General features: G+C 59.5%; 435 protein-coding genes, 2 tRNA genes, 9 pseudogenes and 2 riboswitches (2 of these 448 running past the window's edge). Of the genes and pseudogenes, 249 read left to right on the top strand and 197 right to left on the bottom strand.

The features are described from left to right. From HB780_RS20370 to HB780_RS20350, 5 genes are all read right to left on the bottom strand, one after another. Positions 1-312: the beginning of an FAD-binding oxidoreductase gene (locus HB780_RS20370; protein WP_183695670.1), read on the bottom strand. The gene continues 1,098 nt to the left of window position 1, outside the view; 312 of the gene's 1,410 nt are visible here — the first part of the coding sequence; its start codon is at positions 310-312; the stop codon falls past the left edge of the window. A gap of 1 nt (position 313) precedes the next feature. Continuing rightward, complete coding sequence (locus HB780_RS20365; RefSeq protein WP_183695667.1) at positions 314-1,627, bottom strand: cytosine deaminase; 1,314 nt, start codon at positions 1,625-1,627, stop codon at positions 314-316. Further along, on the bottom strand, positions 1,627-2,493 hold the full coding sequence (locus HB780_RS20360; protein WP_183695665.1) for an ABC transporter permease: 867 nt from the start codon (positions 2,491-2,493) through the stop codon (positions 1,627-1,629). Before HB780_RS20360 ends, HB780_RS20365 begins: the two co-directional genes overlap by 1 nt. Then, positions 2,493-3,317 carry an ABC transporter ATP-binding protein gene (locus HB780_RS20355; protein ID WP_183695662.1) on the bottom strand — a complete coding sequence of 275 codons (825 nt, stop codon included), beginning with the start codon at positions 3,315-3,317 and terminating at the stop codon, positions 2,493-2,495. Before HB780_RS20355 ends, HB780_RS20360 begins: the two co-directional genes overlap by 1 nt. Before the next feature lie 147 nt (positions 3,318-3,464). Beyond that, complete coding sequence (locus HB780_RS20350; protein ID WP_183695659.1) at positions 3,465-4,481, bottom strand: ABC transporter substrate-binding protein; 1,017 nt, start codon at positions 4,479-4,481, stop codon at positions 3,465-3,467. Between the two features lie 184 nt (positions 4,482-4,665). Here HB780_RS20350 and HB780_RS20345 point away from each other — a divergent pair. Continuing rightward, positions 4,666-5,679 (top strand): annotated as a pseudogene (locus HB780_RS20345) (LysR substrate-binding domain-containing protein). Here HB780_RS20345 and HB780_RS20340 read toward each other — a convergent pair. Then, positions 5,621-6,418 (bottom strand): creatininase family protein, encoded by a 798-nt coding sequence (locus HB780_RS20340; protein WP_183695656.1) that lies wholly within the window; start codon positions 6,416-6,418, stop codon positions 5,621-5,623. The pseudogene HB780_RS20345 and the gene HB780_RS20340 sit on opposite strands and share 59 nt — an antisense overlap. Before the next feature lie 336 nt (positions 6,419-6,754). On the opposite strand from HB780_RS20340, the gene rutF reads away from it, so the two are divergent. After that, a complete protein-coding gene (rutF, locus tag HB780_RS20335) occupies positions 6,755-7,294 on the top strand; it encodes an NADH-dependent FMN reductase RutF (protein ID WP_435693913.1) in 540 nt (179 codons plus the stop codon). A 10-nt stretch (positions 7,295-7,304) separates the two neighbouring features. On the opposite strand, the gene HB780_RS20330 is transcribed toward rutF, so the two are convergent. From HB780_RS20330 to HB780_RS33120, 3 genes are all read right to left on the bottom strand, one after another. Next, the gene (locus HB780_RS20330; protein ID WP_183695651.1) at positions 7,305-8,309 is read right to left on the bottom strand and encodes an NAD-dependent epimerase; all 1,005 of its coding nucleotides are present in this window, start codon (positions 8,307-8,309) and stop codon (positions 7,305-7,307) included. 14 nt (positions 8,310-8,323) lie between these two features. Then, positions 8,324-9,643 carry a UDP-glucose dehydrogenase family protein gene (locus HB780_RS20325; protein WP_183695648.1) on the bottom strand — a complete coding sequence of 440 codons (1,320 nt, stop codon included), beginning with the start codon at positions 9,641-9,643 and terminating at the stop codon, positions 8,324-8,326. 238 nt (positions 9,644-9,881) lie between these two features. Further along, complete coding sequence (locus HB780_RS33120) at positions 9,882-10,067, bottom strand: hypothetical protein (RefSeq protein ID WP_286203214.1); 186 nt, start codon at positions 10,065-10,067, stop codon at positions 9,882-9,884. Between HB780_RS33120 and HB780_RS20320 the strand changes: the two are divergent. The 4 genes and pseudogenes from HB780_RS20320 to HB780_RS20305 all read left to right on the top strand — a co-directional run bounded on the left by HB780_RS20320 (position 9,984) and on the right by HB780_RS20305 (position 16,065). Continuing rightward, positions 9,984-11,221 (top strand): annotated as a pseudogene (locus HB780_RS20320) (amidohydrolase family protein). The gene HB780_RS33120 and the pseudogene HB780_RS20320 overlap by 84 nt on opposite strands. Positions 11,222-11,337: 116 nt before the next feature. Then, the gene (locus tag HB780_RS20315) at positions 11,338-12,189 is read left to right on the top strand and encodes a GNAT family N-acetyltransferase (RefSeq protein WP_183695645.1); all 852 of its coding nucleotides are present in this window, start codon (positions 11,338-11,340) and stop codon (positions 12,187-12,189) included. A 272-nt stretch (positions 12,190-12,461) separates the two neighbouring features. Next, a complete protein-coding gene (locus tag HB780_RS20310) occupies positions 12,462-13,757 on the top strand; it encodes an adenylosuccinate synthase (protein ID WP_183695642.1) in 1,296 nt (431 codons plus the stop codon). Positions 13,758-13,818: 61 nt separating this feature from the next. Then, positions 13,819-16,065: a hypothetical protein gene (locus tag HB780_RS20305; RefSeq protein WP_183695639.1), complete on the top strand. Its 2,247-nt coding sequence runs from the start codon at positions 13,819-13,821 to the stop codon at positions 16,063-16,065. 91 nt (positions 16,066-16,156) lie between these two features. Here the strand turns inward: HB780_RS20305 and rpoH are convergent, their stop codons facing one another. Both rpoH and HB780_RS20295 read right to left on the bottom strand, forming a co-directional pair. Beyond that, positions 16,157-17,065, bottom strand: coding sequence for an RNA polymerase sigma factor RpoH (gene rpoH, locus HB780_RS20300; protein ID WP_183695636.1), 909 nt, complete (start codon positions 17,063-17,065; stop codon positions 16,157-16,159). Positions 17,066-17,435: 370 nt separating this feature from the next. Then, complete coding sequence (locus HB780_RS20295) at positions 17,436-18,461, bottom strand: RluA family pseudouridine synthase (protein WP_183695633.1); 1,026 nt, start codon at positions 18,459-18,461, stop codon at positions 17,436-17,438. 49 nt (positions 18,462-18,510) lie between these two features. Here HB780_RS20295 and HB780_RS20290 point away from each other — a divergent pair, with 49 nt between their 5' ends. Then, positions 18,511-18,888 (top strand): hypothetical protein, encoded by a 378-nt coding sequence (locus HB780_RS20290; protein ID WP_183695630.1) that lies wholly within the window; start codon positions 18,511-18,513, stop codon positions 18,886-18,888. A gap of 10 nt (positions 18,889-18,898) precedes the next feature. Beyond that, entirely contained in the window at positions 18,899-19,729 is an 831-nt protein-coding gene (locus HB780_RS20285; protein ID WP_183695627.1) for a TrmH family RNA methyltransferase, read from the top strand. Between the two features lie 26 nt (positions 19,730-19,755). Here the strand turns inward: HB780_RS20285 and HB780_RS20280 are convergent, their stop codons facing one another. Together HB780_RS20280 and HB780_RS20275 are read right to left on the bottom strand one after the other, a co-directional pair. Continuing rightward, positions 19,756-20,922, bottom strand: a complete 1,167-nt coding sequence (locus HB780_RS20280; protein WP_183695624.1) for a hypothetical protein — start codon at positions 20,920-20,922, stop codon at positions 19,756-19,758. A 185-nt stretch (positions 20,923-21,107) separates the two neighbouring features. Further along, positions 21,108-21,722 carry a DUF1134 domain-containing protein gene (locus HB780_RS20275; RefSeq protein WP_435693912.1) on the bottom strand — a complete coding sequence of 205 codons (615 nt, stop codon included), beginning with the start codon at positions 21,720-21,722 and terminating at the stop codon, positions 21,108-21,110. Between the two features lie 306 nt (positions 21,723-22,028). Between HB780_RS20275 and chpT the strand changes: the two genes are divergently transcribed. Both chpT and HB780_RS20265 read left to right on the top strand, forming a co-directional pair. Further along, positions 22,029-22,676: a histidine phosphotransferase ChpT gene (chpT, locus tag HB780_RS20270; protein WP_183695621.1), complete on the top strand. Its 648-nt coding sequence runs from the start codon at positions 22,029-22,031 to the stop codon at positions 22,674-22,676. A gap of 204 nt (positions 22,677-22,880) precedes the next feature. Next, positions 22,881-23,243 carry a response regulator gene (locus tag HB780_RS20265; protein ID WP_183695618.1) on the top strand — a complete coding sequence of 121 codons (363 nt, stop codon included), beginning with the start codon at positions 22,881-22,883 and terminating at the stop codon, positions 23,241-23,243. A 165-nt stretch (positions 23,244-23,408) separates the two neighbouring features. Here the strand turns inward: HB780_RS20265 and ctrA are convergent, their stop codons facing one another. Beyond that, positions 23,409-24,110, bottom strand: a complete 702-nt coding sequence (gene ctrA / locus HB780_RS20260) for a response regulator transcription factor CtrA (RefSeq protein WP_047456684.1) — start codon at positions 24,108-24,110, stop codon at positions 23,409-23,411. 440 nt (positions 24,111-24,550) lie between these two features. Between ctrA and HB780_RS20255 the strand changes: the two are divergent. Then, a pseudogene (locus tag HB780_RS20255) lies at positions 24,551-24,906 on the top strand (flagellar export protein FliJ). 187 nt (positions 24,907-25,093) lie between these two features. Here HB780_RS20255 and HB780_RS20250 read toward each other — a convergent pair. From HB780_RS20250 to cysQ, 3 genes are all read right to left on the bottom strand, one after another. Beyond that, the gene (locus tag HB780_RS20250; RefSeq protein ID WP_183695615.1) at positions 25,094-25,375 is read right to left on the bottom strand and encodes a GNAT family N-acetyltransferase; all 282 of its coding nucleotides are present in this window, start codon (positions 25,373-25,375) and stop codon (positions 25,094-25,096) included. Between the two features lie 344 nt (positions 25,376-25,719). Beyond that, on the bottom strand, positions 25,720-25,995 hold the full coding sequence (gene sciP, locus HB780_RS20245) for a CtrA inhibitor SciP (protein ID WP_007533628.1): 276 nt from the start codon (positions 25,993-25,995) through the stop codon (positions 25,720-25,722). A 231-nt stretch (positions 25,996-26,226) separates the two neighbouring features. After that, complete coding sequence (gene cysQ / locus HB780_RS20240; RefSeq protein ID WP_183695613.1) at positions 26,227-27,021, bottom strand: 3'(2'),5'-bisphosphate nucleotidase CysQ; 795 nt, start codon at positions 27,019-27,021, stop codon at positions 26,227-26,229. Between the two features lie 328 nt (positions 27,022-27,349). Here cysQ and HB780_RS20235 point away from each other — a divergent pair, with 328 nt between their 5' ends. The 11 genes and pseudogenes from HB780_RS20235 to HB780_RS20185 all read left to right on the top strand — a co-directional run bounded on the left by HB780_RS20235 (position 27,350) and on the right by HB780_RS20185 (position 40,935). Next, entirely contained in the window at positions 27,350-28,603 is a 1,254-nt protein-coding gene (locus HB780_RS20235; protein ID WP_183695610.1) for a sarcosine oxidase subunit beta family protein, read from the top strand. A 13-nt stretch (positions 28,604-28,616) separates the two neighbouring features. After that, the gene (locus HB780_RS20230) at positions 28,617-28,892 is read left to right on the top strand and encodes a sarcosine oxidase subunit delta (protein WP_183695607.1); all 276 of its coding nucleotides are present in this window, start codon (positions 28,617-28,619) and stop codon (positions 28,890-28,892) included. After that, complete coding sequence (locus tag HB780_RS20225; protein ID WP_183695604.1) at positions 28,889-31,846, top strand: sarcosine oxidase subunit alpha family protein; 2,958 nt, start codon at positions 28,889-28,891, stop codon at positions 31,844-31,846. The genes HB780_RS20230 and HB780_RS20225 overlap by 4 nt, the downstream gene beginning before the upstream one ends. A gap of 7 nt (positions 31,847-31,853) precedes the next feature. Next, positions 31,854-32,408 carry a sarcosine oxidase subunit gamma gene (locus tag HB780_RS20220; protein WP_183695601.1) on the top strand — a complete coding sequence of 185 codons (555 nt, stop codon included), beginning with the start codon at positions 31,854-31,856 and terminating at the stop codon, positions 32,406-32,408. Between the two features lie 218 nt (positions 32,409-32,626). Beyond that, positions 32,627-35,052: pseudogene (locus HB780_RS20215) on the top strand (GcvT family protein). 305 nt (positions 35,053-35,357) lie between these two features. Beyond that, positions 35,358-36,260 carry a branched-chain amino acid ABC transporter permease gene (locus tag HB780_RS20210; RefSeq protein ID WP_183695598.1) on the top strand — a complete coding sequence of 301 codons (903 nt, stop codon included), beginning with the start codon at positions 35,358-35,360 and terminating at the stop codon, positions 36,258-36,260. Between the two features lie 4 nt (positions 36,261-36,264). Next, positions 36,265-37,656, top strand: coding sequence for a high-affinity branched-chain amino acid ABC transporter permease LivM (gene livM, locus HB780_RS20205; protein ID WP_183695595.1), 1,392 nt, complete (start codon positions 36,265-36,267; stop codon positions 37,654-37,656). Then, positions 37,656-38,528 (top strand): ABC transporter ATP-binding protein, encoded by an 873-nt coding sequence (locus HB780_RS20200; RefSeq protein WP_183695593.1) that lies wholly within the window; start codon positions 37,656-37,658, stop codon positions 38,526-38,528. The genes livM and HB780_RS20200 overlap by 1 nt, the downstream gene beginning before the upstream one ends. Further along, entirely contained in the window at positions 38,528-39,256 is a 729-nt protein-coding gene (locus HB780_RS20195; RefSeq protein ID WP_183695591.1) for an ABC transporter ATP-binding protein, read from the top strand. The genes HB780_RS20200 and HB780_RS20195 overlap by 1 nt, the downstream gene beginning before the upstream one ends. A gap of 24 nt (positions 39,257-39,280) precedes the next feature. Then, on the top strand, positions 39,281-39,634 hold the full coding sequence (locus HB780_RS20190) for a DUF6867 family protein (RefSeq protein ID WP_183695589.1): 354 nt from the start codon (positions 39,281-39,283) through the stop codon (positions 39,632-39,634). 179 nt (positions 39,635-39,813) lie between these two features. After that, positions 39,814-40,935, top strand: a complete 1,122-nt coding sequence (locus HB780_RS20185; protein WP_183695588.1) for a branched-chain amino acid ABC transporter substrate-binding protein — start codon at positions 39,814-39,816, stop codon at positions 40,933-40,935. Between the two features lie 140 nt (positions 40,936-41,075). Here HB780_RS20185 and HB780_RS20180 read toward each other — a convergent pair whose 3' ends face one another. Both HB780_RS20180 and HB780_RS20175 read right to left on the bottom strand, forming a co-directional pair. Then, on the bottom strand, positions 41,076-41,999 hold the full coding sequence (locus HB780_RS20180; RefSeq protein WP_183695586.1) for a response regulator transcription factor: 924 nt from the start codon (positions 41,997-41,999) through the stop codon (positions 41,076-41,078). After that, positions 41,992-45,381 carry a hybrid sensor histidine kinase/response regulator gene (locus tag HB780_RS20175; RefSeq protein WP_183695584.1) on the bottom strand — a complete coding sequence of 1,130 codons (3,390 nt, stop codon included), beginning with the start codon at positions 45,379-45,381 and terminating at the stop codon, positions 41,992-41,994. The genes HB780_RS20180 and HB780_RS20175 overlap by 8 nt, the downstream gene beginning before the upstream one ends. Before the next feature lie 229 nt (positions 45,382-45,610). Between HB780_RS20175 and urtA the strand changes: the two genes are divergently transcribed. The 17 genes from urtA (at position 45,611) to ureG (ending at position 59,973) form a co-directional block, all read left to right on the top strand. After that, positions 45,611-46,900: an urea ABC transporter substrate-binding protein gene (gene urtA / locus HB780_RS20170; RefSeq protein WP_183695581.1), complete on the top strand. Its 1,290-nt coding sequence runs from the start codon at positions 45,611-45,613 to the stop codon at positions 46,898-46,900. Positions 46,901-47,029: 129 nt separating this feature from the next. After that, a complete protein-coding gene (urtB, locus tag HB780_RS20165) occupies positions 47,030-48,598 on the top strand; it encodes an urea ABC transporter permease subunit UrtB (protein ID WP_286203177.1) in 1,569 nt (522 codons plus the stop codon). Then, entirely contained in the window at positions 48,595-49,755 is a 1,161-nt protein-coding gene (urtC, locus tag HB780_RS20160; RefSeq protein WP_183695575.1) for an urea ABC transporter permease subunit UrtC, read from the top strand. Before urtB ends, urtC begins: the two co-directional genes overlap by 4 nt. Before the next feature lie 4 nt (positions 49,756-49,759). Next, a complete protein-coding gene (urtD, locus tag HB780_RS20155) occupies positions 49,760-50,515 on the top strand; it encodes an urea ABC transporter ATP-binding protein UrtD (RefSeq protein WP_183695572.1) in 756 nt (251 codons plus the stop codon). A gap of 78 nt (positions 50,516-50,593) precedes the next feature. Beyond that, positions 50,594-51,112 carry a hypothetical protein gene (locus HB780_RS20150; protein ID WP_183695569.1) on the top strand — a complete coding sequence of 173 codons (519 nt, stop codon included), beginning with the start codon at positions 50,594-50,596 and terminating at the stop codon, positions 51,110-51,112. Positions 51,113-51,127: 15 nt separating this feature from the next. Continuing rightward, on the top strand, positions 51,128-51,823 hold the full coding sequence (gene urtE / locus HB780_RS20145; protein ID WP_183695566.1) for an urea ABC transporter ATP-binding subunit UrtE: 696 nt from the start codon (positions 51,128-51,130) through the stop codon (positions 51,821-51,823). A gap of 164 nt (positions 51,824-51,987) precedes the next feature. Beyond that, positions 51,988-52,809 carry an urease accessory protein UreD gene (locus tag HB780_RS20140; protein WP_183695563.1) on the top strand — a complete coding sequence of 274 codons (822 nt, stop codon included), beginning with the start codon at positions 51,988-51,990 and terminating at the stop codon, positions 52,807-52,809. Between the two features lie 31 nt (positions 52,810-52,840). Beyond that, positions 52,841-53,143, top strand: a complete 303-nt coding sequence (locus tag HB780_RS20135; protein ID WP_183695559.1) for an urease subunit gamma — start codon at positions 52,841-52,843, stop codon at positions 53,141-53,143. Between the two features lie 7 nt (positions 53,144-53,150). Further along, positions 53,151-53,405: a DUF1272 domain-containing protein gene (locus HB780_RS20130; RefSeq protein ID WP_183697294.1), complete on the top strand. Its 255-nt coding sequence runs from the start codon at positions 53,151-53,153 to the stop codon at positions 53,403-53,405. Positions 53,406-53,416: 11 nt separating this feature from the next. Continuing rightward, the gene (locus tag HB780_RS20125) at positions 53,417-53,722 is read left to right on the top strand and encodes an urease subunit beta (protein ID WP_183695556.1); all 306 of its coding nucleotides are present in this window, start codon (positions 53,417-53,419) and stop codon (positions 53,720-53,722) included. A 42-nt stretch (positions 53,723-53,764) separates the two neighbouring features. Beyond that, positions 53,765-54,388: a glycosyltransferase family 29 protein gene (locus tag HB780_RS20120; protein WP_183697291.1), complete on the top strand. Its 624-nt coding sequence runs from the start codon at positions 53,765-53,767 to the stop codon at positions 54,386-54,388. Between the two features lie 3 nt (positions 54,389-54,391). Beyond that, a complete protein-coding gene (ureC, locus tag HB780_RS20115) occupies positions 54,392-56,101 on the top strand; it encodes an urease subunit alpha (protein ID WP_183695553.1) in 1,710 nt (569 codons plus the stop codon). 8 nt (positions 56,102-56,109) lie between these two features. Next, positions 56,110-56,784: a TIGR02117 family protein gene (locus HB780_RS20110; protein WP_183695550.1), complete on the top strand. Its 675-nt coding sequence runs from the start codon at positions 56,110-56,112 to the stop codon at positions 56,782-56,784. A 340-nt stretch (positions 56,785-57,124) separates the two neighbouring features. Continuing rightward, positions 57,125-57,985, top strand: coding sequence for a GGDEF domain-containing protein (locus tag HB780_RS20105; protein WP_183695548.1), 861 nt, complete (start codon positions 57,125-57,127; stop codon positions 57,983-57,985). Positions 57,986-58,064: 79 nt separating this feature from the next. Beyond that, positions 58,065-58,562: an urease accessory protein UreE gene (gene ureE, locus HB780_RS20100; protein ID WP_183695545.1), complete on the top strand. Its 498-nt coding sequence runs from the start codon at positions 58,065-58,067 to the stop codon at positions 58,560-58,562. Between the two features lie 21 nt (positions 58,563-58,583). Then, positions 58,584-59,255 (top strand): urease accessory protein UreF, encoded by a 672-nt coding sequence (locus tag HB780_RS20095; RefSeq protein ID WP_183697288.1) that lies wholly within the window; start codon positions 58,584-58,586, stop codon positions 59,253-59,255. A gap of 106 nt (positions 59,256-59,361) precedes the next feature. Then, positions 59,362-59,973: an urease accessory protein UreG gene (gene ureG, locus HB780_RS20090; RefSeq protein ID WP_183695542.1), complete on the top strand. Its 612-nt coding sequence runs from the start codon at positions 59,362-59,364 to the stop codon at positions 59,971-59,973. A 39-nt stretch (positions 59,974-60,012) separates the two neighbouring features. On the opposite strand, the gene HB780_RS20085 is transcribed toward ureG, so the two are convergent. The 7 genes from HB780_RS20085 to HB780_RS20055 all read right to left on the bottom strand — a co-directional run bounded on the left by HB780_RS20085 (position 60,013) and on the right by HB780_RS20055 (position 69,129). After that, on the bottom strand, positions 60,013-63,342 hold the full coding sequence (locus HB780_RS20085) for an efflux RND transporter permease subunit (protein ID WP_183695540.1): 3,330 nt from the start codon (positions 63,340-63,342) through the stop codon (positions 60,013-60,015). 14 nt (positions 63,343-63,356) lie between these two features. After that, on the bottom strand, positions 63,357-64,547 hold the full coding sequence (locus HB780_RS20080; RefSeq protein WP_183695538.1) for an efflux RND transporter periplasmic adaptor subunit: 1,191 nt from the start codon (positions 64,545-64,547) through the stop codon (positions 63,357-63,359). A 398-nt stretch (positions 64,548-64,945) separates the two neighbouring features. Further along, positions 64,946-65,914 (bottom strand): ABC transporter substrate-binding protein, encoded by a 969-nt coding sequence (locus HB780_RS20075; RefSeq protein WP_183695537.1) that lies wholly within the window; start codon positions 65,912-65,914, stop codon positions 64,946-64,948. 58 nt (positions 65,915-65,972) lie between these two features. Next, complete coding sequence (locus HB780_RS20070; RefSeq protein WP_183695535.1) at positions 65,973-67,106, bottom strand: ABC transporter permease; 1,134 nt, start codon at positions 67,104-67,106, stop codon at positions 65,973-65,975. Next, on the bottom strand, positions 67,103-67,990 hold the full coding sequence (locus tag HB780_RS20065) for an ABC transporter permease (RefSeq protein ID WP_183695533.1): 888 nt from the start codon (positions 67,988-67,990) through the stop codon (positions 67,103-67,105). The genes HB780_RS20070 and HB780_RS20065 overlap by 4 nt, the downstream gene beginning before the upstream one ends. A gap of 2 nt (positions 67,991-67,992) precedes the next feature. Next, complete coding sequence (locus tag HB780_RS20060) at positions 67,993-68,328, bottom strand: hypothetical protein (RefSeq protein ID WP_183695531.1); 336 nt, start codon at positions 68,326-68,328, stop codon at positions 67,993-67,995. A gap of 9 nt (positions 68,329-68,337) precedes the next feature. Continuing rightward, positions 68,338-69,129, bottom strand: a complete 792-nt coding sequence (locus HB780_RS20055; RefSeq protein ID WP_183695529.1) for an ABC transporter ATP-binding protein — start codon at positions 69,127-69,129, stop codon at positions 68,338-68,340. A gap of 126 nt (positions 69,130-69,255) precedes the next feature. On the opposite strand from HB780_RS20055, the gene HB780_RS20050 reads away from it, so the two are divergent. After that, complete coding sequence (locus HB780_RS20050; RefSeq protein ID WP_183695527.1) at positions 69,256-69,669, top strand: cupin domain-containing protein; 414 nt, start codon at positions 69,256-69,258, stop codon at positions 69,667-69,669. Between the two features lie 30 nt (positions 69,670-69,699). On the opposite strand, the gene hydA is transcribed toward HB780_RS20050, so the two are convergent. The 3 genes from hydA to HB780_RS20035 are packed head-to-tail and all read right to left on the bottom strand — an operon-like array spanning position 69,700 to position 72,761. Further along, positions 69,700-71,154 carry a dihydropyrimidinase gene (gene hydA / locus HB780_RS20045; RefSeq protein WP_183695525.1) on the bottom strand — a complete coding sequence of 485 codons (1,455 nt, stop codon included), beginning with the start codon at positions 71,152-71,154 and terminating at the stop codon, positions 69,700-69,702. A gap of 12 nt (positions 71,155-71,166) precedes the next feature. Next, a complete protein-coding gene (locus HB780_RS20040; protein WP_183697286.1) occupies positions 71,167-71,508 on the bottom strand; it encodes a barstar family protein in 342 nt (113 codons plus the stop codon). Further along, positions 71,508-72,761 (bottom strand): Zn-dependent hydrolase, encoded by a 1,254-nt coding sequence (locus HB780_RS20035; RefSeq protein WP_183695523.1) that lies wholly within the window; start codon positions 72,759-72,761, stop codon positions 71,508-71,510. The genes HB780_RS20040 and HB780_RS20035 overlap by 1 nt, the downstream gene beginning before the upstream one ends. A gap of 301 nt (positions 72,762-73,062) precedes the next feature. On the opposite strand from HB780_RS20035, the gene HB780_RS20030 reads away from it, so the two are divergent. After that, entirely contained in the window at positions 73,063-73,707 is a 645-nt protein-coding gene (locus HB780_RS20030; RefSeq protein ID WP_183695521.1) for a TetR family transcriptional regulator C-terminal domain-containing protein, read from the top strand. A gap of 74 nt (positions 73,708-73,781) precedes the next feature. Here the strand turns inward: HB780_RS20030 and preA are convergent, their stop codons facing one another. The 4 genes from preA to HB780_RS20010 all read right to left on the bottom strand — a co-directional run bounded on the left by preA (position 73,782) and on the right by HB780_RS20010 (position 78,953). Then, the gene (preA, locus tag HB780_RS20025) at positions 73,782-75,095 is read right to left on the bottom strand and encodes an NAD-dependent dihydropyrimidine dehydrogenase subunit PreA (protein ID WP_183695519.1); all 1,314 of its coding nucleotides are present in this window, start codon (positions 75,093-75,095) and stop codon (positions 73,782-73,784) included. Positions 75,096-75,108: 13 nt separating this feature from the next. Further along, positions 75,109-76,470 (bottom strand): NAD(P)-dependent oxidoreductase, encoded by a 1,362-nt coding sequence (locus HB780_RS20020; protein WP_183695517.1) that lies wholly within the window; start codon positions 76,468-76,470, stop codon positions 75,109-75,111. Positions 76,471-76,979: 509 nt separating this feature from the next. Beyond that, entirely contained in the window at positions 76,980-77,933 is a 954-nt protein-coding gene (locus HB780_RS20015; RefSeq protein ID WP_183697283.1) for a sensor histidine kinase, read from the bottom strand. A 225-nt stretch (positions 77,934-78,158) separates the two neighbouring features. Further along, positions 78,159-78,953 carry a response regulator gene (locus tag HB780_RS20010; protein ID WP_183695515.1) on the bottom strand — a complete coding sequence of 265 codons (795 nt, stop codon included), beginning with the start codon at positions 78,951-78,953 and terminating at the stop codon, positions 78,159-78,161. 266 nt (positions 78,954-79,219) lie between these two features. On the opposite strand from HB780_RS20010, the gene HB780_RS20005 reads away from it, so the two are divergent. Both HB780_RS20005 and HB780_RS20000 read left to right on the top strand, forming a co-directional pair. After that, positions 79,220-79,426 carry a NepR family anti-sigma factor gene (locus HB780_RS20005; protein ID WP_183695513.1) on the top strand — a complete coding sequence of 69 codons (207 nt, stop codon included), beginning with the start codon at positions 79,220-79,222 and terminating at the stop codon, positions 79,424-79,426. Positions 79,427-79,437: 11 nt separating this feature from the next. Further along, a complete protein-coding gene (locus HB780_RS20000) occupies positions 79,438-79,989 on the top strand; it encodes an RNA polymerase sigma factor (RefSeq protein ID WP_047456637.1) in 552 nt (183 codons plus the stop codon). Positions 79,990-80,086: 97 nt separating this feature from the next. On the opposite strand, the gene HB780_RS19995 is transcribed toward HB780_RS20000, so the two are convergent. From HB780_RS19995 to hemP, 7 genes are all read right to left on the bottom strand, one after another. Next, positions 80,087-80,491 carry a hypothetical protein gene (locus tag HB780_RS19995; RefSeq protein WP_183695510.1) on the bottom strand — a complete coding sequence of 135 codons (405 nt, stop codon included), beginning with the start codon at positions 80,489-80,491 and terminating at the stop codon, positions 80,087-80,089. Positions 80,492-80,500: 9 nt separating this feature from the next. Beyond that, positions 80,501-80,848, bottom strand: coding sequence for a glycine zipper domain-containing protein (locus tag HB780_RS19990; RefSeq protein ID WP_183695507.1), 348 nt, complete (start codon positions 80,846-80,848; stop codon positions 80,501-80,503). A gap of 182 nt (positions 80,849-81,030) precedes the next feature. Further along, entirely contained in the window at positions 81,031-81,822 is a 792-nt protein-coding gene (locus HB780_RS19985; RefSeq protein ID WP_183695504.1) for a heme ABC transporter ATP-binding protein, read from the bottom strand. 7 nt (positions 81,823-81,829) lie between these two features. Beyond that, on the bottom strand, positions 81,830-82,939 hold the full coding sequence (locus HB780_RS19980; protein ID WP_183695501.1) for a FecCD family ABC transporter permease: 1,110 nt from the start codon (positions 82,937-82,939) through the stop codon (positions 81,830-81,832). Position 82,940: 1 nt separating this feature from the next. Beyond that, complete coding sequence (locus HB780_RS19975) at positions 82,941-83,873, bottom strand: heme/hemin ABC transporter substrate-binding protein (protein ID WP_183695498.1); 933 nt, start codon at positions 83,871-83,873, stop codon at positions 82,941-82,943. Between the two features lie 10 nt (positions 83,874-83,883). Beyond that, positions 83,884-84,939, bottom strand: a complete 1,056-nt coding sequence (locus HB780_RS19970; RefSeq protein WP_183695495.1) for a hemin-degrading factor — start codon at positions 84,937-84,939, stop codon at positions 83,884-83,886. A 9-nt stretch (positions 84,940-84,948) separates the two neighbouring features. After that, the gene (gene hemP, locus HB780_RS33365) at positions 84,949-85,122 is read right to left on the bottom strand and encodes a hemin uptake protein HemP (RefSeq protein ID WP_153365876.1); all 174 of its coding nucleotides are present in this window, start codon (positions 85,120-85,122) and stop codon (positions 84,949-84,951) included. A gap of 197 nt (positions 85,123-85,319) precedes the next feature. Here hemP and HB780_RS19960 point away from each other — a divergent pair, with 197 nt between their 5' ends. The 6 genes from HB780_RS19960 (at position 85,320) to HB780_RS19935 (ending at position 88,608) form a co-directional block, all read left to right on the top strand. After that, positions 85,320-85,775, top strand: coding sequence for a hypothetical protein (locus tag HB780_RS19960; protein WP_183695493.1), 456 nt, complete (start codon positions 85,320-85,322; stop codon positions 85,773-85,775). Between the two features lie 4 nt (positions 85,776-85,779). Beyond that, a complete protein-coding gene (locus HB780_RS19955) occupies positions 85,780-86,970 on the top strand; it encodes a TonB family protein (protein ID WP_183695490.1) in 1,191 nt (396 codons plus the stop codon). A gap of 125 nt (positions 86,971-87,095) precedes the next feature. Further along, positions 87,096-87,494 carry a DUF2325 domain-containing protein gene (locus HB780_RS19950; protein ID WP_183695488.1) on the top strand — a complete coding sequence of 133 codons (399 nt, stop codon included), beginning with the start codon at positions 87,096-87,098 and terminating at the stop codon, positions 87,492-87,494. Then, complete coding sequence (locus HB780_RS19945; protein WP_183695486.1) at positions 87,491-87,769, top strand: hypothetical protein; 279 nt, start codon at positions 87,491-87,493, stop codon at positions 87,767-87,769. Before HB780_RS19950 ends, HB780_RS19945 begins: the two co-directional genes overlap by 4 nt. A 22-nt stretch (positions 87,770-87,791) precedes the next feature. After that, positions 87,792-88,106, top strand: a complete 315-nt coding sequence (locus tag HB780_RS19940; protein ID WP_183695484.1) for a heme-degrading protein HmuQ — start codon at positions 87,792-87,794, stop codon at positions 88,104-88,106. Between the two features lie 184 nt (positions 88,107-88,290). Further along, a complete protein-coding gene (locus tag HB780_RS19935) occupies positions 88,291-88,608 on the top strand; it encodes a hypothetical protein (RefSeq protein WP_183695481.1) in 318 nt (105 codons plus the stop codon). 72 nt (positions 88,609-88,680) lie between these two features. Here the strand turns inward: HB780_RS19935 and HB780_RS19930 are convergent, their stop codons facing one another. The 3 genes from HB780_RS19930 to HB780_RS19920 form a co-directional block, all read right to left on the bottom strand. After that, entirely contained in the window at positions 88,681-89,058 is a 378-nt protein-coding gene (locus HB780_RS19930; RefSeq protein WP_183695479.1) for a DUF423 domain-containing protein, read from the bottom strand. A gap of 8 nt (positions 89,059-89,066) precedes the next feature. Next, the gene (locus HB780_RS19925) at positions 89,067-89,456 is read right to left on the bottom strand and encodes a group II truncated hemoglobin (protein WP_183695477.1); all 390 of its coding nucleotides are present in this window, start codon (positions 89,454-89,456) and stop codon (positions 89,067-89,069) included. A gap of 85 nt (positions 89,457-89,541) precedes the next feature. After that, a complete protein-coding gene (locus HB780_RS19920) occupies positions 89,542-90,582 on the bottom strand; it encodes a LacI family DNA-binding transcriptional regulator (RefSeq protein WP_183695474.1) in 1,041 nt (346 codons plus the stop codon). 135 nt (positions 90,583-90,717) lie between these two features. Here HB780_RS19920 and HB780_RS19915 point away from each other — a divergent pair, with 135 nt between their 5' ends. From HB780_RS19915 to HB780_RS19855, 13 genes are all read left to right on the top strand, one after another. Further along, on the top strand, positions 90,718-91,746 hold the full coding sequence (locus HB780_RS19915) for a Gfo/Idh/MocA family protein (protein WP_183695472.1): 1,029 nt from the start codon (positions 90,718-90,720) through the stop codon (positions 91,744-91,746). 19 nt (positions 91,747-91,765) lie between these two features. Beyond that, on the top strand, positions 91,766-92,659 hold the full coding sequence (locus HB780_RS19910) for a sugar phosphate isomerase/epimerase family protein (protein ID WP_183695469.1): 894 nt from the start codon (positions 91,766-91,768) through the stop codon (positions 92,657-92,659). Positions 92,660-92,912: 253 nt separating this feature from the next. Further along, positions 92,913-94,181 carry an ABC transporter substrate-binding protein gene (locus HB780_RS19905; RefSeq protein WP_183695466.1) on the top strand — a complete coding sequence of 423 codons (1,269 nt, stop codon included), beginning with the start codon at positions 92,913-92,915 and terminating at the stop codon, positions 94,179-94,181. Positions 94,182-94,253: 72 nt separating this feature from the next. Next, positions 94,254-95,156 carry a carbohydrate ABC transporter permease gene (locus HB780_RS19900; RefSeq protein WP_183695463.1) on the top strand — a complete coding sequence of 301 codons (903 nt, stop codon included), beginning with the start codon at positions 94,254-94,256 and terminating at the stop codon, positions 95,154-95,156. 1 nt (position 95,157) lies between these two features. Then, positions 95,158-96,042 carry a carbohydrate ABC transporter permease gene (locus tag HB780_RS19895; RefSeq protein ID WP_183695461.1) on the top strand — a complete coding sequence of 295 codons (885 nt, stop codon included), beginning with the start codon at positions 95,158-95,160 and terminating at the stop codon, positions 96,040-96,042. Between the two features lie 112 nt (positions 96,043-96,154). Continuing rightward, the gene (locus HB780_RS19890; protein ID WP_183695457.1) at positions 96,155-97,243 is read left to right on the top strand and encodes an ABC transporter ATP-binding protein; all 1,089 of its coding nucleotides are present in this window, start codon (positions 96,155-96,157) and stop codon (positions 97,241-97,243) included. 31 nt (positions 97,244-97,274) lie between these two features. Beyond that, positions 97,275-97,838 carry a TetR/AcrR family transcriptional regulator gene (locus HB780_RS19885; RefSeq protein WP_183695454.1) on the top strand — a complete coding sequence of 188 codons (564 nt, stop codon included), beginning with the start codon at positions 97,275-97,277 and terminating at the stop codon, positions 97,836-97,838. A gap of 19 nt (positions 97,839-97,857) precedes the next feature. After that, positions 97,858-98,199, top strand: a complete 342-nt coding sequence (locus tag HB780_RS19880) for a DMT family transporter (protein WP_183695451.1) — start codon at positions 97,858-97,860, stop codon at positions 98,197-98,199. 163 nt (positions 98,200-98,362) lie between these two features. After that, on the top strand, positions 98,363-99,148 hold the full coding sequence (locus HB780_RS19875) for a ThuA domain-containing protein (RefSeq protein ID WP_183695449.1): 786 nt from the start codon (positions 98,363-98,365) through the stop codon (positions 99,146-99,148). A gap of 8 nt (positions 99,149-99,156) precedes the next feature. Then, positions 99,157-100,200, top strand: a complete 1,044-nt coding sequence (locus tag HB780_RS19870) for a Gfo/Idh/MocA family protein (RefSeq protein ID WP_183695446.1) — start codon at positions 99,157-99,159, stop codon at positions 100,198-100,200. Positions 100,201-100,347: 147 nt separating this feature from the next. Further along, positions 100,348-101,172, top strand: coding sequence for a class I SAM-dependent methyltransferase (locus HB780_RS19865; RefSeq protein ID WP_183695443.1), 825 nt, complete (start codon positions 100,348-100,350; stop codon positions 101,170-101,172). 57 nt (positions 101,173-101,229) lie between these two features. Next, positions 101,230-101,317, top strand: a riboswitch (Fluoride riboswitch). Between the two features lie 116 nt (positions 101,318-101,433). Next, positions 101,434-102,780: a voltage-gated chloride channel family protein gene (locus HB780_RS19860; RefSeq protein ID WP_183695440.1), complete on the top strand. Its 1,347-nt coding sequence runs from the start codon at positions 101,434-101,436 to the stop codon at positions 102,778-102,780. A 339-nt stretch (positions 102,781-103,119) separates the two neighbouring features. Beyond that, positions 103,120-103,950 (top strand): ornithine lipid ester-linked acyl 2-hydroxylase OlsC, encoded by an 831-nt coding sequence (locus HB780_RS19855; protein WP_183695437.1) that lies wholly within the window; start codon positions 103,120-103,122, stop codon positions 103,948-103,950. Positions 103,951-104,036: 86 nt separating this feature from the next. Here the strand turns inward: HB780_RS19855 and HB780_RS19850 are convergent, their stop codons facing one another. The 5 genes from HB780_RS19850 to HB780_RS19830 form a co-directional block, all read right to left on the bottom strand. Beyond that, positions 104,037-105,752 carry a flotillin family protein gene (locus HB780_RS19850; protein WP_183695434.1) on the bottom strand — a complete coding sequence of 572 codons (1,716 nt, stop codon included), beginning with the start codon at positions 105,750-105,752 and terminating at the stop codon, positions 104,037-104,039. Further along, positions 105,749-106,402, bottom strand: a complete 654-nt coding sequence (locus HB780_RS19845; RefSeq protein WP_183695431.1) for an OB-fold-containig protein — start codon at positions 106,400-106,402, stop codon at positions 105,749-105,751. Before HB780_RS19845 ends, HB780_RS19850 begins: the two co-directional genes overlap by 4 nt. 5 nt (positions 106,403-106,407) lie before the next feature. Beyond that, a complete protein-coding gene (locus HB780_RS19840) occupies positions 106,408-107,553 on the bottom strand; it encodes a PspA/IM30 family protein (protein ID WP_183695428.1) in 1,146 nt (381 codons plus the stop codon). Between the two features lie 324 nt (positions 107,554-107,877). Next, complete coding sequence (locus HB780_RS19835) at positions 107,878-111,201, bottom strand: thiamine pyrophosphate-dependent enzyme (protein WP_183695426.1); 3,324 nt, start codon at positions 111,199-111,201, stop codon at positions 107,878-107,880. A gap of 234 nt (positions 111,202-111,435) precedes the next feature. Continuing rightward, positions 111,436-112,431 (bottom strand): ornithine lipid hydroxylase OlsE, encoded by a 996-nt coding sequence (locus HB780_RS19830; RefSeq protein WP_183695423.1) that lies wholly within the window; start codon positions 112,429-112,431, stop codon positions 111,436-111,438. 193 nt (positions 112,432-112,624) lie between these two features. Here HB780_RS19830 and aac(6') point away from each other — a divergent pair, with 193 nt between their 5' ends. Continuing rightward, positions 112,625-113,065 (top strand): aminoglycoside 6'-N-acetyltransferase, encoded by a 441-nt coding sequence (aac(6'), locus tag HB780_RS19825; protein WP_183697280.1) that lies wholly within the window; start codon positions 112,625-112,627, stop codon positions 113,063-113,065. Here the strand turns inward: aac(6') and HB780_RS19820 are convergent. Both HB780_RS19820 and HB780_RS19815 read right to left on the bottom strand, forming a co-directional pair. Beyond that, on the bottom strand, positions 113,062-113,724 hold the full coding sequence (locus HB780_RS19820; protein WP_183695420.1) for a GNAT family N-acetyltransferase: 663 nt from the start codon (positions 113,722-113,724) through the stop codon (positions 113,062-113,064). The two genes, aac(6') and HB780_RS19820, sit on opposite strands and share 4 nt — an antisense overlap. A 34-nt stretch (positions 113,725-113,758) precedes the next feature. Continuing rightward, positions 113,759-114,442, bottom strand: a complete 684-nt coding sequence (locus tag HB780_RS19815; protein WP_183695417.1) for a pyridoxamine 5'-phosphate oxidase family protein — start codon at positions 114,440-114,442, stop codon at positions 113,759-113,761. A gap of 96 nt (positions 114,443-114,538) precedes the next feature. On the opposite strand from HB780_RS19815, the gene HB780_RS19810 reads away from it, so the two are divergent. Continuing rightward, positions 114,539-115,966 (top strand): MocR-like pyridoxine biosynthesis transcription factor PdxR, encoded by a 1,428-nt coding sequence (locus HB780_RS19810; protein WP_183695414.1) that lies wholly within the window; start codon positions 114,539-114,541, stop codon positions 115,964-115,966. Here the strand turns inward: HB780_RS19810 and HB780_RS19805 are convergent. Next, on the bottom strand, positions 115,956-116,819 hold the full coding sequence (locus HB780_RS19805; RefSeq protein ID WP_183695411.1) for a helix-turn-helix domain-containing protein: 864 nt from the start codon (positions 116,817-116,819) through the stop codon (positions 115,956-115,958). The two genes, HB780_RS19810 and HB780_RS19805, sit on opposite strands and share 11 nt — an antisense overlap. Before the next feature lie 133 nt (positions 116,820-116,952). On the opposite strand from HB780_RS19805, the gene HB780_RS19800 reads away from it, so the two are divergent. Further along, positions 116,953-117,888, top strand: coding sequence for a phytanoyl-CoA dioxygenase family protein (locus HB780_RS19800; protein WP_183695408.1), 936 nt, complete (start codon positions 116,953-116,955; stop codon positions 117,886-117,888). Positions 117,889-117,967: 79 nt separating this feature from the next. Here HB780_RS19800 and HB780_RS19795 read toward each other — a convergent pair whose 3' ends face one another. Next, entirely contained in the window at positions 117,968-118,549 is a 582-nt protein-coding gene (locus tag HB780_RS19795; protein WP_183695405.1) for a histidine phosphatase family protein, read from the bottom strand. A gap of 154 nt (positions 118,550-118,703) precedes the next feature. Here HB780_RS19795 and HB780_RS19790 point away from each other — a divergent pair, with 154 nt between their 5' ends. Next, the gene (locus tag HB780_RS19790) at positions 118,704-118,940 is read left to right on the top strand and encodes a hypothetical protein (RefSeq protein WP_183695402.1); all 237 of its coding nucleotides are present in this window, start codon (positions 118,704-118,706) and stop codon (positions 118,938-118,940) included. A gap of 35 nt (positions 118,941-118,975) precedes the next feature. Here HB780_RS19790 and HB780_RS19785 read toward each other — a convergent pair whose 3' ends face one another. From HB780_RS19785 to HB780_RS19775, 3 genes are all read right to left on the bottom strand, one after another. Further along, positions 118,976-119,614, bottom strand: coding sequence for a MurR/RpiR family transcriptional regulator (locus HB780_RS19785; RefSeq protein WP_286203149.1), 639 nt, complete (start codon positions 119,612-119,614; stop codon positions 118,976-118,978). Positions 119,615-119,659: 45 nt separating this feature from the next. Continuing rightward, positions 119,660-120,694 (bottom strand): LLM class flavin-dependent oxidoreductase, encoded by a 1,035-nt coding sequence (locus HB780_RS19780; RefSeq protein ID WP_183695399.1) that lies wholly within the window; start codon positions 120,692-120,694, stop codon positions 119,660-119,662. A 206-nt stretch (positions 120,695-120,900) separates the two neighbouring features. After that, positions 120,901-122,658 (bottom strand): phosphoethanolamine transferase, encoded by a 1,758-nt coding sequence (locus HB780_RS19775; RefSeq protein WP_183695396.1) that lies wholly within the window; start codon positions 122,656-122,658, stop codon positions 120,901-120,903. Between the two features lie 150 nt (positions 122,659-122,808). On the opposite strand from HB780_RS19775, the gene HB780_RS19770 reads away from it, so the two are divergent. Then, positions 122,809-123,219: a response regulator gene (locus HB780_RS19770; protein WP_183695393.1), complete on the top strand. Its 411-nt coding sequence runs from the start codon at positions 122,809-122,811 to the stop codon at positions 123,217-123,219. On the opposite strand, the gene HB780_RS19765 is transcribed toward HB780_RS19770, so the two are convergent. After that, positions 123,193-123,969: a phosphatase PAP2 family protein gene (locus HB780_RS19765; RefSeq protein ID WP_183695390.1), complete on the bottom strand. Its 777-nt coding sequence runs from the start codon at positions 123,967-123,969 to the stop codon at positions 123,193-123,195. The two genes, HB780_RS19770 and HB780_RS19765, sit on opposite strands and share 27 nt — an antisense overlap. 218 nt (positions 123,970-124,187) lie before the next feature. Beyond that, complete coding sequence (locus tag HB780_RS19760; protein ID WP_183695387.1) at positions 124,188-124,565, bottom strand: VOC family protein; 378 nt, start codon at positions 124,563-124,565, stop codon at positions 124,188-124,190. Between the two features lie 361 nt (positions 124,566-124,926). Here HB780_RS19760 and HB780_RS19755 point away from each other — a divergent pair, with 361 nt between their 5' ends. Together HB780_RS19755 and HB780_RS19750 are read left to right on the top strand one after the other, a co-directional pair. Then, positions 124,927-125,310, top strand: a complete 384-nt coding sequence (locus HB780_RS19755) for a YciI family protein (RefSeq protein ID WP_286203148.1) — start codon at positions 124,927-124,929, stop codon at positions 125,308-125,310. Positions 125,311-125,341: 31 nt separating this feature from the next. Then, on the top strand, positions 125,342-126,616 hold the full coding sequence (locus tag HB780_RS19750) for an RNA polymerase sigma factor (RefSeq protein WP_183695381.1): 1,275 nt from the start codon (positions 125,342-125,344) through the stop codon (positions 126,614-126,616). A 74-nt stretch (positions 126,617-126,690) separates the two neighbouring features. Here HB780_RS19750 and HB780_RS19745 read toward each other — a convergent pair whose 3' ends face one another. Next, positions 126,691-128,091 (bottom strand): MFS transporter, encoded by a 1,401-nt coding sequence (locus HB780_RS19745; RefSeq protein WP_183695379.1) that lies wholly within the window; start codon positions 128,089-128,091, stop codon positions 126,691-126,693. A 121-nt stretch (positions 128,092-128,212) separates the two neighbouring features. Between HB780_RS19745 and HB780_RS19740 the strand changes: the two genes are divergently transcribed. Continuing rightward, positions 128,213-129,208 carry a LysR family transcriptional regulator gene (locus tag HB780_RS19740; protein ID WP_183695377.1) on the top strand — a complete coding sequence of 332 codons (996 nt, stop codon included), beginning with the start codon at positions 128,213-128,215 and terminating at the stop codon, positions 129,206-129,208. Positions 129,209-129,226: 18 nt separating this feature from the next. Here the strand turns inward: HB780_RS19740 and pyrE are convergent, their stop codons facing one another. Further along, positions 129,227-129,742 carry an orotate phosphoribosyltransferase gene (gene pyrE, locus HB780_RS19735; protein ID WP_183695374.1) on the bottom strand — a complete coding sequence of 172 codons (516 nt, stop codon included), beginning with the start codon at positions 129,740-129,742 and terminating at the stop codon, positions 129,227-129,229. Between the two features lie 154 nt (positions 129,743-129,896). Between pyrE and HB780_RS19730 the strand changes: the two genes are divergently transcribed. Beyond that, positions 129,897-130,409: a GNAT family N-acetyltransferase gene (locus HB780_RS19730; protein WP_183695373.1), complete on the top strand. Its 513-nt coding sequence runs from the start codon at positions 129,897-129,899 to the stop codon at positions 130,407-130,409. 23 nt (positions 130,410-130,432) lie between these two features. On the opposite strand, the gene HB780_RS19725 is transcribed toward HB780_RS19730, so the two are convergent. Then, the gene (locus tag HB780_RS19725) at positions 130,433-131,308 is read right to left on the bottom strand and encodes a LysR family transcriptional regulator (protein ID WP_183695370.1); all 876 of its coding nucleotides are present in this window, start codon (positions 131,306-131,308) and stop codon (positions 130,433-130,435) included. 157 nt (positions 131,309-131,465) lie between these two features. Here HB780_RS19725 and ampC point away from each other — a divergent pair, with 157 nt between their 5' ends. Continuing rightward, positions 131,466-132,656: a class C beta-lactamase gene (gene ampC, locus HB780_RS19720; RefSeq protein ID WP_183695367.1), complete on the top strand. Its 1,191-nt coding sequence runs from the start codon at positions 131,466-131,468 to the stop codon at positions 132,654-132,656. A gap of 108 nt (positions 132,657-132,764) precedes the next feature. Here ampC and HB780_RS19715 read toward each other — a convergent pair whose 3' ends face one another. Then, positions 132,765-132,905, bottom strand: coding sequence for a hypothetical protein (locus HB780_RS19715; protein WP_183697702.1), 141 nt, complete (start codon positions 132,903-132,905; stop codon positions 132,765-132,767). A gap of 235 nt (positions 132,906-133,140) precedes the next feature. On the opposite strand from HB780_RS19715, the gene HB780_RS19710 reads away from it, so the two are divergent. Further along, complete coding sequence (locus HB780_RS19710; RefSeq protein ID WP_183695364.1) at positions 133,141-134,796, top strand: restriction endonuclease; 1,656 nt, start codon at positions 133,141-133,143, stop codon at positions 134,794-134,796. Between the two features lie 414 nt (positions 134,797-135,210). Beyond that, entirely contained in the window at positions 135,211-135,954 is a 744-nt protein-coding gene (locus HB780_RS19705; protein ID WP_183695361.1) for a hypothetical protein, read from the top strand. 118 nt (positions 135,955-136,072) lie between these two features. Here the strand turns inward: HB780_RS19705 and HB780_RS19700 are convergent. The 4 genes from HB780_RS19700 to xylF form a co-directional block, all read right to left on the bottom strand. Next, positions 136,073-136,149: transfer RNA gene (locus HB780_RS19700), tRNA-Arg, on the bottom strand. A gap of 167 nt (positions 136,150-136,316) precedes the next feature. Then, a complete protein-coding gene (locus HB780_RS19695) occupies positions 136,317-137,099 on the bottom strand; it encodes an ATP-binding cassette domain-containing protein (RefSeq protein ID WP_007689768.1) in 783 nt (260 codons plus the stop codon). 15 nt (positions 137,100-137,114) lie between these two features. Next, positions 137,115-138,443, bottom strand: a complete 1,329-nt coding sequence (locus HB780_RS19690; RefSeq protein ID WP_183695359.1) for a sugar ABC transporter permease — start codon at positions 138,441-138,443, stop codon at positions 137,115-137,117. A gap of 291 nt (positions 138,444-138,734) precedes the next feature. Continuing rightward, a complete protein-coding gene (xylF, locus tag HB780_RS19685) occupies positions 138,735-139,775 on the bottom strand; it encodes a D-xylose ABC transporter substrate-binding protein (RefSeq protein ID WP_183695357.1) in 1,041 nt (346 codons plus the stop codon). 224 nt (positions 139,776-139,999) lie between these two features. Here xylF and HB780_RS19680 point away from each other — a divergent pair, with 224 nt between their 5' ends. Continuing rightward, on the top strand, positions 140,000-141,277 hold the full coding sequence (locus tag HB780_RS19680) for an ROK family transcriptional regulator (protein WP_183695354.1): 1,278 nt from the start codon (positions 140,000-140,002) through the stop codon (positions 141,275-141,277). A 53-nt stretch (positions 141,278-141,330) separates the two neighbouring features. Here HB780_RS19680 and iolG read toward each other — a convergent pair whose 3' ends face one another. Next, positions 141,331-142,323 (bottom strand): inositol 2-dehydrogenase, encoded by a 993-nt coding sequence (iolG, locus tag HB780_RS19675; protein WP_183695352.1) that lies wholly within the window; start codon positions 142,321-142,323, stop codon positions 141,331-141,333. Positions 142,324-142,541: 218 nt separating this feature from the next. Here iolG and HB780_RS19670 point away from each other — a divergent pair, with 218 nt between their 5' ends. Continuing rightward, positions 142,542-142,802 (top strand): hypothetical protein, encoded by a 261-nt coding sequence (locus tag HB780_RS19670; protein WP_183695348.1) that lies wholly within the window; start codon positions 142,542-142,544, stop codon positions 142,800-142,802. Here HB780_RS19670 and HB780_RS19665 read toward each other — a convergent pair whose 3' ends face one another. Together HB780_RS19665 and HB780_RS19660 are read right to left on the bottom strand one after the other, a co-directional pair. Beyond that, positions 142,803-143,270 carry a hypothetical protein gene (locus HB780_RS19665; protein ID WP_183695345.1) on the bottom strand — a complete coding sequence of 156 codons (468 nt, stop codon included), beginning with the start codon at positions 143,268-143,270 and terminating at the stop codon, positions 142,803-142,805. 77 nt (positions 143,271-143,347) lie between these two features. Continuing rightward, on the bottom strand, positions 143,348-144,355 hold the full coding sequence (locus tag HB780_RS19660) for a LysR family transcriptional regulator (RefSeq protein WP_183695342.1): 1,008 nt from the start codon (positions 144,353-144,355) through the stop codon (positions 143,348-143,350). A gap of 273 nt (positions 144,356-144,628) precedes the next feature. On the opposite strand from HB780_RS19660, the gene chvE reads away from it, so the two are divergent. The 6 genes from chvE to araD all read left to right on the top strand — a co-directional run bounded on the left by chvE (position 144,629) and on the right by araD (position 152,967). After that, the gene (gene chvE / locus HB780_RS19655; RefSeq protein ID WP_183695339.1) at positions 144,629-145,693 is read left to right on the top strand and encodes a multiple monosaccharide ABC transporter substrate-binding protein; all 1,065 of its coding nucleotides are present in this window, start codon (positions 144,629-144,631) and stop codon (positions 145,691-145,693) included. A 106-nt stretch (positions 145,694-145,799) separates the two neighbouring features. Next, entirely contained in the window at positions 145,800-147,335 is a 1,536-nt protein-coding gene (gene mmsA, locus HB780_RS19650; RefSeq protein ID WP_183695336.1) for a multiple monosaccharide ABC transporter ATP-binding protein, read from the top strand. After that, positions 147,335-148,543, top strand: a complete 1,209-nt coding sequence (gene mmsB, locus HB780_RS19645) for a multiple monosaccharide ABC transporter permease (RefSeq protein WP_183695333.1) — start codon at positions 147,335-147,337, stop codon at positions 148,541-148,543. Before mmsA ends, mmsB begins: the two co-directional genes overlap by 1 nt. Before the next feature lie 116 nt (positions 148,544-148,659). Continuing rightward, the gene (gene araD1, locus HB780_RS19640; protein ID WP_183695330.1) at positions 148,660-149,658 is read left to right on the top strand and encodes an AraD1 family protein; all 999 of its coding nucleotides are present in this window, start codon (positions 148,660-148,662) and stop codon (positions 149,656-149,658) included. Between the two features lie 66 nt (positions 149,659-149,724). Then, entirely contained in the window at positions 149,725-151,158 is a 1,434-nt protein-coding gene (locus tag HB780_RS19635) for an aldehyde dehydrogenase family protein (protein WP_183695328.1), read from the top strand. A gap of 63 nt (positions 151,159-151,221) precedes the next feature. After that, positions 151,222-152,967, top strand: a complete 1,746-nt coding sequence (araD, locus tag HB780_RS19630; RefSeq protein ID WP_183695326.1) for an L-arabinonate dehydratase — start codon at positions 151,222-151,224, stop codon at positions 152,965-152,967. Between the two features lie 117 nt (positions 152,968-153,084). On the opposite strand, the gene HB780_RS33110 is transcribed toward araD, so the two are convergent. Together HB780_RS33110 and HB780_RS33105 are read right to left on the bottom strand one after the other, a co-directional pair. Next, positions 153,085-153,744 carry an MFS transporter gene (locus tag HB780_RS33110; protein ID WP_286203147.1) on the bottom strand — a complete coding sequence of 220 codons (660 nt, stop codon included), beginning with the start codon at positions 153,742-153,744 and terminating at the stop codon, positions 153,085-153,087. Beyond that, positions 153,638-154,528: an MFS transporter gene (locus HB780_RS33105; RefSeq protein WP_286203146.1), complete on the bottom strand. Its 891-nt coding sequence runs from the start codon at positions 154,526-154,528 to the stop codon at positions 153,638-153,640. The genes HB780_RS33110 and HB780_RS33105 overlap by 107 nt, the downstream gene beginning before the upstream one ends. 155 nt (positions 154,529-154,683) lie before the next feature. Here HB780_RS33105 and HB780_RS19620 point away from each other — a divergent pair, with 155 nt between their 5' ends. Next, positions 154,684-155,607, top strand: coding sequence for a LysR family transcriptional regulator (locus tag HB780_RS19620; protein ID WP_183695323.1), 924 nt, complete (start codon positions 154,684-154,686; stop codon positions 155,605-155,607). 116 nt (positions 155,608-155,723) lie between these two features. On the opposite strand, the gene HB780_RS19615 is transcribed toward HB780_RS19620, so the two are convergent. Genes HB780_RS19615 through HB780_RS19605 form a run of 3 tightly spaced genes read right to left on the bottom strand, consistent with a single transcriptional unit; the run spans position 155,724 to position 158,913 of the window. Further along, positions 155,724-156,542 (bottom strand): transglutaminase family protein, encoded by an 819-nt coding sequence (locus HB780_RS19615; protein ID WP_183695321.1) that lies wholly within the window; start codon positions 156,540-156,542, stop codon positions 155,724-155,726. Between the two features lie 12 nt (positions 156,543-156,554). After that, positions 156,555-157,496: an alpha-E domain-containing protein gene (locus HB780_RS19610; protein WP_183695318.1), complete on the bottom strand. Its 942-nt coding sequence runs from the start codon at positions 157,494-157,496 to the stop codon at positions 156,555-156,557. A 7-nt stretch (positions 157,497-157,503) separates the two neighbouring features. Further along, positions 157,504-158,913 carry a circularly permuted type 2 ATP-grasp protein gene (locus HB780_RS19605; protein WP_183695315.1) on the bottom strand — a complete coding sequence of 470 codons (1,410 nt, stop codon included), beginning with the start codon at positions 158,911-158,913 and terminating at the stop codon, positions 157,504-157,506. 401 nt (positions 158,914-159,314) lie between these two features. On the opposite strand from HB780_RS19605, the gene HB780_RS19600 reads away from it, so the two are divergent. Beyond that, complete coding sequence (locus HB780_RS19600) at positions 159,315-160,208, top strand: DMT family transporter (protein WP_183695312.1); 894 nt, start codon at positions 159,315-159,317, stop codon at positions 160,206-160,208. 24 nt (positions 160,209-160,232) lie between these two features. On the opposite strand, the gene HB780_RS19595 is transcribed toward HB780_RS19600, so the two are convergent. The 4 genes from HB780_RS19595 to HB780_RS19580 form a co-directional block, all read right to left on the bottom strand. Further along, complete coding sequence (locus HB780_RS19595) at positions 160,233-161,111, bottom strand: DMT family transporter (protein ID WP_183697277.1); 879 nt, start codon at positions 161,109-161,111, stop codon at positions 160,233-160,235. A 258-nt stretch (positions 161,112-161,369) separates the two neighbouring features. After that, positions 161,370-163,031 carry a DEAD/DEAH box helicase gene (locus HB780_RS19590; RefSeq protein WP_183695310.1) on the bottom strand — a complete coding sequence of 554 codons (1,662 nt, stop codon included), beginning with the start codon at positions 163,029-163,031 and terminating at the stop codon, positions 161,370-161,372. Between the two features lie 311 nt (positions 163,032-163,342). Continuing rightward, a complete protein-coding gene (locus tag HB780_RS19585; protein ID WP_183695307.1) occupies positions 163,343-163,666 on the bottom strand; it encodes a hypothetical protein in 324 nt (107 codons plus the stop codon). A 145-nt stretch (positions 163,667-163,811) separates the two neighbouring features. Then, complete coding sequence (locus HB780_RS19580; protein WP_183695304.1) at positions 163,812-165,398, bottom strand: trimethylamine methyltransferase family protein; 1,587 nt, start codon at positions 165,396-165,398, stop codon at positions 163,812-163,814. 215 nt (positions 165,399-165,613) lie between these two features. On the opposite strand from HB780_RS19580, the gene HB780_RS19575 reads away from it, so the two are divergent. Then, entirely contained in the window at positions 165,614-168,874 is a 3,261-nt protein-coding gene (locus tag HB780_RS19575; RefSeq protein ID WP_183695302.1) for a response regulator, read from the top strand. Here the strand turns inward: HB780_RS19575 and mnmD are convergent. Next, positions 168,871-169,605, bottom strand: coding sequence for a tRNA (5-methylaminomethyl-2-thiouridine)(34)-methyltransferase MnmC2 (gene mnmD / locus HB780_RS19570; RefSeq protein WP_183695299.1), 735 nt, complete (start codon positions 169,603-169,605; stop codon positions 168,871-168,873). The two genes, HB780_RS19575 and mnmD, sit on opposite strands and share 4 nt — an antisense overlap. On the opposite strand from mnmD, the gene HB780_RS19565 reads away from it, so the two are divergent. The 8 genes from HB780_RS19565 (at position 169,604) to HB780_RS19530 (ending at position 175,127) form a co-directional block, all read left to right on the top strand. Next, positions 169,604-170,788: an NAD(P)/FAD-dependent oxidoreductase gene (locus HB780_RS19565; RefSeq protein ID WP_183695296.1), complete on the top strand. Its 1,185-nt coding sequence runs from the start codon at positions 169,604-169,606 to the stop codon at positions 170,786-170,788. The genes mnmD and HB780_RS19565 overlap by 2 nt on opposite strands. A 106-nt stretch (positions 170,789-170,894) precedes the next feature. Continuing rightward, positions 170,895-171,602, top strand: coding sequence for a DUF1045 domain-containing protein (locus HB780_RS19560; RefSeq protein ID WP_183695293.1), 708 nt, complete (start codon positions 170,895-170,897; stop codon positions 171,600-171,602). A gap of 96 nt (positions 171,603-171,698) precedes the next feature. Beyond that, positions 171,699-172,622: an allantoinase PuuE gene (gene puuE, locus HB780_RS19555; RefSeq protein ID WP_183695290.1), complete on the top strand. Its 924-nt coding sequence runs from the start codon at positions 171,699-171,701 to the stop codon at positions 172,620-172,622. A 1-nt stretch (position 172,623) separates the two neighbouring features. Then, entirely contained in the window at positions 172,624-173,127 is a 504-nt protein-coding gene (gene uraD, locus HB780_RS19550; protein WP_183695287.1) for a 2-oxo-4-hydroxy-4-carboxy-5-ureidoimidazoline decarboxylase, read from the top strand. A 34-nt stretch (positions 173,128-173,161) separates the two neighbouring features. After that, positions 173,162-173,524, top strand: a complete 363-nt coding sequence (locus HB780_RS19545; protein ID WP_183695285.1) for a HepT-like ribonuclease domain-containing protein — start codon at positions 173,162-173,164, stop codon at positions 173,522-173,524. Positions 173,525-173,529: 5 nt separating this feature from the next. After that, positions 173,530-174,030: an ureidoglycolate lyase gene (locus HB780_RS19540; protein ID WP_183695282.1), complete on the top strand. Its 501-nt coding sequence runs from the start codon at positions 173,530-173,532 to the stop codon at positions 174,028-174,030. After that, positions 174,027-174,383: a hydroxyisourate hydrolase gene (gene uraH / locus HB780_RS19535; RefSeq protein ID WP_183695279.1), complete on the top strand. Its 357-nt coding sequence runs from the start codon at positions 174,027-174,029 to the stop codon at positions 174,381-174,383. Before HB780_RS19540 ends, uraH begins: the two co-directional genes overlap by 4 nt. A 3-nt stretch (positions 174,384-174,386) precedes the next feature. Next, positions 174,387-175,127, top strand: a complete 741-nt coding sequence (locus tag HB780_RS19530; protein ID WP_183695275.1) for a metallophosphoesterase family protein — start codon at positions 174,387-174,389, stop codon at positions 175,125-175,127. On the opposite strand, the gene HB780_RS19525 is transcribed toward HB780_RS19530, so the two are convergent. From HB780_RS19525 to HB780_RS19515, 3 genes are all read right to left on the bottom strand, one after another. Further along, a complete protein-coding gene (locus HB780_RS19525) occupies positions 175,124-176,263 on the bottom strand; it encodes an alpha-hydroxy acid oxidase (protein ID WP_183695272.1) in 1,140 nt (379 codons plus the stop codon). The two genes, HB780_RS19530 and HB780_RS19525, sit on opposite strands and share 4 nt — an antisense overlap. 95 nt (positions 176,264-176,358) lie before the next feature. Then, entirely contained in the window at positions 176,359-177,666 is a 1,308-nt protein-coding gene (guaD, locus tag HB780_RS19520; protein WP_183695269.1) for a guanine deaminase, read from the bottom strand. Continuing rightward, positions 177,663-178,901, bottom strand: coding sequence for a urate hydroxylase PuuD (locus HB780_RS19515; RefSeq protein WP_183695266.1), 1,239 nt, complete (start codon positions 178,899-178,901; stop codon positions 177,663-177,665). The genes guaD and HB780_RS19515 overlap by 4 nt, the downstream gene beginning before the upstream one ends. A gap of 208 nt (positions 178,902-179,109) precedes the next feature. Between HB780_RS19515 and HB780_RS19510 the strand changes: the two genes are divergently transcribed. Continuing rightward, positions 179,110-179,442 carry a hypothetical protein gene (locus tag HB780_RS19510; RefSeq protein ID WP_183695263.1) on the top strand — a complete coding sequence of 111 codons (333 nt, stop codon included), beginning with the start codon at positions 179,110-179,112 and terminating at the stop codon, positions 179,440-179,442. Positions 179,443-179,445: 3 nt separating this feature from the next. Here the strand turns inward: HB780_RS19510 and HB780_RS19505 are convergent, their stop codons facing one another. Beyond that, positions 179,446-180,363 carry a LysR substrate-binding domain-containing protein gene (locus HB780_RS19505; RefSeq protein ID WP_183695260.1) on the bottom strand — a complete coding sequence of 306 codons (918 nt, stop codon included), beginning with the start codon at positions 180,361-180,363 and terminating at the stop codon, positions 179,446-179,448. Positions 180,364-180,444: 81 nt separating this feature from the next. On the opposite strand from HB780_RS19505, the gene HB780_RS19500 reads away from it, so the two are divergent. Further along, positions 180,445-180,648, top strand: a complete 204-nt coding sequence (locus HB780_RS19500) for a hypothetical protein (protein WP_183695257.1) — start codon at positions 180,445-180,447, stop codon at positions 180,646-180,648. Here the strand turns inward: HB780_RS19500 and xdhC are convergent. From xdhC to HB780_RS19480, 4 genes are all read right to left on the bottom strand, one after another. Continuing rightward, entirely contained in the window at positions 180,624-181,439 is an 816-nt protein-coding gene (gene xdhC, locus HB780_RS19495; protein WP_183695254.1) for a xanthine dehydrogenase accessory protein XdhC, read from the bottom strand. The genes HB780_RS19500 and xdhC overlap by 25 nt on opposite strands. Before the next feature lie 294 nt (positions 181,440-181,733). Next, positions 181,734-184,070 (bottom strand): xanthine dehydrogenase molybdopterin binding subunit, encoded by a 2,337-nt coding sequence (xdhB, locus tag HB780_RS19490; RefSeq protein WP_183695251.1) that lies wholly within the window; start codon positions 184,068-184,070, stop codon positions 181,734-181,736. A 2-nt stretch (positions 184,071-184,072) separates the two neighbouring features. Continuing rightward, positions 184,073-185,542 (bottom strand): xanthine dehydrogenase small subunit, encoded by a 1,470-nt coding sequence (gene xdhA, locus HB780_RS19485; RefSeq protein WP_183695247.1) that lies wholly within the window; start codon positions 185,540-185,542, stop codon positions 184,073-184,075. Positions 185,543-185,611: 69 nt separating this feature from the next. Next, positions 185,612-186,388, bottom strand: a complete 777-nt coding sequence (locus tag HB780_RS19480; protein ID WP_183695244.1) for a 3-hydroxybutyrate dehydrogenase — start codon at positions 186,386-186,388, stop codon at positions 185,612-185,614. A 234-nt stretch (positions 186,389-186,622) separates the two neighbouring features. Here HB780_RS19480 and glpK point away from each other — a divergent pair, with 234 nt between their 5' ends. Both glpK and HB780_RS19470 read left to right on the top strand, forming a co-directional pair. Further along, positions 186,623-188,119 carry a glycerol kinase GlpK gene (gene glpK / locus HB780_RS19475; protein ID WP_183695241.1) on the top strand — a complete coding sequence of 499 codons (1,497 nt, stop codon included), beginning with the start codon at positions 186,623-186,625 and terminating at the stop codon, positions 188,117-188,119. A 185-nt stretch (positions 188,120-188,304) separates the two neighbouring features. Continuing rightward, positions 188,305-189,114, top strand: a complete 810-nt coding sequence (locus tag HB780_RS19470; protein ID WP_183695238.1) for a membrane-anchored protein — start codon at positions 188,305-188,307, stop codon at positions 189,112-189,114. Between the two features lie 47 nt (positions 189,115-189,161). On the opposite strand, the gene HB780_RS19465 is transcribed toward HB780_RS19470, so the two are convergent. Next, entirely contained in the window at positions 189,162-189,524 is a 363-nt protein-coding gene (locus tag HB780_RS19465; protein ID WP_183695235.1) for a pentapeptide repeat-containing protein, read from the bottom strand. Positions 189,525-189,812: 288 nt separating this feature from the next. Here HB780_RS19465 and HB780_RS19460 point away from each other — a divergent pair, with 288 nt between their 5' ends. The 8 genes from HB780_RS19460 (at position 189,813) to map (ending at position 196,090) form a co-directional block, all read left to right on the top strand. Then, entirely contained in the window at positions 189,813-190,757 is a 945-nt protein-coding gene (locus HB780_RS19460) for a S66 peptidase family protein (RefSeq protein ID WP_183695232.1), read from the top strand. A gap of 79 nt (positions 190,758-190,836) precedes the next feature. Continuing rightward, positions 190,837-191,211 carry a YciI family protein gene (locus tag HB780_RS19455; protein ID WP_183695229.1) on the top strand — a complete coding sequence of 125 codons (375 nt, stop codon included), beginning with the start codon at positions 190,837-190,839 and terminating at the stop codon, positions 191,209-191,211. Beyond that, positions 191,208-192,464: an RNA polymerase sigma factor gene (locus HB780_RS19450; RefSeq protein ID WP_183695226.1), complete on the top strand. Its 1,257-nt coding sequence runs from the start codon at positions 191,208-191,210 to the stop codon at positions 192,462-192,464. Before HB780_RS19455 ends, HB780_RS19450 begins: the two co-directional genes overlap by 4 nt. A gap of 96 nt (positions 192,465-192,560) precedes the next feature. Then, on the top strand, positions 192,561-193,031 hold the full coding sequence (locus HB780_RS19445; RefSeq protein ID WP_183695223.1) for an SRPBCC family protein: 471 nt from the start codon (positions 192,561-192,563) through the stop codon (positions 193,029-193,031). 30 nt (positions 193,032-193,061) lie between these two features. Beyond that, positions 193,062-193,475 (top strand): DoxX family protein, encoded by a 414-nt coding sequence (locus tag HB780_RS19440; RefSeq protein WP_183695220.1) that lies wholly within the window; start codon positions 193,062-193,064, stop codon positions 193,473-193,475. Positions 193,476-193,537: 62 nt separating this feature from the next. Continuing rightward, the gene (locus tag HB780_RS19435; RefSeq protein WP_183695217.1) at positions 193,538-194,050 is read left to right on the top strand and encodes a GNAT family N-acetyltransferase; all 513 of its coding nucleotides are present in this window, start codon (positions 193,538-193,540) and stop codon (positions 194,048-194,050) included. Positions 194,051-194,225: 175 nt separating this feature from the next. Then, positions 194,226-195,287 (top strand): LLM class flavin-dependent oxidoreductase, encoded by a 1,062-nt coding sequence (locus tag HB780_RS19430; protein ID WP_183695214.1) that lies wholly within the window; start codon positions 194,226-194,228, stop codon positions 195,285-195,287. Positions 195,288-195,337: 50 nt separating this feature from the next. Continuing rightward, on the top strand, positions 195,338-196,090 hold the full coding sequence (gene map, locus HB780_RS19425) for a type I methionyl aminopeptidase (protein WP_183695211.1): 753 nt from the start codon (positions 195,338-195,340) through the stop codon (positions 196,088-196,090). A gap of 63 nt (positions 196,091-196,153) precedes the next feature. Here the strand turns inward: map and HB780_RS19420 are convergent, their stop codons facing one another. Beyond that, positions 196,154-196,726, bottom strand: a complete 573-nt coding sequence (locus HB780_RS19420) for a PadR family transcriptional regulator (protein ID WP_183695208.1) — start codon at positions 196,724-196,726, stop codon at positions 196,154-196,156. A gap of 415 nt (positions 196,727-197,141) precedes the next feature. Here HB780_RS19420 and sbmA point away from each other — a divergent pair, with 415 nt between their 5' ends. Then, positions 197,142-198,407 (top strand): peptide antibiotic transporter SbmA, encoded by a 1,266-nt coding sequence (gene sbmA, locus HB780_RS19415; RefSeq protein ID WP_183697274.1) that lies wholly within the window; start codon positions 197,142-197,144, stop codon positions 198,405-198,407. Between the two features lie 203 nt (positions 198,408-198,610). On the opposite strand, the gene HB780_RS19410 is transcribed toward sbmA, so the two are convergent. Then, positions 198,611-199,603, bottom strand: a complete 993-nt coding sequence (locus tag HB780_RS19410; protein WP_183697272.1) for a polysaccharide deacetylase family protein — start codon at positions 199,601-199,603, stop codon at positions 198,611-198,613. Between the two features lie 178 nt (positions 199,604-199,781). On the opposite strand from HB780_RS19410, the gene HB780_RS19405 reads away from it, so the two are divergent. From HB780_RS19405 to der, 3 genes are all read left to right on the top strand, one after another. Beyond that, positions 199,782-200,363, top strand: a complete 582-nt coding sequence (locus HB780_RS19405) for an NnrU family protein (protein ID WP_183695205.1) — start codon at positions 199,782-199,784, stop codon at positions 200,361-200,363. A gap of 100 nt (positions 200,364-200,463) precedes the next feature. Continuing rightward, positions 200,464-201,147 carry a tetratricopeptide repeat protein gene (locus tag HB780_RS19400; RefSeq protein WP_183695202.1) on the top strand — a complete coding sequence of 228 codons (684 nt, stop codon included), beginning with the start codon at positions 200,464-200,466 and terminating at the stop codon, positions 201,145-201,147. A gap of 15 nt (positions 201,148-201,162) precedes the next feature. Then, positions 201,163-202,593, top strand: a complete 1,431-nt coding sequence (der, locus tag HB780_RS19395) for a ribosome biogenesis GTPase Der (RefSeq protein WP_183695199.1) — start codon at positions 201,163-201,165, stop codon at positions 202,591-202,593. 12 nt (positions 202,594-202,605) lie between these two features. Here der and HB780_RS19390 read toward each other — a convergent pair whose 3' ends face one another. Further along, entirely contained in the window at positions 202,606-203,046 is a 441-nt protein-coding gene (locus HB780_RS19390) for a MarR family winged helix-turn-helix transcriptional regulator (protein ID WP_183697269.1), read from the bottom strand. A gap of 207 nt (positions 203,047-203,253) precedes the next feature. On the opposite strand from HB780_RS19390, the gene HB780_RS19385 reads away from it, so the two are divergent. Together HB780_RS19385 and HB780_RS19380 are read left to right on the top strand one after the other, a co-directional pair. Next, positions 203,254-203,724, top strand: coding sequence for a calponin homology domain-containing protein (locus HB780_RS19385; RefSeq protein WP_183695196.1), 471 nt, complete (start codon positions 203,254-203,256; stop codon positions 203,722-203,724). A gap of 4 nt (positions 203,725-203,728) precedes the next feature. Continuing rightward, the gene (locus HB780_RS19380) at positions 203,729-204,016 is read left to right on the top strand and encodes a type II toxin-antitoxin system RelE/ParE family toxin (protein WP_183695194.1); all 288 of its coding nucleotides are present in this window, start codon (positions 203,729-203,731) and stop codon (positions 204,014-204,016) included. 7 nt (positions 204,017-204,023) lie between these two features. On the opposite strand, the gene HB780_RS19375 is transcribed toward HB780_RS19380, so the two are convergent. The 7 genes from HB780_RS19375 to HB780_RS19345 form a co-directional block, all read right to left on the bottom strand. Continuing rightward, positions 204,024-205,130 carry a glycosyltransferase family 4 protein gene (locus HB780_RS19375; RefSeq protein ID WP_183695191.1) on the bottom strand — a complete coding sequence of 369 codons (1,107 nt, stop codon included), beginning with the start codon at positions 205,128-205,130 and terminating at the stop codon, positions 204,024-204,026. A gap of 123 nt (positions 205,131-205,253) precedes the next feature. After that, complete coding sequence (locus HB780_RS19370) at positions 205,254-206,171, bottom strand: sugar kinase (RefSeq protein WP_183695188.1); 918 nt, start codon at positions 206,169-206,171, stop codon at positions 205,254-205,256. A 94-nt stretch (positions 206,172-206,265) separates the two neighbouring features. Beyond that, a complete protein-coding gene (locus HB780_RS19365) occupies positions 206,266-207,252 on the bottom strand; it encodes an ABC transporter ATP-binding protein (protein ID WP_183695186.1) in 987 nt (328 codons plus the stop codon). Then, a complete protein-coding gene (locus tag HB780_RS19360) occupies positions 207,245-208,240 on the bottom strand; it encodes an ABC transporter ATP-binding protein (protein WP_183695183.1) in 996 nt (331 codons plus the stop codon). The genes HB780_RS19365 and HB780_RS19360 overlap by 8 nt, the downstream gene beginning before the upstream one ends. 1 nt (position 208,241) lies before the next feature. Continuing rightward, positions 208,242-209,159: an ABC transporter permease gene (locus tag HB780_RS19355; RefSeq protein WP_183695179.1), complete on the bottom strand. Its 918-nt coding sequence runs from the start codon at positions 209,157-209,159 to the stop codon at positions 208,242-208,244. Beyond that, positions 209,156-210,079, bottom strand: a complete 924-nt coding sequence (locus tag HB780_RS19350; RefSeq protein ID WP_183695176.1) for an ABC transporter permease subunit — start codon at positions 210,077-210,079, stop codon at positions 209,156-209,158. The genes HB780_RS19355 and HB780_RS19350 overlap by 4 nt, the downstream gene beginning before the upstream one ends. A gap of 48 nt (positions 210,080-210,127) precedes the next feature. Further along, a complete protein-coding gene (locus HB780_RS19345) occupies positions 210,128-211,708 on the bottom strand; it encodes a peptide ABC transporter substrate-binding protein (RefSeq protein ID WP_183695173.1) in 1,581 nt (526 codons plus the stop codon). A 298-nt stretch (positions 211,709-212,006) separates the two neighbouring features. Between HB780_RS19345 and HB780_RS19340 the strand changes: the two genes are divergently transcribed. Continuing rightward, entirely contained in the window at positions 212,007-213,653 is a 1,647-nt protein-coding gene (locus tag HB780_RS19340) for a beta-galactosidase BglA (protein ID WP_183695171.1), read from the top strand. Here HB780_RS19340 and ade read toward each other — a convergent pair whose 3' ends face one another. The 7 genes from ade to HB780_RS19305 all read right to left on the bottom strand — a co-directional run bounded on the left by ade (position 213,654) and on the right by HB780_RS19305 (position 221,486). Next, positions 213,654-215,351 carry an adenine deaminase gene (gene ade, locus HB780_RS19335; protein ID WP_183695168.1) on the bottom strand — a complete coding sequence of 566 codons (1,698 nt, stop codon included), beginning with the start codon at positions 215,349-215,351 and terminating at the stop codon, positions 213,654-213,656. It abuts the gene before it with no gap. Positions 215,352-215,447: 96 nt separating this feature from the next. Beyond that, positions 215,448-216,776: an omega-aminotransferase AptA gene (locus HB780_RS19330; protein ID WP_183695165.1), complete on the bottom strand. Its 1,329-nt coding sequence runs from the start codon at positions 216,774-216,776 to the stop codon at positions 215,448-215,450. A gap of 457 nt (positions 216,777-217,233) precedes the next feature. Further along, the gene (locus tag HB780_RS19325) at positions 217,234-217,551 is read right to left on the bottom strand and encodes an ArsR/SmtB family transcription factor (protein WP_007692427.1); all 318 of its coding nucleotides are present in this window, start codon (positions 217,549-217,551) and stop codon (positions 217,234-217,236) included. Positions 217,552-217,915: 364 nt separating this feature from the next. Then, positions 217,916-218,416, bottom strand: coding sequence for a HugZ family pyridoxamine 5'-phosphate oxidase (locus tag HB780_RS19320; protein ID WP_286203145.1), 501 nt, complete (start codon positions 218,414-218,416; stop codon positions 217,916-217,918). A 40-nt stretch (positions 218,417-218,456) separates the two neighbouring features. Continuing rightward, entirely contained in the window at positions 218,457-219,506 is a 1,050-nt protein-coding gene (gene choV / locus HB780_RS19315) for a choline ABC transporter ATP-binding protein (RefSeq protein ID WP_183695162.1), read from the bottom strand. After that, the gene (gene choW, locus HB780_RS19310) at positions 219,503-220,348 is read right to left on the bottom strand and encodes a choline ABC transporter permease subunit (RefSeq protein ID WP_183695160.1); all 846 of its coding nucleotides are present in this window, start codon (positions 220,346-220,348) and stop codon (positions 219,503-219,505) included. Before choW ends, choV begins: the two co-directional genes overlap by 4 nt. Positions 220,349-220,529: 181 nt before the next feature. Beyond that, on the bottom strand, positions 220,530-221,486 hold the full coding sequence (locus HB780_RS19305) for a choline ABC transporter substrate-binding protein (RefSeq protein WP_183695157.1): 957 nt from the start codon (positions 221,484-221,486) through the stop codon (positions 220,530-220,532). 234 nt (positions 221,487-221,720) lie between these two features. Between HB780_RS19305 and HB780_RS19300 the strand changes: the two genes are divergently transcribed. From HB780_RS19300 to HB780_RS19280, 5 genes are all read left to right on the top strand, one after another. Further along, positions 221,721-222,302, top strand: coding sequence for a thymidine kinase (locus HB780_RS19300; RefSeq protein WP_183695154.1), 582 nt, complete (start codon positions 221,721-221,723; stop codon positions 222,300-222,302). Between the two features lie 94 nt (positions 222,303-222,396). Then, entirely contained in the window at positions 222,397-222,783 is a 387-nt protein-coding gene (locus HB780_RS19295; protein WP_183695151.1) for a c-type cytochrome, read from the top strand. An 87-nt stretch (positions 222,784-222,870) separates the two neighbouring features. Then, positions 222,871-223,260, top strand: coding sequence for a VOC family protein (locus tag HB780_RS19290; RefSeq protein ID WP_183695148.1), 390 nt, complete (start codon positions 222,871-222,873; stop codon positions 223,258-223,260). Between the two features lie 122 nt (positions 223,261-223,382). Then, the gene (locus tag HB780_RS19285) at positions 223,383-224,429 is read left to right on the top strand and encodes a hypothetical protein (protein WP_183695144.1); all 1,047 of its coding nucleotides are present in this window, start codon (positions 223,383-223,385) and stop codon (positions 224,427-224,429) included. A gap of 40 nt (positions 224,430-224,469) precedes the next feature. Continuing rightward, positions 224,470-225,696 (top strand): DUF2333 family protein, encoded by a 1,227-nt coding sequence (locus tag HB780_RS19280; RefSeq protein WP_286203144.1) that lies wholly within the window; start codon positions 224,470-224,472, stop codon positions 225,694-225,696. 102 nt (positions 225,697-225,798) lie between these two features. On the opposite strand, the gene HB780_RS19275 is transcribed toward HB780_RS19280, so the two are convergent. Further along, positions 225,799-226,530 (bottom strand): helix-turn-helix transcriptional regulator, encoded by a 732-nt coding sequence (locus HB780_RS19275; RefSeq protein ID WP_183695141.1) that lies wholly within the window; start codon positions 226,528-226,530, stop codon positions 225,799-225,801. Positions 226,531-227,067: 537 nt separating this feature from the next. Here HB780_RS19275 and HB780_RS19270 point away from each other — a divergent pair. Next, positions 227,068-228,015, top strand: coding sequence for a COG3904 family protein (locus HB780_RS19270; RefSeq protein WP_183695138.1), 948 nt, complete (start codon positions 227,068-227,070; stop codon positions 228,013-228,015). Positions 228,016-228,030: 15 nt separating this feature from the next. Here HB780_RS19270 and HB780_RS19265 read toward each other — a convergent pair whose 3' ends face one another. Continuing rightward, entirely contained in the window at positions 228,031-228,543 is a 513-nt protein-coding gene (locus tag HB780_RS19265) for a TIGR00645 family protein (protein WP_183695135.1), read from the bottom strand. 168 nt (positions 228,544-228,711) lie between these two features. Between HB780_RS19265 and HB780_RS19260 the strand changes: the two genes are divergently transcribed. Further along, a complete protein-coding gene (locus HB780_RS19260; RefSeq protein WP_183695133.1) occupies positions 228,712-230,391 on the top strand; it encodes a formate--tetrahydrofolate ligase in 1,680 nt (559 codons plus the stop codon). A 43-nt stretch (positions 230,392-230,434) separates the two neighbouring features. On the opposite strand, the gene HB780_RS19255 is transcribed toward HB780_RS19260, so the two are convergent. Then, positions 230,435-231,214 carry an extensin-like domain-containing protein gene (locus tag HB780_RS19255; RefSeq protein ID WP_183695130.1) on the bottom strand — a complete coding sequence of 260 codons (780 nt, stop codon included), beginning with the start codon at positions 231,212-231,214 and terminating at the stop codon, positions 230,435-230,437. Between the two features lie 277 nt (positions 231,215-231,491). On the opposite strand from HB780_RS19255, the pseudogene HB780_RS19250 reads away from it, so the two are divergent. The 4 genes and pseudogenes from HB780_RS19250 to HB780_RS19235 all read left to right on the top strand — a co-directional run bounded on the left by HB780_RS19250 (position 231,492) and on the right by HB780_RS19235 (position 239,212). Continuing rightward, a pseudogene (locus HB780_RS19250) lies at positions 231,492-233,713 on the top strand (TonB-dependent hemoglobin/transferrin/lactoferrin family receptor). Between the two features lie 404 nt (positions 233,714-234,117). Next, positions 234,118-235,640 (top strand): annotated as a pseudogene (locus tag HB780_RS19245) (ABC-F family ATP-binding cassette domain-containing protein). 529 nt (positions 235,641-236,169) lie between these two features. Beyond that, on the top strand, positions 236,170-238,359 hold the full coding sequence (locus HB780_RS19240) for an anthranilate synthase (RefSeq protein ID WP_183695127.1): 2,190 nt from the start codon (positions 236,170-236,172) through the stop codon (positions 238,357-238,359). 217 nt (positions 238,360-238,576) lie between these two features. Beyond that, complete coding sequence (locus HB780_RS19235; protein ID WP_183695124.1) at positions 238,577-239,212, top strand: glyoxalase superfamily protein; 636 nt, start codon at positions 238,577-238,579, stop codon at positions 239,210-239,212. A 40-nt stretch (positions 239,213-239,252) separates the two neighbouring features. Here HB780_RS19235 and bluB read toward each other — a convergent pair whose 3' ends face one another. Continuing rightward, on the bottom strand, positions 239,253-239,999 hold the full coding sequence (gene bluB / locus HB780_RS19230; protein WP_286203143.1) for a 5,6-dimethylbenzimidazole synthase: 747 nt from the start codon (positions 239,997-239,999) through the stop codon (positions 239,253-239,255). A 371-nt stretch (positions 240,000-240,370) separates the two neighbouring features. Between bluB and emfA the strand changes: the two genes are divergently transcribed. Both emfA and queF read left to right on the top strand, forming a co-directional pair. Then, complete coding sequence (gene emfA / locus HB780_RS19225) at positions 240,371-241,237, top strand: CDF family cation efflux transporter EmfA (protein ID WP_435693922.1); 867 nt, start codon at positions 240,371-240,373, stop codon at positions 241,235-241,237. 1 nt (position 241,238) lies between these two features. After that, the gene (gene queF, locus HB780_RS19220) at positions 241,239-241,703 is read left to right on the top strand and encodes a preQ(1) synthase (protein WP_174052101.1); all 465 of its coding nucleotides are present in this window, start codon (positions 241,239-241,241) and stop codon (positions 241,701-241,703) included. Positions 241,704-241,765: 62 nt separating this feature from the next. Here queF and HB780_RS19215 read toward each other — a convergent pair whose 3' ends face one another. After that, the gene (locus tag HB780_RS19215; protein ID WP_183695118.1) at positions 241,766-242,569 is read right to left on the bottom strand and encodes a DUF2076 domain-containing protein; all 804 of its coding nucleotides are present in this window, start codon (positions 242,567-242,569) and stop codon (positions 241,766-241,768) included. 234 nt (positions 242,570-242,803) lie between these two features. On the opposite strand from HB780_RS19215, the gene HB780_RS19210 reads away from it, so the two are divergent. The 3 genes from HB780_RS19210 (at position 242,804) to greA (HB780_RS19200) (ending at position 245,134) form a co-directional block, all read left to right on the top strand. Beyond that, positions 242,804-243,391: an ATP-dependent Clp protease proteolytic subunit gene (locus tag HB780_RS19210; protein ID WP_183695115.1), complete on the top strand. Its 588-nt coding sequence runs from the start codon at positions 242,804-242,806 to the stop codon at positions 243,389-243,391. Positions 243,392-243,562: 171 nt separating this feature from the next. After that, a complete protein-coding gene (locus tag HB780_RS19205) occupies positions 243,563-244,519 on the top strand; it encodes an MYG1 family protein (protein ID WP_183695113.1) in 957 nt (318 codons plus the stop codon). Between the two features lie 132 nt (positions 244,520-244,651). Beyond that, positions 244,652-245,134, top strand: a complete 483-nt coding sequence (gene greA / locus HB780_RS19200; RefSeq protein ID WP_183695110.1) for a transcription elongation factor GreA — start codon at positions 244,652-244,654, stop codon at positions 245,132-245,134. A 151-nt stretch (positions 245,135-245,285) separates the two neighbouring features. On the opposite strand, the gene HB780_RS19195 is transcribed toward greA (HB780_RS19200), so the two are convergent. Further along, positions 245,286-245,789 carry a hypothetical protein gene (locus tag HB780_RS19195; protein WP_183695107.1) on the bottom strand — a complete coding sequence of 168 codons (504 nt, stop codon included), beginning with the start codon at positions 245,787-245,789 and terminating at the stop codon, positions 245,286-245,288. A gap of 231 nt (positions 245,790-246,020) precedes the next feature. Between HB780_RS19195 and HB780_RS19190 the strand changes: the two genes are divergently transcribed. Beyond that, positions 246,021-247,205, top strand: a complete 1,185-nt coding sequence (locus HB780_RS19190; RefSeq protein WP_183697260.1) for a benzoate/H(+) symporter BenE family transporter — start codon at positions 246,021-246,023, stop codon at positions 247,203-247,205. Between the two features lie 329 nt (positions 247,206-247,534). Then, the gene (gene leuA, locus HB780_RS19185; RefSeq protein ID WP_183695105.1) at positions 247,535-249,247 is read left to right on the top strand and encodes a 2-isopropylmalate synthase; all 1,713 of its coding nucleotides are present in this window, start codon (positions 247,535-247,537) and stop codon (positions 249,245-249,247) included. Positions 249,248-249,316: 69 nt separating this feature from the next. Here leuA and HB780_RS19180 read toward each other — a convergent pair whose 3' ends face one another. After that, the gene (locus HB780_RS19180) at positions 249,317-251,032 is read right to left on the bottom strand and encodes an ABC transporter ATP-binding protein (protein ID WP_183695102.1); all 1,716 of its coding nucleotides are present in this window, start codon (positions 251,030-251,032) and stop codon (positions 249,317-249,319) included. A gap of 363 nt (positions 251,033-251,395) precedes the next feature. On the opposite strand from HB780_RS19180, the gene HB780_RS19175 reads away from it, so the two are divergent. Continuing rightward, positions 251,396-251,800, top strand: coding sequence for a hypothetical protein (locus tag HB780_RS19175; protein WP_183695099.1), 405 nt, complete (start codon positions 251,396-251,398; stop codon positions 251,798-251,800). Between the two features lie 58 nt (positions 251,801-251,858). Here HB780_RS19175 and HB780_RS19170 read toward each other — a convergent pair whose 3' ends face one another. From HB780_RS19170 to HB780_RS19150, 5 genes and pseudogenes are all read right to left on the bottom strand, one after another. Beyond that, a complete protein-coding gene (locus tag HB780_RS19170; RefSeq protein ID WP_183695096.1) occupies positions 251,859-252,056 on the bottom strand; it encodes a hypothetical protein in 198 nt (65 codons plus the stop codon). Positions 252,057-252,167: 111 nt separating this feature from the next. Then, positions 252,168-252,986, bottom strand: a complete 819-nt coding sequence (locus HB780_RS19165; protein WP_183697257.1) for an anti-sigma factor family protein — start codon at positions 252,984-252,986, stop codon at positions 252,168-252,170. A 20-nt stretch (positions 252,987-253,006) separates the two neighbouring features. Beyond that, positions 253,007-253,522, bottom strand: coding sequence for an RNA polymerase sigma factor (locus HB780_RS19160; protein WP_183695094.1), 516 nt, complete (start codon positions 253,520-253,522; stop codon positions 253,007-253,009). Between the two features lie 211 nt (positions 253,523-253,733). Beyond that, entirely contained in the window at positions 253,734-254,300 is a 567-nt protein-coding gene (locus tag HB780_RS19155) for a tetratricopeptide repeat protein (RefSeq protein WP_183695091.1), read from the bottom strand. Positions 254,301-254,395: 95 nt separating this feature from the next. Next, positions 254,396-255,330, bottom strand: a pseudogene (locus HB780_RS19150) (metallophosphoesterase family protein). Between the two features lie 110 nt (positions 255,331-255,440). Here HB780_RS19150 and HB780_RS19145 point away from each other — a divergent pair. Then, a complete protein-coding gene (locus HB780_RS19145) occupies positions 255,441-255,872 on the top strand; it encodes an NUDIX domain-containing protein (RefSeq protein WP_435693921.1) in 432 nt (143 codons plus the stop codon). Between the two features lie 296 nt (positions 255,873-256,168). Here HB780_RS19145 and HB780_RS19140 read toward each other — a convergent pair whose 3' ends face one another. Beyond that, entirely contained in the window at positions 256,169-257,158 is a 990-nt protein-coding gene (locus HB780_RS19140; protein ID WP_183695084.1) for a glutathione S-transferase family protein, read from the bottom strand. A 364-nt stretch (positions 257,159-257,522) separates the two neighbouring features. On the opposite strand from HB780_RS19140, the gene HB780_RS19135 reads away from it, so the two are divergent. Together HB780_RS19135 and HB780_RS19130 are read left to right on the top strand one after the other, a co-directional pair. Then, positions 257,523-258,092: a GNAT family N-acetyltransferase gene (locus tag HB780_RS19135; protein WP_183695080.1), complete on the top strand. Its 570-nt coding sequence runs from the start codon at positions 257,523-257,525 to the stop codon at positions 258,090-258,092. 142 nt (positions 258,093-258,234) lie between these two features. Beyond that, positions 258,235-260,226, top strand: a complete 1,992-nt coding sequence (locus HB780_RS19130; protein WP_183695077.1) for a PhoX family protein — start codon at positions 258,235-258,237, stop codon at positions 260,224-260,226. A gap of 35 nt (positions 260,227-260,261) precedes the next feature. Here the strand turns inward: HB780_RS19130 and HB780_RS19125 are convergent, their stop codons facing one another. The 5 genes from HB780_RS19125 to HB780_RS19105 are packed head-to-tail and all read right to left on the bottom strand — an operon-like array spanning position 260,262 to position 267,551. Beyond that, on the bottom strand, positions 260,262-260,687 hold the full coding sequence (locus HB780_RS19125; RefSeq protein WP_183695074.1) for a GNAT family N-acetyltransferase: 426 nt from the start codon (positions 260,685-260,687) through the stop codon (positions 260,262-260,264). A gap of 5 nt (positions 260,688-260,692) precedes the next feature. Next, positions 260,693-262,765, bottom strand: a complete 2,073-nt coding sequence (locus HB780_RS19120) for a hypothetical protein (protein ID WP_183695071.1) — start codon at positions 262,763-262,765, stop codon at positions 260,693-260,695. 1 nt (position 262,766) lies between these two features. Beyond that, on the bottom strand, positions 262,767-265,592 hold the full coding sequence (locus HB780_RS19115) for a DUF4159 domain-containing protein (RefSeq protein WP_183695067.1): 2,826 nt from the start codon (positions 265,590-265,592) through the stop codon (positions 262,767-262,769). Next, a complete protein-coding gene (locus HB780_RS19110; RefSeq protein ID WP_183695064.1) occupies positions 265,589-266,509 on the bottom strand; it encodes a DUF58 domain-containing protein in 921 nt (306 codons plus the stop codon). Before HB780_RS19110 ends, HB780_RS19115 begins: the two co-directional genes overlap by 4 nt. Positions 266,510-266,537: 28 nt before the next feature. Continuing rightward, the gene (locus HB780_RS19105) at positions 266,538-267,551 is read right to left on the bottom strand and encodes an AAA family ATPase (protein WP_183695061.1); all 1,014 of its coding nucleotides are present in this window, start codon (positions 267,549-267,551) and stop codon (positions 266,538-266,540) included. 168 nt (positions 267,552-267,719) lie between these two features. Between HB780_RS19105 and HB780_RS19100 the strand changes: the two genes are divergently transcribed. Genes HB780_RS19100 through HB780_RS19090 form a run of 3 tightly spaced genes read left to right on the top strand, consistent with a single transcriptional unit; the run spans position 267,720 to position 270,228 of the window. After that, the gene (locus HB780_RS19100) at positions 267,720-268,343 is read left to right on the top strand and encodes a DUF1285 domain-containing protein (protein ID WP_183695058.1); all 624 of its coding nucleotides are present in this window, start codon (positions 267,720-267,722) and stop codon (positions 268,341-268,343) included. Continuing rightward, on the top strand, positions 268,340-268,975 hold the full coding sequence (locus HB780_RS19095; RefSeq protein WP_183695055.1) for a CoA pyrophosphatase: 636 nt from the start codon (positions 268,340-268,342) through the stop codon (positions 268,973-268,975). The genes HB780_RS19100 and HB780_RS19095 overlap by 4 nt, the downstream gene beginning before the upstream one ends. After that, entirely contained in the window at positions 268,972-270,228 is a 1,257-nt protein-coding gene (locus HB780_RS19090; RefSeq protein WP_183695052.1) for a CCA tRNA nucleotidyltransferase, read from the top strand. Before HB780_RS19095 ends, HB780_RS19090 begins: the two co-directional genes overlap by 4 nt. A gap of 16 nt (positions 270,229-270,244) precedes the next feature. On the opposite strand, the gene HB780_RS19085 is transcribed toward HB780_RS19090, so the two are convergent. The 3 genes from HB780_RS19085 to hemF form a co-directional block, all read right to left on the bottom strand. Next, on the bottom strand, positions 270,245-270,430 hold the full coding sequence (locus tag HB780_RS19085) for a DUF1059 domain-containing protein (RefSeq protein WP_183695049.1): 186 nt from the start codon (positions 270,428-270,430) through the stop codon (positions 270,245-270,247). 132 nt (positions 270,431-270,562) lie between these two features. Beyond that, positions 270,563-270,841 carry a hypothetical protein gene (locus HB780_RS19080; RefSeq protein WP_183695046.1) on the bottom strand — a complete coding sequence of 93 codons (279 nt, stop codon included), beginning with the start codon at positions 270,839-270,841 and terminating at the stop codon, positions 270,563-270,565. A gap of 90 nt (positions 270,842-270,931) precedes the next feature. After that, a complete protein-coding gene (gene hemF / locus HB780_RS19075) occupies positions 270,932-271,843 on the bottom strand; it encodes an oxygen-dependent coproporphyrinogen oxidase (RefSeq protein ID WP_183695043.1) in 912 nt (303 codons plus the stop codon). Positions 271,844-272,001: 158 nt separating this feature from the next. Between hemF and HB780_RS19070 the strand changes: the two genes are divergently transcribed. Continuing rightward, on the top strand, positions 272,002-272,262 hold the full coding sequence (locus HB780_RS19070) for a hypothetical protein (RefSeq protein ID WP_183695040.1): 261 nt from the start codon (positions 272,002-272,004) through the stop codon (positions 272,260-272,262). A gap of 44 nt (positions 272,263-272,306) precedes the next feature. On the opposite strand, the gene HB780_RS19065 is transcribed toward HB780_RS19070, so the two are convergent. From HB780_RS19065 to HB780_RS19055, 3 genes are all read right to left on the bottom strand, one after another. Then, the gene (locus HB780_RS19065; protein ID WP_183695037.1) at positions 272,307-273,950 is read right to left on the bottom strand and encodes a Na/Pi cotransporter family protein; all 1,644 of its coding nucleotides are present in this window, start codon (positions 273,948-273,950) and stop codon (positions 272,307-272,309) included. A 211-nt stretch (positions 273,951-274,161) separates the two neighbouring features. Continuing rightward, on the bottom strand, positions 274,162-275,319 hold the full coding sequence (locus HB780_RS19060; RefSeq protein ID WP_183695034.1) for a hypothetical protein: 1,158 nt from the start codon (positions 275,317-275,319) through the stop codon (positions 274,162-274,164). A 114-nt stretch (positions 275,320-275,433) separates the two neighbouring features. Next, positions 275,434-275,895 carry a tRNA (cytidine(34)-2'-O)-methyltransferase gene (locus HB780_RS19055; protein ID WP_183695031.1) on the bottom strand — a complete coding sequence of 154 codons (462 nt, stop codon included), beginning with the start codon at positions 275,893-275,895 and terminating at the stop codon, positions 275,434-275,436. Positions 275,896-276,292: 397 nt separating this feature from the next. Here HB780_RS19055 and HB780_RS19050 point away from each other — a divergent pair, with 397 nt between their 5' ends. The 4 genes from HB780_RS19050 to HB780_RS19035 all read left to right on the top strand — a co-directional run bounded on the left by HB780_RS19050 (position 276,293) and on the right by HB780_RS19035 (position 280,853). Then, positions 276,293-278,146, top strand: a complete 1,854-nt coding sequence (locus HB780_RS19050) for an ABC transporter ATP-binding protein (RefSeq protein ID WP_183695028.1) — start codon at positions 276,293-276,295, stop codon at positions 278,144-278,146. A 148-nt stretch (positions 278,147-278,294) separates the two neighbouring features. Then, positions 278,295-278,567 carry a ribbon-helix-helix domain-containing protein gene (locus HB780_RS19045; protein WP_183695025.1) on the top strand — a complete coding sequence of 91 codons (273 nt, stop codon included), beginning with the start codon at positions 278,295-278,297 and terminating at the stop codon, positions 278,565-278,567. Then, positions 278,564-278,890, top strand: coding sequence for a type II toxin-antitoxin system RelE/ParE family toxin (locus HB780_RS19040; protein WP_183695022.1), 327 nt, complete (start codon positions 278,564-278,566; stop codon positions 278,888-278,890). The genes HB780_RS19045 and HB780_RS19040 overlap by 4 nt, the downstream gene beginning before the upstream one ends. A 100-nt stretch (positions 278,891-278,990) precedes the next feature. Beyond that, positions 278,991-280,853 (top strand): ABC transporter ATP-binding protein, encoded by a 1,863-nt coding sequence (locus tag HB780_RS19035; RefSeq protein ID WP_183695019.1) that lies wholly within the window; start codon positions 278,991-278,993, stop codon positions 280,851-280,853. Between the two features lie 56 nt (positions 280,854-280,909). Here HB780_RS19035 and HB780_RS19030 read toward each other — a convergent pair whose 3' ends face one another. Next, positions 280,910-281,845 (bottom strand): endonuclease/exonuclease/phosphatase family protein, encoded by a 936-nt coding sequence (locus HB780_RS19030; RefSeq protein ID WP_183695016.1) that lies wholly within the window; start codon positions 281,843-281,845, stop codon positions 280,910-280,912. Positions 281,846-282,316: 471 nt separating this feature from the next. On the opposite strand from HB780_RS19030, the pseudogene petA reads away from it, so the two are divergent. The 4 genes and pseudogenes from petA (at position 282,317) to HB780_RS19010 (ending at position 285,731) form a co-directional block, all read left to right on the top strand. Further along, positions 282,317-282,894: pseudogene (gene petA, locus HB780_RS19025) on the top strand (ubiquinol-cytochrome c reductase iron-sulfur subunit). A gap of 14 nt (positions 282,895-282,908) precedes the next feature. Then, positions 282,909-284,183 carry a cytochrome b gene (locus HB780_RS19020; RefSeq protein WP_183695013.1) on the top strand — a complete coding sequence of 425 codons (1,275 nt, stop codon included), beginning with the start codon at positions 282,909-282,911 and terminating at the stop codon, positions 284,181-284,183. 15 nt (positions 284,184-284,198) lie between these two features. Further along, on the top strand, positions 284,199-285,065 hold the full coding sequence (locus HB780_RS19015; protein WP_183695010.1) for a cytochrome c1: 867 nt from the start codon (positions 284,199-284,201) through the stop codon (positions 285,063-285,065). A 123-nt stretch (positions 285,066-285,188) separates the two neighbouring features. After that, complete coding sequence (locus HB780_RS19010; protein ID WP_183695007.1) at positions 285,189-285,731, top strand: adenine phosphoribosyltransferase; 543 nt, start codon at positions 285,189-285,191, stop codon at positions 285,729-285,731. A gap of 38 nt (positions 285,732-285,769) precedes the next feature. Here HB780_RS19010 and HB780_RS19005 read toward each other — a convergent pair whose 3' ends face one another. The 3 genes from HB780_RS19005 to ychF form a co-directional block, all read right to left on the bottom strand. Then, the gene (locus HB780_RS19005) at positions 285,770-286,237 is read right to left on the bottom strand and encodes a MaoC family dehydratase (RefSeq protein WP_183695005.1); all 468 of its coding nucleotides are present in this window, start codon (positions 286,235-286,237) and stop codon (positions 285,770-285,772) included. Beyond that, positions 286,234-286,698: a MaoC family dehydratase gene (locus HB780_RS19000; RefSeq protein WP_183695002.1), complete on the bottom strand. Its 465-nt coding sequence runs from the start codon at positions 286,696-286,698 to the stop codon at positions 286,234-286,236. The genes HB780_RS19005 and HB780_RS19000 overlap by 4 nt, the downstream gene beginning before the upstream one ends. Before the next feature lie 186 nt (positions 286,699-286,884). Further along, entirely contained in the window at positions 286,885-287,988 is a 1,104-nt protein-coding gene (gene ychF, locus HB780_RS18995; protein ID WP_183694999.1) for a redox-regulated ATPase YchF, read from the bottom strand. Between the two features lie 305 nt (positions 287,989-288,293). Here ychF and clpS point away from each other — a divergent pair, with 305 nt between their 5' ends. Then, the gene (gene clpS / locus HB780_RS18990) at positions 288,294-288,605 is read left to right on the top strand and encodes an ATP-dependent Clp protease adapter ClpS (RefSeq protein ID WP_183697254.1); all 312 of its coding nucleotides are present in this window, start codon (positions 288,294-288,296) and stop codon (positions 288,603-288,605) included. 16 nt (positions 288,606-288,621) lie between these two features. On the opposite strand, the gene HB780_RS18985 is transcribed toward clpS, so the two are convergent. The 5 genes from HB780_RS18985 to HB780_RS18965 form a co-directional block, all read right to left on the bottom strand. Further along, positions 288,622-289,098 carry a GNAT family N-acetyltransferase gene (locus tag HB780_RS18985; RefSeq protein ID WP_183694996.1) on the bottom strand — a complete coding sequence of 159 codons (477 nt, stop codon included), beginning with the start codon at positions 289,096-289,098 and terminating at the stop codon, positions 288,622-288,624. Position 289,099: 1 nt separating this feature from the next. Then, positions 289,100-289,816 (bottom strand): aminoacyl-tRNA hydrolase, encoded by a 717-nt coding sequence (gene pth / locus HB780_RS18980; RefSeq protein ID WP_183694993.1) that lies wholly within the window; start codon positions 289,814-289,816, stop codon positions 289,100-289,102. Between the two features lie 75 nt (positions 289,817-289,891). Further along, positions 289,892-290,623: a substrate-binding periplasmic protein gene (locus HB780_RS18975; protein ID WP_183694990.1), complete on the bottom strand. Its 732-nt coding sequence runs from the start codon at positions 290,621-290,623 to the stop codon at positions 289,892-289,894. A gap of 15 nt (positions 290,624-290,638) precedes the next feature. Continuing rightward, positions 290,639-293,005, bottom strand: a complete 2,367-nt coding sequence (locus HB780_RS18970) for a putative bifunctional diguanylate cyclase/phosphodiesterase (RefSeq protein WP_183694986.1) — start codon at positions 293,003-293,005, stop codon at positions 290,639-290,641. A gap of 245 nt (positions 293,006-293,250) precedes the next feature. Then, positions 293,251-293,862 (bottom strand): 50S ribosomal protein L25/general stress protein Ctc, encoded by a 612-nt coding sequence (locus HB780_RS18965; protein ID WP_183694983.1) that lies wholly within the window; start codon positions 293,860-293,862, stop codon positions 293,251-293,253. Between the two features lie 301 nt (positions 293,863-294,163). Here HB780_RS18965 and HB780_RS18960 point away from each other — a divergent pair, with 301 nt between their 5' ends. The 3 genes from HB780_RS18960 (at position 294,164) to HB780_RS18950 (ending at position 298,509) form a co-directional block, all read left to right on the top strand. Beyond that, a complete protein-coding gene (locus tag HB780_RS18960) occupies positions 294,164-295,615 on the top strand; it encodes a hypothetical protein (protein WP_183694980.1) in 1,452 nt (483 codons plus the stop codon). 106 nt (positions 295,616-295,721) lie between these two features. Further along, positions 295,722-297,182: a YdgA family protein gene (locus HB780_RS18955; protein ID WP_183694978.1), complete on the top strand. Its 1,461-nt coding sequence runs from the start codon at positions 295,722-295,724 to the stop codon at positions 297,180-297,182. A gap of 25 nt (positions 297,183-297,207) precedes the next feature. After that, positions 297,208-298,509, top strand: a complete 1,302-nt coding sequence (locus tag HB780_RS18950; protein ID WP_286203142.1) for an MFS transporter — start codon at positions 297,208-297,210, stop codon at positions 298,507-298,509. Here the strand turns inward: HB780_RS18950 and HB780_RS18945 are convergent. The 6 genes from HB780_RS18945 to lgt all read right to left on the bottom strand — a co-directional run bounded on the left by HB780_RS18945 (position 298,463) and on the right by lgt (position 304,565). Beyond that, positions 298,463-299,395: a ribose-phosphate pyrophosphokinase gene (locus HB780_RS18945; RefSeq protein WP_183694973.1), complete on the bottom strand. Its 933-nt coding sequence runs from the start codon at positions 299,393-299,395 to the stop codon at positions 298,463-298,465. The two genes, HB780_RS18950 and HB780_RS18945, sit on opposite strands and share 47 nt — an antisense overlap. A gap of 106 nt (positions 299,396-299,501) precedes the next feature. Further along, positions 299,502-300,374, bottom strand: a complete 873-nt coding sequence (locus HB780_RS18940) for a hypothetical protein (protein WP_183694970.1) — start codon at positions 300,372-300,374, stop codon at positions 299,502-299,504. A 55-nt stretch (positions 300,375-300,429) separates the two neighbouring features. After that, the gene (locus tag HB780_RS18935; RefSeq protein ID WP_183694967.1) at positions 300,430-301,581 is read right to left on the bottom strand and encodes a M24 family metallopeptidase; all 1,152 of its coding nucleotides are present in this window, start codon (positions 301,579-301,581) and stop codon (positions 300,430-300,432) included. A 1-nt stretch (position 301,582) separates the two neighbouring features. Further along, the gene (gene pgeF / locus HB780_RS18930) at positions 301,583-302,365 is read right to left on the bottom strand and encodes a peptidoglycan editing factor PgeF (protein ID WP_183694964.1); all 783 of its coding nucleotides are present in this window, start codon (positions 302,363-302,365) and stop codon (positions 301,583-301,585) included. A 135-nt stretch (positions 302,366-302,500) separates the two neighbouring features. Beyond that, positions 302,501-303,598, bottom strand: a complete 1,098-nt coding sequence (locus HB780_RS18925; RefSeq protein WP_183697251.1) for a class I SAM-dependent methyltransferase — start codon at positions 303,596-303,598, stop codon at positions 302,501-302,503. Between the two features lie 79 nt (positions 303,599-303,677). Further along, positions 303,678-304,565, bottom strand: a complete 888-nt coding sequence (gene lgt, locus HB780_RS18920) for a prolipoprotein diacylglyceryl transferase (RefSeq protein ID WP_183694961.1) — start codon at positions 304,563-304,565, stop codon at positions 303,678-303,680. A 262-nt stretch (positions 304,566-304,827) separates the two neighbouring features. Between lgt and HB780_RS18915 the strand changes: the two genes are divergently transcribed. The 4 genes from HB780_RS18915 (at position 304,828) to HB780_RS18900 (ending at position 307,189) form a co-directional block, all read left to right on the top strand. After that, positions 304,828-305,088 carry an accessory factor UbiK family protein gene (locus HB780_RS18915; protein WP_183694958.1) on the top strand — a complete coding sequence of 87 codons (261 nt, stop codon included), beginning with the start codon at positions 304,828-304,830 and terminating at the stop codon, positions 305,086-305,088. A 391-nt stretch (positions 305,089-305,479) separates the two neighbouring features. Beyond that, the gene (locus tag HB780_RS18910) at positions 305,480-305,980 is read left to right on the top strand and encodes a type III secretion system chaperone family protein (protein ID WP_047456289.1); all 501 of its coding nucleotides are present in this window, start codon (positions 305,480-305,482) and stop codon (positions 305,978-305,980) included. 1 nt (position 305,981) lies between these two features. Beyond that, positions 305,982-306,821: a pyrroline-5-carboxylate reductase gene (gene proC / locus HB780_RS18905; protein ID WP_183694956.1), complete on the top strand. Its 840-nt coding sequence runs from the start codon at positions 305,982-305,984 to the stop codon at positions 306,819-306,821. A 26-nt stretch (positions 306,822-306,847) separates the two neighbouring features. Continuing rightward, a complete protein-coding gene (locus HB780_RS18900) occupies positions 306,848-307,189 on the top strand; it encodes a tRNA-binding protein (protein WP_183694953.1) in 342 nt (113 codons plus the stop codon). Positions 307,190-307,207: 18 nt separating this feature from the next. Here HB780_RS18900 and HB780_RS18895 read toward each other — a convergent pair whose 3' ends face one another. The 5 genes from HB780_RS18895 to HB780_RS18875 all read right to left on the bottom strand — a co-directional run bounded on the left by HB780_RS18895 (position 307,208) and on the right by HB780_RS18875 (position 311,246). Beyond that, a complete protein-coding gene (locus tag HB780_RS18895; protein WP_183694950.1) occupies positions 307,208-307,789 on the bottom strand; it encodes a DUF1349 domain-containing protein in 582 nt (193 codons plus the stop codon). A gap of 11 nt (positions 307,790-307,800) precedes the next feature. After that, positions 307,801-309,180 (bottom strand): ATP-binding protein, encoded by a 1,380-nt coding sequence (locus HB780_RS18890; protein WP_183694948.1) that lies wholly within the window; start codon positions 309,178-309,180, stop codon positions 307,801-307,803. A 25-nt stretch (positions 309,181-309,205) separates the two neighbouring features. After that, positions 309,206-309,907, bottom strand: a complete 702-nt coding sequence (locus HB780_RS18885; RefSeq protein WP_183694946.1) for a response regulator — start codon at positions 309,905-309,907, stop codon at positions 309,206-309,208. A gap of 89 nt (positions 309,908-309,996) precedes the next feature. Further along, the gene (locus HB780_RS18880) at positions 309,997-310,473 is read right to left on the bottom strand and encodes a MarR family winged helix-turn-helix transcriptional regulator (protein WP_183694944.1); all 477 of its coding nucleotides are present in this window, start codon (positions 310,471-310,473) and stop codon (positions 309,997-309,999) included. A 512-nt stretch (positions 310,474-310,985) separates the two neighbouring features. After that, the gene (locus tag HB780_RS18875) at positions 310,986-311,246 is read right to left on the bottom strand and encodes a hypothetical protein (protein WP_183694942.1); all 261 of its coding nucleotides are present in this window, start codon (positions 311,244-311,246) and stop codon (positions 310,986-310,988) included. Positions 311,247-311,649: 403 nt separating this feature from the next. On the opposite strand from HB780_RS18875, the gene HB780_RS18870 reads away from it, so the two are divergent. Then, positions 311,650-312,294 (top strand): MBL fold metallo-hydrolase, encoded by a 645-nt coding sequence (locus tag HB780_RS18870; RefSeq protein ID WP_183694940.1) that lies wholly within the window; start codon positions 311,650-311,652, stop codon positions 312,292-312,294. A 60-nt stretch (positions 312,295-312,354) separates the two neighbouring features. Here the strand turns inward: HB780_RS18870 and HB780_RS18865 are convergent, their stop codons facing one another. From HB780_RS18865 to HB780_RS18850, 4 genes are all read right to left on the bottom strand, one after another. Beyond that, positions 312,355-312,780, bottom strand: a complete 426-nt coding sequence (locus HB780_RS18865) for a BA14K family protein (protein WP_183694938.1) — start codon at positions 312,778-312,780, stop codon at positions 312,355-312,357. Positions 312,781-312,927: 147 nt separating this feature from the next. Then, positions 312,928-313,143 carry a cold-shock protein gene (locus HB780_RS18860; RefSeq protein WP_047456251.1) on the bottom strand — a complete coding sequence of 72 codons (216 nt, stop codon included), beginning with the start codon at positions 313,141-313,143 and terminating at the stop codon, positions 312,928-312,930. 496 nt (positions 313,144-313,639) lie between these two features. Next, the gene (locus HB780_RS18855) at positions 313,640-314,530 is read right to left on the bottom strand and encodes a DMT family transporter (RefSeq protein ID WP_183694936.1); all 891 of its coding nucleotides are present in this window, start codon (positions 314,528-314,530) and stop codon (positions 313,640-313,642) included. A 107-nt stretch (positions 314,531-314,637) separates the two neighbouring features. Next, positions 314,638-315,783, bottom strand: coding sequence for a PQQ-dependent sugar dehydrogenase (locus HB780_RS18850; protein ID WP_183694935.1), 1,146 nt, complete (start codon positions 315,781-315,783; stop codon positions 314,638-314,640). A gap of 578 nt (positions 315,784-316,361) precedes the next feature. On the opposite strand from HB780_RS18850, the gene HB780_RS18845 reads away from it, so the two are divergent. Next, the gene (locus HB780_RS18845; protein ID WP_183694932.1) at positions 316,362-317,564 is read left to right on the top strand and encodes a pyridoxal phosphate-dependent aminotransferase; all 1,203 of its coding nucleotides are present in this window, start codon (positions 316,362-316,364) and stop codon (positions 317,562-317,564) included. Between the two features lie 148 nt (positions 317,565-317,712). Here HB780_RS18845 and HB780_RS18840 read toward each other — a convergent pair whose 3' ends face one another. Further along, positions 317,713-318,810 (bottom strand): calcium:cation antiporter, encoded by a 1,098-nt coding sequence (locus HB780_RS18840; protein WP_183694930.1) that lies wholly within the window; start codon positions 318,808-318,810, stop codon positions 317,713-317,715. A gap of 234 nt (positions 318,811-319,044) precedes the next feature. On the opposite strand from HB780_RS18840, the gene HB780_RS18835 reads away from it, so the two are divergent. Next, positions 319,045-319,326, top strand: a complete 282-nt coding sequence (locus HB780_RS18835; RefSeq protein WP_183694928.1) for a DUF2188 domain-containing protein — start codon at positions 319,045-319,047, stop codon at positions 319,324-319,326. Here the strand turns inward: HB780_RS18835 and HB780_RS18830 are convergent. Continuing rightward, the gene (locus HB780_RS18830; RefSeq protein ID WP_183694926.1) at positions 319,323-320,213 is read right to left on the bottom strand and encodes a LysR family transcriptional regulator; all 891 of its coding nucleotides are present in this window, start codon (positions 320,211-320,213) and stop codon (positions 319,323-319,325) included. The two genes, HB780_RS18835 and HB780_RS18830, sit on opposite strands and share 4 nt — an antisense overlap. A 91-nt stretch (positions 320,214-320,304) precedes the next feature. Between HB780_RS18830 and HB780_RS18825 the strand changes: the two genes are divergently transcribed. Further along, positions 320,305-321,279 carry an NAD-dependent epimerase/dehydratase family protein gene (locus tag HB780_RS18825; protein ID WP_183694907.1) on the top strand — a complete coding sequence of 325 codons (975 nt, stop codon included), beginning with the start codon at positions 320,305-320,307 and terminating at the stop codon, positions 321,277-321,279. Positions 321,280-321,288: 9 nt separating this feature from the next. Here HB780_RS18825 and HB780_RS18820 read toward each other — a convergent pair whose 3' ends face one another. The 5 genes from HB780_RS18820 to trxB form a co-directional block, all read right to left on the bottom strand. Continuing rightward, a complete protein-coding gene (locus HB780_RS18820; RefSeq protein ID WP_183697248.1) occupies positions 321,289-322,092 on the bottom strand; it encodes an aminoglycoside phosphotransferase family protein in 804 nt (267 codons plus the stop codon). A gap of 82 nt (positions 322,093-322,174) precedes the next feature. Then, entirely contained in the window at positions 322,175-323,284 is a 1,110-nt protein-coding gene (locus HB780_RS18815) for an alkene reductase (protein WP_183694904.1), read from the bottom strand. A 75-nt stretch (positions 323,285-323,359) separates the two neighbouring features. Continuing rightward, positions 323,360-323,653, bottom strand: coding sequence for an ArsR/SmtB family transcription factor (locus tag HB780_RS18810; RefSeq protein WP_183694901.1), 294 nt, complete (start codon positions 323,651-323,653; stop codon positions 323,360-323,362). Positions 323,654-324,219: 566 nt separating this feature from the next. Beyond that, positions 324,220-325,116, bottom strand: a complete 897-nt coding sequence (locus HB780_RS18805; RefSeq protein ID WP_183694898.1) for a LysR family transcriptional regulator VtlR — start codon at positions 325,114-325,116, stop codon at positions 324,220-324,222. 23 nt (positions 325,117-325,139) lie between these two features. After that, positions 325,140-326,114: a thioredoxin-disulfide reductase gene (trxB, locus tag HB780_RS18800; RefSeq protein WP_183694895.1), complete on the bottom strand. Its 975-nt coding sequence runs from the start codon at positions 326,112-326,114 to the stop codon at positions 325,140-325,142. 241 nt (positions 326,115-326,355) lie between these two features. Here trxB and HB780_RS18795 point away from each other — a divergent pair, with 241 nt between their 5' ends. From HB780_RS18795 to HB780_RS18785, 3 genes are read left to right on the top strand one after another with little or no spacing between them, the layout of a single operon-like run. Continuing rightward, a complete protein-coding gene (locus HB780_RS18795) occupies positions 326,356-326,823 on the top strand; it encodes an Lrp/AsnC family transcriptional regulator (protein ID WP_007701565.1) in 468 nt (155 codons plus the stop codon). Between the two features lie 4 nt (positions 326,824-326,827). Continuing rightward, the gene (locus HB780_RS18790) at positions 326,828-327,736 is read left to right on the top strand and encodes a glycosyl transferase (RefSeq protein WP_183694892.1); all 909 of its coding nucleotides are present in this window, start codon (positions 326,828-326,830) and stop codon (positions 327,734-327,736) included. 18 nt (positions 327,737-327,754) lie between these two features. After that, a complete protein-coding gene (locus HB780_RS18785; RefSeq protein ID WP_183694890.1) occupies positions 327,755-328,669 on the top strand; it encodes a glycosyltransferase family 92 protein in 915 nt (304 codons plus the stop codon). Between the two features lie 9 nt (positions 328,670-328,678). Here the strand turns inward: HB780_RS18785 and HB780_RS18780 are convergent, their stop codons facing one another. From HB780_RS18780 to carB, 3 genes are all read right to left on the bottom strand, one after another. Beyond that, positions 328,679-329,749, bottom strand: a complete 1,071-nt coding sequence (locus HB780_RS18780) for a glycosyltransferase family 4 protein (protein WP_183694887.1) — start codon at positions 329,747-329,749, stop codon at positions 328,679-328,681. Positions 329,750-329,755: 6 nt separating this feature from the next. Further along, positions 329,756-330,232, bottom strand: coding sequence for a transcription elongation factor GreA (gene greA, locus HB780_RS18775; RefSeq protein WP_183694884.1), 477 nt, complete (start codon positions 330,230-330,232; stop codon positions 329,756-329,758). A 240-nt stretch (positions 330,233-330,472) separates the two neighbouring features. Next, positions 330,473-333,958, bottom strand: a complete 3,486-nt coding sequence (gene carB, locus HB780_RS18770) for a carbamoyl-phosphate synthase large subunit (protein ID WP_183694881.1) — start codon at positions 333,956-333,958, stop codon at positions 330,473-330,475. A gap of 488 nt (positions 333,959-334,446) precedes the next feature. On the opposite strand from carB, the gene ypfJ reads away from it, so the two are divergent. From ypfJ to HB780_RS18750, 4 genes are all read left to right on the top strand, one after another. Then, entirely contained in the window at positions 334,447-335,376 is a 930-nt protein-coding gene (gene ypfJ / locus HB780_RS18765; RefSeq protein ID WP_183694878.1) for a KPN_02809 family neutral zinc metallopeptidase, read from the top strand. A 316-nt stretch (positions 335,377-335,692) separates the two neighbouring features. Beyond that, a complete protein-coding gene (locus HB780_RS18760) occupies positions 335,693-336,949 on the top strand; it encodes a TCR/Tet family MFS transporter (RefSeq protein ID WP_183694876.1) in 1,257 nt (418 codons plus the stop codon). 149 nt (positions 336,950-337,098) lie between these two features. Beyond that, positions 337,099-338,496, top strand: coding sequence for an MATE family efflux transporter (locus HB780_RS18755; RefSeq protein ID WP_183694873.1), 1,398 nt, complete (start codon positions 337,099-337,101; stop codon positions 338,494-338,496). Between the two features lie 97 nt (positions 338,497-338,593). After that, a complete protein-coding gene (locus HB780_RS18750; protein ID WP_183694870.1) occupies positions 338,594-339,166 on the top strand; it encodes an EVE domain-containing protein in 573 nt (190 codons plus the stop codon). A gap of 93 nt (positions 339,167-339,259) precedes the next feature. On the opposite strand, the gene carA is transcribed toward HB780_RS18750, so the two are convergent. Continuing rightward, positions 339,260-340,468 carry a glutamine-hydrolyzing carbamoyl-phosphate synthase small subunit gene (gene carA / locus HB780_RS18745; RefSeq protein ID WP_183694866.1) on the bottom strand — a complete coding sequence of 403 codons (1,209 nt, stop codon included), beginning with the start codon at positions 340,466-340,468 and terminating at the stop codon, positions 339,260-339,262. Positions 340,469-340,776: 308 nt separating this feature from the next. On the opposite strand from carA, the gene HB780_RS18740 reads away from it, so the two are divergent. Beyond that, positions 340,777-341,229, top strand: coding sequence for a GatB/YqeY domain-containing protein (locus HB780_RS18740; protein WP_183694864.1), 453 nt, complete (start codon positions 340,777-340,779; stop codon positions 341,227-341,229). Positions 341,230-341,430: 201 nt separating this feature from the next. Here HB780_RS18740 and HB780_RS18735 read toward each other — a convergent pair whose 3' ends face one another. Then, positions 341,431-341,673 carry a hypothetical protein gene (locus tag HB780_RS18735; RefSeq protein ID WP_183694861.1) on the bottom strand — a complete coding sequence of 81 codons (243 nt, stop codon included), beginning with the start codon at positions 341,671-341,673 and terminating at the stop codon, positions 341,431-341,433. 563 nt (positions 341,674-342,236) lie between these two features. Here HB780_RS18735 and dnaG point away from each other — a divergent pair. Both dnaG and recQ read left to right on the top strand, forming a co-directional pair. After that, positions 342,237-344,231, top strand: a complete 1,995-nt coding sequence (gene dnaG / locus HB780_RS18730; protein WP_183694858.1) for a DNA primase — start codon at positions 342,237-342,239, stop codon at positions 344,229-344,231. A 7-nt stretch (positions 344,232-344,238) separates the two neighbouring features. Further along, the gene (gene recQ / locus HB780_RS18725) at positions 344,239-346,119 is read left to right on the top strand and encodes a DNA helicase RecQ (protein ID WP_183694855.1); all 1,881 of its coding nucleotides are present in this window, start codon (positions 344,239-344,241) and stop codon (positions 346,117-346,119) included. Positions 346,120-346,139: 20 nt separating this feature from the next. Here recQ and HB780_RS18720 read toward each other — a convergent pair whose 3' ends face one another. Then, complete coding sequence (locus HB780_RS18720; protein ID WP_183694852.1) at positions 346,140-346,910, bottom strand: SDR family oxidoreductase; 771 nt, start codon at positions 346,908-346,910, stop codon at positions 346,140-346,142. Between the two features lie 262 nt (positions 346,911-347,172). On the opposite strand from HB780_RS18720, the gene HB780_RS18715 reads away from it, so the two are divergent. From HB780_RS18715 to HB780_RS18675, 9 genes are all read left to right on the top strand, one after another. After that, entirely contained in the window at positions 347,173-348,360 is a 1,188-nt protein-coding gene (locus tag HB780_RS18715; RefSeq protein ID WP_183694849.1) for a glycine C-acetyltransferase, read from the top strand. 21 nt (positions 348,361-348,381) lie between these two features. Then, entirely contained in the window at positions 348,382-349,419 is a 1,038-nt protein-coding gene (tdh, locus tag HB780_RS18710; protein ID WP_183694848.1) for an L-threonine 3-dehydrogenase, read from the top strand. A gap of 446 nt (positions 349,420-349,865) precedes the next feature. Next, positions 349,866-351,932, top strand: a complete 2,067-nt coding sequence (gene rpoD, locus HB780_RS18705) for an RNA polymerase sigma factor RpoD (RefSeq protein ID WP_183694845.1) — start codon at positions 349,866-349,868, stop codon at positions 351,930-351,932. Between the two features lie 337 nt (positions 351,933-352,269). Continuing rightward, entirely contained in the window at positions 352,270-353,727 is a 1,458-nt protein-coding gene (locus HB780_RS18700) for a DUF930 domain-containing protein (RefSeq protein ID WP_183694842.1), read from the top strand. A gap of 131 nt (positions 353,728-353,858) precedes the next feature. Further along, positions 353,859-354,830 (top strand): DMT family transporter, encoded by a 972-nt coding sequence (locus HB780_RS18695; RefSeq protein WP_183694839.1) that lies wholly within the window; start codon positions 353,859-353,861, stop codon positions 354,828-354,830. 47 nt (positions 354,831-354,877) lie between these two features. Beyond that, complete coding sequence (locus HB780_RS18690; protein WP_183694836.1) at positions 354,878-355,687, top strand: AraC family transcriptional regulator; 810 nt, start codon at positions 354,878-354,880, stop codon at positions 355,685-355,687. An 83-nt stretch (positions 355,688-355,770) separates the two neighbouring features. Next, positions 355,771-356,463, top strand: a complete 693-nt coding sequence (locus HB780_RS18685) for a B3/B4 domain-containing protein (RefSeq protein WP_183694833.1) — start codon at positions 355,771-355,773, stop codon at positions 356,461-356,463. Positions 356,464-356,612: 149 nt separating this feature from the next. Then, complete coding sequence (locus tag HB780_RS18680) at positions 356,613-357,842, top strand: MFS transporter (protein WP_183694831.1); 1,230 nt, start codon at positions 356,613-356,615, stop codon at positions 357,840-357,842. Positions 357,843-358,158: 316 nt separating this feature from the next. Further along, complete coding sequence (locus HB780_RS18675) at positions 358,159-359,085, top strand: LysR substrate-binding domain-containing protein (protein WP_183694828.1); 927 nt, start codon at positions 358,159-358,161, stop codon at positions 359,083-359,085. Positions 359,086-359,099: 14 nt separating this feature from the next. Here HB780_RS18675 and HB780_RS18670 read toward each other — a convergent pair whose 3' ends face one another. Then, positions 359,100-359,492 (bottom strand): GNAT family N-acetyltransferase, encoded by a 393-nt coding sequence (locus HB780_RS18670; protein ID WP_183694825.1) that lies wholly within the window; start codon positions 359,490-359,492, stop codon positions 359,100-359,102. A gap of 185 nt (positions 359,493-359,677) precedes the next feature. Between HB780_RS18670 and HB780_RS18665 the strand changes: the two genes are divergently transcribed. From HB780_RS18665 to HB780_RS18650, 4 genes are all read left to right on the top strand, one after another. Further along, complete coding sequence (locus HB780_RS18665; RefSeq protein ID WP_183694822.1) at positions 359,678-360,031, top strand: DUF1428 domain-containing protein; 354 nt, start codon at positions 359,678-359,680, stop codon at positions 360,029-360,031. Positions 360,032-360,114: 83 nt separating this feature from the next. Then, positions 360,115-360,543: a secondary thiamine-phosphate synthase enzyme YjbQ gene (locus HB780_RS18660; protein WP_183694819.1), complete on the top strand. Its 429-nt coding sequence runs from the start codon at positions 360,115-360,117 to the stop codon at positions 360,541-360,543. 178 nt (positions 360,544-360,721) lie between these two features. Further along, positions 360,722-361,027 (top strand): hypothetical protein, encoded by a 306-nt coding sequence (locus HB780_RS18655; RefSeq protein WP_183694815.1) that lies wholly within the window; start codon positions 360,722-360,724, stop codon positions 361,025-361,027. Positions 361,028-361,310: 283 nt separating this feature from the next. Next, positions 361,311-361,652: a hypothetical protein gene (locus HB780_RS18650; protein ID WP_183694813.1), complete on the top strand. Its 342-nt coding sequence runs from the start codon at positions 361,311-361,313 to the stop codon at positions 361,650-361,652. Between the two features lie 126 nt (positions 361,653-361,778). On the opposite strand, the gene HB780_RS18645 is transcribed toward HB780_RS18650, so the two are convergent. Next, positions 361,779-362,525, bottom strand: coding sequence for an SIMPL domain-containing protein (locus HB780_RS18645; protein WP_183694810.1), 747 nt, complete (start codon positions 362,523-362,525; stop codon positions 361,779-361,781). A 164-nt stretch (positions 362,526-362,689) separates the two neighbouring features. Here HB780_RS18645 and HB780_RS18640 point away from each other — a divergent pair. Together HB780_RS18640 and HB780_RS18635 are read left to right on the top strand one after the other, a co-directional pair. Beyond that, a tRNA-Ile gene (locus tag HB780_RS18640) sits at positions 362,690-362,765 on the top strand. An 84-nt stretch (positions 362,766-362,849) separates the two neighbouring features. After that, a complete protein-coding gene (locus HB780_RS18635; RefSeq protein WP_183694807.1) occupies positions 362,850-363,191 on the top strand; it encodes a flagellin in 342 nt (113 codons plus the stop codon). Here HB780_RS18635 and HB780_RS18630 read toward each other — a convergent pair whose 3' ends face one another. Next, a complete protein-coding gene (locus HB780_RS18630) occupies positions 363,192-363,746 on the bottom strand; it encodes a recombinase family protein (protein ID WP_183694804.1) in 555 nt (184 codons plus the stop codon). Between the two features lie 209 nt (positions 363,747-363,955). Here HB780_RS18630 and HB780_RS18625 point away from each other — a divergent pair, with 209 nt between their 5' ends. Continuing rightward, positions 363,956-364,561 (top strand): winged helix-turn-helix transcriptional regulator, encoded by a 606-nt coding sequence (locus HB780_RS18625; protein WP_286203141.1) that lies wholly within the window; start codon positions 363,956-363,958, stop codon positions 364,559-364,561. A 24-nt stretch (positions 364,562-364,585) separates the two neighbouring features. Here HB780_RS18625 and HB780_RS18620 read toward each other — a convergent pair whose 3' ends face one another. After that, a complete protein-coding gene (locus tag HB780_RS18620; protein WP_183694801.1) occupies positions 364,586-365,089 on the bottom strand; it encodes a hypothetical protein in 504 nt (167 codons plus the stop codon). Between the two features lie 208 nt (positions 365,090-365,297). Here HB780_RS18620 and HB780_RS18615 point away from each other — a divergent pair, with 208 nt between their 5' ends. Further along, the gene (locus tag HB780_RS18615; RefSeq protein ID WP_183694798.1) at positions 365,298-366,047 is read left to right on the top strand and encodes a hypothetical protein; all 750 of its coding nucleotides are present in this window, start codon (positions 365,298-365,300) and stop codon (positions 366,045-366,047) included. Positions 366,048-366,084: 37 nt separating this feature from the next. Here HB780_RS18615 and HB780_RS18610 read toward each other — a convergent pair whose 3' ends face one another. Then, entirely contained in the window at positions 366,085-367,257 is a 1,173-nt protein-coding gene (locus HB780_RS18610) for a hypothetical protein (protein WP_183694794.1), read from the bottom strand. Between the two features lie 67 nt (positions 367,258-367,324). Here HB780_RS18610 and HB780_RS18605 point away from each other — a divergent pair, with 67 nt between their 5' ends. From HB780_RS18605 to tnpB, 5 genes are all read left to right on the top strand, one after another. Next, on the top strand, positions 367,325-368,101 hold the full coding sequence (locus HB780_RS18605; protein WP_183694791.1) for a metallophosphoesterase family protein: 777 nt from the start codon (positions 367,325-367,327) through the stop codon (positions 368,099-368,101). 401 nt (positions 368,102-368,502) lie between these two features. Further along, the gene (locus HB780_RS18600) at positions 368,503-369,372 is read left to right on the top strand and encodes a hypothetical protein (protein ID WP_183694788.1); all 870 of its coding nucleotides are present in this window, start codon (positions 368,503-368,505) and stop codon (positions 369,370-369,372) included. A gap of 139 nt (positions 369,373-369,511) precedes the next feature. Beyond that, positions 369,512-373,603, top strand: coding sequence for a PIN domain-containing protein (locus HB780_RS18595; RefSeq protein ID WP_183694785.1), 4,092 nt, complete (start codon positions 369,512-369,514; stop codon positions 373,601-373,603). A gap of 279 nt (positions 373,604-373,882) precedes the next feature. Next, positions 373,883-374,317, top strand: a complete 435-nt coding sequence (gene tnpA / locus HB780_RS18590) for an IS66-like element accessory protein TnpA (protein ID WP_183694782.1) — start codon at positions 373,883-373,885, stop codon at positions 374,315-374,317. After that, complete coding sequence (gene tnpB, locus HB780_RS18585; RefSeq protein WP_072642615.1) at positions 374,310-374,663, top strand: IS66 family insertion sequence element accessory protein TnpB; 354 nt, start codon at positions 374,310-374,312, stop codon at positions 374,661-374,663. The genes tnpA and tnpB overlap by 8 nt, the downstream gene beginning before the upstream one ends. Here the strand turns inward: tnpB and HB780_RS33525 are convergent. Continuing rightward, positions 374,648-374,893, bottom strand: coding sequence for a hypothetical protein (locus HB780_RS33525; protein WP_286203213.1), 246 nt, complete (start codon positions 374,891-374,893; stop codon positions 374,648-374,650). The genes tnpB and HB780_RS33525 overlap by 16 nt on opposite strands. Here HB780_RS33525 and tnpC point away from each other — a divergent pair. The 3 genes and pseudogenes from tnpC (at position 374,783) to HB780_RS18570 (ending at position 381,137) form a co-directional block, all read left to right on the top strand. After that, positions 374,783-376,302: pseudogene (gene tnpC / locus HB780_RS18580) on the top strand (IS66 family transposase). The gene HB780_RS33525 and the pseudogene tnpC overlap by 111 nt on opposite strands. 195 nt (positions 376,303-376,497) lie before the next feature. Next, a complete protein-coding gene (locus HB780_RS18575; protein ID WP_183694779.1) occupies positions 376,498-380,559 on the top strand; it encodes a P-loop NTPase fold protein in 4,062 nt (1,353 codons plus the stop codon). Between the two features lie 332 nt (positions 380,560-380,891). Next, positions 380,892-381,137 (top strand): hypothetical protein, encoded by a 246-nt coding sequence (locus HB780_RS18570; RefSeq protein WP_183694776.1) that lies wholly within the window; start codon positions 380,892-380,894, stop codon positions 381,135-381,137. 81 nt (positions 381,138-381,218) lie between these two features. Here the strand turns inward: HB780_RS18570 and HB780_RS18565 are convergent, their stop codons facing one another. The 4 genes from HB780_RS18565 to HB780_RS18550 form a co-directional block, all read right to left on the bottom strand. Continuing rightward, on the bottom strand, positions 381,219-382,109 hold the full coding sequence (locus HB780_RS18565; RefSeq protein WP_183694773.1) for a plasmid partitioning protein RepB C-terminal domain-containing protein: 891 nt from the start codon (positions 382,107-382,109) through the stop codon (positions 381,219-381,221). Further along, complete coding sequence (locus tag HB780_RS18560; protein WP_183694770.1) at positions 382,106-383,002, bottom strand: plasmid partitioning protein RepB C-terminal domain-containing protein; 897 nt, start codon at positions 383,000-383,002, stop codon at positions 382,106-382,108. Before HB780_RS18560 ends, HB780_RS18565 begins: the two co-directional genes overlap by 4 nt. After that, complete coding sequence (locus tag HB780_RS18555; protein ID WP_183697244.1) at positions 383,002-384,576, bottom strand: recombinase family protein; 1,575 nt, start codon at positions 384,574-384,576, stop codon at positions 383,002-383,004. The genes HB780_RS18560 and HB780_RS18555 overlap by 1 nt, the downstream gene beginning before the upstream one ends. A gap of 521 nt (positions 384,577-385,097) precedes the next feature. Then, positions 385,098-385,646: a class I SAM-dependent methyltransferase gene (locus HB780_RS18550; RefSeq protein WP_286203140.1), complete on the bottom strand. Its 549-nt coding sequence runs from the start codon at positions 385,644-385,646 to the stop codon at positions 385,098-385,100. Positions 385,647-386,112: 466 nt separating this feature from the next. On the opposite strand from HB780_RS18550, the gene HB780_RS18545 reads away from it, so the two are divergent. From HB780_RS18545 to HB780_RS33360, 12 genes are all read left to right on the top strand, one after another. After that, complete coding sequence (locus HB780_RS18545) at positions 386,113-387,345, top strand: RDD family protein (protein ID WP_183694764.1); 1,233 nt, start codon at positions 386,113-386,115, stop codon at positions 387,343-387,345. A gap of 185 nt (positions 387,346-387,530) precedes the next feature. Further along, complete coding sequence (locus HB780_RS18540; protein WP_183694761.1) at positions 387,531-387,872, top strand: hypothetical protein; 342 nt, start codon at positions 387,531-387,533, stop codon at positions 387,870-387,872. Between the two features lie 219 nt (positions 387,873-388,091). Further along, positions 388,092-388,565 carry a hypothetical protein gene (locus HB780_RS18535; RefSeq protein ID WP_183694758.1) on the top strand — a complete coding sequence of 158 codons (474 nt, stop codon included), beginning with the start codon at positions 388,092-388,094 and terminating at the stop codon, positions 388,563-388,565. 241 nt (positions 388,566-388,806) lie between these two features. Beyond that, positions 388,807-389,418, top strand: a complete 612-nt coding sequence (locus HB780_RS18530) for a hypothetical protein (protein WP_183694756.1) — start codon at positions 388,807-388,809, stop codon at positions 389,416-389,418. A 40-nt stretch (positions 389,419-389,458) separates the two neighbouring features. Then, positions 389,459-391,417: an AAA family ATPase gene (locus HB780_RS18525; protein ID WP_183694753.1), complete on the top strand. Its 1,959-nt coding sequence runs from the start codon at positions 389,459-389,461 to the stop codon at positions 391,415-391,417. Between the two features lie 294 nt (positions 391,418-391,711). After that, positions 391,712-392,671 carry a hypothetical protein gene (locus HB780_RS18520; RefSeq protein ID WP_183694751.1) on the top strand — a complete coding sequence of 320 codons (960 nt, stop codon included), beginning with the start codon at positions 391,712-391,714 and terminating at the stop codon, positions 392,669-392,671. A gap of 82 nt (positions 392,672-392,753) precedes the next feature. Beyond that, entirely contained in the window at positions 392,754-392,912 is a 159-nt protein-coding gene (locus HB780_RS18515) for a hypothetical protein (RefSeq protein ID WP_162740613.1), read from the top strand. 76 nt (positions 392,913-392,988) lie between these two features. Further along, on the top strand, positions 392,989-393,759 hold the full coding sequence (locus HB780_RS18510; RefSeq protein WP_183694748.1) for a hypothetical protein: 771 nt from the start codon (positions 392,989-392,991) through the stop codon (positions 393,757-393,759). Beyond that, the gene (locus HB780_RS18505) at positions 393,756-396,149 is read left to right on the top strand and encodes a hypothetical protein (protein ID WP_183694745.1); all 2,394 of its coding nucleotides are present in this window, start codon (positions 393,756-393,758) and stop codon (positions 396,147-396,149) included. The genes HB780_RS18510 and HB780_RS18505 overlap by 4 nt, the downstream gene beginning before the upstream one ends. Then, on the top strand, positions 396,146-397,102 hold the full coding sequence (locus HB780_RS18500) for a TniB family NTP-binding protein (RefSeq protein ID WP_183694742.1): 957 nt from the start codon (positions 396,146-396,148) through the stop codon (positions 397,100-397,102). Before HB780_RS18505 ends, HB780_RS18500 begins: the two co-directional genes overlap by 4 nt. After that, positions 397,095-398,591 carry a TniQ family protein gene (locus HB780_RS18495; protein ID WP_183694739.1) on the top strand — a complete coding sequence of 499 codons (1,497 nt, stop codon included), beginning with the start codon at positions 397,095-397,097 and terminating at the stop codon, positions 398,589-398,591. Before HB780_RS18500 ends, HB780_RS18495 begins: the two co-directional genes overlap by 8 nt. 260 nt (positions 398,592-398,851) lie before the next feature. Next, positions 398,852-399,289, top strand: a complete 438-nt coding sequence (locus HB780_RS33360; protein ID WP_353622962.1) for a hypothetical protein — start codon at positions 398,852-398,854, stop codon at positions 399,287-399,289. A 355-nt stretch (positions 399,290-399,644) separates the two neighbouring features. Here the strand turns inward: HB780_RS33360 and HB780_RS18485 are convergent, their stop codons facing one another. Then, complete coding sequence (locus tag HB780_RS18485; protein ID WP_183694734.1) at positions 399,645-400,331, bottom strand: GNAT family protein; 687 nt, start codon at positions 400,329-400,331, stop codon at positions 399,645-399,647. A 451-nt stretch (positions 400,332-400,782) separates the two neighbouring features. Beyond that, positions 400,783-401,430, bottom strand: coding sequence for a hypothetical protein (locus HB780_RS18480; RefSeq protein ID WP_210334182.1), 648 nt, complete (start codon positions 401,428-401,430; stop codon positions 400,783-400,785). 601 nt (positions 401,431-402,031) lie between these two features. Between HB780_RS18480 and HB780_RS18475 the strand changes: the two genes are divergently transcribed. Continuing rightward, positions 402,032-402,502: an MEKHLA domain-containing protein gene (locus tag HB780_RS18475; RefSeq protein ID WP_183694731.1), complete on the top strand. Its 471-nt coding sequence runs from the start codon at positions 402,032-402,034 to the stop codon at positions 402,500-402,502. Positions 402,503-402,515: 13 nt separating this feature from the next. Here HB780_RS18475 and HB780_RS18470 read toward each other — a convergent pair whose 3' ends face one another. The 3 genes from HB780_RS18470 to HB780_RS18460 all read right to left on the bottom strand — a co-directional run bounded on the left by HB780_RS18470 (position 402,516) and on the right by HB780_RS18460 (position 404,323). Next, entirely contained in the window at positions 402,516-402,902 is a 387-nt protein-coding gene (locus tag HB780_RS18470; RefSeq protein ID WP_183694728.1) for a hypothetical protein, read from the bottom strand. Next, positions 402,899-403,231, bottom strand: coding sequence for a hypothetical protein (locus HB780_RS18465; protein WP_286203139.1), 333 nt, complete (start codon positions 403,229-403,231; stop codon positions 402,899-402,901). Before HB780_RS18465 ends, HB780_RS18470 begins: the two co-directional genes overlap by 4 nt. A 303-nt stretch (positions 403,232-403,534) precedes the next feature. Beyond that, the gene (locus HB780_RS18460) at positions 403,535-404,323 is read right to left on the bottom strand and encodes a S24 family peptidase (RefSeq protein WP_183694723.1); all 789 of its coding nucleotides are present in this window, start codon (positions 404,321-404,323) and stop codon (positions 403,535-403,537) included. Between the two features lie 362 nt (positions 404,324-404,685). Here HB780_RS18460 and HB780_RS18455 point away from each other — a divergent pair, with 362 nt between their 5' ends. From HB780_RS18455 to HB780_RS18440, 4 genes are all read left to right on the top strand, one after another. Further along, positions 404,686-404,883, top strand: coding sequence for a hypothetical protein (locus HB780_RS18455; RefSeq protein ID WP_183694720.1), 198 nt, complete (start codon positions 404,686-404,688; stop codon positions 404,881-404,883). A gap of 99 nt (positions 404,884-404,982) precedes the next feature. Then, a complete protein-coding gene (locus HB780_RS18450; protein ID WP_183694717.1) occupies positions 404,983-405,267 on the top strand; it encodes a hypothetical protein in 285 nt (94 codons plus the stop codon). Between the two features lie 57 nt (positions 405,268-405,324). Continuing rightward, positions 405,325-405,741: a hypothetical protein gene (locus HB780_RS18445; protein ID WP_183694715.1), complete on the top strand. Its 417-nt coding sequence runs from the start codon at positions 405,325-405,327 to the stop codon at positions 405,739-405,741. Next, positions 405,716-406,381, top strand: coding sequence for a DUF6362 family protein (locus HB780_RS18440; protein WP_183694712.1), 666 nt, complete (start codon positions 405,716-405,718; stop codon positions 406,379-406,381). The genes HB780_RS18445 and HB780_RS18440 overlap by 26 nt, the downstream gene beginning before the upstream one ends. A 41-nt stretch (positions 406,382-406,422) precedes the next feature. Here HB780_RS18440 and HB780_RS18435 read toward each other — a convergent pair whose 3' ends face one another. Next, positions 406,423-407,226: a class I SAM-dependent methyltransferase gene (locus tag HB780_RS18435; RefSeq protein ID WP_183694709.1), complete on the bottom strand. Its 804-nt coding sequence runs from the start codon at positions 407,224-407,226 to the stop codon at positions 406,423-406,425. A 291-nt stretch (positions 407,227-407,517) separates the two neighbouring features. Here HB780_RS18435 and HB780_RS18430 point away from each other — a divergent pair, with 291 nt between their 5' ends. From HB780_RS18430 to HB780_RS18365, 14 genes are all read left to right on the top strand, one after another. Beyond that, positions 407,518-407,841, top strand: a complete 324-nt coding sequence (locus HB780_RS18430) for a hypothetical protein (RefSeq protein WP_183694706.1) — start codon at positions 407,518-407,520, stop codon at positions 407,839-407,841. Then, positions 407,822-409,306: a phage terminase large subunit gene (gene terL / locus HB780_RS18425; RefSeq protein ID WP_183694703.1), complete on the top strand. Its 1,485-nt coding sequence runs from the start codon at positions 407,822-407,824 to the stop codon at positions 409,304-409,306. Before HB780_RS18430 ends, terL begins: the two co-directional genes overlap by 20 nt. Before the next feature lie 54 nt (positions 409,307-409,360). Continuing rightward, positions 409,361-410,728 (top strand): DUF1073 domain-containing protein, encoded by a 1,368-nt coding sequence (locus HB780_RS18420; protein ID WP_183694700.1) that lies wholly within the window; start codon positions 409,361-409,363, stop codon positions 410,726-410,728. Positions 410,729-410,797: 69 nt separating this feature from the next. Beyond that, the gene (locus tag HB780_RS18415; protein WP_183694697.1) at positions 410,798-411,934 is read left to right on the top strand and encodes a DUF2213 domain-containing protein; all 1,137 of its coding nucleotides are present in this window, start codon (positions 410,798-410,800) and stop codon (positions 411,932-411,934) included. A 28-nt stretch (positions 411,935-411,962) separates the two neighbouring features. After that, positions 411,963-412,433 carry a structural cement protein Gp24 gene (locus HB780_RS18410; RefSeq protein WP_183694694.1) on the top strand — a complete coding sequence of 157 codons (471 nt, stop codon included), beginning with the start codon at positions 411,963-411,965 and terminating at the stop codon, positions 412,431-412,433. 3 nt (positions 412,434-412,436) lie between these two features. Then, complete coding sequence (locus tag HB780_RS18405) at positions 412,437-413,408, top strand: DUF2184 domain-containing protein (protein ID WP_183694691.1); 972 nt, start codon at positions 412,437-412,439, stop codon at positions 413,406-413,408. Between the two features lie 68 nt (positions 413,409-413,476). Continuing rightward, positions 413,477-413,974, top strand: a complete 498-nt coding sequence (locus HB780_RS18400; RefSeq protein WP_183694688.1) for a DnaT-like ssDNA-binding protein — start codon at positions 413,477-413,479, stop codon at positions 413,972-413,974. Beyond that, positions 413,974-414,330: a hypothetical protein gene (locus HB780_RS18395; RefSeq protein ID WP_183694685.1), complete on the top strand. Its 357-nt coding sequence runs from the start codon at positions 413,974-413,976 to the stop codon at positions 414,328-414,330. Before HB780_RS18400 ends, HB780_RS18395 begins: the two co-directional genes overlap by 1 nt. Beyond that, positions 414,327-414,539 (top strand): hypothetical protein, encoded by a 213-nt coding sequence (locus HB780_RS18390; protein WP_183694682.1) that lies wholly within the window; start codon positions 414,327-414,329, stop codon positions 414,537-414,539. Before HB780_RS18395 ends, HB780_RS18390 begins: the two co-directional genes overlap by 4 nt. Positions 414,540-414,567: 28 nt before the next feature. Then, entirely contained in the window at positions 414,568-414,978 is a 411-nt protein-coding gene (locus HB780_RS18385) for an HK97 gp10 family phage protein (RefSeq protein WP_183694679.1), read from the top strand. A gap of 38 nt (positions 414,979-415,016) precedes the next feature. Then, positions 415,017-415,448 carry a phage tail terminator-like protein gene (locus HB780_RS18380; protein WP_183694676.1) on the top strand — a complete coding sequence of 144 codons (432 nt, stop codon included), beginning with the start codon at positions 415,017-415,019 and terminating at the stop codon, positions 415,446-415,448. A 3-nt stretch (positions 415,449-415,451) separates the two neighbouring features. Beyond that, positions 415,452-415,937, top strand: coding sequence for a hypothetical protein (locus HB780_RS18375; RefSeq protein ID WP_047455850.1), 486 nt, complete (start codon positions 415,452-415,454; stop codon positions 415,935-415,937). A 76-nt stretch (positions 415,938-416,013) separates the two neighbouring features. Continuing rightward, positions 416,014-416,415 carry a hypothetical protein gene (locus HB780_RS18370; protein ID WP_183694673.1) on the top strand — a complete coding sequence of 134 codons (402 nt, stop codon included), beginning with the start codon at positions 416,014-416,016 and terminating at the stop codon, positions 416,413-416,415. Between the two features lie 23 nt (positions 416,416-416,438). After that, positions 416,439-416,744 (top strand): phage tail assembly chaperone, encoded by a 306-nt coding sequence (locus HB780_RS18365; protein ID WP_183694671.1) that lies wholly within the window; start codon positions 416,439-416,441, stop codon positions 416,742-416,744. Positions 416,745-416,792: 48 nt separating this feature from the next. Here HB780_RS18365 and HB780_RS18360 read toward each other — a convergent pair whose 3' ends face one another. The 5 genes from HB780_RS18360 to HB780_RS18340 form a co-directional block, all read right to left on the bottom strand. Then, positions 416,793-417,233, bottom strand: coding sequence for a hypothetical protein (locus HB780_RS18360; protein ID WP_183694667.1), 441 nt, complete (start codon positions 417,231-417,233; stop codon positions 416,793-416,795). Between the two features lie 263 nt (positions 417,234-417,496). After that, positions 417,497-417,664, bottom strand: coding sequence for a hypothetical protein (locus tag HB780_RS33090; protein ID WP_286203137.1), 168 nt, complete (start codon positions 417,662-417,664; stop codon positions 417,497-417,499). Between the two features lie 73 nt (positions 417,665-417,737). After that, complete coding sequence (locus tag HB780_RS18350; protein WP_183694664.1) at positions 417,738-418,124, bottom strand: hypothetical protein; 387 nt, start codon at positions 418,122-418,124, stop codon at positions 417,738-417,740. Between the two features lie 41 nt (positions 418,125-418,165). After that, a complete protein-coding gene (locus HB780_RS18345; protein WP_183694661.1) occupies positions 418,166-418,780 on the bottom strand; it encodes a hypothetical protein in 615 nt (204 codons plus the stop codon). Next, a complete protein-coding gene (locus HB780_RS18340) occupies positions 418,777-419,172 on the bottom strand; it encodes a hypothetical protein (protein ID WP_183694659.1) in 396 nt (131 codons plus the stop codon). The genes HB780_RS18345 and HB780_RS18340 overlap by 4 nt, the downstream gene beginning before the upstream one ends. 471 nt (positions 419,173-419,643) lie before the next feature. Between HB780_RS18340 and HB780_RS18335 the strand changes: the two genes are divergently transcribed. The 4 genes from HB780_RS18335 to HB780_RS18320 are packed head-to-tail and all read left to right on the top strand — an operon-like array spanning position 419,644 to position 423,745. Then, a complete protein-coding gene (locus tag HB780_RS18335; RefSeq protein ID WP_183694656.1) occupies positions 419,644-422,052 on the top strand; it encodes a hypothetical protein in 2,409 nt (802 codons plus the stop codon). After that, positions 422,049-422,696: a hypothetical protein gene (locus tag HB780_RS18330; protein WP_286203136.1), complete on the top strand. Its 648-nt coding sequence runs from the start codon at positions 422,049-422,051 to the stop codon at positions 422,694-422,696. The genes HB780_RS18335 and HB780_RS18330 overlap by 4 nt, the downstream gene beginning before the upstream one ends. A 3-nt stretch (positions 422,697-422,699) precedes the next feature. Further along, the gene (locus tag HB780_RS18325) at positions 422,700-423,320 is read left to right on the top strand and encodes a hypothetical protein (RefSeq protein ID WP_183694654.1); all 621 of its coding nucleotides are present in this window, start codon (positions 422,700-422,702) and stop codon (positions 423,318-423,320) included. Continuing rightward, a complete protein-coding gene (locus HB780_RS18320; protein WP_183694651.1) occupies positions 423,317-423,745 on the top strand; it encodes a DUF6950 family protein in 429 nt (142 codons plus the stop codon). The genes HB780_RS18325 and HB780_RS18320 overlap by 4 nt, the downstream gene beginning before the upstream one ends. On the opposite strand, the gene HB780_RS33085 is transcribed toward HB780_RS18320, so the two are convergent. Beyond that, positions 423,640-424,299 (bottom strand): hypothetical protein, encoded by a 660-nt coding sequence (locus HB780_RS33085; protein ID WP_286203135.1) that lies wholly within the window; start codon positions 424,297-424,299, stop codon positions 423,640-423,642. The two genes, HB780_RS18320 and HB780_RS33085, sit on opposite strands and share 106 nt — an antisense overlap. Between HB780_RS33085 and HB780_RS18315 the strand changes: the two genes are divergently transcribed. The 8 genes from HB780_RS18315 (at position 424,279) to HB780_RS18280 (ending at position 435,061) form a co-directional block, all read left to right on the top strand. After that, a complete protein-coding gene (locus HB780_RS18315; RefSeq protein WP_286203134.1) occupies positions 424,279-430,200 on the top strand; it encodes a phage tail protein in 5,922 nt (1,973 codons plus the stop codon). The genes HB780_RS33085 and HB780_RS18315 overlap by 21 nt on opposite strands. A 98-nt stretch (positions 430,201-430,298) precedes the next feature. After that, positions 430,299-430,868, top strand: a complete 570-nt coding sequence (locus HB780_RS18310; RefSeq protein ID WP_286203133.1) for a DUF4376 domain-containing protein — start codon at positions 430,299-430,301, stop codon at positions 430,866-430,868. Between the two features lie 10 nt (positions 430,869-430,878). Beyond that, positions 430,879-431,124: a hypothetical protein gene (locus HB780_RS18305; protein ID WP_183694648.1), complete on the top strand. Its 246-nt coding sequence runs from the start codon at positions 430,879-430,881 to the stop codon at positions 431,122-431,124. A 61-nt stretch (positions 431,125-431,185) separates the two neighbouring features. Further along, complete coding sequence (locus HB780_RS18300; RefSeq protein WP_183694645.1) at positions 431,186-431,821, top strand: hypothetical protein; 636 nt, start codon at positions 431,186-431,188, stop codon at positions 431,819-431,821. Positions 431,822-432,145: 324 nt separating this feature from the next. Then, the gene (locus HB780_RS18295) at positions 432,146-432,397 is read left to right on the top strand and encodes a hypothetical protein (protein ID WP_183694642.1); all 252 of its coding nucleotides are present in this window, start codon (positions 432,146-432,148) and stop codon (positions 432,395-432,397) included. A gap of 76 nt (positions 432,398-432,473) precedes the next feature. After that, complete coding sequence (locus HB780_RS18290) at positions 432,474-432,803, top strand: hypothetical protein (protein WP_183694639.1); 330 nt, start codon at positions 432,474-432,476, stop codon at positions 432,801-432,803. A gap of 260 nt (positions 432,804-433,063) precedes the next feature. Next, entirely contained in the window at positions 433,064-434,149 is a 1,086-nt protein-coding gene (locus tag HB780_RS18285) for an NAD(P)H-dependent flavin oxidoreductase (protein ID WP_183694635.1), read from the top strand. A gap of 51 nt (positions 434,150-434,200) precedes the next feature. Then, entirely contained in the window at positions 434,201-435,061 is an 861-nt protein-coding gene (locus HB780_RS18280) for a sugar phosphate isomerase/epimerase family protein (protein ID WP_183694632.1), read from the top strand. A 78-nt stretch (positions 435,062-435,139) separates the two neighbouring features. On the opposite strand, the gene HB780_RS18275 is transcribed toward HB780_RS18280, so the two are convergent. The 3 genes from HB780_RS18275 to HB780_RS18265 all read right to left on the bottom strand — a co-directional run bounded on the left by HB780_RS18275 (position 435,140) and on the right by HB780_RS18265 (position 437,042). Continuing rightward, complete coding sequence (locus HB780_RS18275; protein ID WP_183694629.1) at positions 435,140-435,346, bottom strand: hypothetical protein; 207 nt, start codon at positions 435,344-435,346, stop codon at positions 435,140-435,142. Positions 435,347-435,647: 301 nt separating this feature from the next. Beyond that, entirely contained in the window at positions 435,648-435,944 is a 297-nt protein-coding gene (locus HB780_RS18270) for a hypothetical protein (RefSeq protein ID WP_007701755.1), read from the bottom strand. A gap of 126 nt (positions 435,945-436,070) precedes the next feature. Next, positions 436,071-437,042, bottom strand: a complete 972-nt coding sequence (locus tag HB780_RS18265; protein WP_183694626.1) for a polysaccharide lyase family 20 protein — start codon at positions 437,040-437,042, stop codon at positions 436,071-436,073. Between the two features lie 330 nt (positions 437,043-437,372). Between HB780_RS18265 and HB780_RS18260 the strand changes: the two genes are divergently transcribed. Continuing rightward, positions 437,373-438,536 (top strand): GumK N-terminal domain-containing glycosyltransferase, encoded by a 1,164-nt coding sequence (locus HB780_RS18260; RefSeq protein ID WP_286203132.1) that lies wholly within the window; start codon positions 437,373-437,375, stop codon positions 438,534-438,536. 5 nt (positions 438,537-438,541) lie between these two features. Here the strand turns inward: HB780_RS18260 and HB780_RS18255 are convergent, their stop codons facing one another. Further along, positions 438,542-440,050 carry a lipopolysaccharide biosynthesis protein gene (locus tag HB780_RS18255; RefSeq protein WP_183694620.1) on the bottom strand — a complete coding sequence of 503 codons (1,509 nt, stop codon included), beginning with the start codon at positions 440,048-440,050 and terminating at the stop codon, positions 438,542-438,544. 93 nt (positions 440,051-440,143) lie between these two features. Between HB780_RS18255 and HB780_RS18250 the strand changes: the two genes are divergently transcribed. Together HB780_RS18250 and HB780_RS18245 are read left to right on the top strand one after the other, a co-directional pair. Then, positions 440,144-441,082 (top strand): ATP-grasp fold amidoligase family protein, encoded by a 939-nt coding sequence (locus HB780_RS18250; protein ID WP_183694617.1) that lies wholly within the window; start codon positions 440,144-440,146, stop codon positions 441,080-441,082. 60 nt (positions 441,083-441,142) lie between these two features. Continuing rightward, on the top strand, positions 441,143-441,631 hold the full coding sequence (locus HB780_RS18245; protein ID WP_183694614.1) for a heme-degrading domain-containing protein: 489 nt from the start codon (positions 441,143-441,145) through the stop codon (positions 441,629-441,631). A gap of 46 nt (positions 441,632-441,677) precedes the next feature. Here the strand turns inward: HB780_RS18245 and HB780_RS18240 are convergent, their stop codons facing one another. Next, positions 441,678-442,934 (bottom strand): AGE family epimerase/isomerase, encoded by a 1,257-nt coding sequence (locus tag HB780_RS18240; RefSeq protein ID WP_183694611.1) that lies wholly within the window; start codon positions 442,932-442,934, stop codon positions 441,678-441,680. A 269-nt stretch (positions 442,935-443,203) separates the two neighbouring features. Here HB780_RS18240 and metH point away from each other — a divergent pair, with 269 nt between their 5' ends. Next, positions 443,204-446,980: a methionine synthase gene (gene metH, locus HB780_RS18235; RefSeq protein WP_183694608.1), complete on the top strand. Its 3,777-nt coding sequence runs from the start codon at positions 443,204-443,206 to the stop codon at positions 446,978-446,980. Between the two features lie 112 nt (positions 446,981-447,092). Here metH and HB780_RS18230 read toward each other — a convergent pair whose 3' ends face one another. Beyond that, positions 447,093-447,857 carry a GntR family transcriptional regulator gene (locus HB780_RS18230; protein WP_183694605.1) on the bottom strand — a complete coding sequence of 255 codons (765 nt, stop codon included), beginning with the start codon at positions 447,855-447,857 and terminating at the stop codon, positions 447,093-447,095. Next, entirely contained in the window at positions 447,854-448,738 is an 885-nt protein-coding gene (locus tag HB780_RS18225) for a glucosamine kinase nucleotide-binding domain-containing protein (protein WP_183694602.1), read from the bottom strand. The genes HB780_RS18230 and HB780_RS18225 overlap by 4 nt, the downstream gene beginning before the upstream one ends. Before the next feature lie 542 nt (positions 448,739-449,280). On the opposite strand from HB780_RS18225, the gene HB780_RS18220 reads away from it, so the two are divergent. The 5 genes from HB780_RS18220 to HB780_RS18200 all read left to right on the top strand — a co-directional run bounded on the left by HB780_RS18220 (position 449,281) and on the right by HB780_RS18200 (position 454,641). Beyond that, positions 449,281-450,540 (top strand): ABC transporter substrate-binding protein, encoded by a 1,260-nt coding sequence (locus tag HB780_RS18220; protein WP_183694599.1) that lies wholly within the window; start codon positions 449,281-449,283, stop codon positions 450,538-450,540. A 217-nt stretch (positions 450,541-450,757) separates the two neighbouring features. Next, entirely contained in the window at positions 450,758-451,711 is a 954-nt protein-coding gene (locus tag HB780_RS18215) for a carbohydrate ABC transporter permease (RefSeq protein ID WP_183694597.1), read from the top strand. A gap of 12 nt (positions 451,712-451,723) precedes the next feature. After that, on the top strand, positions 451,724-452,563 hold the full coding sequence (locus HB780_RS18210) for a carbohydrate ABC transporter permease (protein WP_183694594.1): 840 nt from the start codon (positions 451,724-451,726) through the stop codon (positions 452,561-452,563). Next, positions 452,560-453,624 carry a Gfo/Idh/MocA family protein gene (locus HB780_RS18205; protein ID WP_183694592.1) on the top strand — a complete coding sequence of 355 codons (1,065 nt, stop codon included), beginning with the start codon at positions 452,560-452,562 and terminating at the stop codon, positions 453,622-453,624. The genes HB780_RS18210 and HB780_RS18205 overlap by 4 nt, the downstream gene beginning before the upstream one ends. Positions 453,625-453,636: 12 nt before the next feature. Then, positions 453,637-454,641 carry an ABC transporter ATP-binding protein gene (locus HB780_RS18200; protein ID WP_183694589.1) on the top strand — a complete coding sequence of 335 codons (1,005 nt, stop codon included), beginning with the start codon at positions 453,637-453,639 and terminating at the stop codon, positions 454,639-454,641. A 70-nt stretch (positions 454,642-454,711) separates the two neighbouring features. Here the strand turns inward: HB780_RS18200 and HB780_RS18195 are convergent, their stop codons facing one another. After that, on the bottom strand, positions 454,712-455,317 hold the full coding sequence (locus tag HB780_RS18195; RefSeq protein ID WP_047455786.1) for a TetR/AcrR family transcriptional regulator: 606 nt from the start codon (positions 455,315-455,317) through the stop codon (positions 454,712-454,714). Positions 455,318-455,438: 121 nt separating this feature from the next. Here HB780_RS18195 and HB780_RS18190 point away from each other — a divergent pair, with 121 nt between their 5' ends. From HB780_RS18190 to phnF, 4 genes are all read left to right on the top strand, one after another. Then, positions 455,439-455,891, top strand: coding sequence for a tautomerase family protein (locus HB780_RS18190; RefSeq protein ID WP_183694586.1), 453 nt, complete (start codon positions 455,439-455,441; stop codon positions 455,889-455,891). 75 nt (positions 455,892-455,966) lie between these two features. Then, positions 455,967-456,362 (top strand): VOC family protein, encoded by a 396-nt coding sequence (locus HB780_RS18185; protein WP_183694583.1) that lies wholly within the window; start codon positions 455,967-455,969, stop codon positions 456,360-456,362. 114 nt (positions 456,363-456,476) lie between these two features. After that, positions 456,477-457,163, top strand: coding sequence for a class I SAM-dependent methyltransferase (locus tag HB780_RS18180; protein ID WP_183694580.1), 687 nt, complete (start codon positions 456,477-456,479; stop codon positions 457,161-457,163). A 1-nt stretch (position 457,164) separates the two neighbouring features. Next, entirely contained in the window at positions 457,165-457,893 is a 729-nt protein-coding gene (gene phnF / locus HB780_RS18175; RefSeq protein WP_183694577.1) for a phosphonate metabolism transcriptional regulator PhnF, read from the top strand. A 5-nt stretch (positions 457,894-457,898) separates the two neighbouring features. Here phnF and HB780_RS18170 read toward each other — a convergent pair whose 3' ends face one another. Then, on the bottom strand, positions 457,899-458,249 hold the full coding sequence (locus tag HB780_RS18170) for a VOC family protein (RefSeq protein WP_183694574.1): 351 nt from the start codon (positions 458,247-458,249) through the stop codon (positions 457,899-457,901). A 58-nt stretch (positions 458,250-458,307) separates the two neighbouring features. After that, positions 458,308-458,784, bottom strand: coding sequence for a 6,7-dimethyl-8-ribityllumazine synthase (locus HB780_RS18165; protein ID WP_183694571.1), 477 nt, complete (start codon positions 458,782-458,784; stop codon positions 458,308-458,310). A gap of 89 nt (positions 458,785-458,873) precedes the next feature. Beyond that, positions 458,874-458,934: riboswitch (FMN riboswitch) on the bottom strand; it runs 86 nt beyond the window's last position.

Below are 458,934 nucleotides of genomic sequence, written 5' to 3'. Positions count from 1 at the left end.
TTCCTTGACCTTGTTCATGGCTGCGAGGTTGAGCACGATGCCGCCGGAGAGCGGCATGGCCTGGCCGTAATTGCCGGTGCCGGCGCCGCGCGGGGTAACCGGCACGTCATGGGCATAGGCCACCTTCAGCGTGCGGATCACCTCTTCCTCGGTCTTCGGGGTGACGACAAGATCGGCGGTGACATTGTCGAGCTGCGCTTTCAGGATCGGCGAATACCAGTAGAAATCGCGGCTCTTCTGGCGCACCAGTGCCGGATTGTCTTCGATGGCGATGCCTTCGAGTTCTTTCTTGATGAGCTGATAATCCGGCATGTCAGGCTCCAATAACAGTATCGAGTTCACGGTAATCCGGCAGGCTGCGGTCGATGACTTTGCCCTTGCGAAGGACGACGCGGTCGGACTGCGGACGGGAGAGGAATTCGCTCCAGCGGCGGGCGCTGAAGAGGACGAGATCAGCGGGGCCGCCGACGGCAATGCGGCCGATATCGGGGCGCCCGAGGATGGAGGCCGGCGAAGTGGTGACGACGCGGGCGGCCGTATCCAGCGGATGGTCGAGATGCAGGATGCGAACGGCCTCGCGGAAGACTTCGACGGGGTCGAGGTCGCCATAGGCGTAGAAGGGGTCGCGGGTATTGTCGGAGGCGACCGCGGTCGGCACGCCGGCCGCCGCCAGTTCATGCAGGAGCGTAACGCCACGCCAGCGCGGCGTGCGGCCCGGATGGCGGTCCTGCAGGTACATGTTGCACATTGGCAGGGAGACGATCGAAATCCCGGCCTTGGCGACGAGATCGATGGTGGCGCGGGCGACATCCTCGTCCTGTCGGGCGAGCGAGCAGCAATGGCCGGCGGTGACCTTGCCGGTGAAGCCGTTGCGCAGCACGGCCTCGGCGATCGACTTCAGCGTGAGCACTTGTCTGTCTTCGGTCTCGTCGACATGCAGGTCGATATCGAGGCCATTGCCGGCGGCGGCGTGGATCAGCTTGTCGAGCTGGCTGTCGATCTCGGGGTTCAGCTGGGTGACGCCGCCGAGAAGGCCGCCGGTCTCGCGGACGACTGTGATCAGGTCGGCGAAGAAGGCGTCGTCGACCATGAAATCCAGCGGGAAGAGGGCGACGGCTTGCAGCGCGATCTTGTCCTTCCAGGCTTCGCGCACCTCCGAAAACACCTCGAAGGAGATGCGGTGCTGTGGTGCCAGTGAATCCAGATGGGTGCGGATCAGGCTGGTGCCGTGGGCATAGGCGGCGCGCAGCGAGAACTCCATGCGCTTGCGCACATCGGCGGCCGACCAGTTGGCCTCGCGGTCGGAGCGCACGGCGTCGAGCGCGCCCATGAAGCTGCCGTCTGGGTTGGCGCGGCGCTCCCAGATGTGGCCCTTATCGAGATGGGTGTGCATGTCGGCGAAAGTCGGCCAGACCATGCCGTCCCTCATGTCTGCCTTGGCGAATTCCGCGGGTGCCGTGCCGGCCGGCAGGATGTCCTTGATGAGGCCATCGGCGACGACGATGTCGGCTTTTACGAGGCCTTCGTTGGACGGACCAGTGAAGCCCGCGACGGTAACAGCCGGGACGGTGGCGTTGCTTAGCACGAAGCGTGCGGCGTTTGGCGGGGACATGAAGGAATAGGACATCAGTTTTCCCGCTTGAGGCTGCTTTCATGCCAGCGATGCAGGCTCAGCCATGAGATGAAGGAGGTGAGGGCGAAGATGGCGACGCCGAGTGCCGAGAGCAGCAGCAGGGCTGCGAACAGGCGCGGCATGTTCTGACGGTATTGCGCCTCGAGCAGACGGAAGGCGAGGCCGGAATTGGGGCCGCCGGAGCCGGCGGCAAATTCCGCGACGACGGATGCGATCAGCGACAGGCCGCCGCCGATCCTGAGACCCGTCATGAAATAGGGCTGGGCCGCCGGCAGCTTCAGATGCAGCAGCATCTGCCAGCGTGAGGCGCCGTAGAGATCGAAGAGGTTCAGGAGGTTATGATCGACGCTCTTCAGGCCCTGCACCATGTTGGAGAGGATCGGAAAGAAGGCGACGAGGAAGCCGCAGATCAGCAGCGCGGATTCGCGGGTTGGCGCGTAGATCAGGATCAGCGGCGCGATCGCCACGATCGGGGTCACCTGCAGAATGACGGCGAGCGGATAGAAGGCAAGCTCGATCCAGCGCGACTGCACCAGGAAGATGGCAAAGCCGACGCCGCCAATCAGCGCGAGCGCCAAGGATATGAAGGTGATCTGCGTCGTGACCCAAAGGGCCGGCGAGAGAATGCCCCAATCGGATATCAGCGCTTTCGCGACCGCGAGCGGGCTTGGCAGGATATATTGCGGAATATCGGCGCCGGTAACGAGAAGCTGCCAGAGGACGACCAGGACGACGACGGTCAGGATCGGCACGATGATGCCGATTGATCGTTCGGCATTTCTGGTGCGCAGGGCCGGCTTCGGTCGGGCATCGGCCGCTTCCTTGGAGAGTTTTGCGGATAGGCCGGTGCTGTCGCTCATCAATGGGCCTCCGGCCAGCCAATGGCCTCGATCAGGGAACGGGACACCTTTTCACAGACCTGTCGATATTCCTCGGAGGACCGGTAGAGGGGATCGCGTTCGCCGCTGGTGTTCAAGGGAAAGTCCGTATGGACGCGACCGGGGCGGGCCTTCATGACGACGATGCGGTTGGAAAGATAGGCGGACTCGTAGACGGAATGGGTGACGAAAATCACGGTGATGCCGGTCGCCTGCCATAGCCGCAGCACATCGTCGTTGAGCTTCTGGCGGGTGATTTCGTCGAGTGCCGCGAAGGGTTCGTCCATCAGGAGCAGCTTCGGCTTGGTGACCAGAGCGCGGGCGATGGAGACGCGCATCTTCATGCCGCCCGACAATTCGCGCGGATAGGCCTCGGCGAAATCCTGCAGGCCGACTGTTGCCAGCGTTGCCATGATCTGGTCCCGGGCCGATGTCTCGGAGACGCCGCGCAGTTTCAGCGGCAGGTGGACATTGCCGAAGACTGTTTTCCAGGGCAGCAGCGTCGGCTCCTGAAAGACGAAGCTGATATCGCCGTCGGGCAATCCCTTGGAATTGATGCGCGAGCTTGGCCAGTCGATCCGGCCGCTGGAGGCGCCGCCGAGACCGGCGATAATGCGCAGCGCCGTCGACTTGCCGCAGCCGGAGGGGCCGAGCAGGCTGATGAACTCACCGCTTTCCACGCTGAGCGACATGCCGGAAAGCGCCAGCGTGCCGTTGGAGAAGACTTTCGAGACCTGCTCCATAACGACCAGCGGCCGCTTGCGCGGTTCGGTTCGGGCGGTCGTAGCGGCTTCAGACAGGGTCATGGTTCGGCTCTTTGTTGATCCACCCTCCCTTTGAGGGGGGAGGGTCGGAGCGAAGCTCCGGGGTGGGGTGATCCTTCGAAATCTCGGGGTGTCACCCCCACCCGCGCTCTGCGGCGACCTCCCCCTTCAAGAGGGAGGTGCTAAGACTTACTTCTTCAGCGCCATCCCAAAACCCTTGCAGACGAACTGCGGGTCGAAGGCTTTTTTGTAGTCCGTGTCTGCATCGAAGATCTTGATCTGCACCATCTCGTCAAAGAACTTCTTGTAGTGGGCGTCGGTGATGCAGCCGATGCCCTTGTCGGCGGCGTCGCCGGATTCCACGATGCCGTATTCCTTCATCTTGGCGATGGAATAAGCGATCTGGCCGTCTGTCATGTCGGGATTATCCTTCTTGATCAGATCGTTGGCTACCTTGTTGTCGCCGTAGAGGTAATTGTACCAGCCCTCGATCGAGGCATTGACGAAGCGCTGCACGAGGTCCGGGTTCTTCTGAACCATCGCGGTCTGTGCGGTGATCATCGTCGAATAGGGCGAGTAGCCGGCGTCGGCGATCAGAAAGACTTTCGGCTTCCAGCCGGCCTGCTTTTCGATCTCATAGGGTTCGGAGGTCAGATAGCCCTGCTGGGCCGACTGTTTGTCGGAGAGGAACGGCGCCGCGCTGAAATTGTAGGGTTTGAACTGCTCGTCCTTGAAGCCCGGGAAGTTCGCCTTCATCCACTCGAAATAGGTGACGTAGCCGTCCTTGCTCATGAACAGGGTTGGAAGCTTGGCGAGATCCTCGAATTTTTCCACGCCGGCGTCCGGATGGGCGATCAGCACCTGCGGGTCCTTCTGGAAGATGGCGGCGACGTCGACGATCGGGATGCCTTGCTTGACGGCGTCGATTTCCTGCTGCGGGCCGCCCATGTAGAAATCGATCTTGCCGGAAATGAGCAACGCCGAGTTGGCGGCATTCGGGCCACCCTGGACGATGGTGACGTCGAGACCGTATTTCTTGTAGGTGCCGTCGGCAACCGCCTGATAGAAGCCGCCATGTTCGGCCTGGGCGAGCCAGTTGGTGCCGTAGGTCACTTTGTCGAGGGCGCTCGCGGGCTCGGCCGCCGCAATGGTGGCCATCAGGCCCATGACGGTAAGAAATGCTTTGGACTTCAATGCATTGAACATGGCTGGTTGTTCCCCTTATTCGCCATGGGACGCCATCAGTGACGCCCATTTTCTGCATTTGAGCGATTGCGTTGCGCTTTGAAAAGCATCAAAATTCGTGCGCATTGATGCCTTTTAGGCATCTCAACTCGGGTCTGTGCCTAAATTGTGCGGCCTGGGCAAAATTTATGCAATGGGGACGCCTATGCTGCATTCGAGACGACTGCTCTACATCAACGAGATCGCCCGCTGCGGCTCGATCCGCAAGGCAGCGGCGCGGCTGAACGTGGCTTCCTCGGCGATCAACCGGCAGATATTGGCGCTGGAGGAGGAGATGGGAGCGCCGCTGTTCGAGCGGCTGCCACGTGGCCTCCGGCTGACGGCGGCGGGCGAACTCTGCATCGAGCATATCCGTGAGGTGCTGAAGAATTACGAGCGGCTGGAGGGGCGCATCCGCAGCCTGAAGATGCAGCAGGCTGGCAAGGTGAGGATCGTCACGACGGTCGGCCTTGCCGCCGGGCCGCTGCCGGAGATCATCGCGCGGTTCCTTTCCGAGCATCCCCGCGTTTTCATCCAATTGCACAATGATTCCGGCTCGACCACCGTCGCGCCGGTACTTTCGGGCGAGGTGGATATCGGGCTCGGTTTCAACATTCCCGCGACGCCGGGCATTCGTTCGCTCGGCAATTTCGACATTCCGATCGGTGTCGTGCTGCCGCCGGGCCATCCGCTGATCGAGCCGGGACCGATCAATCTGGCCGATGTGGTGGAGGAACGGCTGCTGTTGGCGCAGCCGGGCACCAGCCTGCGCGATATCATCAACCTGACGCTGGCGCGGCTGTCGGTGCAGGTGGAGCCGGTGCTGGAAAGCAATGCCTCGGAAATGCTGAAGCAGCTGGTCAAATGCGGAGCGGGGCTGACGCTGTTGAACCCGCTCGACGTCATCACCGATTGCCGACGTGGCGAGCTGGTGTTCCGGCCGATCGCCGAACCGCATTCTCGGCATCAGCCGTTGAAGCTTTTGCGCGCGCACGCGCGCCGCTGGATGCGGCGACCAGCCTGTTCGTGGAGTATCTGCTCGCTGAACTGGCTGGTCTGGTGGAGGAACTACAGGCGAAGGGGCACATTCTGATGCCGTCGGAACGGCGACGGTCGGACGCCTATTTCGAATAGAGGTTCGACAGCGGATAGTCCCGGAGATCGTGCAGCATCTCGATGAAACCCTTGATCTGATGGCGGCAGATAAGCGCGCCCTTTTCCGCCGTGCCGTTGGCGGCGTTGCCAACGACGCCGTTGGGGTTGAGGTCATGGGCGATCCAGGCGAGCGAATGCGGCGGCAGCGGCTGCAAGTAGTTCGAATGCTCCTTCATCCATTCGGCCTTGGAGGCGAAGTTCTCGGCCTTGTCCATTCGCACCAGCTCGGGGCGGAAATGCAGCATCAGCGAGGTCTCTACATCGCCACCATGGATACCGTAGCGCTGCTCATGCTCGCTGATCATACCGTCAGGCGTGCCGAAGCGCGTCCATTGCGTGGCGACGACGGCCATCTGGTAACGCACGCGCAATTCACGCGCGACGATGCCCATGATGTCGAGATTGCCACCATGGGAATTGACGATCACCATCTTGCGAATGCCGGCCTCGGCGACTTTGGCGCCGATCGCGGTCCAGACCGGGATCAGCAGCTCGGCGCTGAGCGAGAGCGTGCCGGGGCCATAGACGTGCTCGTTAGCCTTGCCGATCTCCTGTGTCGGCAGCACGAGGAAATCGAGATCGTCGGGGCGCTGGATCTTCAGTTCGGCCAGCATGCCGGTGGCGATAGCGACGTCGGTGGCGATCGGCAGATGCGGGCCGTGTTGCTCGGTCGAGGCAATCGGCAGGACGGCGATGGTGGTGTCGGGCGAAAGGCCGGCGAAATCATAGGTGTTCAGTTCGTTCCAATAGAAGGGCTTCGCCATGGCCATATCCTCTCATGTGCGTCTCTCATCTAACGGATACGGCAAGGATGATGACGGAGGAAAGCATCAATTTGCGGCCGTGCCGCTGCCTTTTTGTGTACGCAGGCAGTGATGGGCATCACGATTGCCGGCCATGCTGCTTCGCTTTCGGAAGGCAGGAGGAAATGCCCCAAAGGCGTATGGATAGGATTGTTTTTCCTTTTGTTGATAGATTTAGTAGAAAACTAATTGCCTGGCGAATAGCGATTCCGTGAAATGCGGTTGCTTGAGATAGGCAGTTTGACTTGGTACGTTGCCTGCATCCAGATTTCGGCGCGACATGCGGGGACAATGGGAATGAACATGAAGACATCCGTGGCGTTCGAGAAGGCGGTGCCCGTCGCCGATCCTGATGTGGCGCGAGCTGAATTTCGCAACGCCATGGCGCGCATGGCCGCTGCCGTGAACATCGTAACAACCAATGGACCGGCGGGTCTTGCCGGCTTTGCCGCGACTGCCGTCTGCAGCGTCACCGACAGCCCGCCAACCCTGCTCGTCTGTCTCAATCGCGCTGCTTCCGTGCATCCAGCAGTCACCGAAAACGGCGTGCTTTGCGTCAACGTGCTTTCGGAAGGGCACCAGGAGCTCTCACGCCTCTTTGGCGGCAAGACGCCGGTTGCCGAACGCTTTGCCGCGGCCGCATGGTCGGAACTATCCACCGGCTCGCCGGCGCTGGAAGATGCGCTTGTTTCCTTCGACTGCCGCATCGTGCGCCGCGCCGATGGCGGCACGCATGACATCCTGATGTGCGAAGTCGAGGCCATCCGCCAGCAAGACGGCGGGCAGGGGCTGGTTTACTTCGACCGTGGCTATCATCCGGCGGGTCCGGCCGAATAGGCCGGTTTTCTCAGTAGTTTTCCTGATACCACTCGACGAAGCGGCGCACGCCTTCGTCGACCTCGATCTGCGGCTTGAAGCCTGTCAGAGCCACCAGCAGGTCCGGCACGGCATAGGTGTTGTGCACGTCGCCAGGCTGCATCGGCAGCATGTGGCGGATCGCCTTCTTGCCGAGCATCGCCTCGATGGTCTCGACGAAACTCATCAGACCGACCGGCTGGCCGCCGCCGATATTGACGATGCGGAAGGGTGCGTTGTTCGATAGCGTATCGGTGATCGTGTCCGATACGACGCGGTTGTCTTCCGACGGAATGACGCCGATCAGCTTGACGATGCCTTCGACGAGATCGTCGATATAGGTGAAATCGCGGCTCATCTTGCCGTCGCCGTAGATCTCGATCGGGCGGTCGTTCTTGATGGCGTCGACGAATTTGAACAGCGCCATGTCCGGCCGGCCCCAAGGACCGTAGACGGTGAAGAAGCGGAAGACGGTGGTCGGGATATGGAAGAGATGGGCGTAGCTGTGCGCCATCAGCTCCATGCTCTTCTTCGTTGCCGCGTAGATCGTCATCTGCTCGTCGGCCTTGTCGCTTTCGGCGAAAGGGATCTTCTCGTTGGCGCCATAGACCGAGGAAGTGGAGGCAAGCAGCAGGTGTTTCGGCTGAAGGCTTCTCGCCAGTTCCAGCACGTTGAACGAGCCGACAAGGTTGGAGTCCACATAGGAGCGTGGATTTTCCAGGCTGTAGCGCACGCCGGCCTGAGCTGCGAGATGGACGATGACGTCGGGTTCGGCCAGCTCAGCTGCGTGATCCAGCGCGGCCTTGTCCTCCAGCATGCCGGTGACAGCCTTGAAGCCGTTGGAGCGGGCGAGGATGGCGGTGCGCTTTTCCTTGAGCTTGACGTCGTAATAGGGCGTCATGCCGTCGAAGCCGACGACGAAATGGCCGTCGTCGAGCAGGCGCTTGGCGAGATGAAAGCCGATGAACCCGGCGGTTCCGGTGATGAGATAGCGCATTCGTCGGCCCTTGCTTACAGTTCGGCCCCGTTCATGGGTCTGCCGATGCTGGTATAGACAAAGCCGTGCTTTGTGACCTCGTCATGGCGATAGATGTTTCTGAGGTCGACGAGGACAGGAGCGTTCATGACGCTCTTCAGCCGGGCGAAGTCGAGCGCGCGGAACTGGTTCCATTCGGTGACGATGACCAGGGCGTCGGCGCCTTGCGCCGCGCGGTAGGCATCAGGAGCATAGGTAATGTCGATCACCTGGCGGGCATTGTCCATGCCCTCTGGATCGTAGCCGGTCACCGTGGCGCCGCCGTCCTGCAGCGTCTGGATGACCGAGATCGCCGGGCTGTCGCGCATGTCGTCGGTGTTCGGCTTGAAGGTCAGGCCGAGCACGGCAATGGTCTTGCCCCTGACATCGCCACCCATGGCCGCGATGACCTTGCGGCCCATGGCGCGCTTGCGATTGTCGTTGATCGAGATTGTCGTCTCAATCAGGCGTACCGGGCTGTCATAATCCTGCGCGGTCTTGGCGAGCGCCAGTGTATCTTTCGGGAAGCAAGAGCCGCCATAGCCAGGTCCTGCATGCAGGAACTTCGCGCCGATGCGGCCGTCAAGACCGATGCCGCGCGACACTTCCTGCACATTGGCGCCGACCTTCTCGCAGAGATCGGCCATCTCGTTGATGAAGGTGATCTTCATTGCGAGGAAGGCATTGGCGGCGTATTTGATCAGCTCGGAGGTGCGCCGCGCGGTGAAGAGCAGCGGTGCCTGGTTAAGATAAAGCGGCCGGTAGACCTCGGTCATGACGCTCCGCGCCCGGTCGTCGTTGAGGCCGATGACGATGCGGTCGGGACGCTTGAAGTCCTCGATGGCCGCACCCTCGCGCAGGAATTCCGGATTGGAGACGACGGCGACGTCGGCATCCGGATTGGTTTCGCGGATGATGCGCTCGACCTCGTCGCCGGTGCCGACCGGGACGGTCGACTTGGTGACGATGACGGTGAAACCCTTGACGTGCTCGGCGATCTCGCGGGCGGCGGCATAGACATAGGAGAGATCGGCATGGCCGTCACCACGGCGCGACGGCGTGCCCACGGCGATAAAGACGACGTCACTGGCCGCTACGCTGGTTTCTACGTCGGTCGAGAACGACAGGCGGCCGGCGCGGACATTATCAGTGACGAGCTGTTCCAGGCCGGGTTCGAAGATCGGAATTTCGCCTTTGAGCAGCGCCTCGATTTTGCCGACATCCTTGTCGACGCAAATCACATCATGGCCGAAATCCGCGAAACAGACGCCAGACACAAGACCCACATAACCCGAACCGATCATTGTGATGTGCATGGAACTTCAATCCTTTTGCTTGCAGTGGGCTCAGCGTCAGAACGCGATCCCCTCGTTGGCCGTCGCCTGCGCTTATACACAGGATCGCCGGGGACGCCTATACGTTGCGGTGCTTATCCAGGGCACTGCGATAGACGCGTCATAAAGACCATAAAGATAAACGCAATATGACACGCGCGAACTGCTGCGATTTCAAACCGCCGAACGACTTGCCAGCCTTTGGCGGCGTGCTAGACATTCAGGATAAAAGCATCTCCCACCGATCCGAAGGCAATTCCCCATGACATTCGATCTCATCGTCCGCAATGCCAACCTTCCTGATGGCCGCAAGGGGCAGGATATTGCCATTGCCGGCGGTAAGATTGTGGCTGTCGAGCCCCAGCTGAAGGCGGAGGCGGGGCGTGTGATCGATGCCGGAGGCCATCTGGTGTCTCCCCCTTCATCGATTGTCATTTTCATATGGACGCGACCCTGTCGCTCGGCCTGCCGAGGCTCAACACCTCGGGGACGCTGCTGGAGGGTATCGCGCTCTGGGGCGAGCTGAAGCCGCTCTTGACGCATGAGGCGGTGGCGGAGCGGGCCTTGCGCTATTGCGATCTCGCGGTATCGCAGGGGCTCTTGGCCGCGCGGACCCATGTGGATATCTGCGACGACCGGCTGCTTGCCGTCGAAGCGCTGCTGGAGGTGAAAAAGCAAGTCGCGCCTTATCTCGATCTGCAGCTCGTCGCCTTTCCGCAGGATGGCTATTACCGTTCGCCGACGGCGGCGCGGAACCTGGACCGCGCCCTTGATCTCGGCGTCGACATCGTCGGCGGCATTCCACATTTCGAACGGACGATGGAGGATGGCGCGCGTTCGGTGCGTGCGCTCTGCGAGATCGCCGAGAAGCGCGGCCTGATGGTCGACGTGCATTGCGACGAGACCGACGACCCGCTATCGCGCCACATCGAGACGCTTGCCGCCGAAACCACGCGGCTCGGGCTTCAGGGCAGGGTGGCCGGTTCGCACCTGACATCGATGCATTCGATGGACAATTATTATGTCTCGAAGCTCCTGCCGCTGATCGCCGAGGCGGGGGTGCATGCGATCCCCAATCCGCTGATCAACATCATGTTGCAGGGACGACACGACAGCTATCCGAAGCGGCGCGGGCTGACCCGTGTCAAGGAGATGCGTGAATTCGGTATCAATATCGCCTTCGGCCAGGATTGCTGCATGGACCCCTGGTATTCGCTCGGCGGCGCTGACATGCTGGATGTCGCCCATATGGGGCTGCACGTCGGGCAGCTGGCGTCACGCGAGGCCATGCGGTTCTGCTTCGACGCCGTCACCGCCAATCCGGCCAAGGTGATGGGCATCGACGGCTATGGGCTGGAGGTCGGCTGTAACGGTGATCTCGTCGTGCTGCAGGCGCGTGATACGATCGAGGCCATCAGGATGCGCGCTGGCAGGCTCTTCGTGGTTCGGCGTGGCAAGGTGATCAGCGAGACGCCGGCGCGTGTTGCAACGCTGTCGCTTGCGGGCAGGCCGGGATCGGTCGATCCGGCCGCTTACGCGCCTAATACAGCCGAGGGCTGAAGCGGCCCGGCATGTCGCCGCGTATCGCTTGTGATTGTCATTGCATTGCACCATGATAGGCGGGGCGTGGCCGTTTCCATGGGAGCGGTGCGGAATGGGCGATGTGGGGCATTTGCATGAAGTCGACTTTTGCCGTGCGTACAATGCGAGCGGGGGAATTGGAGCTCGCTCTCGAATGGGCTCGACAGGAGGGATGGAATCCCGGTGTCGACGATGCCCCGGCGTTCTGGGAGGCGGATCCTTCCGGCTTCTTCGTCGGTGCGATCGGTGAGGTGCCAGTCGGCTGCATCTCCCTGGTGCGATATGGCGAAAACTTCGCCTTTCTTGGACTCTACATGGTTCACCCGGAATTTCGCGGCAAGGGCTATGGCAAGGCGCTGTGGAACAAGGTCATTGCTTTCGCCGGCAATCGTACCGTCGGTCTCGACGGCGTCGCCGCTCAGCAGGAGAACTATCGCCGCCACGGCTTCGAGGCGGCCTATCGCACCTTGCGCTACGGCGGTGTCGCCACCGTGCCAGATATAGGCAAGGCCGTGGAGGTCGTGCCGGTTACACAGGGCAGGCTCGAGGCGTTGCTGCGCTACGATGCCAGCATTTTCCCGGGGTTGCGCTATTCCTTTCTCACCGCCTGGTGCGGCGCGCCCGAGAGACGAAAATCCTTCATGGTCGGCAGCGGCAGCCGGATCCGTGGCTACGGCACGATCCGGCGCTGTTTCGAGGGGCTCAAGATCGGCCCGCTCTTTGCAAACAGCCCCGATGTCGCGGCGGCCTTGCTGGCAGCATTGCTCTCAGAGGCCAAGGGCAGGCCTGTGTATCTGGACGTGCCCGCTGAAAACGCTGAGGCAATCAGGCTTGTCGAAGCGTGCGGGCTGTCGCCGGTGTTCGAAACGACGCGGATGTACCGAGGTGCCGCCCCTGATGTGCCGCTCAATCGTGTCTTTGCCGTTACCACACTGGAACTCGGCTGATTTCAGTGCTTTTCACGTCTTTACGCCTGAAATCCGACATCGAGGGAAGTGGTTCGGCGTTTCCTTGCGAATCGACGGTGAGCAGGCCGTAATCGTGTCATCGGCTTCCACTGCTGCAGGCTGACGGGAAGAATCCTGTTGGAGGCGCTGATTCGTCACGTAAAAAGCCGAATCTCCTGAGACAACAGAGTCGCTTTCCGAAAAACAAAGCTTTATAGATGCGCGGGTTTGAGCAAGGCGCGCCACCGTGCGCAGGAAGCGGGAATGGAGAAATGACGAACGTAGTTGTGATCGGTTCGCAATGGGGTGATGAAGGCAAGGGCAAGATTGTCGACTGGCTTTCGGAACGCGCCGATGTGATCGTGCGCTTTCAGGGTGGCCACAATGCCGGTCATACGCTGGTTGTCGATGGTGTCAGTTATAAGCTCGCGCTGCTGCCATCCGGGCTCGTTCGCGGTAAGCTGAGCGTTATCGGAAACGGCGTCGTCGTCGATCCGCATCATTTTGTTGCCGAAGTCGAGAAGTTGCGCGCCCAGGGCATCGCGGTCACGCCTGACGTGCTGCGCATCGCCGAAAACGCGCCACTGATTCTGTCGCTGCACCGCGACCTCGACGCGCTTCGTGAAGACGCCGCCTCCAACAGCGGCACGAAGATCGGCACGACGCGTCGCGGCATCGGACCTGCCTATGAAGACAAGGTTGGTCGCCGCGCTATCCGCGTTATCGATCTCTCCGAGCCGGAAACGCTGCCGGCCAAGATCGACCGACTGCTGACGCATCACAATGCGCTGCGTCGCGGCATGGGCCTCGACGAAATCTCCTTCGATTCGCTGCACGAGGAGCTGACCTCCGTCGCGGAACACATTCTTCCTTATATGGATCAGGTCTGGCGGCTGCTTGACGAGCAGCGCAAGGCGGGCGCCCGCATCCTGTTCGAAGGCGCGCAGGGCGCGCTCCTCGACAACGACCATGGCACCTATCCTTTCGTGACCTCGTCCAACACGGTGGCAGGGCAGGCGGCGGCAGGCTCCGGTCTCGGACCGACGGCGCTCGGCTACGTGCTCGGCATCACCAAGGCCTATACGACGCGCGTCGGCGAAGGGCCATTCCCCTGCGAACTGCATGACGAGATCGGCAAGCATCTGTCGACGGTCGGCCGCGAAGTCGGTGTCAACACCGGTCGTCCGCGTCGTTGCGGCTGGTTCGATGCCGTGCTGGTTCGTCAGACCGTCAAGACCTCCGGCATTACCGGCATTGCTCTGACCAAGCTCGACGTGCTCGACGGTCTCGACGAGTTGAAGATCTGCGTTGGCTACATGCTGGATGGCAAGGAAATCGACTACCTGCCGTCGAGCCAGGCGGCACAGGCTCGTGTCGAGCCGATCTACATCACGCTTGAAGGCTGGAAAGAATCGACCGTCGGCGCCCGCAAATGGGCCGATCTGCCGGCCCAGGCGATTAAGTATGTCCGGCAGGTGGAAGAGCTGATCGGTGCGCCGGTCGCGATGCTTTCGACCAGCCCGGAGCGCGAAGACACCATACTTGTGACTGATCCGTTTGAGGGCTAATGTCTCGAATTAATGACGAATCCCGGTCCGGCTTTGTGGCGGGCATCATGAGAAAGTACTGATGGCGGATTTTGTAGCAGTCATTCGGCGGGCCGTGGACGGCCTGACCGAAAACACTCCCGAGATGCGGGTCAAGGTTTACGAGCGAGCTCGTGGTGCCGTGCAGCGGCAGCTCGAGAGCATGAAGCCGCGCCCGCCGGAGGAGATGCTACGCCGCCAGCTCGACAAGCTCGAAACCGCGATCGTCGAGGTGGAAGCGGAACACGCCGAAGCCTTGCCGGCGGCCGAGGAGCCCGTCGCGGAAGTGCCTGTTCTGCATGAAGAGCCGCAGGCAGCACTTCCCGAAGAGCATCATGTCGAGGAAGAGCATGTCGTAGAGGAACCGGAATCGGCTCCCGAGGAAGTCCATGCGCAAGAGGAAGTGGCTGCTTACACTCCGGCGCATGAAGAACCTGTCCACGAAGAAGAGCCTGTGCATGTCCAGCACGAGGTGGTGCAGGAACACGAGCCGGTAGAAGCATGGCATGAGGCTCCCCAGGAGCCGGAACCCGTGGCGGCTCACCATGTCGAGCCTGCCCACGAAGAGGTTCACTACGAAGAGCCGCAGCACTATGCCGAGGAACAGCCGGCCGTTGCCGCTGAGCCTGAGCCGGCCCCGCAACAGCCGAAGGTCGTTCATTCTTCCGCCGATGACGTCATCAGCCAGGTCGAGGAGATTTGGGCCGAGGTCGGCGCGCCTTCGAAGCAGGCCGCGCCCGAACCGATTATGCCCGCCGCCGCCTTCACGCCGGCCCCGTTCGGTCATCCTGTCGAGGAACCTGCTGTTGCGAAGACGCCGGCAGCCGATAACGGTTTTGCCTGGGACGCGGATGTCTTCGGGGAATTGCAAGCGTCCCCGGCTGCTGCCAAGCCGGCGCAGCCCGCACGGCAGGTGCCGGACAATGCGTTTGACGATGTCGATCTCTTTGCCGACGTGCATTCATCGCCGAAAGCTGTGCCGAGGAGCGAGGCTGACGGTGACGGTTGGCGCGAGCTCAAGGAGCTGGCCGGCTTCGACAAGCTCGCCGAAAATGGGGATAGCGGTAACGGCTCCTCCATTCCGCCGGATCTCGATCGGGACATGGCATCGCGGCTGCAGGGCAAGAGCTTCCGCATGGAGCCGAAGCGCCGCCGTTTCGGCGCGACTGCGGCTATCCTGACGCTTGTTGGCCTTGCGGCCGTTGCCGGCGGCGGTTATGCCGCCTGGCTGAACCGCGAAGCGCTCGACAAGATGGTCACGGATCTCATCAGTTCGGCGCCGAAGACCGCGACCAGCACGCCGTCTTCCGACACCGCCAGCAAAAACCCGGCGCCGTCGGCCACGACTGCTCCCGCGACCACGCCAGCGCAAACCGACACCGCCGCCGCGCAGCCGCCGGCAGCGGGTAATACCAATGTCGCTTCGCTCGACAACGACCCTAATACGGTCAACACCAAGTTCACCCAGCGCCTGCTGGCGAACGGCACGGAAACGGATGAAGGCCCGGCGGCCGGCGGACAGCCCGGCGTGGCCGAAGGCAAGTCAGTTGCCGAGCAGAACGTCGCCTCCGCCGCTCCGGCGGCCGGAGCGGCGGCTGCTCCCGCCAACAATGCGCCCGCCGCTCAGGCGTCGCAGAGCCCTGCCGCAACGGCACCGGCCACGACGCCACCGGCCACCGCCGATCAGCAGGCTCCCGCTACGCCTCAGCAGACCGCGCCGGTCGCGGATGGACAGAAGGTGTTTCTTTATGAGGAGCGTCTCGGCCAGACGTCACCGACGGCTTTCGAAGGCACGGTCACCTGGTCGCTTCAGGAAGGCAAGGGGGCCGATGGTCGGCCTGAACCATCCGTCCAAGGCCTCATCAGCGTACCGCAGCGTGGGCTGACGGCGACGATCACGGTGTCGCGCAATACGGACTCTTCGCTTCCGGCAAGCCATCTGGTCGAACTGGCCTTCCAGGTTCCGCCGAACTTCGAGGGTGGCGCCATCGATAATGTGCAGCGCATTGCGCTCAAGTCGACCGAGCAGGATCGCGGCGACGCGTTGATCGCCGTGCCGGCCAAGGTTACCGACGACGTCTACATGGTCGCGCTGAACGATTTCCCGGATGCGCGCAAGACGAACCTCGATCTGCTGAAAACCCGTAATTGGATCGATATTCCCGTGGTCTATCGTAACGGCCGTCGCGCCTTGCTGACCATGGAAAAAGGACCGACCGGCAGCGACGCCTTCAACAGGGCGATCACCGAATGGCAGGCGCTCGGCGGCGTTGCTTCGAGCGGTCAGTAACCGGCTTCAAACAATTGGAATCGAAAAAGGCGGGCTTTGCGGCCCGCCTTTTTGTTTAAAATGTTTGGTGTGACGTCCGGGGTCTTGCTCGTTAAGCGGTGGCCTCGACAACGCGCAGCGCCTTAGCGCGTTCCTGCGCATCCTTTTGCACCGCTTCCTGGACCTTCTCGAAGGCGCGGACCTCGATCTGGCGAACGCGTTCGCGGCTGATGTCGAACTCGGACGAGAGATCTTCCAGCGTCACCGGATCTTCCGAGAGGCGGCGGGCCTCGAAGATGCGGCGTTCGCGGTCGTTCAGGACGCTCATGGCGCGGGCCAGCATGCGCCGGCGCGTATCAAGTTCGTCCTGCTCGATCAGCACGGCTTCCTGGCTTTCGTGATCATCCACCAGCCAATCCTGCCACTGGCCGGACTCGCCTTCGGAAGCCTTGATCGGCGCGTTCAGCGAAGCGTCGCCCGAGAGGCGGCGGTTCATCGAAATGACCTCTTCCTCGGAGACTTTCAGCGTGGTGGCGATCTCGGAGACATGCTCCGGCTTCAGGTCACCTTCATCGATGGCCTGGATACGGCCTTTCAGCCGGCGCAGGTTGAAGAACAGACGCTTCTGGTTGGCGGTCGTGCCCATCTTCACCAGCGACCACGAGCGCAGGATATATTCCTGGATCGAAGCCTTGATCCACCACATGGCATAGGTTGCCAGGCGGAAGCCGCGTTCCGGGTCGAATTTCTTGACAGCCTGCATCAGGCCGACATTGCCTTCAGACACGACTTCGCCGATCGGCAGGCCGTAGCCGCGATAGCCCATGGCAATCTTCGCCACGAGGCGCAGATGGCTGGTGACGAGTCTATGAGCGGCCTCGCGGTCGGCATGTTCCGCGTAGCGCTTGGCGAGCATATACTCTTCCTGCGGCTCCAGCATCGGGAACTTGCGGATCTCGTCGAGATAACGGTTAAGGCCGGCTTCCCCGGCGGCAATGGATGGCAAGGTATTACGGGCCATGAATGTGCACCCTCCTATTCGAGATTTGGTCCCTTCTGGAGGCGTGTTGCACGCTCTTTGCGAAGCTGACCAAGGCGTGCAGGTCTGAAGACCCCGCACTAAACCAATATATAAATAAGTACGGCCAAACAGTGATTCAAGAACATGGTCACGCAGGTGTTACCGCGGCGTGAAAGCTCAGCGCGCCGTGACATTCGCCCCTGTGACTATCCTCCCGAAAGCCCCGGTCCTCTGATATCCAGCCATTCGAACAGCAAAGCGGGTTGCGTTCTGGATGGATGAGAGGTGTCTGCCGGAGATCGGCTCCATGATTATTATAGGCCTTGGCGGAGCAAGCGTCCAGCCGCGTGTTTGCCGCGGCCGGCGATCCTCATCCCCGCAGTATTGCCGCCAGCTCTTCCATATCGTCGGGCAGGGGCGCTTCGAAATGCATCACTTCGCCTGTGCGCGGGTGTTCGAATTGCAGCAGGTAGGCGTGGAGTGCCTGGCGCGGGAAGCGGTTCACGGCTTCCCTTGCTGCATCAGGCAGGAGGTTGGCCTTGGTCTTGAAGCCGCCGCCATAGGCGGCGTCGCCGAGCAAGGGATGGCCGATATGCGCCATGTGAACGCGGATCTGGTGGGTGCGGCCGGTTTCGAGGTGGCAGTCGATCAGCGAGGCGAGCGCAGTGGCGTCCGGGGCCTCATGAAAGCGCTCTATCACTTCATAATGTGTGATCGCTTCGTCGGCGTCCGGGGTGCCAGGGCGTTTGACGGCGCGACGGGTGCGGTCGCTGGTGGCGCGGCCGAGCGGCGCGTTGACGGTGCCGACGAGCTGGCGGGGACGGCCCCAGACGATTGCCTGATAGGCGCGTTCCAGCGGCGTGGTGCGGCCGTGGTCGGCAAATTGCAACGACAGATGGCGATGGGCGATATCGTTCTTGGCAACGATCATGACGCCGGTGGTGTCCTTGTCCAACCGGTGGACGATGCCCGGCCGGCGCACGCCGCCGATGCCGGAGAGGCTGTCGCCGCAATGATGGATCAGCGCGTTAACCAGCGTGCCGGTCCAGTTACCGGCGCCGGGGTGCACGACCAGGCCGGCGGGCTTGGAGATGACGATGACGTCGTCGTCCTCGTAGAGCACGTCGAGCGGGATATCCTCGCCTTGCGGCGTCGGATCCTCAGGCTCGGGCATGGAAATCTCGTAGACGTCGCCGGGACGCACCTTGCGCTTGGCGTCGGTCACCGGGACGCCGTTGAGCAGGACGGCATTGGCCTTGATCAGCGCCTGGATGCGGCTGCGGGACAATTCCTCGTTCATTTGGGCTGTCAACCACGCGTCGAGCCGACCTTCGGCGGTCTCATCGGCAGTTAGGACTTTTCTATTGCCCTCGGCTTCTTTAAAGGGGTCGCTCAAACGCATTTCTCCGGCGCATAGGCGCTCTTCAGGAAATAAGGACGCATCGATGACGAATCTCCAGCCAGACGATCAAGAGGAAAAGCCCCTCGATCCGGCCCTGGAAAGTGTCCGACGCAAGATGGTCCGCCTGCAGATCGTCTCGGCGGCCGTCATGGTGGTGAGCCTTATGGCCGTGTTCGGCGCCGTTGTCTATAAGACGATGCGCGCTCCAGCAAAGCCGGCGGGCGCTGCGGCCTCGAATATTCCATCGGATGCTCCGGTCTCTGTAACGGCCGCACTGCCGCAAGGCTTCACCGTCCAGTCGACGTCGCTTTCCGGAAATCAGGTGCTGTTCTACGGCACGCTCGCCAGCGGCCAGCGCCAGGCCGTCGTCTTCGATTACGGCATCGGCCGGATCGTCGCGACGATATCGCTCTCCAAGTGATGGCGTGACAATGACGGGTGATCGGCTGATCGAGATCACGCATCCCGACGATCCGCGCATCGCCGAATTCCGCGATATCCGCGAACGGGACCTGACCGGCCGCGAAAGCCGTTTCATCGCCGAGGGTACGGTGGTGTTGCGGCTCCTAGCTGGGGCGCATGCGGCGGGCGGAGATTTCGTCGCCGAAAAGGTGCTGTTGCTGCGCAATCGCGCCGCCGGGCTGGACGAGATCATTGCTGGCTTTCCGCCCGATGTGCCGATCTATGTCGCGGAAGGTTCGATACTGGACGGCATCGTCGGCTTCCATCTGCATCGTGGCGTCCTGGCGCTCGGGCGTCGGACGGCCAATACGGATATGGACGTCTTTCTCGGACACCTGCCGGAACGCTCGCTCGTTCTGGTTGGCTGCGGCATTTCCAATCATGACAATGTCGGCTCGATGTTTCGCAATGCGGCGGCTTTCGGCGCTGATGCCGTGCTGCTCGACGAGACCTGCTGCGATCCGCTCTATCGCAAGGCGCTGCGCGTCTCGGTGGGCTCGGTGCTGACCATGCCCTATCGCCGTCAGTTGAGCGATGTCGAACTGCTGACGATGCTGGCAGCGCGCGGCTTCGCCATCTGGAGCCTTTCGCCGCGCGGCGAGACCGATATTCGCGCCGTCCCCTGGACAGATCGCATGGCACTGGTGGTCGGCACCGAGGGGGAGGGGCTGCCACAGGAGATCTTGTCGACCTTTGGCAGCGTGCGGATACCGCAGGCGCCTGGACTGGACAGTCTGAACGTGGCAACAGCAAGCGGTATCGCGCTTTTCGAGATGGCGTCGCTGCTGAAGCGGGTCTGAATGTCGGTCTTCGCCAGCCTTTGCGGCTACTTTCGCAGCAGGGTGGCCGCGCGATGGGCGAGGCTGAGGCGCGCGCCCTGTTCGGCGGGACCTGTTTCCTTCGGCAGATGATCGTAGATCGGCGACTGTTCGCCTTCCCGGCGGGCGGTCAGCGCCACCATGTTGGCGGCGATGACGGCGATCTCTTCGCGCATCGCCTGATCATGCGCCGGCGAGCGCGATTTGGACAGGCGATCCGAAAGGGCCGCGGCGCGGTTGCGCACTTCTTCCGTCATATGGGCGATGTCGTCTTCCAAGCTGCGCTCCGGTTTCGATGCGTTGGCGTCATTGTCCGCGGTTGCCACGTTTGTCGGTTCGGTCATTGGCTTGGCGCCGTTGGCCCGCTTGGCGGACGAGACGAGATGGGCGGCGCGCGGTGTTCGGCCAGTTGGTCGTGCCTCACCATTGCTGGCCCCCAGTTTTTCCTTCAGGCGCGCCATCGCGGTTTCCTTGTCGGCGTTGCCGGCAATCTCCCGGTTCAGCCGGTCGTCGAGTCGCCGGGCCTTGTCGCTCTCCTGACCCAGCAGCGTTTCGGCATCCCTGGCGCGCTGGCTTGCCTGATTCAGATCCTGGCGCAGCGTGTCGCGCTCGTCCCGCAAGGTGTTGATGCGAAGCTTCAGGCTTTCGATTTCGGCTTCTCGCGCCGCCAGATCAATCTTCAGATTATCGGAGTCGGCGGCCATCTTGGTCATCCGCTTGCGCAGGCTATCGATATCGGCGTCCTTTTCGGCACTCGCCTGCTCCGCCGCATGAGTGCCGGATTTGAGCTGGCTGATATCGCTTTCCTCGCGGCGCAGGCGTGAGCGCAGCTCGCCGGCCTCGGTTTCCAGATCGTCGATGCGGGTCTGCAACTCGCTGCTCTCGGCGGCAAAGCGGCTGGCTTCCTGCTGAAGCTTGCCGTTGTGTATCTGTAGCGCGACGCCCTTGTCACGTTCCTGGGTCAGCAGTTGTTCCGTCCTGGCATTCTCGGCGGCAAAGAGGGCGCGCGCCATATCCTTTTGCGCTCGCACTTCCTGCGGGCTCAGGGGCATCGTGGCCTTCAACCGCTTTTCCGTGAACCAGACAATGCGGCGGTGGATCGCGGGCGCAATCAGGAAAGCCAGAAAGGCGGCGGTTAGAAAGCCCAAACCGAACAACAGAGCAAATTGAATCACGGCAATGCCTGCATCTGGGAGTTGTTTGCGATATCGGTGAGTTGATTAAGCATGGGGGCACGCCGACGGGCAAGGGGTTAAAGTGGATATGGTTTATCGGGCACGCCGAGGTTTCGCGACAAGAAAAGGCCCGCGATCGGCGGGCCAGGAGATTGAATGCATCGGAGGAGATATTGCTCGAAACCTCAGAAGGGATTCCACGTCGCGCTCGGTGTGACCTTCAGATAGCCGAGATTGACGCCGAGGCGGGCGCCGAGGCCGGTGCGGATCGGCACCAGCACGATGTTGTTGTTCTTCAGCACCGTCATGCCGAAGCCGGCGACGATGAAGGCCTGGCCGCTGACGCCGCCGAAGCGGGTGTAGACGCTGTTGATGTTCGGCAAGTCGTAGACCAGCATCATCACGCGGGCGCCCTGGCCGCCATAGTCGAGGCCGAGGGACGGTCCCTGCCAATAAAGCGGGTGCTCGCCGGCATTCTTGGTGTTGAGCTGGCCTTCGCCATAGGTCAGACCGGCGATGAAGGCGCCGGAACCTTCCTGGCCGAGGATATAGCCGTTCGGCAGGCCATATTGCTGGAAGGCGCGCTCGACCACCTTGGCAAGGCCGCCGCTGGTGGAGCCGAAGAAGGAATGCCCGGCATCGACGATTTCCTGCATGGAATAGTGGTTGTTGGTCGGCGCCGCGGCGGCCTGACGAACCGGCAGTGCGAAGCTTACGAGCGCAACGATGGCCAAGATCAAACCCAGGCCTACCGTTCGCGAGCCGGGGCTGGGCATTCTCTTCAGGAGTTGATAGCGCATGTCAGTCATCCGTTCATCATGGTCGGTGCGATTGAGAGCGGACGCATGGCCTATTCGCATGAACGCGCCGGATATGCCTCGCTCCCCATTCCAGACTGTTCCGCCCGATTTCCGCTTGGCGATTCGCGCGCGAAAAAGTCTGGTGGTGATGAATGCATTTTGCGTCGATCATCTTAACAATCGGTTTACCAAATATGGTGTCTTTATGGCGAGTGGTACGCCGCCTGCGGCAATCCTCGAGCAATCTTGCCGTGGCAACGTAAAATCATACGGCGTTCCGCCTTGTCAGCATTCAGGAGACAATGAATGTCGAAGAATCCGAACCTAACCTTGACCGGACCGGATCTGGCCGCGCTGCTGTGCAGCCGCGTTTGCCATGATGTGATCTCGCCGGTCGGTGCAATCAATAACGGCCTGGAACTGCTCGATGAGGGCGGCACCGATGCCGACGCCATGGACCTGATCCGCACCAGCGCGCTCAATGCTTCGGTCCGCCTCAAGTTCGCGCGCCTCGCTTTCGGCGCCTCCGGCTCGGTCGGCGCCTCGATCGATACGGGCGAAGCCGAACGCGCCGCGAAGGAATTCGCTGCTGCCGAGAAGAAGGCCGAAGTGAGCTGGACCGGCCCGCGCGCCATCATCCCCAAGAACCGCGTGAAGCTGCTGCTCAATCTCTTCCTCGTGGCCTACGGCTCTATCCCGCGTGGCGGCAATATCGACGTGACACTGGAAAATCCTGATCTTGACGCCAAGTTCACGATTACGACCAAGGGTCGGCTGATGCGCGTGCCGCCGAAATTCGCTGAAATCTGCTCCGGTACGCTGGAAGAGGCGGTCGACGCCCATTCGATCCAGCCCTATTACACCGTGCTTCTGGCGGACGAGAGCGGCATGGAACTTTCCTACAAAGCCACGCCGGAAGAGCTGACGTTCACCGCCATCATGCGCGGCGAATAAGCGCAACTCGCATCCATTTCGATACCCCCGTGGCCGAAACCGGTCGCGGGGGTATTTTTACGTGTATCGAGACGATCTGCGCAATCTTTCGATCGTTCGCGCAATTGAAAATATAACGGTAACGAATCCTTAGCCTCGCGCGCCTATCGTTCCAATCTGAGGTTGGTGCCCGATCGACGGCGACCGGGCGCGAAGGAGCGGATAATGCAGCGGTTCATGATTACGGACGCGTCGGATGTCGTACGCAAGGTCGGCAAGCGCATTCTGTCCGAGCTGGATTTTCTCGTGAGCGAAGCCGGCGATGCCCGCGAGGCATTGGCGCGCTGCCAGGCCGAAATTCCTGATTATCTGATCGTCGACGCCGGCATGGACGGCGCTCTTGATCTGATAGCCGCCATCCGCGCCATGCCGAACGGCAAGGATGTGAAAATCTACTACTGCGTTATCGAGGCTGATCTGCGCAAGCTGATGGCTGGAAAGCGCGCCGGCGCCACCGACTTCCTGCTGAAGCCTTTCGATCGCAAGATCCTGACCGCCGTTTTCGGCAATCGCGCTATCGCGGCCTGATCTATATCAAGCCATTTCATGATTGACGGCCGCCTTTCCGGGCGGCTTTTTTGTTGCTGGAGCATCGTGTCCGCCTGAAAGCGGGATGCCCTAGCGAAATCGACAACAAAAAATCCCGCCTGATGCGGCGGGATTTTGATTGGTGCGGCGGTTGGGGCGGGCGGCTTAGGCGCTTTCGGCTAGCTCGTGGTTGTCGGGTTCGCGCAGCACATAGCCACGGCCCCAGACAGTTTCGATATAGTTGGCGCCGCCGGCAGCATTTGCGAGCTTTTTGCGCAGCTTGCAGATGAAGACGTCGATGATCTTCAGTTCCGGCTCGTCCATGCCGCCATAAAGGTGGTTCAGGAACATTTCCTTGGTGAGCGTGGTGCCCTTGCGGAGCGAAAGCAGCTCCAGCATCTGGTATTCCTTGCCCGTCAGATGCACGCGCTGGCCGCCGACTTCGACGGTCTTGGCGTCGAGATTGACGATCAGTTCGCCGGTCATGATCACCGACTGGGCGTGGCCCTTGGAACGGCGGACAATCGCGTGAATTCGTGCGACCAATTCATCCTTGTGAAAGGGTTTGGTCATATAGTCGTCTGCACCGAAGCCGAGACCGCGAACCTTGTCTTCAATACCGGCCATGCCGGAGAGGATGAGGATCGGTGTCTTGACCTTCGACAGGCGCAGCGTGCGAAGCACTTCGTAGCCGGACATGTCGGGAAGGTTAAGATCGAGCAGAATGATGTCATAGTCGTAGAGCTTTCCGAGATCGACGCCTTCTTCACCGAGATCGGTGGTGTAGACGTTGAAACTCTCAGATTTAAGCATCAGCTCGATGCTCTGCGCTGTCGCGCTATCGTCTTCAATTAGTAGAACCCGCATAGTTATCCCCTTTACCGCCGCCGAAAGGTCGTCAGCCCCCTACGCGATACCGAACAAATCACTGCCTGATTTGAAAGCTGCCATGGAATGGTTAACAAATTCTGATTCACTCTGGCAAGTCGTATCGAATTTATTAAATAATTTTTCCATTGCACTGTTTTCCAAAGACAATCAGCAAATATCAATCCTAATGTGTTGCATTAAGAAGACACGCCAAGTGATTCATTCGACTCGCCTATGCCAACATATCGAATTCCGACTGCGGCATTTACTGACCCTTAAATCATTGCCCCTATCATTAACGATGCCCGTAAACGAAAGGTTACCAGCGGTAGGTTTTTATTAAGATCGCTGGAAATTTTTTTAACCAAACCGTCTCAAAGCGGCGCGGCGGGTCATTTTATCGAGAGCCGGGGTCTCGCATCACGGGAGTAATGCGTATGAAGTCACGTGAGAGCCTAACGCGCCTGAAAGAGTTTCAGGTGAACGAAAAACGTCGTCAGTTGCAGCAATTGCAGATGATGATGGCGGAATTCGACCGCATGACAAAGGATCTGGAGAGCCAGATCGTGCTGGAAGAAAAAAGTCCGGCATTGTCGACCCGAGCCATTTTGCCTACCCGACCTTTGCCAAGGCCGCGCGTCATCGTGCGGACAACCTTCAGGTGTCGATCCGGGAATTGCAGGTGCAGGAAGAGGCGTTGGAAACATCGCTGGAAGAAATGCAGGCCGAATATGCCAAGGCAGCAGCCTTGGAAGAGCGTGACGGTTCGGGTCCGGTAAGGGCACGCGCCTGAATTAACTATTCCGTCGCGAGTTGTTGACCCCAAGCCGACCGTGTTCCGAAATCGGAATGTTTTCAGGGGTTACGGGAAGCGGCGGAAACGGCACGAGAGCCGTGCATGACTGGCCATGATTGGGCCGGCCATGCACGGTTTTTGGTGTTTTCAGGTGGTATGGGTGTCGTCTTTGTTGAGATGGCGTCTACATATTCACAACGTCATGCCATTCTTTATGACGTAGAGACTGCGCCTTGAAAAAAGGGCAGAGCGGGATGATCTTCCAGCCGCCTCGGCGCGCTTCTTCGACAGCATGAAGAGCGAGTGCCTGGCCGACGCCCTTGCCGCGAAGGGCATCCGGAACACCGGTATGATCGACGATGATGAGGGTTGGGGAGGCGCGGGAAAAGGTCATCTCGGCCTCGTGGCCTTCGACCGTGGCGACATATCGGCCGCCTGATGCATTGTTTTCGTTACGAATATCCATGATCAGTCTCCCAAGCGTTGTGTACTGGAAAGATTGACATGCGGAAGGCGAGTTGCCAACTGTCGAGATCGGCAACGCATTGTCTCCTCTTCGAATATAGCATCGATACGGAGGAGATCATTAAACAGTCTAGATGGACTGATTAAATATTCTGATGCGTTAAAGGCGGTCTCTGACGACCGTTTTGACTATTGCCAAGACAGGCTGACCTGCCGCGACGTCCATGCAGCCCGGCCTGTGGTTTTGCACTGGCTGCGTCATGAATTCGGGCCTTCTTCTTGCCCTGTTGAGGGGGAAGGAGGCCCGAACCGAAGATCAAACGGATATCGCGGCGGCTGCAATCGTCAGTGACGATACTGCTGTATGCGGGTCGTCCGCAGGCCGGCGAGGCCATGGGAATTGATGGACGACTGCCAGGAAAGGAATTCTTCGACAGTGAGCGTATAACGTTCGCAGGCTTCTTCCAAGCTCAGCAAGCCACCGCGCACAGCGGCAACAACCTCGGCTTTACGACGGATAACCCAGCGGCGCGTATTCGGCGGCGGCAGGTCGGCTATCGTCAGCGGGCTGCCATCGGGGCCGATGACATACTTTACTCGGGGACGTATCATTTCGGTCATTGGACTCTCTACACATACTCAAGACCACAAGAACCACTCTAGCTTGCCACATTTAAAAATTGCCTAAGCGCTTAGTAACACTTTGCTAAGAATTTTAAGAAAAACGGCAGCAAGCTGATTTGCAGCTGGCGCAGTGCCGCCACAAGCCAAGCAATCCCCTACAATTCGTGGGAGCACGCAGGCTTTGCTACTATTTTTTGTCAGTAAAAACTTACGCTTTGGGATTGAAAACTAGGCGTCGACCAGTTTTTTCTTCCCGCCCCAGCAGATGAAATTGGGGTTGGCGAAATCGGAATCGTCGCTCTGGTCGGTCTTGCCGTAGGCGAGGGGATGGCCGTCGAGCGTGACGGTCGAGCCGCCCGCAGCGCGCAATACGGCATCGCCGGCTGCCGTGTCCCATTCCATCGTGCGGGTAAAGCGCGGATAGACGTCGGCTTTGCCTTCGGCCAGAAGACAGAATTTCAGCGAGGAACCGATCGAGGTACAGGCGGAGACGGCATTTTCCGCCAGGAAGCTGTCCGTCGTCGGGCTGCTGTTGCAGCGGCTGGCGAGCGCCAGCAGCTGGCCGGGTTGCTCGCGCACCATGATGATCGAGCGGTCGGCAACGGTGAAATTGTCCGAAATGACGAGCTTGCGCGCCTCGCCGCCTTCTCCCGTGAAGGCAATGCCGAGTGCCGGCGCGAAAACGACCCCGGCGACGGGAGCACCGTTGTGGATATAGGCGATGTTGACGGTGAACTCGTCGCGATGTTCGATGAATTCCCGCGTGCCGTCGAGCGGATCGACAAGGAAGAAGGAGCGGCCGCGAATGTCGGGAATCCTGCCGGCGGCCACCGATTCCTCGGCAATTGCCGGAATGTCGGGGAAGTCGCGTGTCAAATGCTCGAGAATGATATGTTCGGCGCGTTCGTCGGCGAGGGTGACAGGGCTCTGGTCCTGCTTCAAGGCGACAGCATAGCCCGCGCGGTAGACCTCCAAAATGGCCTTACCCGCCTCAAGGGCTGCTTTTTCAAATGTCGCGAGCATCTGCCTGTTCGTCTTTCCGCAGCTCGTCTGCGTTGCAAGTCTGGAGCTATAATACTTAAGAGGTCTTCACTATGAAGTGTAGACCCGGAGCCGATCACGTTTTTACCGCCTAGCTATCGGATTGTGACTCTGCAATCGGGCTCTGCATCGCCCGCGCCGATGCCGGCAACATCCACAGGACCGCGTGCCTTTTGGGATACAGCAGCTTGCTGCCGTAGCGCATCTGAGAAAGAAGATGTCCTGTTTGCGAAGATTTTCCGTCCTTTCGGGACTTGTCGTTTTTATTGCATATGCGAATGTGCGGCCGGGTAGAGATCGGGATTAATTCATGCGTTATTCGGCATATCAGGTTCTGAAACAGGCGTTTTCAGGGAACCGACATTGGCAGCCCGTGTGGCGAACCCCGGAGCCGAAGCCGCATTATGACGTGATCATCGTCGGTGGGGGCGGCCATGGGTTGGCGACGGCCTATTATCTTGCCAAGGAGTTCGGCATCACCAATGTCGCCGTGCTGGAAAAGAGCTATCTCGGCTCCGGCAATGCCGGCCGCAACACCACGATCATTCGCTCCAACTATCTGCTGCCAGGCAATGAGCCCTTCTACGAGTTCTCGATGCAGCTCTGGGAAGGGCTGGAGCAGGATTTCAACTACAATGCCATGGTCTCCCAGCGCGGCGTCCTCAACCTCTTCCATTCCGATGGCCAACGCGACGCCTATGCCCGGCGCGGCAATGCGATGCGCATGCACGGGGTCGATGCGGAGCTGCTGAACCGGGATCAGGTCCGCAAGATGATGCCGTACCTTAATTTCGACCACGCGCGCTTTCCGATCCTCGGCGGCTTGCTGCAAGAGCGTGGAGGCACGGCCCGGCACGATGCCGTCGCCTGGGGCTATGCGCGTGGCGCCGACAGCCGTGGCGTCGATCTCATCCAGCAATGCGAGGTGATCGGCATTCGCCGTGACGAGACCGGCGCGGTGACCGGCGTCGAGACGACGCGCGGTTTCATCGGCTGCGGCAAGCTGGCGCTGGCGGCAGCCGGCCACACTTCGATCCTCGGCCAGATGGCGGATCTGGAGCTGCCGATCGAAACCCATGTGCTACAGGCTTTCGTCTCGGAAGGGCTGAAGCCGGTGATCGACCACGTCATCACCTATGGTGCCGGACACTTCTATATATCGCAGTCGGACAAGGGTGGTTTGGTTTTCGGCGCCGATATCGATTATTACAGCTCCTATGCCCAGCGGGGCAATCTGGCCACCGTCGAACATACGATGGAGGAGGGAGTGTCGCTGATCCCCGGCCTGTCGCGCGTTCGCGTGCTGCGCACATGGGGCGGGGTGATGGATATGAGTATGGACGGCTCACCAATCATCGACCGCACCCATATTGATAATCTCTATCTGAACTGCGGCTGGAATTATGGGGGCTTCAAAGCGACGCCTGCCTCCGGTTTCTGCTTTGCGCACCTGATCGCCAAGGGCGAGAGCCATGAGGTCAGCCGCTTCATGCGGCTTGATCGCTTCGAGCGCGGTTTTGTGATGGACGAAAGCGGCAAGGGTCCGCAGCCGAATCTGCATTGAGGGCACAAAACCAATGGCAAGCTTGATCAACTGCCCGCATTGCGGCGCGCGCCCGAAGGAAGAGTTCACCATTCGTGGCGCCTCGGTCGTCCGTCCGGCGCTATCGGCACCGGATGAAGACTGGCATCGCTATGTCTATATCCGCGACAACGAGCGCGGGCGCATTTTCGAAGATTGGCATCATGCAGCCGGTTGCCGCCGCTGGCTGATCGTCGAGCGCAGCAACATCACTCACGAGGTTTTCTCCGTCACGGATGCTGCCGACAAGGCGCGGGAGGCGGCGCAATGACGGCCTATCGTCTCTCTTCCGGCGGCCTCGTCAATCGCAGCCGGCCGCTTTCGTTCAAGTTCGACGGCAAGGATATGAAGGGGCTGGAGGGCGATACGCTCGCCGCCGCCCTTCTCGCCAACGACCAGCTGCTGGTCGGCCGCAGCTTCAAATATCATCGGCCGCGCGGCATTCTGACGGCGGGTTCGGCTGAGCCGAATGCGCTGGTGACGATCGGCAAGGATGGCCGCACGGAGCCGAACACGCGGGCGACCGTTGCCGAACTCCATCAGGGCATGACCGCCGTCAGCCAGAACCGTTGGCCGTCGCTGAAATATGATGTTGCCTCGGTCAACGGGCTGTTGTCGCCCTTCCTCGGCGCCGGCTTCTACTACAAGACCTTCATGTGGCCGGCAGCCTTCTGGGAGAAAGTCTATGAGCCGCTGATCCGCCGCGCCGCCGGTCTCGGCAAGGCGGTAATGGAGCCCGATCCGGATCGTTATGAGAAAGCCTGGGCGCATTGCGACCTGCTGGTGATCGGCTCCGGCCCGGCGGGGTTGATGGCAGCGCTGACGGCGGCGCGTGCCGGTCTGCGTGTCGTCCTTGCCGACGAAGGGTTTCGTCTGGGCGGATCGCTGCTATCCGAACGGCTGTCGATCGGCGGGGTTTCCGCCGATGCCTTTTTGCATACCGCGCTCGAGGAGCTTCAAAGCTTCGAGAATGTCACCTTGATGCCACGCACCACGGTCGTTGGCTGGTACGACGACAATGTCTTCGGCGCAGTCGAAAAAGTGCAGAAGCATGTGGCGATGCCGTCGCCGGATCTGCCGGTCGAACGTCTGTGGCGCATCGCGGCCAAGCGCGCCATCCTTGCGACCGGCGCGGAAGAACGCCCCTTGGTGTTCGGCGGCAATGACAAGCCGGGTGTGATGATGGCGGGCGCGATGCGCAGCTATCTCAACCGCTACGGCGTGGTGGCTGGCCAGAAGGTGGCCGTGTTCACCAATGGTGGCGCCGGCTATCGCACGGCGCAGGATCTGGCGGCCGAAGGTGTCGAGATATCGGCCATCATTGATACGCGTAGTACGGCATCCGATGTCGCGCCGCAGGGCGTTCGGGTCATCCATGGCGGCACCGTGCAGGCGACGAAGGGCAAATATCGCATCAGCGGTGTCATTGCCGATCGTGGCGGCCTGGACGAACTTGTCGCCTGCGATGCGCTGGCCATGTCCGGCGGCTGGTCGCCGATCATCCATCTTGCCTGCCAGCGCGGTGCGAAGCCGGTGTGGTCAGAGGAAAAGCAGGCCTTCATGGCGCCGACGGTCGGCGGTGAACTGGAGATTGCCGGTTCGGCTGCTGGCATCGATGGCGTTTCGGGTTGTCTTGCCGATGGTGCTGCACAGGCGCGGCGGGTGATCGAAAGCCTTGGTCGCAAGGCGCAGACGGCCGAGCTGCCGGAGGTCGAGGGCGACTATGATTCGTCCTTCGCTGCGACCTGGCATCTGCCGGGTGCCAGGGACAAGGCCTTCGTCGATTTCCAGAATGACGTGCACACCAAGGATCTGGGCCTGGCGCTGCGTGAAGGCTTCGGCCATGCGGAGCATGCCAAGCGTTATACGACCAGCGGTATGGCGACGGATCAGGGCAAGCTCGGCAATGTCAACGCCGCCGGCATCATCGCCGGCATGCGGGGCGTCAGTCCGGCTGCCGTCGGTACGACGACATTTCGGCCTTTCTATACGCCTGTCTCGTTCGGTGCCCTGGCGGGCACATCGCGCGGCAAGCATGCGCATCCGGTGCGGGAATCGCCGCTGCATGGCTGGGCGAAGAAGAACGGCGCTGTTTTTGTCGAATCCGGCCTTTGGTATCGCTCCGCCTGGTTTGCGCGCGATGGAGAAAAGACCTGGCGTGACAGCGTCGATCGCGAGGTGCTGAATGTCCGCAGCAATGTCGGCCTCTGCGATGTCTCGACGCTCGGCAAGATCGAAATATTCGGCAAGGATGCCGCCGAGTTTCTCAATCGGCTCTATTCCAACGCGTTCCTGAAGCTGCCGATCGGCAAGGCGCGTTACGGGTTGATGCTTCGCGAAGACGGCATTGTGTTCGACGATGGCACGACGAGCCATCTATCGCCGAATCACTTCTTCCTCACCACCACGACCGCAATGGCCGGCGAGGTGATGACGCATATGGAGTTCTGCTCCCAGAACCTCTGGCCGCAACTAGACGTATGTTTTGTCTCCTCGTCGGATCAATGGGCGCAGATGGCGATTGCAGGGCCGAAGGCGCGGCTGGTTCTCGAGCAGATCGTCGAGGACGATATTTCCGATGCGTTCTTTCCGTTTCTTGCCGCCGCTGAAGTGAGTTTGAAGGGTGGGCTGAAGGCGCGGCTGTTCCGCATCTCCTTCTCCGGTGAACTCGCCTATGAGCTCGCCGTTCCCGCCGGTTATGGCGAGGCGGTGGCGGATGCGGTCATGGAGGCGGGCAAGGCGCATGGTATCTGCGCCTACGGCGTCGAGGCGCTGAATGTGCTGCGCATCGAAAAGGGTCATGTCACCCATAATGAACTCGACGGCCGCACCACGCCCGACGATGTCGGTCTCGGCAGAATGATGTCGACGCAGAAGCCGGATTTCATCGGCAAGCGTCTCTCGACCCGATTCGGCCTGACCGCCGCCGACCGTGGCCAGCTTGTCGGCTTGAAGCCGATCGAGGCCAATAAGGAGATCAGGGCCGGCGCGCACCTCCTCAGAGAGGGCGCCAAGCCATCGACCGCGAATGACCAGGGGCATGTCTCCTCGGCCTGCTTCTCGCCGGGTCTCAATCATTTCATCGCGCTCGCCTTTCTGAAATCGGGCCGCGAGCGGATTGGTGAACATGTGATCGTCTGGGACGGATTGCGCGGCGAGGACGTGGTTGCCGAGGTCTGCAATCCGGTCTTCGTCGATCCCGACAACAAGAAGCTTTTAGGGTGAGGGTCTGATGAGCGCCGCATATCAAAACAGGCACGTTCTGGAAGATCATATTTCCGGTTTCGAGGCCGAGCCCAATCCGAATCATCTCGCCGTCGTCCGTCGACCCGTCATTTTCTCCGTGCTCGGCCATGGCGGACAGGAAGACTGGACGCTGGCCGCACTGAAGGCGATGCCCGATATTTCCACCCGCCACGCCGGACCTGGCGAATGGCTGGCGGTATCCGAAACGCTTGGGGCTGAAAGCCTCGCGCGTGACCTCGCCATGCTGGATGCAAGCCGCGCTTCCTTTTTCGAGCAGAGCGACGGCCGCGTGGTGCTGCGCCTTTCCGGCCCAAGCGTTCGCCGTATCCTGGCGAAATGCGTGGCGGTCGACCTGCATCCGCAGGTTTTTGCCGAGGGACAGTCGGCCAGCACGTTGTGCTGCCATGTGAGTGTCAATCTCGCCCGAACCGGCCCTGACCGTTTCGAGATCATCGTTCCGCGCTCCTATGCCGGCAGCGTTTTCGAGGAGGTGATGGAGATGGGTCGCGAGTTCGCGTTGACGGCTGGCTTTGCCGATTGAGACTGCAATCCGGAACGATGTAGCGCGGTTTTCCGACGGGTCCATGCGTCCGAAAGCGAATGGCGCGATCCGAACAATCGCGATGGCGCAAACAGACATATCGGTTTCGCAGTTCGGGCTATTTGGCCTCCTGGATAGTCTCTAGGCTGCCCTGCAAATACGGCCGGTCACAAGGGAGAACTCCTTGCGACTTCGAGCCGAAAACAGGGGATTTCCAGATGAAAAGCCATGCCAGGGTCGTCGTCATTGGCGGCGGGGTCGTCGGATGTTCGGTGCTTTATCACCTGACAAAATTCGGCTGGACGGATGTCGTCCTGCTTGAGCGTTCCGAGCTGACATCTGGTTCGACCTGGCATGCGGCCGGTGGCATGCACACGATCAACGGCGATCCGAACGTCGCCAAGCTGCAGAAATACACGGTCGAGCTCTACAAGGAAATCCAGGAGTATTCCGGCCAGGATATCGGTCTGCATATGACCGCCGGCCTAATGCTGGCGGCGACGCCGCAGCGCTTCGACTGGCTGAAGTCGATCCTCGCCAAGGGACGCTACAACGGCCTGGAGGCGACATTGCTGACGCCGAAAGAAGCGCATGAGATGATGCCGCTTCTCGACCCGGACCAGTTCGTCGGCGCTCTTTACGATCCCGTTGAGGGCCATCTCGACCCTTACGGCACGACGCATGCCTACGCGCGCTCGGCGAAGAAGAACGGCGCCGACATCTATCTGCACACCAAGGTCGAGGAGCTGGTGCAGCGCGAGGACGGCTCCTGGCGAGTTATCACCAATCAGGGCGAGATCATTGCCGAGCATGTCGTCAACGCCGGTGGCCTCTGGGCGCGCGAGGTCGGCCGCATGGTTGGGCTGGAGCTGCCGGTGCTCGCCATGGAGCATATGTATCTGATCACCGAGGATATGCCCGAGGTGATGGACTACAACAAGACAAGCGGCAAAGAGCTGATGCACTGCGTCGATTTCGATGGCGAGATCTATCTGCGCCAGGAGCGGCAGGGCATGCTGATGGGCACCTATGAAAAGGCCTGTCGCCCATGGTCGCCGGTGACGACGCCATGGGATTTCGGCCATGAGCTGCTTGCCGAGGATATCGAACGCATTACGCCGGAACTCGAGGTCGGCTTCCGGCATTTCCCCGCCTTCAACAATGCCGGCATCAAGAAGATCATCAACGGACCTTTCACCTTCTCGCCGGATGGCAATCCGCTGGTCGGGCCGGTGCGCGGGCTGACCAACTATTGGTCGGCCTGCGCCGTCATGGCTGGCTTCAGCCAGGGCGGCGGCGTCGGGCTGGCGCTTGCCAACTGGATGATCTACGGCGACCCGGGCTTCGACGTCTTCGCCATGGATGTCTCGCGATACGGCGACTATGCGACGCTTGCCTATACCAACGCCAAAGTGCGCGAGAACTACACTCGGCGCTTCTCGATTCGCTATCCCAACGAGGAACTGCCGGCGGCACGACCGCTGCTGACGACGCCGATCTACGACAAGCTCAAGGCGGCGGGTGGTGTTTTCGGCGCATATTACGGTCTGGAACAGGCGTTGTGGTTCGCGCCCGAGGGCGAGGAGGACCAATTCTCCTGGCGGCGCTCGAACGATTTCGACGTGGTCGGTGCGGAGGCCAAGGCAGTTCGCGAGAGTGTTGGGCTGATGGAGACCTCCGGCTTTGCCAAATATTCGGTCAAGGGACCGGGCGCGGAAGCTTTTCTCGATCGGCTGCTCGCCTGCCGTATTCCGGCCATCGGACGCATGACGCTGGCGCCGATGCTGAAGCATGACGGCAAGCTGATCGGTGACTTCACGCTCGCCAAAATGGGCGAGGAGGATTTCCTCGTCATCGGCTCCGGCATCGCCGAGGCCTACCACATGCGCTGGTTCGAGGACCTGTTGCCGAAGGACGGATCAGTGGAATTGAAGGCGCTCGGCCTGTCATTGCTCGGCCTTTCCATCGCCGGACCGAATGCGCGCAAACTGCTGGAAAAGCTGACGCACCAGGACGTGTCCGCCGCTGCTTTCCCCTTCATGTCGATCCGTCGCATGGATCTTGGCATGGCGCCCGCAATTGTCGGCCGCGTCTCCTATACCGGCGATCTCGGCTATGAGATCTGGATGAAGCCGGAACATCAGCGCTACCTCTTCGACCTGCTGATGGAGACGGGCGCCGAATTCGGCATCCGGCCCTTTGGCCTGAGAGCCCTGAACGCGCTGCGCCTCGAAAAGTCCTACGGCAGCTGGGGACGCGAATATCGCCCGCTCTACGGGCCGCTGGAGGCCGGGCTCGGCCGATTCGTGGCGCTTTCAAGGAGGCCGATTTCATCGGCAAGGCTGCGGCTGCCAGGGAGAAGGCGGAGGGCGGAGCGATGAGGCTGTGCACCTTCATTCTGGAAGTGAAGGATGCCGATGTCATCGGCGACGAGCCGATCTATCATGATGGCGCTGTCTGCGGCTGGGTGACTTCCGGCGGCTATGCGCATGCCTCGGGCGTTTCGGTCGCCATCGGCTATGTGCCGAAGGAGATTGCCGACGAAGCGCAGGGTTGGTCGATCGAGCTGCTAGGCGAAATATTGCCGGCGACGCTGCAACCGCAGCCGTTGTTCGACATCGACGGCGCACACATGCGCTCCTGATCGTCAGGCTCGAATGGAGAAAAACGGGCTTCCAGTGAAGCCCGTTTCTGACGAGATGTTTTCAGTTTGAAATATCTTTTGGCCATCGTGGCTATTTTTGAGCCAGTCGATGCCGCTTTTGTACCATTTTTGGTTCGAATTGCGTCATCACACGGTCATTTGAAAAGAATTTGTCAATTTCCTGCCTTTTTGGCTTCACATTTCCTTCGAAAGCAGTATGGAATCGCGCCCAAGGGCCCTCTCGAAAGGAACCTCAATCAATAAGAGATGCGGTCCATAGGCTCCGCATCCAGGGGAAATGACATATGGATTATTTTATCCAGCAGCTCCTAAACGGGCTGACTCTCGGGTCTATTTATGGCCTGATCGCCATTGGCTATACCATGGTTTACGGCATCGTCGGCATGATCAACTTTGCCCATGGCGATGTTTTCATGCTCGGTGGCTTCGCCGCTCTTATCACCTATCTGGTTCTTGTATCGCTGTTCGCCGGCCTGCCGGTGGCGGTCTTGCTACTGATCATGCTCGTCGTCGCCATGCTGATGACGAGCCTGTGGAATTGGGTGATCGAGCGTGTTGCTTACAGGCCTCTGCGCGGCTCGTTCCGCCTGGCGCCGCTGATCACGGCCATCGGCATGTCGATCGTGCTGTCAAATTTCATCCAGGTGGCGCAGGGCCCGCGCAACAAGCCGATCCCGACGCTGGTGGGCGATGTCTATAACTTCGACGGTGTATCGCTGTCGCTGAAGCAGATCATCATCTTCGTCATCACCGTCGTCCTGCTCGCAGCCTTCTGGTATCTGGTCAACAAAACGGCACTTGGCCGCGCCCAGCGTGCCACGGAGCAGGACCGCAAGATGGCGGCGCTGCTCGGCATCAATGTCGACCGGACCATTTCCGTCACCTTTATCATGGGCGCGGCCCTCGCCGCCGTCGCCGGCACGATGTACCTGATGTATTATGGCGTCGCCAATTTCACCGACGGTTTTACTCCCGGTGTCAAAGCGTTCACCGCGGCCGTTCTTGGTGGCATCGGTTCGCTGCCGGGCGCCGTTCTCGGTGGTCTGATGATTGGTTTCATCGAGTCGTTTTGGTCGGGCAATTTCGCCATCGCGTATAAGGATGTCGCGACCTACGGCATCCTGGCCTACGTGTTGATCTTCAAGCCGACGGGTATCCTCGGGCGGCCGGAAGTCGAGAAGGTATAAGGCCATGGCAAATTCAAATTTCGTTGCAGGCAAGACCGCGCCCGGCCTTGTCAAGAAAGGGCTTACCGACGCTCTTTGGACGGCGCTCATCACCTTTGGCATGTTCGTGCTCTATATCGGCCTGAAGACCGATCAGAACATGGACAACAAGCTGGTGATCGTTCAGCGCTGGGGCCTGCTGGCATCCATCGTCGCCATTGCGACGGTCGGTCGCTTCATCGCCACGGTCTTCATACAGCCCCAACTGGCGGCACGGAAGGCAACCAAGGCGAAGGCGCCGCCGGTCGTGACCGAGGCAGGTTTCGTCTCGAAGAACTTCAACAAGATGGCCTTGGCCTTCCTGCTCGTCTATCCGATGCTGGCGCTTGCGCTTTTCGGCCCGCAGGGATCGCTGACCTATGTCGACAATTTCGGCATCCAGATCCTCATTTACGTGATGCTTGCCTGGGGCCTGAACATCGTCGTCGGTCTCGCCGGCCTGCTCGACCTCGGCTACGTAGCGTTCTACGCAGTCGGCGCCTATTCCTATGCGCTGCTATCGACGCATTTCGGCCTGTCCTTCTGGATTCTGCTACCACTCTCCGGCATTTTCGCCGCCCTTTGGGGCATGATCCTCGGCTTCCCGGTGCTGCGCCTGCGCGGCGATTACCTCGCCATCGTGACGCTGGCTTTCGGCGAAATCATCCGCATCGTGCTTACCAACTGGACCGATGTCACCAGGGGCAGCTTTGGTATTTCCAGCATCACCAAGGCATCGCTGTTCGGCCTATACACCTTCGACATGAAGGATCCGCACAGCGTTATGAGGACCTTTGGTCTGGCGCCCTCGTCGGCCTGGTACAAGATCTTCCTGTTCTACGTCATCCTGGCGCTCTGCGCGCTGACCGCCTATGTGACGATCCGGCTGCGCCGAATGCCGATCGGTCGCGCCTGGGAAGCCTTGCGCGAAGACGAGATCGCCTGCCGCTCGCTCGGCATCAACACCGTGACGACGAAGCTGACGGCTTTCTCCACCGGCGCGATGTTCGGCGGCTTCGCCGGTTCCTTCTTCGCCGCCCGTCAGGGCTTCGTGTCGCCGGAATCCTTCGTGTTTCTCGAATCGGCCGTCATCCTTGCCATCGTCGTTCTCGGCGGCATGGGTTCGCTGAAGGGTATCGCGATTGCCGCGATCGCCATGATCGGCGGCACTGAGTTGTTGCGCGACATGGATTTCCTCAAGATTATCTTCGGTGCCGACTTCACTCCGGAACTTTACCGCATGCTGATCTTCGGCCTCGCCATGGTCGTCGTCATGCTGGTGAAACCGCGTGGCTTTGTCGGAACCCGTGAGCCGACCGCCTTCCTCAAAGAACGAAGAGCGATATCGGGCAGCTTTACCAAGGAGGGCCACGGCTGATGAACGCTGTGACCGCAATCCCCGACGACGTCCTGCTGAGAGTGGACCATCTCTCGATGCGCTTCGGCGGCCTGATGGCCATCAACGACTTCTCCTTCGAGGCCAAGCGCGGTGAGATCACCGCACTGATCGGACCGAACGGTGCCGGCAAGACGACCGTGTTCAACTGCATCACCGGCTTCTACAAGCCGACGATGGGAATGATCACGCTCCACCAGAAGAGCGGCAAGGAATATCTCCTGGAGCGGCTACCGGATTTCCGGATCACCCGCGAAGCCAAGGTGGCGCGCACGTTCCAGAACATCCGTCTGTTCTCGGGTCTCACCGTGCTCGAAAACCTTCTGGTGGCGCAGCACAACAAGCTGATGAAGGCATCCGGCTATACGGTGCTCGGCCTGCTCGGCATCGGCAAATATCGCGCGGAAGCCAAGAATGCCATCGAACTGGCACGCTTCTGGCTGGAGAAAGCTGATCTCATCGATCGTGCCGACGATCCGGCCGGCGATCTTCCCTATGGCGCGCAGCGCCGCCTGGAAATCGCCCGCGCCATGTGCACCGGCCCGGAACTTCTATGCCTGGACGAGCCGGCGGCCGGTCTCAACCCACGCGAATCGTTGGTGCTCAACGAGTTCCTGCGCAATATCCGCAAGGACGCCGGCACGTCGATCCTGCTGATTGAGCACGATATGTCGGTGGTGATGGAAATCTCCGACCACGTCGTCGTGCTCGAATACGGACAGAAGATTTCCGACGGCACGCCGGACCATGTCAAGAACGATCCAAGAGTGATCGCCGCCTATCTCGGCGTCGAGGATGAAGAAGTGGAAGAGGTTATCGCCGAAGTCGAGCACCTCCAGGAGGGTGAACACTGATGACGGGCCAACCGCTTCTGAAAGTTGCCGGCGTCGAAACCTATTATGGCAATATCCGTGCTCTTGCCGGCGTTGATGTCGAAGTCAACAGCGGCGAAATCGTCAGCCTGATCGGCGCCAACGGTGCCGGCAAGTCGACGCTGATGATGACGATCTGCGGCAGCCCGCAGGCCCGCGCCGGTTCGGTGACCTTCGATGGCAAGGACATCACCCGCATGCCGACGCATGAGATCGCTCGACTGCGCATCGCGCAGTCACCGGAAGGACGACGCATCTTCCCGCGCATGACGGTCTATGAAAATCTGCAGATGGGGGCGAGCCTCGACAAGCTCAAATACTTTAACGAGGACGTCGAGAAGATCTTCACCCTGTTTCCGCGCCTGAAGGAGCGCCAGTCGCAGCGCGGCGGCACGCTGTCTGGCGGCGAGCAGCAGATGCTGTCGATCGGCCGCGCACTGATGGCGCGCCCGAAACTGCTCTTGCTCGACGAACCCTCGCTCGGTCTCGCGCCTCTGATCGTCAAGGGCATTTTCGAAGCCATCAAGGTTTTGAACAAGACCCAGGGGCTCACGGTTTTCCTCGTCGAGCAGAATGCCTTTGCGGCGCTGAAGCTGTCCGACCGTGGCTATGTCATGGTCAACGGCCGGGTGACGATGAGCGGCTCGGGCAGGGAACTGCTTGCCAATCCCGAGGTGCGCGCGGCCTATCTCGAAGGCGGCCACCATTGAGCCCCGTTTCGCGGAGAATTTGATATGCAGGGACTTTTCTTCGAAAGCGATACCGGCGGGCGAATGGTCATTCGCGTGTTCATCGTGCTTATGGGCTTCTGGACTGCATGGCGCGCCGGCCGCGCGGTGGCGTCCAACTGGAATTCCTATCCGCTGGTGGTCATCTACACATTCATGATTGGGCTTGCGCTGCAGTTCCTGCATCACGCGCTGTTCGACGGACCGGTGTTCGACCTTCTTAACTATATTGTCGACGTGGTTCTTCTGGTCATCTTCGCCACCGCCGGATATCGGACCCGGCGTACGGACCAGATGGTGAACAATTATTACTGGCTCTATGAAAAGACCTCGGCCTTCTCATGGAAGAAGAAGAATTGACACCGCGCTGAAACTGGGCACAGTCTGAATACCAAGCTGGAAATGCTCGCGAAATTGCTTAACATATTTCTAGAGCAGTCTTTCCAGACTTCGAGATGCAAGTATACCGGCGCGATGGTTGGTGGGTATTGCGCAGGGCAAAGCAAACGGAACCCGCTTAAAAAATTGGGAGTAACAATATGAAGAAGTATCTCATGTCGGCCGTGGCTCTGTCGGCGATGATCGCTTTCAGCGGCATTGCGAAGGCTGACATCCTCATTGGCGTCGGCGGTCCGTTGACAGGCCCGAATGCTGCTTTCGGCGCGCAGCTCCAGAAGGGTGCTGAACAGGCTATTGCCGACATCAATGCAGCTGGCGGCATCAATGGCGAAAAGCTCAAGCTCGAACTCGGCGACGACGTTTCCGACGCCAAGCAGGGCGTTTCGGTTGCCAACAAGTTCGTCGCTGATGGCGTCAAGTTCGTGGTCGGTCACTTCAACTCGGGTGTTTCCATCCCGGCTTCTGAAGTCTATGCCGAAAACGGCATCCTTCAGATCACTCCCGCTTCGACCAATCCGCAGTTTACCGAACGCGGCCTGTGGAACACCTTCCGTACTTGCGGTCGTGACGACCAGCAGGGCGCGGTTGCCGGCAAGTACATTATCGACCACTTCAAGGGCGCCAAGGTTGCCGTCGTTCACGACAAGACTCCTTATGGCCAGGGCCTTGCCGACGAAACCAAGAAGAACCTCAACGCCGGTGGCGTGAAGGAAGTTCTCTATGAAGGCATCACCCCCGGCGATAAGGACTACTCGGCCCTCATCTCCAAGATGAAGGATGCTGGCGTCGATTTCGTCTACTATGGCGGTCTGCACACCGAAGCCGGCCTGATCCTGCGTCAGCTGGCTGACCAGGGCGTCAAGGCTCATTTCATGTCCGGTGACGGCATCGTCTCGAACGAACTGGCTTCGATCGCCGGCGACGCTGTCAATGGTACGCTGATGACCTTCGCTCCGGATCCGCGCAAGAACCCGGCTTCCGCCGATCTTGTCGCCAAGTTCCGCGCTGCCGGCTATGAGCCGGAAGGCTATACGCTCTACTCCTACTCCGCTCTGCAGGTTATTGCCGCCGCCGCCAAGGCTGCTGGTTCCAACGACCCGATGGCTGTAGCCGACGCGCTGAAGGCAAAGGGTCCGTTCAAGACCGCCATCGGCGAACTCGGCTTCAATGCCAAGGGCGACATCACCCGTCCGGACTACGTCATGTACGAGTGGTCCAAGGGTGCTGACGGCAAGTACACCTACGACGAAATCTCGAAGTAATCTTCGAGACGCCGGTTTCCGGCGGTGCGTCCGATCTGGGGAGCCCGGCCATTGGCCGGGCTTCTTGTATTTTGAGGGCGGGGACCGCCGGCTCGGGGAAAGTCTCCTCACACCGCAAGCGGGAGGAGGGACAGCCTCACCTAGATCTCATGCAGCACATGGGCCGCCTTGACGGCGGCAGACGCCCGGTTTTCGACGCCGAGCTTCACATAGATCTGCTCCAGATGCTTGTTCACCGTCCGGGCGGAGAGGCCCAGAATTTCGCCGATGTCGCGGTTGGATTTGCCCTTGGCGATCCACAACAGTACTTCGGATTCGCGCTGGGTGAGCGAGAAATGCTGGCGCAATACGCTGTCATCGGCGCGCTGGTTGGTGGCGGTCAGGCGGAAGAGATATTCGTCCGCGCCGATCGCGCCGAGGAAGGTGAATTGCAGGGCAGCCTGGCCGCCATTGCTGATCGTGACCAGGTTGTCCCGCGCCGGGCCCAGCCGCGCGCGCTCGGCCATGAAGGCGGCGATGTGCTTCACGACCAGCTCCAATCCGTCGTCGCTGCCGGTGGCGGCGTTGATCAGGCGGGTTGCCTGCGGCGTCGACCAATGGATCGCGCCATCGCCCTTGACCGCCAGCAAGTGCCGGCCGGCGGCATCGAGTGCCACGCGGGCGCTCTGGGCGGAGCGGGCATTGCGCAGGTGGACGCGGATGCGGGCGCGCAGTTCATCAACGTTAATCGGCTTGGAGAGATAGTCGACCCCGCCGGATTCCAGCGCGTGCACCACATGTTCGGTCTCGGTCAGCCCGGTCATGAAGATGACCGGGATCTGGGCGACGCCGGCATTGGCCTTCAGCCGCCGGCAGGTCTCGAAGCCGTCCATGGACGGCATGACGGCATCGAGCAGGATCAGGTCCGGCGTGATGCGCTCGACAATGTTGAGCGCCGCCGATCCCGATGTGGCGATGAGCACGGAGAAGCCTGACTGCTCCAGGGCATCGGTCAGGAAGCCGAGTGCCTCCGGCGAATCGTCCACCAGCAAGACTATATCGCGGGGAAGGGCGGGCTCAGCCAATCGGTTCTACCTTTTCGTTGTCGAATTTGCTCAGGAAATCCAGGAAGCCGTCGAGGTTGAAGGCCTGGACATAGCTACGCAAGGCATCGGTGAAGGGTTGGTTTTCATCCAGCTTGGCAAGGTCCGCGAGCTTCGCCTCGATGCCTCTGACATAGCCGATTTCGCCGAGCCGTATCAACTCGCGCACATGTTCTATCCCCGGGCTCTTCATCGGCAGAGGCGGCTTTGGCAGGACCGGTGCGGAAGCATCGGCATAGACCCATTTCAGGCCGAGATGCAGGGCCAGCTTGTCGCGCAGCTGGCGGATATCGATCGGCTTGGCGATCGCGTCATTATGGCTGTCGTCGCTGTCCTTGGCGGCGGCGCTATCGCCGATATTGGCCGATAGCATCAGGATCGGCGCCATCTGGCCGCTCTCTCTCAGCCGTGAGACCAGTTGCCAGCCATTCATGCCCGGCATGGAGATGTCGACCAGGAAAAGATCCGGCTTGATGCCCTCGATCAGGGTCAGACAGTCCGGTCCGCCGGTGGCCGTGAGCACGATGAATTCGAGCGGCGACAGCACCTCGCGCATCAGCTCGCGATGGTCCTCATTGTCGTCGACGACGACGATGGTGCGGCGCGGGCCTTCATAGCTGACGATCCGCTGCTCCTGCGCCGGCGGCTTCATCGGCCGGATCACCGTAGACAGCATCAGGCGCACTTTGAAGGTCGAGCCCTTGTCCTTCTCGCTGACGACGGCAATCTCGCCGCCGAGCGTGTTGGTCAGCAATTGCGTGATGGTGAGGCCAAGGCCGAGGCCCGGCATCGGACGGATGCTCTCGGCCTCGCCGCGCTGGAAGGGTTCGTAGATGCGGGTGAGATCCTTCTCGGCGATCCCGCGGCCGGTATCGGCAATCGTGAAGGTCGCGACCTGGCTGCGATAGCTGACCTCGAAGCGAACGCTACCGGTATCGGTGAATTTGATGGCGTTGGAGAGCAGGTTGACGAGGATCTGCCGCAAGCGTTTCTCGTCGGTGCGGACATAGTCGGGCAGGGCGGCGGTGGGCTCGTAAACGAAGACAAGACCCTTGGCCTGCGCCTGCGGCCGGAACATGTCGACGATCTGGTCGAGAAAGTCCTTGATGTTGATTTCGTTGGAGTAGACCTGCAGGCGGCCAGCTTCGATCTTGGAAATATCCAGCAGCCCATCGATCAGCCCCGACAGGTGCTCGGCGCTGCGGCGGATCACCTTCAGCGAGGATTGCCGTGGCGCTGGGATGGTCTCGTCGCGCTCGAGGATCTGGGCATAGCCGAGGACGGCGTTGAGCGGCGTGCGCAATTCGTGGCTCAAGCCCACGACATAGCGGCTCTTGGCGCGGTTCGCGGCCTCTGCCGTCTCCTTGGCGCTCTGCAAGGCGGCGTCCGTCTTCTTGTGCGCGGCGATTTCCTTCAGCAGCAGCGTGTTCTGGCGCGAGGATTCCTCCTCGGCAACGACGCGGCTATCGTGGGCAAGCACGTAGAACCAGCAGACGACGCCGGCGATGACGGCGAAGACGAAGAAGACGATCAGGATGGTGCGGTCGACCACCTGCGCGGTCTCTGGCAAGGCGGAGCCGACCTGATGGGCGATCATCGCGAGGATGGCGCCGACGGCTGTCAGGGCGACGGCGACGGCGATACCGTAGCGGCCGAGGCGGGTGGCGAGCTTGGCGACGATGGTTGCCGGCAGCAACGTCTTGGCGACGGTGGCGATCTGCGTGTTGAGCCGTGCCTTCGGCTTGCACATGTCGTGGCAGCGGCTGTCGAGCGAGCAGCAGAGCGAGCAGATCGGCGCGGCATAGGCCGGGCACCAGGCCATGTCTTCCGGCTCGAAGGGATGCTCGCAGATCGAGCAGGTGATGGTGCTGAGGTTCTTCCAGCTCTGGCGCGGCTTGCGGGCGAGATAGAACTTGCCCTTGGTTGCCCAGGCGATGGTGGGCGAGGCGATCAGCGCGATGACCAGGGTGATGTAGGGGGCAAGCGAGGCGGCGACCGCGCCGAAGACGCCGAAATGGGCAATCAGCGAGATCGTCGCCGACAGCGCCATTGCGCCCAGGCCAACCGGGTTGATGTCGTAGAGATGGGCGCGCTTGAATTCGATGCCGGGCGGGGCAAGGCCGAGCGGCTTGTTGATGAAGAGATCGGCGGAGATCGTGCACAGCCAGGCCATGGCGATGATCGAGAAGATGCCGAGCGTCTCCTCCAGCAGCTTGTAAATGCCGAGTTCCATCAGGAGCAGCGCGATGGCGACGTTGAAGATCAGCCAGATGACGCGGCCGGGGTGGCTATGGGTCAGCCGGGAGAAGAAATTCGACCAGGCGAGCGAACCGGCATAGGCGTTCATCACATTGATCTTCAACTGCGAGACCATCACGAAGGCGACCATCAGCAGCAATGCCGCATTGTGCCAGGGGATCATGTAGCCGAAGGCGGTGAGGTACATCTGCGCCGGGTCAGCGGCTCGATCGGCCGGGACGCCCGAGCTTAAGGTCAGGACGACGAGAAACGAGCCGGCCAGCAGTTTTGGCGCGCCGATGATCACCCAGCCGGGGCCGGCGAGGAAGATCACCAGGCGGTGCCGCCACTTGCGATGGCCTTCTGGCGGTAGGAAGCGCAGGAAGTCGGCCTGTTCGCCGATCTGCGACATCAGCGCCAGAATGACGGCGGATGCCGCGCCGAATTCGACGAGATTGAAGGGAGCAGCGCTTCCGGGGGCGCCCGAGGCATGATGAATGCCCGCAAAGGCGCGCCAGAGATCGAATTTCCCCCAGTCGGAAAAGGCAATGAAGATGAAGGGCAGGATATTGAGCACGATCCAGAACGGCTGGGTCAGCAGTTGGAACCGGCTGATCAGGCTAACGCCGTGGGTGACCAGCGGGATGACCATGACGGCGCTGATGATATAGCCGATCCACAAGGGTATACCGAGGGTTAGCTCCAGCGCGCCGGACATGATCGATGCCTCGATGGCAAACAGCATGAAGGTGAAGCTGGCATAGATCAGCGAGGTGATGGTCGAGCCGATATAGCCGAAGCTTGCGCCGCGCGTCAGCAGATCGATGTCGACGCCGTGGCGGATGGCGTAGCGGCTGATCGGCAGGCCGATCCCCAGCATGGCGATGCTGGCGACGATAATGGCATAGAAGGCGTTGGTGGTGCCGTAGGAAAGCGTGATGGCACCGCCGATTGCCTCCAGTGCCAGGAAGGAGATGGCGCCGATCGCCGTCTGCGAGATGCGTTGCGAGGAAAATTGCCGGGCGCTCTTGGCGGTGAAGCGCAGGGCATAGTCTTCCAGCGTCTGGTTCGCGACCCAGCGGTTATATTCGCGTCTTACCGGAATGATGCGTTGCCGCGCTGCCATGCCAACCCTTCAGCAGTTCCGCCACAGTATTTCGGCGGCCCAGAAATGTCGTAACACGGATCGATGCGGCGCTTAAGGGCATGAGAGTGGCATAGACTGCACATTTCGCCCCGGCGTCTACGTCATATTACGTATGTGGTTTCCCCCGACGCTGCCGGATATTCCGGGCAGGCAACGGTTAATCTTCGTTTACGAGCCGTTGCGGCAGATAAAAAGAGGGGAACTAAACATGAAATTGAAGACTCTCGTCTCCGGCGCACTTTTGGGCGCCATCATGTCGACAACGGCATTCCATGGGGCCTTTGCCGCCGACGACACCATCAAGGTTGGCGTTCTCCACTCGCTTTCGGGCACCATGGCGATTTCGGAAACGACGCTGAAAGACGCCATGCTGATGCTCATCGACGAGCAGAACAAGAAGGGCGGCGTTCTCGGCAAGAAGCTCGAGCCCGTTGTCGTCGACCCCGCATCCGATTGGCCGCTGTTTGCCGAAAAGGCGCGCGAGCTGATCCAGAAGGACAAGGTCTCGGCCGTATTCGGTTGCTGGACCTCGGTGTCGCGCAAGTCGGTCCTGCCGGTGTTCAAGGAACTGAACTCGATCCTGTTCTACCCCGTCCAGTTCGAAGGTGAAGAGTCCGAGCGCAACGTCTTCTATACGGGCGCTGCTCCGAACCAGCAGGCGATCCCGGCCGTCGACTATCTGATGAAGAACGAAGGCGTGCAGCGCTGGGTCCTGGAAGGCACCGACTACGTCTATCCGCGCACCACCAACAAGGTCCTCGAAGCCTATCTGAAGTCCAAGGGCGTCAAGGACGAAGACATCATCACCAATTACACGCCATTCGGCTTCTCCGATTGGCAGACGGAAGTCTCGAAGATCAAGGCCTTCGGCGCCGCCGGCAAGAAGACCGCCGTCGTTTCCACCATCAACGGCGACGCCAACGTTCCCTTCTACAAGGAACTCGGCAACCAGGGCGTCAAGGCGGAAGACATTCCTGTCGTCGCCTTCTCGGTCGGCGAAGAAGAACTGGCCGGCGTCGACACCAAGCCGCTGGTCGGCCATCTCGCCGCCTGGAACTACTTCCAGTCCGTCGATACGCCTGCCAATGCCGCGTTCATCAAGGAATGGCACGCCTACACCAAGAACGACAAGCGCGTCACCAACGACCCGATGGAAGCTGCCTATATCGGCTTTAACATGTGGGTGAAGGCTGTCGAAAAGGCTGGCACGACCGATCCGGACAAGGTGATCGACGCGCTCGTCGGCGTCTCGGTTCCGAACCTCTCGGGCGGCTACGCCACCATGATGCCGAACCATTACATCACCAAGCCGGTGCTGATCGGCGAAGTGCAGGATAATGGTCAGTTCGACATCGTTTCGCAGACCCCGGAAGTGGTCGGCGACGAATGGTCCGACTATCTGCCGGATAGCAAGGATCTGATCTCGGATTGGCGCCTGCCAATGAATTGCGGCAACTTCAACGTTGCCACAGGCAAATGCGGCGGCAAGGGTTCCTGAGTTCCGCCGATTTGATGCAAGACCGTCGCGGGCAGGCTTCTCTGCCCGCGACAGCTTGAGGGGACAAGCACGATGATCGACAAATTCGCTTACCGCATAGCCTTGGCGCTCGTCGCCGGCTTTTGCCTGATGCTGGTGCTGACGACCACGGTGCTGCGCGCTCAAGAGGATGCGCATAGCCTCATCAATGGGCTTGGTTCGGCGAACTTCCAGCAGGCCGACGAGATCGTCAAGAACCTTGCCAAGACCGGCGATCCCAAGGTGGTGCCGGCCTTGCAGGCTTTCTCGGATGGCGATCTCTATATCCGGAAATCCGACAATCAGGTCTTCATCGCCAAATCGTCCGGCGATGCCATGGGCTTGATCGATCCGGTCACCGGGCAGGCGGCTGGCGAGGAAGCCAAGGGCAACCTTACGAAAATCAAGATCAACAACACTCTCCGTCGCTCGGTCCGCGCGGCACTCGGCGGCCTGACGCTGATGAGCCCGGACCGTGGTGTCCGGTTGGAAGCGGCGCAATCGGTGCTGAAGTCGCCGAGCCCGGATTCGCTGGAGGTGCTGGAGGCAGCCCTTCAGAATGAGAAGGACGGCGAAATTCGCGGCGTGCTGGAAAAGGCGCGCGCGGTTGCCGTGCTTGGGTCCGATCGTCCGCTGGAGCAGAAGAAAGCGGCGATCGAAACGATCAAGACCGAAGGCGGACGCGACGCCATCGGTATCCTTTCCTCCGTCTCCGTCGATGACAGCCTGAAGCCCGATGTTGCCGCCGCCATTGCCGGCATCCAGGATCAATTGCAGATCTGGGACGTGGTGCAGAATGTCTGGTATGGCCTGTCGCTCGGCTCGGTGCTGCTGCTGGCCGCCATCGGCCTTGCCATCACCTTCGGTGTTATGGGCATCATCAACATGGCGCATGGCGAAATGGTGATGCTCGGGGCCTATTCCACCTTCATGGTGCAGAGCGTCATCCGAACGTCCTATCCGGAACTCTTCGACTGGTCACTGGCGATCGCCCTGCCTGTGGCGTTCGTGGTGACGGGCGCGGTCGGTCTCGTCATCGAGCGCGGCGTCATCCGCTTTCTCTATGGCCGGCCGCTGGAAACGCTGCTCGCCACCTGGGGCATCTCGCTGATCTTGCAACAGGCGGTACGTTCGATCTTCGGACCGACCAATCAGGAGGTCGGCAATCCCTCCTGGATGTCCGGCTCCTTCGATATCGGTTATCTCTCGTTCACCTGGAACCGTCTCTGGATCATCGTTTTCGCGCTCGCCGTCTTTGTTACCCTGCTGCTGCTGCTCAAGCGGTCCGCCTTCGGGCTGCAGATGCGGGCGGTGACGCAGAACCGGCGGATGGCCTCCTCGATGGGTATTCGCACGCCCTGGGTCGATGCCTTCACCTTTGCGCTCGGATCGGGCATTGCCGGCATGGCAGGCGTCGCGCTCTCGCAGATCGACAACGTCTCGCCCAACCTTGGCCAGAGCTACATCATTGATAGCTTCATGGTCGTGGTCTTCGGCGGCGTCGGAAATCTCTGGGGCACGCTGGTCGGTGCCTTCTCGCTTGGCATCCTCAACAAGTTCCTCGAACCCTATGCGGGTGCGGTGCTTGGCAAGATCCTGGTGCTCGTCCTCATCATTCTCTTTATTCAGAAACGTCCCCGCGGGCTCTTTGCCCTCAAGGGAAGGGCGGTGGAAGCATGATCACGGCCTTTATCCTTCGCTCGCTCGACCGCCGCATCAGCATCGCCATCGCGATATTGATCGCAGTCGCCTTCCTCGTGCCGCTATCGAACCTGCTGTTGCCGGAAACCAGCGCGCTGCATGTGCCGACCTATCTGATGTCGCTGTTCGGCAAGTATCTGACCTATGCGCTGCTCGCCTTGGCGCTCGATCTGGTCTGGGGCTATTGCGGCATTCTCTCGCTCGGCCATGGCGCTTTCTTCGCGCTCGGCGGCTATGCGATGGGCATGTATCTGATGCGGCAGATCGGCACGCGCGGCACCTACGGCAATCCGATCCTGCCGGACTTCATGGTCTTCCTGAACTGGAAGGAGCTGCCGTGGTTCTGGTACGGCTTCGATCATTTCTGGTTCGCGATGATCATGGTGCTGGCGGCGCCCGGCCTGCTCGCTTTCGTCTTCGGCTGGTTTGCCTTCCGCTCACGCGTCAACGGCGTCTATCTCTCGATCATCACGCAGGCGATGACCTATGCGCTGCTGCTTGCCTTCTTCCGCAACGATATGGGCTTTGGCGGCAATAACGGCCTGACCGATTTCAAGGACATTCTCGGCTTCAACATCCAGGCCGACGGCACACGCGCCACGCTCTTTGCCCTCACGGCGCTGTTGCTGGCGCTGGCGCTGATGCTGTCCTCAGCTATTGTGCGCTCCAAGTTCGGCAAGGTGCTGGTCGGGGTGCGCGATGCGGAAAGCCGGACGCGCTTCCTCGGCTACCGTGTCGAACACATGAAGCTCTTCGTCTTCGTGGTATCGGCGATGATGGCGGGCGTTGCAGGCGCGCTCTATGTGCCGCAGATCGGCATTATCAATCCCGGCGAATTCGCGCCTGCCAATTCGATTGAGGTGGTCATCTGGACGGCGGTCGGTGGCCGAGCGACGCTGATCGGTCCGATTATCGGCGCCATCCTCGTCAACGGCGGCAAGACGATCTTCACCGGCCTGTTCCCGAGTTTCTGGCTGTTTGCGCTCGGTGGCCTCTTCGTCGCGGTGACGCTGTTCCTGCCCAAGGGCATTGTCGGCGCGGTGGCACAGTATATCGGCAATGGCCGCCAGCCAGCCAGTCCGAAGCCGAAGGCCGAGGAAGACGAAGCCAGCAAGACCATTCAGGCGGCGGAGTAAGAGCATGATCCCGGATATCAAACCCAACAGCATGCTCTACCTCAACAACGTCTCCGTCTCCTTCGACGGCTTCAAGGCGCTGAATTCGCTGTCGATCGTCATCGAGCCGGGAGAGCTTCGTGCTATCATCGGCCCGAACGGCGCCGGCAAGACGACGATGATGGACATCATCACCGGCAAGACGCGGCCCGACGAGGGCGAGGTGTTCTTCAACGGCCAGATCGACCTCACCAAGAAGGACGAAGCGGATATCGCCCAGCTCGGGATTGGCCGCAAATTCCAGAAGCCGACGGTCTTTGAAAGCCATACGGTTTGGGACAATCTGGAGCTGGCGCTCAACCGCAAGCGCGGCGTTTTCTCGACGTTGTTTTATCGCCTGACACCAGCCGATAGCGACCGCATCCACGAAATCCTCGACACGGTGCGGCTTTCGCATCGCCGCGACGAACTGGCCGCCAATCTTTCGCATGGGCAGAAGCAATGGCTGGAGATCGGCATGCTGCTCGCGCAGGAGCCGAAGCTGCTCTTGGTCGATGAGCCTGTTGCCGGCATGACCGATGCCGAGACGGCGGAGACGGCGTTGCTGCTGAAGGAAATCGCCAAGACGCGGTCGGTGGTGGTGGTGGAGCACGACATGGGCTTCATCCGCGACCTCGGCGTCAAGGTGACGTGCCTGGCGGAAGGTTCGGTGCTCGCCGAGGGATCGATCGATTTCGTCAGCAGCGATCCGAAGGTGATCGAGAACTATCTGGGGCGATGACAATGCAATTTTTGCGTTTATAATTATGCTGCCAATTTATCGAGAATATATTCGATTCCAGCAGCATGGGGTAACGCAATGCCTATTTTGGGGGGTCTTGTCGCGGCTATCGTCGGCGCGGCGGTTTGGTACTGGCGGTTGAAGATGGTGCGAGAAGCAGGTAGTGAAATCATCGATAGCGTTGAGCGGATGCGCGGAGCCTTTAAGCGTCGGCAATTCCGCAAGCGCGCCGAGGTTGCTCCCCTTGCTTCGATCAAGGATCCGGCGATCGCTGCTGTTGCCTTTTTCTCATGTCTCGCCAACGAGAAGCCAGTGCTTATTGATGCAGCCAGGAATGTGATCCGCTCACGGATGAACGGCATCATCGCGACAAAGGACATGGAGGAGGTCATCGTCTTCGGTGATTGGGCCGCAAAGGGCGTGATCAATATCGAGGATCCGATCCGGCGCTTCCGTGATTTGTGGTTTAACGCACTGACGACCGATGAGCGAAGCGAGTTGATCGGCATTGCCGAAGAGGTTTCAACTGTCGGCGGAGAGCCGACCCCTGAGCAGTCAAAAGCGCTTCAAACTCTGAGGCGCAGCCTGCTTAATTGAGAGAGCGGTAAATTTATGCTGACAGTCGAAAACGCAAATCTGCATTATGGCGCCGCCCAGGCGCTGCGTGGCATTTCGGTCAAGGCCGAGATGGGCAAGATCACCTGCGTGCTCGGGCGTAACGGTGTCGGCAAGAGCTCGCTTTTGCGCGCGGTCACCGGCCAGCATGCGCTCTCGGCGGGCACGGTCGCCTTCAACGGCGTCACGCTGAACGGCATGGCGCCGTTTGCCCGTGCCAAGCAGGGCATCGGTTACGTGCCGCAGGGCCGCGAGATCTTTCCGCTGCTGACGGTCAAGGAAAACCTGGAAACCGGCTTTGCACCCGTGCCGCGCCGCGACCGCAATATTCCCGATGACATCTACAGCCTGTTTCCAGTGCTGAAATCCATGCTGTCGCGCCGTGGCGGTGATCTTTCCGGCGGCCAGCAACAGCAACTGGCGATCGGCCGGGCGATGGTGATGCGACCGCGGATATTGGTGCTGGACGAGCCGACGGAAGGCATCCAGCCGTCGATTATCAAGGATATCGGCCGGGCGATCCGCTACCTCAGGGATTCCACCGGCATGGCGATCCTGTTGGTCGAGCAATATCTCGATTTCTGCCGTGAGCTCGCCGATTACGTCTACATCATGGACCGAGGCGAGATCGTTCATGAGGGGCTGGCGGAGACGCTGGACACGCCCGAGGCACGCCGGCATCTGACGGTCTGAGGCCGTTGCCGTTCTTTTCATCGTCTGGCGAAAAATACAGCGGCGGGCAGCTTGCTCCGCGCCGGGGTGTCAGGTGATAGCATAAGGCACAGAAATTGCTTGCGTTTGTTGCTTGGCGGGTTTCAATGACCGCAACGACATGATGTAGCGAACGGGGAAACGGAATGACGGTGGCAGCGGCGAGCACGAGACCGCAGAGGGCGCGCGGGCGTGGCCATCTGGCGGCCAAAGCGCTTGACGGGCGTACGCGTCTTGCTGAGCTTTTCCAGGAGGGGTCAGCGAAGATCCGTCTGCCCGCAACCTTCGACAATTCCATGGAAGCGGTTATCATCAACACCGCCGGCGGTCTGACCGGCGGCGACCGCATGGATTGGAGCTTCGTCGCCGGGCCGGGCACGCGCATCGACGTGACCACCCAGGCATGCGAGAAGATCTACAAGGCATCCGCCAGCACCGCCGAGGTCGCAACCTCGATTAGGGTTGGTGCCGGTGCGCGTGTCGACTGGTTGCCGCAGGAAACCATTCTGTTTGATCGCGCCTCGCTGTCCCGCAGGCTGGATGTCGATCTCGATGAAACAGCAGAATTCCTGGCCGTCGAGGCGATCCTCTTGGGGCGGAAGGCCATGGGCGAGGCGATGAGGCAGGGGCTGTTCCGCGACCGCTGGCGCATCCGTCGTGCCGGACTGCTTATCCATGCCGAGGAGCTGAGGCTGGACGGCGACGTCGCGGCCTTGACCGCTGAGCATGCCGTGTTGAGCGGCCAGGTCGCCTTCGCGACCCTGCTTTATGCGGGACCGCTGGCGGAAACCTATCTCGCTCAGGTGCGGCCGCTCGTCGAGGGGCACATGGGCGGTGCTAGCCAATGGCGCGACAAGCTGGTGGTGCGGCTGGCCGCGTGCGATGGCTTCGCACTTAGAAAGATCCTCATCCCGGTCATTTCCGCCTTGCGCAATGGAGCGCCTGTGCCGAAAGTCTGGAATCTGTAGTTCAAGAACTTAGCAATCACATAGGTAGACGATGAACCTCACTCCGAGAGAAAAAGACAAGCTGTTGATTTCCATGGCGGCGATGGTGGCGCGGCGGCGGCTGGAGCGCGGCGTCAAGCTCAACTATCCCGAAGCCATCGCCCTGATCTCCGATTTCGTCGTCGAAGGCGCCCGCGACGGCCGCCCGGTTGCGGAACTGATGGCGGCCGGTGCGCATGTTATCACCCGCGATCAGGTGATGGACGGCATTGCCGAGATGATCCATGACGTGCAGGTCGAGGCGACGTTTCCGGATGGAACGAAGCTGGTGACCGTGCATGAGCCGATCCGCTGAGGCTGCGATGCTGGAACTCAGACCCAATTGCGAATGCTGCGACCGAGATTTGCTGCCGGAGAGCCGCGAAGCGAAGATCTGCACCTTCGAGTGCACGTTCTGCGTCGATTGCGCCGGCAATGTGCTGGGCGGCGTCTGCCCGAATTGCAGTGGCGATCTGGTCCAGCGGCCTATTCGCCCGGCGGCGATGCTCGCCAAATATCCTGCTTCGACCAAACGTATTTTGAAAGCGGAAGGCTGTGCGCCCGTCCGGGCCGCATAAGGAGAAAGACCATGATCCCAGGCGAAATCATTGCCGCAAGCGGCGACATCGAACTCAACGTCGGCGCGCCGACCGTAACGCTGGAGGTCTCCAATACCGGCGACCGGCCCGTGCAGGTTGGCAGTCATTATCATTTCGCCGAGACGAACGGCGGTCTGTCCTTCGATCGGGACAAGGTGAGGGGCATGCGGCTCGATATTCCGGCGGGCACCGCCGTACGTTTCGAGCCGGGCCAGACGCGTTCGGTGACGCTGATCCCTCTTTCCGGCAAGCGCGAGGTCTACGGCTTCCGCCAGCAGGTCATGGGCAAGCTCTGAAACTTGCAGGGAGGGCGCGCAGTGAGCGCGAAACGCAGGATCATGATCGTCGGGAACGGCGAGATCGCGGAAGGGGCGGCGGGCGAAATCGACGCTGCCGACATGGTCGTGCGCTTCAATGATTGCCGCTCCTTCGGGGCAGGCGGCAACCGCACCGATATCGTCGCGGTCTGCAATACCGGCAGGCCTGCCCGCGCCATGCTTAGCTCCGCCGAATGGCGCAAAAGCCCGCCCGTTGCGGCCGCATCGGAGATCTGGAGTGCGCGCGACCCCCGCAAGTTTGCCGCTTTGCGCGCGCCGCTTGCCCTGTCGCATCCAGAACTCAATGATTTCTGCGACGATTACACCGATCAGTTCACCGCCTTCTGCCGCGCAACCGGCAAGCGCCATGTCGTGATCGACCAATCCGTTCATGAGCGTGTCGACGAGGCACTTTCTGCGCACGAACCGGGGCCTTATGTCGTGCCAAGCAGCGGCCTGGTCGTGATCGGCGCGCTGCTTTTACTTCACCCCGACGACGACATCGCCATCACCGGCTTTGGCCATACCGGCTGGGACGGTCATCCGTTTGCCGCCGAGAAGCGATTGGTCGATCTTTATGTTTCCCTTGGCCGCGTCCGGCGCGTGGCCAGCACAACACCCATTCTTTCCTCCCAAGGAGCCTGATTCATGCCCTACAAAATCTCCCGCGCCGCCTATGCCAACATGTTCGGGCCGACCACCGGCGACAAGGTACGGCTTGCCGACACTGAGCTCTTCATCGAGGTGGAAAAGGATTTCACCACCTATGGCGAAGAGGTGAAATTCGGCGGCGGCAAGGTCATTCGAGATGGCATGGGGCAGAGCCAGGTGACGCGGGCGAACGGCGCCGTCGATACCGTCATCACCAACGCGCTGATCGTCGACACCTGGGGGATCGTGAAGGCGGATATCGGCCTGAAAAACGGCCGCATCGCCAGCATCGGCAAGGCCGGCAATCCGGACACCCAGCCGGGGATCACGATCATCATCGGCCCTTCGACGGAAATCATTGCCGGTGAAGGCAAGATCCTGACTGCGGGGGGCATCGACGCGCATATTCACTTCATCTGCCCGCAACAGATCGAAGAGGCGCTGATGAGCGGGGTGACGACCATGCTCGGCGGTGGCTCCGGGCCCGCGCATGGCACGCTCGCAACCACCTGCACCGGTGCCTGGCATATCGAACGAATGATCGAAAGCTTTGATGCCTTTCCGATGAATCTCGGGCTTGCCGGCAAGGGGAATGCATCGCTGCCAGCCGCTCTTGAGGAAATGGTGCTTGCCGGCGCCTGCTCGCTGAAACTGCATGAGGATTGGGGCACGACGCCGGCCGCGATCGACTGCTGCCTGAGCGTCGCCGATGAATACGATGTGCAGGTGATGATCCACACGGATACGTTGAATGAAAGCGGTTTCGTCGAGGACACGATCGGCGCCATCAAGGGCCGCACCATTCACGCTTTTCACACCGAAGGTGCAGGCGGCGGCCATGCGCCGGACATCATCAAGATCTGCGGTCAGTCGAACGTCATCCCGTCTTCGACCAACCCGACACGCCCCTATACGGTTAACACCATTGCCGAGCATCTCGACATGCTGATGGTCTGCCATCACCTGTCGTCGTCGATCCCGGAAGACATCGCCTTCGCCGAAAGCCGTATCCGCAAGGAGACGATCGCGGCTGAAGATATTCTCCACGACATCGGCGCCTTCTCGATCATCTCGTCCGACAGCCAGGCCATGGGCCGCGTCGGCGAAGTGGCGATCCGTACCTGGCAGACGGCTGACAAGATGAAGCGCCAGCGCGGCCGTCTGGCCCAGGAAGCCGGCGAAAACGACAATTTCCGCGTCAAGCGTTACATCGCCAAATATACGATCAATCCGGCGATTGCCCAGGGCCTCAGCCATGAGGTCGGGTCGATCGAAGTCGGCAAGCGCGCCGATCTGGTGATCTGGAATCCGGCCTTTTTCGGCGTCAAGCCGGAGATGGTCCTGCTCGGCGGTTCGATCGCTGCCGCTCCCATGGGCGATCCGAATGCCTCGATCCCGACGCCGCAGCCGATGCATTATCGTCCGATGTTTGCCGCACACGGCAAGCTGCGCACGAATTCCTCGGTCACCTTCGTGTCGCAGGCCTCGCTCGACGCCGGCCTTGCCGGCAGGCTCGGCGTCGCCAAGAAGCTCCTCGCCGTTAAGAATACCCGTGGCGGTATCTCCAAGGCGTCGATGATCCATAACAGCCTGACGCCGCATATCGAGGTCGATCCGGAAACCTACGAGGTGCGCGCCGATGGCGAGCTTCTAACCTGCGAACCGGCGACGGTGCTGCCGATGGCGCAGCGTTACTTCCTGTTCTAGAGGGGCTGATGGGAGGAGCCATCTGCTGGCTGTTTCGTCTGGTGCTGTTGGCTGTGCTGGCCGTGGCGGGCGGAACTTTCATTCCCAGGCCGTTGTTTGCGCCGGGCGAAGCCGCTTTGGACGCCGCAGGCTCGCGGCGTATTCTCGTGCTCTCCAACCCGATCCATACCGACATCGCGGTGCCGCTCAATGACGAGACCCGGGCGGCGTTTTCCTTTCTCGGAAACGCCGGCATTCCCTTGACGGCGTCCGATGCGGAATGGCTGATTTTCGGCTGGGGCGGCCGTGCCTTTTATCTGGAAACGCCACGCTGGGCCGACCTGAAGCCGATGCCGGTGTTTCGGGCGCTAACGCTGGACAGCTCAGTGCTGCACGTCGATGTCGCGGCGCATATTCCCGAGCAGCATCCGGGCGTTCAGGCATTTGACGTCAGCTCTGGTGAGTTCACGGCCTTGCTGGGTTTCATCGCAGGGAGTTTCGAGGAGCAAAACGGCGAGGTCACGCCCATCGCCGATGCAGCCTATGGTATTACCGATCGTTTCTTTGAGGCGAAGGGTTATTTCAATGCGCTGTTCGGCTACAACACCTGGACGGCGGCCGCCTTGCGAACAGCCGGGATCAGAACAGGCCTGTGGAACCCTGTTCCGGAGACATTGAAGCTGTCGCTCGCTCTTTACAATTAAGTAGCCTCTAATCGACGAGCGCGCTCACAAGCTGTCGCCCTATTTTTATGCCCAGTTTTCTGCTGCTCCCGCCACGTTTTATCGACTGACGGTCTCGACATCCCTAGGATTTCAGGGGTTTTCCGTAAGCTAATCGAACTACTACAGCATTATCAGAGGCTTGCATGAGCAGGCACCTGAGCCGGTGTTTCGCTTGGTGCGGGATATGACCCCGGTGGTTATTTCTAATCGTTCACATGTTGGAAAATGCCACGCATTTTAATCATTCCATTAAAGGCATCGAAGAGCCTTCACGCCTATCTCACCTCATGGGCACGGTGGGCTGAGGAAGGTGAGTCGCATGAAACAATGGATTTCGCTGCGGGCCGAGCTGGGTGATTTTCAGCGCCGCCGCACGATATACTTTTTCGCGCTGAAGATGAGTTGCACCGCCATCGTTCTGTCCGTCGCCATCATTCTCGTGATGCTGCCGATCGTACAGTGGTTTGGTTTGTTACCGCTGCCGATGCTGGATGCCATCCGTCTCTGCATTCTCCTTGCATCGTTGGTCGGCGGCATTGTTTCCGCCGCGCTGGCGTTGCTGGCCGGCCATGCTATTCACAAGCTTGCCCTCTCCAACGCCGAATTTGAACGGCTGAGCCGCACCGACATGCTGTCCGGCCTGTTGAACCGTCGCGCCTTTACCGAGGCCATGGACGCGGTCCAGGATAATGCCTCGCTGGTGATCTTCGATGTCGACCGGTTCAAGACGATCAACGATCGCTATGGGCACGCCTCGGGAGATGCGGTTATCGTCGCAGTGTCGCAGATCTTTTCCAGCACTTTCGAGGGCGGTGATGTGGTTGCGCGTCTGGGCGGCGAAGAGTTCGGCGTCATCGTCCATGGCTGCGACATGGCTGAGCGTATCGCCCGCATCGAGGACGTGAAGGCGCTGATCGCCGATCACGCCATCGCCGTTGAAGGCGGTGCGGTGAAGATCACTATTTCGGCGGGGGTCGCCGACATTTGGGGACCGCGCAAGAAAGAGGCTACCTATGCCGCCGCTGACAAGGCGCTCTATCTCGCCAAGGCGCTCGGCCGCAATCGTATCGTCCATGAGAGCGAATGGATGAATCATGCCTGGCATCGCTGTTCGACAGGCGAAGAGCGGGGGGCGACGCCGGGTCATGTCGAGCAATATCGATACGGCAACGGGATATAGGTCTGCGAAACCGGCATTGGTCCTTGCGCGGAAAGCGACTATTTTGCATGGTCTGACAAAGCTTTGAATTGGATATGTCATGCAACGCGTCACTTCTTATTTGCCGGCCGGCACCCCTTCCTCCAATCCGATCGATCGCGTCGAGCTGCCGCATGATCTTAGGCATCTGCGCCGCAAGCTGCTGCATCTCGAAAACGGCGAGATGGTCATGCTGGATCTCAAGGAGGCGGTTCTGTTCGCCAATGGCGATCTGCTGGTGCGCGATGATGGCGAACTCATCGAGATCGTTGCCGCCGCGGAAAAGCTGTTCGAGATCAAGCCGCGGAACCGTCTGCATTTGATTGAGCTTGCCTGGCATCTTGGCAACCGGCACCTCCCGGCGCAGATCGAGGACGAACGCATCCTCATCCTGCGCGACCACGTCATCCGCTCCATGCTCGAGGGCCTCGGCGCGACCGTGACGGAGGTCAGCGAGCCCTTCCAGCCGGCACGCGGTGCCTATCATGCGCATGGCGGTCATTCGCACGGTCACGACCATGGGCATGGTCACGATCATCATGACCATTCGCACGACTGAGCGTCGATGACCGAGGCTCCAGTGACAGGCGACCACGATCTACAAGCGCTCTTGCGGCTGATGGCTTGGCTGTCTCCGGCTTTCCCCGTCGGCTCCTTTGCCTATTCCGGCGGCCTTGAGCGCGCCGTGCATGACGGCCTGGTGCGGGACGCGGCAAGTCTGAAGGATTGGATCACGGCGTTGATCCGCCATGGTTCCGCCTGGAACGATGCCGTCCTGCTTGCCGAGGCACATGGCGCGGGCGAGGATGCGGCGCGGTTGGCCGAGGTGACCGAGCTCGCCGAGGCGCTGGCCGGTTCGAAGGAGCGGCACCAAGAAACCATGCTGCTCGGCGAAGCCTTCCTTTCCGCAGCCGTTGCCTGGCCGCATCCGGTCTTTTCAATATTGCCCGCGAAGACAGCCTATCCCGTCGCCGTCGGCGCCGTCGCCCGCGCGCACGGGATATCCGGTGAGCAGGCGCTCGCCGCCTTCCTGCATGGGCTGGCGTCGCAGATGATGTCGGCGGGCATTCGGCTCGGCGTGAGCGGACAGAAGGACGGCGTGGCGATCCTGGCGGCGCTGGAGACTATCGTCGCCGACACGGCGAAACGGGCCGCGCGGTCGAGCCTTGATGATCTCGGCGCCGCGACGGTTCAGGCCGATATTGTAAGCCTTCGTCATGAAACGCAGGGCACGCGCCTCTTTCGTTCATGAGGAAACGGCGCGGCGAAATGTTATACTCGGAGCCATTCCTACGTCATTCGCCGCTGTGCGGCAGGACCGCGCTTCGCTATCCTGATTTTTCATTGGAGTTTTGAGCATGAAATCGAGAAATGGACCTCTGCGCGTCGGGATCGGCGGGCCTGTCGGTTCGGGCAAGACGGCACTGACGGAGAAGCTGTGCAAGGCGATGCGCGATGATTATTCCGTCGCCGTCGTCACCAACGACATCTACACAACCGAGGATGCCGAGGCGCTGGTGCGCATGCAGGCGCTGACCTCGGACCGTATCGTCGGCGTCGAAACGGGCGGCTGCCCGCATACTGCCATTCGCGAGGATGCGACGATCAACCTGCAGGCTATCGCCGGGCTCAACGAGCGGCTTCCCGATCTCGACGTTGTCTTCATCGAATCCGGCGGCGACAATCTGGCGGCGACGTTTTCGCCGGATCTTGCCGACATCACCATCTATGTGATCTCAGTCTGCCAGGGTGAAGAGATTCCGCGCAAGGGCGGTCCGGGGATTACCAAATCCGACCTTCTTGTCATCAACAAGAAGGATCTTGCGCCCTTCGTCGACGTCGATCTCGAGGTCATGGACCGCGATGCGACCCGGATGCGCCAGGCCCGTCCTTTTGTCTTTTCCGACATGAAGCGCGGAGAGGGCGTCGGAACGATCGTCGACTTCCTGAAGGAACAGGGCGGTCTTTAAACCGCCCTGCCACCTGTTATTTCTACCCTCAGCCGGCCGCTATTCGGCGGCGAAGGGTGGCAGCTTCAGGATATTCGTCCTTGCCGATGTGCTGCCATGTTGTGGCGCGTCCTTGTGCTCCACGGCATCGAGGCGCTCTTCCAACAAGGTCAGCGATTTGCGGTTCTCGTTGACGGCGACGGCCAGGCTTTCCTTGGTCAGAACCTCGTCGTCCGTATCCCTCTTGCCGACGAGACGGCCAAAGAGCCAGGCCAGCAGGCGCGACAGATCGTCCATGATCAGGAAGAAGGACGGCACGACTACAAGGCTGAGCACGGTGGAGACGATGATGCCGCCGATCACCGCGATTGCCATCGGCGCGCGGAACGAACCGCCTTCGCCGACGCCGAGCGCGGATGGCAACATGCCGGCGGACATGGCGATCGAGGTCATGATGATCGGTCGGGCACGCTTGCGGCCGGCCTCGACCACGGCCTCCAGCCTCGGCATGCCGTGGTGCATCATCTCGATGGCGAAATCGACCAGCAGAATGGCGTTCTTGGTAACGATGCCCATCAGCATCAGAATGCCGATCATAACGGGCATCGACAGGGCATTGCCGGTCATGATCAGCGCCAGCGCCACGCCGCCGATCGCCAGAGGCAGCGACAGCAGGATCGTGAACGGCTGGATCACATCCTTGAACAGCAGGATCAACACCGTCAGCACCAGCAACAGGCCCATGAGCATGGCGTTGCCGAAGCTTGTCTGCATCTCCTTCTGGATCTTGGTATCACCGCTTTCCGCCAGATGGACGCTGGTCGGAATCTGAGCATTCTTGACGATGTCGAGGAAGTGGCTCGAAGCGGTATCCAGCGCCACGCCTTGCGGCAGGTCCGCGCCGATCGCGACGACGCGATAGCGGTTGTTGCGCTTGATCGATGACAGACCTTCCGAATAGTCGATATCGGCCACGCTCGACATTGGCACCGTGGCGCCAGTGGCGGTCTTGATGCGCAATGCCCGGATCGAGGCGAGGTCGCGGCGCAGGCCGAGCGAGGCCTGCACGCGGATCGGGATCTGGCGGTCATCAAGCGAGATCTTGGCGAGCGAGGCGTCGATATCGCCGATGGTTGCGACGCGCACCGTATCGGAAATCATCTGCGGCGTGATGCCGAGGCGAGCGGCCTCGTCCTTGCGCGGATAGATCTGCAGCTCCGGCCGGGGCAGGGCGCCGTCGGCGCTGACATTGGCAAGCGCCGGATCGCTGCGCAGCCTGGCTTCGAGAATGCCGACGGCCTGGTTCAGATCCTTCTCGTTGCGGGAGAGGAAGTTGTAGGCCAGATCGCGTTCCCCGCGGTCGTTGAGCTTGGTGATACGGACGTCGGGAAGCGAACGCAGCTTGGCGAAGACTTCCTTTTCTATATCCCATTGCGGGCGCTCGCGGCCATGAACGGTCACTTTCGGCAGGTAGGGGCCGATGACCGGCAAGGAGCCGAGCACATCGTTGACCAGCTTCTTGACGAGCGACTGGTCGAGCTTTCCGAGCGTCAGCGTAATCGTTGCGCGGCGCAGTTCCAGATCGCCCTTGGGCGAGGCGCCGCCGAGGACAAAGACGCTTTCAACGCCCTTGATGTCCTTGACGCGTTTGTAAATTTCATTGGTCGCGTGCTCGGTGTCGTCGAGCCGGGCATTGGGCGGCAGCTCTGCCGACAGCACGATACGGGAAGCATCTTCAGGGGGGATGAAGCTGCCGGGCACGTACATGATTAGAGCGAAGACGGAGGCGATGGAGAATGCGAAGGCCGCGAGGAGGGTCGGGTAGCGCGTATACCATTTCCTCGTCGTCAGCCGAACCAGCCAGCTATAGCCACGCATGAACCGGCCGTCATTGTCGTGATGGTCGTCAACCGCGTCTTCTGGGCGCATCAGATAGGCGGCCATCATCGGCGTGATCAGTCGCGCGACAAGTAGCGAGAAGAACACCGAGAAGGCGACCGTCAGGCCGAACTGGATGAAATACTGGCCGGGAATGCCCGGCATGAAGGAGACCGGAACGAAGACGGCGATGATGGTGAAGGTGGTGGCGATGACGGCGAGGCCGATCTCGTCAGCAGCTTCGATCGCGGCGCGATACGGCGTCTTGCCCATCTTGATATGGCGGGCGATGTTCTCGATCTCGACGATGGCGTCGTCGACGAGGATACCGGTCGCGAGCGTCAGCGCCAGGAAGCTGACGAGGTTCAGCGAAAAGCCGATCTGGTTCATGACCCAGAAGGTCGGGATCGCCGAGAGCGGCAGTGCCACGGCCGAGATCAGTGTCGCTCGCCAGTTCTTGAGGAACAGGAAGACGACGATGATGGCCAGCAGCGCGCCTTCAAGCAGCGTGTGCATGGCGGCTTCATAGTTGCCGTAGGTATAGTAGACGGAGTCGTCGATCAGCTCGATGGAGACATTCGGGTTTTCTGCGCGCACCTTGTTCAGCGTGTCGCCCACGGTCTTGGCGACGGTCACTTCGCTAGCGCCCTTGGCGCGGAATACACCGAAGGTGACGACGGGCGCGCTGTTGAAGCGCGAGAAGGACTTCGGCTCCTGATAGGTGTCCTTGATGACACCGAGAGCGGAGAGCTTGACGAAGCGGCCGTTGGTCAGGGCGATCGTGGTGTCGGCAAGCTGGGCGACCTCGCGGGCGTCGCCAAGGACGCGGATCGCCTGTTCGCTGCCCGCTACCTGGCCGCGGCCGGAGCCGAGATCAATATTGGTGCCGCGCAGTTGCTGGCTGACCGAAAGCGCGGTTATGCCATAGGCATTCAGCTTGTTCGGATCGAGCTCGATGCGTACTTCGCGGTCGGCGCCGCCGTAGCGATCGACGCGGCCGATGCCGGACTGGCCCTGCAGGGCGCGCTTCACGACATCGTCAACGAACCAGGACATTTCCTCGAGCGTCATGTTCGGCGAGGATACGGCGAAGCTCTGGATCGCCTGTCCCTCTACGTCGACCTTGGAGACGATCGGTTCGTCGATGGTGGACGGCAGGTTGCCGCGAATGCGGTCGATCGCGTCCTTCGTATCCTGAACGGCCTGTGGCGTTGGCACTTCGAGGCGGAAAACCACGACGGTCTGCGACTGGCCGTCTGTGACGGTCGATTGAATCTCGTCGATGCCGTTGATGCTGGCGACGGCGTCTTCGATCTCCTTCGTCACCTGCATTTCAAGTTCGGCGGGCGATGCGCCGCTCTGCGTCACGGTCACGTTGACGACCGGCACGTCGATATTCGGGAAACGGGTAATCGGCAGATTGAAGAAGGCGTGTGCTCCTACCACCATCAGCAGGAAAAAGCCCAGGAGCGGCGCGACGGGATTTCGGATGGACCAGGCGGAAAAGTTCATCTTGCCGTTCTCGCTCAGTTGGACGCTTGCGGCGCTTGTTTGACGGGCGTGATATGGTCGCCATCGCGGACATAGGCGCCGGCCTTGGCCACGACTTCCTCGCCATCCTGCAGGCCCTTGACGATCTCGACATAGGCGCCGTCCTGGATGCCGGTTTCGACATTGACGAACTTGACCACGCCGCTCTCGACCTTGCGGGCGGAGGAGCCATTCTCGTCGCTGTTGACGGCGGTCAAAGGCAGGGCGACGCCCTGGGTCTCGCGGATGACGATCTCGGCGCTGCCGTACATGCCGGCGCGAGCCTTGTCGCCATCATCGATGGAAATGTGAACCGCGCCGAGGCGGGTCACCGCATCGACGACCGGGGAAACCAGACGTACCGAGCCCGAAAGCTTCTCGCGGTTGCCGGAAAGCGAAATCAACGCCTTCTGGCCGATATTGATCTTGGTGATGTCGCTTTCGGAAACGTCGACCACAAGCTCGAGCTTGCTGTCGCGGATGATGGTGAACAGTGGGTCGCTGCTACCGTTGGCGATGGCGCCGACGCGAGCGTTGCGGGAGGCGACGGTGCCGGCCACAGGGGTCTTGATGCCGGTGCGGGCGAGTTTCAGATCGGCATCGGCGATCTGGCTGTCGGTAACCTTGAGATCGGCTTCGGCAACGGCGATGGCCTGTTCGGCCGAGGCTACGCGCGCCTTGTTGGCGGCCGCCGTCGCGTTTGCCTGCTCGACTGAGGACGTCGAGACGGTGCCCTTGGCGCCCATGGAGACGGCGCGCAGGCGCTGCAATTCCGACTCTTCGGCGTTGGCGTGAGCTTCGGTGAGCTGCGCGCGCAACTGTGCAAGCGTTGCCTGCCCCTTGGCTTTCGTCGCTGCCATCTGGCTCTTCTGCAGGATCAACGCGTCATCGTTCAGCGTGGCGAGCGTGCCGTCCGCCTCAACCTTGTCGCCGACATCGGCGTTGAGCGATCGGACCGACAGACCATCCACCTGCGGCTGGATATAGACCTCTTCCACGGCTTTCACCGTGCCGGTGGCGACCACCTTGTCGACCAGCTTTCGCGTTTGCGCCTGCGTGACGACGATGGCCGGCAGGTTCTGTTTCGGGGCGGTCACGGCAGGCTCTTCGGCGAAGGCCACAGGTGCCGATAGCAGGGCAAGCAGGATTGTGGTCGTGCTCAGAAATCTATGCGGCGTGAGGGCCATGCGTCCGGTTCCAGTTCGGCATTTTGGGTAAAGGGGATTTCGCTGTTTCCGTCGCGAACACGGGGGATCTATACATGCGGGCCGGCTTCGTCCGGCGGATCAACATCCGTCTGTCATGCCAGAAGGTCCCTCATCCTCAACTCGTCCCATTAAATGGGAGCGATTTCCAAATCCCGCAAGATTACGAGAAAATCATTCCTGTCGCAGGGTAATTCTAGAGTGGGCAACGCTATGAATCAATCACGGCAATGTGATGTTCGCATTCAGATACTTGATCGATGCCTGGCTTTTCATGCAAGCGCGAGAATAAAGCCAGCTTTTTGTGGTGGTTGTTACAAAATGAAAAGAACGCGCGAGGGATGGACCTCGCGCGTTCTGTCAATTTGGGGATGCCGGAACTATTTCAGCGCGGCGTCAGTGATTTCGTGTGTGTAAGCGCCGGTTGGCTTCTTGTTGATGATCTTCTGGTCGAGCAGGGCTTCGACGGTGCGCTCATAGAGCTTGGTGTCGAGCTTGCCGCTGCCGATCAGCTTTGCGACTTCGCCCATCATGCGCTTCTGGTGGTTTTCGTCCTGGCCGCCATTGTCCATGACGATTTCGGCGGCTTCATCCGGATGCGCTACGGCGTATTTCCAGCCCTTCAGCGAAGCGCGGACGAACTTGACCATGTCGGCCTTGAACTTCGCGTCCTTGAGCTTGTCCTCGTTGACATAGAGGCCGTCTTCGAGAAGGTCGATACCGAGCTTGGAGTAGTTGAAGACGGTGAGGTCTTCCGCCTTGAAGCCGGCATCGATCGCCTGCCAGTATTCATTGTAGGTCATAACCGAGATGCAGTCGGCCTGCTTCTGGACGAGCGGCTGAACGTCGAAGCTCTGCTTCAGGACGGTGACGCCATCCTTGCCGCCATCGGTCTTCAGGCCAAGCTTGTTCATCCAGGCGAAGAAGGGATATTCGTTGCCGAAGAACCAGACGCCGAGCGTATGACCCTTGAAATCCTTCTCTGTCTTGACCGGGCCGTCCTTCGGGCAGATCAGCTCGAGGCCGGACTTTTCGAAGGGCTGGGCGATGTTGATCAGTGGCACGCCCTTCTCGCGGGCAACCAGAGCGCCGCCCATCCAGTCGACGATGACATCGGCGCCCCCGCCGGCGATCACCTGTTCCGGCGCAATGTCCGGGCCGCCCGGCTTGATGTCGACATCGAGGCCTTCTTCCTTGTAGAAGCCCTTGTCCTTGGCGACGAAATAGCCGCCGAACTGGCCCTGTGCCACCCATTTCAGCTGCAGCGTCACCTTGTCGGCGGCATTTGCGCTCTGAGCCATGCTCAGGGCCATGGCGCTCGCCATCAATGTAAGCATCAGTCTTTTCATGTTCTTCACCCTTTTTCCCTCTGAAGTTATGCCCTGATCCCTTGCCCGGGATCTTAGTCTACGTCTGCCCACCACGGATAGACGGATGCCAGAACGTCGTCATTCGCTCCAGAATGGCGACGATGCCGTAGAAGACGGATCCCGCGATCGCCGCGACCGCGATTTCCGCCCAGACCATGTCGAGATTCAACCGACCGTTTTCGGTCGAGATGCGGAAGCCCATACCCGACATGGGTGTACCAAAGAACTCCGCCACGATGGCACCGATCATGGCCAAGGTCGAGTTGATCTTTAGCGCATTGAAAATAAAGGGGGCGGCTGCCGGCAGACGCAGTTTGAACAGTGTCTGCCAATAGCTCGACGCATAGGTGCGCATGAGATCGCGCTCCATGTTGCCGGCGGCGGCAAGGCCGGCGACGGTGTTCACCAGCATCGGGAAGAAGGTCATGATAACGACGACGGCGGCCTTGGACTGCCAGTCGAACCCGAACCACATGACCATGATCGGCGCGACGCCGATGATCGGCAGCGCCGAGACGAAATTGCCGATCGGCCGCAGGCCGCGGCGCAGGAAGGCGAAACGGTCGGCGAGGATCGCGACGACGAAGCCGCTGCCGCAGCCGATGATGTAGCCGATCAATACCGATTTGAAGATGGTCTGCTGCACATCGGTCCAGAGGATCGAAAGCGAGCTGGCAATCCTCGCTCCGATGGCGCTGGGCGGCGGCAGGAGGATGAAGGGGACGCCGGCCCCACGCGTCACGGCTTCCCAGAAGATCAGGATCCAGGCGCCGAAGATCGCGGGGATCAATAGCCGCAGCAGATAGCTGCCGGCGGTCGAAGGCAGCCGGATGGTCGACAGGATGGAGACGCAACGCCAGGCAAGCAGCCAGGCAGCGGCGATCAGGATGAAGAAAGACGCAAGCGCCTTGCCGTCATTGCCCGATATTCCGGCGAGCAACAGCCAGGCGGCTGCGTGCGCGGAAAAGAAGAGGATCGCCGCGCCGAGGGGGGCGGACAGGTTCATGAACGAGAAAGCGGCCGAGGCGGCAATGAGAATGAAAATGACGAAAGTGGTTCCGCTGCTGAAGGGTGCGGCGGCATCAGCGGCGAGCAGCGGCAGCGCCGGGAGTGCTGCAAGGCAGAGAAGAACGCAGAGCATGCCCTGCCACGAGAAATGTAGGTTCTTCATGCCGGACGACCTCCCATCGCACGGTCGACGATACGCGCCGCGATGCCGACGACGGCAATCAACACAGCGGCCAGCAGCGAGCCAGCGACGAGCGCCGCCCATATGTCGATCGTCAGGCTTTGATAAGAGCCGGCCAGCAGTTTGGCTCCGATGCCTGCGACCGCGCCGGTTGGCAGTTCACCAACGATCGTTCCGGTCAGGCTCGCTGCTATTGCGACTTTCATCGAGGTGAAAAGGAACGGGACCGATGCGGGCATGCGCAGTTTCCAGAAGGTCTGCATGGCGCTGGCATTATAGGTACGCATCAGGTCGAGGTGCATGGTTTCCGGCGATCGCAATCCCTTGACCATGCCAACGGCGACGGGGAAGAAGGAGAGGTAGGTCGAGACCAGCGCCTTGGGAATAAGGCCGGTAAGACCGATCGAACCCAATACGACGATGACCATCGGCGCGATCGCCAGGATGGGTATGGTCTGCGATGCGATGATCCAGGGCATGAGGCTGCGATCGAGCGCGACCACATGCACAATGCCAACGGCAAAGAGGATGCCGAGCACGGTGCCGAAGGCGAAGCCGACAGCGGTGGGGGCAAGCGTTACCCAGGCATTGTAGATGAGGCTGCGGTTGCTGGTCGGCGCTCTGAGAAAGGTGTTCTCGAAGACGTTCTGTGCCACCTGATGCGGTGCCGGAAGGATCGGCTTCGGCTGGGCCATCGTCTTGCCGATAAACTCCATCGTCGTCGGGGTGACATTGGCGCGCCGGTCTAGATCGCGCTGGAACGGCGCGTTGAGGACGACGGCGAAGACGTACCAGAGTACGAGGATCGCCAGCACGATGGTCGCAACCGGCAGGAACCTGTGCTTGAAAAACTGTTCCTTCTCCATGCTCACGCTCTCCCTTGCGCGGGAAACAGCATCAGCGCCATCGCCACGATACCGAGCCCGACGCCGGCCAGTTGCGGCAGGCTGAGCCGCTCGCCGAAGACGAAGAAGGCGACGATGTTGACGACCACGAGCTGAGCGATGGAGGAGGCTGATATCGCCAACCCCAGCCCGCCCTCGCGCATCAGCCGGACCATCATCAGATTGCCGATGCAATAGAGAACGAGCGCCAGGATGAGGATCAAAATGTTGCTGTTGGCGATATAGGTCCGCGAGGCGGTTGCCCCGGCGATGAAGATCGCCATGGAGCCGGCGAGCCAGAGGAGGAATTGCGGGTTCATGATGTGATCCTACTCCTCATAGCTATGCCCCGCTCTCAGCCCTTCGCGGACACGATGGGCGATCTCCAGGAATTCGGGGGTTTCGCGAATGTCGAGCGGGCGTTCCAGCGGCAGCGTGGATTCGATCACGTCGGTGACGCGGCCGGGGCGGGGCGACATGACGACGATCTTGGTGGAAAGATAGACCGCCTCCGGGATGGAGTGGGTCACGAAACAGATGGTCTTGTTCGTGCGCTTCCAGAGCTTCAGGAGCTGTTCGTTGAGATGGTCGCGGACGATCTCGTCGAGCGCGCCGAAGGGCTCGTCCATCAGGAGCAGGTCGGCGTCGAAGGCGAGCGCGCGTGCAATCGATGCGCGTTGCTGCATGCCGCCCGAAAGCTGCCAGGGGAATTTCTTCTCAAAACCGGTGAGATTGACCAGATCCAGCGTCTGGGCGATGCGCTTGGCCTGTTCTTCCCTGGCATAGCCCATGATCTCCAGCGGCAAGGCGATGTTCTTCTCGATGGTGCGCCAGGGATAAAGGGCGGGCGCCTGAAAGACATAGCCATAGGCACGCGCCTTGCGCGCCTCGTCCGGTGCCATGCCGTTGACGGTGATGTCGCCGGAGGTCTTGCGCTCGAGATCGGCGATGACGCGCAGGAAGGTGGTCTTGCCGCAGCCGGACGGTCCGATGAAAGAGACGAAATCGCCCTTGCGGACCTCAAGATCGACATTGCTCAGCGCATGCACCGGCCCGTCATTGGTCTCGTAGGTGAGACAGAGGTTCCGCGCGGAGACGACGGAGGAAGCGGACGACGTCATTAACACCTGCCAGTCATGTTTTCGCCGCGCAGTGGGGGCGGGGATTGCTTGTTAACCTGTTCGGCATTGCTGTAGCTTTGGAAGACGAGGGCGCCGTGCGGCTGCCTGATCCAGAGGAGCAATGCCATGAGTGCGTCATCGAAGCCCACCTGTCGTGTCGTGCGGCCCGGCAGCACCTATGCCGGAAAGCAGGGCTTCAGCTATTTCGAGGGGATTGCCGCTGAGACAGTCGGCTCGACAGGCATCTGCATGCATCTTCTGACCATCCCGCCGGGAGGCCGCGCCAAGGCGCACCTGCATGCCACGCATGAGACGGCGATCTACGCGCTGTCCGGCGAGACGCATTGCTGGTTCGGAGATCAACTGGAAGAGCATGTTATCGTTCGCGAGGGCGAGATGTTCTACATTCCGGCCGGCGTGCCGCATTTGCCGGCCAATCTCAGCGACCGGCCGGCGACGGCCATCATCGCTCGCACCGACCAGAACGAGCAGGAAAGCGTTGTCCTGCTGCCGGATCTGGAGCGGCTGGTGCCGCTTTGAGCTAATAGGCCGAAATGTCGGAGCCAAGCGTTACACCCCGCTTGCGGGGATGCCGCTGCGCTGGACCTTGCGCGGCGCGGTGACGTCCTTCCAGGTCGAAAGCGCCCGGTTGGCGGCGGTGAAAGGCTCGCGCTTGACGAATTCGCCGTGGCCCTGCTGCGTCTTGATCGTGCCTTCCTCGATGGCGACTACGCCGCGGGTCAAGGTGTAGCGCGGCAGGCCGGTCACTTCCTTGCCCTCGAAGACATTGTAGTCGATCGCCGACTGCTGTGTCTTGGCGGCAATGGTCTTCGAGCGCTTCGGATCCCAGACGACGATATCGGCATCAGCGCCGACGAGGATCGCGCCCTTCTTCGGATAGCAGTTGAGGATCTTGGCGATGTTGGTCGACGTCACCGCCACGAATTCGTTCATGGTCAGGCGGCCGGTGTTGACGCCATAGGTCCAGAGCATCGGCATGCGGTCTTCCAGGCCGCCGGTGCCGTTCGGGATCTTGGTGAAATCACCGAGGCCGAAACGCTTCTGTTCGGTGGTGAAGGCGCAATGGTCGGTGGCGACCACCTGCAGCGAGCCAGAGGCAAGGCCGGCCCAGAGGCTGTCCTGATGCTGCTTGTTGCGGAAGGGCGGTGACATGACGCGGCGGGCGGCATGGTCCCAATCGGCATTGGCATATTCGGTTTCGTCCAGCGTCAGGTGCTGGATCAGCGGCTCACCATAGACGCGCATGCCCTTTTGGCGGGCGCGGCGGATGGCTTCGTGGGCCTGTTCGCAGGAGGTATGGACGATATAGACGGGCGAGCCGGCCATGTCGGCGATCATGATGGCGCGGTTCGTCGCTTCGCCCTCGACTTCGGCGGGGCGGGAATAGGCATGCGCCTCCGGACCGTTATTGCCCTCAGCGAGCAGCTTCGCCTGCATCTGTGCCACCACGTCGCCGTTTTCGGCATGGACGAGCGGCAACGCGCCAAGCTCGGCGCAGCGCTGGAAGGAGGAGAACATCTCGTCGTCATCCACCATGAGGGCGCCCTTATAGGCCATGAAGTGTTTGAAGGTGTTGATGCCCTTGTCGCGGACGATGGCCTCCATCTCGTTGAAGACCTGCTCGCCCCACCATGTGATCGCCATATGGAAGGAATAGTCGCAGTTCGCACGCGTCGACTTGTTGTCCCACATGGTCAGCGCCTCGAGCAGCGACTGGCCGGGTGAGGGGAGCGCAAAATCCACCACCATCGTCGTACCGCCGGCCAAGGCCGCCCGTGTACCGCTCTCGAAATCGTCGGAGGAGTAGGTGCCCATGAACGGCATTTCGAGATGCGTATGCGGATCGATGCCGCCCGGCATGACATAGCAGCCGGTGGCGTCGAGCACCTCGTTGCCGGACAGGTTCTGCCCGATCTCGACGATCTTCCCGCCTTCGATCTTGACGTCGGCCTTGTAGGTCAGGTCGGCCGTGACGATGGTTCCACCCTTGATGACTGTGCTCATGCCTTGTTCCCTTCAGTCGTAAAACGCTAACGCTATCAGCGGATCTCTTCCCTGTTGCAGTTCACGCCAATTCACGAAAGCAGCGCATTCAAGCAAATTGATCCATTGTTCAGGTCCATTTTCTTTGAAGTATCTGTAGTTATTTATTTTTATCGTTAGAATCTTGCCGGCTTGGACCGCGAGACTCGTCATTTGCTCTCCGGGAGCACTTAAGCAACTCATACAGTCGATCCAAGCGTCCATGTTTTGACCATAGAAACTTGGAAAGCCAAACGTCGCTGCGAACTCCTTGTGAAAATTATCATGACCAATGAGTTGCTTGCCGTCCAATTCGATCACGGCAACCGCTTCCATCACGCCACGATCTCCGCCGTCTCGACGACCGCGTGGAACAGGACATCGGCGCCGGCCGCCGCCCATTCCTTGGAAATCTCTTCGGCCTCGTTGTGCGATAGGCCGCCGACGCAGGGGCACATGACCATGGTGGCGGGTGCTACCTTGGCGGCCCAGCAGGCGTCGTGGCCGGCGCCGGAGATGATGTTCATGTGGCTGTAGCCGAGCCTCTCGGCGGCATTGCGCACGGCGGTCACCAGCTTCGGATCGAACGTCACCGGCTCGAAATGACCGATGGCCTCGACGGAGTAGCCGACGCCGAGGGCATCGCAGATCTTGGGTGCTTCGGCCTCGATCTTGGCGCGCATGCGATCAAGCTTGTCCTTGTCGGGCGTGCGGATATCGACGGTGAAGACCACCTTGCCGGGTAGCACATTGCGGGAGTTCGGCGAGAAGGAAACCTGGCCGACGCCGCCGACGGCGCCCGGCTGGTTTTCCATCGCCACGCCCTGCACCATCTCGATGATCCGCGACATGGCAAGCCCGGCATTGACGCGCATGTTCATCGGTGTCGAGCCGGTATGCGCTTCCTTGCCCGTCAGCGTGAATTCCAGCCACCACAGGCCCTGACAGTGCGTGACGACGCCAATCGTCTTTTCCTCGGCCTCGAGGATCGGACCCTGCTCGATGTGATATTCGAAATAGGCGTGCATCTTGCGGGCGCCGACCTCCTCGTCGCCGAGCCAGCCGATGCGCTTCAGCTCCTCGCCATAGGTCTTGCCATCCGGATCCTTGCGGCCATAGGCATAATCCAGCGTATGCATGCCGGCAAAGACGCCGGAGGCGAGCATGGCGGGGGCGAAGCGCGCGCCTTCCTCGTTGGCCCAGTTGGTGACCACGATCGGATGCTTGGTCTTGATGCCGAGATCGTTCATCGTACGCACGACTTCGAGGGCACCGAGCACGCCGAGCACGCCGTCATACTTGCCACCGGTCGGCTGGGTGTCGAGATGCGAGCCGACATAGATCGGCAGTGCGTCCGGATCGGTACCGGCGCGGGTGGCGAACATCGTGCCCATCTTGTCGACGCCGACTTTCATGCCGGCGTCTTCGCACCATGTCCTGAAAAGGCTGCGGCCTTCGGCGTCGGCATCGGTCAGCGTCTGACGATTATTGCCGCCGGCAATGCCGGGGCCGATTTTCGCCATCTCCATCAATGCGTCCCAAAGGCGATCGCCGTTGATACGCATGTTTTCTCCTGGCGCTGCCACCATGATGCAATCCTCACCTGTTTGTCCTGTGGCATGCAAGGCGCATGCCCAATTGTTCCCGATGGTCATTGCCAGAGCGTTTGCTTGTTTTTCTTGCCCCGGAAAATCGCCGGTTGCCTTTGTAAGACATCTGACAGATAATTTGACCGACTGGTAAACATTACAACTTCCGTGGCGGCGCTCAAGACGAAAAGCGCGAAAATTCCCGATAAAATTTCAGGCAATTGCCCAAATCTACAGCGCGGGCAGGGTGCAATGAGAACTTGGCCGAAAGGCTTGGATTTCAAGGAGAAATAGAGCAGACATGGCCATCCCCAGAGCCGCCAGGACGCAGCGCCGCACCCGCATCCAGGAAGAAAAAGAGGAAGTGATACTCGAAGCCGCGCTGGATGTTTTTTCAGTGAATGGCTTTCGCGGCTCGACCATCGACCAGATCGCCGAAGTGGCCGGCATGTCGAAGCCCAATCTGCTCTATTATTTCCGCACGAAGGAAGCCATCCACCGGGCGCTGATCGATCGGGTGCTGTTCACCTGGCTGGAGCCGTTGCGTGCTTTCGATGCCAATGGCAATCCCGAAAGCGAGATCCGCTCCTATATTCGCCGCAAGCTCGAAATGGCCCGCGACTTCCCGCGCGAAAGCCGCCTGTTTGCCAACGAGATGCTGCAGGGAGCGCCGCATATCGAAGACGAGCTTCGCGGCCCGCTGAAGAGCCTTGTCGACGAAAAGGCCGAGGTCATCCGCACCTGGGCCAAGGCCGGCAAGATCGCCAAATGCGATCCCTATCACCTGATCTTCTCCATCTGGTCGACGACGCAGCATTATGCGGATTTCGATGTTCAGGTGCGCGCCGTGCTCGGGCAGGAACATTCGGGCGAGGGGCGCTTCGAGGATGCGGCGCGCTATCTGGAAAAACTCTTCGTCGACGGGCTCGGTATTCGGCGGCCTTAGTCGCGACCTAAGCCCTCAGCCTTCGCACTTATATCAACACCAGTGCGAAGGCCGATCTCTAGAGAATAACCGTATTACTCAGCCGCCTGCTGCGCCATCGGGTTGTTCGGATGGGTCGTCCAGTTGGCGTAGTTCGGGTCGACGATCTTGCCGGTGCGCTTGTCGAGGCTGCCGGCCGGCAGTTCCTCCATGGTGATGCAGTTTTCCACCGGACAGACGCTGACGCAGAGATTGCAGCCGACGCATTCCTCGTCCATCACCTCGAAATGCCTGGCGCCGTCGACCATGTTGGTGATCGCCTGATGTGAGGTATCCTCGCAGGCGATGTAGCAGCGGCCGCACTTGATGCAGGCATCCTGGTCGATCTTGGCCTTGGCGATGTAGTTGAGGTTGAGGTACTGCCAGTCTGAGACATTCGGCACGGCGCGGCCGATGATGTCGTCGAGATTGCGGTGGCCCTTTTCATCCATCCAGTCGGAGAGGCCGGTGATCATTTCCTGGACGATCTTGAAGCCGTAGGTCATCGCCGCCGTGCAGACCTGCACATTGCCGGAGCCGAGCGCCAGGAATTCGGCCGCGTCACGCCAGGTGGTGATGCCGCCGATGCCGGAGATAGGCAGGCCGTAGGTTTCCGGATCGCGGGCGATCTCGGCCACCATGTTGAGCGCGATCGGCTTGACCGCCGGGCCACAATAGCCGCCATGGCTACCCTTGCCGCCGACCGTCGGGTTCGGGGCGAAATTGTCGAGATCGACGGAGACGATCGAGTTGATCGTGTTGATCAGCGACACGGCATCGGTACCGCCGGCCTTGGCGGCGCGGGCGGGCTTGCGGATATCAGAGATATTCGGCGTCAGCTTGGTGATGACGGGCATGCGGGTATATTGCTTGCACCAGCGCACGACCATTTCGATATATTCCGGCACCTGTCCGACCGCAGCACCCATGCCGCGTTCCGACATGCCGTGCGGACAGCCGAAATTGAGCTCTATGCCGTCTGCGCCGGTTTCCTCCACCAGCGGCAGGATGGCCTTCCAGGCATCCTCGACGCAGGGAACCATGATCGAGGCGATGAGCGCGCGATCTGGCCAGTTCATCTTCACCTGCTTCATTTCGCGCAGGTTGGTGTAGAGGTCGCGGTCGGTAATCAGCTCGATATTGTTCAAGCCGAGCAGGCGGCGGTCGGCGCCCCAGATCGCACCGTAGCGCGGGCCGTTGACGTTGACGACCGGCGGGCCTTCTTCACCCAGCGTCTTCCAGACGACGCCGCCCCAGCCGGCCTTGAAGGCGCGCTCGACATTGTAGGCCTTGTCGGTCGGCGGCGCGGAGGCGAGCCAGAACGGGTTAGGGGATTTGATGCCGACGAAATTATTGCGGAGATCAGCCATATCGATTTCTCCTTCAAGCGACGGCGGCGTTCGGCTGCACAGAGGCAGCGAGCGCGTGGTTGATGGATTCGGCCGCGTCACGGCCCTGAGCGACGGCGGAAACCGTCAGGTCGTCGCCGCCGAGCACGCAGTCGCCACCGGCCCAGACATGCTCGAGCGATGTGCGGCCTTCGCTGTCGATGGCGATGCGGCCGGCTTCCATGCGCAATGCGCCGAGGCCCGATGCCTCGAAGGTCTGGCCGATCGCCTTGAAGATCTGGTCGGCGGCGATGATGCCGATATCGCCGGTGCCGGTCAGCTTGCCGTCGCGCAGTTCGGTGTATTCCACCTCGATGCCGGCGACCTTGCCGTCCTTGTCGACAATGCGCTTCGGCGCCAGCCAGTGGCGGATCATGACGCCCTTGGAGGCGGCGAGATCCTGTTCATATTCTGAAGCATTCATATGCTCCTTGCCGCGGCGATAACAGATCGTCACCTCTTCGGCGCCGAGCAGCTTTGCCTGTACGGCGGCGTCGATCGCGGTCATGCCGCCGCCGAGAACGACGACGCGGCGGCCGATGGCGATATCCGCCTTGTCGCTCGCCTGACGCAGATCGGCGATATAGGCGACAGCATCGGCGACGCCGTCGAGATCCTCGCCTTCAGCGCGCAGCGCGTTGACGCCGGCAAGGCCGAGGCCGAGGAAGACGGCATCATATTGCGAAGACAGATCAGCGAGGCTGAAATCGCGGCCGAGTGCCTGGCCGTTCTTTACCTCGATACCGCCGATCGACAGCACATAGTCGACTTCCTTCTGCGCGAAATCGTCGACCGCCTTATAGGTGGCGATGCCATATTCGTTGAGGCCGCCGGCCTTTTCGCGGGCATCGAAGATCACGACCTCGTGGCCATTCACTGCTAGGCGATGGGCGCAGGCAAGGCCGGCAGGACCGGCGCCGACGACGGCGATCTTCTTGCCGGTCGACGCGGCGCGGGCATAGAACTGCTTGTTCTCCGCCATGGCTATATCGGTCGCGTAGCGCTGCAGGCGGCCGATCTCGACCGGGCGCTCTTCGGCAGTATTGCGCACGCAATCCTGCTCGCAGAGCTGTTCGGTGGGACAGACGCGGGCGCACATGCCGCCCAGGATATTCTGGTCGAAGATCGTCTTGGCCGAGCCAATCGGATTTCCCGTCGAGATCTGGCGGATGAACAGCGGAATGTCGATGGAGGTGGGACAAGCCGTCATGCACGGCGCGTCGTAGCAGAAATAACAGCGGTCGGCAGCGACCAGCGCCTCGTGGTCGTTCAGGCGCGGATGAAGATCGGAAAAGTTCGCATCATATTCGGCAGGCGTGAGCCGGCCTTTATGAATCCCAGTTTCCAGTCGTCCCATTGAAGTTCCCTCTTATAGTAAACGGCTAGTGGAACAAACGGTAACTCAGGATAAAAAATTTATCAAACGGTAAAATTTTGGATTTCGTTTTTGTGGAAATAGAAATTTTCGTCTCTACCGCACGGCGCTGAACACGGTCTGGAGATTTCTACTAAAGGTATGTTTTGTATTTTATATTCTTGAGTTTCCGATCGGTGAAAGATCCAAAACTTAACTGTAATAATCCAGAATTATGAGGGAGTTCTCAAAGCATGCGACGGCTGTCGTTGGCGCTCCGTTGATAAGGGCGGCAGATGCATGGGAAAAAAATGAAATTTTTTTGAGAAAGATGGGAACCAAGGCGCGGCATCGTCGTTATCTGATTGTCCTGGTGATGAGCGCATCAATTGATGTACGCCCCCAACATAGTCACCGGGCATCTACTCACGGTCCCCTCCCGATGAGTGAAAAGCAGCCAGTGCGCCGCCCTCGCACTGGCTGTTTTCGTGTGCGATCCGCATGCGCGCCGCTCAACGGCGACGAAGGATCTCGTATTCGGTTTCCGGGATGGTCAGGCGATAGCCGATGCTGTCATCGCCGATGGAGAAATCGGCGCGGCCGTTCATCGAGCTCGGCACCACGCGCTCGAGCACGGTGCGGCTGAAGCTGTTGTCCTCGAATTCATGATCGGCCGGGAAATAGAAGCGTTCCGACCATGTCACCTCGATCGCCTTCTTGCCGTCGAGCTCGGCTTCCTTGCAGTTCAGCGTGATGCTGGTGGCGCCGGCCGAAATGGCGCCGTGCGATGCGGAGTTGACGATCAGCTCGTGCAGGGCAAGGCCGAGATGCACGGCGGCATTCGGCGTCAGATGGGCGTTGATCCCGTAGATCGGCATGGGCACGCCGGCATCGGGCCAGTAGGGGGCGAATTGCTTCTCGGCGAGTTCGAACAAATAGGCGCCGCGCCAGCTGGAATCGGTGATCAGGTCCTGCGAGTTCGACAGCGATTGCAGGCGGCCGCGGAACTTGATCAGGAAATTGTCGATCGACAGCGTATGGCGGGCCGTTTGCGTGGCAATGCCCTGAATGATCGCCAGCAGGTTCTTGGAGCGATGCGACAGCTCGCGCAGCAGCGATTTCAGGACTTTCTCGCGGTGGCGGGTCTCGGTGACCTCGGAGATGACGGAGAGCAGACCCTGGGGCTTGCGTCCGCCTATGCGCTCGATCTTCAGCTCGTAGATGCGCACGCCGTCTCCGGTTGGAAGTTCTACTTCCGCGCTGGCGGGCTTTCCGCTTTCCATCACGCCGCGCTTCAGCTGCAGCAAATGCGAACCATCTTTTTCGCCGAAGAGATGAAGATCGGTGCCGCCAATGATCAGGGATGGTTTCAGGTGGTCGGGCAGGTTTTCGGCGTATCGGATCGCAAGAGTGGTATCCTGAAAGAGGATCGAGATGCCGGCGCTTCCGAGCGCCCGCTCCATCATGGCGGCCTTGCCTTCAAAACTCAAAGGCGCGCCGGATAATGGTTCAGTCGTACTCACCGGTTTGCCTTTCACTCAAATTTCGAGAACCCCGCCGACAGGGCATTCTCAGCCGGAGGAACTCGGTCCGGTCTATACAATCACTCGCCATAACAGTCGGTAAAGCGTCCCTTAGCAGCCGGAACGTTCGGTTGCCATATTTGTTCCGCGACAAGGTGTCGAATCGAGTCAGGCGGCCACCTTTGTGGTTTCGTTGAAGAAAAGCGCCTGGCTGATCAGGGCTTTCACCATGTCTGGATTGAACGGCTTGGTGACAAGGAAGGTCGGTTCGGGGCGTTCGCCGGTCAGCAAACGTTCCGGGAAGGCTGTAATGAAGATGACCGGGATGTTCGATGTCTTGAGGATCTCGTTGACGGCGTCGATGCCGGAGCTGCCGTCGGCCAGCTGAATGTCGGCAAGCACCATGCTGGGCTTGGTGGCATTGTGCAGGGCTACAGCCTCCGCATGGGTGCGGGCGATACCGGTGACGCGATGCCCGAGGCTTTCCACCATCTGCTCGATATCCATCGCGATCAGCGGCTCATCCTCGATGATCATGATATCGGTGGCGACCTGGCGCGAAATTTCTTGCGATGCCTTGTCGAGCAGGCTCATGGCTTCGGTTTCGGATACTTCGAGAATATTGGCGATCTCGCCGAGGCGGAAGTTTTCGACGGAGGCCAGAAGGAAGGCCTGACGGGCGACCGGCGACACTTTTGCAAGGTTTACCGAGGCGCGCTGCTCCCAGGCATAGGGCGAGGTCGGTTCGGGAATCTGGATCGCCGTCGTTCCGAATAGCTTGGTAAACAGCTTATAAAGAGCGACGCGGTCGTTGGATGTTTCCGGAAAGATGGAGATATCACTGATGATCGCCTCGAGGACCGCTGCGACATAGGCATCGCCCGAAGTCTGTGTCCCGGTCAGCGCGCGGGAGTAGCGGCGCAAATATGCAAGATGTGGGGCAATGCGTGTAGAAAGTGTCATTAATGGCTCCCGCCTTTTAATCAATTCCTAATTGAAACACAGCCTCCAAGCTGCAATGATAAAGAAACTCCAGTTTGGTAAAAAAGTTCCTCTGCCACGGAACTTTTTTTAGGCAATGGCATTACCCTGCCAACGTGTAGCAGGTTTCATCGTCCTCCGATTTCGGATTGAAGCGGACGCGAGCGAGGCAGGCTGGTCATCCGGACCAGGGCATATAGGCGCACCCGACCCATGAACGCGAGAAAATGCGGAAGCGAGCAGGCTAAATGACCATCCAAAATCAAGAGGAAGCGGACCGTAACCGCGCTGATTTGCGCGCTGCCGATATCCTTGATCCCAACAATCAGATCGGTAACCGGCTGCGCTCCTTTTACGCTGCAGTGCAGGAAGAGGCTATCCCCGATCGCTTTCTCGATCTGCTTGAGAAGCTGGATCAGGTCGAACGTTTGGCTTCCTCAAAAGTCTCCGAGTAAGGGGAAGCATCATGGAACAGCAACCGAGCTTCAAGCGCGAACTCCTGGCTGCCCTGCCAAGCCTGCGTGCCTTTGCCATCTCCCTTACTGGCCGCCACGACCGCGCCGATGACCTCGTGCAAGACACGATCATGAAGGCCTGGGCGAAGCAGGACCATTTCGAGATGGGCACCAACATGAAGGCCTGGCTCTTCACCATCCTGCGTAACGAGCTTTACAGCCAGATGCGCAAGAGTGGCCGCGAGGTACAGGACAGCGACGGCTTCTTCACCGAATCGATGGCGACGCATCCTTCCCAATATGGTGCACTCGACCTGCAGGATTTTCGCAAGGCGCTGGATCAGCTTCCACCTGATCAGCGTGAAGCCATCATTCTCGTTGGCGCCTCCGGTTTTTCCTATGAGGAGGCCGCCGAGATCTGTGGTTGTGCTGTCGGCACCATCAAGAGCCGCGTCAATCGCGCCCGCCAGCGCCTGCAGGAAGTACTGCAGATTACCGGCGAGGCCGATTTTGGCCCCGACGCCACCTCCGCGCCGTTGACCTCGAAGGCGTTTGCTTTCTGAGATTGCAAGAAGCCCGCACAATCACTCATGATGGTGCGGGCTGATTACTGATGCGTTCGCGCGTAGTCGCGAACTCTACCGATCGGCTGGGCCGCGCTCAATCATCCCGTTTTTTCGTTCCAAACAGGTTGCCGAACACCAGTGCCGTGGCGATGGCGGCGGTGAGCATTGGTTGCGTCTTTGCAAGACCCAGCGCAGCGAAAGCCATGGATTCCAACGAGGCGCGACGTTCACGGGCGCGCCGCTCTTCCTGCTTGTTAAGGATCGCCATGATGACGAGAACGATCAGGCCGAGCAGTAATGCACCGGCCGCGATCAATAGTGCCGAAACGGCGGCGCCATAGATGGTTGCCATCCAGATGGCAGCGGCGATCAGCGCAAAGCCATAGGCCGTGAGGAGAAGGATCGCGGCGATGGCGACAAAAATACCGTTGCGCTTGGTGCGCGCAACGGTACGGTTCAGTGTGCCCGAGAGGAGCAGGCTGAGGATTGGAGCGAGCATCGCGGCTCCTTAGCGGCGGGACAGGAGCAGGGCGATTGCGAGACCGAAAGCCGCCGCGGCCCCGATGGTTGCGACCGGATGCTGCCGGACGGCCCTGCGCATTTCACGAGAACCCTTGGCATAGCCTTGCTGCAACTCATGCAGCAGGTCTTCACCACGCGCCGTTAGATCTTCCAAGCCGATCTCCGCGCGGGCGCGTACCTTCTGGCTCTGTTTGCTACCGTTTTCACCGATGATCTTGGCAAACGAAGCGATCTCGTTGCGCAGATGTTCGATCTGATCTTCGATGCTGGTTTCGATGTCGTTCAGGCTGCCATTGCGCTTGGCTTTCGCCGATTGAAGGATGGATGTGGCCATGGTCTTTCTCCCTTGCATCGTTTACGTTTTTGCCCTGGCGCCTGGACCGGCGCGCTGGCAGTTGGGATGACCGAATGCTGCAAGACATGTTGCGCCGTCAGGCGCGCAGAAAATCGATCCGGGTCACCCTCAACAACGCGGCAATGCAACGAAAGGTTCCAGACTTTGCAACGAAAGCGAGTTCAGTCGCTCAGCGCGCTATGGGCAAGGACAAAGGGAGAGCCGTCGCTGGGAACGCGGTTGACTCTCAGCGCGCTGCCGAAAACATCGAGCAGATGCCGGTCGGTCAGAACGTCAGCGACCGGACCGGCTGCCGTCAATTGCCCATTCTTGAGCAGCACCATCTGGTCGGCGAAAAGCGCGGTAAGGTTGAGATCATGCATCACCGCAATGACACCGCCGCCGCGCTGGCAGAATCGCCGGGCAAGCGTCATGATCGTCAACTGATGGCTGATATCGAGACTGGAGACGGGCTCGTCGAGCAGTAGCCAGCAGGGCTTGCCGTCGATGACGGGCTCGGAGATCTGGCAAAGTACCCGCGCAAGCTGGACGCGCTGCTGCTCGCCGCCGGAAAGCTCCTGATAGAAGCGCCCCTCGAAGCCTGTGAGGTCGACGGAGGCAAGCGCATCTGCGGCGATGCGGTCGGCCTGTTCGGGATGGCGATTGCGCCCGGTCGTCAGTCCCATGCGGACGATTTCGCGGACGGTGAAGGGAAAGGAGATGGTGTTCGCCTGCGGCAGCACGCCGCGCGTTTCCGCCAGTTGCCATGGCTGGAGACAACCGATCTCCGCCGCATTGAGGCGCACCGAACCCTGATAGGCAAGCTCGCCGGAAATGGCCTTCATCGTCGTCGTCTTGCCTGAGCCGTTCGGCCCGCAGATTGCCGTCAGAGCGCCGGGTTTGGCGGTAAAGGTGACGTCGTGCACGACTGTCTTGCCGGCAAGCCGGACGGAAAGTTTCGAGACGTCGATCATCTGGAACTCACAGGCTGAGGCGCGAGCGCTGCCGAAGCAGCATCCACAGGAAGAACGGCCCGCCGACGCTGGCGGTGATGATGCCGATCGGTAGTTCGGCCGGCGAAACGATGGTGCGGGCAACTACATCGGCGATGATCAGCAGGGAGCCACCGAGCAGGGCAGAGGCTGGCAGCAGGAAACGGTGGTCCGGGCCAATCGCCATGCGCAGGATATGCGGCACAATGATGCCGATGAAGCCGATGCCGCCGCTGACCGCAACGGAAGCGCCGACTGCGGCGGCGACGCTGACGATGGCGATATTTTTCAGGCGCTGGACGGCGATACCCATGTGGAAAGCCGCTGCTTCGCCAAGCGTCAGCGCGTTGAGACCACGCGCCATGAACGGCAATGGCAGCATGGCAAGGACAATGATCGGACCAGCGGCGGCGATCTTGCCCCAGGTCGAACCGGCAAGCGAGCCCATGCTCCAGAAGGTGAGGTCGCGCAACTGCCGGTCATCGGCCATGTAGATCAGCAAGCCGGTTGCCGCCAGCGTCAGCGAGCCGATGGCGATGCCGGCCAGAAGCATGGTGGCGATCGATGTCTGCCCATGCCGTGTCGCCACCTTGTAGAGGATGATCGTCGTGACAAGGCCGCCGATGAAGGCGGCGATCGGCAGGGCGAAGATGCCGAAAAGCTGGGCCACCGGCGCGAGGATGCCGGCGCCAAGGACGATCATCCCCACTGCGCCGAGGCTGGCGCCCGCCGAAATGCCGATCAGGCCGGGATCAGCCAGAGGATTGCGGAACAGGCCTTGCATGACTGCGCCGGAGACGGCGAGCCCTCCACCGATCAGGAAGCCGAGAATGGCGCGGGGCAGGCGGATGTCGAAGATGATGATGCGGTCGCGGTTGCTGAGCGCGCTATCCGCGCCGTTGCCGATCATGGTGGAGATGACATCGATGATCGAGGCATTCGAGGCGCCCATAGTGATCGAGAAGGCGAAAGCGAGGAAGGAGGCGACCGCGAGGCCGGCGAGGACGAGGACGGCGAGCAGGGTGCGGTCGCCCTCGCGACGGCGCGCGGTTGCGTGCGACATGTGCTTCAGCTCCGCCATGACCTCGCTAAGCGCCATGTCAGCCTCCGTAGATTGCCGCGTTCAGCTCGCGCACGGCGCTGGCGGTGCGCGGTCCGAAGCCTAGCAGATGCAGGCCATCCATGCGGACGATCGCCTTGTGGCTGGCGGCGGGCGTCAGCGAAATCGCCGGCTGCTTCAACAGGTCTTCGTCCTTCATCGACAGGGGGCCTTCACGATCCATGATCAGGATGACATCGGGCTTGGCCTCGATGATTGCTTCGTCGGTCAGCGGCTTGTAGCCGGAGAAGCTGCCGACCGCGTTGATCGCGCCGGCGAGCTTGATGATGCCATTGGCGGCAGTGTTGTCGCCGGAGGCGAGGATCTTGCCGTTCTGGTTGCTGAGGATGAAGAGCACGCGCTTGCGCTCGGCTTGCGGGCGCTTTTCGGAATTGGCGATGGCGGCATCGAGGTCGGCGGCGACCTTGCCTTCCAGCGCTTTTGCCTTGTCTGGCACGCCGAGCAGCGAGCCGACGACGTCGATCTTCTTCAGGATGCCGTCGCGGTCGTAGGTCTGCGGTACGGTCTCGAAGGGCAGGCTGGCATTGCGCAGCACGGCGAGTGCTTCCGGCGGGCCGGAGCCCTCGACGGCAATGATGGCGGTCGGATTGACGGCAAGGATGCCCTCCGGCGACAGCGCGCGCATATAGCCGACGTCGGGCAGTTTGACTGCTGCTTCCGGATAGTTGCTGGTGGAGTCGCGGGCGATCAGCCGCTTTTCCTCGCCGAGCGCGTAGATGATCTCGGTGACATCACCGCCGACTGAGACAAGCCGCGATGTGTCGATCTTTGGCGTTTCAGCCGCACGGGCGTGCTGAACCAGGCTATAGTCGCCCTTGATCGGGCTGACGGGCACCAGCGGCAAGATCATCACCACGGCGGTGAGCGCGATTTCCCATGGGCGGATGCGCTTGATATTGGTCAATATCGTCATGGCTCGATCCTCAGGCGGCGACGCTGGCGTCAGCCCGTGTCAGGTTTTCGATGATGGCGCGCCAGTCGCGGCGCTCGTCGAAGCCTTCCTTCCGCTTGCCGAAGAACTGGATGATCATCTCGCCCTTGGCATTATAGGCTTCGAACGAGGTGACGTGGCCGTCCTTGGTCGGCTTGCGCACGGCCCATGCTTCCGTGATGTGGTCCTGGCGCAGATGCAGGTGGAAGGTGGGATCCATGACGTTGATCCATGGCCCCATGGTTGCGACGTTGATGATCGGGCCGGAATGGATCTGCACTGTGCCGTCATTGGTGACGAAGCACATGATCGGCAGGCCTTCGCGCACGCAAGCGTGCATCATTTCGGCGACAGCGCCGGTTCCGAGCTTCCAGGCGTAGTCGTCGCCGACGGCGCGGATCGCCGCCTGGCGGCCGATCTTCAGCTTCTTCAGCATGCCGAAGAATTCATGCGTATCCGTCATGCGGCTCCAATGGTCGCGCAACTCATCGCGGCTGATATCGCCGTCGATCACGCCATTGTCGGAACCGGAGCGGTCTTCGATCAGCTCTTGCGACTGGTCATCGACGCGAAGTGCCGCAACCATGTCGTGATAGGCCTCGACATTGGAAGCGGGGCGCAGATGCACCTTGTGCACGGCATCGCCGGCCTTGTCGAAGAACTGCAGGCTGAGCTTCTGCTGGTCGCCGTCCGTCTTGGTGACGGCGAAACCATGTGCCCAGCGCTTCGGGAAGATGCGCAGATCAATGTTCTCGCCAAGCACGATGGCGGCCTGAACACCGGCCTTGATGTTTTCGTAGACGCCGATCTTCTCGTGCACGGCACTCTCGTTGCGCGACAGCGCCAGGACTTCGCCGAGTGAGGCGATGTGTTCAAGGAAGCGGTTGGCGTCGGCATCGATGCGAATGGCGGAAATACCGACTTCGGCGGCAACCAGCGCGGCTTCGGAAACGCTAAGGCGGGCGGCAATATCGCGCTCGCGCATTTTCGAATTCTCGGCGCGGAAGGCGCGGATAGCGGCGGGGGTGGGGCGGGTCGTTTCGGTCATCTGCTATGCCTATTTGTTGAGAATGAGTTTGCCTTGGCGCGTGATCTTCATCCGATAGATGACGCCCTCATGCCTGATCATGATTTCGGTCTGGCCCCGGAAAATATCCGTGCTCTCGACCATTCTAATTTGCTGTGCGGCCACTGGCGGCACCGGCTGTATTGGGGGCTTCTCAGCAATCATCCTGCTTGGTTTTGCCTGAAAATTCATGGGGGACCGAACTTTGTTTCGGCCAGATTTATCTTGACTCACATACTCATGGTTTCCTAAAGACGCAATAGAAGACTGTTGGAGTCAAGTTTAAAATTTAAGGTGGTGCACGCGTCGGCATCCAATGCCCGCTCCGCGCTCACCAAAAGATATTTCGGGAGAGATTGCTGATGCTGACCAAGACGATTTTGGCCGTTGCCGCCGGTGGGCTGTTCGCCATGACTTCCTGCGTCCCGGCCTTCGCCCAGGATGCGGCCGCAGCGCCGGCTCCGGCAGTAAACGCGCAGAAGCTCAACGTCGAACTCAACGCGCTGGCACCGTCGCAGAAGGGTTGCATGATGACCTTCGTCGCGGAAAACGACCTGGCGACGTCGATCAACAAGATCTCCTTCGAGCTTGCCTTCTTCAACGACAAGAATGTGGTTGATCGTGTCACCGTTCTCGATTTTCGCGATCTGCCGATCGGCAAGAAGCGGGTACGGCAATTCGATATGCCCGGCGTGAAGTGCGAAAGCGTCAGCCGCATTATCGTCAATGATACACCGGTCTGCGATGGCCCGGCGGCGGGCGAATGCAAGGCTGCGCTTACGACCCGCTCCCAGCTTTCCGTTCCCTTCGAAGGCTGATGCCATGGCACCCCGCTCGGTCAAGGTTTCCATCGAACGCCGCCGCTCCGGCGATGGCTTGAATGACAACTATCCGAGTGTGCTCCCAGGCCACGAGTTGACCGGCCTCGACAGCCTGCCGCGTCCGCCGACCGCCGAGGCGGTATCGCATTATAGTCGTTTCACCCAGATCGACTCCTATCCTGCTCATCCGACCGAGCCTGCGCCGGATGCCTCCGAGCCGCCGGTCATGGACATGTTGTCGGCGGAGAGGACGCACAAGGTCGCGGCCGCCGGTAAGAAGTCGCTTGCTTTTGCTAGCTTGGGGTCCTGCTTTTTCCACGCCATGGTGATTGCGGTATTGCTGGTGGCGATCGTCGCGACGCCGGAAGAGGCGCAGGAGGAGGCTGGCGACACTGTCAGTGTCGTGATGATCGGCAATTCCGACATGGACCAGATGGCGGCGGGCGAAGAAAGCCCGCAGCAGCCCCCTGAAGAGGTGACGGCGGAGGCCGTGCAGCCGGAAACGGTGCAGCCGACGGAAGTCAAGCCGGAGGAGGTACAGCCGGCCGAGGCCGAAGCCGTTCAGCCTACTGAGACTGAAGCGCAGCCGACCGAAATGGCGGAGGTGGTTCAGCCGACCGAGCAGCCACAGGTTCTTGCAACGCAAGCTCCCGCCGAGACGACGGTCGTGCAGCCGGCGGAGACCGTGCAGCCCGTTGAGCCGACGCCTGAAGTTGTCACTCCGGTCGAAAAGCCCGTTCGCCAGGAAAAGCCGAAGGAAGTCGTCAAGAAGCCACCACCGAAGGTCGCGAAAGCGAAAAGCGGTTCGAAAGGTGAAAATCAGCAAGATTCGAAGAGGGGCGCCGATTCCGAACAATTGGAAGCGAAGGCTAACACAACTTCGCTCGCGAATGTGCGCCGCACGGGCATGGGTGATGCAGCGCGTTCTAATTATGATGGCAAGGTGCGGACTTGTATCAAGCGTGCTGTCCGGTCTTCGTTAAGTTCCGAGGGCGGTCTTACCGTAGTGATGCGATTTACTGTAACTGCGTCTGGGCAAGTCATATCGCCTTCGGTGCTGCGCGGCTCAGGGGATGCTAATCTTGATCAAAAGGTGCTTGCGGATGTGCGTAGCGCTCGGCCGTGCCCCGACATTCCAGCTGAACTCGGCGCCTCGAGCTTGCCTTTCACGATTGCGGTACAGGTGCGTTGATACGTCGCGACAAAATATGATAAAAACTCTCAACTTTATACTTTACTCCAAAACTCATGTTTAATATGGTCGCCTTGCGCTCGACGGAGTCGGGTGTGCAAGAGCAACCAATGAACGGGTGATGTATGGCGCGTAAGGGGAAGAGGGATTTGGGCCGGGATAGTCGCGAGGCGCAAAAGCCGGAGCAGACAGTCGGAAAATCCAGTCTTGATGGGCGTAGCTTCCTCTATGTCGGTGGTCGTGATTGCCAGGTGGCGCATCTGCGTCAGATCGCCAGCAACTTCGGCGCCGAGCTGATCCATCATGATGGCGGCTTGCGCGAGGCGGTGTCGCGCATCGACACCGTGCTGCCTTCCGTCGACTGCGTCTTCTGCCCGATCGACTGTATTAGCCACGATGCCTGCTTGCGGGTGAAGACCGGCTGCAAGAAGTTCGGCAAGACGTTCGTACCCTTGCGCAACGGCAGTAAGTCGAGCCTGGAGCGGGCGCTGACGACGATGAACGAACGAGACGCCGCTCGATGAATGACGAAGGCCCTGACGGGTTCATGATGATCGGCCTGCACAAGCTGGCCGCGCAGAATGGCGACGGCCTCGTGCCGGAACTCTATGAATTGTTGATGCGCCGCGCCGAAGAGCAGCGGCAGGCTCCTAATGTGACGGCCTTTCCGTCCTGGCAGGCGCGCCTGCCCGGCGAGCAATCGGATATATCGCTGGATATTACGGCAGTTGATGGCACGAATGTCATTGCCTTTACACCTCGACCGGGCAAAACTGTCGACCGTCGCAAGAAGGTCTGATTGCCCGGGAGGTCTATAGCCCATGTACATCGCCATGAACCGCTTCAAGGTCGTCATCGGTTCGGAGACTGCTTTCGAAACTATTTGGAAAGACCGTGATTCCCGACTGGGGGATGTTCCGGGTTTCGTGGAGTTCCGCCTGCTGCGTGGCTCCACCAATGTCGAGGAGGGCTATACGCTGTTTTCCTCGCACACGATCTGGCGTAGCGAAGAGGATTTCCTCAACTGGACGAAATCCGAGAATTTCCGCGAGGCGCACCGCAACGCCGGGAATAACAAGGCGTTGTACTGGGGGCCGCCGCGCTTCGAAGGCTTTAATGTGGTCGCTGGGGTTTGACGAATCTCATCAGAGACGAGGTGTTTCGGCGCTAGGGCCGTAACGTGCTTTCGGTTTCGCGTTGGTTGCATTTCGACTTTAATACACTACGGTTTTAGGGTGCCTGTATCTCGGCCGAGATTGCTGGAGGCGATCTACATTTAAGGGTGCAGATCGTGGATCTCAAAACTGGAGAGCCCTACCAATGAATAATCTTGTAGAGGCGCTAAGCAGAGAATGGCAAGGCGAGGGGTTCTTCTATTTTGCTCGATCAATGCACTTCAATGAGGTTGCTGCGATGCGGCTTCTCGAAACGCTCCGACAAATTGACCCCGTACAGCACTCTGGTAGTGAGCGGAGACAATTGTTGGAAAGCATATGGCAGCTCCCGTATTTCGCTTTGTCTTACGAGGCGAGATGCTTGGAAAATGGAGTGCCCGAAGATCGGTATGATAGCTTCCGAATAAAGCTCGATCGTCTGGTTGAAGAAAAGGTCAACGGCTTGATCGAGCAGTTACAATGAGGTGAACTATAGAAGCGTGGTATTCTGCGCGATCGGCTTGTTGCCCGTTATTTGGGTGGAACTCTTGGCGTCTCAAACTCCCGCCACCGATTTCCTGAAGAACGCTCCCAGCGCTACAACAACCCATCCCGCCACCATACCCAGTCCTCCGGTCGGTGCCGCCAGGGGAAATAGCGAGCTGCCGAGGAAATGGCGGCTGACGAGATCGCCCGCGAAAATCAGCGTTCCCAATCCAAGCAGTATGGTCGCCACCGGCGCGGTGCGGATGCGGTCGTAGCCGATATAGAGGGCGAGCAGGGCAGGGGCATGCGCCAGGCACATGGTCGAGGCGGCGCCGAGGAAGTGCGTATCGCCGCCATGGGATGCGGCGGCGGCGAGCGCGACGCCGGCAGCGCCGAGGATACCGGCAACAAACAGGGTGAGCGGACGGATTATCGTGCTGAGGCTCATATCTTCTCTCATTCCCGGTTTTGCATGTGGAAGGCGAGGCGCTCGATGGGCTCCCAGATTATCGCCCGCAGCTTCTCGTTTTCGATGGTTTCTTCCATGGCGCGGCGGAAGCAGAGCAGCCATTCGTCGCGCTCGGTCGGGCCGATGGCCGCGACGAAGTGGCGGCTGCGCAGGCGCGGATGGCCGCGTTTCTCGATATAGAGCTGCGGTCCGCCGAGATAGCCGGTCAGATATTCGTAGAACTTTTCGCGGGAGCCTTCGAGGCTGGGCGGATGCACGGCGCGGCAGTTGGCCGCTTCCGGCAGCGTGTCCATCAGATCGTAGAAGCGCGTCGTCAGCGCCCGCACGGTCTGATCACCGCCGATCGCCTGGTAGAGTGTGATGGTCTCTTCGCTCAAATGCCGGTCCCCGTTTGCCCTGCTCTACATGGCAACTTGCGAGACCGATCGCAATCGCAGACTTCACCCATGCGGCGTTTCGGCGCTATTCCGCCTTCAGGTGAAAACTGTCGCTCTCTCCGGGAACGAGCTCTAGCGGCCAGATCATGGTGCGGGGCCTGTTGGGATAGAAATGGCCGTAGGCGGGCATGGTGGCGAGCAGGGTTTCTCCAAGCTCGGCACCGAGATCGCGCAGCGATATGCGGAAGCAGGTCAGCGCCGGCTGAAGGAACTTGGCGCGCGGCTCCTCGCGAAAGCCGATGATGGCGAGGTCGCGGCCGGGCGTGATACTGGCCTCACTCAGCCGGCGGTAAAGGCCGATCGCCATCAGTTCGTAGATCAGGATCACCGCTGTCGGCCGGTCGGCGAGCTGCAGCAGCTCGTGGCCGACCTGATAGCCGCCCTGTTCGCTGGTCTTGGCCCGGATCACCAGCGAAAGATCGTAGGCAATCCCGTGCCGGTCGAGCGCGCGGCGATAGCCATCGAGAAAGATATAGCCGAGATTGACGTCGTTCGATGGCGCGGCGATCGCGATACGGCGATGCCCGTGCGCCACCAGCCGGTCGACGGCGGAATTGGCGACGCCGTCGAAATCGAGATCGATCCAGGAGGAGTTACTGCTCGACAGGCTGCGGCCGAGCGATACGAAGGGGATCTTCGCCTTGGTCAGCAGATCAATGCGCTTATCCGTGCGTTGCGTTGCCGAGATGATCATGGCGTCGACGACGCGTCTTGCGACCATCCGCTTCAGATATTCGTAAGGATCCTCGTCGCTGGGGCAGGGCAGCATGATCAGATCGAGCTTGTGGCGCGCAAATACGCTCTGCAGCCCGCGGGTCACGCCAAGGAAGAAGTTGTCGCTGTCCTCGACGATGTCCTTGTTGGACTCGATCATCAGGCCGATGACATTGGTCGTGCCTTGCCGCAGCGCGCGTCCTGATTGATTGGCGACGTAGCCAAGTTCCTCGGCGGCGGCGAGCACGCGCTTGCGGGTTTCCTCGTTGACATCGGGCTTGCCGTTCAGCGCCCGCGACACCGTGCCGATCGAAATATCGAGATGTTCGGCAAGCTGACGAATTCCCTTCATCGACTGCGATTTTCCTTCATGCCGCAATTTCCGTATTCCCCCTCTATTGACACAGGAAAATCTTTTCGCATAGGATCGTAAACGTTTACGGAATACGTGTCACGAGGAGTTTGACACGGTTCGCTGGAGGAAATCGTGAAACTTAATGCCATTTTGTGCGGGTGCGGAGCTATGTCCAAAGGCTGGCTCAAGGCCATTGCCTCGACACCGTCGCTTGCCGAAACCATCAAGGTCGTGGGCCTGGTCGATCTCAATCGGGCGACCGCCGAAAGCCTGGCGAAGGAGTTCGGTCTCGAAGAGGCCGTCATCGGTTCGGATCTTGCCGAAGTCATCGCGGCGACGAAAGCCGACCTGGTGTTCGACGTCGTCATTCCCGCCGCTCGCTTCGGCGTTGTCTCGACCGCGCTGAAGGCCGGCTGCCATGTTCTCAGCGAAAAGCCGATGGCGACGTCGCTCGAAGAGGGGGCTGCCCTCATCGCTCTCGCCGCCAAGACCGGCAAGGTGCATGCCATCATCCAGAACCGCCGCTTCATCTCCGGTGTGCGCCGCATGCGTCGCTTCGTCGAGGATGGCGCGATCGGTGAGCTCACCGGCATTCATTGCGATTTCTTCCTCGGTCCGCATTTCGGCGGCTTCCGCGAGGAAATGGACAATGTGCTTTTGCTCGACATGGCGATCCACACCTTCGACGCCGCCCGTTTCGTCGCCGGCAAGGTGCCGTTATCGGTCTATTGCGTCGAGAAGAACCCGGTTGGGTCCTGGTATAGTCATGGTGCATCCGCGCATGCGCTGTTCGAGTTTTCCGACGATGTCGTCTTCAGCTATCGCGGTTCCTGGTGCACTGAGGGCAAGCGCACGAGCTGGGAGAGCGAATGGCGGCTCACAGGCAGCAAGGGCATGCTGACCTGGGACGGCGAAGAGCATTTCGAAGCGTCCGTTGCCGGCAATGAGCCCGGCCTGCTGCATGGCTTTACCACCATCGATGTTCCCGGCCCCATGCATGATGACGAGACGCATGGACATGCCAGCGTCATCGCATCCTTCATCGATGCGGTGAAGACGGGCAAGCGGCCGGAAACCGAAAGCAGCGACAACATCCACAGCCTCGCCATGGTCCTCGGTGCGATCGAAAGCGCCAAGTCGGGCCGGCGTATCGAAATCTAAGCATAAGGATAGTAAGACCATGACAAATCCGGCAAAGGCCATCCGCATCGGCACAATGATCAAGGCGGCCAGTGAGGATGCCGCCAAGGGCATCGCCAAGATCGCCGACCACGGCTTCGAAAGCTTCGAGCCCTTTTTCTGGCAGACGACCAACGGCCAGAACCTTGCAGAACTCGGCAAGCGCTGCCTCGACGCTATCGGTAGTCGCGACATCACCATTTCCACGCTCGGCATGTTCGGCAATCCGCTTGAAACCACCGACCTCGACCAGCAGACGCTGCAGGGCTGGAAGGATTGCATCGATAACGCCCATCATTTCGGCGCCACCTGCGTTGCCGGCTTCACCGGGCGCATCCGCAACAAGCCGCTGACCGACAGCCTGCCGCGCTACAAGCAAGTGTGGAGCGAGCTTGCCAAGCGTGCCGCCGACAAGGGCATCAAGATCGCCTTCGAAAACTGCGCCATGGACGGCAACTGGGCAACCGGCGACTGGAACATTGCGCATAATCCGGATGCCTGGGAGCTGATGTTCAACGAGACGCCGGACGACAATATCGGCCTCGAATGGGAACCCTGCCACCAGATGGTCTATCTGATCGAGCCGCTGCCGCAGATCCGCAAATGGGCAAGCAAGATTTTCCACGTTCACGGCAAGGATGCGACGATCCGCTGGGACGTCATCAAGGAACACGGCATTTTCGGCAAGGAGAAGTTCGTCTTCATGCGCACGCCGGGCTTCGGCGACAGCAATTGGACGGACATCATCTCCGAATTGCGCCTTGCCGGATGGTCGGGATCGATCGACATCGAAGGCTGGCATGATCCGGTTTATCGCGACGAGCTGGAAATGACTGGCCAGATCCATGGCCTGAACTATCTGAAGCACAGCCGGGGTGGCGAATTCGTCGAATAGCGTGCCCATCCCCTAAATCTGAATCGATTTAAGGACGGAGTTGTGCGTTAATTCGGGGAGCTGGAGCCACGCCGCCGCGCGAGGCTCCAGCCGGCCCGGATATCGGAACGGAGGAGCGTTGCGACATCCAAGCGGTTCGTCTCATCGTCGATGAACGGACGAGGGGCAAGGCAAAGAGGAACGTGCTGACGGGCATCGCGAGCCATGCCGTCGGATTGATATCGTCACGGTTCGCATGGTGGAGGAAAATATAATGAACGTGTTTTCGAAGCTGGCGGTCACCGCCGGCATGTCGCTCTTGTTGGCTGCCGGCGTCGCGCAAGCCCAGAGCAAGACATTTAACGTCTGGTGGTTCGAACTGCCTGATACTTCGCAAGCCAAGGCATGGACCAAGGCGCTCGAAGAGCTAAAAGCCAAGCATCCCGATGTCACGATCAATTTCGAACAGAAGACTTTCGAGCAATTGCAGAAGGCAGGCAGCCTCATCCTCAATTCGGACCAGGCGCCGGATCTTCTGGAATATAACAAGGGCAATGCCACGGCAGGTCTCGTTGCTTCACAGGGTCTACTGACGCCGCTTGACGATCAATTCAAGTCGCGAGGCTGGGATAAGATTCTCAACGAAACCAATAGCCAGCTCAGCAAGTATGACGCGAACGGCATCTATGGCTCCGGTCCGATCATCGGCATTCCCGTCCATGCCGAATTCGTTTCGGTTTTCTATAATATCGACATGTTTCAGGCCAACGGCGTGAAAATCCCGACCACGCTGGCGGAGTTCGAAGCCGCGCTCGACGCCTTCAAGCAGAAGGGCATTACACCGCTTGCCTACGGCACTGTGGATTCCAACGCACAGCACCTGCTCTATACGCTGGCCCTGACGCAGGCCGATGACACCTGGGTGAAGAGCTACCAGGGCCTCAAGGCGCCGCTAGACACGAAGCCCTTCCTGTTCGCGGCACAAAAGATCGTCGACTGGGTTGCCAAGGGTTATATTTCCAAGGATTCGACGGGCCTGAAGGGCACGGGCGGTGCCGATAACCTCTTCTCGTCGGGCAAGGCGCCAATGTTTGTCAGCGGCACCTGGAACAATGGCAACTTCGCGAGCTCGATCAAGAACTTCAAGTGGAGCCAGTTCGTCTTTCCGACCCCGAAATACAGCACGGCTTCGACCGGCAATCTGTTCATGGTGCCCAAGAGTGCCAAGAACAAGGATCTCTCCTATGAGTTCATCGATCTCATCTTGAGCAAGGAGAACCAGAACCTGCAGGCCAATCTCGGTGGTGTTGCCATCGCTGCCGATCCGGCTAGCGTCACCGACGAAGTCGGCAAGCGCAATGTCGAGCTCTTCAACGAGATCTCCGGCAAGGGCGGCCTCGGTTTCTATCCGGACTGGCCGGTCCCCGGCTACTACGAGCTGCTGATCCAGGCGACCACCGGTCTGGTAAACGGTTCCACGACGCCTGAACAGTTCGCCGATCGTCTGAAGAAGGCTTACGACGACGCGCAGGCAGCGCAATAACCCCTATACTGGAGCAATTCGCAGCGGCGGGACGGCTTATGCCGTCTCGCTGTCTCGAACTGGAGGAATGCGATGGAGAAGTCCAAAAACTCTGGCAGGGCGGGGTATTATCTCTATATTCTCCCCGGCATGCTGGGGTTCGCTCTGATCGTGCTTGTCCCCCTGATTGCCAATTTCGCGATCAGCTTCACGACCTGGAAAGGCATTGGGACGCCGAGATATATCGGGCTTCAGAACTACGAGCGATTGCTCGTGGATGCGGCGTTCTGGGGATCGATCCAGCACACGCTCATCTTCATCATTTCGATGACGATTCTGCCGATCATTCTGGGGCTGGTGCTGGCCGCGGTGCTGTTCGACTATATTAGCGCTCAGTTCGGCGAGACCTTGTCGAGCTTCTTTCGCGCCGGGTTTTATCTGCCACAGATTCTGCCGCTCACCGCGGCTGGCGTGCTGTGGGGATGGATCCTCAATCCGATCGGGATCGTCAACGCGGTCCTGAAGGCGATCGGTCTCGATTTCATGGCGCAGAATTGGCTGGGAGATGCAAGCTATGCAATCTGGGCCGTCTCTGCCGTCATCGTCTGGATCCAGGTCGGCTACTGTCTGGTGGTCTTCATGTCGGGGCTGGCGCGGGTCGATCCCTCGCTCTACGAAGCAGCCGAGCTCGATAATGCCAGCTGGTTCGGCCGCTTTCGTTACATCACGATCCCCATGCTGATGCCGGAGATTTTCGTGGTCGCTCTGACGACGCTTATCGCCGCCCTCAAGGTGTTCGCGCCGATTTACGTCTTGACATCCGGCGGGCCGGACAATGCGACGACGGTGCCGTCTTACCTCTCATACTACCACTTTTTCACTACCAACCGAGTTGGCTACGCGGCAGCAATCTCGACATTGCAAACGCTCGTGACGATCATGCTCGGTGTCTTCTTCCTACGTATGCAATCCAAACAGACAGAGGGAGAACGCTAAGATGGCCGCTACGGCTTCACTTTCGACCCCGATCGCATCGGATGCGCCGGCGGATCATCGCCGGAACAAGGGGTTTACCCGCTGGATCGTGCTCGCCATCCTGTTCGTCTCTCTTGGCGGCACGCTGTTTCCGTTTTTCCTGGCGGCTTTCAACGCCATCAAGACCCCGGCCGACTATGCCGCCAATGGTCCGCTTGCCTTCCCGCATAGCTTCGACCTGACGGCGCTCAAGAACTTCTGGGCCAATGTCGATTTCACCCGCAAGCTCTTCAACAGCATCCTGATCAGCGGCTGCACCGCCATTCTCGCGGTGGTTCTCAGTCTTCTCAACGCCTATGCCATCGGCATCGGCCGTGTGCGGGGAGGCAGAGTACTGCTGGTGATTCTGCTGATTTCGATCATGGCGCCGCAGGAGGCCCTGATCTATCCGCTTTATTACATGGCCAAGCAGGTGGGGCTGTTCGATTCCATGCTCTCGGTGATCCTGATCATCGGCGTGCTGCACACCGCCTTCGGCACCTATCTCCTGTCGTCGGTGCTGACCACATTCCCGCGTGAGATCATCGAGGCGGCGCAGATCGACAATGCGAGCCGCTGGCAGATCCTTTGGCTGGTGATCGTGCCGGTTCTCAGGCCGACGCTTGCCGTGCTTGCGACCTTCTTCTTCATCTGGACCTGGAACGAGTTCCTGATCCCGCTGGTGTTCCTGGTCTCCAACAACAATCAGACGGTCTCGGTCGCCATGGGCGTGCTGTCGGGCGCCAATACGCAGGATCCGACGGCGGTTGCCGCGGCTTCGCTGCTCGGCGTCACGCCGACGGTGATTTTCTTCCTGATTTTCCAACGCACCCTGACGCGGGGCGTGGCTGCTGGTGCTGTCAAATAGACGAATGCCGCAACGCATGCGGCTTCATGTGGGTAATCCATCCACATGAAGCCGGGATACGAAGAAACAGACGGCAGGTCTGGCGAAGTTCAATTCTTCCGGAGGAGGAAAAATGGCAGGAATCAACATCAAATCCGTCACCAAGCATTTCGGTGCAGTGCAGGTTCTCAACGACATCGATCTCACGATCGAGCCCGGCGAATTCGTCGTGTTCCTGGGCGGCTCCGGCTGCGGTAAATCGACCTTGCTGCGGATGATCGCCGGGCTTGAGGCGATCACCAGCGGCGAAGTCTGGATCGGTGGACGGCGGGTCGACCAGCTGCCGCCCGGCGAACGCGGCGTATCGATGGTGTTTCAGTCCTACGCGCTCTATCCGCACATGACGGTGCGCGACAACATGTCGTTCGGTCTCAGGAATATCGGTACGCCGAAGACGGAGATCGCAAAGCGCATCGACATCGCGGCCACTATCCTGGAAATGCAGCATTTGCTCGACCGCAAGCCGTCGGAACTCTCGGGCGGCCAGCGTCAGCGTGTCGCCATTGGTCGCGCCATCGTGCGTGAACCCGATGTTTTCCTGTTCGATGAGCCGCTGTCCAACCTCGATGCCGGTCTGCGCAACCGCACCCGCGTCGAGCTTGCGCAATTGCATGAGCGATTGGGGGCAACGATGGTCTTCGTTACCCACGACCAGATCGAGGCGATGACGCTTGCTGACCGGATCGTCCTTTTGAACAACAAGAAGATCGAACAGGTGGCGACGCCGGTGGAGATCTATACGCGGCCGGCGACGCGCTATGTCGCCCAGTTCATCGGTTCTCCGGGAATGAACTTCGTCAGCATTGCCGATGTCAGCGAAGCCGGGGGCTTGGCGACGGCGACCTTGGCTGATGGCTCGATCATCAAGACGTCGGTTCCGCTGAATGGCATGGCGCGTTCGGAACTGACGCTCGGTATCCGGCCGGAATATCTGGTGGCGACGGCGGCGGACAAGGGCGATATTGCCGGCACGGTCGAGACCGTGGAACGGTTGGGTGACCGGTCGCTTGTGCATGTCCGGCTGAAGGACGGCTCGAAGATTATCGGCACGGATCCGGGGATGACGACCATTACCAGCGGTGCACTGATCGCCTTTGCCGTCGACGGGGCGAAACTGACCATTTTCGACCAGAATGATGTCGCCCATCACGCTGCGCATTGACGAAACCGTCCAATTGGTATGTTATGCCGCCATGTCTACAGCGCACCACAGAAAGAAGCAGCCTTTGCTCGTCCGCCAACAGCTGTTGGAGGTGGCGGCACGGCTGGCATCCGAGAAGGGCATGACGGCGGTGACGCTGGATGCCGTATCGGGTGCGTCCGGTGTCAGCAAGGGCGGATTGCTGCATCATTTCCCCAACAAGAATACGCTGCTGGAAGCTCTGTTCGACAGTCTGATCGAGCGGCTGGACCGGGCGATCGAGGAGGAAATGCGGGCCGATCCATTGCCGCATGGACGCTTTACTCGTGGTTATCTGCGCGCCTGCCTGGCGCTTCGCGACCGGCCCGAGGAAACGAAGGATTGGGCGCAGGTGACGATGGTGCTGCTCAGCGAGCCGCCATTGCGGCAGCGCTGGCGCAACTGGGTGCGCGAACGCAGTGAAGAATATGTCGGCACGGACTCCTCCGTGGATGCGGCGATCGTGCGGCTGGCGACCGATGGGCTCTGGCTCGCCGATCTGCTCGATAGCCATGCGATGGACGAGCGCGCCCGCGAAAAACTGGTCGAGCGGTTGATCGAGCTCACGCAACTCTAATGGATATCGAGAGGGTTTGATGGCAAACGCATCCGTCTATGCGGTGCTGCTGGTGGCGATCGTGCTGGAGGTGATGGGCACCACGGCATTGCAGATGTCGCAGCAGTTCACCCGGCTCGGCCCCTCGATCGTGCTCGTGCTGTGCTATGCCGCGTCCTTCTATTGCCTGTCAGTGACCTTGCGGGTGATCCCGGTTGGCATTGCCTATGCCATATGGAGTGGGCTCGGCATCGTGCTGATCTCCACAGTCGGGCTGGTGTTTTTCCGCCAGAAGCTCGATCTGGCGGCGATCATCGGGCTTGGTCTGATCATCGCCGGCGTCATCGTCGTCAACCTGTTTTCAAAATCCGTGTCGCACTGAAAAGACAGGTGTTTCGCATGGTGATTTTTGCCTTTGTCAAATCGCTTCGGACGCATTATCTCTTGCTCTGGATGGGCTGATGGAGGCCTGCAAGTGCCGTTTTCCCAAAGCGCTTTGGATCGCATAACCTGTTCAATCTCAATGGTATTAGAGGAGTGCCGTAATGACTATTCGTGCCGTCGTTTGGGGCGAGAACATTCATGAGCAGACAAACAAGGTCGTCGCCGACATCTATCCGGAGGGCATGCATACGACGATCGCCAAGGGGCTGAATGCCGATGCCGGCATTGAAGCAACCACTGCAACGTTGCAGGAGCCGGAACACGGCCTGAGCGAAGCCAGGCTGAAGGACACCGACGTGCTGCTGTGGTGGGGCCACAAGGACCATGGCGCCGTGAGTGACGAGATCGTCGAGCGCGTCGCCAAGCGCGTCTGGGAGGGCATGGGCCTCATCGTGCTGCATTCCGGCCATTTCTCGAAGATTTTCAAGCGGCTGATGGGCACGCCCTGCGCGTTGAAATGGCGCGAAGCGGGTGAACGCGAGCGCCTCTGGGTCATCAACCCGCGCCATCCGATTGCCGCCGGCCTCGGCGAACATTTCGAGCTGGAACATGAGGAGATGTACGGCGAGCAGTTCTCCGTTCCCGAGCCGCTGGAAACGGTGTTCATCTCCTGGTTCCAGGGTGGCGAAGTCTTCCGTTCCGGCATGACCTGGCGTCGTGGCGCCGGCAATATCTTCTATTTCCGCCCCGGTCACGAAACCTACCCGACCTATCACAATGACACCGTGCAGAAGGTGCTGATCAACTCCGTCAAATGGGCGCACAATCCGCTCGGCACGCAGGCGAGCATCCATGACGCACCGAATGTGCCGGTCGAGAAGGCGTTGGAGCCGATCGTTGAGCGTGGTCCTAAACTCCACCAGGCCGGCGAAGCCGGTTATCGCTGAGGTATAATATGCGTCTCATAATTGTTGGCACGGGCGGCATGGCGAAAAACCAGGCCGAACATTTCGTACGCATTCCAGGCGTCGAGATCGTCGGCGCCGTCGACACCGATGCGACGAGGCTCGCCGCTTTCGCCGATGTGTTCGATATCAAGAACCGCTTCTCGTCGCTGGACGAGGCGCTTGCCTGGGGCGAGTTCGACGCGGCGACGAATGTCACGCCGGACAAGGCTCATCACCCGACAACCTTGCCGCTGCTTGCCGCCGGTAAGCATGTTCTCTGCGAGAAGCCGTTGGCGGAGAACTACGACAAGGCGCTGGAGATGACGGAGGCGGCCGAGCGGGCCGGTGTCGTCAACATGGTCAACCTGACCTACCGCAATGTCGCGCAGCTGCAGAAGGCGCGCGAGATGGTGATCTCGGGTGAGATCGGCACGGTAAAGCATGTCGAGGCCTCCTATCTCCAGAGCTGGCTTGTTTCCAGGGCCTGGGGCGATTGGCGCAGCGAATCCAAATGGTTGTGGCGGTTGTCGACCGGTCACGGCTCCAACGGCGTACTCGGCGATATCGGTATTCATATCCTCGATTTCGCCGCCTATGGCGCGGCGACGGATATCGACCATGTCTTTGCCCGGCTGAAGACCTTCAACAAGGCGCCGGAGGAGCGCATTGGGGAATACACGCTCGATGCAAACGACAGCTTCTCCATGTCGGTCGATTTCGCCAATGGCGCGCTCGGCGTCGTGCATGCTAGCCGCTGGGCGACCGGGCATCTGAACGAGCTGAAATTGCGCATCTATGGCGAGCGCGGCGGCCTGGAGGTCAATCATAGCCCGAATGGCTCCGAACTACGGGCTTGCCTGGGCGACGACACCGAAACAGCGACGTGGAAGGTCATCGAGGTGCCGCCGGTGCTGACCAATTATCAGCGTTTCGCCGACGCCGTGATGACCGGCAGCCCGCAGGATCCGAGCTTCCGCCATGCGGCCAATCTGCAGCGTGTGCTGGACCTCGCCATGGTCACGGAAACGGAGCGGCGCGAACTGAAGGTTTGATGCTTTCTCTGCTCTATCTCCGACATTTAAGCGGCCGCCTTCGGGCGGCCGTTTCACTGAGGTCTGCCCAATTGCTTGACGGGATAAGGAGGTAGGCGCAGCATTCCTCCATGATACTCTGAATGCGAGGTCACGGGAGGAGGGGTTATGTCCACCGAGGAAAAGGTTGCAAGCCACTATACGCACGGCTCTCTGGAGGAGACGATCCTTACGGCGCTCGCCGCCAGCGGCAAAGATGTCGATCATCTCAGCATTGACGATCTTGCAGGCGTTGACGAATTCCATCTCGGGCGGCGCGAGGCCACGCGGGAGTTTGCCCGGGATCTCGACCTGATCGACGGCATGCGGCTCCTTGACATCGGGTCAGGGCTTGGCGGTCCGGCGCGCTATATGGCCAGCACCTATGGCTGTATCGTCACCGGCGTCGATCTGACCGACGAATTCGTCAAGGTCGCCAATGTCCTGACCGAGCGTTGCGGCATGGCCGTGCAGGTGTCGTTCCAACAGGGGAGCGCGCTGGCGCTTCCCTTTGCCGATCAAAGTTTTGAGCGCGCCACGCTCATCCATGTCGGCATGAACATCGAGGATAAGGCGAGGCTGTTTGCCGAGGTGCGGCGCGTGCTGAAGCCCGGCGCCCGCTTCGGTGTCTACGAGGTCATGCAGATGCGCGATGGCGCGCTGCCCTATCCGATGCCTTGGGCGATGACGCCGGAGACGAGCTTCGTTTGCACTCCCGAGACCTATCGTCAGCTACTCAGCGAGGCCGGCTTCACGGTGGAGTCCGAGCAGGATCGCAGTGCGCTGGCAATTCGTTTGGCGCAGGAGATGCGTGCCAGCGCGGCCGGTGGCGGCCAGACGCTGAGCCTCGGCGCACTGATGGGGCCGAAGGCGGCGGAGCGCGTGGGCAATGTCGGCATGTCGGTCGGGAGCGGCCTGATCGCACCGATTGAGATGATCGCAAAAGCCGACTGATCGAAACCGAGCCGGCGGTGTCCGGATTGACAGGAGTGCTCTCCTGTCTGTATGAAAAAATCCAACGGTAATGGATTTCTGCCGGGCCATGGTGGCCGAACCGCTGCTCTGAATTTCCGGAGAAGCTGATGACTCCTACTCAACGTGCCCGGTGGGGCGAAGGAGTAGAGTCATGTCCGCAATCCTGCTGTTATCCCCGCTTTGTTTTGTGATTGTTGTCCCCGTCAGGCCCATCGTTGGTCTTCCGGGAGGGGCGAACTGATGTCGGCATCCGAGTTTTTTCATCATCGTTTCCAGCAATTGCGCAGCATATTCAAATGGATCGTCCTCGTGGTGCCGATGGCGGCCGTGGTCGGCTCGCTCTGTGCACTGTTTCTCTGGAGCCTCGATCGGGCGACGCAGGCGCGGTTCGACCATCCCTGGCTGATCTTCCTGATGCCGGTCGCAGGTTTCCTGATGGTGCTGGCGTATCAGCGTTTTGGTCGAGGAGCGGAGGGCGGCAATAATCTGATTGTCGAGCAGATCCATGAGCCGGGCGGCGGCGTGCCGCTGCGCATGGCGCCATTCATCTTGGTCTCGACAGTGCTGACGCATCTGGTCGGCGGTTCGGCGGGGCGGGAGGGCACGGCAGTGCAGCTCGGCGGCAGTATCGCCAGCGCTTTCGCCAAGCTTTTCAAGCTGAGCCACGCCGAAGTCCGCATCCTGCTGATGGCCGGCATCGCCGCCGGCTTCGGCGCGGTGTTCGGCACGCCGATTGCCGGGGCAGTGTTTGCTCTTGAAGTGCTGACGATCGGCCGCATGCAGTATGAAGCGCTGATCCCCAGCCTTGTGGCAGCCATCGCGGCTGACTGGACCTGCCATGCCTGGGGGATCGAGCACATCCAGTACCATATCGCCTATCTTGCCGGCACGCCGGCCAGCACCTTCCATTTGGACGCGCTGCTGCTTTTGAAGGTCGGCATCGCCGGCGTGCTCTTCGGGCTGATGGCCCGCTGCTTCAGCGAGATTTCCCACTGGATGTCAGCCGCCTTCAAGAAGGTCTGTGCCTATGCGCCGCTCCGGCCGGTGATCGCCAGCGTCGTGTTGATCGGCCTCGTCTATGCGCTCGGCACCCGCGAATATCTCGGCCTCGGCGTCTGGTCGCCCAATCCCGGCGATGCGACGATCGTGGGTTTTTTCGATCCGGCGCGCGTCGATTATTGGAGCTGGTTCTGGAAGGCGGTCTTTACCATCGTGACCCTTAGCGCCGGCTTCAAGGGCGGTGAGGTGACCCCGCTGTTCTTCATCGGCGCGGCACTCGGCAATGCCATTGCCGCCATTCTCGGCGCGCCGATCGATCTCTTTGCAGCACTCGGCTTTGTCGCGGTTTTCGCAGGTGCCACCAATACGCCGCTTGCCTGCATGATCATGGGCATCGAGCTCTTTGGCGCAACGCATACGGTCTATCTCGCCGTCGCCTGCTTCCTCGCCTATATCTGCAGCGGTCACACCAGCATCTATTTGTCGCAGCGCATTGGCATTGGGAAGGGTGCTGCCGACGGCGGCATTCCGCCCGGTTTGTCGATCCGTTCCCTGCTGGACGCCAAGGCGAAGCGAGAGGAACCGTGAGCTCGCAAAATTGTGAAATCGTTGCGGAGAAATCTTGGGTTCGGCCGTATTTTTGCCGATTCCGGGACAGATACCCGCAGGAACTGGGCGATAAAAAACGCGCAAGATAATCCACCGCTCTCGCGAACGGTATCTTGCGAAATTCGACTAGTGAACTCATATAATCGTCTATTGTGATCATTGCATAACAGAGGAGTCGGGCGCAGATCGTGGATCGGCCAGGCAAAGACGGACATTATCGAACCTCTTGCCCCTCCAGGATTCCCACTCAGATTCCCCTGAGACACCATTTCCTTCCCCAAATAGAACCCTAAGCAGACAGACTTGACGGAGAGCACTTTGAGCGCACCAGCTCCCACAGCCACCGAGCGCGATGCTCCGGAACAGACCTTTGGTACAACCGGAATCGCGCCGATGGACCGCCCAAGCGCGGTGACACGCTTCTTCATGGGCGTCGTCGCCTGGGCCGAAAGCCTTAATCTGAAATATGCCAAGCTCGGCAATCCGCCGGTCTATGACAATGCCACCTTCCCCTGGGCGGCTGAGATCGAGAAGGATTATCCCGCGATCCGCGCCGAGCTGGAGAAGGTGCTGCTGCGCCAGAGCGAGCTGCCGACCTTCCAGGACATTTCCACCGACGTGAAGACGATCTCGACCGATAGCCGCTGGAAGACCTTCTTCCTTCTCGGCTTTGGCGTTAAGTCGGAGCAGAACATCAAGGCCTGTCCGAACACCTGGGCGGCCGTGCAGAAGATCCCGGGGCTGACCACGGCGATGTTCTCGATTTTCGAGCCGGGCAAGCACCTGCCGGCCCACCGCGGCCCCTATAATGGCGTGCTGCGCCTGCATGTCGGCCTCATCGTGCCGGAACCGCAGGACCAGCTCGCGATCCGCGTCGACAACCAGATTTGCCATTGGCAAGAGGGCAAGGCGCTGATTTTCGACGACGCCTATGAGCACGAGGCCTGGAACCACACCGACAAGACCCGCGTCGTCCTCTTCGTCGATTTCGTCAAGCCGCTGAAATTCCCGGCGCGCATCGTCAACTGGGCGCTGATGAACCTGGCGATCTTCACGCCCTTCATCCGGGAAGGTCTCGACAATCACAAGGAATGGGAAAAGAAGTTTTACGCCGAAGCCGAGGCGCTGAGAAACCGTCCGAAGGCTTGATCCAGACCGGCTTGTGAGCCTTATGAAAAACCCCGGAATCCGCAGAGGATTCCGGGGTTTTGTTTTTGGTTGATCAGGCCCAGCCGTTAAGCTGGCTTACCCGCCTCTTCGGTGTCTTCGGCGTAATCATCGCTTGACTGCGCGGTGGTAGTCTTGCCGTCCAGATTGCCGAGCAGCGCCGAGATGGCATTGTCGCCGTCGAAGCCGGCTTCCTTGAGAAGGCGGTCGAGGATCGGCTTGTTGGCCTGATAGGAGAGCAGCTGGCCGGCAAGACCCTCGCCAAGGCCGATACCGCTGCCGCCGTTCGCGCCATTGCCATTGCGGCCGAGCATGCCGCCGGTGTCGAAGATCCTGATATCAGAGATCTTCTCGATCGGCTTGACCGCTTCGGCAAGTGCTGCGGGGATGATGCGGATACGCTCGCGGGTGATCTCGAATTCGATGATGGCGGGGCTGAGCTTGTTGCGCGCCTCGTTGAGCAGCGCCTCGCTTTCAGCCGTCGCCTTACCGGTTTCGAGAATACCCTTGGCCTTGATGATCGCCGCATCGGCGTCGGCGGTCGCCAGTGTCTTGATAGCGTCGGCCTGGTCGATCGCCGCCTGCTTTTCGGCTTCTGCGGCGATGGTAACGGCGGTTGCCTGGGTCTGTGCCCGCTTCTGCGCGTCGATCACCGCGATCTGCTTTTCGCGCTCGGCGATCTCGACGGCCTTGGCTGTGCCGACCTTTTCTTCCGCGGCGATGGCGAGTGCGCGGGCGACTTCGGCTTTTGCCTTGGCTTCCGACTCCTCGCGGCTCTTGTTGGCGACCGCAATCGCGCTTTCCTGCGCGACGATCTGGTTGTCGCGGCGAGCTTCCGTGTCACGTTGTTGCACGGCACGGGTTGAGTCGATGTTGGCGGACTCACGTACCTGCTTGGCCAGGGCTTCGCGTTCGGAGATGGCCTGTTCGGCGGCAATGCGGGCTTCTTCTTCCGAGCGCTTGGCAGCCTGTTCCTGCTGTGCGGTTTCGGCGCGGGTCGCGGCCGATTTGTTGGCGATGTCGCGCTCCTGGCTGAGCTCGGCCTCGCGCTTTGTCCGCTCGATAGTCAGCGACTGCTGCCGGGCTTCAAGGTCCTTCTGGGCGATCGCGACCTCGGTATCGCGAACGATTTCGTTACGCTCCTTCTTGCGGCCTTCGGTGACGCGGGTGAGCGCGGCCAGACCATGGGCGTCGAAGAAGTTGTTGGCGTTGAAATGCTTGATATCGGTCTGGTCGAGACGGGTCAGCGACACCGACTCAAGTTCGAGACCGTTGGATTGCAGGTCTGAGCCGACGGCTTCCTGTACCGCCTTGACGAAGTCCATGCGCTGTTCCTGCAGGGCATCGAGGTTCATCGTGGCGGCGACGGAGCGCAGGCTGTCGACGAATTTCGCTTCGATCAATTGGCGCAGCTGCTCGCTGTCGTTGGTGCGACTGCCGAGCGTCTGTGCCGCAAGCGCGATGGAGGAGGCGTCCGGCTTGACGCGGACATAGAACTCGGCGCCGATGTCGACGCGCATGCGGTCCTTGGTGATCAGCGCATCGTTTTCGCCGCGCTGAACCTCGAGACGCAAGGTTTTGAGATTGATCCGAGCGATCGAATGGAAGATCGGCAGGACGACGGAACCGCCGTCGAGGACGACTTTCTGGCCACCGAGACCGGTGCGCACATAGGCTTCATCGCGGCTGGAGCGGACATAAAGCGTGGCGAAGACAAAGCCGATCCCGAGGATCAGGACGATGCCGATGCCTGTTGGCAGAAGAAGGTCATATAGGCCGTTCATTGGTGTTGCTCCGTAGGGGATTGAGCATCGGAACCGATAAGGTCCGATGGGGCGGGAACTGCGATGAAGATGTCGGCCTTGCGGTCGACAAGAAGAACTTTGGTGCCGACGCCAAGGGGGCCTTCGCCTTTGGCGGCGCTGGCGCGCAGCTGATGCCAATTGCCATACACGTCCTTGACAGAGACGCGGCCGGGTAGACCCTGGTCCAGCGGTCCGATGGTGATTTTGGCGGTAAGGCCAACGAAATCGCCGGCATCGACGACATAGGTTTCATCGCGCGGAATAAGCCGCGCGATGGTGCGGGTTGAGCCTCTCACCAGCGGGACGGTGAGAACGGCAGCGGGAAGCACTGCAACGATTGCCGGCAGCGGCGTCCAGACGAGGTCGGCGACCGTCTGCACGGCAAAGCCTGTGATGGCGAAGATGCCGAGCAGCAGCATGATCAGGATCAACAGCGGCACGCCGCCGAGATTGATCCAGGAGAGCAGGCCGGCGACAACGCCGTCATGACCATCGAAATGCGGCTTGCCGATCATTTCGCTCAAGGAGAAGCCGACCAGCATGGAGAGAATCTCAATGGCGGTCAGGCCGATCAGGATCATCGCCGCGATTGCAAACGGGGCGCATTCGGGTGCGAGGAAAAGGTGCATCGGCGTTACTGATCGTTTGCCTTGAAACGGGCAAGTCGCGCTTCGATGGCCTGTTCCCGGTGCAGGCGGTCGAGTTCGTCGAGCTCGGCACTGGTTGCGGGTTCGCCCGCCGGCACGCCGGTCAGGCGAGAGACCGCAGCTGCTGCGCGGGCGGCGCCGGCGCCGGGCGTCGCATGCGGCTTGCCGCCGGCTGCTTCCTCCGGCGCGTGGCGGGCAAGGCTGCGCTTGAAATCGGCCAGGCGGGCTTCGGCCTCGCGGCGGGTGGCAAGAATGGCCTGTAGTGCCTTCTGGCCCTCGTCGATCTGCTCGTGTGCATCGGCCAGCGCTTTGTCGAGCGCGGCGATCTGGGCTTCGAGATCGATCTGGCGGGCGACGCCGGCCTTGGCGAGGTCGTCGCGGCTGGCGGAGACCGCAAGCCGGATCTTTTCGTCGAGAGCTGTAAGATCGTCGGCAATTTCGGTGCGGCGGCTCTGGATGCGGTATTCCTCGGCGCGTGCCTTGCCGAGATCAGCGCGGGCTTCGTCGGCGGCAGCGTCGATTTCACGCAGCGCCTGTTCGATGACTGCGACCTTGTTTGCGCCTTCCACCTTGTCGATGGCCGTATTTGCGAGGCCGGCGATCAGCCGTCCCATGCGGGAAAGAATGCCTTCATTCGTCATGCTGTTTTCCTCCGTTCGGGGGGAGTTTGGCGTTACGCCGATGTGAATCTGATAGTGGCCGCCATCGGCGATCAGATAGGCGGGAAAGACACTCTCCCACCCCTTGAAATAACCGGCCACGTCGAAGGGCACGGCGACACGGCCGCGCACCGTCGAGATTGTCAGGTCCGACGGACCCTTGATGGCAAAGAGTTTTTCATCGAGCGGCAAACGGCTGACATCGGCCGTCCCGCCGCGTTTGGCCGCGAAATCACGCAAGCCCAGCGTCACCTGACGGGCGGGCAAACCGGTGCGTTCGCGGATGGTTTCATAGGCAAGTTCATGAAGGAGAACGAGGTTGGCCCCGGCCTTGTCCGAGGCGATCTCGGCAAGAATCGCCATCATCTGCCCGTATGCGGCGAAGGTCTCGTCCAATGCCTGTCGTGCCGCGTCGTTGGGAACGAGTTCGTAACGCAGGAGCGATCGGTGTGATGGACTGGGTGTCTGTGCCATGCGTATTAAGTAAAGTACCGCTCCGGTGCTTTTCAAGAAGGGGCGCAAGCAAAGATGGATGAATTGTAATGAACATTAGTGGCTATAGGTTGCATTTTGTTGATGCATCCCTCTGCCGACGCGCAGACCGGCATGTCGCCAATCGCGCCGAAGCCATCGGGATCATGGATGACGCCGATGGCTTTCGATGGTGCGAGAGGTGTAGGGTCTAACGATCCGGGAGAGGTTTGGGGACGATCTCTGCCGGAGATCAGGCGCGGAACAATTGTGTCCGCTCCGAAAGCGCCGTCCACAGAGGGCGGCGCTTCCTGCTGGTGACAGTTGCTATTTGATCGTGCGGACGATGGCCGCGCCGGAGGTCATGCCGCCGCCGAAGGCGACGAGACCGAGGTTGAGCGGCTCGGAGCGTTCCTTGGCCACATGCATCATGGCGAGCGGGATGCTCGATGAGCTGGTGTTGCCGTAGTTCTCGATGACACTCAGCGCCGGACGACCGCTGCGCTTGGCGATGGTGTCGATGATGCGCTGGTTGGCCTGATGCGGCACCAGAAGGTCGAGATTGGCAAGCTCCAGCCCGGCGTCGACGCAAGCGTCCTCAATCGAGCGCGACATGGAATGAACGGCTTCGGTGAAGACCGAGCGCCCGTTCATGGAAATGACACCCTTGTCCGGCAGCGGCACGTAAAGGAGATCGCCTGGCTCCGGACGGCCGTTGATGACCGGGCGGCTAGCTGCGAACAGCGGATTGCGCGCCATGTCGCGGCTGGTTACCAGGCAGGCGGTGGCCGCATCGCCGAACAGGATGGCGGTGGAGAAGTCGCTCATGTCGAGCAGCGGCGACAGCACCTCTGAGGTGACGATCAGCACCTTGGCGTCGTTCTGCTGGGCGATGAAGTCGTAGGCCTGTTGCAGGGCGTAGAGATAACCAGAGCAGGCGGCGCCCATGTCGTAGGCCGCAAGCGATGGCCGCACGCCGTCTTCTGCAACGGCAACAGCAACGCGGCTCGCGAGCGACGGCGTGGAGATATCGGGCGTGCCGGTGGCGGCGATCACGAGGTCCATGTCATGGATCGTCGTATTGGTTTGCTGCAGGAGATCGCGCACGGCTTTTGTCGCCAGGCTCAAAGTGCCTTCGCCCGGGCCGACCCAGAAGCGGCTCTTGATGCCGGTCAGCGCGAAGATTTCCTCTGCGCGCCGGTTCGGCCAGTTGTGGATGATTTCTTCGTTGCTGACCCGGCGGGCACCGGTTGCGAAGCCCATGCCGCTGACGGCGATTTCCGTGAAGTTGCCGGAATGGCGGCGCATCGCCGGGATGGCGTGCGACTTCAGGCGACGCAGCACGAACTTGTTCTGGACCTCGGAAGCAAGCGCGAAATTGCGCTCGCTCAGGTCGCGGTCGGCATTGACCGTCAGAAGCGGGCTGTCGGTGGCGATCTGATCGCCGATCTTGACGAAGACCTCCTGTACCAGGCCGCCGATATTGGCGCAGATCTCGACCGAAGCCTTGGTCGCCTCGACCACGGCGACGAGCTGACCGACCTCGATCGTGTCGCCCGGCTTCACCAGAAGGTCAGTCACCAGCACGTTTTCGTCGGCAGGGCCGGAGCCGATCGCTTTGATGGCGGCAGTGGGCCCAGACTTGTCCTCTTCATGCCAGGTGACCTCGCATTCGAGGACCTCGGCCATCAGATCGACCAGCTTGCTGTAGGATGGCAGCGTTTCCAGCTGGTTGCCGAAGTTGAAGGGAACATGCGAGTCCGAGCGGGCGAGCCGGCGGACGACGACGGGCACGTCGGCCTTCTCGGAGACGGTGGCAACGATTTCGGCGCCCATGCCAACCGTGCGGTTGTCTTCATGGACGACGATCAGACGCTTGGTGCGCTTGGCGCTGGCAAGTACTTCCTTTTCATCCCAGGGCGAGATCGAACGCAGGTCGATGACCTCCACCGAAAATCCCTGGGTTTCGAAGGCGCTTGCCGCCTTGGCGCAGAGCGACACCGTGTTGCCGTAGGTAACCAGCGTCAGGTCGCGGCCGCGGGCGATATAGCGCGACAGGCCGGGACGGACGAAATGCTGGTCGAGATCGGTGGACGTGCGGCCGTCGGAATTGTTGAGAACGGCCTTCGGATAAAGGAAGACGGTCGGGCGTCTGGATTCGAAGGCGGCATTGAGCAGGCCAGCGGCGTCGCCGGCGGTGGAGGGCATGACGACGTCGATGCCGGGCGTATGCGCCAGCATGCTTTCGAAACTCTGGGCATGGAACGGTCCAAGGCCCGGCTTGTAGCCGCCGCAGCTCACCATCACGATGACGGGCGATTCCCAGTCGCCTTTGGTGCGCCAGAACATGCTGCCCATTTCCGAGACGATCTGGTTATAGGCGAGCGGCAGGAAATCGGCGAATTGCAGGAAGGCGACCGGGCGCTGGCCGGCAAGGGCGCGGCCGACGGCGGTACCGACGATGGTCGATTCACTCAGCGCCGCATTGTAGACGCGCTCGGGATATTTCGTGCTGAGGCCGCGGGTAACGCCGAAGACGTCGCCCTTGGGGTCCTCGATGTCCTGGCCGAACAGGACGACATCCGGATTGTTGGCTAGCTGCCTGTCGAGTACGCCGTTCAGTGCCTCGCGCATGGTCAGCGTCGTTGCACTCGCGCCGCCGCGATATTCGGCTGTCTTGTCGAAGGAGGCGGGGTAGGGCGCTTTTGCTTCCGGCTCGACCTTCGGTGCATCTTCCTTGCGGGCAAGGGCGGCTTCCGCCTGCACCTCGGCGGTCAGGTCTTTTTCGATCTTCTCCAGCGCGGCGTCATCGATGCCTGCCTTCAGCAGGGCAGCTCGCAAATTGATAAGCGGATCGCGGTAGGCCGCGGTCTCGATCTCTTCCTGCGTGCGATAGGTCTTCTGGTCGTCGGCGTTGGTATGGTCGGTCAGCCGCGCCATGTTGATAACGACGAGGCTCGGCGTGCGGTTGTTGCGGCTGTGGCGGACGGCCTTGCGGAAGGCTTCACGCGAGGCCGGCAGATCGTCGCCTTCGGCGCGGATGATATCGAGGCCGTAGAAAGACGGCGCGGGGCCGGTCGGAAGATCGAAGAAGGTCTGCTTCGTGGTGCGCGTCGAGATGGAGAAATTATTGTCTTCGACGACGAAGACGATGGGATACTGGCCGCGCACCGCTTCGGCGACGGCCTCGAGAAATTCGCCTTGCTGCGTGGTGCCGTCGCCAACGCAACAAATGGCGATCGGCATGTTGGGCTTATGTTTCAGCGCCGCGCTGGCGCCGACGGCGTGAAGTGCGTTGTTGCCGACCGGACCGACGATGGAGGTGATGTTGAGAGCGCGGGAGGAAAGATGCGCGCTCATCTGGCGGCCGGCGGAATGGGAGTTGCCCGTGGCAAGAAGGCTGGAGAAAAACTCACGAATGGGCATGCCGCGCGCCAGCATCAGGGCTTTGTCGCGATAGTGCAGATGCAGCCAATCGTCATCGTGAAGGAATTCATTCAACAGCGCCGTCGACTCGTGTCCGGCACCGGAAACATGAAAATGTGCTATACCTTGCTTGATGAACTCTCGTTCAAGTCTATCTATTTCACGAGATGTGAAAAATATTCTATGGAGTTGCTTGAGATGATCTGTGGTAAATCTCCCTTCCATTTCAATAGTTTTCCTAATCTTTCATGGTCAATAATATGCGAGCGATAGGTAACTCCGCAGGGTACCTTTTTCAATACACGTTAAATGACAATATCTTCTCGATTTGAAATAGGTTTACGTGCGTCGGAGGCACGCCGAATTGGGCCGACCGGTTTCCGTATACGCACTTCGTGCCCCTTCGCGCGGCAGCGGATGCAGCGGGGGTATAGAGATCATTTTATCCCCGCGTGCCTCTCAGCCGGACTTTCGGATCGGCGCGTCGGCCTGTTTGCGTGCGGAAGCGGCCCTGGCCGCCAGCTCTTCCTTGTCCCGCAATTCCTTCGGTTTCTTGCCGATGATTTGCTTGGCGCCCTTCTTGGAAAAGGGCTGCGCGAGCTGGGCGAGGAAACTGTCTGCGACCTTGCCGGTGATGCCGATGTCGGTGGAGGAAGGGCGTGGCGGATTGTAATAGGTGCCGAGGATCTGGTCCCAGATCACCAGGTTCTCGCCGTAATTGGTGTTGCCCTCGGCAAGCAGCTTGGAATGATGCCAGCGGTGCAGGCGCGGCGTCGACAAGATCCAGTCGAGCGGGCCTGTGCGCACATCGATGTTGCAATGGGTCAGAAGACCGATAAAGGCCGTGACTGCACCGATCCACAGGAAGACCGGCAGCGGCGCGCCGAGCAGATAGAGCGGGATCTGGCCGAGCGCGATCTTGAACAGCGAGTCGATGATATGGAAGCGTCCGGTATTGATAACCCACAGGCGTTCGACGCTGTGATGCAGGGCATGGAAGCGCCAGAGCGACAGATATTCATGCGCAAGGCGATGGGCGAGATAGAGGCCGAATTCGGCAATGACGAGCCCGAGCACGACCTGCAGGGCCATCGGCCATTGCTCCGGCCAGATATTCGCCTTGTGGCTCAGGAACGGCTGCGCCACGGTCGCTACCGCCATCGGAAATGACGTGCCGATGGCCGCGGCGATCTGCACGCCGCCCTTGCTCAGGAGCGTATGGGCGATATTGTTGAACGTCTCGCCATCGCTTTCCAGCCAAGTCTCTTCATAGGGCATCAGCCGCTCGAAGATCGCGATGATCGCTACGATCGAGAAATAGGTGACGTTGAACCACAGCAGATGCATATTGGATTGAAAGGCGAAATAGGAGCCTGTCAGGCCGGCACAAAAGATGGCGGGCCACAACAGGGATGAAACAGCAGCGTAAAGGCGCGAACTGTTTTGAAACGTCATGCCATTGTCCTCGAATTGTCATCATGTGGGTTGGCGCGAATTTGAGCGATATGTACCGTGACGATTGTGGCCGCGAAAGGGAAATCTTGAGCGGAACGGAAGCGTTTTTGTATCAATATGTTGCTGGTGTGGGTCAAGTTGGTCGTAGCTGAAGTGTCTTTGCGGCTAAATTTATCGAACAAGGGCAGGGATGATGTGGATAGAAGAAGCCAGCCTCGAACATCAGGATGCATGGTCGCGTCTGCGCGGCGAACTCTGGCCGGATAGCTCGACGGAGCATCATCGTGTTGAGATGATGCAAATTCTCACGAAAGAAAACGCTATAGCCTTCGTTGTTTGCGATCAGACCGGTAACCCTATGGGGTTTGCTGAGGCGACGCTGCGGCATGACTATGTCAATGGCTGCAAGACCTCTCCGGTGCTTTTCCTCGAAGGCATCTATGTGCGCCGGGAGTACAGGCGGCAGGGCGCAGCGCACTTGCTCTGTAGCGCGGTTGCCGATTGGGGACGCGCTGCCGGGTGCCGGGAATTTGCTTCGGATGCGCTGCTCGACAATGTCGAAAGCCATGCCTTTCACGACGCATTAGGTTTCGAGGAAACCCAACGCGTCGTGTATTTCCGAAAGCCGCTTTAGCCGAATGTCAGCTTGCTCTTCTGTTGCCCGGCCTCGTCGAAATTCTCAGGGCTCAACCACCGCTGATAGCCGGCCTTCAGGCGCGGCCAGTCGGCGTCGATCATGGCAAACCAGGCGGTGTCGCGGTTTTGGCCCTTGGCGACCATGTGCTGGCGGAAGATGCCTTCGAAGGTGAAGCCGAAGCGCTCGGCGGCACTTTTGGACGGCTCGTTGAGATTGTTGCATTTCCATTCGAAACGACGATAGCCGAGCGTGTCGAAGACGTAGGAGGCGAAGAGATAGAGCGTCTCGGTGGTGACGCGGCTGCGGGCGATTGCGGGCCCCCATAGAATGCTGCCGATCTCGATGACGCCATGTGCGGGGTCGATGCGCATCAAGGCCTGCCGGCCTTCGGCCTGTCCCGTCCGCTTGTCGATCGTCGCGAAGAACAGCGGGTCGGTACTGGCCGCAGCCTTTTCGAACCAGGGCGTGAAGGCGGCGAGATCGGCGGGAGGCCCCTCGAACAGGTAGCGGAAGCGATCATGGGCTCCGGGCGCCTGTGCCGAGGCGAAGAGGTCGGCGCCGTGGCGTGCGGTGTCGAGCGGTTCCAGGCGGACATAATGGCCCTCCAGGGCGATCCGTTCCGGGCGCGGTACACCGTTCCAATTCGTAAGATCCATGTCGAAGTCCTTTGGTATCAACTGCGAGGGCAGTCTATCGAAGCCGGCCTGATTGTATCAGCGCCGCCAGTGGTTCGGGTAGTTCTATTCCGTCGAGCAATCCCGGCGCGGCTTCCGCCGGGGCGAGATGGCTGCGTACCGGCAAGACGCCCGCCCAGACCGGAACATCCGCCTCGTCGGCATCGCCCGGTGGGCCGTTGCGCACCTTGGCGGTCGCCTCCTCGATTTCCATCCGCAGGACCGATGTCGCTTTCACCTCTTGGCCGGTCATCGGCCGCAGGCTGTCCCAGCGACCGGGAAACAGGTTCTCGACGAAACGGCGCAGCGCGTCGGCCTTCTCCTCGGCGTCCTCCAGCAGGCGTGCCTTGCCGAACACCATGGCGGAGCGGTAGTTGACCGAATGGTAGAAGGCGGAGCGGGCGAGCACGTAGCCGTCCATGATGCTGCAGGTGAGGCAGACGGGCATATCCTCCGCCGCGCGCAGAAAACGGCTGGCGGCGGACCCATGCCAGTAGACATGATTGCCTTCGCGCCAATGCAGCGTCGGCGTCACATAGGGCGCACCGTTGATGACATAGCCGACGTGACAGAGTGGGGCGGCGTCCAGAATAGCATGGACATCTGCCTGAGCATGGCTGCCGCGATGATGCTCGCGCCGCACGCGCGTGCGTTCGGTGATCGGATAGTCTGCGGTGGGCGGCGGGGAGAGATCGGCCATGGGTTTCCTCGTTGGTGTCGCCTTGATCTTTGCCGCCAAAGAGGTATGGGATAAATATCCAGTTGTTATATTTTGGGCAAACCAGTTGAGGACGTTATGACACCTGCGGCGCAATGGCCGGCGCTCGATCGAACTTCCGGCGATCTGGAGGGGCAGGTCTATCGTCTGATGCGCGACCGCATCCTCCGGGGGCAGATGCCCGCCGGACAACGGCTGCCGTCGACAAGGACGCTGGCGATCTCGCTCGGTGTGGCGCGTTCCACCGTGGTCAATGCCTATGAGCGGATGAAGGCCGAGGGCTATCTGCAATCGACGACGGGGGCGGCGACCCGCGTCGCCGAATTCGCAACGCCGCCTCTGCAGGGGCAGGCAGCGCCTACTTCACTCAGGCCGCAGCCAACAGTTGAGGTCGCCTTCGACGGCCTGTTCAAGTCCGGCGTGCCGGATGTCGCCGCCTTTCCGCATGCCGCCTGGGCGCGGTATCTCGGCGCGCGCGGTCGTTCGCTCCGGGTGCACGATCTCGGCTACGGCGCCCATAGTGGCATTCGCGAGCTGCGCGAGGCGATCCTCGAGCACATCTCCACCACGCGCGGCGTGATCGCTCGCCCCGAGCAGCTGATCATCGTTCCCTCGACCGGAGCGGCCATTGATGTTCTGGCGCGTGTCCTGCTGCGATCGGATCGCCCGGATGGCGCTCTCGCCTGGATAGAAGAGCCGGGCTATGGAACGGCGCAGGCCTTGCTGCGGATGGCGTGCGCGAATCTCGTGCCGGTGCCCTGCGATATCGAGGGCATCGATATCGCCAAGGCCGCCGGTCCGCCGCCGCGATTGATCTATGTCACTCCCTCGCATCAATATCCGACCGGCGCGACCATGAGCCTTTCCCGCCGTCTGGCTCTCCTCGACTTTGCCCGCGCCAACGGTTCGGTCGTGTTGGAAGACGATTACGACAGCGAATTCCAGTATGCCTCGCGCCCGATCGCCGCCCTGCAGGGCATCGACCGTGGCGAAGTCGTCGCCTATCTCGGCACCTTCTCGAAGACGCTCGCTCCCGGCCTGCGCGTCGCCTACGCGGTCGTGCCGTCCTGGCTTGTGCCGGAGGTTACCGCCGCACAGCTGTTGAGAGGGGCCGTCGTCCCCATTCATATTCAGGCAGCACTTGCCGATTTCATCCGCGATGGCCGTTTTCGCGCCCATCTGAGACATATGAACGCAATCTATGCCGCACGCATGGCAGCCGCCGTTTCCGCGTTGCGCCGCCATTGCGGCGATTGGCTCGAGGTGGGCGAGGGCGCCGGCGGGCTGCAACTGGCCACCTGGTTCCGGAATGCGGACACCGACGATCTGGCGGCGACGCAAGGGATCAACGGAGAGGGGTTTGCGCTCCGCGCCATGTCGTCCCTGCACCTCGGCCCTCCACGGCCGGGCCTGCTGTTCGGCATTGCGCGCATGCCGCCCGAAGCAGCGGATGCGGCGGTGGCAAGGATTGCCAAGCTGCTTCGAGTTCTGCCAGCTAGCGCCTAACGAACAATGCTCTGTATTCCCGTGGCGTCATGCCCTTGAGGGCTTTGAACTGCCGGTTGAAGTTGGCGATGGAGCGATAGCCGACGGCATCGCTGATGTGATGGATCGCGTGAGTGGTGGAGGAGAGGCGGGCGCAGGCGTCGCCGATACGCATGCGCGTCAGGTAGTCGGAAATAGCGGTGCCGGTGTGGCGGCGGAACATGCGATGCAGGCCGGAAACGCTGAGCGCGGCAATATCGGCCAATTCCTCCAGGCTGATGGCGCGCGCATAGTGAAGATGCAAATGCGTCAGTACGCGGTCGATACGCTCGCGGCTTTCCTTGAGTTCCGATGATTGGCCCGGCGCGCTTGCAAGCGGCGTTGCCTGCCGGTCATCGGCAACTCTGGCAAGGATGTTCAACAGCGATAGCAAGCGCTCCACCGGCGGCTTCTCGAAGACGGCCTCGTATTCCAGCCGTACTGCTTGTGCTGTCTCTTTCGAGAAATGCAGGCCGCCATCGGCCCGCTCCAGCATCGCCTCGATCGGCCGAAACTCGACGGCTCCGCCGGTTATTGGCAACAACCAATCGCGATGGAACCAGAGGACAAGCGCCACATGCGGCTGTTGCTGGTCGATCTTGGCGCGCGAGGCCCATGTATGCGGCAAGTTTGGCCCGACCAGCACGAGATCGCCGTCATCGTAGTCGCCGCTGTGGTCGCCGATGAAGCGCTGGCCGATCGAGTTCAGCGTGAGGGTGAGCTCGAATTCAGGATGATGGTGCCACTGGAAGGGAATGGCGTCGTCAAGTCGTCGGTTGAGCATGCTCCACGATGTCTCAGGCGAGCGCTGCAACACTTCAAGATAGGGTCTCATCGGGCGCTCACATGATTATCAAGGCCAGAATAGTATCAGAAATTGCCGAAGCAGGGCAACATGAGCGGTGTGCATCCCATTACAAATTGGTCGTCGCCTGAAACGACAGGCATCGATCCGATGGGAGGAATAAATGCAACAAGCTTTGAAACGAGACGCTCATCCGACCGCTTCTTCGGTCACGACGCAGCTGAAGGATATCAAGAAGACGCTGCCTTTGCGCGTTCTGTCGCAGGAGGATTGGCAGCATTGGATCACCAAGGGCTACGTAATCGTGCGGCAGGCGGCGCCCGCCGCCAATGTCGAGCGGCTTGCGGAAGTCCTTTGGGCATTCGACGAAAAGGACCCGAACGATCCTTCGACCTGGTATGCGCCGCAGCGCCGCGAGCACAAGATGAAGGAACTCAACAACACCGGCATGCTGGAGATCTACAATCACCAGGCTCTCTGGGACAACCGCATGGAGCGGCGCATCTACGACGTCTTCGTGGACATCTGGGATCGCGAGGATCTGTGGGTGACGATCGATCGCGCCAATCTCAATGCGCCGAAGAAGATCAAGGGCAATCCGAACGGCTTCATCCATTGGGATGTCGACACATCGCGCCGTCCGCTGCCGATCGGCGTGCAGGGTGTCCTGAGCCTGAAGAAACAGGATGGAGACGTCGGCGGCTTTCAATGCGTGCCGGAGCTGTTCGAGCGTTTCGACGAGTGGGAGAAGACGCAGCCGAGGGATCGCGACCCGATGCATCCCGACATGACCGGCCTCTCGGTCGTCAATATCGAGATGGAGCCGGGCGACCTGATGATCTTCAATTCGCTGCTGGCCCACGGTGTCCGTCCCAACCATGCGGAAAACCGCGTGCGTATGGCGCAGTATATCTCCATGCACCCCGCCGAGTTCGACGATGTTGTCGAGCGGGAGGAGCGCATCCGCCTCTGGCGCGAACGCGACCATCCGAAGCGTGACTCGTTTCCGGGTGATCCCCGCGAATGGGAAAAGCATAATGCCGAGACGGCGGTTCTGACGCCGCTGGGTGAAAAGCTATTGGGGTTGACTGCCTGGTAAGGCGGGTATGGTTCGACGCTAAGCGTTGATCGGGCGGCCTTGTTGCCGCTCGATCGCTGTCTACTGACGATACGAACCGTTAGATCTGGTTCCAGCGGCGGATGACGGGTTCGCTCAGGTCGTGATCATAGCCGAGAGTGCTGATGCTGGTGGTGTCGAGCACGAGGCGTTTGCCGTCTTCCGGCGGCAGGCCAATCCAGCGGGGGGCGAAGACCCTCAGGAAATGCGCGCTGGAGAAGATCAGGACATTGCCGTTGACCTCTCGGAGCTGGCCGATGATCCGGTCGGCCCGCGCACCGACATCGGCTGCCATCTCGCCATTTGGACATCCGTCGCGGAAAATCTCCCAGCCGGGATGTTGTGCCTGGATGTCCTTGGTGGTGATGCCTTCATAGGCGCCGTAATCCCACTCTGCCAGATCGTCCTTGATGACAACGGCGTCACCGAAGCCGGCCAGTGCGCAGGTGTTCCTGGCGCGCTGCGACGGGCTCGACCAGACGGCGGCGAAGTCGATGGCAGGCAGGCGGCCGGCGACCTTGCGGGCGGCCTCTTCTCCGGCGGTGGTCAAAGGGATATCGGTTCGCCCGGTATGTCGGCCGGACAGGCTCCATTCCGTCTGCCCATGCCGGACCAGATAGATCTCCGGATATGCACTGCTCATCTGAATGCCTCTCGATCACGCTGAACTCTCCAGCTTCTTGGCATCTGCCAGACGGTCTGTCGAGGGACAGGGCGGCCATCGCCTCGCTCAGGGATGGCAATCGGCTCGCAGAGAGTTCCTTGATTTCCCCTGTGCGCCAATGGCTTGCAGGGGAATGATGATCTTATCGTTTTACGGCATGCAGGACGCTGTGCACCAGAATGGCGAGGCAATCGACGAGCAGGAGAACTCCACCGACGAGCGGCGGCAGGGCCAGAAGCTTAACGGCTCCGGCGACTACACCGACCAGGATCAGGCAGAGGGTGGCAAGGCTTCCACGAGCTCGACGAACGAGCCGAGAAAGACGGCCGTTATGGTGGAGAGGATGGGGGTGAGGCTATTCATGCAATGAATCCCGAGTGGCGGATAGGGGTTTGATTCCGCATGCTATTTCTTTTTCTTCGTGCCGCGTTTGCTCCAGGCTTTGTCGATGGAGCCGCGTGGCGTGCTCAGATGGTCCAGGCTGTCGAAAGCGGTTTCTCGACGATGCCCGGCGAGCCCGACTATCATGGCTTCGATCAGCATCACGGTGCCGGCATGCATGGCGAGATGATCGACCTTGCCACGCGGGATGGGGAGGATTTCCGCTACCTTGTCGGAGATCAATGGGCCGAGATCGTCGCTGATGAGGATCACCGGCACATCATGCCGGCTGGCCTGGTCGAGCACGACTTCGACTTCGCGATAGAGCGGCGCGTAGGCCATCATTAGGACGGCGTCGCCCTTGTCGAGCCAGAGAAGGCGGTCGGCCAGCATGACGTCCGATGCGAACAGGGGGTGGGTGGGCAGGCCGATGCGGTTGAATTGCAGGCTGGCATAATCCGCCATCGCGCCGGAGGGACCGATGCCGAAGACATGACGCCGGTTTGCGCCGGCAAGAATATCGATGCTGCGCGCGAAGCTTGCGGCGATTTCCGGACGCCGCAGAACCTCCAGCGCATTTTCGTGGATGCCGATGACATGGTGAAGAATGCCGGCGTCGTCGCCGTCGGTTGCGGCGACCGTGCCAAGCTTTGGCAGACGCAATCGTATCCTTCAGCCGATCAGGCCGGGCACTTGAGATTAGAGGAGCTACTCCAGTCCCGCCCGCACCGCAGGGATGACTTCCCGGCCGTAAAGCTCAATGCAGCGCATCAGTTTCTGGTGGCTAAGCGTGCCGGTGCTGTACTTCAACTGAAAGCGGTTGATGCCGAGCGTCTTGATCACCGGCGTGAGCTTAGCGGCGACCGTTTCGGGTGAGCCGACATAGAGCGAGCCGTGTTCGATCTCGTCTTCGAATTCGCTGCGCGTCACCGGCGGCCAGCCGCGCTCGCGGCCGATGCGGTCGCGCATCACCTTGTAGCAGGGCCACAGTTCTTCGCGGGCCTGATCGTCCGTATCGGCGATATAGCCGGGCGAATGGATGCCGATCGGCTGGGCCGTGCCGCCCAACTGCGCGAATGCCTTGTGATAGAGATCTATGTAAGGCTGGAAGCGATAGGGGCTGCCGCCGATGATCGCCAGCATCAGCGGCAAATTATATTGCGCGGCGCGCACGACCGACGCCGGGCTGCCGCCGACGCCGATCCACGTCTTCAGGTGACCCTTCTCGATCGTCGGGAAGACCCGTTGCTTGTCGAGCGGCGGGCGGATACTGCCTGTCCAGGTCACTGGTTCGTTGGTGAGCAGTGCGGCGAAAAGATCGAGCTTTTCCTCAAAGAGCTTTTCATATTGCGAGAGCTCGAAGCCGAAGAGGGGGAAGGATTCGGTGAAGGATCCACGGCCGAGGATCACCTCAGCGCGTCCATTCGAAGCGGCGTCCAGGCTCGAAAAACGCTGAAAGACGCGGATGGGATCATCGGAGCTGAGAACCGTGACCGCCGATCCCAAATGGATATGCGAGGTGCGGCCCGCGATGGCGGCAAGTACGGTCTCTGGTGAAGAGACAGCAAAATCCTCGCGGTGATGCTCGCCGATCCCGAAGAAATCGATCCCAAGCTGGTCCGCGAGCACGCCTTCCTCGATGACGTTGCGGATGACCTGCGCGTGAGAGTCAGGCTTTCCGCTTTCGTCGTGGGTGATGTCGCCGAATGTATCGAGCCCGAATTCGATGGTGCTTGCCGTCATGATTTTGTCCGCTGCCTATCGCCATGATGTTCGGGAGGCATGTAGCTACGTTTCCGAGCGTGAACCACCCGCAAAGTTTCGAGGGGTTCGTTCGAAGAATTAGATATGACGATGGCGAGCGCCGGGCAGAGGGCCGACATGCCGTGCAAGAAGAATTGCGGTTTCGGCTTAGCGAAACCGCAATTCAGGCTGAGGGCTGATCGCCGTCAATTCAGTTGCGCCAACTTGTTCGCCGGAAGGCGGCAAGCGGCGAACACGTCGAGGCTGGGGTCGTAGACTTTGGTCGCTATGTCCATCATCCCGAGGACGCTGTGGAAGATATTGTCGTGCGAGTGGGAGCCGGCGGCCGCCTGCTTTGCAACGCAGCTCATGTCATAGCCACCGGTTTTCGCCAGATCGTCGGCCATCCACACAAGGAACGGCACCTGCGTTTGCTCCGATGGCGCGATGAAATACGGCGCTCCATGCAGGTAGATGCCGTTCTCGCCGAGTGACTCGCCGTGATCGGAGAAATACATGACGGCTCCCGATACTGTCGCCGAGCGTTGCTTTAGCTTATCGATGACCGCCGAGACGATGTGATCCGTGTAGAGGATCGTATTGTCATAGGCATTGTTGATCTGTTCCTGCGAGCATTTGCCGAAATCATTGGCTCGGCAATCGGGTGTGAAGCGGCGAAACTCTTCGGGATAACGCTGGTAGTAGGCCGGGCCGTGGCTACCAAGCTGGTGCAGTACGAGGACGCTGTCTCCCTTGATGTTGTCGAGCCAATTGTCGACCTTATCGACCAGAATCGCGTCCAGACATTCGCCTTCCTTGCAGAAGCGGGGATCGGCCGATGTCGGCAGGTAGGTGTAGGGAACGCGGTCGGTGACGTTGTAGCTGCCGGTGTCATTGTCCAGCCAGGTCACATCGACCTTGGCATGGGTCAGCACATCGAGCAGGTTCTCCGTTTCCAGACCCTTGCGATGACTGTATTGCTGCCGCGTATAGACGGAGAACAGGCAGGGGATCGATGTCGCCGTTGCCGTTCCGCAGCTGGTGGTGTCGGGAAAATAGACGATGTTCTGTTTCGCCAGCTCGGGATTGGTCATTTTGCCATAGCCGCCAAGCGAGAAATTCTGGGCGCGGGCCGTTTCGCCGGCGACGATGATCGTCACGCGCGGCTTGCCGTTGTCGACGGCGCCAACCCTGCGGGCGTCCATGCCTAGAGGCTTTGCAACGACGTTTGCGTTCCGGCCAGAATCGATGACGTAGCGAACCGCGCTGTTGATCGGCATCACCGGATTGAGCGTATCCAGGAGGTCGCGATGTGCCCGGCCGACGCCGGCATAGGTTTTGTAGAAGCTGATACCGGCGACCATGAAGATCGCGACGCAGGAAAGAATGACGGCAGTGTTATAGGCAAGCTTCTTGAGAATGGGGCGATGGACGATGCGTACGGACGCGATCACCAGCGACGGAAGAACACCGGTCAGCAGCACATGCGTCACAAAACGCGCCGTAATCAGGTGGCCAGCCTCGGCACCCGTCGATACCGCCGCGTTGCGGATCATTTCCTTGTCGATGATCACGCCGAACTGGTCGTTGAACCACGAGGACACCGACGCCACGAGAACGAAGAAAATAAGGATCGGCTTGGTGATGTATTTGGCGGAGAAAAGCGTGAAGAGCGCCATGATGACGGCCGATATGCCGACGACGAAGCCGGCGAAGGCGGCAGGCTCGACCAGGAAATAGCCGTAAGCCTTGGTCCAGAACATCCGGTTCGTCACAAGAAGGATATAAAGGCTAGCTATAAGGCAAAGGGTGACGCTGCCGATGGCTGGTCGGACGCTTCGTCCGCCAGACTGAGTGTTTTTATTGTTCAATGGTTTTCTCCAGGGCATTCCCCTGAACAGAGCGGGAAAGCCGTACAACACAGCGCGCAGGATGTGGCTCAGACTGTTTGAGCGCGAGACCATGCCCACCGTTCCTGACATTTACCTGAATAACGCCCGTCCGTGCGTTGGTCGATTCCGCTTATCCGCGCTTTTTGTCGCACGGTTAGGTGGAGTTCAGGTCGCCGTCAGCAATCCCGATCATAGCTTCATTTCTTGAATAAGGAAGCAGCCGTGCGGGTTTTACTGGTCGAGGACAACGCCACTATAGGCAACGCCGTGCAGGATCATCTGTTCGCGGAGGGTTTTGTGGTCGACTGGTCGATGGACCTTGGAGCGGCGAAGACGGCGGTTGCCAGAGGCCATTATGATGTGATTCTTCTCGATTTGCGGCTACCGGATGGCAGCGGCCTGGACCTGCTGACATCCATGGGGGCACAGATCGGAGCGACCCCGGTGATCATCCTCTCCGCCTATGACCAGATTTCGGATCAGATGGCCGGGTTGAGCATCGGGGCGGTTGATTATCTCGTCAAACCTTTCGGGCTTGCCGAACTGACGGCCCGAATCCGCAGGGCGGTAACGTCCTCGGGCGCTGGAAAATCGAGAGGCGGCAGGTCACGCCTTTTGCCCAGGGCCGGTTGAAGAGGAGCCGAGGAACTCGACAACGGCCAGTGCGCCCGCGAAGATCACCAACGACGACAGCCAGCCAAGGACTACATCGGAAAGGTAATGGGCGCCGGTGAGGACGCGCATGGTCGGCATCAGGATCGATATGACAGCCAGTGGCACACCAAGCGGAAGGCGCCAGCGCGGTGGCAGCAGCGGGATGAGACAGAGAAGCCATCCGGCCGATGACGCTTCTCCGGAGATGAAGGAACAGTTCCTCAGGCACTTGCCGGCGAAGGAACCCGCTTGGACGAAATCCAGCGAGCCGCCGAAGAGATTGGTAGCGCGGGGGCGCGGCCGGCCGGAGAAACCTTTCAGGATCACGTTGACGAGAAGGCCGCAGCCAAGCGCCAGCGATAGCAGCGCGGCTAAACACTGGTCGATTTTCGACGTGCGCCAAAGTGGGCCGAGCCGCTTCCGGGACAAGATCGGGAGCGCGAGCAAGATGATGATTGCGATATAAGGCAGAACGAGCGTGACGGCGCGCGCGAAAGCGAAGAGCAAACTCCTGTCGTAGGCGAACATGCCGCAGACCTTGCCCATAGGATCGTTCGAAGGGCAGGGCGCAGTGGTAAAGACGCTGCGGGCGATAGAAAGGTCGAGCTGGGGAAATCTATTGAAGAAAATCAGTAGCAACCACCAGAGCGCAAATAGCGCCAGAAACGATGCGAGGGGTTTGCTGAGCGACGCCGCGCGCTTCGGATACGCAACATAGTCATCATACATCAGGAAACGCCGCCTTCCGTCGTCGAATGCCAAGGTGTGACGGAATTTCACTGGCGTCTTGCGCAACGGCACCGACAATCCCCATCGACTGTGCACTTACGGCAGAAGCCTGACAGTAGCCTGAAACATCAAATGGTTAGTGAATATGGCACGGATAACGGCGCCGCGTGATGGAAACGGGCCGCCGAATGGGATGTTGCCGCGTCACGCGGGGGTCGTCATACGCCTGTCTGGAAATAGGCTTCGAGACGGTAGCCGTCCGGGTCGATGACGAAGGCGGCATAGTAGAACTGGCTATAGTCCGGGCGGATGCCCGGTTTGCCATTGTCTTCGCCGCCTTGCGCGAGAGCGGCGGCGTGGAAGGCGTCGACGGATTCCCGGCTGGGTGCGACGAAGCAGAAATGCAGGCCGGAGTCACGATCCGCCGGGACGGGACGTTCCACCTGGCTGACCCAGAATTGCGCCCGTTCCGCACCGTACCCGACCGTTCCGTCGAAATTCGTCAGCCGCTCATAGCCAAGAGGCGCTATTGCGGCATCGTAGAATTGCTGGGATCTTTCCAGGCTTTTGACGCCAATCGAGACGTGATCGAACATAGATGCAGACTCCTATCGGCTGCTATTGCGGCTTTATATGTCCCAAGGCGAAGGGTGTGTGAGCCCTTCAAAAATCAGGGCCTCCGGCGTTGACCCACCATCTTGCAACGACCGTGCGGAGTCAATGAACAGCGACAGGCCCCAGATTGCCGCGATTGGGCGAGTTGCCTATCTGTGGGTGACATTGATAGGCTGACGGCGTTGACGGTCTGGGAGGAGTTACCGTCTTTCGATCCCGGCCAAACTTTTTTCAATCCGCCTGTCGATTCTCGAAGGATTGCTTCGTCGTTGTATTGAGCGAGCCAATTCAGCGGCAATGACGCCAGCTGCTCGCCTCGAAGGGAATGGTCAAATGCGCTTCATGTCTATTATTACGTCCGCTGATGTTGGTATCCCGACGCCGGAACTCATGGAGGCCATGGGCAAGCTTGCCGATCGTGAGATCAAGGCCGGCCGGATGATCGATACCGGCGGACTGATGCCTATGGCCACGGGTGCCCGCGTCAGCATCAAGGGCGGGAAGCTCAACGTGCTCGATGGTCCATTCGTCGAAGCCAAGGAAGTTATTGGCGGCTACGCGATCTCCGAATTTCAGAACAAGGAAGAGGCGGTAGCGCTGGCAGTCGAGTTCATGCAGCTTCACATAGATTTCATGCCGGGTTGGGAGGGCACATGCGAGGTTCGCCCATTCTTCACGTCCGATATGGAGGGCGCGTGCGACCCGCACGCGGTTGCAGTCGCTTGAGGCAAACGCCGAAGAGACGGGATAGGCGGCCATGACGGCCGCCAATTCCCATCGCACGATCCTGGCCGTCTGGCGGATCGAGCAACCGAGGCTGATCACTAGCCTCGCGAGGATGCTGCGCGACGTGCCTCTTGCCGAAGACCTGACGCAGGAGGCGCTGGTCGCTGCCCTCGAACGATGGCCGGAAACCGGCGTTCCGGAAAGGCCGGGCGCATGGCTGATGGCGACCGCCAAGCGCCGGGCGCTCGATCATCTGCGCCGCCGCCAGATGCTTGATCGCAAGCATGAGATGATCGCCCTGGATATGGAAGAGGAGCAGCAGGCCATGCCCGATCTGGACGCCGCCCTCGACGACGATATAGGCGACGAACTGCTTCGTCTCGTTTTCACTGCCTGTCATCCGCTGATCTCGCGTGAGGCCCGCGTTGCCTTAGCGTTGCGGATGATCTGCGGTCTGACGACCGAGGAGATTGCCAGGGCTTTCCTACTGCCCGAGGCGACGATCGCCCAGCGTATCGTCCGCGCCAAACGAACCCTTTCGGAATCGGGGCTGGCCTACGAGACACCGCGCGGCGAGGAGCTTGCGCAACGGCTCGCATCCGTGCTGGAGGTCGTCTATCTGATTTTTAACGAGGGCTATACTGCTGCGCGTGGCGAGGACTGGCTGAGGCCACAGCTCTGCAACGAGGCGCTGCGCATGGGCCGCGTGCTGACCTCCGTCGCACCGAATGAGCCCGAAGCACACGCCTTGCTGGCGCTAATGGAGTTGAATGCCTCTCGCACCGCGGCACGCACGGACGCTGACGGCGAGCCGATCCTTCTGTTGGAGCAGAACCGGGCCCTGTGGGATCAGTTGCAGATCCGGCGAGGTCTGCGGGCACTTGCACACGCACGCGACCTTGGAGGGGCTGGCGGCGCTTACGCATTGCAGGCGGCAATCGTCGCTTGCCACGCGGAGGCCCATACAGCCGATGTGACCAACTGGTCCCGTATCGCCGGGTTATATGGGGAGCTGGCGGCGGTCGTGCCGTCGCCGATTGTCGAGCTAAATCGCGCGGTCGCTCTGGGCATGGTGGAGGGGCCGGAGGCTGGGCTGGAGATCATGGACCAGCTTGCCCATGAGCCGGCGCTGAAAGCGTATCATCTGGTGCAGAGCGTTCGCGGCGATCTGCTTCACAAGCTTGCTCGCTTCGAGGAGGCGAGGTCCGCCTTCGAGGAAGCCGCCACGCTTGCCGGAAACCAGCGTGAGCGAGATCTGCTGAGCCGCCGCGCGGCCGAGGCGGCTGCGTTATCATCGCAAAAGTAGTCGTGACGGAAATGGCGGCGTCGGGACGGTCGCTCATACCCGCGCCGGATTGGCGCGGGTATGAAAGATACCGGCTATTCAGCGGCCTGGTAGGCATCCGGACGCGATGTTGCCGTTCTTGGCCCGAGGGCGGCCAGCACGATGATCGCGGTTGCGAGGATCGCAACGAAGGCGGTGCCGGCGACATAGGGGTTCCAGCCGAACTGAGGAGCCGCACTGAAGACGGCTGAGGCTGCCGCCAGCACGATGCCGCCACCAATCTGGAAGGAGGCGAAGAGCATGCCAGAGGCCAAGCCCAACTTGTCGTCTTCGACATCGGCAAGGGCTGCTACCTGCACCGAGGGATAGGTCATGGCATAGCCGACGCCGAGCAAGATCTGGGAGACGGCGACGAGCAGGATCGGATCGATATGCCCGACCGAGATCACCCAGAAGATATAGCTGATGGCCTGCAGGCCGACGCCGAGCGTCATCAGCCCGGTCGTGCCCCGGTTCTGGCCGATCGTCGCAAATCGCGGCGCCAGGAACATCACGCAGACGCCGCCGAGGGCAAAAGAGAAGCCGGTGGCGAAGGCCGACCAGCCGACGACGGTCTGGTAATAAAGCGTAGCGATGAACTGGAAGCCGACATAGGAGCCCTGGAAAAGGGCGGCGATGGCGTTGGCATGGCTGAGCTTGGCGCGCCGGAACATGGCAAGGGGCACCATCGGATCGCTATGACGTGACTCGACCAGCAGGAAGAGCAGGATCAGCACGAGGGCTGCCACCAGTGACCCCCAGGTTGCAAACGCCTGCCAGCCGTCGACTGCAGCATTGGTAACGCCGAAGACGAAGAGCAGCAGGCCCGGCGTGATCGTCAGTGCGCCGGCCCAGTCGAAGCGGGCTTTTGATCCGGTCCGCGGGCGGTCGGCGGGCAGGACGAAGGGAGCGATCGCCAGCGTGAGGAGGGCGACAGGCGCGCCCATGACCAGCGTCGCCCGCCAGCTGAAGAGGGTTGCAGCACCACCCAGCACCATGCCGAGCACGAAGCCGGCTGCACCCGTGGAGGAGAACACGCCGAGCGCCTTGGCGCGGCTGGTTCCTTCTCCGAACACGGACAGCAACAAAGCGAGGGCGGCCGGCGCGGTGAAGGCGGCGGCTATGCCTTTGATCAGCCGGGCGGCGATCAGGGTCGGCGCGCTATCGACGAAGCCGCCGGCGATACTGGCGGCAGCGAAAACGGCGAGCGACCAGAGGAAGACGCGGCGGTGGCCGAAAAGATCGGCAACGCGCCCGCCGAGCAGCAGAAAGCCGCCATAGCCGAGCACATAGGCGCTGACGGCCCATTGCAGCGATGTCGCCTGCATGCCGAGTTCGGTCTGGATGGCGGGCAGGGCCACGCCAATGGTGGAGACATCCATGGCATCGAGAAAGTTGGCGGCGCAAAGCAGCAATAATGCCAGCCCGGCCCCACGTTGTGATTGCGAATTAATCATCGAGATCGTTCCTTCCAATGCTGTCGCCTCTTGGGAGGTTGGTTGGCGGCAGGGAACGAGAAAATGTACAGCTTCTAATCCTATTGCAAATTGATAGTAACCATGTCAGGTATTACTGATAATGATGAATGATGCCACACTTCGAAAAATCGATCTCAATCTGCTGCTCGCCTTTTCCGTGCTCATGCAGGAACGGAATGTGAGCCGTGCTGCCGAACGCCTGTTGCTTGGCCAGCCGGGCCTCTCCGCAGCACTGCGACGGTTGCGCGAGACGCTTGACGATGAATTGTTCGTGCGCGTCGGGCGCGGCTTGCAGCCGACGGCGCGGGCGCTGTCCATTGCGCCTGCCATCGAGGATGCGCTTTCGGGTATTGAGCGTGCCATCCGGCCAGCGGCGGCCTTCGACCCTGCAAGCTGGCAGGGCGAGTTTCGCATCGGCATGTGCGACAATCTCGAATCGGCTTTCTTCGGTCCGCTGGCGGCGCGATTGCGCAGCCTTGCACCGAACGCGCGCTTGACCGGCGTGGCCTTCGACAAGCGCGAAGCTGCGCGTCTGCTGGACGAAGGGGCCTATGATTTCAGTATCTCAGTGCATGAGGAGCCGGCATCCTGGCACATTCGCGCACCGTTGTTCGATCAGGCTTCGGCCTGCATCTACGATCCACGGCATATCAAGTTAGGTGCGCCGCTTGGGCTTGAGGATTTTGCGAGCGCCGACCACATTACCGTGTCCCTGGAAGGGAACGCGCTGAACAACGTCGATCTCGCTCTCGCACGCGTCGGGTATCGCCGTCGGGTTGTTGCGACCGTGCCGCGCTATTCTGCCTTGCCGCTGGCGCTTCGAGCCATGCCGGCTGTCGCGACAATACCGGAATCGATCGCCCGCTGTATGGCGCAACTGCATGACCTGACCGTTTCGGAAATGCCCCTCGACCTGGAGGCCGATCCGGTGACGATGCTCTATCGCCGCGTTGATCAGGCCGATAGCAGGGCTGTGTGGTTCCGCCGGCTCTTCGTTGAGATCGTGGCGGACGCACTTCGGGAATCGGGATGCCACATGGACGTTTCCAGAGCCGCCTGCTGCTATGAACCGGCGCCCTTGGCCGAAGCCGTTTAAACCTTGCGGTTATGCGATCTATCGCAATTCGGATGCCAGTAGCGCCGGAAAGACGCGCAGGTCCGGCAGTCCGGGGAGAGAGGGTTCGCCTTTCCCCCGCCAGATGGCGCAGATGACAGCGAGGATTTCAGCCCCTTCGGCATTGACCAGCTTTGCCGCGTCGACAACCGCGCCGCCCGTGGTGATCACGTCTTCTATGAACGTGACCTTCTTACCCTTGATATCCAGGCCTTCGACGGCCTTGCATGTGCCGTAGCTCTTTGCTTCCTTGCGGATGAATGCGGCTGGCAACCCGCTTTCCAGCGACATTGCCGTGGCAATCGGGACACCGCCGAGTTCCAGCCCGGCCAAAACCTGCGTATCGCTCGGCAAGAGCTGCAACATGCGTCGCGCTATGCGGCGCAGCAGAGCGGGGTCGGACTCGAATCGGTACTTGTCGAAATACTCGGTTGAGATTTGACCGGATCGCAGCGTGAAAGTCCCATGAATTCGCGCAATCGCATTGATATCAGTGCCCAGCAAGTCGTCGCTCATAGCCATTTCCCAATCCTTGTTCCTGTTCGATTTACATAATCCGTGGAAGACCGCAAAGTGCCCATGACGATCACAAGGGATCGGAGGCGTTTTTCTTCACCTCTCATTGCGGCGGCAGTATTCGTTCCCGGGAGAGGGCTTGTTAGGATGATCAATGACTGAGCGGGTTTGGCGCACAAAGCGTCTGCTTTTGCGGGTACCGGTGGAGACGGACGTCGATTTCGTCGCCGCGCTTTTTTCCCGGCCGGAGCTCGTCGCGCATCGGCCCGACCCGACGCCAGATACGCCGGAGGAGAGTGGCCGGCGCCTTGCGCGCGATATGGATCATTGGCGCAGCCACGGATTCGGACGCTGGGCTGTGGAAGCGGATGGCGGGCTGATTGGGTTCGGCGGCGTGACCGTGTCGAAGGAGTTCGAGGGTCTCAATCTCTCCTATCATCTGCATCCGGATAGCTGGGGCAGGGGCTATGCGACCGAACTGGTGCGGCAGGTTTTGGACTTTGCGTTCAATGACTTGCATGCCGAGCGGGTGATCGGGCTTGTCCGCCCCATCAATCTCGCCTCGCGCAACGTGCTGGAAAAATGCGGCTTCTCCCTGGAGCGCGAGGTCATGCTGCATGGCGCACCGACCAATCTTTTTGCGCTCACCGCGCAGCGCCAAAGATAACCGGAGCGAAGGCCTTCGGCCCGCTATGGCTGGTCTTCCATTTCCGTCATCAGCCATTGCCGGAATGCCTTCATGGAAGCGGTTTCCGCGCGGGATTTCAGCCGCGTCAGCCAATAACTGCCGGTCAGCACCGTGATGGGAAACGGCTGGACGATGCGGCCGGTTTCGATCTCGTGAGAGAACATGGCAACGGGGACGAGTGCCACGCCCACACCGCGTGCCGCGGCTTCCACCAGCGTCAGCGACGAATCGAACATCCAGCCGCGAAGATTGGGTGGCGCTGCCCCCGCCGCCCTGAACCAGAGGAGCCATTCATCGATCCGGTATGATCGCAACAGGTCCATGCCGGCCAGGTCCGTCGGCGTGCGAAGCCCTTCGCTCAATGCTGGTGTGCACACCGGAGAAAGGGGGGCATCCATTAGGTGGATTGCTTCCGTTCCATGCCATGCGCCGTCGCCGAACCGGAGGAAGAAATCGAGGCCGTCGAGTACCATGTCGGCGCGATTGTTGTTGGTCTTGAGGCGCAGATCGACATGGGGATGCTCCGCCTTGAACGAGGAGAGGCGTGGCAGGAGCCAGCCGATTGCGAAGGTGCCGACCACGCCGACGGTCAATATCTCGTCGAAGTTTCCTTCCTCGAGCTGGCTGAGCGTCGCGCTCATGCGGCGAAACGCATCGGTCAGCACCGGCAGCAACGCATGTCCCTCGTCGGTCAGCGCGAGGCCGCGCGGGAGGCGCTTGAACAGGGTGATGCCCAGGACGTCTTCAAGCGCCTTGACCTGATGGCTGATGGCCGTCTGCGTGACCCGAAGTTCCATGCCGGCCCGCGTGAAGCTGCCATGCCGCGCCGAGGCTTCGAAGACGCGCAGGGCGTTCAGCGGTAGCTGCGAGATGTCCATTGTCGCTCAATGCCCAAGTTTTTCTCATGTCTAAGCCCAGAATTGATCGTTTGTCGAGGGCATGGCGCGGCTGCATAGTCCGCTTTCCCTTGCGAACCGCCAGCCGTCATTCGTTGCGGATACGGTCAATCATCTACATAAGGACGTTGTTTTCGTTATGAGAAATCTCTTTCTTCCAACGCTTGGAATGATCGCCGTCGCGTCTCTCTTCCATGGGACCAGCGTCTACGCCGCCGATAACAGCGAGCAAGCCCGGCTTGAGCGCGCCGTCACCGATGCGATCCGGCCCGCCATGAAGGAAAACGACATTCCAGGCATGGCCATCGCGGTCACCGTCCAGGGTAAGCGCTATGTCTTCAACTATGGCGTCGCTTCGAAGGAGAGCGGGCAGAAGGTCACCGAGGATACGATCTTCGAGCTCGGCTCGATCAGCAAGACATTTACCGCAACCCTTGCATCCTACGCGCAGCTGCGCGGAACGCTGTCTTTCTCCGACAAGGCGAGCAAATATCTGCCCGCGCTCGCCGGCAGCAGCTTCGACAACATCAGTCTTCTCGATCTCGGCACGTATACGGCGGGCGGCCTGCCGTTGCAGTTTCCTGATGATGTGACCGGTCAGGACAAGATGATCGCCTATTACCGGAACTGGCGTCCGGCCTACGCCGCCGGGACCCATCGGCTCTATTCCAACCCGAGCATCGGCCTGTTCGGCCATCTCGCTGCCGCCAGCATGGGCGAGCCTTTCGATGATCTGATGGAGGGGAAGATCTTCCCGGCGCTCGGCCTGACCCACACCTATATCCGCGTCCCGCAGGATCAGATGGGCAACTACGCCTATGGCTATGCGAAGAGCAACAAGCCCATCCGCGTCGGGCCGGGGCCGATGGACTCGGAAGCCTACGGTGTGAAGACGACCGCGGCCGACATGATCCGCTTCCTTGAGGCCAACATGGACAGTTCGAAACTGGACGAAACGCTGCAGGGCGCGATCGCCGCGACGCATACCGGATATTACAGGATCGGGGACATGACGCAGGGGCTGGGATGGGAAATGTATGCCTATCCCACGAGCCTCGAGCGACTGCAGGCGGGAAATTCCAACGAGATGTCCCGCAACCCCAACCCGGCAAGCAAACTCATTCCGCCGCAGCCGCCGCGCAAGGATGTGTTGATCAACAAGACGGGCTCCACCAACGGCTTCGGCGCCTATGTTGCCTTCGTTCCCGCCAGGGGGATCGGCATCGTGATATTGGCGAACAGGAACTATCCGATCCCCGCGCGCGTCAAGGCCGCATACCGGATCTTGACCGCGCTGAATAAGGAGCCCGGCTCGACGGGCACTCGCTGATAAAGCGCTTGTCTCGCGGCGATCTGCGAGAACGGCCTTCCATGAAGACGCAAGCCGGCTCGGGAAAATATCCTGCGAGCCGGCCGCTGTCAGTCCAAGGGAGTTTTGCTATCGCTTGCGGGAAGCGGCAACGGGAGCGTTCGCCTGGGCGGCGTCCACGCTGTTGAAGAGCTCTTGAATGAGCTGGGTTATCCGATCCGGGGATGTGCCCTTGGCACGCTCTTCCTCGATCCGGCGTCTGACCAACATTTCCAAGTCCGACATATCTATCACCTCGTTTATCCGGCGCGATGGGAATGTCGCTCTCAATGAACCGAGAGACAAGTTACAGTTTTTTCATGATTTTTGGCTGTCGGGCGCTGTGCCACGATCGGCAACGAAAATTTGCGCGGTTCTCTAGGTACTTGGACGGGCGTGTTGGTCATTGCAAAAGTCACTTTCTCAACCCAGCGTTTCAGGCTATCGATCTGACTAGGCAAACACTATGCAGGGGGCAATTGTGGCACGTCGCGGTGGTTTCGAACGTTTCGTCATGTCGATGGCAAAAGAGGCTACCCGACAGCACAGAATTAGCGCCGTTGCGAACCAGAAGCGTATTCGAGAGGCTGAACAAGCCCGAAAGCAGCTGCTTCGGGATGCTGATAGAAGCAGGCGTGATCTCGCTATGTCGCAGCGTGAAGCGGAACGTGCCGCTCGCCTGCAATATCTGGAAGATCGTGAAGCCGAGGCGCAAACAGAAAATGAAGACACCGCTGCCAGACTTGAAGAGCTTGCAAACGTTCTATCCAACACTTTGTCTGTGGACGATATGATTAGCTTTGATAGCTTGCGTGTCTCACAGGAAGCGCCGACCCTCGTGATCGCATCCGCTATAGTGAAGCCAACTGAAGCACCCAATTTGGCGAGCTTCCTGTCCGAAGTTTCAGTTCCAAAAGGTCTTGGAAAATTGATGCTTGGAGCCAAGAAAAGATACGCGATGGAGATGGCCAATGCTGACGCGAAATACAGATCAGCAATGGCCGATTGGGAGTATACGGAAGCAACTAGGCTCAAGAAAGTGGAGGGCACGAAGTCTACCCATGCAAGGGAGATAACGGCTTTCAGCACTAAGGTTGCTCAGCGCGATGCTGAGGTTGACGCATTCAAGGATGGCTATTTCAGTGCTGAACCTGATGCTGTGGTTGCTTATAACACTATGGTGCTGGAGCGTTCGGTTTATCCCGAGAGTTTTCCGCAAAACTTCTCTGTCGCATATGCCTCAAGTTCGAAGCAGCTAGTCATCGAATATGAGCTTCCGAACACTGACGTCATCCCACAATTCGCTGAATTCAGGTACGTGAAGGCTCGCGATACGATCGAAAGCAAGCCGAGGAAATCCGCTGAGATTAAGACAATATATCAGGACGTAGTTGCCGCCATTGCCCTGAGAACCATTCATGAAATATTTGAAGCCGATCAAGCAAATGCGATAGATACATGTTGCTTCAATGGGTTTGTTCGCACAGTTGATCCCGCCACCGGCGTAGACATTCAACCGCATCTGATTTCAGTTCGGACGACGAAAGAGAAGTTCCTTCAGATCAATCTTGCTCGCGTTGATAAGACGACCTGTTTGCGTAATCTCGGAGCCCAAGTTTCACGTCACGCGGCCGAAGCGCAACCCGTTAAGCCAATCGTTGAATTTGATATGGCCGACGCAAGGTTCATTGACCAAAGCGATATGGTTTCAGGCTTAGGGTCAGCGCCGAACCTTATGGATTACACACCCAGTGAATTCGAGCATCTGGTGGCAAATTTGTTCGGGAAAATGGGGCTCGACTCAAAGCTCACGCGGTCGTCAAGAGATGGTGGCGTCGATTGCATCGCCTATGATCCAAGACCTATTCTTGGCGGCAAAGTTGTCATTCAGGCTAAACGTTATCGTCATACTGTCGGTGTGTCCGCCGTTCGCGACCTCTATGGTACGATGATGAACGAAGGGGCGAGCAAGGGTATTCTTGTGGCGACAAGCGGATACGGTCCGGATGCATTCAATTTTGCCTCCGACAAACCAATTGAATTGATTGATGGCGGGGGACTTCTTTTCCTACTTCAAGAAATAGGAATGCAAGCTCGTATTATTTTTCCAACCGAGCCTTGAGTAATAAGGGCCATTGGGCTCGTCTCGTTGGTATCTGCACTCATAAGAGATAAAGATAATTAAACTCAACATGATCAACTTGATCAGCAACGTGGTCAAGACGCGCGGTGGGCTCGAGTCCTGTCGTCCTTGCAGGATCCCTTACAGCGGCACATGAGCTGTTGGACGCCCTTTCCCTAATGCGGCCTCCTCCGGTTCGTAATCTTGTCCCAAGTGGCACGTTGGACGTAGAACGCGTCCCAAGTGGCACATTGGTTGGTACAGCAGTTGGTTACAGCGAATCGCGCCTGTGATTAGTAAAGCTCAGGCGCCACGTTCCAACCGTGCCGGTAAGCCGCACAATCTTGATCATTGCCACCACAATCAAGATGATGAGGATGACGATCGTTGAGATTGCTATGGCGGAGGTAAGTCGTGTCGGATGTTCTTTTGTATCTGTGGGGCAATAAGAGATCGTATCTTTTGCAAGAACTCGACTTCTACCTGACCCAGGCGGACAGACGCGTTCTCATTCAGTTCGGAAACCTGGAAGAGGAAGCCGAACAGTTCGCCCGCGACAAATTCGACCGAATGGGGCAATCCGCGGGGCCGGATGCAGATCCCGGCGACTATGCAGATGCCGCTTGGTCCGAGGGCATCAACCATTACCAGATGCTCAGCGACCTTCACGGTCAAATGCTGTTATCAGTCGCTGCTGGTCTTTATCACCAATGGGAGAAGCAACTGCGCGAATGGCTCGTCAGCGAATTAGACCACAGCTTTTCGCGAGAGAACGTCGGACCCGCGATCTGGAAACAGAAGATCGAAGACCTTTACGATTTACTGAAGGGCTTGGGCTGGGATGTCCGCGCTCATCCGTTCTTTGCCGCGATCGAGGAATGCAGACTTGTCGTCAACGTATCCAAGCATGGAGGGGGGCCATCTTTTGACTTGTTGAAGGCGCAGTTTGGCCAGCATCTTGGAGAGACGCGACCGGGAATGCCCGTCGACTCTCTCGACTACCGGGATCACACAGACCTCAAAATCACTCGAGAAGACCTCGGCCGCTTTCAGCAGGCGTTGAAGGACTTCTGGCTGGCGATGCCGGAACACACGCTTTGGAGTGATGCGCAAACGGTTCCAAAATGGTTTGAGAAGGCGTTGAAAAAGAATAGATGAAGTTCAACGCGACGGGTGTCTATTTTTGAGAATTTGTTGGTTGCGGAACCGCCAACAGACCTAGACGCATGGCTGTCTGGCGCCGTTTAGTGCATCCAAGCCATGCACCAGAATTAAATGGCGCACCCGACAGGATTCGAACCTGTGACCTTTGGAATCGGAATCCAACACTCTATCCAGCTGAGCTACGGGTGCATGCCTGAGGCGGGTTGACTCGCCTGTCCGATGGCAGGTTCTTAGCCTAGGAAGCGTTTGGCTTCAATGCGGAAAATGCGGGAAAGTGCAGATCGGTGCGATCAAATGAAACAAGGCCGCGAACCCTATGGGTCGCGGCCTTGTTTATGGGATGGCGATGTTGTGGCTCAGGCCTTCATCGCGCCGGGGCCGGGGATCGCCTTGGGCGGGACCTTGCCGAGGATGATCATGCCCAGCACTTCGTCCTTGGTGACGTCTTCGGTGCGCGCGTGGCCGACGACCTGGCCGTTCTTCATCACCGAGACGCGGTCGGCGAGGTCGAAGACGTCGTGGATGTCGTGGCTGATGAGGAAGATGCCGATGCCTTCCTTTTTCAGCTGCTTGATCAGCTCGCCGACCTGCGCCGTCTCCTGGGGTCCGAGCGCTGCCGTCGGTTCGTCCATGATCAGGATGCGGGCATCGAAGAGGATGGCGCGGGCGATGGCGACAGACTGGCGCTGACCACCGGAGAGTGCCTTCACCGGCTCCTTGAAGCGCTTGAAGTTGGGGTTGAGGCGCCCCATCACTTCGCGGGCCTTGGCTTCCATCGCGACGTCGTCGAGCGTGCCCCAGCGGGTCTGCAGCTCGCGGCCGAGATAGAGGTTGGCGGCGGCGTCGACATTATCGGCGACGGCCAGCGTCTGGTAGATCGTCTCTATGCCGTATTTCTTGGCGTCGCGCGGGGTTCGGATATCGACGGGTTCGCCGTTGATCAGGATATCGCCGCTGTCGCGCTTATAGGCGCCGGAGAGGATCTTGATCAGCGTCGACTTGCCGGCGCCGTTGTGGCCAAGCAGGGCTACGACTTCGCCGGGGTAGAGATCGACCGAGGCGTTGTCGACAGCGTGGATGCCGCCGAAGGAGATGGAAATGTTCTTCATTTCCACAAGCGGAGTGGTTTGATCCGTCATGGTTCAGAATTCCTTTTACTTGGCACGCGAGCGATAGACGATGTCGAGCCAGACAGCGACCACCAGGACAACGCCGACAACGACGTTCTGAATTGGCGTGTCGACATTGGCGAGGCCCATGCCCGATTGTAGCGACTGCATGACCAGGGCGCCGAGCATGGCGCCGGCGACCGTACCGCTGCCGCCGGCAAGCGACGTGCCGCCGATGACGGCTGCGGCGATAGTGAAGAGCTCGTAAGTCGTGCCCTGGGAGTTGACCGCCGAGTTCAGGCGGGCAGTCGAGATCGCGGCGGCGACGGCGGCAAGGAAGCCCATCAGCGCGAAGATCTTGATGATGACCCAGCGGGTCTTAATGCCGGCAAGTTCGGCTGCTTCCGGATTGCCGCCGATCGCAAAGACATAGCGGCCGAAGCGCAGGCGGGTGGCGATGAAGGTCATCACGATGCCGATAAGCACGGCGATGAGAACCGGAACCGAGATACCATAGGGAATATCCAGGCCTGCATCTGGCCAGGCAATATTGTGTTCGGTGGCGTAGCGCTTGGCGATGCCGACCGGCCAGTTATAGCTGTTGAAGAGATAGATCGTGCCGAGCACCACGGCGGAGCCGAGGCCGGCCAGGAAATATTCCGCCCAGAGTGGACGGCGCGGAAAGCCGAAGCGCTTTCTCTGGCGGCGCGAGCCGACGATGCCGGCGATGATCATCAGGCAGGCAAGCACGCCCACCACCCAGCTCCAGGTGGCGCCGATCGAGCCCGTGGCGCCGCTGCCGCCCATGATGACGAAGGTGGAGTCCATCGGCGCAACGGTCTGGCCGCTGGTGACGTACCAGGCAAGGCCCCGCCAGACGAGGAGGCCGCCGAGCGTCACGATGAAGGAGGGGACGTTCATGAAGGCGGTGATAGCGCCCTGGAAGGCGCCGATGGCCGTGCCGATCGCCAGGCCGCAGAGCAGCGTGATGATCCAGGTCCAGGAACTGTCGAAGCCGAGATATTGCGGCAGCCACTTGGCCTGGATGACGCCCATGATCATGGCGACGAAGCCGAGCAGCGAGCCGACCGAAAGGTCGATGTTGCGCGTGACGATGACCAGCACCATGCCGGTGGCCAGGACCGCGATTTCGCAGGTCTGGACCGAGAGGTTCCAAAGGTTTCTGGCTGTCAGGAATTCGCGGCCGTCGAAGACCCTGAGATAAAGATCGAAGCCGATCCAGATGATCAGCAGCGCTCCGATCATGCCGAGCAGGCGGGTGTCTATTTCCGTGGCGCGCAGGAAGCGGGTGATTGCGCCGGCATCTGCGTTCCGGGGCCCGCTCGATGTGGTGGACTGTGTCATGTCGGCCATCGCTTTGCCGTTCTCCCTCTATTGGGCGCGGCCTGCGATGCATTCTGGGCTATCGCTGGCAACCGCGCCAATCTCAAAAAATGCGTCATCGCCTGTTCCTGCCGGTCTTCGTCCGGTCCCGATGACTGCCATGTGGCGGGCCAAGGGGATGCGATGGCGCAGCATGCTGCGGGAAGCGTCGTCTCCAACTGCAAGGAAGAGTTGTTGGCTTCCAATCCGCATTCGACGCCGCAACGGAAAGCCGCTGCGGCGTCGATGGTATCGTTGGATCAACTGTCCAAAGGCCGCCGTTTACTTGCAGGCGGCGACAGCACCGGCCTTGACGCCCTGGCAAGCTTCAGCCTTGGAGATCCAGCCGGCGTCGATGACGACGTTCAGGTTGTCCTTGGTGATAGCGACCGGGGTCAGGAAGACGGACTTCATCGCAACATGCTTCGGGCCACCACTGAAGGTCTGGACGCCTTCGATCTGGTCCTGGGTCTTGCCGCCGGCAAGAGCGAGGGCGATTTCAGCGGCGCGCTTGCCGAGTTCACGCGAGTCTTTCCAGATGGAAACGGTCTGCGTGCCGAGGGCGATGCGGTTCAGGGCTGCCTTGTCGGCGTCCTGGCCGGAGACCGGAACGGAGCCGGCGAGGCCCTGGGCGTCGAGAGCGGCAACGGCGCCGCCAGCGGTGCCGTCGTTGGAGGCGACGACCGCGTCAACCTTGTTGTTGTTGGCGGTCAGGAACTGTTCCATGTTGCGCTGCGCGTTCTGCGGCAGCCAGCCGTCCGTATAGGCTTCGCCGACATTCTTGATCTTGCCGGCGTCGATGGCGGACTTCAGCACTTCGACCTGGCCGGAAAAGAGGAAATCGGCGTTCGGGTCGGACGACGAGCCCTTGATGAACACGTAGTTGCCTTCCGGCTTGGCCTTCAGGACTTCGCGAGCCTGCATGCGGCCCACTTCCTTGTTGTCGAAGGTGATGTAGAAGGCGGCCGGATTTTCGATCAGGCGGTCGTAGCCGACAACCGGAATGCCTTCGTCTGCGGCCTTTTCGACGGCCGGACCGATGGCGTCGGAGTCCTGGGCGAGAATGATGAGAGCGTTGGCGCCCTGGGAAATCAGGGATTCAACGTCGGTCAGCTGCTTGGAAGCGGAAGACTGGGCGTCAGCGGAAATATACTTGGCGCCGACTGCTGCAAGTGCCTTCTTGATGGCGGCTTCGTCGGTCTTCCAACGCTCTTCCTGGAAGTTCGACCAGGAAACGCCGACGACGAGATCCTTCGCAAAAGCTGCCGTCTGCATGGTCAAAACGATGGCCGCGCCCGCAGCCAGCTTGATGAAAGCTTTCATAATATATCCTCCCGAGTGAATGCGACCGCACGTATCCTGAAACTCCCGTCGGCCGCCGCGATAATGCTGACGAGAAAGGTTCTGATTTTTTCTCGACAGTCGAGAAATTTAGTGTCAGAGATTTTTTCAACTGTCAACACCCGCACTGCCAGGTTTAACCGGCCGATGAACAAGAGCCATCTGGGGCTGCGGACAGGAGGGTGGAATGAGGGGGAGGCCTGTTGATGTTGGCCAAATCGAGCACCGAATTGGTCCGTCAGAAGAACAGTGTTCTGGTGCTGGCGGCGCTGCGCCAACACGGTCCGCTTGCCCACACCGAACTCTCTGATTTCACGAAGCTTTCATCCGCGACCGTCTCGGTGATCACCGCCGATCTCGAGCGGGCGCAGATCATCGAGAAGGCGGAGCAGCAGGCCGCCAGCGGGCGCGGTCGTCCGCGCGTTCTGTTCTCGCAGCGGCGCGATTGCGGCTATCTCATCGTCGTCATTATTTCGTCGGATGCCGTGCAATATTCGCTTGTGGATTATGCCGGCCGGTTGATGGACCGCTTCACCGAGGACAGGCCGCAGGATGTCTCCGGCGTTGGCTCCTTCGTGGCCGGACTGCGGAGTGCACTGGACCGCATCGTCACCCGATCACGCCTATCCCGCGACAAAGTTTTGATGATTTCGATCAGCAGCAAGGGGCTGGTCGATGCGTCAGAGCCGGTGTTGCGCTGGTCGCCGATCTTCGGGCGGGAGCAGATCGATTTCGCCGCGGTGCTGCGCGAGGACTGGCCGGCAAAGATCATCCTCGGCAACGAGACCTTGCTGGTCGCCGCTGCCCTCGGCCGGCAGGAGGAGAATGAGAAGGGGGCCGATTTCCGGTCGCTTGCCGCCCTTTCGCTCGGCCACAGCATCGGGCTTGGGATCGTGCGCCGCGATGAGGAGGGCGGTCATCAGATATCGGCCCCCAATTTCGGTCACATGTTGCATCTGCCGGGAGGCGGCCTTTGTCGCTGTGGATCGCGCGGCTGTATCGAGGCCTATGCCGGCTTCTACGCTATCCTGCGCTCCGCTTTCGACGTGCCGCTCGACACGATCCCCGCGAAATTCGTGCCGGTCGCCGAACTCGATAAGATAGCGGCAAGCGCCCGCCAAGGCAGCCGCCGTAACATCCTCGCTTTTCGCCAGGCTGGGCTGGCGCTTGGTAACGGCCTGTCGCGCGTGCTTAGCCTGCATGAGAGCATGCCGATCGCCATTACCGGTCCCGGCGCGCGCTATTACGACCTGTTGCTGGAGGGGATAACGGAAGGGCTGGCGGACTCGCATGTCGTGCGCATGGAGGGCATGCCGCAGCTGCGCGTCATGGCCGACGAGCCGACGTTGGTATTCGAGGGCCATCTCAACCGAGCCCTGACGATCATGGATAGCGACATCGTCAAAGCGGGCGTCGTAGCGCCGGAAACAAATGATTCTTCCGCCGGCCGATCAGTGGTTGGCGATGTGAAGAGGGCAAACTGAAATGGCCGGGCGATAACCCGGCCATTGTGATTCTGATGATGTCAGGCGCGGTCTTAGTCGACCTTTACCAGTTTTCCGTCCTTGACCGACTGCAGCGCCGCATCGGCCAGCTTGAGGGCTGCGAGGCCGTCGGCGCCCGATGGCGTGATCGTGGCGCCCTTTTCGATCGCGGCGATGAAGCTGGCGATTTCGTTGGCGTAGGCTTCGGTGTAGCGGGTCATGAAGAAGTCGTGCAGGGGCGGGCGGGTATAGCCTTCGCCATTGGCGACTTCGATCGAGAAGGGCCGCTGGTTCTCGGCGGCGACCATGCCCTTCGAGCCGTGGATCTCGATGCGCTGGTCATAGCCATAGGTGGCGCGACGGGAATTGGAGATGATCGCCTGCTTGCCGGATGCGGTTTGCAGGATGACGGAGACGCTGTCGTAGTCGCCGGCTTCGCCGATCGCCTTGTCGACCAGAACCGCAGCAGTGGCCGTGACGGCAACCGGCTCTTCGCCGAGCAGGAAGCGGGCCATGTCGAAATCATGGATGGTCATGTCGCGGAAAATACCGCCAGAACGCTTGATATAGTCGACCGGAGGCGCGCCGGGGTCGCGCGAGGTGATCGTCACCATCTCGACAGCGCCGATGCGGCCGTCGTCGATGGCCTTCTTGACGGCCATGAAATGCGGGTCGAAGCGGCGGTTGAAGCCAACCATCAACTTGCCCTTCACCTCATCGACCACCTTGATGCAGGCCTTGACGCGGGCGACATCGAGATCGACAGGCTTTTCGCAGAAGATCGCCTTGCCTGCACGGGCGAAACGCTCGATCAGATCGGCATGGGTGTCGGTCGGCGTGCAGATCACGACGGCGTCGATATCCTTGGCGGCCTCGATCGCCTCGATGGTGCGCACTTCGCAGCCATAGGCGGCGGCAATGGCGTCGGCTGCGGCCGGAAACGCATCCGCGACCGCAACGAGCTTGGCGTTAGCATCGCCGCTGACGGCTTTCGCATGAACCTTGCCGATGCGTCCCGCGCCGAGAAGACCAAATCTGACAGTCATTTTTACCTCCCTGAATTCGGAACAAATGAACCGAATAAAAATCAATATGGAATTTTCATTCCATCTTCCGAAGGCGACGTCAAGCCGCCAGCGTTTCACAATTTTAAAATTCACATTGCGAAAACGGCTTATCTTTGGACAGGCTTTTCCGAAACCGCTTCACAGTTTTCGAGATCATGCGCTAAAGACGGGGACACTCCAACAGGTGAACGAGGCCCATGCAACTGATCGATCCCAATCATCCCATTTACAAGCCGCTCTGGGTGCGGGTTCTGATCGTTGGCGTCTGCCTTGGCTGGGCGACCATCGAGGCGTTCGGTCCGGAGCCTTTCTGGGCCGTTATCGTCGGCGGCCTCGGCGCCTATAGCGGCTGGGTGCTTCTTTTGAATTTCAAACCGGAGCCGCCCAAGGCTGAAGTCGAAAGCACCGATGCTGACGATCAGGACGAAGACGACGAGCCGGCTGACGAAAAGAAATAGCTATCGCGCCAGACGTCGCAGGGCCTCGTCGATCAGTTGATTGGCGATCATCATGCGCATGGTCGCCTGCTCGCGAAAGGGCGGGGCAACACTGTCTGGATGATTGGCTTTGGCAAAGGCGCGGCGTTTCTCGTGGAGAGATTGCAGCGTGCTTTGCGGGGAGATTGCCAGATCCGCGATCACCTCTTCCCGAGACGTCCGGGCAAGGTGATCCGGCATGACGGGTGGCTCCGGTTCTTTCGGTTCGGGCTCAGGCAGCGGCTCGGGCGAGGGGATTTCATTGCCGAGATTGTCGATATAGGCGTCATCGGGGCGAGAGGAGGCGGCTGTCTCACCCCCGAGAACGGTCGCGACAAAGCTGACGTTGAGACCGCGGATACGATGCGCCGCCTCATCCTTTGCTGACTTCTCATCTTCCGTGTCGAGACGATCGAGGACGGATTGAAACAGTGATTGCCCGAATAACATGTCTGCCTCCAGAGGTATCCTGGATAGGCGCGCAAGTTGGTGCGGAGCTTATGGCTGGTGGCTGACCATGGGTGGGCTTATGCCAGATGGAGGTTTCGGCTTTCCTCCAGGATCATGTCATGCAGCAACCGGGCGCTTGGCGGCATCGCGCGTTCGCGGGCTGTGATCAGGCTGTAGGGCTTCACTTCAAGCTCGAAGTCGATCGGCAAGATGCAGGATTCGCCGGCCTTCGATGTCTGCCCGCAGACGAATTGCGCCATGTCGAGCGCGATCGGGGCGATGGCGTCCGTTCTGCAGACGACGGCGAGGGTCAGGAGCAGCGAGGACGTATTGACGATGTTTTCCGGCAGGGGGACGCCGGCGGTGATGAAGATATCCTCTACCTTGCGACGGAGCATCGTGCCGGGTGGCTGGAACACCCAATCGTAGCCGGGCAAGTCCTCAAGGCTGGCGACCCCTTTCTTTAATAGGGGATGACCGTTGCGGACCACGAGGCAGGCTTTCTCGACGCCGATCTCGTGGGAGGTGAACAGGCGCGGATTGAGTTCATCCGGAATGCGGCTGATAATGAAGTCATGGCGGGCGGCAAGCAGTTCGCGCGCCAGCACATTGCTGTTTTCGACCTCGATATTGATTTCGATGCCGGGATAGGCACGCGTCACGCGCTGAATCGCCGGCACGACGAGACTGATTGCCGGGGCGGTGACGGCGCCCAGAAAGACCGAGCCGCCCTTGCCGGTTCTAAGCTCGCCGATCTCGCGGCTCGCCTCGCGCAATTCAAGTAGGATCTTGCGCGCCCGCTTGGCGAGCGCCATGCCGAAAGGCGTCAGCACAACGCCGCGAGCGACCCGCTCGTAAAGCGGACTTTTGACAATGGACTCCATTTCTGAGAGCATGCGCGAAGCCGCAGGTTGTGACATATTCATGGACTCGGCGGCGGCGGAAATTTGCCCATGATCCTCGATCGTCACGATCATGCGCAGGTGATTGAGTTTCAAACCGGCTCGGAGCAGGGTGTCATCGCGAAAACTGTCCGAGTGAATCTCGATGCCTTCGCTTGAATAATCGTTATATATTTTCTCCATGGCGGCCAAATTTCCCTTTCTCCGGCAAAAAAGTACTATTTTTTAACATTATACCAAATCGGGTATATGTTTTGCCAGTTATTCTATTTGACAGTTATACGAAATCGTACGAATTTGCCCAGCGTGCGCCGGGTGCAGCTCATGCACGTGAGAGCGTGGAGGAGTTCTACTTCGTTTCTCACAACCAGAAGTAACCGTTCCTTCTACGGAACCTGCCGCAGTTTCGGGCGGGCATTTTTTGTCCGTCGCATTATTAAAACAAGGGAGAGAGTAATGAAGTCCATTATCTCATTGACGGCCGCCGCTGCTATCGGCGTCGCTATGTTTGTGGCGCCTGCCTTCGCGGCAGACAAGGGCACCGTCGGTATCGCTATGCCGACCAAGGCTTCGGCGCGCTGGATCGATGACGGCAACAACATCGTCAAGCAGCTCCAGGCTGCTGGCTATGGCACTGACCTTCAGTACGGCGACGACGATATTCCGAACCAGCTCTCGCAGGTCGAGAACATGGTCACCAAGGGTGACAAGGTTCTCGTTATCGCTGCGATCGATGGCACGACGCTGTCCGACGTTCTGCAGAAGGCTCATGATGCCGGTATCAAGGTCATCGCTTATGACCGCCTGATCCGCAACAGCGGCAATGTCGACTACTACGCTACGTTCGACAACTTCAAGGTTGGCGTTCTTCAGGCTGGCTCGATCGTTGACGGCCTCGGCCTCAAGGACGGCAAGGGCCCGTTCAACATCGAACTCTTCGGCGGTTCGCCGGACGACAACAACGCCTTCTTCTTCTATGATGGCGCAATGTCTGTCCTCAAGCCTTACATCGACAGCGGCAAGCTGGTCGTGAAGTCCGGCCAGCAGGGCATGGACAAGGTCGGCACGCTGCGTTGGGACCCGGCAACGGCTCAGGCCCGCATGGACAACCTGCTTTCGGCTTACTACACCGATGCGCACGTCGATGCTGTTCTGTCTCCTTATGATGGTCTTTCCATCGGCATCCTGTCTTCGCTCAAGGGCGTTGGCTACGGCACCGGCGACCAGAAGCTCCCGATCGTTACCGGTCAGGACTCCGAAATTCCGTCGGTCAAGTCCATCATCGCTGGCGAGCAGCACTCCACGATCTTCAAGGACACCCGTGACCTCGCAAAGGTTACTGTCAACATGGTCAATGCTCTGATGGAAGGCAAGACGCCGGAAGTCACCGACACCAAGACCTACGACAACGGTGTCAAGGTTGTTCCGTCCTACCTGCTGACCCCGGTCGCAGTGGACAAGACCAACTATGAGAAGGTTCTCGTCGAGGGCGGCTACTACAAGGCCGACCAGCTGAAGTAGTCTTTTTGATTTACCGATCAGGGCCCGCCGCAAGACGGGCCCTGACTCTGATATTTAAGACAGTCGCTCGGTCTGTTATGTTCGGTTGCGGCGTTGGATACAAAAAATGGACAATATAATCCTCGAAATGCGGACCATCACCAAATCGTTCCCCGGTGTGAACGCTTTGGAAAATGTCAATCTGAAGGTCCGTCAGGGCGAGATCCACGCTTTGGTGGGCGAAAACGGGGCAGGCAAGTCCACCCTGATGAAGGTGCTCTCCGGCGTCTATCCGGCCGGCAGCTATGATGGCGATATCTATTATGACGGCCAGGTGCGTCAGTTCAAGACCATCAAGGACTCTGAAGAAATCGGCATCATCATCATCCACCAGGAACTGGCGCTTGTCCCGCTCCTGTCGATTGCCGAAAACATCTTCCTGGGCAATGAGGTCGCCGCCAAGGGCGTGATCAACTGGCAGGAAACTTTCGGCCGCACCAAGCAGCTCCTCGCCAAGGTCGGCCTCAAGGAATCTCCGAGCACGCTCGTGACCGATATCGGTGTCGGCAAGCAGCAGCTCGTCGAGATCGCCAAGGCCCTGTCGAAGAGCGTGAAGCTTCTCATCCTCGACGAGCCGACCGCTTCCCTCAACGAAAGCGACTCGGACGCGCTGCTCAATCTGCTGATGGAGTTCCGCAATCAGGGTATCACCTCGATCATCATCACGCACAAGCTCAACGAAGTGCGCAAGGTGGCCGACGAGATCACGGTGCTGCGTGACGGTATGGCAGTGAAGACGCTGAACTGTCATGAAGAAGAGATCAGCGAAGATATCATCATTCGCAATATGGTCGGTCGCGAACTCGCAGACCGATATCCGCCGCGCTCGGTGCCGATCGGCGAGACGATCCTCGAAGTCAAGAATTGGAATGCCTTCCATCAGCAGCATCGCGATCGTCAGGTGCTACACGATATCAACGTCAACGTCCGCAAGGGCGAAGTGGTCGGCATTGCCGGCCTGATGGGTGCCGGTCGTACCGAATTCGCCATGAGCGTCTTCGGCAAATCCTACGGCCACAAGATTAGCGGCGAGGTGCTTATCGACGGCAAGCCGGTGGATGTCAGCACGGTGCGCCGCGCCATCGACGCCGGGCTTGCCTATGTCACCGAAGACCGCAAGCAGCTCGGCCTGGTGCTGACCGAAAGCATTCTGCACAATACGACGCTCGCCAATCTCATGGGCGTTTCCAAGGCGACGGTCATCGACGATGTCCGCGAGCTTCAGGTTGCTACCAATTTCCGCTCGAAGCTGCGTATCCGCTCTTCGGGCGTATTTCAGGAGGCGGTCAACCTTTCCGGCGGCAACCAGCAGAAGGTTGTTCTGTCGAAATGGCTGTTCTCCGATCCGGAGGTGCTTATCCTCGACGAGCCGACGCGAGGCATCGACGTCGGCGCTAAATACGAAATCTATTCCATCATCAACCAGCTTGCCGCCGACGGGAAAGGCGTTCTGATGATCTCATCGGAAATGCCCGAACTCCTCGGCACCTGCGACCGCATCTATGTCATGAACGAAGGCCGGATCGTCGCTGAATTGCCGAAGGGAGAGGCGAGCCAGGAAACCATCATGCGCGCTATCATGCGTTCAGGGGAGAAGCACTAATGACTACGGCCAGCCCAAGCAAAGAAGGCCCCAGCGTCGTCTCGATCGGCGACTACTTCCGCAATAATATCCGTGAATACGGCATGCTGATCGCGCTTGTCGCCATCATGGTCTTCTTCCAGATCGTTACCGGTGGCGTCCTGTTCAGGCCGCTGAACCTGACCAATCTCGTGCTGCAGAATTCGTTCATCGTCGTGATGGCGCTCGGCATGCTGCTGATCATCGTGGCCGGCCATATCGACCTGTCGGTCGGTTCCGTCGTCGGTTTCGTCGGCGCTGTCGCCGCCGTCCTTGTCGTGCAGTGGCAGGTGAATCTGGTTCTCGCGACGATTATCTGCCTGGCGATGGGTGCCCTTGTTGGTGCCTGGCATGGCTATTTCGTCGCATATCATCGCATTCCCTCGTTCATCGTGACCCTTTCGGGCATGCTGGTGTTTCGCGGATTGACCTATGCGATCATCAACATGACCGGCAGCGGCAGCAGCATCGGCCCGTTCCCGCCGGCTTTCCAGATCATGGCGACCGGCTTCCTTCCGGACTTTTTCGACATCGCCGGTATCCATGGAACATCGATCCTTCTGACTGTCGCCATACCGATTGTGATGTTCTTCCTGTCTTGGCGTCGTCGTCAGGTAAATGAAAAGCATGGCATTGATGTCGAGCCGATGGGCTTTTTCCTTGGGCAGAACCTGTTGCTTTTTGCAGCGACCCTGTTCCTCGGCTATCAGATTTCCTCCGCCAAGGGCCTGCCCAACGTCCTGATCGTCATGCTGGTGCTGATCGCAATCTATGCCTTCGTGACCCAGCGGACGACGATCGGCCGCCGCATCTATGCGATGGGTGGCAACGAGAAGGCGACCAAGCTTTCCGGTATCGATACCCGGCGCCTGACCTTCTATACTTTCGTGAACATGGGCATGCTTGCCAGCATCGCCGGCATCATCGTTGCGACGCGTCTGAATTCAGCGACCGCCAAGGGCGGCGACGGCCTGGAACTCGACGTCATCGCGGCCTGTTTCATTGGTGGCGCTTCCGCTTCGGGCGGCGTCGGCAAGGTGACCGGCGCGGTGATCGGCGCCCTGATCATGGGTGTTCTGAACCAGGGCATGTCGATCCTCGGCTACCAGACGGATTCGCAGAAGATGATCAAGGGCGCGGTGTTGCTTACCGCCGTCTTCATCGACGTCTACAATAAGAACAAGGGCTGATCGCTAAAGCGCTTAGCCGACGATCTAAAACCAAATCCATGACAGAGTCCGGCTCTCGCTGAGAGCCGGAGCGGTGGAATGCATCCAGCCTCTGTCTATTAGGAAAGGATGAAACTATGCTGATTTCCCAGATCAAGGGTTCGAACGGTGAGATCATTGTCGCCGTGCGCAATGGGCCGGGCGATGCCGCCAAGGCTGTTGTCAATGCTGGCAGCGTCTACGCGTTGGCACTGGAAGCCGCCGATAGCGGCAAGTCGCTTGTCTCCGTCATCGAAGCACATGGCCTCGGCGAGACGATTAATCTGGAAGAAGCTTATGCCGACGGTCGTTTCCTGTCGCCGATCACCCATCCGGATGCCGCTCATCTGCATCTGACCGGCACTGGCCTCACGCATCTCGGCTCTGCCGCGACCCGCGATTCCATGCACAAGAAGACGAGCGAAGCGGCTGAAGAGACGCTGACCGACTCCATGAAGATGTTCAAGATGGGCATCGAGGGCGGCAAGCCGAAAGCTGGAGAGAAGGGCGTGCAGCCCGAATGGTTCTATAAAGGCAATGGTTATGGCGCGGTAGCTCCGGGCGCGGCACTGGTGTCTCCATCCTTCGCGCTCGATGGTGGCGAAGAGCCTGAAATGGCCGGCATTTACGTCATCGCCAAGGACGGTACGCCGTTCCGCATCGGCTTTGCGCTCTCCAACGAATTTTCTGACCACGTCACCGAGCGGATCAACTATCTCTACCTCGCCCATTCCAAGCTGCGTCCGGCAAGCTTCGGTCCGGAAATCCGCATCGGTGCGGCGCCTGAGGATATCCGTGGTTCCTCGCGCATCAAGCGCGGCGACAAGGTGATCTTCGAAAAGCCGTTCCTGTCGGGCGAGGCGAACATGTCGCATACCTTCGCCAATCTTGAATATCATCACTTCAAGTACGATCTGTTCCGCGCTCCCGGCGACGTTCATGTTCATATGTTCGGCACCGCTACGCTGTCTTTCGCCGACGGCATCAAGCCGGAAGCGGGCGATGTCTTTGAAATCGAAGTCGCCGAATTCGGTTTGCCGCTGCGCAATCCGCTTGCCGTTGCCGCCGAGGAGACTGTGGCGGTTCGCCAGCTTTAATCCGTCGAGGCCGGCTGCCCATGTGCGGCCGGTCGTTTTCAAAAAGATCCAGGAAGGCATGAAGCCATGACCATTCATCAGAATCTGATCGCCGGCGAATGGACCGGTACGACCGGCGCCGAAAACATCAATCCGTCTGACACCAACGAGGTCGTCGGCCTCTATGCCAGCGCCAGCGTCCAGGACGTTGCCGATGCCATCGCCGCCGCCAAGGCCGCGTTTCCGGCATGGTCGCGTTCCGGCATTCTCGAGCGTCACTCCATCCTGAAGAAGACCAGCGACGAGATCCTCGCTCGCAAGGACGAACTCGGCGCGCTGCTCGCCCGCGAAGAAGGCAAGACCTTGCCCGAGGCGATCGGCGAGACGATCCGCGCCGCCCAGATCTTCGATTTCTTTGCCGGCGAGGCCCTGCGCCTTGCAGGCGAAGTGCTTCCCTCCGTGCGTCCGAACATCGGCGTCGAGATCACCCGCGAGCCGCTCGGCGTCATCGGCATTATCACGCCCTGGAACTTCCCGATCGCCATTCCGGCCTGGAAGATCGCGCCGGCGCTTTGCTATGGTAACACCATCGTCTTCAAGCCCGCCGATCTCGTGCCTGGCTGCTCGTGGGCGATCGTCGATATTCTCCACCGCGCCGGCCTGCCGAAGGGCGTGCTGAACCTCGTCATGGGCAAGGGCTCGGTCGTCGGCCAGGCTATGCTGGACAGCCCTGTGCTGTCGGGCCTCACCTTTACCGGCTCGGTCGGCACGGGCAAGCGCGTGGCGCTATCCTCCGTCGAGCATGGTCGCAAGTACCAGCTGGAAATGGGTGGCAAGAACCCGATGGTCGTGCTTGACGATGCGGATCTGACGGTAGCCGTCGAGGCCGCCGCCAACTCGGCCTTCTTCTCGACTGGCCAGCGTTGCACCGCGTCGTCGCGCCTGATCGTCACCGAAGGCATCCATGACAAGTTCGTGGCGGCGCTGACGGAGAAGCTGAAGACGCTGAATGTCGACAATGCCACCAAGGCCGGCACACATATCGGCCCGGTCGTCGATGCCAAGCAGTTGAAGACCGACACGGACTATATCGAGATCGGCCGCCAAGAAGGCGCCAAGCTCGCTTTCGGCGGCGAGCTCGTTAGCCGCGACACGCCCGGCTTTTATCTGCAGCCGACGCTGTTCACGGAAGCCACGAACCAGATGCGCATCAGCCGCGAAGAGATCTTCGGGCCTGTCGCCTCGGTTATCCGGGTGAAGAACTATGAAGAGGCGCTGAGCGTTGCCAACGACACGCCGTTCGGCCTGTCTTCTGGCATCGCCACCACCAGCCTGAAGTACGCGACGCATTTCAAGCGCAATGCCGAAGCTGGCATGGTGATGGTCAACCTGCCGACGGCGGGCGTCGATTTCCATGTGCCGTTCGGCGGCCGCAAGGGCTCGTCCTTCGGTTCGCGCGAGCAGGGCAAATATGCCGCCGAGTTCTTCACCACGGTCAAGACGGCTTACACGCTGGCCTGACCATCGATTTAAAGGTCCGGGCTCGTACGAGGCGGCCTGGACGACGGAAAAGGTAGTGAGATTATGAAGAAGAAAGCTGAATGGCCGCGCAGACTGCGCTCCTATGACTGGTTCGGCGGCACCGGCAAGAACGCGATCATGCACCGCTCCTGGATGAAGAACCAGGGCCTGCCGGCCGACACATTCGATGGCCGTCCGATCATCGGCATCTGTAATACCTGGTCGGAGCTGACGCCCTGCAACGCGCATCTGCGCGACCTTGCAGAGCGCGTGAAGCGCGGCGTTTACGAGGCTGGTGGTTTCCCGGTCGAATTCCCGGTGTTCTCGGTCGGCGAAAGCACGCTGCGCCCGACGGCGATGATGTTCCGCAACCTGGCGGCCATGGACGTCGAAGAGGCGATCCGCGGCAATCCGGTCGATGGCGTCGTGCTGCTCGGTGGCTGCGACAAGACCACGCCGAGCCTTTTGATGGGTGCTGCCTCGGTCGATATCCCGGTCATTCTGGTTTCCGGCGGCCCGATGCTCAACGGCAAGTGGCGTGGCAAGGACGTCGGCTCCGGTACGGCTGTCTGGCAGTTCTCGGAAATGGTCAAGTCCGGTGAGATGTCGCTGGAAGAATTCATGGATGCGGAGCAGGGCATGGCCCGCTCGGCCGGTAGCTGTATGACTATGGGCACGGCCTCGACCATGGCGTCGATGGCCGAAGCCCTCGGCATGACCCTGCCGGGCAACGCCGCCATCCCGGCGGTCGATGCCCGTCGTCGCGTGATCTCGCAGCTTTCGGGCCGTCGTATCGTCGACATGGTCAAGGAAGACCTGAAGCCTTCCGACATCCTGACCAAGGAAGCCTTCGAGAACGCCATTCGCGTCAACGGTGCGGTCGGCGGTTCGACCAATGCCGTGTTGCATCTGCTGGCGCTTGCCGGCCGCATCGGCGTCGATCTGTCGCTTGACGACTGGGATCGCCTCGGCCGCGAAGTTCCGACCATCGTCAACCTGCAGCCTTCCGGCAAGCACTTGATGGAAGAGTTCTATTATGCCGGCGGTCTGCCCGTCGTCATCAAGGCGGTCGGCGAGATGGGCCTGCTGCACAAGGATGCGATCACCGTCACCGGCGAAAGCATCTGGGACGGCGTCAAGGATGTCGTCAATTACAATGATGACGTCATCCTCCCACGCGAAAAGGCGCTGACGCAATCGGGCGGCATCGCGGTTCTGCGCGGTAATCTGGCTCCGAAGGGTGCTGTCCTGAAGCCGTCGGCAGCCTCGCCGCATCTGATGCAGCACAAGGGCCGCGCCGTCGTCTTCGAAAGCATCGAGGACTATCACGCCCGCATCAACCGCGATGATCTCGACATCGACGAGAACTGCATCATGGTGCTGAAATATTGCGGTCCGAAGGGCTATCCGGGCATGGCCGAGGTCGGCAACATGGGCCTGCCGCCGAAGGTGCTGAAGAAGGGGATCACCGACATGATCCGCATCTCCGATGCGCGCATGTCCGGCACCGCCTACGGCACCGTCATTCTGCACACCGCGCCTGAAGCCGCCGATGGCGGGCCTCTGGCGCTGGTCCAGAATGGCGACATGATCTCGGTCGACGTGCCAGCCCGCACGATCCAGCTCGAGATCTCGGATGAGGAAATGGCGAAGCGCCGCGCTGCCTGGGTTTCCCCGGTCAAGCCGCTCGCCGGTGGCTACGGCGGCCTCTACGTCAAGACCGTCATGCAGGCCGACACCGGCGCCGATCTGGACTTCCTGGTTGGCGCGCGCGGATCGGAAATCCCGAACAATCGCGACAGCCACTGAGTTTGGTGGTTGAGTTTGGAAAGGGGCGGGACGAAAGTTCCGCCCTTTTTGTTATGTGGAATACCCGCTGTCGAAAAACTTCGAACTTCGCGACAAGGCACTTTACGGTGGGCTATCTTATGGATGTTGGTCCCGCGACGTTTGGATCCGGGCTAGGAGCGCAAGACCAAGGACGACCGCGATCAAATTATAGATGCTCGCAATCGAAAAGGCCTCCCGATAGACATTGGCCGCAAGATCGGCGGAGACGGCTTTCCCGCCAATGCGCTCCAGCATACTGAACAGAACGGCTCCGACGATCGTCACGCCAAAGGCGGAGCCAGCAATTTGCATGGTGCTGAAGGCACCGGACGCCATGCCGGCCTCTTCATTGGAGATTGTGCTCAGGATCTTGTTGAGGAGAAGGGGAAGAACAATCCCCTGACCAAGGCCCTGAAGGATGACCGAAGCGCTCAGCGCCGGGATATAATGGTCGGTGGCAAGAGCAGACAGAACGGCGATGAGCAGTCCAGCCGCAAAGATGAACAGACCGAGGAACAGCGCTCGGTGCTCCCCCGTTTTGCAAGCGGCTCCGAAAGGAGCGAGCCGATGAAGAATGCGACCGTCGATGGAACAAAAAAGGTCCCGGCTTCCAGCGCGGTTTGTCCGAGGCCGACCTGCAGCAGGATCGTCAGTGACAAGGAGAACGAGCCGATCGCCGAGAAAAAAGAAATGCTGCGAGAACCCCGAGAACGAAGCTTTTCTTTTTGAAGAGAGAAATATCGATGATGGGTACACCGCCGCGCCGCGCCAGCCGCGCCTCGTAGAAGACGAAACACATGAACACGGGAAGAGACAGCAGGGGCGTGACGATTGCCCACCAGGGCCAATGATTTTCCTGCCCGACCATCACCGGCAGCAGGATCAGGGTCACTGCTGAGGTCCCGAGAACTGCTCCCCATAGATCGAGCTTCGGTGATGCGAGCGCCCTGGTCTCCACGATCATTCGTTTTCCCGCGATCAACGCATAGAATGCGACGGGCAGGTTGACGAGAAAGACAAGGCGCCAGCCAATATCTCCTATATTGAGCACGAGCAAATATCCCCCGATTACTTGGGATGCCGCACCGGCGACGCCTTGAACCGCGCCCATTACCGAGAACGCTCTTCGCCGATCGTCGCCCTCAAAGAGAACTCGCAGCGATGTATAGACCTGCGGCATCAGGAGCGCCGCACCTACACCCTGAACCGCGCGTGCGCCGATAAGGCTCCAGGGGGAAAACGCGAGCGCGCACAGCAGCGACCCGAGCGCAAAGATCGCCATGCCGACGAGAAACAGTTTTCGTCGCCCGTAGAGATCGCCGAGACGGGCTCCGTTGAGCAGTAGCGCGCCATAAGTCAGGCTGTAAGCCACCATGATGAGCTGCAATTCCGCGTTGGACGCATGCAGCCTGCGTTGGATGTCGGGCAGCGCAATATTGACGATGAACAGGTCGAGGATGGTGAGAAAACTCCCGGTCAGAAGAACGGCCAGTGACGACCATGCTCCTGCTTTTTCCGTTTCAGCCGATATTGGGGTCATCTGTGTTTCCGTGTTTCCGTGTGACCGGGCTTGCGGCAGGAACCGGGTATCGGTGCCTGTAAGCTCGAGCCGCAAAGGATATTTCATCTTTAATGTTGATCAAATATGCAAAATAGAGCTACTTAAAGGACAAAATTTCTTCAATTGGAGAAGCCATGGAGAGCTTGACGCGCATCGCCGCCTTCGTTCATGCCGCTGAACAACAGAGTTATGTGGCAGCTGCACGCGTCACAGGGGCATCTCCATCCGCCATCGGCAAAGCCGTTGCTCGCCTTGAGGCTCATCTCGGCGCGCGCCTCTTCAATCGCACGACACGTAGCATGAGCCTGACGGAGGAAGGTGCGGTGTTCTACGAACGCTGCAAGCGCATCATTGACGATCTCAGGGATGCCGAAGCGGCCATCCTTCAGAGCCGGGACCGGCCAGCGGGGCGCTTACGCGTCAGCATGCCGCATATTGTCGGACATCATCTGTTCATGCCGATCCTGCCATCCTTCGCCGAATCCTTTCCCGGGATCGAACTGGACATTGATTTCGAGGATCGGGTGGTGGATCTCGTTGCCGAAGGAGTGGATGTCGTCGTCCGCAGCGGCGAACTGGCCGATAGCGGATTGATCGCCCGCATCCTCGGTCAGCAACATTTCGTCGTCTGCGGTAGTCCTAAATATCTCGAACGACGAGGTCATCCGCAGGCACCGGATGCTCTTGCCGCGCATGCCTGCATTCATTTCAAATATCCATCCAGCGGCCGCATTGCACCTTGGGCATTTCAGGCTCCTCACGAGCGGTTGATCCTGCCAAAAAGCCTTGTCTTCAACAATACGGACGCGGGATTGCGAGCAGCGTTGGACGGGCTGGGGCTTTCCCATCTGCCCGTTTATGTTGCGGAGCCATATATCCGGAACGGCGCGCTGACCCCGGTTCTCACGTCGTTCATGATTCCTTTCGGCTCACTTTCCCTCGTTTGGCAATCCAATCGCCAACTTTCTCCGAAGGTTCGTGCTTTCGTGGATTTCATGGTTGAAAGTCTGGCCTCTCAAAGCGGGCCCTTCCGATCGGCGGCCGCCTTTTCGCAATAGTCCCAATTGGAGCGAGCGTTTTGCAACCGATTTCGCTCCCGACGGCGGATCGCGCGATCCTCGGCTGTGGCGACAAAGGCCACGTCGAGGCTTCCCCGCAGGTTGAAGCTGCCCTATCAGCTCTGGCTTTGACTCTGCCCCTGGCTCGCCACTGTGACCTTGACCGTCAGGCTTTCGCCCGGTCCACCGACACGCATGCCGGAGACGGGGGCGGCGTCGCGGTAGCAGAGGCCGGTGGCAATGCGGACGTAGCGCTCGTCGGGGCAGACGTCGTTGGCCGGATCGAAGCCGACCCATCCGAGGCCTGGAACATGCGCTTCGGCCCAGGCGTGGGTCGCGGCCTGTTCGTTCTTGCCTTCCATCATCAGGTAGCCGGAGATATAGCGCGCCGGGATATTCAGCGCGCGGGCAGCGGCGATGAAGATATGGGCGTGGTCCTGGCAGACGCCGCTCTTCTTTTCCAGCGCCTGCTCGGCGGTCGTTTCCGTGTCGCTGCTGCCGGGCTTGTAGTCCACCGTCTGATGGATGGCGCTCATTAGTGCGTGCATCCTTCCGAGTTCATTATCTCCGGAAACACCACGCAGCAGCTCCTTCGTTAGCTTGCCGGCTTTGGTGCGTGGTGTGTCCCGCAGGAAGAGCCAGAGCGGGCCGAAACCGCTGTGGGGGCCGAGAACACCGTTAAGATCCTGTGTCTCGATCTCGCCGCTGGCGACGATCCGGGTCGCCTCCTGCTCGCCGTCGAGCGAGACGAGCGTGACGCGGTTGGCGAACTGGTCGTCATATTCGACCTCCGGACGGGCGCCTTCCACCGTAAGTTTCCAATCATGGACGGTTTGGCCTATACCCGTCAGCGGTGTCAGCCGCAGACGCTGCAGCGAGAACTGCGACGGTTCGTCGTAGCGGTATTCCGTGATGTGGCTGATTGTCAGTCTCATATTGTCATCCGCTTACTGATAAAACCGGTAGCCGTTGGAGATTTCCGCGCCGAGCTTGTTATTGCGCGAAACGAAGTCCTCCAGGAATTCGTGCAGACCCTGGTCCATGATGTTCTTGACGGTGAGCTTCTGCAGCATCGCGCAGATGGCGTCGGCGGTATCGTGCGCCGGCAGCCGCTTGTCGTGCTCCAGTGCCAGGTAGCTGATATTGCTGACAATCTTGTCGTAGCAATAGGCGAGCGAGCGTGGCATCTGGCTATTGAGGATCAGGAAGTCGGCGATGTTGGCCGGCTTGTATTCCGGATCGTAGGCCCATTTATAGGCGCGGTGGGCGGAGACCGAACGCAGGATCGATTCCCATTGCGCATTGTCGAGCGAGGAGCCGACATGCGAAACCGACGGCAGCAGGACGTAGTATTTAACATCCAGAATCCGGGCTGTATTGTCGGCGCGTTCGATGAAGGTGCCGATGCGGGCGAAGTTATAGAGATCGTTGCGCAGCATCGAGCCATGAAAGGCGCCGCGGATCAATCCGGCACGGCGCTTGATAACGTCGATCGTCTCCGGCAGTTCGGCGGTTTTCAGGCGCCTGCCGAGCAATGTCTTCAGCTCGATCCAGCACTCATTGGTCGCCTCCCAGGTCTCACGGGTCAGCGCCGTGCGGACCATGCGAGCATTGTTGCGGCCATATTCGATGCAGGACATCACGCTCGACGGGTTGGAGCGGTCGCGCATCAGATAGTCGATTGCGTCGGCGCCAGTCAGCTTGCTGTGCACTTCGTTATAGGCTTCGCGGACGCCGGCGCTTTGCAGCACGCCGTCCCAATCGTCTTCCACCGCCCCGCTGCGCGTCAGCGACATGCGCTGGCCGGCATCGACAAGGCGGGCTATGTTTTCGGCGCGCTCGATGTAGCGGAACATCCAGTAGAGGCCATTCGCGGTTCTTCCAAGCATGTCCGTCTCAGTCCTCCAGAACCCAGGTATCTTTGGTGCCGCCGCCCTGGCTGGAGTTGACCACCAGCGAGCCTTCCTTCAGTGCCACGCGCGTCAGGCCGCCGGGAATGATCCGCACCTTATCGGAAACGAGAACATAGGGGCGCAGATCGACGTGGCGGGGCGCGATGCCCTTGTTGACGAGGATCGGCACGGTCGACAGCGAAAGGGTCGGTTGCGCGATATAATTGTTCGGCCTGCTCTTCAGCTTCTCGGCAAAATCCGCCCGCTCCTTCTTCGAGGCGGTCGGGCCGACAAGCATACCGTAGCCGCCGGAGCCATGCACTTCCTTGACGACAAGATCGGCCAGATTGTCGAGCACGTATTGCAGGCTTTCCGGCTCGGAACAGCGCCAGGTCGGCACGTTCTCGAGGATAGGCTTGCGGCCGGTGTAGAACTCGATGATCTCCGGCATATAGGAATAGATCGCCTTGTCGTCGGCAATACCGGTGCCAGGGGCATTGGCGATGGTTATGTGGCCGGCGCGGTAGACATCCATGATGCCGGGAATGCCGAGCGCCGAATCCGAGCGGAAGGTGAGGGGATCGAGGAAATCGTCATCGACGCGGCGGTAGAGGACGTCGATCGCTTCATAGCCGCGCGTGGTGCGCATCTTCACCTTGCCGTCGATGACGCGCAGGTCCGAGCCTTCCACCAACTCCACGCCCATCATGTCGGCGAGGAAGGAATGTTCGTAATAAGCGGAGTTGTAGATACCGGGCGTAAGGACCGCGACGCGGGGCTTGCCGGTGCAGCCGGGAGGGGCGAGCGAAGCAAGGCTCTGGCGCAGCTGCAGCGGATAATCCTCGACGCGCTGCACCTTGTTCTGGTGGAACAGCTCCGGGAACATCTGCATCATGGTTTCCCGGTTTTCCAGCATGTAGCTGACACCGGAGGGTGTGCGGGCATTGTCTTCCAGCACGTAGAACTCATCCTCGCCGGTGCGCACGATATCGGTGCCGACGATGTGGGTATAGACGCCGCCGGGCGGACGGAAGCCGATCATTTCCGGCAGGAAGGCGTCGTTCTTCTCGATCAGCTCGCGCGGGATGCGGCCGGCGCGGATGATTTCCTGCTTGTGGTAGATGTCGTGGAGGAAGGCGTTGAGCGCGATGACTCGCTGCTCGATGCCCTGGGCGAGCTTGCGCCATTCCCGGCCGGAAATGATGCGCGGGATGATGTCGAAGGGGATGAGCTTTTCGGAGGAGTCTGCGTGTCCGTAGACCGCAAAGGTGATGCCCGTTTTTCGGAAGATATTTTCCGCATCGCGGGATTTGGCAATGAGATGGCCTCTGTCCTGGCCGGAGTACCATTCGAAATATTTTTCGTAAGGTGTGCGCGGACTTTCATCCGCAGTAATCATTTCATCAAATGCCAAAGGTGCGGTCCCCATTTTTTTCCATTTGAGTACAACGGTTTTGACAATGCAAGAAGTATGCGCGTTTGCGCGCACGAATTTCGAAGCTGTCAAAAGTGCTGGATTTCCGGGCATTCATGATTGTCGCGGCGGGAGGCTGCTGCTGATTGCCTCCAGGCTGCGATCAAAAATTGAGCATTTGCTCATTCCGCTATCGGTGGGTCGGATCGACATGCCGAATCCCCTTGGGTCCAAGTGGCGACGCCGATATGAAGGAAAATTGATCCTTGTGTTCAGCGGATCGATTTTGACGCCTTGCTTGCCCTAGGCTATCAGCGGGTAGCCCGCTTGGGCGCGTGACGTTCCGGTCTCAATTCTGACGCCGGCTCCGGCGTGCGAAATCAATGTCAGTCCGAGCCTCCATGTCCCTCGATAAATTCGCGCCGGCCATCTTCGTCTTCCTATGGTCCACGGGCTGGATCGTTGCGAAATATGCGACGATGCATTCCGGTCCGTTCACCTTCCTGATGATCCGCTACAGCCTGTCGGCGCTCGCTTTTGTGCTGTTCTGCTCGTTGACTGGCGCGAGATGGCCGCGCGATTGGTCAAGCGTCTTTCGCGCTGTTTATTCCGGCATCTTTTTGCATGGCATCTATCTCTGCTGTCTCTGGTGGGCGATCTCCAGGGGCGTGCCGGCGGGTGTTGCGGGCATCATCGCCGCCCTGCAGCCATTGATGACGGCGATGGCCGCGCCCTATCTGGTCGGCGAACGTTTGCAATCGGTGCAACGCCTTGGCCTGCTGCTCGGCTTCATCGGCATCGCGATCGCCATCTCGCCGAAGATCCTGGCGCCGGATGCGGCCAATCTCTGGCAATCGGCGATCCCGCTCGGCGTCAATCTGCTGGCGATGGTGTCAGTGACCTACGGCACGCTCTATCAGAAACGCTATCTGCAGACTGGCGATCTCCGCACAATCGCGACGCTGCAATATGTCGGCGCGCTGATTGTCACTGTGCCGCTGGCCCTGGTGTTCGAGGATCTGCATTTCGACGGTACCCGCGAAGCGATCCTTGCCGTCATCTGGTCGGTCTTCGGCCTGTCGATGGGTGCGGTCGGCCTGCTGCTCTATCTTATCCGCCGGGGACAGGTGTCGCGCGCGGCATCGCTGATCTACCTGATGCCGCCCGTCGTCGCCATCGAAGCGGCGATTGCCTTTGGCGAACCGCTGACCCTGCCGATCATCATCGGCGCATTGGTCGTGGTGACCGGCGTCTATCTGACTAACAGGCGGACGGCGGACGTGGTGCCGGAGTAGGGCAGGCAGGACAGGCTTTTTGCTTCAGCGGCGGAAAAGCCTACCATCCATGATGAGCAGACTGGAAACGATCAAAGCCAATCCGGCGAATTCGTAAAGCTGCAGCCTTTCGCCAAGAAAGGCTGTGCCCAGGACGATCGCGCTGGCGGGAACCAGCAGCGTGACGAGGGATGCGTTTGTTGCGCCGGCCGAGGCGATGATGTTGAAATAGAGAATGAAGGCGAATGCCGTCGTGAAGACTGCGAGAAAGCCGACAGCGATCCAGATGGAAAGGCTCGACGTGACGATAGTCTCGGGCCGGTAAAGACAGAAGACGATCGGTGCCATCAGGATGGTGGAAGCGGTTAGCTGACCGGTTGCAACGACGGATGGTTTGATCGTCCTGAAGCGCTTGGCGTAGACGACGGCAAAGGCATAAGAAATCGCCGCCCCAATTACGGCCAGCTTCGCCCATGTCGGGCCGTCCGTTTCGAGTAGAAGGCCCGGGCCGATCATGATCGCCGCTCCAGCGATCCCGAGCCCCACGCCGATAACCTTGGTTATCGACAGCTTCTCATCCGCCGTCAGCAAATTTGCGACCAAAATCGTCCAGAGGGGCGTCGTCGCGTAGAGTACGGAGGCGAGCCCCGCGCCGATTTTCGTTTGTCCGGTGAAGATCAGGGAAAACGGAATGACATTGTTGAGCAATGCGAGGCACAGGAATGGGCCCGGTCTTGCCAAGGCGGGTGCACAGGAAATGCCGCGCAACCGCAGCCAAAGGTGCAGGACAAGTGCGGCGATCGCTACGCGGTAGAGGACCAGTGCCAAGGGCGGAATCTCGGCCACGGCGATACGGGCGAAAAAGAATAAGCCGCCCCAAAGGCCGCCGAGAAGCAAGAGTTGCCCCCAGTCGCGTGCCGACATCGACGGTGTCAATGCTGTCGTGCGCAATGCTTTGCCCCAATATTGGGAATTTAGCGAATGTGTTGACAGTCTACCCGCGCGGAGCCGGATTTAGGCGGAATAACCGTTCAAATGTTGCCGGCTGATCGGAATGAGATTTTCGAGAAATCTCCACGGTTTCGAAATTGTTGCTGCGACTGTCCGATGCCGGAATTACCCGGTTTCAAACAATAAAAAAGGGGGCCAATCGGCCCCCTTTTTCATTCAATTGAGATTGAATTAAGCGCGTTCGCGACGCTGGCCGCCATTGCCGGGGCCGCGGCGCTGGCCGCTGCCGTCCTTGCGCTGTTCGCCCTGAGCGTTCTGGCCACGATCTTCATGGCGACCCGTAGGGCGGCCGTGAGCGTGACGGGGGCCGCGATGGGCGCCGGCTTCGTTTGCCGCGCCATTGTGCTGCGGCTTCTTGGCCGGACGGAAATCGGACGTCGATGCGAGATCGTTGTCTACTTCCGGACGCGGTGCGCGCTCGTCACGACGCTGGCCGCGGAAGTCGGCATTGCGATTGTTTTCGCGCTGCGGACGACGTTCCTGACGCTCGCCGTTATGAGCGCCGGCTTCACCTTCGCGATGAGGGCGACGGGCCGGACGGGCGGGGCGACCTTCGGCACGTGCCTGGCCTGCGCCACCACGACCCTGGCCTTGACCCTGGCCAGCACGACCGCCTGCGCGGTTGTTGCCGCGAGCCGGACGGCCACGGTCGGCAGGAGCTTCGCCGCTGGCAACGGCGATGTCGATGCCCATCAGGCGCTCGATGTCGCGCAGCAGGCGGGCTTCGTCGGGCGCGCAGAAGGCGATGGCGATGCCGTCGCGGCCGGCGCGTGCGGTACGGCCGATGCGGTGGACGTAGGCATCCGGTACTTCCGGCAGGTCGTAGTTGTAGACATGCGTAACGCCGGGGATATCGATGCCGCGAGCAGCGACGTCGGTGGCGACGAGAACGCGGACTTCGCCGTCACGGAAGCCCTTCAGGGCACGCTCGCGCTGACCCTGGCTCTTGTTGCCGTGGATGGAGGCGGCGGCAAAGCCGACGTGTTCAAGATGCTTCATCAGCTTCTCGGCACCATGCTTGGTGCGCAGGAAGACCATGGCGCGGCCATCAGGATTGGCGGAAATCGTTTCCTTCAGGATCTCGGTCTTGTGGTTCTGACCGGAAACGAAGTGGACATACTGCTCCACCTTGTCGGCGGCCTTGCCGGGAGGCGAGACTGCGACCGTGACCGGATTGGTCAGGTATTCGGAGGCCAGATCGGCGATCGTCTTCGGCATGGTGGCCGAGAACAGCATGGTCTGGCGCTTGGCCGGGACCATCTTGGAGATCTTGCGCAGGTCGTGGATGAAGCCGAGGTCGAGCATCTGGTCGGCCTCGTCGAGGACGAGGTAGCTCACCTGGCCAAGCGACAGGGCGCGGCGGCTGATGAGGTCGAGCAGGCGGCCGGGGGTGGCGACGAGAATGTCGGTGCCACGCTCGAGCTGCAGCTGCTGCTTGTTGATGGAGGCGCCACCGACGACGACATTGATCTTCAGCGCCGTCTTGCGGACGAAGAGCTTGAGGTTGTCAGCGATCTGATTCACCAGTTCGCGGGTGGGGGCGAGGATAAGCGTACGGACGGTGCGGTTGTCGGGACGCTTGGCGTCCTTCAACAGCATTTCGATGATTGGCAGGCCGAAAGCGGCGGTCTTGCCGGTGCCGGTCTGGGCGAGGCCGATAAGATCGCGGCCACTGAGGACAAGCGGAATAGCCTGTGCCTGGATTGGCGTCGGCGTCGTGAAGTTGTTCAGCGTCAGTGTATCGACGATCTGCTTGGAGAGACCAAGCGAGTTAAAATCGGTCAATTCAATACCTTTCGGGGGCGCCAAAGCAAATAGGCCGGGTCGCACCATGCGATCCGGGCTGTCTTTGGCGTCAAGAACCCCGCGTGAAGTGGGAACTTGTAAGTTGGAAAAAAAGCTTTCCAGCGCATGTGACCGCCTTGGGCGCGGTCTTATTTCAAAAGCGCTTTTGTCCTTCTCTTGCGTACATAAAGTCCCGCAGGGCACGCTCACGCGGCGGCCGGAAGGTGAAAGCTGATGCGCATTTGGTCCTATTCGCCGCTAAAGTCAAGGGGTACGGGCGAAAGCTTATTCGCAGGCGCAATAAAAATGCCGCCGGAAGCCCGGCGGCATCAACAGGTCCCTGGATTGGCAGATTGGCCCTAACGGCAGAGCTCGACACGATAGGGCTGGCCCCAGCGGTCATGCCGCCACGACCAGTAGCAGCTATGGTACGGACGCTCGTAGACCCGCTCATAAACCGGACCATTGTAATAGGCCGGATAGGAGCGATAGTAGGCCGGATAAGTCGGGTAGGCCGGACGGGTGGCTTCTGCCACAAGGGCGCCGCCGACAAGGCCGGCAGCAAGGCCGCCGAAGATTGCACCGCGCTCGGAAGCGGCGGCAGTGGTGGTGGTTGCGGCGGCCGCGCTGCCGAGTGTCAGCGCGATGAGGCCCGCAGTGGTTATGGTTCGAAGCACAGACATTGAAATTCCTTTCCCAAAACAAAAGGCCTCCCAGCCGAAGCCGAGGTTGAAATTGGGCGGGAAACGAGGCGAAGTCGCGGCTAATCAGGTGCTCGCCACATTAAATTTTGTTCATAAAATATGCGCAAACCCTATTGATTTCGCTCTAGAAATCAGTCGGAACGCCGCCTTCTTGCTTACGCTTTGTCACGAAGGCGTCGAGTTCTTCCTCGATTGCCGGATCGAGCGGCGGACGCTCGTAACGGGCAAGGGTTTCCTTGAAGATGCGGTTGGCGTGATCATACGTCGTCGGCCGGCCGGCTTCCGCCCAGGTCTCGTAGTTCCGCCAGTCCGAGAGGATGGGTGAATAGAAGGCGGTTTCATAGCGGGCGAGCGTATGGGCCGTGCCGAAATAGTGGCCGCCGGGGCCGACATCGCGCACAGCGTCCAGCGCCAGCGCGTCTTGGCTGACATCCAGCGGCGTCAGGAATTCGGCGACCATTTGCAACATGTCCACGTCGAGGATGAATTTTTCGAAGGAAGCGGTCAGTCCGCCTTCGCTCCAGCCGGCGGCGTGCAGCACGAAATTGCCGCCGCCCTGGGTCAGTGCCCAGAGCGACAGCGCCGATTCGTAGGCGGCCTGTGCGTCTAGCGTATTGGAGGCGTTGGTGTTGGAGGTGCGGTAGGGGATGCCATAGCGGCGGGCAAGCTGGCCGCCCGCGATCACCGCCTTCATATATTCCGGGGTGCCGAAGGCCGGCGCGCCCGTCTTCATGTCGACATTCGAGGTGAAGCCGCCATACATGACCGGCGCGCCCTTGCGCACCATCTGGCTGAAGGCGATGCCGCAGAGCGCTTCGGCATTCTGCTGCACCAGCGCGCCGGCGATGGTCACCGGCGCCATGGCGCCCGCCAGCGTGAAGGGCGTGATGACCACAACCTGGCCCCGCGACGACATCTCGATGATGCCCTGGAGCATCGGCCCGTCGAGGCGCAGGGGAGAGGAGGAGTTGATGATGGTAAAGAGCGACGGCTCGTGCTCCATCTGCTCCATGCTGATGCCGCGACCGATGCGGGCGATCTCAATGCCGTCGAGATTTCTCTGCTTGCCGAGGGAATAGCAATGAAAGGCCTTGTCCGTCAGCTTGACGATGTCGGAGAGGCAGTCGAGATGGCGCACCGAGGCGTGGATATCGATGGGTTCGACCGGATAGCCGCCGGTCATGTGGATGACGTCGTAGGATTGGGCAAGCTTGATCAGCTTGCGAAAATCCTCCTGATTGCCGGCCCGCCTGCCACCCTCGCGGTCGGCGACGAAAGGGGCGGAGGCGACCTGAGCGAAGACGAGGTTCTTGCCGCCGATCTCAACGTTTCGGAGCGGGTTGCGGGCATGCAGCGTGAAGGTCGATGGGACGGAGGCGATCAACTCCATGATCATGCCGCGATCGAAGCGGACGCGCTCGCTGCCGGGGGTGACGTCAGCACCTGCCGCCTTCATGCGCTCGCGCGCTTCCGGCAGGATGATGTCCATGCCGATCTCTTCGAGAATGGTTAGCGACGTCTCGTGAATATCGTCCAGTGTCTCGGGTGACAGGAGCTCGGTGTGAGTGAGATTGTTGACGAGGTTGAGGTACTTCGCACCACTCGGTTTGCGGCTGCGTTCGCCACCGCGGCCTCCGGTCCGGCGGCGGCGTTCTGCCGGCACGGTCGCGGTATCGGTCTCGTGCACGGCCGTCGTTGTGTCGTCGCTCATCGCTCTTTCTCCGCCATTGTCCGGATGTGATTCTTGGCAGAGTTCGGCGCCGGATGCTGCCGTCGTTTGCGACCAGCGAGTGACCGTTTTGGGATAGTCAGTAGTCTGAACACGACGTTCTGTGCGCCTAAAATATGGTTAACGCCTTGTTAAAGCGCTTTGTGATACAGCCTTGGTTTAGTAAACTAACGCGAACGGTGAAAAGAGGGCCGCTGTTGAGCTCGGACGGTGAATTGCTGGAGTTGGCCTGCCGCCGGATCGCCGATCTGGATCAGCCGGCTTATGTCAAGAACAGCGATCTGCGCTATGTCGCCGTCAACCAGGCCTATGCGCGGTTTTTCCGGCGCGATATCTCCGATTTCATTGGCAATCGCAGCCGCGATCTCTTCGATAGCGGCGAGGAAGTCGACCGGGAGGACAAGGAGCGCCGGGCACTGGTGTTCGGGTCCGAGGAGACGGCGCTGTGCTTTGATCCGACGGGCCATGTCCGGTCGCGGGTGCAGATCGAAAGCTTCTCACCGTCCGAAGACCGTCTCTATGTCTTCGGCATATTTCTCGATGCGCCGGCTATGCCTTCGGTTTCGCCCTCCGCAGTGGGGAGCGATAGTATTCCAGATGGAAGCGTCGATGAGACCGGGCTTTATCGCACCATTCTCGAGGACCTGCCGGTTGCCTCCTTCGTGCGCGACGCCAGTCATCGACTGATCTATTCCAACGAGGCCTATGCGGCGATCACAGGGCTCAGCCGTGCCGAGGTGCTAGGCAAGACAGAATACGAGATGTTCGAAACCGGCGCTGAAGACTATTTTGCTGAAAACGAGCAGGTGCTGAACGAGGGGAATGCGCTCGCATTCGAGGGCCAGGTGGTCGACCGGCAGAATGTGACGCATCCGATCATGACGCGCGTCAACCGCGTCGTCACCTCCGACGGCAAGCGTTATGTCGTCGGCTCCATGAACGATATTTCCGTGTTGAAGCTGCGCGAGACGCAGTTGATCGAGGCGCAGGCGCGCGCCGAGGCATTGCATCAGGATCTCGGGAGCATTCTCCGTTCCATGCCGATCGGCGTGATGATCTACGATAGCAATTGCAATATCGAATATACCAATGATGCCTTTTACGACATCTGGGATTTCCCGAAGGACGAGCGCTTCGAAGGCCGGCTTGTTCGCGATCTGATCGTCAGGAATTTCGACCTTGGTCGCTACGGCGCCGATGCCGGCAGTATCGACGATATCTACCAGGCGCGCATGGACGCTTCCCGCAACGCCGGGCCAAATCTCCAGACCGAGACGAGCTTTGCCGATGGCAAATCCGTTATCATGGATACGCGCCGCATTTCGAACGGCCGCACGCTCGTCACCTATGCCGATATCTCCTCCGTGCGCCAGCAGGAGCTGGAGATCAGCGAGGCGCATCTTGCGCTGGAACGTCTCGGCGATCTGATGACGGACGCGACGCATGCCATGTCGCAAGGGCTGCTGATCTTGCAGGACGGCATCATCATGCTGGCGAACGACGCGCTGACGGACATGCTGTGCGTTCCCGCGAATTGCCTGGAGGTCGGCCAGCACTGGTCTGCCGCCTTTGATCATTGCGCTGCGCGCGGCGATTTCGGTGCCGATCCGGAGTCGTTGCGGCTTGCCTGGCGCGAAAACATGGCGGCGGACAAGCCGGTTTCGATGGTCTTCCAGGTGGCGGCTGAGCGCTGGATACAGCTCGAAGCCACGATGAGCGAGAGCCGCCGCTGGACCGTGGTGCTGACCGACGTCACCGAGATGAAAAAGCGCGAGGCGGAACTGCAGCTGCTGTTGGCGCGCAGCGAAGCCGCCGACCGGGCCAAATCCGAATTCCTCGCCAATATGAGCCATGAAATCCGCACGCCGATGAACGGCGTTCTCGGCATGGCGGAATTGCTGGCCAAGACCGATCTCGACGCCCGGCAGAAGACCTTCATCGATATCATCGTCAAGTCGGGCAATGCGCTTTTGACGATCATCAACGATATTCTGGATTTCTCAAAGATCGATGCCGGGCAGATGCGTTTGCGCACGGCTGCTTTCGATCCGGCCGAAGCGGTTGAGGATGTTGCGACGCTTCTGTCGTCGCCGGCCGCCGAAAAGGACATCGAGCTTCTGGTCCGTGCCACGCCCGGTGTGCCGGCCATGGTGCTGGGGGACGCAGGCCGCTTCCGCCAGATCGTGACCAACCTCCTTGGCAATGCGATCAAGTTCACCGAGCGCGGCCATGTGCTGGTCGAAGTGGATAGCCAGCCGATCGACAATGGCGAGGTCATGCTGACGCTTCGCGTCGAGGATACCGGCCTTGGTATTTCCAAGGAGAAGCTCGATTCCATTTTCGAGAAGTTTTCGCAGGTCGACGCCTCCTCCACACGCCGCCACGAAGGCACGGGTCTCGGTCTTGCGATCACCGCCGGGCTGGTCGATCTCTTCGGCGGCTATCTCGACGTCGACAGCGAATGGGGCAAGGGCTCGGTCTTCACCGTGCATCTGCCCATGCCGCCGGCAGTGGTGCGCAGTGAACCGCGCGCGGTGCCGGTCAATGTCAAGGGCGCCGCCATTCTGGTCATCGATGACAACGAGATCAACCGTCGGATCTTGAGCGAGCAGTTGCAGCAATGGGGCTTTGACGGGTACGCCGCTGAGGACGGTAAAACGGGGCTCGCCATTCTTCGTACGGCTTTCGACATGGGTGTGCCGGTCGATGCTGTGATCCTTGATTACCATATGCCGGACATGAATGGCGACGAGGTGGCGCGCATCATTCGCGCTGATGCCCGCTTCGAGGCCATTTCGCTGATTTTTCTGACATCCATGGATGTCGTCGGCAGCGACAAGGAGTTCGCCGCACTGAACGGCCAGGCGCATCTGATGAAGCCTGTGCGTGCCAATGTACTGCGCAGCACCATCATCGATGTCGTGCGCATGGCGCGCCGGCAAAGGATGACCAGCTATGCGACTGCGGTCACCTCGCAATTGCCGATAGAGGCCGAAGCGGAGGCCGCCATCCGGGCTGTCGAGCAGGATGTATCGGCAAGACCCGTCAGCGCCATCGATGTCCTTGTTGCTGAGGACAATGAGGTCAACCAGATCGTCTTTACGCAGATCCTGCAGGTCACGGGTCTGCGCTTCCTCGTGGTCCCGAATGGCCAGGAGGCCGTGGACGCTTGGCTTAAGCTGCGGCCATCGCTGATCATGATGGATGTCTCGATGCCGGTCATGAACGGCCATCAGGCGACGCGCACCATCAGGCAGCTGGAGGCGGAGGCTGGGCTGGGGTGCCATGTGCCGATCGTCGGTGTTACCGCCCATGCGCTCGATGTCGACCGTGATATGTGCCTGGAGGCCGGCATGGACGATTACATGTCGAAGCCGATCAGCCCGGAATTGCTGGAGGCCAAGGTTCGCCGCTGGCTCGGCGACGACGTGCTTAAGACGGAACGTTCCCGCAGTTAAGCCTGTTTGATGCCGCAGAGCATTTCGCGCTTGCCAGCAAAGCCCTTGCGGCGCTCGACCGTGAAGCCTGCCGCCTGCAGGTTGCGGCGCACGAAGCCGGCTGCGGCATAGGTGGCGAAGCTGCCGCCGGGGGCGGTCTTCTCATAAAGAAGCTGCATCAGTTCCGGCGACCACATATCGGCGTTTCGCGACGGCGCGAAGCCATCGAGATACCAGGCGTCAAAGCCTGCTTTTGCCTGGCTTAGGCCATCCATTGCCGGGCCACAGACGACGCTGAGGCGCGTGCGGGCATCAAGGGTGAGCGTGACGATACCGTGCGGCTCTGCCGGCCAGGCGGCGACAAGCCCCTGACGCTCGGCGTCGATCTCCGGCCAGCGTGTGAGCGCACGGCCGATCTCCTCGGCGCGCATTGGGTAAAGCTCGAAAGACATGAAATGCAGTTCCGAGTTCGGCGCGCCATGCTGCTTCCATTGCCGCCAGGTCTCGCAGAAATTCAGGCCGGTGCCGAAGCCGAGTTCGCCGATCAGGAAATTCTGCTGTTCATCCCAGCGTGAGGGCAGCCCATTACCGGCAAGGAAGACGTGGCCGCATTCCAGCCGGCCGTCGGTCTGGCAATAAAAGTGGTCGCCAAAGGCGGTCGAATAGGGCATATCGCCGTCGCGCCATTCGAGCTCTTGGCTTACTGCAGTGGTCTCGGCCGCGTGCGTCCGATCGGAAACTGGATCTGTCATGGGAAAAGCCGATAATCCTCCGGGGCCTGCCGGTCAATCATCCGTCGAACTTCTGATCGTCGGCGGCGGTATCATGGGCCTGTGGGCGGCGGTGCATGCGGAGCGACTGGGCATCGAGACGCTGCTCGTCGACAGCGCCCGATTGGGAAGCGGAGCTAGCGGCGGCCTGCTCGGCGCGCTGATGCCGCATATGCCTGACAAATGGTCGGAGAAGAAGCAATTTCAGTTCGATGCGCTGGTGGCTCTGGAGAGTGACATTGCTGCACTTGAAGCGGCAACCGGGCTTTCCGCCGGATATCGTCGTTCCGGCCGGCTCATTCCCTTGCCGAAGCCGCATCTGCACAGGATCGCGCTTGCTCATTCGCAGGACGCCGAGACGCATTGGCACCATAACGAGCGGCGGTTTCATTGGCAGGTGCTGGACGCTGCGCCTGTCGACGGCTGGATCGATGCCGCCGCCGGCGAAAGCGGGTTTGTTTTCGACACGCTCGCTGCCCGCGTCGCGCCGCGCGCCTTGCTGAAGGTGCTGGCCGGGTTTCTCGGCAAGGCGAAACATGTTCGGCTTGTCGAGGGAGTGGAGATCGAGAGCATCGATCCGGATAACGGTATCGCGGTGACCCGCGAGGATGCCATTCATTTTGGCCGCTGCATTCTTTCCGCCGGTCACAGCTCCTTTCCGATACTCGACGGCTTGACCCCCGGCCGCCATTCCACCCTCGGCCAGCCGGTCAAGGGCCAGGCGGCTTTGCTGAAGGCGGATGTCGATGCTGGCCTGCCGGTGATCTTCCGCGATGGGCTCTATATCGTTCCGCATGAGGGCGGGCTGGTGGCGATCGGAAGCACCAGCGAGAACCGTTTTGACGATCCGACGTCGACGGATAGTCAGTTGGACGCTCTGCTCGCCGCCGCCCGAGCGATGGCGCCGGTTCTTGCCGATGCCGAGGTGGTCGAGCGCTGGGCCGGTCTGCGGCCGAAGGCGATCGATCGGGCCCCGACGGTAGGAGTACATCCGGACCATCCGCGCCTGATCGCGCTCACCGGCGGTTTCAAAGTCAGCTTCGGCCTGGCACATCGTCTGGCTGAGGCGGCAGTTCTGGAAGCGGCGGAGATTCCGTGTTCTTTCAAGCTGCCACAGGGCTTTGCGCTTTCGAACCATATTGTAGTGGCATCACATAAAAGGTGAACATAAGCTGCGTTCAGGTCGTCAATCTGTCACGCAAATCACCTATCTCCTTGCCCATCGGCAACCGGCTGGATCAGCCGATTTATCGCCCTCTGGAGGAGATTTTATGCGCTACGCCATTTGCTTCACGCCGTCCGCGAGCGATCCGCTGACGCTCGTGGCTGCGAATTGGCTCGGCCGCAATGTCTACTCCGGCGAGATGGTTGAACCGCCCGCCACGCGTGGGCTTGGTATTCACGAAATCGCTTTCCATACCGCCGTGCCGCGCCGCTACGGCTTCAATGGCACATTGAAGGCGCCGTTTCGTCTGGCACAGAATATGTCCGAGGCTGGGCTGCTGCGCGATCTCATGCGCTTTTCCGGCACGCTCTCGCCCTTCGAGATTCCACGGCTGGAAGCCGCGCGCCTCGGCAGCGCTTTTGGCCTGGTGCCGTCGGTGCCCTGCCAGCAAATGCATTTCCTCGCCGCGTCGGTGATGCAGGCCTTCGATCACTACCGCGCGCCGCTGACCGAGGCGGAAATTGAACGCAGCGACCCGGACGGCCTTTCGGCGACGCAATTCGCCAATCTGCACCGCTGGGGTCACCCGCATGTCATGGACGAATTCCGCTTCCATATGATGCTGACCGGCACGGTCAATCCCGCCGACATGGCGCGCATGGAGCAGGTATTGCGTGATTTTTTCGAGCCGGCGCTTGCCGAGCCGGTGCCGGTATCGAACATCGCGCTGATGATGGAAGAGGGCACCGGTGGGCCATTCCGCGTGCATTCCCTGCATCCGATGGGCAAGATCAGCGCGCGCAAAATCGCCTAACAGGCTATAATTGAAAGGAAAGTGGGTTTCGCACTTTCCGTCTCGACTTTCCGTCCGTGGATGCTACCGTCTCCGCATATTCGAGAAGGTGCTTTCATGTCCGATACCTATCCCCGCAATCTCGTCGGCTACGGCCGCAACACGCCCGATCCGAAATGGCCCAGTGATGCCCGCGTCGCGGTGCAGTTCGTGATCAATTATGAGGAAGGCGGGGAGAGCAGCATTCTCGACGGCGATCCGGCTTCGGAGAATCTGCTGTCGGAAATCGTCGGCGCGGTAGCCTGGCCGAACCAGCGCAATCTCAACATGGAATCGATCTATGAATATGGCTCGCGCGCCGGTTTCTGGCGGCTGTGGCGCATGTTCACCGAGCTCAAGGTACAGGCGACCGTCTATGGCGTGACGCTTGCCATGGCGCGCAACCCCGAAGCGGTCGCCGCCATGAAAGAGGCGGGCTGGGAGATTGCCAGCCACGGTTATCGCTGGCTGGAATACAAGGATTTCCCCGAGGATCTGGAGCGCAAGCACATCCTCGAGGCCGTGCGTCTGCATACCGAGCTGACGGGAGAGCGGCCCTACGGCATGTATCAGGGCAAGCCTTCCGACAATACGTTGCGGCTTGTGATGGAAGAGGGCGGCTTCCTCTATTCGTCGGATTCCTATGCCGACGATCTTCCCTTTTGGGTCGATGGCCTTAACGGCAAGCCGTTCCTGATCATCCCCTATACGCTTGACACCAATGACATGCGCTTCGCCACGCCGCAGGGCTTCAATTCCGGCGATCAGTTCTTCACCTATCTCAAGGATGCCTTCGACACGCTCTATGAAGAGGGCAAGCAGGGCAGCCCGAAGATGATGTCGGTCGGCCTGCATTGCCGTCTGGTCGGACGGCCGGGTCGCGCGGCGGCGCTCAGGCGCTTCATCGAATATGTGCTGAAGCACGACAAGGTCTGGGTGCCCAGGCGCATCGATATCGCCAATCATTGGCACGAGCATCACCTGCCCACGGGCGCGCTCTGAGATGGTGTCGCGTGACAAATTTGTGGCTCGTTTCGGCGGTGTCTTCGAGCACTCGCCGTTCATCGCCGAACGTGCCTATGACGCCGGTCCCGTTGCCGAGCCGTTGACCTCGGGCGGCGTGCATGTCGCTTTAGCCGCTATTTTCCGCGCTGCCAGTGCGGATGAACGGCTTGGCGTCTTGCGGGCGCATCCCGATCTTGCCGGCCGGTTGGCAATTGCCGGTGGGCTCACCGAGGATAGCCGCAAGGAGCAGGCCGGCGCAGGGCTTGATCGGCTAAGCCCCGAGGAGCATGCCCGCTTCACCGAACTCAACACGGCTTACGTGACGAAATTCGGCTTTCCCTTTATTATCGCGGTCAAGGGTCTCGGCAAGGACGACATCCTTGCTGCCTTCGAAACGCGGATCGGCAATGACCGGGACGCGGAATTTACGACCGCAACTGCGCAGGTGGAGAAGATCGCCCTGCTGCGCCTGCAATCCATGCTTCCGGATGGAGGTGTGTGATGCGGTTCCGTCTTTTCGGCAACAAGGCCTAGGTATGACTACGCAAGGCCCTGTCTATTATCTGGATCGCATGCAGAAAGCCGCGGACGAGGCGCGTCTTTTCGTTCGAGGCATGGATGGGGTCGCGTTCGCTGGAAACAAGCTTGTGCAATCCGCTGTCGCCTATAGCCTTTGCGTCGTCAGTGCAGCGGCAACGGAATTGCTGGAAAAACATCCGGAATTTGAGCTCGAGCATCCGGACGTGCGCTGGAACGCGCTGCGGGACATGAGCAAGCGCCTATTGGCCGAAGAAGCTGCGATGGGTGTCGAAGCTCTCTGGGCTGCCGTTGCGCATGCGGTCCCGGAATTGCTATCCCAGCTCGAAGCGATCCGCCACTGGCGGGCAGAAGGCGAATGACCACAATGACCAAGACACTCGAAATTCACCCTCTGACAAAGGCCGCCTTCGCGCCGTTCGGGGATGTGATCGAGGCCGATCCGGCGACGATGCGGTTCATCAATGGCGGCACGACGGAGCGGTTTCATGCGCTTTCCAGCGCAGAGGCCCTTGGCGACGGTGCGCGGGTGATCCTGAACCTCTTTCGCGGCCAGCCGCGCGCCTTCCCCTATGCGATCGACATGATGGAACGCCACCCCTTTGGCAGCCAGAGTTTCGTGCCGCTCAACGCTCGTCCGTTCCTTGTCGTCGTTTCGAAGGATGAGGACGGCAAGCCGGGCAGGCCGCATGTCTTTCTGGCGCGCGGCGATCAGGGCGTGAACTATCGGGCCAATGTCTGGCACTATCCGCTGATGGCTCTCGATCAGCCGAGTGATTTCCTCATTGTCGATCGCGACGGGCCGGGCAATAATCTGGAAGAATTCTTCTTCGACACCCCCTTCATCATCGGAGCGCCGACCCTATGACCGGATTGACGACCCATGTGCTCGATACTGCTCTCGGCAGGCCGGCCGAAGGCTTGGTGATCGATCTCTTTAGGATCGAGGGCGAGGCTCGGACGCATGTGAAGACGGTGACGACCAATTCCGACGGACGCGTCGATGGCGGGCCGATCCTGATCGGCGACAGCTTTGTCGTCGGCACCTATGAACTGCTCTTCCATGCTGGCGATTATCTGCGTGAAAGCGGGGCCAAGCTGACCGATCCGGCTTTCCTCGATCTCGTGCCAATCCGTTTCGGTATCGCCGACACGACGGCGCATTATCATGTGCCGCTGCTGATTTCGCCCTATGGCTATTCCACCTATCGCGGGAGCTGAGTTTTGCGTTTTGCTGTCATTGCGGACATCCACGGCAACCATCTGGCGTTGGAGGCGGTGCTTGCCGATATCCGCGCGCAGGGCATCGATGACATCGTCAATCTAGGTGACTGCCTCAGCGGGCCGCTGACGGCGGGGAGGACGGCCGATATTCTCTTGGGCCTGCACGCTGTGACGGTTCGTGGCAATCACGATCGCTATTTGATCGAAAGTCCGGCGGACGCGATGCCGAGTTGGGAGCAGATTGCTTTCAGCCAGCTTTCGCCGGCGCATCTCGACTGGCTGCGCACCTTGCCCTTCAGCACGATCTACAAGGACGAAGCCTATCTCTGCCATGCGACGCCGACGAACGATAATGTCTACTGGCTCGAAACGGTCTCGCCGGACGGTCATATCTGTTTGAAGTCACTCGAAGAGATCGAAACCTTCGCCGCCGGCATTGATTTTCCGCTGATCCTGTGCGGCCATAGCCATATTCCGCGCGCCGTCCGCCTTTCCGACGGTCGCCTGATCGTCAATCCCGGCAGTGTTGGTTGCCCGGCCTATGACGACGATCTTCCGCATTATCATAAGGTCGAAGCAGGCCATCCCTTCGCCTCCTATGCCATCATGGACAAGATCGACGGCATCTGGGTACCGACCTTCCGGCAGGTGGCTTACGATCATCGGGCAATGGCCGAGCTTGCCGCGCAAAACGGCCGCGCCGATTGGGCGAGCGGGCTGGCGACGGGCTGGCTGCGTTAGCCCTCCGCGATAATTCCCCGGTCCACCGCCCTGATGTCGCGCTTACCGCAGAGCGCCATGGACATGTCCAGCTCCTTGCGGATGATCTCCAGCGCCAGCGTTACACCGTCCTTGCCCATGGCACCGAGGCCATAGAGGAAGGGGCGGCCGATATAGGTGCCCTTGGCGCCGAGCGCCACGGCCCGCAACACATCCTGGCCGGAGCGGATGCCGCCGTCGAAATGCACCTCGATCCTATCGCCGACCGCATCGACGATGCTGGGCAGCATGCTGATGGAGGAGGGAGCACCGTCGAGCTGACGGCCGCCATGGTTGGAGATGATGATGGCGTCCGCGCCGGTGTCGACTGCGGCCTTGGCATCCTCCACGTCGAGAATGCCCTTGATGATCAGCGGCCCGCCCCATTGTTCCTTGATCCAGGCGACGTCGCTCCACGACAGCCGTGGATCGAATTGCTCGTGCGTCCAGGTTGACAGTGATTTCAGGCTGGTGACATTTTTGGCGTGGCCGATGATGTTGCCGAAGGTGCGCCGCTTCGTCTGCAGCATGCTCATGCACCAGGCCGGTCGTGTCGCCACTTGCCAGATGTGTTCCGGCGTGAATTTCGGCGGCGCGGAGAGGCCGTTACGGATGTCCTTGTGACGCTGGCCGAGGATCTGCAGATCGGCGGTCAGCACCAAGGCCGAGCACTTGGCCGCTTTGGCGCGGCTGATGAGGTTCATCACAAAGTCGCGATCCCTCATCACGTAGAGCTGGAACCAGAAGGGCTTCGTCGTCGCGGAAGCCACGTCCTCGATCGAGCAGATGCTCATGGTCGATAGCGTGAAGGGAATGCCGAATTCTTCCGCCGCCCGCGCCGCCAGCATTTCGCCGTCGGCATGCTGCATGCCGGTCATCCCTGTCGGTGCCAGCGCCACCGGCATCGACACCTTCTGGCCGATCATGGTGCTTTCCAGCGAGCGGTTGGTCATGTCGACAAGGACGCGCTGGCGCAGCTTGATCTTCTTGAAGTCCGCTTCGTTGGCTTCGTAGGTCGACTCGGTCCAGGAACCGGAATCGGCGTATTGGAAGAACATTTTCGGTACGCGCCGTTTAGCGAGCTGCCTCAGGTCGGCAATGGTGAGCGGCGCGGTCATGGCGGTCTGCCTTCTTGACGAAAATGGTATGGGGAGATTGGATCAGAACGGTTTGTTTCCGGATGTGAGACTTTGATAATCGCGGGAGAAAGCTGTCAATTCAAGACTGATTTCGCAGGTTTTCCCGCGACATATGTCTCCACGATCGCCCGGTCGTCGCCCATCGTCTGGAGCAGGAACAATTCCTCGGGCAGCGTTTTCACCACTTCCATCTTCAGTGCCATGGCCGGTGTGGCGGCGGCATTGAGGATGGTGAGGTCGGCGTCGGTGCCGGGGTCGAGCGTGCCGATCTTGTCGGCGAGCGACAGGGCTTCGGCGTTGCCGAGCGTGATGTAATAGTAGCTTTCGAGCGGATTGAGGCGTTCGCCGAGAAGCTGTTGGATCTTGTAGGCCTCGTCCATGGTGCGCAGCATCGAATAGCTGGAGCCGCCGCCGATGTCGGTGGCGACGCCGATGCGAACCGGCTTTTCACGGCGCGCCAGCGCTTTCAGCGGGAACAGGCCGGAGCCAAGGAAGAGGTTGGACGTCGGGCAGTGGACGGCGATGGCGCCGGCCTCGCTCATGGCGTCGGCTTCACGCTCGGACAGGTGGATCGCATGGCCGAACAGGCTTTTCGGGCCGAGCAGGCCGTAACGGGCGTAAATGTCGGTATAGTCGATCGCGTCCGGATAAAGCTCGCCGGTGAATTTGATCTCGTCGTGATTTTCGGACAAATGCGTCTGGATGTGCAGGTCGGGGAATTCGCGGGCAAGCGCTGCGGTTGCTTCCATCTGCTCCGGCGTCGAGGTGATGGCGAAACGCGGGGTGATGGCGACGTGGTTGCGGCCCTTGCCGTGCCAGTCTGATATCACCTGGCGGGTTTCGTCGTAACCCATCTCAGGCGTGTCGAGCAGGCCCTGCGGCGCGTTGCGATCCATCATCACCTTGCCGCCGACCATGCGCATGTTGCGGCGCATGGCTTCGGCGAAAAAGGCATCGGCGGAGGTCTTGTGGACGGAGCAATAGGCAACCGCCGTCGTCGTGCCGTGGCGGATCAGTTCGTCGTAGAAATGGGTGGCGATGCGCTCGGCATGGGCGCTTTCGACGAAGCGGCATTCCTCGGGGAAGGTGTAGGTATTTAGCCATTCCAGCAGGTTTGCGGCATAGGAGGCGATCACCTGCATCTGCGGGAAATGCAGGTGCATGTCGATGAAGCCCGGCAAGATCAGATGCGGCCGGTGGTCGACTTCGGCAACGTCTGCCGGCGCTTTTGCCTTCACTTCGGCATAGGGGCCGATCGCGGCGATGACGCCATTCTCGATCAGCAGGCCGCCATCGCTTTCATAGGTATAGCTGTCTGTGTCATCAAGGCTTTGCGGCGCACGCTTGAAGGAAAGCAGGCGGCCGCGCAAAAGGGTGGTCATTGGTCTTTTTCTCCGACGGAGCTTTCGAACCAGGCGACCAGCAGCTTGCGTTCCTCCGGCGTCACTTCTGTGACATTGCCGGGAGGCATGGCGTGGCTGCGGCCGGCCTGGATATAGATCTCGCGGGCATGCATAGCGATTTCTGCGTCGTTTTCCAGCTTCACATCCTTCGGCGGGCGCACAATGCCCTCATAAACCGGCTCGGCGGCGTGGCACATCGAACAGCGCGTCGAAACCATCTGCTTTACCGCCGGGAAATGGGCGTCTGATGCGAACTGCTGGAAGGCGGGCGCGACGGCCTCTGCATCCTTCTCGCCAGTCAGTATCTTCGGCACGGTCGAAAGCCACATGATCAGGATGAAGAGGATGACGGTGACGATCCAGGTCCAGGTCGGGCGGCCCTTGCGGGCGTGCGTCGTGTTGAACCAGTGGCGGATGGTGACGCCCATCAGGAATACCAGTGCCGCGATGACCCAGTTATAGGCGGTGCCGAAAGCCAGCGGATAATGGTTCGACAGCATGAAGAAGATGACGGGCAGCGTCAGGTAGTTGTTGTGCAGCGAACGCTGCTTGGCGATGCGACCGTATTTCGGGTCCGGCGTGCGTCCGGCGATCAGGTCGGCGACGACGACCTTCTGGTTGGGGATAATGATCATGAAGACATTGGCCGACATGATCGTCGCCGTGAACACGCCGAGGTGCAGGAAGGCCGCGCGTCCGGTGAACAGATGCGTGTAGCCCCAGGCCATGAAGACGAGGACGGCATAGAGGACCGCCATCAGGCCCCAGGTATTGTTGCCGAGCGGCGACTTGCAGAGCAGGTCGTAGACGATCCAGCCGCCGGCGAGCGAGGCCAGCGAGATCAGGATGGCAACGGGAACGCTGACGTCGAGCACATGCCGGTCGATCAGGAACAGATTGGCGCCGCCGTAATAGACAATACAGAGCATCAGGAAGCCGGAGAGCCAGGTGAAATAGCTCTCATATTTGAACCAGGTCAGGTGCTCCGGCATCGAGGCCGGGGCCACCAGATATTTCTGGATGTGATAGAACCCGCCACCATGCACCTGCCACTCCTCGCCATAGGCGCCGGGCGGAAGATGGGGACGCTTCACCAGCCCGAGATCGAGCGCGATGAAGTAGAAGGACGAACCGATCCAGGCAATGGCGGTTATGACGTGGAACCAGCGGGCAGCAAAAGCCAGCCATTCCCACGCGATGGCGTATTCATACATTCAGTTCCCCTTTTTCTTCCTCCGACTCGGCACATTGCAAAATGTTGGGGACGGAGGGAAGAGGGGAGTTTGATGTGTCAGGGAAAAGCGACACTCTTGTCCAGCGTTTGGCTCGCATTAGATCAGAATATGGCGAGTTTGAAACGCCATCGGCTGCTTTGAGCGGACTGCGTCCGCGTCAGCCGTCCATTTCGACGGAGAATTGCCCATGCGTGGTATTCTGGCGTTCGTATTCTTTCTCTTTGCTACCTCGGCCATGGCGCATGACGCGCCTTCCGGCTGGGCCTATGATCCCTACTGTTGCAGTGGCGACAGCAAGACCGGCGATTGCGAGATGATCCCGTCGCGCACGGTCACCGTTATTCCGGGTGGTTACCGGATCATGCTGGAACCGGGCGATCATCGCTATGTGACGCATGCTCATATCTTTACGCTGCCGCAGGGCAAGACGATGCGTTCGCCTGATGGCTCCTATCATCTCTGCCTGTTTCCCGACGAGAATACGCCACGCTGTTTCTACGCGCCGGATATGGCCTATTGAGCTCTATTCCAGCGGCATGCCGAATTCGCCGAGGATCCAGTTCTTGAAGGCACGGATTCGCGGCGTATGGCGTCTGCTTTCCGGGTAGGCGAGCCAATAATTCATACCGTCGTTGCAGAGGATATCGAAGGGCTGAAGCAGCCGGCCGGCGGCAAGGTCGTCGACATAGAATTCTGGTGTCAGGACCGCGACGCCTTGTCCGGCGATGGCAGCGCTTGCCTCGAAGGATTGTGCTCCCAACCTGCTTCTCGGTCTGCCTTGCAGGCCGGGATCGGGCACTCCGGCCGCCTCGAACCATTGCACCCACCACGGATCGCCGGCATCGATGATCCGGAGTTTCAGCAGATCGCTTGGTGTATGGACGCCGCCGATGCTGGCGGCGAGCTCTGGGCTCAGCATCGGCGTGAAATTGACCTTCATCAATAGATGCGCACGTAAGCCCGGCCATGCTCCGCGTCCGCTGCGAATGGCGATATCGGACGACACACGGGAGAAATCGATGATTGTGTCCGAGGTGGAGAGCCTCACCGCGATGTTCGGATGCTTGAGCTGAAACGAGCCGAGGTGACGCGCAAGCCACTGCGAGGCGAAGGTCGGCGTTGAATGAATGAGAAGCATGATTTCGGGGTCGTCGCTGACCGAAGCCATAGCATCCTGAAGTATGCTGAAGGCCTCGCTCACCTTCGGCGCCAATCGCTCGCCGACTTCCGTCAACACGATCTGGCGTGGACGTCGCAGGAACAGCGGCTCGCCGATATTCTCCTCCAGCAGCTTGATCTGGTAGCTCACCGCCGTCTGCGTCATGCCCAGTTCCTCGCCGGCGCGCGTAAAACTACCGAGCCTGGCTGCGGCTTCGAAGACGCGGAGTGCGTTCAGCGGAAACTGTTTCGACAGCTTCATGGATAAGCTCTCTTTATGCATGCAGACGATTGTTCGATTGGAATTTCAGCATTTTCCGCCGCAAACTGCAATCCATATCATCGATTGGATTGAGGTGTCGTCATGGATTACTATGCTGTAGAGCAAGCTAATGTCGCGAGGCCGTCCGTTCTGGCTCGCGTGGCGGCGGTGCTGTCAAAGGCCTTCGCCGGCCACACGAAGCCGGCGCCGCGGCTTGATCTCGACGAGATGTCCGAGCAGATCAAGCGCGACCTCGGATTTCTCGACGGGCGGGCGCCGCACTACGAGGATGATCGGATGCGGTAGGTCGCAAAGGTCGTCAGCAGTTCGGCGGTGGTCATGGCGGCGATGACTTCGGGACGCTTGTCCTTCACCGCCCCGCCGCCGATCGGCAGCGTCAGCCGGTCGAGCGTGGTCTTGTCGCCGCCTTCGCGAGCGAGCCAATGCGAGAAGGTGGCGCGCTTGGTCGCCGAACCGATCATGCCGACATAGGCGAGATCGGTGCGGGCAAGCGCTTGCTGGGCGATGAGGAAATCCAGCGCGTGGTCATGCGTGAGGATGACAACTGCCGCGCCTGCCGGAATATCCGATATCAAGGCTTCCGGCATGGCGGCGAGGCGGGCGTTGATATCAGCGGGGAGTTCGTCCAACTCCTCCTGCCGCGTCTCGATGACGGTGGTGACAAGCGGAAGCGGTTTCAGCGCGATCGCCAGCGCGCGACCGACATGGCCAGCGCCGAAGAGATAGACCTCCGGCCAATCGCCGCTTTCGTCCCGAAGCCTTAGCTTTAGTGAGTCGATCGTCTCAGGCGTCGCTGGCCGGCAGCGCAATTGCGTGCGACCGCCGCAGCATTGGCCGATCTCGGGGCCGAGCGGAATATCCATGAACTCCATACCGCCCGTATCCGCCAGCATTTCACGGGCATTGCCTATCGCCAGGTACTCAAACTGCCCGCCCCCGATCGTCCCCCAGATATGATCCGTGGAGACCAGCATGAAGGTTCCGGCCTCACGTGGGGTGGACCCCTGCGTGCCGATGATTTCGATCAGGATGGTATGTGGGTTTTGGGCGAGGAAGGTTTCCAGGGATTGGGTCATGAGTTGTGACCCTTGGAGTACGCGGAGAGTGCGTACCCCCCTCTGTCACTTCGTGACATCTCCCCCACAAGGGGGGAGATCGTTGGGAGGGCACCATGCTGCCGAACAAAGCAACGAGGCTCTGTATCAACAGTTTCGATTTGTATTTGGTCCGAGAGGGTACCACGGGTTACCAATCTCCCCCCTTGTGGGGGAGATGCCCCAAAGGGGCAGAGGGGGGCGTTCGTCGCGTAGCAGCGAACACCCTGAGCGCAAGCGAAGGGCATCCTTTAATGAGCGGCCTCTCCCAGACCATCACATCCCCTTCAACCGCTCGACCGCCATCAGCACCCGTTCCGGCGTCGCGGGTGCGTCCAGCCGTGGGCAGACACGGTAGTCCGCGACGCTGGCAACGGCCATGGACAGGGCCTCGAGAACGGAAATCGCCAGCATGAAAGGCGGTTCGCCGACGGCCTTGGAGCGGCCGATGGTGGCCTCGGCATTTTCGGACCATTCGGCGAGGCGGACGTTGAAGATCTTCGGGCGGTCGGAGGCGAGCGGGATCTTGTAGGTCGAGGGCGCGTGGGTGCGCAGCCGACCCTTGGCATCCCACCAGAGCTCTTCGGTGGTCAGCCAGCCCATGCCCTGGACGAAGGCGCCTTCCACCTGGCCGATATCGATCGCCGGGTTCAGCGAGCGGCCGACATCGTGGAGGATATCGGTTCGGTCGATCAGATATTCACCGGTCAGCGTGTCGATTGAGACTTCGGAAACCGAGGCACCGTAGGAGAAATAGAAGAACGGCGTGCCGCGCCCGGCCTTGCGGTCCCAATGGATTTTCGGGGTCTTGTAGAAGCCGGCGGCCGAGAGCTGCACACGGCCGAAATAGGCCTGTTTGATGAAATCAGGGAAGGGGATCTCGGTGTCGCCGACGCGCACGCGGTTCGGCAGGAACTGCACTTCTTCGGCCCCGACGCCCCATTTCTCCATGGCGAAGGCGATGAGCCGCTCCTTGATTTGCCGGGCGGCGTCGAAGGCTGCCATGCCATTCAGGTCCGAGCCGGAGGAGGCGGCGGTTGCCGAGGTGTTCGGCACCTTGCCGGTGGTAGTTGCGGTGATCTTCACCCGCTCGATATCGACCTGGAAACTGTCGGCCAGTACCTGCGCCACCTTGGTATAGAGACCCTGGCCCATTTCCGTGCCGCCGTGGTTCAGGTGAATCGAGCCATCCTGATAGACATGCACCAGCGCGCCGGCCTGGTTGAAGGCGGTCATGGTGAAGGAGATGCCGAACTTCACCGGCGTCAGCGCGATGCCCTTGCGGATGAAGCGGCTGGAACGGTTGAATTCGATGATGGCGTTGCGCCGCGCCTGATAATCGGAGGATTCTTCCAGCTCATCGACGATGCGGTGGATGATGTTGTCCTCCACCTCCTGATGATAGGGTGTCAGCGTTCGGCCGGAACCGGGCTGGCCATAGAAATTGGCGCGGCGGATCTCCAGCGGATCCTTGCCGAGCGCATAGGCGATTTCCTCGATAAACCGTTCGCCGCCGACCATGCCCTGGGGGCCGCCGAAGCCGCGGAAGGCGGTGTTGGAAACGGTATGCGTCTTCAGCGGTTTCGAGGTGAGGTGCACATGCGGATAGAAATAGCTCGAATCCGCATGAAACAGCGCGCGGTCGGTGACCGGGCCGGAGAGGTCGGAGGAGAAGCCGCAGCGGGCGGCATAGGTCGCGTCGACCGCATGAATGCGGCCCTCATCGTCGAAGCCGATTTCGTAGTCGACCAGGAAGTCGTGACGCTTGCCGGTGGCGGCCATGTCCTCGTCGCGGTCGGGACGAAATTTGACCGCACGGCCGAGCTTCTTGGCGGCGACGGCGGCGAGTGCGGCGAACTGGTTGCCCTGCGTCTCCTTGCCGCCGAAGCCGCCGCCCATGCGGCGCACGTTTACGGTGACGGCATTGGACGGAATGTTCAGCACATGGCCGACGATGTGCTGGATTTCGCTCGGATGCTGGGTGGAGGACCAGACGGTTACTTCATCGTCTTCGCCGGGGATCGCCATGGCGATGTGGCTTTCGAGATAGAAATGCTCCTGGCCACCGATGCGCATCTGCGCCTTGATGCGGTGCCTGGCATTGGCCATCTCGGTTTCCGGCTCGCCGCGCTTCAGCGTCATCGGCTCGTAGACCAGCGGGCTGCCATTGGCGAGCGCCCCGTCGATATCGCTCCAATGCGGCAGGTCGCGGTAGTCGATCTTGGCAAGCCGTGCGGCGCGGCGGGCGGCATCGCGGGTTTCGGCGATGACGGCAAAGATCGGCTGGCCGTGGAACTCGACCTTGGTCTCGGTGAGCAGCGGCTCGTCATGCATGCCGTTGGAGCTGGTGTCGTTGACGCCGGGGATGTCCTTGCCGGTGAACACCCAGACGACGCCCGGATAGGCTTTGACGGCGGAAAGATCGATGCCGGCGATGTCGGCATGGGCACGGTCGGAGAGGCCAAGCGCGCCATGCAGGAGGCCAGACGGTTCCGGCAGGTCATCGATATAGTCGGCGCTACCCGTCACATGCTTGTGCGCCGAGTCGTGCTTCTGCGAACCATGCATCGAGCCATTGATGACCTTGCGTTCCTCGAAGGTGGACTTGTCCATGATTACGCCTCCACCGTTGCGAAGCGCTTCAATTCCTGCGGCGCGCCAGCCGTTTCGAGATAGAAGCGGATCAGCAGGTTCTTGGCGGTTAGTTGCCGGTATTCGGCGGTGGCGCGCCAGTCGGTGAGCGGCGCGTAGTCGACATCGAAGGCGGGGCGGGCGGCGGTGACTGTCGCCTCGGTCCAGGGCTTGCCGATCAGCTCGGCCTCGACAGTGCGGGCGCGCTTCGGCGTCCCCGCCATGCCACCAAAGGCGATGCGGATATCGGCGACATCGCCGGCCTGATCCAGCGCTAGATGGAAGGCGCCGCAGAGCGCCGAAATATCCTCATCACGGCGTTTGGAGATCTTATAGACGGCGAAATGGATGTCTTCGGCGGGGTAGGGCACGAAGATGCCTTCGACGAATTCGCCGGGATTACGGTCCTGCTTGCCGTAGTCGATGAAGAAATCCTCCAAGGGCAAAGTGCGGCTGCCGGCAAGCGAACGCAGCTTGACGGTGGCGCCGAGCGCGATCAGCGGTGGTGGCGTGTCTCCGATCGGTGACCCATTGGCGATGTTGCCGCCAATCGTTCCCATATTGCGCACCTGTTCGCCGCCGATGCGGTTGATCAGGCTTGCGAATGCCGGGATCTTTTCGGCAATGGCTGTGAAGGCGCGGCTGTAGGTGACGCCGGCGCCGATGGTGAGGCCCGTGTCTTCGATGGTGATCTTCTGCAGGTCGGTCAGGTGATTAATGAAGACGATCGGGTCGAGTTTGCGCATCTGCTTGGTGACCCAGAGGCCGACATCGGTGGAGCCGGCGACAACGGTGGCCGTCGGCTCGTCGGCGAGCACCTGCGCAAGAGCTAAAACCGAGCCCGGTATAATTAGCCGATCCTCGCCGGAGGTGATGGTGATGGTATCGCCGCCCTGTAAGGCCCAGAGGCGGGCGACAATGTCGGACCGGGTTTTTTCCAGCGGATCGAATAGGGCGCTCGGGCGCTTCAGGCCCACCTGTTCGGCCGCTTTGACAATAGGCTCGTAGCCGGTGCAGCGACAGAGATTGCCCTGCAGGCTCTTTTCGATCTGCTCCCGGCTCGGCTTTTCGGTCGATAGCCACAGCCCGTAAAGCGACATGACAAAGCCCGGTGTGCAGAAGCCGCATTGCGAGCCGTGACAGTCGACCATGGCCTGCTGCACCGGATGCAGCGTGCCGTCCTTGGCGGCCAGATGCTCGACTGTGACGACGTGGGTGGCATGCAGCGAGCCGACGAAACGGATGCAGGCGTTGACGGACTCATAGTGAAGTCCACCGTCTATCAGTCGGCCGACCAGAACCGTGCAGGCGCCGCAATCGCCTTCCGCGCATCCCTCTTTCGTTCCCGTCAGATGTCGGTTGAGACGCAGGAAGTCGAGGAGCGTCTCGGTCGGGCGCAGGCTGGAAAGTGAGATATCCTCGCCGTTGAGGATAAAGCGGATGCTGTCGTTCATGTCGTTCCCAATTGTTTTTTGTCGTTCAGGGCCGGACGTGTCGCCGAATCCGGCCCTAACCGTCTATCGTTATTCCGCAGTCCAGCCACCGTCAATCGAGACGTGCGTGCCGGTGACCTGGCGCGCGTCGTCGCTGGCAAGATAGATCGACAATGCGCCGATCTCCTCGGCCTTGACGAATTCGTGTGTCGGCTGCGCCTTGAGGATCACCTCGTTCTTGACCTGCTCCTCGGTCATCCCTCGGGCCTTGGCCGTGGCCGGGATCTGCGCTTCGACGAGTGGGGTCAGGACGTAGCCTGGGCAGATCGCGTTGACCGTGACGCCGAATTCGGCAAGCTCGAGTGCCACCGTCTTGGTCAGGCCCAATATACCATGTTTTGCCGCCACATAGGCGGATTTGAACGGCGAGGCGACGAGGGCGTGGGCCGACGCGATATTGATGATGCGGCCGTATTTCTTCGCCTTCATCAGCGGCACGGCCGCACGAATGGTATGGAACGAACTCGACAGGTTGATGGCGATGATCTGGTCCCATTTGTCTATCGGGAAATCCTCGATCTTCTCCACATGCTGGATGCCGGCATTGTTGACCAGAACGTCGACGCTACCGAAGGTCGAATTGGCGGTCGCGATCAGGTCGGCGATCTCTGCGGGCTTGGTCATGTCGGCTGGATGGTAGATCACTTTGCCGCCGCCGGATGCTTCGAGCGTGTTTCTGATGGCATCGATTTCCTCGGGCTTGCCGAAGCCGTTGATGACGATGTTTTCACCCTTCGCGGCGAAGGCGGTCGCGATGGCGAGGCCGATACCGCTTGTAGACCCGGTGACAACGACTGTTCTTGCCATGATCTTCTCCTTGGACGCGCGGCATCTTGGTGCAGCGCAATAGCAGTCTGAGGTTAGTCCCAAACCGGCGAATATGGCAATCGCATCGCTGCAAGACTCTTTTGCGACAGCATGCTTCATATATTCGCGAGCGGGAACGGGACGTTTTCGACAAAAATTTCGTTTTGCTTTCTTTTCACATTCGTTTTGCTGTCGTATCTGTTGTTTTAAAGACAGAACTATCGGGAGGAATGCATGGGCGGCTATGTCTTGGCGATCGACCAGGGAACGACCTCGACACGGGCGATCGTTTTCGATGGCAATATGAAGGTTGCCGGCGTCGGACAGAAAGAGTTCACGCAACACTATCCGAAACCCGGCTGGGTCGAGCATGATCCGGAGGAAATCTGGGCTTCCGTGCTGTTCACTGTCGGCAAGGCCATTACGGCAGCCGGCATCACGGCAAAGGATATCGCTGCCGTCGGCATCACCAACCAGCGCGAAACCGTTGTCGTCTGGGACCGCGATACCGGCAAGCCGATCCACAATGCCATCGTCTGGCAGGACCGCCGTACCGCGAGCTATTGCGACAAGCTGAAGCGGCAGGATCTGGAGAAGCTCTTCACTCGCCGCACCGGCCTGCTGCTCGATCCTTATTTTTCCGGCACCAAGCTTTCCTGGATGCTGGCCAATGTGAAGGGCGCGCGAGCCCGGGCCGCCAAGGGCGAGCTCTGCTTCGGCACCATCGACACCTTCCTGATCTGGCGGCTGACCGGCGGCAAGAGCTTCGTGACCGATGCGACCAACGCCTCGCGGACGTTGATGTACAATATTGCCAGCAATGAGTGGGACGAGGATCTGCTTGAGATCCTGCGCGTGCCCGCCGCCATGCTGCCGGAGGTGAAGGATTGCGCCGCCGATTTCGGCGTCACCGATGCATCGCTTTTCGGTGCAGCCATTCCCATCCTCGGCGTTGCCGGCGATCAGCAGGCGGCCACCATCGGCCAGGCCTGCTTCGAGCGCGGCATGATGAAGTCCACCTATGGCACCGGCTGCTTCGCGCTGCTCAATACCGGCACGGACATTGTGCGTTCGAAGAACCGGCTGCTGACCACCATCGCCTACCGGCTGAACGGGGAGACGACCTATGCGCTGGAGGGGTCGATCTTCATTGCAGGGGCGGCCGTGCAATGGCTGCGCGATGGGTTAAAGGTGATCAAGAGCGCCGCCGATTCCGGCGCACTGGCGGAAAAGGCCGATCCGTTGCAGGAGGTCTATCTCGTGCCGGCCTTCACCGGCCTTGGTGCTCCGCATTGGGATCCGGATGCGCGTGGTGCGATCTTCGGGCTGACGCGCAATACCGGCCCTGAGGAAATCGTCCGCGCCGCGCTGGAAGCCGTGTGCTACCAGTCGCGTGACCTGCTGGATGCCATGCACAAGGATTGGCGCAATGGCAGCGGCAAGGAGACGGTACTGCGCGTCGATGGCGGCATGGTCGCCTCCGACTGGACGATGCAACGGCTTGCCGACCTGCTCGACGCCCCCGTCGATCGCCCCACCATCCTCGAGACCACGGCACTCGGCGCCGCCTGGCTTGCCGGCAGCCGCGCCGGTGTCTGGCCGGACCGCGAGGGCTTTGCCAAGGCCTGGGCCCGCGACCAACGTTTCGAGCCGGCGATGGACGAGAAAACGCGGAGCGGCAAGCTCAAGGGATGGAAAGACGCGGTGCGGCGGACCTTGAGCGCGGGATAACAGGACAAATTCGGTGCACAGCTCACCTAAGATTTGATCGTGTAAGATTTCTTTATTTTCCTAATGCAACTCGAAGCAGCGATAGTTGATCCTACGAGCGACCCGGCAACATCTCGTTGCGGGGTTCGCTTTCGGTGGGTTCGACTATCTTTCGGTGAACGCCTTCGGGGGTCTTAGGGCGAGGCATGACTGCTAAATTTACGGAACTGAAGAAGCATTTTTATCGGCGCTTGAAATATCGGCTTCTCCGGCCGAAGCCTCCCGCGCTGTGCGAACCATTCTCCGGACCCGTTGTCGTGGTCGGATCGGCGCCAGTGTCGCACAAGCCTGCGGATTTCGACGAGACCTTCCGGGTGATCACCATCAATGGCTCCCAGGTCGTGACCAAGGCCTGGGGTGTCGAGGCGCCAGATGTCGCGCTGGTGCAGTTCAACCAGATCGAGGGAACGAACACCAATGCCGTCGAAGTCCGGCGCGTGCTGAATGGCGAGCGGGCAAAGATGCTGTACATCCTGCTCTGGCGCGACGGTCGCAAGCGACTCGAGGATGGGCTGAAAGCCTTCAACTATCGGTACGACAATCTCGAAATCGTCGACCGCTACCGGCGCATGGCGCTTCTCGACTGGGTCGGCGGCATGCAATGCAGCGAACTGGGCGCCGACGACAAATGCTCGAATGGCATCAACGCCGTGCTTTTCGCGCTCCATAACGGCGCCTCTGCCGTCATCATCACCGGGATCAACCCCGATTCCGGCGGTCATGTCTACAATCAGGAAAATCTGACCCGCTTGCACATTGGCAAGGACAGGGAGATCCTGTTGCGGCTGATCGAGCGAGCCTATCCGATCTTCACCGCCGACCCGGCCGTATCGCAGTCCCTCGGCGTGCCGCTCTGGGAAGGCAAGGCACGCGCCCGGCAGATATCCGAAGGCTCGGCGAAGGCCGCGCGGTCGGTTTCAAAAGCGGCAGGCGTCTTGAACCCGTCTCTCGGTTGATAAGCTAAGCAGCGGACTCATAAATTCGCTCTATTGGGTTCGCACAATTAATGTCGTGGCAATTCGCCCTTGCCGAAAACATACCCGTAAGCGCTTGCTTTTTCGAAATTGGTGCTTGTTAAGTCCGCGCCGTCAAAGACAGCAGCATCGATTGCCGATCCGGAGAATGTTGCCGCTGCCAGCTTTGCTCTCGAAAAGTCGGACGTTTTAACATTGCAATCTGAAAAGTCCGCCCCTTCGAGGTTGGCTTCTGTAAAGCTGGCAAAAATGTAATTTCCGGCGAAAACGGCACCACGAAGATCGCAACGGCTAAAATCGTAAATGCCGTCGTCGCGGTCCAGATCCCGAAATACACGTTCCCCTGCCGCATAGCGCGCAAGGATTTTTTCAGATTTGGTGTCGCGGTTCATGTCGTCAAGTAAAACAATAAAACTCTGCCGCAGGTCAATAGGTTCCTTAGCGTTCAGGTACAGCGTGAGGCTGAGCCTCCATGATCGGACGAGGTGATGCGATCTTGCCGACTTCGACTGGCGTACTATCGAGCCGCTGTAGCACAATAAGGCGAGAGGCGCCCCCGACCGACGTTATTTTGAGCGGCATCTTCTGAGTTTTACGATCTGGCGCACCATGGCGCGATCTACCCCTAGTTCTTCGATCAAAGGCTGACGCCTGTCGTCATTCCATGCCAAAATCGCGGCATGGAATCACTGGATCATGTAAAGACCGACCGGGTTCTGACGCCGCCGCCATTGCGGCCGGGCGATAAGATCCGTTTTGTCTCTCCCGCTAGCCCGCCCGACAGGGATAGGGTTCTCCGGCATGCCGAAATACTGAGAGGCTGGGGGCTCTACGTCGATTTCGGCGAGCATGCCTTTTGCAAGCACGATTATCTTGCCGGGACCGATGAGGAGCGATCGGCGGATCTCGATGCCGCGCTTCGCGATCCCGAGGTTCGGGCTATCTTCACCACGCGTGGCGGCAAGGGATCGTACCGGATTGCCGACCGACTGGATTTTGCGGCTGCCCGGCGCGATCCGAAGTTTCTCATCGGTTTCAGCGATATTACTGCCTTGCATCTCAGCCTCCTGAAGCATGGCCGCTTGATCGGCATTCACGGCGCGTTTTTCGTCGGTCCCGGGGAAGAGGATGTGAGTTCGGAGACCAGCAACTCCCTTCACCAGGCGCTGATGACGACGGAGGATATCGTCATCCGATCCCGCCCGGAGGAACCGACGTCGGCGCTGACGACAAGCGGAATAACCACCGGCCAGCTGATCGGTGGGAACCTCGACATGGTTGCGACAGCCGCCGGTTGGGCGTTGCCGGATATGCATGGGGCGATCCTGCTGCTGGAAGCGGTCAGCCTGTATCGCGGGCAGGTCGACCGGCAAATGACGATGCTGCGTAAGGCCGGGCATCTGGATGGTTTGGCAGGTGTTGCCATTGGCCAGTTCACGGATTTTGAATTCGATCTCCGTTTCTCGGTCATCGATATTCTGCGCGAGCATCTTGACGTGCTCGGCGTGGCGGTCCTTGGCGGCTTACCGCTTGGGCATGGGCGTAGCCCTGTCAGCGCGTTGATCGGGGCCGTCGCGGAGCTTGATGGGGGGTCAGGGACATTGACGATCCGGCGTGACGCGTAGCGTCTTCCAGCGATAATTTTTTGACGTGGCCTGTCGGTGCGGGTGATACTCCTTCGTCTTTAGGGAGAAGGAGACTCGCATGCTGTATGCCATCCTATGCTACAACGACGAAGATACCGTGTTTGCCTGGTCCACGGAGGAGGAGCAGGCGACGATGGAGCGGTTGCTGGCGGTGCAGGCGCCGCTTGCAGAGGCCGGCAAGCTTGGCCCGGTCGCGCGGCTGATGCCGACGACGGCGGCAACGACGTTGCGCAAGGGCAAGAACGAGCCGCTCGTCATCGATGGCCCCTTCGCCGAGACCAAGGAGCAATTGCTTGGCTTCTATGTCATCGACTTTGAGACGCTCGACGAAGCGATTGAATTTTCAAAGAAACTGGCGGTTGCCAATCCTGGTGTCGGCTCCTATGAGATCCGACCACTCCACGTCTTCAGGCCCGGGACGATCGCGACATGACCGACATAGCCTGGATCGATATCGCGCTTACGAATGCCCGGCCTCAGGTGGTCGGTGCGCTGCTGCGCTATTTCCGCAATCTCGATATCGCCGAGGAAGCGTTTCAGGAGGCGTGTCTCCGGGCCTTGAAGACCTGGCCGGACAAAGGGCCGCCGCGTGATCCCGTCGCCTGGCTGATCTTCGTCGGCCGCAACAGCGCCATCGATGCCGTGCGCAAACAGGCGAAGACGCAGGCGCTGCCGGACGAGGAGGCGATCTCCGACACCGGCGACGCCGAGAGCGATCTCGCCGAGCGGCTGGACGGCTCCAACTATCGCGATGATATCCTGCGGCTGCTGTTCATCTGTTGCCATCCGGATCTGCCGGCGACGCAGCAGATCGCCCTGGCGCTGCGCGTCGTTTCCGGCCTTTCGGTGGCGCAGATCGCCCGCGCCTTTCTCGTCAGCGACAGCGCCATGGAGCAGCGCATTACCCGCGCCAAAGCGCGCGTGGCTGCGGCCGGCGTGCCCTTCGAGACGCCAGGTGCTGTCGAGCGGGCGGAGCGCGTGGCGCTCGTCAGCGCCATGATCTATCTCATCTTCAACGAGGGCTACTCTGCCGGCGGACCGGGCCGCGAGGCCGCCGCCTTTGCTGACGAAGCGATCCGGCTTGGCCGGCTGCTCTTGCGCATCTTTCCGACCGAACCCGAAATCATGGGGTTGCTGGCGCTGATGATGCTGCAGCAATCGCGCAATGCGGCGCGCTTCGATGCGAGCGGCCAGATCGTGCTGCTGGAAGATCAGGACCGGTCGCTCTGGAGCCACACGCTCATCGATGAGGCGCTGGCTCTACTCGACAAGGCGATCCGCCATCGTCTTCCCGGCCCCTATCAGCTTCAGGCGGCAATCGCGGCGCTGCATTCCAGGGCCAAGCAGGCAGAGGATACGGACTGGGCGGAAATCGATCTGCTCTACCAAACGCTGGAGCGACTTCATCCGTCGCCGGTCGTGACGCTGAACCGTGCCGTCGCCGTTGCCAAGCTCGAGGGGCCGGAGGTGGCATTGGCCCTGGTGGAGAGTTTGGCGGAGCAGCTCGACAGCTATTTCTATTTTCATGGGCTGAGGGGTGGCCTGCTCATGCAATTGCATCGGGCGCGGGAGGCGCGTTCGGCCTTCGACCGTGCCATCGCACTTGCCCGCTCGCCGGCGGAGGCCGAGCATATCCGCCATCAGCTCGACCGTTTGAGCACGATGGCTCCCGCAATCGCAAAATAATCGACGGATTTTCTCATCCCCTGTCGGGATGAACTGGCCGCAAACGTCCTTGGAACATAGGCCGATCGGGCCGATGCACACTGGAGAGATAGGATCATGACCGAACAGACCGCACGCCACGAGCTTTCGCTGACCCGCATCATCGACGCGCCGCGCGAGAAACTCTATCGCTGCTGGACGGAGGCGAATCTGCTGAAACATTGGTTCGCGCCGCTGCCCTGGACGACATCGGCTGCCGAACTCGACGTTCGTGCCGGCGGCACCAGCTCCGTCACCATGTGCAGCCCGGAGGGTGAAAACTATCCGAATGTCGGCGTCTATCTCGAGGTCGTCCCGAACGAGCGGATCGTCTTCACCGATGCCTTCACCAGCGCCTGGGTGCCATCGGCCAAGCCCTTCATGGTCGGGACCATCCAGCTCGACGATCTCGGCGGCGGCAAGACGCGCTACACCGCGACGGTTCTGCACTGGACGGCGGAGGATCGCGAGGCGCATGAGAAAATGGGCTTTCATGAGGGTTGGGGTCAATGCGCCGATCAGCTCGCGGTACTGGCGGCCAAGATCTGAATTGCTCATTCCAATCCGGGGGATACATCCATGTCCTATGTAACAGATTCACCATCCGGTTCGCGAGCGCAGCGCGTGGCCGGCATGATCCTCAGCGGCTTGATCGTTGTGTTTCTCGTTTTCGACGGCGCGATCAAGCTCATGCCTCTGCCTGTCGTCACCGAGACGATGACGGCGCTCGGCTATTCCGGTGATCCGACGCTCGCGCGGCTGCTGGGCGTCATCACGCTTGTCTGCGCGGTCCTCTATGCCATCCCGGCGACGTCTGTCCTCGGGGCCATCCTCCTCACCGGCCTGCTCGGCGGAGCGATGGCGACACATTTAAGGGTCGGCAGCCCGGTATTTTCGCACCTGCTGTTCGGCCTTTATCTCGGCATCATCGCCTGGGGCGGACTTTACCTTCGCTATGAAGCAGTTCGGAAAATGATTCCGTTCCGACGCTGAAGCTGTTGATTTCGGATTCGATTTGCTAAGGCTCGCTCCCGCATGAACGAGAGGAGCGATCCATGCTGCACGTCACCATAGCGCCAATCGCGCAATCGGATGCCGAAGACCTGATCGCGGCCAATATTGCGAGCCGCGCCTATCACGCGCCCTGGGCCTTTCCCTTTGTCGATCGCGATGGCTTCGATGTCTGGTTCGGCCAGACCGTGACCGGACCCAATATCGGCCTGGTGGCGCGCGACACCAGTTCGGGTGGTATCGTCGGGGTGGTCAATATCAGCCAGATGGTTTGGGGCGGTTTCCGCAGCGCCTTTCTCGGCTATCACGGCATGGTGGGTTTTGCCGGCCGGGGTTTCATGACCGAGGCATTGCGCCTGGCCATTGTCCACGCATTCGATACCGTCGGCCTGCATCGGCTGGAAGCCAATATCCAGCCCGCGAACCAGGCCTCCATCGCGCTCGTGCAGAGGCTCGGTTTCCGCATGGAGGGATTTTCGCCGCAATATCTGAAGATCGGCGGCGTCTGGTGCGATCATGAGCGCTGGGCCCTTTTGGCGGACGATCCGCGGCTCTGATCTGCAACATGAGGTGGTTCGGAGACTGATTCCGAAGCGGTGGTGAAGATACTGATTTTGGATTCCTATTAGGGGTCGCTATCAACATTATCGAACAAACCGTTCGATAATTCACATTTGCGATTACAGCCCTGTCTTCCTATTTCGTTCATCAACAACGAATGGATGTTTCACCATGGAACTTGGCCTTTACACTTTCGCCGACGTCAGTCCCGATCCCGCTCTCAACAAGGGCGTGGAAGCGGCGCGGCGTCTGAATAATCTGATCGAGGAAATCGAGCTGGCTGATCAGGTCGGTCTCGATGTCTTCGGGCTCGGCGAGCATCATCGCCCGGACTATGCGGCGTCGGCTCCGGCTGTGGCGCTTGCCGCCGCTGCCGGGAAGACGAAGAACATTCGGCTGACCAGCGCCGTGACGGTGCTGAGCTCGGACGATCCGGTGCGCGTTTTCCAGCAGTTTTCGACGCTCGATCTCATTTCCAATGGCCGCGCCGAGATCATGGCGGGGCGGGGCTCGTTCATCGAGTCCTTCCCGCTGTTCGGCTACAATCTCGAGGACTACGACCAGCTCTTTGAGGAAAAGCTCGATCTGCTGCTGGCGATCCGCGATGGCGAGCAGGTAAACTGGACGGGCGAGATGCGCGCGCCGATCAACGGGCGCGGGGTCTATCCCCGGCCGCTGCAGGATCCGTTGCCGATCTGGATCGCGGTCGGAGGCACGCCGCAATCGGTGGCGCGTGCCGGTGCGCTGGGCCTGCCGATGGCGATTGCCATCATCGGCGGCGAGCCGCGCCGGTTTGCGCCGCTGGTCGATCTCTATCGCGAGGCCGCCCGCGGCGCCGATCAGGATCAGGCTAAGCTGAAAACCAGCATCAATGTCCACGGCTTCGTTGCCGATACGACCGAGGCTGCCGCCGATCAATTCTACGGTCCGCAGGCCGAGGTGATGAACCGTATCGGCCGCGAGCGTGGCTGGGGGCCGACGAGCCGGGCGCAATTCGACCAGTCGCGCGGACCAAACGGCGCGCTGTTCGTCGGCGATCCTGAAACCGTAGCCGAGAAGATTGTCGCGCATCACAAGTTGTTCAAGAATGACCGTTTCCTGCTGCAAATGGCCATCGGCACGATGCCGCATGATCAGATCATGCGCGGCATCGAGCTCTACGGCACGAAAGTCGCGCCGCTCGTCAGAAAGGCATTGACTGAATTGGGCGGAGAGGCGAAAGCGATTGCTTGAGCCTTCGCGTCGGGAGTGTGCGGGGCACGCGAACGAGCCGGAAGCCGTGAATGATCATCTCGAACGACGACGAACTGACCAAGCTGAAAGAGATCGGTCGCATCTGCGCCAATGCGCTGCAGGCGATGGCGGTGGCGCTGGAGCCGGGCATTACCACGCTGGAGCTGGACGCCATCGGCCGCAAGGTTCTGGAAGACGCTGGCGCGCGTTCCGCGCCGGAGCTGGTCTATCGATTTCCGGGCGCCACCTGCATCAGCGTCAACGAGGAAGTGGCACACGGCATTCCCGGCCCGCGGGTGATCCAGGCCGGTGATCTCGTCAATCTCGACGTTTCCGCCGAGAAGGACGGGTTCTTTTCCGATACCGGTTCGTCCTTCGCCGTGCCGCCGGTCAAGCCGAAGATCGAGCGTCTTTGCCGCGATGGCAAGCGGGCGCTCTGGGTCGGCCTGAACCAGGTGCGCAGCGGCGCGCCTTTCTCCAAGATCGGCCACGCCGTCGGTGCTTTCGCGCAGAAGAACCGCTATACGCTGGTCGCCAATCTCGCCAGCCACGGCATCGGCCGTTCGCTGCATGAGGAGCCCGCCGAGGTTTCCACCTGGGCGGACCCTGATGAGACGCGGATCATGGAGGACGGTCTGGTTTTCACCGTCGAGCCATTCCTGTCGCTTGGCGCCACCTGGGCGGAAGGCGGCGACGATGCATGGACGCTTTATGGCGATCCGCGCGCGCCGACGGTCCAGTTCGAACACACCGTCGTTGCCACCCGCAATGGGCCGATGATCCTGACGCTGGCGGATAGCTGATAGGCTGGGGCGGTTCAGCGCGCCAGCCTGTTGTCCTGATGCTATTCTTGGAATTGTTCCGGCTCAGCCCTCCGTCTTCGTCTCGCCGCGAATGATGTCGGCGGCTGCCCGCTCGAGGATCGCCGCGATACGCGTGCCCTCGGCCTTGCTCCAAGGGTGTTTAGAGCGCATCGCTGCGTGCAGAAGGTGGCGAGCGCGGTGGACGTCGCCGCCATCGCGGCCGAATGGGCCGTCGCGGCCTTCATCGTCGCCGTTGTTCTCGCCGTCAAAAGCCCGTTTGACATGCGCCATTCTTTCACCGATGGCACCCAGCTTGGCGAGCGTCGCCTCGACCAGCTCGCGGTTCTCTTCGACCCGCTTCTGGCCGCTTTCGGTGATGCGGTAGAGTTTCTTCGTGCCGCTCGCCTCGACTTCGGCCAGGCCGGTTTCTTCGAGATAGGTGAGGGCGGGGTAGATGACGCCCGGGCTCGGCACATAGAAGCCGCCGGAGCGCTCTTCCAATGTCTTGATCAGTTCATAGCCATGCCGCTGCTGCTCGGAAAGCAAAGCGAGGATGATGAGCTGCAGATCGGCGGCGTCAAATTTCCGGCCAGTGCGAAACCCGCCGCCGAACATGCCGCCCTTGAAGCCTCTCATGAACTCTCTCCCATGCCTGCCGCGGGAATCGCGGCGTTCGCCATGTCGTAGGATATATGCCTCGACGGTGTCAAAGCTATCGCCGAACATGTGATCTCTAAAGCCTTTCATCGTGTATCTCCTGTTGAGGTGGTGTGATTTTGTATCGTTAGCCATGTCGTAAGATATATATCGTAAGATAACATCTTGCAAGGGGACGTCGAATTTTTTGCTGAGTGGGATGGGTGGGGCGTGCGGCGGAGCGGGAGAGCTGCCTATGGCCGGCTGAACAATCGCCTCACGATCACGGGATAAGCGATTACATCTACGTAAGAAACAGGCTGGGCCGGTTGCCGCCTCTTGCGAACTGCCTTAGGTTCGCCGTTAACAAACGTCATTGCGGTTCGAAATCCCAATCAAGAAAGCTGCGCTTCTCGTGTTTCATTCCTTTTTCCCTCAGCCGAAATTGTTCTTCACGTCTATGCTCTTGTGGACGATCCTGTGCATCGCAATCTGGTATGGGGCCGCAGACAGTTTCGGTCAGCATCTCGGTTTTGTCATGCCGCCGGAGGGACAGGAACCTTATGACCTGACCTACTTTGTCCTGTCGGGTAATCTCTGGTTCTACGGCTTCTTCATTCTCTGCATGTTGCTATTCTGCGGCGTGTGGCATCTGCTTGCCAGAAACCATCCGTGGAAGATTTGGTCCGTTTGGGGATCGGCATTCGTCATCTTCGTTACCTACTACAGTGTTCAGGTCGCTGTTGTTATCAACAACTTCCGCCGCCCAATGGGCGACACGATGCAGCGAGCCTTCAACAAGGACCCAACGTTAACGCAATCGGACTTCTTTAATTTGATACTTATTTTCGGACAGGTTGCTTTTGTAGCCATGTTCATTTCAGTGCTTACCGATTTCTTTACGAGCCACTACATCTTCCGCTGGCGCACGGCGATGAATGACTTCTACATCTCGAAATGGGAGAAACTCCGCCACATCGAGGGCGCGTCTCAGCGAGTTCAGGAAGATACGATGCGCTTTTCGAGTACGCTGGAAGGATTGGGTATCAGCCTGATCAATTCAGTCATGACGCTCATTGTGTTTTTGCCGATTCTCTTGTCGCTTTCCAATTATGTGACGGAGTTGCCTATTTTGGGCCACGTCCCGCGTGCGTTGTTCTGGCTTGCTATCTTCTGGTCGATTTTCGGGACGGTATTGCTGGCCGTTGTCGGCATCAAGCTGCCGGGCCTCAATTTCAAAAACCAACGCGTGGAAGCAGCCTACCGCAAGGAATTGGTTTACGGCGAGGATCATGCCGACAGAGCCGAGCCGGTGACCGTTAAAGAGCTTTTCTCCAACGTGCGCCGAAACTATTTTCGGATGTATTTTCATTATCTCTATTTCAACATCGCTCGCGGCTTCTATGCGCAAGCGGACAACATGTTTCTGTTGATTATGCTAACTCCAACACTCGTTGCCGGCGCGTTGACATATGGTATCTGGCAACAGGTTTCCACGGCATTCAGCCAGGTCAGCAATTCATTCCAGTACCTCGTTTCCCAATGGACAACGATCATCGAGCTCCTCTCGATCCACAAGCGCCTCAAAGCCTTCGAGGCGGCGATCGACGACGCGCCGCTGCCGAAGATCGATCAGAATTATCTCGAGCGTGAGGCAGGCGTCATTCACACGGATGGCTGACGAAACGAGGCTCCGGAAACGGGGCCTTTTTCATGTCTCGATGATGGCGCGTAAGGTCATGTCGGTCACGGTCTCATCCCGCAGTTGGACTGGCGAGAGAAGATCTGCGTTTGCCGCACCGCCGGCCCTTCGCTTTGGCTCAGGGCGTTCGTCGCTGCAATCGACCCACCGGGTCGATTGCTCCAGCTTTGCTGGATCGCTCCTCACCCCTGCTGCGGCTTGCCCCGCGCCGCGATCAGCGGGATCGCCTCGGAATAGCTGACGCAGGCGACGCCGTCCTTGTGGCAGACGTCGCTGACGAAGCGGTCGAGGGCGCGCCAATAGGCCCCGTCGTTCATTTCGACGAAGTGAAAGCCGAGCTGCAGCGGAATGCGGTCGCCGTTGTACTGCTTGTCGAAGGCGGCTTCGAAGGCCGCGAAGGTGCGGTCTTCATAGGTCTTGGAATTGGCCTTGTCCTCGACGCCCTTGGAATGGCGGACATAGAGGTTGTAGTCCATGCCGATCACCAGACGGTTGTCTGGGCCTTCGGGGATCAGCGGCAGGCCGAAGCGATAGAGGCCGTCGACCACCTGCGGCAGCGCGGGCCCCTTGGTGACGAGACTTGCGTCATATTGAAAGCCCATCGCCTTTTCCGCCGGCACCAGCCCGTCGCTGGTGGAGAGATATGGCGCGCGAAAACCCTTGACGTCGTGGGTGGCGAAATCTTCCCAGCCCTGCGGCTCCTTGTCCGCCAGGCCGACATTCTTCCAGGCGTCGCGCAGCGCCACGCGGGCGCTCATGAAATCCTGCTTCCAGTCGGCCGCGCTCCATGTCTTGCCGTCGAAATGACCGCAGGCGTGGCTGGAAATATCGTGGCCTTCCAGATGCGCGCCCCAGATATTGGCGATGCGGGTGCGCACGTCGTCCTCGCTCTTGGCAAAGCCGACATTGGATTTTCCGGCCCGCTGACCCGGCGCCTGATAGGCCTTGGCCTGGGCGCGATTCATCAGGAAGGTGCAGGAGAGAAAGTAAGTAAAATGCGCGCCGTTGCGCGAAGCGATCTCGCGGCTCTTCGTCCACAGTGCGGTGTCATGCGCGCCGTCGAAGGAGATCATCACCAATTGCTTCGGCTTTTCATCGGCCTGTTCATCGGCCTGTGCGATTGCCGGGAGGGCAACGGAAAGGGCGAGGGACGCAAGGGAGACAAAACGAAACATGGGCACCGCGATTGTTTGAGTGAGCATGCTCTCATCCGAAAACGGATTCATACGTTTCGGGATCACGCTCTAACTTGGTGGCTTCCTGTCGCCTAAATGCGGCAAAGCTGCGGTGACGCTAGTAATTTTCGCCATAATCGATACTGATGTCATTACAACGGCGAAACAGGATTTCCTCATGTCATTGCTCATTCTCGGCATCGTTCTTTTCCTCGGTCTCCACCTGATCCGCGTCGTCGCGCCGGGTTTACGCAGCTCGTTGATCTCGAGCCTAGGGGAGCCCGGCTGGAAGATCGGCTATTCCATTGCCAGCGTCCTGACGCTGATTCTTCTCATCTATGGGTTCGGGCAGGCGCGCGACATGACCCCGATCTGGTCGCCGCCGTTCTGGATGAGCCACATCACGATCCTGTTGATGCTGTTCGCGATGATCTGTCTTGTCGCCTCGCTGTTGCCAGCGGGGCATATCGCAGTCAGGGCGAAGCATCCAATGGTGCTGTCGGTGAAGATTTGGGCTTTGGCGCATCTGCTCTCCAATGGCGATGGCGCCGCCATGCTGCTGTTTGCCGCTTTCCTCGCCTGGGGCGTTATTCTCCGGATTTCGCTGAAGAAGCGTGAGCGCGCCGGTGAGATTTCGCTACGCCCGTTCGTTTCGGCGAAATACGATCTCTATGCGATCGTCATCGGCGTCGTCGCCTGGGGATTGATTATTTGGAAGCTGCATGCGTGGATTATCGGGGTTTCGCCGCTGGTTATGTGACGATTTCTGCCATTCCCCCTTACAACGGACGCAAAATGGGGTAGAAGGCCCACAACCCCATAAGCTCTTTGGAATAATTTGGCCTGGGCCGGAGACGAGAATGGCATTCAATGACGACAGCTTCATCCGTGAGGTGAACGAGGAACTGCGTTCGGACCAATTGCGGTTCGTATGGCGCCGTTTTGGCCGGCTTATCATCGGCGCTGCCGTGCTTGTCGTTGTCGGCACCGCCGCCTATAGCGGCTATCGCTACTGGTCCGGTCAGCAGGCTGGCAACAGCGGCGATCAGTTCATTTCCGCGCTGACGCTGGCCGATCAGAACAAGACCGACGATGCGCTGGCAGCACTTGCCGTCATCGAAAAAGATGGTAGCGGTTCCTATCCGCTGCTGGCGCGTATGCGCGCCGCTACGCTGCAGGCGCAGAAGGGCGATACCGCCGGTGCTGTTGCCGCTTTCTCGGCAATCGGCAAGGAGACAGCTCTTCCGACGGTTATCCGCGATGCGGCTCGCCTGCGTGCGGCATATCTGCTGGTCGATACGGGCACTTATGATCAGGTCGCGGCCGAAGCCCAGGAACTGGCGGTGCCCGCCAATACGTTCCGGCATTCGGCGCGTGACGTATTGGGTCTTGCCGCCTACAAGGCAGGCGATTTTGCCAAGGCACGGCAATGGTTCCAGGCGATCGTTGATGATCCCCAGAGCCCGCGCAATGTCGGCAATCGCGCCCAAATGCTGCTTGACCTCATTACGGCATCCGGCAAAGCTCCGGCTGCGAACGGCTGAAGGGTAAATTATTAAATGAGTTTCACGGTTGCGATCGTCGGTCGCCCGAATGTCGGCAAGTCCACGCTGTTCAACCGTCTGGTTGGCAAGAAGCTGGCGCTTGTCGATGATACGCCGGGTGTCACGCGGGACCGTCGTCCCGGTGAGGCCAAGCTGATCGACCTGCGTTTCCGCATCGTCGATACCGCCGGTCTCGAAGAAGCGGACGAAGAGACGCTCGAAGGCCGCATGCGCGCCCAGACCGAGCTGGCGATCGATGAGGCTGACCTGACGTTGTTCGTCGTCGATGCCAAGATGGGCTTGACGCATGTCGACAAGACGCTGGCGGAAATGCTGCGCAAGCGCGGCCGTCCGGTCGTCCTGGTCGCCAACAAGTCCGAAGCACGCGGCTCCGACAGCGGCTTCTACGATGCCTATGCGCTGGGCCTCGGCGAGCCTTGCCCGATCTCGGCCGAACATGGCCAGGGAATGATGGATCTGCGCGACGCAATCGTCGAAGCAATCGGCCATGACCAGGCTTTCCCGCCGAGAGATGACGAAGCAGAGACGAATGTCAGAATTCCGCGCTCCCCCACAGGCGAGGATGGCGAGGAGATCGAAGAAGAAGAGCCGGTTTATGATGAGACCCGGCCGCTGCGCGTCGCCATCGTCGGCCGCCCGAATGCCGGCAAATCGACTCTGATCAATCGCTTTCTCGGTGAGGATCGGCTGCTGACCGGCCCGGAAGCCGGCATCACGCGCGATTCCATCTCGGTCGACTGGTCCTGGCGCGGCCGCACCGTGAAGATGTTCGATACCGCCGGTATGCGCCGTAAGGCCAGGGTGACCGAGAAGCTGGAAAAGCTTTCCGTCGCCGACACGTTGCGCGCCATCCGTTTCGCCGAGACCGTGGTCATCATTTTCGACGCCACTATTCCCTTCGAGAAGCAGGATCTGCAGATCGTCGATCTGGTCATCCGTGAAGGCCGCGCCGCCGTCATCGCCTTTAACAAGTGGGACATGATCGAGGATCGCCAGGCCGTGCTTGCGGACCTTCGCGAAAAGACCGACAGGCTGCTGCCGCAGGCTCGCGGCATCCGCGCCGTGCCGATTGCCGGCCAGACGGGTGACGGCCTGGACCGGCTGATGCAGGCGATTGTTGACACCGACAAGGTCTGGAACAAGCGGATCGCCACCGCCAAGCTCAATCGCTGGCTGGAAACGCAGCAGGTTCAGCATCCGCCACCCGCTGTTTCCGGACGGCGCATCAAGCTGAAATACATGACCCAGGTAAAGGCACGTCCGCCTGCTTTCATGATTTCCTGCACGCGCTCGGACTCGCTGCCGGAATCCTACGTGCGCTATCTTATCAACGGCCTGCGTGCGGATTTCGCCATGCCGGGCGTGCCGATCCGCATCCATTTCCGCACATCGGAAAATCCCTACGAGACCAAGAAAAAGCGGTGACGGGCTGAGGGATCAGGCCGCGCCCTTGTTCAGCGCTTCGCGCAGGGTGACGATTTCCGCTTTCAATCGCGTCAACTCAGCTGCCGTCGTATTCGACGCATCAAGGATGCAAGGGGGGATGGCGGCGGCTTTTGTCTTCAGCGCCGTCCCTTCACTCGTCAGGCGGATCAGTACCTGCCGTTCGTCTTCCTTGCTGCGGATACGCTGGATGAAACCCGCGACTTCGAGACGTTTCAGCAGCGGCGTCAGCGTGCTTGATTCGAGAAATAGCTTCTCGCCGATACCGCCAACCGTCTGACCATCCTCCTCCCACAACGTCACCATGACGAGATATTGCGGGTAGGTGAGGTTCAATTCATCGAGCATCGGCTTATACAGTCGGTTCATTGCATGGTTCGCCGAATAGAGGGCGAAGCATATGAAGTTGTCTAATTTCAATAGGTCGTCGGTCATCTCTAACACTCCGTAAGGGAGTCTATTTAAGTCGTGCGATAAACAATCGTAATCATAAAAATGCATGACTGCCATGCATAGTTCCGGATTTCCCGAAAAATGATCGTTTGAACCCCCGGACGCCGTCCGCCATTATATTCTCTCTCGACTTCTGTGTGCAATTACTCAATAATTCATCCATGCTCACTCAAAATTCATGAGATGAAAATGATCCGCGCAGGCAAGCCAACAGAAATTATCGATGGCAAAACCGTCAAGAGCCTTGCCGAGGCGCATGCGATCCAGGGTGCGGTGGTCGTCGGTCAGCCTGGCGGCTGGGCCGTTCTTGTTCGCTATGGCACAGCCGAGCGAGCCGTCGCCGCGCAGCGGTCACATCAACCGCGGCTCTGGCGGAATCTGAACACTGCGGTTTCTTTTGTGCGCGAGGAGTTGGGAATGCCGCGTTTCGAAATCGATACTGTCGACTACGATCCGGAAGCGATCGAGCGCAAGCGCCCCGACCAGACGGAGCGACTCCGCCAACAGCAGGAGGCGGCGGCGTATGACACATGGTTTCGCGCGCAAGTGCAGGAGGCGCTTGACGGGATCAAGGATGGGACGAACCGGGTTGTGCCGGATGAGGAAGTCAAAGATCGACTTGACGCTCTGCGCGCTGAATTGACGCGTCGGGCGCGATAAAGCGGTGCGATTGGTCTGGCATGAAACAGCAATCAGCGATGTCGAGCGATTCATGCTTTATATCGCCGAACGCAATCCGGCTGCGGCTCGAAGCCAACTTCGAGAGGTCGAGGCGCAAATTCAACGGCTTGTAGATTTCCCTCATTCCGGTCGCATTGGCCGATTACCGGGCACGCGCGAACTGGTCGTGACGCGAACCTCGTTTCTCGTCGTGTACAGGGTCGAAGACAGTATCGAGCTGATACGTGTCTTGCACGGCGCGCAACAATGGCCGCTTGTCGACAGCGAGTAACAAGAGCCTAGTGTTTGCGAACCAACATCCGGCCGCGATGGTTGGCGACGCGGACGTTGCCGATGAATTGGGTCGTGGCGGCTTCCCAGGAATAGTTGAGCGCCAGCGCTCGGGCTGCCTCGCGAGAAGAGGAGAGTGCGGCGCGGCAGGCTTCCCCCAGGTCATCATTGACGACGCCGGCCGTTTCGTCGCCGGCGAGAATGTCGGCGGGGCCGGTGACGGGGTAGGCGGCAACGGGAACACCGCTTGCCAGCGCTTCGAGGATGGCATTGCCGAATGTGTCGGTCTTTGACGGGAAGACGAAGACATCGGCCTGGGAATAGGCGTGCGCCAGGGCTTCGCCGAACTTCGAACCGAGGAAATGCACCATCGGATAGAGTTTCTGCAGCTCGGCGCGTGCCGGCCCGTCGCCAACGACGACCTTCGAGCCCGGCAGGTCGAGATCGAGGAAAGCCGGCAGGTTCTTTTCGAGAGCGACACGACCGACGGTCATGAAAATCGGGCGGGGCAGGCCGAAGGGGGCGTCCTCCAGCGGCTGCGGACGAAACAGCGCGGAATCGATGCCGCGGCTCCAGGGCAGCAGGTTGGAGATGCCCTTCTGCTTGAGTTCGTTGGCAAGGCTCGGTGTTGCGACCATGCAGCCGAAGCCGGCATTGTGGAACCATTTGACGAAGGCGTAGAGCCAGCTTTGCGGGATCGGCAGCCGGGCGGCGACATATTCGGGGAAGCGGGTGTGGTAGCTGGTCGAAAACGGCATGCCGTTCTTCACGCACCACCGCCTGGCCGTCAGCCCGAGTGGGCCTTCCGTGGCGATATGCACATAGGTCGGTCGCGCTGCTTCGATCCGGGCGGCGACCTTGCGGTAGCTCGCGATCGACAGGCGGATTTCTGGATATGTCGGGCAGGGAATGTTGCGGAAGCCTTCCGGTGTGATCATGGTCACTTCAATGCCCATGCGCGCCAGTTCGCGGTTGGTGTTTTCGATCGATCGGACAACGCCGTTCACCTGCGGATGCCAGGCATCGCTGACGATGATCAGGCGTTCGGGCACTGAAACCGGAGTTGCCGCCTCAGCCCATGCCTTGTGATCGATGTCCGACAAACGTTGCAACATGTCCAAAACGTTCCATCTGCACCGCATCCTGATGATGCCGGTACAACCAAATGCGGGGCAACAAAGGTGATTCCCGCGCTTGCTCTATTGTGCGGGTTGTCCATGATGGAAATATTACAGCGCTTAGTCGGCTGTCTGGAGCTTCTCGGGGGGCACCAGGGCGCCGTGTTCCTGGATGACTTTGGCGGCGATCACAGCGGCGAAATGGGCGGCAGCTATCGGGTCGTCGTGCTCGAGATAATCGGCGAGGAACGCGCCGTTGAAGCTGTCGCCGGCGCTGGTGGTATCGACGACCTTGGCAACTTTCACCGCCGGAACCAGTGTTTCACCGGCGTCTGTGCCGATGGTGGCACCTTCGGGGCCATTCTTGACGACGACCATATTGGCGCCGTGCTGCCGATAGCGGCGGATGGTGCCGGCAATCGAGTCGTCGCCGAAATGCGCCGCCTCGTCGTCGAAGCTCGGCATGACCAGCGTCGAGGCGCGGGCGCCTTCGCCGATCAGTGTGTGCATGGCGTCCAGGCTTGACCAGAGGCGCGGACGGATATTGGGGTCGAAGGCCACCAGCTTGCCGATGGCCTTGGCGCGGCGGAGTTCGGCGAGTAGCGTCTCGGCATCCTCATGGGACAGGATCGCTAGGGTGATGCCTGAGAAATAGAGGACGTCGGACGCTTCGATCGCGGTGCGCAACTGGTCGCCGTCGGCGGCGAGCTGGCGGGCGGCGGAACTGTCGCGCCAGTAGCTGAAGGAGCGCTCGCCGTCCTTGAGGTTGATCATATAAAGACCCGGCGTCTTGCCGAGAAGGCGGCGGATATTTGCCGTGCCGATGCCGTGCGCGCCCATGAAATCCAGCATCTCGTCGGACATGGCGTCATCGCCGAGCGCGGTGAAATAATCGACCGACCAATCTTGCGGCATGCAGGCGCGAGCATACCAGGCCGTGTTGAACGTATCACCGGCAAAGCCCTTGCGCAGATGCCCGTCCTTGGCCTGCGACAGCTCCACCATGCATTCGCCGATCGATAGAAAACGCCCGCCCAAGACTTGCCTCCCGCAGTTTACCTGCTTGCTGCATACCCGCATGGGGCCGCTTGGGCAAGGTGGACGGCGGGCTCCGCCGTCCACTTTTGCAGCCTTACGGCAAGTCCATATGATAGCACGCCGCGGTCTGGCCCGGGCGCACCTGCTCGGTCGGTGGCGCCTTCGTCCGACAGATATCCGTCGCCTTCCAGCAACGCGGCGAGAAAACGCAGCCGGGCGGTGGGTTGAGCGGCGAGGGCGGGTCACCCTGCAGGCGGATGCGCTGGCGGCCGCGCGCCAGTTTCGGATCCGGGATCGGTGCAGCGGAGAACAGCGCCTGCGTATAGGGATGTGCCGGATGGTCGAAGACGGTGGCGGCAGAGCCGGCCTCTACCACCTTGCCGAGATAGAGCACCAGCACGTCGTCCGAGATCAGGCGCACGACGGAGAGGTCGTGGCTGATGAAGATCAGCGTCAGGCCGAACTCCTTGCGCAACTTGCGCAGAAGCGTGATCACCTGGCCCTGGATCGAGACGTCGAGGGCGGAGACCGGCTCGTCGCAGATGATCAGCTTCGGCCGGGTGATGACGGCGCGGGCGATGCCGATGCGCTGTGCCTGTCCGCCGGAGAACTCATGTGGATAGCGGTTGATCATCTCCGGCACCAGGCCGACCGCCGCCATGATCTCACGGACGCGGTCCTGCCGCTGCGCTCTCGACAGCTTCGGCTCGAACACGGTCAGTGGTTCGGCAATGATGTCGCCGACGGTCATGCGCGGATCGAGCGAGGCGATCGGATCCTGGAAGATGATCTGCATGTCGCGGCGGGCGGCGCGCATTTCTTCTTCGGACAGATCCAGGAGGTTGCCGCCCTGCCACATGATGCGGCCCTTCTGCGCCTTGATCAGCCGCAGGATGGAGCGACCGAGCGTGGACTTGCCGCAGCCGGATTCTCCGACGATGCCGAGCGTGCGCCCGGTCTTCAGCTCGAAGCTGACATCGTTGACCGCCGTCAGGATCAGCGGCGGTTTAAAGAAGGATTTCGACGGCAGCTCGAATTCGGTGGTGAGGTGCTCGACCTTCAGAAGCGTTTGCTCAGCCATGGACGAGGCTCCGTTCCTGATTAGCCGAAAGGGGGTGGAAGCAGGCAGCGCAACGCTGCGGCGCGAGTTCGTTGAGCGGCGGCGCAGCGTCCAGACAGTCGTCCTCCACATGGGCGCAGCGCGGCGAGAAGGCGCAGCCACGCGGCAGGTGCATCAGGTTCGGCGGCCGGCCTGGGATGACGGCGAGATCGTCGACATCCTGATCCGGCCGTGGGATGGAGGCATGCAGCGCCGCCGTATAGGGATGAGCCGGATTTTCGTACAGCTCGTCGACCGGGGCTTCCTCGACGATGCGGCCGGCATACATGACGGCAACGCGATCGGCGAGACCGGCAACGACGCCGAGATCGTGGGTGATCATCACCAGAGCCGTGTTCATCTCCGCCGTCAGCTCGTTGAAAAGATCGAGGATCTGGGCCTGGATGGTGACATCGAGCGCCGTTGTCGGCTCGTCGGCAATCAGCAGCTTCGGCTTGGTCAGCAGCGCCATGGCGATGACGATGCGTTGGCGCATGCCGCCGGAGAGCTCATGCGGATAGAGATTAAAGCGCCGGGAGGGGTCGGGAATACCGACGCGCTTCAGCATGTCCAGCGCGGCTGCCGAGGCGGCGCGCGCCGAAAGCCCACCATGGACTTCGAGCTGCTCCGTCAATTGCCGGGAGATGCGCAGCGACGGATTGAGTGCCGTCATCGGGTCCTGGAAGACCATCGCCACATCCTTGCCGCGCACATGATCGAGTTCGCGCGGCTTCAATTTCAGGATGTCCTTGCCGTCCAGCAGCGCCTGGCCGCTGGTGCGGCCGTTCTTGGCGAGCAGGCCCATCAGGCCGAGAAAGGTTTGGCTCTTGCCGGAACCGGATTCGCCAACGATGGCGACACGCTCGCCACGGCCGACCTTGAGGTTCATCTTCGAGACGGCGGCAACTTCGCCCTCCGGCGTGCGGAAGGTGATCGAGTAGTCTTTGAGTTCGAGAAGTGTTTCTGTCATGTCAGCGATCCTTCGGATCGAAAGCGTCGCGCAGGCCGTCGCCGATGAAGAGCAGGCTCATCAGCAGGGCGACCAGGAAACCGGCGGGGAAGAACAGGATCCAGGGCGTGGTCTCCATGCCGGCCGACCCTTCAGCGATCAATGTGCCGAGCGAGGTCAACGGTTCCTGCACGCCAAAGCCGAGATAGGACAGGAAGCTTTCCGTGGCGATGATCTCGGGGATGGTGAGCGTTGCGTAGATGACGACCGGCCCGACGAGATTCGGAACGATGTGCTTGAGGATGATCTTGAACGGTCGCTGACCGGAGGCCCGCGCCGCTTCGATGAATTCCCGCTGCTTGATGGAGAGTGTCTGGCCACGCACGATGCGCGCCATGGTCAGCCATTCGAGCGCACCGATTGCCGCGAACAGCAGATAGACGTTGCGGCCGAAGATTACCATCAGCAGGATGACGAAGAGGACGTAGGGCAGCGCGTACATGATATCGACGAAGCGCATCATGACGGCATCGACGCGGCCGCCGAAATAGCCCGAGACGGCGCCGTAGAGCACTCCGATGACGACCGAGACGAGCGTGGCGACGAGCGCGACGGTCAGTGAAACGCGCGTGCCGTAGAGCGTGCGCGCCAGTAGATCGCGGCCGTTACCATCAGTGCCGAAATAGTGGCCGACGGCAAAGTCCGGAGCGCCTCGGAAGGAGTTCCAGTCCGGGTCCTCATAGTTAAAGGGAAGCAAGCTCGGGCCAACGATGGCGACGAGCACTAGCAGAGCCAGCACAATGATGGAGAGGGCGGCTGCCTTGTTGCGCAGGAGGCGGCGCATGGCGTCGCCCGTGAGGGAACGGCCTTTCGGTGCGAGCCCCTCGGCTGCAAGCAACTCTGCTTCCAGCAATTCACGTTTTGCGGAATTGAGGATCATCGCATTCTCACTTTCGGATCGAGCCAGGCGTAGGCGATGTCGACGATCAGGTTCAGAATCACGATCAGCACCATGTAGAAAATGACCGTGCCGAGGACCATGCCGTAGTCGCGGTTGAGCGCGGCGCCGACGAAGTAGCGACCGATTCCGGGAAGGCCGAAGATGCTTTCCACCACCAGCGAACCTGTGAGCAGATAGCTTGCCGCCGGTCCGAGATAGGAGACAACGGGCATCATCGCCGGTTTCAATGCATGACGCATCACCGTGAGCCTGGGCCCGATACCCTTGGCCTTGGCGGTGCGGATGAAGTTCTGGCCCATTACCTCGATCATCGAGCCGCGCATCAGGCGTGAGATGCGGGCTGCGTGCGGCAGGGTCAGAACGATGATGGGCAGGACCAGGAACCGGATCGAGCCGTCGCCCCAGCCGCCGACCGGCAGCCAGCCAAGCGTGTTGCCAAAGATAAGCTGCAGGATCGGGGCGATCAGGAAGCTCGGCATGACGAGGCCGAGGAGTAGGCCTCCGCCCAGCCAATAGTCGGCGCTCCGGTTCTGATAGAGCGCCCCAAGACAGCCGACGAACACGCCGATGATGGTCGACAGGATGAAGGCGGCGCCGCCAATGGTCAGCGTGTAGGGAAAGCCCGACATGATTTGCTGGGTGACGGTGAAGTCCTGATTGGCGAAAGAGGGGCCAAGGTCGCCCTTCATCACGTCACCGACATAGATCAGGTATTGCTCGACCAGCGGCTTATCGAGATTGTAGTGGGCCGCGAGGTTGGCTTTGACTTCCGGCGGCAATGGCCGTTCGCCATCGAAAGGGCCGCCGGGAGCGAGACGCAAAATGAAAAAACACACTGTTACGGCAATCCACAAGACAGGGATTGTCGACAGCAGACGACGGAGAGCATAGCGAAACATGGGTGCGTTGAGGCCCCACCCGGCAAGAGCGGGTAGGGCCTTTTCCTATTATTGTTTGATGGACAGCCAACGGGTGCGGTGAATGTCCTGAATATTGTCCACGAAGCCTTCAACCTTCGGAGCAACGATATTCTGGGAAACATAATAGTAGATCGGGATCGCGGCGCTGTCGTCGAGCGCAAGCTGTTCGGCCTGCTTGTAGACCTCGGCGCGCTTCTTCAGGTCGATTTCCGCATTGCCCTGTTTGATCAGCGCGTCATATTGCGGGTTGCTCCAGCGGCCGTAGTTCATTTCGACGCCGGTCGACAGCAGGTTGAGGAAGTTGATCGGATCGTTGTAGTCGGCGAGCCAGCCGGCGCGGCCGATCTGCACTTCGCCGCGCTGCATCTCGTCGTAATGCACCTTGGTTTCGGTGTTGTAGAGCTCGATTTCGACGCCAAGCGGCTTCCACATGGCGGCGATCGCAACGGCGATGCGCTTGTGGTTGTCGTTGGTGTTGTAGCGAAGCTGTGCCTTCAGCGGATGGTCGGGACCGAAGCCGGCTTCCTTGAGGAGCTTCTTGGCCTCTTCGACCTTCTTGCCGTAGGGCTCGTCCTTCCAGCTTACATAGGCTGGCTCGCCATAATTGGCGGTGCCCGGCGGCACCCAGGAATAGGATGGCAGTTCGCCGGTGCCGAGGATCTTCGGGCCGATGACTTCGCGGTTGACGGCCATGGAGAGGGCCTGGCGGAGGCGCTTGTCGTTGAAGGGCGGCTTGGTGGAGTTCAGGACGTAATAATAGGTGCCGAGGAACGGTACCACATGCGCCTGACCAGGAAGGTTCTTCTGGATCCACTCATACTGGTCGGCGGGGAAAGAGGTCAGGATGTCGAACTCACCGGCGCGATAGCGCTTCAGTGCGGCCGCCTGATCTTCCAGCGTATAGTAGTTGACGTTGTCGATCTTGATGTCCTTGGCGTCGTAATACTGATCGCTCTTGACCATGCTGACATGCGAACCAGGCACCCATTCGGTGGGCTTGTAGGGGCCGTTGGTAACGATGTTGCCGATCTTGACCCACTCGTCGCCCTTGGCTTCCACGACGTGCTTCGGCACCGGATAGGCGGTGTAGTGCATCAGCGCGTTGAGGAAATAGGGGGTGGGGTTTTCGAGCGTGATTTCCAGCGTCTTGTCGTCGATCGCCTTGACGCCGAGCTGGCTGAGATCCTTGATCTCGCCCTTGTTGATCTTTTCCGCGTTCAGGATCGTATATTGCAGATAGGCGTATTGGGCGGCGGTCTTGGGGTCCATCAGGCGCTGGAAGGAGAAGACGAAGTCGCTGGCGGTCACCGGCGTGCCGTCGGACCACTTGACGCCGTCGCGCAGCTTGAAGGTATAGACCTTTTGGTCCTGGGAGATGGTCCAGCTTGCGGCCTGCCCAGGAATGGGGTTGTCCTTGGGATCTTCCGTCACCAGGCCTTCGAAAATATCGCCGTCGATGCGGTTTTCCCAGTCGCCGGAAATCTTTTGGGGATCAAGCGACGTGGGGTCGCCGCCATTGTGGATATTGAGGGTCGCCGCATGTGCGGAAACGCTCAATAAGGTGCCGACGAACGCCGACGCGATGAATTTCCGGGTGAAATAAGCCATATATATCCCCACCTTTCTGGAGTTACGGACCTTGTTTTTTCAAGGTTATTTTAGTTCCGCAGATGACCTGGACGTGCAGGTCAATGTCGCAAGTTATCTGATGCGACGTCGCTTTCAAGCCCCCCTGACAAATCGTCACTGGCGGCGAAGACGTTTCTACCCATGGGAGTTTTGCAAAATCAGCCTCATAAAACCTCTGCGTTTAATTCGGGTGACATGCTTCTCCGATTGGCGGCTTGCCGCCTCTGGCTTAGTGTGCGACTTGAAAGAACCCTTATGAAATCGAGGCGGATTGTTGATGAGCTCAGCGAGCAAGGTGGCGGAAGCTGATTGGTGGCGTGGCGCGGTGATCTATCAGGTCTATCCGCGATCGTTTCAGGATACAGACGCCAACGGGCTTGGCGATATCAAGGGCATCACCCGCCGCCTGCCGCATATCGCATCGCTCGGTGTGGATGCCATCTGGCTGGCGCCGTTCTTCACCTCGCCGATGGCGGACATGGGCTATGACGTCGCCGATTATTGCGATGTCGATCCGATCTTCGGGACGCTCGCCGATTTTGACGAGATGATGACATCGGCGCATGCGCTCGGCATCAAGGTCATCATCGATCAGGTGATCTCGCACACCTCCGATCGCCATCCCTGGTTCGTCGAGAGCCGGGCAAGTCGCGACAATCCCAAGGCGGATTGGTATGTCTGGGCCGATCCGAAGCCGGACGGCACGGCGCCGAACAACTGGCTGTCGATCTTCGGCGGACCGGGCTGGGAATGGGACGGTGTGCGCCGGCAATACTACCAGCACAATTTCCTGACCTCGCAGCCGGACCTGAATTTCCACAACAGCGAAGTCCAGGACGCCTTGCTTGCCACGGTCAAGTTCTGGCTCGATCGCGGTGTCGACGGCTTCCGGCTGGATACGGTCAACTATTATTTCTGCGACAAGCAGCTGAGGGACAATCCGCCCGCGACCACTGTCATCGGCGGGCTGGATGCACCAGAGAGCAATCCCTATGGGATGCAGAACCATCTCTACGACAAGACGCAGCCGGAAAATATCGATTTCCTGAAGCGTTTCCGCGCGCTGCTCGATCAGTATGAGGGGCGTGCGACCGTCGGTGAAGTGGGCGATGGCGCTCGCTCGCTCCAGACCGTGGCCGCCTATACCAGCGGCGGCGACAAGCTGCATATGTGCTATACCTTCGATCTGCTTGGGCCGGATTTCACGCCGGCGCATTTCCGCCGCTGCGTGGGGGATTTCCAGGAAAATGTCGCTGATGGCTGGGTTTGCTGGGCTTTCTCCAACCATGACGTCAATCGCCATGTCAGCCGCTTCGCCGAAACGGAGGCCGAGCAGCCTCGTGTTGCCAAGCTGGCAATTTCGCTGCTGTCGACATTGCGCGGCTCGATCTGCCTCTATCAGGGTGAGGAACTGGGTTTGCCCGAAGCGGAGCTTTCCTTCGAGGACCTGCGCGATCCCTACGGCATCCGCTTCTGGCCGGCCTTCAAGGGCCGCGACGGATGCCGCACACCGATGCCCTGGGAGGGGAGCCGCGCGCATGCCGGCTTCACCACGGCGGAGAAATCATGGCTGCCGGTGCCCTATCAGCACGCAGCACTTGCCGTCGACAAGCAGGAGGCGGATCCGCAATCCGTCTTGCACCATTATCGCCAGACGCTGGCCTTCCGAAAGCAGCATCCGGTACTGCTCGACGGCGACATGACCTTCCTCGACACGAAGGAAGACGTACTCGCCTTTACGCGCAGCAAGGGCGATGCGACGCTGTTCTTTGTCTTCAATCTTTCCCGCGAGCCTGTGAAGGTCACCCTGCCGGAGGGGGTAAAGGTGGCCAAGGTCGTGCCTATGCCGGGCTTCGAGGGCTCGGACGTGGGCGAGTTGGTGACGCTCGCAGCACTGGATGTGTTCTGCGGACAGGTCGGGTGATCAGCCGATCAGCATGAACTTGTCGACATCCACAAGGCCCCGGTCCGAAATCTTCAGATGCGGGATGACCGGCAGGGGCAGGAAGGCGAGTTGCAGGAAGGGTTCTTCCAGCGTCGCGCCGAGGGCATAAGCCGCCTGGCGCAGGTGATGCAGCGTGTCGCGCACGCTTTCATAGGGCTCCAGACTCATCAGGCCGGCGATGGGCAGGGCGATTTCGCCGGTGACGATGCCGCTTTCGACGACGACGAAACCGCCGTTGATTTCGCTGAGACGGTTGGCGGCGCGGGCCATGTCATCCTCGTTGACGCCGACGACGCAGATATTGTGGCTGTCATGGCCGACGGTCGAGGCGATAGCGCCCTTCTTCAGGCCAAACCCCTGCACAAAACCATTGGCGTGATTGCCGTTCTTGCCGTGGCGCTCGATGACGGCGACCTTGATGATGTCGTTGCCGAGGTCGAGGTCGGTCTGGTTGCCCTTGAGCGGCAGACGGTAGCGGCGGTGTTCGGTGATGATCTTGCCGGGGATGACGCCGATGACCGAGCTTTCGCCCTCGGTGGCCGGTACGCCGAAATCGGCGGCATTGATCGGGCTTGCCCTGACGCTATCGAGGCCGACGGGGGAGACCGGCTTGCGGGTGGCGAATAGCTCTGTGGTGACACGACGGCCAGCCGAGAACACCGTCTCCGCCTTGCAATTCTCCAGGCTGTCGATGATGACCAGATCGGCACGCCAGCCGGGCGCCACCAGACCGCGGTCGCGCAGGCCGAAGGCGCGAGCAGCGGAGATCGAGGCGGCGCGGTAGATCGCCAGCGGCTCGACGCCATGAGCGACGGCCGTTCGGATCATATAATCGAGATGACCCTGTTCGGCGATGTCGAGCGGATTGCGGTCGTCGGTGCAGAGGGCCAGATAGGGCGACAGGCGCTCGGTCAGGATCGGCATCAGGGCGTGCAGGTCCTTGGAGACCGAACCTTCGCGCACGAGAATATGCATGCCCTTGCGGATCTTTTCGAGGGCTTCTTCGGCGGTGGTCGATTCATGCTCGGTGCGGATGCCGGCTGAGAGATAGCCGTTGAGATCATAGCCGCGCAGCAGCGGCGCATGGCCGTCAATATGGCCGCCCTGGAAGGCATCGAGCTTGGCCATGCAGATAGGGTCCTTGTAGACGACACCCGGGAAATTCATGAACTCGGCAAGGCCGATGACTTTCGGATGGTCGCGGAAGGGCAGCAGCTTCTCGATCGGCAGATCGGCGCCTGATGTTTCCAGATGCGTGGCCGGCACGCAGGAGGAGAGCTGGACGCGGATATCCATGATGGTCTCGAGCGAGCTGTCCAGGAAATACTGGATGCCGTCCGTGCCGAGCACATTGGCGATCTCATGTGGGTCGCAGATGACGGTGGTCACGCCATAGGGCAGGACGCAACGGTCGAACTCATGCGGCGTCACCAGCGAGGATTCGATATGCAGATGCGTGTCGATGAAGCCGGGGACGACGATCCGGCCCGAAATATCTATCTCTTCACGGCCCTGGTAATCGCCACAGGTGCCGACAATCCGGTCGCCGCAGATGGCGATGTCGGAAGCGACGAGTTCGCCGGTTACCAGATCGAAGAACCGCCCGCCCTTGAGCACGATATCCGCCGGCTCCCGGCCGACGCCCTGGTCGATATAGCGTTCAAGTTTGGCGGTCATGTTCATTCCTCGCATAAAATTCGCCCCTCATATCCGACCATTCTGCGTTTGCAACAATGGGAATATGAGGGGCGTGGATTTCTTGAAGTCTAAGCCTCAGATATTATTCTGCAAGATCTCCCTGAGCTTGCCGAAGAGTTCGTCGATGTGGTGTTTTTCGATGATCAGCGGCGGGGAGAGGGCGATGATGTCGCCGGTGGTGCGGATCAGCAGGCCTTTTTCGTAGGCCTTGAGGAAGGCGGTGAAGGCGCGCTTGGTGGGTTCGCCGGCGATCGGAGCGAGTTCGATGGCGCCGATCAGGCCGGTGTTTCTGATGTCGATGACGTTGGGGCAGTCCTTCAGGGAGTGCAGTGCGTCGGCCCAGTAGTCCGAAAGCTCGGCGGCGCGGGTCAGCAGGCCTTCTTCCTTGTAGGTATCGAGCGTGGCAAGAGCCGCGGCCGCGGCGATCGGGTTGCCCGAATAGGTGTAGCCATGGAAGAACTCGATCATGTGTTCGGGTCCCTGCATGAAAGCGTCATGGATTTCCGAGGTGACGAAGACCGCGCCCATTGGGATGACGCCGTTGGTCAGGCCCTTGGCTGTGACGATGATGTCGGGGGTGACGCCATAATATTGGGCGGCGAACGGCGTGCCCAGGCGGCCGAAGCCGGTGATGACTTCATCGAAGATCAGCAGGATGCCGTGCTTGGTGCAGATTTCGCGCAGCTTCTGCAGATAGCCCTTCGGCGGAATCAGCACGCCGGTGGAGCCGGCGACCGGCTCGACGATGACGGCGGCGATGGTGGAGGCGTCATGCAGCGTGACGATACGCTCCAGTTCTGAAGCGATGTCGCCGCCATGTTCGGGCTCACCACGGGTGAAGGTATTCTTGCCGGGAACATGCGTGTGTGGCATGTGGTCGACACCGGTGAGTAGCGTGCCGAACATTTTGCGATTGGTGACGATGCCGCCGACGGAGATACCACCGAAATTGACGCCGTGATAGCCGCGCTCGCGGCCGATCAGGCGGGAGCGGGAGCCGTTGCCCTTCACGCGATGATAGGCAAGCGCCACCTTCAGCGCGGTCTCGACCGATTCAGAGCCGGAATTGGTATAGAGAACGTGGTTCATGCCTTCTGGCGCGATATCCACCAGCCGGTTGGCCAGTTCGAAAGCCTTGGGATGGCCGAGCTGGAAGGCCGGTGCATAATCGAGTTCGCCTGCCTGCTGGCTGATGGCTTCGGTGATCTTCGGGCGGCAATGCCCGGCGTTCACGCACCACAGACCCGCCGTTCCATCCAGCACCTGCCGCCCGTCATGGGTGGTGTAGTACATGTCCTTGGCACCGACGAAGAGGCGCGGTTCCTTCTTGAACTGGCGATTGGCCGTAAACGGCATCCAAAAGGCGCTGAGATCATTGGGGGCGGCGTTCAGACGAGTGGACATGCTGTTCTCCATGGCTATTCGGGGGCCATTTCCCGATCGCGGCGCGGGTCGCGTGATTATTGACTGTCTGGTCAAATTATCAGTCGGCCCCTTGGCGTCAAGATGAAGCTGAGGGGAGGCAGGGGAGGGGCCGAACAAGACGAGACGAGACAGAGTAAGGGCAGGATGTGGTGATTTCGTTTTTCGTCCTGTTCTGTCTCGTCTTGTCTTGTTCGCGTGGGCCAAATCAGATCAGATCGCATCTAGTATGGAGAGAAGCGACTAGCGAACGCGATGGGGCCGTGACGTGTGTCGCTTGTACGCAGATGGGGGCTCAACGCGAAAAAGCTGGCAAATTGAAAATTTGCCAGCCAAATCAGATATATGTGTGGTCATGAAAGCAGCTTGATCTCAAGGGTTGGAACGTATCGTCCCCCTGAGGATCATGCTTCGGCAGTCTTAGAGCCAGTTTGGGCTCTTAAGCAGCCGTTCTGCTTTTTTCCGGTTCACAATAAATGTCTTCCAGTGTTTCCAGGACCCGGATGACCGACTCTGAAGTGCTGGAGTAGTAAATTGTTTGAGCATCGCGGCGCGTCTTCACCAGCTTCTGGGCACGGAGCTTTGAAAGGTGCTGGGAAAGTGCAGATTGGCTGAGCCCCACCTGGTTGGCCAATACGCCGACCGGGACTTCACCCTTGACCAAACTGCAAAGAATCATCAGGCGCTTGGGGTTCGCCATTGCAGATAATAGTGCTGCCGCCACGTTGGAGTGGTCGGCCAAATTTCTTGTTTTCATCTCTTTGATCTTCCTAATGCGGAGCGTACATCAGAAATTGCGTAATTTCTAAACCGGGGAGCTAACCCGATAGCTAACAATACCAAGAGGGGTGAAAGATTGTATATACCTAAATTTAAGGTATCGAGTATGCTATTTTAGATATGCGTGTTGTAAGGTCGTGTCCCGCCCATATGGGTAGGGCGAATTCCCCTCTGAACGCCCCATTTTCCCAAATTAAGTCGATTCCTGCCGTATCCAGGCCGTAAATCCGTCAACACTCGCCCATTTTCCCCTCCGGCCCACCCCTGATGACCGAGACTATATCGGGACGCGAGCTACTAATTCTCGCACTACGGCATCTGCCTCTTTCGCGAGCATTTCGTTAGCCGCCGAAAGAGATCATCAGATCGGACCCTGGCAGAACGAAGGCTTTACCGAAGCCGCCATTCAGGCTGGCGGCAAGCGGGATCAGGCGGAAGAAACAGAAATCCGGAAAATCGACATAGAGCTTCGCCTTGGGATGGCGGGCGAGAAAACGCGCACGAATGCGTTCATGCCGCGGATCTTCGCGATCGACGCGCTCGGCGTTGCATTGGACGCTGAGGCGTGGATGGGCGAGGGGATCGCCCTTGCCGGGCTCGCCGAAAAGGGCCGAGACGCGCGGATCCTTCGACAGCGCCTTGGTATGGGCCGAAAGGCCGGACACGAGGATGACCGGCACGTCATCGATATCGGTGCCGGTCAGCACGCGGCTGACGGAGGGAAAGCCGGTCTCGGAGTCGAAGACGGCAAGTGCCGCGAAGCGGGCCGAGCACAACAGGGTACGCGCCTGCTTACGCGCTTCGTCGTCGGTCTCCCGTAACAGGGACGGCTTGTCGTTCATCGTCTCTCTCCCGCAGAACAGAAAGAGCAGTCCAGATGGACTACTCCCTCCGTCGGTGGCTGGTGAGGCCAGCCACGACGTCCTGGGCGGAAATCGTCCCGATAACCACGCCATTGTCAACGACGCCAATATTGCCCGGTTGGCGCGTCAGTGCGTCGAGGATGTCGACAAGCGGCGTCGAGACCGTCGTCGTGGCCGTGACCGAACCGCTGTTGGCGGAGTGGCCGAGGCCCCGTTGCATGACATCGCCCGCCGTGAGCATGCTGATCGGGTTCATGTGCTGCACGAAGTCGGCGACATACTGATCGGCGGGGTTCCTGACGATTTCCTGCGGCGTGCCACACTGGATGATGTGCCCGCTCTCCATAATGGCGATGCGATTGCCGATGCGGAAGGCTTCGTCGAGATCGTGGCTGACGAAGAGGATCGTCCGCTTCAGGCGGCGCTGGAATTCCAGAAGCTCATCCTGCAGGCGGGTGCGGATCAGCGGATCGAGCGCCGAAAACGGCTCGTCCATGAGCAGGATCGGCGCGCCGGTGGCAAAGGCGCGCGCAAGGCCGACACGCTGCTGCATGCCGCCGGAGAGTTCGTTGACCCGGCGGGTTGCCCATTGCGTCAGGTTGACGAGTTCCAGCTGTTCGTCGACGCGCTTCTTCCGCTCCGGCTCCGGAACGCCGGCAAGCTCGAGGCCGAAGCCGACATTGTCGGCAACGGTGCGCCAGGGCAGCAATGCGAACTGCTGGAACACCATGGAGACCGTGTGCATGCGCAGGTCACGCAGCGTCTTGGGACTACAGCCATAGGGGTTGACTGGCCCGGTCTTGGTGTTGACGACGACATCGCCGCGCACGACCGGGGCCAGGCCATTGACGGCGCGCAGCAGCGTCGATTTGCCGGAACCGGACAGGCCCATGAGCACGAGGATTTCGCCTTCCTCGATCTCCAGCGAGGCATTGGCGACGCCGAGCACCATGCCGGTCGACTTGCCGATCTCGTCGCGGGTCTTTCCTTCGTCCGCGAGCTTGAGGGCAGCCTCGGGACGGTCGCCGAAGATGATGCTGACGTTGTTGAAGGTGACGGCGGTGGTCATGAGCGGTCTCCTTCGCCGGGGGCGCGGAACATGCGGTCGAGAATGATTGCGAGAATGACGATGCAGGAGCCGGAATCGAAGCTCTTGGCGACATTGACACTGTTCAGCGCACGCAGTACCGGCACGCCGAGGCCAGGTGCGCCGACGAGGGCGGCAATGGACACCATCGAGAGCGACAGCATGATCGTCTGGGTCAAACCGGCCATGATCTGCGGCATGGCGAAGGGCACCTCGACTTTGCGCAGCACCTGTTGCGGCGTCGCTCCGAAGGCTTCGGCCGCCTCGACGAGAGAGGGCGGCGTCGAGATGATGCCGAGGCGGGTCATGCGGATCGATGCGGGAATGGCGAAGACGACCGTGGCGATCAGGCCTGGCACCATACCGAGGCCGAGCAGGATCATCGCCGGCACCAGATAGACGAAGGTCGGGATGGTCTGCATCAGGTCGAGGATCGGCCGCATGAAGGCATAGAGCCACGGGCGGCGCGCGGCGGCGATGCCGAGGGGGACGCCGACGAGCATGCAGACGAAAGTGGAGGCCAAGACCAGCGCAAGCGTCTCCGTCGTCTCCTTCCAATAACCCTGGTTGATGGTGATGAGCAGGCCGATGAAGGTGAGGGCGGTGACAGCAACGCTCCGGCGCATCCAATAGGCGATGGCCGCGATAACGACGACGACGATCAGCGGATGTGGCGCTTGCAGGAGGAATAGCAGCGCTTTGATTCCATGCGAAGCGACGAAGGAAAGGCCGTCGAAGAACCATATGAAATTGGTCGTCAGCCAGTCGACGACGGCTTTGGCCCATGGGCCGATGGGGATGCGATAATCGGTTAACCAGTTCACGTTCTTGCCCACTCTTTGGGCGGCGATCCCGGACGTCTTGGGTCGTTCCGGATGCGGCCGCCGGAGAATAACAGCCTATGGCGCCACATTGGACGTTGCCCGATGTGCGGCGCGATAGGAGGGAAGCAGTCCTTCCATGGAAGAGAAAGGGGCGGTTAAGCCGCCCCTTGTCCCCTCGATGTTACAGGCCAAGCTTGGCCTTGACTGCCGCAAGCCCGTCACCGCCATCCTTGGTGGTAACGCCGGCGAGCCAGGGGGTGATTGCTGTCGGATTGGCCTTCAGCCATTCCGTTGCAGCCACTTCCGGTTCCTTGCCGTCGGTCAGGATCTTGCCCATGATCTCGTTTTCCATCGGCAAAGAGAAGACGAGGTTCTTCACGAAGGTGCCGACGTTCGTGCATTCCTGAAGATAGCCCGCGCGGACGTTGGTATAGACCGTCGCACCGCCGTAGTTCGCTCCGAAGACGTCGTCGCCGCCGGAGAGATAGGTCATCTTGTAATTGCTGTTCATCGGATGCGGGGCCCAGCCGAGGAAGATGATCGGCTTGCCTGCCTTGTCGGCGCGAGACACCTGGGCAAGCATGCCCTGTTCGGAAGATTCGACCACTTCGAAGCCCTTGAGGCCAAAAGTGTTCTTGTCGACCATGTCGATGATCAGGCGATTGCCGTCATTGCCCGGTTCGATGCCATAGATCTTGCCGTCCAGATCGTCCTTGTGGGCGGCGATATCCTTGAAGTCCTTGATGCCGAGCGCCGCGCCCTTTTCGTTGGTCGCGAGCGTGTATTTCGCGCCTTCCAGGTTGGCGCCGACGGTTTCGACCGACTTGTCTTCGGCAAACGGCTTGATGTTCTCGGCCATGGAGGGCATCCAGTTGCCGAGGAAGACGTCGATGTCCTTGTTTTTCAGCGACTGATAGGTCACCGGCACCGCAAGCACCTTGACGTCGGTGTCGTAGCCGAGAGCTTTCAGGAGGATGGAGGCAGTCGCCGTGGTGGAGGTGATATCCGTCCAGCCAACATCGGCGAAATGCACGGTGCTACAGCTTGCCGGTTCGGCGGCGGAAGCTGCGGTTGCGCCGAGTGTCAGCGCGGAAAGGGTTGAAGCGAAGGCAAGTGCGGTAAATGTCATTTTTATCATTACGTGACTCCCAGTCTAACGTTCCCAAGCAAGCACCAATAACTGACATTTACAAGCGACCTCCGCGTATTTGCGCCGGTTTGGTGGGGCTGATTGCGACTCCGGTGTTTTTCCGATCCGCTGTTGCAAAACCAGTCCTATTTCGCCCCGGCTGACCGTAATTCCTGTGGTTTTCGTCAAAGGCGTCTTTTCTTCGCGCGGCGGAGCACCCATGAAACGGTCAAGGAGAATGTTATGGCCAAGCTCTACTTCCATTATTCGACGATGAATGCCGGCAAGTCGACCATGCTGCTGCAGGCCGCCTACAATTATCAGGAGCGCGGTATGCGCACTGCGGCCTTTATCGCGGCGTTGGACGATCGTGCTGGTCGCGGGAAGATAGCGTCGCGTATTGGTCTGACGATGGAGGCCATTCCGTTCGACGCTGCCGACGATCTCTACGCCTTGGTCGATCAAATGCATGCCGAAGAGCCTCTGGCTTGCGTCTTCGTCGATGAGGCGCAATTCCTGTCGCATGAACAAGTGTGGCAGCTTGCCCATGTCGTTGATCGCCTCGACCTGCCTGTCATGGCCTACGGGCTGCGCACGGATTTTCATGGGAAGTTATTTCCGGGTTCGCAGGAGCTGCTGACCATCGCCGACGAGTTGCGGGAAGTCAGAACGATCTGCCATTGTGGGCGCAAGGCGACGATGGTCGTGCGCCTGGATGCTGCCGGCAAGGCGGCGCGCGACGGTGCGCAGATCGAGATCGGTGGCAGCGACAAATATGTTTCGCTCTGCCGCCGTCACTGGGAAGAGGCGATGGCGGAGGAGTAGAACCGTCCGCGTCATTGCGTCATCCGGCAAGCGGCCGCAAATGTCTCTATGGTCGCGGCAACGGGATGGATCGCTTCCCGATTAGGGAGGAATAATGAAATCGCTCTGTCTGCTGGCTGCGGCCACTGTTTTTTTCTCCAGTTCGTCCGCCTTTGCCGATGGCGATGCGATCGCCGGCGCGGCGGTCTTCAAGAAATGCGCCGTCTGCCACACAGCGACCGCGCATGAAAACCATGTCGGGCCATCGCTGATGGGCGTGGTCGGCCGTCCCGTCGCCACCGTGCCGGACTACAACTACTCCTCGGCGATGAAGGCGTTCGGCGCCGACGGCAAGGTCTGGGACGAGGCATTGCTCAGAAAATACCTGCCCAGCCCGCAATTCCTGGTGAAGGGCACAAAGATGACCTTTCCGGGCTTGAAGAGCGACAAGGATCTCGACAATCTCATCGCCTATCTGAAGAACCCGGCTGTCGCGCAGTAAAAGGGCAAGCTCTGCTGTCGCACTAGTCGTGCAACCGCTTCAGAACCCCTTGCAGGCGTGTTTCTCCAACCCACTGGGAAAAAAGCAATGCGTTTCGTGAATCCCATTCCGTTTGTTCGCGACATAAATTGCTCAAAGGAGTTCTACAACAAGCGGCTCGGTCTGAAGATCATGGAAGACTTCGGAAATTTTGTTCTCTTCGAGACGGGCTTCGCGATCCATGAAGGCAGGTCGCTTGAAAAGACGGTCTGGCGGCAAAATATCGATCCCGCCAAGTCTTATGGGCAAAGAAACTTGCTTCTGTATTTCGAACATGAGGATGTTGATGCGGCCTTCGCAAATATCGCGCCGCATGTTGAATTGATTCATCCTGTCGAAAAACAGCAATGGGGTCAGCGGGTCTTCCGCTTTTATGATCCGGATGGGCACGCTATCGAGATCGGCGAGCCGCTGAGTAAAGTACCCAAGGGTAATTGACGTAAGAGCAGATGTGTCGCTCGGCGACGGCTGAAGCCGACAGGCAATACGCGCGTTCCGCCATTTTCTTTGCACCTATAAGCGGTTAATCTCGCCTGTAACGGCAATTGAGAGACGCTTTCATGGTCAAGGTTCATCCCTTCGACGGCGAGCTCGACAAGGCGCGCGCGACGCTCGACGATGCGATCAAGGGCTTGGGTGCGGCAAACACCATGCTTGCCGGTCACGCCCGCGGAGGCGCACGTCTCGGCCCTATCAATTTCCCGGTGGAGGAGACGCAGGTGCGCGAGACGCTTGAGTTGCTCGAGCGCTGGAAATTCCTCGGGCGGTCGTTGGTCAAGGAACTGGATAGGGTCACTGCGGCGGCCGATTTGCAACATCGGCGATTGTTCGATGAAAAGGCCGGGCCCGAAAGGTCAAGTTGGTTCGGGCGCAGGATCGGCCAAGGACATGTCAAACCGGCGTTAATCGTGGCGGAACTGGATGCGGCGCTGGGAGCATCAGCCTCGCTCGATGCCCTGTTCAAGGCGGCCAGGCCCTTGTTGATCCAGGCTTTTCATGATTGCGAGACGCATCTGGCGCAGGTCATCGAGCGGCGGCAGCACGCCGATTTCGAGATAGAAGACGTGCAGCGCCAGGTGGATGATTTGGCGCCGAGAATTCTGGACCGGCGCGCTGGCGCCTCGTCTATCCGCAATGCGGCTTCGCAATCCGAATTGGAAACGGACTATCAGCGGCTGCTTGCCGAGCAGAGCGATCTGCGAGCGCGTGAGCAGGCTCTGCAGCCGGAGAGGACGGCGCTGCAGCGGCTTATCGATATCTACGAGGAGGTGGCGACAGTTCTGAATGCGCAGGTCGCCGCCGTCAATGCGATGGCGGGCAAGCTTGTGGTCGATACCGAACAGCGGATCGCCTTGCTGAAGGCAGTGATGTCGGAGGTTGTGCCGCCTTTGCCCGCCGTTGAAAGACCGGCCCCGGTCGCCGCGTTGATGAGTGCATTCGAGGCCAATGTGCTCGCCGGTCATGATCTTGCAAGACGCAAGGAGCATGCCGACAAGGTCTTTATGCGACGGCTGGAATCTCCGCTGTTGGCCACGCCGGTGATGGAAGGGGAGCAACTGGTCGAGCCTGAGCCTGAGACCTCGTCATCATCTGCGATTGAAAAATGATATCAGCCGGTTGCCGTCTCCTTCGGAAACACATATCTGCATGGGCGTGAATATGTTGCGCGGTTTCAAAGTGTCTTTGCGTCCTTTGCGTATCCGAAGGACTGCGGCGCTTCAGGGGAGACGTCCATGCTCGATCTCGATTACTGCGTTCTTCAAGCGGATCGGCGCCGCCATCGCGCGCGGCCTTGGGCTTCTCGTCGTCGGGATACTCTGGCCTTTCATGGCCGCCCACGGCTGGTATCAGCGGCGCAATTGGCTGATCAAGCTGCCGGTTGCCGCTTTCGTGACGCTGATGGCGGTGCTCTACATATATTTTGTCTGGCAGACGCAGGTCTGGAGCGGCTTCGACACCAGCTATCCCAGCGTCTACAGGTTCGAGGACCGCAAGGTCGGGGCAGGGCAGGAGTTGCCGGTTACGAGCGGGCAGCAGGTCGCAGCGACCACGCCGAAAGCCTGCCAGACTTCGGGGACCGTCGACGTCACCGCCGATCTTATCGATTTCAATGTGAACCAGAACGCCTGGATCTCCTCGATGCTGCTTTTCAAGCTCGGGTTCTTCGGCGTCGCCTGGGACGACACGCCGTTTCTCGACAACAAGGCAGCCTTTCAGCGGGGCGTGAACCAGGCGGTACGGCGTACGGCGGTGGAGCTGGTCGACACGCTCGGCCGCGTGCGCGGTACGTCGGGTATCAACGGCGACCTGCAAAGTGCCCGCGGTAATCTGCAATTCGACGAAGCAAGCTGGTATTTCGGCATGCGCCCCTTCGGTCCGAAGACGCCGACCCCGAGCTACTACCGCGCGGCCATCACCAGCCTGCGCAAGTTCAACACCGATCTTGGCACCTGCAACGCCGTCTTCGATGGCCGCGCCGACAACCTCCTGCAATTCATCGATCGTGTCGCCAATGATCTCGGCAGCACGTCGGATATCCTTGCGGAGCGATCGGAGAACCACAATTACGGTTGGTTTGACACGCGCGCCGACGACCGATTCTGGTTCGCCTATGGCCAGCTCTATGGCTATTACGGTATTCTGAGCGCCGTCGAGGCCGACTTCCAAAAGGTCATCGCCGAGCGCAATCTCGGCACGCTCTGGGGCGGGACCATGAAGCAGCTGGAGGCGGCTCTGCGCATCCAGCCCGCCATCATCTCGAATGGCCGCGAAGACGGCTGGATCATGCCGAGCCATCTCGCGACGATGGGCTTCTATATCCTGCGCGTTCGCTCGAATCTGGTGGAAATGCGCTCTGTTCTTGGCGGACGTTAAAACGACAGGGCGATCGTTGCTCTAACGATCGCCAATTCGCCATTGCGACCTGCAGGATCGACAGGCCAGAAATTTCGGAATTCTAGGGAGTGACCAATAAGGCTAGCTGATCAGTTTCAGCCGGATAGCCTTTGCGACGAGCTGCGTGCGGTTGACGCAATCGAGCTTCTTGATGGCATTCATCATGTAGGCGTTGACCGTATGGTCGGAGAGGGAAAGGATCTGGCCGATTTCGACCGAGGTCTTGCCCTGCGCGGTCCAGCGGACGACTTCCAGCTCTCGGGCCGAAAGCATGTTCAGCAAGGAGCCCTCATTGCGCTTGAGGCAGTTATAGATGTCGATCGCCTGCAACATGAGCATGTTCAGCTCGTTGAGCTCGCTTTGCCCGAGGCTGCTGCGATCGCCCATGAACCAGAAGACGAGGCGCTGCCCATCGAAGGCGTTGATGGGGATGACAATGCCCATCGGGCAATTGTGACTGAGCAGGAGCGCATGCAGTTCGCGCGGCAACTCCATGTCCTGCGAGATGTTTTTTTCCAGGAGGTGCCAGGCGCGCGGCATCACGGAGTCCCGCACCCGCAGCAGCATCGGGCAGCGGCGGAGCAGTTGCTGACGATCGAAGTCGCGCAGAAATTGTGGTTGTATCGAGCCTTCGATGACGAGCGGCGTCAGCATGGAGTCTTCGGAAACCGGAGCGTTGAGAAAGGCCACCTGGCTGAAGCCAAAGGCAGAGCTCGTCCGTTCCAAAGCTTGAGCAAAAGCCGTCTGCGTCCGGGCTGTGGCCAACTCGGCAGAAAGCAATAGTTGTCTCTCAGCAGTGATGAAATAGGACATGTGACTTATTGGCGCCCACAGCGTGTTCTCGCTATCAAATACTGGATTTGCAGGCGAATGCTAGACGCAAAAATACCACATATCCAGATAATATTTTATTTTCATATATCTTAATATTGTAAATTGCTGATTTATCATACTTTTTTAAAATCACCTGATGCGGGTAAAAAGGCTGTCCACTTGATTTTTTCAGAATGGTGACGGGATGTGCTTTCCGAAGGTCCGGAAAGGGGAATGATTTCGGGCAAAACTGGCGGTAAACCTGCATGATGAATACATGCATGAGTTGAGCTTGGAGGGTTCGGCATTGTTGATATCGGTAGCAACCATATCAGCCGTAGCATGATCGACATGCAGCCGGAGGGCCGGTCATCTGCAACGCTTCGTGCTCAAACGAGTGATTTCCGGTAAAGCCGCAGCGGTCGGTGGCAATGCCAGCCCATCGAGAGGGATAGGCGTGATGCCAGCGCGCCTTGCGAAGGCCCAAAGCGCTTGCTATCGGTCTTCAAATAGCAATTGCTTCCAGGCGTTTATTTCATGCCCTTTCGTATTTCCCAACAGCTTGTTGCACGCTGTTGCCGGCAGACCTCATGGTTTCTGGCGGGTATTTTTCTTCTCGTCTTTTCCTGCATGTCCGCCGAGGCCGCCGGCTCCGGCGTTGGCCAGCCGATGGAATTCCTGCTGGTTCACGGTGACATGGCCAGCTGTCGCGAGGCTAATAGTTGCCCGGACTGGATTTCCGCCGAAGGGCAGATCATGGCGGATTCGCCGAGGAAGCTGCAAAAGCTGCTGAAGCGCCTCGGTGGCAGAAGGTTGCCAATCATCGTCAGCTCGCCTGGTGGCGATGTTCGGGCGGCTATGGAGATGGCCTATGTGATCCGCAAACAGAAGCTGGCGATTGCCGTCGGCCGGACGCGCTCGCGCGATTGCCCCTATGCCGAGCCGATCTGTTCGGCGGCGCGATCAAAGGATGGGTCCATCAAGGGCGAGACATTTTCGGTCGGCTCCATCTGCTTTTCGGCCTGCCCGCTGTTTTTCGCCGGCGGCGTCCAGCGCGTTTCCAGCCCCTTCGCACTCCTCGGAGTGCATCAGATTACCACGACCTACAGCGAAGTTCGTATCCGATACCGCACCGAATACGAAACGGTGAACGGCAAGCGAAAGGTTCTCTCCAAGCAGGAGATCGGACGTCAATTTGTCGGGAAATACGACACGACCAAGCTCGGTCGGCAGCAGAGGGGAAGGCTTACCGGTTTCCTGAAGAAAATGGGTGTCGATGAATCCCTTTTCGATCTGATGCTGGGCACCCAACCCGCTTCGATCCATCTCATTGCGCAGATGGATGCGCTGAAGCTGCGGTTGACGACGGAGCTTGCCGCCGCCGATCAGCTCATCGTTGCGAGGGACTGCAAGGACAGGCAGTCGATTGCGGACTGTGCGACGCCGCCGCCAGCCGCCGCAGTACCTGCGACGGTCGGCGAGTAATCCCGCGCTCCGATCTCAGGCGTCCTTGTTGCCCTTGGCTTTCGCCATGATCATTTCGAGGTAGCCGAGCAGGACGGCCGAGACGACGAAGGCAAGGTGGATGATCGTAAACCACATCAGCTTGCTATTGTCGTACTGGGTGGCATTGAGGAAAATCTGCAGCAGGTGGATCGAAGAAATCGCCACGATGGAGGAGGCGACCTTGATTTTCAGGCTGCCGGAATCGAGCTTGCCGAGAAAGGAAACCTGATCCTCGCCTTCATCGAAGCGGCTGACGAAATTCTCGTAGCCGGAGATCATCACCATGACGATCAGGCTCGCCACCAGGGCAGCGTCGATGAGCCCGAGGATCGCAAGAATCATGTCGGACTCTTCGTATTGGAAGACGTTGATGGCGACCTTGTAGAATTTGTAGCCGAACGAGATGGCATAGACCGCGAGCGAGGCTGCGAGGCCGAGATAGAAGACGACCAGAATCCATCGGCTGGAGAGAATGATGCGTTCGATCAGTAGTTCCAGCGACTTCATGTCTTTTCCTTTTTCGTTCGTCCGGCGTGGGACAATAGGTGGGCGGCCGCCTCGCGGCAAGGCGGGATAGTTTCACGACGGACGACAATTCGTGGCTATTCACACTGGATATTTATTGGGTTATCCCGGTTGTGTGAATACCTCATGTCCAGGGTGGGACCGGTTATCATGGCGACGGTAAAATCCGACATAGAAATCGCGCGTGCCGCGAAGAAGCTGCCGATCATCGAGATCGGCGCGAAACTCGGCATTCCGGCCGAGGATCTTGCGCCTTATGGTCATGACAAGGCGAAAATCGGTGCGCAATTCATTGGCGCGCTGAAGGACAAGCCGGACGGCAAGCTGATCCTCGTCACGGCGATCAATCCGACGCCGGCGGGCGAGGGGAAGACGACGACGACCGTCGGTCTTGGCGACGGGCTGAACCGTATCGGCAAGAAGGCGATCGTCTGCGTGCGCGAGGCGTCCCTCGGCCCCTGCTTCGGTGTCAAGGGCGGGGCTGCCGGCGGCGGCTATGCGCAGGTCATCCCGATGGAAGACATAAACCTGCACTTTACCGGCGATTTCCATGCCGTCACCTCGGCCCATAATCTGCTGGCGGCGCTGATCGACAACCACATCTATTGGGGCAACGAAGAAAACATCGATGTCCGCCGCATCACCTGGCGGCGCGCCATGGACATGAACGACCGGGCGCTGCGAGACATCGTCGCCTCACTCGGGGGCGTTGCCAACGGCTATCCGCGCGAGGGCGGTTTCGATATCACCGTCGCCTCCGAGGTCATGGCGATCCTTTGTTTGGCTTCGGACCTGAAGGATCTGGAAAAGCGGCTCGGCGACATCATCATCGGCTATCGCCGCGATCGCACGCCGGTTTATGCTCGCGATCTCAAGGCTGACGGGGCGATGGCGGTGCTGCTGAAGGATGCGATGCAGCCGAACCTGGTGCAGACGCTGGAGAATAATCCGGCGCTGGTGCATGGCGGCCCCTTCGCCAACATCGCCCATGGCTGCAATTCGGTGATCGCCACGCGCACGGCGCTGAAGCTTGCCGATTATGTCGTCACCGAAGCGGGGTTCGGTGCCGATCTCGGGGCGGAAAAGTTCTTCGACATCAAATGCCGCAAGGCCGGACTTTCTCCGGATGCTGCGGTCATCGTCGCCACCGTGCGGGCGCTGAAGATGAATGGCGGCGTCAAGAAGGACGATCTCGGCCAGGAGAATGTCGAGGCCCTCGTGAAGGGCTGCGCCAATCTCGGCCGGCACCTTGCCAATGTCCGCAAATTCGGTGTGCCCGTCGTCGTCGCCATCAATCACTTCATCTCGGATACCGAAGCCGAGATCGAGGCGGTGAAGAATTATGTCGCGCGGCTTGGCGCCGAGGCTATCCTCTGCCGCCATTGGGCCGAGGGTTCGGCGGGGATCGAGGAGCTGGCCTACAAGGTGGTGGAGCTTGCCGAATCCGGGCAGGCGAAATTCCAGCCGCTTTATCCCGATAATCTGCCGCTGCTCGAAAAAATCGAGATCGTCGCGTCGAAAATCTACCATGCCGGCGAGGTAACCGCTGACAAGGCCGTGCGCGACCAACTGCGCTCCTGGGAGGACCAAGGCTATGGTCATCTGCCGGTCTGTATGGCGAAGACGCAATATTCCTTCTCGACAGATCCGAACGTGCGCGGCGCTCCGGAGGGGCATATCGTACAGGTGCGCGAGGTGCGTCTTTCGGCCGGAGCCGGTTTCGTTGTCGTCATCACCGGCGAGATCATGACCATGCCCGGTCTGCCGAAATCCCCGGCGGCGGAACGGATTTTCCTCAATGATCAAGGCTATATCGAGGGATTGTTTTAAGTTCTGATTCTGGTGGAACTGGCTTGTTTCGAGGTGGCTGCTCTTAATGGCAGTATCTGAACTCGCCCTTCCTCTTCAGTACATCCAGATGGAAATGCGTCTCATGGGCGGCATCGCTCTCCGGGTCCAGGACGGTCATAAAATAGAGGCAGGCCGAGGCGCTGGCGGCGCGCTGGAACGCGCCTGTCAGCGTCGGGTCCTCGCGGCGGGGTTCGATGCCGATGGTCTTGCCGTTCTCGAAGGTGAAGCTGGCGATATCGATGGCATTGCCGCGCGCATGTTCCGAGATCTTGCCGGTGGTGGCGTTGTTGCGCAGGCGGCAGATATAGGTCGAGGCCTGGTTGATCGTGACGATCTTGCCATTGTCCTTCAGCGCGGCGGCGGACGGTATCACGCTTTCCTTTATCCAATGGGCGAGTGCCAGGGCCGCCTCGCAGCGCATCGTGCCTTGCGGTTTCATCTGGATGCCCGGTAGGGGCTCGGTAAGGGCGATCGGCTTGTCGATGCCACAGCCATTGCCGTCATCGATTCGGGGGATATCCTTGAAGGTGGCGCCGATGGCGGTCAATTGCGCGAGGCAAGCCTTATGCTCCTCATCAGGTTCCGCCGCGATGGTCAGCGGCGGCTTTGGCGGTCCCTGCATTTCCCCGGTGGACGGCTGGGTCTCCGGAGCAGCCGGTTTCTCCATGGGCGTGGGCAGCTCGGCGGCGGGCTGCGTTTGCTCACGATCGGGTTTCTGCTGTGGCGTCGGGCCGGTTTGGGGGAGGGCCGCTGCCGTCAGCATGGTGATGGCAGTCGTGGCGGAGATGATCCGAAATAGCATCAAGTATTTCACCCACTTCTAATGATGACATGGTGAGAACGCTTGGCGCAGCGATTTCGTTGCAATTCAGCAACTTTTCCGATCCACTTTTAAACATGATAATTTTATTCATGATTATCTTGGTCGGATATATTGACAATAATACTCATGTTTTTTATTGCGGCAGAAAGAAGGCGGAGCTTTTCCGCTTTGTTGACAAAGTAAGCCCAGCCAGCCCCTTGCGCTCTTAACAGTAGCAACCAGCCAGCCCGGTAAAAGCAATTCGAAAGGAATGGTTATGGTTGTCCGGCGCTCCCGCTCGGTTCTCTTGGCATGCACTGCGTTTCTGGCCCTTGGGTTCAGCACGGTGTCCTATGCGCAGACTGCAGCTCAAAATGATGTGGCCACAGACGATGCGGCGCCGAAGGGCGATCGCGTCACGAACCTGAAGCCGATCGTCGTCAAGGGCAAGGCGACGAAAGACGTGCTCGCCGACTCGCCGACGACCACCGAAACGACGGCGCAGCAGATCGACGACAAGCAGATTACGCGGATCGAGGATCTCGGGCGCAGCACCGAGGTCGGCGTCGGCTACAATCGCACCACCGGCGGCATCAATATTCGCGGCCTCAGCGACGGCCGCGTATTGACCACGGTCGATGGCATTGAAATTCCCTATATGCTCGATGTCGCCCGCGGAGCTGACGGGGGCGTCAACAGCTTCGATTTCAACTCGCTTTCGAGCGTCGATGTCGTGCGCGGCGCAGACTCCAGCCGCGCCGGTTCGGGCGCTCTCGGCGGCGCCTTCGTGCTGCGCACGCTGGAGCCGGAAGACTTGATAACCCCCGGTTCCAACTGGGGGGTATCTTCAAGTTCGGCTATAACGGTGACGACCGGAGCGTCGGCGGGTCGGCAGCGGTTGCCAAGCGCGTCGACAACACCGCCGTTCTTTTTGAGGGCGGGTACACCCATGGTCATGAGCTTGAAAACAATGGCGACGTCGGCGGTTATTCGACCAAGCGTACCAAGGCGGATCCGGCCGACTACAATCAGAAAAGTGGCCTCTTCAAGATCCGCCAGTATACGGATATCGGCACCTTCGGCATCACTGCGGAGCACTACAACAAAGATAAAGACATCGATGCGATGCACCTTCAGAGCCTGACCGGAAACCTTCGGCCTGGTAATTACGATACGAGCGACAATACCGAACGTAACCGCGTTTCGCTCGACTACAAGTATGAGGCTGAGAGCGCCGATTCCCTCCTCGATACGGCCAATGCAGTCTTCTATTGGCAAAATGTGCTGCGTGAAGAAGGCCTCAACGGCTATCGCTACACCTCCGTCATTGGCGACTACTCGCGCCGCAACGAAATGGAAGACCGGAGCATCGGCTTCAACGGCAACGCCTCGAAGTCCTTCGATACCGGCAGCCTGCATCACAAGGTCACCTTCGGCCTCGACACCGCTTTCGGCAAGGTGCATCAGTACTCTGCAGGCAAGGACGCTTGCGGTCCCGCCCGCTGGGCTTTCTCTTGCTCGTTCCTGCACACCAATCAGTCTGATATGCCCAATGTCGACAGCAAGCGCGTCGGTGCTTTTATCGACGACAAGATCGAGATCGGTTCCAGTGGCTTCTCGCTGACACCCGGCTTGCGCTTCGACTGGTATGATTACGCGCCGAAGAACACGGATGCCTATCGTGACAGCGCCAATTATAGCGGCCTGCCATCCGGCCAATCGGACAGCCGTTTCTCGCCGAAGCTGCGCGCGGCCTACCAGCCGCAGGACAATGTCGAGTTTTATGCACAGTGGGCCATGGCCTTCCGTGCTCCGAATGTCAGCGAGCTTTACGTGAACTACGGCGTGCCCGGCGGCTATGTCAGCTACGGCAATCCCGACCTGAAGCCGGAAACCAGCAACGGCATCGAAATCGGCACCAACCTCGGTGATGACGATTTCGGCGGCCATATCGGCGGCTTCTACAACAAGTACAAGAACTTCATCGACTCGTCATTGTCAGCCGATCCAACGCGCACTTACCCGCTCGGCATTACGGAATACTTCAACCGCGCCGACGTTCGCATGTTCGGCGTCGAGGTCAACGCGCACAAGAAGTTCGACAACGGCATCCACGTCAAGGGCTCGCTCGCCTATGTCAACGGCAAGGACTCTGATAGCGGCGAATGGATCAATTCCGTAGCTCCGGCCAAGGCGGCCTTCACCGTGGGATATGCAGCCGATGTCTGGGGAACGGACCTGACCTTCATCACTGCGACCAGCGAGCCGAAGAAAACGAGCGATAATTTCCGCGCGCCGGGTTATGGCATCTTCGATCTCACAGGCTGGTGGGAGCCGGAGCAGGTGAAGGGGCTGTCGCTGCGTGCCGGTGTCTACAACATCTTCAACAAGACCTACTACGACGCGATCAACGTCGCTTCCACGGGCCTCACGCAGCCTTCGGCCTACTATTCCGAGCCCGGCCGGGTCTTCAAGCTGACGCTGACGCAGAAGTTCTAAGTCGTCTTTTCGATGCAGCAAACTTGGGCGGTGCTTCGGCATCGCCTTTTTTGCGCTTTGGCCTGGTGTCGTCGGGTGCATGCAATTGTAAATCGCAGCCTTCGATGCTATTCAGACTGCGCAACCTATTCCCTGTTTTGAGAGAGGAGGACCGTATGACTAAGATAGTCTGGCATATTCGCCAGTTCGGTCCGACTCCCGCCCTGCAAATGCGTTTGCAGGGCTGATCAGAGGCTGTCACTCAATCATTTCCTTCTGGTCTGCCCCTATGGGTAATGCAGCGCCGAACTTTTATGTTCGCGCGGCTGTGTCATGATAATTGACCGAGCAACTCCGGCATCATGAGGCGATAGGACGTCTTCGATCGATGCAGCGAGGTGTTTGGGTCAGACCGGAAGAAGACCATGACTCTGATCAATCTCCGCAATTTCGGCGTCACCCTCGGTGTGCCGCTGATGTCCAATCTCAATTTCACCGTCACGGCCGGCGATCGCATCGGCATCGTTGCGGCCAACGGGCGGGGCAAGTCGACGCTGCTCAATTGCGTCGCCGGCAGGCTGGAGCCGACGGTGGGGGATATCACCCGCTCGCGCGGCCTCACGGTCGGCTATGTCGAGCAGAATGTGCCCGCCGATCTCGCGAATGTGCCCTTTTACGATGCGGTTCTTCGTGCTCTGCCGGCGGAGCAGGCCGAGAGTGAGGGTTGGCGCGTCGATGTCACGCTCGATTCCCTCGACGTGCCGGAGGTGCTGCGGGAGAGGGCGCTTAGCGAACTCAGCGGTGGCTGGCAGCGGCTGGCCATGCTTGCTCGCGTCTGGGTGACGGAGCCCGATGTTCTGCTCTTGGACGAGCCGACCAACCATCTCGATCTCGCCAAGATTGCCCTGCTGGAAGAGTGGCTGAACGCTTTGCCCCGCGATGTGCCGGTGCTGATTGCAAGCCACGACCGCGCCTTTCTCGACGCCGTTACCAACCGCACGCTGTTCCTGCGCCAGGAGCAATCGCAGACCTATGCCTTGCCCTATGGCCGGGCTAGGGCCGCGCTGGATGAGGCCGACGCCTCGGACGAGCGGCGTTTCCAGAAGGACATGAAGGTGGCGCAGCAACTACGCAAGCAGGCGGCCAAGCTCAACAATCTCGGTATCAACTCCGGCAGCGACCTGCTGACGGTGAAGACGAAGCAGCTGAAGGCGCGGGCCGAACGATTGGAAGACGCGGCCCGGCCGGGCTATCTGGAGCGTTCGGCGGGCGCGATCAAGCTTACCAATCGCGGCACTCAGGCGAAAATACTGGTGACGCTAGATGACGCCTCCGTCGAGACGCCGGACGGGACCCTGCTGTTCAAGACCGGCAAGCACTGGATCTGCCAGGGCGACCGCATCGTCCTGCTTGGGCCTAACGGTGCCGGTAAGACCCGGCTTGTCGAGATGATCCGCAAGGCCATTGTCGGTCAGGACGCCTTGGGGGGCTCAAGGCGACGCCATCATTGGTGCTCGGCTATAGCGACCAGGCCTTGTCCAATCTCGGTCAGGACGACACACCGCTTGGCGTCATCACGCGGCTGTTCGAGCTTGGTGAGCAACGGGCACGCACACTGCTGGCAGGTGCTGGCATGGGCATCGACATGCAGGGTCGCGCCATCGGCAGGCTGTCGGGCGGGCAGAAGGCCAGACTGGCGATGCTGGTGCTCAGACTCACCAATCCCAACTTCTACCTGCTCGACGAGTCGACCAACCATCTCGACATCGACGGGCAGGAGGCGCTGGAGGGTGAGCTGATGGCACAGGAGGCAAGCTGCCTGCTCGTCTCCCACGATCGCAGCTTCGTCCGCAACATCGGCAACCGTTTCTGGCTGATCGACCGGAAGCGGCTGGTCGAGGTGGAAGGGCCGGAAGTGTTTTTCGCGGAGGCGGGACGGCGGGAGTAAAAAGGGTGCGGAGCCTTGTCTCGCCCCTGGCGGGCGAGAAAGCAAAAACTTTGGCTTAGATGAGGGCTCGTCCCTCGTCTAAGTCTTAGTTTTTGCAAGAGAGGGGGTAGGTAGGGGTGCGATGCATTGCCGGTGCGTTAACGCAGGAAGCAGACCCCGCTCTTGCAATTTCAATGGCTTAGAAATTGCGCTAAGCTTTTGAATATGCTGAATCTCCGGCGCCGCAATTCCTAAGCCAATGAAATTGCTTTCTCGCCCGCCAGGGGCGAGATCGGCCCCGCGTCTTGCCGTGCTTGCCGTCCGCCTAGAACTTTCCTCCCATCCCCCGCTTGCGCATCATCTCATCTCACGCTAACAATTCGCACCATGAACATGTCTTTGAACAACAACGTATCGTGGTGGTGGGCTCGCTAAAGCGGCCTCGACCAATCGTGTTCAAAGACGACGAGTGAGCCGCCCGAGATTTCGAGGCGGCTTTTTTGTTATAATGGCCGCCTGTCATCCGGGCCTGATAACGGAGTGAGGAACAATGGTAACGATCCTGCGGGATGACGGTGCTGAAATCTACGAGACCAAGGGCGGGATCACCGTCACCCGCCAGCGCCGGCCGACGCCTTATGCGGATGCGGTTTCATCCTATATTGACAAGCTCGACGAGCGCCGCGGCGCGGTGTTTTCTTCGAACTATGAATATCCTGGCCGTTATACCCGTTGGGACACCGCCGTCGTCGATCCGCCGCTCGGCCTGTCCTGCAATGGGCGCGACGTCTGGATCGAAGCCTATAACGAGCGTGGCGAGGTCATTCTCGCTTTCATCACCGAAAAGCTGAAGACGGTTTCCGAATTGACGTTGGGTGCCTCGACCGCGCGTAGGCTCGACCTGACGGTGAAGACGCCGGATCGTGTCTTTACCGAGGAAGAGCGCTCGAAGATGCCGACGGTGTTCACCGTGCTGCGCGCCGTGACCGATCTCTTCTATTCGCAAGCCGATGCCAGCATCGGTTTCTACGGCGCCTTCGGCTACGATCTCGCTTTTCAGTTTGATGCCATCAATCTGAAGCTCAAGCGTCCCGACGACCAGCGCGACATGGTGCTGTACCTGCCGGACGAAATCCTGGTGGTCGACAATTACTCCGCCAAGGCGTGGATCGATCGTTATGATTTCGCCAAGGGCGGCATTTCGACCGAGGGCAAGGCCGGTGATATCGTCACCGAGGCTTTCCGCCACACCGACGCCATTCCGCCGAAGAGCGATCATCGCCCCGGCGAATATGCGGAACTTGTGACCAAGGCCAAGGAGAGCTTCCGCAAGGGTGATCTCTTCGAAGTGGTGCCCGGCCAGAAGTTCATGGAGCGCTGCGACAGCAAGCCGTCGGATATTTCCAAGCGGCTGAAGGCGATCAATCCGTCGCCCTATTCCTTCTTCATCAATCTCGGCAATCAGGAATATCTGGTCGGCGCTTCGCCGGAAATGTTCGTGCGCGTCTCCGGTCGCCGTATCGAGACTTGCCCGATCTCGGGCACGATCAAGCGTGGTGACGACCCGATCGCCGATAGCGAGCAGATCCTGAAGCTCTTGAACTCCAAGAAAGATGAGTCCGAGTTGACCATGTGCTCGGATGTCGACCGCAACGACAAGAGCCGCGTCTGTGAACCGGGCTCGGTCAAGGTCATCGGTCGTCGGCAGATCGAGATGTATTCGCGCCTTATCCACACGGTCGACCATATCGAAGGTCGTCTGCGCGACGACATGGACGCCTTCGACGGTTTCCTCAGCCATGCATGGGCCGTCACCGTCACCGGCGCGCCGAAGCTCTGGGCCATGCGCTTCATCGAGAGCCATGAGAAGAGCCCGCGCGCGTGGTATGGTGGTGCTATCGGCATGGTCGGCTTCAACGGCGACATGAACACTGGCCTGACGCTGCGCACCGTGCGCATCAAGGACGGCATTGCCGAGGTGCGGGCCGGTGCCACGCTGCTGAACGACTCGAATCCCGAGGAAGAAGAAGCCGAAACCGAACTGAAGGCCTCCGCCATGCTGTCTGCCATCCGTGATGCCAAGGCTGCGAATTCCGGCAAGCAGCAGCGCGATGTTGCTTCCGTCGGCAAGGGCGTGAAGATCCTGCTGATCGACCATGAAGACAGCTTCGTGCACACGCTGGCGAATTATTTCCGCCAGACGGGGGCTACGGTTTCGACCGTGCGTACGCCGGTGCCGGAAGAGGTCTTCGACCGGCTGGATCCGGATCTGGTGGTGTTGTCGCCGGGACCGGGCAATCCGAAGGATTTCGACTGCAAGGCGACCATCAAGAAGGCGAGGGCGCGCAACCTGCCGATCTTCGGCGTCTGCCTAGGCTTGCAAGCGCTGGCCGAAGCCTATGGCGGCGAGCTTCGCCATCTGGCAGTGCCGATGCACGGCAAACCGTCGCGCATCCGCGTGCTGGAGCCGGGCCTGGTCTTCTCCGGCCTCGGCCGTGAAGTCACCGTCGGCCGCTATCACTCGATCTTCGCCGATCCCTCGACCCTGCCGCGTGATTTCATGATCACGGCGGAAAGCGAGGACGGTACGATCATGGGCATCGAGCACGTCAAGGAGCCGATCGCGGCGGTGCAGTTCCATCCGGAATCGATCATGACGCTCGGCGGCGACGCCGGCATGCGGATGATCGAGAATGTGGTGGCGCATCTGGCGCGCCGGGCGAAAACCAAGGCGGCCTGACGCGAGAGCCATTAGCCGCGAAATTTGGACACCCCCATGCACTCTGAAAAATGCATGGGGGTGTTTTGCTGCAAGTCTTGCTCGCACAGGTACGTTATAGGTGGTTTGACTTGCCGTGGGCTGTAAATTAATCTTCCAGCGTTCCTGTGGGGCACATCGGCATTGGGGCCGAAAGGGCTAGGCCTGCCCGCTGATAATCCTCAGCAGGAGTCCGCCCATGCCAACCCTCGATACCTATCGCAAACAAGCCAAGCTGCTGATGCGCTGGCACCGTGATCGCGACTATTCCATTGGTGGAAGAGTTCGAACGCTCGACCGTTTCAGCGAGTTGACGGATCGCGAGATCCTGGCGATGAAATTCCCTCTGACGCTGGCGCAGGAGATTGTTGCGGTTGAAGCGGGCCACAAAAGTTGGGCCGAGTTGAAGGCCGTGGCAGTGAATGCGCCGAAGACGCCGGCCATATCGCCCGAGCCGCCGGTTTTCAAGAGCGTCATACCGATCCTTTTCGTGCGGGATGTGACGGCCAGCGCGGCCTTCTTCAGGGACAGGCTGGGCTTCGTGACAGATTTCCTGCATGGCGCACCGCCGTTCTATGGAGCGGTCTCGCGTGACGGCATCTGGATTCACTTGCGGCTCGTCTACGAGCCCTACTTTGCAGCGGCAGCGGCAAAGGAAGGGTCGCTCATTCTGGCTTCGATCGAGGTTTCGAATGTCCAGGGACTGTTCGAAGAGTTCAAGGCCAGGGGCGTGGAGTTCGCGCAGCCGCTTACCAAGCAGGCATGGGGTGGCACCGATTTTCATGTGCGCGATCCGGATGGTAACGTGATCTCGTTTGTCGCGTTCAGATCGTGACGCTTGAATCCGTCGGGGGCTGCCGGAGAGCGGCGACCCCTTACATATCCTCGCAGTCCTGCCAGCCTTCCTCGAAGACAAGCTTGTCGAGCGGCAGGCGGTCGCGCCATCCCTTCACGGCGAGTTCGGGCATGTCATAGAGTTCATCGACATAGCCGACGCAGAGCCATGCGACGATTTTGACATGCTCCGGTATGTTGAGGATCGTCTTGATGGCGTCCTCATGGAAGATGCTGACCCAGCCGACGCCGACGCCCTCGGCGCGGGCTGCCAACCAGAGATTCTGGATGGCGCAGACCGTCGAATAGACATCGGTTGCGGGATTGTGCGTGCGCCCAAGCACGACAGGACCGCCGCGCTTGGTATCGCAGGTAATACAGATGCTGAGCGGCGCCTTGCGGATGCCTTCGAGCTTCAGCCGCTGATATTGCGCGCGGCGATCTCCTTCGAACATCAGGCATGCTTCCTCATTGGCGTGGCTGAAGGCCTGCCACACGCGTTCCCGCGTCTCGGCCTGCCTGATCATGATGAAATTCCAAGGCTGCATGAAGCCGACGGACGGCGCGTGATGGGCCGCCTCGAGCAGGCGGCGAACGAGGTCTTCAGGCAAGGGATCGGAGCGGAACTGATCGCGCACGTCGCGGCGGGTTTCGATAGCGTGGTAGACAGCAGTGCGCTCCGCTTCCGAAAACGCGCAGGCCGCGATCAGATGATCCAGCTCCTTTGGTGACGCGTCGGCGGCCGGAGGAGAGGTGTTCGGATCGATGCGATCATCAAGAGCGGGCATATTCAACCATGGTTTTACCGAAGGCGGCGATGTGTTGGGCTAGGATATAGCTTAGTGCGCGATCGCGCGGGAAACTACCAGTATGATTTTCACTGGCGTGCGCGTGACCAGCTTGGCGGCTCGGCTTCGTTTAATCGGTGTATTTGGGATAAATTGTGGTGTGCGAGGTGCAGGTCATCCTTTGACAAATGGTACGTTCTGCACCATATGAGCCCCCAATGAGCCGCCTGCGCGATTTTCGCGTGGGCGGTTTTGCATTTCAACGGCGCTGTTTTTGCAATTCATTCGCATATGCATGGGCCGCATCCGCATTGGAGAAACGCGTGAACGAACAGGGCAACCAGACAATACGGCAGCTGGCCTTCTGGGGCATGCCGCTATCTCTAGGCGTCATGGGGTTGAAGATGGCCGCCTGGTGGGTAACGGGCTCCGTCGCGCTGCTATCGGACGGTCTCGAATCCGCCGTCAACGTCGTCGCCGCCTTCATCGCCTTCTTCGTCATCCGCTATGCGCAAAAGCCGGCCGACCACGACCATCCCTTCGGTCATCACAAGGCGGAATATCTCTCCGCCGTCACCGAGGGCGTGATGATCGTCGTTGCGGCGCTGATGATCGTGCAGGAGGCGGTGGGGCACCTCGGCAATCCGCAGCCGATGCAGGCGCCCGTCCTCGGCCTTGCCATCAACCTCGTCGCCGGCGTCATCAATGCCGTGTGGGCGGTGATCTTGATCCGCGCCGGGCGCGAGCATCGTTCTCCGGCGCTGACGGCGGACGGGCAGCACATCATGTCGGATGTCTATACCTCGGTCGGCGTGCTCATCGGCCTGCTCCTGGCGCTCGGCACCGGCTATCCGATCTTCGACCCGGTGCTTGCCATTCTCGTGGCGATCAACATTCTCTATCAGGGCTGGAAGGTCATCTCCACGTCCATCGACGGGTTGATGGACAAGGCCGTGCTGCCTGAGGAGGAAGAGGTGATCAAGCAGGCGATTGCGACGCATGCGGATGGGTCGCTCGGCGTGCACGATCTGAAGACGCGCCGGGCAGGGGCCGTGACTTTCGTCGATTTCCACCTTGTCGTACCCGCCGCCATGCCTGTACGGGAGGCGCATCGTATCTGCGACCGCCTTGAAGACGCCATACGGGCGATCCATGCGGGCGCGGAAATAACCATTCATGTGGAACCGGAGGGCGAAAAGGCCCACGGCATCCGCGTCAAAGTGATCAAGGAGACCTGATATGCCCAAGACCGATGTTTCCGGCCTGTCGATGCTCGGCAACCAGACGGAGACGGCCGCGAACCCCGAGGTGGCCGTTCTCGAGAAGGTGCCCGCTGGCCATGCCGGCACGGATTATGTCGTGCGCTTCACCGCACCGGAATTCACCTCGCTCTGCCCGATGACGGGCCAGCCGGATTTCGCCCATATCGTCCTCGACTACGTGCCGAACGAGTGGCTGGTGGAATCGAAGTCGCTGAAGCTCTTCCTGCATTCCTTCCGCAACCATGGCGCGTTCCACGAGGATTGCTCGATCTATATCGCCAAGCGTCTGGTGGAGTTGCTGGAGCCTAAGTGGCTGCGCATCGGCGCCTATTGGTATCCGCGTGGCGGCATCCCGATCGACGTCTTCTGGCAGACGGGCAAGCCGCCGGAAGGCGTGTGGTTGCCGGATCAGGGCGTGCAGCCCTATCGCGGGCGCGGTTGAATTGAAAAAGGCCGCTATCCCGAGGGAGGCGGCCTTTTCTTATGGGTCAAAGACGATTGGCCTCAGGCAAATGAGCTGTCGTCGCCGCTATTGTCGAACGAATCGTCATTGGCGTCGTCCTGAGCGTCCTGGGCAGCATCTTGGGCGTAATCGGCCGCGCTCTGATCATTCTGATTGTTGTTGTCGTCGTTGCCGTAATAGTTGTTGATGACTGTCTCCTGGGCCGGCTGTCCGGTAATGCCGGCAGCAGCGCCAGTGCCCGTGCCGCCGAAGAGGCCGCCGAGACCGCCTGCGGCGGAACCACCGAGATGGGGGCTGAAGAGGCTGGAGAGCGATTCTGCCAGCATCACGCCGCCGGCGACGCCGGCTGCCGTACCGAGCGCGCCGCGCAGGAAGCCGCCACCGGCCGAGGCTGGTGCTGCCTGCTGGCTCCAGGGACCGCTCGGCTGTTGTTGGCCGCCCCATGGACCCGGTTGTGGCTGGGCATTGCGGGCGTAGTCGTCATAGAGGCGGCCCTGCTGCTGCGGGTAGCCGGCTTGGGGTGCAGGGTTGTGCTGCTGCTGGCCGCCGCCGAAGAGCGAGCCGAGGCCGCCGAGGAAGCCGCCGCTCTGCCCCTGCTGATGGTTGTCGCTGCCCTGCTGCTCCAACTCGTGCACGCGGGCTTCGAGCTGCTGGATGCGATCGGCCGCAGCCTTCATGCCCTGTTCCTGCATGATGACGGCCTGCGCCAGAAAATAGGGGGCATAGGGCTGGTCGTGAACCGACTGATTGATGAAACTCTCCGCGTCGGCATCGCGTTGGGTGCTGGCGGCGGAACGCACGCGATCGAAGAGAGACGCGAGCAATTGACGTTCTTCAGGCGACATGATGGCCTCCTTGGCGATCTGCTGCTGCAAATTCGGGGCGCGATTTATCTCGCGCTGACCTGACGTAAGATGCAATTTCGGTTTTTCAAAGCCGCTGCAAGTTACATTTCGGTAACCCGCAACCATAACGCCATGCTTTCACCGACTATTCGCGCCTTGTCTTTTTCCTGCATTGTTTTACGGATTGAGTCGCACTATGTGCGGTGAACGACGCATCATGCTGGAGACTTGCGAATGAACGACGAAGACGAACAGGAAGACAAGAAGAACGAAGCGCCGTTGGGCAAGGACGCGGAGGCGAATCTTTTCAAGTCGCGCTCGATCTTCATTTACGGCGGCATCACGCAGGAACTGGCTCAAAAGGTTTGCTCGCAGCTCGTGGCACTTTCCTCCGCCAGCGATGAGGATATACGCATCTACGTGAATTCGCCCGGCGGCCACGTCGAATCCGGCGACTCCATTCACGACATGATCAAATTCATCAAGCCGAAGGTCTGGATCATCGGCACAGGCTGGGTCGCCTCCGCTGGTGCGCTGATCTACGTTTCGGTTCCCAAGGAGCGTCGTATTTGCCTGCCGAACACGCGCTTCCTGCTGCACCAACCGTCCGGCGGCACGCGCGGCATGGCCTCCGACATCGAGATCCAGGCTCGCGAAATCATCAAGATGAACGAGCGCCTGAACCGGATCTTCTCGGAAGCCACCGGCCAGCCGATCGAAAAGATCGCCAAGGACACGGATCGCGATTACTGGCTGTCCGCTGAAGAAGCCAAGGCCTATGGTCTGGTTTCGCGGATCGTCACGTCTCAGGCCGAGATTTGATCTAGCGATATCGATTATCGACGCCCTCGCTTGCCGGAAGGCAGACGAGGGCGTTTTTCGTACGGTTACAGCGACCTTAAGAGCGAATGACGGGTTGAGCTGGCACCCAGCAACGGCTATCTGGTGCCAACCCCAAGCGGACCTTCCGCGAACAACAAGGCGCATATCGGCATGACCCCAGATTTCCTCGTCACCCATTCCGGTGGCTTTCATGCCGATGAACTGCTGTCCAGCGTCATCTTGACCCGGCTTTTCCCGCAGGCGCGTATCATCCGCAGCAGGGCGCCGGAATGGATCACGCCCGGCGCGGACCGCATCATCTACGATGTGGGCGGAAAATATGACGCCGTAGAGCGGATCTTCGATCACCATCAGCGCGGCGCACCGCTGCGCGACGATGGTCAGCCCTACAGTTCGTTCGGATTGATCTGGAAGCATTATGGCCGCGACTATCTTGCCGCCTTTGGCCTGCCGGAAGCGCATATCGAGGCGCTACACACCTCTTTCGATAACAGCTTCGTTTTGCCGGTCGATCTGGTGGACAATGGCGCTCTCAGCCCCTCCGTTGCCGGGCAGCTGGCTGGACTGACGCTGCCAGCTCTGCTCGAAACACTGAAGCCCGTCTTCGATGAGACCGACCCCGAGGCTGAAGATCGCGGATTCCAAAACGCGCTTGGCATTGCCCGCAGTTTCGTCGAGGCAAGGCTAGCTCAAAGCGCGGCAAAATTGCGAGCTGAGGCGCTTGTGCATCAGGCAATCGTGGACACAGGCGAGGGTCGTATTCTGGAGCTTCCGATGGGAATGCCTTTCCGTCCCGCCATCGTGAAGGCGGGTGCCGATCACCTGCTGTTTGTCGTTCACCCGCGCGACAAGGATTGGTGCCTGACCGGCATCCGCCGCGCTGACCAGGGATTTGAATTGCGGGCCGATCTGCCTGCGGCCTGGGCTGGCCTGACCAATGGTGATCTGGAGGCGGCTAGCGGCGTGGAGGGGGCGAGTTTTTGCCATAATGGCCGCTTCATTGCGGCCGCCAAGACCCGCGAAGCCGCTCTCGCCATGGCTGAGTTGGCTGTAACGGAAGCTGTCTCCATCGCGCAGAAGCCCGCAGTCGACGCGGGCCTCGTGTAAAGCCGGCTATTCTCGTCACCTGACAGCGAGGATTGGCGGTTCGTCTGTTCTCGTCGTATACATGGTTCTGACAAGCGCATGGGGCAGTCGCCCCGCGCGGCTGGCACCAGCCGTGCCAAAGGGAGTTCGAGATTGGCCGTTGCCTTCACCAAGGAAGAGAGTTTCGAAACCGCTTCGGAAACCCTGCTGCCGGACCGTCCGATCTCACCACACCCGAACCTTGTGACGGAAGCGGGATTGAAAGCCCTTGAGCTGCAGCTGCAACAGGCGCGCGCGGCCTACGATGCTGCACGTACGATCGAAGACGTGAACGAGCGTCGGCGGCAGGCAGCCGGCCCCTTGCGCGATTTGCGCTACCTGGCGGAAAGGGTTCGCACGGCTCAGCCTGTTCCCGCACCTGCTTCGATCGATACGGTTGCCTTTGGGAGCACGGTGACCTTCAGCCGTGACGACGGGCGCGTGCAGACCTATCGTATCGTCGGAGAGGACGAAGCTGACCCCAAGGCCGGATCTATTTCCTTCGTGTCCCCGGTCGCAAAGCTGCTGATGGGCAAGGCGGTTGGAGATGTCGCGAGCGTCGGCGATCAAGAACTCGAGATCGTTGCCATCTCTTAGAGCGCTCATTTGGTCATGCATGGGCCGAGAAGGTTACCCTGATGATGAGCGCCATCGTTCCCCTATCGTGAGAGGTTTGACCGGTTACATCCGAATAGTCTTGTCTCAAAGGTGACTTTCGGCGCCGTAGCGACTTTTCCAAGGTACTGTGCTAAGCGGCCGATGCTGGACAAAGAACCATTGCGGCAGTCGCCTTCATTTCTTTGAACATATCCCTTATTCGAGCTTCGGGAATGCCGGATGCGACCCATTGCTCGGGGGTGAGCTCGGGATCTATTGCAACTGCCTCAATGGTTGCGACAGTCTCGTTGTGTTTAAGTGCGAATGTCGTAACCATGTTGAACCTCCCATAGTTTGCTGTCATTACCAGTCGATGCGATCCAAGATCGGTTATCTTGATATTCTTCTGAGCAATCATTGTTTTGGGTCCATTAACGTAGACAAAATTGCCTCCGCGCACGACAAGGAAATCACCCTTGCAAGAGTTGCCTATGGCATGCAGTTCACTGCTTTCAAACTTCTGCACGTCTGCGCTTTGATTTCCATCGGAGCACGAGCTGAATCCAACAGCGCATAGAATGAGGGTTACAAAACCGCGCAGTCGTCTTTGTAGAAGTTTTATTTGGGAGGTTACTGGTGCTGCAACATTGCCCATTATTTGTCTCGCTCAAATTAGTTGTGTTGCGGAGCTTAACTCGCCATAAGCTAGAGGCGAATAAATGCGGTCTATAGATTTTTAATCATCCGCCTTATCAGCAGCATCGAGGCGAAGCTGTTGCCTGGTTCAGCGCCGCGCCATTCTCTTTCCCCAAAACAGCACTTGCATGACCACCGTCTAAGATGCTCCATGCGCTTCCGCCGTATCCACGAGTCTCCCGTCACTGCCATGCTCAAAGATTTCTCCCTTCAAAGCCTGTTCATGGGCTGCCTCATCGCTTTTGTCGGCTTTGCCAGTTCCTTTGCTGTCATCGTGCACGGGTTGCAGTCAGTTGGGGCGACGGATGTGCAGGCGGCGTCCGGGCTGATGGCCCTGTCGGTTTCCATGGGTATTTGCGCCATTGTGGTCAGTGCGGTGACGAAAATGCCGATCAGCATCGCCTGGTCAACGCCAGGGGCTGCGTTGCTTGCCAGTACTGGCCCGATCGAGGGCGGTTTTCCGGCGGCAGTTGGCGCGTTTTTGGTCTGCGCGGTGCTGATCGTGATTGCCGGACTGTTCCGGCCGCTTGGGCGCGCTGTGGCGGCTATTCCGGCGCCGCTGGCGAATGCGATGCTGGCCGGTGTGCTGATCGGGCTCTGCTTTGCGCCGGTCAACGCGATCGCCTTCAATCCAATGCTTGGCCTGCCCATCGTCCTTGCCTGGATCGTGGTCGGCGCGGTCAAGCGGCTCTGGGCGGTGCCGGCGGCGGTGGTCGCCTTTGCGCTGGTGCTAGCCTTCGGCGTGAATATACCGGATGGAGCGCTGATGTCGCTGGAGCATTCGTTGCTGCCGAGCGTCGAACTGGTCAGGCCGGTCTTCACCGTCGCCGGGCTTATCTCCATCGCGCTGCCGCTGTTTATCGTCACCATGGCGTCGCAGAATATTCCGGGGATCGCGGTGCTGAAGGTGCATCATTATGATCCGAAGCCCGGCCCGCTCTTTGCCGTCACCGGCCTGTTCTCGCTGTTCAGCGCGCCCTTCGGCGGCAATGCCGTCAATCTCGCCGCCGTCACGGCCGCGATGTGCGCTGGGCAGGACGCGCATGCCGATCCCAAGCGGCGTTATTGGGCGGCGATTATTGCAGGCGTCGTCTATATCATTCTCGGATTGCTCGCGAGCGCCGTCATCGCCTTCGTGACCTTGGCGCCGCCGGTCCTGATCGAGGCGGTCGCGGGGCTGGCGCTGGTCGGCGCTCTGTCCAACTCGGCTATGAACGCTTTTCAGAGAGTAGAATCGCGTGAGGCGGCGGCGGTCACGTTTCTCGTTACGGCATCCGGCGTTTCCTTTGCCGGGATTTCCGGCGCCTTCTGGGGCCTGATTGCCGGCTTGTTGATGATGGCGCTCTCGCATTTGGTGCAGATGCTGAAAAGATAAGCAGGGGGTTGCTTCCTTTCCGCCGCGCGGCTATAAGCGCGGTCATGAAGACGACTGGCGCAAAGATTTCTGAGCAGATTGTACGTGGGCGCATTGCCCTGCGTGACAATACGCGCGCCCTCACTTCGCTTCTTCTTCTCGGCCTTACGCGCGGTTGCCGGGTCCTTTGAGGGGCGCTCGGCGGCCGTAAAGCCCGCCAGGCCATCGCTCCTCGAGACATATCCCCAAAATCGACAGCATACCCCTAGCGGGTCCGCATTTGTCATCGCCAAGCCGCCTGTGATCGGTTAATACGCGGGGCAAATGACGGGAAAGGAAGAGACGAAACCATGGACGCGAACAGCCATTCCCCCAAAGGCATGCCCGAAGCAGCGGTGAAGTACCGCTCTTATCCGCAGATCAACATTCCCGACCGAACCTGGCCGTCAAAGGTCATCACCAAGGCGCCGATCTGGTGTTCCGTGGATCTGCGTGACGGCAATCAGGCGCTGGTCGACCCGATGGGCCACGACCGCAAGGCCCGCATGTTCCAGCTGTTGCTGGACATGGGTTTCAAGGAAATCGAGATCGGTTTTCCCTCGGCCTCGCAGACCGATTTCGATTTTGCCCGCTGGTGCATCGAGCAGGGCAATGTGCCGGACGATGTGTCGCTGCAGGTTCTGGTGCAATGCCGGCCGGAGTTGATCACCCGCACTTTCGAATCCCTGGAAGGCGCTAACAAGCCGATCGTGCATTTCTACAATTCCACCAGCGAATTGCAGCGCCGCGTGGTGTTCGCGAAGGATGTGCAGGGCATCAAGCAGATCGCCGTCGATGCGGCCAAGATGATCACCGACATGGCGGCCAAGGCCGGCGGCGGCTACCGTTTCGAATATTCGCCGGAAAGCTTTACCGGCACCGAGCTGGATGTGGCGCTGGAAATCTGCAATGCTGTCATCGAGGTGGTGAAGCCGACGCCGGACAACAAGCTGATCATCAATCTGCCGTCGACCGTCGAAATGGCAACGCCGAACATCTATGCCGACCAGATCGAATGGATGTGCCGCAATCTCGACAATCGCGAAAACCTGTTGATTTCCCTGCATCCGCATAATGACCGCGGCACCGGCATCGCTGCCGCCGAGCTGGCGCTCCTGGCCGGCGCCGATCGCGTCGAAGGCACCTTGTTTGGCAATGGCGAGCGCACCGGCAATGTCGATGTCGTCACCATGGCGCTGAACATGTTCACGCAAGGCGTCGATCCGGAGCTCGACTGCTCCAATATCGAGCGCATGAAGGACGTCTTTGAATATTCCAACCAGATGGCAATCGGCGAGCGTCATCCTTACGTCGGCGAACTGGTCTACACCGCCTTTTCCGGCTCGCATCAGGATGCGATCAACAAGGGCATGAAGGCGTCGAAGGTCGCCAACCATCCCGTCTGGGAAGTGCCGTATTTGCCGATCGATCCGCAGGACGTCGGCCGCTCCTACGAGGCGATCATCCGCATCAACTCGCAGTCGGGCAAGGGCGGCATCGCCTACATCATGCAGCAGGATTACGGCCTCAATCTGCCACGCAATCTGCAGGTGGAATATCGCGAGGAGATCCAGCGGATCACCGATGAAGAAGGCAAGGAACTGCCGGCCAAGCGGATCTATGAGCACTTCATCGAGCGCTACGTGACGCAGCCTGACGGCCGTATCCGCTTTGTCGATCACCACACCTTCGCCGATCCCGAGCACAAGGGGCAGCGCATTGTCGCCGCCGAGATTACCGACAACGGCGAGATGAAGCGCATTGAAGGCCGTGGCAACGGCCCGATCGATGGCTTCATCAACGCTCTCTCGATCTATCTCGGCATTCAGATGACAGTCGAGGACTATTCCGAGCATTCGCTGCAACATGGCTCGAACGCTGCGGCGATCTCCTATGTCGAGACCTCCTATCCCGGCGGCAAGCTCTTCGGTGCTGGCATCAACACCAATATCGTCGCGGCTTCCCTCGAGGCGATCGTTTCGGCGGCGAATCGGGTGCTCGATATCAAGGCGAAGAAGGGCTGAAATTCAGCCGCTAAAGTCCAGTGAAGACAAAATCCCCTTGATGTGATCGAGGGGATTTTTCGTTTCTGCCTATTCAGGCACGGCGGGATCGTCGTCACCGATGAAGCCGCCGGATTGGCGTGCCCAGAGAGCGGCGTAAATGCCGTTTCGGCTGAGCAGTTCGCCATGTGTGCCATTCTCGACGATCCGCCCTTCGTCGAGGACGACGATGCGGTCCATGCGGGCGATGGTCGAGAGGCGGTGAGCAATGGCGATCACCGTTTTACCTTCCATGACGCGATAGAGCGTGTCCTGGATCACGGCTTCCACCTCCGAATCCAGGGCAGAGGTGGCCTCGTCGAGCACGAGGATCGGCGCGTCCTTCAGGATGGCGCGGGCAAGCGCGATACGCTGCCTTTGGCCGCCCGAAAGCTGGACGCCGCGTTCGCCGACATGAGCATCGTAACCGGTGCGACCCTCGTGGTCTCGCAGGGTGGCGACGAATTCACTAGCCGCAGCTTTATCCAGCGCCACTGCAATCGCGCTCTCGGAAAAGCGCGGATCTCCATGAGCGATATTGTCACGAACGGAGCGATGGAGCAGGGCGGCATCCTGGCTCACCATGGCGATCTGCCGGCGCAGGCTTTCCTGGGTGACGCGTTGGATATCCTGCCCGTCGATCTCGATGGAGCCAGCTTCGGGATCAAAGAACCGCAGAAGCAGATTGACGAGCGTCGACTTGCCCGTGCCGGAGCGACCGACAAGGCCGATTTTTTCGCCCGGTGCTATAAGCAGCGAGACACCGTTCAGGCCGCCATTGCTCTTGCCGTAGTGGTGCGTCACGTCGCGGAAGGCGATCGTGCCGCTGTTGACCACAAGCTCGCTCGCGCCGGGCTCATCCGCAATGGCGAGCGGTTGCGCCACGGTCAGCAGCGATTGCCGCATCGCGCCGAGATGGCCGAATAGCGACGATACGGCGTCGAGCATCCATTCTGCCATGCCGGTGATTCGGAAGCTCAAGGCGAGCGAGGCGGCGATCAGGCCAAGCGGCGCGCTGCCGCCCTGCCACAGGATGACGGCATAGCCGACCAGCCCGACGATCAGAAAGCTGCCGAGGAACAGCATGCTGGAATTGACCAGGACCTCGAGCTTCTGGACCCGCACGAACGTCTCGCGGGTTGCCGCGAAACGCTCCCGTCCTTCACGGTCCTCCTTGGCCGCATTGGCGAAGAGCTTGATGATGTCGATATTGGCATAGGTATCGACCAGCATGCCGGTCAGGGATGCATAGGCGCCTTGAAACTCTTCGGATGCCTCGCGCAGCTTGGGGATAACGACGGCCATCAGGCCGAGATAGCAGCCGACCCAGATGAGCAGTGGCCAGACGAGACGCAGATCGATCGAGGCCATCAGCCAAAGCGAGCCGGCGACATAGATGATGACGAAGGATAGGGTATGCAGCACGGCATAGGCCGCTCCGGTGGCGGAGTTGCCGATATCGCGCACCTGGGCGGCGATACGTCCGGAAAAATCCTGGCGGAACCAGCCGACGGATTGCCTGAGCACATGGCGATGCGCCCGCCAGCGGACCAGTGTTTCGGCATTCGGCCGGAATGCGATGTCGTCGAGGCTTTCCCGGAGATAGCCGGCAATCGGCCGCCCGATGACGGTGAGCGCAAGGCTCATGGCCATGACGAAGCGGAAGGGACGCAGATTGCTTTTGAGATACCGCCAGGCATCCGGCGGCGGGGTCAGGTCGTCATAGTGCTGGAATGGATCGACGAGCTTTTCGAAGCGACGAAACATGAGTGCCCTCCAGGGGCGAGAGATGGCAATTTGATGGATGGGCTGAAGAAGTAGCCTTTCACGGCACTGCTTTTCAGCGGTGGTTTCCTGTGCCGTGGGTTCTCATCAAAGTACTCTCCTCTGAAAGTCGCTTGGTGGTTGTATAGCGCATGACGGCGGCGATGTCAGTAGGGTTTTCTGGCTCGTGCCATCGGCGCGGGTGCTCTCATCCCGTGCTGACGTCAGTACTGTTCGTTAACTCGGAAGTTTATGTAAAGATCAGAGTTTTTAAAGAAAATACCCTGATGGTGATCTTGAAATCAGTATTTTCGGAAATACGTTCGTGTGATATTTTTGAGATCCAACAAACTCATGGGGGAAATCATGCCGCGCATTGCCAATCTATACTTCAGGACGGCGATTATATTCCTGATCGTCGGAATCGGGATGGGTCTCAAAATGGCGATCACCGAGGATCACAGCGTCATTGGCGCCCATGCGCATGCGAACCTTCTCGGCTGGGTGACCATGGCGATATTCGGCGGTTATCATGCGCTGAACCCGCGAAAGGCGGAAAGGCGGCTGGCGATGATCCAATATTACATCTACACGGCGGGCGTCGCGGTGATGGTGCCGTCGCTCTATTTCATGCTGCTCGGCAATATGGCGTTGGAGCCGGTCGTGGCGGCGGCGGCGATTGTCACATTCGTCGGTGTGCTGCTGTTCGCCTTCATCATCTTTTCAGGCGATGAAATCGCGACGACGGTTTTGCCGGCGCCGTCTCACTGATCCTATAAAAGGAGACGGGAAGGGCAATCCGCTCCTCCCGTCTTTTCGCGCTCAGGATTTAAGTCTTGGAAAGCTCGTCTCGACGCTTGATCAGGCGTTCGAGTTCTTCTTCCTGATCGGCGATGCGATCCGACGCCCGTTCTTCGTCCGCCGCGCCGGAATAGGCGGCGGCTTGCTCGATCAAATCGCGCAAGTTTCCCCTGATTGCCGCAATGCGCTCGTCAATCTCCGGGATAGTCAGCAGGATGTCGGACATCATTGATCTCCAGGGTTACCCATCGCACGATACCTCCAGGTGCGATTGATGGAGGAGTAGTATCCTCCCGCTGGGCCAAAGCCGCAAGCAGGACCTCGGTCGGCGATCGGCTTAAATTTCCGTCGAGACCCGGTTGGCGATCTCATCGAGCATCGCGTCGGAGGAGGGGCCGACGACGGCGTAGGCGGTGCTGTTGCGATGCCAGGATACGATACTCACATCGTCCTTGATCGTCTCATCGAGATTGCCGTTATCCGCGACGCCTTCGTCTTTCGTGAAACAGATGGCAATGACGTCGCCGTCGAGATTCTTGTAGATCAACTGGCCGGCCGGCTTGCCGTCGGCGATGAACATGCGCGCGCCCTGGAAGACGAGCCCGTCGGCGGCAAGATCCGGCAGATTGAATTTCACGCCGACGGTGCCCGTCAGCCATCTGGTGATCTCGTCGGCCTCGGTTGCCTGTACTTCGACCATATGGCGCGGCTGACGCGAATAGATGCGGTGGTAGGCGGCGATGTCGTCCAGCCAGGTGCGGTTCTGCGCGGTCGCGGGCGGGGTAGGGGCTGGCGCGCCTGTCGGCAGGATGCCCAAGAGATAGCCGATGCCACCGCCGATGACGAACAGGATGAGGGCGGCGGCGAGCGTTTGACGGCCGGTCGGGGCAAATTTCAGGGATGGCCGGGAAAACTTGGGAGCGGGCTCGCGCGCCTTCGGGGGCTGCGCGCTCTTGATGGAGCGCACCAGCGCCAGCGGCACGGGCTCCTTCAGCACTTCCTCGAATGCCTTGCGGCCGACGTCGGAGCCATGCCTCAGCTCGTCGAAAATCCGGCGCGCTTCCGGATCCGATGCGATGAGCCGCTCCAGCTCGTCCTTCTCCTCACGGCTCGTCTCGCCGTCCATAAAGGCGGACAGGCGGGCTTCGAGCGGCATTTTCTTCATGTCCTGCAATGCTAAAACCTTCGCGGCGATCGGCTGTGTCCCTGGGCGGCAAGGTGAAGGCGGGCGCTGGAAAGCCGCGACGCCACCGTCGACAGAGGGATGCCGAGAATATCGGCCGTCTGCTTGTAGCTATGCCCCTCGATATCGACGAGCAGGAAGACACTGGCAAGTCCTTCGGGCAAAGATGTGACCATCCGGTGCGCTTCGCTCGCTTCGACCGGATTAATATGTATGCCCGGCGTCGCCGGCTCGCCCTTTTCCAGCGCGCTGCCTTTGGTGACCGACCGCAGCCGGTGGCGCCGTGCCTCGTCCACCCATTGGTGGCGGGCCATGGTATAGAGCCAGCTGTCCAGCCGGCCGTCATTGTTCCAGAGGTGGAATTTGGCGATACCGCGCTGACAGACGCTCTGTATCAGTTCGTCCGCCTCGGCCAGGTCACCGGTCAGCGTTATAGCAAAGCGCCGGAGCTTCGGGAGAAGGCTGACCAGATCGCGTCTGATATCGATGGCTGCTACCGGCGTCGGCATTGTCTTTCCAAGGAAGTGTTGAGGGTTGTCGGGTTGCGGATACCTCGCGGCGAAAGACGGCCTCTCTCTGCGGAGAAGCTACGTGAGCCGAAGGATCGTTCTGTGTTGGTATGAACCATTTTCCTGTTGCTTCGCAAGTCTTCAAAGGCGGTTGGGCGCTTCCTCTTGGCGGTCTCACACGATCTTGAGGAAGGCAGTGCCCCGTACCGTCTCAATAGGTGATCTGACCTTTCAGCGATTGCTGTAGCGAGCGATAGGCCCAGCTATTTTCGCCGCCGCGATCGCGAATTTCGACGAGCTGCACACGGGCCGCCTGGACGTCGCCCTGTTCGAGCAAGGCCTGACCCATGTAGGAGCGCGCGAGGATATAGTTCTCGTCCCGCTGCAAGGCTTTTCGGTAGTAGCTCATGCCGAGCTCCATGCGGCCGGCCTTGCGGTTGGAATAGCCGAGATAGTTGAGAATGCGGGGATCATCCTGGTTTCTGGCGAGCTTCAGGACGGTGATGGCGTTGTCATACTGGCCGGCATAGGCGAACTCGCGCGCTGCCTGGAAAAGCCGGTCGTCGTTGAAGCCGCTTTTCTGCGGTTTCACGCATTCCTTCTTGTCCTTGTCCCAGACCTTGCCATCGGTGCATTGGGTGGTCGTTTTGGTCTTCGGCGGCGGCGCGGTCTCGTCGCTCTCTGAGCCCGCGGCGAAGGCCTGCAGGCTGGCGCCGATCAGAAATCCGGCGGCAAGCGCCATCATGGCGGAATTCTTCATCGCGACGCCAAAGCCCATATCATCCTCCCGAAATCACATGGGCTGATTGTAGCTCCGGATATTCGAAAACGCTACCGAAACGATAGGGCCGCTTTCACAAAGTGCCACCTTTATCACGCCAGGATGTCGACACCCTGGGCATCCACGCCATCGCCGTGGGCATTGAGGCTGAAGCGCTCGGCCTTGAGCTCCCAAGCGCCCGGATGGCCGGCGATGGTAAAGAGATTATAGGCGGCCGCCGGCTTCAGCCCGCTGGGGCCTTGCGAGGCCGAGGCGATGCCGATAACCGGCACCGGGCCGGTCGGGCCATTCAGCCAATGCAGCGTGTTCAGATGGGTATGGCCGTGCAGGACCAGCTCGGCGCCACCGGTGGAGATCACGGCGGCAAAGCGGCGGATGCCGATCATGCGCTTGTAGAAGCTGGTCGCGCCACGGATCGGCGGATGGTGGATCATCACGACGCGAAACAGACCGGCCTCGCCGGCGGCACGCAGCATGTTCACCGTCTCGCGCGCCTGCCGGGCGGAAAAAAGCCGCTGGCGGCAAAGGGGGGCGTTGCCACCGCCGTCGAGCAGCCGATCAGGGCGACACGGTCGCGGATGCGCAGATAGGGGAAGATGTGCTGGTTGTTCGGCCACTCCGGCGGTGCATGATCGCCCTGAACATAGGGATACCAGGCGCGCATAGCCTTCTCATAGGCACCGGGCACATAGGCATCGTGGTTGCCGGGAACGACGGAGGTGAAGGCGGGGTCGCCAACGGTCTTCAGCCATTCGGCGGCGGTGCGGATCTCAATGCCGCTGCCGAGATTGACGAGATCGCCGGTCACCGCGAGATGGTCGGCCTGCTTCGCCCTGATATCGTCCAGAAGAAGATCGAGAGTGCCGCCGAAAAGATGCTTGCGCCGGTTTCGGTGCCAGTTCACAAATCCGGTAATGCGTTTGGAGGCGAGTTCTCTGATCGAAAGCCGGGGCAAGGGACCCAGATGAACGTCGGAAATATGCGCGAGTTTGAACATGGGTTGAGACATAGCCCAGTCCATTGTCAAAACAAATACATCCATTTGCCGCTGGTCGATCACATCGGCGGAGCCGAGGCATGAGCGAGGGCGTCGCTCCCGACGAATCCCGCAGCTGGCGGGCAAGGCTGCTTGGTTGGATGCTCCACAGCTATTTCGCGCTCACCCGCAGCATGACCATGGGCGTGCGGGCAGCGTGCTTCGATCAGGAAGGGCGGATCTTCCTGGTGCGGCATTCCTACATCGCGGGCTGGCACATGCCCGGCGGCGGCGTCGAGCGTCATGAGACGGTGGAGCAGGCGCTGGCAAAGGAACTACGGGAAGAGGGCAATCTGGTGATATCCGGTCGGCCGCAGCTCTTCCAAGTCTATCTCAACAACCGCACCAGCAAGCGCGACCATGTCGTCTTTTTCCGCGTGCAAGTGGAACAAACCGCGCCGCGCAAGCCTGATCTCGAGATCGTCGAAAGCGGATTCTTTTCGCTCGACGCCCTGCCGCCGGGGACGACCAAGGCGACGTATCGGCGGCTGAAGGAGCTGGAAGGTGGCGAGGCGCCGTCGAATTACTGGTGACGGCTTTCGTTCCGAACATCATGACGCGGTTCGACGTGGAAAGCCAAACGAGCGGCGGGGGAAGCCTATCTCGCCCTTGGCGGGCGAGAAAGCAATTTCACTGGTTTAGGAATTGCGGCTTTGAAAGCAGCTCAGGATTCGAGGTTTGGCGCAATTTCTAAGCCATTGAAATTGCAAGAGCGGGGGTCTGCATCTTGCGTCCCTGCTTACCCCCTCTTTTGCAAAATCTAGCACTTAGCTGACGCTAAATGCTGATTTTGCTTTCTCGCCCGCAAGGGGGAGAGATTGACCGTGCCTCAAGCCGTCTTCACCAATCCTTCCCGCCCATGCGGATGGTTAAAATCCAGATCGGGACCGACGGGGACGATGCCGGTTGGGTTGATCGTCTTGTGGCTGCGGTAGTAGTGATCCTTGATATGCGCAAGGTTGGTCGTCTCGGCGACACCGGGGACCTGATAGAGGTCGCGCAGATAGCCGGACAGGTTGCGATAATCCTCGATGCGGCGGATGTTGCATTTGAAATGGCCGACATAGACGGCGTCGAAACGCACGAGCGTGGTAAAGAGCCGCCAGTCGGCCTCGGTCAGCTGGTCGCCCAGGAGATAGCGATTTGCCCCCAGGCGCTTGTCGAGCATGTCGAGGGTTTCGAACAGGCGCAGCACATTCTGCTGGTAGGCTTCCTGCGTGCCGGCGAAGCCGGATTTGTAGACGCCGTTGTTGACTGTGTCGTAGACCACCTCGTTCAGGGTATCGATCTCGGCTCTAAGGTCCGTCGGGTAGAAATCATCCTTCGCGCCGGTCAGGCCGTCGAAGGCGCTGTTGAACATGCGGATGATCTCGGCAGATTCATTGTTGACGATCGTGCCGGTCTGCTTGTCCCAGAGGACGGGAACGGTGACGCGGCCGGAATAATGCGGATCTGCCTCGACGTAGACTTCCCAGAGCGCTTTTGCGCCAAAGAGATGATCGATCGTGCCGCCGTCCTTGCCTTTGAATTCCCAGCCATTTTCCAGCATCAGTGGATCGACGATGGAGACGGAGATCAGGCTCTCGAGCTTCTTCAGCTTGCGGAAGATCAACGTGCGGTGTGCCCAGGGGCAGGCGAGCGAGACGTAGAGATGGTAGCGCCCGGCCTCGGCCTTGAAGCCGCCCGTACCGCTCGGCCCCGGCGCGCCGTCGGCGGTGATCCAATTGCGAAACTGCGAGGCAGCGCGCTTGAAATGGCCTTTGGTTTCCTTCGTGTCGTACCAGACGTCATGCCAGACGCCGTCAACCAACATGCCCATTGCCCGATCCTTTCGGAGATCCTGTCTAAAAACTTGATCTGGAAAATACGGTATGTTCGTGGAATTGCGAGACGGTAAACGATGAACAGTGCGTTACGACATCCTCGCGAAAATCGCGAAGCGATTTTCGGACAAGATCATGTCCTGGGCAAATGTCATCATCTCGACACGATCATCCGTCAACAAAAGACCGCCCGCATTTAACATTGGACGAACCGAAAATTTCCTGCTATCCGGCTTGTCACACTTTGAGGACCGCTTGTCATGACAGCAACCAGAAGCCTGCGACGACGCTGATGATCCCGAACGCTCGAGAAGCGTTTTCGAGAACCATCCCGTCTGTCTATCTGGTTTCATTGGTCTAATGTACAAGCACGATCTGGTCTACCTCACTGAGGATGCGTCGCACGACGCTGTCATCGAACTCATCAACGAAGAAGCATTCGGTCCCGGCCGGTTCACCCGCGCCGCTGCGCGGATTCGCGAGCAAGGGCCGCATGACCGCACGCTCTCCTTCATCTGCGCCGACGACGGCGAGACGATTGCCTCCGTCCGGATGACGCCGGTTCTTGCCGGCTCGGTCAAGGGACATCTGCTCGGACCGCTCGCCGTTCGCCCGTCGCACAAGAACCGGGGCATCGGCCGGGAATTGGTGCGGATCGCGATCGAGGCTGCCAAGCGCAAGGGGTCGGAAGCAGTCATCCTGGTCGGCGATCCGCCGTATTACGGCCCGCTCGGCTTCGAGAAGGTGGCCTATAATGCGCTGGCATTTCCGGGGCCGGTCGATCCGGGCCGGGTGCTCGTCGTGCCGCTTGCTGTTGATACGCATGAGCGGCTGAAGGGCATGATTGCCTGGCATGATGACGCCGCATCGGCTGTCCTTGCCGATGACGTTGACGACGAAGATTTGCCGCTGGTGGCGATCGCGGTCTAACCGCAACGATTTTCACAGATCCGGCCAACCACTGCCCGCGCGCTCCCTTGCGCGGGTATTTTTCATCTACCTGTCATACGGCCAACCTAGAGTTTTGCCTGTTCTGATGAAGAGCGATTGCGAAACTTTTGGGGGTAGTGCAATGACTGAAAATCTCACGCAAAAAGATATATTTCCGACCAGTCAGCTGGAAGACGCTGACGGGGAGGGCCATAACTGTACCGACAATCCGACGATGGGGGAAATCATCGGACGTCGCTTTTCCCGGCGCGGCTTCCTGCAAGGGTCGCTCGCTGTTTCCGCCATCGCTGCGACGGTAGGGCCGCTCGCATTGGTGAGCGCGGAGAAGGCCCGTGCGGCCGGCGGCTCGGCCTTCGCCTTCAAGGAAATTGAAGCCGGTGTCGATGCCGATCACCATGTCGCCGAAGGCTATGACGCCAATGTGCTGTTGCGCTGGGGCGACGCGCTCTTTGCCGATTCGCCGGCTTTCGATCCGAAGAACCAGTCCGCCGAGGCACAGCGTCGCCAGTTCGGCTATAACAACGATTATGTCGGCTATATCCCGTTGGAGGGTTCCTCCGAACACGGGCTGCTGGTGGTCAATCACGAATATACCAATCCGCATCTGATGTTTCCGGGTCTGGTGACAATCGCCGACGGCAAGATCAAGCAGGCGCCGCTGAGCAAGGAGCAGGTGGACATCGAAATGGCCGCGCATGGCGGCACCGTCGTCGAGATCCGCAAGGTCGACGGCAAATGGCAGGTCGTGCCGGATGGCAAATACAATCGCCGCATCACCGCGACGACCGAGATGCAGTTGACCGGCCCGGCTGCCGGCAATGATCGGCTGAAGACCTCGGCCGACGCGACCGGCGCCAAGGTTTTCGGCACGCTCAACAATTGCGCCGGCGGCGTTACGCCCTGGGGCACCTACATCATGGCCGAGGAGAACTTCCACGGCTATTTTTCCGGTAAGCTGCCGGAAGGCCATAAGGAAGCCGCCAACTACAAGCGCTACGGCGTGCCGGAAGGCAGCTACGAATGGGCGAATTTCTACGAACGTTTTGATCTCTCCAAAGAGGCGCACGAGCCGAACCGTTACGGCTGGGTCGTCGAAGTCGACGTTCTCGATCCGCAATCGGTGCCGAAGAAGCGCACCGCACTTGGCCGCACCAAGCATGAGGGTGCTGCCAATATCGTCTCCAAGGACGGCCGTGTGGTCCTCTATCTCGGCGACGACGAACGGTTCGATTATGTCTACAAGTTCGTGACCGCCGGCACCTATAATGCCGCCGACCGCGCCACCAATCTGGATTTGCTCGACAACGGCACGCTCTATGTCGCCAAGTTCTCCGAGGACAGTACGCTTGCGTGGCTACCGCTGACCTTCGGACAGGGGCCGCTGACGGCGGAACATGGCTTTGCCAGCCAGGCCGACGTGCTGATCGAAACGCGCCGTGCCGCCGACTTGCTCGGCGCGACCAAGATGGACCGGCCGGAAGACATCGAACCCAATGCCGTCAACGGCAAGGTCTATGTCATGCTGACCAACAACAGCAAGCGCAAGGCCGATCAGGTCGATGCCGCCAATCCGCGTGCCGATAATGCCTTTGGTCACATCATCGAGATCAGCGAAGAAGACGGCGTGTTCTCGGCAACCAAGGGCAAGTGGGAAGTGCTGCTGAAATGCGGCGACCCCTCCGTTGCCGCTGTCGGTGCTTCCTTCTCGACCGAGACGACGAAGAACGGCTGGTTCGGCATGCCGGACAACTGTTCCATCGACGCTGCCGGCCGTCTCTGGGTAGCGACGGATGGTAACAGCAACAAGGCGACCGGCCGCACCGATGGTCTCTGGGCCGTCGATACGGAAGGCGATGCGCGGGCGACCTCGAAGCTGTTCTACCGCGTGCCCGTCGGTGCCGAACTTTGCGGCCCGCTGTTCCTGCCCGATGACCAGACGGCTTTCGTTGCCGTGCAGCATCCGGGCGATGGCGGCGATGACTGGTCCGGTCACGGCCGGCCATCCTACTACGAGGATCTGTCGACGCGCTGGCCGGACTTCAAGCCGGACATGCCGGTGCGTCCCGCCGTGGTGGCCATCACCAAGACCGGCGGTGGCAAGATCGCCGTCTAAAGCTTTGTAAAGAACAGGCTATCGCCCCGTCTGCCTCAGCGGGGCGATAGTTTTTTCTGCAGGAAATAACGGCTGCGACCCGCAGGGAAGTCCGGTAACTCGCCGAAGATGGCGTAGCCCTGTCGCTGATAGGCGCGTAGCGCCTGCGGATTGAAGGTGTCGATCCAGGCGCCGAAACAACCTCGCGTCACCGCTTCCGCTTCCGCCGCTTCCAGCAGCTTGCCGGCCATGCCCTGGCCGCGCAGTGTTTCCGGCACGAACAGCCAGGCCGTGAACAGCCAGCCCCAGGCCGTATAGCCCGAGACGCCGCCAATGGTCTTGCCGCTTTCGTCGCGGATCAGAACGGCAAGCGCGCGGCGCTCGGAGGGCCCGACATCGGCAGCGTTGAAGGCCGTCAGGCCTTCGCCGATCGCCGCGAGGTCGCTTTCGGAAGGAGTGTCCGTTACATCAAGTCGCGACATGGCAATCACCGTCCTTCACGCCACCACATGGCGGAAAAGCCAAAGAGGAGGGCGGCAAGACCGGCAAAGCCCGCAAAGAGCGGCAGGTTGTTGATGCCCTTCAGGATGGTCTCGTCGGTCATGCGGATAGTCAGGCGCTGATCGTCGGCGACACGGACCGCACCGCGCACCGGCAGGATCGGCGGGACGGTTATACCGCCGCTGGCGGTGGCGACCCGGGTGACAAGTCCTTTGGTCTTTTCCGCCAAAGGCTTCAGCGTCTCCGTGGTCGAGATCATCGCCTTGAATTCCGGCGCGTCGACTGCGCCGACATGCACCAGCGTCGAGAGATTGCCATTGGCGATCTGGTAAAGCCCGATCTCGTCCATGCGCTTCTCGGCCTGGTAGAGCCCGGGCTCGCTCTGTTTCAGCGGCAATGTCTGTGTCTTGCCGGAGGGAGACTTGATGGTGGCGGGGCCGGGATCGTCGCCGATCGTCTGGCGGGTGACTTCCAGCGTGCGGCCGGCGGCGCGCGCCGTCAGGGCCTCCTCCTCGAGTGCCGGTTCCTTCAGCAGCCAGTGGGCGATGCGGCGATAGAGCGACACATGTGGGCCACCGCCTTCGAAGCCACGCGCCCAGAGCCAGCCTTCGTCGGAAAGCAGCATGGCGACGCGGCCCTGACCGACGCGGTTCAGCACCAGCAAGGGATTGTTATCGGCAGCGACCATCACGGTCTGGCCCTGCGGCTTCTCGACATCGACGCTGCGGAACCAGCGACCCCAATGCGGCGGCTCGGTATCCGACCCGTCAAGGCCGCGCGTCACCGGATGCTTGCGGCCCTGATCCGACAGGCGCGGATAAAAGGGCTTCTCGTCCATCTGTCCGGTCGGTTCGGCCGGCAGCACCGCGGACAGCGGTGTCAGCGCGATCGAATTGCCGGCCGCATGTTCGGGGCCGGCAGCCACCAGCAGCGCGCCGCCATTTTCGACATATTGGGCCATGTAATCGTAATAGATCGTCGGCAGGACGTTGGGACGGTCCTGGTAACGGTCGAAAATGATCAGGTCGAATGAGTTGATCTTGTCGACGAAGAGTTCGCGCGTCGGGAAAGCGATCAGCGATAACTCATTGATCGGCGTACCATCCTGCTTGTCCGGCGGGCGCAGGATGGTGAAATGCACGAGGTCGACGGAGGCGTCCGATTTCAGCAGGTTACGCCAGGCGCGCTCGCCGGCATGCGGCTCGCCGGAGACCAGCAGCACGCGCATGTTCTGGCGAATGCCTTCGATCATCTGGACGGTGCGGTTGTTGATGGGCGTGACTTCGCCCGGCACTTCGGCGACAGCGAATTCGAGCACGTTGTTGCCGGCGCGCGGCACCTTGAAGCTGAAGGGCGTATCCTGGCCGGGTGTCGCCTGCAGCGTTGCGATCTCATCGCCGTTCATCTTGACGGTCACGGCACCCGTGCCGCCAGGGCTTTTGCCGTCGTCGATGACACGCAGCACGAGCTGCTGTTCGTCGTTGACGATGCCGAAGCGCGGCGCGCGCACCACTTCGATGCGCCGGTCGAATTCGTCCGGCTTGCCGGTGATCAGTCCGTGGATCGGCGCGTCGAAGCCGAGCGCCTGATTGACGCCGGGAATGTCATGGATCTCGCCGTCGGTCAGCAAGATCGCGCCGCCAACGCGGGCGGGCGGCACGTCGGCGATCGTCGAGGAGAGCGCGGAGAAGAGCCGCGTCGAGGGAGATTCGGATTCGGCGGGTTCGCGCACCTCGACGATGCGCGGCTCGATGCGTGGGAATTGCGCCAGCCGGTCCTTCAGCGCGTCCAGCGCTTCGTCGGTCATCTTGATGCGTTCCGGCGTCTGCTGGCTCAGGCTGCGGTCGACGATGACGGGGACGATGGTGGAGAGCTGATCGCGATCCTCCTGCATCAGCACCGGATTGGCGAGTGCCGCCAGCAAAGCAAATGCCGCGAGCGCGCGGATCCAGCCGCCACGCATGCGCCGGAAGACCGCGAGCGCGGCAATGGCAAGTGTGATCACTGCGAGGGCGGTGAGAACGGGCCAGGGTAGGAAGGGGGCGAAACCGATATTCATTCTATTGCCCCAGCCGTTCCAGGATATCAGGGATATGCACCTGGTCAGCCTTATAGTTGCCGGTCAGCATGTACATCATGATGTTGACGCCGGTGCGGTAGGCATATTCGCGCTGCGTCTCGTCCGGCGGCACAGTCGGCAGCAGCGGCGAGCCATTGTCGCCGATCGCCCAGGCGCCAGCGAAATCATTGCCGGTGATCATGATCGGGGTCACGCCATCCGCCGAGGTGACCGCATTGCCGTCGCCGCGCGTATCCTGCCGCGCCTCGATCCAGAGCGGACTGTCGGCATAGCGGCCGGGAAAGCTCGAGAGCAGATAGAAGGATTTCGTCAGAACATGACCTTTCGGCACGGGCTCCAGTGCCGGAATATCGAGATTGGCGAGGATCGCCTGCAGCCGTTGGCCGTTTGGGCTCGGCGTGGTGTTGTCGCCCATCGTGTCGATCGCGTCGCGCGTGTCGAAGAGCACGGTACCCCCGTTGCGCATATAGGCGTCGATGCGGTTGATGGCATCGTTGGACGGCATCGGCGCGGTGGCGGAAATCGGCCAATAGATGATCGGATAGAAGGCGAGTTCGTCCTTGGTGGGATCGAGCCCAACCGGCGGACCGGGCTCCAGCGTCGTGCGATAGGTTAGAAAATCGGAAAGGCCGGCAAGGCCGCGCTCGGAAATGTGGTCGACCTCCGACTCGCCGGTGACGACATAGGCAAGATGCGTCTTGTCGAGCCTCGAAAAGATGGTGTCGTCGCCGGGCTTGGAATCGTCGGCTGAGGCGTTCCCCGGATGCAGGAAGGTGGCAACCGAGACTGCGAGCAGCAGCATAGCGGCACCGGTTGCGGCCGTCCTCGCCGATTTGCGAAGGCGTGGGAAAGCGCCGTTCATGAACAGCACGATCAGGCTGTCCGCCAGAAGCACAAGGAAGGCCATGGTGAAGAGGATCGGCTTGGCCGACCAGGCCTCACCGCCGATAAGGCCTTCTTGCGCAACCGAGAGGCTCGTGGTGGAAGCATCCAGCGGCTTCAGTTGAGCGCCATCCGGTAGAACGTTGAGCGCGACAAAACCTTCTTCCGAGCCGTAAAGGCCGGGTGGATTGTCGAAATTGGCGGCGATCGTGCCTTTGTTGTTCGGCTCGAGCGGGCGGGCATTGCCGGCTTCGCTGGTCAGCGCGCCCTTGGCGGTTAGCAGCCGGTAGGGCGGCATGGCTTCGCTGGTCTTCGGCGCGTTGTTGCCCGTGGTGACGCCACCGGAGCGGGAGAGTTGCACGATACGGCGCAGCATTTCGACGAAGTCACCGGAGATCGGCAGGTCGGACCATTGCGGTTCGGCGCTGACATGGAAGAGGACGATGCGGCCAGCCTTCATCTGTTGCTCGGTCACCAGCGGCGTTCCGTCGGCAAGGCTTGCCCAGGTGCGCTCCGCAAGATCAGGTGTCGGCTCGGCCAGTACCTGCCGCTTGACGAGCACATTGGCTGGCTTCGGCATGCCGGCGAAGGGGCCGAAGGCGGGAAAATCGGCGAGCGGCTGCGGTTCGGCCCAGGAGAGTGCACCGCCGAAGGTGCGTTCGCCCTGGCGCAATGTTACAGGCACCAGAGGGTCTTCGGCGGGAGCAGCGGCGAGGCGTGGCCCGGCAAAGCGCACCAGCGTGCCGCCATTCTGAATCCATTGCTGTAGCGGCCCATAGCTTTCCTGCGGCAGGCGGCCGACATCGGCCATGATGATTACGGATGGATTGCCGGCAAGTAGTTCAGGGATCGACTTTGCCAGATCGGCGCTGTTCGGCTGGATCAGGTCGGCATAGGGCTGCAGGGCGCGCTGGATGTAGTAGAGCGGCGACAGGATCGGCTGGAATTCGTCGGCGGACTGCCCGGACAAAAGTGCTACGCGGCGACGCTTGAAGCCGTCGTCGAGCAGATGCACGGTGCTGGCGCTCGCATGCCGATCGATGCTGATGCGGGCGAAATCGTTGCGCATTTCGAAGGGCGCGGCGATCGAGCCGGTCGCAACCGTCTGGCCGCTGGAGAAATTCAGCGAACCGGCCGCGATCGGCCGTCCCTGATTGTCGAGTGCAGTCAGCCCCAGCCGAAGCGGGCTGCTGCCATTCAGCCGGGTCGCCGTGACGGTCATGTCGTTGGCGGCGTTGTTGGCGCCGATGATGGCCAGTACATCGCTGCCGTCGCCTTGGATCAGGCGCAGTTCGTTCGGCTTCAAGGCGGCGAGCTGGTTGAGAATATCGTCCTTGTCCTTGCTTTCGACGCCGTCGGAGAGAAAGGCAATCGTGCCCGGCTGGGTGCCATTGAGGGCGGCCTCGATGGCCTGGGTGGCGCGCTGGCGATCGGGCACCAGCGGCCTTGAGTTGATCGCATGTAACTTGTCGCGGGCGGCCGTGGCCGCGCCCGGCGTGGTGTCGTTGCTCTGTTCGGCGGTGAAGGCGATGGAGACGGGTATGCCTTTGGCGTCGGCATCGTCGATCAGCGCGTCGGCCGTCTGTACGCGGCGCTCCCAGTCGGAGGCCGTCGCCCAGCTATTGTCGATGAGCAGCACCAGCGGCCCGCTGCTCGACAGCGTGTTGGTGCGTGGATTGAACATCGGATTGGCGATGGCAAGGATGACGAGGGCGGCGAGCGCCATGCGCAGCAGCGTCAGCCACCAGGGACTGCGCGCCGGCGTTTCCTCGCGCTTCAGGATCGTTGCCAGAATGCGCAGCGGCGGAAAGACCTCCGCCCTTGGATGCGGCGGGGTGAGACGCAGCAGCCACCAGATCGCTGGAAGCAGGATCAGGGCGCCGAGGATGGCGGGGGAGGCGAATGCGAAGGAGAGACCGCTCACGGTTGCCCTCCAGATGTCGCCCTGGCCGGCATGCCGGAAAGATACATGTGCACGGCCACCAGCGCTTCCGATGCCAGCCGGTCGGTGCGATGGCTCACGAAGGTCCAGCCGAGATGGCGCAGCGACTGGCCGAGACTGTCGCGGCGGGCGAGATAGGCGCGCTGATAATCCTCGCGCAGGTTCTCCGGCCGTCCGGCCACCAGCTTCGTGCCGGTTTCGGGATCGCTGAATTCGGTGCGGCCGCTATAGGGAAAGATTTCCTCGGCGGGGTCGGCGACCTCGACCACATGGCCGCGCAATCCCCGGCGGCCAAGCGGCCCGATCCGGCTCATGACATCGTCGGCATCATCGAGAAAATCGCCGATCAGCACGATATCGCTCCAGCCGCGGATCATCGTGGTCTGCGGCAGGCCGCCCTCGAGCGGGGTGTGCATCAGCGCCGCCGCCAGCCGTTCGGCGGCATTGCGGGTGGAGACCGGCTCCATGATGCCGGGGCAGCCGACGCGTTCGCCCGAGCGCGCAAGGATCTCGGCAAGCGCCAGCATCAGCACCAGCGCGCGGCTTTCCTTGGAGACATGGCCGTAGGTCGATTTGTACATCATCGACGGCGACATGTCGGCCCAGAGCCAGATCGTGTGCGCTGCTTCCCATTCATGGTCGCGGATATAGGTATGATCGTCGCGGGCCGAGCGGCGCCAGTCGATGCGCGATAGGCTTTCGCCCTCGCTATAGGGACGGAATTGCCAGAAGTTCTCACCAATGCCGCGCTTGCGTCGGCCGTGCCAGCCGGCGATGACGGTATTGGCTATGCGCTTGGCCTCAACGAGGCAATCCGGCACGAGGGCGGCACGGCTGCGAGCGCGGGAGAGGGCATCATTGCCTGAGGTCGGGCTGACGATCTGTCCGATGGATGCCACGCGCTTATAGTCTCCTCGATATTCCGAGTTACGTTCTTGACTGCTTGACCAGCCCTGCGATCACGTCTCGTACCGACATGCCTTCGGCGCGAGCCGAAAAGGTCAGCGCCATGCGGTGTTGCAGCACCGGCTCGGCCAGCGCATGCACATCGTCGAGCGAAGGCGCAAGCCGGCCTTCATAGAGCGCGCGAGCGCGGGCGCAGAGCATCATCGCCTGGCCGGCGCGCGGACCCGGACCCCAGGCGACATGTTTGTCGGTCGAGGCATTGCCCTGACCCGGACGAGCGGAACGCACCAGGGAGAGGATGGCATCGACGACGCCGTCGCTGACTGGCATCTGGCGGATCAGCGTCTGGATCTCGATCAATCGCTCGGCATTGATCACCGCATGTGGTGTCGCTTCGTTGAGGCCCGTGGTTTCGAGCAGGATCCGGCGTTCGTCGGCAAGTTCGGGATAGTCGACGTCGACCTGCAGCAGGAAGCGGTCGAGCTGCGCTTCCGGCAGAGGATAGGTGCCTTCCTGCTCCAGCGGGTTCTGCGTTGCCAGAACATGGAACGGCGCCGGCAGATCGTAGCGCTGACCGGCGATAGTGACGTGATATTCCTGCATCGACTGCAGCAGCGCCGATTGCGTGCGTGGCGAGGCGCGGTTGATTTCGTCGGCCATCAGCAATTGCGCGAAGACCGGGCCTTTGACGAAGCGGAAGGAGCGGCGGCCGCTTTCATCCTGGTCCATGACTTCGGAGCCGAGAATATCCGACGGCATCAGGTCCGGCGTGAACTGCACGCGGCTGGCGGCAAGGCCGAGGACGGCGCCGAGCGTGGTCACCAGCTTGGTCTTGGCAAGGCCGGGCACGCCGACCAGCAGGGCATGGCCGCCGCCGAGCACGGCGAGAAGCGTGTTTTCGACGACGCTTTCCTGACCAAAGATGACCTTTGAAACCTCGTCGCGGATGGTGGCGATATCGCCCAGTGCCCGCTCGGCCGATGCAATCATGGCCTGGTCATCGAGGCTCGTTTCGGTCGATTTGATCATGCCCATTTGCATCTCCAACGGCTGAAAAACGGTACGCGCGATTCGCAGACCTTACACATTTGCCTCATACTCAATACAACTTACCGCCATGAAGATAGCTGACAAGCGCGTTTCGAATGACTATCTCGTGAGAAACGGCTGTATTCAGGACTAAGTGCAAACCGGGACGGAACAATGGCAAGCGAAGAAATCAGGGCGACGAGCGATGCGGCAAGTCTGGCTGCGCTGATTTCGCGCGCGGCCGGCGACAATGGCGGACGCAAGAAGGGCCTGCCACCCGTAGAGCGCTGGAACCCACCGTTTTGCGGCGATATCGACATGGAAATCCGCGCCGACGGCACCTGGTTCTATATGGGTACGCCTATCGGGCGCGCGCCGCTGGTGCGGCTGTTTTCCACAGTTCTGCGCAAGGACGCGGATGAAAAGACCTATCTGGTCACGCCTGCGGAAAGGGTCGGCATTCGCGTCGTCGATGCGCATTTCGTCGCCGTCGAGATGAGCGTGACCGAACGCGACGGCAAACGGCTGCTGACGTTCCGCACCAATGTGGGAGATGTCGTCGAGGCGGGCAGGGAGCACCCGATACGTTTCGTCATCAGCGGTGACAATGACGAACTGAAACCCTATCTGCATGTTCGCGGCCGGCTGGAAGCGCTGGTGACACGGGCGGTGATGTATGATCTCGTCGAACTCGGCGAGACGGTGGTGATTGCCGGGCGGGAGATTTTCTGCGTGCGCTCCGGCACCTCTGTCTTTCCCGTCATGCCGGTTGCCGAATTGGATGCCCTGACGCGATGAGCGAATTTCCCCTTTATTCCGCCGGCGAATTCCGGCGGCGTGCGCTCAATCAGAGCGGTGGCCCGGTCGAGCTTGCCTGGCGTGACCATGGCGACCATGTGCTTAACCCGGAAACGACCTTGCAAGCCGAGGGTCTGACGCTGCGCGATGCGGCGGTGCTGGTGCCTGTGGTGGATTATGGCGAGGACGCCAAGGTCATCTTCACGCTGCGCACCTCGACTTTGCGCAAGCATTCCGGCCAGATCGCCTTTCCAGGCGGCGCCATCGATCCGGAGGACGCATCGCCGGAAATGGCGGCGATGCGCGAGGCGGCCGAAGAGATCGGCCTCGCGGATATCTTCATCGAGCCGGTGGCTCGATTGCCGCATTATCTGGCCGCGACCGGCTTTCGCATCACGCCGATCCTGGCGGTGGTCAAGCCCGGTTTTGAGTTGACGCTCAATCCGACCGAGGTGGAGGATGCGTTTGAAGTGCCGCTTTCCTTCCTGATGGATCCGGATCATCACGTCACCGACAGCATGGTGTGGCAGGGGATCGAGCGCCAGTTCTATCGCATGCCCTATGGATCGCACATGATCTGGGGCATTACAGCGGGCATTGTCCGGACACTCTATGAAAGGCTCTATTCATGACTTCCGTTGCCGGTGAGACCTGGTTCAAGGACGAGGCCCTGCAGCGCGTGCTGTCCCTGTTGAACGCCGATGGCGGCGAGGGGCGTGTCGTTGGCGGCGCGGTGCGCAACAGCCTTATGGGGCTGCCGGTCGCCGATATCGATATTGCCACGACCTTGCTGCCGCAGGCGGTCATCGAAAGGGCCGCTGCCGCCGGTATCAAGGCGGTTCCGACGGGTATCGCGCATGGGACCGTGACGCTGATCATCGATGGAAAACCATTTGAGATCACCACCTTGCGCCGCGATGTTGAAACGGACGGTCGCCGCGCTCAGGTGGCGTTCAGCGATGACTGGCAGGCGGACGCCGAACGGCGTGACCTGACGATCAACGCGCTCTATGCTTCGGATAGCGGTGAGGTCGTCGATATGGTCGGCGGACTTGCCGATCTCGAGCGCCGCAATATCCGCTTCATCGGTGATGCTGCGACGCGGATCGCCGAAGACCATCTGCGTATCCTGCGCTTCTTTCGATTCTTCGCCTATTACGGCAGCGGCCGGCCGGATGCTGACGGGTTGCGTGCCTGCGCGGCGGCACGCTCCAAGATCGCATCGCTGTCGGCAGAGCGCGTCTGGTCGGAAATGAAGAAGCTGCTTGCGGCCAAGGATCCAGGCCGGGCCTTGCTCTGGATGCGGCAGGTCGGGATCCTGACCGAGGTGCTGCCGGAAACCGAGAAATGGGGCATCGACGCCATTCCGGCGCTGGTCGCCACGGAACAGGCGCTTGGCTGGACGCCTGATCCGTTGCTGCGGCTTGCGGCCATCGTGCCGCCGGATGCTGCAAGGCTGGCAAAGCTTGCCGAAAAGCTGCGGCTGTCGAAGGCGGAGGCTGCCTCTTTGCAGGGCTGGGCAAATGCGCCCGGTATCAAGGACGATATCTCCGAAGCGGCCTTCGACCGCTTGCTTTACCGCTATGATACGCCCGGCGTTGCCGCTCGGCTGAAGCTGGCGCTTGCCGTTGCGCGAGGCAAGGCGGAAGGCGATTTTGAGGAGATGGCGCGCACGGCCCGGCTGGGCAAGCTACTGGAGCGGACGACAGGCTGGAAGAAGCCGGTCTTTCCGGTCAGCGGCGCGGATGCGCTGGCTGCGGGCGTCAGCGCCGGGCCTCGGGTCGGCGAAATCCTTGGCAAGCTCGAGCAGCAATGGCTCGACGGCAATTTCTCCATGGACCGGGCGGCTCTGCTCGCCCGGCTGAAGGAATTGATCGAGTCCTGATGCCTATAGGCTGAGATTAGGCGGCATTCGCTTCGTCGCGAATGCGGGCCTTGATATTGTCGACCATGCCTTCCCGGATGGTCGTCTCGCCATGGGCGTTACGCATGTGCTCGACGGCGCGACGAACCACTTCGGCATCGTCATTGGCGCGGGTGTGCCAGTTGCAGCCGGGCACGAGCGTCCCACATTCGAACAGTCGCATATCTGCCTCCTGATATTTCAACGCGATGTCATTTGTTCATGCCGTAGGGCATGAAGGTCAAAACGCGAAAGGTGGAGAAAGGTTTCCTCCGCCCGGCAAGGCCTCCACCCCCCGGACGATACTTTCCGGACATCAGTCCGGCATGGCCCACGCCTTGAAGCAATCCGCGGACTGATATCTCGGCGCAGGCGCTTGCCGGGCCGGACGATCCGCCGCCATGCTGGCGATCTCGCCAGGTGACTTACCGGCGAGCTGCATTCTGACCTGCTCGATGAAGCAGGAGAGGGGCAGATCCGATCCGCTTCTGATCCGCATATCCTCAGCCAGCCGAACTATGAATTCCGGCGTGTCGACGCTGCGCGAAAGCTTCTGTTCATTCGCAGTCTCTGCCGTTTGATTCTGTACTGCCATTACAATCTCCTCCGATTGAAACGCGCATTACCTAACCTAGGTACTCCTCCGAACGATTTCAGGGTGCTCCTGATGTTTTAATGTCGGCGCTTACGGCCAACGCACCACGGGCGGCAGGGAAGATAGGATCGACTCGACATTGCCGCCTGTCTTCAGCCCGAAGATTGTACCTCGGTCGTAGAGCAAATTGAACTCCACATAGCGTCCGCGACGGATCAATTGTTCGTCGCGATCCTCTTCGGTCCATGCTTCGTTGAAGTTCGAGCGCACGATCCGGGGATAGACCATGGAAAATGCGCGGCCGACATCGCGCGTGAAGGCGAAATCGGCGTCCCAGCCGCCGGCTTCTTCTGTGGAATGCAGCCAGTCGAAGAAAATGCCGCCGATGCCGCGCGATTCATTGCGATGCTTCAGATGGAAATACTCGTCGCACCAAGCCTTGTAGCGCTGGTAGTCCGCCACTTTATGGCGATCGCAAACGATCTGCATCGCGCGGTGGAAGAGGACACTATCGGTGTCTTCCTGCGTGCGGCGCCGGTTGAGCATCGGCGTCAGATCGCAGCCGCCGCCGAACCATTGGCTTGTCGTCACCACCATGCGGGTGTTCATGTGCACGGTCGGCACGTTCGGATTAACCGGGTGGGCGATCAGCGACAGGCCTGAAGCCCAGAAGCGCGGATCTTCTTCTGCGCCCGGGATCTGGCTGCGAAAATCGGGCGAGAATTCGCCATAGACGGTGGAGGTGTGAATGCCGACCTTCTCGAAGACGCGGCCTTCCATCATCGACATGCGCCCGCCGCCGCCTTCGCCGTTCTCCCGCTGCCAGTCCTTGGCAACGAAGCGCCCCGGCGTCTGATCGGAAAGGGGGCCGGCGAGGTCGTCCTCCAGCTGTTCGAACTCGGCGCAGAGCGCGTCGCGCAGGCTCTGAAACCAGCCTTGTGCTGCCTCCTTTTTTTCTTCGATATCCTCAGGCAGTTCCTTGGGGAGGTTCGGTCGTTCCATATGTGCTCTCCGGATACGGGCGGCCAGAGGCCCGCGATTCGATTTGTCGCCTTGAATATCAGCAACATCGTGGCGGAACCAGCGCACTGGTCTCACCGGAGAATCGACTCGCAAATTGTCAAATGCGGTATTATCTTCTCTCTCAAAGGCGAGGTTTCATGATGAAGATACCCGGACCGCCGCCCCTCGATGGGTTGAAACAGAGAATATTCCGGTACCGGCAGGAAAATCCCGCTGGCAGAAAGAATGATTTCGTTCGCGAGACGTTTTGTCTCAGCCGCCCGGAAGCACGCGCCAAGGCGCGCGAATGGTTCGATTCATTTCCGAAGGCTGCTTACTGGACCGAAGTCGAAAGCTGGCGGCAGGTCGATGGCGACCGCATCGAGTTCACCATGCGGCGCCTGCCATCGGCGGATTGATCGGAATATGGCAACAGCTTGCCGTCGCCAGCGGTTGGAAGCGGCTATTGCGTGTTCCGCAGCCGACTTTCGATCAATAGCCCACTCTCATCCAGGATCGGATGCGCCACGGAGACGATGTGGGCGTTGATGCGCTTCAGGTCGCGCAGCATGTCGAGATGCAGCGAGCTGGTCTGCAGGCTGTCGACGCGGCCGTCGCGCAGGCGCTCGAGGTGGCGCTCGGAGGATTGCTTCTCAAGCCGGCGGACATCGACCTTTACCTCCATGAGCTGACGGGCGAGGTTGAAATCGCGGGTGACGAAGATGGTCTGGGCGATGCGCAGATTGTCGATCGTCATGCCGAAGAGCTTTTTCAGTTCCTGATAGCCGTCGTCCGAGAAGGTCAGGCCCTTGCCGATCTTCTTTGCAACTTGTTCGGCCAGGCCCTTTTCGATGATGTCGCCGATATGCTCGAGGTTGATGGCGTAGTCGATAATGACGATCGAGCGGCGGCCGTTTTCGTCGTCCAGCCCTTCGCGCCCGAGCTTGGAGAGGTAGATCTTCACGTCCTGCTGGATGCGGTCGACGCGCTTTTCCAGAACCGCGATTTCCTTCAGCGGCGACAGGTCGTTGTGGTTGAAGGCATTTTCGGTGCGGATCAGCATGCGTTCGATGAGATCGCCGACGCCGAGCACTTCGCGTGTCGCGCTGGCGAGCGCCACGACTGGCGTGCTGAGTGCGTTATGGTCGAGAAATTTCGGCCCGTCATCGGTCTTAGGATCGTCGGCCACCATCCGCAGCATCGTCTTCGACAGAAAGGACGAGAACGGCCAGGCAACGATGGCGAGGGCGATGTTGAAGAGCAGGTGCACGTCGACCGGCAGCTTGGCCGGCGAAAAATGCATGCCCTGCATCCACGCGCCGATATAGCTCGCAAAGGGCAGGACGATGAGACAGCCGATGGTGCGCACGATCAGGTTGCCAAGCGTCACCCGCCGGGCGGTGGCCGGGCCGGAGAGGGTGGCCATGACGGGCGGGATCGCGCCGCCGAGATTGGCGCCGAGCACGAGAACGACGGTGAGGGCTGGGGAAAGGATGCCGGCCGAGGCAAGCGACAGGATCAGCACGACCACGGCGAGGCTGGACGACGAGACGAAGGCGAGCACGGCCGAAAAGATCAGCGCCACCGGCAGTGCTCCATCCAGCAGGCCGATGAAGGCCGCGAGCGCCGGCGATTGCCGCATCGGCTCCGTGGCGAGGCTCAGAAGTTGTAGCGACAGCAACATCAGGCCGATGCCGATCAGGGCTGTGCCAGCGCCCTGTTGCGTAGTGGCTGAGCGACGGTAGAGCACGATGCCGATCAGAATGATCAGCGGTGACAGCCATTCGATGCCGGTCGCGACGATCCACGCCGTCACGGCGGTTCCGACATTGGCGCCGAGCAGCACTATCTGAGCCATGCTGGGCAGGACGAGATCGCGCTCGACGAAGGAGGCGATCATCAGCGCAGTCGCGGTCGAGCTTTGCAGCGCCACGGTTGCGACAAAGCCGGAGACGAAGGAGCGAAGGCCGCCGCGTGTGCCGCTGGCAAGGCCAGTTCTAAGCCGGGCGCCGAAGGCACGCGACACACCATCCTTTACCTGTGCGAGGCCGAACAGCAGCAAAGCCACGGCTCCGAACAGATTGATCATCACGACGGTGGAATCCATGTCGTCTTTTTATATCTTTCCCATGCCGCGATGCTATTGACGATGAATGGAAATTGTACGGAAGGCACTGAAAAGGCATGTATTTCAGTATCTTTTCTTTCATATGGAATCGCAGCAATTTAACTTGCCGGCTAAGGTTTATACGCGCGTTGCGCCCATGCTCCAACACTATGAGCGACATATTGGGGCAATATTTGCGCAGTGCCCGATTTTAATGCGGTTTCGGCGGCGGCAATTCGGCGGAAGGACCGGGTTCCTTCGATGGAATATGGGGCAAGCTCTTGTCAGAGAAGGATTTTTTCACCTTCTCGATCGTCGCAGGACGCCGCCTCGCCCGCACTGAAGGCGAGGGGACGGTGGTTTCGGCTATCGAAGCGTCTGTCTTTGCCACGACATGCAGCGCCGATGCGGCGAGAGCCTTTCCGGCAATCGGCGCGACGGCCAGGATCTCCTTCAGCACGGATGTCACCGGCAGATGGCTGTGAAAATCCGTATTGGTGTGATGCCCGGCATGCGGAACGCGGCGATCGGTGGAAATGAACGGCCGGGAATTCATTTCGCCGAACCAGTCCCATTCGCCGATAACATCGACCACATCGGAAAAGATCGGCGGCATGGCGATGCGGGTGCCGATGGTGACGATCTTCGTATCCTCCGCCAGTTTTGCGGCTCGGGCCTCGTCCTGCCTGCCGAGATCGTGAAGTGCTGCCGAGAGCACCAGATTGCCTTTGGAGTGGCCGACGAGCAGACAGAAGGAGAAGCGGGGATCTGCCAGAAGCGCTCGCACCGTGCGAGTGTCCAGGCTGGTACGTGGCGCTGTCTCGTCGCTGCGCGCGTCGGTGGCGCCGAATTTCGGTCGTCCGGCAAAGTCGTCCAGTATTTCAAGGACCGGGCGCAGGCCCTTGAGATGGCCGAAGAAGAAATATCCGCCAAGCGTCTCGGTGATGACATCGGCGAGACCGTAGCCGGAGACGACGACCGCGACGGGTGCCGCGATCGCATCAGCCACATTGCGGGCAAAGGCCGCTGCGCCTAGAGCGGAGCCGCCGATCCCGGCAACCGCCAGCGCTTGCACTTCACGACCGCCGCGCCGCGCAAACTCTTCCAGCGTTTCGCATAGAATGATCGCGCCGCTGCCGCTTGGCGGAACGATCATGATCGTGCCTTCGGCTGCTAGAGAATCGCTGATGTAGAAGGCTTCTTCCGGGGTGATGACCTTGACGTCGTAAAACAGCGCATCGAGCGTCGTGTTGCGCTGGCGAAGGGCTTCCAGGGCAAGATTGCGCATTGGCGAGCGTTGCAGCCGTTCGGGAAGGCTGAGGGTACGCGCGAACTGAGTAAGAGTGAGGGTGAATGCCGTCTGGAACATGGGTCACCTCGTCAAGGCTGCCGTAGATTAGAGCATTCCGAAGGAAAGCTTCTCACACTTTATTCGGCATGCCAACGACAATTCAGCGACGTTGTGCTCTGAGACGGCGCGAGATTACGACCACGTCGTCTGCCGTAAAGCTTCGCCCGATATCATCGCGACGGACATGGCTAGATTGATGGAGCGCTGGCCTTCGATCATTGGAATCAGGACGCGGCCATCCGCCCTTTCGTGGACGTGATCCGGCACGCCGGCGCTCTCGCGGCCGAAGAGCAGGATATCGTCTTCCCGGAAGGCGAAATCCGTGTAGCGCTCAGCCGCTTTGGTGGAGGCGAGCACCAGTCGCCGCCCGGTTGTCGCGCGCCAGGCCTCGAAGCGTTCCCAATTCACATGCCGTGTCAGCGCGACGGCGGAGAGGTAATCCATGCCGGCGCGCTTGAGGTTGCGGTCCGAAATATCGAAGCCGGCGGGCTCGATGATATCGACGCCAAAGCCGAGGCAGGCGGCAAGCCGAAGGATCGTGCCGGTGTTGCCGGGAATATCGGGCTGGTAGAGGGCGATGCGCAGCGAAGTCATGGTTTGCAACTAGCGAAAACAACCGGATTTGTCTTCGGCTTTCGTCGAATACCCCTATTTTTGTGATGTCCTCCATCAGCAAAATTGAAGATTCCGGCGCGTTTTTGGGCATATTTCGCTTTTCAAAGCCGAAAATGCACGGTAAAAGGGAGCCGCTCTGCAACTTGCGACATGGGAGGCTCAGATGAATATCTCGTTTGTTATGATGCGCCTCCCGGCCATGCGCACATGGCTGTGATTCAGGCGCTCTAAAGCGCATTTTCGCGAGTTCCCCCTTTTTCGATTCGTTACGCGGCTGATATGGCCTCGTTCTTTATATCACCCGGCCACCATATCAGCCTGCGATCCCTTGAGATGCAGCAACCATGGCCAAAGGGTCGAGTCTTTGGAGCATTTCATGTTTGGCTGGTTCGAACAGCGACTGACCCCGTTTCCGACCGAGGTGCCGGATGTTCCGCCGCGGGGTCTTTTTGCCTTTTGCTGGCATTATACCAAGCCGGCGGCGCCTTGGCTGATCGCCATGGCGTTTCTCACCATGCTGATCGCTATCGGCGAAGTCGCGCTGTTCCAGTTTCTCGGCGACATCGTCGATTGGCTGTCGCATGCCGACAGGGCGACGTTCTTGCAGACGGAGTGGCACAAGCTCTTCTGGATGGGCGCCATGGTGCTGGTCGGTCTGCCGCTTGCGGCTGTGCTTGACAGCATCATCATGCATCAGGTGCTTCTCGGCAATTATCCGATGAGTGCCCGCTGGCAGATGCACCGCTTCCTGCTGCGTCACAGCATGACCTTCTTCGCCAACGAGTTCGCCGGTCGTGTCGCCACCAAGGTGATGCAGACCTCGCTTGCCGTACGCGAAGCCGTCATGAAGATTCTCGATGTCTTCGTTTATGTCGTCACCTATTTCCTGTCGATGATCCTGGTCATCGCGATGGCGGACTGGCGGCTGATGTTGCCGATCCTGGCGTGGCTGGCGATCTATGTTGGTATCGTTGGTTATTTCGTGCCGCGACTGCGCAAGATCGCAGCCGCCCAGGCCGATGCGCGCTCGACGATGACCGGGCGGGTGGTCGACAGCTATACGAACATCGCGACGGTGAAGCTGTTTTCACATGCGGGCCGCGAGGAGGTTTACGCCAAGGACGGGATGGATGGATTCCTCCAAACCGTCTACGGGCAAATGCGCAAGGTGACGTTGTTCTACATCGCAGTTTATATCAACAACTGCGTGGCGCTGTTCGCCATCTCGGCGCTGTCGATCTGGTTCTGGCTCAGTGGCTCGATCTCGATCGGCGCCATCGCCATCGCCATCGGCCTTGCCATGCGCGTCAACGGCATGTCGCAATGGATCATGTGGGAAGTCTCGGCGCTGTTCGAGAATATCGGCACGATCTATGACGGCATCGAGATGCTGACGAAGCCGCACGATATCGTCGATGTGCCGGCAGCGCCGGCGATGACGGCCCAGAAGGGCGCGATCCACTTCGATCAAGTCCGCTTCCATTATGGCAAGGCCAAGGGTGTCATCGACAACCTGACCTTCGATATCAGTGCCGGCGAGAAAGTCGGCCTTGTCGGCCGCTCCGGCGCCGGCAAGACGACGCTGATGAACCTGCTACTTCGATTCTACGATCTGGAAAGCGGGCGCATCAGCATCGACGGCCAGGATATCTCCAAGGTGACGCAGGACAGCCTGCGCTCGCTGATCGGCGTGGTGACGCAGGATACGTCGCTGCTGCACCGCTCGATCCGCGACAACATCGCCTATGGTCATCCGGAGGCGACCGACGCCGATATCATCCAGGCGACCAAGCGCGCCAATGCCTGGGAGTTTGTCGAGGGTCTGGTCGATATGCAAGGCCGCGAGGGGCTCGACGCGCAGGTCGGTGAGCGTGGCGTCAAGCTCTCCGGCGGCCAGCGGCAGCGCATCGCGATCGCCCGCGTCTTCCTGAAGGACGCGCCGATCCTGGTGTTGGACGAAGCAACCTCGGCGCTCGATTCAGAAGTGGAAGCGGCGATCCAGGAAAACCTCTTCGCGTTGATGCAGGGCAAGACGGTGATCGCGATCGCCCACCGCCTGTCGACGCTGACCGAGATGGACCGCGTGATCGTTCTCGACAAGGGCCACATCATCGAGACGGGCACGCATCACGACCTAGTCCAGAGCGGCGGCGTTTATGCCGATCTCTGGAACCGCCAGTCCGGCGGGTTCCTGGCGGACCATGAAGAGGCTGAGGCGGCGGCGCAGTAAGATCAAGAGAAGGGCGGGCTTCGGGGCTCGCCCTTTTTGTTTGGGTTTGCATACCTCAATGTATTTGGTGGCTACTTCTTCTTATCTATTGAGAACAGTTAAGAGCGCGTGCTAATATAAATCTCAAATGGAGATAGGATGGCGCGCGATGGCTACCGTTACAATATCCCTGCCGGACAACCTGAAAGCCTTCATGGAAGGGCAAATTGCCAATAAAGGCTTCGGGAATGTCAGTGAATATGTTCGCAGTCTGCTTCGCGAGGCACAAGCCAAGGAAAATGAAGCGCGCCTGCAGTCATTGCTGCTCGAGGGGCTGGCCTCCGGGGACGGGCATGAAGTAACTGAGGAGTTCTGGACTGAACTTAAGGCGGAAGCTGCTGAACTATTCGCCAAAGCGAAATCCGGAAAAGTCTCTCAGTGAAATTGATCGTTAAGCCGGCGGCCCGCTCGGATATTCTTGAGCAATTGCGATATTATACCGATACCGGCGGTAACGATGTTGGTGATCGCTTTTTCGTGGGGATCCGACACTCCTTGTTGACTATTGCGCAGGCCCCATCGGCTGGATCGCCTCGTCATTTCGACAACCCGGCTCTCGATGGCCTGAGATCGCGGATGGTATCGGGTTTCGAGTCAATTCGCGTTTATTACCTTATCCGAGATGAAACGACCATCGTTGTCCGCATCTTGCATGGACGGCGTGACCTGCTAGCTATTCTGAGCGAAGACGACGGGGCGACGTGAAGTGCCGAGTGCTTTTTGGCGCCAAACATGACAAAAATATAATGTTTTCCACCCACGGCATTGCTTTGCGCGCTCGGCGAAACCTCCTATATCGCATGGGATGTTGATCCGTTCCGTCTACCGATTGTTCGAGACTTGGATTGATCCCTACGACCGCAGTGGCGACCTTCAGCCGCCGCGGTCGCTTTGGGCTTTCATCTGGTATTATGTCGGTCAGGCGAAAGGCCCGTTCCTGGCGATGGCGGCGCTTGGCGGGGCCGTGGCGATGCTTGAGGCGGCGCTGTTCTGGTTTGTCGGGCATCTCGTGGATATCCTGGACAAGGTAAAGCCGGGCGAGGGCTGGACTGGGCTGCTCGCTGGCCATGGCGGCACGTTGCTCGGCATGGTCTTCGTCGTACTGGTCGTGCGGTTCTTTGTGGTCAGCCTCGGCGCGCTGGTCGAGGAGCAAGTGGTCGTTCCCGGCTTTCTCAATTTGGTGCGCTGGCAGGCCTATGCGCATGTCGCGCGTCAATCGATAAGCTTCTTTCAGAATGATTTTTCCGGCCGCATCGTCACCAAGGTCTGGTCGGCGGGGCAGTCGACCGGCGATCTCGTCGTGTCGCTGCTGCAGGTGGTCTGGTTTATCATCATCTATGCCGCCTCGACTATTGCGTTGGTTGGAGGGCTGGACTGGCGCCTGGCACTCGTAATCACGGTTTGGATCGGCGTCTTCTCGCTGCTCGCCCGTTATTTCGTGCCGCGCATCCGCCGTCATGCCCGCAATTCGGCCGAAGCAGCGTCGGTGTTGAACGGCCGCATGGTCGATGCCTATGCCAATATCCAGACACTGAAGCTCTTCGGCCGTGAAGAGCAGAACGACGATTACATCCGCAACGGCTTCGATCGCTTTCAGGCGGCGGTCATTCCGTTTACGCGACTTCTGACCGGCGTGCGCTCGTCGCTGGCACTTCTGTCTGGCGTGATGATCACGACTATCGCGGCCCTGGCCATCCATCTGTGGCTTGCCGGCGACATCTCGACCGGTGGTGTTGCCTTCACGCTCAGCATGGTGCTGCGGCTCAATATGCTCTTCGGCCGGATGATGTCGCAGTTCAATGCCATCATGCGCAATCTCGGCACGATCCAGAACTCGGCGGAAATGATCTCGGAGCCGATCGGTCTGGTCGATCAGCCGGGCGCCAGGGATCTGCAGATCGTCCGCCCGGACATCCGCTTCGAGCATGTGGCCTTCCACTACGGTCGCGGCAGCGGCATCATCGAGGATTTCTCGCTGACCGTCCGCGCTGGTGAGAAGGTCGGCATCGTCGGCCGCTCGGGGGCAGGCAAGACGACGCTCGTCAATCTGCTCCTGCGCTTCTACGATCTCGAAGGCGGCCGTATCCTGATCGACGGACAGGATATCGCCACGGTCCGACAGGAGTCGCTGCGCGCCGAGATCGGTATGGTCACCCAGGATACTGCGCTTCTCAACCGCTCCGTCCGCGACAATATCCTTTTCGGCCGTCCGCTAGCGAGCGAGGAACAGCTGGCGCAGGCGACGCGGCGGGCGGAGGCGGACAGGTTCATCGCGACACTGGAGGACCAGAAGGGCCGAAAAGGCTATGCCGCCCATGTCGGCGAGCGCGGCGTGAAACTCTCCGGGGGTCAGCGCCAGCGCATCGCCATTGCCCGCGTCATGCTGAAGGACGCGCCGATCCTGGTGCTGGACGAGGCGACCTCGGCGCTGGATTCCGAAGCGGAGGCAGCGCTGCAGTCCAATCTCGAAACGTTGATGGAAGGCAAGACGGTGCTGGCCATCGCGCATCGGCTCTCGACCATCGCCAAGCTCGACCGGCTGATCGTCATCGACAAGGGCAAGATCATCGAGGATGGCACGCATGACGAGCTGATTGCCCGTGGCGGTCTCTATTCCGAGCTTTGGGCACGCCAATCCGGCGGCTTTATCGCAGAGGATGCGGAGTAAAGCCGTCATCGCAAGCGTCTGGCGACTTTCCGATAAGTTGACACAAAATCAAAGTGCTACTTTGAAACGCTAAACTCGGTCATCAGGCCGAAATGGTTCGAGCCCATGGCGTCGGGTATCTGTCGGACGGATATCAGCCGCAACGGCGCGCGCGCAAAAACATGGTCTATTGCGATGCCGTAAGCACCGGCCATGACCGGCCAGGTGGCGGGCTCCGGAAAAGCATGGCTGAGTTCGGTGTCCTTGAGGAAATCCCGCATATCCGGGGCAATCACCGACGCATTGAAATCACCGGCAAGGATCAGCGGTCCGTGAATTTGCCTGAGGATTGGGCCGAGGATGCTCAACTCGTCCGCATGAAATTCGTCGAAATAGGGCTTGCTCAGATGCGCCGAAGCAAAGTTCACCGGCTGGCCGCCCATGTCGATGGTCGCGAGAATGAAACGATTGCGCCAGAGGCTGCCGAGGCTGCGCATGTCCTGCGTCTGGAACGGTCGCTTCGACAGCAGCAGGGAGTCGCAGTCGTCGGTCATGACTCCGCAGCCGATGCGATAGGGGTAGATATCGCTGATGCGCTGCAGCTCGGCTTTGATCGGCTCGGCCTCGAAAATCTCCACGACATCGGCGTTGGAGCTAAGGATGAAGTCGGCGATGCCGGCGCCGTTTTCGAAATTGCTGTTCTCGATGTTGAAGGAGAGCAGCTTGAAGCTTTTGCCCGCATCGGTCTCTGTTGCAGGGGAGGCGGCATGTTCCCGAAGCATCAGGACCGAATGGACCGCGAGCCCGACCCCGAAGACGACGAGGAGAACCGCATACCAGTGCCGCCGGAAGAGAAGCGCGAGCAGGGCAAGCAAAATGCCGAAAAGGCTGAAATGCGTCTGCAGGCTCTCGAAGAATGCGAGCAGCCAGATGTCGATGGCATAGCGTGCCGCCAGCGTGACCAGCAATAAGGTCACCAGCACGCATAAAACGCAGTAAATCGTCTGCCTCATAAACATATCCTTGGCATTGCTAAAACGCAGTTCAAAAGCGGGCGGCAGAGCGTGAAATGATGCGTAATGCGGTCATGAAATCCATAGTGTCAAAAGGCAAGGAAAGACTATCGTCTTAGAGATCAATGACCGGCGTGTCATTGAATTTGTTGCGATGCAGCATTGAAATCATTGTTTATTTTGCTCCGCAATGAGAAAATTTATTATGCGAATCTTACGGTTTTTCATGCTCTTACGCCGATTTGACTGCTGGCGTTGATTTTAAGCTCGCTGCGCGCGGCCAAATAGCGCGCTTTTCCCGCGACATTGTGCCTCCACCCCTTGCCAAGACTGGACATAATTTGCGATCAAGCTTAGAACGCGGCGGGATACGGAGGAATCTATGGCGGAATTATGGTCGCGTTGATTCGCCGTTAGTGAGGGGGTACCGCAGCGCTTAGCTGCGGTTTTGCGGAAGAGGATGGTCCGGCTTTGAGCGAGCATACTACGACGAGTGAAACCACGGGCGAGCCAACTCGCCGAGACTTCCTTTATCTGACGACGGGCATGGCCGGCGCGGTCGGTGCCGTTGCCGTTGCATGGCCGTTTATCGACCAGATGCGACCGGATGCCTCGACGCTAGCTCTTGCTTCCATCGAAGTTGACGTGACCAGCCTGGAGCCGGGCATGTCTCTGACGGTGAAATGGCGCGGCAAGCCGGTCTTCATCCGCAATCGCACGCAAAAGGAAATCGACGACGCCAAGGGTACGGAGATCAAGGATCTGAAGGACCCTGTCGCTCGCAATGCCAATCTGGCAGCGGATGCGCAGGCGACCGATGTCGCGCGTTCGGCCGGTGATGGGAAAGAGAACTGGCTTGTCATGATCGGCGTCTGCACCCATCTCGGTTGCATACCGCTCGGTCAGGCAGGGGAATATGGCGGGTGGTTCTGTCCCTGCCATGGTTCGGTCTATGACACCGCCGGTCGCATCCGCCATGGGCCAGCGCCGCAGAACCTCGCCATTCCGCTATATGCGTTCACCGCAGAAAAAAGATCAAGGTCGGTTGAGGGGGAACTGAATCATGAGTGCTCATTCGTCTTACGAGCCATCCACAGGGCTCGAAAAATGGGTCGATGCGCGGTTGCCGCTGCCGCGTATGGTCTATGACAGTTTCATCGCCTATCCGGTCCCGCGTAATCTGAACTATGCCTATACGTTCGGCGCCATGCTGGCCGTGATGCTTATCCTGCAAATCCTGACCGGTGTTGTTCTTGCCATGCATTATGCGGCGGACACGACCGTCGCCTTCAACTCGGTCGAGAAGATCGTGCGCGACGTCAACCATGGTTGGCTGCTGCGCTACATGCACGCCAATGGCGCGTCCTTCTTCTTCGTTGCGGTCTATCTCCACATCGCCCGTGGCCTCTACTACGGCTCCTACAAAGCGCCGCGCGAGATCCTCTGGATCCTCGGCGTGATCATCTACCTCCTGATGATGGCAACGGCCTTCATGGGCTACGTTCTGCCCTGGGGTCAGATGTCCTTCTGGGGCGCGACCGTCATCACTGGGTTCTTCTCGGCCTTCCCCTGGATCGGAGACTGGATCCAGTCCTTCCTGCTCGGCGGCTTTGCCGTCGACGATCCGACGCTCAATCGCTTCTTCTCGCTGCACTATCTGCTGCCGTTCATGATCGCGGGTGTCGTTATCCTGCACATCTGGGCGCTGCATGTGACCGGCCAGACGAACCCGACAGGCGTCGAGGTCAAGTTGAAGACCGACACCGTGCCCTTCACGCCCTATGCGACGCTGAAGGATGCGCTCGGCGTTTCCATCTTCCTGCTGGTCTTCGCCTATTTCGTCTTCTACCTGCCGAACTTTCTTGGCCATGCCGACAACTACATTCCGGCCAATCCGCTGAAGACGCCGGCTCACATCGTTCCGGAATGGTACTTCCTGCCGTTCTACGCGATGCTGCGCTCGATTACCTTCAACATCGGCCCGATCGACTCCAAGCTTGGTGGCGTTTTGACGATGTTCGGTGCGATCATCGTGCTGTTCTTCCTGCCTTGGCTGGACACGTCGAAGATCCGCTCGGCGGTCTATCGTCCCTGGTACAAGCTGTTCTTCTGGCTGTTCGTGGCCGATGCCGTTCTGCTCGGCTGGCTCGGTTCGCAGCCGGCGGAAGGTAATTTCGTCGTGATCTCGCAGTTTGCGACGCTGTTCTACTTCCTGTTCTTCCTCGTCGCCATGCCGGTTCTCGGTCTGGTCGAAACACCGAGGCGCATTCCAAATTCGATTACGGAGGCGGTCCTTGAGAAGCAGAACGGCAAAACAGCCGTTCCGGCTCAAGCGTAACCGGGGAAGAGAACAATGAAAAATCTTGTTGCCGGCCTTCTGTCGCTCGCACTTATCGGTGGCTTCGCCACGGTTGCCGCCGTTGCCGCGGAAACCAAGCCCGCCGCCGAAGAAGCGACACCGCACTACCCGCTCAAGGAGCCGAGGACGCAGAACTGGACCTTCTCCGGTCCCTTCGGCTACTACGACAAGGCGCAGCTCCAGCGCGGCCTCAAGGTCTACACGGAAGTCTGTTCCGCCTGCCATTCGATGAAGCTGGTGCCCTTCCGTACGCTGGGTGAGCTTGGCTATTCGGAAGCGCAGGTCAAGACTTTCGCGGCGAACTACGAGGTACAGGACGGTCCGAACCCTCAGGGCGAGATGTTTACCCGCAAGGCGCTTCCGTCCGACCACTTCCCGTCGCCGTTCCCGAATGACGAGGCGGCAGCCGCCTCGAATAACGGGGCCGTGCCGCCGGACATGTCGCTGCTCGCCAAGGCGCGTGAAATCGAGCGCGGCTTCCCGCAGTTCGTTTTCGACATCTTCACGCAGTATCAGGAAGGCGGGCCGGATTATATCTACTCGCTGCTGACGGGCTATGAAGAGCCTCCGGCCGGTTTCAAGGTGCCGCAGGCCTCGCACTACAATCCTTATTTCGATGCCGCCGCGACCTTCGCCATGCCGAAGCCGCTTTCCGACGGGCAGGTCACCTATGACGACGGCTCGCCGCAGACGGTCGATCAGTATTCGCACGATGTTTCCGCTTTCCTGATGTGGGCTGCAGAGCCGCATCTGGAGGAGCGCAAGCATCTCGGCTTCATGGTCATCATATTCCTGCTGATCTTCTCGACGCTGATCTATCTCACCAAGCGGTCGGTCTACGCCAAGGCTGGCGCTCACTAAGCAGTTCAGCCATGCAACCAACAAAAAAAGGCGGCTCTAATAGGCCGCCTTTTTTGTTGGTATCGCGCATGCGTCTTGATAGGGTGCGACCGGCCCTATCATAGCCTGAGAGTATATATTTCCATGAATACTATCGCTTCGGAGCTTGCCGCCAGCATCCGCTCCATTCCGGACTATCCCAAGCCCGGCATCATCTTTCGCGACATCACCACGATGCTCGGCAACGCCAAGGCGTTTCGCCGGGCTGTCGATGCGCTGGTGCAGCCTTATGCCGGCACCAAAATCGATAAGGTCGCCGGCATGGAGGCCCGCGGCTTCATTCTGGGCGGCGCGGTGGCGCATCAGCTGTCGGCCGGTTTCGTGCCGATCCGCAAGAAGGGCAAGCTGCCGCATGATATTGTGCGCATCGCCTATAGCCTCGAATACGGCGTCGACGAGATGGAGATGCACCGCGACGCCGTGAACCCCGGCGAAAAGGTGATCCTAGTCGACGACCTGATCGCGACCGGCGGCACCGCCGTTGGCGCAACACAGCTGCTGCGCCAGATCGGCGCCGAGGTCGTCGCCGCCTGCTTCGTCATCGACCTGCCGGATCTCGGTGGCCGCAAGAAGCTGGAAGCGCTTGATGTACCGGTTCACACGCTGGTGGAATTCAGCGGGCATTGAAGACCAACCTGCCTTCGCCTCAAACGGGGCGAAGGTGTTTATTCAAACTCCAGCACAGTGCTCTCGAAGCGTATCACCGGCACGCCATGCTGGTTGGTTCCGTCACAGAGGATGGTGTTGAGCGTCCAGCCTGGGCGTGAGGCCAATGGGCGGCTGGAAAGCAGGGTGACGCCGTAGGTGACGGTATCGCCGGCAAAGACCGGGCGCAGCCATTGCAGCTTCTGGAAGCCGGCCGAGGGGCCGAGTTTGGGCGGCTTTTTGCCCTCGGTGATCAGGCGGGCGGTTTCGCCCTTCCAGTAGTCGATGAAGGTCCTCATCCAGGCGGCGCAGGAGTGCCAACCGGAAGCGCAGAGCCCGCCGAACAGCGTGTCCTTGGCAGCTTCCGCGTCCATATGGAAAATCTGTGGGTCGAAGCGCGAGGCGAAGCGGACGATGTTTTCGGGCGTAAACGTATGGCTGCCGATCTCGGTCCGCTCACCCGTGGGGTAGAGTTCCATCATCTTCATGCCGAGGTCTCCACGGGCGAGCGCATGCGGATCATGGTGGCGTTCTCGCCGAGGCAGACGAGTTCGCCGTGCTGGTTCTTCACCTCATGCCGGAACTTGACGATGCCGATGCCGGGGCGGGAACGCATGGCGCGGGATTCGAGTACGATCGAACGGCCGGAAATCGTGTCGCCGGCGAGAACCGGCTTCTTCCACTCCATGAAATCGATGCCGGGTGCGCCTTCGGATTCGGTGTTGAGCAAATAGCTGTCGCACATCATGCGCATGAACATCGCCGAGGTATGCCAGCCGGAGGCGGCAAGCCCGCCGAGAATGCTGGCGCGGCCGGCAGCTTCGTCGAGGTGCATGGGCTGCGGGTCGAACTCGCTTGCGAATTCAATGATTTCTTCGGTCGTCACATGCTTCGGCCCGAGCGGAAATACCTGTCCCGGCTGAAAATCCTCATATGTCAGTTTCGCCATATCCGTCACCGGCCTCCTCATTCCCTCCCTGCGCAATCGCATGTCGGGCAGGAGTGGCGCAAGTATTTTTCGCGGCGATGACGGGGAAAGGGTGCGGCTTGAGCCGGGTCACGGTCCGGCTGTTGCCGGGATCCGCAGAGGGAAGATTGCCGGCGCTCAGGTGAGGGCCGGCAATCCCGTCATTTCCTAGGCATTGAACAGGAAGTTGAGAACGTCGCCGTCCTGTACGACATATTCCTTACCTTCGGAGCGCATCTTGCCGTTTTCCTTGGCGCCGACTTCACCCTTGAAGGTGATGTAATCGCCATAAGCTATGGTTTGGGCGCGGATGAAGCCGCGTTCGAAATCGGAATGGATGACGCCGGCGGCCTGCGGGGCCTTGGTGCCTTCCTCGATCGTCCAGGCGCGTGTTTCCTTCGGGCCGACGGTGAAATAGGTGATGAGATGCAGCAGCTTGTAGCCGGCGTAGATCAGCCGGTTGAGGCCGGCTTCCTGGAGGCCGAGTTCGGAGAGGAATTCCATGGCTTCCTCCTCGGGCAGTTGTGCCACTTCCGCTTCGATGGCGGCGGAGATGATCACCACTTCGGAATTCTGCTCCTTGGCCATGGCGGTGACGGCAGCCGTATGCTCATTGCCGGCAACGGCATCGGCTTCGGCGACGTTGCAGACATAGAGCACGGGATGCGAGGTCAGAAGGTTGAGGCTCTTGAGGATATGGAGTTCCTCCTCATCGAGCTTCGACAGCAAGTTGCGCACCGGCTTGCCTTCGTTCAACAATTTGAGCGAGGCTTCCATAAGCGGCAGCATCGCCATGGATTCCTTGTCTTTGCTGTTGGCGCGCTTGCGTGTCTGCTCGGTGCGGCGCTCTAGGCTCTCGAGATCGGAGAGCATCAGCTCGGTCTCGATGGTCTCGGCATCGGCAACCGGATTGATGCGGCCTTCGACGTGGGTGATGTCGCTGTCTTCGAAGCAGCGCAGCACATGTACGATGGCGTCGACTTCGCGGATATTGGCGAGGAACTGGTTGCCCAGGCCTTCGCCCTTCGACGCGCCGCGCACCAGGCCGGCAATATCGACAAAGGAGATACGCGTCGGGATCAGCTCTTTCGACTTGGCGATTTGGGCAAGCTGCTCCATACGCGGATCGGGAACCGCCACTTCACCCGTGTTCGGCTCGATCGTGCAGAACGGATAATTCGCCGCCTGCGCCGCCGCCGTCTTGGTCAGCGCGTTGAACAGAGTGGACTTGCCGACATTCGGCAGCCCGACGATACCGCATTTGAAACCCATGGCACCTTGTCCATATCTTGAAAATCTTTGCAGTGCGTATGGGGGAAGGGCCGTTGCGGGTCAAGTCTTGCAGGGGAAAAGCGCCGTTTTTCTGCAAGAAGGGCGGCTCTAACGGTTCTGCAATCGCATGCCGTTTGTATGTTTGCCGACGTGCGGACGACGGCGTTGTCGCCTCCTGTTCACAATCGGTTGATCCCGGCGGTTATCGTCGGGCCATCGTTTTGCTTGAATGGCTGGTTGCAGTGCGATATAAACCTGTTATCAGCGAAAAGCTCTTTTCCCTCCTGTCATCAACGGTGCCTCCGATGAGTGACAATGATATTGTCCAAAAACCGAAGACCAAAACGAAGCCGAAGGTCGAGCGGCCGAAGCTCTATAAGATCATTCTCGTCAACGACGATTACACGCCGCGCGAATTTGTCATCATGGTGCTGCAAGCCGTCTTCCGCATCAGCGAGGAGACCGGCTATCGCGTGATGATGACTGCGCATAAGCTTGGCAGCTGCGTGGTGATGGTCTGCGCCCGGGATATCGCCGAGACCAAGGCACAGGAAGCTATCGATCTGGCGAAAAGTGCCGACTTCCCATTGATGTTCACCACCGAGCCGGAAGAGTAGAGTCGGGCCGGGAACGTCAGGCCAGGGCCGGGCGACGGATCTGGAAGCCGGTTTTGTCCTGCGAGAAGCCGCAATTGGTGTAAAAGCGCAGCGTCGCCGGTTCCTTCGAGCCGGTGAGCAGCATCACCTTGTAGCAACTCTTCTCCCAGGCCGTTGCGATGGCTTTGTGGATCAGCGCCCGGGCGTGGCCGCGCTGGCGATGGTCGGCGTGGGTGACGACATTCTCGATCAGCGCATAGGATGCGCCCTGGCGCGTTAAATTCGGGACTACGACAAGGGTGACGGAGGAGACGGCGAAGTTACCGGCAAACGCCACGAAGATCATCATTCCGGGGTGCGCCAGGATCTCCGCAAAGCGGCTTTCCGCCAGCGCCGGTTCCAGTTCCGGATCGTCGTGATTGAGGTGCCCATAGAGTGCGAGAAGGGTGGGGAGATCGCCGGCGGCGGCCGGGCGGATCACCACCATGTCGCCGCCGTTTACGGCTTCCGCCATCTCAATCGTCCTTCTTGCCGAACATTCTCTTCAGCATCTCGGCCATCGGGCCGCTCTCGGGCATGCGCGGTTGATTGTGATTGCGGGCCTGATGAACGTGAGATTTGGCCACGGCCTTCTTTTCCGGTTTCGGGGCTTCTTCCTCCGCCTTGCCGCCCAGTGCCAGCGCGATCTTGTTCATGAGCTGCGAATCCTCGCCGCGCACCAGCATGTCGGCATTGTCGGCAATCGCATCGAACAGCAGTTCCAGCCAGTCGCGGTCTACCTTGGCGAAATCGCCGAGCACGTGGTTCTGTACCATCTCCTTGACGCCGGGATGGCCGATGCCGAGGCGCAGCCGCCGGTATTCCTTGCCGCAATGGGCGTCGATCGACTTGATACCGTTATGGCCGCCATGGCCGCCGCCGGTCTTTAACCGCGCCTTGGCGGCCGGCAGGTCGAGTTCGTCATAGATGACGACGAGGTCGGAAGGCTCGAGCTTGTAGAAGCGCATGGCCTCGCCAACGGATTCGCCGGAAAGGTTCATGAAGGTCTGCGGCTTGATCAGCAGGACTTTCTGGCCGCCGAGTTCGCCCTCGGCAATCTCCGCCCTGAACTTCTTCGACCAGGGTGAAAAGCTATGGCGACGATGGATCGCGTCCACGGCCATGAAGCCGATATTGTGACGGTTGCCCTGATATTTGGCGCCGGGATTGCCGAGGCCCACGATGAGAAGCATGCGCTTCGCCCTTTGGAAAATGCCGATGCCCTTCACGACAAGGAATTGACGGCAAAGTCAAGGCGAGGCCTTCCGTCAGTCGCTGAGGTGCAGGCCGTATTTCAGGAATATTTGCTTCTGCGTGCCGTCGGCAATCAAGCTGTCGAGCGCTGTCTGCATCCTCTTCAGCAGATCGTCCGGAAAATCCTTCTGGCAGGCGATGCCCATGGGCTGCGCGGAAAGAACTGTCACCTTCTCGACGGCGTTGCCTTCTTTCCTCAATTTGTCGAAATAGCTTTCGGAGATCGGCATTAGGTCGATGCGGTCGCTCATCAGCTTTTTCAGTGTGGCCCTGAAGTCGCTGCCGACATCGATCCGCGGGAAACTGGCCTGCCGCAGGATGGTCTCGGTATAGTCTTCCCGCCATGTGCCGACAGTATACTTCCGTGCCTCATCGAGCGTGGCGGCGGTGACGCTGGATCCAGTGTGCTTGATCAGGATGTTACGGTCGACCAGCACCGGCTGGACCCACTTGAACAGCTTGTCACGCTCTTCATTGTGTGCTGTGGCGAAGACGCAGGTCATCGGTACCGTCTGCGCCTGGGAGTAGGCCCGTGCCCACGGCATGACCTCGATCGAATAGTCGACGCCGATATCGGCCATCACTTTGCGTACCTGGTCGACGGTCGCGCCCACGGCCGTCTTGCCGTCGCGGTAGTTGAAGGGCGGATATTCTTCTGTGGTGAAAGCGATGGTTGCGGCTTGAGCTGTAGAGAGAAGGCCGCTGGAGGCGAGGCTGAAAAGGATGAGGCGCAGCAGTTTTCGCATGTGGTTCTCCTCTAGCTACGATGCTTGCGCCACGGAGGGGAGGCCCTCTGCTCGTGGTCCTGCCAGTGTCTTCATCAGATCGTTTGGATGCTGTGGCCGGTGGAACAGGTAGCCCTGACCGTAATCCAGTCCCATGGCGCGTAGCGTCGTGCATTCCTCCTCGGTCTCGATGCCTTCGGCGATGACCGTGCAGTTCATCTTGTGCGACAACGTCGTGATGCTTTCGACCAGCATACGGCTCTTGGCGCTGACATCCGAGGCGGTGTCGTTGATCGCGCGGATGAAGGATTGGTCGATCTTGATGATATCAACCGGGAAACGGTTGATGTAGCTCAGCGACGAATAGCCCGTACCAAAGTCGTCGAGCGCGATGCGGCAGCCGTAGCGGCATATTTCGTTGATGACCATGCGCGTTTCCGGATTGTCGTCCATCAGGACTGCTTCGGTGATTTCGACGACGATCCGCTTCGGGGAAATATCGTGGCGGGAGAGCAGGGCGGCGATGCGCACAGGCAGTTCCGGCTCGAACTGCAGTGGCGAGAAATTGATGGCGAGATAGGTGTCCTGCATGCCGTCGAGGCGCGAGAGACGAGCAAAATTGGAAACCGCCTTCTCCATGATGCGATTGCCGATGCGAATGATCGAGCCCGTCTCCTCCGCGACCTCGATGATCCGGGCCGGCGGCAGAATGCCCTTTTGCGGATGATGCAGCCGCATCAGCGCCTCGAAGCCGGCGATGGAGCGATCGTCGATATTGACGATCGGTTGCAGGTAGGCCTCGAACCAGTCTTCGCTGAGGCCGCTTTCGATATGGTTTTCAAGTTCCGCACGGCGGCGGGATGCGTCCAGCATGCTGTTGTCGAAGATCTGCGCGCCGTTCTTGCCGTCATGTTTTTTGGCATACATGGCGATATCCGATTTCAATAGCAGCTCGGCGGCGTTGGCGGCATGGCGGGGGTAGATGGCGATGCCGATACTGGCGCTGAGGCGGGCGTCGCCACCAAAGGGTTCTTCGAATATCTCGGAGATGCGGGCTGCCATATCGATCGCCTTTGCTTCGGCGTTCTCGGCAAGCAGCAGGATAGCGAATTCATCTCCACCAAGGCGGGCGGCGATGTCACCGGGTCCCAACCGTGCCTGCAAGCGAGCAACCAGCTCGCGGAGCGCCGCGTCGCCGGCGGCATGGCCCTTGTTGTCGTTGATCCATTTGAAGCGGTCGAGATCGATGAAAAGGCAAGCGAGTTCGCGCTTGCGCTTGTCTGCCTCGTTGATCTTGCCGTCCAGCGCCGTCTCGAAACCCTGACGGTTCAGCAGGCCGGTCAGATGATCGGTGATCGCCTGGCGCAGGTTCCGGTCTTCGGATTGCTTGAGATCGGTGACATCGGTCATGACCGAAAGCGAAAGGCCATCCTGGATCGCTGTCGTCTCGAGGATCAGCACGTCCATGACCCGGTCGTCCTGGCAATAGAATTTTACCGTCACGTCGAAGCGGGCGGCACTGTCGGGATGGCTGCGTTTGCGTTCGATGTATTTCGCGCGCGATTCCGGAAGGACGAGGCTGACAAACTTGCGGCCGAGCACGTTGGAGCGGGCGTAGCCCGTGGCGGCTAGCCAATAATCGCTGACGGCGGCGATGCAATCGTCCTTGTCGAGCGAGAACAGCATGGCCGGCGTCAGATTATAGGTATCGGTGGCGCGGCGATGGGCGAGCTTCAACTCGGTCTCCTCGCGCTCCAGCTTGCTCTGCATCTCGTTGAAACTATGGGCGAGCCGGCCCATTTCGTCGTTGGACTGCCAATCGACATGATGGCGCGAGCCCAGCTGCCGCGTCGCCTCTATCGCGTGGGTCAGCCGCATTAGTGGCTGAATGACGAATATGCGGTTTCCGATCAAGGCGGCGCCGAAGACGGTCAAGACGGCGAAGATGAAGATCGAGATGAAGACGATCTCCTCGCTCTTCAATCCGTCGAAGAGGCCGAGCGTGGGATAGTAGACAGTGATGGAGCCGAGATTCCTTGCGCCATCCACGCCATTGTAGATGATCGAACGCGAGACGGCTTCCAATGCCCCCTTGTAGGATTTCGGGATGGTCGATTGCGTGACGTCGAGCTGGCCGGAGAGGTCGCGGACATTGACCTTGACGATCGCACCCTCGGCAACCGTCGTCGCGCTGATCTGCGTGACGCTGTCCTCGTCGAGATCCCATAGCGGTTTGGCGAGCGCCTGGGCGTTGGCGACCAGCAGAACGGAGATATGGTCCTTGATTTCCTTTTCGGCGCGTTCGGACGAGAGGAAAAGAAAGAGCACAAAAAGCGGCGCGACGAAAACCAGCAGCGCACCGCAGACGATCGCGAAAAACCTGTTTTCGACGGAATGGTTCATAGTTCCGCTTGCTCCCCGGTCGCAGACCGGCTGATCTTGGGGCGTGCCGTTCTCTACAACTGTTTGGCGTAAACTTTCACGAATGTGTTAAATGTTGCTGAAACCATGGGGTTAATGGATTTAAACCAAGTATTGATTCTGTAGTTCGCAAGACTTTCTGCGACTTTTATTAGAATTTACACATGAAAAAACCCGCCATCCCCAGAGGGGAGGCGGGTCTGAATGTGTAGCGACGAAGACGCTGATTAGGCGCTGGCTTCTTCGCTGCCTTCTTCTTCCGTAAGGCCGGCTGCCGGAGCGACGATCGTTGCGATCGTGAAGTCGCGGTCAGCGATGACCGGAACTACGCCCTTAGGCACGGTTACATGCGAGATGTGGATGCTGTCGCCGGCCTTCAGACCCGACAGGTCAACAGTGAAGAATTCCGGGATCGCATCGGCCGGGCAATGGACTTCGACTTCGTGACGAACGATGTTCAGCACGCCGCCAGCCTTGAGACCCGGGGACTTTTCCTGGTTGACGAAGTGAACCGGGATTTCAACGGTCACCTGGCTGTTGCCGGAGACGCGCAGAAAGTCGATATGGAGCGTGAAGTCACGGACCGGATCGAGCTGGTAGTCCTTCGGCAGAACCTTGATCTTCGTGCCGCCGACGTCGATCGTCGCGATCGTGGTGAGGAAACCACCGGCATGGATACGCTTCGTCACTTCATTGGTGTTGAGAGTGATCGAAATGGGGGCCTGCTTGTCACCATAGATGACAGCGGGAATCAAACCATTGCGGCGAAGTTCACGGGCGGACCCCTTACCAACCCGTTCGCGCGCCTCGGCCTTGAGCTCGTAGCTTTCGTGGCTCATAGCTATTCCTTTCGAGGTTATCTGGAGAGCTCATCCGGTCGGTCATATGCCGTATCGGTTGAACTGGAGGAGGGCGTGCCCTGCCTCATCCGCATTGCCTCCAAGGGTGTCTGCGCGGACGCGTGGCGTATAATACAAAGTGGCCGCAGGCGCAAGCATCTCCGTAGAAAGCGCAGCTGTGATGAGATTGCAACTCCCAATAAAGAGCCGGCGATGCTATTTCTATCAACGCCTTGACATATACCCTTGGCCTCTTCAACAGTCGATTTCAATCGATCAGGGTCAAAAGGAGAGATCGGGCATGCGCTCCAGGGCTATCGCCGCCGCCGCGGTTTTTTCCATCGGTCTTGCTGGCGCGTTGCAGGCGGCTGACGTCAACGAGCAAGGCGCAAAGGAATTGCGCACTATCCTGACGCATTCCCTTTCGCGGGATCTCGCCCGCAGCGATTTCGTCACCGTCACGCCGTCGGGCGATCAATATCAGATCACCTACGACCTCGCGAAATTCTTCGACAAGATCAATTCCAGCGCGCTCTCGGTTACCGGTTTCAAGCCTCTATTGCTGTTCGCGCAGCCGCTTGCGGAAGGCAAATGGCACCTGAAGGGCGATAATAGCCTCGACGTTTCGGTTCATTCGCCGACAGCGGATGTCAGCTATTCCGTTGCCTCCAACTCGGTTGACGGCATTTTCGATCCGGCGCTCGAGGTGATGCGGTCGCTGGAGACGAAGAGCAATGGCATCAAGTTCTCCAGCATTGGCACTGGCAGAAACACCGGCCATGCGATGGACGCCACCATCGATAACGCATCGTTCTCCAGTTCGGTGACCGACGGCACCCAGGCCGGCAAGGTCAACCTGCAATCACAGGGCACATTGCAGCGTTTCAATGAAACGGTGACCGGGCCTGGTGCGTCGTCCGTCAATCTCAGCGCGGACAGCATCGATATCAAGGTGGCGGCGACAAGCCTGCCGGCGAAGGAACTGCGCGAACTCGTTCACTTCTTCATTCAGCACGTCAAGGCCAAGCAGCTATCCAACAGCGGCAGCGAGAAATTCGCGGAGCTGGTGCGCCGCACCCTGCCGGGATTCGGTTTGCTGGACGAAACGGTGACGTTGAACAATCTGCTGGTGACGACCGCCAAGGGAAAGGTCGGCGTCAAGACAGTCGATTACAGCTTCAAGATGGATGGCCTTACAAAGGCCTCCGACGTCAATTTCGGCCTGCACGCGGAGCACTTCACGCCTGACCCTGGCCTCATTCCGTCGGCCTATGCCGCTTTCCTGCCAGAAACGCTCGATGTGCAGATCGGCATGCCCAATATCAATTTCGATGGCATTATCGATGCGGCCCTGAAGAATGTGGCGACGCGTGCCACGCCGGTTTCCGGCGAGGCGCTGAAACACATCGCGTTCCCAGGTGGCCTTGCGACTCTCGAATTTCCGAAAATCAGCGCGACCTCCGGCGTCTACGATGTCGAGGTCTCCGGCGCGTTGAAGAGGAGCACCCAGTCCCACGCCGGCTACTCGCTGCAGGCAACGATCCTGGCCCGCGATTTCGACAAGACGATCACCGCCATCCAGGACGTGGCCAAGACGGACCCGCAACTGAACAAGGTTTCCTTCAGCCTGATGGCCGCCAAAGGTTTCGCCAAGACCGATGCGGATGGCCGTCAGCGCTGGGATGTCACGATGGATGAAAATCGCGTCGTTACGGTGAATGGACAAGTGCTTAAAGGCCCCAAAGGCCCCTAAGAGTTTGTACCCGACACTCGTTTCGGCGTCTTCGATCTGATCAAGAACCCACTTCAGGGTTCTTCTGTTTCCAACTGTTTTTCTAGGTAATTTGGGGGAATGAAGCATGCGTTTTAAAGCAGTAACCGCGGCGGCGGTTTTCGCCGTGGGTGTGGCAGGTGTGTCGCAGGCGGCGGATGTCAATGAACAAGGTGCAAAGGATCTGCTTGGCAACCTTACGCATTTCATGCCGGACGACATAGCGAAGGGTGGGATCGTCGCTGTCAAGCCGGTGAACGGTCGCTATGAAGTGACCTATAACCTTAAGAAACTCCTCGACAAGCTGAACGTCACCGGTTTCGCAATTACGGGGCTCAAGCCGTTGACGGCGTTTGCCACGCCGCAGGATAGCGGCCTGTGGAACATCGAGGGCAGTAATGCGATCGATGTCACCGCCCGCTCGAAGACCGGCAAAGTCCCGAGTGTCGAGCTCCGCTATGCGCTGGCCTCCTCCAGCTTCCAGGGCGTCTTCGACCCCGCGCTTTACTATGTGCGCTCGATGGAGATGAAGGGCAGCGGCATCACCTTCGCCACGAAGACCACCGATAAAGACAAAACCGTACAAAAGAGCGATGCCACGGCTGACAGCATCGTTTACACGCTGTCGTCGTCCGACAGCGGTGAGCCGGACAAGCTTGATCTCAAGATGGACGGCAGCCTGCAATCCCTCAACAACACGATCTCCTCCTCCGATGTGACGCTCGCCGAGATCAAGGTCGGCGCGATCGATTTCAACGCATCGGCGACCAAGCTGCCAGTGAAGGCGTTGAATGAACTGTTTCGCTTCTTCTCCGAGCACAAGGAAGCGAAGACCCTGTCCGAGGACGAGAGCACGGCGCTCAAGGCGTTGCTGCAGAGGATGATGCCGATCGTCGGTTCGTTCGGCGAGACGGTCGCCCTCAAGGATGTTTCCGTGACGACCCCCTTGGGCGATGGCGGTCTGCGGCAGATGGATTATTCCTTCAAGGTGGCGGGACCGAGCAATGCGATGAATGCCGATTTCGGCCTCCGCGCCGAGAAGCTCACCCTGGCATCCGGTCTCGTGCCGGAAGACTATGTTGCCTTCATTCCCAGCTCTGCTGAAATGCAGGTGCAGCTGCCGAACCTGAATTTTGCCGCTCTTGCGGAGGTTCTGCAGCAGACCGATTTCAACCATCCGGCCGGCCAGGACGCCGTGGACAAACAGTTGCGCGAAGCCATGTTTCCTGATGGAACGATGACGGTCAATTTTCCGAAGATCAGTGCGGTTTCGGAGCTCTACGACGTCGAAGCTTCCGGCAGTATGCATGGCGCGCTGGACGATACCAACCGTGTCACTATGAACATGACGATACTTGCACGCGACCTCGACAAGACGATCGCTGCTGTTCAGGAGGCCGCGAAGACGCAGCAGGATCTCAGCCAGTTCTCCTTCGGCCTGATGATGGCCAAGGGCTTCGCCAAGACCGATCCCGACGGACGTTCGCGTTGGGAGGTCAGCATCGCCGACGACAAGACCGTGACGATCAACGGCCAGGTCATCAAGTAAGCCGCTCGAATACCAGAATGCGAAGATGTTTGTCCTAAGGCCGCTGGCCCAGCGCTCGATTTCTCTCCTATGGGCCGGCCAGGTGCTGGCGGCGACCGGATCCGAATTCTACATGGTCGCCGTCGTCTGGATCGCGGCGGATTTCATTGGCAGCAACGCGGGCTACGTGTCCGCGTTGCAGTCGGGCATGCTTCTATTCGGCAGTCTCTTCGGTGGGATACTCACGGATCGCTGGCGGCATAGCACGACGATGATTTCGTCCGATGTGCTGCGCGCGCTTTTGTTGCTGGTACTGTCCGTGGCCGGCTTGATGCATGTCATGAGCCTGCCGTTGCTGATCGTGCTTGCCGGATGCATCGCCTTGCTGACGGCAGCGTTCGATCCGTCGTTGCAGGCGACCTTGCCGACGATCGCGGTCGACCCCGACGTTCGGCATGCGACCAACGGATTGTTCGACGCCACGAGGCGCATGGCCCGCATTCTGGGGCCGAGCTTGATTGCATTGGTCAACGGCTTCCTGCCGAAATCACAGTTCTTCACCGTGACGGCGGCGACATTGCTGCTGTCTGCCCTGGCGGTCTGGCTGGCTGTCGCCAGAGTGCCGCCCGCGCCTCGCCGTCGCGATTTCTCGGGCGCGGCTGCGGTGATCGACGGTGTGCTGGGCGGATGGAGGGCTGCGCGAGGTCATGCTGCCATCCTCTATGGCCTGTTCACCAACCTGATGGGAAATATCGCCTGGGCCATGGGCATTCTGCTTGGGATGATCCTGCACCTGCGCGAAACCAGCAGCGATCCCTTGACCGATTACAGCCTGATGATGATGGCCTATGGTGTCGGCAACGTGACGACCAACCTCATCCTCAGCAATATGAAGCCACGGCGGCCAGTGGTCTGGATCATCGTGGCAAAACTGATTTTCGGCACCGGCGTCTTCCTGCTACCGCTGATGCATGACCGTCTATGGTTGATGGCCGTTGCATGCTTTGCCTCGATCAATGGCCCCTTCGAGAATCTCGCCATGCTGCATCTGATGCAGACGAGGAGCGAGCCACACCGTCTGGCGCAGATCTATCGCTTGATGATGTGCGCTATCTTCCTCGGCCTTTTCCTCGCCTATCTCATGTCGCCGACGCTCTTTGCCTGGTTCGGCATCGGGCCGTCGATCATGGGGGGCGGGTGCCGCGGTTTTCGTCGCCGGGCTGATCGGAATAGGGCTGCTTGTCTGGCGGCAAAGGCATCCGGCCGGTGTGACACCGGCATGAGGAAGGGATGGCCGGTTTTCAGTCGAACAGGCTGGAAACCGATTCTTCCTGGCTGGTGCGGTTGATGGCTTCGCCGATGAGGCTGGCGGTGCTGATAACGCGGATGTTCGGCGCGGATAGTACAGCCGTCGTCGGCTGAATGGAATCGGTGGTCACCAGTTCCTTCAGCTTCGAATTGGCGATGCGGGTCACGGCGCCACCGGACAGAACGCCGTGAGTGATATAGGCCGTGACGCTGGTCGCGCCATTCTTCAGGAGCGCCTCGGCGGCATTGCAGAGCGTGCCACCGGAATCGACGATATCGTCGATCAGGATGCAGTCCTTGCCGGTGACATCGCCGATAATGTTCATGACTTCGGACTCGCCCGGGCGATCACGGCGCTTGTCCACGATCGCGAGCAGACAGTCGAGGCGTTTGGCAAGCGCGCGGGCACGCACGACGCCGCCGACGTCGGGCGAAACCACCATGACGTTGCCGATATCGTAGTTGGCCACGATGTCGCGTGTCAGAATTGGCAAGGCGTAAAGATTATCCGTCGGGATATCGAAGAAGCCCTGGATCTGGCCGGCATGCAGATCAAGCGTCAGGACGCGATCGGCTCCGGCCTCGGTGATGAGGTTCGCCACGAGCTTTGCCGAGATCGGCGTGCGCGGACCGGCCTTACGGTCCTGACGAGCATAGCCGAAATAGGGAATGACAGCCGTGATGCGCCGCGCCGAAGAGCGCCGCATCGCATCGACCATAATCAACAATTCCATGAGGTGGTCATTGGCCGGAAACGATGTCGGCTGAACAACAAAGATGTCCTCGCCGCGCACGTTTTCCTGGATCTCAACAAAGATTTCCTGGTCCGCGAAACGCCGGACACTCGCCTTACCCAAAGGAAGATTGAGATAGTTGCAGATCGCTTCGGCGAGTTGCCTGTTCGAGTTGCCTGCGAAAATCTTCATTTTGGCCCGCCTGTTACCAACCTGATAGCCGCGCTTTTAACCGCCTTGCTCTCGAATGCAAGGGGGGAGAGGTACGATACCTTTTATATTTCGGAAAAGCCTGTGGCTATCCACCGCGAGAGTCACGCCAGGAGTTGAATTCCGACATGGTTTTGGTGGCGATTTTTTGCATGACGGAGGGAGGAACGGCGGTCCATGGATCGCCGCGCTTCAGCGGCGCGCTTTCAGCCCCCTGGATTCGGTGCAGGCGGGCACCGCTATTGTCGAGGACATCCCAGACATAGGTGACGGAAATCTGCGGTCCATCCTGGAAGGCGGAAAGATAGCCCTTCAGAATATAGCTGGCGCTGGAATCGCTCGAACTCTTGATCGCCAGGCCAAGCGAACGTGCCTCCGCGCCAAGCTGGCGTGAAAGCGGGGTGACGGCCTCGACCGGAGCGCCGATGATCGGCAGGAAACGAACGCTGTTTCCACCGGTTACGGCTGCCGGGGCGATGGAAGCTTGTTGCTGCTGTTGGTCGGGCTGTTGCTGGTCGTCCTGCTGGTTTTGAGTAGCCTGTTGTTGTGGCTGCGGGTCATCGGCGAGGCGGCGGTCGACTTCGCGCTGCTCATCGGATTCGGATGTCGGTGCATTACCCGGTGGAATGGATGCGGTTTGGGAGCCATCGAGGGGGCGGGAGGCGTAAGGATTGCGACCGTCGCTTCTCAGCGCTGCCGCCTGATCCTCCAGCGAGCCTCCGCCAGAGCTTTGTGGTTGATAACCCTGCTGCTGATAACCCTGTCGTTGGTAGCTATAGCTGTCCTGTGCTGTCTGCTGGCGCTGTGGTGCGGAGGCCATGCGTTCGACATCGCGTTGCGTGACGGGGCTGGAGCCGGCATCGCCGATGGTCCCGGGCGGCGTCAGGGCGTCTGTCGTGTTGCAGGCGACAAGCGCAAGGCAGAAGCCAACGGAAATCAACGTTGTCCTGACCAGTCCCATATGCGCGATCCTTTCCTTCGAGGGTCACCCCGTTCAGGATCGCTATTTTACGCTGCTAACGGTTAAGAAATTCGAGCTGATGGCGCGACAAAGCTCGCGGTCCCTGAGATGTCGTCAGATAGGTCTGGCCGAGCGTCATCGCGGTGCCGGTATCTGAATCCATGATGATCATGTGAACGAAGAGCGACATGCTCTCCTCGATCTCCTGCGGATTGCCGGCAACAAACATCTCATGCTCCATCCAGGAGGGGGAGAAGCGGGCGCCGAGCGAATAACCGCAGGCATTCAGCCGGTGGCGGGCAAGGCCGCGCTCGTCCATGATCTTGGCATGCATGTCGAAGACGTCGCCGAAGGTATGGCCGGGTTTCAGCACGGTTTCGATCGCCTGGATGGTTTCGAGGCAGGCGCTGAACAGCTCGCGGTGGCGATGGGTGGGATCGCCAACGACGACCGTGCGCATCATCGCGGCATGATAGTGGGCATAGGCGCCCGCCCATTCGAGGGTGAGCTGGTCGTCGGCATCCAGCTTGCGTCGGCCGGCCTTGTAGCGGCAGAGCAGGGCCTCTGGCCCGGAGCCGATGATGAATTCATTGGCGGGATAATCGCCGCCACCGGAAAAGATCGTGCCTTGCATGGCAGCCAGAATATCGGCTTCGTCGGCACCGGGCTTGATCAGCGCGAGTGCGGCATCCAGCGCATCGTCGGCGAGGGTGGCGGCGCGCTCGACATAGGCGATTTCCGTCGGGCTTTTGACAAGGCGCAGACGGCCGACGAGATAGGAGGCATCGACGATCTGGCCAAAGGTGGCGATCTGGCTGTCGAGCAGGCGGGCGACGCGGCCGGTCATGCCGTGCGTGTCATATTCGACGCCGATGCGGGCGCCGAGCAGATCGAGCTCGACCAGCAATTCCTTGAGATCGACCGTCGGATCGGCATTGACGCGATCGACCCAGATGCGAATGTCGGAAATGACGGAGGTGAGCTGCGCCTGGCGCAGATCGGCCGAGCGGGTCAAAAGCACCATCGTGCCATCCGACTTGACCACCAGCGTCTGGAAGAAGCAGTAGCCGAAGGTATCGTAGCCGGTCAGCCAGTACATGCTCTCCTGCGCGAAGAGCAGCATGGCATCGAGCTTCTCCTCCTGCATTTTTGCGAGGAGACGGGCCAGACGGGCGTCGAATTCGCTGCGTTCGAAATGCAGGGCCATTTTAGGAGGTCTCCTCGATGGCGATGGCGGAAATTTGCCGGCCGTAATCCGGCTCCTTCGCATGCGTGGTGCGGCGATAGGAGAAGAAGCGGTTGGCATCGGGATAGGTGCAAAGAGCGAGGCTTTCGGCGGTCACGCCGGCCCTGCGCAAACGATCGACCGTTAGCGCCGGCAGGTCGAACATCGCGTGGCCGGGTTTTTCGGACGGAATGAAGTACTTGGTATAGTCCGGGTCGTAAGCGGTGAAGCGATCGACGAATTCCGGGCCGACTTCATAGCTTGCCTGACTGATCGAGGGGCCGAGGCAGGCGGTGATCGCCTCCCGCTTGGCGCCAAGCGTGACCATTGCCTCGATGGTGTTCTCCAGCACGCCGGTGAGTGCACCCTTCCAGCCGGCATGGGCAGCGCCTATCACCCGGTTTTCGGGATCGGTGAAGAGGATCGGTCCGCAATCGGCGGCGAGCACGCCGAGTACAATCCCCGGTGTCGCCGTCACCATGGCGTCGGCTTGCGGCCGATCACCGTCGTAGTCGGCATCGATGGTGATCACGTCGGGTGAATGGACCTGGTGCACGGTCGCAAGCCGCTCTAACGGCAGGCCGAACCAGTCGGCGACACGGCGGCGGTTTTCCTCTACATGCGCGCGATCGTCATGGGAGCCGAGGCCGACGTTCAAGCCGCGATAGAGGCCCTGTGAGACCCCACCCTCGCGGGTGAAATAGCCGTGGCGGATACCGGCGCTTTTGGCGGCGCTCAGCAGTGTGCTTTCAATCGGAGTCGGCAATACCGCATGTCCTTTGATGGGTTCTTTGGCGTGGGTCGTGATGAATAACGCATCTGTGGCGAAGCGGTTCGATTTGGCCGGGATGTTGGCCCAGCCATGCGCGCTCTGTCAATCCGCTGGCTTTAGCAGTCTTGCTCAGCGTGCAAGGCGAAAAGGCTGGAGATCGATCGTCGGGCTTGAGACCGCCAGCACCTTGAAGAGCTCGCCCATCTTGCCTTCGCCGGCACCGGCAAGCCGTTCGACGGCGACGCGGATTCCCTCTTGCGTCGCAGCGTCGCGATCGCGGCCAAGTGCAGCAGCTCGCTCCAACAGACCGAGCCCGATGAGGAAATCGCCCTGATGACAGCATCCGTTGATTTGCAGGCCGGAGGCGGCAGCTGTTTCGGCCAGATGTTGGAAATCGACATGGCTGGTGAGATCCGCTTCGCCGGGATGCTCCAGCGGCGGATCATATTCATGCATGCGCACGGCCTGTAGCGTATCGCCGAAGCCTGTCGCCATGTGTCCGTAGTCAATGGCGAGCGCGGTGCCGCCATGAACGGCGAGCCGATCGCAGACCGTTGTCATTACCGCCTGGCGGGCAGGGGCTATCTCAAAGATCGCGCCGATCGGTGGAACCGGCCCGTCCGGGAGAAACGCCGGGTCCAGGCTGGCGACGCCGACCGCGAAGGTCAGTTCGTCATTGGCATCGAGCCCGACCGTGCGCTCGCGAAACCCGTTTGCCGTGCGGACGAACTGGCGGATGGGAATGGCGTCGAAGAGCTCGTTGGCGGCAAGCAGGGTGAAACCTGCCGGCACGTCATTGAAGTCGGTATGCCAGGAAACCTTGTCACCATGGTCGGCAAGCGTCTGTCGCTGAAACTCCTGCAGCCGATCGCTGGTTTCGACCAGGTGTACGTTCATGGCATCATAGAGCGCCGGCGCAAGCTTGCTGATGACGCGGAGCATATCGGCCATCATCGTGCCGCGACCGGGGCCGATTTCCACCAGGCGGACATCGGCGGGCGAGCCGTGGCGCTGCCAGGCATGCACCATGAAAATGCCGATCATCTCGCCAAAGAGCTGGCTGATCTCGGGCGCGGTGACGAAATCGCCGACACTGCCGAAAGGCTCGCGCGTCTTGTAGTAGCCGTGCTGCGGATCGGCCAGACAGAGCGAAAAATAGTCGGTGATGCTGACCGGTCCGTTCGCACGGATAATGGCTTTGATTTTTTCGCCGAGCGGGGTCGTCATCATTTGGTCTCGCTAGAGCATGATTCCGAAAAATATAAGGCAGTTTTCGGAAGGATCACGCGATATTTCACCCCAGAGATCAGGCCGTCTGCCGGGCGGCTGCCTGGCGGGCGCGAATGACTGCCCAGAGGCCGATCGCGACCATCGGCAGGGACAATATCATGCCCATGGTCAGCCAGTTGGTACCGAGGAGGTAGCCGAGCTGCTCATCGGGCTGACGGAAGAATTCGACGAAAATACGCGAGAAGGCGTAGCCGATGACGAAAACCCCGCTAATGGTGCCGGGTTTCTTCAGAGCCAGGGCCCAACGCGTCAGGATGAAGAGGATGACGAAGAGGACAATGCCCTCGATGCCGGCTTCGTAGAGCTGGCTTGGGTGGCGCGGATCGGGGCCGGCGGGGCAGACGCCCTGATGCGCGGCGATAATATGCGGGCTGCAGAAGACCATTGCCCAGGGGACGTCGGCAGCCCGGCCCCAGAGTTCGCCATTGACGAAATTGGCGATGCGGCCGAAGAAAAGGCCGATCGGCGCGACCGCGGCGACGATATCGAACAGGCTCCAGACCGGGATCTTGCTGCGATTAGCGAAAAGAATCATGGCGATGGTCGTGCCGATCAATCCGCCGTGGAAAGACATGCCGCCATTCCAGATCTGAACGGCTACGATCGGATTGGCGAGCACCTTGTCGAGATCGTAGAACAGGATGTAGCCGATGCGGCCGCCGAGAACGATGCCCAAGGCGACCCATAGGATGAAATCGTCCAGATGAACGCGCGTCATCGGAGCGGTATCATTCAGCCAGAGCTTGCCGTTGTCGACCAGCCGCCGCGCATAGAGCCAGCCGAGCAGGATACCGGCAACATAGGCGAGGCCGTACCAGTGGATGGACAGCGGACCGAGCGAAAAGGCGATCGGATCGATATCGGGAAATGGCAGGATGGCGGCAAGATTGGCGGATGTCAGCAAGATTGTCAGATCCGTTAGGGCATGGTTCGCAAAATTGCGATGCGATTCTTGGATAAGAGCATGCTAAATCCAATGTGGCCGGAAGATGGCGTTCGGCATTGAAACGGTCAAGTCGATTTTCATAAGTCTTTCGTCATGGGCCGGCTTGTCCCGCCCTATCTCAATTTGCTTGCATCGAACCCTCGGAAATCTTACCTCAGCACTATCTGGCCCCTATATGATGCCATTCAATTTTGAGGCTGACGACCGCAAGGAGACCACAATGAGCACTGGACCGAACCGTATCATGGACGAATTCGCCAAGTTGATGACCGATGCCGCCGGTGCGGCCCAGGGAGTGCGCCGCGAGATCGAGACGGCTTTCAACGCGCATGCAGAACGCTGGCTGAACAGCCTCGATATCGTCAAGCGCGAGGAGTTCGAAGCTGTCCGTGAAATGGCGATCAAGGCTCGTGACGAAAACGAAGCGCTGCTCGCCAGAATCGAGGTTCTGGAAACGCGTCTTTCTTCGAAAAGCAAGTAATTGCAATCAATTTTGCGAGAAAAAGGCGCGGCAGGCCTCTGCCGCGCCTTTTTCCTCTAAAATTTTCGGCGATTTATCCACCTGTGGACACTGGCAAAAAAGCCAATCGCCAGAGTCAGTTATGACTCCCTTCTGAATAGACATCGGAAGAGCTGTCCACAGCACCGTTGCCCAAAATCTCCCTTGAGGGGCTGGCATGCCGGGCATGCCGTTATACACTGATTTTAAATGATGATTCGAAACGGACTTGGTAAGCTCCGGGCAGGGTGGATGCGTTAGTCTGGCAGCCGTTCAACATCATCCCGAAGATGTTTCCGGAGTAAAGCAGTTTGCGTTCTTTCAATGTTGAAGCACGCGAAAGCTGCATTCTTTCCGGTCAAGAAGGTGTTGCATGAGCCTTATGGAAATAGAAGTCGAACGCCAGTCAAATCCGGTCGATATGATCGAGTTCGTGGCCGCCAATAACGACTGGTCGTTTGAGCGGTCGGGCGAAGACGAAATCGCCATGACCGTCGAAGGTAAGTGGACGGATTATCATGTGTCCTTCTCCTGGATGGAGGAGTTCGAGGCGCTGCATATCGCCTGCGCTTTCGACATCAAGGTCCCGGACATCCGCGCCAACGAAGTCATCAAGCTTTTGTCCTGTGTCAACGGGCAGGTGCTGATGGGCCATTTCGACCTGTGGCGGCAGGAGGATATCGTGATCTTCCGGCAGTCTCTGCTGCTTGCCGGCGGCGCCGAGCCGACCAATCGGCAAGTGGAAGTGCTGCTGTCCAACGCTCTTGACACCTGCGAGGCCTATTATCAGGCTTTCCAGTTTGTTGTCTGGTCCGGCCTCGACGCAAATCGCGCCATGGAAGCCGTGCTGTTCGAAACCGTGGGCGAATGCTGATATGACGACTGAGGCATCTTCCAGCGCGCTCTCATCCTCTGGTGCTATCATCTTGATTGGCGCTGGGAATATGGGCGGCGCGATGCTGACGGGCTGGCTGAAGAATGGTGTGCTTGGTTCCTCGGTGATCGTGGTCGATCCCAATCCGTCCGAGGCGATGCGGACGCTGATAGCCGATGCCGGCGCAAGCCACGTCACCGGTGTTCCCGCCGGCGTTACTGCGGGTGTTCTCTTCATTGCGGTCAAGCCGCAGGTCATGGATGCCGTGCTTCCGCCGTTCAAGGAAACGGTCGGGCCGAATACGGTGGTGGTGTCGATCGCAGCGGGCAAGACGCTTGCTTCTCTCGAAAAGAACCTGGGGAAAGCGGCGATGGTGCGTGCCATGCCGAACACCCCGGCCATGGTCGGCCGCGGCGTCACTGGCGCCTTTGCCAATACCGAGGTCGGCAAGAACCAGCGGCAATTGGTGCATGATCTTCTAAAGGTGTCCGGTCCGGTCGAATGGGTGCCGGAAGAGGCCGATATCGATGCCGTGACGGCGGTGTCCGGCAGCGGGCCGGCCTATGTTTTTTATCTCGTCGAGTGCATGGCGGAAGCGGGCCGGAAGCTTGGCCTGCAGGCGGACCTCGCCATGCGGCTCGCACGGGAAACTGTCGCGGGGGCTGGTGAATTACTGCATCAGTCCCCCGATGACGCCTCGCGCCTACGCCAGAATGTGACGTCTCCAGGCGGCACGACAGCGGCGGCCCTTGCCGTGCTGATGGCCGAAGGCGGGATGCAACCTCTGTTCGACGAGGCGCTGGAAGCGGCGCGCAACCGAGCACAGGAACTGGCCGGCTAAATTTCCAAGATCTAGAGGGTGTGTTTATGACGGAAGAGATCACCTATGGCGATTTCGAGCGGGTGGATATCCGCGTCGGGACGATCATCGAGGCCGAGGCTTTTCCGGAAGCGCGTAAGCCGGCCTATAAGTTGAGGATCGATTTCGGGCCAGAGATTGGCATCAAGCGCTCCTCGGCGCAGATCACCGTCCACTACACGCTGGAGAACCTTATCGGCCGCCAGATCCTTGCCGTCGTCAATTTCCCGCCGCGCCAGATTGGCCCCGTCCGCTCCGAAGTGTTGACTCTCGGATTTGAAGACGAAAATGGCGCCATCGTACTTGCGGCCGTGACGCAGCCGGTGCCCAACGGTCGGAAGATGATGTAGTTCAACGGTATATCGCCGTTAGTGGATATCCCGCGATACCGGATCGCTCACGCTGAAATCCAGAAATTCCGCTTCAAATCCCTCGCGCCGCGGTGAGCAGAAGGTGGGGCCGACGGAGACCTCTTCCAAGGTCGGATCGAACCAGGCGAGCCGGGCCATTCGCCACTCGGCCATCTTATCGGTACGGTACTGGATGAAAAGGGCGTCGCCGTTACGCGTCACACGTACCGACAGGGCATCGAATTCGTGATCGAGCGGAAAGGCGGACCAGTCGGAATTGCCGTTGGTGACCACGACGCTGAAATGCTTGGCGCCGTCGGTATATTCGATCCCACATTTCATCCAGTGCGTGGCGTCATAACGGAGCATCAGGCCGGCCTGGTCGTAGAGCTCTTGATAATGCCCGATGAAGGTGGTTTCAGCGGTGAAGTCGCCTTGGCGTGGCTGGCCGAGGAAGTGGCCGTTGTCGCGATGGAAGCCGTAATAGGTTCCTTGCCAGAAATCGGTCTTGTCGCCGGAGCGGACGAGCAGGCGTCCCTGGTTCATTTCCCAGACCGGTGGCGCATTCAGCCAATACATGTCGTTGATGTCGATCGTCATGTCCGTCCTTATCAAGCAGGAATTCGGATGGTGGCGCGCAGGCCGCCGAGTGGACTGTCGCCGAGCGTGACGTTGCCGCCATGACTGCGGGCGATGTCGCGGGCAATCGCCAGGCCGAGACCGGTGCCGGAATTGTCGAGATTGCGCGCCTCGTCCAGCCGGAAGAACGGCTTGAACACGTCTTCTCGAGCCTTGACGGGAATGCCGGGACCATCGTCGTCGAAAATAATCGTCAGCCATTTGGCGCTGTGCTTGGCTTCGATGCGGAGCGTATGGGCATAACGGCGCGCATTGGAGGCGAGGTTCGTTACAAGCCGCGCGAAGGCGTTCGGACGGACGGAGATTTCATCATCGCCGTCGATCGAGTAGGTCACGGATTTGCCGTGGAGAGAGAAGTCCTGTTCGACCCTGTTGAGGATATCGCTGAGATGGAGCGTGCCGACATCCTCTTCTGCTTCGCCGCGAGCGAAGGCAATGTAGCCCTCCAGCATGCTTTGCATGTCCTCGACGTCCTCGCTGAGGCCGTCGAGGTCGGGATTTTCGCCCACAAGGGCGAGCTGCAGCTTGAAGCGAGTGAGCACCGTGCGCAGGTCATGGCTGACGCCGGAGAGCATCGCCGTGCGCTGCTCGATCTGCCGTTCGATACGCTCGCGCATCAGGATGAAGGCAAGGCCGGCGCGGCGGACTTCGTCGGCGCCGCGCGGTGAATAATTCTCCAGCCGCTGGCCCTTGCCGAAACTTTCGGCGGCTTGCGCCAACGCCAGGATCGGCCGGATCTGGCCGCGCAGGAACAGAACGGCGATGCCGATCAGCACCAGCGACGTCCCGACCATCCAGAGAATGAAGATATGGGTGTTCGAGGCATAGGTCTGGCTGCGCTTGGCAAAGACGCGCAGCACCTTGTCCGGCAGCTTGACGCGGATTTCTACGAGGCTGGAATTGCCGAGCGTGTCGACCCAGAAGGGCAGGTTGATCTGGTCGCGGATTTCATCGCTGAGGATGCCGTCGAGAATCGAGAAGAACGGCTTTTCGCGCGGCGGCGGCAGCTCACCGCCTGGCTCGATCGAGATGGTGAGATCGAGCTTTTGCCGGGCTATCTGCGTGACGGCCGAATAGTCGGCATCCTGCGGGTAGGTTTCGATGATCGCGATGATGGCGGCGATGTCGCGCGTGGTCGCCATTGACAGGCGCTGCGTCACCATCTGCCAGTGGCGCTCCATGAAGACGACGGTGACGACCGCCTGCAGGATGATCATCGGCAGTATGAAGATCAGCAGGGAACGGGCGTAGATGCCGGTCGGTAGACGTCGACGCAGCCAGCGCGACAGCCAACGCATGCCGCTGGACGGCGGGTGGTCCTGATCGCGTCGGATCGAATCGAATGTCACCATCGCCGCTGGTCCCAGAGAATTGATATCAATCTATGCTCAGGCGGTAGCCGATGCCACGCACCGTCTGCAGCCAGATGGGGTTGGCCGGGTCGTCCTCGATCTTGCGGCGCAGGCGGTTGATCTGCACGTCGATGGTGCGCTCGCCGACTTCGGCATCGCTGCCGATCAGCTCGTGGCGTGGAATCGTATCGCCGGCGCGCTTGGCAAAGAGCAGCATGATTTCCTGCTCCCGGTCGGTCAGGCGGATGAGCTCCGAGGCCCTCTTCAACTCCTTGCGGGTCAGCGAGAAGGTATAGGGGCCGAACATCACCTGTTCGATCTTCGGCGCGTCGGCCGGCGTATTGCGGCGGAGGATATTGTTGATGCGCAGCACGAGTTCGCGCGGGTCGAAAGGCTTCGGCAGATAATCGTCGGCGCCAGCTTCCAATCCGGCGATGCGTGCATCGGCTTCGGCAAGGGCGGTCAGCATGATGATCGGGATGTTCTTGATGGCGCGGAGGCTCGACGTCAGCGTAATCCCGGACTCGCCGGGCATCATCACGTCCATGATGATCAGGTCGAAATCCAGGCCTTCGAGCTTGCGGCGGGCCTCGGCGCCCTCAGCGGCGACCGTCACCCGGAAGCCCTTTTCCATGAGGTAGCGGTTGAGAAGGGCACGGATACGCGTGTCGTCATCCACGACCAGGAGATGCGCCGCATCATCCGAAATTGCTGTTTTTGTCGTCATTCAATCCGTCTCGATCTTGTTTTATCTATTTGATTGAGATGATCTTATCCCAAACCGCGCTTCGCGGTTCTCCGGTTTGAGATCATGTCTTAGTCCTGCATTCCCCTCAGGAACCGTTTGACGCTTTCGCGCGTCGCGTCGGACGCGCCTTCGAATGCCCGTTCAATACGGCGTGATTGCGGCTCCGCCAGCGCCAACGCCAAATCGCGACCGGCCTGCGTCGGATACAGCTTACGCTGGCGACGATCCTCAGGCCCGGCCACCTGACGAATATAACCCGAATCGATCAATTGTTTGAGGACTCGCGCCAAACTCTGTTTTGTGATCTTCAATGTTTCCAAAAGGTCCGCAACCGTCATGCCGGGTTCGCGGTTAACGAAATGGACGACACGGTGATGCGCGCGCCCGAACCCACTCTTGTCGAGGATTTGATCCGGATCGGATACGAAGTCGCGATAGGCAAAGAAAAGCAGCTCGATGATTTCGAAATCGATGATCCCGACATTCTCCATCGGCGCTGCCAGTAGCTCCGGTTTTGCCGCTTTTGGGTTCACCTGTCGTGTCACCTTGGCATTTCCTTTCCTGTTTTGGGGCAAGGGGGAAACTTGCGTAAAAATATGTCAGCTTTATTGACGTATTTTTGCGTCACTGCAAGTTTCGCCAACCTTTTGCACTCCGGACGGATAGCCATAACTGGAAACTAGACCGGGCTCGGCAAAACTCCAACAGGTCTCATCTCTTCCCACGTACTTTGTGGAGAAAGGGCTGTCGGAATAACAACCAACAATCATGAGGCCAGATGCGACTGGTTTGGGGGCGATTCAACGATCATACTCGACTATCGCAGCAAGATAGCAGAGGGATGGGCGCCAACTTTGTGTCGCCAAGGGGCGACATTCACAAGCCGCCGCTGTTGCTTCATCGCTTTACGTTGATGGCGATCAACGAAAGCCCGATGAGCGGCCATATAATGAAAAGCTGCCCGACTGCCGCCGCTGTCGGGCAAATCGTGGAGTAACCAAGGAAAGCCGGATGCGGTTTTCCCCCGCCCGGCTTTCTTTGATCTGATATTCTCGTCTTACTTGCGACCGAGCACTGCGCCGACGATTGCCGAGAGCACGCCGCCGGCGACCAGTGAGGAGAGGCCCTGTGCGATATAGCCGGTCAGGGCTTCGCTGCCGATCAGGTTGAGAATGAGGCCCCCGCCGAGACCGCCGACAGCGCCGGCAATCGTTCTGGCAACGAGATTGATCCCATCCTGCTTTAAAACGGCGCTGGCCCCGTTACCGCCGATAGCGCCGGCAATCAGTTGCGTGATGATAGGCCCTAAACTTTCCATGATCAGCCTTCTCCCATTGTACCGGAAGCCATTTCCGGATGCCGTCGCGCCGCGTCCCGGATCGAGCCTTGGGAGTGGCGATAATCCTCATTTATATAAGGATTACATCATGCATCGACCGGTGGAAATAGAAAGGCAACTCAAGCGGGAGAAATTAGCAATAATTCGGGGGAAAAGCCGTACTGGAGGGGAGGCGGCCATACGGCCGGCTTTGATTTGGACATATTGCTCCCGTCGCAATGCGAATCAGCGATAGACGGAGACGATGCGGCTTGTATCCGGATCGCCGTCGGGATCCGGCGTGCCGTGCTTTTTCGCCCGGGCATTTTCAGGGCAAGGGGCTGTTTTGCCCGGTGTTTGTGATTATACCGGCAGAACGGACATTCAACAGACGAGGCGCTTCATGGGCATGCTCCAGGCCGGCATCATTCCGGTGACACCTTTCGAACAGAATTGCACGATCCTGTTCGACCCGGAGACGAACGAAGGGGTGGTGGTCGATCCCGGCGGCGATGTCGATCTCATCCTGCAGACGGTGCGTGAGAATAACATCACACTGAAGGCGATCTGGCTGACGCATGGTCACATTGATCACGCTGGCGGCGCGGCCGAAGTGCGCGAAGCGCTTGGCCTGGAAGTGATCGGCCCGCATGAGGATGACCTGGCGCTGCTGCAGGATATCGAGGCCAAGGGCAAGATGTTCAACATCGAGGGCGTGCGCAATGTCGTGCCGGATCGCTTCCTTAGCGATGGCGACAAGGTGTCCTTCGGCGAGCACGAATTCGAGGTCTTTCATTGCCCCGGTCATGCGCCGGGCCATGTCATCTATGTCAACAGGAAGCAGAAGTTCGCCCACCTCGGCGATGTGCTGTTCAATGGCTCGATCGGCCGCACCGACCTTCCGGGCGGCGACCATCAGCAACTGCTGGACTCGATCCGTGACAAGGTGTTTCCGCTGGGCGACGATGTCGGCTTCATCTGCGGTCATGGTCCCGGCGGCCAGATCGGCGAGGAACGGCGGACCAACCCCTTCCTGCGCGGGCTTTAGGGTCAAAAAAAGCGCCGCGGGAGGCGGCGCTTCGTATTGTGACATTGGCTGATACGTCGATCAGTTGCAGAAGTGACGCATGCCGTCATAGCCGACATAGGTGCCGCTGCGACCGTCAAAGCTCCTGTAGCGATCATAGCAATAGCGCATCCATTGGGACGACCAGGGACGCAGGCCTACGGTCGGCGGAGCGTAGTAGCTGACATCGCGCTCGACATAGACGCGGCGCGGCGGTGCGCGATAGTAATAAGGCGGGGGCGGTGCGTCGTAGTCGGGATCGACATAAACCGGCGCGGGTTCGGCATAGCGTGGCTGGCTGGCGATAGCGGAGCCGACGATCAGGCCGGTGGCAAGGCCTGCGGCGCCACCCAGTACCCAGCCGTCGCGGTGATGCCAGCGATCATCAGCCGAAGCAGCCGACATGGATGTCAGCGTCAGCGTTGCAGCCATAGCGGACATAAGGAGGGTTTTGCCGAGCATGTTCATTCGTCTATCCTCTGAACGGGAACGAAAACACCGTTGTTCCCAATCTTGCATGGGGGATAAACTAGGCACGGCTAACTGAATACAGACTGAACGACAAAACCCGGCATCTCTGCCGGGCCTCAACTCGAATGGTAGCCGTAGGGCGTTTTAGCCGTCAATCTGGAGATTGACAGCCTTCGGTCCCTTGCCGCGGCGATCCGGTTCCGTGTCGAAGCTTACCTTCTGGTTTTCCGACAATCCTGACAGGCCAGAAGCCTGTACTGCTGAGATGTGTACAAAGATGTCCGCGCCACCCTTGTCCGGTTTAATGAAACCGAAGCCCTTATCGGTATTAAAAAACTTTACAGTGCCAGTCTCGGCCATGCGTCAGGTCCTTTTCTCTCTGCCCACCATCCACACGGGCAGCATTGCTGTATTGCCCTTGCGGGCGCTCGCAGGCAGTTCTCGCAATTTGAAGGAAAAGGTCCCCTATACCTCGGCGTGGCCATGAAGCGATATCCGCGTATCGATTCTCAGCCAGGCTGACCGGAATATTAGCGTTCCCGGCGCGCACTTTCTTAAGGACTTCCCATGCTCTAAAAATGCCCGAACACCATTGAGAGTGCTGTGTTTATCGGGAATTGGCAAGCAAAAGTTTTTTACGTCTTAAAAGGGACGTATTGCCATATTGGGCCTGCGTTAGGGCGATTCGCAAGTTTTCCCTCGCGGGAAATGGATTTCCAAGGCTTTTGTATCGTTTGCGATATAAGTTTGGTGAAATTTTCCCAAATGGTGCCCTCGAAATCCGTCTTTCGGATCATTTAAAAAAGTTAGTGAAGGCGACTGGGAACAGCCATAGCGGGCATTTTTCGTAGCTTTTTTACACTGCGACGCTGCGCCGTCGGGTGAGTTCGGGCACCAATTCCACCGCTAGCATCGCAGTGAACATCAGGGCGCAACCGGCATAGCCGAGCGGTCCCATGGTTTCACCGAGCAGCAGTGCGCCAAGCGAAGCGCCGAACAATGCCTCAGAAGAGAGGATGATCGCCGCCTGCGGGGCGCTGGTATAGCGCTGCCCGATAATCTGCAGTGCAAATGCAAGTCCGGACGAGAATATCCCGACATAGAGGATCTCGCCGAGCGCCGCCCCGATGGCGGCAAAGCTGATTGGTTCGGCCACTGCGGCGACGATGAGGGCAAGGATAGCCGTGATGGCGAATTGTGCGGCGGAAATACCAAGAGGCCGACCGGTTTCACGAACAGACGAGCCGGCGAGGGTGATTTGCACAGCCCAGAAGACGGCGCAGACGACGGTCAGGAAATCGCCGGACGTAAGCCGGGACAGAGAACCGCCGGACAGCAGATAGATGCCGCTCAACGCCGTTAACGCTGCCGGCCAGATGATCCAGTGCGGCTGCCGGCGCAAAAACACGACGGCGATCAGCGGTACGAAGACGACGTAAAGGCCGGTGATGAAGCTGGAATTGGTCACGGTGGTCGTCAGGAGCCCGAGCTGCTGCGTTGCCGCGCCGCCGAAGAGCGCAATACCGATGCAGAGGAAGGATAGCCAATTGCTGCGCGTGAGTGGTTTCTCGGCCTTGCGGTTTTCCATCCAGACAAAGGGCAGGACGACGATGGTGGCGACGGCAAAGCGCAGGCCGATGAACCAGAACGGACCGATCGCCTTCATCGCCGTCGACTGCGCGACGAAGCCGCCGCCCCAGATGGCGGCAGCCAGCAACAATACCAAATTCGCCTGTATGCGAGTCATCGACATCCTGCGGGAGAGGGGCAAAGGAAGGAAGATGATGGTGCGTTATCAGCTGCTTTTTTCCGGGGCAAGAGGTGAAGGCTGACTGCCAGCGGCAAATCCCGTTGCTAGTTCGTTGCCCTCGAGACGCGCAGCAATGCGCCGTCATCCTCATCGGTGGTGATCAGCAGTGCCCCATCCGGTGCGACGACGATATCGCGCAGGCGGCCGAAATCGCCTTCGAACAAGCGTTCCTGCTCGACTACCTTGCCACGGCCGTCGCGATCCAGGCGCGAGAGAAGCTTAAATTTCAGCGCCGTGACCAGAAGGTCGCCGTTCCATTCCGGAAACATCTTGCCGCGATAGACGGCGATGCCGCCAGGCGCGATCGACGGATCCCAATAGAAGATCGGTTGCTCCATTCCTTCCTTCGCCGTGCCGATCCCGATCTTGGTGCCGGAATAATTGCGTCCGTAGGAAATGACCGGCCAGCCATAGTTTCTGCCCGGTTCGGGCGCGTTGATCTCGTCGCCACCTCTGGCGCCGTGCTCGGCCGTATAGAGTTTGCCGTCGGCGGTATCGAAGGTGATGCCCTGGGGATTGCGGTGGCCCTTGGACCAGATCTCCGGTTGGGCCTTGGCGCCGTCCTTGAAGGGATTGTCGGCGGGTATGCTGCCATCGGCCGTGATGTGGATGATCGAGCCGGCGTCTTCATGGAAATCCTGCGCACGATCCTGTTCGCCGCGGTCGCCGAGCCCGACGAAGAGGCTGCCATCCCTGGCAATGGCGATGCGTGAGCCGTATTGGATATTACCGGACGAGAGCTTGTTCATCAGGAAGATGCGCTTCAAATCGGTCAGCCGCCGTTCGTCCGGCGACAGGGCGGCTCGAAAGACGGCCGTGCCGCTGCCGCCGTCCTCGGCGATGGAGGCGGTGAAGAAGATGGTGCGGTTGCTCGCAAATTTCGGATCGAGGGCGACGTCAAGCAGCCCGCCCTGGCCACGGGTATGGACCTCGGGCACTCCGGCGATGGGATCGGACAGCTTGCCGTTGCGGACGATGCGCATGTGTCCCGGTCGTTCCGTCACGAGATAGGCGCCGTCGGGCAGCGCCTCCACGGCCCATGGGTGATCGAGCTCGCTTGCGATGGTTTCGATCTTCACGGCAACCTTCAGCGTGTTGACCGTCTTGGCCGGATCGGCGAGGGCAGTACTTGCCGCGAGCAAAGCAGATGCCGCAAGCGCTATGGAAAATCCTGTTCCGTGAAGACGCATCGTTCCATTTCCTCCGTAGCAAGGATAGCTTACGCAACGTGGGGTAGGCGGATTGCGGTTCAAGCGCGCCAGGGTGTCGATAACGTCATTGTGTCCGTCGAGACGATGTCTTCTCGAAACACGGCGACTTCGCGCGTCGGCGGTTATGATTGCGCGACAGGAGTGTGGAATGTAGGTTGCCGCTGGTTCGAACGAGACGCCGAAAAAGCATTTCGGCATGCTAATTTATGGCGGTTGAGATATATAGCGATATGCCTGATATTAATGAGATATTTCGACCGAGTTGAGAGATTGAATCAGGTTCTTCACAAGCTGATTCAGCCGCTGAACTGAACGCGTGCGTCTGCGGGCTTTTGGCTGCTCTTTTCAGTCGGGCGTGTGGCGTTACTTCGCTTTGGGAAGCGGCGTGCGTATAACAGCCGAACGACAACGTGTGGCGCGCCGTCTACGCGCGCGCTAAATAACGTCACGGTGACGCCTTTCCACTTGAAACGGCGGCCCACATTCGACATAGAGCTTAGCGCAGAAATCTGGTCCACAGGCTTTCTGCCCATTTCAACCGAATAGGACCGATCATCATGGCCTTTCTTGCCGACGCCCTTTCCCGTGTAAAGCCTTCTGCCACTATCGCCGTTTCCCAGAAAGCGCGCGAGTTGAAAGCAAAAGGACGCGACGTGATCGGCCTCGGTGCCGGTGAGCCTGATTTCGACACGCCGGACAATATCAAGGTGGCCGCCATCGACGCGATTAATCGCGGCGAGACGAAGTACACGCCGGTTGCTGGCATCCCCGAGCTGCGCAAGGCGATCGCCGCCAAGTTCAAGCGCGAGAACAATCTCGACTACGCTCCCGAGCAGACCATCGTCGGCACGGGCGGCAAGCAGATCCTGTTCAACGCCTTCATGGCGACGCTGAACCCCGGCGATGAAGTCATTATCCCGACGCCATACTGGGTATCCTACCCGGAAATGGTGGCGCTGTGCGGTGGCACCCCGGTTTTCGTCGAGACGACGCAGGCCAACGGCTTCAAGCTCCAGCCTGCGGATCTCGAAAAGGCGATCACGCCGAAGACCAAGTGGTTCATGTTCAACTCGCCGTCGAACCCGTCGGGTGCTGCCTATACGCATGCCGAACTGAAGGCGCTGACGGACGTGCTGGTCAAGCATCCGCATGTCTGGATCCTGACGGACGACATGTATGAGCACCTGACCTATGGCGACTTCAAATTCGCCACGCCGGTCGAAGTCGAGCCCAGCCTCTATGACCGGACGCTGACGATGAACGGCGTTTCGAAGGCCTATGCCATGACCGGCTGGCGTATCGGCTATGCCGCCGGACCGCTGGTGCTCATCAAGGCGATGGACATGATCCAGGGTCAGCAGACCTCGGGCGCGACCTCCATCGCGCAGTGGGCTGCCGTCGAAGCGCTGAACGGTCCGCAGGATTTCATTCCGCGCAACAAGAAGATCTTCGAAGGCCGCCGCGATCTCGTCGTGTCGATGCTGAACCAGGCGAAGGGCATTTCCTGCCCGGTGCCGGAAGGCGCTTTCTACGTCTATCCGTCCTGCGCCGGCCTGATCGGCAAGACGGCTCCGACCGGCAAGGTCATCGAGACGGACGAAGACTTCGTGTCGGAACTGCTGGAATCGGAAGGCGTGGCCGTCGTCCACGGCTCCGCCTTCGGTCTCGGCCCGAACTTCCGCATCTCCTACGCGACCTCGGAAGAGCTTCTCGAGGAAGCTTGCCGCCGTATCCAGCGCTTCTGCGGCGCCTGCAAGTAAGCAACTTGCTCAAGCGAATTGAAAGAAGCCCGTCAGTGATGGCGGGCTTCTTGCGTTTATCTGCTTCGGAAGCGGTGCTACTTCATCACTTGATTCTAGTCTCTCTCAATCCGATTCCGCTCTTCGTTCTAAGTCGCTGAAATCAGACTCAAAGCCCCAGTACCGTCAGCATGATAAAGGTGGCGAAGAGGATGAAATGGGTCATGCCTTCGATCGCGTTCGTCTCGCCGTCGTTGAGGTTGATGGCTGCTGCGATGAGGGTGATCATGATCATCACGGTCTGCACCGGCGTCATGGCCATGATGAAGGGCTGGCCGGTGTAGAGCGCGATTCCCTCCATGACCGGCACTGTCAGGATGACGGTCGATAGCGAAGCGCCCATGGCGATGTTGATCGTCGCCTGCATGCGGTTGCGCAGTGCCGAACGCAGCGCCGTCAGGATTTCCGGGGCAGCGGAAATGGTGGCGACGACGATCGCCGCGATTGCGGGTGGCGCACCGCTGTTCTTGAGGCCGACATCCATGAAGGCGGACATGAACTCGGCAAGGCCGCCGATCAGCACGACGCCGATCAGGATCGTGACGATGGAGTTTATCGTCGATTCCTCGCCGTGATGGTCTTCCTCTGCCCCGTGCTGTTTCTCGATGCGCGGATAGCTGTAGCTGAAGAAATAGCTGTGCTTGCCGACCTGCATGCGCAGGAAGAGCGCGTAGAGCGCAACCATCGCAACAATGGTGAAGGCGGAATAATAGTGCCATTTCACCTCGGGGATGAATTCCGGCACGATCATCGATATGCCCATGGCCGTCAGGATCATCACGCCATAGGATTTGCTGGAGTCGTCATTATAGGCTTGCTCGCCGTGCTTCAGCCCGCCGATCAGCGCGGCAAGACCGATGATGCCGTTGATATCGAGCATGACGGCGGAATAGATGGTGTCGCGCACCAGCGTCGGCGAGCTTTCACCACCCATCAGGATTGCCAGCATGATGACTTCGACCGCGACGGCCGATAGCGTCAGGATCATTGTGCCGTAGGGGTCGCCGACTTTCGTGGCGAGGATTTCGGCATGATGGGCAACGCGCATCGAGACAAGTATGATGGTGGCGATCAATGCCACGGCTGCCAACATCGATGCTGCGCGCCCCATCTCCAGCACGGAATGTTCGCAGAGATAGGCAACCACCGCGATTGCTAATGCGATGATCAGGAATTTTTCCTGCTTCAGCCAGTTCGATATTGTCAAGTTCCCCACCTCTCGCGCCGATTCACGTTCGCAGTCTAAACCAATGATTTCTCACATCAAGCATGTGTTGGGATGACAAAATTTGCAGTCAGCGCCGTTTGATGGAATACTGTATGCATAGGTCTGCCCAATGCTACATCGCGGCATCCTTGCAAAAACGTCTCAGACGGACCGCGTTCCCGCCGGGTGGCACCCGGACCTCAAAGTCTTGGCAGATTGAAAGGGAGGCTATGCATGGTCAAAGTCACTTATGAAGTCGTGCCGCATGATGGCGGATGGGCGTATCGTCTCGGTGGCGCCTATTCCGAGGCATTTCCGACGCACTCTGAAGCCGTGGAGGCAGCCAGAATCGTAGCGGCCGAACAGCAGATCGGTGGCGATTCAGCCGAGATCAGTTGGCAGGATGAAAGGGGCAAGTGGCACGAGGAATATGCCGACGGCGGCGATCGCCCGGAAACGGAAGTGGTCGACGGCAAGGCGCATTTCCCGCCGGTTGATACGGCGCCCGGCGCCTAGTTTCGAACGTAGTCCTGCAACCCCGCCACCAGCGCGTCGAACGTCACGCGGCACCGCGGTGATGTCTTGAGATTTTCATGCATGGCGACCCAGGTGTCGAGCGGCAGTTCGATCTCGGGCAACAGCCGGACAAGCTCCCCATCCCTTTTTGCAAGCGGTACCTGATAGAAGCTGATGCCGATGCCAGCGCGCAAGGCGTTGTGCAGGGCGATGCTATGATCCGACTTGAAGGCGAAGGAGATGCCGTCGAGCAGGGGATAGCGCTTCATCATGGCGCGGATGTAAGCGGTCTGGCGGTCGAAGCCGATCAGCCTGTGCTGATGAAGTTCGCCGATGCTCTTGGGTTCGCCATATCGGTCCAGATAATTTCTATGTGCGAAGAAGCCCAGGGGAATGGAGCCGACATGACGCGCCAGCAGCGCGTCCTGCGCAGGCGCTACCATGCGCACAGCGATATCAGCCTCGCGCTGCAACAGGTCTTCCACGGTATCAGAGGCGGATAGCTCGATGGTGAGGTCGGGATATGCTGTTTGCAGTTCGGCCAGGATCGGCGGCAGAACTTCCACGCCGATAACCTCGCTGGCGCTGATGCGGACTGTGCCGGTGACGCTGTTGCGGGAACCGGAGGCAGCACGCAGAAGAGCGGCGGCGGTGCTGGCCAGCGTTTCCGCATAGGGCTTTAGGGTGAGCGCCGCATCGGTCGGTAGAAGGCCTTGCTGCGATCGGGTGAATAGTTCGGCGCCGACGGCTTCTTCCAGTGCGTCGATATGGCGACCGATGGTCGGCTGAGTGAGGCCAAGTTCCCGGGCGGCGGCCGACAGCGAGCCATGCTGCAGCACGGCGAGGAAGGTACGGTAGAAATCCCAGCTCGGTTCCGATGTTTTCATAAATTTTTGTATATCATATGCAGATTTTTCGGCAATTTCGTTTATCTGGATCGTGCGGCATAGTCACATCATCAAAGTGATGGAGATGGCGATGACTGAGCAGATGGAGAATGGAAAGACCGCGCTCGTAATGGGTGCCACGGGCGGCATCGGCGGCGCGGTTGCCCGCGGACTTGCCGCGCGCGGCTGGCGCATCCGGGCGCTAAATCGTAATGCAGCCGAGGCCGCGCGTCGTGAACCTGGTTTCGACTGGGTGCAGGGCGATGCGATGCAGGCAAGCGATGTGCTGAGGGCGGCGGAAGGTGCGGATCTGATCGTGCACGCCGTCAACCCACCCGGATACCGCAATTGGGGGCAACTGGTGCTGCCGATGCTCGACAGTACAATCGCGGCGGCGAGGGCGGTCGGAGCGCGGATCGTTCTGCCAGGTACGGTCTATAATTTCGGGCCTGATGTCTTTCCCGACGTGACCGAGGACAGCCCGCAGCGTCCCCGGACGCGCAAGGGGGCGATCCGCGTTGAAATGGAGCGTCGTCTGAAGGCGGCGGCGGAGAGTGGGACGCCGATCATCATTGTTCGCGCCGGCGATTTCTTTGGCCACCATGGCGCTAACGGCTGGCTGTCGCAGGCCATTGTGAAGCCTGGCAAGCCGGTGACGTCGGTGAGCTATCCGGGGAGGGCGGGTATCGGCCATCAATGGGCCTATCTGCCGGATGTCGCGGAGACGATAATCCGGCTGATCGAGAAGGGCGATGCACTTCCCGCCTTCGCGGTCTATCACATGCGCGGCCATTGGGACGGTGATGGCCGGCAGATGATTGGGGCGATCGAGCGCGCAGTAGAGCATAAAGTGAAAGTGAAGGCTTTTCCGTGGTGGGTGCTGCCGCTTGCCGCACCCTTTGTGCCGCTCATGAAGGAACTGCGCGAGATGCGTTATCTCTGGAACGTGCCGTTGCAGATGAGAAACGACAAGCTCGTGGCAGTGCTCGGTGAAGAGCCGCATACCCCGATCGATGTGGCGATGAAAGCAAGTCTGGTGGGAATCGGCTGCTTGCCGGCGCGATAAGACGCGCCGTCAGGTCTGGAGTTCGGCAAGTGCGATCCGGGCGACGGTAAAATCCGACTCCGCATTCTTTGTGTCGCCGTCGCTGAGGAACCAGGTGGCGGAAAGGCCGGCATAAGCGATGATCCACCGCAGCAATCGCTTCGGCTCCAGTGCCGTCTCGGCGCAGACGATCGGCAATTGCCGCTGTAAGCGGCCCGGAGCGACGACGATCGGTAGTTCTGGATTACAGAAGGTGTTGGCGAAGTCATAGCCACGCTCGCCGTAGACGCGCTTCGGGTCGATAGCGAGCCAACCGCGAGGGCCGAAATCCAGGATGTTCTCGTGGTGGATATCGCCGTGGAGCACGGTAAGATCCCGCTGATCTGCTAGCAGACCGTGGGCAACCTCAGCGCAGGTGGCCAGCATGCCGCCATGGGCGCGCGCGGCCGGCTCCAACTCGTGGAACCAGCGGTCAAGCGGAACGAGATCGGCTGGCAATTCCGCCAGCCGTGGCGCGTGCAGCTTCGCCGCCGTGCGGCACATGATCCGGCTTGCCTCGTCATCGTCGCCGTTCATGGCCATTGTCAGCAGCGAGCCCGGTCCGGTTGCCCGCTCGAGAAGTGCCGCGTTTTCATCATGTTGATAGACGTAAGCAGCCCCATCGCCGTCCCACCAGCGCAAGACCCGATTGCCGAATTTCTCATCGATGTTGAGCGCGACCTTCAACATGGCCGGCTTATCGCGCCAGATGACCGGCAGGAGATTGCTGGAATGGGTGATGATGGGCTTGCCATAGGCGATGAGCGACCAACGGTCGATGTAGGGTTCGAACATGCCTGCGACTTTAGCGTTCATCGTCCAAAAAGAAACCCCGCCTTCCGACGGGGTTTCTGCGTCATACCGGAGCTTGTCGGCGTTACGCCACTTCGTCCAGGGTCGGATAGTCCGCGTAGCCCTTTCCACCGCCGCCATAGAGCGTTGCCTGGTCGAGGGTGTTGAGCGGGGCATTCTCCTTCAGACGCCGGACCAGATCCGGGTTGGAGATGAAGGGCTTGCCGAAGGCGACGACATCGGCCCGGCCGCTGTCGACCGCTTCGATCGCCATCTGGCGGTCGTAACCGTTGTTGAGCATCCAGCCGGCCTTACCGCCCGCAGCCTTATAGGCAGCGTGCAGGGCATCATAATCGAAGGGCAGGAAGTCGCGTGCGCCACCGGTCTGGCCTTCGACGACGTGGATATAGGCGAGATCATATTTCGCCAGACGCTCGATGACGTAGGTGAAGAGTGCCTCTGGCTGCGGGTCGCTGGCATCGTTCGATGGCGTGACCGGCGAGATGCGGATTGCGGTGCGACCGGCGCCAATTTCCTTGGTCACGGCGTCAACCGCCGCGAAGAGGAGGCGAGCTCGGTTTTCGATGGAGCCGCCATATTCGTCAGTGCGGTCGTTGACGTCGGCGCGCAGGAACTGGTCGATGAGATAACCGTTGGCGGCATGGATTTCGACGCCGTCGAAGCCGGCGTCGATCGCGGCGCGGGCGGCCTTGCGATAGTCTTCGACGATCCCCGGAATCTCTGCGGCTTCAAGTGCGCGTGGCTCGGAGGTATCTGCAAAGCCGCTGGTGCCGTCATTGTGGACGAGATAGGTCTTGGCCTGGGCAGCCCTGGAGGTGGAGGATACCGGCTTGCCGTCGTTCGGCTGCAGGCTGGTGTGGGAGATGCGGCCCACATGCCACATCTGCACGACAATCTTGCCGCCATTGGCATGCACGGCGTCGGTCACTTTCTTCCAGCCGTCGAGGGCTTCCTTGCTGTAGAGACCGGGCACGTCGGCATAGCCCTGGCCCTGATGGGTGATGGCGGTCGCTTCGGTGATGATCAGGCCTGCCGTAGCGCGCTGGGCGTAATATTTGACGTTCAGATCGTTCGGAACTGCATTGGGAGAGCGGTTGCGCGTCAGCGGTGCCATCACGATGCGGTTGGCGATGGAGATATCGCCAAGCTTTGTCGGTTCGAAGAGTTTGGTCATTGGGGGTCCTTTGCTATGCGGATTGTTGGGTGGAGGAGGGGCTCGATGTGAGGGTGAAGAGAGCCAAGGCTATTGTCAGAGTTCCTTCTGCAAGGTCGCGAGGAATTCGGCGATGGTTTCCTCGTTGCGCTTGTAGAAGATCCACTGGCCAAGGCGCTTAGTGGTTACCAGCTCTGCGCGCAGCAATGTGCCGAGGTGGGCCGAGACGGTCGATTGCGATAGGCCGCAGCGCTCGAACTGGCTAGCGCAGACGCCCAGCTCCAGCGGGTGCTCCTGAGTGGGAAAATATGTGTTTGGATCCTTGAGGTGATTGAGGATTTCGAGCCTGGCCGGGTGGGCCAATGCCTTCAGTATCTCAGTCCTGTCCATCGCACTTACCTCACGAATATCGAAAGTAGACGATTTATGTATCGTCGGATTTCGATATATCAAGGTGTGAGACGAGATATTATTTTTGCGCGACGCATTTTGATGCGTGCTTAGAAAATGGGCAAAAAAGAGGGCCACCGGAATAAACCAGGGCCCTATAGGTGTGAAGGTCAAAAACCTCCAGAGGGGAACAGCCAATGCGGTGGAACTGGGAGGAAAAGCCACCATGTGCATCAGCTGTGGGCGTTATGATGCTAATTTGTGCACTGCGCAATGCTTTTTTGTGCATGGCAGTTATGCGTTTGCGACGTCTGGCGCAAAAAGGCAAAAAAAAGGGCCTCCGGAGTAAACCAGGGCCCTATAGGTATGAAGGTTAAAAACCTCCAGAGGGGAACAGCCAATGCGGTGGAACTGGGAGGAAAAGCCACCATGTGCATCAGCTATGTGCGATATGGTGTCTAAATGGGCATGCTTCAACTCTGTTTTGTGCATATCAGCCATGCGAAATACGCTTAGCTGATATATTAGATCAAAAAAGTGTTGAATTTCCAATCATTTAGGTTGGATTAGAAGTTCCAGTTTCGTGCCTTTGCGACGACAAAATCGCGGAAAACCTTAAGTTTGGCCGCATTTTTCATCTCGTCGGGGTAGCAGAAATATGTGTCGAAGGACGGCACGTCGGCATTGATCGCGAGCTGAATGAGCCCGGGGTCTCGTCCCACAATATAATCCGGCAGCACAGCGATGCCGATGCCGAGCAGACAGGCGCGCTTGATCGAGGTCTGGCTGTTGATCTGCAAATGCGCAATGCGTTTGTTGTCCGACGAGCGCCCGGCAATCTCCAGCCAGTTGACGTCGAGCAGATAGTTTGGCGCAGGCTCGCCGAAACTGATGATGCGATGATCGTCCAGATCCTCCACCGACTGCGGCTCGCCGTGGCGGTTGATATAGGAGGGGGCGGCATAGACGTGCATGTGCACGGTGAAGAGCTTGCGCTGGATCAGATCCGATTGCTGCGGCTGGCGCAGGCGGATGGCACAGTCAGCATGACGCATGTTCACGTCCAGCTCCTCGTTGTCGAGGATCAGCTGGATCTGCATATCGGGATAGAGCTGCAGGAACTCCTGGATCTTGTCGGTCAGCCAGCCCTGGCCGAGGCCGACCGTCGTCGTCACACGCAGCTTGCCGCTCGGCTTGTCGGTCGTCTCGGTCAATTGCATCTTGACCGTTTCGAGCTTCAGGAGAACGTCGTGTGCGGTGCGGTAAAGCAATTCGCCTTGTTCGGTCAGGATCAGCCCGCGAGCATGGCGATGAAACAGCTTGATGCCGACATCCTGCTCGAGTGCGCTGACCTGACGGCTGATGGCGGATTGGGACAGATGCAGTTTGTCGGCTGCGTGCGTGAACGATCCCGCTTCGGCAGCCGCGTGAAAAATACGCAGCTTGTCCCAGTCCAATGGCATGCCGCTTCCCCTCATCGGCTATATCACTCCGCAGCCACGGCGACGGGCATGTGCCCAGTCAGGTAACGTTCCGCCTCGAGCGCGGCCATGCAGCCCATCCCCGCTGCGGTGATCGCCTGTCGGAACGTATCGTCGGTCACGTCGCCGGCGGCATAAATGCCTTCGACGCTGGTCGCAGTCGAATCCGGTGCGGTCCAGAGGTAGCCATTGTCCTTGAGCTTCAGTTTGCCCTTGAACAGTTCGGTCGCCGGCGCATGGCCGATGGCGACGAAAATGCCGTCGATGCTCACGTCGGTTACGACGCCCGTGCGGATGTCGCGCAGGCGCGCACCGGAAACCGATGGCGGCATCGGCGGCTTGGCCGGTGTTCCGGTGACTTCGGCGACTTCGGTGTTCCAGAGAATCTTGACGTTCGACTTGCCGAACAGGCGCTCCTGCAGGATCTTTTCGGCGCGGAAGGAATCGCGGCGATGCACCACCGTCACCGATTTGGTTATGTTGGAGAGATAGAGCGCTTCCTCGACGGCGCTGTTGCCGCCGCCGACCACGATCACATCCTTGTTGCGATAGAAGAAGCCGTCGCAGGTAGCGCAAGCCGATACGCCGAAGCCCTGGAACTTCTGTTCGCTCTCTATGCCGAGCCACTTGGCCTTGGCGCCGGTCGCGATGATCAGCGTATCGGCGGTCCAAACCTGGCCGCTGTCGGTACGCGCCACGAAGGGGCGCTGATTGGTGTCGACTTCGGTCACGAGATCGTTGACGATCTCGGCGCCGACGTGCTTGGCCTGCTGCAGCATCTGTTCCATCAGCCAAGGGCCCTGGATCGGATCGGCAAAGCCCGGATAGTTTTCGACATCCGTGGTGATCATCAGCTGACCGCCCTGTTCCATGCCGGCGATCAGGACTGGCTCCAGCATGGCGCGCGCGGCATAGACGGCAGCCGTATAGCCGGCGGGGCCGGAACCGATGATGAGCACCTTGGTGTGGCGGGCAGGCATAGTTTAAGTCCTTTCAATCTCAGCGCGTCGTGAATTTCAGCTTCAAATGGGCGAAGCAGGCGATTTCACGATCTGCTGACCCATTTATGATTGCCGCATGCATTTATTCAAGGGCAGCCTTGCATTACCAACAGAGCAAATCTGCTTTGTGTAAGATTCGGTTACGCAAGCGAAACTTTCTTGCGAATTTCCTCGCTTTATATAGAAGCTGGCGATGGGGAATTAAAGAAAGGCAACAAAAGTGCTGCGAGCTGAACTCGACGCCATCGATATAAAGATTCTGCGGGAACTCCAGCGCGACGGACGGATGACCAATGTCGAGTTGGCCGATCGAGTCGGCATATCCGCGCCGCCCTGTCTGCGCCGGGTGCGCAAGCTGGAAGAAGCCGGCATCATCGAGGGCTATCATGCCATGCTGAACAGCCCGAGGCTCGGCTTTGACCTCGTTGCTTTTTGCATGGTTGGCCTCAAGCATCAGTCGGAGGCCAATCTCAAGGCTTTCGCAAGTGCCACGGCGGAGTGGCCGCTCGTGCGCCAGGCCTGGATGGTGTCCGGCGACAGCGATTTCTTGCTGCATTGCGTTGCGGAAAATCTCACCCGCTTCCAGGACTTCGTCATCGAAGTGCTGACGGCCAACGAGCATGTCGATACGGTCCGCACCATGCTGACCATTCGGCAGGTGAAAAAACTCGGTCTCGTGGAGCTCTAAGGACATGGTGGACCGTCCCTGGCACCGAACGCTGGTCAAGCTGGGCGCGCGCGTGCTGCTCGGAAGCTCACGCGTTCATGCGCAGGACTGGTTTCCAGGGCTCAATATCGTGCGCAAGAGCGGCGTGGGGGAGGTGTTTTACCACCGCACCAAGATCGCCGATCTCTCGAATAGCGATCGGTTGCGCGACGGGGCGAGCGACAACATCTACATCGTCGGTTCCGGCCCATCGATCCGCGACAGCGATCTGACGAGCCTGGAGAAAGATAGCGCCATCCTGCTCAACGGTGCCATCGGATTGATCGGCGAGCAGATCGCCGCGCCGCTTGCCGTTGCGGTGGAGGATGAGCGTTTCGTCTGGCGGCATTCGGAGATGATGCGGCGCAGGATCAAGCCCGGTACGATCTGCCTGTTTTCAGTCCCCGTGCTCAGGGCGATTTCGGAGCTGGATAGCCGTTGGTTGTCGGACAAGACGGTTATTCTGATAGACAATATCAGTAAGCCCTATGGCGCCCGGCGCCGTCTCACAGACGATATCGGCAAGCTCGATTTTGTTCGGCTCAACGCCGCTGGCACTGCTGGTTTCTCCTTTGCGCCGGATCTGGGTGTTTTCCAGGGAGGCTCGGTCGCCGTATCGGCGCTGCAGTTCGCGCTTTATTGTGCGCCTAAAACGATCGGCTTCCTCGGGATCGACATTTCCAATGCCGGCGAGCCACGTTTTTATGAGACGAGCGATGAAGCCGCCTTTTCCGGCATCGCGCGAGCCGAGGGCCGGATACTGGAACATTTTGTTCTGGCAAGGGAAATCGCCTTGGAGCGAGGCGTGACATTTGTCAATTATTCGCCGGTTTCGGCGCTATTGAAACATGGGTTCGGCTATGATGACAGGTTCGCCGCCGCATCGACGATCTGAGTTGCAGGGAACGGACGCATGGGTTGGCTGAAACCTAAGACTGCCGATGCCAAGAAACTGGCCATCGATCCGCCGCAGCCTCAAGAGGGCCGGCACGGGATCGCTATCGCCGTCTGCGTCAAGAATGAGGCGCGCTACATCGGGGAATGGGTGCGTTTCCATCGCGCCGTCGGTATTCGCCACTTCCATATCTACGATAACGGCTCGACGGATGAGACTTGTGCAATTCTGCGCGATCTCCTCGATGCCGACACGCTGACAATCATCCCCTGGGCCGGGCGGATGAAGGATGTTGCCACCGGCACGACGCTGAATGGCCAGGTTATTGTCTTTGCCCATGCCATCCTCAATTTCGGCGGCGCCTACCGCTGGATGGCCTTCATCGATGTCGACGAATTTCTACTGCCGAAGGAAGGGCACACCGTCGAGCAGGCGCTCGAGGCAGTAGGAGGCTTCCCGAATGTCTCGCTACCCTGGCACATGTTTGCCACCAGCGGCCATGCGACGCCTCCCGGCGGTCCGCTGACGCTGAACTACACGATGCGCGGCGCTGATCCGATGACATCAAAGGAAGATGTCCGCAACTTCAAATGCATCGTCGATCCCTGCGAGGTGACGGAAGTCAGCGTGCATCAGTTCCAGACCCGCGAATTCGGTGATCTCACGGCGAACGACGCGGGAAAGCGCTTCACGCGCCGGGCGCGGAAATCGCCGGAGTTCTATTCGAACCGGTTTCTGCAGCTCAATCACTATTACACCAAATCCCGCGAGGAGCTGATGGCGAAGCTGGCGCGCGGATGGGCGTACGACACCTCGCCGACCAAATATCGGGACAAGGTTTTGTCGATCGTCAAAAGCATCGAGGAGGATGTGGTTGAGGATCGGGCGATGATCGATTTCGTCGAGCGCAACCGCATCGATCTCGGTCAATAGCCCGGCCGCTCAGCCGAGCAATTGCCGATAGATATCGCCGATCGCTGTCGCTTCCTTTTCCAGGGCGAATTCGCCGCGGACGTGGCGCACGGCATTTTCACCCTGCTGGATCGCCTGTTCCGGATTGGCCAGATAGAAGGCGATTGCCTTGGTCAGCGCCTCTCCGTCGCCGGCGGGCACGACCGCGCCGGTTTCTTCCGGCACGATCATCTCGGCATAGGCGCCTGCGTCGGAGGCGACGACCACCGTGCGCGAGGCCATGGCCTCCAGCGGGGTCAGTCCGAAACCTTCATTGCGGGAAGGGGCGACATAAAGCGTCGCGCGGCGATACCAGGGCCTGACGCTATCGACTTCACCCAGAAAGCGGATGCGCTCAGTGAGGCCGGCAGCGGCCACCATCTTCACCAGTTCGTCGGCAAAGCCGCGATGCTCAGTGGTCACACGGCCGCAGATGACGGCCGTCCAGTCCGGATAGCGTGGCAGAAGCTCGATCATCGCCTTGACGAAGAGATCGGTGCCCTTCTGATGGCGGACGCGGCCGAAGCAGCCGACCAGGTAGGTGCCAGGTAGGCCGCTGGCGGCCATGCGGTCGTCGGGCACTTCCGGCGGATGAAACAGGTTGAGGTCGACACCATGCTGAATGACAGTGTGAGGCACCTCAAGGAAACTGCCGGAGCGGGTGCTGGTGGCGATCACCGCGTCCATGCGGCGGATCAGCCAGCGCGTATAGCCGGTGTGGCGGCGCTGGGCCGCCGAGGTGAAGACCAGTTTCAGCGGCATGCGCAGCACGGAGCGTAAGAGCAGTCCGACCAGCATCTCATTGTTGCGGCGGGCATGCCAGACGCGGGCGCGATGGCGACGTGGCCTCAGCCAGAGGCCAGGAAGCCGCGCCCAGCCGAGCCTCGGCAAATCTTCCGGCAAGCCCGGGCCAAGCGTGACGATATGGCAGCCAAGCTCGATCTGCTTCGGGATGAGCTGCACGATGGTGGAGGTAACGCCGGAAAGCCGGCGTTTGAAGTTCGTGGCGATGACCTCGATCTCGCTGAGATCGCTTGAGTGCGATATCTCGCGGTCACGCACGGGCGATCAGCCCCAGGTGATGGAGAGGATTCCATAGGCCTTGGCGCCGCCGGGGGCGTTGACCTCGATGGAATCGCCGACTTCCTTGCCGATCAGCGCGCGGGCGATCGGTGACGAAATCGAGATACGGCCGGCCTTCACGTCGGCTTCCTGGTCGCCAACGATCTGATAGTTCTTCTCTTCCTCGGTGTCCTCGTCGATGAGCTTCACCTTGGCGCCGAACTTGATCTTCGAGCCGGACATCTTGGAGAGGTCGATGACTTCGGCGCGTGCCGTCAGGTCTTCGAGTTCGCCGACGCGGCCTTCATTGTGGCTCTGGGCTTCCTTGGCAGCGTGGTACTCGGCGTTTTCGGAAAGATCGCCATGGGCACGGGCTTCCGAAATCGCTTCGATGATTCGCGGGCGTTCTTCCTGCTGGCGCCAGCGCAGTTCTTCCTGCAGCTTGACGAACCCGTTCTGTGTCATCGGTACCTTTTCAACCATTTTTCTTGTCCTTCACTCCCTGTGTTGCCCTGTCGCAAACACAAAGAAAACAGGTCCCGAAGCGGTACTTCGGAACCATGTTGAGCCATTGTTCTGTCATCTATAGCAGATTGCGACAGTCGATTTCCAGAAAATTCGAAGACTTATGGCGAGGCTGATCTTGGTCAGCACCCGCCAAAGCCAGTTTTACACAATCAACGACCGGGAGCTCGGAAGCAGCGGCCGCGAGCCTCGTTTGCCTCAGAAATAGCTCTGCAGAGTCCGGACTTCGAGGCTGCCGGCCTTGAGTGCCTTGATCGCCATGGCGGCGGCTTCGGCGCCGGCCATTGTGGTGTAGTAGGGCACCTTCTGCATCAGCGTCGCGCGGCGTAGAGACTTCGAATCAGAGATCGCCTTGTTGCTGTCGGTCGTGTTGATGACGAGCTGGACCTGCCGGTTGCGAATGGCGTCCTCGATATGCGGACGGCCTTCCAGCACCTTGTTGATCTTGGTGGCGGCAATGCCCTGTTCGGCCAGATAACGCTGGGTGCCACCAGTGGCGAGCACCTTGAAGCCCAGTTCGGTCAGCATGCGGATGGCGGGCAGGACGCGCGGCTTGTCGTCGTCGCGGACGGACACGAAGACTGTTCCGTCACGCGGCAGTTCGACTCCGGCGCCGAGCTGTGATTTGGCGAAGGCCAGCGCGAAATCCGTATCCAGACCAATGACTTCGCCAGTCGAGCGCATTTCCGGTCCGAGTAGAATGTCGACGCCGGGGAAACGGGCGAAGGGGAAGACGGCTTCCTTGACGGCGATGTGCTTCAGCTTGCGCGGGTCGGGCTTTCCACCATAGGCGGCAAAGACCGCGTCCAGCTTTTCGCCGGCCATGACGCGGGCGGCGATCTTGGCGATCGGCGCGCCGATGGTCTTGGCGACGAAGGGCACGGTACGCGAGGCGCGCGGGTTGACTTCGAGCACGTAGACGATGCCGTCCTTGATGGCGAACTGCACGTTCATCAGGCCGCCGACATTGAGCGCCTTCGCCATGGCTTTTGCCTGGCGTTCCAGTTCGTCGAGCATGGCAGGCGACAGTGTGCGCGGCGGTAGCGAGCAGGCCGAGTCGCCGGAGTGGATGCCGGCTTCCTCGATGTGCTCCATGATGCCGGCAACGTAGACGTCTGTGCCGTCGGACAAGCAGTCGACGTCGACTTCGATCGCATTGGCGAGGTAGCTGTCGAACAGAAGCGGGTTCTTGCCGAGCAGGGTGTTGATCTGTCCGGTCTTGTCGTTCGGATAGCGCTGCTTGATGTCTTCCGGGACCAGTTCGGGCACGGTGTCGAGCAGGTAGGTCTGCAGCATGCTTTCCGAATGAATGATCTGCATGGCGCGGCCGCCAAGCACGTAGGACGGGCGCACGACCAGCGGGAAGCCGATTTCGGAGGCGACGAGGCGGGCCTGCTCCACCGAATAGGCAATGCCGTTGTTCGGCTGGTTGAGGTCGAGCTTCATCAGAAGCTTCTGGAAACGGTCGCGGTCTTCGGCAAGATCGATCGCGTCAGGTGCCGTGCCGAGGATCGGGATGCCGTTCTTTTCGAGCGCTTCGGCGAGCTTCAGCGGCGTCTGGCCACCGAACTGCACGATGACGCCGACCAGTTCGCCGTTTTCCTGCTCCGCGCGGAGAATTTCGATGACGTCTTCGGCGGTCAGAGGCTCGAAATAGAGCCGGTCGGACGTGTCGTAGTCGGTCGAAACGGTTTCCGGGTTGCAGTTGATCATGATCGCTTCATAGCCGGCATCCTTCAGAGCGAAGGCAGCGTGGCAGCAGCAATAGTCGAACTCGATGCCTTGGCCGATACGGTTCGGGCCGCCGCCGAGGATGACGACCTTCTTGCGGTCCGAGACCTGCGCTTCCGAGCGGGCGGCGCCGACGAAGGGCGTCTCATAGGTCGAATACATATAGGCGGTCGGCGAGGCGAATTCGGCCGCGCAAGTGTCGATGCGCTTGAAGACCGGGCGAACGTTCAGGCTGTTGCGCAGTTCGGCCACTTCCTTCGGGCGCTTGTTCGTCAGTGTCGCCAAACGGGCGTCGGAGAAACCCATCGCCTTCAGCATGCGCAGGTTGGTCGCGTCTTCCGGTAGGCCTTGTTCGCGGATGCGGGCCTCCATGTCGACGATGCTCTTCAGCTGTGCGATGAACCAAGGGTCGATCTTGCAGCCTTCGTGCACCTCTTCCGGGCTGAGGCCGACGCGCAGCGCCTGGGCGACCATGCGCAGACGGTCGGGCGTCGGCGTGCCGATCGCGGCGCGGATGGCGTTGCGGCTGCCTTCGCCTTCTTCGGTGCCGGGAATTTCGATTTCATCGAGGCCGGTGAGGCCGGTTTCGAGGCCACGGAGCGCCTTCTGCAGCGATTCCGCAAAGGTACGGCCGATCGCCATGACTTCGCCGACCGACTTCATCGCGGTGGTCAGGACAGGCGAGGCGCCGGGGAATTTCTCGAAGGCGAACCGCGGGATCTTGGTGACGACGTAGTCGATCGACGGTTCGAACGAGGCGGGTGTCGCGCCGCCGGTAATGTCGTTTTCCAGCTCGTCCAGCGTATAGCCGATGGCAAGCTTGGCGGCGATCTTGGCGATCGGGAAGCCCGTGGCCTTCGATGCAAGTGCGGAGGAGCGCGACACGCGCGGGTTCATTTCGATGACGACCAGGCGGCCGTCCTCCGGGTTGACGGCGAACTGCACGTTCGAGCCGCCGGTCTCGACGCCGATCTCGCGCAGAACCGCGATCGAGGCGTTACGCATGATCTGATATTCTTTGTCGGTCAGCGTCAGCGCCGGCGCAACGGTGATCGAATCGCCGGTATGGACGCCCATGGGGTCGATGTTTTCGATCGAGCAGATGATGATGCAGTTGTCCGCTGTGTCGCGGACCACTTCCATCTCATATTCCTTCCAGCCGAGCACCGATTCCTCGACCAGCACTTCCGTGGTTGGCGAAGCATCGAGGCCGCCGCCGACGATTTCGAAGAATTCGGAGCGGTTATAGGCGATGCCGCCGCCGGTGCCGCCGAGGGTAAAGGAGGGGCGGATGATGGCGGGCAGGCCAACATGGTCGATCGCCTGGGCGGCGATTGCCATGGCATGGCTCATGTAACGCTGCTTGCGGTCGCTTTCACCGAGGTTCCACTGGTTCTCAAGCTCGTCGAGCGCCTTGTCGAGTGCTGCGCCGGAAAGAGAGGCCTTCAGCTTGCTGCGCTCGGCCTCATGCGTCTTGCGGTCGGCGTCCTTGATATCGGTGGCGTTCGCCAGCATCGAGCGCGGTGTTTCGAGGCCGATGCGAGCCATGGCTTCGCGGAAGAGGGCGCGGTCTTCGGCCATGTCGATGGCGGCCGGCTTGGCGCCGATCATCTCGACATTGTAGCGGTCGAGTACGCCCATGCGCTTCAGCGAGAGCGCGGTGTTCAGCGCCGTCTGGCCGCCCATCGTCGGCAGCAGCGCATCGGGGCGCTCCTTGGCGATGATCTTGGCGACCACTTCCGGGGTGATCGGCTCGACATAAGTCGCGTCCGCCAGGCCCGGATCGGTCATGATCGTTGCCGGGTTGGAGTTGACGAGGATGACGCGGTAGCCTTCTTCGCGCAGCGCCTTGCAGGCCTGTGTGCCCGAGTAATCGAATTCGCAAGCCTGGCCGATAACAATCGGTCCTGCACCGATAATGAGGATCGATTTGATATCTAGGCGCTTCGGCATGGGCTCTCATCCGTTTTCTTGTTGCGCGAAAAGCCGGCCAGGGTGGGAGATCACCGGCCGGTGCGCATGGTCAAGTCTTTTCAGGCTAGAAGCGGCTTATAGGCAAATGTATCTATAAACGGAACCCCATAAATCGCGGAATCGACAGGAATCGACAGCTCCCGCTGCTTCTATCCAAAGCGTCGTCGTACATCCTCGGCATAGGGGTGGCTTACCGGGATTGCCGGGCCGTCATGCGTCACCACAAAAAAGCTTGCCATTGTCGCCCTTCAGCCTTTTATGAGGTCGCCTTTATCGGTGACGCGCCGCCGTCGTTTGTTATGGTCTATCGATAGCGACCTTCCTCGTTTGGCTCGCCATTTGTGCAAGTAAGGAAGCGCCGACATTTGATTTGATGAAGCTCTCACGGAGAACTGGCGTTGCCTCCCTTCCTCGATATATAAGTGTATTAAACACTATCGATTCAACGTATCGCCCGGAGGTGCACCATGGACTGGAAGGGACGTCGGCAATCGGACAATATCGAGGACGAACGCGGTTCCTCGCCGACAGGAGGCGGGCCTCTCGGTGGCGGCGGGTTCCGCTTTCCCGGTGGCGGCCTAGGGGGCGGCGGCTTGAGCTTCCGCACCATCATCGTCCTGGTGGTGATCTTCCTGATACTGAGAGCCATGGGCGTCGACGTCATCGGGTTGCTGCAGCAGAGCGGCGCCTTGACTGGCGGCTCCAGCTCCCCCGGCTATCAGCAGAGTGACAACAGCGGCGGTACCACCGCGCCGGCCAATGACGAGATGAAGCAGTTTGTGGCTACGGTGCTCGCCGATACCGAAGACACCTGGACCGGCATCTTCAAGTCCATGGGCCAGACCTATACCGATCCGAAGCTGGTGCTGTTTTCAGGCAGTTTCCCTTCGGCTTGCGGCACGGCCTCGGCGGCGACCGGGCCTTTTTATTGCCCGAGCGACCAGAAGGTCTATCTCGACATGGCGTTCTTCCAGCAGATGAAGGATCAGTTCGGCGCCTCCGGCGATTTCGCGCAGGCCTATGTGATTTCGCATGAAGTCGGCCACCATGTTCAGGACCTGCTCGGCATCCTGCCGAAGTTCAATCAGGCTCGCCAGACCATGAGCGAGGTGGACGCCAACAAGATGTCTGTGCGCATCGAACTGCAAGCCGATTGCTTTGCCGGTATCTGGGGCAAGTTCACGCAGCAGAAGGGCATTCTGCAGCAAGGCGACCTCGAAGAGGCGCTGAATGCCGCGCAACAGATCGGCGACGATACGCTGCAGAAGCGCAGCCAGGGCTATGTCGTTCCCGACAGCTTCAACCACGGCACTTCGGCGCAGCGTATGAAATGGTTCAAGCAGGGCTTCGATTCCGGCAAGCTCAGCGATTGCGACACCCTGAACAACCCGGTTTGAGATCTCAACCCGTTCTTCCCGCTCCTCAATCTATCGAAGGGGCGGGGAGATGACGATCGGCCGCATCGTTTGTGCCTCGCTTCAACCCTCTTGCAGTGCTTGGAGCCGGGTCGATTTTCCGACGCTAGAGTGAAGGCGGACGCCTGGGGCGGCCGGCATCCAAAGAGCGAAAGATCAAAAAAATCGGTCGATAAATCAGAAAGATTGAAGCGTTCACGGATTGTTTCGGGTGAAATCTTTAGGTATTGGGGACGCACCGGTTTTTCGTTCACGTTCTGTCTCTTCATGAAGATAGGGCCACCAAAAGGCAAACTCCATGATCGACCAGAAATTCGCACGCCGCGGCTTGTTGCTCGTCTTTATTATTCTCTTCCTTGATGTCATGGGCCTCGCCATCATCATGCCGGTGTTGCCGCAATATCTGGAAGAGCTGACGGGCGCTTCGGTCAGCGAGGCGGCCACCGATGGCGGTTGGCTGCTGCTTGCTTATGCCGCGATGCAGTTTCTGTTTTCGCCGCTGGTCGGTAATTTGAGCGATCGCTTCGGCCGCCGCCCGATCCTGCTTGCCTCCGTGCTGACCTTTGCGATCGACAATTTCATCTGCGCCATCGCCGGAACCTATTGGATATTGTTCGCCGGCCGCATCCTGGCCGGTATCAGCGGTGCAAGTTTCTCGACATGTTCCGCCTATATCGCCGACATCAGCAATGACCAGAACCGGGCGAAGAATTTCGGCCTGATCGGCATGGCCTTTGGCGTCGGTTTCGTGCTCGGGCCGGTCATTGGCGGCTTCCTCGGTGAATTCGGTCCGCGCGCACCTTTTTATGGCGCGGCCGTGCTGGCACTGCTGAATTTTATTGGCGCCTATTTCCTGCTGCCGGAAACACTTGAGGCGAAGAACCGTCGCCGTTTCGAGCTCTGGCGCGCCAGTCCGTTCGGTGCTCTGCGGCAGGTGCGTCGCTATCAGGGGCTCGGCTGGATCTTCGTCGTGATGTTCTTCAACTGGCTGGCGCATGGCGTCTTTCCGGCTGTCTGGTCCTTTGTCTCTTCCTATCGCTATGACTGGACGTCGTTGGAGATCGGCATTTCGCTCGGCACCTACGGCATTGGCATGGCGCTGGTTATGGGGCTGGTCCTGCCTCGCATTGTGCCGGTGCTCGGCGAATGGAAAACCGTGGTGTTGGGACTTGCCTTTTCCGGCATCGGCTTGGTGGGTTATGCCTTCGCCTGGCATGGCTGGATGGTCTATGCGGTTATCATCCTGACGGTGATCGAAAACGTTGCGGATGCGCCGTTACGCTCTATCGCCGCAAGCAAGGTGTCGCCGTCGGCGCAGGGGGAGTTGCAAGGCGCTCTCGGCAGCCTTACCAGCATCACGGCGATCATCGGACCACTGCTGTTTCCCTATCTGTTTCGCTTTTTCACCGCGCCGGAAGCACCCGTCACTTTTGCCGGTGCCCCCTTCATCATGTCGGCGATCCTGATCCTGACCGCGGTGATCATCTTCGTCGTCAAGGTGCGCAAGGATGAGCCGAAAGCCGTGGTGGAATCGGCGGCTCAAGAGGTGGCCTAAATAATCATCAGATATTTTGATGATCTGATGAATTCTTTAGCATCTTAGCTTTGCCAACTGGCTTTTTTGTTGAAGTTGCGCTAAGGCGGCAGGCTCGCGCATCCTTGGGTAGGAGCGATTTGCGCGTCTCTTAAAATCGAGTTTTCAAGATGGATATGCCGGCAACTGCGCGCCCGTTCGCGCACGACAATGACAATTCGTGGTCAGCGCATGTCCGCGCCACCCTGGCGCTTGGCATCCCGCTGATCGGTGCCCAGCTGGCGCAGCTCGGTATCAACACCACGGATGTGATGATCGTCGGTCGTCTCGGCGCCGAGCAGTTGGCCGCCATGGTTCTGGCTGCGCAATTCCTGTTCACCATCCAGATTTTCGGTTCCGGTTTTTCCATCGCCGTCGTGCCGCTTGTGGCGCAGGCCTATGGTCAAGGCGATGTCATCTCGGTGCGCCGGGCGCTGCGCATGGGCATCTGGGTCGTCACTGCCTTTTGGCTATTGACGCAGCCGGCCTTCTTTTATTCCGAGCAGATCCTGTTGGCTGCCGGACAGAAGCCCGATGTGGCAAGGCTTGCCAGCGAATATATCGCCATTGGTCATTACGCCGTGTTGCCGGGGCTACTTTATAACGTCATACGCGCGCTGGTGAGCGCGATCGGCATGGCCCGCGTCATTCTCTATGTCACCATCGCCATGCTGGTGATGAACGCGATACTTGCCTACGGACTGGTGCTTGGCCACTTCGGCATGCCGGCGCTCGGGCTGCACGGCGCTGCCATCGTTTCGGTGGCGGTGCAGACGGCAGGCTTCCTGTTCATCGTCGCCTTCGTTCAGAGCCGCGAAAAGACGCGCCGTTATGAAATTTTCGTTCGCCTTTGGCGGCCCGACTGGCATGCATTGTGGGACGTGGTTCGTCTCGGTTTTCCGATCAGCATCACGGTTCTGGCCGAGGTCAGCCTGTTCACGGTGGCGTCGCTCTTGATGGGGCAGATCGGCACGATCGAGCTCGCTGCTCACGGCATCGCGCTGCAATGGGCCTCGATCGCCTTCATGATCCCGCTCGGCCTCAGTCAGGCGGCGACCGTTCGGGTCGGCGTCGCGCATGGGCAGGGGGATTACGTTGGTCTGACGCGCGCGGCGATCGTCGTGCTCATCGTTTCGAGCTGCATCTCGCTGTTGGGCAGTGTCCTGTTTGCCACCATGCCAACGTGGTTCGGAAGCTGGTTTCTCGACGTGACCTCGGCCGAGGCACCGCAGGTGCTTGCCTATGCGGCGCCGCTGATCGTCGTTGCGGGCCTGTTCCAGCTGGTCGATGGTTTGCAGGCAATTGCCAGCGGTCTGTTGCGGGGCCTGAAGGATGCGCGCGTTCCGATGATCCTGGCGCTGATCGCCTATTGGCCGATCGGCTTCTTCCTGGCCTGGCTGCTTGCCTTCCCTCTCGGCTTCGGTGGCGTCGGCATCTGGCTCGGCTTCCTCCTGGGACTGGCCTCGGCCTCGGTGATGCTTTGCGTGCGGTTTTACATTCTGGTGCGCTCGGAGAAAACGGCCGGCTAGTGCCGGTCTTTTTTGCGTTTTGGCGAGAAGACTGCTGACAGATATTGGCAGCATGTTCCCGTATATTGGCGTCATACCAATTTGATGGGAGACGACCATGACATACAATGCAAGCGATCGTAGTCAGGCCACGCTTTTCTCGCAGGATGGACATGTCAACCATGACGCCGTCGTGCACATGCTGCCGCGTTCCGATGCGTCGGTTCGGCGCGAGCGGCCGGCGGTAAAGTCGTATTGGTTGGCTGTTGCCTGTGCCGCGCACGTCCGGCATGGGCGGGCACAAGGCTTCATGCAGGTCAATCACGGCAAGCAGGGGCCGCTGAAGCGCATCAAGCCGGGCGACGGCGTGGTCTATTATTCCCCCTCGGTGGCCATGGGCGACAAGGACGGATTTAAGAGCTTCACGGCGATCGGATATGTCCGCGATGGCGAGCCCTATCAGGGCGAGATGGCATGCGGCAAGGCGTTTCGCCGGGATGTCGATTGGCTTGATGTGCCCGAACAACCGATCCGCCCTCTGCTGGACTGGCTCGATTTTACCCAGGACAAGAACTGGGGTTACAAACTGAGATTTGGCCTGGTTCCGTTCAGTGAATCCGATTTCGAGTTCCTGCAGGAAATCCTCACGAGCGAACTGGAAGAGGTCAGGCGCCGCCGCTTGCAGGCCTGATCAAAGCGGTATCGTGCATTCTTAAAGACGAAAGCCCCAGATTGATGATCAATCCGGGGCTTTTGTTTTACACGATGGTGATGGCGGCGCTGCTTATGCGCGCTCGGCCAAAGCCGGCTCGCCCTTCTTCTCGCGCACCAGATTGACGAAGCGGCGGAAGAGGTAGTGGCTGTCCTGCGGGCCCGGAGAGGCTTCCGGGTGGTGCTGTACCGAGAAGACCGGCTTGCCGGAAAGGCGCAGGCCGCAATTGGTGCCGTCGAAGAGCGAAACGTGAGTCTCTTCAACGCCTTCCGGCAGCGTGCTCGCGTCGACCGCGAAGCCGTGGTTCATCGAGACGATCTCGACCTTGCCCGTCGTGTGATCCTTGACCGGATGGTTGGCGCCATGATGACCCTGATGCATTTTTGCGGTCTTGGCACCGAGTGCGAGACCGAGCATCTGGTGGCCAAGGCAGATGCCGAACAACGGGATTTCCGTCTTCAGCAGATCCTTGATGACGGGCACGGCGTATTGGCCGGTCGCGGCCGGATCGCCGGGGCCGTTCGACAGGAAGATGCCGTCCGGCTTCAGCGCCAGCACATCATCGGTGGATGCGGTTGCCGGCAGCACGGTGACCTTGCAGTCGAGGCCGGCAAAGAGGCGCAGGATATTGCGCTTCACACCGTAGTCGAGACAGACGACGTGATACTTGGCATCGCTGGCCTTCAGCTCGCCGTAGCCTTCGTTCCAGATCCAGGGTGTCTGCGACCATTGCGACGACTGGCCGGAGGTGGCGACCTTGGCGAGGTCGAGGCCTTCGAGGCCGCTCCAGGCCTTGGCGTCCGCCTTCAGCTGGTCGATATCGAAGACGCCGTTCGGGTCGTGGGCGATGACGCCGTTGGGCATGCCGTTTTCACGGATCCAGGCGGTCAGTGCGCGGGTGTCGATGCCGTACATGCCGATGATGCCGCGCGCCTTCAGCCATTGGTCGAGATGCTTGGCGGCGCGGTAGTTCGAAGGCTCGGTGACATCGGCCTTGAAGATCACGCCGACGGCGCCGTGCCGGGCGGCGGGCGTCAGGTCTTCGACGTCTTCTTCATTGGTGCCGACGTTGCCGATGTGGGGGAAGGTGAAAGTAACGATCTGGCCGAGATAGGAGGGGTCGGTCAGGATCTCCTCGTAACCTGTCAGCGCCGTGTTGAAGCAGACTTCGGCCTGGACCTTGCCGGTCGCGCCGATGCCCTTGCCTTCGATCACGGTGCCGTCTGCGAGAACGAGCAGGGCACTCGGCTTTTCAATTGTCCATGGAGCTGTGGCGGTCATTGTCATCCCGTTTCCGGCGTCATGCGCGGCCTTGAAAAGGCCGGGGGCTTCCGCCATGTTTGTCGCAGATTGCAGCCAGCGACATGCGTCGCGGCTTGAGACCTTAATATCGATCTAATGTGCAGGTGTTGGACATAGCCAAACAAGGCGTTCCGGTCAATGCGCCGTTTTCGTTTCCCGCCAAGGAATTCGCCGAGTTTCGGCCGCAGGCACGCAATTGCATTGATCGCTGCTCATGGTCTATGAGACTGGCAACATGAAATGAGAGGCTGGGCGATCGTCGCCGGCCTGCTTAGGGAGTTAAAGACATGATCCGCGAAACGCTTTCCAACGCCCAGAAAGATGCCATGAGGGCCAAGGATGCGGCTAGGCTTTCGACCGTGCGCCTGATCCTGGCCGGTATCAAGGACAAGGACATTGCCAATCGTGGTCTGGGCAAAGAACAGGCAAGCGACGACGAAATCCTGCAGCTGCTCGCCAAGATGATCAAGCAGCGCGATGAGTCGGTGAAGATGTATACCGATGGCGACCGTCCGGAGTTGGCTCAGAAGGAACGTGAGGAAATCACGGTGATCCAGGGCTTCATGCCGGAACAGCTCTCCGAGGATAAGGTTCGCGAGATCTGCGTCACCGTCATCGCGGAACTCGGCGCCCAGGGCCTGAAGGACATGGGCAAGTGCGTCGCGGCGCTGCGCGAGCGCTATGCCGGACAGATGGACTTCGCCAAGGCTTCGGCGATCCTGAAAGAACTGCTGAAGTAAGCCGTTCGATTCTCGATATTTTATTCTGCAATAGGCCCAAAATAGAGAAGGCAGGAGCTGGGGGAGCTCCTGCCTTCTTGCGCTTTGCAGCCGTTTGATAACGCAGGGTGGGGCCCAAAAATCAAACGTCTATTGCAAAGGCACCCAGGTGAGGCGGCGCCGGGGGTAGGGATGGTGCCTCACCTGGGGATAGGTAAAATCTTATCTGGTGATCCTGACCTGTTGCGGCAATTCCATGCCTTGCGATTCCAGCCAGGATATTTGAACTTTCACACCGGCCTTTAGAGCCGGAACTTTAATATCGACCGGAAGCTGGTAGCCAGCGCCGGTATAGAGCACGTTTGTGGCTGCCACAGGTGCTGCGCCATCCGTCATCGTTGCCGAGCTATAGTTAGCTGTGGCGAAGAGAGCGGCGGCGGCAAAGGGTACCAGCAGAACGCGCATTTTATCTCCTAAACTGAAAACCTGTACCTTTGGCTTCCTGTTCGTCGGGGCGTCTAGGCATGTCGCGTCGCGAACCATTTTTAGTTCGCCGGCTTGTCTCGTCCCTTGAGATGAAAGCTATTGCGCTGCACGCGAACAATCAAATTACAAAAAAATAATGTTTGGCTTACGAACTGTGCCGCAAATGTGCCACCAACAGGGAAGATCGCGCGCGCCCCGATCTTCGGCCAATGGTTGCGGCGGGTGTTGCCGCACTCTCTTCTCCCCAGCCGTAGTTGTAGGCAAGCAGTTGCTTTCCATCACTTTTCTTACACGGAGGAGCTGTATTTTCGGTGCGTACAAAGGTCGCTCGGAGTCGCTGTGGCTTCCGTCATCAGCGATGTCAAAATCGCTTTTCAGGCGGATGTGAGGACATTAACAACGCCGATGCAATCACGGTCTTGTGATCGAAGTGATGGAGTTTCGGCCCATGCCCGATGGGCTGTGAATAGCGGGCGTGGTGAAGGGTTCCTCGTGGCAATGCGCGCTGTTCCTGCTTATAAGGGGGCAAGCCAGAGGTAATTATGCGATTTTCCAATACGTTTCTCGACGAGATTCGCGACCGCGTTCCCATTTCGGACGTGATCGGCCGCCGTGTGACGTGGGATCGGCGCAAGACAAATGTGCCGCGGGCCGATTATTGGGCCTGCTGCCCGTTCCACGGTGAAAAATCGCCAAGCTTCCACTGCGAGGACCGCAAGGGCCGTTATCATTGCTTCGGCTGCGGCGTCACCGGCGATCATTTCCGCTTCCTGACCGACCTCGAAGGACTGAGCTTTCCTGAAGCCGTGCAGCAGATTGCCGATATGGCCGGCGTTCCCATGCCGATCGCCGATCCGATGGAGGCGAAGCGCGAAAAGGAACGCACTTCGCTGCTCGACGTCATGGAGATGGCGACACAGTTCTTTCAGGATCAGCTACAGACGGCAAACGGGGCGAGGGCGCGCGCCTATCTGCGTGATCGCGGACTGACCGGCCGCACCATCGACACCTTTCGTCTGGGTTACTCGCCGGAGAGCCGCAATGCGCTGAAGGAATTTCTGGCCGGCAAGGATGTTGGCAAAGAACAGATCGAAGCCTGCGGTCTCGTGGTGCATGGTCCGGATATTCCTGTCTCCTACGATCGCTTCCGCGACCGCATCATGTTTCCGATTCTGTCTTCCCGCGAAAAGGTGATTGCCTTCGGCGGCCGGGCGATGTCCGCGGACGCGCCGGCGAAGTATCTCAATTCCAACGAGACCGAGCTCTTTCACAAGGGCAATGTGCTCTATAATTTCACCCGTGCGCGGCGTGCCTCACAGGGCAGCGATGGCAGCGGGACGATCATCGCCGTCGAAGGCTATATGGACGTCATCGCGCTGCATCAGGCCGGCGTCGAGAATGCCGTCGCACCGCTCGGCACGGCGCTGACGGAGAACCAGCTTGATCTTCTGTGGAAGATGACGCCGCAGCCTGTGCTCTGCTTCGATGGTGACGGCGCCGGCATTCGTGCCGCCAATCGTGCTGCCGATCTGGCGCTGCCGCATATCAAGCCCGGCCGCACGGTTCGTTTCGCGCTGTTGCCCGACGGCAAGGATCCGGACGATCTCGTCCGCCACGATGGCCGCGCGCCCTTCGACAAGGTGTTGGCGCAGGCAAAGCCGTTGGCGGAGATGATCTGGAGCCGCGAAACCAGCAACGGCACTTTCGATACGCCGGAAGCGCGTGCGGAGCTCGAAGCCCGACTGAAGCAGATGATCGCGGTTATCGCTGATGAAAATGTCCGCCGTCACTATCAGCAGGATATTCGCGACCGATTGAACGGCCTGTTCCAGCCGCAGTTCCGGCGCAACGACAATCAACAGGGGCGCGGCTTTTCCCGCGACGGCAACGGTCGTTCCTTCGGCGGCCGTAGTGGACAGGGCGGCAATCGGCCGGTGGCGGTCAGCACGAAGGCGACGGATCGTTTGACACGTTCGGGCATGATCAAGGGTCATCTGGACGTTCCGGGCCTGCGCGAAAGCGTGCTGGCGGTGACAATCGTCAATCATCCGCTGCTGTTGCAAGACGAATATGATGAGATCGCCGCGATCGACTACGAGAGCCGCGAATTGCAGCGCCTATGGTCTGCCATGCTCGGAGCGGCGGCAACCATATCGGCTCAGCAGCTTAGCCGAGAGCGATTGATCGAACAGCTGGAAGAGCAGGGTTTCGCCGCATTGCTGAAGACGCTCGACCAGCAGGTGCGCAATGCCCGCCTGTGGACGGCGACCGAGGAAGCGGCGATGGAGGATGCGCGCGAGGGCTATCGCCAGGCGCTTGCGCTCCACAAGCGCTCGAAGGCGCTGCGCTGGCACAAGATCGAGCTGGAGCGCGCCGTTGCCGAGGCGACGGAAGAGGGTGACGGCGAACTCATCGAACAGTTGATGCGCGCTTTGCAGGAAGTGCAGCTCGAAGCCTTGCGGCTGGAAAACCAGGAAGCGATCATTGACGGCTTCGGGGTGCTTTCCGGCCGTATCAAAGGACCCGCAGGGAAGTAGGGGATAGATGTCACAGCCGGATAGACAGGAACCGCGGTTTTCCGCCGACGATGCGCTATTTGCGGAGCGCAGTTCCGGAATGGCGCCGCTCGACATCCTCAAGCGGGTCTACGGCTACCCGGCCTTTCGCGGCAAGCAGCAGCAGGTGGTCGAGCATGTCGTGGCCGGCGGCGACGCGGTGGTGCTGTTTCCGACCGGGGCTGGCAAGTCGCTGTGCTTCCAGATTCCGGCCCTTTGCCGCGATGGCATCGGCATCGTCGTCTCGCCGCTGATCGCCCTGATGCGCGATCAGGTCGAGGCGATGAAGCAGCTTGGTATCCGCGCGGCGGCATTGAATTCATCTTTGTCGCGTGAGGAAGCGAGCGATATCTATCGCGCCGTCTCCAGCGGCACGCTCGATATGCTCTATGTCACGCCCGAGCGCATCCTGACCGATGGATTCCAGCAGATGATCGCCAGGGCGAAGATTGCCCTGTTCGCGATCGATGAGGCGCATTGCGTCTCGCAATGGGGACATGATTTCCGGCCGGAATATCGCGATCTCGGCAAGCTTGCGGAACTCTTTCCCAATGTGCCGCGCATCGCCCTGACGGCAACGGCGGATCCGCATACGCGCGACGATATCATCGAAAGGCTGGGGCTCGACAATGCCCAGGTTTTCACCACCAGCTTCGATCGACCGAACATTGCCTATGAGATTGTCGAGCGTGACCAGCCGCGCCAGCAGTTGTTGCGCTTTCTCGATGGCCATCGTGGCGATAGCGGCATTGTCTATTGCCTGTCGCGGGCCAAGGTCGAAGATACTGCGGAATGGCTGAACGGGCAGGGCGTTCGCGCGCTTGCCTATCATGCCGGCATGGACCGCTCGGTTCGCGATGCCAATCAGGACGCATTTTTGAAGGAAGAAGATCTTTGCCTGGTGGCGACGGTAGCCTTCGGCATGGGTATCGACAAGCCGAATGTGCGCTATGTCGCCCATCTCGATCTGCCTGGCTCCATCGAGGCCTATTATCAGGAGACAGGCCGCGCCGGACGCGACGGGCTGCCGTCCGAGGTCTGGATGGCTTACGGCATGGCCGACGTCATCCAGCGGGGGCGGATGATTGATGAGGGCAACGCGGCGCCGGAGATCAAGCGCGTCGAGCGCGGGAAGCTCAATGCGCTGCTTGCGGTCTGCGAAACGGCTGGCTGCCGGCGACAGGCGATCCTTGGGCATTTCGGCGAGGCGCATGCTGGCGGCTGCGGCAATTGCGATACATGCCTGAAGCCGGTCGAGACCTGGGACGGGACGGAAGCGGCGATCAAGGCGCTGGCCGCCGTCTATCGCACCGGCGAGCGCTTCGGCACCGGCCATGTCATCGATGTGCTGATGGGCACGGTCAACGAAAAGACCGAGCGCTTCGGTCATGTCAACATGCCGGTTTTCGGGGCCGGCAAGGATATTCCCTCCCGCACCTGGCAATCCGTCTTCCGGCAACTGTTGGCAAACGGCTTCATCAGCGTCGACCATACCGCCTTTGGCGCCATGAAGCTGGAGCCGGAGGCAAAGGCCGTGTTCAAGCACGAACGTCAGGTCTTCTTCCGCAAGGACCGGCCGGAATCGGGCCGTCGCACCAAGAAGGGTGCGCGGATGGAAAAACGGGAATCGGGCCTTTCCGGCGAGGCACAGCCTTTGTTCGACGCTCTGAGAGCGGAGCGCACGAAGATCGCCAAGGCGCTCGGAGTGCCGCCCTATGTCGTTTTCCCGGATACGACCTTGATTGCCTTTGCGACGGAACGGCCGACGAGCCGCGACGCTCTGCTTGGGATCTCAGGCGTCGGACAGGCGAAGCTGGAGCGCTACGGGGATGCGTTTTTGAAGGTCATCAAGGATTTTGCCGACCGGTGACGTTTGGGCGCTAGGCCCATTCACATCCTGACGGTCATGCCGCCGTCGACGGTCAGGACATGGCCGTTCACGAAGGAGGCGGCGTCGCTGGCGAGAAACAAGGCGGCGCCTGCGATCTCCTCCGGCCGTCCCCAGCGCTGAACCGGAATGCGCTGGCGCACGAAGGGGATCAGTTCCTCATTTGCTGCCATTGCGGCGTTGGTTTCCGTCGCGAACCAGCCCGGAGCGATAGCATTGCTGGTAATGCCATATGGGCCGAATTCCACGGCCATGCCACGCATCAGGCCGGTCAGCCCCTGCTTGGCTGCGGGGTAGACGCAGTCGCCGGGCATGACGACTTGGCCGCTGATCGAGGTGACCGAGATCAGGCGTCCATGATTGCGTTGTTTCATCAGGCGGGCGGCATCACGGGAGAGCATGATCGAGGCGGCCAGATCCGTGTTGAGCAAAGCGAGGATCGCGTCATCATCGAAATCGGCCAGCGGGCGCCTGTCGCGGGCGCCGACATTGTTGATCAGTATGTCGAGCCGGCCGTGGTTTTTCTCGATATCCGCCATCGCCGCGCGCTGCGCCTCGCGGTCGGCAATGTCGAAGGCGGCGGCTTCGGCCATGCCGCCTGTTGCTTGTATGGCTTCGACGGCGCGGTCTAGCGTCGCGGCCGTGCGCCCATTGACGATGACATACGCTCCCGCATCGGCAAGCGCCTGCGCCATTTCAAACCCGAGGCCGCGTCCGCCACCGGTGACGAGTGCGACCCGGCCCGCGAGGGAGAATCTGTGAACTATGCCCATGGCTCTCCCCTTCTACTGAGATCAACATCGACTTGCGGCAAAATAATGGACTCAGTCAAGTAATTTTTGCAATAGCAATTGACGGGGGAGGCTGAGAACTTGCGTGTTTTTCGTTCGGTTTGACAGATAATATCGAACTTGCCCCCATATCGTGCCAGCGCCACGGCGCTACGCATTTTGCCGCTGCTGGATGCAGCAAGCGGCCGAATCCTGTGTTATTTCTTGGCTAGTTAGGCACTGTGACCAGCATCGGAATGCGACCATGACCCCTACGTTCATATCTCACTTGCGTACGGAACTCGCCGGCTTGAAAGAGGTGGGGCTCTATAAGTCCGAGCGCGTCATCACCTCGAAGCAGGCGGGGGAGATTACGGTCGCCAGCGGCGATCGGGTGTTGAATTTCTGTGCCAACAACTATCTTGGTCTCGCCGACAATGACGAGTTGGCCGAGGCCGCGAAGACGGCGCTCGATCGCTACGGCTACGGGATGGCCTCAGTACGCTTCATTTGCGGCACGCAAGAGGAGCACAAGCAGCTCGAGGCGCGGATATCGTCCTTCCTCGGTATGGAGGATACGATCCTCTACTCCTCTTGCTTCGATGCCAATGGCGGGCTGTTCGAGACACTGCTGTCGGAGGAGGATGCGATCATCTCCGACGCGCTTAACCATGCCTCGATCATCGATGGCGTGCGCCTCTCAAAGGCGAAGCGGTTTCGCTATGCCAACAACGACATGGCGGCATTGGAGGAAGAACTGAAGAAGGCCGAGGGCAGCCGCTTCAAGCTGATTGCCACCGACGGCGTCTTCTCCATGGATGGCATCATCGCCAATCTCGGCGGCGTCTGCGATCTTGCAGAAAAATATGGCGCCATGGTCATGGTCGATGACAGTCACGCGGTCGGTTTTGTCGGCGAGCATGGCCGTGGTTCGCCTGAATACTGCGGCGTTGAGGGCCGGATTGACATCATCACCGGTACGCTCGGCAAGGCGCTAGGCGGCGCATCGGGCGGCTATACCTCGGCGAAGGCCGAGATCGTCGAGTGGCTGCGGCAGCGTTCGCGCCCCTACCTCTTCTCCAATACGCTGGCGCCAGTCATCGCGGCTGCCTCGCTGAAGGTCTTCGACCTCATCGATAATGGTGACGCACTGCGCGATCGTCTCCGCGGCAATGCCGAGTTTTTCCGCAGCGAAATGACCAAGCTTGGCTTTACGCTGGCTGGCGCCGATCATCCGATCATTCCCGTCATGCTCGGCGACGCGAAAGTGGCGCAGGAGATGGCGGCGCTGATGCTGAAAAAGGGTGTCTACGTGGTCGGCTTTTCCTTCCCCGTCGTGCCGAAGGGGCAGGCGCGTATCCGCACGCAGATGTCGGCTGCACATTCGAAGGCCGACGTGGAGCGCGCTATTGCTGCTTTCGCCGAGGCGGGACGGGAACTCGGAATCATTTGAATCGGATGGAGACGACAGATCATGTCGAACATGATGAAGGCGCTGGTCAAATCGAAGCCTGAAGTCGGACTATGGATGGAGCATGTTCCTGTTCCCGAGGTCGGGCCGAACGATGTGTTGATCCGGGTCAGGAAGTCGGCGATCTGCGGCACGGATGTGCATATCTGGAACTGGGATCAATGGGCGCAGAAGACCATTCCGGTGCCGATGGTCGTCGGTCATGAATTTTGCGGCGAGATTGCTGAGGTCGGCTCGGCGGTGACGAAATATCATGTCGGAGAGCGTGTCTCCGGCGAGGGGCATATCGTCTGCGGCAAATGCCGCAATTGCCGGGCGGGCAGGGGGCATCTCTGCCGCAACACGCTCGGCGTCGGCGTCAACCGCCCAGGCTCCTTTGGCGAATTCGTCTGTATTCCGGAATCCAACGTCGTGCCGATCCCCGACGATATTCCGGATGAAGTGGCCGCGATCTTCGATCCCTTCGGCAACGCCGTGCATACGGCACTGTCCTTCGATCTGGTCGGCGAGGACGTGCTGGTCACCGGTGCCGGGCCGATCGGCATCATGGGCGCCATGGTCGCCAAGCGGTCCGGCGCGCGCAAGGTTGTTATCACCGATATCAATCCGAACCGATTGGCGCTCGCCAGTAAGGTCGGCATCGACCATGTCGTCGATGCCTCGAAGGAAAATCTTGCCGATGTGATGAAGTCCATCGGCATGACCGAGGGTTTCGACGTCGGTCTGGAAATGTCGGGTGCTGCTCCCGCCTTCCGCGACATGATCGACAAGATGAACAATGGCGGCAAGATTGCCATTCTTGGCATCGCGCCGGCCGGCTTCGAGATCGACTGGAATAAGGTGATCTTCAAGATGCTGAACCTGAAGGGCATCTACGGCCGTGAGATGTTCGAGACCTGGTACAAGATGATCGCCTTCGTTCAGGGCGGGCTCGACGTCTCGCAGGTCATCACTCATCGTATCGGCATCGATGATTTCCGCGAAGGGTTCGAAGCGATGCGTTCCGGCAACTCCGGCAAGGTGGTAATGGACTGGATTTGAGCTTATTTGTGGCTTGATGGCATCAGTATAGTCCGCAAACAACGGAAATGCTGACGTTTGACAAGGCTGCTCTTGTCATCGTGCGGGGACTTCCTAAATACGGGAAACTATTGTTTCCGGCGTGCGGAGCCTGTGGATAAGGCTTTTTCACGATTTTAACAGGCTTTTTTGCTGGAAAAGCTTGACGTAGGCAAAAATTGTAGGAATCACCGTTTGTCTTCAGAAAAACGGTAAACTGGATCAGGCGGATCATCATGCACCATGGCCGGAAATCCAAACGCAATCCAGCTTTGCTGTCCGGTGCCGGCGATCGTGGTTAATCAGGCATTAAAGGTCAATCCGTTAGGTCTTCGTCTGTGATTCGGGGCTGGTGCGAGGCGCGCCGGGCCAGAGCGGTTATTCACCGCGTATAAGTTTTAAGCGTCAGGGAAAGCGACGATATAGAGATGGCAACCAAGGTCAAAGAAAACGAAGAAGCTGAAGTCGAACGCGACGGCACCTCCGATGGCCCGCTTCTCGACCTTTCCGATGACGCGGTCAAAAAAATGATCAAGGCCGCGAAGAAACGCGGCTACGTGACGATGGACGAGCTTAACGCTGTCCTGCCGTCCGAAGAAGTGACGTCCGAACAGATCGAAGACACGATGGCGATGCTGTCCGATATGGGCATCAACGTCATTGAGGACGAGGACGTCGAAGAGGCGGGTACGGCAACCAGCAGCAACGACGACGACGATTCCAACGACGATGAGGGCGGGGAAGGCGGCGAGCTCGCACCTTCCACCGGTTCGGCGCTGGCAACCGCCAAGAAGAAAGAACCGACCGACCGGACCGACGACCCGGTGCGCATGTATCTGCGCGAAATGGGCTCCGTCGAACTGCTGTCGCGCGAAGGCGAAATCGCGATCGCGAAGCGCATCGAGGCTGGTCGTGAGACCATGATCGGTGGTCTCTGTGAGAGCCCGTTGACGTTCCAGGCGCTGATCATCTGGCGTGACGAACTCAACGAAGGCACGACGCTGCTGCGCGAGATCATCGATCTCGAAACCACCTATTCCGGCCCGGAAGCCAAGGCGGCACCACAGTTCCAGAGCCCGGAAAAGATCGAAGCGGACCGCAAGGCTGCTGAAGAAAAGGAAACAGCCCGTCGTGGTCGTTCGCCCTCTGGTGGTGACGACATCACCGATGTCGGCGGCGAAGGTTTGCCGGGTGAGGAAGAAGAAGACGACGAGGACGAATCCAGCCTCTCGCTCGCTGCGATGGAAGCCGAGCTTCGCCCGCAGGTGATGACGACGCTCGATACGATCGCCGAAACCTACAAGAAGCTGCGCAAGCTGCAGGACCAGCAGGTCGAGCAGCGCCTGTCGGCATCGGGTACTCTGTCGTCGGCGCAGGAGCGCCGCTACAAGGAGCTGAAGGACGAGCTGGTCAAGTCGGTCAAGTCTCTGTCGCTGAACCAGAACCGCATCGACGCTCTGGTCGAGCAGCTCTATGACATCAACAAGCGTCTCGTACAGAACGAAGGCCGGTTGTTGCGCCTTGCCGAATCCTACGGCGTCAAGCGCGACTCGTTCCTCGAACAGTATCAGGGCGCCGAACTTGATCCGAACTGGATGAAGTCGATCGGCAATCTGGCCGCCCGCGGCTGGAAGGAATTCGCCAAGAGCGAAAACACCACGATCCGCGATATCCGCCAGGAAATTCAGAACCTTGCGACTGAAACCGGGATTTCCATCTCGGAATTCCGCCGCATCGTGCATATGGTGCAGAAGGGCGAGCGCGAAGCGCGTATCGCCAAGAAGGAAATGGTCGAAGCGAATCTTCGCCTCGTCATCTCCATCGCCAAGAAATACACCAACCGTGGTCTTCAGTTCCTTGACCTTATTCAGGAAGGCAATATCGGCCTGATGAAGGCGGTCGATAAGTTCGAATATCGTCGTGGTTACAAGTTCTCGACTTACGCCACCTGGTGGATTCGTCAGGCGATCACCCGTTCGATCGCCGACCAGGCCCGCACGATCCGTATTCCGGTGCACATGATCGAAACGATCAACAAGATCGTTCGCACATCGCGCCAGATGCTGCACGAAATCGGCCGCGAGCCGACGCCGGAAGAATTGGCTGAAAAGCTCGCCATGCCGCTCGAAAAAGTGCGCAAGGTGCTGAAGATCGCCAAGGAACCGATCTCGCTCGAAACGCCTGTTGGTGACGAAGAAGATTCGCATCTTGGCGATTTCATCGAGGACAAGAACGCGCTTCTGCCGATCGATGCCGCCATTCAGGCCAACCTGCGCGAGACGACGACCCGCGTGCTGGCATCGCTAACGCCGCGTGAAGAACGCGTGCTGCGCATGCGCTTCGGCATCGGCATGAACACCGACCATACGCTCGAAGAAGTCGGACAGCAGTTCTCGGTCACCCGCGAACGTATCCGCCAGATCGAAGCCAAGGCGCTGCGCAAGCTGAAGCATCCGAGCCGCAGCCGCAAGCTGCGTTCGTTCCTGGACAGCTAAGCGGTTTCTACCGTTACAAAATCAAAACCCGGTTCGTGAATGCGAGCCGGGTTTTTGTTTGCTGCCAAAGAGCTTGTTTTACGGCTATTGGCGGAAACCGGCAGTTGGCATCGCATGCTATATGGCGTGATCACGCAGGTGTGTTTTCGAGGCATTGCGGAGGGGGCGAGGGCCTGACAAGCTGGCTTTTCGCTATTGCCTCTTTCGGGCCGCATTGTTGCCCACCATATGTCGGGTGTCTGTCGCCGCTCGATCTGGCGTTTTCGGTAAGGTTCTGATGAAATTGATATGCGTTTTCCCATCGGCTGCTTTTGCCCGGCGAGCCGTTCGCTGAGCGATGGAACAGGCCACGACAAAGCAGGATAGGAAGATCGGACGAGGCTTTGCCTTGTCGATCCTGCTGCATGTCGCGCTGGCGGCTGTCTTCCTGCTGCGGCCGTTGATGATGCCGCCGCAAGCCACGCCGGAAGAGAATGTCAACGTCGAGCTTGTGCCCCAGCCACAGGAGCAGCAGGAGAACGCTACGAAGCCGAAGGAGGCTTCTGGACAGGTTCCGACGCCAACACCCAGGCCGGACGAGAAGACGCAGCAGGCGGAAGCGCAGAAACAGCCGGCCCCGGCGCAGAAGGCGGGCGACCCCAAGGCGCAGTCGGATCAGCAGGACAAGAAGGCTGACGCTACCACCAGCGAGCAGAACTCCAACACGCCTGCGCCGAAGCCCGAACAGCAGGCCTCGGCAGAAGAGACACCCCTTCCAGACATGAAGGGGGAGGAGAAGGATTCCTCAACGACACAAAAGGCGGATGCGTCGGCGCAGACGAATGCCATGCCAACTCCGAACGATGGCCAGACCGAAGATCAGGCCACCGTGTCACCCGCCAAAGAGCCCAACGCCCAACCGGAACAGCAGGAATCCAGCCCTCAACCGGAGCCAAGCGTACAAGCCAATCAAGCCAATGCCGCGTCGCCGGCCACCGATCCTAAACCGGAGCCGCAACAGACGCAGGCAGCACCCGATAAGCCCGCCGAGCAAGCCAAGGCTGCTTCGCCGGTAGTCGACCCCAATTCCCGCGATCCTGCCTCCATGCCGAAGCCGAAGGAGCTTGCGACGGACCAGCCTTCGGATGCGCAAGTGGCCCAGCCGGAAGCTCCGGCGACGGACCAGGATGGCACGGACACGCAGGAGAAGGCGGCGGCGACATCTGACCCCGAGACGGAGCAAGCGAATGCCGCTGTTCCCGACCCGCAACAACAGCCGTCATCCGCCGACAACAAGGTCGATCAGCAAATCACTGTGCCGACCGTTGCCGGTCCCCAATCGCAACCGCCGTCAAAAGAGCAGGCTGCGTCGGACAATAAAAGCACTCCGGCGAACGGAACGTCCTTCGTCACCGAACCACAACAGCAAGCCGCCAAGGCCAAGTCGGGTGGAGAGAAGGGACAACTCACACAGGTCAAGAAACTCTATTCCGGCAGCGAAATGGCCAAGTTGTCCAAGAGTGACTACGATGCCTGGAAAGAGCTGCCGCGGCGCGATCGCATTCGGTCTCTTTGTCGTAGCGAGGCGCTGGCACAATTTGGCAATTATCTTAACTCCGCTCTCTCTCCTACCATGTTGACGAATACTGGAGCTTTTGGTGATGGACTGGCGGTAGAAACGCCCAAAGGTTGGCAGCAGGTCAAGTTTACGTGCCAGGTGGACGACGCCGCTTTGAAGGTCGTCGCCTTTTCGCACGCTGTTGTTGGCCGTATCCCGAGAAGCCAGCTCGACAGACTTGGCTTGCCTAAGTTTTGATCTGGCAACACCGGCCCCATCGCTTTGAAACAATAGTTTATTTCAGCGCCGATCGAAATTCGGCCCATTTCATCATACAATTGCTCGCAGCTACGCGATTCAACTTCCCTCCCTTTGCATTGCACAATCCGATGACATCGATCACTGCCGATTCCAAATCCTTGGCCGCCGGCCATTCCACGCTTCGCGGCGTCCTGGTGGCGTTCGCGTCCTATGCCGTCTTCGCCTTCAGCGATGCGTCGATCAAGATGCTGCATGGGACGGTTCCGTCCTATCAAGTGGCCTTCATCGGCGCGCTTTTCGGCCTCGTCGCCGTCCCGTTCCTGAAGAAGCGCGACGATGACTGGCTGGATATGGTGAAGACGTCGAACCGGCCTTTATGGATGCTGCGCTTCGTCTGCGGCGCGACCGGCGCCATTTGTTCCATCGTCGCCTTTACCAAGCTGCCGATGGCGGAAGCTTTCGCGCTGCTGTTTCTGTTGCCCTCCTTCGTCACGATTCTGTCGGTCATCTTCTTGAAGGAGGATGTCCGCTGGCAGCGCTGGACGGCGGTGACACTCGGCTTTATCGGCGTTCTCATCGTGCTGCGGCCTGGCTTTCGCGAGCTTTCGATCGGCCATCTCTGCGCCGCGATCGGCGGCTTGGCGGCTGCGATCTCGATTGTCGTCAATCGTGCGCTCGGGGCGAAGGAGAAGCGAATTTCGCTTTATGGCGCGGGCCTGTTCGGCACGCTCATCGTCAGCGGTTTTCTCATGCTGTCCGAAGTAACCATGCCGACCCCTTGGCAATGGATGTTTTTGGCGAGCTATGGGCTGCTTGGCGCTGCTGGCAGTGTGCTGTTACTGCTTGCCGCGCAGATGGCTCCGGCTAACCTTGTCGCGCCGCCGCAATACAGCCAGATGATCTGGGCGATTGCTTTCGGCTACCTGCTGTTCAACGACAGCATCGATCTGCCCATGGCGCTCGGCATCGTCCTCATCATTTTCTCCGGCCTGCTGACGCTGGCGCGTGAGCGCAAGCGCGGCACGCCTTTGCCGGCGGCCGTCACGGCCAATACGCAGGCAGCGCTCACGACGACCGCGCAGGACAGGCCGGAGACGTGATATATGCTTCGGCCGACAGCTTTCAGCAGGGTTGAAGGGCGAGGCGCATGAAGACCGGCCAGTTCAAGATGTTTCGCTCTCATGTGGCAGGCATCAAGGCCGTGAAAGCCGAAACGGGCTACAGCTTTCCAAAGCATACGCACGACCAATTCGGCATCGGCATCATCGAATCTGGCGCGCATGCTTCGCTGAGCGGGCGCGGACTGGTGCGGGCCGAGGCCGGAGATGTCATCTGCTTCAATCCGAATGAGGTCCATGACGGCATGCCCATCGGTGAGAGCCGGACCTGGACGATGCTTCATTTCGATCCGCCGCTGATCGGCGATCTGTTGAGGGATATCGGCGAGGGTGGGATAGGCGAGGTGGAGTTTCCGTCGCCTGTCATCCGCAGCAGCCAAGTTGTGGCATGGTTCAAAGCCCTGTTCCCACTCTTGGTCGGCAATTCCGAGCCGCAGGATGCGCTGTTGCGCGATGGGCTGCTGTTATCGCTGGTTGCGGCTGTGATGGGCGAGGGCGCGCGGACATCGCGGGCTATTGCCGTTCCTGCCTCTATCGGCTGCGCTCGCGATCTGATCGAGGACGATCCTTCAGCTCCTCTGACGCTTGCTGAACTTGCTGACGCCTGCAGGCTGAGCCATTTCCAGTTCCTGCGCGCATTCACCAAAGTGACGGGGCTGACGCCCCATGCCTATCTGCTGCAGCGCCGTATCCACGCGGCGCGGCGGTTGATCGCGGCGGGCACGCCGTTGGCCGAGGCGGCCTTTGCCAGTGGCTTTGCGGATCAAAGTCACATGACACGCCTCTTCGTGCGCAATTTCGGCATATCGCCCGGCGCCTATGCGGCGGCTGCCTGCTAGATCCATGCAATTTTGTTCAAGACCCGGCAATGACGACGGGCTTTTCTGCGGCGGCAAATCAGAACCGCGCAGAAGGAAAAGCCATGTATTTCCGCCATTCGAACGAGATGTGGAGCGAATTCCCCGATCTGGTCCCCGGTGTGCTCTTTGTCGAAGGGATTACGGCGAATGCCGTCGTCACTGATCCCGTCGCAAAATTCCATGCCATTGCCGAGCAGCGGCTGGCGGCGGGTTCGGAAAGCGAAATGCCGGAGATACAGGCCTGGCGGCGTAGCTTTTCGAAGATGGGACTGAAGCCGACGCAGTATCGCTGTGCCTCCGAAGCGCTGCTTCGCCGCTTCCGCCAGGAAAAATCGCTGCCGCAACTGCACCCGCTGATCGATCTGTGCAATGCCATCTCCATCGCTTTTGCCATTCCAATCGCCGTGTTCGATTTGGAGAAGATTTCGGGCAATCTCGAAGTCCGACATGCGACAGGGCGTGAGACCTATCTGACCTTCTCCGGCGAGACGGAGCATCCGGAACTGCGTGAAGTGATTTTTGCCGATGGCGCTGAGCGGGCGCATGCGCGGCGCTGGACCAATCGGCAAAGCGGTCTTTCCGCCGTTCGCGCGGATACACGATCGGTGCTGATCGTTGCCGAGGCGATGCATGAAACGGCTGGTCGTGATGTGCCGAGGCTGATTGAGACCATTGCTGCGGAGCTTGCCGCTGTATGGAAGACCAAGGCAAAGACCGCGCTGCTCAGCCGCTCTTCACCACGTTTTGATCTCTAGCCTGATGTCTTTTTCGAGCAGAAGGCTGATCGAAACAAAAACGCGGTTGACAATTGCCGTGTTCGGGCAGAGCAGGGAACTCAACTCAATATCTCATATTTCCCATGAAGATCGTTCCGTTCCCTGTGCGCGGAACCGAAGAAAGACCAATGGACACCCTGCAGAGCCAAGACCGGACAAGCGCGCTCGGTCATCCCGGATACCGTTCCTTCGCCGCTTCCCGCGTCTTTTCCTCCATCGGCTTCCAGTCCGTCACCGTTGCCATGGGCTGGATGATCTACGATCAGACCCATAGCGCTTTCTATCTTGGCCTGGTCGGCCTTTGCCAGTTCCTGCCGATGGTGGCCCTGACCTTCATCGTCGGGCATGTGGCTGATCGTTTCGACCGGCGGCGCATCGGCCTCGTCTGTCAGTTGATTGAGGCGTTGACGGCGCTGGTGCTGGCCGTCGCCGTCTGGCAGCAATGGATCGGCCCTCACGGCATTCTCGCCGCTGTTGCGGTCATGGGAGCCGCCACCGCCTTCGAACGCCCGACCATGGCGGCGCTGTTGCCGAACATCGTGCCGCCTTCGATGCTGCAAGTGGCGATCGCCACCTCGACTTCGATGATGCAGACAGCCTTCATCATCGGTCCGTCGCTCGGCGGTCTGCTGTACGGCGTCAGCCCGGTCGCGCCTTTCCTCGTGGCCGCGGTGCTGTATGTCATTGCCAGCGTCAATGTCATTTCCATCCGTGTCGAGCGGCAGCAGCCGTCCTCACGCGAGCCGGTGACGCTGAGTTCGGTTTTTGCCGGCGTTTCCTTCATCAAGAGCCGGCCGGTGATGATGGGCACCATCTCGCTCGATCTCTTCGCGGTTCTGCTCGGCGGCGCCACCGCGCTGTTGCCGATGTTCGCCCGCGATATCCTGCATGCCGGCCCCTGGGGGCTTGGCCTGCTGCGCGCGGCACCTGCCATCGGCGCGCTGGTCATGTCGATCTGGCTGGTGCGGCGGCCGCTGCAGAGCGACGTCGGCAAGAAGATGCTGATCGCCGTCTTCATCTTCGGCGTCGCTACAGTTGTTTTCGCGCTCTCGACCAACATCATCCTTTCCGTTGCGGCGCTGTTCGTTGTCGGTGCGTCGGATACGGTCAGCGTGGTGGTGCGCAGCTCGCTGGTGCAGCTCTTGACGCCGGATATCATGCGTGGTCGCGTCAATGCCGTGAACTCGCTATTTATCGGCACATCGAACCAGCTCGGTGAATTCGAATCCGGCATGCTCGCCAGCGCTTTTGGTCCTGTGCTCACCGGCATTATCGGCGGCGTCGGCACCATTGCGGTCGTGCTGCTCTGGACGCGGATCTTCCCTGATTTGACCAAGGTCAAGACACTCAACGGCTGAGGCGCAATCCGACACGATGAGTGATCCCGCAGGCTCATTGGTCGTCCAGGATATGATCCAGCCCTGCATCTCGTTTGAGATGGTCGCTGAGACTTAGGATGCTTTCGCGTGCCGCTTTGTTCTCGGGGTTGGATTTTCGCTGGCATGGGAGCGCCTGAAGTCGTTGATCGATCCGCTTCAGGACGATCCGTAGCCTAATAAATCCATGAGAATATCTCATCTGTCGTACACCTTATGATCCCGCGATCAAAAGGAATGCGCCTAGAAATTTGCTGCGTATAATGAAGCTTCCATCGGTAATACATGAAGGATTTTCATGGGTAAGAGACCGCTCCCGCCATTGACCGTCTTGCAGGCATTCTGCGCCATCGTCGAAACCGGCGGCTTCGGGCGCGCGGCTGAGCGGATGGGACTGACGCAGACCGCGATCAGTCAGCAGCTTGCCCAGCTCGAAGGCTGGATCGGCGGCAGGCTTTTCGATCGAGGACGGTCGGGTGCGCGATTGACGCTGCTCGGCGCGCGTCTGCATCCGTCAATTGCGGAAACGGTCTCTCAATTGGAGAAAGCGCTCTATCAGGCGCGGGCGAGTGTGTCGGTCCGTACTCTGGCGCTGTCGGTGACGCCGGAATTTTCAAGCCAATGGCTGGCCTCGCGACTGCCGGATTTTTGCCAACGCTATCCCGACATCGAATTGAAGATGGCTGTCGGCTATCAGAGGCCGGATTTCGGACCTAGCGGCGCCGATCTCGCCATCTGGCTTGGGCGGGCCGAAGCTGGGCTTATGCTGGAGGAGCTGCTGACGGACGAGGAATTTGTCGTCAGCTCGCCGGACCTGTCCGAGCGATTGCCGCCGCGCAATGCGATAAGGGCAGCACCTCTGCTACGCTACGCCGGCATGCGGCATACGGTGCTGGATTGGCAGCGCTGGTACGAGCAGGTGACCAGCCGTGGCGAAGACGGTGATGTCTCGAGTTTCGATATCGGCCAAGCGGTGGAAGCCGGGCCGTTGTTCGAATCCTTCGTGGACATGCTCAAGGCGTGCCGTGATGGCCTAGGCTTTGCACTGGTGCGCAGTTCGCTTGTTGCGGAAGACATCGCGGATGGAAGACTGCTGCGTTGTTTCGTGGAGGTTCAGCCGGCGGCCGTCAGCTATAATCTGGTCTATCCGCCCAATGCCCTGCAGAACCCATCGGCGGCGCTGTTTCGCAATTGGTTGATATCTCAGGTCAACAAGGCTGATTGAGAGAGAAGTCGCCGTTAATCGCGAAGCTTGATCACGCCGGCTTCGGTCGCCCTGAAACCCAGGTTCCGATAGAAGCCGGCGAGATGCGGTTCGAAATCGACATGCAGCCAATCCGCGCCGCGTTCGCGCGCAACCTTCGTTGCCCTTTCGACAAGACTGGTTGCTATTCCCCGCCGACGGAATTCGGGGGAGACGCAGGTGTCGAGAATGAAGGCATGGATGCCGCCATCCCAGGCGACATTGACGAAACCGACCAGGCGCCCTCCGGTAAAGGCGCCGATATGAGCGAGGCTTCTCGACAGGATCAGCGAAAAATCGCGTGTGGTGGGTTCATTCCAGGCCGCAGTCCACAGGGCGTTGAGTGCTTCGTTGTCGGGATAGGGATCGGTCCTGAATTCAACCGTCATAACCGTTCCCTGTTGCCGATTGTTGGTGAAGCCGTGATGCCAAGCTTATCCGCAGGCTCAGAGGATGCAACAGCCGCATATGGTTGATGACCTGCGAGCAATTGGAATGGAAAAGTGCATCCCATGTCGGATCGCGCTATTGTCGATCGTCCTTTGCAAGTGAGAACAGAACAGAGGAGGCCGATATGCCCTATGTGGATGGTTTTATTCTTGCCGTGCCGAAAGACAAAATCGAGGCCTACAAGGCGCTGGCACACACGGCTGGCGAGGTCTGGAATGAGCATGGTGCGCTCAGTTACGTCGAGGCGATCGCGGATGACGTGCCTTATGGTGAGCTCACGTCGTTTCCACGCGCCGTCCTGGCCACGGTAGACGAGGTCGTGATTTTCTCCTGGATTACCTATGAGAACCGCCAGCATCGTGATGCTGTACTGGAAAAGGTCATGGCTGATCCGCGAATGAAAGATGGGATGCAGAACATGCCCTTCGATGGCAAACGCATGATCTATGGCGGTTTCGATATCTTCCTGCAGATCTAGCTCACCGGCGGCTGGCAGGCTTGACTTTCCGGCCGCGGCGCCCGACCTCATGCGCTTCGCCGTCATCATTTCGGGAAGAGACCATGCCGCAAACCGTCATCACCTTGTCTACCCGTGGTCAGGGACTTTACGAGTTCACGGAGCAGGCGGCGGATTTCGTCCGTGCGGCGAGTTCAGGCGCGGGCGAGGGGTTGCTGACTGTCTTCGTCCGCCATACCTCTTGTTCCCTGCTGATCCAGGAAAATGCCGATCCGGATGTGAAGACCGATCTCAATGCTTTCTTCCGCCGTCTCGTACCGCCGTCTTCCGATCCCTCGATGCGGTGGATCGTGCATACGACCGAGGGGCCGGATGATATGCCGGCGCATATCAAGACGGCGCTGACGCAGGTATCGGTCGGCATTCCCGTGACGCGTGGCCGGATGGCGCTCGGCACCTGGCAAGGTATCTATCTTTTCGAACATCGCGACCGGCCGCACCGCCGCGATATCGTGCTGCATCTTTCCGCCTGAGCCCCCGGATATCGGCGTCAATCCTTTGTTAACGCTCCTGAATACATTGTGAATGGCCAGTTCGCGTTCGGTTCAGCTTGGCTGACCTAATGTGTCTCCAATCCCAAGGGCATCGGACCAATTGATGGGACCGGATTTCGGGATTGCAACGATCCAAGAACTTGAAGGAGAAACACCCATGATCAGCCTCATTGCAAAGGCAGGCATTGCAGCCCTCATCACGCTCGGCACGATCTCCGCCACGGCCGCCACCGCATCGGCCAATGATTTTTCGGCCAGCGTTCACCAAGCGCGCTATGATAATCATCGCGGTCGCGCGTGCTCTCCGATCGCGGCTGTTCAGAAGGCCCGCGCCATGGGTCTGCGCCGAGCCCATATCGGCAACATCACGCCGCGCCGTGTCGTCGTCGACGGCTTTAGCCGCCGTGGTCCGGACCGCATCGTTTTCGCCAACGCGCGGGGTTGCCCGTTGATTCGGCGTTAAGATCGGACGGCGGTGGGTAGCGTAACCGCTTGCGGGCAAGATCCAGCCGCTTCTATACAATTCCAAGCTTAGTAAAGTCGCCCTCATGAAAGGGGGCGGCTTTTATTTTTCTGGTCTCCGCCGAACCTGCCTCTGGCATCGGTTTTGTCTTCGTTGTACCTGATTAGGGCATGAGCGGTTGATTCTGGACTTGTTCAGTGTCGGACCGTTACTCCTCAGGCGCTCACTCGGGAGATGCGGCAAGCATGTTGAGGGAGCGGCCTTTCACTCCATGGAGGATAGAATGAAAAAAATACTGGCAAAATTGGGGGTCGCCGCCGCCATCGCGGTGACCGCGCTGGCGGGTACGGTTGAAACCACTTCCGCACAGGGTCTGGACATTTATGTCGGCCCCGGTCGTCATCGGCCGCCACCGCCGGATTATGACAACCCGCCGCCGCGCTTCGACCGTCGTCGCGGCTGCGATCCGCGGGAAGCCGTGGATGTCGCTCGCAGCTACGGTCTGCGCCGTGCTCGCGTGGTTGATGTCACGCCGCGCCGCGTTATCGTTGACGGCTTCACCCGCCGTGGCCCGGATACGATGATGTTCGCCAATGTTCGCGGTTGCCCGTTGATCGGCCGCTGATAAGGTTGACGGGCGCGTCTAGCGTCCGACGACCACTATTTTACGCTTTTGCTTTATCGGCGGGGGCCGCGAACCGCCCTTTGCTCGGTCCAATCGGACTTGAGCGAAGGGCGGTTTTGTTTTGTCCTATTGCTGGATTTCGTAGGTGATGCTCACCGACGCGTTATAGGTGTTTTCACCGCTGGCCACCGGCACTGCGCTATCGGCAGATGCCTTGGCCGCCATAGCTTGGCGCATATAAGGCTGCGGCGGAGCCATGATCGAGCCCTCGCTGATCGAAATGACGCGACCGAGTTTGACGCCCACTGCGTCAGTCAGCGTTTTTGCCTTGGCTGCGGCATCGGCGACGGCGTTCTTGCGGGCCTCCTGGAGCGCCGCATCCGGCTTGTCGTTGGTGAACTGGATATCGCCGCCCTGGTTGATGCCGAGCTTGACGACCTGGTCGAGAAGGGTGCCGAGCTTGGAGAGATCGCGTACGCGCACCGTCAGGCCATTGTTTACCTGATAGCCGGTGAGCGTCGGCGGCTGCGACTGGCCGTCCTTGTCGCCCGGGTAGACATATTGCGGCTGGATCGAAAAGCCCGAGGTCTGCAGATCGCGCTCGGCAATGCCACTGTCCTTTAACGTCGCCAGCACCGCACCCATGGCCTTGTTGTTCTGGTCGAGCGCATCCTGGGCGGCCTTCTCCTGCTTGACGACCGAGAGTGTCACGATCGCCATGTCCGGTGCAATTGCCGAATGTCCCTCACCGGAGACGGTGATAATCGCCTCGCGCGGCTTGGCGCCCTCCGCGAATGCCTGGGCGGCGGGCATGAGGAGTGCCGCGCTGAATAGAGCGGGAAGAATGAAATCTCTGGTTTTCATCAGGGGCATGGTTCGTTCCTTGGTTGGTGTTTCCTCAGTATTCGTTTTTGCTGATTGATTGTGAAGGTATTGCGGCAGTCCCTTGTGGGAAAAGAAGAATTGGGTTAGATCGAGACCGGCTCCAGGGAACCATTGCTCCGGCGCCGCGTGTACGATCACTTTAATATCGTGCCGGGCCTGTAGCTCAATGGTTAGAGCCGGCGGCTCATAACCGCTTGGTTGGGGGTTCGAGTCCTCCCGGGCCCACCATTTCATCTAGTTCGTCACGAACGATGATTTTTTCGTCAATACGATTGCGCTGGCTCTCATTGATTTTATTATCATAATCGTATTATGGCCACGAAAGACCACTTCGAAATGGCTCAGCCACACCGATTCGGCTCGGATCGCAAGGGGCTATACAGCAACGTCGTCGCAACTATCGACCGGAAAATACAGCGGCTGGCGTCCAAGACGTTGTATGTTGGTACGGTGAAAAAGTCTCTTGAGATGTACGACAAGATCAACAAGAACATGAGGGACACTGCAGCGGAGGGCATTTTCCGCCTCGTGGATGTCGACATAGAAACGACGGCGAGCAAGCTGCGGGTGCTGGAAACACAACAGCAACTCGCAATACAGTCTCTGGCAATCGCCAATACGGCGTCTGGTACTCTCGCGCGGCTGTTCCAGTAGTCACCGCATGCGTTCGATATATCTGGCCAGCGTTCTCGGATGTACACCGTACCGCCTGGCAACTTCAAGCGCGTCTTCTCCCTGAACGACAGCATTGCACGCCGACTGACGCTCGGTGTCGCTCAAAGATGGCCGTCGGCCAAGACGCTGCCCTCGTGCACGGGCAGCCTCAAGTCCCGCGCAGGTTCGTTCTCTGATCAAACACCTTTCAAATTCTGCCATCGAGGCCAAGACATGGAAGACGAAGCGACCGCCCGCAGAAGTAGTGTCTATGTTTTCCGTCAGGCTCTGGAAATCGATCTGTCGTTTACGGAGTTTTTCGATGATCCCGATAAGGTCTTGAATCGAGCGCCCCAGACGGTCCAGTCTCCAGACGACTAAGGTGTCGCCAGATTTCAGTGACCGCATCGCGGAGATCAGCCCAGGTCTTTTGATAGTCGATCCCGAAATGCCTTCATCCACGACGACCCGGTCGCATACCAGCTGTAATGCTGCAAGCTGAAGATCAAGGCGCTGATCCTGCGTCGATACCCGGGCATAACCGACTTTCGTCATCGAATTCCATTCCCCGCGCGTTGACAGAAACGACCGTTTTCGACGGGGTGGGGCGCGGAACCGCATGATTACAATCCGGGCATAGTTGCAATGGTTTAGACAAGTGACAAAAACACAGTCGACCGATGACAAATACGGTCGAATCTGGCGACGTCTGCTAGTATCTTCGCAGAAGCGATCCGCCGGTGAGGCCGAGAGGTTTCGCCACCTTGGCACAACAATTGATTGACGTTTGGATTTCACAAGATGAGGTCGATCATCCGTCCGGGCTTTCGCGTGTAGTCGGCGACCAGCTCTCCGCCAATATGGTAGTCGCCGTAATCACTTTGACCGCAGGCGGTGCTACTGAGTTCGATATCCATATCGTCCGCGATTATAGTATTCCAACCACCTACGCAGAGGTCCCTGGCGTCCTGAAATTGCGACTTCCCATGTTGCCAGGCGGACGTCTTCATCCGTCAATCCAGAAGGCAATAACCAGCCGTCGCCCTTCGCTCACCTTGGAAACCGCGCGCCACGACAATATGCAAACGAACTTCGAGATGTTGTCGCTTCCACGGAAGACCGAAAAACCGGGAGACGACTGGTGCCTTGTCTTCGGTATCGTGAATTACATTCTTCGGTCTCCGGCAAGGCCGAAAGATCTGGACGACATCGATCTCGCGATCCTTCAGCTACTTCGGGAAGGACTGCAGATGAGGGACATTGGCCATCGGGTCTCGCTGTCTCCGCGTACAATCGAACACCGTGTAGAGCGCCTCAAAGTGCTGACTGGAGCAAGAACGCTCCATGATCTCGTTGCCCGTTCGCTCTAAACGTCGGGATCGCCAGCAAAAGCTTCATCGAGACGAAGGCGGACTTTTCCGCTGGCTCGCATCGCGCACCTCCAGCGTAGCCCCCTGTTCCGAGAGAATCTGTGCGAGGAGTCGGGTAATCTCCTCGGGATCACTGCCTGCCGACAGCAGCTCATTGCGAAGTTCGTTTGCCTTGCGGAGGTTATCGAGCTTGTCGGAGATAACGCTCTGCCGGACTTTCGCAGCCTGGGCCGACCGACGCTCTATTTCGGTTTGGTAATAGAGCGTTCGGTCGAGAACTTCGGAGGCCAAGCCCGCCGGAATGCTTTTGAAGAAAGCCCAGATATCGAACGGATTGGAGAACATTATCTGGTCTACTTCGACCGATACACCTATGTCATGAGCCGCCCTGAGGAAGTCCTTCGAATGCCAGGATGCGCAGGCATAGTAGAACAGCTCGATTGCCAGAATGTTTAATTCGATATCCTGAGGCAGCAGCGCCCCGGCTAGCGACTTTCGAGTATCCATTCTGATATTGACGACGGCCATCGCTGTCCTCCCGGTTTTCGACTCTGGAAGCTGATCCTATTTAACGATTAATAACCTTGCTACCACTGTGGTGTCTTGAATTCGCGCAGAGGGTGAAATCCCCGTCAAAAATTGCCGAAAACAAAATTCGAATGAGGGATTGTCCTCGTATTCGGGCGCGCTTCGATGCGACCGACTTCAGAACCTCAAGACTGACATCGGGGATATCATGAAAATCACCCTTCTCGCCGCCATGACCGCGATACTCGTCGGAAGAGGCGCTGAAATACGCGCAGCCGAATTTGATATCAATGGGATGTCATTAGGTATGAGCGCCGACCAAGTCATCGCGAGATTCCAGGAAATCCGGCCGGACGCTGAATACGAGTTCGCAAAATGGAAGCTGCCAGAAGGGACTGAATGGGTCGCAAATGGCCGAACCTTGTACAACGACCTAGCCAATCCAGACGACATGGAACACGAGCGTATGGAGTTCGCATTCACGGGTCTGGGTTCTGGCAACAAACTGTTTGCAGCGAAGCGTGAATTGAAGTTCAGGCCGTCGCGACGACCGACGACTGAGTCTGTTTATGCGGCGGCCGTCCAGAAATACGGAGAGCCTTCAGTAACAGGAAAAAGCGCAACCGGCATCTGGGCCGCGTGGAAATTCGGTTCCGCCGGCTCACCGGCCGAAAAACTAGAATCGCCATTGGGCTGCATTGGTAAGAGCGATTTCCCTGCCGGTCTTGATGACCTTACCGCAGGAAAGGCGAGGCAGTCCGCAAGCACGTGCGGCATCTATGTCGACTTCGTCGTCCGGGGCGACCCTGTGGGTTTGGCAAACGAGCTTGAGATGAAACTGATGGACCAGCTGCATCTGGCGCAGGATTTCGAGGCGGACAATTCTGACGCGAGAAGGCGGATCGATGCGGCCAGAACCAAGGATGTTGGAAACGCGGCACCCGCTCCGAAGCTGTAGTTGCAGCATAGAGCGGACCCCATACTTGGGAGCGGTGTCAATTTTTGGGTGTAAAAGTCGGCGTTTGTGATCGACCGCCGACTGGGTGTGGCGGCCACTGGATCTGCGCTGCTTCGAGAAGCTCCGCGACATTATCGAAATTGCTGACGTTTTCTGACAACGCTCGCAATTGGACTTCTGAGATATGACGCATAGCCCACAAATTGAACTCAAGCGGGAACGAAAATCCCAGACCCGCCTGCAACGCCGTCAACGTTTCCGCAATCTCTGCTGCGAAATCTCTTCCCTGGCGCTCTGAAATCGCCATCCAAGTTTGCACAACTCTCTCTTCTACGTTTTGGACCTCTCTGTGATCGCCCACCGGTATCCGCTCCCACACATGCATCCCTCTGTCCCGAAGGGAGCCGACAATGATGCAAGTGACTAGCTTGGGGATTAACTCAAGTCGATTGTGACGATATCGTCGATAGATCACGTCGATGAGGCCTTCTATGAAGCCTTGCTCGTCCTCGATCGTTCGTGCCAGAAGGCCAAGCATCGCGTAGTCAAGGTTCCCGGTGCTCAGCATCGCATGAGCGTCATGATCGCCTGCATCGACGAAAAGAAAACGGCTCACGAGTGACCAATTGGCATTTTCAATGTTCGCACGTTTTCTCAGCTTTCGATCCCACTGAACTCGAGTAGAGCCAGTGTAATAGTACATTTGGTAGAGTTGGACTTCATAGTTCAGACTGGCGCATATCGTGTTCGCATATTCAGCCATGCGACGCAGCATTACGACCCGATTGTGCTTTGTCTGTTGCTCTACATGAATGAAGGAACCTTCCACAGATGCTAACAAATCGCTCCGGAAAACGATCTGCTCATTCTTGTATTCCTCGGCGAGCCATTCCGTTGTACCGTCCGTGATCGCCGGTGGAAACTCTCTGACCGCCTCCTTCAGTCGCACGATTTCGGAATTTCGAAAATCGTTCCAAAGCAATTTTAGGACGCCTGGCCTTCGGATCACGGCCTTGAGTTCCGTGTCGAAAGGCTTGAAGTCCTGATCTCGGATTAGTTGCGCAATTTTGTCATGGATTGAAGGCATCGCTGGTCTCCGCTGCCACCGCATACCGCCGATTTCTTGAGAGATTGTTACAATCTCCCGTTTTACCGGTTGATCTTTAAAGGCCGTCGGATGTTCTTGCGGTTGCCCCGCCGATTTGCCCAAGTGCCGTGATCAGTTAGATTGGTAGATTGTAGTCGGTTCTGTGGTCCTTGGAACTTTAGGTGCAGCTATGACACGACTTCTCGCCCTCTCGGACATCCATAACAACGTCAACGCAGTCCGGCAGCTCAAGGCGCGCGAGGGCAATAACTACGATGCCATGATCGTGGCTGGTGACATCGGAAGCGATGCTGCTAGTGAGATATTCGAGGTACTCAGATCCTTCGAATGCCCGGTTCTCTACGTTTTTGGCAATTGGGATCACAGCCTCAAATACGACAGGGCTTTCGGCGACAGGTGCCATCACGTGCATCTTGCGCCGTTCCGCATTGGTGAACTCAGCATTGTTGGAGAAACCATTGACGGGATTGATCCAGAGTGGGAGCTATTGCGATCAGAAATCGAGACGGAAGATCCGACCAATATTCCAGCCGTCAAGAAAGAGTTTTCCGCACGGCAACGAGCGAAGCTATCCGCAATCGTCGAGACTGAGGGGCCAGAACGCACCATTGTGGTCAGCCACTATCGCCTAACGAAAACCCAAAGCTTTCTGAAAGGTGTGCCGTTTTTTCTTTTCGGGCACATTCACCGCTTTGAAGACAGCACCTCTCGCGGTCAGCGGTTCGTCAACGTCAGCGCGCTCGACAACAAGGTCATGGTTGCTCCGCGCGGATTGAAGCGGATCACGCGCAGCGATTATCGGCTCATAAATGACGGGAGCTACGTCGTCATAACGCATGAGCGAGACACGGGCTTTTCGGTCGAGCCACGTCGGTTCGATCCTGATTTTTCGAACTGGGACCGCGTCGAGGGCATATTCCATTCGGCGGCGACCGAGGTAGGGTAAGCAGTTGAACGAACCTATATCGCGGCAAGCGACACAACGAGGTCAAATGCCAACAAGACTGACTTTCGGGGTTTCCCAAGCCTTCGGGGAAGCCCTTGCTCTCAAAGTCTCCACCCCAGGCATACGCCCCGTCGATGCGATCGAGCAGTTGCTGGCGGGCACCCTCGCTCAGAACCTTCGCGATTCTGCCTCCTTGACCCTCGTCAAACCGCCCTCCGTCAGACTCCACTCCATGTACTACAAGGACCGGTGTGCCGCGCTTCCGAAGTTGGCGGCCGACGGCTATGCCACATGGTACGTCGAGCTGGCGCTCTCAACGAAGCGAGATGATATCCCTGAGAAGGTCGAAATCGATGTGATCGGCTTCGAGTTGGAACCAATAAACTATGGGCCGGCGGGGCTTGCCGCTCATCGGCTCTGGTCGAAAAAAACTCAAAACTCAAGCCAACCACATATTACGGCTGAATCACCTTATTTTGCCCCCGTCGATTTTCTCCGACACGCTTCGTGCCCTCGAAGTAATGCCGCCGCTGGAACAGCCTTATGTGGCCAATCCCCGGCCTGGGCCACGCTCAAACGGTTTCGAGTTGGGGATACCGGGTTTCGAGGTTGTGTCATTTGATCATATTGTGAGCGGTGAGCGATACTTTTGCTCATGCGCGCGCCTCGCCCATGATAGAATGAAAACCACAGTGGACAACATGCATGCTGGCGACAATGCGTGGCCACGTCAGGTTACCCGCCTTCTATCCAACGTCGCCTACCGAGAGGGCGTTTGTCATCTCTGTGTTGCGCGGCGATCGGGAACGGAGGCCGTGGGCCTTCTTTATGGCGATGAGGTGCAGGAGTTCGTCTCCGCGTATATCGACCAGCTTATGTTGACCCATGATCTCGACAGGGCCACTGCTCGCTCCGAGGTTCAGCAAATCCTTGGGCTTAGTCGTTGGCTCCGAGAGGCGGAGATGTATAGCATCGTCAAAAAGCTGTTTCGTGATCAGGTTGTCATGCGAGAGGCTTCTCCGTCGTGGCTCGGTCGCCAACGCTTGGATGTGTTCATCCCGGCCCTAAACCTTGCGCTGGAGCACCAGGGAGAGCAGCACTACAGAGCGGTCAATGTATTCGGAGGCGACGAGGCATTGAAGCGCGGCCTGGAACGGGATGCGGTCAAAAGGCGCTTGTGTGAAGAAAACGGCGTGCACCTGGTCGAAATCAGGTTTGATGAACAGCTGACCATATCACGGCTCCGCCAAAAGCTGCGGCGCTATATTTGAACCGCTCGGCAAACGCGATCCTACGAGATAAGCGCGCCGGTGCGTGTAGGGCACGCCGCTTCGCAACCATCTTGTGGATAGCGGGAACATAGCGCGAGCTCTCGTGGCACCTAAGTAGATATTCGGGCAGAGTATTTTGATGCGTGCCTCGTTGATTTGGCACGCCTTCAAGGATCGCATGGCATTATCCCGCACTCAAATTCCGAAGCCGGAAAATCATCAGGATTTCGAGCGCCAATGTGCGATCCTTTGGTCGGAAAAGCTAAAGGACCCTAATCTTCAGCGCTTGGGGCGAAGTGGTCAAAATCAGCACGGTCTCGATATCATCGGCATCCGCGATGATGACCCGCGAAAACGGGTCGGAATTCAGTGCAAGTTGAAAAGTGGGAACGGAAAACTCACCGAAAAAGAGGTCCTCAGGGAGTTCCAAGCGGCACTCGCCATCAAGCCGCCGCTCACGGAATTTCACATCGTCACTACGGCCGACCGCGACACCGAAATCCAGCTGTTCGCTGATCGACTTGCTGTCGAGCAGATGGATGCCGGTCGCAAAATCCGATTTATCATTTGGGGCTGGCAGGCGATAACTGATGAGTTGGGGCGATACCCCGACGCTCTACTGGCGTTCGATGATAGCTACGGCGTATTCGGGCAACAGACGGTGGCCGCCGTCAACAAAGGCATCGACCTCCAACAGGAGGGAGAGAAAAAGGTCCTGGCGGCGTTGGCCGAAATGCATTCATCCATCAAGATGCAGGCTCCAGCCGATACCACCGTTGAACTCGCGCTTGCAATCGAGAAGTACCTCGACGCCGAGATCGACGGATACAGAGATGCGAACAAAGGTGGCCAACGCAGAATCGCTCTCACCCAGTTCACAGCACTTCTCGAGCGCGTCCAACGTGAGAGCGTCAGCGGCCGCATCCTGTTCCGGATAAAGGCGAATATCGGCTCCTGCCATCTGCTTTTGGGTAATGAAGCGGAAGGTATAAAATGGCTTCTCGAGGCGTACGACCACGCTCCACTCGAGCCCAAGGCGATCGCCAACAAGGCATATGCCCATCTGTTGATGGAGGACTGGGAGACAGTCCTCGCAATGGGGCGCGAAAACCTGAAGTCCGAAACCGCCGACGAAATGCTGTCGTCGCACGTCATCCAAGCGGCGAGGTTTTCGGGTTTCTCCGATGACCCTCTCACATTGGTGCCGCCGAAAGACCGAGAAGTCGCCTGCGTTCTTTTAGCGGTGGCACTTTTCCAGAGATCAAAGCCAGGCGAAGACTGGAAGACTTTGTCCCGGACACTCGCCGAACGCTTTCCGGAGGAGAGACTGGCTCGCCAGCTCGCGGCGGAGGCCGATCTCGACGATGTCATTGGCGATAATGACTATATCAACCATGTCTCGCTCACAGAGGGCGATCTTGAAAAGTTGAAGCGGTCCTCGCTCACGCTGGCGGAACTTTGGCAGGAAGTGAAAGCTGAAGATAAAAAGCTCGACGAGGCGGAAATCGCCATCTGCGGCAATCTGATGCTGTCTTATAGGGTCCTTGGTGATCACGCATCGGCGATGATCATCGTAAGAGAAATGCTTGCGATACCCGATCTTGACGATGACTCCGTGTTGCGAGCCGCCGCCGCTGCCATGGAAGCGGGTGACCATCCCGCAGTCGAAGAAATTCTACCGCGGCTTCCGGCCTCTTCATCAAGGAATCTCCTGTTTCTGCAGATGGCCGTGCTCAAGGGCGACTGGGACACGCTCGCCAAGCTCGATCCGGATGATGAAGAAGCGTATCCACCAACGGAACGGATATTGTGTCGCACCGCGATACGACTGGGCCAGCTCTGGCGACTTCGTGATGAGGAGAGTATTCCGCAACTGGCGAAAGTGATTCAGGATGTCGAGAAGCATCCCCGCGCCAGCATCATAACCGCTCAATATTGCGCGAACAAACGTCAGCCCGCACTCGCCGAAAAGGCCTGGGTTAATGCCCGCTCGAATATCGACGACAGAAGTCACATCGCCAGCCGCATGATGGTAGCGATGTACGCCTATCGCCATCGCTACTGGTCGGATACCGCAAGCCTACTGATAGAGCATATCGCGGTGGATCGCGATAGTGAGGAATTGAGAGCATTGGCCGGCTCGCTCGTTCAGGAGCGACCAATCAAACAACGGGCCACTGCGTTCTTCGCAGGTCTACCTGCAGAGGTTAGATCGTCTGCTCATTACCGTTATCTCGAAGGCCTCATGGAGTTCAATCGGGGGAACCTTCCTTCCGCCGAGCTGATCTTCAGCGCAGATATGGACGCTTCTCCGCGCCTCGAACTCCTACTCATGATGATCATGATCCTGCGCCGCCAGAACCGGGGCACGGAGATCCCCCCGCTACTGGCTCGCTTCGACATCGAAACGTTGGACGGTACGCCGATCGAGAAGATGAGAATCGCAGAGGAACTGCGACGTGCTGGGCACGAGCGAGCGGCGATTGGAATGGCCTATCCGGTGCTACGGGCCAACCTCAACGACGAAGCGGTTAATCTCTCGTATGCCATTCTAGTGTTCTCGATGGAGCACTTTGGCGACACTATCGGGACCAATGGGGTGGATGTCGGAACATGGGTCCAGCTTTCGGGAAGCCACGGAAAGGACTTTGATTTCGTCATAGAAGAAGGTGCTGACGACCCGAGCGGTGGATACTTGTCGCCGACGCATAAGCTGGCAGCCGAGGCAATCGGCAAAGCCGTAGGTGACACCATAAGCATTCCCCAGCAAATCGGGGATCATATCACCTGGACGATCAAAGAGGTCAAGCACCGCTATCTCCATGCCTTCCATGATATCCTAGCCAACTTCCAAACCAAATTTCCTAGTTCAAAAGGCCTCTTCGCCTTCGCAATGAAGGAAGACGACCTATCGCCAGTTCTCGATATGGTGCGCCGTCTCGCGGAACGTAGCGAGAAGGCGATAGACCTTTATGTGAAGGCGCGTATCCCCTTCCAGCTCGTGGCGGCAGTGTTCCACGAAAACCCCATCAATATAGCCGGCGGTATCGTGGAGGCAGACGAAGATATCAGCACGTGCTTGGGGATCGATCCAGAGCGAGAGGCGGCCTATGCCCTCATCAGAAACAGCAATCGAAGAGGTGTGGTGTTAGACGCCCATGCCGCTTGGACGGCGGCGACCCTCGACGTGCTCGATATCATCGAGGCTTCCCTCGGGCCTATCTATCTTCCCCAGTCATCGCTCGATAACCTCATTACGTTCCGTGGATTTGGCGACATCAAAAAGTCCCCATCGATGACCCTTTTTCATCGCGGCGGGGAGACCTTCCGCCGGGAGCACACTCAAGAATATGTGGAGGCACGCGAGCAGTATATTAGCCAACAGATCGAGAAAATCGAAAAAACCTGCATTGTCGCGCCGGTCGCAGCTCCGAATGACATTACACCATTTGAGAGCATGATCTTGGAAGAGTGCGGGGAAAGGGTATTTGACCCGATTTATCTCTGTACGGATGGCCGTGTTCTCCTGTCCGAGGACCTTCGATATAGGCAGTTTGCCAAAGAGATGCGGGTCGAAGGCCTTTGGCTGCAGGCGATTTTGATGGAGGCCAGGGGCAGAGGCGCGATTTCCGCCCAACGATATGCCGATGCAGTGGTCAACTTGGCGATCCTCCGCCATGACCCCGTAGCTATCGACGCGCCATTGATCAGATCGGTCATCGACCATGATCCCAGCGGGGACCTACGAACGCTCGACGCTCTGGCGCGCTACATCGGCAGCCGAGGGGCGGATTATGTATCTCATACGGCGGTTGTTCAGGAGTTTATCAACGCCACAGCCAACGACAGATCCCTCGACCGCTTGGTGAGACAGCGGTCCATTAGCATTCTCCTGCGGAAACTGATCCGTCACACCGGCGACGATTGGCCATTGCCGATCGCAATGCTGGAAGAGCAGCTGGGCTTTGACGACAGGACGTATCTAATAGGGTGGCTCAAGGGGCATTTTTTGAACCCGGCAATTGTCTACGCGCTAAGAAGACGTGTGAGTGCTTTTGTGGTCCAGCAAACGCTCGCTGCCAGCCGACATGGGGCTGCTACGTCGTCACAGCAAGCCTTGCTGGATACTCGTGGAGCACCAGCGCCAGCACTGCAGTCTCCGAGATCGCCGCGTAGCTCTGGTCGCCCAGACCTTCCTCCAAGCAAACGCAGATCAAAACGCAGACGGTGACGAAGTCGACGAACTTTTTGTGCGCACTGGCCAGAAATACAAAACACCCCCGTTAGGGAGCGTTAAGATGACCTCAAAATGAGACCCACAGGCTAGACCTGAGAGCTTATTTCGTGTGCGGATTGAATGATAATCAATTCGTATCTGGAGCCGCAACAAAATTCACAGAGCTGACCGGGACGAGGCTCCCTACTTTGTAAGCGCGAATTTCTCCGCACCTTCTGTAGTTGATTGAGCTTTGGCATTAGGTGTCCACCTAAAAGAGGTGGACACCTAGTTATGGATGAAGGTCAAAAACTCGCCGTGCGGCTGGTTGGTCGGAATGGAAGACGCCGCTTCGATCAAAGTTCGAAAGATCGCCTTGTTGCGGCCTGCCTTGAACCCGGCGCATCGGTATCGAAACTTGCGCGAGAAAACGGGGTCAACGCGAACCTTGTCTGGAAATGGATCAGGAAACACACCCAAGCCGATCCGTTATCCCCTTCTTCGACATCGGCGTTTATTCCGGTTCAGATCGCCGCCGCATGTAGCAGGTTCGACAATGAGATGCCTGCGACAGATCGTGATGAGCGATTACCGACGGCGGAGAGGAGCGGCCCGCTGTCCTCTCCAGCGAAGGTGAACGCTTCACTGCCGAATGGTGTGAGATTGTCGCTGGAGTGCAGCGATATCAGCGTGTTGACGGCGATAATCGGAGCTCTGGGCCATGTTTAAGCTTGGCGCTGATCTCAAGGTCTACCTCCATCGGGAGCCGATCGACTTCCGCGCGGGCATCAACAGCCTCGCGGTCCTGGTGCAGGAGGTGATGGAGCTTGACCCGTTTGCGCCTGCGGTTTTTGCCTTCTGCAATCGCCGTCACGACCGGGTAAAGCTGCTGTTCTTCGATCGGTCCGGCTTTGTCATGGTCCTGAAGAAATTGACGGAAGACAGGTTCCGCTGGCCCCGCCGAGAGACTGCGGTGGTGACGCTCTCGACCGAGCAGCTCCACTGGATACTCGACGGCATCGATATCGACGCGATGATCCGTCATCCGATGCGGCAATATCAGATCGCCGGCTGAAGGTGGGGAATTGAGCTGTTGACGCAAAGGGACGGTTCAGATTCAAGAATCGAATGGTCCGAGCCGGCGATCCTGACATTGCATTGCTGATGGCGCAGTTGGCGGCGAATGCTGCCGAAATCGCTGCGCTTAAAGCCGAGAAGGAAGCGCTCTCGCGACAGGTCGTGAAGCTGGAAGAGGAGCTGGCGCTCGCAAGGCTGCATCGCTTTGCACCCCGCAGCGAAAAGCACATTGATCGTCTCTTCAATGAGGCAGAAGACGCTGCCGTCAATGATGGTAGCGAGGAAGGCGATGTCGCCGATCTTCCCGACACCGGCCTGCCAGCGGTCGATAGCATCGCGGGAAAAAGCGTGGCCGCAGGCCTCTGCCGGAAGACCTGCCGCGGGAGCGCGTCGAATATGACCTCCCCGACCATCAGAAGTCTTGTCCCGGCTGCCAGGGTGAGATGCATCGCATGGGCGAGGCTGTTAGCGAACAGCTCCATATCGAGGTCAAGGCAAAGGTCCTGCAGAATGTGCGGTTCAAGTACGCTTGCCGCCATTGCGACCGCAGCGGGATCAACACTCCGGTCGTGATCGCGCCTATGCCGACGCAGCCCCTGCCGGGCAGCATTGCTACCGCCTCGACGCTGGCCTTCGCGTTCGTCCACAAATACGTCGACGGCACACCGCTCTACCGCGTGGCTCAGACATTCGAGCGTGCTGGTGTTCCGATCAGCCGGGGCGCTCTCGCTCACTGGGTGATCGGCTCAAGCGAGAAGCATCTGCACCGCATCTATGATGCGCTGAAGCTGCGGTTGCGATCGCAGCCTCTCATTCATGGCGATGAGACGACGGTTCAAGTCCTCAAGGAAAAGGACAAGGAAGCCACCAGCACATCGTACATGTGGGCGTATCGCAGCGGCGAGGACAGTGACGAGCCAATCGTATTGCTCGACTATCGGCCGGGGCGCGGCCAGATCCACCCGCAAACCTTCCTTGGTGACTACCGCGGCATATTGGTGACCGATGGCTACACCGCATGGCGAACATTGCATGGCGCAACCCATGTCGGGTGCATGGCTCATTCCCGGCGACGCTTCGTCGAGGCCCTCAAAACCAGGAAGAATGGAGGCGGACCGCCGGAACAGGCCCTCCGGTTCTTCGAGCAGCTCTACCGGATCGAAAAGCAGGCGCGAGACAAAAAGCCCGACGCCGGTGAAACGCAGGTCGATTGCATTCGCTACTTCCGGCAACAGCACAGCTTGCCTGTCCTGAACGCTCTAAAGGTGTGGCTCGACAATATCGCGCCAAAGATCGTGCCAGACACGAAGCTCGGCGATGCCGTGTCCTACACCCTGAACCAATGGGATTATCTGACACGCTATACCAGCGACGGCAGGATGCCGATCGATAACAACATTCTGGAACGCGATATCAGAGTTTTTGCGACCGGAAGAAAATCGTGGCTGTTCAGCGATACCGCCGACGGAGCCAAGGCCAGCGCCGTGATCTACAGTCTGATGCTGACTTGCCGCGCCTGTGGCGTCGACCCACTCTCTTGGCTGCGCCACGTTCTCACTGAGTTGCCGCAGCGCGACGAAGCCGCCGACATCGGCGACCTGCTGCCGTCCAACTACTCCAAGACTACCGTGACCTGATAGAGCCGGATATCGAAACCGGTGCGATCGCGCTTTAGCGCTGCCAAAGCCGTCAAGGCGCATCGAAAATCGCGCTTACCCTACTTTCGTAGTCTTCTTTAAGCAAGTCACGACATACGACCGTGGATATCGGATGCTGCGCACGTTGACGCTACCGATACGTGTTGTAGGTTCATGGCCAAGGCTGGGGGGTTCATGAACAAAATTGCAACGTTTTCGACCAATAGCATGGCGAGTATACTGGACAAGGAACTTGCCGAACTCTCCGGTGACGCCTTCGGTCACAGTCACTTTGCCGAAGTCCTCCAAAATCTAATCGAGGGCGGGCATACGCCGCCGTTCAGTATCGGATTGCTCGGTTCATGGGGAACGGGAAAAAGCACAATCAAGGAGCTGTACCTCAGGTCGTTGCGCGACGATAAAACCGGATCGAGAGGTGAACGCCGGAGTGATAAGGTACGCGCTATCACGTTCAATGCTTGGCGTTACGGAGGAGAGCAGGACCTCAAGCGGGCGCTTCTCCGACATGCTTATACCGAACTCGGCGGTGACGACGAGGCTCTTAGGCGTGAACTCTATAATCAGGTGTCAGCAATCGGCCAGGTCAAACGTGGTTGGTGGGAGTGGTCAAAGGAAGCGCTTCTTCAGGTTACCGCTTCGCTTGTCTTATTTGTTGGGTTGCTTGTTGTCTGTGTTGGCATCCTAACTATCGCAGCGCTTTATCTCGGCGGCACGGGAGCAATTACCGCGAGCGCTGTCGTTGCCGTCGCGGCTAGCGTGGCCGCAATCTTGGGAAAATATATCGTTGATCTTAGGCTTCGCTCGCCCGCTCTCTTCAATCCGCAGACGACAATCAAATTTCCGACCACTAGCGCTGAGGAATACGAAAGGCTTTTGATCACCCAGATTGCCAACTTTCGGCGGGCAAGCAAAAAGTGCGAGCGCTTGGTCGTCTTTGTTGACGACTTGGATCGTCTCTCCGCTACGGAAATGGTCTCGGGCCTGGACGCGATCCGGACCTTTCTCGAACTCTCGTCCAAAGCTGATGCCGATCATTTTGGCGTCATTTTCGTCATCTCCTGCGACGAGGACCGCGTTGCCGACGCGCTTTCGAAGAACAGGGGTCGTCTCGCGGAACTGCCGGGTTCGGTATTTACCCGCGCCGATGCGAGGCGGTATCTAGATCGCCTCTTTCAGTTCCGGCTTGAGATTCCGCCGTTTCCGAAGTTGGATATGCGGCAGTTCGCGACCGAAAAACTAGCCTCGGCGGGCTCCATTGGAAAAGAGATCGAAGTCGCAAGCGGTGCATCTTTGCAGGATATTGTCGAGCGGCTCATCCACGTGGGTGTGCAGAGCCCTCGAAACGCAATCCAGCTCATAAACGCATTCTCGCAGACATGGTGGTTAGCTGTAAGGCGCGAACGCGACGGCGACAGTTCAAGATTGCCCGGCGGGCTGTATTCGGGCGCGGTGACCAAACATCCGATCGCGCTTGCCGCGCTTTGCGTGCTCCGTGTTGACTTCCCGGATTTCTATAACGCACTTCAAAAGCGGCCCGAACTTATTCAGGAGTTCAACCGTGTCGTCCTCCGTGGGGAAGCCGGCACTGGCTTAGCTCCCGCGGCCGAGTTCGCGTTGAAGGAGTTTCTCGTCGTCAAAGACGAACAAATTCAAAGTGAATTGAGGCCGGAGCATCGGCAGCTTCGTCAATATCTGGCCAGCCTATCGGGTGTCCGGTGGCCGAAATCGTTGCAGCCGTTATTGCTCCTCGCTGAGGATTCCACGAGCAGGAAGTTTGGCGATGGTGCTTCCGCTCTGAACGACGCCTTTGTTTCTGGCGACGTAACGGGCGTCCTCGAAGTATTTGGCCGCCACCTGGACACCCGCCCGCTGGATCGCGATGACGTTCTGCTTCTCCGTGATTTGACCGAAGGATTGGCGGATGAAACGGAAACGCGGCGTATAAATGGTGCAAGGGTGCTAGCCGCGATTGCCGCTCGCATCCCGGACGACATTCGAAATGGCATAATGGTCCCGCTGGCTCGTAGCTTGACCCAACTGCCACAGGTGCGAGTCATTGTCGGTGCGCTGCAGGCCCGGACGGTGATCGAAACGGTCGGTTCCGATGATCGGCGTGACGTCGCCGCACGGTTCGCCACGGACCTTCTCACGTCCCAGCAAAAAGAGTGGCGATTGCCTACGGGCGAAACACCAAATCTTGGGGAACTTGTAGCGGCCGTGGAGGACGCTGTTTCTTTGATCCTCGACGTACGCGAGCGGGATGGCATCGACCCCAACACCGATAGGGTCCTCAAAGAATGGTTGCTGGTTCGAGGTGTCGCGTCAAAAGAAGGCGGGACGACGCTTCCATTCAGCAAGCTGGAAATTTGGGTTGAGGAACAGGCTCCGGGACTGGTTAGCCTCCTCGCAGCGGACTATGTCGATCTTTGTATAGCAGAACTTAGTGCGACTAAGCCGCAAGTAGGGGACGTCACGCGTGTCCTTGCGACAATCGCTAATGTACATAAAAAGCTGGATCGCGAAGGCCAGGAAAGCCGTGAGATTGTCTGGAGGCAACTGACATCGATGGTGGCTCTCCGCCACGAGAAAGCAGTTTCCACCTCATGGGAAACCGCCGCCGGCTACGCAAGCGGCGCGCTACCATCGCAGACCAACAGCTATCTTGCCGCGTTCGCTGATCGTCTTGCGAAGGAGATGAGCGATGACAAGGCATGGGCACTAAACTGGAAAGCAGGGTCAACCTATTTCCTCGACCTTTTTGCAGGATGGGCGGATGCCGTAGATAGCACCAGCGCCGAAGGGTTACTCCCATTGCTGCTGTTGTGGGCAGGGTACGACGAATTGGGTTCTGAGTTCCAGCGTGGTGCCGAAATTCTGAGGTCTCGCCACCTTGTCGCATGGCAATCGCTTATGGGGCAGCTCGTGGCGAAACCAATCAAAGCAGTCGATAACGGCGCATTGCGGTATCTTGCCAAGAGCCTTCCCGAGTTATCGGACGAACAAAAGGTAGCGTGGGCTGTTCAGCTTTCCGCGGTACTCAGTAAGTCTCCGACGGACGATGGTGATGCGGAAAGCTATCGTCTGATTGTCGAGGCGTCCGATTTGAAAACTTGGGAAGGGCCTCCATTGCAGGCCCATGCTCAAGCACTGGCAGACCGCATTATCAACTCCGCTGGGCAGACAAAGGTTGTTGCCTCCTTTTTTCCTTCGGCGCTCCGACTATTGCCGGCTCTTCCAAAGAGTTCCTCGGGAAGTACCTTGCAGTCGATCTTCGAGCAGGCCTTCGGCGTCCCGGAAACCTATGTCCTGCTTCACAAGGAAATCAAAGGAAAATGGCCGAGGCCTGGCACCGAGGTGGGAACTTACGATGGTGATCACTTGTCCGCGAGAGCAACACAATTTGTCCGAACTCAACCTACCGTAAGCGGGATTGGGGAAGTATTTGAATCTCAGGTCGAAATGGTTGACAAGGGGATTGCACCCGAGACATCCCGACCTGCAATCGCGGCGCTTGTCCCCCTCATCTGGTCTTCGGCACCGGATTCGGTGATTGCTTGCCTTGGTTCGATTGTCTCCGCAATCGAGCCGTCCGACGTCGCCGCTGCCTTGGCGGGCGGCAAGCCCGAAGCTGAAGCAGTCAAGCAGATTGCCAAATCTATCGCGTCAAATGCGGATGGGAACCGTCGCCAAGCGATCACGACGGCCATTCTCGCATCCCCGCCAGTCGCATACGAGGGAGAACCGGACGGCTCGCTGTGGATTTGGGCCGATGCGCTCGGCGAGGAGTTCATTTCCACGTTCCGCGTCGTTTTGGCGGATACGGGCCTGACGGACGACCAGGCACAACGACTTGTCGCCCAAATCTTGGCAAGAAAGCAATCGCTTGGCGTCCAGTTTTTCGTCTCTGACCTCGCTTCTCTCTTCGCTTTCACCGGGCGTCCAAAGGCAAATGCCCTTGCATTCTCACAGATCGACGAGATCGTGGCAATTGTCCGCAATCAAGATCAGAGGAGCGCCCTCGCGAGCGCGTTTATTGCACTGCTGCCGTCATGCTCGGTTGCCCAGATCAGAGTGCTAGCCCCTGTTGTGAGAGATTTGGGCGGGACTGCGAACCTAGAGAAAAACGGCTCCGTACAGGCAGAGCTGGACGATGATCAACTCGCCGCTATTGTAGAAGGATTTCCAGAGGCCAAGCCGCTACGGAAGGCGCTGGAACAGCGTTCTAAAGATGGATGAATGGGTTGGTCTCGTTAATCTCGGAAAGTCCTATTACTCTCCGAGAAATAGAAATCATACCGTTTTGTCCGTCTGCACTACATAGGATCTGCATACTAGCAGGATCGCTGTTCCCTCTAACCTATCCCTTCACACCGCCGCCGAGAAAATCGAGGCGATAGCAAAGATTAATTTCCGGAGCATCGGCAGCGCGTACCGGATGTCCTAAATGGCGGCCTGATGCTCGGACGCCACCCAATCAGGCGGCTACAATAAACTTCTGATAGATGGCAGAGAACCTCCACTGTGTTGATTTCCGCTAGGAACTGGCCCAGTCAGAGGCTTTCGCTCAAATGCAAGAGGCTGACGCAAGGAGCCGAGAGGCCGAAGAAAAGAAGCGGCTGGCTCCATATGTCAAAAAGCTCATAGCCGATGCTCGCTTTCTCGCCCCGAAAATTAGTGCCTCCAAGCGAGAGGCGCTGGCGGAAACACTGTTTCCAGATCTTGATCGATCAACGGTACGCAAGATCGCCGAGAAGGCCGCGACCGACCTCTGGTTAACGGGCATTGAGAAATACCCATGGATTTCAGGGATGTGACGGCGGTCGCGTTACTGACGATGCACGCGCCAATCATAGAAGAGCTAGTGGTCCCGACGTCCTGCGGAATGCGAGCACCGATTACGCTGCTTTACGGACTGTGGTCATCTTAGTGAATTCGGATAGTATTTCCGGATAAAACTCCGCGAGATGGCGTACCACCCTCGCATTGCTTATTATCCGCGTCACATAGCCAACAGCGAGCACGAGGTCGAGATGATCGGTGCCGTAATCATGCTCTATGGCTTTGAACTCACGATCAAGCGTCGCCGACTCCCGCTCCATAAGCAGGATTTGGTCCTCGCTAAGTCCAGCAATCTTTTTCTTTGGAGCCACGAGCATAGAGTCGGGACTGGCGGCAACCAGCGACTTGGCATAGCTGACCGAGAACTTGTTCATTACGACCATCAATCCAGCGGCCTCGATCTGCCGCATAGGTTTCATTTTTCGTAATTCGCCGATTGTGTTGATAGGAACATGCTTTTCTTTGAGCATGTCGATAGCCTCGTCGCACATCCCATCCAGCAAGTTCTTCTTATGACGAATGCTCGAAATGTTTACATTGAGTGCCCGCGCCAAGCGTTCTTCGGGCACGCCTTTTTCAATTGCCTTCAGGATCATCTTATGTTCCTGGATCGTGGCTAGACGGCTTATACGGCGATTATACGTGTAAGCCTCGTCCTCTGTGGCAACCAGACAAACGACTTCGGTCTCGCCGCGCTTGGCAAGGACGTCGAGACGGACATGACCGTCCAAAAGATGAAATTTATCCGGCTGTCGTCTGTCTCGGATGACGACTGGAGGCTCGATGATACCTACCTCCGCAATCGAAGCCGCTATTTGCCCATATTTCATAGACTTCAGTGCGGCAGGTGATAGCTGCTTCAGAGGCAGAATTTCGGCTATCGGTATTCGCAGGCTCATGTTTTCGAACGCTAACGGAATAGATGAACCGAACACAGGGGATTTCATCGGGATGATCCTCCTGCCGCTTGGAGTTTCGCTGCCAGCGCTTCGGGAAGTGAGGCAAATCCCTCCTCGGATAAGATGGCATTGAATTGAGCATCCGCCAGGAGTTTGCGAATGGCCGCCGTAATAAAGGTAAGGCGAGCTTTGGCGGTCTCCGCCCGGCGTATTAGCATACGCTTGCGATCAACGTCGTCTTCAAATGCCTTGAGCAAGGCCTCCGATGACATAGGGCGCGGGCGGGGGTTGGAGGTATCATATTTCAATGTCCTGCCGCGCCGTCGGCGTATTTCGACGATCCTCTTGGCAATCAATAATTTCTTGCCGCGCAAGAGCTTTTTCTCGTACGCAGATTGAAGAGCGGCTTGAATATCCTGGTCTTCGGCGTCGGCGATCTCCACAGCAACGCTGAATGGAATTTGGCCGGATTCCACCGATCTTAGTAGCCGTTCCTCGCCTTTCTCGATTAAACGAACAACGGCGTAGACATATTCAGCGGAAAGACCGGTCATTCGGGCGATTTCTGGAATGCCGTGGCCTCGCTCATGCATCGCACCGATGTCCTGCAGGAGATCAACTGCTCGATGTTGTCTACGGGCGCAGTTCTCAACAAGGCTTGCGACTAGGCAATCTTCCTTGTTCGCATTGACGACAAGAGCTGGTACTTCCTGTTGTCCCAGTGCTCTGAACGCCTCCAGACGCCCCTGTCCGCACACGAGATCGTAGAATGGTCCGCTGGCCTCCATCCGACGCGTCACGGTGATCGGGCGCTTCAGTCCAATCTCCCCAATATTTGCGATGATTTCCTTGAAGTGTTTCTTGTTACGAATACGCGGATTGACCACCGTAATCTTATTGATCGGGATCATCTCGACTTTTTGTGCAGGAACCGCAACCATTACGCCACCTCCGAGAATGACCTGCGGGCCGCCATCGCATAAAAACGCGACAGCGTCTCACAGCGATACGCATCAAGAGACAAACCGTTGAATTCGCAGAGCCGCAACACAGCCTGATGCATGTCGAATAACGGCAATAGATAGTAGTCATATGGTTCGAGGTTGCCTGGCCCCATTCGGACCACGACCGTGATGTCAGGCCTGAGCACCGTATCCAGGCGCATCTTCCACCTGAGCGATCCCGCTGCTGTCTGCAAACAGCGAACGATGACGACTGAAGCGGAAAACTCCTCGTTAATAGTCAGTAAATCCGTCTCCCGGTCCTGCGAAACAGAACCGCCTGCTGATCGGAGACCTTGAATTACCCCGGCGAGAAGATCGGGATACATACGGCGGAGCGCCTGATTGATCTGCAAATAGCGATAATCATGGTCCGGGACGAACCCGACCAGCGCGTAGGCACGCAACAGGCTGCCAAAACGATGGGAGTAGGAACTGCTGGATGGGCAGTCTTCCATCTCATCAATAATCAGGCCGGACAGATACCCCTGATTTTCGAGGACCTTGGCAAGCTTTTCCAGCATCGCGTCATCGGACAAACGATCTGCACGAGCAGCAATGGTCTCACGGGCTCTTTGGAACATCTCGACAGGTACGATACCTGTAAATGCTCCGTTGGCACGAACCCACTCGCCCTCAGGGTTCCTTACATGCGATTGCTTGAGTTTGAATGACGTGCGACCCCAGACGTTGTGCCCGACATACTTCTCGTTGATCAGTACCTGATGAACAGTGCCACGAGTCCATGGTCGATCCCAGTCGGTCAAAATTCCTTCTGCATTCAGGATCGCTGCGATTTCGGCCTCGATCTGGCCCTTGATGACAAAGAGGTCGTAAATCCTTCTCACAATTCGGATTTCTTCCTCCGGACCGGGAATAAGGATGACCCTGTCGGTCGCAATACTCTTATGTTCGCCGCGTGCCAGCTCCCCTTTGGGAACACCATTTTGGTCAACGAGTTGGCGACGCAAACCCATGCCAGGAGCGCCGCCCTGCCTATAACCAAGCCGGATGAGATTGGCCTGACCGTTAAAAACCTTGACTGATAAATCGCGACTATATTCGCCAGCCATTGCCCGTTTCATGGTCTTGATAATCGAGGAGCCCATGCTCCCGTCATTTGCAAACTGTTCGGCACAATAGTGCACAAGAATTCCTTGCCGCTTGCAGCGAAGCTCGATTTCTGCGGCCTCGTCAGGGTCCTGGAACCTGCCCAAGCGGCTGACGTCGTACACGAGAATGGCCTTATAGTTCGCCCGACCACCTTCAACATCGGTGAGTAAATTCTGAAGAGCGTCACGGCCAACTAGGCGCAATCCACTCTTCCCTTCATCAGCGTATGATTGGATAATTTCGAAACCATTTTTCTCGGCATATCGGTGGATGACAGCGAGCTGGTTGTCGGTCGAGTATTTTTGATGGTCAGTGGACATTCGAACGTAAGTCGCGGCCGGAACTTTTGGCCGCTCGGGCGAGGTCGTATCGCCGTTCTTCTGGCTCCACTCTATAACCATCACATGTCAACAATTCTCGTTACGATAAGACTGCGGCGGCGGGAGTATATATCGAGGAGGCAGGAAAGATGGTTCCGATTAAGGGCACAATTGTTCACGGTGGCGACCCGAAGCTTCGCGACGGTTACGTCGCTACAATTTCGGAGGCGTTACGACATGAACTTGGGTCAAGCGCGCCGGCCATCAAAACGATAATGCGATGGACGGGAGCAAGTAATCGCGCAGCCAAATATTGGCTTGCTGGAGAGCGAGGCCCTGGCGGCTGGCATTTGATTCAACTGGCAAGGAATTCGGATGCGGTACTCCATGCTTTTCTGGCGATGGCCAACCGAGACATATTTGAGGTTTCAATCGAGTTGAACGCTGCCCAGGCGTCACTCGCTCGCGCCGCCGCCATTCTAAGTGCGTTGGCCCCGCGGCGGTGAAATGTGATACGTCTCGGAGGACAGGGTTGACGACGAAGCGATTGGCATTTGCGCCGCGACCTAAGATGCCCGGAGGGAAAATCGTTTCCCGAACCGCTATTCTTTCAATTTGATGTCGTCCTTTTCGGCGAAGTAGTACATATGTCCGGAGACGCCGCGCCATCCTTCCTCAGGTATCGCGTTTGACCGCAGTTGGGTGGCACCGACAAGCCGTTCGAGATCGAAGAGTTTCAGATCGAAAATCATGCCGATGGTGTTCTGGAAGTCGGCGAGACCGAAACGGCGGATGTGATCGTGCTGATGGAACCGCCTGGTCCGCTCTTCGCCTGAAAGATTTCCGAGGTCGCTCTCGTAGTGCCCGTCATGGATCGGAATGCAGAAAATATGCTTCCCACCAGGCTTCAGACTTCTGTGCAGGTGATAAAGCACTGCGGTTTCGTTGCATGGAAGGTGTTCCATGACGTGTGAATGCAGAACGATATCGTAGTGCTGCGATGGCAGCTTTTCGGCACCTGTGACCAGATCGAGGAGCCGGGTATTGAGTTCCGGAGGATATCGCTCCGGGCTGATGTCGAAAGCCTCATAGCCCTTGCCGACGATATTCTTGATGAATAGGCCGATGCCGTATTCCGGTGCGAGATGCATAACCCGCTGACCTGGCTGAATCCAACCCGTGGCATCGAGGATGGTTTTCAGGATTCGGGTGCGTTCGACCGCCCCGCACGACGCGCAGATCGCCGACGGTCGACCGTTGAAATCCCTTAGGTTTGAACTTCCACATACATTGCAAAACACCATATCGCCCCATCTCTTGGTAGAATCACTGCATTTTTGGGAGCGTATGAATGGGCAGTTACCGAGTATCCGCATAACAGAGGGGGAAACTACCCTCTGGGGTACAGGATGATGATTTGGTGATCTTCGCCGCAATGATGTCAGCCCTCTAAACCGGACCACTCCGAAGCGTGGGATCAAAGAAGCTCGATGGGACGAGGCAAGCTTCGGCATCGAATGATCGATCTCTTCTGGCTTCCAGAACGGGACCCACTTGCAATTTACGACGCACTGCACTCTTGCTGGTTGTCTAAGCAGAGGGTGCAGGGGCGAGAACATGGCAGATTGGCATTACGCCGTAGGGCAGGACCAAAACGGTCCCATCAGCGACGAGGAACTCCATTCACTCATCAAGAGCGGAAAGATCGATAGAGAAACCTACGTGTGGCGCGACGGAATGGATAACTGGCAACACGCCGGGGAACATCCCGACCTTGCCAAGGCGTTCGTATCGCCGCCGCCGCCGCTGCCGTCCGTCAACCCGCCGAGGCTGCCGCCTCCGGCGTTTCAGCCTATCTCACCGAAACCCGGGGGCGTTATCACGTCGCGGCCATGGCCCCGTTTCTGGGCGAGATTCATCGACAATCTCATACTCGTCCCGCTGTTGGGATTTGGTGTTGGAACTGCGACCGCTATTTACGCACCCGACATCTACCTGCAACTCCTCACGATGAATTCCGGTCTGTTCGGCGTACTCATGTTGCCATTCGTCGCGCTGCTCCTCGCTCTCTCTATGATCCTGACAGGTTCAACGATCGGCAAAGCCATCGTTGGCGTGCGCGTGTCCGTCCCAACTGGTCGTAAGCGTGTCGGGTTTTTCCTGACAAGAGAGTTCCAAGTGTGGGCTTCCGGTCTCGGTCTGGGCATCCCGTTCGTCGCGCTTTTTACGCAAATCCACCAGTACCGCCGCCTCTCATCAGGTAACTCGACGAGCTATGACGAAGGAAATCCGATCGTCATCGCCAATCCCTCGACACTGAGACTCGGTTTGGCGGTCGTCATCGCGCTGGCCGTCTTCTGCGGCAACATCTTCTTAAGGGTCGCGGATGAAGACGCTAGCCGCAACCTGACGACCACCCAGACCTGGATTAATCCGGTGACTAATAGGTCAGCGATTATTGCCAAGACCTGGCAACCCAAAGAAATGGAGACCAACGGTGGCCGTGCCTTTTACTTCGCTTCGAACGAACTGCTGGCCGAAGCCATTTTCGGCTACGAACAATATCCGTCCGTAGGGGTAAACGCTCTCAGCTATGCGGAGGCAATCAAGCAGGCACTAGCGTCCAGCGTCACCATAACTTCAGAATGGCGGCCGATCACGGTCCAGAGCATGCCGGGCCTGCGTGCCACAGGAAACTCTGTGAAATTCAAGGACAGCGTGGTCGAGGTGACCATTGTCGTGTCTGGCAAGAACGCGTGGAGGACGATCACCTTTGCCAGAGGCAGCTCTCCGCAGCAGTCGGCCGAGAAAGACAAGTTTGTCCAGGCCATGTTCGGGACTGTGAATTGAATGCTCATACACGACTAGACTGCATCGGCTTCCATTGTGACGCGTAGTTTGGAGAACTCGCATACAATATGAACGGCATGGAAGCATAGGTATCGGGCTATTTGTAGCGCCCCATGATACTGGAGGAGGTGGACTTCTAGCTGCGCGATTGTAATGTGATGCTTTCTCAATCGGTGGTCCACGGTATGCGCGCAATCATCTACATAATCGGCTCCCTTGCGGTGGCCATCTTGGTCGGCTGTGTTGCTTCTAATCCGGCCCAGTCGAAGGGCGCGCAGGAGGCTGCTACAAGGGAATGGATCGCATGCATTCGCGCCGCGGTGAAAGAAGTTGATGATGGTAAGTCAGATCCGATGACGGTTGCTATCGCGGTCCAGCCCTCGTGCAATCGGCAGAAAGTTGCCGTGGATGCCGCATTTGAGCCTCCGCTAACCTATGAGCAGCATGTTAGGTTTCAACAGAACATCGAACAGAAGAATATCCAAAATACCGCATTCATTGTCCTGCAACAGCGCAAAGGATCTTGATGGACGCCGAAGTCGGGGTAGTCGGCGGCGTATTTTAACTTTGGTGAGGGGTGCGGCAAGCCCCAACCAAAGACGGCGAATTCGATGCCATCGGGCATTGAGCAAAGCCCCGAACGTCGTCCGACCATAGCCGACGATCTGCCCTGATGCCGATTACAGCGTGCGGAGGAAACATGACCGAAAGCGCTGCCTTCGATAGAATAGCAAAAGAAGTGATCTATGGATTTCACAGGCAAGACGACGGCTGAGCTGCTGACGATACACGCGGCGATCATGGAAGAGCTACGCGACCGGAAAATATTGCGGAGCGCGAATAATCCCACCGGCGATTTGGCGGAATACCTGTTCTGCTCGGCTTTCGGCTGGAAACAGCAAGGCAATTCCACGAGGAGTTATGACGCTATCGATCTCGCTGGGATCAAATATCAGATCAAGGGCCGACGCATCCATCAGCGTAATAAGTCTCGCCAGCTCTCTGCCATCCGGGATCTCGACGGCTTCGATGTTCTGGCCGTTGTCCTGTTCGATGACGACTATAAAGTTACCAGGGCCGGACTGATACCCTCTGCCAGGATCAGAGAAGGGTCATCCTATATCGCTCACACGAACAGCTATCGGTTCATGGCGAGGGACGCTGTCTGGGATGTCAGCGATGTCGTTGATGTAACTGTGGAATTGCTAGCTGTTCCCTGACTGAGAGACCGGGAGACCTTGAAGGGTGGCATGTATGAGGGCGCTAGCGGCCGCAAATTGGATGTTGCTCTGACGGCATAACTCGAAAATTCAACTTTGCCGCGTGCGTCCTCTTGACTATGCACGTATTGTTCTCTATTTGTTCGCCTCATGGAACAGCGCCGCGCCCTCATACGAATACGTTGATCACGAAAACCGCCCGTCGGCGGTTCTGATCATCCATGGCTATCGAGGTGCTCTTATGGGTATTGCGTCCCGCGCGCTGACATTGCGCGCCAGCAGAAAAACCGCGTCTATTCGAACCTATTATCCGGTCGGCACAATCAAGTGTGACGGGGTCACCATCTACCGATCCCAGGTCTCGCGCGACGCCGCCTGTATTTTCGATTTCGATCCGGTGATCGTCAGCTGGAAATGCCTGCCGTTCTCGCTTCCTTATGGAGATCAGGCTCACGTTCCGGATTTCGAAACCCTTGATACCGACGGCTGCCTGGAGTTGGTGGATGCGCCCGATAGGGATGTCGACGTGGGCCTGCTGGAGGCATCGGCACGTAGAATGGGGATGTCCTATCGGCAGCTTCGGAGAGACGAAATCTATGGCGGGCAGAGACTTCGAAACGCGAAAGACCTTCTCCGATACGCCAATTACGAAGTGTCGCTTGGCGATCGCCTGCGGCTGCTCTCCGGTCTTGAAGAAAACGGAACGCTCACTGTTGCGGAAAGCCTGACGGCGTTTTCCGAAACGAAGCCCGTTGCGGGACTGGCCGTCATGATCCTGAACGGCTTCATCGAAGTCGATCTGGATCGCTCGTTGATCGGCCCCGAGACGTTGGTGCGACGGATACGCGCGTGAACTCTCCACCCGCGCCATAATCCAGAGCACTGAGGTCACCATGACGATCAAGAAGAATAATAGAAGTCTCCCCAAGCAATATTTTGACCCCTACGGCGAAGAAGAGAGTGATGCGTTATCCCTGCCCACTCATCTGGCGGTCATCGCAATGTCGCGATTTATCCGCCCCTTCCTCAAGAAGAAATCGGCATTCGTCGGTGCCTTTGTGGTGCCGCCTGGCGGGGATCTCAATTCTTATAGGCGAGCGGCGTCTTGGCTCCTCGACGACTTGGTTCGGGTAAAACCGAAGGAAGGCTACAACTATACAGTACTGGTGGCCGACGAGAATGATCTGCATGATGACTTCGAATCGTTCAGACGCCTGAAGAAGCTAAAGCGCGCGATTATCATCATTGCCGACAAGCAGCTCCTGAAAGACGAAATCCGCCTGGCGGCAGACGTCGTTGCGGAACTACCTGCTCCGTCCGTCGGCGACCATCGCATCGCGGCATGGCGGATGGGGTTCGGAAATATCAGTGACGCGGACGCTGCGTTTCTCGCCAGCCAACCGCCGATCCGCGCAGCGCTCGCAATCCGTCAAGGACGTCCAATTGCCGACATCATCAAGAGGATGCGCCTCTATCCGCCGAGTACAGCCGTCACCAAGGGTGTGCCGTCAGGACCGACATTGCACGACCTGTCGGGCTACGGCAAGGCAAAGGCCTGGGGACTGGAACTCGCCGAGGACCTAAAGGCATGGCGCGACGGGTCGATTACCTGGGAAGACGCAGATCGCGGCGTCCTTCTTTCGGGGCCGCCGGGATCGGGCAAGACGTCATTTGCTGCGGCGCTGGCGAAGACCTGCGACGTCCCCTTCGTGAGTGCATCTGCGGCGCAATGGCAATCCGAAGGCCATCTCGGGGACATGCTCAAGGCAATGAGAAGGAGTTTCTCAGACGCCGAAGCGGTTCGCCCTTGCGTGCTTCTGATCGACGAATTCGACTCCATCGGAAGCCGAACGGAAGATGCTGGAGGCAATTCTTCCTATCAGCGCCAGGTCGTGAACGCTGTCCTCGAACTCCTTGACGGAGCACATTCAAGGGAAGGCGTGATCGTCGTCGGCGCGACAAACTACCCTTATCTGATCGACCCAGCCCTGCTGCGCGCCGGCCGCCTTGAGCGCCATTTCGAAATCGGGCTTCCCGACGAGGATACACGTGCGGGCATCTTCCGTTACTATCTGCGCGGACGCCTGTCCGACGAGGACGTCAAGATCGTGGCATCGGATGCGGAAGGCTGGTCTGGCGCGGATATCGAGAAGTGCGTCCGGCAGGCGCGCCGCAGCGCCCGTCGGCATGACCGCGACCTGACCTTTGCCGACGTCAAAGATGCAATGCCACCCACCCTGAAAATTCCGATGGCTATGCAACGGCTCACGGCGGCACATGAGCTCGGCCACGCAATCGTTGGCGTTCTGGTGGAAGCCGATAGCCTGATCTCTGTTTCGATCAGCGAAACGGTTCGAGTGGAAGGAGGGCCGCAACTCGTGGGCGGAGCTCTGTTCCAGGAACGTATGTTCACGAGGAAGACCTCGACTTACTTCCAGAACAAGATCGCGGTTTTGCTTGCGGGGATCGCCGCCGAAGAACTCCTGTTCAGAGACTTCGGGAGCGGCGCGGCGGGCAACCCCGATGCCGACCTGAACAAGGCAACCGAGCTGGCCACGATGATGGAGATTAAATGGGGCTTCGGCGGCAGCTTGGCCGTCGAACTCGCGGACACGCCAAAACGACTGGCGGCGCTGAGATCGACGCGCAAGGGTCTTCAGCAAGCGGTAGATGCGACACTGACAACACAATTCGAGAGGGCAAAATCGCTGCTCCAAGATAACAGGAATGCGCTCTTGGACATGCACATCCGGCTTCTCAAGGAGAAGTTTCTGACGGCCGATGATGTCAGGGCGGCGGTCGAGGCTGCGGACACACGGCAGACTGGGGAGACACGTGCATGGAAGTCCTAGCCGAATTTCCAAGGTTGAAGGATGATGTTCTGGGCAAACTGGCCGGCGAGGGGGCGGCTTTTGGGGGGCGAAAGACCCCAAAAGCGACGCCCCGCAAAAAAATATCGGAAGACTCGAAAATTTTTTTACGGTGTCGTCCGGCGCGTTGCCAGGCGTTGGCAGGCGTCGCCCGGCGACGTCATTCGCGTCGGTACCGGCATAGGTTGCAGTCTGGCCAAGTGTGCTGTCATTACGAGGTAATACTTCGGCCGCTCTGCCACAAGGAAATAACGTCGAAAAACAAGCATCGAGTTCTTGAATATTAAGGCCAAGGAATTTCAGCGAATTCTTTGTCTAGAAAGGAAAATCGAAATGGTTCGACCCCATTTACAAGGATTGGAGACGACTCTCCGCAGGAATTCCGAATGTCGCAGTCCAGCATGGTCGCGCGCCTCGAAATCCGCACCTGCTAACAATCTCGATGCGGTTGATCTGAGTCCGAAAACTCCGGCGTACCGGGCAGGTCATGGGGTTCGCGATGTGGTCGCCCGGATCGTCCCGCAAGGATTCAGTTCGACATCTGTGAACCCTTTTATCGTGCATCGGTGCAAGGAATTAAAAGCTCGAATCCTTGGTTTGAGGTTGCATGAAACACTCAATGGGACGAGGCAAGGAGTTTCCTTGCGAGTTCTTGAATTTATCAAGGAATTCAGTGGAGTGTGCGAGTTCTTGAATTTTCCTTACTATCCGGATCGTGACCGGGGAAGGTCGAAATTTCCGCCAAAACCGCCGTACGCGGCAGAGTTGTGGGTGGTCCATTTGCTGCCCGCTCTGATGCCCGCTCGGGGCGTCTCCGGGGACTTGTCTATGCGTGGGATTGCATCCTATATGATCGTCAACGGCATGGATGAGCGGCTTATTGAGGGCCTTGATCAAGTGCTGGAAACGGAAACGGGCCGCTTTCGCGAGCGACCCGCTTTGAGGCGGCTGGACCTGTTCGAAGCAGGCGTCAGCCTAATGGCTCACGTATGGAGTAAAAAGCCATGGCATACATGTAGTCGGGTACCGCCCGGAAATCAAACGGAAAACCGGTTTATCTGCCATATGACGCGTGAAGCGTTAATGGTCGAGGTCGACCTGTGTTTACCCGCACGCCGGATGTCGGACGCCGGGGCAGCCATTGCCCCGGTGTCCACCACGACCAGGTTCACGGACCTTGGGCGAATAGGCAGGCGGCGTCGCCTGACCGCTTACGCCCTGCTCCGGATCGTCTAGGTCGGCACCAGACGGAGCTTCGCTTCCATTTCGTTCTGAACAACGCCGCCGCCTTCGCGAGCGGCCAAGGGAAAACTGCGCCATGTATCTGTCCAAACACGCTTTCTCGTCCGCAACCCTCATTGATGCCGACGATATCGACTTCCTCGCGCTTCCTGACCTGATGCCGATCCCGGTGGACGAGGAGATCGCAAGGTTGATCTGCTCGGTATCCAACCGTCCGGGTCGCCACGGCCTCTAAACAGCAAACCCTGAAAACAAGCTGCCAGCCGCGGGAACCGCCGTTCCAGCGAACGGCGGAGCCATGGAGATCCACCATGAAGCACATCTTCAACGAACCTTATGTTCCGGGCCGCCAGATCAAGGATCGCGCCCGTCATCCGACGCTCCCGGGCGTCTTCCCCACCCGCAAGGCGAGGACATCCTGGGTCAGAACGAGACTACCCCTCATGATGGATGGTTTGATCCATCTGGAAACCGATCCGCGCGTCGTCCGGATCGCAGTCTATCCGCCAAAACTCGAGTACTCCGTCTGGCACGACCTCTCGGGCCGTTCGAAGGTCAGGTCGGTGTCTCCCGATGTCGCCGTGCTTGAGGATGACGGCCACGTCACCGTTGTCGAATACGTTCCTGTCGCCATCCAGGACGAGCGCCGCGGTTTCGCCGACAGGGTGCGCGTCCTCAAGGAAATTTACGCCGAGGAACACGGTTGTGGCTACGCCGTACATTCCGAGCTGTCGGTCCGCATCGAACCCAGGATGACCAACCTGCGTCGGCAGTACGAGCACAGCTTCGTAGATGATCAAATGGCGCTCGAAGCTGTGCGGGACGTCATCTACCGGAACAGCCTTCCTTCGACGATCGGCGTCATCCGTGCTGCCGTGGACCTGCCGGCCCCCGTCTATCAAGCCCTCGGTAGCGGCGGCGAGGCTGTTTTCTCGCGGCCGCTCGACGAAGTTGACCGCCACTTCACCGCCCTCATGCAGCTCGTGCACCGTGGCGAGATCGAGATCGACCTCTCGCGGCACTACGACGAGCGCTCTGTCGTTCGCTGGCCGCGTCACCGTCCGATGGAGATCGCCCGATGAGCATCTACAGCAAACCCAGCGACTTCCTGAATTTCGGAAGCCTACCGCTCGCCCTTACCGTTGTCGAACTGGAGGTCCCGAAGCACGACTTCGCCGCCCCGCTGTCCCAGCCAGTTTCGATCTCGGTGGACGAGAAGTACATGATCTTCAGTCCTGGACGTCGTAAGGTCGGACACTACTCCGTTCGTTCCTGGGACGCCGACGATCATCACGGCGCGGTGGCCACGCTCGTCAACCTCTATGGCGGCGGCACGCTCTATCTCACGAACTATCAGCTCGTGACCCTCGAACAGCAAGGTCGCTTCAAGCCGTATAAATCGTCGGGCGGCATCGTGAACGACGGCCTGACCCTCGCGCTGAAGGACTGGCAGCTCGAGAGCGCGCAGAAATGGCTGGGCTACGTTAGCGAGATCGCGGAAGCCGCCGAAAAGCGCGGTCGCGAAGCGGACAAGGAACTGATCCTGCAGGTCGCGGCCGACCGCGCTGAACGCGTCGGCGACAATCCGCCGCCGTCCTACAGCCGTCTCAGGCAGAAACTCGTCGTCTATTACGCAAACAGCTACGACGCGCTAGTCGCGCTCGCACCGCGGTTGTCAGCGGGCAATAAGCTTCTGAGCTTCTCTTCCCTCACAGAACAGCTTTTGGAAGACGCCGTCCATCAGGTGAGTATGGAGACCGAAGGCGACTGGGATGACGTGAAGACGCTGTTCCTGAATTGGGCGGCGCTCCCTGAAAACGAGGCTGTTGGCCGCGAGGTCTTCGACGGCAGCGGAAATTATCGCGGTCCCTCCGACAGCACGATCCAGCGCCGCTGGGCCAAAGTCGACAAGTTCGTCAAGCACGCAAACAGATACGGATCAGAGGCCGCGCAGAAGAAGTTCGGCATCTACATCCGTCAGGTACTGCCCGACAGCGCCCTGGATATCGTTGACGTGGATTGGACGCAGGCCGACATCACTGTCATCGACGATGTCTACCCCGTTTTCTGGGATCGCCCCTGGCTCTGCATCTTCCGCGATCGTTGCACGGCCGCGGTCGTCGGTTTCGCGATCTCCTTTGAAGGGCCGAGCTACATCGGCACTCTCGCCGCCCTGAAGCATGCGATCTATCCCAAGGACACGTCCGCGTTCCCCGGCCTGATCTATCTGCCGTACGGACTTCCCGCGAAAGTGGGCGTCGATCTGGCGATGGAGAACCTGTCGAACAACATGCGTTCGGCCGCCGCCCAGCTCGGCTTCCAGATCGTGGAATATCGCGGCTCCCACGGATGGGAGAAAGGTGGCATCGAACGCACGTTCAGGGTTATCAACCAGGACGTCCTCCACATCGCGCCAGGGTCGACCTTCTCCAACCCCCAGCGGCAGAAGCTCTACGACGACGCCAGAATGGCGGGCCTGCCGGTCCTCACCTTGTCGGAGCTGAACGCATGGCTCCTGACCTATTTCGCCACGAAGTACCATACGCGGCCCGTCAAGGGCATCGGCGTCCTCCGATCGATGAAGGCGATCCCGAACGACAAGTGGGCCGCGACGATCAAGCAGGCACCACCCCGTCGCCCTGTCGATCCGCTTGTTTTCGCGCGGCTCGCTGGCGACTTCACCTACAGGACGATCCAAAACGACGGCATCCTGTGGGATAGCCTGCGCTACGCCGATCCGGGGCTGGCCGTCCTCATGGCCGACCCGAAGCACCGCGCGGCCGGAGATCGTTCGGAGACCACGAAGTACAAATGCGTCCGCGATCCGAATGACCTTGCGCGCATCTGGATGGTCAATCACCACGTCAATCCGCCGACCTTCATTGAGGTGCCGATCTGCGGCTCGGATGCCGCCTACGCCACGGGCATGACGCTCGCCCGCCACCGCGCCATCCAGAAGGTCTACCGCGAGCGGATGAATGAGGACGCTGCGTCGGTGACGAACCTCCTCGCTCTTCGCGACACGATGACTGACGAAATCAAGGAACTCAACAAGCGCCGGGAGAAGATGCGCGTCAAGCATAACTTCGAACGCTTCTTCGCCGGTCTCAAGCGCAAGTTCGCCCGCAGCCGCATCGTCGATCCCGTCCACAGTGCGGCGGCAAGCTCGGAGCGCATGCGCATCGATGAGCCGTTCGAACCAGCTCCGACGAACAGGTCCCGCATCGACGCCGAGTCCCGGCGCGGCAACACGCCTGCGGAAATCTTTACGCCTGGCCCCGAGACCTCCGATGACAGTCATGTCGTGCCGATCTCCAGCGATCCGTTTGCCGGACATGCCGCAGACATCGAACCTCGTTCCCGGCGCACGCAGGTCGCGCCGCCGCCGCTCGACGGCCGCACCGAAACCGAGGTCCGCGCGTCCGCAGCGGACCTATTCAGCAAGTTCCACAGCGAAGGAGAAGACGAATGAGGGTATTCCCGCAGTTTAACGTCACCCCGATGGTGACCCCCGAGCAGCGCGTCGAAGCGGCGTCCAGTCCTCCTGCCGAGCGCCAGGCCATGGTGCGCGACGTCCTCTTTCGCAGTGACGACTTCCTCGCGCGGTTCAAGGACATCAAGCGTTTCCATATGCCTGTCGAGGGTGGCACCCCCGATGTCGGCCAGGTTGGAACGCTTCTCGGCGACTACCGCAGCGGCAAATCTTTCGTCCTGCAGTACTTCGCCAGCAAGCACCCTCCGGTCCAGGCAGAAACGGGCTACCAGTATCCGGTGCTTTACATTGAGGCCCGCCGCGACTGGAATTCGATGTCGCTTGGCCGGGAAATCTACGATGCGACGGCCGCCGCCGCGATCCCCAACCTCTCGGCGGCCACGATCAACAAAATGGCGACGACGAGGCTCATGAAAATGGGCGTGAGGCTTCTCATTATCGACGACGCACATGCGATCCTCAACGATCCTGGCCAGCGCCGGACCGTCGCTATGTCCCTCGTGAAATACGTCGCCGACCGTCGCTTCTGCAACGTCCTGCTGGCAGGACATCCCGCCATCGAACCCGCCATGTCGGAAATGCCGGAAATTGAAGGGCGCGGTGGTCTCCCTCGCTTCCGCATGCGCAAGTACGACCAGAACAGCGTGGAGGACCGCGAACGCCTCCAGTACTTCCTCCATGGCGTCGACCGCCTCCTGCCGTTCCGCGAGCTTTCAGGTCTCGGGGAGAACGACTACGTCGCCGATTTCTTCCATATCTGCCGCGGCACTATCGGCTGGCCGATGAACGTCATCACCGCTGCGGCCTTCTTCGCCATTAACGACGACAGTCCGCGCATCACCCTCCAGCACTTGCGTCGTGCCGCCGCCGAGCGTCTCTCGCTGGACGCCAACTACGTTCCGTTCGGCCGCGGAGGCGCGCGCCATGTATGACCGCCTGATGTCACCGTTCAGTAACTGGGCCATCGAACCCGGGAAGGTGGAAGGAGCACACGGCTACTTCTGCCGCCTCGTGGACGACGAGGGACACGACAGCATGCGCGTCTACTCCAACTGGATCGAGGTCAATGGTCGCAACATTGTGCCGGCGGCGATGCTCGAGGTCGTCTCTCGCCTGCCCATCACCGACGAGCGCCGTCGGGGTCTGGCGCATGCCACTCCCATGGAAAAGGACGGATCGTATTGGCTCGGAGGCCAGCGCTTTGCCCGGCGTGACCTTTCGTTTTCGACGCGGCGCTGGTGCGCGGCGTGCCTTGCCGAGAAGGCCTATCACCGGAGCTGGTGGGACATCGTCGCTCTGCGGCGCTGCCCTTACCATGACATCGAGCTTGCCGATCGCGATATCGACAACAGTCCGGTCGGCTGGTGGTGGCCGAGGTTCGATGTCACTAAAAGCGGAAACGGTCTGGCATGCCCCCCTATGCCGAAAACCCTGCGCCGCGGGACGCTGGCAGCCTACCTGCTGATGCGCATGGGCTATGAAGAGCGCTGGACAGCGCCGCTGCTCGACAGGCTCGACGCGACGGATGCGGTCGACGTATGCCACCTCATCGGCCGCCTCGTGTCGAACCAGAAACTGGACGCGATCCCCGATCTGACATCCCGCACGGTGGATGTCGGCTATCGCGCCCTGTGTGCTGACCGGACGCATCTCGTGACGGTGATCTCCAGCTGGCTATCCAAGAACCTATCGAGCGCCGAAATCGACGCTTCCTATTCGAACGTGTTTGGCTGGGCGTATCTTCAGGCCCGCTCCCTTCCTGACGTGGCGACACGCCGAATGTTGTTGACGGTATTCCGAAAGGCGCATGCCGCCGTTCTGACCGGAAGTCGTGTGCTCGATGCGAATGACGACGGTTTGATCAGCTTGACTGCGTTGGCAAGCGATCTCGGGGTGGACCGTCGCGGTCTCGCCAGCCTCGTCAGCGCCCTTGGTACAGTTGACGCCGAGAGGCGTGGCCGCCGCCGGGTCTCCTTCGATTCCTCTCAGGTCGCCGAGATCAGGCGGGAAATCGACGCGTTGCTGACAAGGAACGAGGCGGCTGAACTGCTTGGCATCCGGGGTTGGGAAATCGCACCACTGGTGTCGGCCGGTTATTTCAGCCCGATCGCGCGTATGTCCGGCGAAGTCCGCGGCCTGAGGTTCCTGCATCGCCAGGTCGACGACATTCTTCGGAGCCTTGTTGCAATCCCCCTGACGTCGTCCGGGGCGTCGAGGAAGTTCCGGGCATACTGCCGCGCTCAAAACCGTCGTGTCGGCGACGTGGTGGTCGCCATCCTGAAAGGAGAGATCGGCGTTCTGCGCGTCGATCCGGGCCGCGCGGGATTCCGCGGGCTTCATGTTTCCGTCGGCTGTGGTCGACCCGCCGCCCGACCACAGCAGCCAATTGTCGATCTCAATAGCGAGGAACCTAGCGAATGAAGCATAGAAAGACCATTCTCATGCCTGCACGGTCCGTTTTTGCAGAAAATCAGTCCCGTCCGGCCGCAGCGAACCAGGCACGGCTCAGAGGAGCACTCGAAGCTTGGAATTCCAACGCGGTGACCATTCCGAGAAAGCCTGCCGCTCGTGAGGTATACTGGATTGCAGCGGCTCCCGGGTCCCGCAAACCGGAGTTCACCGGATATCATCCGGGGGTCATCCTTCGTCCTCCGGTTTCGATGTCGCCAGTGGATGGTGCCGTGATATTCGTTCCCCTGACTAGCGAGCCACCCAGCGAGATCGAGCTTGACCGTCCACTCCCGCCATACTGCCGGCAGCTTTCGGAAAATCCAGGGCCGGACAAGGGGCGCACGGTCTGGGCGATATGCGACAATGTCATGACCGCCAGCATCTGCAGGCTCGAACGCTACGTGGACTACAACAGGAACGGCTGCCACTGGGTGCCTAAACTTTCGCAGCAGGACTTCGAGGCGATCCTTGACGGCGTTGCTAGCGCCATCGTCCCTCTGCGCACATTTATCGAGAACCGCGTGGGTATGAGGCATGCAGCCACGTTGGCGGAAGTCGTCCACGAATATGAACGCCGTGTCGAGTTCCTGGAGGGCGAAATCCTCGAACGGCTAACCGCACCGAAAAACGACGATGGGCCTGTTGACGCCCCCGTTGGTGCCCGGTAAATTTTGGTTCTGATCTGCGGATCGGCACCCATCTCGGACGCGAGATGTAGTCTCTTCTCTGGCCTGCGGGCCAGCACCAAAGGCAGGGTTTCCCCTGCCTTTTAGATTTTCTGGCGACGCGCCGACATTCGAGGTGGTTGGGGCTAGCGCGGCCACCGCGCTCTCTGCTCAGTCGATTGACCGACCCTTATAACCCAGCGCCCTGATAATTTTTTCTGTTAACTCTTCAGAATATCCGTCAGCGCGATAGCTGGCCCGCATTTTCTCGTAGTCAAAATTGCGAGGCGTCGTTCGCAAGTCATATAGAATATCGGTACCTGCGGGAATCCATTTCGCATTCATCCACGATTCACGGTCATCGGAACAGGTATTGCCTATAGCGTTCACTTTCGACATCGAACTCTCCATGCCACCCCTTAATCTCACCCAAAATCTTTGACGATAAATCTACGGGCGGCAAATGGATATCACCCTCGATCTTGCTGTTTGCGATTATTGGGAAAACGTCGGTTTGGTCGGCAAAAATTAATTCACTAATAGTTTCAGCGACTTCTGGCGGGAACTCATGTCGATAAGCTCGAAAACTCTTCTCTATTTCAGCTTTATTTAACTTCCAAGCGTTCGCCGTGGGGCGAAAACCAAGTGCCGCCCAAGTCACGCATCCATCTTTGACAGCGTACAATGTCATCTTACGTAAGCCGATGGAGCGAATGGCATTGTAGAGTTCTTGCGTGAAGCGCCGACACAGGCCTTGTCTTCGTAGGTGCGATGCCACAGCGACGTTATCAATATCTGCGACTAAGTCCCCAAACAGAAGCTGAATCTTTGCTTGTATGACCCCGCTAGTTCGGATGGTGAATACAAACGGTCGCTCCTGGGTGACGGTGACTTCGAGACCGTGAATCGCGCGACCTAGATGAATGGCCACAGCGTGCGCGCGCTCGGCAAATGAAGGTGCCGTGTCCGCATGCGTTTCTAAGTGCGTGACCTGAGGGGACACCATCTTCGACAATGAAAAGAGTTTCGAGAAAATCGATTTCAAAGTTGGCTCCACCAAATGCATTCAGTGGGGATATCGCCAACTGGTAAATTCAACGTTGAGTTAGCTAGAGCGTGGCGTTGTTTCTGACTCCGTCGTTTGCCTCATTCTTCTCCGCTAGTTGTCAAGTCGGCTGTCATTGGCCGAAGCTCTTCCTCCTTGAGTAGCCGACAACCGTAATGCCTACGGTCATCAAAATTATCGAATGTGAGAAAATGGGCCCGTGGGAGCAACGAATGTGACGACAGGGTACGACGTTGCCGAAGACAGCCTGGCGAAAGACTAATGTTTTCAATGCCTGGAAAATCATCGAATGTGACGAGCTACATTTCATCTCAGACGGTCCTATACTGTGATCTGCGAGACGGCGCTGAATGCGGTTTGCGTGCGATTGTCGGTACAGAGTTCGGTGACTTGGTAAATATTCTCAATGAATTGATCGCAAGCCGGTCGGCTAAAGTTTAGCCTTCTCGACGACGGACGAGGTCGCTGCTGCGCTTTCGTCCGGTTTGATCAGCGTGTCGGGCAGGCCCGCCTGTTCCAGCGACGAGCGGATATTGATCTGCGCGCGACGGGAGTTTAGCGCAAGGCGCTCGATTGATTCCGTATCCCGCGTCATGTCATCAGCACCCGAAACTTCATGACGAAGAGATCGCAAAATCTCATCGTGAAAATACGTCGACCAGTGATACGCAAACCCTTCACCCCATTTGTCGAAGCCGTCCTTTGACCCGGGTACTAGCTCCATCACTGTTTTGCTGAGGCTTCCAGCCTTGATGAGACCGCCCTTGTCTCGCAGGGGGATGCTAAAGAGTTTCATCATCATCGCGGCGTGGATGATGATGCTTTCATAAGCGTCGAAAGCTTTCAGAGACTTATCGCTAAGATACAATCGTGGAATCGTCTTATCGATTGCTCCAAGTAATTTGATCTTCTCGTCGATGTCGAACGGCTTTACCAGCGTTTCGATGAACTCGGCGATCTTCGGATCGTTGGCGTCCTTGAGTATCTGTTCAGTGTTCAGAATTTTCATGTACTCAACGAGCATCGAGAGTTGAGCAAGTCCGTGACGTGCGCGCAACAGCGTTTCTGCCGCTTCCAACCGCTTCGATTGGATCGCAGTGTCGCGATCCCTCCGGGCCGAGACCAGGAACGACCTAATTTGGTCTAGCTCCTTTTCGTTGTCCCGGATGTCTGCCTTGAATGTCTCTAGTTTTTTTCGAAGCGGTGTTCGACAGCCTTCGAAAAGAACTTGGCCAAGGTGTCGCGCATTAAAAGCGCCACAAGTCCTATCAGCCCAGTAGAGGTGAGAACACCAAGCAGCCACTTCCAGAATTCAACTGACATGAACCTACCCCGCAACAGCAACCGTACTGTTGTAGTTTTGATTCACGTAAGAAGAAACAGCGGCGGAGCGGTGGTCAACGGAATCCACAAGGCTAGCGCTTAACGCACTTCAATCTTGTCCACAGAAATCCCGGAAAATCCCAAAAAGTGTTGGTCTCAGTATTTGTATAGGCTACCTCATGAACCGATAAAGAAAGCCGATTACAACGAACTAAGGCGATTTTCTTGGTTCAGCCGGCCTGACTATTTTTTCAGAAGCCATAAGAACAATCGCAGACTTGAGTGCATGATTCTGTTTGATTTCCGGTGTCGTGGGCCTAGATAAAGCAGGAGACGATCCGATAGGAAAGACATCGATGGCTGATAATTTCGGACATAGCGCTTCAGATTTGTCGCTTGATCGCGAGTTCTTCGATCTGCTTGTTGGGAGCTATGCTCGTATTGTCGGTATGCCCCTCGTTGAGCAAGGGCTTGGACCGGAGTGGCTGTATAGGGATGCACCCTTCGTTGTCGTTGCGCACAACACGGATCCTGATCCGCGGTTCGTCTATGCGAATAGAGCTGGCCAGGCTTGTTTTGAATATCCGTGGGATGAATTCGTGACCCTGCCGTCGCGTCTGTCTGCGGAGCTTCCCAATCGGGCTGAGCGTCAGCAATTGCTGGATGCGGTCACGCGCGACGGCTTTATCTCCGATTATCGTGGGCTGCGGATCGCAAAATCGGGTCGGCGTTTCTGGATCGAGGATGGCATCGTCTGGCAGCTCATCGACCGGGATGGGCATAGACGAGGGCAGGCCGCGACATTTTCGAGATGGAGAGACGCTTAACCCGGCGTGAGCGTCACGCCACTGGCTCCAATGCTTTTTCCCGTCTGATCTCATGAAACACGTCATGATCTGTCTCCATGGACTGCTCGTATTCACAGGCGAACAGTTCGGCAGCGTGGCGGCCGGGAAGTGTTTTGTCGTTTTCGATCACGGAGGCGATGCGCCGGAACAGCTCGGCCTCGAAGGTGCCTGCCTTTGCAGCCGGGTTTGGTCGCGCTAACCGGGCGCCGCCATCCAATCGGATGGTCGAGACGTAAAATTCGCCATCATAGCCGTCTCCGGCGGATGTCAGCTCGGCGCGGCCATAGAGGAGCAGGCCTGATTCCCAGCGATCGCAGAGATTGATGGTGAGCTCATCGAAGGAGTATTCGCAGGAGAAGGCATCGTTGGGTGCCGTCATGCTGCCATCCGTGTTGCCGATGCGGACGATTGGGCGGTCAGGCGATCGATCTCTGCCATGAGCGTCGTTCGATCCTTTGCGATCGGCATTCCGAATGGCCGAGCGTCGACGCGCAGCAATTCCAGCTTCAGGCTTGTCAGTCGCTCGGCACGATGCTGATCTTCGGTCTTGGTCGCGTCTGTTGCCTGCTGTAGCGCCCAGATCCAAGCCGTCGCCAGAGAGTGGGCGAACCATTTGCGCCTGCCATCTGCCGTTAGTGGCCGGCGCAACCGCGTATCGCGGTGATAGAGCGCCCAGGCAACGATCATGACGTCTGACTTCGCTGGCATGAAGTAGCATCCTCCTTCTGCGTGCCCGTCGGGCCGCGACATTCATATTCGCTCGATCTCCGATCCGGTTTCGCGACTTCACGCAATATTTTCAAACTTGCGTGGGCTCATTCCGTCTTGGGCGATTGTCTCGCGAAAGGAAAGATGTCATGCGACACGATCAATGTCAACATTATACATGTTTATCGATCACCTTTGTAGACATAATTAGTGTTTTCCGGCTCCGAGCGCCGAATGTCCTGTCTCTCCTGATTCCGGCAAGCTTGCGGGAGCGGGTGATTGGAGGGCTAGGCTGCCCGGCTTTTATTTTCGGGCGATATGCCCGCAGATACGCCCAATGATCGTCAGCCGCGCCAATTCCACTGTAAAGGTTTCCAGCGCCGGATTGTCGGAGATAATCTTGACCTGGCTGGGTTGGGTGAAGGGGACGCGCTGAAGGCGTTTGATCTGCGGCTCTGAATAGCCGTCGCTGATGGCATAGACCGTGTCCGTCACCATCAGGTTCTGCGAGAGATCGACGATGACGCGGTCGCCGGGCATGTAGGTGGGCTGCATGGAATCGCCGATCACCTCCATGATGATGGTGTGGTTTGGCGATGCCTTTGCTTCGTTGCGCAGGTAACCTGCTGGAATCACCCACTCCGCGACGATTTTGTGGCCGGCGACATTGCCGGCGCCGACCGGCAGATTGATGACCTCGCCGACAATGCCGCTGCCTGCGCCGAGCTTGACATCGAGCTCCGGCGTCGCGCCCTCAATCTTCGATTGCCAGTGCTCCCGGCTGTAGCTGACGTTCTCGCCGTCCTCTGCAAATCCTTCATTGTATTGTTCATCGGGGTCGAAGGACGTGACCATACGTGGCCCTGATCGCTCTCCCTTGCGTGGGCCTTCACCAGTCAAAAGATAGCCGGCGGTGGTGCCGAATTTCTTGGCGTAGCGATCGGCGATTTCGGGGCCGAATTCGTTCTGGCCGTTTTCGTGTGCCCGATAAGTGGACAGGCTGACACCAAGCGTCTCCGCCGCCTTTGTCGCTGAGGAATAATTTGCGGCTTCGCGCGCCGCCTTCAGTCGTTCGCCCATGGATTTCTGCATGACCAGACACTCGCAAAATAATTAACATAAATCATGTTGACATCGACACTAATAACAACATAATTTGTGTCTATCAAGATGCCTGCGGAGAAAATCGCCGCGAGGCTGACGTGCTGAGGCGAGTGTCGCCTGGTGAACAACGGTTTTGGGAGCGGTCGCATGGTCTCGATCAGGAAAGGCAGAAGGGTGGGTTCCAGCCCATTCTATTTCGACTTCTTCTGGGGTTGCCCCGGCTGTCGGCGGGCCTTGTCGATTGCCGAGGTAATCGAGTGGCATTGTGAAGCCTGCGAGGAGCGTAGCGAGCCGGTGGAGATGTCCGATCGCGGTTTGCCCGGGTGTCAACAGGACGCGGAGGCGATCACATGAGTGAGATCGCTCAGGGGTTTCTCGCGTGCATTGGTGCGGCTCTGTGTTTCGTCTGTGTGCTTGCGGCTGTGGCGCCGATCATTTCGTCGCCGAAATATGCAAGCGAGAGTGACGACGTCAGCGGTGCGCCGGAGGGTGATCAGGTTCATTTCCGGACAGCTGAGGATGTATCTCAGCGCGGAGCGAAGCTGTGACGGGATCACGGCCATAACGCGCATGATGTTGCCAAGCATCTGAATTTCTTACAAAAATTAATCCAAATAACTGGCCGGGGGCGGCCAGAGGAGGTTTCTATGAATGAGTTTCAGATCGGAACGGAAGCTGTCGCGGGCGGTCATCTTGGCTGGATACGCAAGGTTCACCGCGCCACCAACGACGTCCTGAAGGACAGCCGTGGCGAACCGATTGTCTTTTCGACCCAGGATGCAGCCAAAGCGGCCGCTGGCGAGGCGATCGTTGCCTATCTCAACACGCCGATGCTGCGAGACGGGGCGAGGGTGGAGATAATGTCGAATGCGGAAGCCCTGTTCAAGCCGAGGCGTCCCTCTGCGGCAACCGAAAACGGGACGGTTGCATGATCGAAATGATGCCGCCGACTGCTTTGAATTTTCCTTGTTGAAGGGAGGAATGTGCCCATGACCAAAGGCAGGCTCGACACTCTTCTTGACGGCCTCGGCATCAAGCTGGTTCCAGTCCATCGCCGCCGCGCCCCAGCGCAAAGCCATGCGCGCGGCACCATGCAGGAAATCCGGGGGCAGCACGGCGACGGCCATCTCATCTTTGCCCTGCGCTGCATTCGCCAGACAGGCAACAATCGTGATGAGCTCTGGTCGGACACGATCGGCGCCGTCTCCGACATCCTTGTGCAGCGCCAGGATTGGGCACTGCGGCGGCCCGGCGATCTGCTGGCCGCCTTCGACGATATTGCGCTGGGGGCCTTGCGAACGGATGCCGTGGCGCGGCGACCTTGGCCGGTGCGCGCGACGCTTCGGATTTTGATCTACCGGGAACTGGAGAAACGCCTTGATGTACCAGAACGCCTCGCAGTTTAACGACCTTTCGCGACGCGCGGCAGAAGTCGCTGATCTTAGCCTGATCGTTCGTGCTCGCTTCGTCGAGGCCGCCGACACGATGGTGCATCTCGATGTGCGCGGGGTGCGCCCGGATCGAATGCGGACGCTTTGGCCGGATGTTCTTCCCGAGCCCGGGGATCATACCGATATTCGTGTCCGCTATCGTCCGAGCGCGGCCGCCATCAGCCGCGCGGAGGAGGTGCTGCAGGGCTGGTTGTTGGCCCATGTCCAGGACGGGGAACGTCGCATCCTGCTTTCCCGATGGTCCGTTTGTCTTGCGGCGCCACATATTGCCGGCTCCTTCCGCGATTTCTGCGCAAAGACCGGGCGGGTGCGGCGAACGGCGGAGCGGTGGATTCAGGCGGAGTTCCAGGCTGTGGCCAAGGCTCTGCTCGCGGTTTCGCCTGCATTGCAGGAACCCGATTGGTCTCGCATTTCGCCTATGATGCCGAATTCGCCCAGTAGTCTCGAACGGGTGAAAGAGCCTGCCGCAAAACATGAAACATATTGGTTACCGGACGATGCAAAGCCTGTGTTCGATGCGGCCAGCCCCGAGCTGGCGGCACTGGCGAAACGCTTGGAGCGAGAGAACAGGCGGCGAGCGAAGATGAAAGCCTAATTTGCGAGAATGGCCCTGGTTCGAATCCAGGGTTTTTTTCGTTATGATGGATCCTTGTCGCCTTGGTCGAGCGGTGGCGGTTTATCTTCAAAGGCAAACACTCCACTCGGCCTCGTACTTCCCGCCGTGTCGCCAAAGTCCGTCACGGCATATTCCGCCAGCAGGCGCAGCCGCGAATGCGGCAGATGGGTGCGCCATGGATCTCCAATCAGGATGTCCATGCCTCGCTCGAGGCAACGGTCGAGAAACATAGTCACGCGCTCGGCAAGTGCAGCCTCATAGAACAGATCTCCGACACAAACGATATCCGCTGCGGGAGGTTCGCCGGTCGTCAGATCGGTAAGAACAGGTAGAATCGTCACTCTGTTGATAGCGGCATTCAACTCCATGGCGGCAATAGCGTAGGGATCGATATCGGCTGCGATCACCTTGGCTGCCCCTGCTTTTGCTGCGGCTATGCCGACAATGGCGGAGCCGGCGCCGAGATCGAGCACGCGACGGCCGGCGACGACATCGGGCTTGTCGAGAAGATACCGTGCCAGCACCAGCCCTCCGCCCCAGTAGTGCGCCCAATAGGGTGAGCCGAATGCCTCGTCGCGCTCAGCAAGCCGCCGCAGACCGCTTTGCGGGCCTGCCTTGTGCAGGCGAATCTCCGGAATCGATGGAACCGGCAGAACGGGAAGATGAGCGGTGATGAAAGTCCGCGCTGCATCGATCGTGGCTGCGGCTTGCGCCACGCCCTCCGATTTGTCTCCGTTGTCGATCGGCTCCCTTTCGCGCGACGGTGTCGTGCGGATAAGGGAGAGATCCTGACCGAGTTGATGTTGGTCCTGCTTCTTGGTCATTCGCTTGTCTGATGTTGAAAGCGTTTCAACGGAGGAGGAGAGTAATCTTGCTCTAAGCGTAGGACGATAGAATGCGATATTTTGGTGTAATTTCAAATAATTATCTATGCCTCTCACAAAGACTTCTCAATCCTTGCAGCTAGTTTCCCGATCAAGGGTGTCGCCAACAGCACCGAATTGGGGTACTCATTTATGCATGATGAGAACAGTTGCAGCGACGCACTGTTGACCGAAAGCGGCTCTCTTTCAGCCGCTTGTTTCCTTTCAACGTTCCATCGGAAATCACACAGCATGTCCACAGCCGACAAGCCCGTCGTGCCGCGCAAACCGCGCGCCCGGCGGCGCAAAACCGTGTCCGCCGGTGATACGCCGCTCGACTATATGCTGAAAGTCATGCGCGACGACGAAGCGGATCAGAAGCGACGGGATGAAATGGCGAAGATCGCCGCATCCTACGTTCATCAGAAGCCGAGTGAACGCCCGGGCAATGGAGCCAAGGGCGGACAAAGTTTTACGATCGACTTAACCAACGCCACGGATGAGCAGCTTGCGACACTCGAATCCCTCTTCGGTCCGCTCGCTGGATCCGGTAGCGATGATGGCGGCGATCCGTGAGGAGAAGGCGAAACGGAAGGCTAATGCCGACTGGGCGGAGCTTACCCGAAGGATTGCCGAGGATGCCGAAAGGATTCGGGAGCAATGTCATTCGCTAGCCGGTTTCGTCCGCGAAGCTTGGCATGTGGTCGAGCCATCCGTCGACTATGTTCACGGCTGGCACATCGATGCGATCTGCCGGCATCTCGAGGCGGTGACGTCAGGCGAGATCACGCGGCTGCTGATCAATGTGCCGCCGGGAACGATGAAGTCGCTTCTCTGCGGCGTCTTCTGGCCTGCCTGGGAATGGGGACCGAAGAACAGGCCAGAGCTGCGCTATCTAGGCTCCTCCTATTCGGAACACTATGCCAAGCGTGACAACAGACGCATGCGCGATCTTGTTGCCTCCGAGTGGTATCAGATGCTTTGGGGCGACCAGGTGAAGCTGACGCGATCGGGCGAAATGGCTTTTGCCAATACGCGCACCGGCTTTCGCCAGGGCGTGCCGTTTTCAAGGCTGACGGGCGGGCGCGGCGACCGGGTGATCATCGACGACCCACATTCGGTCGATGGCGCAGAATCCGAAGCAGAGCGACTATCGACGATCCGCACCTTCCGCGAATCCGTGCCGACGCGGCTCAATGATCCGCAGCGTTCGGCGATCGTCGTCGTCATGCAGCGGCTGCATGAGGCCGATGTCTCCGGCACGATCCTGGCACTTGGGCTTGGCTACGAGCATCTGATGCTTCCCATGGAGTTTGAGCCCGAGCGTTGTTGCCGAACATCGATCGGGTTTGCCGATCCGCGAACGGAGGAGGGCGAGTTGCTCTTTCCGGAGCGTTTTCCGCGCTCCGTCGTGGAACGGGACAAGGTGCCGCTTGGTTCCTACGCCGTCGCCGGCCAGTTTCAGCAGCGGCCAGCGCCGCGCTCGGGCGGGTTGTTTCAGCGCGGCGATTTCGAGATCGTTGAGGCGGTACCGGCGGGCACGAAACGCTGCCGCGCGTGGGATTTTGCTGCTTCAAAAGCGCGTCCGGGCCGCCAGCCGGACTGGACAGTCGGCCTGCGCATGGCGGAAGCCGATGGCATCTTTTACGTCGAAACCATAGCTCGCGGCCGCTGGTCGCCGGCGGAGGTCGAGCGCAATCTGAAGAACATGGCGACACAGGACGGGCCGACGGTGATGATCCGCATGCCGCAGGATCCGGGCGCCGCCGGCAAGGCCGATGCGGAGACGAAGATCAAGCTGCTGGCTGGCTTTCCCATGAGGGTCATGTCCATTACCGGTGACAAGGCAACCCGCGCCAAACCGGCTTCGGCACAGGCCGAAGCTGGGAATGTCAAACTGTTGCGCGGCGATTGGAACGAGGCATTTCTCGATGAGATCTGCGCCTTTCCGAACGCGCAGTTCGACGATCAGGTGGATGCTTTTGCCGATGCGCTGAACGAGTTGGCGCTGGGCTCCTCCTTCAGTTTCAAGAATTTCTAGGCCCGCGCGGATGCGGGCCTCTCCTTCACAGACATGCCAAAGGATAATCAATCCATGGGACACGTACTCTCGATGGTTCGCGATGGGCTGGTGAGCCTTGCGTCTCGCATGGGGACGGAGCGCGACAAGGCGGCATCGGTCTTCTATGCGCAACCGATCCTGACCGATGAACAGATCATCGCCGCCTATCGCGGCTCCTGGCTGCCGCGCAAGATCGTCGATATTCCGGCGCTGGATAGCTGCCGCAAATGGCGGAACTGGCAGGCCGAGAGCGGTCAGATCGGCTTGATCGAGGCTGAAGAACGCCGGCTGAACCTGCGCGGCAAGGTGCTGGAGGCGTCGAAGAAGGCGCGTCTCTTCGGCGGTGCGGCTTTGTTCATCGGTGTCGGCGATGCCGATCCCTCTCGGCCACTCGATATCGAACGTGTCGGCAAAGGTGGGCTGAAGCATCTGACTGTCTTGACGCGTCGCCAACTTGCCGCCGGAGAGATCGAACGCGATCCCGCTTCGGAATGGTATGGCAAGCCGAAATTCTACACGCTGACTGGCGCAAGCGGCGCGCAAGTCGCCATCCATCCGTCTCGACTGGTGATTTTCAATGGCGCCATGGTCCCGGACGAGGATTTTGGCGGGACGCTGGGGCAGGGCAGTCACGGCTGGGGCGAGAGCGTGCTCACTGCGACCCTGGATGCCATTAAGAATGCCGACAGCACGGCCGCCAATATCGCCAGCCTCGTCTTCGAGGCGAAGATTGACATTATCAAGGTGCCGCAGTTCTCGGCCAATATCGGCAACCAGGCTTACGAGGATGCCGTGCTGCGCCGCTATTCGCTGGCCAACACCATCAAGGGCGTCAACGGCACGCTGATCCTCGACGCTGAGGAGGAATACGACAGCAAGAGCGCGCCGCTTTCGGGGCTGACAGACATTCTCATGGCTTTCCTGCAGATCGTTTCCGGTGCCGCCGATATTCCGGTCACGCGCCTGCTCGGGCAATCTCCGGCCGGTCTCAACGCCACCGGCGATGCCGACATGAAGAACTATCACGATCGGATCCAGGCGATCCAGGAGCTCGACTTCACACCCGCCATGTCCCGCCTCGACGTATGTCTCATTCGCTCTGCCACCGGCGCTCGTGATCCGAATATCTATGCCTCCTGGGCACCGCTGGAGCAGATGAGCGAGAAAGAAAAAGCCGATATCTTCAAGACCAAAGCAGATGCTGCACGAACCCTGTTCGGCTCATCCTCCGGGCAGGAGATCATTCCGCGCCAGGCATTGTCCGAAGCACTGGTGAATACGCTTGTCGAGGACGGATCGCTGCCGGGACTGGAGGCGGCGATCGCGGCATTAGGGGTCGATGCAAGCCGATCAGCCAGAGCCTGGCGCGGAGGAAGCTGGGAGCGAGAATACGGTGCCTAGCGCAGCCTCTTCATAGCCCGAAGACATACCCATCAACCAAAGTCGGCTCCGACCAAGGGATATCCAATCATGAATTTCACAGACATTGTCACCGTCGCGGGAACGCGGCGGACCGGCGACGGCTATCTTGTCGCCGATGCCCGGGTCGCCCGGACGGGTATTCAAAACTATCTTGGTGCGGAAATCGGCCGGCCGGAGATGCGCACCGTGCGCGTCTATCGGCCGGGCGCGGAAGTGTTTTCCGAGGACACGCTGAAGAGCGCTGCTCACCGGCCGGTGACAAATGAACATCCGCCGGAAATGGTTACCTCGGAAAACTGGAAGAAGTACTCCGTCGGGCAAACTGGCGATGAGATTGCCGGTGAGGGCATCTTCATTCGCGTGCCGCTGATGGTCAGCGACGAGGCGGCGATCCAGGACATCGAGAGCGGCAAGCAGGAGCTTTCCGCCGGTTATGTCTGCGATCTCGACTTCATCGCGGGCGTGACATCCGCCGGAGAGGCCTACGACGCCGTCCAGAAGAACATTCGGATCAATCATATCGCCATTGTGCGCCGTGGCCGAGCGGGATCGAAAGTCCGCATCGGCGATGCCGCTGCACCGTGGGGCTGCGCTCCTCTCGCAGCCCCACGCCCCATTTCCGATCAGCACGAAAACAAGGAAGGGATGATGCCCACAAGGACAAATACCGTCGATGGCATCGGGATTGAAGTCAGCGATCAGGTTTCGGAGCTTATCGCGGAGCTCCAGCGACAACTTGCCGATGCCAAGGCCCAGATCACGGCGACCGATGCCGCCTATCAGAAGGCCATCGCTATCCGTGATGCCGAGCTTGACGCCGTCAAGGCGAACCTCGTGAGCGATGTCGAGATCGAACGGCGAGCCGAGGCTCGCGCCGATCTCATCGGGCTTGCCAAGGCAATCGTCGGCGAGGTGAAGACTGTGGGCCTTTCGGACGCGGCGATCCGCAAGGCGGTCGTCGTCGCGAAGATCGGGGAGGGTGCGGTCGAAGGCAGGTCTGAAGCTTACATCGATGCTCGCTTCGACATGCTCGCCGACGCCGTCCGCGAAACGCCGGATCTCTTCGCTGCCGCCGTTAGAGGCGGCATCACGCCGCCGCAGACGTCGATCTCCGCAGCCTTCAGCGCCTATGCCGCCATGGTGCGCGACCTGCAGTCCGCGCATCAACCGGCCAATCCCGTTTAACCAGGTCAACGAAAAAGGAGACGCTTCAATGGCGACTTACCAGACCACTTATGGAAACGCTCCTCAGAAGGGCCTGCACGGGCAGATCGCTTCCGAGGAAAAATCCAACAAGATCAGCCGCACGGTGGAAAATGCCGCCGGCATCAAGTTCGGCCAGCCGGCCCAGCGCGGTCTCGCCGATCACGGTGTCGCGCCCTTTGCCGCCGGTGGCAAGTTTCTCGGCATTGCCGTGCTGACGCCGACCGTGTTGCCCGGTGCGACGCAGGTCGACGGCTATGCGCAATTCGTCACCGGCGCATTCCTGACCGCCGGCCAGATGTATGTGCGGGCGGGCGGCGCGGTCGCTGATGGCGATGCCGTCTACTACAACCCGACCACCAACGCCTACGTCAACGTGGCCGGTTCCGGCATCGTCGGCCCCATTCCCGATTGTTTCTTCGACACGAGCGGTGGGAACGGCGACATCGTCGAAATCTCGCTGAAGCACAGGAGCGCCTAATTCATGAACCAGTTCGTTCGACAGCATTTCGCCGATGCCCAGGCGGCCTATTCCTTCGTCATCGCGCAGGGCCGCAATATCGAGACGCGCATCTACCAGCGCCGCTATCCGACCTTTAATTACGGACTGCATGTGCCCGTTGTCACCGAGGGCAATGAATGGGCCGCCGGTACGACCTTCTTCACCGTCGACAGCGCGGGCGAAGCGAAGTTCCTTTCCGGCGCCGGCACGGACATGCCCTTCAACCAATCGACGCGTGACAGCGCCAGCCATGATTTCGCGATGATCGGCTCCGGCTGGGAATGGAACCTGGAGGAGGTCAATCAGGCCGCGCTCTACAATCTCGACCTCAATGCCTCCAACGCCATCTTTGCCGCCGACAAGATTGAGCGTCTGCTGAATTCCGTTGCCATGGTCGGTTCGGTGGAGAAGGGCTGGACCGGTTTCGTCAACGATCCGAACGTCTCGCGTGTCGATGTCGCCGCCGATGGCGCCAGCTCATCAACCCATTGGTCGGCCAAGACCGCCGATCAGATCCTGCGCGATGTCAACGATCTGATCGGCGGCGTGCGCTTGAGCACCGGCGAAGTGGAGTGGGTGGACAGCTTGCGCCTGCCGCCGGAAGCATTTCGGTTGATCGCCACCAAGCGACTTGCCGATACCGATGGCTACATCAGCGTTCTGGAATTCCTGCGCCGGGGCAATGTCTATACCGCCGAAACTGGCCTGCCACTGGATATCCAGCCGTTGCGCGAGCTTGCGACCGCATCACAGGATGGCGGTGGCCGTATGGTGGTCTACCGCCGAGATCCCGAGGTGCTGCGCTTCCATCTGCCGATGCCGCGTCGCGTGCTGCAGCCGCGCCAGAAGTCGATCATGAGCTTCGAAACCGGCATAATCGCCCGCACCGGCGGCACGGAAGTGCGCCTGCCGGCGGCCATGGCCTATGGCGACGAGATCACGACGGCGGCGTGAGTTTAGCGTCCTCCCTCCGTTTCGGCGGGGGAGGCATCCGCCTTCTTCATTGATAGACTGGAGCTCTTATGCCCGCAGCTTTCTATGGCACGCTCGATGCTGCCGATCTCTATTTTGCCGATCGAGGCAATGTGACCTGGGCCGCGGCTGGTGAAAATGATCGCACGGCTGCGCTGGTGCGCGGGTCGCAAGTCGTGGATGGCCTTTATGAGCCGCGTTTTCCAGGTCTTCGTGCTGGCGGCTATGAGCAGCCACTGTCCTGGCCACGCAGGGCGGCTGTGACGGCGAACGGCGAGGCTGTCCCCGACGACGTCGTGCCGCTGCCGGTGATTTATGCTGCCTATGAGGTTGCCGTGGTCGAACTTGCTGATCCCGGCAGCCTGACGCCCGTGGTCACAGCGGCACAGACCGTCAAGCGCGAGAAGGTCGGGCCGCTGGAGACGGAATATGCCGTCGCCAGTTCGCTCGACGACAGCATCACTGCCGCAAGGCCTGTACTGACCATGCTCGACGGTTTGCTTTATCCCTTCCTACGTCCGGTTCTGCCGGGCATTCTGGTGGTGTGATGGCTGGTTTCGACTATGCGAAAACCCGGGCGACCGCGGAGCAGCTGATTGCCAAGTTCGGCCAGCAGGGCCAACTCCGGCGCATCACGGCTTCCGGTCCGGACTACGACCCCGTGCAGACGAGCGAAGACTTCGCTTGCATGCTGGTCGATCTCGACAATACCCAAGCGCATATCGGTGGCACGCTGATCCAGCGCGGTGGCCGGATGGTCTATCTTTCGACGGCGGGGCTCTCGATCGAGCCGACGCTTGCCGACAGGTTGGTGATTGCCGGTGTCGAGCACGCGATTGTCGATGTGCAGCCGCTGTCACCGGGCGGCATTGCCGTGTTTTGGCAGTTGCAGGTGCGCCGGTGAGTGCGGTTGCTCGTTTCAGGGCCGTGCTTGCGCTTTGGTTGCTTGTCCGGCTGATCCGGAGGCTGGAGCGATTGTTATCGTCGCCGGAGATCGAGCGGATGGTGACGGAGAGGCTGGCCGATAGAGGCGCCGCTTCCGCGATCCGCGCGCGTTATGGCGCGCTGACCTTTCTGAATTTCAAAAAGCGCGCTCGTTCATCCGAACGGTGATGCTGAATCATTTCAAAGGGCTGAAGCAATGGCCTCTTCCGATTTCTCCGCCTCTGTCGCTGCCTGGGCTGAAAAGACCAAGCGGCGGATGGAGGATGTGGTCCAGACGTCCACGCGACTGCTGGCCGAAACGGTCATCGAACGAACTCCGAATGCCAGCGGTGCGCTGGTGAATTCGTTTCAGGTTTCCGGCTCCGCGATGCCGGTTGTCAACACCGGAGCATCCTCCGGCGATGCTTCGAGTGATTCCGATGCCGAGGCGGTCAACCCGGCAAGCCTCGGGGTGCCACTTGGCGGCATGATCTATATGGGCTTTACCGTGCCCTATGCGGCCGAGGTCGAATATGGCCGCGATGGCGAGGCAGGGCACGGCATGGTGCGCCGCACCGCGCAGGAATGGCGCGACATTGTCGAGCGGGCCGTCCGCGAGACGGACTGACCGATCGAGACTTTCAACATCATAGATATGGGTGACGCATGGCGACGGCAACGGACGCTCTCATTCTGGCGGCACTGCTGGACCATCTGGCGGCGCTGGCCTTTACCCCGCCACTGCCGGTGGCGCAGCCCGGCATCGCCTTTCCGCCCGCGGGGGAAAGTAAGCCGGATAATTATCTCGCCGTCAGCTTCCTACCCGCCCAGCCGCGGCAGGTGACGCTGGGCGACGATCCGCAGCAGAAGCGCGGGCTTTTGCAGGTTTCTGTCTATTGGAAGGCCGGCGGCGGGCTGATCAAGCCGCTCGATGCCGCCGGCCTGGTGATCGACCATTTCAACAACAAGACGCTGTTTGCCTCTGGCGTGAAGATCACGATCAGCGGCGAGCCGTGGGCCGCAGGCCCGATCCAAGAGGATGACCGGGTGCAAATACCGGTCACCGTTCCCTACACCGCCTTTGAACCGGAGAGATGATCCATGGCGAATAAAAGCACGAAGAAGGGCTCCAAGGTCTACGTATGCGAGACCGCCCAAAATACCGACCTGACGGCCAGCGCCTATGCCGCGCTGACCTGGGTGCAGGTCGGCAAGGTCGGCAATATCGGCGATTTCGGCTCCGACTCCACCATCAACAACTACAATACGCTGGACGAGCCGGTACAGCAGAAGCAGAAGGGCGTCTCCAATGCGGGCGACCCGGAGCTTGAAGTTGCCTCCATCGCCGACGATGCCGGCCAGATCATCCTGCGCACCTTTGGCGATCCGCTGAACATCAACAACATCGCGATCAAGGTCGAGCGCAACGATGCGCCGCAGGGCAAGACCAACACGGTCTTCTATTCGCGCGGCGTCGTTTCCGGCCCGCTCTATCCCGGCGGCGGCTCCGACGATTTCGATCTGGAGAAATTCAAGATCGGCCTCAACCAGCTGCCGATCCGCGTCGATCCCGTCACCGCGCCGTAAGCGCGATCTCGCGAAGCCTCGCGCGCGCTCAGTCGGGCGCGCGGCCATTCTCATAGTCAACCGATAAGGTGTTTCCTTGGATATCTCCAATCTCGTCAATTCCGAAGATCTCTTCGAACTGCAGCTCCTGCATCCGGCCAGCGAAGAGCCGCTCGGCATCTCCTTCATGATCCGCTCGGCCGAGAGCAACGAGGTGAAGAAGATCGTTCGCCAGCATAGCGACCGCTTCCTCGCCAGCCGCAAGAAGAAGCTGACCACTAGCAAGGTCGAGGCCGAATATCTCGACAAGGCCGCCGCCGCCATCGCTTCCTGGAGCTGGGGCGAGCAGCAGTGGAAGGGCGAGCAGCCGGTGCTCTCCTTCGAGAAGGCTCGCGAAGTCGTCGAGGAAGCCGGCTGGATCTACGATCAGGTGGCCGGCGCCTCGGAGGACCGCGCAAATTTTATGAAGAGCTTGCCGAAGGGCTTTCCGAAGCCGTAGGGATCGTCGCACGCTATGATTGCGTGCGCGACGCAAACGGAGAGACCCGGCGCGAACGCAACGAGGCCTTCGAGCTTGTCAGCCCGGAGGCCGAGGTGCCGGAGGCCGGCCATGCGCTCTGGGACTGGTTCTGGGACCTCCGTTCGGCGCAGGCCCCCGGTTTTTCCGGCCCGGCGCCGCTCTCCCACCAGGAGATGCTGGCCTGGCTGCAACTGACCGGCAACCTCCTGCGCCGCGAGGACATCGCCGTGCTGAAGGCGATGGACGGGCGTTATTGCCAGGCGGTGGAGGAGGAAACGGAGGCGATCAGGGCGCGGGAGGCGGGGTAATCATTTTGCTCTTCGAACAATTTTTCTGCGATTTTGCCGACGATACGATCAATGCAAATCCGCCCATGACATACCATCCACTGATACATCTTGTTCCAAAACGTTAGAAGCGTCATTGCCGACATAAGTGCATTTTGAAATGTGCCGTATGGGCGTGCCGTAAGTATTCGGCTCGTCGTAGTCGATATAGAGAGTAAACAAAACAGGCTTTTGTCGGCCTTCGTCAAAGTCCCGCAAAAACGTCTCGGTCAGCACCGGCTTGCCGCCATATATGCGCTGCTCTCTATCGGCAAGATAAGCCGCGTATTCTAGCCGACTGAGAGTTGACTCATGCTGTGTGATCTCGATGCGCTTATATCCCGACGGCGAAGTTAGCTTCCTTTTAAGGCCTGCTTCGCACGACTGAACAATCTTTGAGTCGAAGAAGTTGCAACTGCTCAATAGTGGCAGCAGAAAAAGCAGCGGAGCTAATCTCCAAATTGAGTTCATGGAATCCCCCAGGCGATACATGGGGTTGTATTTCGCACCTTTTTGAAACGGGTACCAGTGGGGAGATATTGCAATTCTGGGCAGCAGTATTCAGATCGACGATATCAGAACCTCAATCGGTGACTTCTAGGCCTGCCTTAAATGACCGGTCCGGCGCAGCCTTGCATGGATATGGCCGGCATAGATGCGATGAACGCGAGATAGTGCGCGGCGAATACCATCAGCATCCGCTGGAATAAGGATGAGGTGAACATGGTTGGGCATCACCCCCAGCCCCAGATCTCTACGCCAGCGGCACGACAATGATGGGTGAGGAGATCGCGATAGAGCGCATAGTCATCATCGCAGACGAAGGTTTGCGCCCGCCCGTTGCCGCGTTGGGTGACGTGATGTGGAATATTAGGAACGACGATACGAGCGAAGCCGGCCATCGATTGCGTTGGTCAGATCTGAAAGCTTATTGAGTGCACTGTCACCGTAATTCGTAATTCATTCATTAAAGTGTCAGCGCGTATTTTTCCTATTTGCAATAGCATCGAAAGCCGCATCCAGTTTGTGATATCGCTCCATCAGTAAATCACTGCACTTATCAACTGTGACCTTGGGATTCTTGTAAAGTGGGTCGCGCGCCATCTTTTTTTCCCATTCATCCATAATCTGGCGCGCAAGGTCGGCGCTTCCAGTTATATTGACCAATCCCGCTTCAACTGCCTTGCGCACTTTTAGATATGAATCAACGCCGATGCCGTTGCGGCAAAAATAGGCGGCACTCAGGCTGGCGTAACTGGCATTAGTAAACGCAGTCGTTAGTTCTGCGAGTTTTGGGTCGTCTCCAGCGATAGCAATGCCGCTTATCGTACACATGAAAGTTGCGAAAATTAATCGGCGCATGTTGCCCCCACAAGTTGATCTAAACTCTTAGATATCGGTACTCAGCCGAAGACACGTCTAAGCGTGTCGCGAATCCACCCCGCATAAGGGGCGATTGGCTTCGAGTTTCGCAACCTCTCTTCCTCCGTCGGGGGCGGATCGTTGCCGATGTCCCGTATTATCTGGGAAAAAGCGGAGGCATCCACGGGTGACGGGACGACTGACCAAATCGCAATTTGGGACGTGCGGCCGTCGGTGGAGAAGTATCGGCAAGTAACCGTTGTCGTGACGCGGTCAGCATTCCTGTTCGATGCGCTGAAGTTCAGGATTCCGGTATAAATTACTGGCTTCAGCGCTCCCGTATCAAACTCCTTCAGGTAGAATTTTTTCAGATCGGGATGCCGTAATTCCTCGTCGAGTTCGGCTCTGGTGGCAGGCCTCTCGCCGGGGATGAACCTATTACGCTCATAGCTTGACGGTGCCACGAGTTCAGGCTTCAGATTTTCCTCGCAAGCCGTCACGATCGGCGGGTCGAAGGCTCCACAACTGATCAGCAGCGGCAACAGAAACGCCGTGATCACAACATTTGAAAACAACTTGATGAAATCCCCCGAATGCGCTGGGTGATTTCTGCCATCAATTCGAAAGGTATGCCAGTGATAGACGTTGCAATTCATGGTTTTGCAGAGGCATTGTAATCTGAAATGGCGCTCTGCGATTCATGGAAAGTTCTATTAGCTTCGGTCGTCACCCATACGCACTTCATTACATCTTTTTCCTGCAATAGTTTTTTATCCCCTTTGAATCTGCTCTCAAGGGCATCAAATGTACTCTTTGTTGCTTGTGATGAAGCGCCAAGTTGCTGCAGGGCTTGCTCTCCATATGCTCGGATTGCTTTGTAGTAAGTTATGCCAAGTGCATCACGGCACGTATATGCAGCTAAGAGCGCGGTTGAGGAATTGCCTTTAACATTATTTAGCAATTGTATAAGTTTTTCATCTGAAGCAGCTGAAGCTTGTGCGCAAGAAATAAAAGTAAAAACCGCTAATAGAACTTGCAAATTCTTCATGTGATTGCCCATTTTGATTTCTGTTTTATTGAGAACTATCTCAAAAATTACAAATAATATTTGATGATTCCATCATTTATGGCGGTGGAATTCTCGCATATTTTGTCTGTTGCCCCGCTTTTTGCTAATCTCGCAGCCACAAGTTTTTTTGATGCTTATCACGCGCATCATTAGGTTGGGGCGGCCCGATGGTTTTTGCGGTTGCCATTTTAATATCTGCAACCCAAGGCAATATCGCGCACAATGCCTTTGTGTGTCAATAAATTTTGTTCTTTAAATGTTCTTTATGCTAACATTGTTAAATCGATATGTTTGGGCAAGACGCGTTAGTCGTGGCCGCCGTTTGTGGCCATAAAATTTGCTGACCAAACCTTGGAAACTTCCACTACCGCAGTGAGAATTTTCTCGTCGACCTCTCTGAAATGGATTGTTGTTGCTGCGCCTTAAGTTGCGCATGGGCGAAGGAGAATTATGATGGACGTTGCCAGTCTTGCTATCGCTATAGATAGCTCTAGCGTCCGCAATGCAGTGGCGGATCTCAATGTTTGGAATGCTTCCGTATCTCGTGCCGACAAAACGTCGGGAGCAGCCGCGCGTACTATAAAATCAATGGGCGATGAAGTACGCGGTCTCGGAGGAGTTCTTGCCAATGCTTATGCTGAAGCCAGCAAAGCGGGCAACAACTATAAAAACGTCGCCGGCCAGCTAACAAGCTATAGGAAGTCGCTCATCAATATAACCAATCAGGTGGCTGATGCGGGGCCGCCGGTAAACGGAAGCGGCGGCGAAGCCGAGAATTCTCTCAGTGAATCAAATCTGAAGAGGCTTAAAGGGCGTCCAACTTTTCAATTTTTGGTCGATCACGCATCGGAAACCGGCGTGCCTCTCGAGAAGAGCGACTCCCAGGTTGCTGCAGAAATTTTTAATAAGTTTCTAAAATTCTCAAAGAATTTTTTGCGCGGGACAGAAGCTAAGATGGCTCTCGACGCCGTTTCTGGTGTCGTTGACTGGGGCATTAGTGATACAGATTATAGTAAATTGAATGCCGCAAAAGATAAAATAGATGAGAAATACGCATACTCAAAGAAGAGGAATGAGGAATCTGGAGGGAAGATTAAGACATATCAAGATGATTTTCAGATTGCTGCTGAACTTAAGGAACTTTCAGATACAATCATCAAGCCGAGATTGGACATAGTTGATAAATATAATTCGGCTAAATTAATGATGAAGTCGTTTCAGAATGAATATAGTGATTTTGATGCATTTACGCGAATGATAGCCGCGCAAGTGAGATCCCCGTACCATAATTTTGCTGCATCATACGAATTGCTTAAAAACAAACTTGAAAAAGGAACTGCAAGATCGAGCGACGTGCAAAATGCATACGATGAGCTGGATAAAGTTATGCCACTGCTTAAGACGCCCGAGGATGTTGCTCGTGCCGAAAAGCTGAAGGCTACGTTCCATGGAATCGGCGATCAAGTTTCTGCTGAGCTCGATTCTATTGAAGCGATGGCGCAACAATCGCGTACAGCAGTGCAGGCACTTTCAAAAAGGTACTCAGGAGATGGAAAAGAGCGAGATCTAAATGCCGGTCAGCAGCCCACCATCAAAACAAGCGCGGCAGATATACAAAGCACAATTCAGAATTTAAGCACTGCTGCGACTTCTGTGCGAATCAACGATGGCAAGCCCAAGTCGATTGTTGATGCCAGCCAAAGCAAATTGGTTAGTGATCAAACGGCGGCAGTTCGCGATCTCAATCAAACCGACCAAACCTACACCGAGCAGACGAAACTCGGAACTCAAGCGTCCGTTCAATCTGCTGCCGCGACGGACAATGTGAAGTCGAAGGTTGTCACGCTGAAGCAAAGTCAGGACGATCTTCAGAAAAGTGGCGCAGCGCAGCTGGCGCAGATGCCGCAATTGACCAAGGCGGCCAACGACCAGGCTGATGCCTATCGGCGTGCCGCTGAGGCGCAGGAGCTGCAGAAGCTGGCGGGCGATATCCAGTTCCAGCAGGAGCAGATGGGCCGCTCGACCGTCGACCAGACGGTCGCCTCGACACAGAAGCAATATGGTCTTCCGGTCGACATGAATTCGGCCTCGGCCGGTATCATTCGCTACAATGAACAGCTCAAATATGCTCGTGAGCTTGCCGGCGATTTTGCCTCGACGCTTGTCAGCGGCTTGCGCAATGGCGAGGGTCTTTGGAAATCCCTGGGGAAAGCGGCGATTTCCGTGCTTACCAAGATTTCAGACAGGTTGCTGAACGATGTGCTCAACAGCCTGTTCAAGGTCAACAGCGCGGCTGCCGGCGGCGGCGGCGGGATATTTGGCGGACTCTTCGGCGGAGGCGGCGGGCTGGATCTTGGCATCCTTGCGCGGTCGCCACAGGCGGCGAGCGCTATAGCGAGCGGCTCGTCCGGGTTGTTTGCAGATGGTGGCTACACCGGCCCCGGCGGTATCCATGATCCCGCCGGTGTCGTGCATGCCGGCGAGGTCGTCTGGAGTCAGAAGGATATTTCGCGTGCTGGTGGCGTCGGCGTGGTCGAGGCGATGCGGCTTGGCCGGCGTGGCTATGCCGATGGCGGTGTAGTCGGCGAGGGCGGGCCGCAGTTTGCCAGGGTTCAGCCGGATGCCCCCGTTCCCACCCATCGCCTCAAGGCCGGCAATCAGAACGAAGCCTCCGGCTCCGGTTCCGGGGTGCATGTCACGGTCGGCGTTTCCGTCGACGAGGACGGCAATCTGAAGGCCTATGTGAAAAACGTCGCCCAGAGCGAGGCGCAGACTTCGACGCGGCAGGGGCTGAATGACTATAATCAGCAGCTTCCCGACCGCGTCGCGCAGATCAACCGCAATCCCCGGAGGCGATGATGGCTGTTTCCTATCCCTATAGCCTGCCGGCCTTTGCCGATCTCCTGAAGATCTCCAGCGTCGTCTGGGACATCCAGCGCAATGACGAGCTTTCCGGTTCCGGCGATGGCCGGGTCTGGCAGGCGGAGCTGGCGCCGCCGCTCTGGACCGGCACGGTGACGCTGGCCGATATGTACAATGCTGAGGCGAAACAGATCGCCGCCCGCATCCGCAAACTTCACGGCGCCCAGGAGGCGCTGTTTCTTTATGATCCGCTGTCGAAATATCCGCAGGCCGATCCCGATGGGACGAAGCTTGGGGCCGCGAGTGTCAGCATCGCAGCACTTGGCGCCGACAATGCCTCGCTCAGCCTCAAGGGGTTGCCCTCGGGGTATCGGCTGACCGTCGGCGACAAGATGCAGATCGGCTATGGCGGCCGCTATGCCTTTCTCGAAGTGTCGGAAACGGTGGCGGCGAATGGCGCGGGCACGACCCCCGTCTTCGGCGTCTTTCCACATCTGCCGGCCGGCTTTTCCGCCGGCTTGGGCGTGGTGCTGCTGCTCCCGGCCTGCAAATGCATCATCATGCCGGGCAGCCACAACCCCGGCACGGCAAGCGGCATGATCACCACGGAAGCCACCTTCAAGATCGTTCAGAAGAAATAGAAAATGAAAAACATCACGTCTGCTTTCTTCGCGGCGCTGACCGGCGCGCGCGACCGGGGGCTCGTGCCCCGTCGTTTCGTCTGGATCAAGGGCAAGAGCTTCGATACCGGCGTCATCAACCCGATCGGCCTTTGGACCGGCGACGACGATATCAACATCACCGTCGTTTCGGGCATCACCGGCCTGCCGGAGGCACGGACCTATTATGGCGGCCTCAATCTGCAGGTCAGCCCGATCGCGCGCACCGCCGATCTGACGATCCAGACGGTGACGATCACCATCGGCCAGATCGCCCCGGTGGCGCAGCAGCTGGTGCGCGGCTACGATCTGCGCCTGGCGCCGGTGGAAATCCACGACATGGCTTTCGATATCGTCACCCGCCAGCCGAGCGCCGCCCCGGAAATCGCCTTTCTCGGCATTACCGACGGCGCGCCGATCAAGACGCCGGCGGTCGGGCAGGACGGCAATGTCGAGATATCGGCAATCTCCGCCGCCATCGCCATGCTGGAGCGCACCAATCCAGCCAAATCCTCCTATGAGGGCCAGAAGCGTCGCAGCGGCGACGAGTTCGGCCTCTATTCCAGCACCGTCGCCAATTGGCAGATCCCCTGGGGGCAGAAGTGATTGATGATCTTGTCAGGGTCAAGAACTGGCGGGCCTGTTTCGTCGCCGAGATCGACCGGCTGAAGCGCACGCCCTTTGCCTGGGGCAGCCATGATTGCGGGCCGGGACTGGCGGGCAATCTGGTGATGGCGATCACCGGCGTCGATTGCGCCGCGCAGTTTCGCGGCGAATATTCGACGGCCGCCGGCGCGCTGAAAACCATGAAGGCGGCGGGCTTCGACAATCTCGCCGATCTCGTCGCCACCATGCTGCCGGAGATCCATCCGAGCGAGGCCTATATCGGCGATATCGTCGCGATCCCGCATGACGGCCCCTTCGGCTATGCACTTGGCGTCGTCAATGGCGAGCGTGTCTTCGTGCTGCGCGAAAACGGTCTTGGCACGGTCGACCTCCTCGACGCCACCAGGGCCTTCAAAGTCGGCTGAGCCGGCGCAGGCGTAACAATTTCCTCATCACCCTTCGGTGATATGTCGCTGCCGATCCTCGGCGGCGCACCCTTTTCCATGCGCCATTCGAGGTCGCCCGGTCCATGAAAATTCTCATCCTGATTCTGAACGTCCTCGGCTTCTGGCTGATCGCGGACGCTGCGCATGCTGATCCGATCAGCTTGGCGATCGGCGCGATCTCTCAATTCTTCGGCTCGATCAGTATCGGCAAGCTGATCCTGACGGTTGCCCTGAATGTCGGCCTGTCGTTGATCGAAAAGGCATTGGCCAAGAAGGAGCAGCCGCAACAGGCTGGCGCCAAGCTCGAGATCAGCATGGGCGACGACCACCCCATGTCCTTCGTCATGGGCAGCTATGCCACCGCCGGCCGGCGCAAATATGCCGGCTCCTGGGGCGATGACGGCAAGACGCCGAACGCCTATTTCACCGATGTCGTCGAGATCGGCAGCCTGCCCAACTATGCCGGCGCGCGTGGCCTCACCAGCGTCTGGATCGACGATCAGGAAGTCGGCGTGCTCTGGGAGGAGCCGCATCCCGACGGACGCGGCTATCCGGTGCAGCAATATCGTGTTAGCGGCAAAGATTATCTCTGGATCAAGTTCCTTGATGGAACGCAATCTGGCCCCGATGCCTTCTTGACGGCGAAATTCGGCACCGATCCGGATCGCCCTTGGAAATCGACCATGATCGGCCTCGGCTGCCAGGTCGTCATCCTCACCGCCCGCTACAACACCGACCTTTTCTCCGGAATTCCCTCCGGCCTCTATCAACCGCATCCTGTCCCGCTCTACGACATCCGCAAGGACCCGTCGGCCGGCGGCAATGGCGCGCATCGCTGGGATAATCCCGCCACCTGGGAGCCTACCAGCAATCCGGCAACGATGATCTACAATCTGGCGCGCGGCGTCTATTACGGCTCGGAATGGGTCTATGGCGGCCAGAACATCGCCGCCTTCTCCTTGCCGGCCGCAAACTGGATGGCGGCCGCAAATGCCTGTGACGCAGCGGTAACGCTCGACGATGGCAGCAAAGAACCGGCCTTCCGCGCCGGCTATGAAGTCCAGTGCGACCAACAGCCGCTTGATGTTATCTCCGAACTCTTGAAAGGCTGCAACGGCCGCATGGCCGAAGTCGGCGGTGTCTTCAAGATGCTGATCAGCACGCCCGGCGGCGCCATCTATTCCTTTTCCGATGACGATATCATCGTGACGGAGGAGCAGGATTTCCAGCCTTTCCCGTCGCTCTCAGATACTTACAATGCCATTGAGGCGACCTATCCGGAGCCTGGCGAAAAATGGGCAACCAAGGATGCGCCTGGGCGCTACAATGCTGATCTGGAGGTTCTGGATGGCGACCGCCGCTTACCGGCGCAAATCCAGTTCCCGGCCGTGCCCTTTGCCAATCAGGTACAGCGCGTCGGCCTGGCGATGATCCAGGACTATCGGCGCTTCCGCGTGCATCAGATATCGTTGCCGCCGGACGCCTATCCGCTGGAGCCGAACGACGTCGTCTCCTGGACCTCAGCACGCAACGGCTATGCGGAAAAGAAATTCCTGGTCGTCAAGGTTGAGCCGCAGGTGAACTTCCTGACGGTCGTCACGCTGAAGGAAGTCGATCCCGCCGACTATGATTGGCATAGCGGCCTGCAATTACCCACCGCCATCGGCTGGATTGGCTCGATCACGCCGCCATCGCAGCCGATGACGGGCTGGACCGTTGAGCCGGGAACTGTGAAGGATGCCGGTGGCATCGCCCGGCGGCCGGCTATCAAGATCAGCTGTGCGTCGGATATGGACGATGTCGAGCGGGTGTGGGTGCAGGTTCGGCTGAAGGAGACCGGTGACGTCGTTTTTGACAGCGACAGCACCCGCTATGAGTTACCATTCTCCTGGCTGATCTCCGGCCAGTGGACTTTGCCGAACACGGATTATGAGGCGCGGGGACGCTATATTCCGAAATCGAACCGTGCGACGGATTGGTCGGCCTGGCTGACCGTCAAAACGCCGAACATCCTGATTTCGACGGTAGACATCCTCGACGATGCCATAACGGCGGCCAAAATCGCCGACGCGGCCGTGATCGCGTCGAAGATCATGGACGAAGCGGTCACGAACCTGAAACTTGCTGATGCGGCCGTTTCGACGGCGAAGTTGCAGGTTGCGGCGGTGACGGCGGAAGTCCTCGCCGATCAGGCCGTAATCGCAGCGAAGATCGCTGACGGTGCGATCAATACCGCCAAGTTCGCCGCCGGTCTCAAGCCGGTGGAAGTCGTCACGTCCTTGCCCACGACAGGCAATGTCGAGGGGCGGCAAGCCTATCTGACAACTGACGGCAAGCTCTATCGCTACCATAGCGGCGCATGGATCGCGACCGTCGACGCCGACGACATCGACGGGACGCTGGGCAACGCTCAGATCGAAAGCCTTGCGGCCAGCAAGATCACCGGCCAGCTGACGGACGCGCAGATCGCCGCTGTGGCTGCGGCGAAGGTGACGGGCACGCTTGTCTCGACCCAGATAGCGGATGCTGCAATCACCAACGCGAAGCTTGCCGCTCTTGCCGTAGACGCAGCCAAGCTTGCCGACGGATCGGTTATCGCGGCAAAGATTGCGGATGCGGCAGTAACGGCTAATAAGATTGCTTCTGCCACTATAGATGCGACCAAGTTCGTCAGTAGCATCAAGACTATTGAAATCGTGGCAACCCTACCCTCTACAGGTAACGTAGAAGGGCGCACCGTCTACCTGACGACCGATGACAAGATCTATCGCTATACGGGATCGGCGTGGATATCTTCCGTTCCCTCCACTGATATTACCGGGCAATTGACGGATGCTCAACTTGCGGCGATATCGGCGGCGAAGTTGACGGGACAGATCACCGGAACACAGATAACCGATGGCGCTATCTCTACGCCGAAACTGGCAGCGGGAGCTGTGACAGCTAATGAGATTGCCGCAGGGGCCATTATAGCAGGCAAGATCGCGGCTGGTACGGTAACGGCCACGGAAATCGCCTCCGGTTCAGTGACTACCGCGAAGCTTGCCGCAGGGGCTGTCACAGCGAATGAACTTGCTGCAAACTCTGTTGTCGCGGGGAAGCTTGCCGCAGGGGCAGTGACCGCGACACAGATTGCCGCAAGCGCAATTACAGCCGACAAGCTGGCGTCGAATTCTGTCACCACCGATGCTCTCGCGGTCGGATCGGGCAATAACCTGCTACAGAACGTCAACTTTATGTCAGGGCTTGATTGCTGGTTGGCTACAACCAGTGGCACGATCCCCGGCCAGACGTTTGCGATCCGTCCGGCAACGCAAACGTACGCAGGGCCGGGTCAGCCAACGCTGATGGTTTTCCAGAACAGCGCCCCTACCGGGAGTGGCTATTTCACAGACGTACATTGGGTTAACCCGGCTGCACCGCAATTTTCGGTGGATTTGCTGAAATATGGGGTTCCCTGCGTCCCCGGAGAGTCGTTCGAGGCGACTGCCTATCTGTCCGCGCATCGCTGCACCGCATCGATCCGTATCGAGTGGCGTAACGCCGCAGGTTCCGCAATCAGTAGCACAGTGGCGGCATCAAACGTCGGCATTCAGGGAGACAGCGCTGCTCCCGACAATTGGACCCGCTATCGCGCGGTTGGCGTTGCGCCGGCGGGGGCTGTTTGCGCCGCTATCCTAATTCGGAAGACGGAGACGGACACAGGCCAGACGAACAGCTACATGTTCGTCAATAAGCCGATGCTCTGCCGCATCCCGGCAGGGGCCACGGAGGTGACCCCTTGGAGCGATGGAAGCGTCGTCCTGATCACCAATGGCGGCATTGTCGCCAACGCTGTCACCGCTGACAAGATTGCCGCAGGCGCTATCACCGCAAACGCCATCGCGGCAAACTCGATTACCGCTACGCAGCTCATGCTGGCAGACTTCGAGAATATGATCCAAGACGGCAATTTCGAGCAAGGGCAATGGGCGACGATCTGGACAATCGGGGGTGGGACGGCACCCGCCAACTTCTATCTTTCCACCGCCGATAGTTTGACCGGAAAAAACAGTATGGTTCTCGACAGTATTACTGTCGGCGGACCCGCTGTGCAGAAAACTTTCACAAGTCTTGCGGCTATCCCGGTAGAGGCGGGGACAACTCTCGCATGGGAGATCGCCACCCGAACATCGGACGGTAGCTCCGCAACTGGCCTTTACTATCGTATATTTTGGTATGACAAGGACTTGGTAGCACTAACTACACCTGCGCAGACAGACGCGCTCAATAATAACCCGATCAACTCGACATGGACTGTGCAAAGCGGAAGGCTAAGCGTTCCCGCACTCGCGAAATATTGCCGAGTTCGTATCTACTTGAACACAGGCTCCACGACCCGCTACCTTATGATCGATCGCATTTCCTTGCGAAAAGCTGAAGCGGCAAACTTGATCGTTGACGGTTCTATCTCTGCGGTAGCAATCGCTGCGGGAGCGATTACGACTGCCAAGCTTGCGGCGGGAGCTATCACAGCCAGTACGATTGCGACGGACGCGGTTACCACAGCGGCGATATTGGCGGGTAGTGTCACGACGGCAAAGATTGCTACAGGTGCGATCACTGCGGGCACCATCGCCGCAGGGGCTGTTACGGCTGGAAAGCTTGCAGCGAATTCGGTGACCGCAGGAAACATTGCCGCCAATGCGGTCGTCGCAGGAACCATTGCCGCAGGCGCTATAACCGCAACTGAACTTGCCGCCAATAGTGTCACTGCACAGAAATTGGTTATTCAGGATTGGGAAAACCTGTTTCCCGATAACCAGATGCAGACAACCGCCGCATGGCCCGTACTAAGTAGTAATACCGTCATAAACCCAGCGACTGCGCAGGCATTTACTAGCAAAGGATCGATTGATTACACATACGCAGGGGGTTCGGGGTATGGCAATGCCGCCCAAGGTGGATTTTTTCCTGTCGTTATAGGTCAACAGTATTTTGCGTCTATGCAGGCTATACGCACCAGTGGAACGACGATGAATATCTGGTTGCGTGTCGGATGGTTCGACGAGGCGGGAACCAATCTGGTGGCTACACCGTATACGACGATTTTTACCGGGCAAACTGCGACAGCCGGTGTTCAATCGTTCTCGGCTGCTATGACCGCACCGGCAGGTGCCGTGCAAGCAAGGCTCTACATCTACATCCAGCTTAGCAACACTGATGGCAATATCTCGTTCGGTGGCGCTAGTTTCCTACGGCAGGCGAATGCCAATCTGATCGTTGACGGCGCGATCAGTGCCGTAAAGATTGCCGCCAACGCGGTTACCGCAGGCAAGATTGCCGCCAACGCGGTTACCGCAGGAACTATCGCAGCGGGCGCGGTCACCGCAACCACAATAGCGGCTGGCACGATCACCGGCGACAAGCTCGCGGCAAACACCATCGGTGCAAACCAGATCGCGGCCAATGCAATTACAGCCAAGAGCCTCGTGCTGACCGATTTCAGTAATATCGCGGACAATGGATGGCAGACCGGGGTTATTGACGGCTGGGTCACGCAAAACTTGCAGAACTTCTATTTCGATAGCAACAATGTCGCCTCTTCCGGCTATGTACTTCAATCCCTCGGGCGCGATTGCGGGAGGTCTAACCCTATTGCTGTCTCGCCCGGTGAGAGCTACGCGTTCGATGTTTGGGTCTTCAACACCGATGCTAACACAGCCAACGTCATTGCTATGACGTCCACACCGTCTGGCGTTAACAATTTTGCCTTTATTGCAAGCACGAGTACCAAGAATAACTGGGTTCGATTGCAAGCCAAATTCACCGTCCCTGCTGGTAATGTTATGCTTGCCATGTTGTTACAGGTGGACAGGACAGCGGGTACGGGAAGTTCTTGCTACTGGTCGAAACCGATCATGCGCCGCGCCGTCAGTGCGGAACTGATCGTTGACGGGGCTATTACTGCCAACGCGATTGCCGCGAATGCCATCACGGCGGGCATGATACAGGCGGGCGCGATCAGCACCGACAAGCTTACTGTCGGCGGCGTGACCTATAACAACATAGCGCTCGGCTCGGTTGGCAGATCGTTCGCGCGTGCGTTCAGCTCGGGGGCCATCGGTGCTTGGACGGATATCACGTCATGGACGGTCGATAACGCTAGTCCATCTGCGGTCATGACCAATTTTTCGATCACACTAGCAACCAACGGCGGCGGCAGCAGCAGCGGTAACACCGGGTATGTGCGGCTATATAATGTCACCGAGGGAACGATCGTATGGCAGTATGCGGTCTTTGCTTCCCAAGGTAATCAAAACCAAAACAGCGGGAATTACCTCGTTCAGGTCGAGCCACAACCGGCCTCGCCGCGCGTTTCGACCTACGTCATTCAAGCCACCTCAATCTCATCATGCTCTGGTGCGGTCTACCAGACATGGAGCTATCGCTAAGGAGAACGCGATGTATCGCATAGACAGCATGTATGATCCGATGGTCGAGGCGCTGCTCGCTGCTCTCTGCTCGATCAGGGAGCAAGGCGGATCGTTGGATGGCCGGCGCCGCGTTCTGGCTCGGCCGCCAGCAGATCTACAATGTCCCCGATTACTGGCTTGCGCTCGCTGCCAAGATCACGTCCGGCCTCGATGTTGCCGACAAGGATGCGATCCTTGATCAGCTGAGCAAGTCGGAAACCGCGCTGGTCGACGCGGCCGGCGACTGGCCCGAAACCCCGGAAACCCTGCTTGCCGTCGTTGCCGGCTGGTCTCCGGAGCCTGTCGCGGTCGATCTCTACGCTTATGCCGCGACGAAGCGCTATACAATCGAAACGGGTGGCATTGTCATCAACGGCATGTCTGTCATGACCGATAGGGCGAGCCAATCACTGATCACCGGCGCTTATAATTACGTCGATGCCAATCCCGATATCACCGTGCAGTTCAAGACGACAGCTGGTTTCGTCGAGTTGACAGCCACTCAGGTCAAGGCGGTTGCCAATGCGGTCGCCGCTCACGTCCAGGCAAGCTTTGCCGCCGAAGGTGCGATTGATCAGCAGATTATCGCCGACACGATCACCACGACGGCGGAGATCGAAGCCTTCGCATGGCCGTCGAATAGTTGAGGGAGCCTTGATGTCCACTCTCGCAGAATCCCTCAAGAAGCAGAACGAGTTTCTGCAAGGCGAAGTCGAGCGCTTCGCCAATGCCGTCGATGCTCTCGCGGCCCAACTCGTCGACGCGCAAAAACAGATCAAGGCGCTAGAGGCGGTGCGACCGGAAATGGTGCCTGTTGACAATGGCATGCTGATCGACGGCGACGCACTCGCTGCCCAAAAGGTCACCGCAGCCTCTGTAAAGCGTTCACGCGCCCAGCGCTAAGCCGTCTCTTCACAAGCAACCCCTTGCCGCAAGTCGGCATCATTTCTCCAGGATCAAATTTATGGATCACGCGAAATTCTTCGTGGCGGTGCGCCCTTCGCTGTTCGCGGGGCGGCTGTCGGCAAATCAGGTTAACGGCATGGAGGCCATCCTTGTCGCATGGGAATCCAAGCCCTTCGATAGCCGCTGGCTCGCCTACATGCTGGCAACGACCTATCACGAGACGGACAATTCCATGTGCACCATCTCGGAAAACCTGAGCTATTCGGCAGCCGGCTTGCTAGCGACCTTCCCGAAATACTTTGCGGCCGCGCAGGCGTCCGCCTATGCCCGTCAGCCGCAGCGCATCGCCAATCGCGCCTATGCGAGCAGGATGGGCAACGGCAGCGAGGCCAGCGGCGACGGCTGGCGCTATCGCGGTCGCGGCCTGGTCCAGATCACCGGCCGGGACAATTACGCGAAATACGGCATTACCGACAATCCAGACGATGCGCTCGATTCGGCCAAGGCCGTAGAGATCCTGTTCGATGGTATGATTAATGGCCGGTTCACCGGCCGGAAGCTTGCCGACTTCTTCAGCGCAGCAGTGACCGACTGGACCGGCGCCCGCAAGATCATCAACAGCGCGGATCGGGCGAACGACATCGCTGGCTATGCCAAGAAATTTGCCGCTGCGGTCGAGGTGGCGCGCTCGTAACCGGCGCGGGATTGTGGGAGCACAACATCTCTTCGTTATCGGACTGAATTACTCGGTATCTCGATCTGATAAAGTTTTTGGGGAGCCTGTCAGGTGCTGAAAGCGGTGTGCTGCTTTCACGCCCACTGCAGTTCTCGACCCAGCTAAGCAATCGATCAATCGATGAAGTCGCCACGGTTTCTGTCGACGTGTTTTCTACGCGTCTCTGGATCCAACGTATGGTGGCAGCGTCATGCCACCAATGACGCAGGCTTTGGAAACAACAGCTTAGCGCCGATGTCGCTTGACAAGCCCAACAAATTTCATAGCCCCAAAGGAATCCGTATGTTTAACACCAATGCTCTGCACAATATTTTGAATATCCTCATTACCCTCTCGGCACTGTTGGTCGCCATTCTGTTGGCAACCGGCTGCACGCAGCTTGCCGATGGCACATTGGAATGCTCGCAATCCTCCGTTGGTCCGAGTTTCACGGCCCTTGCTGTTGCCGGTCTCGGTGCCCTTAAGATCGTCGTCAATATCGTTCGTGATGGGCTTTCCGGTTTGGTGAAGCCGCAGCCGCCGGTCATCAAGTGAGGCCGCTCTTCTCGCCTGTTTCTTAGCTGGAACAGAGGGGATTTTTGATTTCAAGAGACATTTGCAGAGGCAGGTTATGGCGGTGAACGAGTTTCTCGATGCGTTGGGCATCAAGGTTGGGGTCGTCATCGCTGGCCTCTCCGGTGGCATTTTGCGTGGTTTGTCTCGGCGTCGATATACGACCCGTGAAATCGTCGCGTCGCCGATCTGTGGGGCGCTTGCGGCAGCTTATCTGACGGAGCCGGCACTTTATTACCTACGAGCCGTCAATTGGCCTTTGCCGCAAAAGGATTTGGCTGCCATGAATGCCACGGCCTTCGTGGTTGGTGTTTGTGCCATGTGGATCGCCGACCTGATCTTCGATACTATTTCCCGCTGGATCAGGGGTGGGAAAGCCATGCCCTGATTTGGCGCTTTGTTGCGTCCATTGCACGCGGTTGGCTCCGTGTTTGTGATTTCCCTCACCCTCTCCTTAACGGGAGAGGGCGTTTTTTTGGTTTTGCGGCTTTTGTGATCGCTGCGGCCGATCTTCGCCAAACTACGTCAGCCGGTCTGCGGGCGACCCCGTTCACATTGCCGAGCGGAAAACCCTTTATTTGAACTAATCATTGTCGCCGTTGCCGTGGGGCTGGTAATACTGGTTGGTCGAGATGAAAGGCGCGCGCGATGAGGCACTGGCCAGACACCCGGATCCTTGATCTATTTGGCATCAGCCTTCCCATCATCCAGGCGCCGATGGCTGGAGCGACGTCGCCGGCGATGGTTGTTGCGGTCAGCGAGGCGGGTGGGCTCGGATCTCTGCCAAGTGCGCAATACAATGTCGAACAGTTACGCGTAGCGCTCGATACGATACGATCGGCCACGAAAAAGCCGATCAATGTGAATTTCTTCGCACATACCATGCCGGAGATTGATCTTGGGCGGCAAACAGAATGGCGAACGCGGCTTGCGCCTTACTACATTGAGGCTGGTCTCGACCCGGCCGCGCCGGTTCCTGCTGGCGGCCGGGCGCCATTCGACAGCTTTTTCTGCGAAGTCGTCGAGGCCTATCGGCCTGAGATTGTCAGCTTTCATTTCGGGTTGCCGGATATGGAGCTGGTTCGACGGGTAAAGGCCACGGGAGCGAAGATCATCTCCTCGGCAACCACCGTGGCGGAGGCGCGGTGGCTTGCCGATCGCGGTGTCGATGCGGTGATTGCCATGGGCTTCGAGGCGGGTGGCCATCGCGGTAATTTCCTGACTAAGGACATGGCGACACAGGTGGGCACGATGGCACTGGTGCCGCAGATTGTTGATGCCGTCAAAATTCCCGTTATCGCTGCAGGCGGCATCGGGGACGGACGCGGGATAGTGGCCGCTTTCGCGCTGGGTGCTTGCGCGGTGCAGATCGGTACCAGCTATCTGTTCACGCCCGAGGCAAAGATTCCTGCGGTTCATCGGGCGGCCTTGGAGCATGCTGGTGATGATAGTACCGCTTTGACCAATGTCTTCACCGGCCGGCCGGCGAGGGGTGTCATGAACCGCATCATGCGCGAGGTTGGGCCGCTCACGGATATTGCGCCAGCATTTCCGACGGCCGGCGGTGCGTTGGCGCCGCTGCGTGCCAAGGCGGAGGCGACCGGCTCCGGTGATTTTACCAATCTCTGGTCCGGCCAGTCCGCTAGGTTGACGCAGCCACTTCCGTCGTCCGAGCTCACCATCGGTCTGGCGAATGAGGCCATCGCACTCATCAAGAGGCTGGCCGAGCGTTGATGTATCTGTCGCCTATCTGATACTGCGGGAGCGAAAGAGGAGGAGAGACATATGACTTTCACAACAGATCTGGTGGATCGTTTTGCCGTTTCCACATGGTCGTTGCACCGTGCACTTGGTGGCACTTATCCTTACAAGCCTGGTGGAACGCAAACGCCTGAGCGCCAGCCAACCTATGGCGAAGGATCGGTAGAGTTGATTGATCTCCCGAAAAAATTCGTCGAACGTGGCATCTTCCGCATGGAGATATGCTCGTTTCATTTGCCGAGTCTCTCGGCCGCTTACATTTCTGACCTGCGTCAGGCCTTTGAGACAGCGGGCGTGAAGATACAGACGCTGCTGATCGAAGAAGGGGATCTCAGCAATCCCGAGACGGCCGAACGCGATGCTGATTGGATGGCGGGCTGGATCGAGATTGCAGTTGCGCTCGGCGCTGAAAATATGCGCGTGATCGCCGGCAAGGAGCAGCCGACTGATGAGGCATTGAGCCGGGCGGAGATGCACCTCCGTCGGCTGGCCGAACAATTGTCAGGAACCGGCGTCCGCCTCGTCATTGAAAACTGGTTTTCGCTGCTGCCGGGGCCTGTCGAGGTCAATCGGGTGATTGATGCTCTGGACGGCAAACTCGGTCTCAACGGTGATTTTGGTAATTGGCAAGGTCCGGGGAAATATGCCGATCTGGCAAAGATCATGGGGCGTGCCGAGCTATGCCATGCCAAGGCGCATTATTCGGAAACGGGTCTTGATGCCGAGGACTATATTCGTTGTGTCGAGCTCTCCAATGTTGCCGGCTATAAAGGCCCGTTCACATTGATCTACGATTCTTCATTCCACGACAACGAATGGTCCGGCATTCTGGAAGAGCGAGATTGCATCGCCGGCGTGTTGCGGAAGGCTGCCGCCGCAGCGTGATGGCTCGGAATAGCAGGCCGCTGGCGGCTTAGGTTCGCAGTTGCAACGTCAAATCCGGTTGAATCGGTGCTACGAATTTCAATGAAACTCGTATTCATGCAGAGCGCCAAGCAGCTGATCTTGCGTCTGATAGCCGGCCTCATACAGGCTTATCGCTACATTGGCTGCCGATAGACCTTCCTGGCTTTGCAGTTTGACGTTGCGTTCCGCGCACCAAGCGTAGAGTGCGCTGGCGAGGATGTCGACATCGTCGGGATAAAGGGGCGAGTTGACCATCATAGACATTCGCTACACCGTGTGTTGGAAGCTCAGACTTGAGCGGGGGCGGGGCAGAGACTGCTTTGATTTCGGAAGTTTGCAATCAACTTCGCGTGCCGACGTTAACGTCAGCCTGATATGATACAGGCCGAGTTTCGTATTGGCACAGGTGCTTGCGAAAGAGGCTATTGTGGTTTCTGGTCTGGCGCGTGCGGCGCCGGATTTTCGAATCCGTCCTTGCCATTGTGTGGCACAGCAAACAGCAGGACGCCGAGTACAACGGCCAGCCCCACCATAATGAAAAGTATAAATCGCGGCCGTGAAGGCATCATTGATGGACCGGATGCGAGGCCTCTACCGCTGCCTCTATCAACTCCTCTGCATAGGAGAGCGCGGAGGCGGTGTCCTCGCCATCGAGTTTCAATTCCCTGCATTTGTGATGCATGGCTCTACGAATTTCCACCAACAACGTGGCGTCGAGATCGACATGACCCTCGTAAAAAACATGCGTCAGGGCGGACTGGGCGACAACTTCGAGGACTGCGACACGACCTTCGATTTCGCCAAGCGAAGGAATAGCGTTTTTCTTAACGTGATGTTTGCAATCGCGATGAGTGGTGAGCATCTCGTTGGTCTCCTCTGAATAAGGCATAACCCGCGAGAGGCAAAAAGTTCAGCCGAATTCAAGGAAATTCTGAATTAACCCGACAATGTTTTCCGCCGCCGCAGGCGGCAATATATGCGGAAATCCTCACTTCATCGGGCAGAGACTCGGATCCGACAACACATCGGCGCAGTTGGGGGATCGGCGGAAATCGTCGTAGTAAAGCGTCCATTCCGTCGTGTCGGCGGCACGATAGGGGCCGAACTTGAAATACTGGTTCTTGCCCAGTCCCTTGTCGGCATGGCCTATGTGTCCCTTGATGGTGACGATCCATTTATCGTTGGCGAATAGCTCGATATGGCCGGTGCCATCGGGGCCTGGCTTGGTATAGATGGCGAAGTCGATCCAGCCGGAATCCGGCGTCGGCAACTTGTTGCCATGGTCGGTCACGGTGATGGCGCTGGTGCAGCCGGTAAATTCCTGGCCGTCGTCCTTGCCCCAATTGCTGTCGGTCGCGACCAGCGCTCGCATCTGGTTGGTGTCCGAGCGAAACCAGACGGGTGTCTGGTTGCCGTCACAGGCCTTTGTCCCATCGCGGGAATAGGTCTTTGGCGGGGGGACATAGTTGGTTTCGACCGTCGCGAAGAGCTTGCCGTTGTTCAGCCGCAGCGCCAGGAAGGGACTAAAATCACCCTTTGCCGTAGGTCCAATCTCTCGCTTCCATTGCGCAATGAGATAGCGATGATCGCCTGACGGAATGGGATCGGCGAATTTGACCGCAAAGCCGTACCAAACCCCTTGATCATAGGGGACGCGATATTTGGTGCGCTCCCAGATTTCCGCTCTTTCGCTGCAATTCGCCTTGCCTGGCGCGCAGAGTGGCTTGACGCTGAGTTTCAGCGCGCCCGTGCCGTTGCGCTTCACCTCCGATTGGAATTCGACCGTGCCGGCCTTCTGTTCGGAATTATCGCGATAGTAGAGATGGCCTGCCGGATCGAAATCGGTACCGTCGAAACCGTCGCGAAGAACCAATTGGGCGGGATCCTTGGCCAAGGCCGGGGTCATGGCGCTGGTGCAAGTGCAGGCCAAAAGGGCGGGCAGTGCATATTTCGCGTTCATGACGGAGAACTCCTGCGGCGGGTGATCATCGAGTGCTATCAATGACCTGTTCGTCTTCTGTGGGCAAGAGGAGGGTGCTTCGCGATGTTGTGACCCAGTATGGCCGGTCCGATATCTGGCGGCTCCGGCGGAGTTTCACATATCGATTATCTGATTTAATAATTCCACTTTAACCGCCCGTTAGACGCTTTCCGGTTCATATGATCCATATTGGGCTTTGCCTGCGGATATCAGCGCCCCGAACATGAAGGTTCGTCGCCGCAGCTTGAATCAACGATTTGAATGTTGGCCATGAGCGAGGCCGATCGAGAATCGCAGTTGGGGTTGCCCGTGACAGACCTGGAAAAAGGAGCGGCGGCAGAAGACGGCGTCGGGCCGGGACGAAAGATCGTCATTCTGACGTCGCATGTCTTTCTGCGTGGCTACCGCAAGGCGTCAGTCCATTTCGTGGCGTCTCGCTGGGCGGAGCAGGGACATGATGTTCATTTCCTGACGATTGGTCACAGTCGGCTGACCCTGCTGAAGGATCGCGCGCGCTTTCGGGCGATGTCGGAACGCCAGGCGAACAGGTTCGAGACGGTCGCACCGAATCTCCGGGCGGGTGCCTACCTGCCACCATTGCATGCCTTTAGTTCCGGCAACCGTATTCTGAACGCAGCGAATGGAATGCTTTTCCGGCTCTACGGCAATTACCTGCCGCGCTTTGCCCGCAGCACTCTTGCCGCAGCCGATCTTGTGGTGATTGAAAGCGGTTCAGCGCTTGCCTTCTTCGACTACATCAAGAAGCTCAATCCCGGGGCACGAACCCTCTATTTCTGTCGCGACCTGCTCCGAAGCGTCGGCGCAGCACCCGTGTTGCAAGATATGCAGGCGGCCGCGATTGGACGTTTCGGTACGGTCTGCGTGCCCTCTGAGCGCCTTGGCGCACTGCTACCATACGGTGGGCGCGTGCGGGTTATACCACAGGGCGTCGATGCGGTTCTGCTCGATCGCGTGCAACCATCACCGTATCCTCCAGGCAGCCGTAATGCCGTCTCCATCGGTAATATGCTGTTCGATGAGACTACGGTTGCCGCGATGGCGGCGGCGGCGCCGGACGTCATTTTTCACGTCTTCGGCGCAGATTGGCGCGGTTCTGCGCCGCCAAATATCACGGTCTATGGCGAGCGCGATTTCGAAAGCATCGTACCGTTTCTGCAGCACGCGGATTTTGGTATCGCGCCTTACCGGTTGACGCGGGACGAGATCTATCTGGCGGAGTCGAGCCTGAAGCTTGCGCAATACAGCTATTGCGGCTTGCCTATCCTCTTGCCCGACCTGATCCCTTTCACCCGCGCCAATGCTATCGCCTATCGACTGGACGGCGAAACCGCCTGGCGAGAGAAGATCGATATGGCGCTGGCAATGCAGCGTTCACCGGCGTTTCGCGAAGGGATTTTGACCTGGGATGATGTGGCCCGGCAAACGCTCGACGCTGCCTTCGAAACGAAGTAAACGCCTCAGCGTGGCGCGAGGAAGGCTAGCAAGCCGTAGACCAGCGGGCGGGCCGGTCCAGGCAGCTTGCCGCCGATCGTATCCATCAGCAATCGGCTATCGCTCGCCTCCACCAGACGCAGCATGCGGACCGCCAGCAGGTAGGCGATCGCACCAGCGGGAATGGCCGTTATGATTGCCACGAGGCCATCGAGATAATAGACGGCGACACCGGCTGTAGTGGCGCAAATGACGGCTGCAAATATCGTCCTTGCCAGCGCCTCAAGCGGAATGGCGGCATGGGCGCTCTTCCATGCGGTCCAGGCGAGCAGGACAAAGGTCAGCGTGGTGATCGTCGCGCGGGCGATTGCCGCGCCCTCGAGGCCCGACAGCGGCACCAAGGCGGCAAGCAACAGCACAGTCAGCAAGCCGCAGATAATCTGTACGCGCAACAGCAGATCACTGCGCCCGGAAGCGCTGATCATGCCCCAGGGAATGACCGAAAGGCCGGCAAGCCAGACGAAGGCAAGCAGTGTTGCTGCGGCCGGAATAGCAGGCTCGAAGGCATTGCCGAAGATGAGCGGCATCAGGTCTGGCATGATGATCGCACCGCCGAAACTGATGGGCAGCATGACGAGGGCCACCATACGGATGACGCGCCCATAGGTCGCCTGCAACGACTGCCGATCCCCCTTCGCATGGGCGTCCGTAAAGCTGACGATCAGCGCCGGCGAGATCTGCAGCATGACTTGCTCGATCAGTCCGGCGAGACCGAGGCCCGCTGCGAAATAGCCGATGCCGGTCGCCGAGAAGAAGAAGCCGAGAAACAGGAATTCGATGCGAGACAGTACCAGGATCTCTATGAGGTCGCTTAGCCACATGTAGCGGCCATAGCGGTGCATTTCTGGCGTCAACGCTCCGCTCGAAGCAGGGACGTTACGGTCGATATAACTGCGCAGGTGCAATGCTTGCGGCAGATAGCGAGCAACATAGCCGATCAGCGCCCCCGTGGGGCCGAGCAGCCAGGCGCCTGCGAAGACGAGGGGAATCTGGAGAGTGCCACCGACGACCGTGCTGCGCGCCGTTTGTCCGAAGCGATTGCGACCGCGAGCGATGGCGGTTGAAAAGACGTAGAACGCGTAGCTCAGGAACAGCAACGCCGTCACGACCCAGAACCAGGCGTGCCGCGCATCGCGATAGGTATAGGTGATCACGGCATAAAAGAGGATGCCGGTTCCCACCATGGCAACGGATATCATGAAACTGCGGAATGCTGAGCGCACCAATGCCTTCCAGGCGCCGCCTTCACCCGAAAGAGCGCCGGCATTGCGCAGCAATGTCTGGGGCAGGCCCATATCGGCCAAGGCAGTGGCGGATGTCGCGATCCAGAGCGCATAGGCGACCTTGCCTGAGCCGGCGGGACCGAGCAGACGCGCGGCGATGACGCTGCTGGCAAAGCCGGCCGCAAGCGAAATCACAGTCGCCGCCAAGCTGATCAGCGAGCTTTTTAAGAGATTGGATGTATAGGCACTCATGACAATCAATCATGAGGGCAGTCTCATAACCTTGTGTTAAAGGCGGACTGATACTTTTTACTAGCGTTCAAGTTGAAATTTGAGGCCGCTGCCGTGACGGATAAGACTGCCGAACGAGATGCATTCCTCATTCCCGGATATTTGCAGAAGGGATTGGGTGAACGCGCGCGCAACTTGCTCTGGCGCCTGATGTCCCCGCTGCCGGACAAGCCCTATTGCGCACTCAAATATTTCGTCATTCGCGGCAAGTTCCCCAACCTGACATCGCCGCGGACTTTCACCGATAAGATCCAGGCTCGCAAGCTCTACGACCGCAATCCGCTGTTTCCGCGTTTCGTCGACAAGGCCGGGGCTAAGACGCTGATTGCCGAGCGAGTCGGCGGCCAATATGTCATTCCCACGCAATGGGTTGGCAGCGATCTTTCCAAGCTCGATTGGTCCGTCATCACTTTGCCGGCCGTCGTCAAGCCGACGCATGCGAGCGGCGTCGGCCGGTTTCTCCATGGGCAGCGCGATATCGAGCAGTTGCTCAAGGACGATCCTTCAACCGAGTGGATGGCGATCGACCATGCCTCCTACAATAGGGAGTGGGCGTATAGCCGGGTTGAACCTCGCATTCTCATCGAGACCATGTTGCTTGCCGACGGGCACGTTCCCTGGGACTACCGGCTTTTCACGTTCAACGGCAAGGTCTCGCATATCGAGATCGACATCCGTGAAAATGGTCGAGGCTATTCCTGCAATTATACGCCTGAATGGCAGAAGCTGCCGTTCTACGATCCTGACTATCTTGGCCTCTATCCGGGCGAGGTGGCTCGACCATCGCGGCTTGATGAAATGATTCACATTGCCGAGACGATTGCCCGCGACATCGATTTTGTCCGCGTCGATCTCTATGCTTCTGCTGACTGGGTCTATGTTGGCGAGCTGACCTTTTATCCCGGTGGCGGCTTCGAGGCTTTCGAGCCTGAAAACTACGATCTCGTGCTCGGCCAGAAATGGCATCTCGGTTTCGAGATGCCGAAGAGATAGGTAGACAAATCGCTTTGCCCGCGTTTGATAGGCCGACCGAATTTTGGAGGAAGGATTTTCATGACGATCGAACAGGACCTCAGCCGCATCGCATTGCAGGAAGAGACGCTGCGTTTCGACGCTTTCGATCTTTCAACCGCCTGGGTGCTTGGCAAATTGCTGCATGACCTTGCCAGCGAGCGCAATCTCGGGGTCGCGATCGACATCACGCTGCATTCCATGCCTGTTTTCTATATTGCTTTGCCGGGTTCGACGCCGGACAATTCCAATTGGATCCGGCGGAAGCGCAATATGGCGCTGCGCTATTTCCGTAGCAGTTACGCCAGCACGTTGCGGCTGGAAAAGCAGGGCAAGACGATCGAGGACAACGGGCTTTCCAGCGCGGAATACGCCGCATCTGGTGGCAGCTTCCCGATCTTCGTCAATGGTTCGGGCTGTATCGGTGCCGTCACCGTTTCAGGTCTCCCGCAGCGTGAAGACCATAATCTTGTCGTTGAGGCCCTGGCGCTGACGCTTGGCCACGAACTGCACAATCTCAACCTGTCGTAAAAAGACGAGTGCGGCGCTAGGCTTGAAGCAGGCGCCGCCTTAGATCTCAGATCTTTCCGCCGGCCTCGGCGATGACTTTCGTCAGGCTGCCGGTTGCCGGGAATAGGGGGATGAGGCACGCCTGCAAGGCGTGATAAATGTCGCCCTTTCCGGGGAAAAGCGTATGGGCGGGAACGAGGTCTTCCGTCAGCTCCTCGTGCCAGCCGCCATTCCGGTGGTCGATGAAGGAGGTGCCGATGGCTCCCCAGATCTTACGGTAGCTCGCCTCGTGGAAGTCACTCGGCAGATGCTGGTTGAGATAGTGCGCAGCACCGGCGGCTTCGCTGGCAGGCCACCAGAGCTTATTACGCTTGGCTGGCACGTCGGCCCAATCCAGCGTATAGAAGAAGCCGCCTTTGTTATTGTCCCAGCCCAGTGACATGGATTGGGAGAACAGGCCTTTTGCGGCCTCCGGCATCCAGTCGTGCCGCTGGCCGCCGAGTGACCAGAGTTGCAGGATCAGGCGCGCCCATTCCAGCCAATGTCCCGGCGTCGTGCCGGATGGGCGGAACATCTCGTTGCCGCGATAGTCCTTGTCGAGCACCCAATCGGCATTGAAGTGCTCGGCAACGCGCCAGCCGACAGAACCGGCGGAGCGGCGGATGACGAGATCGGCAATGCTTTCCGCCTTGTCGAGATAGGCCTTGTCGCCGGTCGCTTCGAAGGCGGCCATCAAAGCTTCCGTCAGGTGCATGTTGGAATTCTGGCCGCGATAGCTGCCGCCATCGATCGGCGACCAATCCTGGTTGAATTCCTCGGCGATGGCGCCGTGCTTCTCTTCCCAGAATTTCGTATTCAGGATCTCGGTGACATCGGCGAGCATGCCGTCAGCGAGCGGATGGCCGATGATCTTGGCGGAGGAGGCGGCGAGCAGCACGAAGGCATGGCCATAGCCTTGCTTGCTGGCATCGACCGGACCGTCATTGTTGAGCGACCAGACATAGCCGCCGTGCTTGGTGTCGCGATGATGTTTCCAAAGATAGTTGATGCCGTGATCGACAATATCTTCTGAGCCCGGTCGTCCGAGCAGCGAACCGATCGCGAAGCAATGAACCATACGGGCGGTCGAGTGAATGCCGCGCACGGGATTAACCGCATCGAGCGGTTTGCCGGCATCGTCCATATCGTAGAAGCCACCCTTGGGATTGACGCTGCGATACTGGAAGAAATCGAAAAGCCCGCTTGCCTGGTCAAGCAGCCAGCGCCGGTGGTAGGCACGCGTGCTCCAATTCTCGAGAGCCGCCGTTTCACGCTGTATGCTCATGCTATCCTCCTGATACACTTTTGCCGTAAGCCCTATAGCGCCGCCTGAAAGCGCTGTCATGACTTTATGGGATGAAACTGTGTCGGTGGCTTTGCGTTATCCACCCCTGTCGGAATTTTTAATCGGGCGTATTCAGCTTTTCCGAAGCACCGCAAATCATGGCAGCATTGTTCTTGCGCCAAGGCGCGATAGCGGATAGATATGTTGACATAAAGATATCTTTATGTGATCTGGATGCGAAGTCGCAATCAGGCCAAAGGAATTCGCTTATGTTTGACAATCTTTTTGGTTCGGAAACGGCGAAACGCGACGGCAGCGAGGTGTTCGCTGCCTTGAGGCAGGCGGCGAGCGAGCGCATCCTTGTGCTGGATGGCGCGATGGGCACGCAGATCCAGGGCCTCGGCTTTGACGAGGAGCATTTTCGCGGTGATCGCTTCATCGGCTGTGCCTGTCATCAGCAGGGCAACAACGATCTTCTGATTCTCACGCAGCCCGATGCCATCGAGGAAATTCATTATCGTTACGCCAAGGCCGGCGCGGATATTCTCGAGACCAATACGTTCTCTTCGACCCGCATCGCCCAGGCCGATTATCAGATGGAAGGCGCGGTTTACGACCTTAACAAGGAGGGTGCCGCCGTTGTCCGCCGGGCAGCGATCCGCGCCGAGCGCGAGGACGGCAAGCGCCGTTTCGTCGCAGGGGCCATTGGTCCGACCAACCGCACCGCCTCGATTTCTCCTGACGTCAATAATCCTGGCTATCGTGCTGTCAGTTTCGACGATCTGCGCCTGGCCTATGGCGAGCAGATCGATGGACTGATCGATGGCGGCGCCGATATCATCCTGATTGAGACCATCTTTGATACTCTGAATGCCAAGGCGGCGATTTTCGCTTGCGAGGAACGGTTCGAAGCCAAGGGCATCCGTCTGCCTGTGATGATTTCCGGGACCATCACCGATCTCTCCGGCCGCACGCTTTCCGGCCAGACGCCATCGGCCTTCTGGAACTCGGTGCGCCATTCCAGACCCTTCACTGTCGGTCTCAACTGCGCGCTCGGCGCTAATGCCATGCGGCCGCATTTGCAGGAGCTTTCGGGCGCTGCCGATACCTTTATCTGCGCTTATCCAAATGCCGGCCTGCCGAATGAATTCGGCCAATATGACGAATCGCCGGAGATGATGGCGGAGCAGGTCGAAGGCTTTGCTCGTGACGGTCTGGTGAATATCGTCGGCGGCTGCTGTGGCTCTACGCCCGAGCACATTGCCGCGATCGCTCAAGCCGTTTCCAAATATCCTCCGCGTCAGCTCCCGGCGCACCGTCCGTTCATGTCTCTCTCTGGCCTCGAGCCCTTCGAATTGACCAAGGACATTCCCTTCGTCAATGTCGGCGAGCGAACCAACGTCACCGGCTCGGCAAAATTCCGCAAGCTGATCACAAATGCCGACTACACTGCAGCACTCGCCGTCGCCCGCGACCAGGTCGAGAACGGCGCGCAGGTAATCGACATCAATATGGATGAAGGCCTGATCGATTCCGAGAAGGCGATGGTCGAATTCCTGAATTTGATCGCCGCCGAGCCCGATATTGCCCGCGTGCCTGTTATGATCGACAGTTCGAAATTCTCGATCATCGAAGCCGGCCTGAAATGCGTGCAGGGCAAGCCGATCGTCAACTCGATCTCCCTGAAAGAGGGTGAGGAGAACTTCCTCAAGCAGGCGCGACTGCTGCGCAACTATGGCGCGGCCGTGGTGGTCATGGCGTTCGATGAGCAGGGGCAAGCTGATAGCTACCAGCGCAAGGTCGAGATCTGCTCTCGCGCCTACAAAATCCTGACCGAACAGGCCGGGCTGCCTCCCGAAGACATCATCTTCGACCCGAACATCTTCGCGGTTGCGACGGGTATCGAGGAGCATAACAACTACGGCGTCGACTTCATCGAGGCAACGCGGACGATCCGCCAGATCATGCCGCTGGTCCATATCTCCGGCGGCGTATCGAACCTCTCCTTCTCCTTCCGCGGTAACGAGCCGGTGCGTGAGGCGATGCATGCCGTATTCCTCTACCACGCCATTCAGGCGGGTATGGATATGGGCATTGTCAATGCTGGCCAGCTTGCGGTCTATGACAACATCGATCCTGAACTGCGCGAAGCCTGCGAAGATGTGGTTCTGAACCGCCGATCCGATGGCACCGAGCGGCTGCTGGATGTTGCCGAGCGATTCCGCGGGGCCGGTACCCGGGAAGCCAAGGTGCAGGACCTGGCTTGGCGTGAATGGCCGGTCGAGAAGCGGCTTGAACATGCGCTGGTCAACGGCATCACCGAATACATCGAAGCCGATACCGAAGAGGCTCGTCAGACTGTGGCGCGGCCGCTGCACGTCATCGAAGGGCCGCTGATGGCCGGCATGAACGTCGTCGGTGATCTCTTCGGGGCGGGCAAGATGTTCCTGCCACAGGTGGTGAAGTCGGCCCGCGTCATGAAGCAGGCTGTTGCCGTGCTGCTGCCCTTCATGGAGGCGGAAAAGCTTGCCAATGGCGGTAGCGGCGAACGCCAGGCCGCCGGCAAGATACTGATGGCGACCGTCAAGGGCGACGTCCACGATATTGGCAAGAACATCGTCGGTGTCGTGCTCGCCTGCAACAACTATGAAATCATCGATCTTGGCGTCATGGTGCCGGCGACAAAGATCCTGGAAACAGCGATTGCCGAGAAGGTCGATATCATCGGTCTCTCCGGCCTGATTACCCCCTCGCTGGATGAAATGGTCCATGTCGCGGCGGAAATGGAGCGGCAGGGCTTTGACATTCCATTGCTGATTGGCGGCGCGACCACCAGCCGCGTGCACACGGCAGTGAAGATCAATCCGCGCTATGAGAAGGGTCAGACGGTCTATGTCACCGATGCCAGCCGTGCGGTCGGCGTCGTCTCGGCGCTGCTGTCGCCCGAGGCCAAGCAGGGATATGTCGACACCATCAAGGCGGAATATGCCAAGGTGGCGGCGGCGCATGCCCGCAGCGAAGCCGAGAAGGTACGCTTGCCGATCGCGAGGGCTCGCGCGAATGCCGAGAAGCTGGATTGGGCAAACTATAAGACGGTGAAGCCGCAGTTCTTCGGAACGAAGGTGTTTGAAAACTATGACCTGGCCGAGCTTGCCAAATACATTGACTGGACGCCGTTCTTCCAGACCTGGGAGTTGAAGGGCCGTTTTCCGGCGATCCTTGAAGACGAGAAGCAGGGGGAGGCGGCGCGGCAGCTTTATGCCGACGCACAAGCGATGCTCGAGAAAATCATCGCTGAAAACTGGTTCCGTCCGCGTGCCGTCATCGGCTTCTGGCCGGCGGGCGCTGTCGGCGACGATATCAAGCTGTTCACCGATGAAGCTCGCTCCGACGAACTTGGGACCTTCTACACGCTGCGTCAGCAACTGTCGAAGCGTGATGGACGGCCGAATGTGGCTCTGTCGGATTTCGTGGCGCCGATTGCCAGTGGCGTCGAGGAATATGTCGGTGGCTTCGTCGTCACGGCCGGCATCGAGGAGATCGCCATTGCCGAGCGTTTCGAGCGTGCCAATGACGACTACTCCTCGATCCTCGTCAAGGCTTTGGCCGATCGCTTCGCTGAAGCTTTTGCCGAGCGCATGCATGAGCGAGTGCGGCGCGAGTTCTGGGGCTATGCCACGGATGAGAGCCTGAGCAGTGACGAACTCTTGTCAGAAACTTATGCCGGCATCCGCCCGGCGCCTGGCTATCCCGCCCAGCCCGATCACACCGAGAAGGAGACCTTGTTCCGTCTGCTCGATGCTGAAGCTGCGACGGGCGTAAAGCTCACCGAGAGCTACGCCATGTGGCCCGGGTCTTCCGTCTCCGGCATCTATATCGGTCACCCCGGCTCCTATTATTTCGGCGTCGCCAAGGTCGAGCGCGATCAGGTCGAAGACTATGCGGCCCGCAAGGGGATGCCTGTGGTGGAGGTGGAGCGCTGGCTTGGGCCGGTGCTCAACTATGTGCCGGAAAAGCGGGATGCCGTCGTGGACGACGCAGCATAATTGCGAGTCGTTTCGGTGGCTTGGGTCCCTGTGTTGATAAATTGATTCAGACTATTGGCGCGGCCGGAAGGTGAATCACCTTTCGGTCGCATCTTTTGATTCTATTCGTGATTTATGTTGTCGCGATCGTTAGCTCGGCTACAAAATCATAGGCATCGCCTCGATACAGTGAGCGTGTGAACTCCACCGCGCGGCCGGAACCGAGGTAGGAGATGCGCTCGATCGACAAGCCAGCCGCGCCGACGGGAACGCCCAGCAGTCCGGCGTCTGCGTCCTTCATATTGGTCGCGGATATGCGTTGTACGGCGCGTACCGGCCGGACCTGACGTTTTTCCAGCTCGGCATAGAGCGAGGAGGTCACGATCGAAGGGTCGGGCAGGAACTCACCGGAGACGCTGGCATGTTCGATGGCGAGTGGCTGATCGTCGGCGATGCGCAATCGGCTGAGGCGGGAGACCTTGGTATCGGCGGCAAGGCCAAGGATCATCATCTCGTCGGGCGAAGGTGTGTGTACGCCCTTATGCAGCCATTCGGAGCGGGCCGTCATGCCGCGCCGCGCCATGTCTTCGGTGAAGGAAGTCAGTTGCGACAGGCGCTGTTCGACCTTGGAGACAGGTTTGGTAACAAAGGTGCCGGAGCCATGGCGGCGGACGAGGATACCCTCGGCGACGAGATCGTCGATCGCCTTGCGCACTGTTACGCGGCTGACGGCGGCATATTCTGCGATGTCGCGTTCCGCCGGCAGGGCATCACCCTGCTTCAGCGTTCCGATCTTTACGGCATCCTCGAGCGTTCGGCGCAGCTTGACGTAGAGCGGGCCTGTGCCGCCGGTGAGCAGGCTCCCAGACGAGAAGATACGGCTTAGATCCTCGGTCATGGCGTGCTCCCCTTGTCATCCAGCAGGAGCTTAGCCGCCAGTTCCATCGCGCCGCTCAATGCATCGCCTTTCGGCTCCCGGAGAAGCTCCCTATGGCGGGTGTCGAGCCAGGGGTAATATGCCCTCGAAAGGCCCCCTAGCAGGCAGATCGACGGGCATTCAGGCCAGAGCAGAGCGTCGAGGCTTTGGAAGATTGCGTGTGTCGCCATCTTGACGATGTCTACGGCAACGGCATCGTTCTTTTCGGCATATTCGAAGACCATCGGTGCGTAGCGCGCGAAATCCTTCGGTTTGGCGGCATGCGCGAATTCGACGACACGTTCGGGATCGTCTTTGAATTCGGCCATGAGCGCTTCCGTTAGCGGTGAGGGGCGTGAGACCGCGTCATGCGCCAGAAGCGAGCGTTCAAGCAGGTCGCGGCCAAGACGCGCGCCGCTGGCCTGGTCACCAACCACAAACCCCCAGCCGCCAATTCCCCAGCTCTTTCCGTCGCGCCGGGCGTTGTAGACGGAGCCGGTACCGAAAGCGCCGATGATGCCGTCGGCGTCACCGAGCGCGCCTTGAAGCGCAATCGCTGCATCGGTGACGACATGAGCCTTCTTAAAAGGCAGAGCCTTTTCAAGACGCTTGCCGTAGTCACCGACATTGGCGCCGGCTGTGCCGATAACGACGGGCAATTTGTCCGTCAATCCCGGGTCGAGGCCGGCGTCAACAAGCGCCTGCCGAGCGGATGCTACGATGTTGATCTGAGAGTTTTCCAGATCGGACAGGATATTGGCAGCACCCGCCTTGCCGGTGCCGAGAACTTTTCCCGTCCTGTCCGTTACGGCAGCGCGGCAGCTTGTTCCCCCGCCGTCGATACCGATCGAAAATTCCGCCATCAGATCCTCCGGATACCATTCATTCCCCGTTTTTCCTTACAATACCAAAAAAATACCATTTACCAAGAGGCAATTCTCTGCTTTTTATTTCTGTGTATCATATTGAAAAACATTGATAAAATTTCTTTGTCAATTTTTATCGTGTCTAGAAGTTAAATTCGGCTGGACAATTGGTATTTTTTTGGCCTTAATTCTTATCAAGGGAACTGTTCGAACCGATATCGGCGGAACCGGCAAAATAACAATAGCCGGAAAGCCCAGCAGAGGGTGGCGGACCTCTGTCGTTGTCGGCAGCCGCGCGGATCAAGAAGGTCCGTGCGACGACGTTCGTCATGATTTTCCCGTGTGTTGAGTTTCCGGTGTGTCTGTCGGGTCATCCGGCAGGTCACGATCGATCGGGCGCACGGCCTCGATCGCCCTTGTGCATTTGGGGTCGGCAATATTGGCGGCCCTTGTGAAGCGTTGGTCGTTTCCTCGGAGATGCCAACGAATTTTCAGGTCGAGAACAGCGCCTTAACAGGCGCGCAAAACAGGAGAGGGAAATGAAAAACAATATTCTGAAAGGCTTGCTCCTCGCATCCAGCCTGCTGACGTCGGTCAGCTTTGCGCATGCGGCGGACGTAACGCTGACGGTTGAAAGCTGGCGCAACGATGACCTGCAGATTTGGCAGGAAAAGATCATCCCCGCTTTCGAAGCCAAGAATCCTGGTATCAAGATCGTCTTTTCGCCGACAGCTCCGACCGAGTACAACGCGTCGCTGAACGCAAAGCTCGATGCCGGCTCCGCGGGCGACATCATCACCTGCCGCCCCTTCGACGCGTCGCTCGATCTCTTCAACAAGAAGCATCTGTCGGACCTGACGTCGCTGTCGGGGATCGAAAACTTCTCGCCGGTCGCCAAGGCCGCCTGGAGCACGGACGACGGCAAATCGACCTTCTGCGTGCCGATGGCTTCGGTCATCCACGGCTTCATCTACAACAAGGATGCCTTCGACAAGCTCGGCCTCAAGGTTCCGACGACGCGCGACGAGTTCTTCGCCGTTCTCGACAAGATCAAGGCTGATGGAACCTACATCCCGATGGCCATGGGCACGAAGGATCTCTGGGAAGCTGCAACCATGGGCTACCAGAACATCGGCCCGAACTACTGGAAGGGTGAAGACGGCCGCCTGGCTCTGATCTCCGGCAAGGAAAAGCTGACGGATGCTCCGTGGGTCGAGCCTTACAAGGAACTTGCCAAGTGGAAGCCTTATCTCGGCGACGGCTTCGAAGCCCAGAGCTATCCCGACAGCCAGAACCTCTTCACGCTCGGCAAGGCTGCCATCTATCCGGCCGGTTCGTGGGAGATTTCGCTCTTCAACACGCAGGCTCAGTTCAAGATGGGCGCCTTCCCGCCGCCAGTCGCAAAAGCTGGTGACACGGCCTACATCTCCGACCATCCGGATATCGGTGTCGGCCTGAACTCCAAGAGCGCGCATCAGGAAGAAGCCAAGAAGTTCCTGAGCTGGGTCGCTTCCGACGAGTTCGCCAGCATTTACGCTAACTCGCTGCCGGGCTTCTTCAGCTTGAATTCGCATCCGGTGAAGATGAGCGATCCTCTCGCCCAGGAATTCGTCTCCTGGCGTGATAACCACAAGTCCACCGTTCGCTCGACCTACCAGATCCTGTCGCGTGGCACACCGAACCTGGAAAACGAAACCTGGACGGAATCCGCCAACGTGATCAACGCTACGGACACGCCGGAAGCTGCAGCCGCAAAGCTGCAGAAGGGTCTCGACAGCTGGTACAAGCCGGCTAAGTGATCCTGCTTTGACGCAATCCGGGTGAGGGGCCTCATAGCTCCTCACCCTTCGTCATTTCCTGTGCCAATAGACCGCCGAACCGGCGACTATCGCAACATCAGTATCGTGACGCGCCCGACATCGTTTCTCCATGCTTGGCTAAGGAAACCGGGACAGCAAACGGATTTGAACATTTGCGCTGCCCTGATCAGCAGCCAATAAAATCAGGCAGAAAGCCATGAGCGAAGCCGATATATCCGCCGCATATGACGCGGCTCCGATCAAGCGTCAGAGGCGCTGGCACATCGTCGTTTTTCTTCTTCCGGCCCTCATCGTCTACACGGCCGTGATGATCCTGCCCTTGATTGAAACGCTGCGGCTGTCGCTGTACAACGTGGTCGATGGTCAGACGATCTTCGTAGGGCTCAACAATTTCAAGGTATTGTTCGGGGACGAGCGCTGGTCGCACGACTTCTGGAACGCGCTGCGCAACAACCTGATCTTCTTTGCCATACACATGTGCGTGCAGAACCCCATCGGTGTGGCGCTCGCCGCTCTTCTGTCGTTGCCGAAGCTGCGTTTCGTCGCCTTCTATCGCACAGCCATCTTCCTGCCGACGCTGCTTTCCTTCGTCGTCGTCGGCTTCATCTGGAAGCTGATCCTGTCGCCGTTGTGGGGTGTTGCGCCCGATTTGATGAGCATGGTCGGCCTCAAATCGTTCTTCGCGCCCTGGCTTGGCAGGCCGGGTACGGCACTGATCACGGTCGCGCTGATCTCGGTTTGGCAATATGTCGGCATCCCGATGATGCTGATCTATGCGGCGCTGCTGAATATTCCGGAAGAAGTCATCGAGGCGGCCGAGTGCGATGGCATTACCGGCTGGAGCCAGTTCTGGAAGATCAAGCTGCCCCTGGTGTTGCCGGCGATCGGCATCATCTCGATCCTGACTTTCGTCGGCAATTTCAACGCTTTCGACCTGGTCTACACCGTGCAGGGGGCTCTGGCCGGGCCGGACGGTTCCACCGATATTCTCGGCACGCTGCTCTACCGCGTCTTCTTTGGCTTCCAGCTACAGCTCGGTGACCGCTCGATGGGCGCGACGATCGCGACGGTGATGTTCCTGATTATCCTCACCGGCGTTTCCTTTTATCTTTTCATCGTCCAGCGGCGCATCCGCCGCTACCAGTTCTGAGGAGTGGCGACCATGTCCAAGGCACGCACTTCCCTTGCCCGCACCGGCCTCGTGCATCTGGCGCTGATCGCCTATACGCTCGTCGCTATTTTTCCGGTGTTTCTCACCATCATCAACTCGTTCAAGGATCGCGCTTCGATCTTCCGGGCGCCCTTGAGCATCCCAACGCCATCCAGCTTTAGCCTGATCGGCTATCAGACCGTGCTCGGGCAGGGGAGTTTCGTCACCTATTTCGAGAACAGCTTCATCGTGACGATCGTGACGATCGTATTCACCTTGCTGTTCGGCGCCATGGCCGCCTTCGCGCTGTCGGAATATCGTTTCCGCGGCAATACGGTGATGGGGCTTTATCTCGCCATCGGCATCATGATCCCGATCCGCCTCGGTACGGTTGCCATCCTTCAGGGCATGGTCGCAGCCGGCCTGGTCAATACGCTGACTGCGCTGATCCTCGTTTACACGGCGCAGGCCCTGCCGCTCGCCGTGTTCATCCTGTCGGAATTCATGCGCACCGTATCCGATGACCTGAAGAATGCCGGCCGTATCGACGGCCTCAGCGAATATGCGATCTTCTTCCGCCTCGTGCTGCCGCTGGTCCGTTCGGCCATGGCGACCGTTGCCGTCTTCACGATGATCCCGATCTGGAACGACCTGTGGTTCCCGCTGATCCTGGCGCCGAGCGAGGCGACGAAGACGGTGACGCTGGGCTCGCAGATCTTCATCGGCCAGTTCGTCACCAACTGGAACGCCGTGCTGGCGGCGCTGACGCTCGCCATCCTGCCGATCCTCGTGCTTTACGTCATCTTCTCCCGCCAGCTCATTCGCGGCATTACCTCTGGAGCAGTCAAATGAGTGCATCCGAAAAGCCGATCCGCGTTCTGGTCGCCGGCCTTGGCAATATGGGCCGCAGCCATGCGCTCGCCTATCACAACAATCCCGGTTTCGAGATCGTCGGCCTCGTCAACCGTTCCACGCCGAAGCTTGCGGACGAGTTGCAGGGGTATACGATCCATCCGGATTTCGAGACGGCGCTGAAGGAATTGAAGCCGGACCTCTGCTCGATCAATACTTATTCCGACAGCCATGCCGACTATGCCGTCATGGCCTTCGCGGCGGGCTGTGATGTCTTCGTCGAGAAGCCATTGGCAACGACGGTTGAGGATGCAGAGCGCGTTGTGGCCGCCGCCAAGAAAGCCGGCCGTAAGCTGGTGATCGGCTATATCCTGCGCCACCACCCCTCATGGACGCGGCTGATTGCCGAGGCCCGCAAGCTCGGCGGCCCCTACGTCTTCCGCATGAACCTGAACCAACAGTCGAGTGGCCCCACCTGGGAGACGCACAAGGCACTGATGCGCACGACGTCGCCGATCGTCGACTGCGGCGTGCATTATGTCGACGTCATGTGCCAGATCACCGACGCCAAGCCGGTCGAGGTGCGCGGCATGGGTCTGCGCCTGTCGAACGAGATCGCGCCGGACATGTACAATTACGGCCATCTGCAGGTGATCTACGGGGATGGTTCCGTCGGCTGGTACGAGGCTGGCTGGGGCCCGATGATGTCCGAGACGGCCTTCTTCGTGAAGGATGTGATGTCGCCAAACGGCGCTGTGTCGATCGTCATGGACCCGAATGCCAAGTCCGACGATATCGACGCGCACACCAAGACCTCCGTCATCCGGTTGCATAGCGCCGAGACAGGCCCGAACGGTCAATTCATCCGGCCGGATCAGGATTTGCACATGGATGGCGAGCCGGGTCATCAGGAGCTGTGCGACCTCGAACAGGCCTTCATGCTCAAGGCCATCCGCGAGGATATCGACCTCAACCGGCACATGACCGACGCCGTTCAATCGCTGCGCATATGTCTTGCCGCCGACGAGAGCGTGCGCATCGGCAAGCCCGTTTATTTGTAAGGATAAGAAACTGTGGGATCGCTTCAACTGAAATCCATCCGCAAGGCCTATGGCAAGCATGATGTGCTGAAGGGCATCGACCTCGAGGTGAAGGACGGCGAGTTCGTCATCTTCGTCGGCCCCTCCGGTTGCGGCAAGTCGACCCTGCTGCGCAGCATCGCCGGTCTCGAAGACGTGACCTCGGGCGCCGTGCTGATCAATGGCAAGGACGTGACCGTGACGCCGCCCGCCAAGCGCGGCATTTCCATGGTGTTCCAGTCCTATGCGCTCTATCCGCACCTGACGGTGAAGGACAACATGGGCCTCGGCCTGAAACAGGCGGGCACCCCCAAGGAGGAGATCGAGAGCCGTGTCGCGAAGGCGTCGGGCATGCTGTCCCTCGAGCCCTATCTCGCCCGCCGGCCGGCAGAACTTTCCGGCGGCCAGCGTCAGCGTGTTGCGATCGGCCGCGCCATTGTGCGTGAGCCTGAACTCTTCCTGTTCGACGAGCCATTGTCGAATCTCGATGCGGCGCTGCGCGTCCAGACCCGTCTCGAAATCGCTCGCCTGCATCGCAGTTTGAAGGCGACGATGATCTATGTCACCCATGATCAGGTCGAAGCCATGACGTTGGCCGACAAGATCGTCGTGATGAACGCCGGTGCTATCGAGCAGATCGGCTCGCCGATGGAACTCTACAATCGTCCTGCCAATGTTTTCGTCGGCGGCTTCATCGGCTCGCCGCAGATGAATCTCATTCCGGCGGAAAAGCTCGAACAGGGCGGCGCCAAGACCATCGGCATCCGTCCCGAGCATATCACGCTATCACGAGAGCAGGGCACCTGGGCCGCCAAGGTCGTCCACGTCGAACATCTCGGCGCCGACACCATCATCTATCTCGAATCCGATCACACTGGTCTTTTGACCGTACGCCTGTTCGGTGAACATCAATATGAGCCGGATGAAACAGTCTATGCGACGCCGGATACCGGACATATGCATCGCTTCGACGAGAACGACAAGGCGATCCGCTCGTAAACCAGACTGACCGAGGCGAAGTGACAGTCTTCGTCTCGCTCGCCTACCGTGGCATGGATATTGTGTTCCGTCATTTGCTTTGCGAATTTGAGGGAACGCCTATTGCCAGGGCGGCTCGCTCGATGATTTCGGCGATGCGTTCGGAAAGGGCGGGATCGGAGACGGCGCGAGCAAGCGTCACACCGCCACTGAGTGTTGCCAGGAGAAAGATCGCACGATCCTCCGCCGTTGTTTCGGCGGAGTTCGCGCTCTCCGGCAGGCCAGCCGCAACATCAGCGATAAGTTTTCTCAACTCCGCCGTATAGACATCGCGCGTTTCATCGTCCGCACGCATGACATCGGGAGAGAGGCTCGGCAGAGCGCAGCTGTCGCCGAGATCGCAGGTTCGCTTGTAGCCGAGATAATAGCTGGCAAAGGCCTTCAGCCAGTCTTTTGGCTGACTTTCCTTAAGTGCTGAGATCCCTTGGCGCAATTCCTCCAATCCTTCCACGACAGCCGTGCGAAACGCTTCGCCCTTGGATTTGAAGTGTCCATAGAAAGCGCCGTTCGTGACGCCGGCCGCTTTCGTCAGGGCATCGATGCCCGCCCCGCCATAACCTTCCCTTCGAAATACCTGCCCCGCAGCTGCGACGACCCGTGTCCGGGTTTCCTGCTTGTGTTCGGCGCTATAGCGCATTTTTTGTCTCCATAAAGAGTGGTCACTCTTTATTGGTTGCATAGAGAGCGATCAGCATGTATTCATAAAGAGTGATCGGTATATATCAATTGCCGCCACAGGTCCAATAAGGAGATATCCCATGCCTATTACGCTCACCGTACCCGAAGGGCTGCTCTCGCCCGAAGCGCAGGCGCAGGCCTTTGCCGGATTGACGGATGCGGTCCTCGATGTTGCCGGTTTGACCGGCAATGTCTTCATGACGGCCCACGTCATCGGCACGATCAACGTGCTTCCGGCCGGGCATATTCTGGCTGCAGGAAAGCCCGTTGCGGCGGCCCTCATCGAACTAAAGCTGCCTGAGATCGCGCTTGCGACCGCAGAGGCTAAGCGCGCATTCATCGAAAGAGCGACCGATGTCGTCGAACAGGCGGCCGAAGGGCGGATCAAGCGTGAACACATCTGGTCGAATATAGTCTATGCGCCGGACGGTGCTTGGGGCATTGCGGGGCGCAGCTACAGTAATGCCGATCTGATCGGCGCCATTCAGGAGGCTGCGGCTGCCCAACTAAGCCAGGGTCTCTTAACCGCCTGAAGCGGCGGAATCACCGAAGTGTCGGACCGACGTGTACCAAGCCACCGTGGTCCGACGGCAAGAGGGAGGCAGGACATGCAACTCGCCAATTATCTGTTCTTCACGACACATTGCGAGGAGGCGCTTGCCTTCTACACCGCCTGCGGGCTTGGCCGGGTCACGCTTTTGATCCGCCATGGCGCGGATGGAATGCCGCTTGCTGAGGATTCTATGCGGGGCAGGGTGATGCATGCTCGTTTTGAGGGACCGGGCTTGCTGTTTTTTGCATCCGACAACCACGATGCCGAGCCGATGCGCGGCTCCGCCCATATGCTGGTTACAGATGACCGCGATAGCACCGACAGGGTTTTCTCTCTGTTGGCCGAGGGTGGTAGGGTAACGACACCGCTCGCCGTTCAACCGTGGGGGAGCTATTACGGCAAGCTCACGGATCGGTTTGGCGTTCAGTGGATGGTGGATTGCGTGAAGTAGCGATCTCGAACAGAAGGAATTTAGTTCGTATAGTCCGGTCGTCCGGACGAATTCACTCTACTGTCATGAAGCCGGGCTATCAAAAGTTCAGTCCACTCCAACAGCGAGCGCATCATGACAACCGCAACTTCCACTTACGCGACATGGCATACCGAACCGAATGGCGACATCGCGATGGCGGAATCGCATAGTCCGCTTTGGCGGCATTTCATTGAGACGGTGCCGGAGCGGGATTTTTCGTCGAAGACGGTGCTGGATTTCGGCTGCAATCGCGGAGGCTTCCTCCGGCTGCTGCATGCGATGCGGCCGTTCCGTCGTGGTATTGGGATCGATATTGCCTCGGAATCCGTTGCCGCCGCTGACGCCGCCAAGGGCAATATGCCGCTGCAGTTTCACGTCACGACCGATCTTTCACCCTTCACCGATAGCTTCGATGTCGCTTTCAGCTATGAGGTCGTCTATCTGCTGCCAGATCTGAAGCGGCACGCCGAGCAGATGTTTCAGGTCATGCGCGACGGCGGCGTCTATTACGCCGTCACCGGCTGCCACAATGAAATGCCGCTCTGGCCGAAATGGCGGGAGCTGATCGGCGGCAACAGCAATGCGCCGGTGCAGGATCGGTCTCCGCAGGACTATATCGATGCCTTCGTTGCGGCTGGTTTCAATGTCTCCGTCAAGCGTTTCGGCTATGATGGCTTCGTGAGCGGTTCGAAGGACCGCAAATATTATCCGAGCATTCTCGACGCACTGGCCTATCCCGCCGAATACAAGCTGTTGTTCCGGCTCGAAAAGCGCGTGTGACATGGAGACGATCGATCGCAAGAGCGGCAGCGCTCTTTGGCATCAGATCGGCGAGGTCCTGGCGGCGGATATTGCCGCCGGGACGTTTGCCGCAGGCGCGAAATTGCCGACAGAACCGGAGCTGATGGAGCGCTTCGGTGTCAGCCGCTTCACCGTCCGTCAGGCGCTCGGGCATCTGGAGCAGCGAGGATTGGTACGCGCCGAGCAGGGGCGCGGCACGTTCGTGCACAAGGGTGCCATCGATTACACGCTCTCGAAGAAGACCCGGTTTTCCAAGAACCTTATCGAGCAGGGCTTCGAGCCCGGTGGGGAATTGCTGATCCATGAAATCATTCCGGCGTCCGAGCGAGTCGCGGCGCGGTTGAAGCTTGCGCCGAATGCGCTGGTTATCCATCGTCGCGGCGTGATGACGGCCGATGGCGTTCCCATTGAGCTCGGCGACACATATTACCCGGCGGAACGTTTTCCCGATTTCGACAAGGCGCGGCTGCAATATCCGACGATCACGGCCGCACTGGCGAGCTACGGTGTTCGCGACTACGAGCGGCTGTCGACCGAGATCGAGGCGCGCATGCCGACCGGCGAAGAGGCACGGCTGTTGCGGCAGCCGAAATCGGCGCCGGTGCTGGTGATCCTCAAGGTGGATGTCGATATCGACAGCGCACCCATTGCCTATTCGGAAACGGTATGGTCGGCGGAGCGGGTGACCTTCAAGGTCGATTTGGGGTAGGCGTCCTATCGGTGTGACAGAATGTTCACAATCCTGCCGAGCGGATCGCGGACGTAGAAGCGCCGGACACCCCAGGGTTCGTCAGTCAGATCATAGACGATGTCGAACTGCATCGATTGGGCGCGCGCGAAAAGCTCATCGACATCATCGACCTCGACGGAGAGATCGGGGACGACGGTTCCGGAGCCGCCTTCGCTGGCAATGCTGATTTGTGGCACGGTCGCGGCGTCGGAGGCGAAGGTAAGGATCCAGCCGTGATCCATGACGATATCGAGGCCCAGCAGGTCGCCGTAAAAAAGACGGGCGCTGGCCGGATCGACCGCATGGAGGTTGGGAATGATGCGCAGCACGGCCATGCGGTACTCCCGACGAGAAAATGGAGGCGGGGCCTTGCCGCGCCTCCATCATCTTAGCTCATACCGTTACCGATGGCAGCAGCTTGGCGCGCTCGGCGAGGATCTGCCGGCAGGAGCTCGCGACTTCGCGGCCCTTGAGGACGAAATGCTCCTTGAAGAATTCGATATGCGCTTCCGATTCCTGGAAATGATGCGGCGTCAGCACTGCCGAGAGGATCGGTACGCCGGTGTCGAGCTGGACGCGCATCATCGCGTCGAGAACGGTATTGGCAACGAACTCGTGGCGATAGATGCCGCCGTCGACCACGAAGGCGGTGGCGACGATGGCTGAATAGCGGCCGTTGCGGGCCAGCGTCTGGGCATGCAGCGGGATTTCCAGGGCGCCGGGCACATCGAAGATGTCGATGGGGGAGGCGCCCTCGGTCTTCTGCCATTCGGCAACGAAAGAATCGACGCTTTGATCGACGATGTCGGCGTGCCAACGAGCCCGGATCAGTGCAATGCGGCCCGGTTGTGTGGAAATGGAGATAGTCATGAACTCTGCCTTTCAAGGGTTTAACTCAATATCCCTTGGGCGAACACGCAAGGCCGCAGAACTCCTCGCGCGGAGGAGCCATCGACCCTGCTTGCTCTCTTCCATCCGGACTATACCGTCGGCTCCGGCCTCTCACCGGATCTGCTGACC

Origin of the sequence: Rhizobium lusitanum (assembly GCF_014189535.1) — a bacterium.
Classification (GTDB): domain Bacteria; phylum Pseudomonadota; class Alphaproteobacteria; order Rhizobiales; family Rhizobiaceae; genus Rhizobium; species Rhizobium lusitanum_C.
The sequence above is the reverse complement of the archived record's forward strand: the minus strand, read 5'-3'. Positions and strand labels throughout refer to the sequence as shown.

Coding starts and splice junctions, on each gene's coding strand:
- HB780_RS18465 (WP_286203139.1), bottom strand. CDS start 403,231: ATGCCAGCGAAGTCAGACGTCATGATCGTTGCCTGGGCGCTCTATCAC.
- HB780_RS19325 (WP_007692427.1), bottom strand. CDS start 217,551: ATGAAAACAAGAAATTTGGCCGACCACTCCAACGTGGCGGCAGCACTA.
- HB780_RS19155 (WP_183695091.1), bottom strand. CDS start 254,300: ATGGGCTTTGGCGTCGCGATGAAGAATTCCGCCATGATGGCGCTTGCC.
- HB780_RS18415 (WP_183694697.1), top strand. CDS start 410,798: ATGAATTTCACAGACATTGTCACCGTCGCGGGAACGCGGCGGACCGGC.
- HB780_RS19065 (WP_183695037.1), bottom strand. CDS start 273,950: ATGGATTCCACCGTCGTGATGATCAATCTGTTCGGAGCCGTGGCTTTG.
- HB780_RS18300 (WP_183694645.1), top strand. CDS start 431,186: ATGGATCACGCGAAATTCTTCGTGGCGGTGCGCCCTTCGCTGTTCGCG.
- queF (WP_174052101.1), top strand. CDS start 241,239: ATGCCCAAGACCGATGTTTCCGGCCTGTCGATGCTCGGCAACCAGACG.
- ctrA (WP_047456684.1), bottom strand. CDS start 24,110: ATGCGGGTTCTACTAATTGAAGACGATAGCGCGACAGCGCAGAGCATC.
- HB780_RS19055 (WP_183695031.1), bottom strand. CDS start 275,895: ATGACTTCGCTGCGCATCGCCCTCTACCAGCCCGATATTCCCGGCAAC.
- HB780_RS20150 (WP_183695569.1), top strand. CDS start 50,594: ATGCCTATTTTGGGGGGTCTTGTCGCGGCTATCGTCGGCGCGGCGGTT.
- HB780_RS20120 (WP_183697291.1), top strand. CDS start 53,765: ATGATCGTCGGGAACGGCGAGATCGCGGAAGGGGCGGCGGGCGAAATC.
- HB780_RS19285 (WP_183695144.1), top strand. CDS start 223,383: ATGGTCAAGGTTCATCCCTTCGACGGCGAGCTCGACAAGGCGCGCGCG.
- HB780_RS18555 (WP_183697244.1), bottom strand. CDS start 384,576: ATGGTTATAGAGTGGAGCCAGAAGAACGGCGATACGACCTCGCCCGAG.
- xdhC (WP_183695254.1), bottom strand. CDS start 181,439: ATGACCCAATCCCTGGAAACCTTCCTCGCCCAAAACCCACATACCATC.
- HB780_RS20190 (WP_183695589.1), top strand. CDS start 39,281: ATGCAGGGACTTTTCTTCGAAAGCGATACCGGCGGGCGAATGGTCATT.
- HB780_RS19590 (WP_183695310.1), bottom strand. CDS start 163,031: ATGGTGCGACCCGGCCTATTTGCTTTGGCGCCCCCGAAAGGTATTGAA.
- HB780_RS33120 (WP_286203214.1), bottom strand. CDS start 10,067: ATGGCCTCCGGCATCGATCACACGCCCCGCCTCCGCCTTCAGCTGGGG.
- glpK (WP_183695241.1), top strand. CDS start 186,623: ATGGGCGGCTATGTCTTGGCGATCGACCAGGGAACGACCTCGACACGG.
- HB780_RS18210 (WP_183694594.1), top strand. CDS start 451,724: ATGTCCAAGGCACGCACTTCCCTTGCCCGCACCGGCCTCGTGCATCTG.
- emfA (WP_435693922.1), top strand. CDS start 240,371: ATGCCGCTATCTCTAGGCGTCATGGGGTTGAAGATGGCCGCCTGGTGG.
- HB780_RS19820 (WP_183695420.1), bottom strand. CDS start 113,724: ATGGATCTTACGAATTGGAACGGTGTACCGCGCCCGGAACGGATCGCC.
- HB780_RS19870 (WP_183695446.1), top strand. CDS start 99,157: ATGCGTCTCATAATTGTTGGCACGGGCGGCATGGCGAAAAACCAGGCC.
- HB780_RS18915 (WP_183694958.1), top strand. CDS start 304,828: ATGAGCACTGGACCGAACCGTATCATGGACGAATTCGCCAAGTTGATG.
- HB780_RS19960 (WP_183695493.1), top strand. CDS start 85,320: ATGCTGACCAAGACGATTTTGGCCGTTGCCGCCGGTGGGCTGTTCGCC.
- HB780_RS20235 (WP_183695610.1), top strand. CDS start 27,350: ATGCGTTATTCGGCATATCAGGTTCTGAAACAGGCGTTTTCAGGGAAC.
- HB780_RS18445 (WP_183694715.1), top strand. CDS start 405,325: ATGACCAAAGGCAGGCTCGACACTCTTCTTGACGGCCTCGGCATCAAG.
- HB780_RS19585 (WP_183695307.1), bottom strand. CDS start 163,666: ATGTCTGTGCTTCGAACCATAACCACTGCGGGCCTCATCGCGCTGACA.
- HB780_RS20200 (WP_183695593.1), top strand. CDS start 37,656: ATGAACGCTGTGACCGCAATCCCCGACGACGTCCTGCTGAGAGTGGAC.
- ureE (WP_183695545.1), top strand. CDS start 58,065: ATGCAACGCGTCACTTCTTATTTGCCGGCCGGCACCCCTTCCTCCAAT.
- greA (WP_183694884.1), bottom strand. CDS start 330,232: ATGGTTGAAAAGGTACCGATGACACAGAACGGGTTCGTCAAGCTGCAG.
- clpS (WP_183697254.1), top strand. CDS start 288,294: ATGAGTGACAATGATATTGTCCAAAAACCGAAGACCAAAACGAAGCCG.
- HB780_RS19940 (WP_183695484.1), top strand. CDS start 87,792: ATGTACATCGCCATGAACCGCTTCAAGGTCGTCATCGGTTCGGAGACT.
- HB780_RS18655 (WP_183694815.1), top strand. CDS start 360,722: ATGATCAGCCTCATTGCAAAGGCAGGCATTGCAGCCCTCATCACGCTC.
- HB780_RS18475 (WP_183694731.1), top strand. CDS start 402,032: ATGGCTGATAATTTCGGACATAGCGCTTCAGATTTGTCGCTTGATCGC.
- HB780_RS20065 (WP_183695533.1), bottom strand. CDS start 67,990: ATGGAGAAGGAACAGTTTTTCAAGCACAGGTTCCTGCCGGTTGCGACC.
- HB780_RS18360 (WP_183694667.1), bottom strand. CDS start 417,233: ATGAACTCAATTTGGAGATTAGCTCCGCTGCTTTTTCTGCTGCCACTA.
- HB780_RS18350 (WP_183694664.1), bottom strand. CDS start 418,124: ATGCGCCGATTAATTTTCGCAACTTTCATGTGTACGATAAGCGGCATT.
- xylF (WP_183695357.1), bottom strand. CDS start 139,775: ATGAAAGCTTTCATCAAGCTGGCTGCGGGCGCGGCCATCGTTTTGACC.
- HB780_RS19600 (WP_183695312.1), top strand. CDS start 159,315: ATGTCCCTCGATAAATTCGCGCCGGCCATCTTCGTCTTCCTATGGTCC.
- mmsB (WP_183695333.1), top strand. CDS start 147,335: ATGACTACGGCCAGCCCAAGCAAAGAAGGCCCCAGCGTCGTCTCGATC.
- urtB (WP_286203177.1), top strand. CDS start 47,030: ATGCTGGTGCTGACGACCACGGTGCTGCGCGCTCAAGAGGATGCGCAT.
- HB780_RS19215 (WP_183695118.1), bottom strand. CDS start 242,569: ATGTCGCCTGAAGAACGTCAATTGCTCGCGTCTCTCTTCGATCGCGTG.
- HB780_RS20105 (WP_183695548.1), top strand. CDS start 57,125: ATGAAACAATGGATTTCGCTGCGGGCCGAGCTGGGTGATTTTCAGCGC.
- rutF (WP_435693913.1), top strand. CDS start 6,755: ATGAACATGAAGACATCCGTGGCGTTCGAGAAGGCGGTGCCCGTCGCC.
- HB780_RS18240 (WP_183694611.1), bottom strand. CDS start 442,934: ATGAGCATACAGCGTGAAACGGCGGCTCTCGAGAATTGGAGCACGCGT.
- HB780_RS19945 (WP_183695486.1), top strand. CDS start 87,491: ATGAATGACGAAGGCCCTGACGGGTTCATGATGATCGGCCTGCACAAG.
- HB780_RS18865 (WP_183694938.1), bottom strand. CDS start 312,780: ATGAACATGCTCGGCAAAACCCTCCTTATGTCCGCTATGGCTGCAACG.
- hemP (WP_153365876.1), bottom strand. CDS start 85,122: ATGATTGCTGAGAAGCCCCCAATACAGCCGGTGCCGCCAGTGGCCGCA.
- HB780_RS19890 (WP_183695457.1), top strand. CDS start 96,155: ATGGCAGGAATCAACATCAAATCCGTCACCAAGCATTTCGGTGCAGTG.
- araD (WP_183695326.1), top strand. CDS start 151,222: ATGAAGAAGAAAGCTGAATGGCCGCGCAGACTGCGCTCCTATGACTGG.
- HB780_RS19985 (WP_183695504.1), bottom strand. CDS start 81,822: ATGATCGACGTCTCGAAACTTTCCGTCCGGCTTGCCGGCAAGACAGTC.
- urtC (WP_183695575.1), top strand. CDS start 48,595: ATGATCACGGCCTTTATCCTTCGCTCGCTCGACCGCCGCATCAGCATC.
- HB780_RS18790 (WP_183694892.1), top strand. CDS start 326,828: ATGGTGGACCGTCCCTGGCACCGAACGCTGGTCAAGCTGGGCGCGCGC.
- HB780_RS19760 (WP_183695387.1), bottom strand. CDS start 124,565: ATGTTCGATCACGTCTCGATTGGCGTCAAAAGCCTGGAAAGATCCCAG.
- HB780_RS19540 (WP_183695282.1), top strand. CDS start 173,530: ATGACCAAGACACTCGAAATTCACCCTCTGACAAAGGCCGCCTTCGCG.
- HB780_RS18955 (WP_183694978.1), top strand. CDS start 295,722: ATGCGTTTTAAAGCAGTAACCGCGGCGGCGGTTTTCGCCGTGGGTGTG.
- HB780_RS19170 (WP_183695096.1), bottom strand. CDS start 252,056: ATGTCCGACATCCTGCTGACTATCCCGGAGATTGACGAGCGCATTGCG.
- HB780_RS19195 (WP_183695107.1), bottom strand. CDS start 245,789: ATGGGCAATGTTGCAGCACCAGTAACCTCCCAAATAAAACTTCTACAA.
- HB780_RS20220 (WP_183695601.1), top strand. CDS start 31,854: ATGAGCGCCGCATATCAAAACAGGCACGTTCTGGAAGATCATATTTCC.
- HB780_RS19365 (WP_183695186.1), bottom strand. CDS start 207,252: ATGGCTGAGCAAACGCTTCTGAAGGTCGAGCACCTCACCACCGAATTC.
- HB780_RS18545 (WP_183694764.1), top strand. CDS start 386,113: ATGGCAGATTGGCATTACGCCGTAGGGCAGGACCAAAACGGTCCCATC.
- HB780_RS19360 (WP_183695183.1), bottom strand. CDS start 208,240: ATGACAGAAACACTTCTCGAACTCAAAGACTACTCGATCACCTTCCGC.
- HB780_RS18400 (WP_183694688.1), top strand. CDS start 413,477: ATGCCCGCAGCTTTCTATGGCACGCTCGATGCTGCCGATCTCTATTTT.
- HB780_RS19385 (WP_183695196.1), top strand. CDS start 203,254: ATGATCCGCGCAGGCAAGCCAACAGAAATTATCGATGGCAAAACCGTC.
- HB780_RS19765 (WP_183695390.1), bottom strand. CDS start 123,969: ATGTATGATGACTATGTTGCGTATCCGAAGCGCGCGGCGTCGCTCAGC.
- HB780_RS20055 (WP_183695529.1), bottom strand. CDS start 69,129: ATGACGTCGTCCGCTTCCTCCGTCGTCTCCGCGCGGAACCTCTGTCTC.
- HB780_RS18295 (WP_183694642.1), top strand. CDS start 432,146: ATGTTTAACACCAATGCTCTGCACAATATTTTGAATATCCTCATTACC.
- HB780_RS19920 (WP_183695474.1), bottom strand. CDS start 90,582: ATGAAGGGAATTCGTCAGCTTGCCGAACATCTCGATATTTCGATCGGC.
- HB780_RS19090 (WP_183695052.1), top strand. CDS start 268,972: ATGACTTCCGTTGCCGGTGAGACCTGGTTCAAGGACGAGGCCCTGCAG.
- HB780_RS18985 (WP_183694996.1), bottom strand. CDS start 289,098: ATGGCGGAAGCCGTAAACGGCGGCGACATGGTGGTGATCCGCCCGGCC.
- HB780_RS18205 (WP_183694592.1), top strand. CDS start 452,560: ATGAGTGCATCCGAAAAGCCGATCCGCGTTCTGGTCGCCGGCCTTGGC.
- HB780_RS19795 (WP_183695405.1), bottom strand. CDS start 118,549: ATGAGCAGTGCATATCCGGAGATCTATCTGGTCCGGCATGGGCAGACG.
- HB780_RS20365 (WP_183695667.1), bottom strand. CDS start 1,627: ATGTCCTATTCCTTCATGTCCCCGCCAAACGCCGCACGCTTCGTGCTA.
- HB780_RS20350 (WP_183695659.1), bottom strand. CDS start 4,481: ATGTTCAATGCATTGAAGTCCAAAGCATTTCTTACCGTCATGGGCCTG.
- HB780_RS19935 (WP_183695481.1), top strand. CDS start 88,291: ATGAATAATCTTGTAGAGGCGCTAAGCAGAGAATGGCAAGGCGAGGGG.
- HB780_RS19265 (WP_183695135.1), bottom strand. CDS start 228,543: ATGAAGTCGCTGGAACTACTGATCGAACGCATCATTCTCTCCAGCCGA.
- HB780_RS19015 (WP_183695010.1), top strand. CDS start 284,199: ATGAAAAATCTTGTTGCCGGCCTTCTGTCGCTCGCACTTATCGGTGGC.
- HB780_RS20085 (WP_183695540.1), bottom strand. CDS start 63,342: ATGAACTTTTCCGCCTGGTCCATCCGAAATCCCGTCGCGCCGCTCCTG.
- HB780_RS18715 (WP_183694849.1), top strand. CDS start 347,173: ATGACCCCTACGTTCATATCTCACTTGCGTACGGAACTCGCCGGCTTG.
- HB780_RS18855 (WP_183694936.1), bottom strand. CDS start 314,530: ATGACTCGCATACAGGCGAATTTGGTATTGTTGCTGGCTGCCGCCATC.
- HB780_RS19305 (WP_183695157.1), bottom strand. CDS start 221,486: ATGATAAAAATGACATTTACCGCACTTGCCTTCGCTTCAACCCTTTCC.
- HB780_RS19730 (WP_183695373.1), top strand. CDS start 129,897: ATGACTGAGCGGGTTTGGCGCACAAAGCGTCTGCTTTTGCGGGTACCG.
- HB780_RS20265 (WP_183695618.1), top strand. CDS start 22,881: ATGCAGCGGTTCATGATTACGGACGCGTCGGATGTCGTACGCAAGGTC.
- HB780_RS19095 (WP_183695055.1), top strand. CDS start 268,340: ATGAGCGAATTTCCCCTTTATTCCGCCGGCGAATTCCGGCGGCGTGCG.
- leuA (WP_183695105.1), top strand. CDS start 247,535: ATGGACGCGAACAGCCATTCCCCCAAAGGCATGCCCGAAGCAGCGGTG.
- HB780_RS19955 (WP_183695490.1), top strand. CDS start 85,780: ATGGCACCCCGCTCGGTCAAGGTTTCCATCGAACGCCGCCGCTCCGGC.
- HB780_RS18755 (WP_183694873.1), top strand. CDS start 337,099: ATGGATATGCCGGCAACTGCGCGCCCGTTCGCGCACGACAATGACAAT.
- HB780_RS19990 (WP_183695507.1), bottom strand. CDS start 80,848: ATGGCCACATCCATCCTTCAATCGGCGAAAGCCAAGCGCAATGGCAGC.
- der (WP_183695199.1), top strand. CDS start 201,163: ATGAGTTTCACGGTTGCGATCGTCGGTCGCCCGAATGTCGGCAAGTCC.
- HB780_RS20035 (WP_183695523.1), bottom strand. CDS start 72,761: ATGGTGGCAGCGCCAGGAGAAAACATGCGTATCAACGGCGATCGCCTT.
- HB780_RS18665 (WP_183694822.1), top strand. CDS start 359,678: ATGCCCTATGTGGATGGTTTTATTCTTGCCGTGCCGAAAGACAAAATC.
- HB780_RS19515 (WP_183695266.1), bottom strand. CDS start 178,901: ATGTATGAATACGCCATCGCGTGGGAATGGCTGGCTTTTGCTGCCCGC.
- HB780_RS19740 (WP_183695377.1), top strand. CDS start 128,213: ATGATGAATGATGCCACACTTCGAAAAATCGATCTCAATCTGCTGCTC.
- HB780_RS19680 (WP_183695354.1), top strand. CDS start 140,000: ATGTTGGCCAAATCGAGCACCGAATTGGTCCGTCAGAAGAACAGTGTT.
- HB780_RS19140 (WP_183695084.1), bottom strand. CDS start 257,158: ATGGGCATGTTGGTTGACGGCGTCTGGCATGACGTCTGGTACGACACG.
- HB780_RS19865 (WP_183695443.1), top strand. CDS start 100,348: ATGTCCACCGAGGAAAAGGTTGCAAGCCACTATACGCACGGCTCTCTG.
- HB780_RS19205 (WP_183695113.1), top strand. CDS start 243,563: ATGACCCCAGATTTCCTCGTCACCCATTCCGGTGGCTTTCATGCCGAT.
- tnpB (WP_072642615.1), top strand. CDS start 374,310: ATGTTTAAGCTTGGCGCTGATCTCAAGGTCTACCTCCATCGGGAGCCG.
- HB780_RS19800 (WP_183695408.1), top strand. CDS start 116,953: ATGCAACAAGCTTTGAAACGAGACGCTCATCCGACCGCTTCTTCGGTC.
- HB780_RS19905 (WP_183695466.1), top strand. CDS start 92,913: ATGAACGTGTTTTCGAAGCTGGCGGTCACCGCCGGCATGTCGCTCTTG.
- HB780_RS19420 (WP_183695208.1), bottom strand. CDS start 196,726: ATGAGAGGCTTCAAGGGCGGCATGTTCGGCGGCGGGTTTCGCACTGGC.
- HB780_RS18850 (WP_183694935.1), bottom strand. CDS start 315,783: ATGCGTCTTCACGGAACAGGATTTTCCATAGCGCTTGCGGCATCTGCT.
- HB780_RS19775 (WP_183695396.1), bottom strand. CDS start 122,658: ATGGTCTCGCGCTCAAACAGTCTGAGCCACATCCTGCGCGCTGTGTTG.
- HB780_RS19895 (WP_183695461.1), top strand. CDS start 95,158: ATGGCCGCTACGGCTTCACTTTCGACCCCGATCGCATCGGATGCGCCG.
- ypfJ (WP_183694878.1), top strand. CDS start 334,447: ATGGACTGGAAGGGACGTCGGCAATCGGACAATATCGAGGACGAACGC.
- HB780_RS18570 (WP_183694776.1), top strand. CDS start 380,892: ATGCAAGAGGCTGACGCAAGGAGCCGAGAGGCCGAAGAAAAGAAGCGG.
- HB780_RS18575 (WP_183694779.1), top strand. CDS start 376,498: ATGAACAAAATTGCAACGTTTTCGACCAATAGCATGGCGAGTATACTG.
- HB780_RS19295 (WP_183695151.1), top strand. CDS start 222,397: ATGAAATCGCTCTGTCTGCTGGCTGCGGCCACTGTTTTTTTCTCCAGT.
- HB780_RS20000 (WP_047456637.1), top strand. CDS start 79,438: ATGGAACAGCAACCGAGCTTCAAGCGCGAACTCCTGGCTGCCCTGCCA.
- HB780_RS18515 (WP_162740613.1), top strand. CDS start 392,754: ATGTATCTGTCCAAACACGCTTTCTCGTCCGCAACCCTCATTGATGCC.
- HB780_RS18470 (WP_183694728.1), bottom strand. CDS start 402,902: ATGACGGCACCCAACGATGCCTTCTCCTGCGAATACTCCTTCGATGAG.
- HB780_RS19805 (WP_183695411.1), bottom strand. CDS start 116,819: ATGAGACCCTATCTTGAAGTGTTGCAGCGCTCGCCTGAGACATCGTGG.
- HB780_RS19470 (WP_183695238.1), top strand. CDS start 188,305: ATGACTGCTAAATTTACGGAACTGAAGAAGCATTTTTATCGGCGCTTG.
- HB780_RS19355 (WP_183695179.1), bottom strand. CDS start 209,159: ATGATCCTCAATTCCGCAAAACGTGAATTGCTGGAAGCAGAGTTGCTT.
- dnaG (WP_183694858.1), top strand. CDS start 342,237: ATGCGATTTTCCAATACGTTTCTCGACGAGATTCGCGACCGCGTTCCC.
- HB780_RS18910 (WP_047456289.1), top strand. CDS start 305,480: ATGAGCCTTATGGAAATAGAAGTCGAACGCCAGTCAAATCCGGTCGAT.
- HB780_RS18385 (WP_183694679.1), top strand. CDS start 414,568: ATGGCCTCTTCCGATTTCTCCGCCTCTGTCGCTGCCTGGGCTGAAAAG.
- HB780_RS19070 (WP_183695040.1), top strand. CDS start 272,002: ATGATGAAGATACCCGGACCGCCGCCCCTCGATGGGTTGAAACAGAGA.
- HB780_RS19810 (WP_183695414.1), top strand. CDS start 114,539: ATGACACCTGCGGCGCAATGGCCGGCGCTCGATCGAACTTCCGGCGAT.
- HB780_RS18805 (WP_183694898.1), bottom strand. CDS start 325,116: ATGCCATTGGACTGGGACAAGCTGCGTATTTTTCACGCGGCTGCCGAA.
- HB780_RS18885 (WP_183694946.1), bottom strand. CDS start 309,907: ATGACGACAAAAACAGCAATTTCGGATGATGCGGCGCATCTCCTGGTC.
- HB780_RS18230 (WP_183694605.1), bottom strand. CDS start 447,857: ATGACCGAGGATCTAAGCCGTATCTTCTCGTCTGGGAGCCTGCTCACC.
- HB780_RS19745 (WP_183695379.1), bottom strand. CDS start 128,091: ATGATTAATTCGCAATCACAACGTGGGGCCGGGCTGGCATTATTGCTG.
- HB780_RS18620 (WP_183694801.1), bottom strand. CDS start 365,089: ATGGCCGTCGTCAATATCAGAATGGATACTCGAAAGTCGCTAGCCGGG.
- HB780_RS18540 (WP_183694761.1), top strand. CDS start 387,531: ATGCGCGCAATCATCTACATAATCGGCTCCCTTGCGGTGGCCATCTTG.
- HB780_RS20355 (WP_183695662.1), bottom strand. CDS start 3,317: ATGACCCTGTCTGAAGCCGCTACGACCGCCCGAACCGAACCGCGCAAG.
- HB780_RS19620 (WP_183695323.1), top strand. CDS start 154,684: ATGGAGAGCTTGACGCGCATCGCCGCCTTCGTTCATGCCGCTGAACAA.
- HB780_RS18225 (WP_183694602.1), bottom strand. CDS start 448,738: ATGGCGGAATTTTCGATCGGTATCGACGGCGGGGGAACAAGCTGCCGC.
- HB780_RS19455 (WP_183695229.1), top strand. CDS start 190,837: ATGCTGTATGCCATCCTATGCTACAACGACGAAGATACCGTGTTTGCC.
- HB780_RS18220 (WP_183694599.1), top strand. CDS start 449,281: ATGAAAAACAATATTCTGAAAGGCTTGCTCCTCGCATCCAGCCTGCTG.
- HB780_RS19180 (WP_183695102.1), bottom strand. CDS start 251,032: ATGTTTCGTCGCTTCGAAAAGCTCGTCGATCCATTCCAGCACTATGAC.
- xdhA (WP_183695247.1), bottom strand. CDS start 185,542: ATGAACGACAGCATCCGCTTTATCCTCAACGGCGAGGATATCTCACTT.
- HB780_RS18940 (WP_183694970.1), bottom strand. CDS start 300,374: ATGGGACTGGTCAGGACAACGTTGATTTCCGTTGGCTTCTGCCTTGCG.
- HB780_RS20325 (WP_183695648.1), bottom strand. CDS start 9,643: ATGCACATCACAATGATCGGTTCGGGTTATGTGGGTCTTGTGTCTGGC.
- HB780_RS18405 (WP_183694691.1), top strand. CDS start 412,437: ATGAACCAGTTCGTTCGACAGCATTTCGCCGATGCCCAGGCGGCCTAT.
- HB780_RS18345 (WP_183694661.1), bottom strand. CDS start 418,780: ATGAATTGCAACGTCTATCACTGGCATACCTTTCGAATTGATGGCAGA.
- HB780_RS20340 (WP_183695656.1), bottom strand. CDS start 6,418: ATGGCGAAGCCCTTCTATTGGAACGAACTGAACACCTATGATTTCGCC.
- HB780_RS19545 (WP_183695285.1), top strand. CDS start 173,162: ATGACTACGCAAGGCCCTGTCTATTATCTGGATCGCATGCAGAAAGCC.
- HB780_RS18820 (WP_183697248.1), bottom strand. CDS start 322,092: ATGTTCGAACCCTACATCGACCGTTGGTCGCTCATCGCCTATGGCAAG.
- HB780_RS18190 (WP_183694586.1), top strand. CDS start 455,439: ATGCCTATTACGCTCACCGTACCCGAAGGGCTGCTCTCGCCCGAAGCG.
- mnmD (WP_183695299.1), bottom strand. CDS start 169,605: ATGACAGATCCAGTTTCCGATCGGACGCACGCGGCCGAGACCACTGCA.
- metH (WP_183694608.1), top strand. CDS start 443,204: ATGTTTGACAATCTTTTTGGTTCGGAAACGGCGAAACGCGACGGCAGC.
- carB (WP_183694881.1), bottom strand. CDS start 333,958: ATGCCGAAGCGCCTAGATATCAAATCGATCCTCATTATCGGTGCAGGA.
- HB780_RS18670 (WP_183694825.1), bottom strand. CDS start 359,492: ATGACGGTTGAATTCAGGACCGATCCCTATCCCGACAACGAAGCACTC.
- HB780_RS19460 (WP_183695232.1), top strand. CDS start 189,813: ATGGAATCACTGGATCATGTAAAGACCGACCGGGTTCTGACGCCGCCG.
- HB780_RS19885 (WP_183695454.1), top strand. CDS start 97,275: ATGTCTACAGCGCACCACAGAAAGAAGCAGCCTTTGCTCGTCCGCCAA.
- HB780_RS18810 (WP_183694901.1), bottom strand. CDS start 323,653: ATGGACAGGACTGAGATACTGAAGGCATTGGCCCACCCGGCCAGGCTC.
- urtA (WP_183695581.1), top strand. CDS start 45,611: ATGAAATTGAAGACTCTCGTCTCCGGCGCACTTTTGGGCGCCATCATG.
- tdh (WP_183694848.1), top strand. CDS start 348,382: ATGTCGAACATGATGAAGGCGCTGGTCAAATCGAAGCCTGAAGTCGGA.
- HB780_RS19465 (WP_183695235.1), bottom strand. CDS start 189,524: ATGAACCGCGACACCAAATCTGAAAAAATCCTTGCGCGCTATGCGGCA.
- HB780_RS19345 (WP_183695173.1), bottom strand. CDS start 211,708: ATGGCTTATTTCACCCGGAAATTCATCGCGTCGGCGTTCGTCGGCACC.
- HB780_RS19595 (WP_183697277.1), bottom strand. CDS start 161,111: ATGTCGGCACGCGACTGGGGGCAACTCTTGCTTCTCGGCGGCCTTTGG.
- HB780_RS18825 (WP_183694907.1), top strand. CDS start 320,305: ATGACTGAGCAGATGGAGAATGGAAAGACCGCGCTCGTAATGGGTGCC.
- HB780_RS19860 (WP_183695440.1), top strand. CDS start 101,434: ATGTCGGCATCCGAGTTTTTTCATCATCGTTTCCAGCAATTGCGCAGC.
- HB780_RS19410 (WP_183697272.1), bottom strand. CDS start 199,603: ATGTTTCGTTTTGTCTCCCTTGCGTCCCTCGCCCTTTCCGTTGCCCTC.
- HB780_RS18430 (WP_183694706.1), top strand. CDS start 407,518: ATGTCCACAGCCGACAAGCCCGTCGTGCCGCGCAAACCGCGCGCCCGG.
- HB780_RS18630 (WP_183694804.1), bottom strand. CDS start 363,746: ATGACGAAAGTCGGTTATGCCCGGGTATCGACGCAGGATCAGCGCCTT.
- HB780_RS18185 (WP_183694583.1), top strand. CDS start 455,967: ATGCAACTCGCCAATTATCTGTTCTTCACGACACATTGCGAGGAGGCG.
- terL (WP_183694703.1), top strand. CDS start 407,822: ATGATGGCGGCGATCCGTGAGGAGAAGGCGAAACGGAAGGCTAATGCC.
- HB780_RS19320 (WP_286203145.1), bottom strand. CDS start 218,416: ATGAACGACAAGCCGTCCCTGTTACGGGAGACCGACGACGAAGCGCGT.
- ade (WP_183695168.1), bottom strand. CDS start 215,351: ATGACCGCCAAACTTGAACGCTATATCGACCAGGGCGTCGGCCGGGAG.
- HB780_RS19125 (WP_183695074.1), bottom strand. CDS start 260,687: ATGTCGCGACTTGATGTAACGGACACTCCTTCCGAAAGCGACCTCGCG.
- proC (WP_183694956.1), top strand. CDS start 305,982: ATGACGACTGAGGCATCTTCCAGCGCGCTCTCATCCTCTGGTGCTATC.
- rpoD (WP_183694845.1), top strand. CDS start 349,866: ATGGCAACCAAGGTCAAAGAAAACGAAGAAGCTGAAGTCGAACGCGAC.
- HB780_RS19035 (WP_183695019.1), top strand. CDS start 278,991: ATGTTGATCCGTTCCGTCTACCGATTGTTCGAGACTTGGATTGATCCC.
- HB780_RS19780 (WP_183695399.1), bottom strand. CDS start 120,694: ATGACGGCAAGCACCATCGAATTCGGGCTCGATACATTCGGCGACATC.
- HB780_RS18495 (WP_183694739.1), top strand. CDS start 397,095: ATGTATGACCGCCTGATGTCACCGTTCAGTAACTGGGCCATCGAACCC.
- HB780_RS18830 (WP_183694926.1), bottom strand. CDS start 320,213: ATGAAAACATCGGAACCGAGCTGGGATTTCTACCGTACCTTCCTCGCC.
- HB780_RS19580 (WP_183695304.1), bottom strand. CDS start 165,398: ATGAGCGACGACACAACGACGGCCGTGCACGAGACCGATACCGCGACC.
- HB780_RS19290 (WP_183695148.1), top strand. CDS start 222,871: ATGCGTTTCGTGAATCCCATTCCGTTTGTTCGCGACATAAATTGCTCA.
- HB780_RS19240 (WP_183695127.1), top strand. CDS start 236,170: ATGGTAACGATCCTGCGGGATGACGGTGCTGAAATCTACGAGACCAAG.
- mmsA (WP_183695336.1), top strand. CDS start 145,800: ATGGACAATATAATCCTCGAAATGCGGACCATCACCAAATCGTTCCCC.
- HB780_RS18500 (WP_183694742.1), top strand. CDS start 396,146: ATGAGGGTATTCCCGCAGTTTAACGTCACCCCGATGGTGACCCCCGAG.
- HB780_RS19875 (WP_183695449.1), top strand. CDS start 98,363: ATGACTATTCGTGCCGTCGTTTGGGGCGAGAACATTCATGAGCAGACA.
- HB780_RS18180 (WP_183694580.1), top strand. CDS start 456,477: ATGACAACCGCAACTTCCACTTACGCGACATGGCATACCGAACCGAAT.
- tnpA (WP_183694782.1), top strand. CDS start 373,883: ATGGATGAAGGTCAAAAACTCGCCGTGCGGCTGGTTGGTCGGAATGGA.
- HB780_RS19145 (WP_435693921.1), top strand. CDS start 255,441: ATGCTCCACAGCTATTTCGCGCTCACCCGCAGCATGACCATGGGCGTG.
- HB780_RS20275 (WP_435693912.1), bottom strand. CDS start 21,722: ATGCGCTATCAACTCCTGAAGAGAATGCCCAGCCCCGGCTCGCGAACG.
- HB780_RS19270 (WP_183695138.1), top strand. CDS start 227,068: ATGCCCTTTCGTATTTCCCAACAGCTTGTTGCACGCTGTTGCCGGCAG.
- HB780_RS19100 (WP_183695058.1), top strand. CDS start 267,720: ATGGCAAGCGAAGAAATCAGGGCGACGAGCGATGCGGCAAGTCTGGCT.
- HB780_RS19280 (WP_286203144.1), top strand. CDS start 224,470: ATGGGCGTGAATATGTTGCGCGGTTTCAAAGTGTCTTTGCGTCCTTTG.
- HB780_RS18595 (WP_183694785.1), top strand. CDS start 369,512: ATGCGTGCCTCGTTGATTTGGCACGCCTTCAAGGATCGCATGGCATTA.
- preA (WP_183695519.1), bottom strand. CDS start 75,095: ATGGCTGATCTCCGCAATAATTTCGTCGGCATCAAATCCCCTAACCCG.
- HB780_RS18970 (WP_183694986.1), bottom strand. CDS start 293,005: ATGAACCATTCCGTCGAAAACAGGTTTTTCGCGATCGTCTGCGGTGCG.
- rpoH (WP_183695636.1), bottom strand. CDS start 17,065: ATGGCCCGTAATACCTTGCCATCCATTGCCGCCGGGGAAGCCGGCCTT.
- HB780_RS19165 (WP_183697257.1), bottom strand. CDS start 252,986: ATGCCGCTCGAAGCCCGCCTGTCCGCCTTTATGGACGGCGAGACGAGC.
- HB780_RS20230 (WP_183695607.1), top strand. CDS start 28,617: ATGGCAAGCTTGATCAACTGCCCGCATTGCGGCGCGCGCCCGAAGGAA.
- HB780_RS19830 (WP_183695423.1), bottom strand. CDS start 112,431: ATGACGTTTCAAAACAGTTCGCGCCTTTACGCTGCTGTTTCATCCCTG.
- HB780_RS18750 (WP_183694870.1), top strand. CDS start 338,594: ATGACATACAATGCAAGCGATCGTAGTCAGGCCACGCTTTTCTCGCAG.
- HB780_RS18660 (WP_183694819.1), top strand. CDS start 360,115: ATGCCGCAAACCGTCATCACCTTGTCTACCCGTGGTCAGGGACTTTAC.
- HB780_RS18685 (WP_183694833.1), top strand. CDS start 355,771: ATGTATTTCCGCCATTCGAACGAGATGTGGAGCGAATTCCCCGATCTG.
- HB780_RS20070 (WP_183695535.1), bottom strand. CDS start 67,106: ATGAAGAACCTACATTTCTCGTGGCAGGGCATGCTCTGCGTTCTTCTC.
- HB780_RS19050 (WP_183695028.1), top strand. CDS start 276,293: ATGTTTGGCTGGTTCGAACAGCGACTGACCCCGTTTCCGACCGAGGTG.
- HB780_RS18860 (WP_047456251.1), bottom strand. CDS start 313,143: ATGGCCGAGACTGGCACTGTAAAGTTTTTTAATACCGATAAGGGCTTC.
- HB780_RS19340 (WP_183695171.1), top strand. CDS start 212,007: ATGAGCTCAGCGAGCAAGGTGGCGGAAGCTGATTGGTGGCGTGGCGCG.
- HB780_RS18720 (WP_183694852.1), bottom strand. CDS start 346,910: ATGGGCATAGTTCACAGATTCTCCCTCGCGGGCCGGGTCGCACTCGTC.
- HB780_RS18550 (WP_286203140.1), bottom strand. CDS start 385,646: ATGCATCTCGCACCGGAATACGGCATCGGCCTATTCATCAAGAATATC.
- HB780_RS18450 (WP_183694717.1), top strand. CDS start 404,983: ATGAATGAGTTTCAGATCGGAACGGAAGCTGTCGCGGGCGGTCATCTT.
- HB780_RS19850 (WP_183695434.1), bottom strand. CDS start 105,752: ATGAACGGCCTATATGACCTTCTTCTGCCAACAGGCATCGGCATCGTC.
- araD1 (WP_183695330.1), top strand. CDS start 148,660: ATGCTGATTTCCCAGATCAAGGGTTCGAACGGTGAGATCATTGTCGCC.
- HB780_RS20310 (WP_183695642.1), top strand. CDS start 12,462: ATGACGAACGTAGTTGTGATCGGTTCGCAATGGGGTGATGAAGGCAAG.
- HB780_RS18560 (WP_183694770.1), bottom strand. CDS start 383,002: ATGGTTGCGGTTCCTGCACAAAAAGTCGAGATGATCCCGATCAATAAG.
- HB780_RS18835 (WP_183694928.1), top strand. CDS start 319,045: ATGGTCAAAGTCACTTATGAAGTCGTGCCGCATGATGGCGGATGGGCG.
- HB780_RS18410 (WP_183694694.1), top strand. CDS start 411,963: ATGGCGACTTACCAGACCACTTATGGAAACGCTCCTCAGAAGGGCCTG.
- HB780_RS19635 (WP_183695328.1), top strand. CDS start 149,725: ATGACCATTCATCAGAATCTGATCGCCGGCGAATGGACCGGTACGACC.
- HB780_RS19690 (WP_183695359.1), bottom strand. CDS start 138,443: ATGGCCGACATGACACAGTCCACCACATCGAGCGGGCCCCGGAACGCA.
- HB780_RS19435 (WP_183695217.1), top strand. CDS start 193,538: ATGCTGCACGTCACCATAGCGCCAATCGCGCAATCGGATGCCGAAGAC.
- HB780_RS19440 (WP_183695220.1), top strand. CDS start 193,062: ATGTCCTATGTAACAGATTCACCATCCGGTTCGCGAGCGCAGCGCGTG.
- HB780_RS18530 (WP_183694756.1), top strand. CDS start 388,807: ATGGGTATTGCGTCCCGCGCGCTGACATTGCGCGCCAGCAGAAAAACC.
- HB780_RS20050 (WP_183695527.1), top strand. CDS start 69,256: ATGAGTGCGTCATCGAAGCCCACCTGTCGTGTCGTGCGGCCCGGCAGC.
- HB780_RS18960 (WP_183694980.1), top strand. CDS start 294,164: ATGCGCTCCAGGGCTATCGCCGCCGCCGCGGTTTTTTCCATCGGTCTT.
- HB780_RS18525 (WP_183694753.1), top strand. CDS start 389,459: ATGACGATCAAGAAGAATAATAGAAGTCTCCCCAAGCAATATTTTGAC.
- sciP (WP_007533628.1), bottom strand. CDS start 25,995: ATGACCGAAATGATACGTCCCCGAGTAAAGTATGTCATCGGCCCCGAT.
- HB780_RS18675 (WP_183694828.1), top strand. CDS start 358,159: ATGGGTAAGAGACCGCTCCCGCCATTGACCGTCTTGCAGGCATTCTGC.
- HB780_RS19405 (WP_183695205.1), top strand. CDS start 199,782: ATGTCATTGCTCATTCTCGGCATCGTTCTTTTCCTCGGTCTCCACCTG.
- HB780_RS19510 (WP_183695263.1), top strand. CDS start 179,110: ATGCGTGGTATTCTGGCGTTCGTATTCTTTCTCTTTGCTACCTCGGCC.
- HB780_RS18565 (WP_183694773.1), bottom strand. CDS start 382,109: ATGAAATCCCCTGTGTTCGGTTCATCTATTCCGTTAGCGTTCGAAAAC.
- HB780_RS19060 (WP_183695034.1), bottom strand. CDS start 275,319: ATGTTCCAGACGGCATTCACCCTCACTCTTACTCAGTTCGCGCGTACC.
- HB780_RS19130 (WP_183695077.1), top strand. CDS start 258,235: ATGACTGAAAATCTCACGCAAAAAGATATATTTCCGACCAGTCAGCTG.
- HB780_RS19000 (WP_183695002.1), bottom strand. CDS start 286,698: ATGGCGAAACTGACATATGAGGATTTTCAGCCGGGACAGGTATTTCCG.
- HB780_RS19300 (WP_183695154.1), top strand. CDS start 221,721: ATGGCCAAGCTCTACTTCCATTATTCGACGATGAATGCCGGCAAGTCG.
- HB780_RS19995 (WP_183695510.1), bottom strand. CDS start 80,491: ATGCTCGCTCCAATCCTCAGCCTGCTCCTCTCGGGCACACTGAACCGT.
- urtD (WP_183695572.1), top strand. CDS start 49,760: ATGATCCCGGATATCAAACCCAACAGCATGCTCTACCTCAACAACGTC.
- HB780_RS18875 (WP_183694942.1), bottom strand. CDS start 311,246: ATGGAAAGTTTAGGGCCTATCATCACGCAACTGATTGCCGGCGCTATC.
- HB780_RS33105 (WP_286203146.1), bottom strand. CDS start 154,528: ATGACCCCAATATCGGCTGAAACGGAAAAAGCAGGAGCATGGTCGTCA.
- HB780_RS20315 (WP_183695645.1), top strand. CDS start 11,338: ATGAAGTCGACTTTTGCCGTGCGTACAATGCGAGCGGGGGAATTGGAG.
- HB780_RS18700 (WP_183694842.1), top strand. CDS start 352,270: ATGGAACAGGCCACGACAAAGCAGGATAGGAAGATCGGACGAGGCTTT.
- HB780_RS19260 (WP_183695133.1), top strand. CDS start 228,712: ATGGCGACGGTAAAATCCGACATAGAAATCGCGCGTGCCGCGAAGAAG.
- HB780_RS18285 (WP_183694635.1), top strand. CDS start 433,064: ATGAGGCACTGGCCAGACACCCGGATCCTTGATCTATTTGGCATCAGC.
- HB780_RS18890 (WP_183694948.1), bottom strand. CDS start 309,180: ATGGTGACATTCGATTCGATCCGACGCGATCAGGACCACCCGCCGTCC.
- HB780_RS19390 (WP_183697269.1), bottom strand. CDS start 203,046: ATGACCGACGACCTATTGAAATTAGACAACTTCATATGCTTCGCCCTC.
- HB780_RS20305 (WP_183695639.1), top strand. CDS start 13,819: ATGGCGGATTTTGTAGCAGTCATTCGGCGGGCCGTGGACGGCCTGACC.
- HB780_RS18305 (WP_183694648.1), top strand. CDS start 430,879: ATGTCCACTCTCGCAGAATCCCTCAAGAAGCAGAACGAGTTTCTGCAA.
- HB780_RS18950 (WP_286203142.1), top strand. CDS start 297,208: ATGTTTGTCCTAAGGCCGCTGGCCCAGCGCTCGATTTCTCTCCTATGG.
- HB780_RS19330 (WP_183695165.1), bottom strand. CDS start 216,776: ATGTCCACTCGTCTGAACGCCGCCCCCAATGATCTCAGCGCCTTTTGG.
- pyrE (WP_183695374.1), bottom strand. CDS start 129,742: ATGAGCGACGACTTGCTGGGCACTGATATCAATGCGATTGCGCGAATT.
- HB780_RS19175 (WP_183695099.1), top strand. CDS start 251,396: ATGCCGCGCATTGCCAATCTATACTTCAGGACGGCGATTATATTCCTG.
- HB780_RS19480 (WP_183695244.1), bottom strand. CDS start 186,388: ATGGCAAGAACAGTCGTTGTCACCGGGTCTACAAGCGGTATCGGCCTC.
- ureG (WP_183695542.1), top strand. CDS start 59,362: ATGAAATCGAGAAATGGACCTCTGCGCGTCGGGATCGGCGGGCCTGTC.
- HB780_RS20175 (WP_183695584.1), bottom strand. CDS start 45,381: ATGGCAGCGCGGCAACGCATCATTCCGGTAAGACGCGAATATAACCGC.
- uraD (WP_183695287.1), top strand. CDS start 172,624: ATGGTGTCGCGTGACAAATTTGTGGCTCGTTTCGGCGGTGTCTTCGAG.
- HB780_RS18815 (WP_183694904.1), bottom strand. CDS start 323,284: ATGACCAAACTCTTCGAACCGACAAAGCTTGGCGATATCTCCATCGCC.
- HB780_RS19275 (WP_183695141.1), bottom strand. CDS start 226,530: ATGTCCTATTTCATCACTGCTGAGAGACAACTATTGCTTTCTGCCGAG.
- HB780_RS18270 (WP_007701755.1), bottom strand. CDS start 435,944: ATGCTCACCACTCATCGCGATTGCAAACATCACGTTAAGAAAAACGCT.
- HB780_RS18195 (WP_047455786.1), bottom strand. CDS start 455,317: ATGCGCTATAGCGCCGAACACAAGCAGGAAACCCGGACACGGGTCGTC.
- HB780_RS18380 (WP_183694676.1), top strand. CDS start 415,017: ATGGCGACGGCAACGGACGCTCTCATTCTGGCGGCACTGCTGGACCAT.
- HB780_RS19975 (WP_183695498.1), bottom strand. CDS start 83,873: ATGACGATATTGACCAATATCAAGCGCATCCGCCCATGGGAAATCGCG.
- HB780_RS18965 (WP_183694983.1), bottom strand. CDS start 293,862: ATGAGCCACGAAAGCTACGAGCTCAAGGCCGAGGCGCGCGAACGGGTT.
- HB780_RS18335 (WP_183694656.1), top strand. CDS start 419,644: ATGATGGACGTTGCCAGTCTTGCTATCGCTATAGATAGCTCTAGCGTC.
- HB780_RS18925 (WP_183697251.1), bottom strand. CDS start 303,598: ATGACGACCCCGCTCGGCGAAAAAATCAAAGCCATTATCCGTGCGAAC.
- HB780_RS18690 (WP_183694836.1), top strand. CDS start 354,878: ATGAAGACCGGCCAGTTCAAGATGTTTCGCTCTCATGTGGCAGGCATC.
- HB780_RS18535 (WP_183694758.1), top strand. CDS start 388,092: ATGGATTTCACAGGCAAGACGACGGCTGAGCTGCTGACGATACACGCG.
- HB780_RS19755 (WP_286203148.1), top strand. CDS start 124,927: ATGTCTATTATTACGTCCGCTGATGTTGGTATCCCGACGCCGGAACTC.
- HB780_RS19790 (WP_183695402.1), top strand. CDS start 118,704: ATGATGATCTTATCGTTTTACGGCATGCAGGACGCTGTGCACCAGAAT.
- HB780_RS19450 (WP_183695226.1), top strand. CDS start 191,208: ATGACCGACATAGCCTGGATCGATATCGCGCTTACGAATGCCCGGCCT.
- HB780_RS20330 (WP_183695651.1), bottom strand. CDS start 8,309: ATGCGCTATCTCATCACCGGAACCGCCGGGTTCATCGGCTTTCATCTC.
- HB780_RS19525 (WP_183695272.1), bottom strand. CDS start 176,263: ATGACCGCGCCGCTCACCATTGCCGACCTGAGGCAGCTCGCTAAACGG.
- HB780_RS19005 (WP_183695005.1), bottom strand. CDS start 286,237: ATGAAGATGATGGAACTCTACCCCACGGGTGAGCGGACCGAGATCGGC.
- bluB (WP_286203143.1), bottom strand. CDS start 239,999: ATGCCCGCTCTTGATGATCGCATCGATCCGAACACCTCTCCTCCGGCC.
- HB780_RS19695 (WP_007689768.1), bottom strand. CDS start 137,099: ATGACGGATCAAACCACTCCGCTTGTGGAAATGAAGAACATTTCCATC.
- HB780_RS20195 (WP_183695591.1), top strand. CDS start 38,528: ATGACGGGCCAACCGCTTCTGAAAGTTGCCGGCGTCGAAACCTATTAT.
- HB780_RS19815 (WP_183695417.1), bottom strand. CDS start 114,442: ATGGCCGATCTCTCCCCGCCGCCCACCGCAGACTATCCGATCACCGAA.
- chpT (WP_183695621.1), top strand. CDS start 22,029: ATGTCGAAGAATCCGAACCTAACCTTGACCGGACCGGATCTGGCCGCG.
- HB780_RS19190 (WP_183697260.1), top strand. CDS start 246,021: ATGCTCAAAGATTTCTCCCTTCAAAGCCTGTTCATGGGCTGCCTCATC.
- HB780_RS20250 (WP_183695615.1), bottom strand. CDS start 25,375: ATGGATATTCGTAACGAAAACAATGCATCAGGCGGCCGATATGTCGCC.
- HB780_RS18280 (WP_183694632.1), top strand. CDS start 434,201: ATGACTTTCACAACAGATCTGGTGGATCGTTTTGCCGTTTCCACATGG.
- HB780_RS19980 (WP_183695501.1), bottom strand. CDS start 82,939: ATGGCGCTTAGCGAGGTCATGGCGGAGCTGAAGCACATGTCGCACGCA.
- pth (WP_183694993.1), bottom strand. CDS start 289,816: ATGCTTCTCATCGTGGGCCTCGGCAATCCCGGCGCCAAATATCAGGGC.
- HB780_RS18375 (WP_047455850.1), top strand. CDS start 415,452: ATGGCGAATAAAAGCACGAAGAAGGGCTCCAAGGTCTACGTATGCGAG.
- HB780_RS18845 (WP_183694932.1), top strand. CDS start 316,362: ATGGCCTTTCTTGCCGACGCCCTTTCCCGTGTAAAGCCTTCTGCCACT.
- HB780_RS19445 (WP_183695223.1), top strand. CDS start 192,561: ATGACCGAACAGACCGCACGCCACGAGCTTTCGCTGACCCGCATCATC.
- HB780_RS19930 (WP_183695479.1), bottom strand. CDS start 89,058: ATGAGCCTCAGCACGATAATCCGTCCGCTCACCCTGTTTGTTGCCGGT.
- HB780_RS33090 (WP_286203137.1), bottom strand. CDS start 417,664: ATGGCCGGCTTCGCTCGTATCGTCGTTCCTAATATTCCACATCACGTC.
- HB780_RS20060 (WP_183695531.1), bottom strand. CDS start 68,328: ATGAACCCGCAATTCCTCCTCTGGCTCGCCGGCTCCATGGCGATCTTC.
- HB780_RS18290 (WP_183694639.1), top strand. CDS start 432,474: ATGGCGGTGAACGAGTTTCTCGATGCGTTGGGCATCAAGGTTGGGGTC.
- HB780_RS19120 (WP_183695071.1), bottom strand. CDS start 262,765: ATGAATATCGGTTTCGCCCCCTTCCTACCCTGGCCCGTTCTCACCGCC.
- HB780_RS18215 (WP_183694597.1), top strand. CDS start 450,758: ATGAGCGAAGCCGATATATCCGCCGCATATGACGCGGCTCCGATCAAG.
- HB780_RS18895 (WP_183694950.1), bottom strand. CDS start 307,789: ATGACGATCGACATCAACGACATGTATTGGCTGAATGCGCCACCGGTC.
- HB780_RS18460 (WP_183694723.1), bottom strand. CDS start 404,323: ATGCAGAAATCCATGGGCGAACGACTGAAGGCGGCGCGCGAAGCCGCA.
- HB780_RS19710 (WP_183695364.1), top strand. CDS start 133,141: ATGCAGGGGGCAATTGTGGCACGTCGCGGTGGTTTCGAACGTTTCGTC.
- HB780_RS19845 (WP_183695431.1), bottom strand. CDS start 106,402: ATGCACCTTTTCCTCGCACCCGAATGCGCCCCGTTTGCAATCGCGGCG.
- HB780_RS19565 (WP_183695296.1), top strand. CDS start 169,604: ATGGGAAAAGCCGATAATCCTCCGGGGCCTGCCGGTCAATCATCCGTC.
- iolG (WP_183695352.1), bottom strand. CDS start 142,323: ATGACTGTCAGATTTGGTCTTCTCGGCGCGGGACGCATCGGCAAGGTT.
- hemF (WP_183695043.1), bottom strand. CDS start 271,843: ATGGAACGACCGAACCTCCCCAAGGAACTGCCTGAGGATATCGAAGAA.
- cysQ (WP_183695613.1), bottom strand. CDS start 27,021: ATGCTCGCGACATTTGAAAAAGCAGCCCTTGAGGCGGGTAAGGCCATT.
- HB780_RS18695 (WP_183694839.1), top strand. CDS start 353,859: ATGACATCGATCACTGCCGATTCCAAATCCTTGGCCGCCGGCCATTCC.
- HB780_RS19615 (WP_183695321.1), bottom strand. CDS start 156,542: ATGAGACTGACAATCAGCCACATCACGGAATACCGCTACGACGAACCG.
- HB780_RS18650 (WP_183694813.1), top strand. CDS start 361,311: ATGAAAAAAATACTGGCAAAATTGGGGGTCGCCGCCGCCATCGCGGTG.
- xdhB (WP_183695251.1), bottom strand. CDS start 184,070: ATGGACAAGTCCACCTTCGAGGAACGCAAGGTCATCAATGGCTCGATG.
- HB780_RS18420 (WP_183694700.1), top strand. CDS start 409,361: ATGGGACACGTACTCTCGATGGTTCGCGATGGGCTGGTGAGCCTTGCG.
- HB780_RS19835 (WP_183695426.1), bottom strand. CDS start 111,201: ATGGAAGGGAGATTTACCACAGATCATCTCAAGCAACTCCATAGAATA.
- HB780_RS18255 (WP_183694620.1), bottom strand. CDS start 440,050: ATGAGTGCCTATACATCCAATCTCTTAAAAAGCTCGCTGATCAGCTTG.
- HB780_RS19375 (WP_183695191.1), bottom strand. CDS start 205,130: ATGTTGCAACGTTTGTCGGACATCGATCACAAGGCATGGGCTGAGGCG.
- HB780_RS19880 (WP_183695451.1), top strand. CDS start 97,858: ATGGCAAACGCATCCGTCTATGCGGTGCTGCTGGTGGCGATCGTGCTG.
- HB780_RS20285 (WP_183695627.1), top strand. CDS start 18,899: ATGACGGGTGATCGGCTGATCGAGATCACGCATCCCGACGATCCGCGC.
- ampC (WP_183695367.1), top strand. CDS start 131,466: ATGAGAAATCTCTTTCTTCCAACGCTTGGAATGATCGCCGTCGCGTCT.
- uraH (WP_183695279.1), top strand. CDS start 174,027: ATGACCGGATTGACGACCCATGTGCTCGATACTGCTCTCGGCAGGCCG.
- HB780_RS19350 (WP_183695176.1), bottom strand. CDS start 210,079: ATGTTTCGCTATGCTCTCCGTCGTCTGCTGTCGACAATCCCTGTCTTG.
- HB780_RS19910 (WP_183695469.1), top strand. CDS start 91,766: ATGACAAATCCGGCAAAGGCCATCCGCATCGGCACAATGATCAAGGCG.
- HB780_RS20140 (WP_183695563.1), top strand. CDS start 51,988: ATGACGGTGGCAGCGGCGAGCACGAGACCGCAGAGGGCGCGCGGGCGT.
- HB780_RS18635 (WP_183694807.1), top strand. CDS start 362,850: ATGGCCACGAAAGACCACTTCGAAATGGCTCAGCCACACCGATTCGGC.
- choV (WP_183695162.1), bottom strand. CDS start 219,506: ATGACCACCGCCGTCACCTTCAACAACGTCAGCATCATCTTCGGCGAC.
- HB780_RS19665 (WP_183695345.1), bottom strand. CDS start 143,270: ATGTTATTCGGGCAATCACTGTTTCAATCCGTCCTCGATCGTCTCGAC.
- HB780_RS18760 (WP_183694876.1), top strand. CDS start 335,693: ATGATCGACCAGAAATTCGCACGCCGCGGCTTGTTGCTCGTCTTTATT.
- HB780_RS18735 (WP_183694861.1), bottom strand. CDS start 341,673: ATGCGCGTTCTGCTGGTACCCTTTGCCGCCGCCGCTCTCTTCGCCACA.
- HB780_RS18265 (WP_183694626.1), bottom strand. CDS start 437,042: ATGAACGCGAAATATGCACTGCCCGCCCTTTTGGCCTGCACTTGCACC.
- HB780_RS19715 (WP_183697702.1), bottom strand. CDS start 132,905: ATGTTGGTCAGACGCCGGATCGAGGAAGAGCGTGCCAAGGGCACATCC.
- HB780_RS20030 (WP_183695521.1), top strand. CDS start 73,063: ATGGCCATCCCCAGAGCCGCCAGGACGCAGCGCCGCACCCGCATCCAG.
- HB780_RS19105 (WP_183695061.1), bottom strand. CDS start 267,551: ATGGGCATGATCAAATCGACCGAAACGAGCCTCGATGACCAGGCCATG.
- puuE (WP_183695290.1), top strand. CDS start 171,699: ATGTCCGATACCTATCCCCGCAATCTCGTCGGCTACGGCCGCAACACG.
- HB780_RS18935 (WP_183694967.1), bottom strand. CDS start 301,581: ATGGCCCTGCATTTCGAACGCAGCGAATTCGACGCCCGTCTGGCCCGT.
- HB780_RS20135 (WP_183695559.1), top strand. CDS start 52,841: ATGAACCTCACTCCGAGAGAAAAAGACAAGCTGTTGATTTCCATGGCG.
- HB780_RS19670 (WP_183695348.1), top strand. CDS start 142,542: ATGCAACTGATCGATCCCAATCATCCCATTTACAAGCCGCTCTGGGTG.
- HB780_RS19610 (WP_183695318.1), bottom strand. CDS start 157,496: ATGCTTGGAAGAACCGCGAATGGCCTCTACTGGATGTTCCGCTACATC.
- ureC (WP_183695553.1), top strand. CDS start 54,392: ATGCCCTACAAAATCTCCCGCGCCGCCTATGCCAACATGTTCGGGCCG.
- HB780_RS19255 (WP_183695130.1), bottom strand. CDS start 231,214: ATGCTATTTCGGATCATCTCCGCCACGACTGCCATCACCATGCTGACG.
- HB780_RS18785 (WP_183694890.1), top strand. CDS start 327,755: ATGGGTTGGCTGAAACCTAAGACTGCCGATGCCAAGAAACTGGCCATC.
- HB780_RS18900 (WP_183694953.1), top strand. CDS start 306,848: ATGACGGAAGAGATCACCTATGGCGATTTCGAGCGGGTGGATATCCGC.
- HB780_RS18505 (WP_183694745.1), top strand. CDS start 393,756: ATGAGCATCTACAGCAAACCCAGCGACTTCCTGAATTTCGGAAGCCTA.
- HB780_RS19160 (WP_183695094.1), bottom strand. CDS start 253,522: ATGCCGACGCCGGTAGCAGCCATCGATATCAGACGCGATCTGGTCAGC.
- HB780_RS19045 (WP_183695025.1), top strand. CDS start 278,295: ATGGCTACCGTTACAATATCCCTGCCGGACAACCTGAAAGCCTTCATG.
- HB780_RS20110 (WP_183695550.1), top strand. CDS start 56,110: ATGGGAGGAGCCATCTGCTGGCTGTTTCGTCTGGTGCTGTTGGCTGTG.
- HB780_RS18455 (WP_183694720.1), top strand. CDS start 404,686: ATGAGTGAGATCGCTCAGGGGTTTCTCGCGTGCATTGGTGCGGCTCTG.
- HB780_RS20015 (WP_183697283.1), bottom strand. CDS start 77,933: ATGATGGAGCGGGCGCTCGGAAGCGCCGGCATCTCGATCCTCTTTCAG.
- HB780_RS19400 (WP_183695202.1), top strand. CDS start 200,464: ATGGCATTCAATGACGACAGCTTCATCCGTGAGGTGAACGAGGAACTG.
- HB780_RS18395 (WP_183694685.1), top strand. CDS start 413,974: ATGGCTGGTTTCGACTATGCGAAAACCCGGGCGACCGCGGAGCAGCTG.
- HB780_RS18325 (WP_183694654.1), top strand. CDS start 422,700: ATGAAAAACATCACGTCTGCTTTCTTCGCGGCGCTGACCGGCGCGCGC.
- HB780_RS19085 (WP_183695049.1), bottom strand. CDS start 270,430: ATGCGACTGTTCGAATGTGGGACGCTCGTGCCCGGCTGCAACTGGCAC.
- HB780_RS18440 (WP_183694712.1), top strand. CDS start 405,716: ATGTACCAGAACGCCTCGCAGTTTAACGACCTTTCGCGACGCGCGGCA.
- guaD (WP_183695269.1), bottom strand. CDS start 177,666: ATGACCACCCTTTTGCGCGGCCGCCTGCTTTCCTTCAAGCGTGCGCCG.
- HB780_RS18945 (WP_183694973.1), bottom strand. CDS start 299,395: ATGAAGATTTTCGCAGGCAACTCGAACAGGCAACTCGCCGAAGCGATC.
- HB780_RS20185 (WP_183695588.1), top strand. CDS start 39,814: ATGAAGAAGTATCTCATGTCGGCCGTGGCTCTGTCGGCGATGATCGCT.
- urtE (WP_183695566.1), top strand. CDS start 51,128: ATGCTGACAGTCGAAAACGCAAATCTGCATTATGGCGCCGCCCAGGCG.
- phnF (WP_183694577.1), top strand. CDS start 457,165: ATGGAGACGATCGATCGCAAGAGCGGCAGCGCTCTTTGGCATCAGATC.
- livM (WP_183695595.1), top strand. CDS start 36,265: ATGGCAAATTCAAATTTCGTTGCAGGCAAGACCGCGCCCGGCCTTGTC.
- HB780_RS20210 (WP_183695598.1), top strand. CDS start 35,358: ATGGATTATTTTATCCAGCAGCTCCTAAACGGGCTGACTCTCGGGTCT.
- HB780_RS18645 (WP_183694810.1), bottom strand. CDS start 362,525: ATGCCCCTGATGAAAACCAGAGATTTCATTCTTCCCGCTCTATTCAGC.
- HB780_RS18170 (WP_183694574.1), bottom strand. CDS start 458,249: ATGGCCGTGCTGCGCATCATTCCCAACCTCCATGCGGTCGATCCGGCC.
- ychF (WP_183694999.1), bottom strand. CDS start 287,988: ATGGGTTTCAAATGCGGTATCGTCGGGCTGCCGAATGTCGGCAAGTCC.
- HB780_RS18975 (WP_183694990.1), bottom strand. CDS start 290,623: ATGCGAAAACTGCTGCGCCTCATCCTTTTCAGCCTCGCCTCCAGCGGC.
- trxB (WP_183694895.1), bottom strand. CDS start 326,114: ATGCCTGCCCGCCACACCAAGGTGCTCATCATCGGTTCCGGCCCCGCC.
- HB780_RS19210 (WP_183695115.1), top strand. CDS start 242,804: ATGAACGACGAAGACGAACAGGAAGACAAGAAGAACGAAGCGCCGTTG.
- HB780_RS18870 (WP_183694940.1), top strand. CDS start 311,650: ATGGGCATGCTCCAGGCCGGCATCATTCCGGTGACACCTTTCGAACAG.
- HB780_RS20290 (WP_183695630.1), top strand. CDS start 18,511: ATGACGAATCTCCAGCCAGACGATCAAGAGGAAAAGCCCCTCGATCCG.
- hydA (WP_183695525.1), bottom strand. CDS start 71,154: ATGAGCACAGTCATCAAGGGTGGAACCATCGTCACGGCCGACCTGACC.
- HB780_RS18310 (WP_286203133.1), top strand. CDS start 430,299: ATGGCCGGCGCCGCGTTCTGGCTCGGCCGCCAGCAGATCTACAATGTC.
- HB780_RS20360 (WP_183695665.1), bottom strand. CDS start 2,493: ATGAGCGACAGCACCGGCCTATCCGCAAAACTCTCCAAGGAAGCGGCC.
- HB780_RS19235 (WP_183695124.1), top strand. CDS start 238,577: ATGCCAACCCTCGATACCTATCGCAAACAAGCCAAGCTGCTGATGCGC.
- HB780_RS19840 (WP_183695428.1), bottom strand. CDS start 107,553: ATGGCACAGACACCCAGTCCATCACACCGATCGCTCCTGCGTTACGAA.
- HB780_RS19135 (WP_183695080.1), top strand. CDS start 257,523: ATGTACAAGCACGATCTGGTCTACCTCACTGAGGATGCGTCGCACGAC.
- HB780_RS19725 (WP_183695370.1), bottom strand. CDS start 131,308: ATGGACATCTCGCAGCTACCGCTGAACGCCCTGCGCGTCTTCGAAGCC.
- HB780_RS18435 (WP_183694709.1), bottom strand. CDS start 407,226: ATGACCAAGAAGCAGGACCAACATCAACTCGGTCAGGATCTCTCCCTT.
- HB780_RS20040 (WP_183697286.1), bottom strand. CDS start 71,508: ATGGAAGCGGTTGCCGTGATCGAATTGGACGGCAAGCAACTCATTGGT.
- HB780_RS20075 (WP_183695537.1), bottom strand. CDS start 65,914: ATGAAAAGACTGATGCTTACATTGATGGCGAGCGCCATGGCCCTGAGC.
- HB780_RS19660 (WP_183695342.1), bottom strand. CDS start 144,355: ATGGAGAAAATATATAACGATTATTCAAGCGAAGGCATCGAGATTCAC.
- HB780_RS20225 (WP_183695604.1), top strand. CDS start 28,889: ATGACGGCCTATCGTCTCTCTTCCGGCGGCCTCGTCAATCGCAGCCGG.
- map (WP_183695211.1), top strand. CDS start 195,338: ATGATCATCTCGAACGACGACGAACTGACCAAGCTGAAAGAGATCGGT.
- HB780_RS20005 (WP_183695513.1), top strand. CDS start 79,220: ATGACCATCCAAAATCAAGAGGAAGCGGACCGTAACCGCGCTGATTTG.
- HB780_RS20010 (WP_183695515.1), bottom strand. CDS start 78,953: ATGACACTTTCTACACGCATTGCCCCACATCTTGCATATTTGCGCCGC.
- HB780_RS18680 (WP_183694831.1), top strand. CDS start 356,613: ATGGACACCCTGCAGAGCCAAGACCGGACAAGCGCGCTCGGTCATCCC.
- HB780_RS19430 (WP_183695214.1), top strand. CDS start 194,226: ATGGAACTTGGCCTTTACACTTTCGCCGACGTCAGTCCCGATCCCGCT.
- HB780_RS19750 (WP_183695381.1), top strand. CDS start 125,342: ATGACGGCCGCCAATTCCCATCGCACGATCCTGGCCGTCTGGCGGATC.
- chvE (WP_183695339.1), top strand. CDS start 144,629: ATGAAGTCCATTATCTCATTGACGGCCGCCGCTGCTATCGGCGTCGCT.
- HB780_RS18605 (WP_183694791.1), top strand. CDS start 367,325: ATGACACGACTTCTCGCCCTCTCGGACATCCATAACAACGTCAACGCA.
- HB780_RS20020 (WP_183695517.1), bottom strand. CDS start 76,470: ATGGGACGACTGGAAACTGGGATTCATAAAGGCCGGCTCACGCCTGCC.
- HB780_RS19950 (WP_183695488.1), top strand. CDS start 87,096: ATGGCGCGTAAGGGGAAGAGGGATTTGGGCCGGGATAGTCGCGAGGCG.
- HB780_RS19020 (WP_183695013.1), top strand. CDS start 282,909: ATGAGTGCTCATTCGTCTTACGAGCCATCCACAGGGCTCGAAAAATGG.
- carA (WP_183694866.1), bottom strand. CDS start 340,468: ATGACCGCCACAGCTCCATGGACAATTGAAAAGCCGAGTGCCCTGCTC.
- HB780_RS18340 (WP_183694659.1), bottom strand. CDS start 419,172: ATGAAGAATTTGCAAGTTCTATTAGCGGTTTTTACTTTTATTTCTTGC.
- HB780_RS19010 (WP_183695007.1), top strand. CDS start 285,189: ATGAATACTATCGCTTCGGAGCTTGCCGCCAGCATCCGCTCCATTCCG.
- HB780_RS20080 (WP_183695538.1), bottom strand. CDS start 64,547: ATGGCCCTCACGCCGCATAGATTTCTGAGCACGACCACAATCCTGCTT.
- HB780_RS20130 (WP_183697294.1), top strand. CDS start 53,151: ATGCTGGAACTCAGACCCAATTGCGAATGCTGCGACCGAGATTTGCTG.
- HB780_RS19970 (WP_183695495.1), bottom strand. CDS start 84,939: ATGACCGAAACGACCCGCCCCACCCCCGCCGCTATCCGCGCCTTCCGC.
- HB780_RS20125 (WP_183695556.1), top strand. CDS start 53,417: ATGATCCCAGGCGAAATCATTGCCGCAAGCGGCGACATCGAACTCAAC.
- HB780_RS18740 (WP_183694864.1), top strand. CDS start 340,777: ATGATCCGCGAAACGCTTTCCAACGCCCAGAAAGATGCCATGAGGGCC.
- HB780_RS18510 (WP_183694748.1), top strand. CDS start 392,989: ATGAAGCACATCTTCAACGAACCTTATGTTCCGGGCCGCCAGATCAAG.
- HB780_RS19560 (WP_183695293.1), top strand. CDS start 170,895: ATGCGCTACGCCATTTGCTTCACGCCGTCCGCGAGCGATCCGCTGACG.
- HB780_RS18275 (WP_183694629.1), bottom strand. CDS start 435,346: ATGTCTATGATGGTCAACTCGCCCCTTTATCCCGACGATGTCGACATC.
- HB780_RS18615 (WP_183694798.1), top strand. CDS start 365,298: ATGAAAATCACCCTTCTCGCCGCCATGACCGCGATACTCGTCGGAAGA.
- HB780_RS18245 (WP_183694614.1), top strand. CDS start 441,143: ATGACGATCGAACAGGACCTCAGCCGCATCGCATTGCAGGAAGAGACG.
- HB780_RS19080 (WP_183695046.1), bottom strand. CDS start 270,841: ATGGCAGTACAGAATCAAACGGCAGAGACTGCGAATGAACAGAAGCTT.
- HB780_RS33085 (WP_286203135.1), bottom strand. CDS start 424,299: ATGCGGCTCCTCCCAGAGCACGCCGACTTCCTGATCGTCGATCCAGAC.
- HB780_RS19030 (WP_183695016.1), bottom strand. CDS start 281,845: ATGAGGCAGACGATTTACTGCGTTTTATGCGTGCTGGTGACCTTATTG.
- HB780_RS18330 (WP_286203136.1), top strand. CDS start 422,049: ATGATGGCTGTTTCCTATCCCTATAGCCTGCCGGCCTTTGCCGATCTC.
- recQ (WP_183694855.1), top strand. CDS start 344,239: ATGTCACAGCCGGATAGACAGGAACCGCGGTTTTCCGCCGACGATGCG.
- HB780_RS19505 (WP_183695260.1), bottom strand. CDS start 180,363: ATGCATAAAGAGAGCTTATCCATGAAGCTGTCGAAACAGTTTCCGCTG.
- HB780_RS19900 (WP_183695463.1), top strand. CDS start 94,254: ATGGAGAAGTCCAAAAACTCTGGCAGGGCGGGGTATTATCTCTATATT.
- HB780_RS19500 (WP_183695257.1), top strand. CDS start 180,445: ATGGATTACTATGCTGTAGAGCAAGCTAATGTCGCGAGGCCGTCCGTT.
- HB780_RS18165 (WP_183694571.1), bottom strand. CDS start 458,784: ATGACTATCTCCATTTCCACACAACCGGGCCGCATTGCACTGATCCGG.